The following is a 361,103-nucleotide window of genomic DNA, read 5'->3' as shown; positions in this document are numbered from 1 at the left end:
CCGCTGCATCTTTGGATGCAGCGGCGCTTCTTTGTTCCTGATGCAGTCAGTCCATGTGCTCCACGCTGCAGCGTGGAGCAACAAAAGCGATGCGGAGAGCCAAAGCTCTCCGCATCGCTTCTCTTCCGGGGGAGTGCGTTAGAAGTTCAGTTTGAGCTTGAACTCGGTGGTGCGGGCAGCGCCCACGTTGTAGGTTCCCGAACCGCGCTGAATACGATCTGCGTTCAGCGTGGCGTAGTTGTTCGGTCCGGTTAGGTAGCCTGTGGTGGTGTTTACGGGACCACCAGCAGAATTCTGGTTCAGCAACACGCCGCTGATGTTATTGGTGAAGTTCGAGAAATTACCGATGTTGTAGAAGTCGATTTCTGGTTCCAGCGTAATTCCTTCACGAAGCTTCGCGAGCGGAATCGGATAAGAGAAGCTGGCGTCCAGAGACCGAGTGGTCGAATTGGGCAATGCGACGGGTGATGCCGATGTCGCAATGGGCTGGATCGTAGCACCCATCGATGTGAGCTGGGCTTGGGTCAGGATGCCTGCACTTACCAGGGCCTGGCCGGCCGGTGTCAGCTTACCTGCGTAAGCGCTGTTGAAGTTATTGACGTAGCCCGCAATACCCTTCGGTCCAATGCGGCGCATGTAGTCTCCCGGCAGAGTTCCCGGAGCCAGATCGCCAATGCTGCCGTCACCTGTGAGATCCGTGGTGAAAATGCCGCCTGTGGAATTAGAGGCATCGAGAAGCAGGTTGCTGGGAGGTGCGGAATAGAAGTGTCCGATCAGACCAATGCGCGGACCATACTTCAACGTTACCGAACCACCGAAGTTGACCTGGTTCTTATGATCCAGACTGTTGCGTCCCATGTACTGGCTCGGGTTGTCATAATCCCACGAACCGGCTGCAAAGAACTGGTCAGAGCCGCCGCCGCTGGAGCTGACAACGCGAGACAGGTTATAAGACACCTGGATATTCGACGACATGATTCCAGGCGCAGGGTGTTGAGCAACCTGACGGAAGACTACCTGCAGAGCGTCATAGCCAGAGCGGCCAATCGGCACCAGGAAGTTGCCATTGCCGAGTAGAGGGTTTGCGCCCGCGAAGGCTGCTCCCGTGTTCGGAGTGTAGCCAGCCGAAGCAGCAGCATAGCCGCTTAGATATTGAGCACCGGAATCGAGACCGTTGCCGGCGAAGTCATCCAGCGTCGCCCCCTGAGCGATGGCACAGTCCGCCTGGGCAGACGTTGTCGTTGCTGCAGAGCAGGCTGAGTAGTTCGCCGCGGTGGCGGCGACTGCGGCACGTGCAGCCGTCGCGTTCAGATAGCGTGCTGCACCCACATGGTTCTGATCGACCCACTGCGAAATCTTGATGGTTGAGTTATGGATATAATCCGCACTCAGAACACCACCCTTGAAGATTTCACGCTGAATACCCGCGTTCCATTGCTGTGAGTACGGACTGCGGAACGCGGTTCCGTAGGGGCCGCCGCTGGTTCCTGTGCCACCGTTGGCTGCAAGCGTCTCACCTAAATATGAGCCGTTTGCAGAAGTGGCATGCTGGCTCGTATTGGCCTGGTAAGCTGCCTGCAGCGCCTGGATATTCGGAGCTGCCGTCGCAAGAGGCTGGCTGCAGAGATCGGAAATGGAGACACCGTTGATCGACGAGACTCGTGTACCATCCGGGAAAGGTACGCTGCTTGAACCGTAGTACGGGCAGATGCCGGCGTCATTAAAGAATGCCCCCGTCTTGATCAGTGTGGTGCGAGCATTCGTGGTGTTGTTCATCACGTCGCCCTCATAGAAGAGGCCATAACCCACACGGAGAACCGTCTTCTTATCCGGAAGCTGGTACACCATGCTGATCTGGGGAGCAAAATTTGCGTATGGCTGGTGCGTCTTCGCCGCCGTCCAGTTCGAGTTCCAGAGCTGCGTCAGAGGCGTGGTTCCGGCCAGACCGCTGCAAGGATTGAGGCTACCGCTAAAGACACTCGTATCGAGATCTGCGCAGGTCGGAAGCGTCAGGTCCTGATTTGCACGTTGCGTATCCAGTGTCCAGCGAACACCCGCGTTAAATGTGAAGCTCGGGGTAACCTTCCAGCTATCCTGCAGGTACGCGCCATTACGCCAATCGAAAACACCGCCACCAGGAAGTCCGAAGCCATTCTTCTCGGTGAAATAGCCCTGGCCATTGCCAAGGATAATACCCGAAGCAGAATACCCATGCAGCGGATCCGAAGCGCAAGATGCTGCACCGGAAACACCATTGCAGTTAGCCAGCAGGCTGTCTGCACCGATACGGACACGTGGGCTGAGACCAAAGAAGGCCGCGAAACCTCCGCCAAGAATGCGGTTCAGGCTATAGCCGTAACGGATGTTGTGCGAACCCTTGGTCCACGATCCGTCATAACGGAGCTGCTTGTCCGATTGGAACGTGCCCTGCGGAGCAAGGTAGTTCGGACCGGAGTACAGATGCTGCGTTGCGTAGTAGAACGTCAGCCCCGGAATGCCGTTGTACAGCGCTGGGTTGCTGCTGCTGTCCGTGATCAGGTTGTGGAACTTTTCATACGAACCACGGAAAGAGTGTGTGAACTTACCGCCGCCGCTGGTAAAGTCGGCACCCGCCGCAAGCCCAGGCGTGTTGTCGCGGTTGGCATAGAGCCAGTAGCCGTCACCATAGTTGGAAGCTACCGAATTCACGTTGTAGTTCGCGCGGACGAAGAAGTGCGCTCCCCAGGGGCCGTTGTAATCCAAACGAATCGTGGAATAAGTCTCGCGGTAGGGCGTTGGAATCGTCGGGTTCGCAGCAGAGATCGCTGTAAACAGAGAACCCAGCGATGCAACCGCCGAGGAGTCCTGCTTGATGCGTTCTGCATTCGCGAAGAAGAACAGCTTGTCTTTGATGATCGGTCCGCCGATGCTGCCACCGAACTGGTTGCGCTGGAAGGGAGCGTCGAAGCCATTCTGTGCGCGGGCAAACAATGCGCGGTGATCCTGGAACTGATAGAACGCCTGGCCGTGGAATGAGTTGGTGCCGCTATTCGTAGACACCAGGACCTGGCCGGTGGAAGTTAGCTCACCCGATACGTCCTGCGTGGAACGGTTGAGCTGGAACTCATTAATAGCGCCCTGCGACACATTGAAAATCGTGGTACCCACGGTTTCGTCCGTGATGTCCTGTCCATCCAGAAGGATGCGGGTCGTACGACCGGAAACACCGCCAACCGAGATAGCCGAATAACCAGCCTTGGTGGGATCGAACGATTCGCCCGACTGCAGGATGACGCCCGGTTCAATCTGCGCAAGATCAAGGAAGTTACGTCCATTAATCGGCAGCGTGTCAATCTGCTGCTTCGTGATCACGTCCGAAACGCCACCCTGATCCGTGTTGATCTGGACTTCACCTGCGCTCACGCTGATCTCAGTGGAAGACTGACCGATATTCAGCTTGAAGCTGCCAGGCGTGGCCGTACCGGTGCGCACAACTGTCTGAACGGTCGTTGTCTGAAACCCGGGAGCTGTCACGGTCAGAGCGTACTTACCGGGGTTCAACGGTCCAATTTGGTAGAAGCCGGACTTGTCAGTAGTCAGGTCACGCTTAAAACCGGTTTCAAGGTTCGAAATAGAGATCGCGGCACCACCAACCACTGCGCCCGAAGGATCAGTGATCGTGCCGCTGATAGCACCACCGTTAACCGAGATGGCCTGCGCCAAAGCAGTAGGAGATAGCATCACCGGAACACCGGCGAAAGTGACCGCAGCCAAAGCTAGACGGACAAATTGTTTCTTCATCAATGAGTATCCTCAAAAGAGATGTCGTGAGCGGGACCTAGGCCTTACGGCCCAACAATCCAAAACGGGGAAAGTGTTCGACACGACATATTGCACGAGGTGTACCAATCCGATCGAAACCGGATGTATGGCAAGTTATGACGCTAATTGACGTAAACAGCGCCATGATTGCAACCTGATATATCTACTTTTTCATAGAAGTTTCTTGGGAATTACATATCTTCAAGATGTGAATAGCCTGCGCCGCTATGCGCAAGAAAGGGTCTCGCAGATGGCCATTCAAGTTATGTTGCTTTCTGTGCGCCCGGGCGCAGCACATCACTCCGCGCTTGAAATCGTTGCGAAGGATTACCTGCAACGTTGCGGCAAAACCCTTCCCGCAATGGCGCGTGTTTTTCGTACGGAAAAGATGCTGATGGAATTTGTACGTGATGAAAAACACGTGGGTGCAGCTTTGTTCTGGATCGCTGATCTCGGCGGTAAATCACTGGACTCTGTCGCATTTGCTGAACGCATTCGCGAAGCGCGTGATAACGGTATTCGCCGGTTCATGTTAGCCATCGGTCCCGCAGACGGCTGGTCAGACGAAGCACGAAAGGCGGCAGACCTTCGGTTATCGCTGGGCGCAATGACACTGCCGCATGAACTGGCATGGCTGGTGTTGTCAGAACAGATCTATCGCACATCCACCATCCTGCAAGGGCATCCGTATCATCTGGGCCATTAATCCATGACAGACACAGGCACACAGCGGCAGGGGCTGCTGATCATTCACACCGGCGCAGGCAAGGGCAAAACCACAGCCGCACTGGGCACCGCCATGCGCGCCGCGGGCAATGGTATGCGCGTTCTGGTGTTGCAGTTTTTGAAAGGCTCGTGGCACTACGGCGAACTGGATGCCGCGGAACGCTTTGGTGGCGATCTCATCATCCGACAGATGGGTCGTGGCTTTGTGAAAGTGGGCGGCGCGGAAACTGATCCCGAAGACCTGCGCATGGTGCAGGAAGCGTGGCAGGAAGCAATCCGCGAAATGCATTCCGGCGAATGGGACCTGATCGTGCTTGACGAAATCAACTACGCGATTGGCTACGACATGCTCGACGCACAGGCAGTGGCAGATGCGCTGAAAGAAAGGCCGCAGATGCTGCATGTCATCCTGACCGGACGCAATGCACATCCATTCTTAGTAGAGCTTGCGGACACGGTCACAGAGATGCGTGAGGTGAAGCATGCCTATACACGCGGCATCCTGGCGCAGCGCGGCATTGAATTCTGACAGATACAGTTGCTCTTACCGTCTTCGGAACAGTACAGTCTCCGGTATGCGTTTCAGATTTCTGACTGCCTTTGCTCTCGCGGCGTTTGCCGCTGTGCCTTCCTATGCTGCCGGACCAGCGAAAAAACCCTCAGCTCAACCGAACACCGCATCGCTTGCCGTGCATGTACACGCTGACATGGATTTCCTTGCCAGCGATACGCTGCATGGCCGCGGCAGCCTGACGCGCGATGAGCATCTTGCCGCACAATACTGCGCGACTGTATTCGAGGGACTTGGTCTGAAACCTGCGGGCGACGACGGCACTTTTCTGCAGAAGATTCCGGTCGATCTGACATCGCGCATGAATGATCGCATGAAGCAGCGCATGGCCACCTTTGAAGACACATCGCGTACGGAAACATGGAACGCCATCGCCACGCTGCCCGGCAGCGATCCGAAGCTGAAGAGTGAGGTCATTCTGCTGACCGCGCATCTCGATCATCTGGGCATGTTGAAAGAGCCGAAGAACGGCGATGCGATCTACAACGGCGCAGACGATGATGCCAGCGGCACTACCGCTGTGCTGAATCTCGCTCGCACACTCGCCGCAGGCAAAGCGCCCAAGCGCACCATTGTCTTCGCCCTTTTTGGCAGCGAAGAGATGGGCGGATATGGCGCGCGCGGTTTCCTGGCGCATCCGCCGGTGCCGCTGGAATCGCTGGTGGCAAACCTGGAGTTTGAGATGATCGGACGCCCCGATGCCGCTGTGAAGGAAGGCACGCTGTGGCTTACCGGCTATGAGCGCAGCAACCTGGGGCCTGAACTGGCGAAGCACGGCGCGAACATTGTGGCTGATCCGCACCCCAAGGAACAATTCTTCATGCGCAGCGATAACATTGCGCTGGCACGACAGGGCATCATTGCGCAGACCGTTTCTTCCTTTGGCCTGCACACGGATTACCACCAGCTTTCTGACGAGTTGAAGACCATCGACTTCGCGCACATGACCGCCGCGATTGCCTCTATGGAAGGCCCTGTACGCTGGCTGGCGGACACCACGTGGAAGCCAACGTGGAACCCCGGCGGCAAACCCGACGCAAACACCACGCGCCGCCCACCCACACAGTAATAAGGAACGTCAACACGAAAAGGGCGCGGCTTCGGCTGCGCCCTTTTCTTTTGCAATGCAACGAGCCCATCGAATTATTTGGTAACAAAACGAACTATTCTTTGCGCAGCGGTGGTATATCTTGCAGTACCGCTGTTCCAATCTACTTTGCGTGAGGGGTAAATCCCTTGTTGCAGCTTCCCGTCCGAATGCGTCTGAAGCGAATCGCCGCCGTTGTCTGCGGTGCGACTTCGATTGCAGTGATTGTGCTGGCCACCATGGGCCAGTACGGTGGCGCTCCCGCGTGGTGGGAGGCAGGCAGCAATGAACGCATGCCTTTCTCATCGGTCTTTAAGGACAGCAGCGGCGATCTGCTCATCTACAACACGGCGGGCGACCTCACCTCCGGACAGCATCCCTTCTTTCGCCCGCTGGGCACCAACGGACGCGGATGCATTACATGCCACCAGCTTTCCAATGGCATGAGTGTGACGCCAGAGAAACTGCAGGAACGCTGGCTGCAAACCACCGGACACGACGCAGTCTTTGCCGCGGTGGATGGATCCAACTGCCCAGACCTGCCGCAGAATGATCGCGCCTCGCATTCGTTGCTGCTGGAAAAGGGACTCTTCCGCATTCAGCAACAATGGCCCGCCGAAGGTGTCACGCCAGAGTTCCGCATGGAAGTAATGCGCGATCCTACGGGTTGCAATAGTGGCAGAACATACGGCCTGCATGCCGCGTATCCTTCCGTATCCATCTACCGCAGACCGCGCATGGCGGCGAACCTGCGCTATCTGGAAGCAGCAGACGCGTTCACCGCAGACAGTCGCGCCACCACGCTGGAAGCGCAGGCGCAGGACGCCTTTCACAAACACATGCAGGGCAATGGCAACATCTCTGCCGAAGACATGCAAAGCATCGTTGCCTTTGAACGACAGGTCTTTGTCTCGCAGGGGCATGACGATACCGGCGGCGACATCTCCAGCTTTGGCGCGCCTGCGCTGCTTGGCTCATGGAACCTGGCACGCGCAGCCGCTTTGCCTGATGGCAATGGCATGACACTTACCCATTGGGCAGGCAACTCCAGCACACCGGAAAATGAGTTCCGACATTCCGTGGAACGCGGCAGCGCTGTCTTCTCTTCACGCACCTTTGCCATTACGCAGACAGCCAATCTGAAGAACGGCAATGCCACACAGGGAACCTGCGCCACCTGTCACAGCGAACGCCGCACCGGCGCAGCCACCACGCAGGCATGGATGGATATTGGAACATCATCGCTTCCGTGGGCTGGCGATCAGAAAGACCTGCCGCTATTCAAGATCACCTGCAATGCAAAGGCGACGCCGCATCCCTACCTGGGTCGCGTGATTTACACGAATGATCCGGGACGAGCATTGATCACAGGCAAATGCGCCGACGTGGGTTCGTTGGTGATGCAGCAACTTCGCGCATTGCCTGCGCGTGCTCCATACTTCACCGCGGGTTCAGCGAAGAACCTGCGTGCCGTGGTGGATTTCTACGACCGCCGTTATCAAGCGCATTACACCGAACGCGAGAAACAGGACCTGGTGAACTTTCTCAGCGTGCTTTAGCGTTGGATGCGTTCTTGCAGATTGCTCTTCACTGCCATCAGCTTCTGCACCAGCGGATGCTCCATAGCGTCCTCCTGCAACTGCTCAGACATGCTCTGCCACACCATGCGATTCTCTTCCTCGCTGAGGCGAATTTTTACGGCATTCTGGTAGCGGTTGCCCTGAATGTCCTCCGCATGAATGATCAGCAGGACCTCTTCCCAGTCCTTGCCCGCAGCCATGCGATGTTCAAAATCGATTAGTTCTTCACCACCCGCACCAAGTACCTCAACATGCGAGTTCTCTTCAAAGTGCTTTGGCGGTGCAATGAAGCCGGGTCTGCGCGGAATGCCATCCGCCGCCGTGCTGCGACGCGCAACCCAGCGGCAGAGGTTCAACGCAGGCCCGTGGCCCACATTGCGCAGTTGCACCTCGACCTCTTCTCCAAACCGCTGCACCCCGATCACCTGCACCAGCGGTCGCTGCGATGCGCGCATCGTAGCCTCAGTAGCTACCATCATGCGTCGGGTATAGCGCGTGTAGTAATACACGATGAGCAGAGTGAGGATATTGCCCCAGGCCGCCACCTGGCTCGATCCAATAAACAACCACTCGAAGAATCCTTCGAGATCTTTCAGGCTGGGCAGCATTCGGGCAGTTTAGCGCAAATGCGCTCTTTCTCGAAGCTAAGGACTTTCCATATCAGTAATTCAGGCACGCGATAAGCTCCGCAACCGCTGGCATGCCTCATCCAGATCGGCATCGCGCTTGCCAAAGCAGAAACGCAGCAGGTTCTCACCGCCACCTTTGCGAAAGAATGCAGAACCAGCCACAGCCGCAACACCCGTGCGCGCTAATAAATCACGCGCCTTCTCTGCCGCAGTGGCGCCATGCAGCGGTGTGGCATCCGCAACGATGTAATACGCCCCATCCGGTATGTGCGGCGTAAGCCCGGCATCCTGCAACGCTGCTACGGTCTGTGCACGTTTGCGATCATGTTCCGCGGCAAGATCGGTATAAAACGATGGCGGCAACAACTCTAGCCCCGCAGCACAACCATGCTGAAACGGCGCAGGCGCGCAGATGTACACCGTATCGGAGAAAAAACCAATCGCGGGTATCCACTTCGCATCGGCAATCAAAAAACCCACGCGCCATCCTGTCACGCTGTATGTCTTCGAAAAGCCAGAGATGGTAACCGTGCGTTCCTTCATTCCCGGCAGCGTCGCGATGCTGATGTGCGTGTGTCCGGGATAGATGAAGTGTTCATAGATCTCATCGGAGAGCACAAACAAATCCTGCTCAATCGCGATGTCTGCAATCGCCTGCAGCTCAGCGCGTGTGAAGACCTTGCCGCACGGATTCGACGGCGTATTCAGCACAATGGCGCGTGTCTTCGGCGTAATCGCTGCACGCAGCGCATCCACATCCAGCGCCCACGTGCCATACTCCAGCGGCGCAATCACCGGCTCCAGTCCCAGGCCACGCAGAGTGTAGATGTGGTAGCCATACATTGGCTCAAACAGGATGACTTCATCACCGGGATCAAGCAGTCCGCGCGCCGCGCAATAAAACGCGCCGGTAGCTCCACTGGTGATGAGCACTTCGTGCTCCGGGTCGACAGGTATACCGTTGCGTCGCGACCAGTCCGCCGCCACGGCATCACGCAGACGCGCAATTCCATCCAGCCGCGTGTAGATGTTGAAGCCTGCGTCCATCGCGGCCTTCGCGCCTTCCATCACAACCGCAGGCACGTCTGTATCGCAGATGCCCTGCGACATGTTGATGCCGCCCACCTGTTCACACAACACGCTCATAGCTCGGATTTCGCTTTGCACTGTGATGGGCGCCGATGCGCTGGTTCGCAGCTTGCTCATGCAGCCAATCTTAGCGTTTCGCCGGATGTTGTTACAGTGCCGCGGTCATCCTTTGCAGGACTTTCTGTGTGGAAGCCGCATGCGAACCAAGTTGGAGGCTGGTTTCTTCATGGACCCTCTGCCATAACGGCTGGGCCTTCGCCAACTTCCTGCGCCCGGCTGCTGTCAGCGAGTAGTCGACCTGACGCGCATCTTCCGAAGCACCCTTAGCCACAACAAGACCGGCTTCGATCATGCCGCGAAGATTGCGCGACAGGGTCGTCTTATCCACCGCAAGCCTCTGCGCCAGCACGCGTCCGCTGCAACGGCCCACGGCGTGCAACACGCTGAGTGTTTCAAACTGAGCCGACGTAAGCTCCGCAGGCGCCAGCGCCGCGTCATACTTCGCAGTAAGCAGGCGGGAAATGCGGCGCGCCTCCGCGCAATAACAGAACACCGTTTCACTTCTCCTTAGGAAGAAGGTAATTCAACGGGCTCAGCGGTCCCACCGGAATCAGATCGAACTTCATGATGCCCGCGACGCCCAGCGGCAACTTCTCCAGAAGACTGTGCGCTTCCTCGGTGCTGGTAACATTCATCAGAAACACCACACCACGCTGGTCCTTACGCACATACCACTGGTCAATCTTGCCGCTCAGGTACAGACGCACCGTATCCGAAACTTCCTGTGGCATGATGTTCGCCGCACCGCCAGCAGCAGTGCTGACGACACTGCCAATAGCAATCACCTTCGTTGTAGGTACAGCGGGAACAGATGGAGCCTGCGCAGATGCGAGCCCACCAAGAACAAAAAGCAACCCTAAAATACCCTGAAGTAATCGCACGCATCCCTCCGGCCAATCTCTCTTGCATATTGGTTGTATATACAACCAATATGTATCGTCAAGAGAATTCAGCGTCGCGACTTCATCGATGACTCAGGAGGGGGATACGGTCCCTTGATGAAACAGTATCTGCCAGCCCTGCTCAGCCTGTCGCCAGAGCGTGGAGCGCAACGTCACGCGTTCCTGCTGCTGTAGCCGATATGTCAGCAGAAAAGTGTCCGCAGCAAGACAGCGGACCGCATGATCAGAGGTGACCCAGCAGGCTTCCTCCGCATCTACCGGCGGCGCAGAAGCCAGATGCTTCAGGATGAAAGCGCGATCATAACGTGCGCCAGAGGCGCCGATCTCCCAGTAATCATCCACCATGCGCCGCGCAAAATCATCCAACGTCACGCCAAAGGCGCGGGTGTGAAAGATGGGCTCCAGCATGCACAACTCTTCAAGGACGGAGGCGACGTCCGGCTGCTCTTCCATCGCTCTCATGCAAACTCGAGCATCACTTCGTCGATGTAACACCAGCCCCAGTCTTCACCGGGCTCAATCGACTGGATGATGGGATGGTTCGTCGCGTGAAAGTGCTTGGTAGCATGTTTCCCTACCGACTGATCGCAGCAACCCACATGACCGCACGTAAGGCACATGCGCAGATGCACCCACCGCCCGCCAATCTTCAGGCATTCTTCACAACCATTCGTGTTGGGGGAGACATCGTTGATCTGGTCGGTATGTGTGCAATGCGCCATAAACACCCCTTACTGGCGTAACTGTACCAGCGTCGCGCCTTGTCCGCCTTCGTTATACGGTGGCTCTTCAATGCTGGTCACATGCGGATGTTTGCGCAGGTAATCGCGCAGGCTGCGACGAAGAATTCCCATGCCCGTGCCGTGCACCACACGCACCATTTGCCGACCCGCAAGAAATGCCTGATCGAGAAAACGTTCTACTTCATCACGAGCCTCATCCGCAGTGCGGCCAATGACGTTGATCTCACCCGGCACCATATCCGGCTCACGCGCCACCACCTTAATGCCGCGCTTCTGCGCATGCTGAATCGGCGACTGCCGCGGCGCGGGCACGGTGACATGCGCAATGTCATCCTTCGGCACACGCATTTTCATTGGGCCAATCGACACTTCATACGTGCGGTCGTCAATGATGCGCTCCACCTTGGCATCGCGCCCCATCGACTTCAGCCGCACCATGTCGCCTGCGCTCACAGACTGCACCACGTGCGGCTGCGCTGCGGGGTCTTTCTTATCCGCACCGGAGACATGCGCCACAACCGTTTGATTGAAGCTCTCCTGAAACTCACGCTTCAAACGCGCAACGCGGCGGTCGGCTTCAGCATTGGCCTTCACCTTCGCGCCCTTGTCCTCAATGGACTTCACGCTCTCGCGCATCTGGTACTCAAACTCTTTCATCAACGATGCGAGTTTGCCTTCCAGTTCGCGTGCGCGCTTATGCTGCTCATTCTTGCCTTCGGCTTCCAGGTGGCGCTTCTCGCGCTCCACTTCCATCTCGCGCAGGCGCAGGTCATTGCGCTCTTTGGCAACCGCCGTAAGCTGCGTGTGAAGCTCATCGAGAAAGCGTGCAATGTCCGCAGACTGCGTCGTCACTGAAGCACGCGCAGCCCTGATGATCGACGCCTCAAGCCCGAGCCGCTCCGCAATATTGATACCGCTCGACGCGCCGGGAACCCCCATGCGCAATTCGTAAGTCGGCGCCAGCGTGCGTTCATCAAACCCAACTGCGGCATTCGCCACACCCGCATGTTTGGCCGCGTAAATCTTCAACGACGTGAGATGCGTTGTGATGATGCTCCACGCGCCCAGCGTCAGGAAGCGTTCGCTGATGGCAACGGCCAGCGCTGCACCCTCTTCCGGATCGGTCGCCGAACCAAGCTCATCCAGCAGCACCAGCGCGCGGTTATCCGCCTCGCGCGCAATCTCATTCACATGCGAGATGTGCGCGGAGAACGTAGACAGGTTGCGCTCAATCGACTGCGCATCACCAATATCTGCGTACACACCAGAGAAGATCGGCAATCGTGCGTTCGATGCAGGAACAGGCAATCCTGCCTGCGCCATCAACGCCAGCAAGCCAACCGTCTTCAACGCAACCGTCTTACCGCCAGTATTCGGACCACTGATGATGAGCTGCTTCGCCACACCCGGCAGGCTGAGCGTTAACGGAACGATCTTGGCACGTTCCTCGCGCATGCGCAGTTGCAACAGTGGATGACGCGCGGATTCAAGACTCAACGCGGCATCGTCACCATGTGGCTTGCCGTCTGTGAAGACAGGTCGTACACAATCCAGCTCCTGCGCAAAGCGAGCATAGGCAAAATGCGCTTCCATCTCCGCAAGCACTTCCGTGGAGCGCGCAATGGAACCCGCCTGCTCGCCCACAGCCTGCGTCATGGCAACGAGAATGCGATGAATCTCCTGCTGTTCTTCATCCAGCAGCCGCACCAGTTCGTTGTTCTGCTCAATGGTCTCCATCGGCTCCACGAACACGGTCTGCCCCGACGAAGAAGTGCCATGAACCACACCCGGCACGCGACGTCGAAACTCCGTCTTCACCGGAATCACAAATCGCTCACCACGAATGGTGATCAGGTCTTCCTGCGCGCCGCCTTCCGCACTGACCGCACGCAACTGGCGACGCAGACTTTCTTCAATCGCCTTGTGCTGCCGCTCCATCTCCTTGCGAATGCGCGCAAGCTCCGGCGACGCAGAATCCGCAAGCGAACCATCCGACTCGATCTTGCCGCTGATCAGTTGCAACAGCCGATAGAAATTCGTCTGCACCACCGGTTCCGAAATAGTCGTCACCGTCGGCCAGCGATCGCGAATCTCATCCGGCGGTTCCGTAATCAGGCTGCGCCAGTCCGCAATATGCTCCGCGAGTTCCGCAATGCGCCGAAGCTCCAGCGGTTCCAGCGATGCATTGGGAATGCGTGCCTTGTCCAGCAGAGTTTTGGCGTCGAAGATGCCATGAAAGCTGAACGCCCCACCCGCAATCAGAAAGAGACGTATCTCCGCAGTTACGGTCTGTGCACGTTCGATCGTCTGCAGGTCGCGCGTAGGTTCCAGCGCCAGCACGCGGGCGCGTCCCAGGGGAGACTGTGTTCGGGTTGCGAGATGCTCCCGCAGGCGCGGCCATTCCAGCGCGGCGGGGCTTGTCTGACGCATCAAAGTAGGTTCTGCCACATATCCATTGTATTTCGCCTACCGAAATATGGAGGCCTCAGGAGGCCCTGAACATAGGAGTTAAAGGCTTCTTTCGTAATCGGTAAAAATCTATGAAATTCCGTATAGTTACCGATAACTAATTTTCAGTAAAAAGCGTTTCTATCTCTTGACTATTGATAATCCGCACCGGTAGAACGCGTAGGGCTTAAGTTCGACAGGGATAAGCGTTACGAACCAGCTCTTCTGTTTCACTTGGAGGCACTATGTACCAAAGACACCACCTCGTGAGGACGCTCCTTGCGACCTCACTGGCAATTCCTCTTGCACTGAGCGCAGTCGGACAGTCCGACAGCACCTCAGTCTCAGGCGCTGTAACCGATGCATCGGGAGCGCTCCTGCCCAACGCGAAGGTGACCCTTCGTAACGAGGCTACTGGCACTGAGAACACAGTTACCAGCAACGCCAGCGGTCAGTACACCATTCCTAACGTTCGCCCCGGCACCTACACCGTAACGGTGGAAGCCAGCGGATTCCAGACGTACAAGACAAGTGGTGTGCAAGTCGACGCCTCGATCGCCAAGCGCGTGGACGCGCCGATGAAGATCGGTGACACGAACAGCAGCGTGGTTGTGGAAGCCAACACAAACACCGTGCAGACCGAATCGGCCGTTCTGGGCCAGCTTGTCACCCAGGAGCAGGTCAAGAGCATTCAGCTGAATGGTCGTAACCCGCTCTTCCTTGCCCAGATGGAACCCGGCGTTATCCGCACTACGCCCATGGCGAACTTTTCCTTCGGCCTGGACAACGGCATCTACATCGGCGGTGCGCGTAACCAGGGCGCATTGATTACACTGGACGGCGCCCCCATGGTGCGTACCCGTTCCAACGGTACGTCCGTTGGTACCGCGGACGTGGACTCCACCTCACAGGTGCAGGTTCTCTCCAGCGCCTATCCGGCAGAGTATGGCCGTTCCGATGGCGGCCAAGTTCGTATTGTTCCCAAGAGCGGCACCTCGGACTTCCACGGAACGATCTACGAGTACCTGCGTAACAACTTCTTCAATGCCAACACCTGGCAGCGTAAAACGGCTGCCGCCACGAAGGCTCATCCCGCAGCCTTCCGTTACAACCAGTACGGTTTCAACCTGAACGGCCCTGTCTACATCCCTGGCCACTGGAACAAAGACAAGAGCAAGCTCTTCTTCCTTTTTGGCCAGGAGTATGTCAGCTATACCGCAGATGACACGGTCTTCCGCGTGGTACCGTCCAACCTGATGCGCACGGGTGACTTCAGCGAACTGCTGAACGCCAATATCTATGGCTATGCTGCTGGCACCAGAATCAAGGTTCCTGGGACCTCAACCTTCTATCCCAATAACGTCATCACAGGCGGCCTTAGTCCAAATGGCCTCGGGCTCCTGAGGGCATTCCCGGCTCCTAATCTGGTTGGCAACTCCCAGTTCAACTGGGTGGATGCCGCTGCGGCGCCACAGCGGCAGCGTAAAGACACCCTAGTGGTGGATTACGTTCCGGCAGATGCACACCGTATCCGCGTCACCATCCTGAACTATGCCTTCAAGCAGACCTCTCCACACAACGGCAACTTCAACATGCTGCCGCAGAAGTGGAACCGTCCGAACCAGGTAGCTGTGGTGCACTACTCCTGGACCATCAATCCCACCATGGTGAACGAAGCCATCGCTTCTGCGGCTTCCGATCACGTGACCATCGGCGTGGATACTTCCAGCGGTCTGTATGACCGTACTAAGTACGGCATCAACTATCCCTACCTGTTCGGTTCCGCAACAAAGGATCTGCCGAATAAGTTTCCCACCGTGCAGCTTGGCGGCACCGGCGGCAACGGTGCTGGTCAGTTCACGCTGATGGATGGTACGCCCTATCCATCGAAGTCGGGGGGTATTGTCTACACCTTTGCAGACAACCTGACGAAGGTCTGGGGCAACCACACGGTGAAGTTCGGAGCCTCTGCAGAGTATGCTGGCGAAAACAACAAGGATCAGATCACCGTATCGAACACACCGGGTTCCACAAATAACCAGAACGGTCGATTCAACTTCTTTGACTCCAATCGCTCAGATAGCACTGGCGTTGGTGCAGCAAACGCAGCCCTGGGTCTGTTCGATACCTATGCAGAAATCGGCCAACGTTCCTACACGCTGTATCGTGCCTGGTCGTACGACGCCTTCGCGCAGGACAGCTGGCACGTAACACCGAACCTGGTGATCGAAGCCGGTATCCGCTACAGCTACTACAATCCGTACTACGCGAAGTGGGGCAACCAGTCCGTCTTCAGCCCAAAGGATTACAGCGCGGCAAATGCAGCCACGGTGGATCCCAGGACTGGTTTCGTAACGGGCACTCCGCAGCAGATCTACAACGGTGTTGTGATCCCCGGCAGCGGTTTCCCCTCGGCTGCGAATGGGCACGTGAATGCTGACATTCTTGCGAACGGATATTCCTTCCTGTTCCGCGGATACGATCGTCAGTACTCGCCCACGGTGAAGACAAACTTCCAGCCGCGCTTCGGTATCACCTACCAGGTGAAGCCGGGTACGGTAATCCGTGGCGGTGGTGGCCGTTACGTCCAGCGCCTGGGTATCACGGATAACGTCTTTACCGGTGGTAACGCGCCGTTCCAGCCAGCAGCTGCCGTATCGACAGGTAGCGTCGATAACCCTGGTGGTGGCGGTCTTACTAACAACTATCCGCAGCTGTACTCTTCGCAGGCTTATAACTATCCAAGCCCCGAAGCATATAACTGGAACTTGACGGTAGACCAGGAACTGAAGTCTCTCGGCATTCTCACCATCTCGTATGGTGGCCGTCGTGGTATTCACCTGGAAGAACTGCTGAACATCAATCAGCTTCCTACAAACGCTCTGTACCTACCCTCGGCTCTGATTCCTAACACCAACACAGCCGCTAATACCGATTCGCTCCGTCCTTATAAGGGCTATAACGCGATCAACCAGGCAACAAATGCCGGTGCATCGTCCTACCACTCGCTGCAGGTTAACCTCCGTCGCCGCCTGACCAATGGTCTATTGTTCGGTGTGGCGTACACCTGGTCGAAGTCGCTTGACTTCGGTTCGACCAACGGCACCAAGCTGCCCAATACGTATGACATGAAAGGCATGTGGGGTCGTTCGGACTTTGATCGTCGCCACGTGTTCCTGGCGAACATTGTGTACAACATCGACCAGTTCAATCATTCCTCGCACTTCATCAATCGTGCGGTGCTTGGTCACTGGCAGGTGTCAGGCACGTTACAGGGACAGACAGGCGCTGGGCTGAGCGTAACCACCTCCACGGACTTCGCGGGTGTGGGCTCCGGCTCCGGTAGCCAATTTGTTCCGCTGGTATCACAGGTGAAGGTAAACAAGGCATTCGCGGGACAAACTGGAACCAGCACATGGTTTGATCCGTCTGCCTACGCTGCGAACAACAGCGGAGCGGCATACAGCTGCCCCACGTCGGAACAGCTGGCCGGCGCTTCCTCAGCATCCAATGTTCCAACAGGACGCTCGACCGCCCTGCTCACCTGCAAGCATTTCGGATATGCCGGTACGTTCACACCTCGCGGTGCTCGTAACGTAATCAGTGGACCTGGCTTCCAGAGCTACAACATGGCTGTGAACAAGAGCTGGGTACTCATCCCCGGTCACGAGAGCACAGCCCTGACGTTCCGCGCAGAAGCCTTCAACCTGGCCAACCACCCCACGCCAGACAACCCGGACACGAACTACACCTCCGGCACGTTTGGACGGAGCACAACCAAGGGCGGCACCTATGGCATGGATCGTCAGTTCCAGTTCAGCCTGCGTGCATCCTTCTAACTTCAATCAACTCCTGTAATGCTTTCGGGCTCCGCTTCGGCGGGGCCCGATTTCTTTGTCCGCTTGTAGGGTCGCGGGGAGTGTAGACAGTATGTAGACCGGCTGAAGTCCTTCGTTTTCTTTGGTGTTTGTACGAAAACGTACAATATCAACCATGCAGTTTCCCGTGACCCGCATGCGCCGCCTGCGCCGAACCGAAGCGATGCGTTCGCTGACTCGCGAAACCTTCCTGCAGCCTTCCCAATTCATCTATCCGCTGTTTATCTGTCCCGGCGAAGGCGTTCGGAAACCGATCAGCAGTATGCCGGGCGTCTTCAACTTGTCTATCGATGAAGCCCTGAAGGAGGCAGCCGAATGCGCCAGCCTGGGCATTGGCGGCCTGCTCCTGTTCGGCCTTCCTGAGAGTAAAGACCCCGAAGGCACCGGAGCCTATGCAGACGATGGCATTGTGCAACGCGCCTTACGTGCGCTGAAAGCCGATTCCTCATTACGTTCGCTGGTGATGATTGCCGACACCTGCCTGTGCGAATACACCAGCCACGGTCACTGTGGCCCGTTGGTGGGCGAAGGAAACGACTGTACCGTGGACAATGACGCCACGCTGCCGCTGCTGGCAAAGACTGCCGTCTCGCAGGCCCGCGCTGGCGCCGACATCATCGCTCCCAGCGACATGATGGATGGCCGCGTCGCCGCCATCCGCGATGCTCTGGATGAAGCAGGCTTCGCGGAAACGCCCATCATGAGCTACGCCGCCAAATTTGCCTCGGCGTTTTACGGGCCCTTCCGTGAAGCTGCCGATTCCACGCCGCAGATGGGCGATCGCCGCGGTTATCAGATGGCTGGCGGCAACGTTCGTGAAGCGATGCGCGAGATTGAACTCGACGTAGCCGAAGGTGTTGACATGTTGCTGGCCAAACCCGCAGGCCCTTATCTGGACGTAATCCGTGCCACGCGTGAACGCTTTGACCTTCCGCTGGGTGCATACCAGGTCAGCGGAGAATACAGCATGTTGCACGCTGCATTTGAACGTGGCTGGCTCGACAGGGAACGCGCCATGATGGAAAGTCTGCTCGCCATTCGAAGGGCTGGTGCGGACTTCATCGTCACCTATTTTGCGAAAGAGGCATCACAACGATTGCGTTGAAACGAAAGCAATAAACCGCAAATAGATACCCCGGATGTGGGATGGGAATGCGTCAATTTTGAACCGTACCCTAAGAGGCGGCAATATTGCAGGTGTGTTACTTCACGCAGACTCCACATCGTTCCCGAACGCTGTACAAAGGATGAACAGGCTTCTCACGCACACGTGAGAGAGGGGATGTAGCAAGTGCGAGGCAATCTTTTTGATCTGCTGCTGCTGCCTGTCCTCGTCATTTTCTTTGGCGTACTACAGGCCAGCCGGCCACAGAGACGCTTCCGGTTATGGCTGGCAGGCTGGATCTCCATTCTTGCCAGTTTCCTGTTCTGGCTGCCGCAGGGACATGGGCTGATTGTCAGTCCGCTGTTGGAATCTGTGCGCCTGGTGCTTCTATTTGTGGGCGGCTTGCTATTCGTCTTCTCCTTCGCGGCAGATGGCATCTCCACGCGTGCGCTTGCCCTGAAACTTTCAATGGTCACGCTGCCACCTGCGATTGTGGCCGTGGGTACCACCTACGGCTTTCAGCAACCCGGCTACATCTTTGCCTGCATCCTTGCAGGCGAGGCCATCGCTATCTATATCGCGTGGTGTATTCTGGGCCGCCGCTCACCTGCCATGCCGTGGATTCTGTTGTTATGCATTGCCGGGATCGCCGCAAAGACCGTGCTGCTGGCCGCTGGCAATATCAGCGCCATCCTTGCCTGCATTCTCGTCGAGATATTCCTCGCCTGCGTCATTCTTCTGCTGGCCAGCCCGCTGCGCAAACACATCGGTGCGTGGATCTGCGCGCTGGGATTTCTGGCATGGGCCACGATGTATGTGGTCTACGAGTTCATTGATGTTCACCCGCAGTGGGTGCATTCCCTGAACCAGATCTGGAATCTTCCCAAATACATTGCCGGTATTGGAATGATCCTGATGGTGCTGGAGCTGGACACGTCCAGGATCAGGGTGCTCAGCGAAGAATACCGCCTGCTGTACGAGAGCAATCCGCAACCCATGTGGATCTACGATCCTGAAACGGCAAAATTCCTTTCCGTGAATGACGCCGCAGTCCAGGTCTATGGCTATCCGCGGGAAGAATTCCTTGGCATGACGCTGTACGAGATCATGCCGGAGGAAGAGCGTGCACGCCTCCGCAACATGACGAACATTCCCCCTCCGGACGGGCGACAATTCTGGCGTCACCAGCGCAAGGACGGCACGATCTTTGACGTGGACATCTCCGGCCATGAAGTCATGTTCCAGGGACACAAAGCGCGTTTCATCATGGCCATGGACATCACGGAGCAGGAGCGCACCAACCGCGAACTGGTCTATCGCGCGCAGCACGATCCACTCACTGGCCTTGCGAACCGTATGCTGCTGGAAGACCGCGCACAACAGGCCATTGCGCGTTCCGCACGCGACGGCAACAAGGTGGCGTTGCTCACGCTGGACATCGACCGTTTCAAGCAGATCAACGACACCTATGGCCACATGGTGGGCGACGAATGCCTGAAAGAAATCGCCGGGCGTCTACAGTCGCGCGTGCGAGATGCGGACACCCTGGCCCGCACCGGTGGTGAAGAGTTCACGGTGATGGTGGGCGGCCTGCCTTCTGCGCGTGGTGCACAGGGCGCGGCCAATGCGCTGCTCAGTTCACTTACGAAGCCGTTGACGCTCAGCAATAATGAAATCGCTGTCTCCATGAGTATCGGTATTGCTCTGTACCCGGACGATGGACTGGACCTGGACACGATCCGCAAACGTTCGGACAGCGCGCTCTATAAGGCGAAGCGCATGGGTGGCGGATGCGCTGTCATGGCGAACGAACAGAACGAAATAGAAACCCACTCCGCCACAGAAGTTGAAATCGCGCTCCGTCAGGCGTTGTCTTCCAATCAGCTCGAGGTGTATTACCAGCCCATCTATAACAACATCGGCCATCTGTCGCGCGTGGAAGCACTCGTACGTGGCGCGGATGAATTCCTGCGCAAGATGGGTCCAACCGTATTCATTCCCGTGGCAGAAGAGAGCGGCCTGATTCTTCCATTGGGTCACTGGGTACTGAATGAATCCTGTCGCCAGATGGCAGAATGGCGAGCTATGGGCATCCCGTCGTTTGAATTGGCCGTCAACGTCTCGGCACGCCAGCTTGTGCAGCCAAACTTCGCGGAGAAAGTGCTGCAGACTCTCCAAACACACCAGTTATCACCCCAGATACTGCATCTGGAGCTGACAGAAACCACGCTGATGAACGACTTCAGCAGCATGATTCACAGCATGAAGCGACTTGCGGAAGCTGGCGTCCTGTTCTCCATCGACGATTTCGGCACTGGCTACTCCTCGCTCGCGCGACTGAGCGAACTGCCCATCTCAGCCGTGAAGATTGACCGCTCGTTCGTGTTGAAGCTGCACGATAACGCTCCCGCCGTCGGCATCGTCCGCGCCATCGTGCATATGTCACGCCACCTGAATCTTGAGATTGTGGCGGAAGGCGTAGAGAATGCAGACCACGTCCGCATTCTGCGCGAACTGGGCTGCGATCTCTTCCAGGGCTTCTATCTCGGCAAGCCACTGTCGCCAGAGGCGCTGGTAGAGAAAGCACGTCGCGATGCTCTGGCAACACCGTTCCAGGATTCTCCCGCCACACGCCTCTCCGGCGAACGTCGCGCGGCACAGGCAAACGCCGAATAGTTCCTCTTCCTACAAAACCATTCATGCCGGGAACGGCGACGCGCCCGTGTTTTCCAGCCACGGATACGTTACTGCAGCTCCGTTGTTCTTCCAATGAAATGGTGTGTGCGAATCCGTCCAGTCCGTTGGCTCTGCCTGCGGCTTCTGCGCAGCCAGGGCAAAGGCTTCTCGAATCGCCGCTTTTGCACGCGCGTCGATGCTGCGGGGATCGGGTGACACCAACAGGATGGACCCGCTGGCCGCTACCGCATGCAGCCACGCCTCTGTCTGCTGCCACGGAATGTCCGGTGTAAATGGTATGCAGTCCGCATCCGTTCGATAGAAGACGCGGTCCTGCGGCAAACGAAACGCGAGCGTATTCACGCCCATGCGCCGCGTCCGTTCCCAATCGCGGCCACTCGTATCGTCACCCGTGCGCGACGCGTCAAAGATACCCACCGACAGATGCCCTACCGTGTTGCAGCCAAGAATAATGCGGTCTTCTCCCGCGGCCTTGCGAATATCCAGGTAAAGATCGCGGATGATCTCCGCATTCGTCCGGCTGCGGTCATGAAAGCCCCAGCCTTCGCGTGTGGGCGAAGCGCCAAAGTCTTTGCCCCATCCACCCAGCAGTTCATACGTCGTGAAGTCGTGCTTCAGGAACTCGTAGCCCCAGTCGCGCGCCTGATGTACCACGCTTAACACCTGTTCGCGCGCTTCCGGAATGGTCGGATCGTACGCAAGATCACGGGTTGGCTGACGCCAGTGCTTTGCCGGCAACAGCCATTCCTCCCGCGTGCCACTCTTCGCCTGCAAGGGACGAATCCAGATGCCCGGCGCAACGCCGCGCTGCCGGATATCTGCTGCCAACTGCTGCAGCGAAGGAAAGCGCGCTGCATCCTGATAGCCGTCGTCAATGATGCAGAACGGGGTGGCCCCATGCACAGGCGCTAACTCCCGCAACAGATCCGCATCACGCAGAATCCCCTGTGGCGTGTTCTTCCCATAGGCGTAATACCAGTCGTTCGAGCCGTACAAAACATCCAGTGCGTAATGGCCTCGCTGGCCCGGAACCACTGTTCCCTCTGCCATCTTCCGGCATAGATTCTTTGCAGCATTCCAGGGTCGATCCTGTGTCGGGGACAGCGTCACTACCGACGCCAGCGCAACCACCCGGTCGCCCAGCACGACGCCGCTGCCGCCATTACGCACATCCAGCCACAGCGAGATGCCTTCGCTGTCCACCTGCCAGAAGGCCAGCGCCGCACATCCAGTCTTCACACCAGCGCCTGCCGTCACGCCACTGTGCGAGGCCAGCAGATACCACGGCAACACCCGCTCCGGCTGCAGCGGAAGCCATGCCAGGTCGCCGTAGGAGCGCTCCCACGCATCACCCAGGATCCTCACCTCTTCCGAGATCATTCCCTGCCATCGCAGATGAATTCTCTGCACCGGCATCTGCGGCGCATGCAACGCAATGTCCAGCGCGTCGGAACGCTCCACAACAACAAGCTCAAGGCCATCCATCGTCCAGCGTTCCGAACCCTTCTGTAAACTGACAAATGCCGGTTCGTCTTTCACCTGCACACGGACCAGGTCCGGTTGGCGCAGCACATGTTGCAGGGGTGAGCCGATCTTCATGGGGGCGGCGGACAAAGCCGGGATACCACGTCCTGTAACAGCAACCAGTGATCCAGCCTGCAAAAAACGACGTCGATTGAACATGCAAAAAATCCTACATTGGGAATGTGCTCTCCCCGATGGAAGGAGCTTTGCAATTCCGATTGCGGATTTGCCGGGAGACCCGTACCGTGAAGGGAAACCCATGGAAACCCAGCAAAAGCACGAACAGGTGGGCGTCACCACCGTCGAAACGAATGACCATCGGCATCTGGTGGAACCGTACAAGGAGCGCCCCACGATTGAACTGAAGCAGGGTGTGGTCGCGTGCCCATTCTGCGGCAATCCGCAGTTCCGCCGGTCGCGTCTGCGTTTTTCCGATCTGTTGGAAATCCTGATGCTGCGCTATCCGGTGCGCTGCACCCGCTGCGCCCAGCGCCAGTTCACAGACATTTATGTCGCGATGATGTCCTATCCACCGAAGCATCACGGAGGACGCAGCGCGCAGGATGAAACCTCTTGGAAGAACTGGACCGGTCCTTCCACCACCGTGCAGACGGCGCGTCCTTTGTCGACGGCAATGGAACCCAAGGCCCGTAATCTGGAACGCATTTCGGAAACACACCGTATCTCGAAGGTCCACAATGTGTTTCCGCAATCCTCCACAGAGGAACACGAAGAAGAAGGTCCAGCCTAAGGGCATCGACAGAAATGCAAAGGGCACGGCTTAAGCCGTGCCCTTTTTTGCGTCTGTAAAGAAACCTACGCCTGTTTCATCGCTGCAATGGCTTCTTCGCGCGCTTTGCGCAGCGTCGGCACCCATTCATGTCCCGGTGCCGGCGAGAACTCCATGCAGATGTAGCGGTCATACTTCAACCGCGCCAGCTCCTTGTAGATGTTTGTGTAGAACACCTCGCCCGTACCCGGCTCATGGCGTCCCGGAACATCGGCAATGTGCACCAGACCCACCTGGTCCACGTTCCTGGTCAGCTTCTCAATCAGGTTTCCGGCCTGCTTTTGCTCATGGTAGAAGTCGTACAACACCTTGATCCGCGGGCTGCCCACAAGGCGCGTAATCTCAAACGCCTCCGCCACGCTGGGTACCGCTTCCATCTTGTATTCCAGCAGATCAATCGGCTCCAGCACGATCTCGATGTTGTCCTTCTCCAGCAGGTCCGCGGCATACTTCAGCGTGTCCACAATGGCGGCGCGCTTGTCCTCCGGCGACTGGCCTTCCACACGCGTAAACGCCGTGTAGATGAACTGGTTGCAGCCCAGTTCCTTCGCACCCGGAATAGCTCGCTTCAGATCGGCCGTCAGAGCATCGCGCTTGGATTTATCGGCCAGCGCATTGCGTCCGGGCACCGCCGAGTCAATCGTGATGCCGAGCTTTTCCTTGATGGCAAGATTTTCCTTCCACTGCTGGGGCGTCCACTTCTCATACTCGTTGCCTACTTCGCCGCCGGTGTAGCCCGCATCGGAAACCATCTGCAACTGCTGCGCAAACGTCAGTCCTTTGGGCAGCGTCCACAGCATCACGGAAAACTTGTGACCATCGTTATCCGCAACGGTGCGCGGCGCCTCGCTCCACGCTGACGTGGTGGGCAGAAGGGTTGCGGCGGCAGCGCCAAGAGAAAGCTTATGAAAATCGCGGCGATTCATTGTGTCTCCGTCATCCGGTATGTGTTGCCTAAGCGGTTTGTGCCGCCGCGAGCGCTTCCTCGCGTGCAGCCTTCAGTTCGGCCGTGGTATCGCCCAGTGGATAGAACTCCATGCAGATGTAACCGCTGTAGTTCAAACGCGCAAGCTCACGGTAGATATTGGCGTAGTTCATCTCACCTGTGCCGGGACGATGCCGCCCCGGAACATCGGCAATATGCACCGTCGCTGTCAGGTCAATGTTCTTCCGCAGCGTTTCAATCACGTTCCCCGTGCCGCGTTGCTCATGGTACAGGTCGTACAACACCTTGATCCGCGGATCATTCAACGCACGCACCAGCGCAAATCCATCGAACGCCGAGTTGATCGCCAGCTTAGCGTTTTCCAGCACATCAATCGGTTCCAGCAGAATCGTGATCTTTGCATCGCCCAGCGCATCCGCGGCAATCTTCAATCCATCAGAGATCGCAGCCCATTCCTGCTCCCGCGTGGCCCCTGCGATGTGCGGTCCCGAGCTGAACGAGAAATGCGACGTGCCCAGTTCCTGCGCCACCGGAATGGCTTCCTTCACCTGAGCACGCAACAGGTCGCGCTTGTCCGTCTCCGTGAGGTTCACCTTCGCCGGAAAGATCAGGTCAAAATCGATCCCCAGCGCATGACGCTTCGCCACAATGCTGCGCATCTCCTGCGGAGACCAGCTACGCCACTCGTCCACCAGCTCCGCGCCCGTGTATCCGGCAGCGGCCAGCATCTCCAATCGCTGCTCCATGGGAACCTTGCGGTTCAGGTTCCAGAGCATGGAAGAAAAACGCCACGACGGCGCACCCGGCACGAAATTATCGGCCCACATGTGTTCGCGACGATTCATCTTGGCCTCCCCGCACGCGGAGCAAGTATAAAGGAGAGCGCAGGAATTATTGGTTACATACTGCTGCCTGTGAAATGGAGTATCTTACCCGGCGTGACAAACGCATACAGAAAAGCCCTCCAATGGAGCATGGGACTGCTTCCACTCGGCCTCATGCTGACCGCCGCAGCGCAGTTCCCACGATCGATCACGGAACCCGCCGCCGTAGACCGCGGCTCGAAAATCTGGGCCAGGGATTGCGCGCGCTGCCACGGTGCAGATGCCAAAGGCACTGATACCGCGCCGGACATGATCCGCAGCACGATGGTGCTGCATGATCGCCGCGAAAACCTCCACGGCAAAGAACTTGCGCCGTTCCTGAAGACCTCCGCGCCGCACCATTTCAACTACAGCGACAAAGAAGCCAGCGATATCTCGCAGTTCCTCTCCGCGCAGGTGAACAAGATTCTGCGCAGCGGCTACAACGATAAGCCGCAGGGCCTGACCTCTGGCGATCTGGAAGCAGGCAAGGCCTACTTCAACGGCCAGGGTGGCTGCACCAAGTGCCACTCCGTTACCGGCGATCTCGCCGGTGTGGGCAAGCGTTACAGCCCCGCCACGCTGCAGCAGAAAATCGTCTTCCCGCAGGGCGGCCTGGGCAAAAAAGCTCCCATCGAAGTGACCGTGAAGATGCCCACGGGCAAGACCGTCTCCGGCACGCTCGTCAGCATGGATGACTTCACCGCCACCGTGAAGCATCAGGACGGCAGCGTGGAATCCGTGAACATCGTCGCCGGCAGCAAAGTCAGCGTGAAGAACCCCTACGCGGAACACGAAGCCCTCGTTCACCGCCTGACCGACGCGGACATGCACAACCTGACCTCCTATCTGGACACACTGCAATGAAGCGCTTCTGCCTGACCAGCCTGCTCCTCGCCTCCGCGTCGCTGTTGCACGCGCAGACGCCCGCCGCCACCAAGCCGGTGCACGCCGCCGTGAAGACGGCCGTGCCTTCCGGCACCATTGGCACACTCGACGGCGGCGAATGGACCACCTACAACGGCGACTACACCGGCCGCCGCTACAGTCCGTTGACCAAACTCACGCCACTGAACGTGAAGAACCTGCAACTGGCCTGGACCTATCGCATCACCACCACCACCGGCGGAGGCAAGCGCATCAGTTCCACGCCGCTCTCCATCAACGGCGTACTGTACTTCACCGTTCCCAGCCACGCATGGGCCGTGGATGCGCGTACCGGCAAGCAGCTATGGCAATTTGACTGGCCCAGCAAGGGTGGCGAAGTCATCGGCAATCGCGGCGCTGCGGTCAAAGGCAACACGCTCTACTTCGAAACGGAAGATGACAACCTGGTCGCACTCGACACGAAGACCGGCATGGAAAAGTGGCACTCTTCCATTGGCAATCGGGATCAGTTCTACTTCGGCTCCGTGGCTCCGGTCATCGTGGGTAACCACGTCATGGTCGGCATGAGCGGCGACGACTTCGACATCCCCGGCTACATCGAATCGCATAACGCCGATACCGGCAAGATGGAATGGCGCTTTTACACCCATCCCGATCCCGGCACGCCCGAAGCAAAAACATGGCCTAACGACGAAGCCATGATGCACGGCGGCGGCATGACATGGGTTGCCGGAACCTACGATCCGGAACTGAACCTCTATTACTTCGGCACCGGCAACGCGCAACCCGTCATCGCAGGCAAAAGCCGCCCCGGCGACAACCTGTACACCGGCACCATCTGCGCGCTGAACCCGGACACCGGCAAGCTCGTCTGGTACTTCCAGCCGAACCCGCACGACACCCACGATTGGGACGCAGTACAGACGCCCGTCCTCATCGACGGCATCATCGATGGCAAGCCGCGCAAGCTGCTCGCACAGGCCAGCCGCAACGGCTGGTACTTCCTCATCGACCGCACCAACGGCAAAGTGCTGAAGTCCACGCCTTGGTCCTGGCAGAACTGGACCTCCGGCGTAAAGGAAAATGGCCAACCCATCGTCAACCCCGAGAAAACAGCCAGGCCGAACGGCGTCATCGTGATGCCCGCACAGGGAGGCGCGGCCAACTGGTTTCCGCCCAGCTACAGCCCGAAGACCGGCCTCTTTTATGTGCTCGCGTCTGACTCCGCCAGCATCTATTACCTCTTCGACGACAGCGACAAACCCGAGGGCTGGGCCGGTAACGACCGCTTTGGTATGCAGAAAAACTACCTGCGTGCCTTGGACTACCGCACCGGCAAAACCAGGTGGGAGCATCTCTGGCCCATGTCCGGCGCCCGCTCCGGCATCCTGACCACGGCTACCAACCTGCTCTTCACAGGCGACACCACATCCAACCTCGTCGCCTTCAACGCGGCCAACGGAACCATCCTGTGGCATGCAGGCCTGGGCGGCCCCGCCACCAACGGCCCCATCACCTTCGAACTGGACGGCCTGCAATACGTCGTAATCGCGGCAGGCGACACCATGTACAGCTTCGTCCTCCGCTAAACAAAACCGACACTTTCAACACACAAAGGGACGAGCACAAAGCTCGTCCCTTTTGCATGGCCGACATTGCTTTGAAGGGGCCCGGCTTTAGCCGGGCCATAAACCAACGCATAACCACGCGGCTTTAGCCGCTGAGGGAAATCCTTAACCCAAACCACTTGATTTAGTTCGCATCGCGAATGATATGCTTCGCACGCCGACATCGAACCCTCTCCCGTCGCAGCGAATTTCCGCGGAGCCGCAACCCATGCCTGTCCTCTTGAACCGTCGCAACTTCCTGTCCGCCGCTGCGGCAATTTCTTCTTCCCCATGGAGCAATGCCGCAGCAGCCATGCAGCCGGACCGCCCCACCGGCATCGCTCCGCTGAAGATTGAAGCCGTCGATCTGCTCGAACTCCACGGCCAGTACCAGCAACAGGCAGGCATCAACAAACAGGCACAGGTCAATCCCGAAGACATTTACGAGTCATTGCGCCCACCGGTCTACAGCGATCGCCCCGGCGAAGAACGAACCGTGAAGTACGAGGCCATCTACCTGCGCATCCGCGCCACCGGCGGCCTGGAAGGTCTCTACGGCCCCATCGAAAGAGAACCCGCCATGGTGGTGCAGGAACGCCTGCGTCCCTTCCTGATCGGCAAAGACGCGCTCGCGGGCGAAGTCCTGTGGGACCAGCTTTACCGCAGTGATCGCCACAGCCGCGACGGCTATTACATGATGGCTATCTCCGCCGTGGACAACACGCTGTGGGACCTGCGCGGCAAAGTCTACGGCGTGCCCGTATACCGTCTGCTCGGCGGCCCTTCGCGCGACAAGCTGGAGATGTACGTCAGCGCTCTCGGCAGTTCGCTCGAACTCGCCAAAGTCCGCACACGCGCGCTGGAACTGCAGAAGCAGGGCTTCCGCTATCAGAAATGGTTCATCGCCTACGGCCCCGGCTCAGGCCCGGAAGGTATGCGCAAAAACGTGGAGCTGGTAAAGACACTTCGCGAAACCCTCGGCGAGGACACCGAACTCATGTTCGACACCTACAGCGGATGGGACCAGACCTACGCACTCGAATGGGCGCACCGCGTGGAGCCTTACCGCGTGCGTTGGATGGAAGAGGTCACGCATCCGGAAAAGATTGGCAGCTTTGCGGAGATGCATCGCAGCACCACCATCCCCATTGCCGCAGGCGAACACTTTTATGGCCGCTGGGAAGTGCAGCGCTATCTCAAAGAGAACGCGCTCTCCGTCGTACAGGCCGACCCCGAATGGTGTGGCGGCATCACCGAACTCATCAAGATCGGCACCGTCTGCTCACTCTACGATGTGCCCTGCATCCCGCACGGCCACAGCCTGCGCGCCGCAGCCCACACCATCTTCAGCCAGAGCCCCATGACCTTCCCGCTGGGCGAATACCTCGCCATCAAAATGCAGCACTACTACCACTTCGAGAAGAACCCGATGACGGTGGAGAACGCACACATCACTCTACCCACAGGCTCCGGCTTCAACGTGCAACTCGACCCCGCAAAGATCCTGACGCAACGCACACTCGGCGAATGATAGCCATAACTTTCGCCGTCATTCTGAGCGAAGCGAAGAATCCCATTGCATTTGCAACGAACGAGGATGCGTCGGGCTTCCTTGCACGGAACTTTCCAATGCTGCGACGCAATGAAACGTATCGGGATTCTTCGCTTCGCTCAGAATGACAGGAATGACGGTGCTAAAGTCAAAGCACCGCTAAACCAGAGGTCTGTCGTGAAGCGTCTCGTCCTTGCCGCATTTGCCCTCACTGCATCGCTCGCCACCGCACAAAAGGGAGCCGTCGACTATCGCCTCCCAGAACAGCAGCGCTGGGCCGCACACGCACACGCCATCACCATTACGCGCGACAGTTGGGGCATCGCACACATCAAAGGCAGGACCGACGCCGACGCCGTCTTTGGCATGATCTATACGCAGTGCGAAGACGACTTCAACCGCGTCGAGACGAACTACCTCGTCTCGCTCGGCCGCGTGAGTGAAGCCGACGGCGAATCGAAATTGTGGCAGGACCTGCGTCAGCAACTCTTCCTTGATCCCACAGTCCTCAAGCGCGACTTCAACGAGAGCCCCGACTGGCTCAAAGCCCTGATGGAAGCGTGGGCCGACGGCGCAAACTTCTACCTGGCGAAACATCCCGAAGTAAAACCGCGCGCACTTACGCACTTCGAACCCTGGATGGCACTAAGCTTCACAGAAGGCTCCATTGGCGGCGACATCGAGCGCGTGAACCTGAAGTCACTCGAAGACTTCTACGGCGCTTCCTCTGCTACGAAGCAGGGTCGCATCGACACCCGCAACGCCGTCATTGCACAACTCGCGCAAGTGAATCGCGACGTGGAACCCGGTGGCTCCAACGGCGCGGCCATCGCACCCGTAAACACTGCGAATCATCGCGCACTCCTGCTCATCAATCCACACACATCGTTCTTCTTTCGCAGTGAACTGCAAATGCAAAGTGAAGAAGGCCTGAACGCATACGGCGCTGTCACATGGGGGCAGATATTCATCTACCAGGGCTTTAACGATCGCGCAGGGTGGATGCACACTTCATCGAACGTCGACGCCGTGGACGAATTCAAAAACACCATCGTCAAGATTGGCGATAACGTCATCGGCTACAAGTACGGCGTGGAGACAAAGCCCTTCACACGCCGCACCATCACGCTGAAATATAAAGCTGCCGACGGCACCATGAAGTCACGCACCTTTGAAGGCATCGCAGATCATCGCGGCCCCATCGTGCGCAAAGACGGCGAACAATGGGTTTCCATTGAACTGATGAACATTCCCGTCAAAGCGCTGGAGCAAAGCTTCCTTCGCACCAAGGCACGCAGCTATGGCGAATACCGCAAGACGATGGAGTTGATGGCCAACTCATCGAACAACACCATCTTCGCCAGCGCCGAAGGTGACATCGCCTACTGGCACGGCAACTTCATCCCGGAGCGCGACACGCGCTTTGATTACACCAAACCCGTTGACGGCACGAACCCCGCCACGGACTGGCAAGGCCTCACCGCACTCGATCAGATTCCGCAGCTTCGCAACCCGCACAGCGGCTGGCTGGAAAACGTGAACAACGCACCCTGGAGCGGCGCAGGCGAAAGCTCGTTGAAGAAGAAGGACTACCCGCCCTACGTGGAGCAAGGTGTGGAAACCGCACGCGGTATCCACATGGTTAAGGTGCTTAACAATCGCAAGGACTTCACGCTGGACTCGCTGCTTACCGCCGCATTCGATCCGTATCTTCCCTACTTTGCAAAGACCATCCCCGCGCTGCTGAAGGCATACGACGCGCTTTCGCAGAACGACGCACAGCGCACCAAGCTTGCGCCGCAGATCGAATTCCTGCGCAAGTGGGATGACAAGTGGGCAGCCGACTCCATCGCCACAACGCTCGCCGTCTACTGGGGTGAAGCCAGCGGCACACCTGTGGCAGCAGCCGCACGCCGATACGGCATGTTGTGGGAAGACTATGTCGTCGCCAACGTGCCACCCGCAGACCTGCTCGCTGGCCTGCAGAAAGCCTCGGACAAACTCACAGCAGACTTCGGCACATGGCAGAAACCGTGGGGCGAAGTAAACCGCTACCAACGCCTTGACGACAGCATCGTGCCGCACTTTGACGATGCACAGCCCAGCATCGCGATTCCCTTCACCGCATCCACATGGGGATCACTCGCATCCTCCGCAGCGCGCAGCTACCCCAATACGAAGAAGCGTTACGGCACCAGCGGCAACAGCTTCGTGGCGGTCGTGGAGTTTGGACCGGACCGTGTCCGCGCACGCGCTGTCACCTGCGGCGGTGAAAGCGGCCATCCCGATTCCAAACACTTCAACGACCAGCAGGATCGCTACGCCAGCGGCGACTTTCGCGAGGTCATGTTCTATCCCGACCAGCTTCGCGGCCACGTGGAACGCACCTATCACCCTGGCGAATAACGTCGCGGCAGACCTGACAATTCTCACGGCATCTTTGTGCTACCAGATGTGGTATCGCAGTGTGTGGAGGTGAAGCATGCCCGTCATTGGCGAACGCTACCGCATCAGCCTGGAACGCATCATGGTGACCACGGATTTTTCTCCCGCAGCCAACCTCGCAGTAAGGTACGCCGCAGCGTTGGCTCGGCGCTTTGACGCAACACTGGATCTGGTGAATGTGCTCGACCTTGGCATGAACGGCTCTGACATCGGCGGCGGCGCCATGCCTCTTGATCGCATTGCCCACGGCAACGCGGAGGAGTTGCGGCATCAGGCGCGGCAACTCGAAGGTGTACGCATGGAAGAGGCACTGCTCACTTCCTTCTCCGTCGTGGACGCCATCCTGATCCACGCGAACGAAACCAATCCGCAACTCATCGTGCTGGCCACTGCCTCAAAGCACGGCCTGGGCAAACTGGTGCTGGGTTCCACCGCCGAGCAGATCTTCCGCCGTGCCTCTGTGCCCGTTCTCACCGTGGGCCCAAAAGCAAAGGAACCCGAGGCCACCGGCTTCCACTTCCGCAACATCGTCTACGCCGCCAGCCACAGCGAGGAGTCGCGCAAAGCCGCCACCTTCGCGTACGCCTTCGCGCAGGACAGTGGCGCGCACGTCTACGTCGCCCATGTGATCCCGGAAAGCGAACAGCCGCACGAAAACTCCGAAGAGCAGGCAAAGCAGGCCCTGGAACGGCTCGTCCCTCCCGGCGTCACGGACTGGTGCACACCCGAGTGCGTCATAGAACACGGCAACGCCCCGGAAGCCATTCTCGCTATCGCAGAACGAGTGAACGCGGACCTCATCGTCCTGGGCCCGCGAGAGGAATCGTTCGCATTGAAATACCTGAAGACCGGCATGACGCCACAGGTCCTGGCCGCAGCCTCCTGCCCCGTGATGACCGTCCGTTAAAGCGGACGGCGTGTGACGGCGAAGCTTCGCAGTCGCTCGCCGAAAACGATACTTAGAGATTGAAGAGTTCGCGAAGGCGTTTCACCTGTGCGCGCGCCACCGGAATCTCTGTATGTTTGCGATCGTCCATGCGCAGCAGGTAGCTGGACTTGAACCACGGCACCACTTCGCGGATGTGCTGAATGTTCACCACGAAGCTGCGATGCGCGCGCCAGAACGTCTCAGGATCAAGCTGGTCCAGCAGTTCTTCCAGCGTGCGGACATTGCTCATGCCCTCCAGCGTGGGTGTCACCACGGAGATGGCGCCCTCTTCAATCGAGGCGAAACATATCTCCCGCTGATCCACCAGTAACAGGCGTTGTGCGGAACGGACCACGACTTTGCCCGACCGTTGTTTTGGGGTCGTGACAGCCTGCTGTGCCTGCACCTCCAACAGTTTCAGGAGGCTTTCCAGGCGCTCCTCGGCGCTGGCCTGAGGCACGGATTCCAGTTGCGTCTCGGCTGCGGCCGGCCCTTGTCCTGCACGACGCATGCGCGCCTTTTCCACGGCCAGGGCAACGCGCTTTTCCTCGAATGGCTTCAGCAGGTAGTCGATGGCGTTCACTTCAAACGCACGCACCGCATACTGATCGAACGCTGTGGCAAAGATCACCTCAGGCATACGCAGCGAGCGGTCTTCCATGAGCCGTTTCAGCACGCCGAAACCGTCCAGCCCCGGCATCTGCACGTCCATGAACAGGATGTCTGGCGCATGGTCCAGCACAGTGGAAACTGCTTCCAGACCGTTGGTGGCTTCAGCCACCACATCGACTTCGCCAGCGCATTCCAGCAGGTAACGGAGTTCGCGCCGCGCCAGCGCTTCATCATCCACAATGACGGCATTCAAAGGCATTGGATATAGGGTACGCCTTCACCCGCGGAGGCGGTTCATCCTGCCTTGTCTGGCAGCGGGCTTTTCCGCAGAAAGTCACCCGGACGGAGAATGTCCACATCATGCCAGGGATGAAGCACGAGAAGGTCCTCGTCACTGCTTACCATCGTGCCTGCTTCGGCAACTACAGCCAGAGCAAGGAAGGGATCGTCTCTGGGATCGCGGCAGGAGGGGTTGAGAGCCTGAAGGTCTGCGGAGGTAATCGTAAATAGATGGATATGACGTTGCATAAGCGAGACGAACTGATCCCGCAACGACCGATCCAGATAACGATCAAACTTGTTCGATGCAAGAACCCGTTCCAGCTCCTGCAAGGTCTCAGGACTGGCACAAAGATCATAGGCAGCCAGCGCCTGATGCAAAGCTTGATGTGGGACGGAGCCAATGCGCAAGGCAGCACTCACCAGCGTGCTGGTATCAAAGACAACGCGACGGTTCATCGAACGTCATGCACCAGCCGATTGATTTCTTCGTCTGTCAGCACGTCAGCCTCAGGTGCTACCTGCTTGCGGGCCTGAGCGCTCCATACTTCCAGTTCACGCACCGCTCTGCTGCGACGCCCGCGTGCATCCAGAAGTTCTTCCATTTCCTGCGGAGAAACGAGGAACGCAGCCGGACGTCCATGGCGCGTAATCGCCACGGGTTCCCGTTGAGCCGTATCCAACAACTGCCCGAATCGGTTCTGCGCTTCTCTCGAACTAAGAGTCACCATGAAATCTTCTCCACGTTTGTAGCTATTTTAGCTACTTTTGGAGTTCAAAGAAAATGCAAATGCCGGATGCAGCGTTATCGGCTGCATCCGGCATGGTTTGTTTGCGTCGCTGTGGCCTTACATGTTGGTGTGGCCGGAGCGCATCTCTTCGTTGAAGGTGGGGCGGGTGAAGTCCAGCGCCTCCTGCAGGTGGTGCTCGTATTCGGCGTGGTGCGCCATCAGCGGCTCGGTGCTGGAGGCGTATTCAAACTTCGGATCCAGCTTCAGGATGCCTTCACCGGCGAGCGATTCGGCGGTCTTCTTCAGTTCTTCCACGGTCGTGTTCAGGTACTGCGCGTCGCGCGGGTCGGCAATCCAGACCGGAGCGCCGCCGCCCAGCACGCCGCTCAGCCAGTAGATTTTGCTCAGCAGGTAGTCCGCGCGCTGCTGCGCGGTGGTGTCATTGAAAATGAACTTGCCCTGCTTGGCCGAGTAATAACGCGTGGTCACCGGAACCACCTGGCGATTGCCGCCGCTCTTGGTCAGTTCCATCTGGCCCTGGTCCAGAATCTTGCGCACGGCGTTGTAGATAAAGCCCTCCGCAAAGGGCTGTTCCGGCGCTGCGACCACTTCCGCAAAAGTGACGGTCATGCTGGCGCTAACCTTTGCCTTCAAATACTGGTCAGCAGACGTCTTGCCATCTTCCAGCGTGGCGCCGCCATGCACCACGTAGGTGTCCGCGCCGCTGATGGAAAGGTGGAAGGGCCACTGCCAGTTCGTGAACGAAACAGGCAGACCGCCCAGCGTTACGAAAACATCCGGACGCGGGTTGGTGAGGCGCTTTGCCGACTCGGCCAGGTACGCATGCACCGGCTGCGCAATGTTTGTGGCAGTGATATCAAAGCCTGCGCTCAATTCCAGGGTGAAGGTATGGCCCTCCGGCGCGGAAACCAGCGCCAGCGTGTACTTCTCCGTAGGAATGCCGTTGAATCCGGCGGATTCCTGCCCGTTCACCACTGCCAGCCCGGCTTCAGCCGCGGCCTTCTGTACACCCTCTGCCAACTTCGTGTTCAAAGCGATTGCCATTTCGTTCCTGTGTTTTCCTGTGTGCGCGGACCGTCCGGTTCGCCGCGAATTTGCTGCTTTTGCCTGACACTTTATGGTAACGCGAATGAGCATGGAATTCCGCGTTTGTAGATGGCAGCAGAGCCAAAGCAGCTACCATAGCAGGTGATGGCGAAGCGTTCGAAAGCAGCGGAAAAAATGCAGTCAGCGGAATCCGTGGAGTCGCTGGAAGGCCGTCTGCGCTACCAGTTTCGTAATCCACATCTGCTGCGTCTGGCGCTGACGCATAGTTCGCTGGCCTTTGAAAAAGGCGATGGCACACCCAACCGCACCACGGAAGACAATGAGCAGCTTGAGTTTCTGGGCGATGCCGTGGTCGGCCTCATCGTTACGGAGCTGCTGATTCAGCACTTTCCCGACCGCCGCGAAGGCGATCTGACCCGTATGCGCGCCATGCTGGTCAGCGGCAAGAGCATGAGCGAGGCGGCGGTGCGGCTGGGCATTGGCCGCGACCTTCATCTGGGACGCGGCGAGGAATCCACCGGCGGACGCACCCGTTCCAGCGTGCTGGCGGATGCCGTGGAAGCCATTGTTGCGGCTATCTTTCGCGATGCGGGCAACGCCGGCTCCGCTCCGGGCGGCGGATTGCGTGCGGCGAAATCGTTTGTGGAACGCGAAATCTTCAAACCGCGTCTGGTGGAGCTGAAAATGGCGGCATCGCAAGGTGCGCGTTTTGGCGGCATCGTAGGCGACTGGAAGTCCGCATTACAGGAGTTGCTGCAGGCGCGTGGCGAGGGGCAGCCAACGTATCGCACGCTGGAGGAGACCGGCGACGCGCACAACAAGCGCTTCCGCGTGGAAGTTCTGCTGGGCGACCGCGTGATGGGCGAAGGCGAAGGCGGCAGTAAGAAGGCGGCGCAGCAGGCCGCAGCCCACATTGCGTACGACCTGCTGAACCCGGAGATTGCGGCGGACGGAGTGATCGCCATCGCATGATGCGCCGGGCGGCCAATTTCGTTGCCGATGCGATCGGCCAGGTGGCCTCCTCGCTGGCGCGGCTTACGGTCGTGGCACTGTTCGTCATCACGTTCGTGGTGCAGCCCTCGCAGATTCCCACGGGCTCCATGATTCCTACGTTGCTCGTCGGCGATTTCGTGCTCGTCAACAAGCAGGTCTATGCGGATCCCGGTCATTTCCGTTGGCTCATGCCGTATCGCGATCCGCGGCGCGATGACGTCATCGTCTTTCATTACCCCATCGACCCATCGCAACTGCTGGTGAAGCGTGTCATCGCTGTGCCGGGAGATCGTGTCCATCTCCACGAGGGCCAGGTGGTGCTCAACGGCCAACCGCTCAAAGAGCCGTTCGCGCTCTATACGCCGTCCGGCCGTTCGCCGTATCGCGATGAGTTTCCGAATCTGCAACGCGCCGACCCGGCTGCCGAAGCCACATGGTGGATTGAACTGCGGCAGCGGATGCGCGCAGGAGACCTGCCGATACCACCGGGCCGCTACTTCGCCATGGGAGATAACCGCAATAACAGCCAGGACAGCCGTTTCTGGGGCATGGTGCCAAGGCGCTCGCTGGTGGGCGATCCCTTTCTCATCTACCTGAGCACCGCTCCCACACCGGAACATCCGCGCGGTCATCTGCGCTTCGATCGCATCGGCAGAATTGTCCATTAAATATCTTCCTTGACATTGCTGCACTGCCTGACTGGAATGGTCAGCAGGTTCGTGGAGGCATTTCCATGGCAACGACCCCGAACATCGATCAGCTCAAGCAGGGCATGCGCACAACGTGGATGGCAGGCGACTTCGGCGTGATCGCCAGAACCATCTCTGCCGGGGCCGAGGAATTTGCGCGCAGCCTGAACATTCCCGCAGGCGCAAAGGTGCTGGATATCGCGACAGGAACGGGCAACGTTGCCATTCCCCTGGCACGCGTTGGATGCATCGTGACCGGCGTGGACGCGCCGAATCTGCTGGAGCAGGCACGCGAACGCGCCATCACTGAAAGTCACCGCACGCTATGTCTAAGAAGCGGACAACGAGATACTGCCGTCGCCGGAATGGATGCGTAGCGTGGGGCCGCCGCCGTTCATCGTCCCGCGCACATGCGAGTTGCCGCGACCGCTGCTGGTCGTCGTAAAGAACGGCAGCGAGGAGCTGATCCGGCCATCGCCGGTGTTGGCTTCCACTTCGGCGCGCAGATCACGCGGCAGGTTGATCGAGATGCTGCCGTCACCCGTCGTTACGGACGAGGCAGAACCCAGTGTGGAGCCCGGCATCAGGCGCAGCGTCACACCGCCGTCGCCGCTGCGCGCTTCAAACTGGTTCAGGCGACCCTCCAGGTTCATGGAGCCGTCGCCGGTGGTGGCGTACAGTGAGCCTTCGCCACGGCGCAGCGTAATGCTGCCATCGCCCGTTGTGAGCCGCATCGCGCCTACGAGATCATCGGCAGAGATGGCGCCGTCACCAGTATGTGCATCCACGCTGCCATGAAGGCCAGCAAGGGTGAGTGCGCCGTCGCCGCTGCGCAGGTTCAGGTCTGTTTCCGTGGGCGTCACGATGGTTATTTCCGGCGAGTGGCCGTGCCAGCCGCCGAAGAAGTGACGCGACATCTCCTTATGTTTCATGGAGAAGTTGATGCCGTTGCCACCCTGCAGTTCGGCGATGGACCACATCGTAGGATCACTGTTGCGGTAGTCCACCTGAACGCTGACCGTGCGACAGCCGCCGCAGGAGCGCACACGCACGGATGCGTCGTCAACCTGCACCTGCAGCATGGGTTTTCCGTTCACGGTGTAACTCTTGTCCCAGGTCGATTGGGCAGAGGCCGTGACCAGGAACGATCCCGATAGAAGCAGCGCCAGGGTGATCGATCGCATAAAACTCTCCTTGTTCCTTCTCTTACGCAACGGAGCAGCATTCCGTTCACTGATTCTGCACCCCTCGTGCAGATTTTCGATATATCCCCCGGAAAGAAAAAGCGGCCACCCCGAAGGATGGCCGCTGAGACGGTTTGTTTTGTGCGACTTCGTTAGAACTTGAAGATCGCAGCCAGTTGGAGTGAGCGTCCACCACCCGTGCCGTTCACACCAGAGCCGGAGCCGGTGGTGCCGGTCACGCGACCGAAGTTGCTGCTGGGCGACAGGTTGAAACCGGTTCCCGGGTTGGAGAACTGCGGTGTGTTGGTTAGCTGGAAGACATCCATGCGGATATCCAAGGTGGTGCCTTCCATAGGCAGACCAAAGGTCTTGAAGATGGAAGCGTTGTTCTGGAAGAGGCCAGGACCGGTAAAGGCATTGCGGCCAAGGTTGCCAACCGTGGTGCCGTTGATGATTGGGCAGGTGGCGGAGGTAGGCGTTGCGGTGGCGTAGCCCGTGCAACCGGCAGGCTGCGCGAACGAGTTCGGGTCAAACCAATACGCGTTGGCGCCGATGCCTTTTGTCTTCTTGAACGGAGCAACAAGATTCGCGTTCTGGGTCCAGCCGCCGGTATTGATGGTTGCGCCACTGGCGGTTACGTTGAATGGCGTGCCTGTATAGAGGAGGACAATGCCCGAGAGCTTCCAACCACCGATGGCCTGAGAGAGGAAGCCTGTGTTGACCCACTTCTTACCCTTGCCGAGTGGGAGTTCATAGGTGACGGACTGCGAGAAGCTGCTGGTGCGGTCGAAGTCATTGCGGGCATAGTTGCGGCGAAGGTCCTGGAAGAAGAGGACACCACCGTCGTCACCGCTCTGGTAGCCGAGGCCCTTACCCCAGGTATAGGAGCTGTTGGTGGCAAGGCCGTTGGTAAAGCGACGGCTGAGCGTGGTCTGCAGCGAACTGTAATTGCTGGAGAAGCCAATGAACTGCTGCGTGACGCCAGCAGAGTGCTGGAACTTGATCTGCAGCGGATTGCAGGCAGTACCGCAGTTCAGACGGTCGGGCAGGTTGATGTTATTGGCGGCACCGATGCGGACGCCGTGGTTGCCAACGTACGCAATCGAGAGCGAGAAGTTTCCAGGCAATGCCTGCTGCACCGCCAGGTTGTACGAATACACGTACGGGTTGTGGTAGTCCTTCGGGATATAGATGTACGTCTGGTTGTTGAGAGTTGGGTTGGATGGATCGATCTGGTAGATGCCGGAGCTAGGTACGACAACCGGAACAGGCGCAGGGAAGCCGGATTGGAAAGTTACTGGCTGCTGATAGATGTTTCCTGCACAGGTGTACTGCGCCGTCACGTAAGCGGTGCTGCAGGTGCCGTAGGAGTTATTCGCACGGACAGGATAGTTATAGAGCCAGGTGTTATCCGCATAGGGCATGTACGCCATGCCGACGCCGCCGCGGATAACCATCTTGTCATTTGCGCGATAGGCAAAGCCTGTACGGGGGGCCCAGTAATTCAACTGCGCCTTGTACCCAAGGGTCATTGAATTGGCACCTACGCCGGCGACGCGGAGTTGGTTGGTGCCCGGGTCATAGGCGGAGAAGCCGCCGGTCTTTGCCGGTGTGGCAGGCTGATAGAACTCCCAGCGGACGCCGAGGTCAAGTGTCAGATTCTTTGTGACCTGCCATTTGTCACCCGCGAAGCCGAAGTACCACCACTGGCGGAAGGCCGGGAAGTACGTGAACAGATCGCGACCGACGCCGCTGGGAACGTCCAGCAGGAAGGAAGCCATGTCATTGGCTCCGTTTGTTCTGTATTGAACCTTTCCGGACGTTGGTGCGTTCGTGAAGGTCTGGTTCTGGCCGAAGGTGACGACGCCGCGGGGGCTGAAGGTCTGCCCTTGAAGGAGTTCATCACGCACACGGCGGATGTCCACACCGAAGCGGAAGGTGTGATTGCCGGTGATCTTGGTCCAGTTGTTGACGAAGTCGATGTTGGCTTCTGCGCGGATCCAGGGCATGGAGGGCGAGTAGCCGATGAATGGGCCAGAGGAGAACGTGCCGATATTGATGCCGATCTGGCCACCCGTGAGGGGATCGACGTTCACGCCGGGAGCGCCAGCATTGGTGGCGTCCGTGGTGTTGTAGTCAGTCGGCTGCGAGGTGTTGCGGTAATGAGCCACGCCGAAACGAACCTCTGTGAGAAGGGTGGACGAGAAGGCATGATCGAAGTTCAGACCCGTGGAGTAGGCATTCTGGTGGCCCGTGCCGGCGAAGCCTCCGCCGTTACCGGGACCGCCAAGGAAACTGTTGAACGATGGCGCCTGGAACAGCGAGTAAATCTGCTGGCTGTACCGCAAGCTGAGGTGGTCTTTTGGTGATATCTGGTAGTCGATCTTGCCGTCGTAGGTGTTGGCGTCCTTAAAGAACGGCGAGTTCACAAAGTAGTTGTTGGTGGGATTCTGCAGGTTCCCCAGATTCTGATTAGGCTTGGGTAGCGCTTGAAGAAGCTTCAGCGAGGTAGGATTCACACGGCTGATCGGAATTTTGTTTCCTGCGAACGCTGTGCGACCGTTACCGGTTGATGGGTCACCCGTCGCGGGATCGTAGATTGTGCCGTTGATGATCGTGTTGCCGCTGGAATCGGTGGTGGTGGAGTAAAAGTCGCTGAGGTCAATAAAGCCGCTGCCGTTATCCGTGTAGTACTTGGGAAACGGAATGGTCAGCGTGTTCGAGGTACGCTCGTGATCGGCGGTGCGGAAGTAGTCTGCGTAGAAGAACAGCTTGTCCTTGATGATGGGACCGCTGATGTTGCCGCCGAAGTAGTTGTAGGTGACCTTGCCAGGAGCCGCAGCGAAGTAGGAGCGAGCATTGAAATAGCTATTCTGCAGATACTCCGATGCGCTGCCGTGGAACCTGTTGGCGCCTGACTTCAGGGTGACGTTGGTGACAGCACCGATGGCACGGCCCAGTTCCACCTGGAAGTTGTTAGTCGAGGCTTCCACAGAAGCGATAGCATCAGCGGGCGGGATGAGGATCTGCAACAGGCCCGTGCGCATGTCATCGTCAATGCCTTCGATGTTGTAGGCATTGCCCATACGCGGGAGGCCGTTGACTTGTGTCTGCAGAGTGGAACCGGCATTAAAGAACTGCGAGTGCTGGAATGTTGCAGGTGTTGTGCCCGGGACCAGGTTCAGCAGCGACTGGAAGTTGCGGTTGACGCCCATGGGCAGCGATTCGACGCTCTGCTGCTCAATCTTTGTGGAGACGTCAGCGCGATCAGATTGCATCATCGGTGCGGAGTCAGTGACTTCAATGGTCTCGGTCACGTTGCCGGGATTCAGATCGAAGTCAGAGCGGGTGGTGTTGTTCACCAGCACGTCGACGCTGGGATGGATTTCGCTCTGGAAGCCCTGCATCTGCACGTTGACGGAGTACGTGCCAGGAGACAGGTTCTGGAAGCTGTAGTTGCCGCTGCTGTTGGTGGTTGCTTCGTGGGCAATGTTGGTGGCTTTTTCCGTGATGGTGACCTTGGCGTTGGGAACGGCTGCGCCGGTCTTGTCCTGCACGGTGCCCAGCAGTGATCCGTTCACTGCCTGCGCCATCATCATGCCTGGGAGCATTACGGGAGCGGTTGCGCCTGCGAGCAGCATCAGGCGTACGGCGTTCTGCGCCAGACCTTTTCGCATGCGCGATGGGAATTGGATGGGTGTCACGATATGTCCTCCGAAAGGGCTCAACATCTGTTTTGTGTGGCCTCTGCTTTCACCGCGAGGTAGGACCACTTTTTTGAAGCGGCCAATTCTAGGCATTGGTCGGACCATTGAGCAAGCACGAAATGTGGAGGGAACCTGTGATTTTTCAGTCAAGAATCGGAGGAGATGCGTCGAAACGTTTCGTTCTCCGTTCCATTGGAAATCGCACACAGGTGTCTATGAGATATGGAATAAAGACGTCTCAAAACCATCCCTCTCTATCGAGAGAGGGATGAAAGGGAACAACAAAAAACGCAGCCCGAAGGCCGCGTTTTCTGTTGAAGCTAAGTTCTGTAGGTTACTTACACGTTCAGCTTCTTCAGAAATGGAACGCTGGGCGGCATCAGCGCAGGATCTTCTTCCAGTTCGACAAAGTAGTTCTTCACGCCGCCCACCTTTGCTGCTGCGAAAACAGACTTCCAGTCCACAACACCCTGTCCAATGGGAACCTGGCGGAAGCCGCTCTTGGTGGATGGGTCCTTCACCCAGTCCTGGCAGTGCATGGAAAGATAGCGCCCCGGATACTTGTGGAAGTACTCCACGGCATCGAAGCCTTCCTGCTGGGTGGAAACCTGGAACTGCAGCTTGACGTTCGTGGGATCGAGTTCGGCGATCATCACGTCGTACACGCGCTTGCCTTCAATCGTCTTGGAGACAAAGCCTTCGTTATGCAGCAGTGCGGTGATGCCTGCGGCGTGTGCCTTCTCTGCGAACGCGTTGAAGGGTTCCACGTAGCGCTTCACATCGTCAAGTGTTTCAGTGCCTTTGCTATTGAAGGGCCCGAGCGCGGCTACGGCCATCTGCGTCATGCCAAATTCCTTCGCATAGGCGATGCTTTCGTCGGTCTTCTGGAACAGTTCGTTTGGCCCCCAGTGCGCTGAGATGCAGGTCAGGCCCCAGCTCTTCAGCAGGTCACTCAGTTCCTTTGGCTTGTACTTCTGCAGGCTGGAGAAGTCAGAGTAACCATAGGGCGAGCAGAGTTCGATTGCCGTGAAGCCCGCTGCGTGCAGACCCTTCATGGTGCCTTCGAAATCGGTGTTAATGGTCTTGCGTACGGGGTACGTCTGACAGCCAATGGGCAGGCCCAGTGGATTTGCAAAGCTTGCAGGTGTTGCAGCCACGGCGGTGGCAGCAGCGGCAAGCTGGAGGAAGGTGCGTCGTGTCATGGCCATGGGCTTACATCTCCACTGTGAAAACTGCGATCAGCATATCGAACTCAGGGTGGGGCGTGCTTAACCTAACTTCGCAAGACTCTCCACAGAGGGTACGAAGTAATACGAGCCCGTGATGGGAGCCGTATAACGGGTAAGCGCATCGCGTGTGCCGTTGACCAGGCCGGCCATACTTTCCAGCATCTTTTGCAGGCGCTGCTGTTCTGCGCTGAATCCAACGAACATGGTGCCGTGCTTCTGCACGCCGCCATAAGGCATGTTGCGGCGGAAGATGTTGCCGAAGGTGTCCTGATCCGTGCGCGCCACATGCGAGTATTCCGGCTTGTCTTCCAGCTCGGTACTGTCTGCCTTGGTGCGGCCCATGGTTAGTTCCTGCTGATGCACGGGCAGCGCTTCCCATGCAGCGGTGTTGTGCTGCCACTTCTGCAGCAACAACACGGAACCTGCGGCGCCGGGCTGGCCCCCTGCAATCAATGCATCGGCGGGTGCTTCCAGCAGCGATGGGTTCTCTGAACCGTCAATGAATCCGGTAAGGTCGCGGTCGTGACGGTAGGGCCAGCTTGCAGTTTCTTCTGAGAGCTTGGCGACATCGGCGAAGTCGTTGACTACAGTGCGCGCCATATCAAACAACACGTCATACGCGCTGCCGGAAAGCCATACCAGCGCATCATGTTGTGTTGCAGGCATGATGAAGTTCTCCACGCCGCGCAGGTCTTCGTTGAAGCCGTGAACGTCTGCGGGCATGTCACCGGGCATCAGCGTGCGCCATAGCTCTGGACGAATGCCGATGACAAAGTTCACGCCACCGGTGGTGGTGCGTGGTTCGCGAATAGCCGCGATCTTCGATGCGAATGCAGCGTGGTGCTGCGTGTCCAGCAGGTCAAATTCCAGATACGCGTGCGAAGAAGTGCCAAGGGCAAAGATGCCAGCCTGTGGTGTGTACATGCGCGAATTATAGGTTGTCGATACGATCAAACTGTTGCAGCGCGTGTGCGTACATGCAGCCAGCAGTTGATGGCGAAACGCGAGTCGGCGAAGTCCTGTGACGGGCATGCAATGGGCATGACCTGGTGCGGCACAAACGAGGGAAAGATCGCCAGCGTGTTTTGTGTGGGTTCAATGTCCGTGTAGGTATCGTCATTCGCGGAGAACAGGCGCAGTTGGCCGCCGCTAAAATTCTTCGGTTCGCGATGAAAGTAGTACACGGCGCTCAACGCCCGATGCGAACCCTGCCCCATGACTGTCTGCGTATCGGTGTGTCGCGTGAAATGTGCGCCGTCATTGTGCGCGGCCAGCTCCAGTTCCATGCCGGAGACATCGAAGGGCGGCAGGTTCATCTGCGTCAGCCAGTCGCGGTACTGACTGCTGGCAGCTTTGGCCAGCGGCATTTTGAAAGGGCCAACGTCCTGCATCACCAGTGCGCGACGCAGTTTGTCATCCACACCGGTATGCACGCGCGCCGCTACGAATGATGACTCGTTTTCGAGAGTCCAGCGCAGGAGATTGCTGTGGTCTTCCGCGGAAAGGAAGTTCGGCACGACGAGATGAGGCGCTTGCGGCATGGCGACATTATCGCGCACGTGCATGGGACGACGTCAGACGCTCCCAATTGCCGTAAGCGATCTTTGCTTTGTCTTCTGTGCTGATCGATAGCTGTTCCAGAAATTGCCTTGGCGCTCCGCCGGGGCGGTACTGATAGGGATAGTCGGCGGAGAACAGCACGCGGTCAATGCCCACCACGTCGACAGCGTGGCGGAAGTAGAGTTCGTTCCACATGCCGCTGGGTGTGACGTACAGGTTCTCTCGCATCACGTCCAGCACCGGACGCTGCAATGTTTGCACGCGGCTCAGGTTCTTCAACCGTTCTGTGTAGAAGAGGACGACTTCGCCCCAGTGGCCAAGGATCATCTGCAGTTGCGGATGTTTGTCGAAGATGCCTGCCAGAATCATGCGCACGAATTGAATGCCAGCTTCGTAATGCCAGCCGAGGCCGAAGGTAGCAAAGGCGATATCGGTCATGTCATTGAAGCCGCCGTACAGCGTGTTGCGCACAGTCTGCTGCGGAATCTGCGGATGGATGTACATGGGCACGCCCAGCTTCTCTGCCATGCCAAACATCGGCAGAAAGTCGGGATGATCGAGGTTCCTGTCGCGCGTGCGTCCGCACAACATCGCACCGTGGAAGCCGAGTTCTTGAACGGCTCGCTCTAACTCAAGCGCGGCTTCGTCTGGTGCGGCAGTGGGGAGCGTTGCGAAACCCTGAAAGCGATCAGGATATTTTGCAATCGCCGCGGCGAGCAGGTCATTCGTGTGCCGTGCGAGCGGCACGCTGACTTCCACATCCAGGTTGTGCAGCGCGGGTGTTGTGACGGAGAGCACCTGCACGTCAACACCGCTCTCGTCCATCAGCACAATGCGGCCTTCGCCCAGGTCGTCGAGACGCGCTTCGACCTCACCACGATCAAACGCGGATGTGCCTTCTGTTCCGATGGCAGAAGCCGCCCACGCAGCGCGGATCTCTGCGGTGAGGAAGTGTTCTTCAATCGCGATGATCTTCATAGAGACTCAGATGCGCGTCCGACTCTGAAGAATCGAACGCGCATGGTTGTTGCTTGGTTTGGATTGGTTTAGAGAGCGTCGATGCGGGTGCTGCCGCTGCCGGTGCGAATGCGAAGCTGCGGCCCACCGCCGTTCATGGTGCCATGGACTCCGTGTCCGCGCCCCATGTCGCCACTGGTCATCATGGGGAGCTCGCTATGGAAACTGCCGCTGCCTGCGGTGGCGTCCACGTTTGCGTGCAGATCGCGTGGCACAGCCAGACGTACGCTGCCGCTGCCCGCCTCAAGGGTCGAATCGCCGTCAATCTGTTGCCCCGGGCGCAGACGAACCGAAACGCCGCCGCTGCCAGAGTGGATGTGGAACTGGCTAAACCCACCGTCTGCGGTAAAGCCGCCGCTGCCTACGGTGCCACGCAGGCGTCCCGCGCTTTCCATCACATGCACGCCACCGCTACCGGCGGTGATGTTGATATTGCCATTCACACCCGCGAGCTCGGTGCTGCCGCTACCGGATTTCAGCGTGACATCACTGTCTGCAGGTGTCTGCACAATCACCTCAGGCGAACGCCCGTGGTTGCTATGCCACCCGAACTCATCGCGGCGTTTCAGCGAGAAGGAAATCTGGTTGCCGCTGCTGCTCTCTTCCAGCTTGTAGTCCTTCAGGTCCTGGTCATGGGCATCCACGTGGATGGTGACGGACCTGCAGGTGCCGCAGGCTGTGGTGTGGATGCTGCCCTCGCCAGTGGTCACGCTCAGGTCAACGCGACCGCTGACAGGGTACGCTTTGTCCCACGTTTTGCCGGACTGAGCGTGTGTGGCAACAGAAGTGATGAGGGCGACGGTAAGGACCGCGAAAGAAACAATGCGCATGGCCGGGAAATCCTCTGATGGGCAATACGCAGGAAATACTGCCGCGGTTCGTTCTTTTTGCGAAATTCTTCTCTTCAAGCTCTGTGGACAGGGGGAGCCGTGGCCCGTCGAAACGCGGAATACTATCGACAATGCGACTCTGTCGTTACTAAGCCAAGGTTATTCGTAGATATACGAAATGCCATCACTCCCACAGCGACCGAATTTAGTCGGGTGCCCCACATCTCGGCTTTTCGAGATGTGGGTTTGCAGGATGGTGGTTAAGTCACGATGGCAGTTTGTGCTTCCTGCATTCTTTGTTCATCAGTCCACGTCGATTCGATCGATACTGCCCCCTCTTCTCCATAGGCCCAGTACCCTGCGCCTTTTCGTGGAGGATGCCCTCAATCTCGTTAAGATGCCGTTCCAATGGATCGATCCAGGCAAAGCACTTCATGACCTTTCCCTGCATCTAAACTTCTATCCGGCCTCGTCTTGTATTGTTTAAGTCCAGCCGGTCAAGACCGGTACGGAGATCGTATGGCACAAATCAAGCGTGGTTGGATGATTCTCGCAGCCGTTATTGTCCTTGTATTGGTTGGGGTCTTCGCGATCAGTCATCTGCTGGACGCAGACACCTACCGCAATCGCATCGAGAAGGCGCTCTCCGACGCGCTGGGACGCACCGTGCAGCTGGGGCATCTTGATTTTTCGCTCTTCTCCGGTAATCTCGTCGCCGAGTCTCCCACCATTGCCGACGACACCGCCTTCAGCAATCAACCCTTCCTCTCCGCAAAAGATGTTCGCATCGGCGTTGCGGTCATGCCGTTGCTGCTGCATCGGGAAATCCATATTCAGGGCTTCACCATTGACGATCCGAAGATCACGCTCATCCGCGCTGAGAACGGTACATGGAACTACTCCAGCATCGGCGGCGAAGGAAAGGCCAAGACCTCGCAGGACACCAACGATCTGATCCCGAACCTGACCGTCAACAAAATCGACATCGTCAACGGAACCGTCACCGTGGGTACCTTGCCGCAGCAGCGCCAGCCGCACGTCTACACCGACCTCAACCTTCATGCGCAGGACTTCTCCTTCAGCAAGTCGTTCCCCTTCACGCTCGGCGGTAAGCTGCCTGCCGGAGGAAGCCTCGACGTGAGCGGCAACGCTGGCCCACTCAACCAGCATGACGCCTCGCTTACGCCGCTCACCGCACAGATTGCACTGAAGCATGCCGATCTTGTCTCCGCCGGCTTCGTCGAACCCAGCCAGGGAATCGCTGGCATTGCCGACCTCGATAGCAAGATCGTCTCCAACGGCCAGACCGCGCAGGCGGATGGCACCCTTCACGTGACGCAACTGAAGCTGGCTGCCAACGGCACACCCTCTTCTCAGCCGGTCGATCTGAAGTTCTCCCTCCTGCAGAACCTGCAATCGCTCTCCGGCACCATCACCAGCGCCAACCTGCAGATCGGCAAGGCGGCACTCGCGCTCACCGGGACTTACCAGACGCGTGGCAACGTCATGTCGACGGAGTCCCACGTCGATGGCAGGAACATGCCGATCGACCAGCTTGTTGCATTTCTGCCTTCGCTCGGCATCCAGTTGCCCTCCGGCTCGAAGCTGCAGGGTGGCACGTTGACCACTGCGCTCAATATCAGCGGACCGGCCAACGCGCTTGTCATCACAGGCCCCGTGCAGGTGGCCAACACCCAGCTCGCCGGCTTTGACCTTGGCCAGAAACTCTCCAGCATTCAGTCCTTCACCGGGGCGAAGACCGGCTCAAACACCACCATCCAGACCCTGAGCACCAACCTGCGCTACGCCTCCGACGGTATCCAGACCAATAATCTTGTCGCCGTCGTACCCGGCCTGGGATCGGCCACCGGCAGCGGCAGCATCAGTCCCAGCAATGCGCTGAACTATCGCTTGCTGATTAAGCTATCTTCCAGCGGTGTAGGCGGGCTGGCAACCCAGGCCATGAGCCTGCTTCCCGGCGCCTTCGGCTCCACCGTAAGCCAAACCACCGCCAATGGCATTCCCGTCACCATCAGCGGGACCACGGCGAATCCCATCTTCACGCCCGACATGAGCAAGCTCATCGGCGGAGCCGTAACGCAACAAAAGAACACGCAAACCAACTCCATTGGCAAAGCCCTCAGCGGCCTCTTCCACCGATAACCGTCGCGCAACTTCACACATGCCGACTTTGCGATACCCGTGGTATCCACGGGAACAAAGCTAGGAACCGGTGTCTACATCCACAGTCCCATCGGTGGTGGGGAACGTGCCGGGTCGAAAGCTCTCATTGGGGCAAAGCCTTCAGAAAGGCAAGCATTTCGCGCTCTACATCCACCTCGTTGGAGCGAAAGACGTAATGATCCGCGTTTGGAAGACGGATGACGCGGGCGCCAGGAATTCCCTCTTCAAACGCCTTTGCTTGCGCTGAACTGTCGGCAAGGTCCCGCGCTTTAACAGCGGCTACTGCGATGGGTTCTTCGTTCTCCAGTCCAGGATAATGATGAGGCACAGCGAAAAAGGCCAGCGTAGGAGAGCGGATCTCGGTGTACTTTTGCTCGCCTTGAAAAATCGCCCCCTCTATAGACTCGATGTCATCCCTAGCGATTCTCGGCCGGTCCGGGAAGGATTTCAGCGCCTTCTGCTCTGCCTGTAGATCTCTTTCAAGCTGCGGTAAGCCGACCTTTAGCAGCGCATCCACCAAGGGCTTGCGTCCCACCGGTCCGCCTTGATAAAGCCTGTTCAACGATCTCTCGAGATCATTCGCGTCGATCTGAAGATCTCCCCGATCTCGGGGATAGTACGCGTAGGCGTACCCGGCATCGAGATAAATCAACCCAGCGATTCTTTCAGGGTGGCGGCTTCCAATGGAACTCAACTCCTCCCCCGCTATGGAATGGCCGACAAGTACCGGTCTATCAAGATTGAGAGAGGCAATCACAGCGAGCACGTCATCTCCTAAGCGGTCGGCCGAGTAAACGCCATCCGCTGGGACGGGAGCGCTTGACGCGCCAAACCCGCGCCTGGTGATTCCGTATACGTGGTTAGTCGCTGTAAATCTCGGCGCAAACATTTCAAAAACATGTGCTGTATTCCCGAGCCCGGCGAGAAACACAAGCGGTCGCCCACTACCACCCCAATCGATGACCTCGAGCAGCACGTCTTTCTCAACCGCTATAAATCGTGTCGCGTGAGAGACATCTTTGACCGGGGTCATGGCCGGTTGTTGAGCTTCTAAAACGCGCGTGGACAGCACGATCATGGCGGCCATAAGAAGCTGGAATTTCCTCATAAACATTCCTCAGTGAAACCTTACGCTATTGCCTGAACTAACATCTGTACTGGTCTGCTTAAGTAGGTTGGATCGGTCCCGTTAAACGCCGTTCCATTGAATTGAAATGTCCTGAATGCGCTTAAAAGCAAAAGGCCCCGCTTTCGCGGGGCCTTTTGATGCTGTATCTACTTAGTATTCCTTCACTCCGTCAACGAATGCCTTCAGCTTGCGGCTGCGGCTGGGGTGGCGGAGCTTGCGGAGTGCCTTTGCCTCTATCTGGCGGATGCGCTCGCGCGTTACCTGGAAGCTCTGTCCTACTTCTTCCAGCGTGTGTTCGCTGCCGTCTTCCAGTCCAAAACGCATCTTGATGACGCGCTCTTCGCGCGGCGTCAGCGTGCGGAGGACCTGGCTGGTGTACTCCTTCAGGTTGACGCTGATGACAGCATCGGAAGGCGATACGGCCATGCGGTCTTCGATGAAGTCGCCAAGATGCGAATCTTCTTCTTCACCGATGGGCGTTTCCAGCGAGATGGGTTCCTGCGCAATCTTCAGGACCTTGCGGACCTTCGCGACAGGGATATCCATACGCTTTGCGATCTCTTCCGAGGACGCTTCGCGGCCAAGCTCCTGCACAAGCTGACGGCTGGTGCGGATGAGCTTGTTAATCGTTTCGATCATGTGCACCGGGATACGGATGGTGCGGGCCTGATCGGCGATGGCGCGCGTAATCGCCTGACGGATCCACCACGTTGCATACGTGGAGAACTTGTAACCGCGGCGGTACTCGAACTTGTCCACGGCCTTCATCAGGCCAATGTTGCCTTCCTGAATCAGGTCAAGGAACTGCAGGCCGCGGTTGGTGTACTTCTTCGCGATGGAGACCACGAGACGAAGGTTCGCCTCGATCAGTTCACGCTTCGCGCGCTCCGCATCCATGTCGCCCTGCACCATCTCACGCTGCGTGCGCTTGAGGCTGTCCACGGTGATACCCGCTTCGGCTTCCAGGCGGTCCAGGTCGTGGCGGCAGTTCTTCTGCTGACGCTTGTATTCCTTCTTCAGCTCTTCGGACTTGCTGGCTTCGAACTTGGTGTCCAGACTCTTGATCTGGCGCTCCAGCGTCCGCATGCCGTCGACGGTCTTGTTCACCTTGTCCAGCAGGCGCTTCTTTTCGCCGTTGGTGTACTTCAGTTCACGGACAATGCGGCTGACCTTCACGCGCTCGCGGCCGGCGGCCCAACGCAGTTTGCGCTGTTCCTTCTGGCTCTTGGCCTTGCCGGATTCCAGCGTAGCGGTGGCTTCTTCCGCAGCGTTCTGGTGCTTCACCAGGTTGTCGATGCGCTTGGCGGTCGCCTTCACGCGTGCTGCCAGAACGTCTTCCGTCAGTTCGTCCTCGTCGAAGGTAACCACTTCCTTCACGTTGCGGACGCCGCGCTTCAGGTCTTCGCCCAGCGCGATGATTTCGCGAATGACAATGGACGAACGCGAGATAGCCTTCATCACGCGCATCTGTCCGCGCTCAATACGCTTGGCGATTTCAACTTCGCCTTCGCGGGTGAGCAGCGGCACAGTGCCCATTTCGCGCAGGTACATGCGCACGGGGTCGTTCGTCTTTTCAAGCTGACCCGGTGTCAGATCCAGCTCAACGTCTTCGTTTTCTTCTGATTCTTCGCCGTATTTGTCACGGCCCTCGTACTTATCCTCGCCGTTAAGGACGTCGATGCCCTGCGTATTGATGGTGGTCAGCAGGTCGTCCAGATCGTCGGCAGAGGTGATGCCTTCGGGGATCAGGTCATTGACCTCACCGTATGTGAGGTAGCCCTTTTCCTTACCGGTGTCGATCATCCGGTCTACGTCTTCCTGATAGTTGTCGATTTCTTCAGCCACGGTGTTTTCCGTCCAGTCCCGAAAATTGTGCACGGAAGCCGACGCGCCAGGTTGCAGGCGCAGACACGACTCCCTTGATGGTTGCGGTGTGCATGAGCAGAGAAGTATGGGGCGCGGTATCAAAGACCGCAGGCGCAAGGTTGACAGCCGTGTAAGGACTGGACCACAAAGGCGCACTTCTCCAGCGAAGCACAGAGTAGCACATTCTTTTAGACGCAGGAAAGAGAAAAAAGACGCAGAAGTATACGCCCGAAGAAATCTACCTGTCTTCCAACCTGCGGACCATGTCGCCAAAACACGATTGCATCAGAACCAGTGCAATTCCATTGCCCGCCACCGTCGTCATGCCCATTCCCATACACGACTGAAAACGTCGCAATTTACAGGACTTTCCCGCATGGTTATGGTGGTCGTCATTGGAATGCCGAGGCAACGTGAGGGCGCTGCCCCGGCTCCAATGAACAAAGTTCCTGGAGGTGTCCTATGCAATCAGTTCATGACGGTCAGTGTGGTCTCTGTACGCACTTTGGCGAACACCACAGCAAGAGCAGCGCCCTGGTCAGCATTCTCACCAGCCACAAGGCAGATGTCGTCCTCGTAGATGAGTGCGGCCATCCGAAGCACGCCAGCCTGCACCTGAAGGTGACACCCATCAGCGGTTGCGACGGCTTCGTTCCCGCCGCGGCAGCGTAAGTCGCCCTCAAACCCATCGCACAAGGCCCTCTCTGCCACCGCGGCGGAGAGGGCTTTGCTGTCTGTAACGGAGAAAAAGCTCCCCAGCAAAAGGAAAGGGCCACGCAGTCTGCGTGGCCCTTTCGGTAATGCGAAGCAGTGTTTACTGCACCGTCAGGTTGATCGTCTCCACATGGCTTACGCTGCCCGACGTCGCCGTCACTTTATAGGTGTAGGTCCCCGTTGGCGTGCCACTGGGATTCGGCCCGGTGCCCTTGCTGTCGCCGCAACCCGTGACACCGAGTGCGAAAACGAAGAACAGCGCCAGCAGACCGCCGGTGCGAACAATCCGACCATTACGCTTCACCAGCAACATCGCCATGGCGGCAATCATCGCCAACAGCAGCGAAGCCACACGACCTGCACCGGATGCGGGCAACATACCCCATCCCGCAGGCAACGTTCGTGACACCGTGGTGATGATGACGTTTGCCGTCGCAGTTCCACTCGCCGTCAGCGCGACCGGCGAAGTAGGTGTGCAGGCAACGCCTGTGGGCGCTGTGCCGCTGGTCGTGCAGGTAACCGTAATGGAACCCGCAAAGCCGTTGAGTGAGGTGAACTTCAGCGCAAGGTTCGTTGAGTCACCTGCGTTCAGCGTGATCGCTGTCGTCGTATTGCCCGACGAATCGCCCATCGAGAAGTCCGCCGGCAACAGACCGGTACCCGTCAGCGACACGGTCGAAACCGTCGCCGAACCGTTCACCTTGATGCTGCCGGTGCGGGCACCCGTCGCAGTCGGAGTAAACACCACGTTGATGGCGCAGGCCGAACCCACCGCCAGCGACGATCCGCAGTTGTTGCTCTGCGCAAAGTCACCCGTCACGGTGAAGCCGGTGATGCTGATGGCTGTTTCACCCGTGTTGGTCAGCGTCAACTGTTGCCCAACCGAGTTCTGCCCCACAGCAATGGAGGTAAGGAACGTGCCACTGCCCGTCAGCGTTGCGCTGGTGACAGGAGCAGGCAGTGCCAGGTAAGCCAGCAGCGGATCGTGATCCGACATCGCAGCAGGCGTCGTTGCATCGTTGTACAGCACCACGGGGAAGTCCGCGTCAATGTGGCCCACTGCCAGCGTCGTGCTTCCTGCAATGTCCGCAGTCACCACGGCATGGTCCAGCACCTGCGCGTTGCCCCACTCGGTGTAGCTCTGCTGCAGTGCCGCAGGCATCTGGTTAATCAGGTCAACCGCCGCCGGATTCACAATCGCCACACCCGGCTGTACGGCAACACCGTTGCCAACGTTGCCCATAATGGTGCCCAGCGTATCCGTATAGCCATCAGAGAACTGGAAGGCATTCATGTCACCCACTGCAATGACATGCTCGCCCGCCTGCTGGTAACCCTGGATCAGGTTCGCCAGCATCTCGGCCTGCAGTTCTTTCTTTGACTGCACAGTCGCCGTATTCACCGAAGTCAGCGAACGCAGGTGGTTGGAGATCACCGTGATGGGGTACGGCTTCACGCCTGTACCGCGGTTGATGGTGGCATGCAGCACCTGCGAGGGACGGTCATTCAGCGCTGATGTCCCGGCAGCGACCAGCGTCTGTGTGCCCTTCTGCTCCCACGCGGTCACGTTCACGGTAGAAGGCTTCACCAGGAAACCGACGGAGATACCACCCACGTCATTGGTAAACGTCGTAACGGAGTCCGTGCCATAGGCCACATAGCCGGGCTTCGTGCCAGTGGTGGTGTCCGCGTCGATCTGTGCGGCCATGTCCTTCAGAACCTGGAGATTCTCCACCTCTTCCACAGAGACGATGTCCGGGTTATTCAGAACCGTACGTACGGCCAGCGAAAACTTCTTCAAACGGCGAGCATACGCATCCGCGGTGACATCCACAGCGGAGCTTCCCGCCGTCTTGCCCGTCACCGGGTTGTAGTAAAGGTCGTTCGCGGAGTTGGTGTCGAAGAAGCGCTCCACATTAAACGCAGCAACCGTGAACTGGTTGCTGTTCGGCAGCGGCAACGCCGTCACCGTTACGGCACCAGCGGTCGTCACCGTCGGGCGGTTTGCCGCCGTCAGGATGATGCGCGCCGGATCGCCATAGGGGTAGTCGGTGGAGTAAGTGAAATCCACCACGCCCGTTGCGCCGGTAATGACCGCACCCGCCGCAACGTCAATCGCCGTGCCGCCACCCAGCGTGCTCTCAATGATGAGGCGCTCCGGGTTGTCGTCATACAGCGTCAGGTTCGCAGGCCGAACCGCACCCGCAGCCGTCGCCGGGTTGGTTCCCGCAGGGCAGTTCGCAAGGGTGGGGCAGGTTGTTGACGGGAAGTCGCGGAAGTCCATACCCGGCTCGCGGAACGGACGCGGGATCCCCGTGCCAGTTACGTACAACTGGCCGTTGGAAACCACGGTCTCCGTCGTCTCAGTCAGCGTGGCATCCGTGCCACCAACCGCAGTCACGGACGGCAGACTCACCAACATGCTCTCGTAGGGACGAAGCTGGTTGATGTCACCGGTTGGCGTGGGTGCCGTAATGGCAATGGCAGTCGGCAAAGGATTGCCCGTGCTGTTCACCGTCAGCGAAGCCGTGGTGACTTCCAGCGACGGCGTATGGCTGGCCGTGGCAGCCGGATACAGCGTCAGCTTGCCGGTGACCGTGACATTGTTTCCAACCACAGCACCCGCCGGATTCTTCCCGGAGCCGCTGTAAACGTAGATGCCTTCATCGCCCGTCGATCCTGGGGTCGACGAAGCAGTCTGCATGTAATAACCAGCGTTCGTCACCACTGTGATCACGCCCGTAAATGTGATGTTGGTGTTGACATACGTGGAACGGTTCGCCTGAATGGTGGAGATCGGCGTAACGCCCGTCGGAGTGGTGACTGCAAGCGAGATGTTACCCGTGACCGTCGCAGCAGTGTTGTCCGTCACCTTCACGGGGATGCTGTACGCATTCGCTGCCGCGTTGCTGGGAACGGTGTAGGTGTACGTGTATGTGTTCGTAGCGGTAAGCGCCAACGGCTGTACCGTGCTGCCACCCAGCCCCGAAAGATCCGCTGTTACCGTCGCAGACGTCGTTGCGGTACCCGGCGTGATGACCACCGTTAGGACAGTATTGCTGCCACCGGTAACGCTGGCGGGGCTCGCCAAAGCAGAAGCGACTGCCACCTGCGTACTCGGAATCGACGTAGTGCAGGTATGTACGGCAGTGCTGGTGTTGCGTGGTGCAGGTGTATCTGCAATGAAATCTGCAGAATTGTCATCCGTATCAACGCATACATCGGCGCGAAGCGCTGTCAGCGTGTTCGAACTGGCCGGTGCTGCCGCAGTTTCTGAGCAACTCGCACTGGAGATGAAGCTAACTTCATCAATGATGTTGCCACCAGTGCAGCTCGTGCCAGGCAGATTACCCGTGACGCCGTTGACCAGCGCTACCTTACCGCCTGTTGCGGCAATGGAAAGGCTGGCACTGAGATCAACTGCTGGCAACGTGCCACCCTGAGTACCACTGCTGCCGCCGATCAGGTAAAACTGACCGGGCTGCAACATCACATTGGGCAACACAGCAATGTTTGAGGCGCTTGTGCCAAAGTTTCCCGCCGCAGAGCCATACTGCACGGAAAGTCCGTTCAAGCTCACCGCTGCTGAGGTTGGGTTGAAAATCTCAACGTAGTCGCGATTGTAGGTGTAGGTGGTCGTGGTGCTGCCACCGCCACCACCACCGTACACCTGCGTAATCAGCAAATGATTGGGAGCGGCCGCAACGGCACCTGCGTGCAGCACAAGCGCAAAGAGCGCAGTCAGCAGCGCAGGAAGCAGTCGCTTCGATCCAGAATTTGTTTTCAAGTATGGCCTCACAGAGAAAAGCAATGCAGAAAAAAATAGACACCTTCCAAATTGCTCAGCAGGAAGGTGCAGGGGACAACAATCGAGGTAGCAGTGTCGCCGCCCACAGCAGGGCGTACAAGAGAAATGTGAACGCCATATTGCGGCATCACTGCAACTGTCGCTGTCATTTTTCAGCATGTCACGTCAAAGCTATCCACATTTAAATAGCACGTGAATTCCCAAACGCCGCGACACGTCATGCATCTCACGGTGAACGCGCCACGACAACTTCATATGGTCAAAGACCAGCGAAGCTCCAACGGTTCAAGACCAGCGAAGCTCCAACGGTTCAAGACCAGCGAAGCTCCAACGAACGAAGTCGTCCCCCAGCGAAGCTCATACGATCAAAGACTGTCATTCTGAGCGAAGCGAAGAATCCCTACACACTTCACCGAGCCGACAAGTTGAAATCCTTCCGGCCACAGAATCCAAACCAGCTTCGCAGGCGAAGCTCCTACGGTCGAAAGACCGTCATCCTGAACGAAGCGAAGCGTAGCTGAAGGACCTGCATTCCTCCACACCCTCTACAACGCACCAGGAAAACTCAAAACAAACCAACACCCAAAAACCGGGTGCCCCAGGTTCGCGAAGCTAACCTGGGCAGAGCGGCTTTTGCCGCTCTCCATCGCTCCAAAGGAGCGATCAAACGCGCAAAGCGCGTCTTCTTTCGGAAGGGCAGGACTCGATGTAAACAACCTCTTGGGACACCACATTTAGCCCCTGAGGGAACGTCCCAAACAGATCAATGCGCGTGCGAATGCGAATGTGTCTCCAGACTGCAAAACACGGTCGCCGTATCCGCCATACGGCACAGCCCATCTTCTTCCGGCTGAATCGTCGCATGCTCAATGCCGAAGTCGTCATGCAGCATCTTTTCAATGCGACCCACAATCGCTGTCGTCTCCAGCAGGGTGTAGTTCGCAGGCAGCGCCACATGGCAACTCAGCAGGTTGCGCCCCTCGCCCATCGTCCACACATGCACATCATGCACGCTGCAGACCGGCTCAATCTCGCCAATGCGAGCAGCAAGTGATTCGGGATCCAGATGCTCCGGCGCCTTCTCCATCAGCACATCGCTGGCCTCGCGCACAATGCCAATCGCGCTCCAGAAAATGAACACGGCAATCAGCAGCGACACAATCGGATCGGCATACAGCCATCCCGTATACCGCACCACCAAACCCGCGATCACCACAGCAGCCGCGCTCAACGCATCACCCGCCATGTGAATAAACGCAGCGCGTGAATTCAGGCTGTGCTTCGCGTCCCCTGCCAGCGCCAGGGCAATCACCGTATTCATCAACACAGAGATACCCGCAACCCAGATCATCAGGTTGCCTTCAATCGGCTCCGGATGACGAAACCGCCCCACAGCCTCAACAGCAATCCAAAGTGCAATCAAAACCAGCGTGCTGCTGTTGAACAGAGCAGTCAGCGTGGAAACCCGCACATGCCCATACGTATGCCGTCCGGCAGCAGGCCGTTTGATGGCCACCACCGCATACGCTGCCAGCCCCAGCGCCACGGCATCACTCACGTTATGCCCGGCATCGGAGAGCAGCGCCAGCGAATGCGAAACCCACCCGGCAATCGCCTCCGCCGCGCAAAACACCAGCGTCACCGCCAGCGAAACCCAGAGCCGCGTACCGCTGGTTGGCCCATGCACGTGATGGTGACGCCCACCTGAGTGATCGTGCGCCATACGCACCTCCACTACCAGCATAGAACGCCCAGCCACAGGACGCCTCCAGCAAAGCTCAAATGCCCAAAAGCCGTCACCTGGCAAGGCTCAACGGTCAATACCATGACCATCCTTCAGCGAAGCTCCAACGGTCAAAGACCATCCAGCGAAGCTCCTACGGTCGTAGACCGTCATCCTGAGCGAAACGAAGTGGAGCCGAAGGACCTGCATTCCCTCAACCCTCTACAACGCACCAGGAAACCCCAACAAACCAGCACCCAAAAACCGGGTGCCCCAGGTTCGCGAAGCTAACCTGGGCCGAGCAGCAAAGCTGCTCCATTCGTGCGAAAGCACGACCAGCGAATCTCCAACAATCAAAGACCATTCCCAGCAAAGCTCCAATGGTTGAAATACCCCGAGTGGAGCTCCAATGGTCGAAAGACCGTCATTCTGAGCAAAGCGAAGAATCCCGACGAACCCTCATCCCGCCAAGGCCCTCACAAGCTTCCAGCCACCAAACCCAAACCAGCTTCGCAAAAGCGAAGCTCCAACGCGCAAAGCGCGTCTTCTTTGAAGACGGGCACGGCTTCAGCCGTGCCATAAGAAACCCAAACCAAGAAAACCGCGCGGCCAAAAAACAAACAGGAGCATGAAGCAAACCCCGCGCGCCCACAGAAGACCATGGCTGGCACCACGCCGAAGGCGTCGAGAACGGTACGAAGTACCTACTTCTCGCTCTTTTTATTCCGAGCCCGCACTTTGAACCAGATCGGCGACCCGATAAACCGGAACGATGCACGGATCTGGTTCTCCAGGAATCGCTCATAGCTGAAGTGAAGCTTCACATCGCGATCCGTGAACAACACAAACGTCGGCGGCGCAACCGCAGCCTGCGTCATGTAGTAGATGCGCAGCCGCTTGTTGTACGGAACGCCTGCCTTCTCAAATTCCACCTGGTCCAGGAACTTGTTCATCTGACCCGTTGTGATGCGCTTACGACGCTCACGCGCCACAAGCTGCACCTTCTTGAAGACCTCGTCCACGTTGATGCCTTCGCGCGCACTGATGAAGATCAGCGGAGCGTAATCCAGATACTTCAACGCGTGCCGCACCTGTTCGGTGTAGACCTTCTGGTCGGCAGGCGCCTGTCCGTCTTCGCGATTGGTCGTGATTGCGTCCCACTTGTTCACCACGATCACAACACTGCGGCCGCTCTCATGCGCATAGCCGCCAATGTTGGCATCCAGCCCGGTCACGCCTTCCGTGGCATCGATCACCAGCAGCGCCACATCGGCTGCTTCCAGATGCTTGCGCGCCATGATGACGGACAGCTTCTCCGCCATCATCGTGGTCTTGCCCTTGCGGCGAATGCCTGCGGTATCCACGAACCGGAAGCTATGTCCATTGCGCTCCACCGTCTCATCCACAGCGTCGCGCGTGGTGCCTGCGATCGGTGAGACGATGGCGCGGCCTGATCCCGTAAGCGCGTTCAGCAAGGTGGATTTGCCGACGTTGGGACGGCCAATGATGGCAATGCTAGTCTCCTTCGAGACATGCTCGCCATGCGAGCGCAGCTTGCGCTCCCGCGGAGCCTCTCCGTCGGATGCAGACTCGCGCTCATCTTCCCATACGTCATCCGCAACCTCTTCCGGCTCCGTCTGCGGCAGTGCGGCGGCAACGGCGTCCATCAGGTCGCCCATGCCCAGCCCATGCTCACCGCTGACGGGAAACACTTCCTTGTACCCCAGCGTGCGGAAGCTCTCGGCCTGCGGCGCAATCTTCTCCGTGTCCATCTTGTTCACCGCCAAGAAGACTGGCTTACCGCTGCGGATCAGCAGTCGCGCCAGGTCAATGTCCGGCAGCGTCAACTCACTGCGCCCGTCCACCACCTGCACAATGGCCTCAGCCTCATCCAGCGCAATCTGTGCCTGCCGGAAGATCTCCCGCGGAATCAGCGCCTCATCATCGGGAATCACGCCGCCCGTATCCACAATGCGTAACACGCGACCTTCCCAATCCACTTCGCCGTAGATGCGGTCACGCGTGATGCCCGGCTCATCGCCCACAATGGAACGGCGCGTGCCGGTCAGGCGGTTGAACAGGGTGCTCTTACCCACGTTCGGCCGTCCGCAGATGGCGAACAGCGGCGCGGCAATGGCGTCAGACGGCCGCTGTGCCTCCTCGATCATGGGCAGCGTGCTGGCAAAGGCGTTCTCCGTCTCTGGATCGCTGAGTGCGGCGCGATGCACCATCCGCTTCTCCTGCACCTCCGCGCTGGATCCCATACCGCGCGCCCCCTTGGGCGCCCGCTGTGCTGGCTCAGGAATCCCCAGGCGCTCCCGCTCTGCCTTGGGCAGTGCACCCGGCGCCATCTGCGCCCCGGTAATGGCACGCCCCTTCTGCCGGGTGGGCGACTGCGTGCGCACCTTGCTCTGGCTGAACGCGGCAGACTTCTTGGCGGTAATCCCCTTACGCCCCTTGGGCGAAGCACCACCCACCGACGAAGCACCAGCCTTAGCCCCCTTAGGGGTGGCCCCCTTATGCGGACGCGTCTGCGCTGTCCTGTGCTTTTTTCCGAGCCGCTTCTTTTCCGGTGCCATCGTGCTTACCTGCTTCCATCTTTAAGGGTAGCAGTGTGAAACGGTAATTATCCTGAGTTTGCAGCGCGAAGCCATGGCAAAGAACACGATTCCGATGATTTCTGGCGATGAACACGACGCGTTCACCCGTTGGCGGCGTTTTCTGCACTGGCGACCGGGAATCCGCGCTCGCGTCAAACGCGGCTACAACAAGCGCAGGCGCAGGCAAAGCAAGCTGGAATTGCGTTCTACCGAAGCAGAGCGCTGTTTACCGCCGCCGCCAGCACCCGCAGCTATTTCCCGCCAAGACGCCTGAGTATCTCGCTGCGTTCCGGCTTCAAAACCCGAGAAGTCTCCGCGTCGTATTTATGCGATGTCCTGTATCGGAACCGTTTTTCATAGACACGCTCCCGCGCGTTGTAGACAAATGCCTCAACGTCATATTGATGCGCGTCAAAGTGTGTTTCTCCAGCATTGAAATTCCAGAAGAAATCCGCGACAACCAACACCGGGTATGGTGAGATTTCGGGTAGGTGCCACATGGCATAGTCGCTCACATTTGTAGCGGATGCCAGGGGCAAGAGATTCTGGATCGCCTTGGCCGATGGGTCATATCTCAATACTGCGAACCGGGTAAGTGTTCCACTGCCTCCACCGGAAAACATCCCGGTAAAGAAAATCCAGGACGCTCCCCCCGGTAACATTTCACGTTCAGAATGTGGTTCCAGCCCAAACTCATAAACGACTTCCGGGTCTTTCACCAGTTTTGGCATGACAAAGCACGTTGTCTTCTGCTCCGACAGGCACAGTTGTACGCCGGAAGTGGAAAATCCATCAGCATTCACAGCGCCTGCTAATTGGCTATAGCGAGGAAAGGCATTCTCTGTTTGTGCTGCGCTGCTGCCACCGATCAATAGAAAAAACGCGATAACGCGCGACAGAAACTGCACCAGTCCACCCCTGAAAGCGATGATTCCACAAGAATGAGGAATGCGCGGCTAAACTAAAGACGTTCGCCTTTCTTGCGCCCTCATGCCGACCTTCGCCACAACAGAGAAACTGCCCACGCTGCACGAGTTCTTCGCGCCGGGCGGCGTGCTGGCCAAGTCTTCGCTGAACTATGAGCACCGCAAGGGCCAGTACGAGATGGCCAGGGCCGTCGAAGCGGCATTGCAGGATCATCGCCATCTCGTCGTGGAGGCAGGCACCGGCACCGGCAAGACGCTGGCCTATCTCCTGCCTGCATTGCGGTTAGCACGCGAACGTGGGCAGCGCGTCATCATCTCCACAGGGACGAAGAACCTGCAGGAGCAGTTGTTCTTCAAGGACATTCCGTTTCTTGAGTCGCTGCTGGGGCCGCTGAAGGTCTGCTACATGAAGGGCCGCGGCAACTACGTGTGCAAGCAGAAGCTGTACGCGCTGCAGCAGACATCTTCACTACTCACCGAGTTCACAGAACTCGATCACTTCGGAAAAATCCTCGAGTGGGAGAGCGAAACGGAGACAGGCGACCGCGCCGAAATCGCCGGCCTGCCAGAGCCTTCGCCGCTATTCTCCAAGCTGGATGCGCGCAGTGAAGCGTGCCTGGGGCAAAGCTGCCCCAACTTTGAACCGTGCTACATCACGGCGATGCGGCGCAAGGCTCTGGAAAGCGACATCATCATCGTCAATCACCACCTGTTCTTTGCTGACCTGAACATCCGTCAGCAGGCGGCAGGCGCGCCGGATGCAGGCATTCTGCCAGATGCCGCAGCGGTGATCTTCGACGAAGCGCACGAAATGGAAGCGGTGGCCAGCGACTACTTCGGCGTGGCCATCTCGCAGCAACGTTGCGAAGAACTGGCGCGCGACGTGGAGATGATGCTGCGCGCGAAGAAGGTCTCATCATCGAGCATCGAAAGCGCAACGAATGGACTGCGTGAACGTTCGCGTGCCTTCTTTGGATCGCTGCCTATGAACGGCTTTGAGCTGGGACGGCAGCCTTTCCGCGACCGCAGCGGTTTTTTGGAAGAGCGCGGCGATGCTTACTTAACCTACCTAACTTCTTTGGACAAGCTGCGCGACGAACTGGAACGCATCAAGGACGTGGACGAGGTCAACGGCCTGAAGCGTCGCGTGACGGAACTTCGAACCTCATCGACCTTCCTGATGGAAGCGGAAGATCCCAACACGGTCTTCTGGATTGAGCGCCGCGCCGCCGGTGGTGTGAAGAACTTTTCGCGCACGCAGACGGGCCAGCCCATGGCTTACCACACCTATCTGCAAGCCACGCCCATTGATGTGTCAGAGATCCTGAACACCACGCTGTTCAAGGACTTCAGTTCCGTCGTTCTGACCAGCGCGACGCTGACCGTGCAGGGCGGCTTTGAACACATAGCAAAACGCGTCGGCTTAGTGGGAGCGCGTGAACTCACCGTGCCATCACATTTCCAGTACAACAAGCAGGCACTGCTCTATCTGCCACCGTACATGCCCGATCCGCGCGATCCGGATTTTCTGAATCAGGCGACGGAAAAGATGCGGCGCGTGCTGGAGTTGAGCCGTGGCCGCGCCTTCTGCCTCTTCACCAGCTATGCGCAGATGAAGACACTGTATGAACGCATGTTGGTGGAGTTGCCCTACCCGCTGCTGCTGCAGGGGCAGGCGCCGCGCAAAGCATTGCTGGATGAGTTCCGTTCCACACCGAATGCCATTCTGTTCGGCACCTCCAGCTTCTGGCAGGGCGTGGATGTGCAGGGCGACCAGCTGAGCTGCGTCATCATCGACCGTTTGCCATTCGCTGTGCCAAGTGACCCGGTGATGCAGGCGCGCATGGAAGCCATCGAAGCTGAAGGCGGCAAGCCGTTTCACGATCTGCAGATTCCGCAGGCGGTCATCACGTTGAAACAGGGCTTCGGACGCCTGATCCGCAGCGCCAGCGACCGCGGCGTGCTGATGCTGCTGGACAGCCGCATTCAGCGGCAGAGTTACGGCAAGATATTCCTAGACAGCCTGCCACCGTACAAGCTCACGCAGGACATTAACGATGTGGAAGAGTTCTTTCTTTCACCCGCAGAGCATGAAGTGGCTGTGAGCTAAATCCTGTTTCGCCAGACTTACTCTTCCACGATGAAGGTCTTACCTTCTTCCACTGCCCCGTCTTCAATTGGAAGCTGAGTTCCCTTGCGACGATCGAATATCTTGCGCAGAATCCACACCACCAGCAGCACCAGCAGCACGCCCACGACCATGCGCGTCAACTGTGCATGCGCATGTACGCCATGCATGATGACGTCCATCACCTGTGGACCATACTTGTGCGTCAACAACGCATAGGCACCGTACTGAATCAGCTTGCCCAGGAACGCCGCAAGCAGGAAGAGCATCGGCTTCATCTCAAACACGCCCGCGCAAAACTCAAACAGTTTGAACGGTGTCGGTGGCGGCCCAATGGCCGGAATGAAGATGGCCAGAAATTCCTGACGCTCAAAGCGATCGCGCAGACGCTCGTAACGTTCACGATTGATCTTGCCCAGCAGAAACAGTTCCCCGCCCACGCGCCCCACGTAAAACGGCACCAGGCTTCCCAGGGTGGACGCCAGAGCCGCAACCACCGGGTACAGAATCCAGGTGCCAGGGTGGTTATTCACATCGGTGACCAGCAGATACTGCCACGGCATGGGCAGCATGGCGGAGTCCAGCAGCGCAATCGCGGCGAGCCCCCACAGACCGAACCGTTCAAAGAAGGCCTGGGTCGTCTGGGTGAAATGCTTGAGCCAGCCCACGTGATGGGGTGCCGCGTGCGGGACTGTGTCCTGGGCGGTTTGCAGCAGGGTTGCGAAAGCGTGCAGGTGAAACATCCTCGGTCATTCTACCCGGCGCAGACGCCGAGCTATGCCATTCGAAGCGCGCTTTGACGCGGGATGAGAGAATAATCCTGCTGTTCTGTAGCCCTCCGGCGCTTTTCTGCGTACAAATGGGCGTTCCGACAGTCCTACAGATAGAGACAGAAGAGACAGACCCAGCGTGCCGCCATACCAGACACCCTCTGACGAACCTACCCAGGAGACACCCCAGCCCGAGGAGAGTCCACGCCACGGTAATCGCGGCGGTATGGGCCGTTACGCCGACCTGGAACAGCATGAACTGATCATGCTGCTGGACGAAGTGGATGACGAGCGCACGCGCGCGCGTTTCCGCGAAGCTGTCTATATCTCGGTCATCGTCTGGCTGATTCTGGGCTGGGTTCTGGTGTATGGGCCGCGTTATCTATGGCATGCGCCGGTGATCGTCATGGCCCCGGACAATGAAAAGCGTTCCACCATGACCTATCTGGACACGCCGCCGGACCTGAAGGACCAGCTCAAACGGACGAAGCCCGCGCCCAACATCAGCGCGCACACCGCCGAATCGCAGAGCTCGAAACCGAATCCGCAGGTACAACCCACACCGCGCGCCGGAACACCTGCGCCTCCCGCACCGAAGCAGGCTCCTCAGCAGCAACAGGCTGCACCCGCTCCGCAGCAGCAACAGGCTCCACCGCAGCAGCAGGTGGCGAAGAACGCGCCTCCCACCCCCACTCCGCCTGTGCCGCACCCGCAGCCCATGGTGGATTCGCCTGCGCCGAACGCGTCCGCCAACAATCGTCCGAACTTCGGCCAGGGATCGCAGAGCGCCGCATCCCAGATTGCCCAGGCCGCGCGTGGCTCGCGTAATGCGGGCGACAGCGGCGACTACGGCTCAGTGGGCCGTGGCCAGCCGGGCGGGGCCAAGCAGGGCTTGCAGATTCTCAGCGACACGCAGGGTGTCGACTTTGGCAAATACATCCAGCGCCTGCTCTCTGATGTGCGCCGCAACTGGCTGCCGCTGATCCCGGAAGAGTGCCGCCCGCCGCTCAATAAGCAGGGCATCACCGGCGTGCGTTTCACCATCCTGCCCGACGGCAAGATCAGCGCCATGCATCTGGACTACTCCACCCATGATGTCGCGATCGATCGTGCGGCATGGGGTTCCATCACGGCACTCGGTGCAGCACAACCGCTTCCCAAGGAGTTCCACGGACCCAATCTGGAACTGCGCATCGAATTCCGTATCAATAAAGACAGTCCGGAAGCGCAGTAAGTAGCTTCGTTTTCGATACCGCTCCCAGAACGGCGTAAAGAAAGGCCCTCGCGAAGTATTGCGAGGGCCTTTCGCAGCAAATCATGCTGACTTCGGGAGAAGTCTAGAAGTTCCAGGACATGGTGCCGCGAACGACGCGCGGTTCGCCGGGTTTGACGTAGAGGTTGTTGTAGCTGCCGGCGTACCACCGCTTGTTGGTGATGTTGTTGGCGTTCAGTTGCCACATGGCATGACCGCGACGATAGCTGGCCGAAGCATCCACAATGCCGTATGCGGGCAGGCGGAAGCTGTAGGCAAGATCGCCGGACTGGTCGGTGTAATGGCGTCCACCGAAGCCGAAGGTGAGACCGCGCACAGGGCCACGCGGAATCTCGTAGGTGCTCCACATGTTGAAGAGATGCTTCGGTGCGTTAAGCGTCGGTGTTCCGGTGGGCAGTGTGGTGTCGTTGGTGACGATGGCGTTGATGAACGAGTACGACGACACGATGTTCCAACCTGCCAGCGGGTGCAGTGTGGCCTCAAGCTCCACGCCGCGGCTGCGTTGTGCGCCGGTTACCAGGTAGAAATTCGGAACGGCCTGGTTAGCTGTGGCAACGTTTTTACGATCAAGCTGAAAGAGTGCTGCGTTGGCGAGCAGTTTGCCGTTGAGGAAGGATGACTTCACGCCGCCTTCCCATTGCTGTCCGCGTTCCGGTGGCAGGTAAGAAGCGTGTGTGGCGTCGATGTAGACCTGGCCCGACTGCGGCAGGTATGACTTGCTGAAGCTGGCATAAACTGCGGTCTGACCGAAGGCCTGCCAGGTGACACCCACGCGTGGCGTGGTGCCGTGGCCGTTCTGGTTTGCAGAGCCACGGCTTTCGTTCTTGGCCCAGTCAAAGCGTCCGCCACCGGTGATGCTCACATGCTTTGGCAGGCGGATGTGGTCCTGCAGATAGAGACCGGTGTATTGCGTGACGGTCTTCGTGTCGGAAACTACGATCAGTGATTGCACAGGGTTCTGTCCATACACAGGCTTGTACAGGTCCAGCGGTTCGTACTGCGTAAGGTCGCTGAAGTCGATCGACGATCCCTTGCCAGTCGACGGGTTCCGATAGAAGTCCAGGCCGAGCAGCGCACTGTGTTCCATGTTCAGAAACTTGGCGCGACCTTCGATGCTGGTATCCGTTTCATGCGTCTGCCACGGTCCATAGAAGCTATACGGGTAGCGATAGAGCGTGCGGTTGTCTGCGCCGAGGAACCCGGGGTAATAGATGCGATTCCAGTTCTGCTGATACCAGGCAAAGCGTGCATTCTCGCGGAAGATCAGGTTGTCGCTGAAGCTGTGATGGAACTGCACGCCGAACTGCTGATTGGCCTGTGACATCTTATTCGCATTGGCTTCCAGTTCGCCGATGTAGGTAGAGATGGGCAGGATGCCGTTGCCGGGATTAGGGAGCACAGTGCCGATAGCAGGCAGAGGCATGCCCTGTCGGCCGTTATCGCGCTGGATACGTCCGGTGAGCGTGAGCCATGTGGAGCTGCGCGGCTTCCATGTAAGCGATGGCGCAAAGTAATAGCGATGGCGATAGGTGTAATCCACGAAGGTGTTCGCGGAGTGATACAGCGCGGCGAGACGGCCGTAGACCGTGCGCGATGAGTTCAGCGAACCGCCGATGTCGATCGCAGGATCGACAAAGTTAAACGAGCCTGCTGTGACCTGCGCGTGGACAAAGAAGTCCGGTACGGGCTTACGCGTGACGATGTTCACAAGACCGCCAAGAACGCTCTGGCCGTAGAGCGCGGAGGATGGCCCCTTCAGCACTTCAACGGACTCCAGCCCCCACGTCTCTTCCATCATGCCGTTGCCGCCGCGCAGGCCGTCGATGTAGGTGTTGAACGAAGCATCAAAGCCGCGGATGCGGTAGTAGTCCCAGCCGTCGTAATAACCGCCCGCGATGACGCCGGGAACGTTCTTCAGTGCGTCATCCAGCTTCACCACTGCCTGCGAATCCATCAGGCTGCGATTGACCACGCTGATGGCCTGAGGCACCTCGGCCAGGGGCAGGTCCGTCTTGGTGCCGCCGCTGCTGACGGGTGTTGCAAACTCATTACCCTCGGTGGCCGTGACGGTTACGGCGCTGTTGACATTGCCCACCTGCAACACCGGATTCAGGACAGTGCCGGAGGTTGAGTCGGCCACATTGACCTTCTGCGATGCCGCGCCGAAGTTCGGCGCTTCCACGTCGATCTGGTATTCACCAGAGGGCACGCTGACCACGTAGGCTCCCGCAGCGTCAGCGGTGATCTGCGTGCGCAGAGTGCCGCAGGTGAGGGTGATTTGGGCGCGTGGGACACCCGCACCGGAGGAGTCTGTGACCACGCCGGAGAGACGGCGAGGCGTGCCGCGACGGCCATCGCAACCTGCGGGCGCGGGTTCCACGGCGGCATTGGCTGCGGGTTTTGTGGCGGGGCGAGGGTCCTCCGCAACCGTGTGCATCACGGCGATGGAGGAGAGTGCAAGGGCAAACGAAACTGGCAAAAACGGGCGCATGAAATACCTTCCAGGGATGTGGCCCGTGAAAGCAGAAAAGAACTCCGTGGGAATTCGAGGCTGCCGGGTGGGCCCATCGAACTCACTCCAACGGACTCCCCTCAGAGCGCCGAAAGCAGTGAAAGCTTGTAGGTACCAATATCGGACATGTTAAGTCTTATATCAAGCGGCGCGTGCGATTACAGGTATGAAGGATGCGCGTTACCCCACGTTTTGCGGGTTGCGGGTATTATCGGCAGCGATGAAAACCATGTCCTTTCTGTCGTTTCGAAACATGCTTGTTCTTTTGCTGCTTTGTGGACTGCGTCTATCCGCGCAGCAGCCAACGCCCGTCCGCAATGTGGTGCTGGTGATGACCGACGGTATGCGCTGGCAGGAGATCTTCCGAGGCGCGGACGAGACTCTGCTGACACCGGAGAACTACTACAACAAGCGCGACGTTGCGCCGCTGAAGCAGCAGTTCCTGGCAGCCACGCCGGAAGAGCGCCGCCGCAAGCTGATGCCGTTTTTCTGGGAGCACTTTGGTTCCACCGGGTTCATCTTTGGCGATCAGGATGCCGGTTCCACCGCCTCCGTGACCAATGGCAAGAACTTCTCCTATCCCGGATATTCGGAGACGCTGACCGGGCATCCGGACCCGCGCATTGACTCGAATGACGACAAGCCGAACCCGAACCTGACAGTGCTGGCGTGGCTGAATCACACGCCGAAGTTCAAGGGCAGCGTTGCGGCGTTTGGTGCATGGCACACCATTGCCAATGCCGTGAATCCGGAGAAGTGCGGCTGCGTGGACAATGCGGCGTACGATCCGCTGCTGATTTCACCAATGCCGGATGCGCTGACAGTGCTGAATGCGGTGAAACGTGATTCTCCACGCGAATGGGAAGACGAGACGGTGGATGCGCCAACGTTCTACACGGCGATGGAGTATGTGAAGGCGAAGAAGCCACATGTGCTGTACATCTCGCTAGGGGAGACGGATGAATGGGCGCATGCTGGCAACTACGGCGAGTATCTGCTGTCGGCGCACCGGGCGGATCAGTACATGAAGCAGCTTTGGGATTTACTGCAATCTATGCCGGAGTATCGCGATTCGACAGCGCTGATATTTACCACCGATCATGGTCGCGGTACGGTTGGCGATGCGTGGCGGAAGCATGGCGAGAAGGTGCCGGAGTCGAAGGATATCTTCATCGCTGTGAGTACGCCGGGGCTGAACGGTAAGGGCATCCAGAAGAATGCCGCAGTGGTGACGCAGTCGCAGGTGGCGGCGACGCTGGCGCGTTTCCTGGGTGAGAACTGGAATGTTGCGGAGCCCAAAGCCGGTGCGCCTTTGCCATTGAAGTAGGGCAGGGGGCCGGGGCTGAGGCCCTCTTTCCCGCATTACTTGATTCAGAGGGCCTGTAGGCCCTGCTCCATCGGATCGCGCTTTGGCGCGAATGAGAGCGGCAAAGCCGCTCTGCCCAGGTTAGCTTCGCGAACCTGGGGCACCCGGTTTCGGTCGAAGGTGCGTTTCTGGTTTCCTGACGTGTTGTAGTGGGGTGAGAGGAATGCAGGTCCCCTTCGCTTCGCTCGAGGGCATGCTTCGGCTTCACTTCGTTTCGCTCAGGATGACGAACTTCGTTCGTATGAGTCCTGCTCTGCAGGGCTGGTTTAATTCCACTGCTATATTCCACAGCTATAGAAAAAGCCCGGCGCGAGGCCGGGCTTTCCCATACTGATTGAAGTTGCAAGGATCGCCTGCGAAGCAGGTCGAGGAAAATTAATCCTGTTCCTTACGAACCTTCTTGCGATTCCGCTTGCGTGCCAGTGCTTCCTTGACGCGCTTCTTTTCGCCGGGCTTCAGGTAGAAGGAGTGGCGCTTGACTTCCTTGATGATGTCTTCCTGCTGAACCTTCCGCTTGAAGCGGCGCAGTGCATTCTCAAGGGGTTCGCCCTCTTGGAGACGTACTTCTGCCATGTAGTAAAACACCCCGCTCTCAGGTCACGCTGACCGTTTCTTAGGATATCGCAGATTGGGGATTCCGTGGTGGAGAATCGTCCCGATCGGCCTGCGCAACCAATACAACCTGGGCTGTATGTGGATACTGCCTAGCGATGACGCCGGGGCTTCGATTTCGCGGCAGGCGCAGCGGAAGTTACTGTCCAGACAGGAGTTCCCGTCCAGTTACGCATCGTCTGAAGCTGGCTTCCCTCGGCGGTTTCTGCAGGCATGCCATCGCCCAGCGGCGGAAAGTAGCGAGCCGCAAGGTGTGCCACATCTGCCGATGCGAAGGTCAGCTTGTAGCTGTTGCGATCCAGCGTGCCAATGACGCTTTGCCCCTCAGCAACGCGTGGTACCACAGGTTCCGGCGTTCCGGGTACAGCCGCTGTTGTCTGATACGCGGTAAGCGTCAGCGCCGTATCCAGCAACGCGCTGTTGTTGCCCGTTCCCACATTCGTAAGCACCACATTCCAGGCGTGGTTTGCAGTTGCAGCATCGTCCTTTTGCATAGGCAATGTGCAGGTGCAGACCACGGTGGTTCCCCAGCGGCTGTTCTCCGCCCCGGTGTCTTCCTTCCAAGCCGTCAGATCGAGCGATCCGGCAAGGCTGAGATTCTTTGGGATGCGGCGCGAGAACAGGCGCATCCATGCCAGGGCGTAATTCGGAGACGCATCCTTCAGTGACGCCTGAATGGAAGCCGTGCTGAACGAGAAGGTATCCGGAATTTCGCCACGCAGCAGGAAGACGCCCGGTTTGGCCGCAGCATCCGGCTTGTCGCGTGTGCTGAGCGGCGCGGGTTCGTTGCGCAGGAAGTCAATGGCTGCAAGGAACGACGTATCTTCCTTGGTCGGAATAGCACAACGAAGGTCATGCAGACTGCGGAGCAGGCCAGCCGTATCCGCTTCGCAATGCGCGTTGATCTGTGCCGTTTGCTCCGGTGCGAAGTCCGCACGATGTAGCGAGAGCAGATGCAGATCTGCATTCAGGCGCGCCGTGTTCAGCGTTCCCTTCAGCGTTGCCGAAGCAGAGGCTTCACCGCGCCATCCCTGGTCACTTCCAGCGACCAGCTTCGTGGCCTCGCCCATCGGAGTGGGTTTCCAGGTCCCGTTGAGATCGATGCTGGCAGACGACAGATCCGCCCCTCGGCCCAGTGTGGCTTCCAATTTCACCAGACCCACATCCGATGCGTCTGTATCTGTGCGCGAAGGCCGGCCTGAAAGCCGAAGCTGCCACTGATCCGGTTCCGGCAACCATAACGCAAACTCCGTTTCCTTTAGCGAAAACGGCAGCTTCACCTCGCCGTTCTTGATGTTCAGGCGCGCATCCGTTGCCTCAATATACGGAAAACGCGGAGCCTCGCTGGCTTTTGCCTGCGTGGTCGGCGCAGAGGTGATCTGCGATGCCTGCGTGACGATGCGCTGCAAGTTCCATCGGCCGGTCTGCGGATTACGCACCAGGTTGATGGAAGGCGAAACCAGCGAGATGCGCGACACCTCAATCCGTCGCCGCCACAGCGATGCCAGACGCAACCGCGCTTCCACGGTGTTAGCGCGAAGAACCGGCTCTGAACCAAACTCCGGCGTCTCGCTGACCACAAAATTCGAAAGCGTCAACCCCGGCAACGGCAGCAGGTGAAGCTGAATATTGTCGATGCGCACGGAGCGCCCAAGCGCCTCCGACATGGCCGACGCCACCCGTCGCTGATACCGGCTGATACTGATGTACGGCGGCAGAACAACCAGCAGCACCACCACCAGCACACCAATCAGGGCAAACGTCAGGCGGCGGCGGATGGTGGGTGTCCACAGTGGGTGATGGTCGTCGTGCAGGACTTCTTCGTTCTCCATCGCCTACTGAATCCGGTGCAAGGTGCGGCTCCAGCGGGTGTCGCTGAAGAAATGCGTGATGACGTGCAGGAACCATCCGGCGGTGCTGGGATACTGTGCCTTCATCACCTGATCGTCAGGTGTAACAAACGACCAGTAGACGAACATGGGCCTGCCAATCAGGTTTTGCTGCGGAACAAAGCCCCAGTAGCGGCTGTCGAGGCTCTCCAGGCGGTTGTCGCCCATCGCGAAGACAACACCTTCGGGCACGACGAGTTCGCCGTTCTGCACATGATTGCGAATATCCACGGCCCAGTGTTCGGCATTGTTCATTGCAGCGGCAGACGAGATGCCTTCAATGTCGCGCGGAAAGTCGTCACGTGCCGTGTCGTAGTTGTGGCTGGGAATGCCGGAATTATCCGGAACAGAAATCTGCGGCTCATCCAGGCGCTGACCATTACGGTACACAATGCCGTGCTCCAGATGAATGCGGTCCCCCGGCAAGCCAATGGCACGCTTCACCAGGATGAGGTCTGGATTCTCCGGATGGGGTTTTACGAAAACAATCACGTCACCGCGATGCACCTGGCGATGCCATTCCAGCGGCATCCACTGTGTGGCGGGTGCCAGTGTGACGCGATCCACCAGAACATGGTCGCCAACGAGCAGCGTCTTCTCCATCGACCCCGAGGGGATGGCGAAGTTCTGGAAGAGGAACGTCATGATAAAGAGACCGATGACCAGTACGTACGCCAGTCCGGCGAGTGATTCGGGCAGAGTCTCTTGCTTCTCTTCTTTGTGGGCGACTGCGGTTTCAGCCATGGCAGCGTCCAGTCTACCGGATGGTGCCGGAACACCGCGAGGGTTCCATCTGCATTTGCTCTGCTGAGGGGGGATTATCCGCCTGGGCACATGGTCCAGGAATGGGATTGCATCTTCACCTTTACTCCAGGATGCTGAGAAGGGATTTCTTACGAACGATTCGTTTACTCTCTCTGCGCCTGCCGTGCGTGACCATTTTCCTTCTTCAAAAATCCGGCAACGAACTACCTTGTCACTGTTTTTGAGGAGGCTCTATGGCATCCGCAGCAACGATTTTCCCCTTACCGCGCGATCCAAAGGAACTGCTTGGTCCAGGAGCAGGCACCACCCGCGTTGCTCCAGCCTGTATTAATCTCTGGCAAACTACCCTGCGCTCCGGACGCCTGGACACCTTCATCGGCATCATCGATACGCAGAAATGGATCTGCTATCTGGCTCCTTGCTTCGGCATCGTGGTAAGCAACCCGAAGGAGACCTTTAAGCAGCTTGTGGATTTTTACAACGCCGTACGCGACGGTGTCTTTCCGCCTGACACTCCCTGCATGGCAAACTCCACCAGCGCTGCCGACAAGACGATGGTGGGCACGCCCAAGTCAGAACTTGATCATATCTACGGTGCCCACGGAGTCTGCTTTGTGCCTCTGGACAAGCCATCCTTTGACGGCTATTCCCACAAAGCCATGCACAGATGGGTCGTTCGTTACTGCGATGACAGCGTGAAGTGGGAACGCTGTCTTGGTTTCGCCATTCAGAGGGATGCAACAGGCTATTACATCCGCCACGCGTCTACGCTGAACGAGTTCCCAGGGCAGATGCGTGAAAGTATTATCCCTACATTTCAGCCGATTAAGCCGCTGATGGTTCCTAACTATGTGTGCTGCTGCATCCCTTGGGGGCAGGTTCCCTATGTGGATAAAACGATAGAACCGCGCGATCTGCCAACGGAATGGGCAAGGTTACTGGAAGGCGTACTGGAACGAGACCTCGGTATCAGAATCACCATCACAGATTTAATGCAATCGCGCGGAGAACACCAGCTAAGTCGCAGAGCACGTTTTGTGCCGGTAGCCGCGCCCCCCGCTGCGGCTAGTTCAGTTGCAAGCTCTGCATCCGCGGCCTCAGGCAGTGGGTCTGGTGCAGCAATTGCAAGCTCCTCAGCAGTGGCCTCCGCAGCGCTGGCCGCAACACCTCCAGTCCTTGCTCCACCGCCACCACCTCCGCCTTCTTCCGTCCTGGATGTGAAACTTCCCTGATATCACCAATCAGGCGCGACCACACCGCATCTGCCCATACGTAACGATGTGGCTCTACAATCAACAGCGTTGTCAATGCGAGGTATACCAGCTTGCCGGAACCGTTACTGATTGCGAAGACCGACACCAAAGAACTGACGCTGCTGCCCGGAATGGCCAACCGCCACGGCCTTGTCGCCGGAGCCACAGGCACCGGAAAGACCGTAACACTGGAAGTGATGGCGCAAGCCTTCAGCAGCATCGGCGTACCTGTCTTCGCCGCGGACGTGAAGGGTGATCTCAGCGGCATTGCCGAGCCCGGAACGTCATCCCCGAAGTTCGATGCGCGCGTGCAGAAGCTGGGGTTGGGCACATGGACCTTCGCCGGTTGCCCGGTCACCTTCTGGGATGTCCTCGGTGAAGAAGGCAGCCCGCTGCGCACCACCGTCAGCGAGATCGGCCCGTTACTCTTCGCACGCATTCTGAACCTGAACGACACGCAAACCGCCGTGCTGACGCTGGTCTTCAAAATCGCAGACGATCAGGGACTTCTGCTGCTGGATCTGAAAGACCTGAAGGCCATGCTGAATGCCGTCGGCGAAACCGCAAAGACCTACCAGACGGAGTACGGCAACATCTCAGCCGCCTCCATTGGAGCCATTCAGCGCGGCCTCGTCTCGCTGGAGCAGCAGGGCGGCGACAAGTTCCTCGGCGAACCTGCGCTGAACATTGACGACCTGTTGCAGACCGTCGATGGCAAAGGGGTGGTCAACATTCTTGCAGCGGACAAGCTGATGCAGTCGCCGCAACTCTACGCGACATTCCTGCTGTGGCTGCTGAGCGAGCTATACGAACACCTGCCCGAAGTGGGCGACATAGACAAGCCCAAGCTCGTCTTCTTCTTTGATGAAGCGCATCTGCTCTTCAACGATCTGCCTGCACAACTCTCGCAAAAGATTGAGCAAGTAGTGCGACTGATCCGCAGCAAGGGCGTGGGCATTTACTTCGTCACGCAGAACCCCGCGGACATTCCGCCGGTAGTGCTTTCGCAGCTTGGCAACCGCGTACAACATGCGTTGCGTGCCTTCACGCCGCAGGAACAAAAAGCCGTGAAAGTCGCCGCGCAAACCTTCCGCGTGAATCCGGCGTTGAATACAGAAGAGGCCATCAGCCAGCTTGGCGTGGGCGAAGCATTGGTTAGTTTTCTCGACGAACAAGGCACGCCCACCATCGTGGAACGCGCATGGGTAATCCCGCCACACGCACGCATCGGGCCGGTAACGCCTGACGAACGCAAAGCACTGATGCAGACCTCCGTTGTTGCCGGTGTGTACGACAAGACGGTCGATCGCGAGAGCGCCTACGAGCGTCTGCAGCAGCGCGCCAACACATCCTCCAACGCAAACAATGCAGCGCCTGCGGGAACACCTTCGCCCATGCCGCAGGATATGCCAGTCCCACAAGACGTCCCACAACAACAAAGTGGCGGTTGGCTATCCAGCATGACGGAAGTACTGACGCAACATGGGCCGACAGGACCTCGTGGTGGTCGCGGAGCTGACTCGATTATTGAAACAGCCGCGAAATCCGCCGCACGCGCCATGGCAAGCCAGGCAGGAAGACAGATTGTGCGCGGTGTCCTCGGCTCCATCATGGGCAGCATGATGGGATCGTCTTCGCGTCGTAACAATTACTAATTCTGCGAACCGGAAGGCGGTGGTCCGGAAGGCGGGCTGCCTGCGCCGCGCTGCGTGGCCATGGTGTCAAAGACCTTCTGCTGCGCTTCAGTCAACAAGGCGCGCACTTCCTTGCGCACACTGGCCTGCAACGCCTCCATCTGCTGGCGACGCGCAAACTCATCCGTGCTGCTGCTGGAAGACGATTGCGCAGCAGTCTGCGCGTCCACATAAACGCTGAAGATCTTTTTCTGCTGATCGGTGCTGAGACCAACCTCGGCACGCGACATGGCACGCGCAATGCGATCCACCTCCATGGCGGGCGAGGGTGGCTCCATCCGCTGTTGCGTAATGCCACTCTGCACCACCAGCAACACCGTGAGTAGAAACACACCAAACGAGGGCACGGCCTGCACCGCGCCACGAAAAATTCGATGGTGAAAAGAATGCGTGTTCATGCCCTATAGGACGAGCATTCACGCTGCGAAGAGTACGCTTCCCCTGCGAACAAAGACATGATGGAATGCTGACGTGAATCGATCTCTTCCTCACGCGTTCCCACGTATCCACTCATCTTGTTCGCGCTGCGACCGGCAGATCGGCTATAGTTGACCACTTTGACCAGATGGACTAGATTGACCATCATGGCGACGTGGGGATTGGCAGAAGCAAAGGCAAAGTTCAGCGAAGTGGTGGAACGCGCCGAACGGCATGAACCGCAAGAGATCACCCGCAACGGGAAACCTGTGGCCGTGATTGTTTCGCGTGAGGAGTGGGAGGCGCGGAAGGCTATGCCTCCCATCCGTCCTGCAAAGGGTATGAGCGCCTGGGATGCGATGCGACCATCCAAGCTGGGACGCGCAGGCGACTTTACAGCCGAGCGCGACCGTACATCGGCGCGTGCTGCGAAGTTCTGATGTACCTGCTTGACACCAATATCGTCTCAGAAACAGTCAAGGATCACGGAGACACGAGTGCTGCACGATTTCTGCGGAGCGTGTCACACCAGTATCTCTATTTGAGCGTCATCACCATCGAAGAACTGCTCTTCGGCATCCGCCTCCTGGTGCAAGGGCCGAAGCGAACACGGCTGGAGCATTGGTTCAAAGACAGGATCATCCCAACATTTGCTGACCGCATCGTTGAGGTAGATGTTCGGATTGCGGACGTCTGTTCGACCAAGCTGGCCACGGCACGTCGCAAGGGCAAGAATCCGTCTCTGGCAGATGCACTGATTGCAGCGACCGCAACAGTGCATGGTCTGAGTATCGTGACCTTAAACCGAAAAGACTTCGAACCGCTGGATGTACCGTTAGTGGATCTCTAGCATTTCCGGTCAGACTTAGTCCTTGGCCACGAAGCTATTGAAGCAGAAAGGCCACCCTTTCGGGTGGCCTTACTTATTTCGTTCTGGTTCGAAGACTAGTCGCCTGCGACCAGTTCGTCGTTGCTGATCGCGTTCACCACTTCGACGTTGCTGGTTGCCGGAGCTGCGGGCTTGATGCCGCCCAGTCCGCCGATTTCGCCGATGGCGACGAAGCCGCCGGGGGTCTCGGCCTCCTTCAGGATTTCCTTGCGGTAGAGCTTCGCCATGCGGGCGTTCTCTGCATCCTGCTTCAGCTTCGCATCGCGTGCGCGAATCTTCTCTTCGCGAGCGTTCTTGGCGATACCACTCTTATCGAAGGTGTCGTTCGCCGCAGAGTCCACATGCGCCTGGTTCAGCACCAGGTCATACTTCTCCTGCTTCTCGATCGCAACCTTCTTGCCACCGGCGAAGATTTCGTGACGGCCGTGCTCCTCGTACCACTTGGTGAGGGTCGACGTCATGTGCATTTTTTCGATGATGTTGCGCCAGCCAACGCCCGTGTTGTACGCGCAGAAGCTGATTTCGCCTTCCTGCGTGGCGTACGGGATGATGCACTGCTCGGTACGGCGGAAGTCGTAGTTAAACAGATCCTGGAACCACATGCCGGCGATAAAGAGGAAGTTCCAGCGGTCAGCGCGGCGCTTCTCAATGTCAGCCATGGTGCGGTCACCGGTCACCTTGCCATAATTGCGGCCAGTGGCGCCGAAGCACTTGTCGAACTTCTGCAGCAGATCCATGATGCGGAAGTGCGTGGGCGACTTCGTCGGATCATAATTGCGCAGCAGAGCAAGCGATACACCGACGATGGACAGGAACTTGCCGCGGGCTGCGTCGTTGACGCGGGCCACGTCCTTGGCAAGCTGCACTGCATTCAGGAACGCGGTCACCGGAACGGCTTCCTTCGTTTCCTTATCGATCATCAACGCCATGCCGATACCGCAGTTCGGGTGGCAACCGCAGGAGAGCTGACCCCAGTCATGATCCGGTCCGTGAACCAGATCGGCCCAGTCGGAGAAGGTGGACATGAACGAAATCGGGAACCAGTCGCGGGTGGACTCGCCAAGGCCCGTCTGGTTGCGGATATCATGCGCAAGGTGCGACAGCGTGTAACGCTGTGCCTGGCGGCGCTCGTCAGAAACCGCTTCGTCGCGGCCCGTAAACGAAACCGGCTGGAAGCTGAGGAAGTTGATCTTCTTCGGGTTGTCGAGCGCGAACTCGATGATGCGGCCAACCTGCTCGTTGTTGATGCCGTTGATGATGCAGGTGACGGGAACGATGTCCACACCAGCCTCATGCAGGTTGTGGATCGCCTGCAGCTTCACGTCGAACGAGTTACCAACCTTACGGTGGCTGTTGGCAGCGTTGCCGATACCGTCGAACTGGAGGTATGCGTAGCGCAGACCGGCTTCCGCCGCGGCCTTCGCAAATTCCTTCGACTTGGCAAACTCAATACCGTTGGTGGCAGCCTGCACCGAGTTGTAACCAACCTTGCGTGCATAGGCCACAGCGTCCAGGAAGTACGGGCTCAGGGTCGGCTCACCGCCCGAGAACTGTACCGACATCTGGCGACGCGGCTTGATCTGGATCGCGTTGTCCAGCATGGTCTTGATCTCGTCCCACGTAAGTTCGTGAACGAAGCCAACCTGGTTCGCATCCATGAAGCAGGGGTCGCACATCATGTTGCAGCGGTTGGTCAGATCGATGGTCAGAACGGATCCACGACCGTGCGTGACTGTCGAGGTGCCGTGGTTGTGCAGCTTCTCGTCATTGTGGGCGCGGATGTCGCGGCCCGGGAAGACGTCTTCCAGGTGCTTCATCATCGGCGGATCGATGGACATCACGTCCTCGAAATGGCCGTGAATCGGACAATCCTTCACCATCAGGATCTGGCCATCGCGCTCGATGATCTGCGCCTTGATCTCGCCGACCTTTTCGTTCAGGAGGATTTCGTGGGGCAGTTTGCCGTCCACAATCTGCTGACGGATCTCCGGCACGCAGCGGGGGCAGAGGGAATCAGTGGTGCGGGGCCAGCCAAGGGGAGGCTTTTCCTTCTGGTAGCTCTTCAGCAGAGGCTTGTCGCTCCACTTCGGTGTGAACGACGGGTTCGGGCTGATGTTGTTCAGCTTGTCAAACACTACCCATGCGCCTTGCGCTGCAAGCGTAAGGGCTTTTTCTGCGAGCTTCGATGCCTTGGCCATACCTTCTCCTGAACGAACGCCTCGCCCCGTGGGGATCACGTGGACAGGCGGAATGAATCTATGCGACAAGCTTAAAGATGATCGAGTTCCATCCCAAGCTCCAAACTTTCGGCACGAACCCGCAAAGACACAGGGACTTGCGCCTCAAAAAGCGTATCGGAAGGATCAGGGCGACACATCCACGATTTACGGAACAGCAACATCGCGCAGCGAACGGTGATCTGTTGCAGTGAACGGATGGGTCACTTTTTCGCAACTAAACGCCGACTATTTCAGTCGGCGTTTAGTCGTGACGCGAAATGGCGCTCCCGCAGAAAACCGCGCTATTTGCGCAAATGAACGATGCGCAGGGCGTCGTCCAGAAATTCATTCGCGAGCATGCCAATGGCGGCACCGCCCAATGACATGCCGTAGTTGCCCAACGTGGCCTTCGCGCCCGTGTCCTGATCGGGGTAGATGAAGTTGCTGATCCCAGCCGCGGTGCCATAACCGAGCAACAATGGAGCATTCAGCGTTTGGTGGCCGCTGTCAGACCGTGTCACCACCACACGCGAGGCAGCATAAAGGCCGCGCTTGAAGAAGTTTTGATCGCGCCCCATCTGGTAATAGCGCGGATCGTCCCGGAAAAGAGGGGCAAAGACAGCGTCGGTAGTCAGACTTTGTGTCGCGTTGCGCAATGTCGCAGCACCCACGCGTTTGCCGAAGGCTTCGCTGTTCCTGCCGTAATGCGGTGCGGAGTCCACCAGATGCGACCATCCCGCCGACGTCATAATGCTGGCGAGATTCATCAGCCCAAAGGAGTCAGGAACTGCATAGACCATTTTGTCTGTGGCGCTGAGAGGCAGCGACTGCTGACCGGGATAGATGACGCTGGCGTACTTCTTCGCCACTGGCCGGCCATAATTCCCCACATTGGCCCGAACAGGCGAATTCGCATTCGACTGTGACGCCTGATCCTCCAGCGAATCGCGCACGGCAGAAGGTGCATCCGGCAACGGAACTGGCTGCTCCAGCCGCGCCTCCGCAACTGGCAACAGATTCGTTCCCTGCGCGAGCAATAGCGGTGAAAACAAAAGAGAGGCGGCAGGCGCAATGAGATATCGCTTCAACGTGGCATTTTCCTTTTCCGGGCTCCGAACGGAGTGCCTCGGTTTATCGCAGATTGGAAGCCAGCTCTTTCCTTTAAGTTGCACCGGGTTCCGGGGGTAACTTTCGCGGCAACTCCTGAGAATTCCCGCAGAACCTCGCTGTGGATACGGTTCTAATTGCATGTGGATACGTGCGCCCATCGGCGCGGGAAGGAATCGGAAGATGACCGACTGGAACCGCGAAGTGCAGGATGCAACCGATCGCGCCGAAGCCGAACTGCAACGCCTGATCCGCTACCTGAACGATGAGGTGGTGCCGGACGTGCGGCAACAGGGTTCGTCCGCGCTGCGAAAAGCTGCGGAAGGACTGCACAAACTAGCGGAGAAGATGGATGACGGCAGGCGGTAGCCCCAAAGGATGGCAACGCGCAGCGCTGGTATTTGCCAGCCTGCTGCTGGTGCTGCTCACCACTGGATGCCATCACAAGGCCAAGGTGTCGCGGAAGTATCCGCCTCCTCCGCCGGTGCGCGGCAGTGCTCCTTCCTCCAGTTCCGCAACAGCGAAACGGCCTCTGCCGGCCTATGCAACACCGCCGCCGAACTGGAATGACAATGCCCTGGCTCCCCGCGACTCCAGCACAGAAGTAGGCCTTGCCAGCTGGTACGGCCCGCCGTATCACAACCGGCAGGCCGCCAACGGCCAACCCTTCGACCAGAACGCGATGACCGCGGCCCATCGAACGCTCCCCATGGGTACCACGGTCCGCGTGACCAACACCGCGACCAATCAATCGGTCGTGGTGGTCATTACCGACCGAGGTCCCTTCGTGCACGGGCGTGTGCTGGATCTGTCGCTGGCCGCAGCCAAAGCCACAGGCGTTTATCGTGCGGGCGTGACGCAGGTACGGATTGAAGTGCTTCAACAGCGGGCCGGCGTATCGCCCACGGGCAGATGGTGCGTACAAATTGGGGCGTTTCAGGACGCTCGCAACGCCCTTCGTCTGCAAAACGACCTGCAGAAACGCTACGGCAGCGCAAAGGTGCTGGAATTTCAAGGACCCACCGGCCATTGGGTACGCATCAATCCACTCGGATACGACAAGCGACAGGCGGTAGCAATCGCAGACAGCCTGCGAACCGCCGAACCGGATGCTCTGCCCTATCTTGTGCGACTGGATTAGGTGACACAGAGAATCCGTACGGCAGCAGCAATTCGCCCGACGAATCGAGTACCCGTTGCGGTTGCCGATAAAAAAGAAATATTCAGTCGATAGCAATAGGGTCGTTTCAACGAGAAACAAGGGTTTTCCGGCCGCGGCGCAAAATACATACAGCACGACACAAAGCCTTATGACTGGGCGGCATGGTCTGTGCCAGCGATCGCACCTACAATGAAACTCTTGCACGCCTCCAGGAACACATCCTCTGAAATCACCGTCGAGCCGGCATTCACGCCCGCACAACGAACCGAATTTACGCGTAGTTTGCGCCGCTGGTATGAACAACATGCTCGCGTGTTGCCGTGGCGGGGTGTGCGCAATCCGTATCGCACGTGGCTTTCGGAGATCATGCTGCAGCAGACACGGGTAAACGCCGTACTGGAGCACTACGAACGGTTTTTGCGGCGCTTTCCCACCATCATTTCTTTAGCGCTGGCGCCGGAAGATGAAGTGCTGGCACAGTGGAGCGGGCTGGGCTATTACCGTCGTGCGCGTATGCTGCATCGCACGGCGAAGCTGATCGTGGAGGAGTACGGCGGCGAATTGCCGTCTACCGCTGTGGGGCTGCGAAGGCTTCCGGGGATTGGAGCCTACACCGCGGCAGCGATTGCGAGCATTGCGTTTGGCGAATCAATTGCCGTAGTGGACGGCAACGTGGAACGCGTGCTGCTGCGTGTGCTGGGGCTGCCGGAGACACCAGGCGCGAAGATGGTAGAGTTTCTGGAACGGACGGCCAATGCCCTGGTGCCAAAACAAAATGCCGGCGACCACAATCAGGCCATGATGGAACTTGGCGCCATGATCTGCACCCCGCGTGCGCCGCGATGCATGGAGTGCCCGGTGTTTACGCTGTGCCGGACGCGTGGCGAACATCCCACACTGGAGCGCATCCCCATGCGATCAGAACGTGTGCGCTATGCGCTGACCACGCGGCGCAGGCAGGACGGGCTGGAGGTGCTGCTGCAGCGGCGTCCGAAAGAGGCGTCGCTGATGGCCAACATGCTGGAACTGCCACAGCTTTCCATGAAGACAGAGGCGGGAGATCTGGTGCTGCTGGAAGAGCCGTTGCTGCGCGTGCGGCACTCAATTGTGGGCACCAATTACTACGTGGAAGTGGTGGGCATGGCAACGCGAAGAGAGGCTGCAAAATATACATTGCGCAGCGATGCAATGGAGTGGGTTCCGGTGGCGAAGCTACAGGAATTTCCGCTGACGGGCCTGGCCCGCAAGGTGTTGCAGAGAATGAAGCTGATGAAGCTTCCAGGTGGGCTGCCGCAGGAGGTTCCGCTCCTGATCGGGCGTGGCGGACGAGCGGCTACGGGCAAAAAAGCCTAGCCATGCGAAGTAAAGCCCACCGATGCGAAGTCGCAATTTACCGTGCCACACTTGCTCCTGCGGGTGTTTCCGTGTACATCCCATAAGGGAAGCATCCGCCGCCCCATTCCGTATGGCTGCGGACATTGACAACGGAAGACGTCCCGCACGGTGACACCGAGCGCAGGAAGGAAAGGTTTGTTATGGCAACGGAACGCAGTGCAAATGCAGTTTGGAATGGCGGTCTGAAGGACGGCAAGGGCGTGATCAGCACACAGAGCGGCGTGCTGAAGGAACAGTCATACACGTTTGTGTCGCGCTTTGAAAACGGCGCAGGTACCAACCCGGAAGAGTTGATTGCTGCAGCGCATGCCGGCTGCTACTCCATGGCGCTGAGCGCGGAACTGGAGAAGGCTGGACACAAGGGCGATAGCGTGGCCACCACCGCAACCGTGGTACTGGAGTTTGTAAACGGCGCGCCGACCGTGACCACGATTCACCTGAAGAACCAGTCGAAGGTGCCCGGGCTGGATGCGGCGAAGTTCCAGGAGATTGCAGAGGGCGCGAAGAAGAACTGCCCCATCTCGCGCCTGCTGGCGGCAGCGAAGATCGATCTGGATGCGAAGTTAGTTTCGTAAGAACAGCTTCGTGAAGCGTGAAAGCCCCGGAGTTTTCTCCGGGGCTTTTTCTTTAGATCGGGGATTGACATAGATTGCCTATGCCAGTTACGTTCACTGGCATAGGCAATCTATGCCAGCAGAGGCGCTCCGCATGAAGCACAACGAAATTCCACCCGGATCTTTAACGCTATTGATTCTTCGCACACTGTCGCGACATGGGACGTTGCACGGCTATGAGATTGCGGAGTCGATCCTGCAGGCGTCCGACAACGTCCTGGAAGTGGAAGAGGGGTCACTGTATCCCGCACTGCAGAAGATGCTCGTCAACAACTGGGTGAAAGCAGAGTGGGGCGTGACGAAGGGCAATCGTCGTGCGCGCTACTACCAGTTGACCGCTGCAGGACGGAAGCAGCTTGCAGCAGAGTCGTCGAATTTTGAGCGTGTTTACAGCGCCATTGCACGTGTATTGCAGACGGCTTAAGTAGCCGCTCATTTTCTGTTTCCATTTTTGCTTTGCAGGAGAAATCCGCTATGTCACTTCTTCGTCGTATCCAGATGCTGCTGCACCGCAAGCGCTTTGACTCTGAGCTGGAAGAGGAGATGCGCCTCCACATGGACCTGCGTGAAGAGGAGCAGCGCTTCGCGGGAGCAACACCAGAAGAAGCGCGCCGACAGAGCAGGCGCGACTTTGGCAATCCCACCGTGCTGCGCGAGCGCAGCCATGCCGCATGGGGATGGGGATGGCTTGAGTCACTGGTGCAGGACATTCACTATGCGCTGCGTTCCATGACGCATGCGAAGGCGCTGACGCTGATGGCATTGCTTTCGCTGAGTCTTGGCATTGGAGCGAATGTTGCCATCTTCAGCTTTCTGGACGCGCTGGTACTGCGTTCGCTGCCGGTGACAAAGCCCGCAGAACTGGTTCAGTTTGGCAAAGGCGATGAGGCGGGCGTAACGGGCGATTATGGCGATACCACGCTGTATTCCTATCCGTTTTTTCGGGAGTTTCGGAAGAGCAACACTGTGTTCTCTTCGGTTGCTGCGGTCTTCAGCTTTGGCAGTGAGATACACGGGACTCTGGACCACAGCCCCAGTATGCAGAAGCTTACGACAGACACAGTCTCAGGCACATTCTTCTCCACGCTGGGCGTGGAACCTGCAATGGGCCGCTTTTTTCGGGATGAAGAAGATCGCGTCGAGGGCAAGTTTCCTGTCGCAGTGGTCAGTTATGCCTTCTGGCAATCGGCATTCCAAGGGACGCCGGACATACTGAATCACACGGTGAAACTGGCTGATACCACCTTCAACATTATCGGTGTGGCGCCGCCGGGATTCTTTGGCATTGAAGTCGGGCATGCGCCGGATTTCTGGGTGCCGATGGCGATGATGCAATCGCTGCCCTCGCATCACAAGGGATATGCTGACGGCTTCTTTCAATCGAACTATATTTTCGGGCGGCTGAAGCCAGGCGTGACGCGTGCGCAGGCCGAGGCGGAGACGAATCTGCTGTATCAGCATATTGTTCGGTCATTTCCGAACGCCGATCTGAATGCGTATAACCTGTCGCATCTGCAGAACGCGCATGTGCAGTTGACTGACCTGACCACAGGACGTTCGTTCCTGCGCAGTACGTTCTCTGATCCGTTGAAGATCCTGATGGGCGTGGCAGCGCTGGTGCTGTTGATTACATGTGCCAACATCGCCAATCTATTGCTGGCGCGGGCGACGACGCGTACGCATGAATTTGCAGTGCGACAGGCCTTTGGAGCACAACGCCTGCGGCTGATTCGTCAACTGCTTACAGAGAGTCTCTTATTGTCAGTGGCGGGTGCAGTGCTTGGTGTGGTCCTTGCGCTCGCTGCGGATCGTCTGTTGCTGCGCATGATTTCAGGCGGCCCGGATGCAAACCTATTGCCGCTGGACATTTCGCTGAACCTGCGCCTGCTTAGCTTCACATTGTTTGCCACGATAGGCACTGCAGTATTGTTCGGGCTGGTGCCTGCGCTGCGTGCCTCGCGCGTAGCTGTGAATGAAGGACTGAAGGAGAGTCGCCGTAGCAATAGCAATTCGCGTAGTCCGCTGAGTAAAGGGCTAGTGATTGCGCAGATCGCACTCTCACTGGTGTTGAGCGTGGCTTCCGTTCTGTTCTTGAGGACGTTGGTTAACCTGACGCGTGTGGATACGGGTTTTCCGCGGAACGGCGTCATGCTGGTCGACATAGATTCCAGCGTATTGGGCATGAAGGGTGAAGACCCGCGTATGGTCGCCATGTTCCAGGAGATTGAGCAGCGCGCCGGTGCATTGCCGCAGGTAAGGGCCGCTAGTTTTGCTGCCTTCACTTTTGCGCAGGGAAGCTGGAATGGAACGCTCAACGTACCCGGCATGCCATTCAACGAAAAGGCCAACGTGAAGCACAACGTGATTGGCAACAGCTATTTCAACGTGATGCAGATGCCGTTGCTGGCAGGCCGTGCCTTTGGACCACAGGACAATGCGGCATCGAACAAGGTGGTGATCCTGAGTGAGAGTGTCGCGCGTGACTACTTCCCTCCAGGTGTGAATCCGATTGGCCGTCACATTTACTACGGTAAAGATCCCAACCCGGAGAAGAGGGTGGAAGTGATCGGCATTGTGCGCGATGTGAAGTTTGGGAGCCTCGATGAGCCGAGACAGTACATCGACTACTATCCGAATCCGCAGCATCCATCGGGTTATGGAACGCTGGTAGTGCGCTACGATGGCAACTTTGCCACGATGTCTGCCGCTGTGCAGAACACGATTCATTCAGTGAATCGCAACCTGGTGATTGACCATGTGACCACGCTGGATCGCGTGATTGAAGGAACGATGGTGAACCAGCGCCTGATGGCACAGCTTTCCACCACTTTCGGTCTCCTTGCCGTGCTGCTCTCCGCGGTTGGTATCTATGGGTTGATGAGCTACCTGGTGGGTCAGCGTACAGGTGAGATCGGTATACGGATGGCGCTGGGTGCATCGCATACCGGCGTGCGATGGATGGTGATGCGCGAGATTACGATGCTGGTGGTCAGTGGCATTGCGGCGGGAATCGTATTGACGCTGCTGGGAGGACAGCTGGTGCGCAACATGCTTTACGGCATTGCTCCGTCGGAGCCGATGAGCCTTGCAGTAGCGATCGTTTCGCTTACGACGATTGCGCTGGCGGCAGGCTATGTACCTGCGCGCCGGGCGTCGCGTGTGAATCCCATGCAGGCACTGCGCTACGAATAGAGACTTGCCATCGCGCAAGGGAGGCCCCCACGAAGCTTTTACACTCCATCGCTCAGGAGAAATCACGTTTGGAATATTGCGAAAAGGTATGGCTTTATGAAGTTATTGATAATACCTTGCCATCTCTTTGCGTTGCGCCCTAGAATTTCGCTTCGGGGAACCGTTACTCCCACGAAGGGATTTTCCGCACATGAACATCACTCGCCGCGACTTCGGTCGTCTTGCTGCTGCCGGCATCTCCGCCGCTGCGCTTCAACCGCGTTCGCTCTTTGCCCAGGGTAAGCCAAATTCGAAGATCAACGGCGTACAGATTGGCGTCATCAGCTATTCCTACCGACAGATGAAGCCGTTTGATGCGTTGTCTGTTCTGAAGTACGCCGTGGAAGACGGCATCAACGCCACGGAACTGGAGAACGTGCAGGAACTTTGGGCTGGCATGCCGTCCATGCCACCCCGCCCCCTGGGACCGCCGCCCGCACCGGGCACACCGCGTCCGCAGATGTCTGAAGCAGCCAAGGCCGCAATGGCTGCGCATGCCGAGGAAGTCACCAAGTGGCGCACCACCATGGACGTGAACAAGTACACCGAGCTGCGCAAGCTTTACAACAATGCCGGTGTCAACATCTACGCGTTCAAGATCACGCTGACCGACCGTATGCCCGATGCGGAATTTGATTACGCCTTCAAGGCGGCCAAGGCATGTGGCGCAAACCACCTGACCATGGAGATGCCCGATAACAATCCCGGCCTGACCGCCCGCATCGGCAAGTTTGGTGAGAAGTACAAGATGCGCATGGGCTACCACGCACACACGCAGGCCAAGCCCGATACCTGGGATGAGGCGTTGGCACAGTCGCCGTGGAACGCCATCAACCTCGACATTGGCCACTACACTGCCGCAGGCAATCACGATCAGATCGCCTTCATCCAGAAGAACCATGCGCGCATCACCAGCATGCACCTGAAGGACCGCCAGTACCCGGAAAAGGGCGGCCAGAACCAGCCCTTCGGCGAAGGCGACACCCCCATCAAGGAAGTGCTGCAGTTGATGAAGAAGGAGAAGTACAACTTCCCCGCAACCATCGAGCTGGAGTACAAGCTGCCCGACAGTTCCGACGCCGTGAAGGAAGTGGCAAAGTGCCTGGCTTACGCAAAGAGCTGCCTCGCATAACAAGACCTTCCGCAATCAACAAGGAGCCGGCCATGTGCCGGCTCTTTTCATATCCAAATACATCTTTCGCTTGATCTCGGACTTATTCTGTCGTATTTTGAAGGTGCGGTAGAAATTGCCGTTTTCTGAGGCTCTCCTTGAGGGAGGGGAGAGAAGTGCATGCCGCGGCAGTGTGTGCGGCAGCCTCTCCTACGCTAACGTGCGAGTCCGCTCGCCCCAGAGAAAATCCACTGCTCCTGCGGTTTCCCGTGCCTCTTTGCGCGGCCGTGGCGGTGCGCCTTGAAGGATGTTTGTTTTGAAAGCTCTCCATCGTTCTGCAATTCTGCTCGCTTCGCTGTCCGCGATCTCACAGGTCGCCTATTGCCAGTCAAAAGCATGTTCGGAAGATAAGTCATCCCCTGTCCAGACCGTGATGCTACAGGTGCAGGATGCCAGCGGTGCCACGGTGGAACGTGCTGCGGTTGAGGTTCGTTGTGGCGCTACGGTGTATCGCGCACAGTCCGGGCCACACGGCGATGTCGCACTGTCCTTGCGCTCCGGCACCTACACCATCTCCGTGCAGGCACCCGGTTTTACTGCTTTGCAACAGGACAATGTAGCGCTCTCAGGAAGCGCGCAGCCCACCATATTGAAACTGCAGGTGGGCTCGGCAACCGACGTGATCAGCGTCACGGCAAACACCGGCTTCGTCCCCTACGCATCGAATGCAGGGTCAAAGACGAACGCCCCGTTGATCGAAGTGCCGCAGTCCATCTCCATCATTAGTGGACTTGAGATGCAGTCGCGCAATGTGATCACGATGAACGAGGCGTTGCGTTATACGCCGGGCGTGACGGCAGACGAGTTTGGCGTGGAACCGCGCTTTGACTGGTTGAAGATTCGCGGATTCGCCGCGGAAACCTTCGGTGTCTTCCGCGACGGCATGCGCTTCAATTCCCTCTCAGGCAAGCTGGATCCATACGAACTGGAGAGCGTGGAAGTGCTGCGCGGACCATCGTCCGTACTCTATGGCCAGGTGCCTCCCGGAGGATTGATTAACCAGGTCACCAAGCGTCCCTCGCCGGAACGCCGCACAGAAGTCGGTATGCAGCTTGGCGCATTCACACGCCGTGAAGGATTCTTCGACACCACAGGCTCCATCGACAAGAACCAGGTGTGGCAGTATCGCCTGCTCGGCGTGCTCCGCAACAGCGACACGCAGACGAATTACACGCCGGATAATCGTCGTCTGATTGCACCGTCATTCACTTACAAGCCAAGCGACCGCACCAACTTCACCTTCCTCGGCGACTGGCAGCACGACGGCACGCGATGGAGCCAGTTCCTGCCCGCAAGCGGTACGCTGTACAGCAATCCCAACGGCATCATCCCCGTGAACACTTTCCTCGGTGAGCCAGGATGGGAGCACGTGACGCGTGAACAGGCCTCGGCTGGCTATACGGGCGACCATCTGTTCCGCGATGGCTGGAATGTGCACTCCAACTATCGCTATCAGTACATCAACTTCCAGGGCCGTACGGTGTATGGCGGGGGCTTTGATGGAAATAGCACTACGAACGTGGTGCGTTATGCGTATGAGCTGCCAAGCTGGAACCGCGTCAACACGCTGGATAACCGTGCACTGCGCCGCTTTACAAATGGTGACTGGGAACAGACGGTGCTGTTTGGCTACGACTACCAGCATGTGGCTCTCAAGAGCAAGCAGGCCTTCGCACAGGTGGCGGACATCAACATTTTCAAGCCGGTATATGGTGTGACGACGATTCCGAATATGTCGCCGTACCTGTATCAGGACAACCTGTTGCAGCAGCATGGCCTGTATGCGCAGGACCAGATCAAGTATCGTCACCGGCTGATCTTCACCGTGGGCGGCCGCCAGGACTTTGCGAAGAATGACATCGCAGACTTCCTCGCGAACAAAGAAACAGGCCATCTCGATCAGCGATTCACGGGCCGCGCGGGCGTTGGTTATCTGACAGCAAGCGGCATCTCACCCTACGTTTCCTTCTCCACCAGCTTTCTGCCGAATGCTGGGTCGTATGTCTATAACGCAACGACAGGGCAATCGACCGATCCCGCCAAGCCGTCCGATTCGCGACAGATTGAAGCGGGCGTGAAGGTGCAGCCGAATACGTGGAACAGCTACTTTACCGCGGCATTCTTCCAGATCAACCAGACGAATGTGCTGGTGACCAATGCAGCGTTCCAGACGTATCAGACGGGCGAAGTTCGCTCTCGCGGTGTAGAGCTTGAAGGCATTGCAAGCCTGCAGCATGGGCTGAGCCTGCATGGTGGCTACACGTTTACCGCAACGGAGACGCTGAAGGACCAGACCGCCGCAAACGTTGGCAAGTGGCTGCCGCAGACGCCGAAGAACCAGGTGTCTGCGCTGGCGGATTACACCGTGCCTGGCGGACGCTTCAGCGGATTGGGTGGCAACTTTGGTGTGCGCTTCGTCGGCACGAATGCAGCCGATAGCATGAACAGCTTCTTTGTGCCCAACTACGCTCTGCTGGATGCGGGATTGCGGTTTGGATATCGCGGCATGTTGTTCAGCGTGAACGCAACCAACCTGACGGACAAGCGTTATGTGGCTACGTGCGGCGGGTTGAACTATTGCTACTACGGCTACGTGCGCAACGTCATTGGACAAGTGAAGTACCACTTCTAAACACATGGCATTCGCAAACAATCTCGTTCATCACCCACGCAAACTGTGGCTGCGCAGGGCGCTCTTCCAGGTGCATCTCTGGCTGGGCGTTCTGCTATCGCTTTACGTTGTGGTCATTGGTCTTTCCGGCTCCATACTGGTTTGGGAAGACGAGATCCAGGCGCGCACCTTCCGCAGCGAATCGTATAACCCTGCACATCGCGTTGAGATGCCGCAGGTCCTGAAGAGCGTGGCCGCGGCATATCCGAAAGATCCAGTGTCCTTTGTGATGTGGCCGCAGCCGGATGTGCCTGTGTACAGCGTGTACATGCATACGGAAAACAAAGGGCAGCGCATGGTGCGTGTCAGCGCCACGACGGGCAACCTGCTGCCGCAAAGCCGCACAGCCATGGACTGGGTGAGTGATGTGCATGTTTACCTGCTGATGGGGCGGACAGGCTTCATCATCAACTGCGTGATGGGTATCGGCCTATTGGTGCTTGCGGTTACAGGTGTGGTGTTGTGGTGGCCGGGGTTGCGTGCGTGGGCGCGTGGTTTCTATGTGAATCTCCGCGCTGGATGGAAGCGCATCAACTATGACGCGCATAACGCTATTGGCATCTGGACGCTGCTCATTGTGAGCTGGTGGGGCTTTACCGCGATTGACTTCTTATTCCCGGCGCAGGTGATGAAGGCTGTGAATGTGATCTCGCCCGTGAAGGCGATGAAGCAGCCGGATGTGCCCAAGCCGCTGCATGTGGGCGCATTCGTACCGGTGCAAACGATTGCAGATCGTGCGCACCGGTTGAGTCCCACGGCGTTTCTTGCAGGTATGTCTGTGCCCGATGCGCCTGACGGCAACTATGTGGCGTACATGGATCGATCTACACCCGGTGACTTTTCGCACCGCTTCGTTCATACCTTTGCTGCAGATGGGCAACTGCTCTCTTCGTGGCGCTACGGCGAGAAGGAAACGCTGGGCGACTGGATTCTGTGGCTGGTCTATCCGCTGCACTTCGGCACGCTATGGGGCACGTGGGTGAAGGTGATCTGGAGCACGCTCGGTATGAGTTTGCCCATCCTATCCATCACCGGCCTGTTGATGTACTGGAACCGCTATCTGGGCAAGCGCTGGAAAAAGCTCCACCAATAAGCAAAATCAAAAGGGCACGGCAAAAGCCGTGCCCTTTGAACAAACAAGAAACAATCACTACTTCGCTTTGCTTCCAAGCCATGCTTCGCGAAACGCCTTCTGTTCCGTGGTCAACGTTCCACCCGCTGTCTCTACAGGGACAATCTCCAGCGCAGGATCTTCCGCGAGCACAGCCTTCGAACGCACTTCCTGACCGCGCCGCTTGTAGACAAGCTCCACGCTATCGCCCGGCTTGTGTCCCTCAATGGCCTTCTCGACATCAGCAGATGAGTTGATCGCCACACCACCCACACTGATCAATTCATCATCCAGATCCAATCCCGCAAGATATGCAGGCGAACCAATGATGGTGGAAGCGGCTACCTTCAGCGTCTCCGGTCCTGCAGGAGCCTGACCGCGACGCACAGGATCACCCTTCTTCGCCAGGTAGATGTTGCCCAGCGTAGCGCCGCCCTTCTTCTTCATCACGAAGCCCGCATGTTGCAGCAACGCGGCGTAGTCCACCTTCTCCGTGCCAATCATGTAACGCTTCACATAGTCCGCAGCAAACGCAGGATCACCACTTACCTTCGCAAGCTGCGTCTGCACATCCGCAATGCTGTACGGATGGCCAACGAGTCCGGGCGCGGGTCCACCGGGCTTGCCATACGCGAACCACATGGCACGCATGAAGTCATCCAGCGTGACCTTGCCGTTTGTCTTCACACGCAGCGACAGATCAAGCCCCATCGCAACGACATCGCCAAACGTGTAGTAGGAAACAAATGTGTTGTTGTAATACGTGGGAAACAGATCGCTCGCGCCGTCCACAAACGGTGCCATGCGGCTCATGTCCATCGCGGACCGATACTGCGTCGCGGGCGAGTTGATCACGTTGCTCAGATCGCGTGCAAAACCCATCATGCCGCGCGGCATCGGCGTCAGCCCGGTGCGGATCATCGCCAGGTTGCCGTAATACTGGGTGAAGCCTTCCGCAACAAACATCAGGCCGCTCATATTCACATCGCGGAAGTTGAACGGCTCCAGACCCTCAGGACGAATGCGTTCCACATTCCAGTTGTGAAAGTACTCGTGCGCCACAACGCTCAGGCCAAGCTGACGAGAAGTCATCACGGTGCTGTTGCGATGCTCCATGCCATCGCCGTTATCCCACGGCAGCGCATCGGCAAGGAAGGTGTAGTAGCCCGGCTCATAGTCGGGCAGTTCGCCGTACACAGCCTGCTCTTCCTTCACAATCTTTTCCACGCCTGCAAAGTACTCGGCCAGTTCCGCGTCTGTTGCCTGCGAATGCACCACGATGCGGATGGTCTGCGCCTTACCACCCGACTTCAGCGCTGGCACCTGGAAGGTGTGAAGAGCGTAATTCGCAAGCTCTGCAGGGCTGTCCATCAGGTACTGCAGATTCGGCGAGGTAAACGTATTCGGATCATTCGTGGGATAAAGCTGCGTGGCGATCTTCCAGTTCAAACCATCCGGCAGAACAAAGGTCAGCTTCGACGGACGATCATCGAAACCGTGCGCCCATATCACCGTGGCAGGCCAGTTCAGATGCGCATGCGTCGTGTCGACCGCCATAAACGTGCCATCAACGCGATCACCAAACAATTTGTAAGTCACATGCACGGTGCCGTGATGTCCGCTCACCGTCCACGAGCGCGGATCAGGCTTGGTCACCGCCAGCGGCTTGTCATTCTCATCCGTGAACTTTTCTTCAAACACATTCGACGCGTATTCAAACGCGGCATAGCGGCCCGGCGACGAGCGGCTCATCTGCACAGTCAGAGGCTGCTGCGGCACGTTATGAAATGTCGCCTCCACCTGCACCACATGGTGCACCACGTCCGGAAAGGTAAAGCGGTATTCCGTGGCGTTGTTCTGTGCAAGGGCAGGCAGGGTGGCAGCAGCAACAGCCACGGCACCCACAAGACGCAGTAAGCAAGCAGAGGAATTCTTCACAGTGAGCCGATGATAACGCCGCACACCAAGGCAGTGAAGGTGCTTCGGAAAATACAGTGGATAGGAAGCGATTCCAACCAGGGAAATGCTGCCAGATTTACGAAAAGTGAAGTACGAAAAAAATGGCGCAGATTCGCGTGACGGCGACGGAATTTGTGGACTAGATTGGTATGCGCTTCGGCAAGGTCTTAGTTGCAGTGGTCCAACCTCCGCAGTTGGACCTCGCCGGCAAATGCTTTCAGCTCACAAAGGGAACCTACTCATGATCACTCGCAGAACCTTCCTTGGAACCATGGGAGCCGCGACAGCGCTGGCAGCCATGCCCACTGCACGCGCTCTTGGCGCTAACGACCGCATCCGAATCGCGCTGGTGGGATGCGGCGATCGCGGTATGCAGGACCTGCGGGATGCTCTGCGGGAACCAAACATTGAAGTCGTTGCTGCAGCGGACGCTTACACCCGTCGGCTAGAGATGATGAAGGAGAAGTATCCCGGCATCAAAACCTACGACGATCCGCTGAAGCTACTGGAAAACAAGGATGTGGATGCGGTGATCAATGCGACGCCGCTGCACCTGCACGCCAAGTATTTTCTTGCCGCGCTGCAGGCGGGGAAAGACCTGTACAGCGAAAAGACCATGGCCTATAACCTGACGGACGCAACCGCTTGCCGCGATGCCGCGAAGGCTTCCAAACAGGTGGTGCAGATTGGCATGCAGCATGAGAGCGAAGGCGAACTGCGCGATGTGCAGGATTGGGTCAAGAGCGGCAAACTTGGCAAGTTGACCATGGTGGAAGCGTGGATGAGCCGCAACACACCGCGCGGCAAAGGTCAGTGGGTACGGCCTATCCCGGAAGATTGCAACCCGAACCATGTGCGCTGGGATCTGTTTCTGGCGAACCGCCCCAAGAGTACATTTGACCCGAACAAGTTCATCAACTGGCGGCTATTCTGGGAGTTCTCCGGTGGCAACATCACGGAAAATATGGTGCACCAGATTGCATGGATCGCAACCGCACTGGATCTGGACGTTCCCGCCGCCGCCTATTGCGCGGGCGGCGTCTTCAGCGAGAAGGATGGACGCCAGGTGCCGGACACCATCGCCGTCACGCTGGAATATCCGAACGACCTGACCGTGTTGTGGCAGTCCACCTTCTCCAATTCGCGTTATGGCCTGGGCGAACACTACCTGGGTTCCAACGGCACGATTGAGCACGTGTCCGGTTCGACGGGCATGGTGACGGGCAGCCAGAGCGCTCGCGGCGGCACGAAGTTCATGCCAGAAAAGGCAAATGACCCTACTGGCACCGTGATCGAATCGACCACCAAAGGCGTCACGCACATGGGCAACTGGTTCGATGCGATCCGTTCGCGCAGCAAGAATGTGAACGCCACCGTGGACGTTGGCTATCGGTCTTCTGTCGCGGCGTACATGTCGAACCTGGCCTACCGGCGCAAGGCACGTGTCACCTTTGAAGAGGCAAAGGCTGCACCACCGGATGCGCTGTGGAACGATGCAGACCTGCACACATCGCGTCATAAGGGATGAATAGAGGTTGAGAAGAGAAAACGACGGTGGCGGTAGTGATTCAAGAGATACACTGCTGCCACTGTGAAGCGTTTTCACATCTGCGTGATTGCGTTCGTGATGCCGTTCGTTGCGCTGGCGCAGGATCATGTCACTGGTTCCGGTTATCAATCTGTGATTCCCGAGTTGCGCGGCGACCGGCTCAACATCGATCGCGATCTGCAGATTGCGCTGCGTACATTTAACGGGCAAAACTCTCTCGACATGAACAACCGCTCCGTTGGCGTTGTGGACCGGTCGATTGCTGGCAGCCTGCGCACAAATGCATCTACTGACGTGATCGCTGAGGGCGTGGTGCTGCGTACCGATGCGTACCTTGCACCGGACAAGAACAGCATGGTGACTGTGCTTACCGTGCTGCCCACAGTGATTCTGCGCGCGCCTGCTGGCTTTCCAAATTCGCCTACTATGTCGAATCGATCTTCAGGCCGACACCGTGAAGTGATTCCTGCGGCTCCACCACCTCCGCCGCCACCAGGTTCGGCGCTGCGATTTGCCTTGGCAGGCGGTACGGTCTATTTCGATGACAATAACGGCGCCACAGTGCGACAAACCGGCGTGCGATATCCCGGCCCCGGCGAAAATCTGGTTTTCTTTGGCCAGACCATCGTCGGCAGTCCCACCGAGCCACCCTCAGCAGTGTTGCTGCTAAAAAGCGCCTGTGCGCCGCAGGAAAACACATGCGCTTCCATTGACGGGAATCCCATCCACTCCGATGAGTTGACGGCACGTGTGCACGGCGGGATGGCAACGGTTAAGGCATACAACGCAACGGGCGCGGCCATTGCCGATTCTGTGCGAGAGGGCATTCGAGGGTGGGCCGCTTCCCTGGAGGGTCACTACAACGTGGGGCAGGGGGACATTCGGCGCTTGCCTGGTCCTGAGATCGATATGCCGCCATTTACTCCTTCCTCAACGGACGAGAGCTTTGTGCGGGCACACATCCTGCGAAGCGATGCCAATATCACGACGGGTGGACTTGGTATTGTGACGGACTCAGTAGCTGCAGTAGATAAGGTTTATCAGGGCATGAAGCCGCGCGAACGAACCATCGATATCACACAACGTGGAGGATTGTTGTGGAAGGACAGTAGAGTGGTGCTGACCGCCCTGACGGCGACGCAGCAGCCGCTTGTGGAAGGCGGCGACTACTTTCTGACAGTGGGACGCACCAACGACAATCGATGGGAGTTGCGTGCCGCATGGCGCATTATTGATGACCAGGTGTTTGTACTGGACCGACCGCGTGGGATGGCGATATCGCGTGATGGCGGTTCGTACTGGAAGAGTACGGCGTTGTTTCTGAAGTCCCACGGCCTGCAATAGTGTTATCGACACAACGCAGCGAGGCGGTAGGCTGTTTCTGATGCCGATTGAGTTTCTTGCAACAGACGATGATGCTCTGATCCGTGGACGCGCCCGTGTGGGCGATGCCGAGATTGTGGTGTGTACCGATGGCACTTGCCTCTTTGATGGTGGAGCCATGTTTGGCGTGGTGCCGAAGACGCTGTGGTCGCGCAAAGTGGAAGCCGATGAGAAGAACCGCGTGATGCTTGGGCTGAACTGCGTGGTGGTGAAGATCGGCGGCATGAACGTGCTGATTGAGACCGGCTTCGGCAACAAGATTGCTCCGAAACTGAAGGAGATTTACGCCACGCAGGAGCGACTCCCCTCTTCGCTGGAAGCTGCAGGAATCGCGCCGGAAGATATCGATATCGTCATCAACTCGCATCTGCACTGGGACCACTGCGGATGGAACAGCGTGCCGGATGCGGATGGCAATGCGGTGCCGTATTTCCCGAACGCGCAATACATTGCGCATCGCGGCGAAGTGGAACATGGACGCCATCAGTGGGAGCGCGACCGCATTAGCTATGTCGCTGAGAACTATGAGCCCATGATTGCCACAGGGCAGATGCGGCTGGTGGAAGGAACGCACGCCGAGGTGATTCCCGGCGTGACACTGGAGTGCTATCCGGGGCATACGCGGCATTGCATGGCAGTCCACATTGAGAGCGGCGGCGAACATTCGTGCTTTGTCAGCGACCTGATCCCCACCAGCGCGCACCTTGACCTGGGATGGGTGATGGGGTTCGATCTGGACCCACTGCGGACCATGGAAGAGCGCAAGCGCTTCTATTCCCGGGCCATTCCCGAAGACTGGTTGATCCTTTTCCCACACGATCACCGCCGATGTATGACACGGTTACAAAAGGACTCGACGGGACGCAACGTCATCATGAAAGATTGAGGCAAGTCCGATGGAGAGCATGTGTTGCCGTTCATCACCTCTGGAGGTTTGACCGCGTTGCCGATCCCCCAAACCGACACACCATCGCTGCAACACGCTGCCCTTAGGCGTGGTGAGATTCTCCGTCAGCTTGGGCTGATGGAAGAGGTGGATGAGCGTGAGTTCGACGAACTGGTAGAACTTGCTGCGGCACTCTGCGGCAAGGCGCTGAGTGCGATGACGCTGCTGGATGAAGAAACACAACTCATCAAGGCGCGCATGGGCTTTCAGGGAGCCCGAACCATGCCTGTCCGTGAATCGATCTGCCAGTACACCGTGCAGAGCAATCAGCTCCTGGTGGTGGAAGACACCGTGGCAGATGCCCGGTTTGGTGGGCCTGTGGGCGGTGGGATCCGGTTCTACGCCGGCACGCCGCTCACCACCATGGACGGCACGGCTGTCGGAGCTTTGTGCGTCATGGATACGACGCCTTCGGCGTTGACACCGCAACAGCTTCGAGCTTTGGAGGTATTGGGACGGCAACTCAGCAGTCGTATCCAGTTGCGCGAACGCGCACGTGCGATGGCAGACCTGCTGTCAGAACGCGAACGCGCTCGCGAAATGTTCGTGACCATCCTGAATAACGTTCCTGCTCAGATATATCTGAAAGACGAGACTGGCAAGCTTCGCTTCTATAACCGCAAAGTCGCCGACCGATTTTCCATTGACGAAAACGCGTGGCTGGGTAAGACCAGCCGCGATCTGTGGGACGAGCCGACCGCCGAGCGAATTCTTCAGGAGGACCAGGCCGCACTGGAGTCGGGCAAACCGCAGGAAACGTTCCTGGACCTGAAGGAAGCGGATGGAAGAGTGAGCTATTGGAGAACCACAAAGGCCCCGTGCCAGGACTCTAACGGCAAGCCGGTCCTGGCCTGCTGCTCCATCGATCTGACGGAACAACGTGAACGCGAACGCCACCTGCACGAAATTCAGGAAGAGCTGGAAGAGGCAAATCGCAAGTTGAGTTCACTGGCGTTGACCGATGCTTTGACCGGCCTGTGGAATCGCCGCGCCTTCGATTCCAGGCTGGAAACCGCTGTCATCAGCGCACAGCGAAGCAAACAGCCTCTGGCGCTGATGCTGCTGGATGTGGACCACTTCAAGAGCATCAACGACCGCTTTGGTCACTCCTGTGGCGATGATGTTCTGCGCAACGTGGCGACCATTCTGAACCGCACCACCCGCGCAGACGAGGCGGTATGCCGCTTTGGCGGAGAAGAGTTTGTCATTCTGATGCCGGACACAGATGCGCAGGGAGCCATGGCGCTGGGTAGACGCATCCGTGAAGCCATGCACGCCTTCCACTGGGAAAAAGAGCCGGTCACCATCAGCATGGGCATTGCCATCTGGAGCAGGAACTGGACGTCGGATGACATGGTGGACAATGCCGACGCAGCACTCTACCGCGCCAAGGAAGGCGGGCGTGATCGCTTCATCTGTTACAACTGCGAGACGCAGGTGGTTTAGGATGCACCGCGATTAGCTCTTCGGCGTTGCCCAGGGATCGTAGTCGCCCACGCTCCAGATCTGTCCTTCGGGATCGCGCACGCTGAAGCCACTGCCGCCGTAGTCTTTTGTCTCCAGCGGCATGAGTACAGTGGCGCCTGCAGCTTTTGCCTTCTCCCATGCTGCAGCGCAATCCTTCACAATCAGATAGATCGACGAAGTCACGCGATTCCCTGCTTCGTCCGGCTGCACATACCAATCTGCTGTTGCAGGATTTGTCCCAACGGTTCCCAGCATGATCATGCCATTGCCCAGAACGAGTTCTGCGTGTTGCACCCCACCGTCGTCACCGCGATAGACGGCGTGTTCCGTGAAGCCGAACGCCTGCTTCAACCACTCAATCATGCGATTGCAATCGCGATAGCGGATGCCGGTGATGATGTTTACGGTGCTCATGAGGAAGACCTCCGTTGCGCTGGTTATCTTACTGCAACAGCATGGCAAGAATGCGTCCATCGGGGTGGAAACTGGCACCGTGGCACTCTTTGCCTCGCATATCGGGTCCGATGGAGTGACGCAGGCTACGGTGCATGTAATTTTCAGGCGCTTTCTGCGGAAAACCATCACGTTGTCGCGTTGCAACAGTCTGATTTCCTTGAAAATCTGTGGAATGCGACAATGAAGAGTCGGGCTTTTGTGCGTCTTTGTTGCACAGAAGCGCATCTGGAATAGGAACGGTATGGCAGAACAGACACGCGTCGTCGGCATCGATCTTGGCACCACCAACTCACTTGTCGCCTTTCTTGAAAATGGCGTTCCGGTGGTCATTCCCGGCGAGGACGGGTCAAAGCTGGTGCCTTCGGTGGTGGCCATTGAAAACGGCACGGTGACCGTGGGCAATGGCGCGCGTGGCACGCTGCTGTCGTCGCCTGCGAATGCTGTCTACAGCGCAAAACGCCTGATGGGACGCGGCATTGATGATGTTCGCGATGAGTTGTCGCTGTTTCCCTTCCGCATTGCGGATGACCAGAAAGCGGATGAAGTGCTGAAGCTGCACGTGGGCGACCGCGTGCTGACACCGCCACAGATCTCCGCGCTGGTGCTGGAGCAGTTGAAGAAGAATGCTGAGCGTTATTTCGGCACAGCGATCACCAGGGCCGTAATCACCGTACCCGCGTACTTCAACGATGCGCAGCGGCAGGCTACGAAGGATGCGGGACGCATCGCCGGGCTGGATGTTCTGCGCCTCGTCAATGAGCCAACCGCAGCTGCGCTGGCCTACGGTCTGGATCGTGCGAAGGAAGGCACCGTGGCCGTGTATGACTTTGGCGGTGGCACCTTTGACGTGTCGATTCTGAAGCTGCACGACGGCATATTTGAAGTAATTGCCACCAACGGTGACACGCACCTGGGCGGCGACGACATTGACAACCTACTGCTGCGCATTGCGCTGGATGAAATTCAGCACGAGCTTGGCGTTGCACCTACGCCGGAAGTGGTGCAGACCGTTCGTCAGGCCGTGATTGATGTGAAGATTGCTCTGTCAGCGGATAATGCTGCAAAGTTCGACATTGCGCTGAGCGGTGGCAAGAAGTATCAGCGCGAAATCACACGCGAGCAGTTTGAAGGGCTGATTCAGCCAGTGATTGCGCGTACTGCTGCGCCAGCGCGGCAGGCACTGAAGGATGCGGGCATGGAGCCTGCGCAGATTGATGAGGTGGTCCTTGTCGGTGGATCGACGCGTATTCCCGCAGTGCAAGCGCTGGTGGATGAGGTTTTTCAGCTTTCGGCGCGAGGCAAGAAGGCGCACACAGAGCTGAACCCGGACGAAGTGGTGGCGATGGGCGCAGCAGTGCAGGCGGACATCCTGGCAGGTGGCTCTGCAGCCACCAGCGAACTTCTGCTGCTGGATGTGACTCCGTTGTCGTTGGGTATTGAGGCGCTGGGCGGAGTGGTTGCAAAGATTATTCAACGCAACAGCACCATCCCCGCAAGCGCTACAGAACACTTCACAACCGGCGTGGACGGCCAGACCAACGTGGCCATTCACGTGGTGCAGGGCGAGCGCGAACTGGCGAAGGATTGCCGCTCGCTGGCGCGGTTTGACCTGAAGGGTATTCCGCCAATGACCGCAGGATTGCCGCGCATTGAGGTGCGGTTCCTGATCGACGCGAACGGCATTCTGCAGGTGAGCGCGAAGGAACAGCGCAGCGGAAAAGCCGCCGAAATCGAAGTCAAACCGACCTACGGCCTGTCCGACGATCAGGTGGAAGAGATGATCCTCGCCTCGTTCGACCACGCGGAAGAGGACCTGGAACAGCGTCAGTTGATTGAAGCCACGAACGAGGCGAACACCATTCGTGAAGCCGTGGCAAAGGGCCGCAATCACGCCGCCTGGCAGCAGCTTACAGCCCATGAGATCGCGGAGATCGACGCTTCCGAGGCCAATCTGGATGCCACCATCCAGAACAAGGATTACAAGGACATCCGTTCTGCAATTGACCGGCTGGACAAGGCCACGCGGCGCTTTGCCGAACTGATGATGGACACCACGCTGCAGCAGGCCATGACCGGCAAGACGATGGAAGCCGCCGGCGAAAACATTGGCGACGGACCAGCCGCTCCGCACCCATTTGCACCGGCGCAGATCGACGACACAAAGAAAGAAAACTAGCTACGCGGCAGCTTGTGAGCTGCGGCTTTTGCACGCAGTTCGCGGATGCTGGGTTTCACCGCGCCAGGATCGCCGGAGGCCATGGGAACGTCTTTGGGCGGGCGCGATCGCAGCGCTGCCGCCACATTGCGGATTCGCGACGGGCGTTCGCCCGGGTCGCTGGCTTCTGGTCGAGTGAATGCGGCTACGGCTGCCTGGCGAATGCGCGATGGACGGTCGCCACGTGAGGCAGCTTCTTCCGCTGCGAGCTTCGCTTCCTTGCGCGCTGTCATGGCAGCGGCAGCTTCACGGATACGAGAAGGACTGTGACTGCGTGTCCGCTCGGCTTCCTTCGGGATTTCGTGTTCGCCCGTGTTGCCGGAATGGCCTTCCTTGGATGAACTGAAGACGGCCACGAGGCACGGAATGAGGATAAGCAGCATAAAGCCGATCCCAACCATCATGTTATGCACCGATGAAACCTCCGCCGTGGAGCGTTTGCGTCTTCGAGGTTGAGGATACATCGCGGACAGCACACAGAACCCGTGGCTGGCGCCACGGCTGTGCAACTTCCGTACCATCGCTGCATTTGCATGAACATGTTTTTAACCAGGCGACCCTTCCGCACGGAACTTCTGAAAGGCACGCTGCGTTAGTGAAGCAGGGATTCCATGACACCGACGACACGCCATTCCCATCCACACGAGCTAACACCATTGCCTTCAGGGCTTCGGGTTGGCTTCTGGTTATGCATCGTGGTGGCGATTGCCGTCGTAATGCGGCGCCTGCTGGCTCTTGGGCACTCTCCGTCCTCCACAGAACCGCCTGATCTGCAGAGGCTGGACCAGTTCTTCCGTTCTCATGCTTCGCTGACCTATGTGCACATCGTCGTCGCACTGCTGTTTGTCTGCATCCTGCCGCTGGTTTACTGGAGCCGGACGCGGCTGTGGCAGCCGGTGCGGACATTGTTTTACCTGCTGGGGCTGGTTGTCGGGCTTACGGCCTTCGGCATGGCGGCGCATCCGGTGGGCGGAGTTGTCGAGGGTGCAGCAGTCGTCGTTTTCAACCTGCTGTTTCTCTTTTCCCTGCTGCAGAGTTTTCGCTACTGGCGCCGTGGCGACACCATCGCAGATCGGCGCTGGACACTGCGGGCCACAGCCATTGTGCTGGGTATTGCGACCACGCGGCCAGTGATGGGCGTTTTCTTCGCCACAGCGCGGCTCACTGGGTGGACGCCACACCAATTCTTCGGCCCCGCTTTCTGGATTGGCTTCACAATCAACACGGTTGTAATGGAGCTGGTGCTGCGCAGGCGCGCACGTTCGATAGAATGAACGCAGAGCGAACATCATGTCAGAACATCACGTTGAACTGCCCGAAGTTGACCTTTCCAAGCCGCCCACCGAGGGCATTGTCCGCGTGACGTTCCTGCCAGAGAACAAAACGGTGGAATTTCCTTTCGGAACGTTGCCCTACGATGGTCATGGCCAGCCCATGAGTTTTCTGGATGTTGCAGAAAACTATGGCATTTTCCTGGACCACGCGTGCGGCGGCGTCTGCGCCTGCACCACCTGCCATCTGTACGTGAAGCAGGGCGAAGCAGGCCTCAGCGACCCCGAAGATGACGAGTTGGATCGCGTGGACCTGGCCGCAGGACCGCAGACAAATTCGCGCCTGGGCTGTCAGGCCGTCATCACAGGTCCCGGAACCTACGTGGTGGAGATTCCCGCGTGGAACCGCAACTACGTGCAGGAAGGCAAGCCCGCCGCCATTACGGCGGGGAAGGACTAAGCGCGATGCCCTTTGAGTTTGGTTGGGAAAATGCCGAGGAAATCGGCATCCAGTTGCAGGAGAGGTTCCCGGATACCGATCCACTTTCGGTGCGCTTCACGGACATGCACAAGATGATCACCGAACTGCCCGGCTTCACCGGCGACCCGGCGAAGTCCAACGAGGGCATTCTGGAAGCCATCCAGATGGCATGGCTGGAAGAGTACAACGACGCAAAGTAAGCCATTAGCGGAACCTTTTCCTGCGGATGGCGTATGTCATGCAAGGGGGATGAACCCATGTTGAAACTACTGCTGTTCTGCGTTCTTTTCGTCATGTGCTGGCCGCTGGCGCTACTCGCAATTGTGTTGTATCCGCTGGTGTGGCTGTTTCTGCTGCCGTTCCGGCTGGTGGGCATTGCAGTGGAGGGAGCGCTGGAACTGGTCTCCGCCATCATCTTCCTGCCGGCGCGGGTACTGCGCGCCATCTAGTTTCCCCGGCAAAACGGCAGGATGCATCGCTGTAACCGCGCTATCATCAGATAGAGAGCGATGCTGCACGCCGAATTCAATCCGGTTCTTGCTTCCCGCCACGCTGCGGCGCGCCTTGGCTTTGCCTAGCTGAGCTTGCCGTAGCGTTTTCGCGCCTGTACGCGACCCCTTTTCGTTCCCCCTTGAAATTTGATTGTTGCCTGCCCCCTGCGCAGGAGAAGAGAGACACCCCATGTTTGACCGCCTGGAACAGCTGGAAGACCGCTTTAAAGAGCTGGAAAAAGCACTCGCAGACCCCTCGCTGGTCACCGATCAGCAGCGCTTTCAGAAGACCGCCAAGCAGCACCGCGACATGGAACCCGTGATTGATCGCTTCCGTGAATACAAGCAGGTGCGCGACGGTATTGCCGATGCAAAGCTGATGCTGGCCGAGGACGATGCCGACATCAGGGCCATGGCGCAGGAAGAACTCTCCACGCTGGAAGGCCGCCTGCCGGAGATTGAAGAGCAGCTCAAGATCATGTTGCTGCCCAAGGACCCGAACGACGAAAAGAACGTCGTGCTGGAAATCCGCGCGGCGACCGGCGGCGACGAGGCTTCGCTCTTTGCCGCGGAGGTTTTTCGCATGTACCTGCGTTACGCGGAACTGCATCGCTGGAAGGTGGAAGTGCTCAGCGAAACAGAATCTACCGTCGGCGGCTTGAAGGAAGTTACGGCACTGATCGAAGGTGACCGCGTCTACTCTTCGCTGAAATATGAGAGCGGCGTGCATCGCGTACAGCGCGTTCCCGCCACGGAGACGCAGGGCCGCGTGCATACCAGCGCCATCACGGTTGCCGTGCTGCCGGAAGCGGAAGAAGTCGACGTGAAGATAGAGCAGAAGGACCTTCGCATTGACACCTTCTGCTCCTCCGGCCCCGGTGGACAGAGCGTGAACACCACGTACTCCGCCATCCGCATCACGCATCTGCCGACCAATACCGTCGTAAGCTGCCAGGACGAAAAATCGCAGATCAAAAACCGTGAAAAAGCCATGCGTGTTCTGCGTTCGCGCCTGTATGAGGTGGAGATGGAGAAGCAGCACCAGGCACAGGCCAGTGCACGTAAATCGCAGGTGGGCAGCGGTGACCGCAGCGAAAAGATCCGTACCTACAATTTCCCGCAGAACCGTCTCACCGATCACCGCATCGGCCTGACGCTGCACCAGTTGGAATACGTGATGGAAGGCAAGCTGCAGCCCATTGTGGACGCGCTTATCGCGCACGACACCAGCGAACGCCTGAAGGCGGAAGCCGAGGTTGCTGCTTAATGGCGCAGGAACTGCAGCCGCACGAACCGCTGAAGATCAAGGGCTGCACCGTGGCCGATGCGCTGCGCTTCGGCACCATGCGCCTGTCCATGCGCGATGATCTGCGTGAAAACGCCGCGCGCGATGCGCAGCAGATTCTTGGGATCGCCACCGGCCTGACGCGCGCACAGATGCTCGCGCAGCCAGATCGCCCGCTGAAGGAAGAGGAAGCAGGTTCGTTTCAGGGAATGCTGGCACAGCGGCGCCATGCCGTGCCGATTCAACATCTGCGCGGCTCGCAGGAGTTCTTCGGGCGTGACTTCACCGTCTCTCCTGACGTGCTGATTCCGCGGCCGGAGACGGAACACATCATCGAAGAAGTTCTACGTCTCTACCCGGATCGCAATGCTCCGCTGAAGATTGCAGATGTGGGCACAGGCAGCGGCATTCTGGCTGTGACACTGGCGCTGGAATATCCGCAAAGCCTTATCGCTGCGCTGGATATCTCGTCGGACGCGCTGGCAGTGGCGCAGGACAATGCCGCTCGGCTGGGCACACTGAACCGTACACGGATTCTGCAGTCGGACCTGCTGGCTGCGGTCACAGGCGAGACGTTTGATCTGATCGTGTCGAACCCGCCGTATGTTCCGCTCACCGAAAAAGACACGCTGCATGCGCAGGTACGCGAGTATGAGCCGCACCTGGCACTCTTCGGCGGCAACGATGGACACGATGTTTTGCGCAGTCTGATTCCGCAGGCAAAGGATGCACTGTCGCCCGGCGGATGGCTGCTACTGGAGACAGCCGGCCGTAGCGCAATTGCAGACGAACTTCTGAGCAGCTGGCAGAAAGTGTACTGGGTGCGCGATCTGCAAGGGATTGAACGCATCGCTGTAGCTCAGCGTTAACCAATCTTTTCTCTTATTTAGTCGTGAACGCCGAACAGCTTGCGGAAGAAGTTGCCAATCGCACGGAAGGGATGCGGGCCTTCTTCTGGCGGCTTTGTGGATGCCACATGCACATCCGTTGCAGGCGCTGCTGCAGGCGGCACTGCTGCTGCCGAAGCAGGCACCACATGTGATGCAGCAACAGGCGTAGCAGCATCCGCTGCCGTTGTGCTCTCACCCGGAGGCCCGGTCACGGTGTTGGTGGCACCGCTGTAAGCCAGCGTGCTGTTCACCCGAGTATGCGTTTCCCCCACAGGCGCGGGCTGTGGCGGTTCCGGCTGTTGCAGCCCCTGGCTTACAGCTTCAGGGAACGGATGCGACTTCGCTTCGTCTGTGACCTTGCCGTCACCCAGCTTGCCCTTACCTGCCAGAACGAGATCATCAGGGCGAGGACATCCGCAGGACGAGCTTTCGTGGTCCACCACTTCGCGCAAGCTACCGTGTTCAAACAGCACGCGCTGGCCCGGACGAATGAAATATGTACCGTCGCCAAACGTCTCCGTCACATGCAGGATCGGGGCATTCTTGCCCGCGTTGTCCACGCACGTGTCGCCGTTGGGCACAATGCGGATGCGCAGGTCCAGCGGCGCTGCATCGGAGAGTTCGAATCGCAGGTCCGGCGTGAGGATGCTGTCTGTCTTTTCCGCAGCGGTACGGATTTCAACTGCGCCACGGTCCACCGCCATCATCATGGGCGGTTTCGCGACGGCGATGCTCGTCTGCGCCAGATGTGCTGCAGACCCGGAACAGATTTTCACTGAGCCGCCGCGGCTCAGTGTGACTTCAGCAGGCTGCACGCCCGCAGCCACAGCAGCGCTATTGCCAATGACTGCATTGCCATTGCTCACACGCACCAGGCCACTGACTTCGTTGCCCTGCGTCTTCACAGAACCCAGCGATTGCTGGGCATTTCCATGAATCGCACACACGAGAACTGCAGTGAAGACAAAGGCGCGGCGCATACGATTACATCTTCAGGAAGTTTTCAATCAGGCGTTTTCCGTTTTGCGTGAGCACGCTTTCCGGATGAAACTGAACGCCCTCAATGGGCAATTCGCGGTGGCGCAACGCCATGATGACTTCGCCCTCAGGGTCCTGCGTGCGTGCGGAAACTTCAAGCTCCTTCGGCAGACCTTCCGGGCTGACCACCAGCGAGTGGTAGCGTGTGCAGGTCATGTCCTGGTCAATGCCTTTGAAGAGCGTGCGCCCATCGTGGTGCACCTGGCTGGTCTTGCCGTGCATCAGGCGTGCCGCGCGAACCACGTTGCCACCAAACGCTGCACCCAACGCCTGATGACCGAGGCAGACGCCCAGAATCGGCGTGCGCTTGCGCTTGCCCGCATAGTGCTTGATCAGATCAATGGAGACTCCCGCTTCCTGCGGCGTGCAGGGACCGGGCGAGATCAGAATGTGGTCCGGGTTCAGCGCTTCAATCTCTTCCGGCGTCATTTCGTCGTTCCGGCGGATAACCATCTCCGCGCCCAGCTCGCCCATATACTGCACCAGGTTGTAGGTGAACGAATCGTAGTTGTCCAGAACGAAGACCATCGCAGCGAAACCCCTTAGGAAAAGTGTACGCGTGTTGGCTACATACACGCTCTTTCTGAGGCTTCTGCGCCGGTGGAATCCGCAACCGCGCGGTGATATGGTGGCTCCGTTGCGCTCTGAAGCTTTCGTGGCGCGTTGTGAGGCGGTTTATGGCGAAGTATGTTCTGGCGCTGGATCAGGGAACGACGAGTTCGCGCGCCATCCTGGTGGACCATGCGGGCGCAATTGCGGGCACGGCGCAGCATGAGTTCACGCAGATTTTCCCCGAAGGCAAAGCGGGTTGGGTGGAGCATGATCCGTTTGAGATTCTCACCAGCCAGCTAACCTCTGCCGTGGAGGTGCTGGGACGCGCCGGTGTGCGACCGCGCGATGTGGCGTCGCTGGGCATTACGAATCAGCGCGAAACGACCGTGGTGTGGGAGCGCACAACGGGCAAGCCTGTTTATAACGCCATTGTGTGGCAGGATCGCCGCACTGCATCCATGTGCGAACAGCTTCGCGACGAAGGTGTGGAAGAAGATGTTCGCCGCCGTACCGGGTTGCGCCTGGACCCCTATTTCAGCGGCACAAAAGTCACGTGGATTCTGGACAACGTTGCCGGTGCGCGTGAAAAGGCAGAGCGTGGCGAGCTTGCATTTGGCACCGTGGATAGCTGGCTGGTGTGGAACCTGACCAGCGGCAAAAAACACATCACCGACCGCACCAATGCCTCGCGCACGCTGCTGTACAACATCGTGGAGGACAAGTGGGACGACGAGATGCTGCGGCTGCTGCGTGTGCCCCGCAGCATGATGCCGGAGGTGGTGTGGTCCAGCGAGAAGCTTGGCCCTGTCTCCACCACGCTGGGACTGGAAGGTGTAGAGATTGCAGGCATTGCGGGCGATCAACAATCGGCGCTATTCGGACAGATGTGCACGAAGCCCGGCGATGCAAAGAACACCTATGGCACCGGATGCTTTCTGCTGCAGCACATTGGCAACGAGTTTCGCGAGAGCCAGAATCGACTGCTGACGACGCTGGCGTGCTCGACCAACCGCAGACCGGAATATGCGCTGGAAGGGTCTGTTTTTATTGGCGGCGCGGTGGTGCAGTGGCTGCGCGACGGACTTGGCATCATTGAAAGAAGCAGTGATGTGGAGAAGCTGGCGCAGAGCGTTCCGGATAACGGTGGTGTGTTGTTTGTCCCTGCGTTTACCGGCCTCGGCGCGCCGCATTGGGACCCGTATGCCAGCGGCATGATCATTGGCATGGGTCGCGGCACCACAAAGGGACACATTGCGCGCGCAGCACTGGAGAGCATCGCGCTTCAGACTACGGACCTGATGCGTGCGATGAATGCAGACACAGGCGTGCCGCTGCGCGAATTGCGCGTGGATGGTGGCGCGACAGCAAACGACACCCTGATGCAGTTTCAGGCAGATTTGCTGGGCGTGCCGGTGCATCGGCCTGCAAATCTGGAAACAACGGCTTTGGGAGCAGCATTTCTTGCGGGACTTGCCGTTGGCTTCTGGAACAGCACAGATGAAATTCAGCGCGTGCAAGGGGAAGGAACATTGTTCACACCGCAGCACGATTACGATGCCTTATATGCGCGTTGGAAAGAAGCCGTGGAACGCGCGAAGGGATGGAACGCATGAATCGTACAGCGATGCTAGATGCCGTTAAGGCACACGGCGATACGCCTTGGGATGTGGTCATCATCGGCGGTGGCGCTACAGGCGTGGGTGTGGCGGTGGATGCTGCGGTGCGTGGCTACAAGACGTTGCTGGTGGAACGCGAAGACTTTGGCAAAGGCACATCCAGCCGCAGCACTAAGCTGGTACATGGCGGCGTGCGCTATCTGGAACAGGGCAATATCTCGCTGGTAATGGAGGCGCTGAAGGAACGCGGGTTGCTGCGGCAGAATGCTCCGCATCTTGTCCACGACCTGCCGTTTGTGGTGCCGAACTATGAGTGGTGGGAAGCCCCGTTCTACGGCATTGGCATGAAGATCTATGACCTGCTGGCGACGAAGTATTCGTTTGGCAAGTCAAAAATTCTTTCGCGCGAAGAGACACTGGAACGTCTGCCAACGATCTCGCAGGATGGACTGCGCGGCGGCGTTGTTTATCACGATGGACAGTTTGATGACACGCGGCTGCTGACGCATCTGGTGATGACTGCAGCGGATCATGGCGCGACCGTGTTGAATTACTGCGGAGCCGTTGGCCTGCTTCGCGGCGAAGATGGATTTCTGCATGGTGTAACGCTGGAAGACGGCGTAAGTGGCGAACGTTTTAACGTTCAAGCAAAGGTCGTAGTGAATGCGACGGGCATCTTCACCGACGAAGTGCGGCGCATGGCCGAGCCCGACGTTCAGACGATGGTGTCGCCTTCCCAGGGCATTCATCTGGTGTTTGAAAAGAGCTTTCTGCGTGCGGACACAGCGATCATGGTGCCGCGTACAAGCGATGGCCGCGTACTGTTCGCCATTCCGTGGCATGAGCACACCGTAGTGGGAACAACAGACACGCCGATTGATCATCCCAGCTATGAGCCAAAGCCTCTGGAAGAAGAGATTGAATTTGTGCTGGAAACAGCAGGCGAATATCTTTCGCGCAAACCCACGCGCGATGACATTCTGGCCATCTACGTAGGGATTCGTCCTCTGGTAAAGGCCGCGGGAAGCGATGGATCTAAGACAAGCGCATTATCACGCGATCATACGATTCACATTGATGGCAGTGGCCTGCTCACCATTGTTGGCGGCAAGTGGACCACATATCGCCACATGGCCGAAGACACAGTGAACCATGCGGCCACACTGGGGCATTTGCCCGATGTGACATGCGCAACAGCCGATCTGCATGTGCATGGATGGAGCGACGCGGAAGACCTGGGCCATCTACAGGTGTATGGCAGCGATGCGGCGAAGATTCGCGCGCTGGCTTCTTCGTCGCCCGAGCTTGCGCAGCAGCTGCATCCGGCACTTCCCTACCTCGCCGCAGAAGTCGTCTGGGCGGCGCGCGAGGAGATGGCCGTTACTGTTGAAGATGTGCTGTCGCGCCGGACACGCGCACTGTTGCTGAATGCAAGAGCAGCCATTGCGATGGCACCGCGCACCGCGCAATTAATGGCTGCCGAGCTGGATCATGACGAAACATGGCAGCAGGCACAGGTAAATGCGTTTACGGCATTGGCACAGCAGTATCTGCCGCAGTAGAGTGGTTGCGTTCCTAAGGAGATGTTTGTGATTGCACGCAGCCCGGTACTGGGCGAATTTATGGGAACGTTTGTGCTGCTGCTGCTGGGCAACGGCGTGTGTGCGGCAGTGACACTGAAGCGTAGCAAAGCACAGGACGCGGGTTGGATGGTCATCGCCGCAGGATGGGCTTTTGCCGTACTGTGCGGCATCTTTGTAGCGCAGTTATTCGGATCGGCTGATGCGTACATCAACCCCGCATTCACGCTGGCCTTTGCGATCAAAGGCAATGCGTACGGAAACCTGATTCCCTATGTGCTGGCACAGGTGGCAGGCGCATTCTGCGGTGCTGCTGCAACATGGTTGTTTTACCTGCCGCTGTGGGGTTTAACGGAAGCACAGGACGCAAAACTCGGTGTCTTCGCAACCATCCCTGCGGTCCGGAATTATGGATGGGCGCTGTTTTGCGAGGCACTGGCATCTTTCATCCTGGTGCTTGTTGCCGGCGCCATGACCAGCAAACTGGTGCTCACAACCGGCGTGGCTGGGCTAAGCCCATTGTTAGTTAGCTTACTTATCTGGTCGATTGGTCTATCGCTCGGCGCAACCACCGGCTATGCCATCAACCCTGCCCGCGACTTCGGCCCTCGGCTGGCGCATGCATTACTTCCCATCGCAGGCAAGGGTTCAAGCGACTGGGCCTATGCGTGGGTTCCGGTGCTCGGCCCGCTGCTGGGCGGAGGGCTGGCAGGCTGGGTTTTGCTGGCACTGGGTGCGTAAAAGTCAGAACCACCGTTCTTTATAGAATAGGAAACATGCCTTCCTTCTCACCCGAGTTTCAGCTTGCGATCGCGTGCATTCTGCCTCAGGGTGATGCGCGCTCGCAACGCATGGAGCGGTTGTTAGAAGCTGGCATTGACTGGCCGCTGATGTTGCGCGTGCTGGAGCGGCATCGCATCGCAGGACTCGCGACAACAGCGTTGCGTCCGTATGCAGACGGCATCCCCGCAGAAACATGGCAGGTATTGCAGCAGGCCATGCGACGCGATGGCATGGAAAACCTGCGTCAGGCGATGGCGAGCCGTAGCGCAGTAGAAGCATTGGCTCGAAGCGGTGTTGCCTGTGCCGTATTGAAGGGCGTAACCGTGGGCCAACTGGCCTATGGCAGCGAAACGATTCGACACAGCCGCGACATTGACATGGTGATTCTGCCGGAAGACATCTGGAAAGCAGATGATGTCCTGCGCGGAATGGGCTATCGGCGTGAGATGCCGGAGCCGGACTGGTCGCGTGAACGCATTCAACGCTCGCAACTACACCAGAAGCACTTCGGATATTTTCACGATCAACACAAAATGAAGCTGGAGCTACACGCGCGACTTTGTAACAACCGCTTTCTGACGCCGCTGCACTTTGATCCGAAGCGCGTGATGCTGGTAAAGCTTGCGGGATGCGGCGTTAGTTTGCCCACGCTACCTATACGGGATCTGGTGCTGCATTTGTGTTTGCACGGCACATCGCACTCGTGGATGCGACTGAAGTGGCTGGCCGATATCGTAGCTCTGCTGCACACATGGTCTGCAGCAGAACTGCAGGAACTAGCGGCCTATGCAAAGGAGTGCCGCCTGGAGCGGCAACTGGCGCAAGCAGTGGCCCTGAGTGAGGCATTGTGCGATGCGTCACTGCCCATCACCTTTCCGCCCTCCAATCGCGTAAAAATTGCCACGCGATTAGCCGTGTCGATTCTTTCCGCAGGCCAAGGGGCAGACGACCCCTATAGCCACATGTTTAATACGTCATTCATAGAGCTTTCGCAGTTCCTGGTGTCGCACAATGCGCGATCGCTAGCGGCACAAGTCGGCGATCTGGCCACTTCAGGCGGATACTATTCCAATCACAATATCGTGGCAGTGGCCCCCAAGCGCATGCTGGAGTGGCTGCAGAAAAGAACGCGCCAACTACTGCGATAACGGGGTTAGCAGCGCTCGTTATTCCAGCGCTGCATTTACATCACGTACAAGATTTCTCAGATAGCTGCGGCGATTGAGTAACGCCACCATCGCATCCTTCACTGTGGACTTTGCGTTGAGGTCGTCAGCATCGATAGCCGCGTCCCACTTGGTCCAAAGTGCTTCCAGTTGCTTCTGCGAATCGTCGAGCATAGCGGTAAAGTTTGACTTTGCCGCTTCAAGATCTTTGCGAAGCTGGGGATCGTCATCGCCCATCTGCTTCGCCATCTTCATCTCTTCCAACTGCATATTCAGTTCGAAGGCCTCTTCCAGAAGATCCGCCGGAACAATCTGCTTCTTCTCCGTGCCTGAGGCACGCGCGGATTCCGTGGCCTTGACTGACTGCTCTTCCAGCTCGACGCCTTCCAACTCCAGCAGATATTCCGTGCGGCGAATGGGGTCACGTAAAGCGCGATAGGCATCGTTCAGCAGTGAAGATTTCTCGGTTGCTTCCGCCTGTTCCTCCGCAGATCTGGAGGCGAAACGATCCGGGTGAAACTCACGCGAAAGCTTGTAGAAACTCTTCTCAAGGGCGGCAGTGTCGAGCGCGAGTTTGGTGGGCAGGCTGAAAACTTCGAAGTAGGTCATGGCTTCTCTTCTGATGGTATCTGTGGCGTATCCGTTTCAGGCGAAGTAGCAAGTCGATAACGGCATTTGCTCGGATGGCCAGCGAGGAAAATGGCGTGGTTGTAGAGCACGTTCACCGTCTCCACATACTCGGCACCAGCAAGCTCAAGGGTGCGTCGGGATGCAGTATTTTCAGGGTCACAGGTGATCCAGAGCAGGGTGATCTTATGCTCTCGTGCAACAGGGATCAGCAAGCGTACGGCTTGCGCAGCGTAGCGATGACCGCGATGCTCCGGGAACACTTCATAGCCGATGTGGCCCGCGTAGCGCGTAATGGCTTCCGTGGTGTCGAGCCGGAGATTGATGTTGCCAACGTGTTCGCCTGCGATGTTCACCATGCGGTAGTAGCGCGCAGGGACGCGACAGACCGGGTGTTCGGCGGTGTGGAGATAGTCGAGGCGCACTGGAAGCTATTCTTCCGGCAGTTTGAGTACGTCTGAATCTGGTGTCAGCGAAAGTTGTTCTACGTCAGCCAAATCGACCAACCTTCCAACCTGGCGTTTGTTTTCGATCAAGTCTGCCTTGGAAATGAACCGGACCGGGATCCTGTCAATCTCCGTTTCCACGCGGTTGCGCCACACGGTATCGAAAGACATTTCGCCAATGGATGGCAGGATGTCGACACGCCCATTCGGGGTGTGCAGTTGAAAGTGGCTATAGGCCATCCGTAGATCCGCGGGCTCTGAACCATCCAGCGGAGCGCCGAGTTCCTTCAGAGCGCGGAAGGCGGCCTTTGCGTTTTCGACGGTGGGCCGGATGAAAATGTCGAGATCCCAGGTATTGCGAATGAAGCCATGCGCATTGACTGCTACGCCGCCTACAACAGCGTACTCAACGCCAACTGCGTGAAACGCGGCGAAGAGAGAAAGCTGTTCTTCCCGTCGACTCATGCGGCTCCTTCCGGAATAAATCATCCTCAGCAAGCTGCCAACCTGCGGCCACACGCTCCGCTATGGAGCGCTTTGCCCAGAACAGGGCTTCGTTGCGGCGATCATCCTCAAACCGGACGCGTTTCACGTGCGTGAACTGGATTGCCATGGTCAGCTCCTGACGATGCAATGCTATCGCAAACTGAAACCCCTGTTGCTAAGCCGTGAACGATGATCCGCAACCGCAGCTCTTGGTGCTGTGCGGGTTGATGAAGTTGAAGCCCTGACGCATCAGCGTCTCTTCAAAGTCGAGGATCATGCCGCTGAGGTAGAGGAAACTTTTGGGGTCAACGAAGATCTGGACCTTGTCGCCGTCCTGCTCGTAGACGTACACGCGATCACGTTCGCGGGCCTGCGAATCGAAACGGATGTTGTAGCTGAGACCACTGCAGCCTCCGCCCGTGATGCCCACCCGCAGACCGCCCTGTTCGGCGGAGACACCTTCCTTCTGCATCGCTGAGCGGATGCGCTTCAGCGCCTTTTCCGTCACCTGGATATTCTGGGCCTTCGCGTTATCCGGCGGTGCAGAAACGGGCGGAACGATGGGGCTGGAGTACACCGGAGCAGCGCCTGCTGCTGGCGCAGGTGCGCTCATCTCGTTACTGGTCGTCGTGCTGATTCCTACTACGGACATATCGGTAATCCTTTCCTAGCGCAGGCTCTGCTGGCGCGCGTCATAAATCTTCATCTGACGGCTGATGAGGTCATCGGCCTTCTTCAGCGCGGTCTGCGTGTTGGTGTCGAGCTGATCCCAGGTGCGAAAGACACGGTCTTCCTGCACGGTGGAGGCTGGATATTTCCATTCTGATCGACCATGGCCGCGGCCTCCAGCGTGACGGACTTTGACTGCGGATCAATCAGCGCACGGCGCACCCGGTAAGCAATGTCCAGACAGGCGTTCAGGTGTGCCGCGTCACCAAGGCCCCATGCAATCTGATTGGCACGGCAAGCCGCTGGCGTGCGATAGAAGGTGAACAACGACAGAATGTACGTGCCCTTGTTCAGATAGCTGTTGTAATTGCGCTGCAGCCACTGCGGTGTGGACGTGTCCGGCATGTAAATAACCACGTCGTGATCTTCCGCAAGAGCAAGCGGCGTGGTCCATTGCTCGGTTTCATCAAACACCGCACCGGGATGGCCGAAGGTGCCACGCTGGACGACCTGTTGCGCAGACATACTGGACGCCAGGAAGACAAGGAACGCAGCATAGAGACCGGTGCGCCAGGTCTTACGAATCACGAATTTTGACGGTCGAAGCTGCATTTCTGTTGCGACACCAGTCAACGTGCGCTGCTATGTTGGCAGCGAGTGATGAAAGGAGTTTCGCATGCCGAAGTTTCTGATCGAAAGAACATTGCCGGGCGCAGGTGACCTGACGGCGGAGCAGTTGAAAGCCATTTCACAGACATCCTGCTCCGTGCTGCGCAACCTGGGCCCACAAATTCAGTGGATTGAGTCCTTCGTGACGCCGAACAAAATCTACTGCGTCTACGTGGCACCGAATGCGGAACTGATCCGCGAGCACGCTCGCCTGGGCGGTTTTCCCGCCGACTCTGTGGAGCCGATTAGGGAAACCATCAGCCCGGTTACGGCAGAGTGACGCGGCGGAACAGGCGACCTGCCTGTCCCGTCGAATCGAGTGCTTAGTGTGCTGCTGCGGCCAGCTCCGGCTCGACGGCGTGGTTCTTCTTCTTCCAGTCGCCGATGGCGGCGCGGATGGCGTCTTCCGCCAGCACCGAGCAGTGAATCTTGACCGGCGGCAGTGCCAGTTCCTTCACGATCTCCGTGTTGGAGATGGCGAGGGCTTCATCAATGGTCTTGCCCTTGACCCACTCCGTCGCGAGCGAGGAGGAGGCAATGGCCGAACCGCAGCCGAAGGTCTTAAACTTCGCGTCTTCAATAACCTGCGTGTCGGGGTTGACCTTGATCTGGAGGCGCATGACGTCGCCGCACTCCGGCGCGCCAACCAGGCCCGTGCCCACTTCGGCGGAGTTCTTGTCGAGCGTTCCAACGTTCCGCGGATTCTCGTAGTGATCGACTACCTTATCGCTGTATGCCATGTTCGTCTCCTGTTGAGCGAATACGTTAATTAGATGCCTTCCGGTCAGATTTCAGTGCAAATCCCCGCCGGATGCTACCCCTTGATAATTCCCCTGTGCCAACGGGCCAGGGCGATGAGCCAGACTACGGTCGCAAACGCGATGGCGTAGTCGAATGTTTTGAACGCCTCACGCCATGTCAGGGGCGTGTGGAAGAAGTAGCCGGCGGCAATGCTGGAGAACCATGTGAACAACATAGTCTTGAACCAGGTTTTGCCGGTCGGCTCCTTCATCACGACTCCTTAGTGGGCGGTCCACTCGACCTTGTCGAGGTCGATGCCTTCCTTGACCATCTCGTACAGTGGGCTCAGTTCGCGGAGCTTCAGCACCGTGTCGATGAGCTTGTCGCTGACGTAATCCACTTCTTCCTTAGTGTTGAAGCGGCCAAGACCGAAGCGGATGGACGAGTGTGCCACGTCGTCGCCGAGGCCGAGGGCCTTCAGCACGTAGCTGGGCTCCAGCGTGGCCGAGGTGCAGGCCGAACCGGAGGAGACCGCGATGTCGTTGATGCCCATCAGCAGGCTCTCGCCTTCCACGTAGACGAAGCTCATGTTCAGGTTGCCGGGCAGGTGATGGTCCATGTTGCCGTTGACGTGAACGTAGTCCAGAGCGGCCTCGAACTTCGCCTTCATATAGTCGCGAAGTTCGATAAGGCGCTTGGTCTCTGCTTCCATCTCTTCACCGGCGATTTCGCAGGCTTTACCGAGACCAACGATGCCGGGGACGTTGAGCGTGCCGGAACGCATACCGCGCTCGTGGCCGCCACCGTCAATCTGCGAAACAAGCTGAACACGCGGGCTGCGGCGGCGAACGTACAGCGCGCCCACTCCCTTGGGTCCGTAGATTTTATGGCCGGACATGGAGAGCAGATCGATGTTGTCCTTCTGCACGTCCACGGGGATCTTGCCCACAGCCTGCACGCCGTCCACGTGGAAGAGCACGCCCTTCTCATGGCACAGCTTGCCAATTTCTGCGATGGGATTGATGACGCCGATCTCATTGTTGGCGTACATGATGGAGACAAGGATGGTCTCCGGTGTGATGGCTTCCGCGATCTTTGCAACGTCGACCAGGCCGTCCGCCTCAACGGGCAGATAGGTTACCTTGTAGCCGCGCTTTTCCAGGTGTTTACAGGTGTCCAGCACAGCCTTGTGCTCGGTCACCTGGGTGATGATGTGGTTGCCCTTTTCGCGGTACATCTCCGCGACGCCCTTGATGGCAAGGTTGTTGCCTTCGGTGGCACCAGAGGTGAAGATGATCTCCTTCGGCGAAGCACCGATGAGCTTGGCGATCTGTTCGCGCGCCTTGTCCACACCCTGTTCAGCTTCCCAGCCGAACTGGTGATTGCGGCTGGCAGCGTTGCCGTAAATCTTGGTCATGTACGGCAGCATGGCTTCCAGAACGCGCGGATCGAGCGCAGTGGTGGCGTGGTTGTCCATGTAAATGGGCAGCTGAACGCCCTTATGGGCCGGTGTGGATTCCAGCAGTTCGATTTCCGTGGCGAGGCTCATGCTTGATTCTTCTCCTGATCCGTTTCCGAGCAAGTGGTGCAAGTTTGCTGCGCGTGCCTATTGTTTATGGGTTCTAAAGAGCGATGGAGACAAGGCCTCCGCCCAGCGTGTTGGCTGGTGCGGCGGTGTCCTGCGGTTCCGCCAGATCGGCAATATTGAGGCCGCTGAGCAGCTCCTTGATGCTGTCATTCACCTTGCGCAGCGGTTCTTTGATGGTGCAATGACCGGCCAGGTCGCAGGTGCCGTGAATGGTGATGCAGGAGGTGATGAACAGCGGGCCATCAATGGCGCGGATCACCTCAAACGCACTGATTTCAGCAGCCGAACGCGCCAGCGCGTAGCCGCCGTTGGTTCCAGCGTGCGAAACAAGAATGCCCTGCCGGGTCAACGTCTGCAAAATCTTGGCAAGAAGCTGAGGCGGAATGTGATACGCCTCCGCAATGTCCTTGGCCGATTGAGCACTGGCCGACCCCGTCTTGCCGGTCAGGACAGCCTGCTCCGCAAGATATTTCAGGGCCATCAGGCCGTAATCCGCTTTTTTAGTCAACCGCAGCATAAAAGGTCAAAGGCCAGCGGGAAGAGACACCACGGGCATGGTTCCAGTGTAGGCCTGTGGAAACAGAGTGGCAATGGCAAAACCGTATTCTTTGAGAATTATTATTAAACTTTAAGGGATTTGAGGGATCAGGCCAGGCTCTCCAGAGGGTCCGTCGCAATGCGGTGGAAGACCGTCCAGGCATATTGCGCGGCGGAAAGCGGCGCCAGCCAGGCGATACCAACCAGCAGCCAATGCCGTAGTTCGGTCAAGGTCGCGGTGGTTTTCACGGCTGTCAACAGGACCAGGAGCATGGTGAAGATCTGCACCAGTGTGTTCAGTTTGCCGATGGCCGAGGGGCGGAAATCGCGCATGGTGCCCGTGAAAAAGAGCAGGATGCTGATACAAAGAATGCCGATATCGCGTGCAAACACCAGCACGGTGACATATTTAGGCACCAGCCCAACCCAGGTGACGGTCAGGAATAGCGTCGAAAGCATCAGCTTGTCCGCGATGGGGTCCAGATACTGGCCGAGGCGTGTGGTCTGGTTCAGTCTGCGAGCGAGGCGACCGTCCACAGCGTCTGTGGCGCCCGCCACCACGAAGATCAGCAGCGCAATCTCTTCGTGCTGCGCCAGAATCGCCTCCACCAGAAACGGCACCGCCAGCAGGCGCAGAAGCGTCAGCAGGTTTGGCGCGGCGCGAAGCTGTCGAAGTAGCGAGTTCATACGGGTTGGTGAAGGAATCACTTCAATCATATGCGGCGAACGCCGCGACGTAGAGATTGTCTTGAAGACACGGTCCTGCGACTTCTGCGACGCTCCCCCTTGTCCTTCGCGGGTAGGGAGCCGATATAGTCCGATGGAAGGATTCGACACGAATGCGCGTTGTTTACCAGTGGACTCAGGCGGAGTGGAACGAGGCCATGCGACTGGCCACGGAGCGCCAGCGTGGACGCGGTGGCATTCCCGGGACGACGTATGCCGTCATACTTGTTCCGCTGGTTGGTGCGGCTCTCAGCGGCCTGCTGAACCTGCGGCATAAAGGTGCATGGACCGGCGCAGGCATCGTGGTGCAGCTTCTGCTGGGATTGGCTGCATTGTGCGCCATTCTTTGGATCGTTGGAATGATCTGGAAACGACAACGCCGCCGTGCCACAGCAACTCCTCTTCCGACGGGCGAGTGCGAAGCCCTCCTGCAGGAAAGCGGGTGGTGCTTCCGTGCTCCAAGCCATGAAGATGCCGTGACCGAAGCAGCCTCCGGGATACACCTCAACGCGCAGGCAGAGTATTCACTGTCGCCGTGGACCAGCCTTACCGGAACCCGGCGAGGCAATCGTGCCATCGTGTTTCTGCATGAAGGAGGCTTTTCTGCACTGCCGATCCGCTGCCTGACAGAAGATCAGGCCGGACACATGCAGCGACTGATCACGCGCAAGCTGCGCCCTCAGACGACACGCCCATCTTCTGCACAGTAGGCCTGTGCACGAAGTAACCGTTTGCCACGAGGGATGGCGGGAGTTACACTGGAGGAAGTCGGCAGCCCGTTCCGGGTAGCCGGGGAGCAATCCCCCTCCAAACGCAGGCGCGTAGCTCAGTTGGTTAGAGCGCTACCTTGACACGGTAGAGGTCGATGGTTCGAATCCATTCGTGCCTACCATTTCTTTCCATCCTCATTTGATGTGCATCCGCTGCTATCTCTGCCTTCCCGAGTTCATGGTGCAAAGCTGTACTCGTGCGCTTGGGCCAGAATGCGTTTGAGAGCGGCGATGCATTCGACATCCAGCTGATGTGGCGCCAGGGTCTCCATGATTTGCAGCACGTTGTCCGGTTCTACATTGTTGCGATAGGCACGCGGTGAGCACACGGCGTCATAGACATCGGCCACGCTGAGGATCCGCGTGGGCAGATCGATGTTCTCTGCCGTAAGTCCCTGCGGATAGCCTGAACCATCCAGACGCTCATGATGGTCGCGTGCGATGCGGGCGATATCGTCGAAGCCGCGCACCTTACGTAGAAGCTCATAGCTGTGCCGGGGATGTTCGCGAACCGCGGTCCACTGCTGCTCTGTGAGCGGACCTTCTTTATCCATAATGGAATGCGAAATACCAAGCATGCCGATATCGTGCAGGAGTGCTGCGCGACGCAGAGACGTGATCTGCTCTTCGTCAAGTTGCATCTCCCGTGCGATTGCTTCCGTCAACACGGCGACGTTCTGCGAGTGCATGAAGGTGTAGTGTGACTTCCCGTCAATCATGTCTGCGAAGGCGGAGCAGATATTCTCAAATGCGTCGTAGTCGCAGGCCATTTTTGCTGGGGATGGATCACGCGAAAGGACTTCCTGCATGAGGTTGGGAGAATCCGCTCCGTTCCAAAGCGTGCCTTCTTCATGCATGAGGATGACAACGGCAACCAGTCCCGGATAAAACCATGTCCCGGAACGATCTTCAATGACGCGAACTGCCTTATCGCGACCAAAGATGGTCTCCAGCGATTCGAGCGTCTGCGCAATCGCACAAGTCTGCGCCATTAACGGGATTTCATATTCCTTCAGCCCCGCGGGACCGCCCGAGCCATCCCATCGCTCATCGACAGAGCGTATCGCGTCGATCGTAGCTTCTGAGCGGCCAAACTTGCGCGCAATCAGTTCGCTGGTGACGGCGCGCTGGCGAGCGGCCCGCCACACGAGTCGCCGATTTCGCAGAAGACGCAGAATGTCTTTCAGCCTTGACGGGAATGATTTGCCCAGGAAGGCATGTCGAAAGACAAAACGGATTTGTGGCCACGTGAGCGTTGTCCAATCGAAGATGCGAAGTGCAAGACGGCAGAGCTGTTCTTCCATACCCATCAGCTCGCAGATGTCGACTGTATTGCTCGTGGTTCCTACGTCCTTGAGCAGTAGAGCGTAATAGAGTTCGCTCATCCACTCCTGCGACAGGTGGATGCATCGACCAAGGTTCATGCCCAGAACGCACGTGCGCAGAGTGTGCCCGGAGTGTTCGCTTGAACCGAGATCGAAGGCATAGGTAAGCGCCGCAACAAGCTCGCTGAAGGCCACGGGCTTGGAAGGAAACTTCAACACGGCGGCCTGCCGTTGCTTTTCATCCGAGGCGCGATTGTGCACGTCGAGATACATATTCAGGGAAGACGGAAAGCTTGCTGCAGAGCTCATCAGGTCTTCAATCCTTTCCAGGCCGGAGCGCCGATGGGTTACGGCTCTCCGGCTTTCATTGAGGCAAATAATGGTTCAAAAGACATCAGGCACTCAGCGCGAGTGGTTCTCCAGAGAGGCACGGCGATTCTTCTGGAAACACGCCTCGTTTTCATCACTGCACAGCAGCTTTTCCTTGCCATAGCTGACAACATCCAGCCTTGCTGGCGAAATACCGTCTGCAATGAGTTGATCGCGCACAGTTTGTGCGCGCTTCTGGCCCAACGCAAGGTTGTATTCCGCTGTACCACGCTCATCGGCAAACCCGGCCACAACAATATCCAGATCAGGGTGGGATTTGAGATACGTTGCATCTTTCAGCACCGCGGCCAGTGCATCCGGGCGAAGCTCATAGCTGTCGTAATCAAAATATGCGCTCTCTACGCTGTGGTCGAAATCGGCCGCTGGAGCAGAAGGAGCCTTGATGGTGGTGGAAGTTGGGGGTGGGGTAACGGGTGCCGCAGTTGCCACCGGCGGTTCGGATTTCGCAGCATGCGCCTGCTTCTCCATGTCGCGCTGTACCTTGTACGCGCGATTGCGGTCGGCATCATCTCGCCCAGCGGCGCTACCAAATCGAAAAAGAAGACCGGCACTGAAGATCGTGCTGTTCTGCCTGTTGTTTCCAGCGTTGGGAAAACTCGTTCGCAGATACTCCACCTGGGCTGCACGGACGCCGATGTGACGCGTGAGACCGATGTCGATACCGCCACCGGTAACGATCGCAAAACTGTTCGCGGAACTGCTAACCGTGTTGCCCGATGGGAAATAAGAGTCACTGCCGTGGGCGGCGCCGAAGAGTCCGTGCCCAAAAAACTCAAAGCGTCCTGCAGGCAGAACCACCTGTGGCCCGGCCGCATAGGTGACCAGCGTCAGATCCTGACCGAGCGTTCCGATGTGATTCGCATGGCTGCCTGTCACTTCACCAGCTATGCGAAACCACGGAAGAAGAGAGTACGCAGCAGAGACATAGCCACCATTGGCGCCAAAGCAGTTGCATTGGCTGGGCGGCGCGTTGGAACGTACGTTGGCATAACCAACGGAGAGCGTGGTGCGAGGAGCAGACCAGTCAGCACCGCTGGGACGTGCCTGCGCAAAAACCAGGGGAGATGCAACGGATGCAACAAGAAGTGCAGCCATGATGCGAGTCATAAAAAATCCTTTCTGAACGAGGACTTGGGAAGTCTCCGGATGTGGAGTGAGGCCGATCGCTCCCGGACCTCACTCCGCATGCCGGCGGTTTAGTACAGCAGCGCCGTATAAGGAGCCGTACTCAGCGCGCCACCCTCCAGGACAACGAACCGGCCCGGGGACAGAGCGTAGACCACACGCGTACCGTTGATCAGGTAACGCCCTGCGGCTGCATCGCTGAGGCTGTACGTTCCATTTCCTGTAACGCCCAGCTGGAGGATGTTCAGGTTGCCCACGCCCACATTGGTATCTGTTGTGAAAGTGATATTCCCTGCTCCATCTGCGGTGAAGGTGCCGTCACCATCGATGGTGGCCAGGCTGGAGGCCGGGACCGTGCCATAGGTGTAGGTACCATTCAGGTTGGCCAGTGTGTACGGTCCGCCTGTCTGCGCTTCCAGGTGACCGAGGCCTGCGTAGCCCGTCTCCAGGAAGTAGCCTGTGTTGTTGCTCGTGAGGTAGACCACACGGGGCGGTGCCGGATCGTTACCGAGACCAACCAGCGCAAGCAGCGCAGACAGGAGCCCGGTGGGCTGGGGATAGTTGAATACGGCGCGTCCGTTGCTGGCGACGACGCAGCTGCTGTTGCCCGTTATCTGATGCGTGCCCAGAACCGCATTCACCAGATTGCTGCCGCTGCCCAGACCAGTCAGCGCACTGACCAGACCGGTGGCGCCTCCCATGTCCACGTTATTGGTGCTGCAGGTGCCATTGTTGTTACCCGTTCCCTGGATGATGGTGGCCGAGGATAGGTTGAGCACAGAGCCGAGTACCTGGCCAACAATGCCGGGGTTCACCGCAGCATTCTCATAGCCAACGAACGGACCGTTGAGCGATGCATTGCTGAAGGTGGTCGTGGCCTGAGTCGTTGCGGTGCCTGCCTGCAGGACGAAGGAGGAGTGTTTGTCCGTGGACATGAGGAACGCGTGGGTCGCGTCCACCAGGTACACGGCGTAGTGGGTTGGGTATGCTGCGATTCCAGCAAGCCCCTGGCTGTTCAGCGTCAGACCGATGCGGCCGTTGGTATCCGCAGCGGAGCTGGAGCCGGAGAGCGCCGAGCTGGCGTAGTTGGTGCTGGCGATGTTGGTGTCGCTGACACCGGTGATGGTTCCACCGCTGGCAGTGAACTGACCTACCGTTGCAGCCGGCCCTGCGATGATGCCGATGGTGCAGGTGGGGATGCAGGGAGTGTCACCGGAGATGCCGAAGGCATAGCTGCCAGTCAGCCCGTTGCTGTAGGCAGCAGTGTTCTGTGCCAGCAGTGTTCCGGATCCCTTGCTTGCGATGAGGATGTTGCCGTCCGACTCAATCATGCTTCCACTGGAGGAAGCCGTGGCCGGAGCCGTGGGCAACTTCAGAGTCAGTGAGTAGAGAGTGGTGTTGCCCGCCGTACCATCGGCATTCATGGTGGTTACGGCGAGGGTGCCACGCCCATCCTGACCGATGGTGTAAGTGCCCAGCAGGGCGTTGGTGGCAATGGTATTGCCGGTGGGGTTAGAGGACTGGTGATTGCTGTCGAGTTCGCCAGCCGTCAGCAGGCCGTTGCCATCAGCAGTGATACTGCCGACAGTTGCGGTCTGGTATGCGAGCACGCCCACCAGGACATCGTCATAGCCCTGGAAGAGGAACGCATACGGCCCGTTCAGCAGAGCGTCGTATGGCGTGGTCGGATAAACCACCTGCATGGTCAGCGCAAGGCTGGCCGTCTGCGGTGTGGACTGACTATCCGTCGCCGTGACGGTGAAGCTGCTTGCGCCCACCGCCGTTGGAGTTCCGCTGACTACGCCCGCGCCGGAGAGGGACAAACCTGCAGGCAGTGATCCAGCGGTAACCGCGTAGGTGTACGGAGGCAGCCCACCCGTTGCATGCAGCGTCTGCGTGTAAGCCACGCCGAGCGTTGCATTGGGTAATGCGCCAGTGAGGGACAGCGGGGTCATGGGACGGACCGTCACTGCAATGTTCGCGGTACCGGTTACAGCCGGACTGGCTGAATCCGTTGCCGTGACATTCACGGTGGACGTGCCTGCCGTTGTCGGCGTGCCCGTGATGGTGCAGTTCGCACCCAGCGTCAGACCCGCAGGCAATGTGCCCGAGTTGATGACACAGGCGTACGGTGCAGTTCCACCCGTAACGCCGATGCTTCCGCTATACGGCGTGTTCACCGTTGCATCCGGCGGCGGGCTGAGAGTCAGCGACGACGTGGGCCCCAGCACGGTGATGATGACCGGCGCGGTTGTGGAGTTAGCAGGACTTGCTGAGTCCGTCGCGGTGACATTCACCGTGGACGTACCAGCCGTGGTGGGCGTGCCGGTAATGATGCAGTTGGAGCCTAACGTCAGGCCCGCAGGCAATGTGCCGGATGCCACCGTGCAGGTGTAGGGCGGTGTTCCGCCGAGTACCAGGATGAGACCGACGTACGGCACATGGACCACAGCCACAGGAGGCGCTGTGAGCGTGAGCGTAATTAATGCTCCCTGCACCGTGATGGTGACCGGTGCGGTCTTGGTGTTGGCGGGGTTGGCTGAGTCCGTCGCGGTGATATTCACCGTGGACGTGCCAGCCGTTGTGGGCGTGCCGGTAATGATGCAGTTGGAGCCCAGCGTCAGACCTGCTGGCAGCGAACCGGATGCCACCGTGCAGGTATAGGGAGCGATGCCGCCCGCGACCAGCACAACACCGACATAGGGCACGTGAACCACGGCCACCGGCGGTGAAGTGATGGTAAGCGTGAGCAGGCTTCCAATCACGGTGATGTTGATGGTGGTGGTCTTGGTGTTCGGCGGATTCGCGGAGTCCGTCACCGTGATACCAACCGTGGAAGTACCCGGCGTTTGTGGCGTTCCGGTGATGACGCAGTTCGAACCGAGTGTAAGACCCGCAGGCATGGCACCCGAGACAAGCGTGCACTGATAGGGCGCGGTACCGCCTGCGACGAGGATGGTTCCGATATACGGGACGCCAACAACTGCAACTGGCGGAGCCGTAATCGTCAGCGTGATCAGCGGAGCCTGCACCGTGACAGTGACAGTTGCCGTGGTTGTGTTTGCAGGGTTCGCGGAGTCGGTTGCGGTGACACCGATGGACGTGGTGCCAGCCACCAGCGGTGTGCCGCTGATGACGCAGTTCGAACCGAGTGTAAGACCCGCAGGCATGGCACCAGAAGCAAGCACGCACTGATAGGGCGCAGTGCCACCCGTTACCGGAACAGCGCCACTGTAAGGCACGCCAACTGTTGCCGTCGGAGGCGAGGCGATAACAAGCACTGCCGGCGCCGGGTTAATGACGATGGTGATCAGTCCTGTGCCGGAGAGGGACGGGCTGCTGGCATCCGTAGCGTGCACCGTGAACGTGCTGGTGCCTGCAGTTGTTGGAATACCGGTGACGGCGCAGTTGCTGCCCAGGGTGAGGCCTGCGGGAAGCGAACCCGAGTCAACGGTGCAGGTGTAAGGAGCCGTCCCGCCTGTGATGGTGATGCTTGCGGCGTATGCAATCTGCACGGTGCCGCTGGGCAGCGTGGAAGTGGCGATGCTAAGCGATCCACCCGACGATGCGGTATTGATCTTCAACGTGAGATTGAGCGTTGCCGTTGCGTTCGCAGCGTCCTTCACCTGCGCGGTGAATGTGGATGTACCTGCAGCCGTCGGCGTACCGGAGAGAACACCTGTGGCGGAAAGGCTGATACCCGCCGGAAGTGTTCCGCTGGTAATGCTCCAGTTGTATGGGCTGGTGCCACCGCTGGCCTGCAACACGGAAACATAAGGCACATTCACTGTGCCATCGGGCGTGGTGCCTGTCGCCTGCAGCGCGGGTGGGTTCGTGGTGCTGCCTGCATTCACCTTCAACGTGACCGTAGAAGTGACCGTAAAAGGCACATCGCTGGAATCAATTGCCTGAAGCGTAAACGTGCTGCTGCCGACCGTCGTCGGCGTGCCGGAAAGAATGCCGGTAGTCGTGTTAAAGCTGAGGCCCGCAGGCAGAGTACCCTTCACGGGAAGCCACTTCAGCGTGGGTGTACCGCCTGTGAGGGCAAATGTGGTGCTGTACGCCGTGCCTACGGTTGCATTCGGTGCGCTGCCGCTGATCTGCGGATCCGGATTGACGACGATCGTCGTGCTGCTGGAGGCCGGTGTTCCCGTAACCGCGCTGGTAAGCGTCACCGTGATCTGCTGCGTCACGGGAGGGGCAACGTATGTGGCTCCAAGAGCGGAGGTGTCACTCAACGTGCCGCAACCTGCTCCGGAGCAGCCACTGCCGGAAACAGACCAGCTCAAAGGAAAATTCTGCGGATTGTTGGCAACAGCAAGAAAGCTTTGACCTGCGTCAATGGTGACGTGTGATGAGGCGAGGCTGGGAACAACACCGCCTGCATAGCCTCCTCCACATCCGGCGATCACAAGACACATCACAAGGATGATCAAGTGACCAAAAATGCGGAGCTTTGCCAAAGAAATCTCTATGGATTTTCCTGTAAGTCCACTGCGTAAGTAAGCCATGGTTCCTCCGAACACCCTGGGGGGTTACGAGAAAGGAATGCTGAAGCGCTTCTGCGCTCTAGTTCCCATCGTCGAAAGCAACCATAACGTGACAAAAACCAGTAAACACGGGCGGGAAATCTTATTCCGAAGATTTGATATCACCAGAGATATCAGAGGACTCCACTAAGCCGAAGCGATGATGTAGTTCTAACGAAAGTAAGAAATCGAACCGATAAGCGGATAAGAGAATATGCCGATACGCAAAGCTTCCATGCGGAGTTTCGAAGTATGGCAAATGCACACGAAAGTTACAACGAAGACACCGATGTGCACCGCGGAAGGACTTATGGAACCGAAGAAACTACTTAGCTTCCCCTTGCGTCTGAGTCCGTCAGTACGAATGCAGGCCACAGAGCTTGCGCGGCTGGAAGGCATATCCCTCAATCACTTCATCAGCCTGGCGGTGGCGGAGAAAATCAGCCGCATGGAACATGAAAGTTGGTTGCGCCAACAGGGCAAGACGGCATCGTCCAGCCTGCCGCTCCGATCGCCCATACTCCGGCGCTTCTGATACGTTACAGCCACTTACAGCGTTGATCTCACAGTAACCAGGGGTTCCCTGATTTACTGCGAGATCACGCTGGAGCGGCTGGAGCGAAAGGTAATGCTCTTATGGAGAGGAGCTGGCAGCATGAAGGTAAATGGATAACTTACCGTCACAGTGACCACGCAACCGGGACTACCATTCCCTTGCGTTACATCACATACTCCACCACCGCCCGTGGTTCCGGGCCATGATGCCGTGACGGATAACTGCGATGCAACAATGCCAGGAGCAGAGTTGCTCTGGATGTACGTGAGGATGCTCTTCGTATCAGCCATGCACTGATAGGAAGAGGCGCTTGCGCAGGCCGTGCCGCTGTAAGTAGAACCTCTTACGGTTGCATAGCGCGCACCGCTAAGTGCGGCTGACTCCACATAATGTTCCGTATAAACCGCCAACGAACACTCCACGATACCCAACATCACGAGTGACACAAGGCTAAGACACAGCGCCATCTCCAGCAATGTGCTTCCCGACTCATGACGAGCGAGACGTTGTGCTGAAAAAAACTTAGCGCGCCGCACGAAGCCTCACCTCTGCCCTGATGGGAATGCTTGACGGAATGCCCGGCCACGGCAGAATCGGCGTATAGCTCGCACTTGTATCCACCTCGACGAAATACACGCTGTTCATGCTGCACGAAGGCTCTGAACTACAACTCGCAATCGCATTCTTCCCGTCCGAACATTCGCATCCATACTGTGCCAGAGGTACGATGCTGACGAGAGTCGACGTATCCGTCTTTGCCGCGGTGATCATTCCGGCCACATCCGTGGGATGATGAATGCCATACGCCGCACCCATACGAGCCGAAGCTTTGACAATCATCGATGCGCGAAACATGCGACCGATATCCATTGCACCAGCAAGCATCAGCAACAGAAATGGAAGGATGATTGCTGTCTCAATCAGGCTGGTGGCATCCTGATTGCTGGCGATGTTTCGCGATTGCGCTGCAAACTTCAGTACTTTCCGATACATGCTCATTGCACAAGCTCCGAATGGTCTCCGCCCAGTGGCGAACCAGACTGGAGAGTGGAGTAATCGTTACCAATCGTGCTGAGGATCTGTGCCGTGAACTGGATTCGATCCGCAACAATGCCATTGAACCTGGAAACGCCCGCAACTGCTCCGACGCCATACGTAACAAGTGCATCCGGCATATAGATAACGCCATCCATCCGCGATCCCTGTAGAAGATTGACGAGAAACGTTCCAGTGTTTGTAACTCCATGTGCCTGGAAGAAGAGGATGCCACCATAATTACCGCTGGTGGGCGCTGTTAGTTGATACGTCGAGAGTCCCAGCAGCGCTGGTGTCGCAGTGATGGAAAAGCTGCCGCCGTCTCCCTCGTTGTAAAACATGACTCCGTTGCCCACGATACTACTTAGAAGTCCTATGGTAATTGTGAGTCCGCTTGTAGTAGGGCCGGGGATACCGAGGATGGTGTTATGGCCGTTGCGCAGGATGTATACACCGGGATTAAACGTGACATTGGAAAGTACGGCGGCCGTAATGGCAATGCCACCGCAATACACGCCAGGATTAAAGACGTATGTGCTGCCGAGCGGGAGTACTAGAGATACAGGTTTGGGCGACCCATTGTAGACATTTCCGCTTCTTGTTCCGCACGCATCGTTTGCATTCGGAGGAGCGGGGAGATATGCGAGTGGATCGGCAGGCGTTGGCGGCGCAACCCCGGTAATGGGCGGCGGTACCGCGCCGCATAGCAAGCCTGATGTGCCACCACTTACTCGAATTTCTGGCGCGGACATTAAACCGATAAGGCAAGTAACTGCGGTGGGCGACTTCGATTCCACCACGATGCCGCATTTCGATTGAAAACCCAGTCCTGCAAGGACTGAGAGTGAACCGGATGCGGAAGGATTCAGTGCATAGATGCATGGTCCGCCAAGACCACGGGCTGCTTGCGCGCGTGCCTTGATGCGAAAACCATTGACACCAAAGACACGTGAGAAATACAAGGGAGCGGTTTCAGATATCTGCGCCTCCACATAGTTCAACTTGCTCTTATTGGGATCCGTACTGGAAAGGCAGACCGGATTGTTCACCATCAATGTGAGTGCAGTGCCTGGAGTCGCGCAGTCTGTAATGACCGTGCTGCCGCTGTAACCGTTCTCTGCCAGAGCAGTCTGCGCCGCCGTCTGCATGGCACTGCAGTTCGGCGAGTCGCCGCAGACGCGGACCTCCAAAGCACCGGCTAGCGCCGCAGCATCTGCTGCAGCCTGCAAACGCCTCTGTTCATGACGGACAAATCCAATATCCACAGCCAGTCCAAGGAATCCGATCAGCACGACCAGGCAAAGCGCGACCACCACCAGGACCTGGCCGCTATCGTCGTGAAAATCAGAACGCCCGCTCATGTAACCTCATACTCCCGTATATGAAGACGATCTCCTGGCCGCAATTCGCAGTGTGTAATGCGACCGGACGCAAGCTCAAGAACCGTGCGCACCGCGGGCACGATCGCCGTGATTCGATGTGCCTTAAGGAGCGGCCACAAACGCACTACACAAAAGTCCGCGTCCAATCCCACAACATCAATTGGAAAGCGCATGCCGAGTGTGTGCACGCCCGAACAAGGCTTGATCCACAAGCCTTGTTCGCTGCCCAGATCAGACCGGCCAAGAAGGCCGACCATCCGACGAAGCGACGTGTCTGCCACGCCGACCTTTGACGCTATCAGCCTTTGGTCGCTGGCTTTGGTTATCGTTACGAAATGTCTTGATTGCATCTATGCCTGTTTGCGGCGATACAAAATAATGCCGAAGACCAGTACGGCCAGAACACCTGCTGCAATACGAATCATCATCGTCATATCCATTGATCTATCTCCTTGTTAGTTCTTTCGTTTTTTCTATCGACTGCGGTGGATCACAACTTGAGTCACTGAATATCTTTCAGCACTCCGTACAAACTGAGAATGGCCGGTGCCAGCAAAACGAGAAACAGACACGGAAAGATAAAGAAGACGAGCGGAAACACGATCTTCACCTTTGTCTTCGCAGCCGCTTCTTCAGCACGTTGTTTGCGCTGCAGACGCAGGTCATCCGCAAAGCGAGTCAGTGCTCGAGAGATGGGCGTTCCAAATCGTTCGGATTGTGTCAACATCCCAACGAAGGATTGCACCTCTTCCGTACCGGATCGCTCTGCAAACCGTTTCCATGCTTCGATTCTTCCGCCACCTATTCGTTGTTCGAGCTGCACGCGCTGAAGCTCCAGGTATAGCTCTGGGTGGCTGAGAGCCAATTCATCAGAAACTCGCAGCATTGCCTGGTCCAACCCAAGACCAGCCTCCACACAGATGTTGAGCAGGTCCAACGCATCCGGTAGCGACCTTCGAATCCTGTCCTTATGCCGACGAATACGTCGACGCAACCAGATGTCCGGTAGCAGATAACCGGCTGCGGCAAAAGCCACACATGCCAGAAGCGGATTTCCACGTACGAAGCTCCCCGCGAAAAGACCGGCCAACGGAGCGATCCATTGCACTGCCAGGAAACTGTCCATCTGAATCGGCGTGCGCAATCCTGCTGCTTCAAGCTTCTCTGTGGCCTGTTTATTGCGTTGCAGCCCGAATCGTCGTGAAAGGGTTGAGGTCCATCCAGCCACAGTGTCCTGCAGACGCGGAGCGTGGAACTTAGCAATCGCAGATCTGGCTTCCACAACTTGCCTGAGGCGTCCCATGTCCTCTGACTCTGCGGCCAGCAATGGCAGTGCCACCAGCATCAGCGTGCAAAACAAAGCAAATCCTGCAGAGAGTACGAAGACAATCATCACGACGTTCATACCTCGATCCCGCGAATGATCTGGTGAATCGTGATGGCCCCCATGGCCAGTAGAACAACACCGGCATAGAGCAACTTCCGGCCCGACTCATCGTGGAGAAGGATGCGTGAATAGCCAGGACTCATAACGTTAATCACAAGCAGCAGAATGACGGGCAACAGACACAGAATCCAGCCCGTGAGACGTCCCTGTGCCGTATGAATGCGCACTTCTCCTTGAATCCGCACACGGTCGCGGATGACCGCCACGATACGATCCATTACGTCCGGAAGATTGCCGCCGGTATCTTTCTGTATCAGAACGCCTGTTACAAAAATGTGCAGGTCGCGTGACGGAATCCGCTCAAGCATGGCAAGAAATGCTTCGCGTAGCGGCAAGCCATAATTTTGATCGTGATGCAGTTCCACAAAATCGTGGCGAAGCGCAAGCGGCGCCTCTTCGGCGAGAATGCCGATGGCCACGGGGATCGAATGGCCAGCGCGCAGTGAGCGCGAAAACATTTCCAGAGACTGCGGCAATGCGGCATCAAATGCTCTGACGCGTTTCTGTTTTTTCCATTGCAGCCATGCTGTCGGAACAAACCCAGCGGCGAACCCAGCGATTGCAAGAAGAACATTGCCTGTTGCGAGATAGACCAGGAGCGGCACGCCCCATGCCAGGCTAACTGTAGCAACGATGAGCTCTCCAGCGCTCCACTTGCTCCGCGACCGCAAGAGCAACAGCTGGCAACGGCGAAGTACCTCTGTTCCTTCCAGCCGTTGCTCTAACCAGAAAAACGTTCCGGGAGCTTTCTCTTCCAGTGGCAACTGAGTTGTATTAGCCCCGTTGACTTTCGCCTTTGTGGCAACCAGAGAATGTAGCCTTGCTTCGGCTGCCGTTATCTCAGGGGAAGGCCTCGTCGCATACATCACTGCAGCGAACAAAAGCGGGGTCAGAACGGCAAAACAGAGAACCAGCATAGCGCTTAGACCTCCACACTCTGATTCAGAAGGGCGGCCAGGTGTTGAGCCGGAGTATCATGCAGCCTGCCTGCAAACCGTGGAAGTATGCCAGGAGAATAAAACCGGCCCGCTACCTTGCCTTCCTGCGTTCCACGCCTTCGCTCGAAAAGAAAAAGATCGTTCAAGGCAACCACGTCTGCCTGTGTGCCTGCTATTTCTGTGATGTGCGTGATACGCCGGGATCCATCACTCATACGCGCCACCTGGACAATGAGGTGTACGGCCGCTGCTATCTGTGAACGAATGGCCTTTTCCGGCAAGCCGACGTTCGCCATCATCGCCATTGTTTCCAGGCGAGCAATCGCATCGCGCGGAGAATTTGCATGAATGGTGGTGAGCGAACCATCGTGTCCTGTATTCATGGCCTGCAACATATCCAGCGTCTCTTCGCCACGCACCTCGCCCACCACAATACGATCAGGACGCATACGCAAAGCGTTGATGATCAGTTCGCGTTGGCGTATGGCACCCTGACCTTCAAGGTTCGGCGGTCGCGTTTCCAATCGGACCACATGCTCCTGCTTGAGCAACAACTCCGCAGAGTCTTCCACCGTAACAATGCGTTCACGTTCTGAGATAAACCCCGAAAGCACATTCAGCAGTGTCGTCTTTCCTGCTCCTGTTCCACCTGAAACCACAATGTTCAGACGAGCATGAACGGCGATACGAAGAATCTCCAGCATGGACGGCACCAGCATCTTCGAACGGAGCAGGTCTTCCGCAGTCAGAGGTGTGTTCCCAAACCGACGAATGGAAAGGATGGGTCCGTCGATCGCAAGCGGCGGAATGATCGCATTCACGCGTGAACCATCTGGCAATCGGGCATCCACCATGGGAGACGACTCATCCACGCGCCTGCCCACGGCGGAGACGATCTTCTCAATGATGTGCATGAGATGGCGATTGTCTTTGAAGACGATGTTCGTCTTCTCCAACAGGCCGCGGCGTTCTACATAAACGGAGTTCCATGTGTTGACAAGAATGTCGCTCACGGAAGGATCGTGCAGCAGTGGCTCAATGGGCCCCAGTCCGAAAACCTCGTTCAACACTTCCTGTGTCAGCCGATCACGTTCGGTCACGCTCAAAGGGACATTCTGCTCCACGACGATGCGTTGAATGATGCCGAAGAGCTGCTTCTGGCTGGCGTGCGTTTGATTGAACTCAACGAGACGTTCCAGATCAAGTCGCTTCAACAGCTCTCGGTGCACAGCAGACTTCAGCTCTTGCTGCGTGGCCTCAGATATGCTTAGGCGCACCGGTGTCGCTGTACTCAGCTCGTCGATTGTGATCATGCTCTGGATGCCCATCGTTTTATCCTTTACTCACTTCGTAGGAAACGCCGCTTCTTACCAGGCCGGCAGAAGCTGACGCCAGCGTGCACTTGCCTTCTTATGGTCGTTCTTGCCTGAAGCAGGTTTCGCATCCATACCCGCGACTTTGCCACTCCACGTCTGCAGAGACGCAGCCAGAGGGCTATCCTCGGAAAATTTCAACGTATTGCCGGAATTAGCTGCATGTGCCATTTCTGCAGGACTATCCGGGAGCTTCACCACAATGGGTAGCTTTAGAACCTTCTCTATCTGTTCCGCAGCCACTGCTTGCGGCGCGTTATAGCGATTGAGCGCGATCTTGAGCTTTGACGCTGCCCCCTCTGTTATCACCAGGCCATCCGCGATGCGGGAAAGATCTCGAACCGCGGCTACATCCGGTGTCGTAACCAGAAAAATTTCCGATGAAGCATTTGCGATGGCCGGCCATGTATCTAACTGCCTGCGGTCACAATCCACAATGATGTAGTCATACTCTCCGCGCAAAAATTCAATGGTTCGCGCAAACTCCTGCGGATGAATGACGTGTTCTCCTATCGATGAATCCGGCGATGACAAAACATCCAGTCCACTGGGATGATGCGCAACAAATCCGTAGAGAAGTTCGCTATCCATGCGTCTGAGATTGCGCACCGCCTCAACAAGCGTATGGCTATCGCTGGCAATACCGAGATAGACACATGCGTGGCCCAGGATCTGTTGCTGATCAATGAGGAGTGTTCTTCTTTGGTGCTGCTGCGCGATTAATGCCGCAAGATGGACAGCCACGCTGGTGGCGCCTACCCCTCCCTTTGCGCCCAGAATCGAAAGCACTGTTCCGCTAGCGGCGGTGCTGCCTATTTCGGTCAGGCAGTATTCCTGGAATCTGTCCAAGAGAATGTCCAGCTCTGATTGAGGCGAATGCTTTGCAAGATACTCGCTACATCCCGCGCGCATGGCTGCCAGGATGGCGGGCGACGTCATGCGCTTTCCAATCGCTACAATCAGAACCTTCCCCGGAAAAACTCTGGAAAGATAGAGCGATGTTTCTGCAGCTTCTTCCGGATTTGCGTCATAGTCAACGAATGCCAGGCACCCGTCCGACGAAGCAATGTATTGACCGACGGAAGGACGTCGAGGCGTCGTCAGGTAGCGGTCGAAATGAAATGCAGTACTGGACCAGTTGCGCGTGTTCACTGCATCCAGAAGTTCCTGAGTAACACGCGCATCCGTGCCGATCGTAAGCATCACTACATCCAGAGTTCCATTCAAGTGATACATCGCTCTGTTGTCCTTTCTGGCTATATCCAGTGTCCGTATTGCCGTGTTATTGCTTGCGCTCTTTTTGCATTTTGCTGTCGAACGTGTCGCGTTCCAGCATCTTGACCGCCAGGCCCGGCTCTTTGACCTGATCCTTCGAAGGATCCACGATCTCCGGGGTGACAAGCACCAGTAGCTCCGTAGTGGAGTGGTTAATGTTCTTACTCTTAAAAAGCTTGCCCAGAATGGGGATGCTCGCGACCCCTGGCGTCCGCGCAAGCTGGTCGGTCGTCCGCTGATCCAGCAAGCCTGAGATGGCAAACGTCTGGCCATCACGCAGCACCACCTGTGTATCGGCTCGACGGCTGGAGATGGCGGGGATCGTATAACCGCTGATTTGTACTGCGTTGGTGTAATCCAACGCACTGACCTCAGGCGATACCTTTAACTGGATGGAACCATCGCTGTTGACCTGCGGAAGAAACTCCAATCTCACACCGTAGGGCCGGAATTGCACACTGATGGAAGTAAGCCCGCTGACACCACCCTGAACAACAGGAAAAGGAAACTCACCACCTGCAAGGAAGTTAGCCTTTTCCCCGCTCATCGTCGTGATGTTTGGCTCAGCCAGAATTTGCAATACCTGCCGCTGTTCCAGGTCCTGCACCATCGCACCGATATTCAGATCGGCACTGTAAAGCAGGAAGTTCAATGGGTTTGTTACAGAAACAGTTTTCCCGCCCACGGTCGATGAGTTACCACCACTGCCGCTTCCGCTACCGCTGCTTCCTTGTGTGGAAGTAAGACCGGAAGGAAACTGCATCGTAGTGCTCTGCCCCAGGGTATTTCCGCCAGTGCTGAATAGGTTGAAACCCAGCTGCTCCAGCTTCGTGCGATCCACTTCCACAATGCGCACATGCAGACGGATCTGGTGCCCCACTGCAGAGTTCACGACGATGGCGTTGGAGACTTCCTTCGAATATTGCGCGGCAAGCTTTTCCGCAGTTTGCGAATCGTTTACACTGGCAACCGTTCCAGAGAGCAGGACACGGTCTCCCTGCGAACGCACCGTAATAGTGTCATTCGGCAGAGCGGACGTCAGCACGCTTTCAAGAAGGGCTGTATCTACATCCGCTGAGTAAAAGTAAGTGTGCGTTTCGCCACTCTCATCCCACACCATCAGAGAGCTCACGCCTGGCTCTTTAGCCGTCACCAGAACTTCATTCGGCGTAGCAGTGTATGCGGACAATACCGTCGGATTTGTTATGTAAATGCGCGACAGTCTTTTCTGCGACGTAATGTAAGCAGAGCGGCCGATAAGTATGTGCGTGGGCGTGTCAGACAGTACCGCGCTCACCATGCGAGGCGTGGGTTCCGATGCGGAGGATGGAGCCGCTCCCCGATCGGACACAGGTGCTGAAGCGGAGTTAGACTCGGTCGCGCCTACCGCCACAGGCGTAGCCGCGTGATGCGGACGAGGGCGTCGAGCATTCGCTGACTCAGGCGCGAATGTCGCGGTAAGGGCAAGGCAGATAGCAATTTGTTCAAAAGAATGAAGGCGAGGCATCAGAATGTCTCCACGGAATCCTTATCACCGCGACGCACCTGGATGCTGTAAGAAGCTTTCGCTGGCTTAGCATGAACAGGCCTTGGCGGTGACTGGGCTAAAGGCTTTGGCTCTGTCGTAATCGGAGCGGCAACGGTCGACGTCTGCATCGCCAATGCTGCAATGTGTACTGGTTCACTGTTCGCAACGGCGTGGTCTGTACCGTTACGCAAAACGAAGTGGACTGTACCCTGCGTGCTGGCAAGAACGATCTTCTCCGCATCCTCCGGTGCGACCAGAAGCGTTACAACATCCACGCGGCTGGCATGGCCATCTGGGTCGGGTTGCATCTTCTCGCCCGCAGTCAGCACCTGCGCGTCCTGCAGCACAATCGACGTAACAGGATCCGGTGATGCCGCAGCGCGAACTGTTACCAGGACATCAACACGTGTTCCGGGAAGAAGATAACCCGCTACACCAACGACTTCATTTGACTTAAGAGAAATAGCGCGCATACCCGCAGGGATGCGTGCAGAGAGCCCCGCCGTGGATGCGAGTTGGCGCGCCTGAACAGGCTCTCCTTCCTGCATTGGATAGAGGGTCGCCTTCCCGACGACATCCTGACTGTGGACATAGCCTCCCTGCAAAGGCGTATCGGCAGGCCACGAAACCACCTTCAGGTCCTCGGCTCGGATAACCTCACCAGCGTCCATATTTTTTGCCAACGCGACGTAGGCTAACTTGCCGGAATGAATAGACTGCTGCTGCGAAATCCTATGACCTAACCAAAGCGTGAAAATACCGGATACGGTAAGTGAGACAGTAAGTGCTACGACGGTGCGACGCGTTTGCATGTTATTTCCCAACCTTCTCAAGTGAAATGGTGAGAAGGGTTCCCGCGGTAATGGCGACCGCATACGGTAAGCGAAGATTGCGACGGTTGCGGACGTTCAGTTCCGGATGTGGCTCCAGCCCATTTTCATAGTGATGCAGCATGATGCGGCCCGTGTTACGAAACGATTCCACAACACGACCATGCCGCACCATCATGCAAACTGCGAGCGCCCCTCCGCAGAGAACAGTGCACATGAGAAGCGCCCCCGTATCCGCAAGACCAATGCCTGCCGCAATCGCAGCAATCAACTTCACGTCGCCGCCCCCCATTCCGCCTGCAAGAAACATCACTGCGAACAGGGATCCCGCAATCGCCGCAGCGGCAAACGATAGAAGCAATGCGTGCAACCCACCAAGCATTACCTGAAGCAGAAAAGCTCCGACCAGCGAAGACAGAGTGAACCAGTTCGGAATACGTCGCGTCCGAACATCCATAACCGCAGCGCAGAGGGCGACCATAGCGGTATACCCCTGCAAGACAACTGCATGTGATGTCATTACCGCGTACCTCCTGTGCACAAATTGGCAAACGAATACAGCGTCCTGACGGAACACCGTCAGGACCCGCGCGGACTAAGTGATGGCGTCCAGCTTTGCCTGGATACGTCCGAGCAAGCCGGTAAGAGAAGTCGCCAGGGTTTGCAGGGTTGCAACTGCAACCAGGCCGATTAGCCCGGCGATCAACGCGTACTCAATCAGGTCCTGGCCTGACTCATCTTCTGCGAAGTCTTTACAAATACGAGAGATATGCATTAGTTCTCCTTCTGAACGACGAAAATAGGCCAATATACTGGCCGGACCGCTATAGCTTCAGGATTTTTGCGTGGCAAAAGCATGCGCAAAGAAAAGCTGTTCCACCATCTTGCAGTCAGGATTGATACTCAGTCGCCCGAACGGATACTGTTCCTGGAAAAATTCTCAAATTTGATATCGGTGGCGATATCACATCGCAGCGAAGCAGCTATAAGTGCACCGTTGGGCAATTACAAAGGGACAATAGTGATGTCAGATCCCGATGCTATGCAGCCCAAAAACGCTATCGGCGAAATGTTGAATCACTTGAGTCCACCCAGGTGCCGATAGGAAATAACAAAGCTATTTCGTGAAGGGGTTTGAAGAAGTGTCCCATTTGGATGGAGGTCAGATTCTGGAACACTTATTGCGGCATCAGCCGCACGATGCCGGAGTGGCTTCCATGTTGCTGCTGTTCACGGTGTACAGCACGCTACGATTCGGGGAGGCGCTCATCTCGCTCGAAGTCACACAGCGCATGCGCTGGCTCATCGTGGCCGCGTGTGTGGCCGGATATGCCCGCTTTTGCGTTCAGTTATGCCTGCTTCCCGTTCTCCAGCGCCAAAGCGATAACTCTCTGGATCTTGTCCCGGTCCTTTTTGCTCTGGCGATTGCTATTGTTGGCCGCGTTGTGGCACTACACAGCATCACGCGCGAAGACCTGCGGCTTCGTATGTTCGTTCTGTCCGCCCTGATGGAAGCCTCTGCAATCCTGGGAACACAAAGCCTCATCCTGTACGCGTCTCATCTTCGTTATCCGCTGGAACCAACCGCCATCGCCGTGATCATCGCGCTTGCGATCATGCTGTGCTTTATGACTCAGGTCTCTGCTGCGATCCTGCTCCGTAAGACAGCAAAGCCATGGCGCAGTACACGGTATGCCTATCCCATTGCAAGCATTTTGGCCGCAGCCGGTATGAGGTACCTGATGCTGTGGGTTAGCCATGCGCCGCATCCTCAAAACATTCTGCTGGAGGACCACCCCGCGCAGCTACAAGTGCCACCATTCGCTGTGCCAATCATCATTGGAGTAGCAGTGCTGCTGCTGTGTGCCGCGCATGCGGTGTTGTTTCTCTATTGGCGAAGTGTTCAATGGAGTCGCGGATTGGCGGAGGCGGAACGTGAGAAAGAAATCGCAAAAGCAATGGCAGAGCAAAGAGCAATGCGCATGCAGAACGAAACACTCCTGGAAGAAATTCGGGAACGCAAACGTGCGGAAGCGAATTTAGCCGCATTTGCTTTTACTGACCCTGTTACGGGCCTGCATAACCGCAGCTATCTCAATGAACGTTTGCTGACAGCACTTCAAAGAAAAGGAATTCGTACCTACACCCATCGCGCCCTGCTTTATATCGATCTGGATAACTTCAAATCTGCAAACGACATGCTGGGTCACATACAAGGTGATGCGCTACTGAAGGAACTGGCAAAGCGGCTGCGGAAACTGGTGCCAGAAGAAGATGTGGTGGTACGACTGGGAGGAGATGAATTTGCCGTCCTGCTTAACTGCACAACAGACGCTGCCAGCGCACTGCGATTTGCTCATCAACTGTTGACGGCTCTGGAGCACCCTGTCGAAATTGCGGGTAACTCGTTGCATCTCTCAGCCTCCATCGGATTATGCATGATCGATGCTGACTATACCGACCCGGAGATCGCTGTTCGCGACGCGGATCTGGCAATGTACTGTGCCAAACGCGAAGGCGGAGCACGTGTTGTCGTCTTTGTTCCTGAGATGTACACCAATATGCTGCGGGCCATTGAAGATCGCAAAGAGTTAAAACGCGCCATCGAAGAAGAGGAATTTGTCCTGTGGTATCAACCTCTCGTAGACATGCAGGACGGTTCCATCTATGGCTCTGAGGCATTAATTCGCTGGCAGCATCCGATCAAGGGATTGCTGGGACCCTATACCTTTATCAGGCTTGCGGAAGAGACGGGCCGCATCATCGATATTGGAAACTGGGTATTGCGTAAGGCATGCGGCGATTTTCATAAGTTCCAGGAAAAGTCACTGAAACCACTTCTGCTTTCTCTCAATGTTTCGTCGAAACAACTGGAGTTACCGGGATATTTTGACCTTCTGGTGCGGACACTGGAAGAAACCGGCATGCCAGCGCACCAGTTACAACTGGAAATTACAGAGAGCATCCTCATGAGCGACCCAGCACTTATGGGGCCGCTTCTACAAAAAATCCGTGCACTCGGCATCAAGATTGCTTTTGACGACTTCGGCACCGGATACTCTTCCCTGAGCTATATTCAGAAGTTTCCCGTTGATACGCTGAAAATCGATCAGAGCTTTGTTCGCTCCCTCATCGATTCGCCCGTCAACGGCAAGATTATTCAACTCATCCTTGGAATGAGCGAAGCATTGGGCATGAGTGTTTCGGTAGAAGGTGTGGAAACAGAGTTCGAAGCGACAACCCTTTTGCGTTTCGGATGTCGTATCGCACAAGGCTTTCTCTACAGCAGGCCTGTGGAGATAGAAACATTCTTCAGCTTGCTGAAAAGAAAGAGTCTGCGACCACCCGAAACCATTCGCCAGCCTGCAGCATAAGTAGCAGGGTCGAACATTAATTCCCGGATTGGGATACGTTCTAAATTATTTTTCTCTTTGTTCGTTTGCTTTATTAACAGTCGCGCCTAAGATATGGAAACTTCGCTGCGACTTTTACTTTCTGCGTTAGGCTTTCTTTGAGGTAACTATGGAGTCCCCGCGACACGAAAACATACCGGTTCGAATTGCGCTCTCTCTTCGGCAACAGGCCGAAGAACTTGCGCATCAACAGGGTATTTCTCTAAACCACTTTGTTACCCAGGCGCTGGAGGAGAAAATCGTGCGCATGCAGAACCCGCCACTGGCGGCTTTTGCGAACCGTCTGCGATCTGCAGGTTAATTTCTGGAGCCATCGGTTCATCCGGCATATCGACGGTAAACACCTTTCTAAGTTTGGCAAGAGGGCAGCTTGAAACACTGCCCCTTTTTTTTCGTTCACGGAAAATTCGACCGGCAGGGCGGATAATCTTGCATAGCAGTTTTTGCGGGAGAAGACGTCATGCAGATCAAAGGCAACACAATCCTGATTACAGGCGGTGGCAGCGGCATTGGCCGCGGACTGGCTGAGGCATTTCACAAAGAAGGTAATCGCGTCATCATTGCAGGACGTCGTAAGTCTGTTCTGGATGAAGTAGTCGCCGCAAACCCCGGCATGAACGCAGAGATTCTCGACATTGACAGTGCGGACGCAGTCAAGTCATTTGCGAATAGCCTGATTGCAAAGTACCCCAATCTGAATGCGGTCATGCATAACGCAGGTGTCATGCGGAACGAAAAGCTGGCGGATGGCAACACAGAAGATGCCGAGGCCACGATTGCAACGAATCTTCTGGGACCGATCCGACTAAACTCCGCGCTGCTGCCACACTTGCTGCAGCAGCCGTCTGCGACCGTGATGACCGTGACCAGCGGACTGGCCTATGTGCCGCTGAGCATGACGCCTACCTACTGCGCTACGAAAGCTGCGATTCACAGCTATACCCAGTCGCTGCGCTTCCAGTTAAAAGACACGGGCGTCCAGGTAATCGAGATCATTCCGCCGTATGTGCAGACGGAACTTATGGGTGACCGCCAGAAAAATGACCCTGCAGCGATGCCACTGGCGGATTATCTGCGTGAAACGTTCGCTATTCTGCGCGATCAGCCGGATGTGGAAGAGGTGATTATTGACCGCGTGAAGCCGCTGCGTTTTGCAGCGGAAGGCGGCGATTACGCGACTTTCTTCCGCACCTTTAACGAACGTATGATTGCCGCGCGCCCGAATGGTTAAGAAAACTACATAACGAACAAGGGGCATGGCTTTGGCTGTGCCCCCTTGTTCGTTTTAGACCAGGGCGGATTCCGCTTCTGCAATACCTGACTGATGACCACTTGTATCTGCGCCTGCATCATGCGGAAGAGCAAGGCTGTCAAAGACTGGCCCCAACGCAACAATAGACATCAGAAGAATCGCCCAGCGGAAATCCGCGAGATGCGGTGCGGCTGCGGAATGTCCGCGAACGTGGGCCACAGAACGCAGCGTCACCGCGCCCACGGCAACTCCCATGCCTACACTCAACTGCATGATGGCGCTCAGGAATCCGTTTGCGCGACTCATGCGTTCGGGTGGAATCTCTGAGTAGGCCAACGTGGTGAGGCAAGTAAATTCCATAGACCTGCATGCGCCATGGACGAACAACACCAGCAGAAGCAACACTACCGGCGTGGAAGGCGAAAGGAACGCACACACCACCATCGACAACGCCGTGAAGATGCCATTCACGATGAGGATGCGGCGAAAACCAAATCGCCGCAACAACGGCAGCACGATGGACTTCATGCTGAGGTCGCCGCCGAAGAGCGCCAGCAAATACAGACCACTGCGAAATGCGTTGAGTCCAAAGGCAATCTGGAACATAAGTGGCAAAAGGAACGGAAGTACAGACACCGCAAGACGAAACGCGCTGGCGCCGTAAATCGACAGCGAATATGTCTTGCGCCGCATCGACTCAAAATCAATCAGCGAAGTCTCCTGCCTGCGCCGCGCATACACGATAGCCAGGACACCGCACAGCAGACTGAGAACCAGCATGGTCACCGGAACGGGCCAGCGCGTCTCTCCTCCGCCGAGCAGCTCCATCGCATAGACACTGCCTGCGGACGCAATGCCACCCAAGGCAAACGTGCCCCAATCAAACGGGTGACGTTCGCCGGTGCGAACATTCTCAATCCACAACATGGCAAGGATGAGCGCCGCGATACCCAACGGCACATTCATCAGAAAGATCCAGTGCCAGCTTGCGTAAGTGGTAATAAATCCACCCAGTGGCGGCCCCAGCACCAACGCCGTCAGTCCCGGCCACGAGATATACGCAATCGCCTGCGCCAGCTTGTCTTTGGGTGTTTCGCGCAGCACGATCAAGCGCCCCACAGGCACCATCATGGCGCCGCCCATACCCTGCAGAATGCGCATCAGCGTGAATTGCGTAAGGTTTTGCGAGACCGCGCACAGCAACGATGCCACGGTGAAGATGCCCACCGCCGTAGCAAACACAGAGCGCGATCCAAAGCGATCCGTCACCCATCCGCTGATGGGAATCAGCACGGCCAGCGTGAGCATATACGCCGTCATACCAATGTTCAGGCTAACGGCGGTGGCATGGAAACTCTTCGCCATCTGCGGCAGCGCCGTGGCAATCACGGTGCCGTCCAGGTTCTCCATGAAGAACGCACCCGCAATCAGCGAGGTGACATAAATGGGGGAACGCGGCTTCATCAAATCATTTTTTCACGAACCCAGCGAAACCACCTCGACGATGCCATTTCCGACAAACGCGTTTATCGGTACTAATCCAGCAGGTAGAGATGTGTCTTTGACGATGGCTCAGCTTCCAGCAAGCGGCCCTTTCGATTCGCGTGCGAGGACCGTTTTCTCGAGTTCTGTTCCGGACAGGTAGGCTCGGAAAAAACGAAGCGCATGTTCCATGTCTGTCCCTTGAAGTTGAGCCCTCACCCACCGTCGGAATTCCTTTTTACTCTCTCGCGACGCCTGGGCCAGTTCTTGGCCATGTTCTGTGATTCCTATGCTAATGCGCCGACGATCATCCGCCGCTGTCTCGCGTAAAAGGAGCCCCGCATTCACCATTCGGTCGATGAGTCGGCTCGGATGTCCGCCTTCGGCGACGAGCAACTCGCCTAGCTCTCCCAAAGACATCGGGCCGCAACGCTCCAGAATCTGGAGTACCTCCGCTTGACCTGCGGTAATACCAAGAGGGCGCAAGAGTTCGTTCAATCGACGCTCAGATTCACGCATCGCTGCCTTCAGCAAAAGGCCGATCTCCTCAATTTCATCTAGACGCTTTTTCAAAGTTCTATCTTCTGAATCATTATTACATGCCATAACATCTATTCGCATAGCATATATATTCGGTGCGACATGGGGTTCCTATGAAAGCGATTATTGTTCGGGATTTTGAAAGTACCCCTTCCTATGGCGATTTCCCCGAACCGATTGTGAGCGAAGGAGAAGTGAAGATTACTGTGGCCGCCGCCACGCTCGCTCCTATTGTTCGTTCCATCGCTCAGGGAAAGCACTACGCAGGAAGCAAGGAACTTCCTTTCGTTCCCGGAATCGATGGCGTTGGACGACTTCCTAATGGCAATCGCGTCTACTTTCTTTTTCCACGGGCTCCATTTGGCAGCATGGCCGAATATACCGTCCCTAAATTGAAATGGTGTGTCCCGGTGCCAGATGACGTCGATGATGTCACAGCGGCAGCAGTGCCAAACTCCGGTATCTCGTCATGGATTGCATTGACGGTCCGTGGCGACTTCCGGCCCAGCCAGGTAGTTGTAGTGAACGGTGCAACCGGGTCGGCTGGGAGCCTGGCTGTTCGCGTCGCAAAACATTTGGGAGCCTCCAAGATCATCGCTACGGGACGGGATGTTACCAAACTGGAAGCTCTGAAGAGTGCTGGAGCCAACGTGATTATTCCTTTAGAGCAGCCTGAGGACCAACTCGTGGAAGCCTACCGGCAAACTTTCGACGAGGGTGTCGATGTCGTTCTCGATTACCTCGGAGGCATACCAGCCGAGAGAATGATCCGTGCTCTCGCAAGGGGACGAGGATCTGCAGTGGGAGAGCCGCGTATCCGTTTTGTGCAGGTAGGCGGCTCCGCTGGAAAATCCATCCTTGTCGACACTCATGCAATGAGGAGCACCGGCCTAGAGATCGTCGGCTCTGGATTGGGAGCTTTCTCAATCGATACAGCAACGCGTTGTGCTGGTGAACTTCTGAACGCAATCAGTCGAGCAGGACTTTCTCTGCCCACCCAAAGTGTGTCTTTTGCCGATGTTGACGAAGCCTGGAAAGATACGAGCGACACGCGGAAGATCGTCTTCCGCCCCTAACTAGGCATTGCTGCTGCTCGGCTAAACGAAAAGGCCCGAAGAAGCGTCCCGAAAGGGCAGTGGCCGGCGGATTGGTGTGATTGGTAACGACAAGTCGGCTTGTGGGAAGTTGAAGCTCGCAAAGAAAGCCCCGCACTCCAACAGGAGATGCGGGGCTTCATGCTTCGAGAGAAAAACTTACTTCGCGCTCTTCTCCGCGTATGCCTTGATGGACTTCTCAATGACCTCATACGCGTAATCGACCGGTTTCCAGCCTTCGATCTTTACTGACTTACCTTCAAGATCCTTGTAGGTAGAAAAGAAGTGGACGATCTCCTTCAGCTTGTGCGGGTGAATCTGCTCATAGCTGGTGATGTCAAAAAAGCGCGGGTTGGCACACCCCACGGCGAGAATCTTCTCATCGCCTTCGCCGCCATCAATCATCTCCATCAGACCGATGGGACGCACTTCCTGCAGGCAACCGGGGAAGCTGGGCTCATCCACCAGCACCAGCACGTCCAGCGGATCGCCGTCATCGCCCAGCGTGGAGGGCAGGAAGCCGTAATCGCCGGGGTAATGCACCGGGCTGTACAGATTGCGGTCCAGTCGGAAGACTTCCAGTTGCTTGTCGTACTCAAACTTCATGCGGCCCTGATAAGGAATTTCGATCACCGCGTTTACGACTTTTGGCGCTTTGGCGCCCACTGGCAACTTCAAATAGTTCGGCATAAGGCTCTTTCGGGTCTCTTTGTCGAGAAGGTTTGGCTGCCGGGAACAATACGCCCCGGGGCGGGGCTTCGGCAACTCCAGACCAGTGTACCTTTCGCCCCACGTATCCTCCAAGCCTGTGTCCGAGAGGCGACATATAGCCGAAATCGCTATAATCCGGGCATGCGCGCCCATGTTTATGTCACGTTGAAGACCACGGTTCTCGATGCCCAGGGGCAGACGATTGCCAACGCCCTCCGCCGCCTGCATCACCCGCAGGTAGAGTCCGTCCGTCAGGGCAAATACTTTGTGCTGACCCTGGCCGACAGCCTGACTGGCGACGCCGCCAAGGCCGAAGTGGAGCGCATTGCCAATGAAGTGCTGACGAATCCTGTGATTGAGGAATACACCTACCGGCTGGAAGAATAGTTGGCGAAAACGATTAAAAGGCCGTTGCCTCTGAGAGGTAACGGCCTTTCTGATGCTTGAAACCGGCAACAGATCAGACCGTCATCAGTTCCTTTTCCTTCACCTTGAACATGTCGTCCAATTGCTTGATCTGGGCGTCGGTCATCTGCTGAATCTCTTCCGTAGCGCGCTTTTCATCGTCGGCGCTGATGAGTTTGTCCTTGGCGGACTTCTTCACGCTGTCGTTGCCGTCGCGGCGGATGTTACGGATGGCAGTCTTATGGTCTTCCAGGATGCCGGAAAGCTGTTTTACGGAATCGCGGCGGCGCTCCTCTGTCATGGGCGGAACGGGAACGCGGATGATCTTGCCGTCATGCATGGGGTTGAAGCCCTGACCGCTGGTCCGGATGGCCTTTTCAATCAGGCCCACCGTGCCGATATCGAACGGCTGCACCACAATCTGCTGCGCTTCCGGAGCGGACAGCTGTGCCAACTGGTTGATGGGCATTTCGCTGCCGTAGTAATCCACGCGGACGTTGTCCAGCATGTGCACGCTGGCGCGGCCGGTGCGCACGGCCAGCAGGTTGGTGCGGAAATCTTCCACGGCCTTGGTCATGCGGGTGCTGAGCTGTCCGTGCAGATCCTTCAGCGCGGGGATATTTGCCATCTGGGATGCCATCGTTTTTGTTCCTCTACTGGCGCAATGTGCGCAACGGGGTTGATTTTATCGGAATCCCCGGGAGACTGCCTGTGGCTCACTGCCTCAACGCATTCCGGCACCGCTATGAGGATTCTCACATTCGCCTCAGCACGAAGGAACATTCCCTGCTGCCCAATCCGTATTGCCAGAAACATGCGGCGCAGTGATCGCAGTTTTTTGCATCTCCCTCAGTTCCGAGGAAAGGACCACACCGTAATGCAGACACGCATCGCAGCCGCACTTCTGTGCACTCTTTCAACCGCAGCCCTGGCCCAGGCCCCGTCAGTAAACGGACAGTGGAACGTCCACATTGACGTGGCGGGCAATGAACGCGACTTCTCCTGCAAATGGACGCAGGAAGATAAGAAACTCAACGGCGGTTGCAGTGAGATGACCGAATTTTCCGGCTCTGTGGATGGCAGCAATGTCACCTGGCAGGCAAGAGGGGATCAGGCGTCACTGAAATTCACGGGCAAACTGAACGCCGACGGCACCATCACCGGCACCGTCAATGTCATTGAATACAGCATCGACGGCGACTTCAAAGCCACTCCCGTAAAGTAACGACGGCCAAAGCTACTTCTGCGGAAAGTCTTTCCACGCAATGCGCGGGATGGTGAAGATGTCGCGGCTGCGCGTGTAGTCTCCAAGCCCGCCCATGCGGCCGATGAGGTTCAGCTTCGCGTTGTCGATGTAAAGCCTCTCCTCGTTCACAAACACGTCGCGGCGAATGTGCAAACGTTCGCCGCGCGCAATCAACACGGTGGACGATCCGCCGGTTTCAATCCACTGAAACGTCCGGCACTCAATGGAAACCGGCGAGGCTGCAATGCGCGGCGGCGACACCGTTTCGCTGGGCGCAATCTCCAGCCCTGCCATCACCAGCTCATCCAACCCACGCGGCGCGTCCGTCGCCGTAATGTTCATGGCCTCTGCCAGCTCTTCCGAAACAAGGTTGATCACCAGTTCACCCGAAGCGCGGATATTCGCCAGCGTGTCCTTCCCTTCGCGATCCGGTGCAGGCGAAAAGCCCACACAGAACAGCGGTGGATCAGAGCTGACCACATTGAAGAACGAAAACGGCGCAGCATTTGCCCGGCCCTGGTCGTCCAGCGTGGTTATCCACGCAATGGGGCGGGGCGTAATCGTGGAAGCCAGCAGTTTGTAGGTGTCGGACAGAGGAAGCGTGGTCAGATCAAAACTGCGGCTGTCGAGCATAACAATTGGATGCTGCGCAGGTCCGCATCGAACCGGACACTGCCTCCGTGAGGGTAATTCCATGGAACATCTGTGAAAACCACACGTACTAAAGCCCATGGAACAGCTTCTATCTCGCACCCGGCGATGGACCGAACTGGTCACACTCACGTTATCGCTGATGCTGTGCGTCATCGCCTACGGACAAAGTCCCTCTGCACAGATGCCAAAAGCCATGCCACTCAATGCAGACCCGGACTGGGAAGTCGCATCCGTGAAAGCCACCGATCCCACTGAAACACGCGGCCAGCACATCAACATGGATGGCAGGCGTGTGCTGTTGCTGGGAAGCACTGTGCAGCAACTTCTGCTGATTGGCTATGGTGTGCAGAAGGTTCAGATTGCCAATATGCCAGGATGGGCCGAGACACAGCGCTGGGACGTAACCGGCGTCCCGGACACGGAAGGCGCTCCCAGCCTGAAGCAGGTGCAGACACTGATGCGGAAGATTCTGGCGGAGCGCTTCGGACTGGAACTGCACCACGAACAGCGGGAGATGCCGGTGTTCGCGCTGACCGTGGCGAAGGGTGGCTCGAGAATGATTGAGAACACGAGCAAACCCGACGGCCCGATGGATCAGAGAAACAGCCACTCAAGCGTGAGGCACGTGGAGAATCTCACGAACACGTCCATCTCCGAACTTGTGTTGATCCTGCAATTCAGCGTGAATCGGCCAATCGTCGACCAGACAGGGCTGAAGCGGCGTTATGACCTGAAGCTGGAATGGGCGCCAGACGATGCTTCCCCCAGTGACGCTGCAGACGCACCGCCGGGACTGTTTACGGCACTCCAGTCACAAGCCGGACTGAAGCTGCAGCCCGTAAAGGCGCCCGCGGATACGCTGGTGATCGACACGATTGCGAAGCCGAAGCCCGACTGACCTGTACTGTGCATTCGCAGAACGATAGCATCAGAACAGCCGTATGCGATCCGTACTTCCCAGCCACACGCGCCCGATATGGGCGGAAATCTCCGCTTCACGTCTTGTCGCCAACTACCGCGCCCTACAGGCCGCCGCGGGGCCGCAAGTGGATGTGCTGGCCGTGATCAAAGCCAATGCCTACGGGCACGGCGCCACGGAATGCGCGCCGATCCTCGCCGCCGCCGGTGCGAAGTGGCTTGGCGTGACCTCTGCTGAAGAGGGCGTGGCGGTGCGGCAGTCGCTGGGGATTCTGCCGCAGGGCATGCCGCAACCGCGTCTACTGGTGATGTGTAGCCTGTGGTTTGGCGAAGAAGCCTCAGTCCTTGACTATGCTCTGACTCCGGTGGTCTGGGAGACATACCATCTGGATTTGCTGGAAGCAGAAGCGAAACGGCGTGGGTTCCCAGCTCAATCACTTGCGGTGCATGTAGAGATTGATACCGGTATGTCACGCCAGGGCGTGGCTCCCGGTGCGTTACTGCAGCAGTTGCTCTCACGCTTCACCGCGCATTCACCGCTGCTGCTGGAAGGTGTGATGACACACCTGGCGTCCACAGAAATTGCCGATGACCCACAGGACCGCCGCCAGATGCGCGACTTCACCCATGCGCTGGAGCAGGTAGCCGCAGCAGGATTGCGCCCTGCATACGTGCATGCGGGCAACACCTCATCCACTGACAGTGGCTATATGCCGCAGGCAATTCCAGCGTTGGCCGAATCGTTGGGAGCAAGAGCTATGACGCGTGCAGGTCTTGCGCTGTATGGCTATACGTTGCCACTGGAAATGCGACGGGGCATACCGAATCCGCATGTCGCCTCTTCGCTGCAACCCGTGATGGCGTGGAAGACGCGCGTGGTCAGCCTGCGCGATATCGACACGGGCACCACCATCGGCTACAACTCCACCTTTGTTTCCGTTACGCCGATGCGGCTCGCGCTGCTGCCGGTAGGATACGCGGACGGCTTCCGACGCGGCCTGTCTTCTTCCAGCGAGGAAGAGGGTGGCAGTGTTTTGCTGCATGGTGTGCGTGTGCCGATCCTGGGACGCGTATCCATGGACCTGACCGTGATCGACGTAACGGACATTCCACAAACAAAGATCGGCGATGAAGTCATCCTTATCGGTGCATGCGGCAGTGAGTTTGTGGGGGCAGACGAACAAGCGCACATTGCAGGCACCAGCGTCTACGAAGTGCTGTGCGGCATCAGCGACCGTGTGCCGCGCGTCGTGGTGGAGTAGCGAATCGGTTCATCCACGGCGCATCACATGATCGAGTGCTATACGTTCTTTGTAGTTATCGCGATACCGTAGATGCGCGGCATGCTTGCGCTGCGTCTTTCGATTGTGTTTCAGTGGGCAATCCATCAATAAGTTGTGAGGTAGTGCGTGAAGACGTATCGTGCGGGTGTGCTGTCGTATCTGGGTCTAATGCTTTGTCTCGCCACCGGCAGTGTGGCCGCACAAACCGCGACGACACTGCTGGTTGGCATTGATCGCAGGCAGACTATGTCACTGAACGGCGACTGGCACTATCTGGTGGAGCAGCCACCGGCACGCGAGTTGTACGACAACAGCGGCAAGGTGAAGGATAGCGGCTACGCACAAAACACCCATCCCAATATCAGCACAGGCAAGCACAACAGCGAGTATGACTTCGCCACTGCACCCACGCTGAAGGTGCCGGGTGATTGGAACACACAGGACCCGACCCTGCTGCGTTTTGAAGGTGTCGTCTGGTACCAGCGTGACTTCGACTTCCAGCCAACACCCGGCACGCGAACGTTCGTCCATGTTGGCGCGGCAAACTACCGGTCCTATGTGTGGGTGAACGGAAAAAGGATCTGCCAGCATGAGGGCGGCTTCACTCCCTTTGATTGCGACGCCACAGAAGCCCTGCATGAGAACAAGAATTTCGTTGTGATTGCGGTGGATTCCACGCGGCACCAGGACGACATTCCATCACTAATGTATGACTGGTTTAACTACGGTGGCCTGACGCGTGATGTTTCTCTGGCTACGGTACCGGAGCGCTTCATTGATGACTATGACGTTCATCTGCGCAAGGAACCGGCGTTCCAGGCCTCTGGACAGCGCACGCTGCAGGGATATGTGCACGTGATGGGCGCGGGTGCGGGCACGCCCGTTTCGCTGACCATTGCGGATGCCGGCGTGACCGTCCACGCCACCACGGATGCTGATGGCAAGGCATCGTTCGCGGCTGTTGCAAAAAGCCTGGCGCTTTGGTCGCCGCAAACCCCGCGTCTGTACAAGGTGCGGATCGCATCCGGTCGCGATGCAATTGATGAAGAAATTGGCTTCCGCGATATCCGCGTGGACGGCACGCGCATCCTGCTCAACGGTAAGGCCATCTTTTTGCAGGGCGCGAACATGCATGCAGAGGCTCCCGTACGCGGCGGTCGAGCGAACTCTGACGACGACGTGCGCAACATCTTCACCATGCTCCACGATCTTCATGCAAACTTTGTGCGGCTATGCCATTACCCGCATGATGAACGCATGACGCGTACTGCGGACAGGGCCGGTGTCATGGTGTGGTCAGAGATTCCGTTGTGGCAGGGCATCTCATTCGACAAGCCCGAGGTCTATGACAAGGCCGTGGCCATGCTGCATGAGATGGTTCGTCGGGACCGCAACAAAGCATCGATCATTTTCTGGTCGGTTTCGAACGAGACACCTCGCAGGGAGGACCGGACACGCTTCCTGACGAATCTCGCCAACGAAGCCAGAGCCATCGACAGCACGCGGCTGATCACGTCGGCCTTGATTGGGCCACGCGTAGACCGCGACCTTATCGTGCAGGATGATCCGCTGACACAGGCGCTGGATGTCATTGGGCAGAATGAGTACATCGGCTGGTACGAAGGCACGCCTGAATCTGCGGATACGAAAACGTGGCAGTTCCCGCAGAAGCCGGTGATTATGTCAGAATTCGGAGCCGAGGCGAAGTTCGGAAATCATGGCGGCCCGAATGACCGCTGGACCGAAGAACAGCAGGTAAATGTCATGATGCACCAGCTTGCCATGCTGAACAGGATTCCGCAGGTACGCGGCCTGACGCCGTGGGTGTTGATGGATTTTCGATCGTCCACACGCAACATCCCCAGGCTGCAGGACGGGTTCAATCGCAAGGGCCTTTTCTCTGAAACCATGGAGAAGAAGAAGTCGTTCTTCCTGTTCGAAAAAACGTACGCGGAGCATACCGCAGGCAGAGCGGAATAGCCTGCTGTCAGATGCCCAGCTCTGAGCGGATGGCCTGTGCGATGGCTTCCGCGTGATGCTTCATGGACGATTCATCTTCCGCTTCAATCATCACGCGTGCCAGCGCCTCTGTGCCGCTGTAACGAATCACAACGCGTCCCGTATCTGCCAAGGCATTTTCTGCTTCACGAATCTTTTCCGCAATGGAAGAGATGCCTTCCAACGGTTTCTTTTCGCGCACCTTCACATTGACGATGACTTGCGGGAAAGTCTTCAGGTCCTCCGTTAGTTTGGCTAACGAACTTCCGCTGCGATGCACAATATCCAGCAGCAACAGCGCCGTCAGCAGGCCGTCGCCCGTAGTGGATTTGCCTGTGAAGAGTATGTGGCCGCTCTGTTCCCCGCCCAGTGAAGCGCCGGTCTTCTTCATCTGTTCCAGCACATATTTATCGCCCACGGGCGCACGCAACATGCGTATGCCGCTGCGCTTCAGCGCAGCTTCCAACCCCATATTGCTCATCGTTGTTGCAACGACGGTGTTGTCATGCAGCAACCCCCGCGCCTGCAGATCACGCGCAGCCAACAGCATCACCGCATCGCCATTGATCACACGACCATTCTCATCGGCAAACATGGCGCGGTCCGCATCGCCATCAAACGTGATGCCAATGTCAGCCTTATCTTCAAGCACATACTTCGCCACAACTTCAGGCTTGGTTGCGCCGCAATCGACATTGATATTGCGGCCATCAGGACTGGCATTGCGAATGCGAACTTCGCCTCCGAGCCCGTCAAACAATTGCGGCGCCACAGCGGATGCGGCTCCATTGGCGCAATCGACCACGATGCGCTTGCCATCCAGAGAAAGCCCCGGCACAGCGGCCAGCAACGAACGTACATACTCCGCACGATCCGCCTCTTCCACGGCAGGCGCAGCGGTGTGAATCGTCGAGTGGTTCGAGTTCGATTCCAACTGGCGGAAAATCTCTTCTTCAATTGCAAGTTCCGTTGCATCCGGCAGCTTGTAACCGTCCGGGCCGAAAACTTTGATGCCGTTGTCCTGCCAGGGATTATGCGACGCAGAGACGACCACACCCGCGGCAAAGCCGTGGGAACGAGTGAGGAACGCAACGGCTGGCGTGGTGATAACACCCGCGGACTCGACCACAGCCCCACCGTCGCGAAGCCCTTCTGTGATGGCAGCAGCAATCCATTCACTGGACTCACGCGTGTCTATGCCAAGGATCACCTTCGGCTGCGTTTCAGGAGCGGCAATATGATGCGCCAAAGCCACGCCAACGGCGTGGATGGTGCGAGGGTCGAGGGGAGATTGTCCTGCAACGGCACGGATGCCGTCTGTTCCGAAGAGCTTTCTCATTCGTGTTTCATTCCTGCCGTATCTATTCTAGGTGCGGAAGTTGCATGGATTCGCGACCGATATCACGTCTGATGCGCATTGGAGCTAACGATGGCGCGGACGGTCCCATGCGACACGCGCGCCGTAATGGCTTCCCCTTCCACAGCGTTCGATGCATCCCGCAGGAGTGAACCATCTTCGCGATACACCAGGGCGTAGCCCCGTTCCAGGATGGCCGTGGGTGAAAGCGCATGCAGACGCGCCTCAGCGCGCCCCAAACGTTGCCGGGAACGCTGGGCAAACTCCGCCCCAGTGCGTTCCAACCGCTGTTGCAGGTTTTGCTGCTGCGATACCGCCAGCAGCACCCGCCGATGGACGTCCTGCCTATGCAGACGGTCGGAAAGCTGACGAAGCTGAACGGAACGCGTCTGGAGAAGCCTTTGCGAGAGTGCCTCCAGCCGGAAACGCGCGGTGTCCACCCGCTGATCGCGCCGGTTGATGCTGTCGCGCAGACGCGCAAATGCACCCTCTGCAGACACACGCAGAAAGCGCTGTCGCACATGCATCTGCTGGAAACGGACGGCCCGCAGCAATCGTGCTTCCAACGACTGCACTCGTTCCTCAATCCGGTGCTGCGCGCCGGTGACAATCTCTGCCGCAGCAGAGGGTGTGGGAGCACGCAGGTCGGCCACAAAATCGGCGATGGTGAAGTCCGTCTCGTGGCCGATGGCTGATACGACAGGAACCTCGCTGCTGGCAATAGCGCGTGCCAATGCCTCGTCGTTGAAGCCGTTCAGGTCTTCCGCGGAGCCGCCGCCGCGCGCAATGACAATGACGTCCACGCGATGCGTTTCCGGCGAAGCGTTGAAGTAACGCAGGCCACGCATGACATCCTCGGCACACGTTGGCCCCTGCACCGTCGCGGGGAACACCAGCAGATTCAGACGCGCATGACGACGCCGAACCACCGTGGCAATGTCGCGCAGCACCGCGCCCTGCGTGCTGGTGATCACGCCCACCGTACGCGGAAACGGCGGCAGAGGACGTTTGCGATCCTCGTCGAACAGCCCTTCCGCACGCAGCTTTGCTTTCAGTTGTTCAAAGGCAAGCTGCAACGCGCCCGCGCCGCGCGGTTCCAAAGAATTTGCAATGAGTTGAAGTTGTCCGCGACTTTCAAAGACGCTGACACGCCCGCGTGCCAGCACACTGAGGCCGTCCGTAGGCCTGAACTTCAGTAGCGCGGCCTCGCGGCGGAACAGCACCACCGGCAACTGCGCATCGCCATCTTTCAACGTGAAATACAGATGACCGGAGGGTGCCGGGCGGCAGTTGGAGATTTCGCCCTCCACCCATACATCCGCATACTCACGTTCCACGCGGAAGCGTAACGCGGAAACCAGCTCCGCAACAGACCACAGCCTGCGTTCCGAGGCTTTCTCCTCGTCCGGTTCGGGGAGGATATCGGGGTCGCTGCTTTGAGCGTCTGCTTCTTCCGGTTCGGCAAAGAGCAGACCGAACTGTCCCAGCCGATCCGCGACGGGAGGCTTTGCCGCAGACGGCGATGGCGGCTCCTTCGACCTTCCGGCACCGGAGCGTCGACGAATCAACTCTGCCAGTGATGCCGGTGGTTTCTCGGGAGCCGCCATGCGGTATTCCTCTTCAGGATTGGCTTAGCGCGCCGCGGGACCGTTCAGCTTTTCGCTGGCCACTTCCGCTGCGGCGCTCTTCGGATCCTTATCCTTGATCTCTGCGTAAATCTTCTTCGCATCAGCCTGTTTGCCGTCGGACGCGTACATCGCTGCAAGCTGCAGCTTCGCCAGACCGACAGGAACCAGGTTCGACGGCTTGGCAATGATGCGGTTGTACTCCGCCACGGCATCACTGGTGCGGCCCGTCTGGTGGTACAGACCAGCCAGCGCCAGGCCTGCCAGATTCGAAATATCGCGATTCCAGCTTCCAGCGGACTTCTTCAGCAACTCCTCGGCGGAGCTGTTCTGGCCGGTCTGCAGAGCAGTCAAGCCTTCCAGATACAGCGCATTGCGGCCAGCATCGGTCATGCCATAGGTATCGGCAATGGCTTTGAACTCCGCGTTGGCGGCCTTGGCGCGCTCATCCGTGGAGCCGAAGCTGCGCACGCTGGCCGGAACCGGGTTCTCCGCAGAACGGATGGGTGCCGCATAGGTCTGCATGGCGGCGGAAAGCTGGTCCGCAGCAGCAGCCGAACGGTGGTTGTACACCAGGATGCCCGCCACCACGGCAACAGCCACAACCACCACAGCGATGGCCAGATTCAGTGCGAGCTTGCGGTTATTGGCAAGGCTTTCCAGAACGCCAGTCTTTTTGCTCACGAACGGTGAATCTGCGTGAACGGGCAATGGCGAGGTACGGGTGCGGTTTGGTGTGTCCAAGAGTCGAAATCCTTTTGCATGCGGCGGCCCTCTCCGGGACCGGGACGCGAATCGGTCGGCGCAATCAGCACCAAACGTAAGTCTAGCAGCCTGCCTTACTCCACCTCAGACGGTTTCTTCCAGGAAAACCTGCGACCCAGGATGAACTTCACAATCAGATGGTCGGTTGCCGCTGTGGAGCCGAGGCCCGCGCCGAAATTGATCTCCCACTGCGGCGACACGTTCAGGTCCGTCACCAGGAATATCTGTTGCTGCTGGTTATGAAGGCTGTCGAACCGCCCTAGTCTGCCGTAATCCGCATAGTATTCCGGCCCGATGCTTATCTCGCGATTCACGTCATAACTGACTTTGACGCCGGGCGCAAAGCCCAGCCCCTGAGTGACATCCGGTCCATGCCACGTACGTTCCAGTGCCGGATTCAGCGCGAAATACCATCGACCCACCGATTTATCCAAAATCGGTCGAATCTCCCACGTCCATGTATCCGGGGAATAGACCGCGCGTTGATAGCCGACCTCCGTGGACAGGCTGACTCCAATGGGCCAATGCCAGCTATCCGGCACACGGACACGCGGGCGAATGTGATCGCCCACCCACTGAAGGCCATGCCCATCCTGTGTGCTGGTAAAGATGTAAAAGCCCACCTCTGACCAGTCGTTCAGCCCCTGCGTAATCTCAATGGTTTCGTGTTGCTGATGGTTGGTGGGATAAACGCCCTGCTGTACGTAACGCTGACCCTTGGCTGTGAAGTTCGAGTGCAGCTCCAGCATGGTGTTGCCACGCGGCACCGTATCCGAGCCATACACCTGAATCTCATAATTCCCCTGAGCCATGACGCTGTGCGCAGCGCTCAGGCCTGCCACGGCTATCGCTGTCAGCAACCAGCCACGCACCTTCGCCCGCCAGAAGGCTGTTCTCTCATGCATAGCGGAACACCATCATGAAGCCCATATCCATGTGGTTTTGCTGATGGCAGTGCAGCAGCGAAAGGCCAGGGTTGGCCGCGATAAACTCCACCGCCGTCTCCGCTCCAGCCGGCACCAATACGGTGTCTTTCATGACGCCGCGGGTCCGTTTTCCGCCCGGCAGTTCGCGCAGCTCAAACGTGTGACGATGCAGATGCATCGGGTGGTCGTCCATGCTCCTGTTGCGAAAACGCAGACGATAGCGGCGTCCCTGCACCAGCACAGGCATGTCGGTATCGGGGTACGATTTGCCGTTGATCATCCATCGCTCCTGCGAGCCGTGGCCCTTGAACCGGCTCTCTAGGACAAGCGGGATCTCCTCCACTTCCGAGGCGATTGCCGCGTCGGTATCCGCAGTTCCGAATTGCGCATAATCCCATGCCAGCGACACAGGCTGCAGCCACGCGGGTTTCTTTGCGCTTCCGGCATACTCGATGACCGTTCCCATGCCCGCGGCCTGGATGTGTTTGCGCACCTCGCCCAGCACCCACACGCCCGGATGATCCATCTGGACCCACGCAGACACGCGCTCCGCGGGTGCAAGGCGAAGCATCGCAGCGGCAGAAGGCGTGGCAACCGGGTTGCCATCCAGCGCAATGACATGAAAGGTGTGACCCGCCAGCGCAACCCAATGCACCTCAGTGGGCGAAGAGTTCAGGATGTGGAACAGAACGCGTTGCCCCTGCTTTACGCGGATGGGTACGCCATGGCCCAGCATGCGGCTGTTCACCGTGCTGATGTCATACGTGGGGTTCATCGAACCGTCGTCACCACCGGTCAGGTACCCGTTCCAGTCATGCAACGCCAGGAAGTGTTCCGCGTCATAGTTGCCCGGTTCGTTTGCCGATTCCACATAAAGGAATCCGTGCTGGCCGCTGTATTGCGCCTTCCGCAGATCGTTTCCGGCAAAGGTATGGGTGTGATACCAGCGGAATCCCGCCGGTTGCGGCGTCATCTGGAACTGCACCGTGGCACCGGGCGCAATCATGGGCGTCCCCTCTTCCATGGCGCCGTCGATCGCGGGAGGAAGATGCAGACCATGCCAATGCACAATCTCTTCGGACTTGGTGCGATTTACCACCCGGATGGTGCTGGCTCGCCCTTCGCGCAGTCGCAACAATGGCCCGGGAACCTGCCCGTTGTATCCGACAGTACGCACAATATGCTTTGGCGAAGCCTCAACCGTGCAGGCATCAATCGTGACGGTGTAGTCCGGGGTGGCCTGCGCACGGGAATCCAGTGCGCCCAGACAGGCGACCGCACCGGTGGCCACCATGAATTCACGCCGATTCCATCTACGGGGTTGCGTCAAGAGGCTCCTTCGGAATCAGACAGCAGCGAGGGAGCTGTTCTGGTATCTCTCTCGCTAAGCTAACCCGTACCCCATCGGACACTTCCAGTCCGAGAAGGCCTCTTTCAGACAATTTCCTTGTTTCAGGCCGCCAGAGGAGCAAGATGTCATGTATCTCGGCAATCCCGCCTGTCACGGCTTGCCCATCGCCCGGGGAATCCTTAGTCTGGAAGGGAGCACCCGCTGCGAGAGGACCCCTGCTGATGTACGAGGATTTCACCGTCGAAGACAAGTGGACCGGAGAAAAGCTGCACTGCGTCTGGAAGGGCACGGTGGTCGCCATTGCCACGCGGCACGCGGACGCCACGGACATTCGCTTTGACGTCAGCGGACGCCCGGTGTGGATTGCCATGCCCAACGTTGCCTGGGTGCAGATGAAGCGCGCCACCGGCTTCGTCATTACCGATTACGCTGCTGCGCAGGCCGCAGGCAAATACCTGAAGACCATCATCCAGAACGGCTACGACAACGGCCGCGAGATGTACACCATGACCGTGGATGAGGTGCTGACGAACGTGAAGGCCGTGGTGAATGAAGCGGGTTCCACCATAAACCTGCCCACCCTGCCGGTGATTGATGACGACGTGAAGCCGGAAGAGTATGCGGGACATCTGCCCGCGGATGGCGGCGCTCTGTAAATCACTTTTTAAATTTCAGTGGATATGGGAGGAGCGCTCAGGCGCTCCTCTTCGTTTGTTGGAAGCACTTTCTCAAACCGACATCACCGGCGAAGCTCATACAAAGACCGTTCGTCATCCTGAGCGAAGCCGAAGGACCTGCATTCTTCTGTGCCCACGGGAATACCTCCGGAAGCATTTTCGCTATGCCGACAGGAATCGCGCTTCTCCCAGCGAAATCATAGTGCGGGATAAAAATGCAGGTCCTTCGGCTACGCACTGCGTTCTCCGCTCAGGATGACGGGAACAAACAGATTGGATTGCGTGTGGGGCGTATGCTGGTGGCGCGTCCCCGGAGCCCTCGCAATGAATCGTCGTCACTTCTCTTTTGGCCTGCCTGCTACTGCCTTTGCCTTACGTTCCTTTGCCATCCAACCCACGCTGTCGCTCCATCGCAAAACAGCCTTCATCGGCACCACAGGCAAGGAAGCGCAGGGCATCTTCCAGACCTCGTTCGATGCGAAGACCGGCACGTTCGCGCCGCCGGATATGGCAGCGAAACTCCCCGGCAACGACTCCATGACACTGCACCCGCACCAGCGCAATCACCTCTACAGCACCGCGGTGGTAAATGGCATTGCAGCCGTGCAGGGCTTCGAGATCACCGGCAGCGCAGAGCAACCACTGCGGCCTATCAATCAACAGACCGCCAAGGGCAACGGGCCGAACTTTCTATCCATTGATCCCAGCGGACGCGTGGCGATGGAGGCCAACTGGGGCAGCGGTGACATCAGCACCTACCGCATCGATCGCAACGGTGAACTCTCGCCTTATGTGGAACACATCGAATACGGCGCAGATCATCACGGCCCGCAGCCCGTGCAGATACACAGCCGCTGCCACTCCATTCTGACCGCGCCCGGTGGCCGCTTTGTGCTGGTGAATGATTACGGCTGCGACCGCATTTACATCTATGCGTTGAACGCGGAGATGGCGAAGCTCACACCACACAATCCACCGTTTTACGCAGCAGCTCCCGGCTCCGCACCGCGGCACCTTGTGTTTCATCCCAACGGCCGATGGATCTACTGCAACAACGAACTCACCAACACCGTGGACCTGTTGGATTGGGACGCAAAGCACGGCACGCTGAAACTTCGCGAAAGCATGAGCACACTGCCGCTGGATGCTCCGCCCAAGTGCCGCACCGCAGACATGGCGCTGTCAGCGGACCACCGCTATCTCTATTGCAGCGTGCGGACGCTGGAGAGCTTCGTTACCTACGCGGTGGAGTCCAATGGAACGCTGCGGCGTATCCAGTTTCTGCCGTCGCAGGGCGTGGAGAACCGCTGCATCACGCTGGATTCCACAGGGCACTGGCTGATTGCAGCAAACCAGCGCAGCAATGATGTGTCCGTACTGCCACGCGATCCAAAGACTGGCCTGCTGAGCGCACAGACGAGCAGCATCAAAATTCCTGGTGCATGTTACGTGTTGTGGGCTTAGCTGATTAGTCCCGGCATTTGATGGATTGGGTTGAGAGTAAAGTAAATCTGTCCGTCATTCTAAGGAACGCAGTAACGAAGAATCTCTACGATGCTGCAGCAGCCAAGAACGTGGATAGTTTCTTGAAAGAAAGCCAGATGCTGCATCGACCGGCGCAGCATCGCGGGGATTCTTCGCTTCGCTCAGAATGACGAGCACAGAGGTGAAGTGAGAATTGCGCTACCATCGCACCCATGTTCGTTCGCCGCATTGCGCTGGAAATTGTCCGCGAAGACAACACCACCTCTCCTGTTCCACTGAAGGGGCTGGACAGCTTTGCCATGCGCAACTTCACCAACGACGCCATCTTTGATGACACGCTGCCACTTGCCGACGGCCAGATGGAAGTGGGCCTGCGCGTGCCGCTGGACCTGCTGCGCGGCCGCATGGAGGACTGGCTGCGCCGCAAAGGCTATCTTGGTAGGGACGAAAAACTACGTGTGAGCGAAGTGTCTTGATGAGGCTTCGCTGAAAAGGAGTGAAGCGGATGCAGACACGGCGTGAGTTTCTGGCAGGATCGGCAGCAGTGGGCGCGACCATGATGGTGCGTGGCGCAGCGGCACAGGCAAAGGGGCAACGGCTGTTCATTGGCACCGCCAACACCGCGCGTGACGGCTCCGGCATTGGCCCCGGCATCTTTGCGGCGCAGTTTGCAGACGGCAAGCTCACCCAGCCGGAACTGATCGCAAAAATCGACAGCCCCGGATTTCTCGCTACGGCGAAAGGCATGTTGTTTGCGCAGGCGACCGCACCGAACGCCGCAGGCAAACGCACCTCTGTGGCGGTGAGCTACCGCATTGGTAGCGGCCATTCCCTCTCCGAGATCAGCCGCGCGTTTTCGCAGGATGGCGGCGGATGCCACATTGGCGTGTCGAAGGATGCGCGTGCAGCTTTCATTGCGAACTACGGCCCTGGCAACGTGTCGTCATTCCTGGTGGATGCAAACGGTAAGCTGAGCGAGGCCAGCTTCATCCAGTTTCCTGCCAGCGAACACGGCCCCGACAAAGACCGCCAGATGAGCGCACATGCTCACTCCGCGCTCACGTCTCCGGACGGCGATTTTGTCTTCGTCAACGATCTTGGCTGCGATCGCATCCACGTCTTCCGCCTCGATCACGCCACCGCAAAGCTGCAACCGCATAAGCCTGACCACTGGGCAGGCACAGCAGGCGCAGGACCGCGCCATCTTGTCTTCCATCCCAACGGCAAGTGGGTCTACAACATCAATGAAATGGGTTCGAGCGTAGACCAGTTGCAGTGGAATGCGACGCACGGTGTGCTGACCACCAAGGGCACGTGGAGCACGATTCCAAACGGCGCGCCCGGCAAGGACCAGTCACGCTCATGCGAGATGTGTTTCTCGAAGGACTTCCGCTTTCTATACGCATCGAACCGTATCCATGAAAGCTTCGCCGTCTTCGCGGTTGATCCCACAACGGGCGCGCTGAAACTCATTCAAGAGCGTATGAACCCCGGACACGAGTCGCGCCACATGGCCATTGATGCCAGCGGCAAATGGTTCCTGAGCGCCAACCAGTTCTCCGGCGACATCTCAGTCTTCCCTATCGACACCGCGACAGGAAAACTAGGCGAGCGCACCTCGCAGGTGCAGATTGCCGGGCCAAGCTGCCTGCTGTTTGCCTGAAAACAACGCATCATAAGAAGCAGGAGAAGCAATGAGTCAGGAACGTGTTTTCATTGGCACCAGCAGCGGTGGCCGCGGCATCTTTACAGCATCCTTCGATACGGAGCGCGGTCTGCTGACCGAACCGGAGCTGGTTTCCGATGCGCCAAAGCCAAGCTGGCTGCGCTTTGCAGGAAATGGCAGCCTGCTGACCACATCGCAGCCTGCCGGTGACGGCGCTTCGGGAGAGTTAATCGCCTTTGCAGTGAACGCTGATGGAAAGCTCACGCAGCAGAGCCGCGCCTCCACCAGCGGACAGAATGCGGTGGCCTTCGACGAACGTGATGGCGTGGTGGTGGCTGCGAACTATCTCAGCGGCTCGGCAGCATCGTTTCAACTTTCGCTTGGCGGCCTACTGACCCCGGAGACGCTGGCGACCTTTGACGCAGCCGAACACGGACCCGATCCCACGCGTCAGGACCACAGCTATGCGCACGACGCAACCTTTTCGCCCTGCGGCAACTTTGTCTTCATCAATGACCTGGGTTGTGACCGCATCCGCATCCTGAAGGTGGATCGCCCCAGTGGCAAGCTGAGCGCGCACGGCGCATGGCACAGCACGCCCGGTGAAGGCCCGCGGCACGTTGCCATCCACCCCAACGGCGTGTGGGTCTACAACATCAACGAGATGGGCTGCACCATTGACCAGCTTGCATGGGATGCCGCTGCCGGAACGCTGACGACGCTCTCCACTGTGCGCACGCTGCCGCCGGGAGTATCGAAAGTCGATGTACGCGCCTGCGAGGTGGTCTTCAGCAAAGACCTGCAGTTCCTCTACGCCGCCAACCGCGTGCATGAAGACTTTGTGGTCTACGCCATCCATCCGGAAAACGGCGCGCTGCTGGAAGTGCAGCGATTGGCGAATCCGGGTAAGGAGTCGCGCCACATTGCCCTTGACCCCACGGGACGCTGGCTTCTGAGTGCCAATCAGGCCACAGATGAAGTGCTGGTGTTCCCGATTGATGAAGCAACGGGATTTCTGCAGCCGACGGTCTCCGGCGCGGCGGTGAAATCGCCAAGCTGCATTTTGTTTGGTTAAACCACTTCATTCCCGTCATTCTGAGCGTGGCGAAGAACCCCGAAGCAGTCTCAACCACTGAGACCGCTTCGGGATTTCTGACTGGAAACTTTCGAATGAGTCGTTACTGCCTGCATCGCAGGGATTCTTCGCTACGCTCAGAATGACAGCCACATCGCCGGCTACTCGTTGTAATGCAACAGTGAGTACACATCGACATCCGGGAACTTCTGGCGTCCCTTCAGGAAATCCAGTTCCACCGCAAACGCAACGCCAGCGATTTCGCCACCAAGCTGCTTCACCAACTGCACTGTAGCCTGCATGGTGCCACCGGTAGCCAACAGGTCGTCCACGATAACCACACGCTGACCGGGCTGGATCGCATCCAGATGGATTTCCAGCGAGTCCGAACCGTACTCCAGGTCATAGGTCACACGAGCCGTGGGCGCGGGCAGTTTCTTCGGTTTGCGCACAGGCACAAAGCCCGCGTTCAGCCGATACGCCATCGCAGGCCCGAAGATAAAACCGCGCGCCTCAATGCCCAGGACCAGGTCAATCTGCTTGTCGATGTAATACGCCGCAAAGGCATCAATCATCTGCGCAAAGCCCGCTTTGTCCTTCAGCAGCGTGGTGATGTCGTAAAAGAGGATGCCCGGCTTGGGAAAGTCAGGGACCGTGCGGATAAGGTCCTTCAGAGGTTCGCAGTTGATAAGGTGGGACATGCAGTTATTGTAACGAGACGACTCGATGTGAATTTCGATCTTTCTTGTTACCAAGCGCAAAAATGCAGCCGGACTGCCGCATAGACCTGCTCCCTTACACCGCGCCCTCGATCTGAAATTCCTTGAGCGAAACCGCCTCGCTGTCTTCCAGATTATGGACGCGGATACGATCCACGCGCGAACCACGGCTGCCCTGTTGCAGTGCAGCCTCCAGCTCCGTCAATTGTTCCGGTGAACCTGCCGCGACCGCCTCCACGTGACCATGCGGGGAATTGCGCACCCATCCCCGCAGACCAATCTCCGCTGCCTCGCGCTGCACATACCAGCGGAAGCCAACACCTTGCACGCGGCCTTCCACCTGGTAATGCCTCACGATCAAACCTTTTTCCTGTTCACTCATCCCTTCAACTCCAACAGATGTTGCAGAATTGCATCGGCTACCGTGCCCGGTTGTTCACGTTGCGGAAAATGTCCTACGCCTTCCAGCAGCAACCGGCGATAGCCATTGGTGAAATGCCTGCCCGCACCGTCAGTGGTTTCGGGCAGCACGCAGTAGTCTTCCATGCCGTGAATCAGCAGCGTCGGCACATCCAACGTCACCGTTGCATCGTATCGTGCCTGCTGCACGGCATACTGTGGATCAGCTTCGGCATGTCCCCAGCGCACACGGTAGTAGTGCAACGCCACGTCGACAAAGTCTTTGTTCATCCAGCATTGCGCGGCAGCGGCCAGTTCCTGTTCTGAGAACCATTCCGGCGGACCCCACGTCTGCCACTGGCGTTTGCAAAAGGCCAGCGGATCCGCGCGAAACGCAGCCTCACCGGGTTTGCTGCAAAGAAACCACTGATACCAGTAAGCCTGCGACTGCGATAGCTTCGGAGCTTTCAGCGAGCCGGGTTGAAATGCCACGGACAACGTCACCATGCGATTCAGCCGCTTCGGATGCAGCGCTGCGAGCGTATAGCCAACGCGCGCACCCCAATCATGACCGATGAAATCAAAGGTCTTCCACTTCAGCGCACCCGCCAGATCAAGCACATCCTGCGCAAGCGCAACAGGCTGTCCTGTCCGCCGCGGTTTGCGGCCAATCAGCGGCGAACGAAACTCCGTGGGACCATAGCCGCGCAGATACGGTGCAATGGTGCGATAGCCCGCGTTATGTAGTGCGGGAAGCAGCTTGTCAAAGGTTCGCGGCGAATCTGGCCAGCCATGCACCAGCATCAGCGGCCTGCCATTCTTCGGGCCACCCTCTTCGTACACCAGCTTCAGGGTGGAGGTCTTCACTTCGTGAACGCGCATATCTGTAGGATGCACCCGCCGCGCTGTTCGCGACACATAACTCATGCGGAAATCAGGTGGTATGGTCCAGGACGATCTTCCATCCCTGCGCGGTTTTCTCCAGTACCAGCGAGAAAGTCCCGGACGCATTGCCACCCTTGTTCTTCGCGCGTTCCAGCGAATATCTCCCTGTGGCCATGGCAAATCGATCATCCAGCATGTGCGGCTCCAGGTCACTAAAGGTCAGCGTGCCCATGCTTGCGCGGTCGGGGTAATTCTTTTTATACGTGGCCTCCACATCTTCAAAGCCGTGTGCCACGCCATTGCTGATCACGATCAATTCCTGCGTCTTCTTGTAGCAGCCAAGGAAAGCATCCATATCGCCTGCATTCCACGCGCGCTCCTGCGACAGCAGCACCTTCACCACATCCAGTTCCGCCTGCGGCAGCACTTTCATCTGCTCGCCTTCGGAGCGTTGCGCCACGGCACACAGCGGCGCGGTCACCACTGCCATTGCAAAAACCACACTGCGGATGATGCGGCGCATTGTCGGAAAGCCTCCCTGCGGATTTGGCTGTTCTCTTTTGCTGCGAGGAACTTCTACAATCATCTTATGGGCAGTGGGAACGAACTCGCCTCGGCAACACGCAGCGTCCATGCGACCTGCTCGCTGGACTGTCCGGACAGTTGCGGCATCATTGCCACCATCGACACCGCAACGGAGCGCGTGGTCCGCATCACAGGCGATCCGCAGCATCCTGTAACGCGTGGCTTTCTCTGCGGCAAGGTGGCGCGCTATCTCGACCGCGTCTACGCGCCCGATCGCCTGCTGCACCCCATGAAACGCAGGGCAGGTGTACCGAAAGGTCCTCTGAAGCATGGCGAAGAGCTTGCCGCATTCGAGCGCATCTCGTGGGACGAAGCGCTGAACACCATCGCGCAGCGCCTGCAATCCATCAGCGATCAATATGGGCCGGAATCAATTCTGCCGTACAGCTATGCAGGCACCATCGGCCAGCTTGGCTACGGCTCCATGGATCGCCGCTTCTTTCACCGGCTGGGAGCATCGCAGCTTGACCGTACCATCTGCGCAAGCGCAGGCTCAGCCGCACTGAATGCGGTGTACGGCGTGCGCATTGGACCGGAGCCGCAGAGTTTTGTGAACGCAAAACTCATCCTCGCATGGGGCGCGAACCTGCACGGCAACAGCATTCACCTGTGGCCCTTCGTAGAAGAGGCGCGACGCAACGGCGCACGACTTGTCGTAATTGATCCGTACCAGACAAAAACGGCGAAGCTGGCGGATGAACACATTGCGCTCACACCCGGTACGGACACGGCATTGGCCATGAGCATGATGCATGTGATCCTGCGCGATGGACTGGAAGACCGCGACTACATTGCTGCATGCACGCATGGTTTTGAAGCACTGCGCGAACGCGTGATGACCGCAGAATATGCGCCCGAAAATGCAGCAACGATCTGCGGCATCGACGCGGAAACCATCGTCACGCTGGCGCGCCGCTATGCCACGGCAAAGCCTGCTGTCATCCGCATGAACTACGGCATTCAGCGCACCGACAACGGCGGCACAGCCGCACGTGCCGTGGGCATGCTGCCGTTGCTCACCGGCGCTTGGAAGCATCATGGTGGCGGCGTAATGCTGTCTTCATCGAATGCGTTCGGCTTCAACTCCGCAAAACTGCAGATGCCGGAACTGATGCATGCAAGCCCTCTGCATCGGGAGGCACGCATGGTGAACATGAGCCAGCTTGGCCACGCTCTGACAGAACTGGATGCGCCGCGCGTGCATGCGCTGTTTGTGTACAACTCCAATCCCGGAGCCGTTGCACCCAATCAGAATGCGGTGTTGCATGGTATGCGTCGCGATGATCTCTTCACCGTGGTGCATGACTGCTTCCTGACAGACACGACGGATTATGCAGACATTGTTCTGCCATCTCCCTCGTTTCTGGAGCAGGATGACGTGCAGGGAGCGTACGGGCATTACATTGCACAACTTTCCCTGCGCGCGATGCAGCCGCAGGGCGAAGCACGCAGCAATGTGTGGTTCTTCGGTCAACTTGCACAGCGCATGGGATTCGACGCCCCATGCTTCCGCGACACCGAACACGACCTGATTCAGCAGGCGCTGGACACGCAGCATCCGTGGCACGAAGGCATCACCCTGGAAGCGTTGCAGCAACACGACAACATGATGCCGCTGAAGCTACCGCGCAATGAGCGCGGCGAATTCATGCCCTTCAGCGATGCTTCATGGTTCAAAACACCCAGCGGCAAAGGTGAGTTCTACTCCGAATCTCTGAAGGCGCAGGGACTTGATCCGTTGCCGGCATACGTTGCTGCACCCGAGCGCAGAGACAGCACGCAACCACTGCGCATGTTGGCGCGCAAAGCGGACAACTGGATGAACTCCACCTTTGCAAACATGCCCAAACATCGTGGCATGGAAGATTCGCGCATCGGATTAAACATCGTGGAAATGCATCCGGACGATGCCGCGGCACGCGGCCTGCATGAAGGCGACGAAGCGGAAGTAGCGAATGAACGCGGCTCCATTCATCTGCGCGTTGCCTTCACAGGGCGCGTCGTCAAAGGCACGGTTGCCACATCACTTGGTTGGAACAAGCTTTCTCACGATGGCAACGGAGTCAACGTATTAACCAGTGAGCGGGTGACCGACATTGGTGGTGGAGCTACGTTTTACGCTGTCAATGTACAGGTTTCGGCAGCAACCCATGCGACGGAACAGGTGTCGTCGCATGCCTGAAACATCCCTCTACTCGCAGGCTCTTCGTCACGCGGTGTAATCATCATGCGTCTTTTCGCTCTCTTCCCGATGCTGTTGCTTGCGCTGCCCACACTGGCGCAGGAGACACCGGTGGAAACGCTGCATGTGACGTCGCGCCTGGTGGAAGTCTCCGCCGTGGTCACGGACAAGACCGGCGAGCCGCGCACGGGGCTGACCAAAGACGACTTCATCCTGAAGCAGGACGGCAAGGAACAACCGATTCAGTACTTTTCACAGGGCAATGAACTCCCTCTGACGTTCATCGTGATGATTGATACCAGCGGCAGCCAGCGCACCTTCATTGACGACGAGCAACGCGCCTGCGACGTCTTCTTCGAGACCGTTCTTGGGCGGCCGCAGGATCGTGCTGCGCTGATTGAGGTGAACGCCAACATCCTGGCCCACAGCGATCTGACCAACGATCCCGGCAAGCTGCACCTGGCACTGTATGGGCTGCACTACGACCAACGAGCAGCCACCGCCACTCGCCTGAACGATGCCATCTACACGCTCAGCAAGAGCGTGCTTGCAACGGTCCGCGGACGCAAAGCCATCATCCTGGTCAGCGACGGTGGTGACAACGGCAGCATCACGAAACGTAATGACGCCATTGCCGAAGCACAGCGCGACAACGTACCCATCTACGCAGTCTCCTATAGCGCGTGGGGTGGGTTTCAGCCGTCCCAGACGGGCCGAGGCTACAACATCGGCACTGGCCGCGACCTTGGCATGGAGAACCTGACGGCCTGGTCCTCCGCGTCCGGCGGTCATGTGTACCAGGTCACCGCTGGTACGACGCTGAAACGGATCTTTCAGAACATCGCGGAAGAACTGCGCACCCAGTACGAGATCGGCTACGCCTTGCCCTCCGACACCAAACCCAAACAGTTCCACAAGCTGGAACTGAAGACCAAGGACAAATCGCTCCACGTGCAGGCGCGCAGCGGCTTCTTCACGAATCCCTGAACAGTGAAGCGCGCCGTCCAGTACCATTGCATCAGCGCCATGCCACGCCCCATTTCTGCCACGCCCGATCTGAAGAGCTTCCTCGCACTTGTGAAGAAGAAGCACACGCTCATCCCTGTCTACCGTATGGTCACTGCCGATCTGGAGACGCCGGTGAGCGCCTTTCTGCGCATTGCCGCGGAAGAACCGGAGGCGTTCCTGCTGGAGTCGGTTGAGGGCGGCGAACGCATTGGCCGCTACACCTTCATCGGCATCCGTCCGTATCGCAAGCTGGAATCGCGTGGCCGCTCCATCACCGCGACGGATGGCAAGAAGACGCGGCAGTATGAAGGCGACATCTTCCACGAACTGAAGTCTGCTCTGAGCGAACACAAACCCGCGAAGCTTCCCGGCCTGCCGCCTTTTACTGCAGGCGCCGTAGGATTCTTTGCGTATGACGTGGTGCGGCAGATTGAACGCCTTCCGGAGACAGCGAAAGACGAACTCGGCGTGCCCGATGCATGCCTGATGTTCTTTGATGAAGTGCTTGCCTTCGATCATGTGAAGAAGGAAATCTTCCTCATCCTGACAGCCGATCTGAAGCGCGAACCGGATGCGGAAAGGGCATATGCCAAGGCGACCCGCCGCTTGGATCGTCTGGAAAAGCAGCTTGCCGGGCCTCTGCCTGCGGCGAAGAAGCACAAGCCGTTGGGACCACTCCAGCTAACACCACGCACCGCCAAACGCGATTACATGAAGGCCGTCGCAAAGGTGAAGGATTATGTGGCTGCGGGTGACATTTTCCAATGCGTCCTATCGCAGAGGTTTGACTGCCAGCCCGGCGTGGATCCGTTTGAGATTTATCGTTCGCTGCGCATCGTGAACCCGTCGCCGTACATGTATTTCCTGCGCTTCCCCATGAAGAAGCCCGGCGCACGGACAGAGACTCCGGCGCACATTGTGGGTTCGTCGCCGGAACTGCTGGTGCGGGTGCATGGCAAAAAAATTGAATATCACCCCATTGCCGGAACGCGTCCGCGTGGCGATGACGAAGCCAGCGACAAACGGCTGGAAGAAGACCTGCTTCAGGACACGAAGGAAACCGCCGAACATGTCATGCTGGTCGACCTGGGCCGCAACGACCTGGGCCGCGTCAGCGAATTCGGTTCTGTCGAAGTGAAGAAGCTGATGTTCATTGAGCGCTACTCGCACGTGATGCACCTGGTGAGCGCGCTGGAAGGCAAGCTGCGTCCCGATCTTGCACCCATTGATGCATTCAAGTCCTGCTTCCCCGCTGGCACACTCAGCGGTGCACCGAAGATTCGCGCCATGGAGATCATTGAAGAACTGGAGCCCACGCGCCGCGGCGTCTACGGTGGCAGCATCTTCTATGCGGATTTCAGCGGCAACCTGGATAGCTGCATCGCCATCCGTACCCTGTTCATGCACGGCAAAGACGGCTACATTCAGTCCGGTGGCGGCGTAGTGGCCGACTCTGTTCCGCAGACAGAGTACGAAGAGACCGTGAACAAATCGAAGGCTGTGGTGCGCGCAATTGAACGCGCGCGTTCGCGCTGATTCCGATCTGAAAATCAGCACGCATAAGCGAAGCTCATATGGCCGAAGTCCGTCATCCTGAGCGGAGCCGAAGGACCTGCTTTCTTCTGTGCCCACGGGAATGCTTCCAGAAGGCATCTCGCTCGTGCGACACGGACATCGTTCCAACGAAATCGTAGTGAGGGATAAGAAAGCAGGTCCTTCGACTACGCACTGCGTGCTCCGCTCAGGATGACGGCCTGTAAATAGCGCAACGGCAAATAACTCAACGCCTCAGTAAATCGTGTCGCGGTTGCTGACGATCTGCTTTCCGCCGCCCTCTGCCACGATGTAAGTCCTGCCCGGCAATGGGGGCAACTTACCCGGCTCTGTCCACACAAAGATACGCTGCACGCCTGTCCAGCGCAGGCGCATGGATGCATCGGTCTCAAAGATATCGGGAGCGTCCGTGAAGAACGAGCCGTACCAAAGGTTCGACGATCGCCCATGCCAGATGTGAATGTTATCGCGCTGCAGGTAAAAACCGAGCGTCGATCCTGACTCGTATTCGCCGTTAATAACAATGAGATCGTCCGGGCGAAGGTCTTTCTGAATGGTTCGCACCAGCCGTTCGCTACTGAGCACCGGGGCGAAGGTCTGCAATCCCTTATGCGCGGCCACAAGAAACATCGCCGTAGCAACGCCGAGCACGATGTTGGCATGATGCGGGCGATAGTTCTTTCGCAGCCACCATGCGGCCAGCGTACCGCCAAGCAGCGCAATCGCCGTAAGCGTCAATGGATCGCGAAATGCTCCCATTGCGGTTGCATTCAGATCGAGAAAGTGACCAAATGACAGCGCGTAGTCGCCAGGATTCTGTTGCAGCATGTTCGACAATTCAAACGTTGGCGGCGGCTCCTTTGCATGAACCAGAAAGAACGCACACACCAGCGAAGCAACGGTTCCGAGTACCACTAAAACAGTGCCGATGCGTTGGCCGCTCTGTCCCAGCGTTGCCGGAATCACTTCTTCCTCAGCCTCGGTTGCTTCACGATCAAGCCAGCGACCAATCAACATTGCGAAGAACGGCAGCGATGGCAGCACGTAATACTCCTGCCGTGTGGAGAAGGAGAAGAACACCAGCGGCAGCAGCGCCGCGATCGTTAGCAGCAGCAGCGTCTTCTGCTCGCTGTTTAAGGAAAGCGCTGCGCTGCGTGAACGAAACGCACGCCACGGCGCTGCGCTGACGGCCTTGAACAGAAACGCGCTCCACGGCATCATCCACACCAGCAGCAATCCCCAGAACAGCAGCAGCGGAACCGTATCGTAGTCACGCGGCACACGGAGATTGAGATAGCGCAGCAGATGTTCGTTCATGAAGTAAAACCACGTCCATCCGTGCACGTTGCCATACGACGGCTCGCCCACCCGCCAGCCCTTCCAGAACAGCGGAAAGATATGGCCGGGATGCGTTAATCCTGCCGGATGCCCTTCCGTCGGGTTCGCGCGTCCCGCGGCAATATGCCACGGCGCGCCCACCAGCAGGAACGTCACCAGCGCCGTGACTGGATGCAGCTTCCATAAGCGCCGCAGAGTCCCTGCAAATCCGCGCGTAAGGAGCAGATACAACACGATGGCGCCGATGGGAAAGACGAGCCCGATCAGCCCCTTGGTAAGAATGTTCAGCGCACACGCCGCACCGAATCCAACGGCAGGCAGATACCACGGCCGCTCGCCCTGCTGCTCTGTGATCCAGAAGCAATACAGTGACGCCGTAAGCCAAAGACACACGATGGCATCAGGTATCAGAATGCGCGTGAAGATGAAGAGGCCGAAACACAGCAGCAACAGCATCGCCGCATAGCAACCCGCGCGCGCACTGCGAAAGGCGCGGCGTGCGAAGCTTTCCGTAAGCAGAAATAACGCCAGTACAAACAAAGCCAGCGGCAGTCGCGCCGCAGCCGTTCCCACTCCGAACACCTTCATGCTGGCCGCCATGGACCAGTACAGGACAGGCGCTTTTTCCAGGTAGCGAATGCCGTTGGCATACAGCGTGACGGGGTCGCCGCGCAGAATCATCTCGCGTGCCACTTCTGCATGGACAGAATCGGCGTCGTCCAACAGAGGTGGCGCAATCAACGTGAAGGAGGCGTAGAAAAACAGCCACAACAGCACGAGGAATTTGCGATTGCGAGCGGGGGTAAGCTCATACGCCATAACCCCTTCAGCCTATCGCGAATGCATTAATATCCACGCGGATACATTCGTGAAATGCGGTCGTGCCATCCGAGATTTTCTTCATCCATGCAGGCCCACAGCAGTCCCAGCCCCACCGGCATACCCGCCAGCAGCAGTGCGAAGATGCGATGCAGCATCGCCTTGCGCGTAGGGTTTTCATCGCTGAAGGTGCACAGGCTTATGCGCGCATAACGCATCCCCGGCGTGGTACCGCTCAATGAAAAGAACAGCGTCTGGTAGCCAATGGCAAAGGCAAACAACGTGGCCGCGGACGCCAGCACCGCAGGCAGTCCCGTGGGTAGAACGGGCGAAGCATAAGCCGCTACGGTCACCGCCATCAGGAATCCGGTCACCACACAGCAGGCGTCCACCAGGAACGCCATCACACGCTGGCTGCCCGGAGCCACATACAGCGGCATGGCAAACGAGATCTGCGCATCCGGAGACTCTGCCGTGCGAATCGGTGCATCCACATCCAGCCGGATGGTATGCCACTCCGGCAGAACGCTCTCCACCACCGGCTCCGTAGATACAGCGTTGGCTTCCACTTCAAAGATGCGAAGTTGCGCGCGTTCCGGCGCGGCATCCGCCTCGTCCCGCAGAGGACCCTCCGCCAGGCGCGGGCGGGCCTTGCGGGCCGCCACAAGCTGGCGAGGAAATTCAATCAGGTTCGTGGGCAGCGCTACCGCAGAGTCCAGCGGCCCAGTGGCCAGCCCCAAACGCTCTGCCAGCGTCGCTGGCTTTTCCTGGATCTCATTGACCGCAGCGGTGAACAGCTGCGCGAAATCCGGACGCGCCGGTGACGCGGGAACAACCGCCTCCACCACAACGGGCACGGCAACCGGTTCTGCCATCTGCGGCACCGGGGCCGCTACGGTTACAGGTTCCTCAACCGCAACAATCCTGGCTTCGGTGACGGCCTCAGAAACTCCCAGGGGAGATTCCGTCCCCACCGGCGCGGCAAAGGCGATGATCTCGGCCGGTCCCTGGGCTTCCGGCTGCGGCGCAACTGGCTCACTCCACTGCTCAATCTCATCCAGAAGCTGCTGCTGCGCGGCGGCAATGGCCTCTGCATTGCGTCGGGCGACCTCGGCGGCTGCCTCGGCCTGCCGGATGGCGGCTTCTGCCTCCTGCTTCAGGAAATCGCTGTAGGAGACGGAGCGGGCAAAGCGGGCAGCTACGGAATCCGCAACACGATGACGCGGCGCAGCGGTCTCCACGGGCCGCGAGGACTGCGTTTCCGCAGGCTGGCCGCGGCGCTGACGATGCTCTGCCAGGCGGTTGGCAATCTCACGCTTGAGGGCGCGTGCTTCCTCTTCAGAAACGGTGCCAGCGGGTAGCGGCTGCAGGGGGAGGGGGCTCGCGGTGCTCAAGGCGTCTCACTTTCGTAAAATAGAAACTTCAGTGAGCAGCAACGCCATTTTCCGGAAGAACGTTACGCAGACATCCAGCACGCGCTCCGGGGTGTTGCCGCCTGGCTTCGCATCCGTGCGCGAAGCCTGTATTTGCTGGTGTATCACTTTGGCAGCAGCGTTTGGAGTGTCTGCGACGGCACAGCAGGTAACTGCCAAGGAACCCCCTGCCGATACATCCTCTGCCGCAACGCCGCAACAGCGCGATCTACCGCAGGATCCGGGCGTAGAACGTTTTCCCACAGCCATTCCCGTGCCGGAGCCCTCGGCAAAAAAGATCACCATTGACAGCGACCGCCAGAGCCGCAACGGCAACATGCTGCTGCTGGACGGCAACGTGGTGGTCACCTACGGCGACTATCGCCTGGAGGCCGACCATGTCCGCTATGACCAGACCACCGGCGACGCGGAAGCTGAAGGCCACGTGCACATCACCGCCGACAGCGGCCGCGAAAGCATGCAGGCCACACGTGCGCTGCTGAACATCCATACGGAAAACGGCCGCATGTACAACGTGTCGGGCTCCATCGGCGTGAAGCTGTCGACCCACGGCACCACGTACACCACGGAAAATCCCTTCCTGTTCACTGGCCGCGAAGTCATCCGTACCGGGCCGCAGCAGATGGAGATTATCGAAGGTACAGTCACCAGTTGCCAGTTGCCGCATCCGGACTGGCAGCTTACCGCCGGGCACTTCCTGGTACGCGACGGCAAGGCCCGCGCAAAGAACACCCTCTTCCGGCTGTACAACATCCCGGTGTTCTTCCTGCCGTACGCCACGCACCCCACCGACAGCGAACAGCGCCAGAGTGGCTTCATGATTCCCATCTTCGGCAACTCGACCACCAAGGGCATCGTGATCGGCGAACAGTTCTACATGACACTGGGCCGTTCAGCAGACCTGACCGTGGGAGCGGAGTATTTCTCACGGCGCGGATGGGAACAGTCCGCCAGCTTCCGACTGCAGGGCAACAACAAAGACTTCCTGCGCGCACGCTATTCCGGCCTGCTGGACCGCGGCTTCTACCAGGCGACCACAACCACAACAAACGGCAAGACAACCACGACGAACACCTATGTGAATCAGGGTGGTGAGGACGTGGCCTTCTCCGGGCGCAAAGACTTCGCGCCCCACACGCGCGTCGCGGCAGACGCCGAATACCTCAGCAGTTACATCTATCGCGAAGCCTTCACAGACAACTTCAATCAGGCCGTGTCATCCGACATCAAGTCGTATCTGTACGGCACCACCGGTCGCAACGGCTATGTGGCGGCCCTGGAAATGGACCGCTATCAGGGTCTGAAAATTGTCAGCACGGGCGAGCAAATCCGCATCTTCCACGCACCTGTGCTGGATCTGGATTCGCTGGAGCGCCGTATTGGCACCACGCCATTTCTCTGGAGTTCCACAGCACAATATGCGGGGTTGAAGCGCACGCAGGGAACACCCTCCGCGCAAACTGGCTTCGCATCGGACCTGGTAAGCCGTTACGACGTTCATCCGCAGCTTGCCATGCCCTTTGGCTTTGCAGGCTTCCGCTTCCGGCCCTCGGTCGGCCTGCACGATACGTTTTACTCCCACTCGCGCGCACCAACAGCCCTTCCCGGCCCCGTGCCGACGGAGCGCACGCCCGGACTCAACCGCTTCGTAACAGAAGCAGGTATGGAGATGCGTTTCCCTGTTCTGGAACGAGATTTCAATACAGGTGCTTTCCGCAAGCTGTTGGGGCGTGAAGTGCGCCACACCATCGAGCCGGAGATGAACTACCGCTACGCCAGCGGAGTTACAGACTTCGCTCGTACGTTGCGCTTTGACGATACAGACGTCGTCGCCAATCGCAATGAGCTGGAATATGGATTTACGCAGCGCCTGTTTCTGCGCCCCTCCAAAGTACGCGCCTGCGACACCAACGAAGATCCCGCAGAAACGGATGCGCACTGTGGCGGCACCCGCGAAACCATTCGATGGAAGCTGGTGCAGCGCCACTACTTCGACGATACGTTTGGCGGATATCTCACCACCGCCAACCCCAACGGCGTGCTTGTGCTGAATCGTCGCAACGTTCTGGATAGCACGCTGGACCTCAGCGGCATTGCTTTCCTTACGGACTATCGCAGCGCCTCGCCCATCGTGAGCGAGATGAAACTCAGCGCCACCGATCACATCGACATGGAGTGGGATACGGCCTATGACCTGCATGCAGGCCGTATGCGCCAGAGCAACCTCTTCGTCGACTTTCATCAAGGCAGCTTTTTCGGTGGAGTGAGCCACGCTCGCCTCTATGCTCCCGGACGCTTCACCACTGACACCGGCAGCGGAAGCACTGCCACGTCCCTGATCAGCGACTTCAGCCAGCTCCGCATTCTGCTGGGTTACGGAACGCCTGTAAAACCTGGCCTCAGCATCGCTGCCAATGCAGGCATCGACCTGAAGCTGTCGCAGGTGCAGTATGCCGCCTCGCAGATTTCCTACAACTGGAACTGCTGCGGCATCTCCGGCGAATACCGCAAATACGAACTGGGCAGCGTGCGCAACGAAAACGCTTACCGCTTCAACTTCACGCTGGCCAACATTGGCACCGCAGGCAATCTGCGCCGCGCAGAACGACTGTTCTAAGCACAATCACTTTTCATTGCTTCCTGAAGAGCGAAGTTGCTTTTTCGAACGGGACGGTGGCAGGAAGTTTTCTCCGGTGACAACCCGTTTCCCTGTCTTGTCCTCAAGGGAAATGCGGGCCCGTTTCGCAATACGACCACCCTCCTGCGCTGCTTTGCTGTTCTGATGTATCCCTGTCGCGTTTGAAACTTCCGCGATTTGCCGAGTGGATAGTTCGGCAAGGGCCGTAAAGATCAATTCCGCCTCCGTCATGTGATCGCGAAGGTTCTGGCTCTTCAGTCCTTTGAGCTGCTTGTGGTCCTTCACGCTGGAGCCAGACCATTCTTCATGAATCAGGTTGGTGAGAATGGCCATCTGTTGCCTTTCCTTCACCTCATGACTTGCCCAGTAGTCGGTCAGTTTGTTACGCGTCTCCTGGCCGGTCATGCGCTGGTTGATCCACTTCTCGCTGCGGCCCTGCTTCTTCCAGACATCACGCGCACGATCCAACGCAGTTGACGGGTCTGCAAGCTCCTGCATCCGTTCAAAACCAACCCTGGCCAGCCACTGCTTGATGGGTTCGGCGCGCGGACTGGGAACCGATTGCACCAGCCGGAGCAGCATCTCCGCGGTCGCCACATCGGTAAGCCGCTGCTTCCCATCCTCGGCAGTCAGCTTCAACTGGTTACAATTTGTAACCACTTCGCTTCCTTCAGCGTTCAATCTGTTTTTCAATACTTTCCAGTAGTTGCTGGCTCTTCGCGTATCAGGCTGTTGGGTCAGAACTTTGATGATGTCCACTACGGAGAACCACCACGTTTCGCTCTTCTCGTCATAGATACGACGGATAGGCTGGTCTTCGAACAAGGCCGGTTGCATGTGGCCATCCTAACCGGATCAACTGGCGATGAAAAGGCGAATCTTACCAAGCATTTGTCACGAACCATCGTGTAGCGTGAACACATGCAACATGCAGGTATATCGCTCTCATTGGAAGGCCGCGTCGCTCTCATCACCGGCGGTTCACGTGGCATTGGCGCGGCTGCTGTCCGCCTGTTTCGCAAGGCAGGCGCGAAGGTTGCGTTTTCTTACCGTGCCGCGGAAGCACAGGCGCTTGCACTGCAGGACGAATGTGGTGGCCCGGAGTGGTGCTTTGCCATTCGTCAGGAGCTTGCCACTGCCGCAGACGGTGATGCGCTCGTAAAAGCTGCCGTAACGCATTTCGGTGGATTGAACATTCTTGTCGCGAATCACGGTATCTGGCCGCCGTATGACGCGCCCATCAGCAGCATGACGGATGCACAGTGGAGCGGCACCATCGGCATCAATCTGGACAGCGTTTTCGGTCTCATTCGCGCATCGGTGGCACAGATGCAATCGCAGGAAACTCTCGATGGTGTGCGCGGCCATGTGATTCTGGTCAGCTCCACCGCAGGCCAGCGCGGCGAAGCCTTCCACGCCGACTACGCGGCCACCAAAGGCGCGCTCATCAGCATGACCAAGGGGCTGTCGACCGAACTCGCGCCGCAACACATTCGCGTCAACTGCGTTGCGCCAGGTTGGGTGCATACCGAGATGTCCGAAAGTACTCTCACCGATCCAATCGCGTCTAAGAAGGTGTTCAGCGCCATTCCGCTGGGCCGTGCCGCCACGCCGGAAGAGATCGCAGGCCCCATCCTGTTCCTGTGCACACCGCTCGCAGGATTTGTGGCAGGTGAGATATTCAACGTAAACGGCGGCGCCGTGCTGGCGGGATAACGGTTCAGGTTGGTTCTTGTGCACTTCACAATTTGTGAAGTACACTCTCTGGGTGCACGTAGTCACCCGAAGGAAGCTTCAGGAAGCGGCAAAAGATTTTCGCGATGCGTCGAAAGAGATCAGTGCGTGGCTCGGCATTGTGGAAGCCGTGCGCTGGCGTAATTTCAACCAGGTTCGTCAGATATTTCCCGATGCCGACGCAGTGGACGGCTATGTGGTCTTCAATATTCGAGGAAATCGCTACCGGCTAATCACCGTCATTCACTATGCCAAAGATGAACCAGAAACACAGGGACATATTTACATCCGGTCTTTTCTCCGGCATACAGAGTACAACGACAAGAAAAAGTGGGACCCGTTTGCGACATAAAATGTGCAACGGTCTCACGGAAGGCGGAAAAGCCGATGCTCGCTGAAAACCCCGTTTCACTCATCCAACAAGGCGCGCCTCGTCGTATTCATAACGAGCATGAGCTTGAAGAATATACAGATGCACTTTTCGTCTTGACCGCAAAAGGTAAAACCACTCGGGCAGAACGGGAGACCATTGAGTTGCTCACACTGCTCATTGAAGATTACGAGTCTCGTTATGCTATTCCGAAGGCAACACCACAGGATGTGCTGAAGTACATGATGGAAAAGGCGGGGTTACGGCAGCAGGATCTGCAACCCGAATTGGGTTCCGTTTCCAATATCTCCATGATTCTCGCTGGCAAGAGAAGCCTGACGCTGGCCAATGCGAGCGCGCTAGCCGCCCGCTTTCACATGGATATCCGGGCATTTCTTCCTGTTCCGGAAGCGCAGCCGACTCGTTCTTCCAAGAGGCATGGGAAATCAATGAAGCAAACCCTTTCGAAGTACCCAACTCCCTCGATTGCACGTCGAACAGCATAGGTTCTTGAAGGTAGACACAGATGCAGCGCGACAGTAAGAAGACACGGCACCAACTCATCGCAACGGCCACTGCCCTCTGCCTCGTATTCCCATTGATCGCGCACACGCAGGAACGCGTGCTGACGCTGCCCCCCAAACAGGAAGACAAGCGCGAAGAGAAGATCATTGTCACGCAGCCCAAGCCGGGCGAAGAGATTGATCAGGCCAAGGCGCGCGCCGCGCTGAACACCATGTACACCGCGCTGGGTGGACAAAAGTGGCTGAGCCGTGGCGACTACGTCCTGCGAGGCCGCACCTCGTCGTTCTATAAAAACGAGCCCACCGGCGTAGGTGAATACGTACAGTTCCACCACGCCCTGCCCAACAACCAGTGGGAAGACCGCATCGAGCTCACCAAGAAGCGCGACGTCGTGCAGATATGGACAACCACCGAAGGCGTGGAAGTCACCTATCGCGGGCGCAAGCCGCTCCCCAAGGAAGATCAGGCAGCCTACTTCCGTCGCATTCATTACTCCATCGACTCCATTGCCAACACCTGGCTGACCGATCCGCAGACGCTGCTGGTGTACGGCGGACATAAGGTTGTAGCGCGGCGCGAAGTGGAAGAGGTCACGCTCATCGACAAGCACAACGACTCTGTCACCGTCGACATTGAGCTGAGCAATCACTATCCGCTGCGCCGTCTTTTCCAGTTCCGCAACGACAAGTATCAGGACTTTGATGAAGACGTGGAAGAGTACAGCGACTGGCACGACGTCGATGGCATTCCCACGCCCTACGTCACCACGCGCTACTTCAATGGCGACATGGTGGCACAGCGCTTCGTGGAAGAGATTCATTACAAGCCAGTCGACCCCGCACTCTTTGCGCCGAACGCACCCATCGGCAAGCACAAGGATTAAGTGGGTTGAGCACGCTCGGCATTTTCATGCGCAAGCACGTCATCAGTGAAGCCCCTACGCATTCAGCGAAGCTCGTACGACCAAAGGTCGTCATCCTGAACGAAGCAGAGCGGAGCTGAAGGACCTGCTCTCCTTTCAACCCATGGGAATGCTCATGCAGGTCGTCGCCATATGCATCCCCAGCATCTCAAGCCACTGGAGGAAAGGCCCGCATGAAAATTCTGATCGCGCTGATGGCTCCGTTTCTAATAGCAAGTTGCGCGGCAACACCGCAGCGCTCATCTCCTGCGCAGGGCAAAATTACCTCTGCATGTACACCGCAGCAGATCCAACTCACCTTTGACACGGCCGACGGCGAGTTCAACGGCATGTCCCATTCCGGCTCCTATCTTGTGCTGACCAACACCGGAACACAAGCCTGCACGACGCCGCGCCGCCCCCAGATCACATGGTTCGACACCAATGGCACGGTCATCCACGCAGAACCAGACACACCGAAGGGCATGCATCCCGGCCCAGTGCTGACGCCTGTGACATTAGCTCCAGGAACGTCCGCACGCTCCGCACTACGCTGGGTTTCAGGCGAAGTCTATGACCACAACACCTGCGCGAATGTTGCCAGGGGCACCGTAAAGCTCGACCACGGCGAGGTCTCCGCACCGCTGCAATCGAGGATGTGCGGCGACACCACCGTCGGCCTGCGCTTCGAAGAACCGTGGCTGCAGCCGCAGGAATCGCCCGTTCACGGAGACGTAACGAAGCCATGAGAGGGCGGGCGAACTATACTCACAACAGTCATGAGTGAGATCGTCGCCCCCGTCATGGATGTGCAGCAGATTATGAAGCTGCTGCCGCACCGCTATCCGTTTCTGCTGATTGACCGTGTCCTTGAGGTCGAACCGAAGCAGCGCATCCTCTGCCTGAAGAACGTCTCGGTCAACGAGCCGCAGTTCACCGGCCACTTCCCCGACTATCCGCTGATGCCTGGCGTACTCATCATTGAGGCCATTGCACAGGCGGGTGGCGCATTGCTGCTGAACGAAATCCCCGACCGCGAAAACAAGCTGATGGTCTTCACCGGCATTGATGGCGCGAAGTTCCGCAAGCCGGTGGTTCCCGGCGACCAGTTGAAGATTGAAGTCACCGTACTGAACTGGCGTTCGCGCGCCGTGAAGATGCAGGGCGTGGCCACGGTCGATGGCAAGGTCGCCTGTGAAGCCACCGTGACGTGCCAGCTTGTGCCGCGCCCATCGCAGACTGCCGCTCCGGCAAAAACTGCTGGCGAATCGAATCCGCAGCAGGACGGTCCGACGCTTCCCGAGGCTGCGGTCTAGCTCGCATGGCCATTCATCCTTCCAGCATCGTTGCGCCGGGAGCAGTTATTCCGGAGAGCTGCTCCGTGGGGCCCTTCTGCACCGTCGGGCCGAACGTGGTGCTGGGCGAACGCTGTGAACTGGTAAGCCATGTGGTGCTGGACGGCCACCTGACCCTGGGTGACGACAATCGCATCTTTCCGTTTGCGTCGGTCGGTTGCAGCCCGCAGGACCTGAAGTACAACAACGAGCCGACAAAGGTGACCATCGGCAACGGCAACACCATTCGCGAGAGCGTGACTATCAGCCGCGGCACGGTGGGCGGTGGCGGCGAAACGAAGATCGGCGATGGCTGCCTGATCATGGCCTACGTCCACATCGGCCACGACTCAAAGATCGGCAATGGCTGCATCCTTCCCAATGGCTCCACTCTGGCGGGTCACGTCACGGTGGAGGATTATGCCGTCCTGAGCGCCAATGCCCCCGTGCATCAGTTCTGCACCATCGGCGCCTACGCCTATATTGGCGGCGGCACCACCATCACACAGGACGTTCTGCCCTACTCGCTCACTAGCGTGCGCCGCGAGAACAAGGCCTTCGGCATCAACAAAGTTGGACTGGAGCGCCGCGGCTTTACCCCCGATGAGATCAAGCAGCTTCGCCAGGCCTATCGCCTGCTGCAGGTGAGCAAGCTAAATACGGCACAAGCACTCGAAGCCATCCGTGAAAAAGTTGCCAGCGGCGAGTTCGGCGAACGCGTCGCCTATCTGGCAGAGTTCATCGCCAGGAGCGAGCGCGGCGTCATCAAGTAAACACGCCAGTGCTTCTTCGCATTGGTTCGCGAGGAGAGTCCAAGATGGGATGGATGTTCTGGGCGTTATTGTCCGCGCTCTTCGCCGCATTGACAGCGATTCTGGCGAAGAAGGGTGTTGCGCACGTCGAACCGAATCTGGCGACCGCAATCCGAACGACTGTGGTGGTCGTGTTTGCCTGGGCAGTTGCAATTGCATTCGGACGTCCGCATGAATTGGCCTCGATCGACAGGAAGACATACGCGCTGTTGGCGCTCTCAGGAATCGCAACAGGCCTCTCCTGGATCTGCTACTTCCGAGCGCTCTCTCTTGGAGAGGCTTCGAAGGTTGCACCGGTCGACAAGTTGAGCGTGGTCTTCGTATTGCTACTCGCGTGGCCACTCCTAGGTGAGCAGCCTTCCCTGGGAAGGGTTCTGGGCGCAGGACTCATCACTGCCGGGGCAGTCGTACTGGCAGTTCTGCCGTAAAAACCGCGAATCAACACGCGACCACTCGGATAGGTTCACAAAGGTTAAGTATTCGTTCCCTTGCGTCCAGCCAGCAATCGCGCGTCAAATTTGCATTTCTCTGCGGAAGCAATGGTCACCCTGCCTGCATCTGGATGTAGCGGGTTCAGCAGATAATTCCAGGTATGCGGCACGATAGACGATGGCACACGCGCCAGCGCTGTGCGCCTCTTTGCAAGCCACGTATCGCCGAGCTTTCGCGAGGTTCGCAGCGCGGCGTTCCAGACCTTTTCGTTTGACTCGACCAACGGCTCCACCGCAAGGTCATCCGGCGTTTCAATCCGCAGCAGCGTGTAATCCGGCGGCAATCCCGGATCGACAAGCTCCAGATGCACCAGCACTTCCAGTAGCGATGCCGCAGCCGATGCCGCAAGATACACAATTGGCTCACCGGCAGTATGCCATCGGCCCGAGGCGCGAACACCGCCACGGCCGCTCAGATTGCGATAGTCGCTAATGCGCCACAGGTGCATGCGTCAGGCAAACATGCCTTCGTCGATCTGGATCAGCATCTCTTCCACCAGGTACGCACCGAAAGCCGTTCGCATCATCTGCATGGGAGTACGCCCATCGAAACGCTGCTTCGGACTTTGGAACCACGAGCGCGCCCTGTCCCGATCACCCCAGATGCGGACCGCAGAATCGAACACGCGGACCAGCAATGCCAGCTTGTCCGACTCGTCCATGCTCAACGGCTCTTTCCGCGCCTTGCGGTGCTTCAGCGTCCGCGCCGGAATCACCACATCCAGCAGGTCTTTCAACTCAAATCCGGACGCTGTGGCAAAGCCATTCAAACGCTCAATCGGTAGTCCCCGCTCAATCGCAGAGATGTCTACCTGAAGAGCATCCATCAGGGGTTCGGCGACCGTTCGCTGTGCAGCACGAGCCATAAGGACATTATGCCACGAAATCGTCGGCAAAATGTCCTTTTACTGCGCTACGGTCACAGCCTTTGACTCAATGCGGATGCTGGTTCCCTCACCCACCACGTCTGGCACGAACCGGATGGGCACGTTCAGGGTGCGATTGCAGGTACGGACGGTCCAGATTTCGTTCCATGCAGCCCGGGCGATGGTCGGGACGGGGCCGTCGAGTTTCGTATCCAGCACATCCACCGGGCAGGTCTGTCCCTTAGGGACAAACTCTGCGGTTGCTCTCAACAGCGGCATCTGCGCATCCGTTTCAAGCTGCGGTGTGGCGATGCTTTCGCCCGGCAGCAATGGTGCAACGGCTGCGTGGCCGCTGCGGATGGTCACTAGAACGCGATACCGCCGATGCTCGCCGCAGGCCGTGCCCGGCACGCTTTCCACCCAGGTTGCATTGCTCAGATGGCCGTCAGCACCGGTGATCGGGGTTCCATAAATCTTGTGTGTCGCCTTAGTCCAGTCTGGCGTGACCGCAGGGCAGTGTGTGCTCAACCTGGTTTCGTATCCCACAAAGTTCTTCCGTGCGGCGTCGCGAAAGCCCTGAGATGTCTCAACCGTAGTAACGGCCTGGGACTCCTGTGCCGTCGCCGCGGGAGTGGCACAAGCAATAATTGCAATACATACGAGAGCACACGCCGGGGAAATACGCATGCCCTCAGAGTAACCGAGAGCAGCGAGACGAGCGCGACCGGCAGGCCGTCTCATTGTTCTCCTCTCCCCAAAGAGGATTCCTCATGCCCCTTTGTAACCGAGTCAGTTGCATCGGCAGTTCGCCCCTTCGGCTGAAAGGCGCCATCCTTGTATGCAACGACTGCTACGACATTCTTGAAGCAAGGGTTCTAGGACTGCAGCTGCCGCTTTCGCCGGGCGATCTTCTAAAGCGACAGAATAATGGCGACATGCATGGCTATAAGAACGACTACATACGCATGCTAACCATACTTTCCAGTGAAGCGCTTACATCACAGAAATTTAAGAAACTGAATGCGCTCATTGCAGGCATGTCGGCGGAAAAGGGATTGTCCTATACCTTGAAGTACTTCGAGTCGCTCTGCTGGTTTCCGCAGACCGATGTTATTCCCATCGGCATTCTGCCCGCAAATGAGTTTTATGCCATGATCGAGCGCGGAATGATGTGGAAGGACGTTGGTGCGGGGCTGAATCATGGCATCTATGCGCATCGACTGCAGTGGCATGTTCTGATGGCCTGGGTAACAAACGATTTCACGTTGGCGCGGGCATCAGGCTGGGACCACGGAGCATACGATCTTTTCTGCAGCATGGGTGAGAACGAAGCAAAAGACCTGAACCTGTGGGGAAGGCTGTTTGACGCCTCAGGTACGCCGAACTGCACTTCGCCCAACGAGGTGGAGTATGCAGCGAAGAAGGGCGGCGAGTTACTCAAAGGAAAGTTGGTCGAAAAGGCTGCGCCCTTTCGAGACACGTTCATCAAGATTCTTAATGCCGCCCACAAAAGTATCCCAAAGGACACTCCTGTCGACCAGAAAAATAGCGTCTTCAACAGCAATATCGAAAGGCTTTGGGAGCCCTACTACCTGCACATGCGCGGTATTCAAACCATGCAGGACGTAGACCTGAATGCATGGCAGGAGGAGGTGGGTGAGACAGTCAACATTCTGAATTACCTGGCATCCAATCGATGGGCGCCGGGGGAAATTGTGATGGAACACAATGGAAGAATCATGCGTCGACTGAGCCAGCCTGAGCCCGATCCGCAGGAGGTAAAGCTGCGACGTTGGCAATCGTCAGATACGCTGGATACTACCGATATGATGGCGATCATTGATGCGTACGAGAAGACGAAGCAAAGTTCAAAGGGCTTGCCTCAGTGAACGCATCGGACAGGCTTGGACTCATTGCTGGCAACGGACGCTTTCCCTTTCTTCTGCTCGAAGCCGCACGCGCACGCGGACTGCATGTCGTAGTCGCCGCCATCAAGGAAGAGACCGACCCGGAAATGGACACGCGCGCCGCAAACGACAGCGGCATGGAAGTCCACTGGATGAGCCTGGGGGAGCTGTCGAAACTGATCGACACCTTCCAGAAAGCAGGCGTGCACAACGCCGTGATGGCCGGGCAGGTGCGCCACAAGCAGATATTCTCTGCCATCCGTCCGGATTGGCGGCTGGCCAAGCTGCTGATGAGCCTGCGCACACGCAACACGGACATGCTTCTGGGTGCGATTGCCAAAGTTCTCAGCGATGAAGGCATTGAGCTGGTCAGTTCCACAGCCTACCTGGAGCCCATGCTGGCAAAACAAGGTGTCCTGAGCCAGCGCACACCAAACGAAACGGAGCGCAACGACATAGCCTACGGCCTGACCGTGGCACGCGGCATTGCAGGGTTTGATCTTGGGCAGACAGTCGTCATTGCCGCAGGTGCGTGCGTTGCGGTGGAAGCCATGGAGGGCACAGACGCCTGCATTGCCCGCGCCGGTGCACTGATGGGTTCGCTGGAAGACGATGCCTCCACACTGGCGCGTTCGCTGACCGTGGTAAAGGTCGCCAAACCAAGGCAGGATCTTCGTTTTGACGTTCCGGTGGTGGGTGTACCCACCATCCGTGCAATGCAGGCCGCGGGAGCTACCTGCCTGGCCGTGGAGGCCGGGCGAACGCTGCTGTTTGACGAAGAGAACATGCTGCGTGAAGCGGATGAAGCAGGAATCTGCATAGTAGGCGAGTAGCTTCAGAGACACAGGTCATTCCTGTATCCCGGCAAAGCTCTTACGGCCAAAGGCCGTCATCCTGAGCGAAGTCGAAGGACCTGCATTTCTTTCCTCCACGAGGATTTCGCTGGGAACGTAGCATCCCTCCACAACCGCAAAAATGCTTCCTGGGGCATTGCAGTGGGCTCAGAAGAAAGCGGATTCTTCGACTGCGTCAGGCTTCGCTCAGGATGACGAGCTTCGTTCCTGACGGCGGGGCCAGCGAAACGTGACGCATCTTCACCACCCAGTCAGACAATTTTCTGCAGCCGATTGCGTTCGTGCTGAGTCATACTGTCACCGGAAGAACTCAAGGGAGATGTATATGCAGCGTGCAGGATTATGGTCCATGGTGTTGGTAGCCGCATTGGCGGTGGCAGGAACGGCACGGATGGCAATGGCCGCCGCTGCCGCTGGTCTGTTGGAAACGGGCACGGCTGCCCCGAACTTCACTCTTCCCTCGCAGGAAGACAAACAGGTAAGCCTCAACCAGTACAAGGGCAAGTGGGTGGTGCTGTACTTCTATCCGAAGGACCAGACGCAGGGCTGCACCATTGAAGCGCACAATTTCCAGCGCGATCAGGCGCAGTATGACAAGGCCAACGCTGCGGTTCTGGGTGTGAGCCTGGATACGGCCGACAGCCACAAGGCCTTCTGCACCAAGGAAAACCTGACCTTCAAGCTGCTCGCCGATCCTGAGCACAAGGTGGTGGATGAGTATGGTGTTCCCGTCGTGGCCGCTGGCCCGAACCATTTCGCCAAGCGCGTCACTTTCCTCATCTCGCCCAAGGGCAAGATCGTAAAGGTATGGCCTGACGTGAAGGTGCAGAACCATAGCGAAGAAGTTCTCGCCGCCATTGATGAAGCGAAAAAGGCAAAGTCCTAAGACACCATTTCAACATTGCATCTGGATAAAGAGCGGGCCTTTGGCCCGCTCTTTTCGGTGTTGCATCCATCAGGAAGGCATGGATGGCTTCAGAGCCATCCTTTCAGGCGCGCAATCCGCGCCGCGTCGATGCGATTATTCGCACCTAATTTGCTGATGGCTTCCGAGAGATAGTTCCGAACAGTCCCTTCGGACAGACCGAGTTTGTGTGAAATCTCAGAACCGGAAGCACCATCGCCCGCCAGACGAACGACCTGCCGCTCTCGGTCCGTCAGGGGATCGGGGCCACTCCATGCTTCCGCGGCCAACTCCGGATCGATGACTCGCAAACCCCTATGGACACGACGTACTGCATTCGCCAGCTCTTTCGACGGCCTGTCCTTCAACAGGTATCCAAGCGCCCCTGCATCCAGTGCGCGGCGCAAATAACCCGCGCGCGAAAACGTTGTGAGGATAATGGTTCGGGTCGTTGAGCGCTGCCGCTTTAGCTCTGCCGCAACTTCAAGACCGCTCATCTCTGGCATTTCAATGTCGGTGATGAGAACATCCGGCTTGTGTTCTGTCACAGCGTCAAGAGCCGCTTTGCCATCGCGTGCCTGGCCTGCGACAAGGATGTCTCCTTCAATCTCCAGCAATGCCGCGAGCGCTCCCAGCACCATCCCTTGATCTTCAGCCAGCACAACCCGGATCATCTTCTCTCTTCCCGCGGTGTTATTCATACGAGTCCGCTCCTAGAGCCAGTAGTCAATGGCACCTTAATGATGAGCCTGGTCCCCGCTCCTATTTCGCGCCGCAATGTGCCTCCCAATGCTTCCACACGCTCACGCATTCCACGCACGCCATTCCCTTCGATCTGTTGTCCGCCATGACCATCATCCTGAATCTCCAGCAGGCAACAGGCATCCAGTTGCTCAATTCTCAAGCGGCAGTTTCGCGCATGGGAATGTCTTACAACATTCGTTACCGCCTCTCGCATCGCGAGTGCCAGGACGGTTTCCTGCGTCGGCGATAAGGTCATCGGCAGCGACAGACATTCTGTAGCAATCCCCGCAGTTCGCAGAATTGCATTCGCCCGGGCCAGTTCTTCCTCCAGCCCTCCGGCGCGATACCCGCTGATCGCATGACGCACCTCCGCAAGGGCCTTTCGCGAAATCTGCTCCACGTCGTGGATTTCCTCTCCTGCGCGTTTCGGATCACGCAGGATCAGCTTCGATGCCAGCTCCGATTTCAGAATGACGAGTGAAAGCGTGTGTCCCAGCACATCATGCAGGTCCCGCGCAATCCGCTCCCGCTCGGCTAACCGTGCCAGCTGCTCGATCTCCTCTTGCGCAAGGCGCAGTTGCCGATTGGCCTGGCTCCTCTGAACGAAATGGATGTTGGCGGAGCCAATGGCAATGGAAAGCAGCGAACCCGTAATCCAGAACCAGGGACTCAGGTGAAAAACGAATGTTTCTACTCCGACAACCGCGACAAGCGCTACCAGCAGCTTCGCTGCAAATTTTGAGTCACCCGTAAACGCCACGAAAGCGGCAGCGTAAATGATGAAGACGGATGCTCCCGCATTGAATGGCGCGAACCCCACACCCATCAGGGCAATGGCAGCGATAATCCACAGACACCGCCGGTCCCGGAGCCAGTATCCCCTGAAGTAGAGCACCAGGAAGACAGCGGTTCCCAGGGCCGTCGCCAACCACGTCTCCCATCCCACACGGTCCAGAATGGGGTGGATAAAAAAGAATCCAAGATAGATCAACCAGATATAGGGAGTCCAACCGAGCTCCACGTTCGGAGGCAGCAGGCGCATCGTGTTCCTTTGAATCGACCGGTTAATGGCTTTCACTTTCGTTTCTCTGAGACCAGTCCTGCCACAGAATCACAGCAGCAGTTGCCCACAACGTAAGACCGTTCACACTATATGCCGCGATATTGCGAACATGAGGATTCGGAATCAACACGGTAGCCAAAACCCCGAACGTCATCACGAATCCAGTCACATAGTAGATCGGCACCCGAAACAGCTTCGCAAGAGGAAGAAAGTGGATTCCGATGATGGCTCCGAGGAATACCGGGATCAATTGATAGCGGTGAGTGTGCCCTAACCAATTGGCCGCTCCGGCACATAGCCCCCATTCAATGGCAACGATCCCCCAGTAAGTCTTTGAAACGGAAGCCCAGCGTTCTCCCTCGGCGGAAGAGCGAGGCTGAGGAGAAAAGGACCGAAGCCGGACAACGGGCCAGATGATGAATCCAAGTGTAGCTATCCAGATGAGCGGTAGCCAGACAGGTCTGGCCATGCCTCCCAGATAAACCGCTTCGAACATCCAGATGGCTCCAAAGAAACCACAGATCAGCGCGCCGATCACACGGCCTTTCAACCAGCCTGCGCTGCCCGCTGAAGATGAGGGAATTGCACTCACGAGTTCCATATACGTGCTCCTGTCCAATCGGATATTTTTACGACCCATCCCTGGGCTGTATCCATACTGGTTGGAAAACTGGGTACGCAGTAGTGAACTTCGCCAACACCTGAACATGACAAATGTCATCGGTTGCTTGCTTCTGGAGTGCTTATCGATTTCCTCCCCGTCCGAATGACAATGCAGAAGGACGGGCAAGCCACAGAGTTCATTCCAGTCGACAACACGCGCAAAGCGCGTCGAGAACGGTACGAAGTACAGACGCAAAAAGGCCCGGAGCCTCATAGGGAGGAGCCGGGCCTTTTTGCTTGCCTTAACTACGTGCAGCCGGTTACCCGTCTGCGGTTAGGAGAAGTAGCGAACTACTTCTTTGCGGTCTTCTTTGCGGCCTTCTTTGCGACAGTCTTCTTCGCGGCCTTCTTTGCAACAGTCTTCTTCGCTGCTGCCTTCTTTGCCGGAGCCTTCTTCGCTACGACCTTCTTCGCTACGGCCTTCTTCGCCGGAGCCTTCTTCACGGCAGTCTTCTTTGCCGCGGCCTTCTTTGCAGGAGCCTTCTTGGTTGCCAAGGTTTTTCCTCGCTGGTTGGATTTCGTCGCCTTCTTACTGGCGACGTTGCCGCCACGTTTCGTCACTGACGATTTCGTGGCAGACTTCTTTGCTCCCGCTACTTTCTTCGCCACAGCCTTCTTCACTACCGCCTTCTTTGCGGTAGCTTTCTTTGCCGTGGTCTTCTTTGCGGGTGCTGACTTTTTCACCGCCACCTTTTTCGCTGCTTTCTTCGCGGCCTTCTTTACTACTTTTTTGGCTGCCTTCTTTGCTGCGGGTGGGGGAGACTTCTTTGCGGCCTTCTTCGCCGCTTTCTTGGCTGCTTTCTTGGCTGCTTTCTTAGCGGCCTTCTTTGCTGCTTTCTTCGCTGCGGGAGGCGCGGCTTTCTTCACGGCAGACTTCTTTGCCGGAGCCTTCTTCGCCGCTTTCTTCGCAACAGCCTTCTTCGCAGCAGGCTTTGCAGAGCTCAGCGAAACCGCAACCGAGGTCTCAGCTACATTCTTTTCCGGCTCTACCGATTCACTCTCTGCGGGTGTGTAGGGATTCCCCTGCGACGAAGGCGATGCCTTCAGCGTTGCCTGTTCCGCATGATGCTCGCTGCGGAGAAGACGGTCGGCACCTTCACTGTCGGTGTCATCGTCCGTGTCCGGCTCGTCGTCTATGTCATCTTCCTCGTCGTCCAACGTGCGGTCATCATCATCCGAGGTGGTGGTCACTTCGTCTTCTTCGTCCTCTTCGTCGTCGTCGAAGTCATCTTCTTCATCGCCGTCGAGCTCAGGCTCGTAGTCGTCGTGCGCCGCTGCATAGTACTTCAGATCATCATCAGACATCATGGTCCACAAACCTCCGCTACCGATGTTGGATAGGATGCAACATCTTCTTTATGCGTGTTGCAGGTGGCCAATGAAAACACATCGGATGCGAACACAGCAATATGGTGCACCGTGGCTGGTGCAATAGCAAGAAGAAGTTTTCATTGATGAGCAGATTTTGATACCGCTCTGGTACGCGCCCCTCTTTCTTCGTCGACCCAAGCACCGACATGACATGCGAGAGCGGCCATGTCTTTCTGCAAAAATCGCGCAGGACGGGCTCCGATAAACTAATCACTATGGCCTCTATCGTGAAAGCAATCCGCGGCACACGCGATCTGCTTCCCCCTGAAACTGCTTTGTGGAACCGCGTGGAAAGCACTGTCCGCGCCGTCTTTGCCCGCTACAACTTTGGTGAAATACGCACGCCCGTGCTGGAAGCAACGGAACTGTTTGCACGCGGCGTGGGTGAAGAAACCGACATCGTCAGCAAAGAGATGTACACGTGGGAAGACCGCGCACGCGCTGCCAGCGAGAAGGCACAGTCGCTCACACTGCGTCCGGAGAACACCGCAGGCGTGGTCCGCGCCTACATTGAACACAAGCTGGGCGACACCGGCCAACTGCAGAAGCTGTACTACATCGGCCCCATGTTCCGCCGCGAGCGTCCACAGAAGGGACGCTATCGTCAGTTCTTTCAGATTGGCGCTGAGGTCATCGGCCCTGCATCATCTGGCAGCGAATCCGCTCTGCGCGATGCGGAAGTGCTGGAGATGCTGGCGACGCTGCTGAATGAACTCGGCATCCCACGTGCCTCTGCTGCGAACGAATACAAGGGATGGAAGCTGCATCTGAACTCCGTTGGCTCGTCGACGGATCGTCCGCGCTACATTGCCGCGCTGCGTGAAGCCCTGGTGCCGGTGAAGGACAAGATGTGCCCGGACAATCAACGCCGCGCGGAGACCAATCCACTGCGCGTACTGGACAGCAAGGACGAGGCCGACCAGGAGATCATCAACGCGCTGCCGAAGATTGCCGACTACCTCGACGACGCCTCCACGGAACACTTCCAACAGGTGAGGGCCGCGCTGGATGCCTGCGGCGTTCCCTACGAAGTGAATCCGCGACTCGTTCGTGGTCTGGATTACTACACGCGCACCACGTTCGAGTTCACCGTCGACCTTGGCCTCGGCACACAGAACGCGCTGCTGGGCGGCGGACGTTATGACGGCCTGAGCGAAATGCTTGGCGGCCCCAAGGCTCCCGGCATCGGCTTCGCGATTGGTGAAGACCGCCTCATTCTGACGCTGCAGGCACTGGAAGAGTCGCGTGCGATTGCGGAAGGCGAACCAGCTGCAACAAAGATCGACGCATACATTGCCCCGTTGTCCACGGCACAGAATCCTGCAGCACTGGCACTGGCACGCACGTTGCGCGCCGCCGGTCTGGAAGTGGAAGTGGGCGACGGCAACTTCCGTCTGAAGAAGAGCTTCGAGAATGCAGACCGCATTGCCCGCAGCATCGTCATCCTGGGCGAAGACGAAGTGACTACCAGCATTGCCACGGTGAAGCAGTTTGCAGACGGCGCGCAAAGCAAAGTTGCCTTTGCAGAGTTGGCGGCTGCACTCAAAGCCTGAGCTAGCCACTCCCCAAAGAGAAACAACAAAGGGCACGGATGCATCCGTGCCCTTTTTCCTTTGTGGCTAGGCTGTATCGACAAATTGTTTGAGATGTAACCATGAGCAGGCGAGGGCAACTGTGGCGGCGAAGGACACGGCGTATTTGCAGTATCGGGTGGCGAATCTGCGGAACTGTTTGAGTTGGTTGAAGCAGCGCTCGATGCGGTTGCGAAGCCTATAGAGGTTGGGGTCGTGGAGGCGTTGTCGTCGGCGATTGATTTTGGAGGGGATGACGACCGTTGCCCCATCCGTTGGGCATGCTCAACGATGGCCTGGCTGTCATATCCTCGATCGGCGATGACTGCCTGTACCCTGCGTTGGCCGAGCAGAGCAATGGCCTCGGTGTAATCGCTGCGTTGACCTGGGGAGAGGCGAAACTCCAGTGGCTCGCCTTCGCCGTTGACCAGCAGATGCACCTTGGTCGTCAGACCGCCTCGGCTTCGCCCCAGAGCCTTGTCGCCCCTTTTTTGCGGCCCGTGGCCGCTTGCTGGTGAGCCTTGACGATGGTCGAATCCAGCATCAGGTAAGGGTTCTGCCGGTCACGCACTAAGTCGGCGAAGATACGGTCCCACACACCCGCCCGCGCCCAGCGCACGAACCGCTTGTGCACGCTCTTGTACTTGCCGTAACGCTCGGGAAGATCGGCCCAGCGCATCCCAGAACGAATCACCCACAACACACCGTTCACGAATCGCCGGTTGTCTTCCGCAGGACGTCCCACCAAACCGGCTCGACCAGGCAGCAATGGCTCAATCCGCCGCCACTGCGCTTCGCTTAGTTCGTAACGCAACACTCCCATCCACCCACTGCAACAAATCGCCGCACACCGGCGTAAGTGAATATGTCGATACGCCCTAGTTATCCGTAGGCGGATCGATGTGATCCACCACAAGAATCGGAATCTCCATCTTCGCTGGCTGCAGCTTCAGTCCAAGCTGTTCCTGCAATGCGGTGAAGAAATCCGGATCGTTGTTGTTGGCGTCGCCGGTGTTAGCACTCAGGTTCGACGAGGAGAAGTGCAGGTCCATGTCATACGATCCGGTCAACCCTGTCTTATCCACAATCTTGCGGTCTGCCGGCATCTCAAGGATGGATGCGAAGAACACCACCGGCACCGCCTTGCTGGTAATGCGTCCAGACGAAAAGGAGATGCTGCCATGATTCGGATCAGACGCGGTTGGCTTCAAACGAGCGCCGCCCTTGGCTGCGGTCAGCATGTAAACGTTGCGCTCGCCCTTCTCCCAATGCATCTTCAAATGAAAGCGTTCGGTCAACAGCGCCTGCTCCATCAGCATCTCGCCGGTGTAAGTGCGGGTTGAGAACGCGGTAATGGTATCGGAGGTGGACATCCCCGAGAGTTTTTTGAAGGCAGGCACATCTTCCGGGGCGACACGTGCGTCCACGTCGTATCGTGCGGACTTCGCCCAACTCGGCAGCCCCATAATCTCGTCGTCGCGCATGGGCATGATGCCGAAGTTATAGGCCTGCGAGATCAGCGAAGCCAGCGGCGCACCGCGTTCGGAGATACCGTTCGGCTGATCGTTAGCAGACGCATTGTTCTCATGCGCGGGATCCATCTGGTGAATGGAAACCGCCATCCATTGCAGCGGTTCACCGCCGGGCGGCGTCGGTTTTATCGATTGCGCGAACGCCGAACAACACAAAACTGAGAACGCGACCATGAACGCAGCACGAATCATGGACTTCTTCACAGTGGAACCTTGCATGTCAGCCCCATGCCACTTAAGAAGATTCAGGCAGCCTTCGCGTTCTCAATTTGATAGACGTATGCATCCTCAAGATAGCGATTGCCGATCATCTGGCCGCCAAGACGCATACCTGACACGCTACGGGTACTGCCAAACAGCCGTTGCAGTACAACGATCATTGGATCAGTCATCGGAAGAACCATGATGTTAGGTGCAGACCAAACGAACTTCGACTGGATTGCGCGATCCACACGGGTATATGCCTCGAGCTTCGATGCAGAGTTGAAATCCGGAGAAGCGATGAAAAGCCGCGGTTCATCATAGTCACTGGTTTTGGCCCAAAGAGCGACAGCAATGCGGACACCAGCTTCGCGAAGACCGTCCAAAACTTTTTCGCCCGATGCAACATCGAACCCTACCAGTGTTGTTTCAGCCATGCAAGCACTCCTTCCTGAGAATTATCAACCGCTTCCAATAGAAACGCAGCGTCGGCCTTTTGCCAGATTCGGTAGCGGCTACCCTCATTCCACTCCCGCGCAATCTCCCAACGCGTGCCCAGTCCCGGCTTGTCCTGTCTCGCATACTTAAGCGCCGATTCCAGACCAGCAGTTTTCAAAAGCGAGGCAACATCGTGACTGTACGAATCGTTCGTTCGCTTCCTGTCAGGAAAATCATACGCCTGAGTTGATTTCGCAATGCAAGCTTTCAAAGCGCATTCCACAACATAACCGGCGAGATAATAAGCGCCACTATAACTTCCCACAGAAAGCAGAAGTTGCGCCTCCTGAAGGCGCAACTCGGCAAGTAGCTGAAAATCGGAACGTGTCATGATGCTTACGCGCGGCTCATGTATGCGCCTTCTGCCGTGTCGATGCGGATCTTCTCGCCTTCGTTGATGAACGGCGGCACCTGCACCACCAGGCCGGTTTCGGTCTTGGCAGGCTTGGTGACGGACGACGCAGTTGCGGACTTGATGCCCGGCTCCGTCTCTACAACCGTCATCTCCACCACGTTGGGCAGTTCCACACCCACCGGCTTGCCGTCGATAAAGCTGATGTCCACCTTGATGTTTGGCAGCATGTAGTCCACAGCATCGCCCAGGATGTCACGACCCAGCGACGTCTGTTCGTAGTTGCTCATGTCCATGAAAACGTACTCTTCGCCGTCCTGGTACAGGAACTCCATCTCCACATCGTCCACGATCACGCGGTCGATCGCGTCGCCGGAGCGGAAGCGGTGCTCAAACATGGCACCCGATTCCAGGTTGCGCAGCTTTGCCTGGATGAAGGCGCGAAGGTTGCCGGGGGTGCGGTGCTCAACAGAGAAGACCGAGTGCAGCTTCTCGTTGTGCTTGATGACCATGCCGGGGCGCATTTGTGTGGCGGGAATCGCCATGGTGAAAACTCCTAATGTCTTGCCTTGAACTGGTGGGAATATGCGCGCGAAAGGCTTTCAAAATCCCGAGGTTCATTGTATCGCGCTAAACCATTGGGTCTGAAGAAGCGGCACATCACGCCACGAAGTCAGCCTATTTCCCGGAAGCGATCATTGCAGCCAGCAACAGCGTGCGCGGCAACAGCAACAAATGATCCAGCAGCAGCGATTCATGCGCAGCATGTGCGCCTTCGCCCACCGCGCCCATGCCGTCCAGTGTTGGCACACCAATACCCGCAGTGAAATTGCCATCGGATCCGCCACCCGTAGAGGCTTCTTTCAATTCCATACCCAGCGATGCCGCCAGTGCCCGTGCCTGTTCAAACAAACGCACTGTCCCCTCGCCGCGCTCCATCGGCGGACGATTGATGCCTCCGCTCACCTGCAACGAACAGGCAGGATCACCGACAGTAAGCCCATGAAAGAGGCGATCGACACGTTCTGCATCGGCCGCACGAGCAATGCGGACATCCACCTCAGCCCAGGCATGCGCGGCGATCACATTCGACCGCGTTCCACCGCCAATTACTCCCGGATTGACCGTCAGCCCAGTCTCCAGGTCCGTGAACTTCTCCACCTTCAACAGCAAACGCGCCAATTCCAGCACCGCCGAACGTCCGCGCGTAAAGTCCACTCCCGAATGCGAGGCCACACCCGCCACATCCAGCCGGTAATGCCCGACGCCCTTTCGCGCCGTTTTGTACGCGGCATCCTCCGTGGTGCCGGGTAAGCCCTGCGCTGGTTCCAGCACAAAAACCGCCTCACACTCCCGCGCAATCCGTTCCGTATGGGGCCGCGAAACCTCTGAGCCGGTTTCTTCATCAGGGTTCAGAAGCAGAACGACAGGCTGCGAAAGGCCACCATTTTGCTGCACAGCCTCCACTGCGGCCAGCGCCATCACGACCCCGGCTTTCATGTCCAGGACACCCGGTCCCCACAGCCGCATACGTCCCTGTGCATCTGCCTCCTGCCGCCAGGGCATCCCAGCCAGCGTGCCCAGGGGCCAAACAGTATCCAGATGTCCTAATAACATCAGTGGTTTACGTCCGTTCGCCTGGTCTCCGAACCATAGCTCAACAACGTCACCATAGCCCGTCTGCGGATGCCGCATCACGCGTCCGCCAAGCTCCTCCGCCCAGGCAATCGCCATGTCCATGGCGCGGTTCACCGCCGCCGCATCTTCCGTAGGCGACTCGCACTCCACCAGTGCGCGCAAACGGGAGAGCCATCGGTCGCTTGTCTTGGTCAGGGCGGTTTGCAGCAGATGCAGGTCAGAGGACATGGCCCGATTCTACGTCCGAGGCCCAGTTTGTACCGGGTGACTGTGTCTATTAAGACACAGTTGCGCCGTCCCAAATGGGTGTACGCTGTCCTTCGCCGGATTTTGTAGCGCCCCCCAACGCTGCATTCTCCAAGTTGCATCAGGAGCGCTGGATTTGGGTCAATCGCCACACAGGGAATGCACGTTGCAGGAGGCAGTCTGCTTTAACGGCGTGGGTCTGCACTCTGGCGCACCTGTGACCATGCGGCTGGTACCTGCGGCCCCCGGTTCCGGCATCGTCTTCCGCCGCACCGATCTGGACAATTTTGAAATTCCCGCCAATGGCCGCAACGTAGCCAAGGTGTCGTACGCGACATCGCTCATGCGGCAGGGCGTTCTGATTTCCACCACCGAGCATCTTCTTAGCGCATTCATCGGCTGTGGTGTGGACAACGTCATCGTCGAAATCGACAACCTGGAAGTCCCGATTCTGGATGGTTCGGCCCTGCCCTACGTGGAGGCGTTTGAGCGTGTAGGCATCCAGCAGCAGCGCCGCCGCCGCGAATATCTGCGCATTCTGAAACCCGTTGAAGTCACGGAAAAGAGTAAGGATGGCCTGAAATTTATCGGTGTATATCCCGGCAAGGGCTATCAGATCGACTACTCCATCGACTTCCCTGCACCAATCGGTACATCCCGCTTTCTGGGCGACCTGCAAACCGGTGCTTATGCCGACCTGATTGCTCCGGCCCGCACCTTCGGCTTCCGTGAAGACGAACCTATGCTGCGCAACATGGGCCTGATTCGCGGCGCGGACGACACCTGCGCCATCATCATCGGCGAGAAAAAAGTGCAGAATGGCCCACTCCGTTTCCCCGACGAGTTCGTTCGTCATAAAGTGCTGGACCTGATCGGCGATCTCGCCCTTGCAGGACGCCGCATTCAGGGCCGCGTGGTGGCCGAACGCGCAGGACACGCCATGCACACCGCGCTGGTCAGCACACTGCTGAAGGATCGCTCCGCATGGGAGCTGGCTCCGGAATTCGACGAAGAACCCACCCTGGAATCGTCTCTGAACGCCGCATTCGCCACGCCGGTCCACGCCTGATTCGCCGTGCCTCTCGCCGCCATCGCATTGGGATCGAACCTGGGTGACCGCAAGGCTACTCTGACGGATGCCGTTCGTTCTTTAGCCTCTGTCGGCCGCGTCGTAGCTGTGTCCCCGTGGATTGAGACGGAGCCTGTGGGCTACACCGATCAGCCCGAGTTTGTGAACGGCGCAGCACTCATCGACACGGAACTGGCGCCCGTGCTTCTGCTGCAAAATCTGCTGCAAATCGAACGAGAACACGGTCGCGACCGTTCGCATGGCATTGAAAAAGGACCCCGCACACTCGACCTAGACCTGCTGCTATATGCGAATACGGTCATGGAGACACCGGAGCTGACCCTGCCCCATCCGGAGATGCATTGCCGCCGTTTCGTACTGGAACCGCTGGCATCCATCGCGCCAGAAATGATTCACCCGGTGCTGCTCCGGACGGTCCGCCAGCTTCTGCAGGAACTGGACGCGTATACTGCCTGAATCGCAGGCGATGGCCATGGGAAAGAAAGACAAGACAGAACGGGAAGAAACATCCGCACAGGACAATGCGGAAGAACGCAGCATGATCGCCATTACGCGTGCGCTTGCCGACCCCACCCGCCTCTCTGTCTTCCGCCGCATTGCGAACAAGGAAAACTCCACCTGCATGGATCTGCGCGGATGCCTGGAGATGAATCCTGCAACGCTATCCCATCACATGCGCCAACTGGAATCCGCCGGCCTGATTGAGACACATCGCGATGGCAAGTTTGTCCGCGCGGAAGTACGGCGCAAGGTGTGGAAGAACTACCTTTCCTACCTGAAAGAACTTGCCTGAGTTCTCCCGCCCTGTTTTGTACGTTTTCACGATCATCAAAATGTTTCCTGAATCCTTTCCCGCCCCAGCGCAATCATTTCGATAGTCATTGAAATGTCGAAGCGAGATGCTTCGGGAGGATGTAAGGATCATGGGTAAGCTCAGCGGGAAAGTTGCATTGGTAACCGGCGCATCCAAAGGGATTGGCGCGGCCATTGCAGAGGATCTGGCGGCAAATGGTGCGTCCGTCGTGGTGAATTATGCTTCGTCGAAGGCTGGCGCGGACGTTGTGGTGGAACGCATCACCAAGGCTGGCGGCAAGGCGATTGCCGTAGGCGCGAACGTAGCCAAGCCGGAAGAGATCAGTAAGCTGATCGACGAAACGGTCAAGGCGTACGGCAAGATCGATGTGCTGGTAAACAATGCCGGTATCTTCGACTTTGCTCCGCTGGAAGCCATCACGCCGGAACACTTTCACAGCCAGTTCAATACCAACGTACTGGGCCTCCTGCTAACCACGCAGGCCGCGGTGCCGCACTTCCCTGCGGAGGGCGGATCGGTGATCAACATTAGCTCAGTGGTGGCTACACTGGCCCCGGCACACGGCTCTGTTTACAGCGCTACCAAAGGCGCGGTAGACACCATCACGCTGTCGCTCTCGAAGGAACTGGGACCGAAGAAGATTCGCGTGAACAGCGTGAGCCCCGGCATGGTGGTGACCGAAGGCGCCATCAGCAAAGGCTTCATCGGCAGCCCGTTTGAAGCAAAAGCAGTGGAAGAGACGCCGCTGGGCCGCGTGGGACAGCCGGATGACATCGCCACAGCCACCACCTTCTTCGCTACAGACGATGCGCGCTGGGTAACCGGCCAGATCATCAAGGTCTCCGGCGGCGCACGCTGATAACAACAGGTTTCTCTGCGCTTAACCCTCCGAGCTGGCGCAGAGATTGAGATGGGCGGCACTGCTCTCTGCGCGGTGTTGCCCATCGTTTCTTACAATCGGAGTTGATGTCTCTTCGTTTTGAAATCCACCGCACGGAAAACTCCATGCGCCGCGCCACGCTGCACCTGCCTCACGGCAGCGTGGAAACCCCCGTCTTCATGCCCGTGGGCACAGCCGCATCGGTAAAGGCCGTACCGCAGGACATACTGGAAACGCTGGGTGACGATGGCCGCGGTGCCGAAATCATTCTGGCAAACACCTATCACCTGTACCTGCGCCCTGGTCACGAACTGATTCGTCGCGCGGGCGGCGTCCACAAGTTCATGAGCTGGAATCGGCCCATGCTGACGGACAGCGGCGGATTCCAGGTCTTCTCACTCGCCGCATTGCGCAAGATCACCGCCGAGGGCGTGGAGTTCCGCTCACACCTGGATGGTTCCAAACATTTCTTCTCGCCGGAACATTCCATCGACGTGCAGATCGCGCTGGGCGCGGACATCATCATGGCATTCGATGAATGTACGGAACATCCAGCCACCTACGAACGCACACGCGACAGCATGGCTCTGACACACGCATGGGCACAGCGCTCACTGGATCACTTCCATACGCACTGCCAGGACGTACCGTGGTTCCCCGAACTGGGCCAGCGCCAGAATCTGTACGGCATTGTCCAGGGCGGCATGTACAAAGACCTGCGCACGGAAAGTGCAAACCGTTTGCTGGAGATGCGCGCTGCGAACGGCGAAGGCTTCGACGGCTACGCGATTGGCGGTCTCGCCGTGGGCGAGCCGCGCGAAGTCACACGCGAAATCATTGCGCACACACTGGAACTGCTGCCAAAGGACAAACCGCGTTACGTGATGGGCGTGGGCTATCCGGATGAAATTGTGGAATACGCGCAGATGGGCGTGGATCAGATGGACTGCGTGCTACCCACACGCGCCGCGCGGCACGCCCTGCTGTTCACCAGCGAGGGGCGTCTAAACATACGTGGCAAGAAATTCAGTGAAGATCATGGCCCTGCAGATCCAGAGTGCCACTGCCCGGTCTGCCGCCGCTATTCGCGTGCTTACCTTCGCCACCTGTTTCACACGGGCGAGCCGCTGGCCGCAACGCTGGCTTCCGTACATAACCTGTCGTTTTATTTAGACACGATGAGAAAACTTCGCGGGGAACGGATTGCCGGGTAAATCGCAACACCACTTCTTTCGTCACACAGAGTTGCAAAAGAGGAAACATTCCTGAGGTATGCTTTTCGGAAACCTTTCCGAAACAGCTTTCTTCGGGTATTGTTTGTCCGTGGCGCCTCCGGGGAACTTTGCGCCGACTCAAAAACTAAAGACAGGAAGTCGCCGGTTTGAGAAATCTGTTTTCGCCCGGCACACGTGATTGATGGTGAAGAACGCAAACCCGGGAACAGGCGGCGTGACTCTACAGGCAGTGGCAGAAGCCGCAGGAGTCACCATTGCAACCGCATCGCGATCACTGAACGATGCCTATGGCGTGCATCCGGAGACGAAGGCGCGCGTCCAGCGCATTGCGGAACAACTGCACTATAAGCCAAACCGTTTTGCACGTGGCCTGGTGACCGGACGCTCGGATATGGTGGGCCTCATCGTCAGCGATATTCGTAACTCCTACTTTGCCGAAGTGGCACGCGGCGTGGAAGATGCCGCGCTGGAATCCGGCCGCGACGTGATGCTGTGCAATAGCGACCTGAACGCCGAACGCCAGATGAAGTCCGTGAATTCGCTGCTGGACAAGCGCGCGGAAGCCATCATCATGAACTCTGTGGCCTCGCTTTCACGCGAAGATCAGCAGAAGATTGCCGCGGCGGGCGTTCCCATTGTGCTGCTGAATCGCCCTGGCCGCGACACCACGTTCTCCACGGTGAATGCGGACAACGACAAGGGCGGACGACTGGCCGCAGAATGCCTTCTGCGCAACGGCCATCGCAAGGTCATCAACCTCACCGGCCCGAAGAAACACGCCAACCTTTCACGCCGTTCCGCTGCATTCGTTAAGACGATGGAGGCACAACGCAGCGCGCGCGTGCGCACGATCCACACCATCAACACCATGCAGGGCGGCTACGAAGCAGCGATTGAAATCTTCCGCAAGCTCAATGGCGAAACCGCCATTGCCACCGGCAACGATGCCATGGCCTTTGGTGTGATGCGTGCCGCCATTGAAGCAGGCGTGCGGATTCCGCGCGACATCTCACTCATCGGTTTTGACGATGTGGAGCTATCCGCCATGACCTTCCCGCCGCTCACCACGGTTCGCCAGCCGAAGTATGAGGTGGGTCGCGCAGCGGTTGAGATTGTGCAACAGCTACTCACCAGTGGTTCAAAGACCCCCATTCACCGCGTGGTGGATGTGGAACTGGTGGAACGCTCGTCTGTAGCGAAGCTTTCCGCTCGTTAAAACATGCGGCATGTCATTCTGAGCGTAGCGAAGAATCCCGACGATGTGTATGCGAGAAAGATCCCGAGCGGTTTCAGCCGGTTAAAGTTAAAGCGGTTCGCAGCTTTCCAATGCGCTGGAATTCTTCGTCACTCCATTCCTCAGAATGACAGTGAAAGTAGCCTCAGGCCTGTGAAGGCACCATCAGCAGTTCTGTAATGGTGACGTGAGCCGGCGTCTTCATCACGTGGACAATCGTCTCGGCGACATCCTGCGGCTGGAGCGCTTTGTTCAACGTGTCCGCCGACAGCTTCTCCGGGCGCTTCTCTACCAGCTCCGTATTCGTCAGCCCCGGCATGATGCAGCAGGTGCGAATGCCGTTCATTCGTTCTTCCAGCCGGATGGCGTGCGCCAGCCCCAACACACCGCGCTTTGAAGCCTGATACGCCGCACCGGAGAGATCGGCAATAGCTCCAGCCGTAGACGAAACAAACACGATATGCCCTGCGCCCGCGTTACGCATACCCGGCAACACGGCATGTGCCAGGTGGAACGCGCCGGTCAGATTCACTTCCAGCACTTCATGCCACACCGCTGGCGGCATCACCTTCATGGCGCGCTGCGGTGTGTTGGTACCGCTGGCATACACCGCAACCGCGATGCTTCCGATGGTCTTTTCAATGTCAGCCACCATGGCCTGCATCTCTTCCAGCCGGGTAACATCCGCTTTGCGCGTATGCAGCACAATTCCCTCTGCAGCAAGCCGCTGCTTCATGGCAATCAGCCTGTCTTTCCGGCGCGCCACAGCCACCACCACCGCGCCTTCGCGCGCTGCAAGTTCCGCCGTGGCCTGCCCAATGCCACTGGAAGCGCCCACTACCAGCACCACTTTTCCCTGAAGCGATTCCGACATCCCCACTCCTCCAGCTCGTCTTCAATCTCTGTTTTCGGAAGCGCTTACAAAGCTACCATTCCCGCCATGCCAAAGGCGAGGGTATCCGATATCGCAATACGGAGGTTGACAGCCGCGCGATGCTTGCCTGAAGATTCCTCGGAAGCGTTTCCGACATACAAGGCCGACACGAAATCCACACAGGAGAACACGGACGCGGACTGACCCGCTAGAGGGCCGGCTCGGGGCTGGATGACCGCAGAACATGAATCGATCGCAAATCAGCTTCGGCCACTCCGCATCCCGCACTCTGGCTGCTGCCCTGTTGTGCGCCGCTGCAGCGGTAACGCTGCCCGCGCAAACGCCATCGGCCGCATCCGGCAAGGTGAAATACAGCAACCTGTGCATCGGTTGCCACGAAACAGATGGCGGCGGAACAGAGCATGCGCCCAAGCTGGCAGATAATCCGGACCTCCGCGGCAAAGACATTGCACGCATTCACAGCATCATTGCCGCCGGATTTCCCGCACAGGGTATGCCTCCCTTTGGCAGCATGCCAACCGCTGACATTGATGATCTGGCTGCATACGTCCGTTCGTTGAACGTCACCGCATCCGAAAGCATCCCCAGCGGCAACGCAGAGGCAGGCAAGCAGTTTTACTGGAACGGCGGCAAGTGCAGCACCTGCCACATGGTCCGTGGCATGGGCTCCGCCACCGGGCCGGACCTGTCCGACGTTGGCTCTCGCATGAGCGCCCCCGCTATCCATGCCTCCCTGACCGCGCCGGATCTGCACATCACGCCAGGCTACGAATTGGCCACGGTCGTTACCGGTGGCAAAACGCTGCGCGGCTATCTGCGCAACCGCACCAACTACGACATTCATCTGCAGGACAAAGAGGGCGGCACCATCCATCTGCTGCCGCTTTCACAGGTAGCAAAACTCACCGTCGACGATCACGCGGCGATGAAGCCACTCACACTGCCGGAAAAGCAGATGGACGATCTCACGGCATACCTCGGCAGTCTGACTGGCGTGGACGGCCCGATGCCGGAGAAGAACAACGTCGTCACACCCGGCGCCAGCATGATCGAGTTCAACGAAATCCTGCATCCGCGCAAGGGCGAATGGCCTTCGTACAACGGCAAGCTCAACGCCAATCGCTACAGCGACCTGACCAGCATCAATCGCACCAACATCAGCCAACTCATCCTGAAGTGGATTGCACCCATGCCGCAGCTTGGCCTGGAGGCCACACCCATTGTCGTGGGCGACACGATGTACTTCTCCGGCCAGAACCGTGTGAGTGCATTGGATGCAAAGACGGGCCGCACCATCTGGACGTGGTTCCGCCCGCCCACATCGGGCCTCGTGGGCGATGCGTCGGTAGGCACAAATCGCGGCGCAGCCGTCTTCCGCGACAAGGTGTACATCACCACCGACAACGCGCACCTCATCGCCCTGAATCGGGTGACCGGCAAGCCTGTGTGGGAACAGACGATGCCGGAAGAGAAGATGAAGTACGGTTCTACCGTCGCGCCCATGATCCTGAACGACACCGTCATTGGCGGCGTCTCCGGCGGCGACTGGGGCATTCGCGGCTTCATCATCTGTTACGACGCAGAGACGGGCAAACAACTGTGGCGACACTGGACACTGCCCGGCCCCGGCGAACCCGGCCTGGAAACATGGGGACCGGAGTGGCCCAAACTGGGCGGCGGATCCACATGGCTGCACGGCTCGTACGATCCGGAAACGGACACACTGTTCTGGCCCACAGGCAATCCGTGGCCTGACTCTGACGACCGCACACGCCCCGGCGACAACCTGTACACCAACAGCATCCTTGCGATGAATCCGCACGACGGCAAAGTGAAATGGTACTTCCAGTTCACGCCGCATGACACAGCCGACCGCGATGCCGTAGAACCACCCGTGCTTGTCGACACCACATTCCAGGGCCAGCCACGTAAGCTGCTGCTACATGCCGATCGCAACGGATTCTTTTACGTCTTCGATCGCACCAACGGCAAGCTGCTGCTGGCGAAGCCATTCCTGAAGCGCATCAACTGGGCCACCGGCATCGACGCCAACGGGCGCCCCATCCTGAACAAGTCGCTGCCCACCACCATGCCAACCAGGCAGCGCAACTGCCCTGACAACGGCGCCAACTGGACGTCGACCGCCTTCAGCCCCACCACGCATTGGTATTACCTGATGACGATTGAGGCCTGCGGCGATCCAAAGGCTGCGCCCGGCACACCCGCAGCACAGGGTCTGCAGCAACGCTTCGTTCGCGCCATCGACATTGAAACTGCAGAAACAAAATGGGAGATCGCACAGCCCGGCGCGCTGGTACTGAAGACGTGGTCTGGCGTTCTGGGTACAGCAGGTGGACTCGTCTTCTATGCCGATCCAAACGGCGCATTCTGCGCTGCGGATGAGAAGACCGGCAAGATTCTCTGGCACTACGACACTAACGTGGGCATGAAGGGTCCGCCGATGACCTATTCCGTGAATGGCGTGCAGTATGTCTCCATCACGGCCGGATCAACGCTGCTGACCTTTGCATTGCCCGCAAACACCACATCGACCGCGAAGAGGTAACGCACATGCAGAACGAAACAGAATGGGGAATGTCACGCCGATCGCTTCTGCTGGGCGCGGCCATGGCAGGAGCGGCACAGGCTTTTGGAACAACGCCGGCGCTTGCTGCATCCACGCGCAACATCATACCTGCCCCGCCAACCGGCCCTCTGAAGGTTTCCATCTTCTCCAAGCATCTGCAGTTCATGCCCATTGGCGAAGCTGCCATTGTCGCAAAGGACATGGGCTTTGACGCCATTGACATGACCGTACGCGCCGAAGGCCACGTACTGCCGGAGAACGTCACGACCGATCTACCCAAGGCCGTTGCTGCCGTGCGCAAAGCTGGCCTGGAAGTCTCCATGATCAGCACGGAGATCGCACCGTCTACCATGCCTATGGCGAAGAAGATTCTGGAAGCCGCCGCGGGCGAAGGCATCCATCACTATCGCTGGGGCGGGTTGAAGTACAACGCCACGCAACCCATCGTGGCGCAACTGAATGCGCTGCGTCCTGGCGTGCGCGCACTGGCAGACCTCAGCCAAAAGAATGGCATTGCCGCCATGTATCACACGCACTCCGGCCCGGAAGCCATCGGCGCCACCATCTGGGATCTATGGGAGATGTTCCGAGGACTCGACCCCAAATGGTTTGGCTTCAACTACGACATTGGCCACGCCACCGTGGAAGGCGGCTACGGCGGATGGATCTGCACCAGCAAACTCTCCGCAGACTGGATGCGCGGCATTGCCCTGAAAGACTTCCTGTGGGCACGCAATGAAAAGAGCAACACGCACGCCGACCCCTACGACAAAAGCCTCGGCGCTTCGGGCGTGTTTGTACCGCACTGGTGCCCCATCAACGAAGGCATGGTGCACTTCGATCAGTTCCTCTCCATCGTGAAAGCGCAGAACTTCAACGGCCCTCTGCAACTGCACTTTGAATATCCGCTGGGCGGTGCTGAAAACGGCAAGACCACACTGACGCTGCCGCGTGAACAGGTGATTGCCACCATGAAGAAGGACCTGCAAGCTGTGCGTGCACACCTTGCAAAGCAGGGGCTCGCATGAGCATATCGGCCATCACGGATCCGTCCGCGGAAACAAACGCCACATTCACGCTGAGCCGTATGCGCTGGGCCATGCTGGCCATGGCGTTTTTCGCGACGGTGATCAACTACCTGGACCGCCAGACGCTCTCCGTCATGGCTCCGGTATTGCTCGATCAGTTCCATATCTCGGCAGGCACGTACAGCCAGATCATCTTCGCCTTCATGCTGGCCTACACCATCATGAATGGCATCTCCGGGCCGCTGCTGGATCGACTCGGAAGCCGCAAAGGCTATTCGTTAACCATCGCTTTCTGGTCCGCCGCGGAGATTCTTACCAGCCTCACCACCGGTGCCTTCTCTCTCGGTATCTACCGCTTCCTGCTGGGCATGGGTGAGGCGGGCAACTATCCCGCAGGCGTGAAGGTCATTGGCGAATGGTTCCCCGCACGCGAGCGTTCGCTGGCCTCGGGAATCTTCAACAGTGGCGCGGCCATTGGAGCCATGCTTGCGCCACCACTGCTGGCATGGTGCGCCATCAGCTTCGGATGGAAGGCCTCGTTCGCCATCGTCGGCGTACTTGGTTTTCTCTGGATCGCTGTCTGGCTTCTGATCTATCGCACCCCACCAGAAAATCCAGCGGAACCCACGCTGCCCGCTCCATCCGTTCTTTCACTCATCCAGGACCGCTTTGTCTGGCAGTTCACGCTGAGTAAGGTCTTTGCAGATCCGGTCTGGTATTTCTACACCTTCTGGTTTCCGCAGTACCTGAAGATGAGCCACGGCTACACGCTGGCGCAGATCGGAAAAATCGGTTGGATCCCCTTCGCCACCGCTGGCCTCGGCAATCTTGCTGGTGGGTTCCTCACGATGCTGATCCTCAAACTTGGTGTGAACGACCAGACCGCTCGCCGCATCAGTGTTCTGTTCTTCTCCGCATGCATGGTCTGCGCGTTTCCCGCAGCTATGGTTAGCAGCGCCGCATTGAGCATCGCGCTCATCTCCACCGCAACCTTTGGCTACAGCGGCGCACTGGCTAACGTACTCGCCATCCCGCGTGACCTGTATCCGAAGAACGCCGTCGCTTCCATCTGGGGGCTTGCCAGCATGGGTTCCGGCTTCGGTGGCATGGTCTTCAGCCTGTGCACAGGATGGCTGGTCGACCACTACTCGTTCCGGCCAGTGTTCATGCTCTTCGGAACGCTGCCCATCATCGCAGCAACGCTGGTCTGGACACTGCCGCGCATGTCGCGTAATTCCAGCGTTGCAGCATGAAGCAGTAACAAAGAACGAACGCAGCGTACGCGGCGGATTCGCTGCGGGCGCTGCGTTCGCTCTTTACGGACGAAGCCGACGTCATGCCATGAAGAATCCGCCATTGATCTCAATGACCTGGCCATGGATAAACGTAGCCTGATCGCTCGATAAGAACACCACCAGATCCGCGATCTCCTCCGCCGTTCCCAGCCTGCCGATGGGCGTTGCCGCGCGCACCCCATCCAGACCTTCCTGTGTGGAGAACGAGCGGTGATAGCCGGTATCCACCGTGCCGGGCGAGATACAGTTCACACGCACGCCCTGCGGCGCAAACTCCTTCGTCAATCCCTTCGTCATCGTCGAGATCGCAGCCTTCGCTGACGAGTACGCCAACGCACCCAGACCACCGCCGAAACGCGCAGCCACCGACGACATGTTGATAATGACGCCGCTCTTGCGTTCACTCATGCCGCGCAGCACCGCCTGCGACAGGAAGAACGCACTGGTGAGATTCAGCATCATCACCTTCTCCCACAGCTCATGCGTGAACTCCAGCACGCGTGTGCGCTGCACAAGCGATCCGGCGTTGTTCACCAGGATGTCGATCTTTCGTCCCTCGGCGTAACGGCAGAGAATCTGCGTTCCCTCCCAGGTGCCCAGGTCGGCCTGAACGATCTCGCCGTCAGCACCGGCAGCGCGGACCTGATCCAGCACCTTCTGTGCTTCGTCGCTTCGCGAGTTGTAGTGGACCAGCACATTCGCTCCCGCGGCGGCCAACGCCAACGCGGTGGCAGCACCAATGCCGCTGCTGGCCCCGGTGACCAGCGCTGTTTTGCCATTCAGTTGTTGTGTCTGCAAGCTGCTCATAAATGTCGGAATCCGATCTTTCGTAGACGCTGGAATGGGAAGCGTTTCCGAAAATCATCGGCGCTGCGGGATTCCTTTGTCAATACAGTGCGGAAACGTTTCCGACAAAATTCTGCCACACGTGCTTTGAGAGTGACGATTTTATTGACAAGGCAGGGTAGCAGTGCGTATTTTCGGAAACGCTTCCGATTCGGCCGGTCCCGTGTCGCTCTGCAAGTCGGTACAGACGCTTCCGGAAAGCGGCAAAATCACACATCCAGACGGAGCAGACTCCTATGACACCGCTGCACTTTTCCCGGAAGGCCACCCTCTCTGTATCGCTTGCACTTGCCTGCATCACCGTGGGCCATGCGCAGTCCAACACCGGTACCATTCTCGGCACGGTGCAGGACGACACCGGCGCCGCCATCCCCGGTGCGACGGTAACCATTCGCAATCTGGGCACAGGAGAAACGCGCACTGCCACTTCAGACAGCAGCGGTGTCTACAACGTTCCCAATCTGCAAATCGGCCATTACTCCATCACCATCGCGCATGACGGCTTCACGTCAGCACAGATCACCGACACCGAACTGCAGGTGGCCCAGCGCGCCACGATCAACCCCGTACTGCACGTGGGCGCGATCACTGACAAGGTGGACGTCATCGCCTCGCAGACTCCGCTGCTGAATGAAGCGTCCTCTGCCGTGGGCCAGGTCATTGATACGCAGACGGTGCAGAACGTACCGCTGAACGGACGTAACTTCTGGCAGTTGACGCAGCTTACGCCCGGCGTCAGCTTCATTCAGGGCGGACAAAACATTGCTTCCGGCGGCACCTCCATCCGTGCCAGCGCCGTCAACGTCAACGTGAATGGCCTTTCGCCTTCGTGGACCGGATGGTATCTGGATGGATCAAACATCACCGAGTCGCAGCTTGGCGGCACACTCATTTCGCCGAACGTGGATGCGTTGCAGGAGTTCAAGGTGGAGTCCAGCAACATGCCCGCCGACTACGGCCACAGCCCCACCATCGTGAACGCCACGCTCAAGAGCGGCACCAACGCCTACCACGGCACGGCATACGAATTTCTGCGCAACAATGCCTTCGACGCGAAGAACTATTTCTACGTTCCGCCTGCGGGTTCCACGCGCCGCAACCAGCCGCTGCATCGCAACCAGTTCGGCTTCGCCATCGGTGGTCCCATCGTGAAGGACCACACCTTCTTCTTCCTCGACCTGCAATCGACGCTGTACCGGCTGGGCCAGAACTTTGACAACATTGTGCCCTCTGCCGCCATGCGCACCGGCAACTACCAGGGCACAGGCATTACGCTGAAAGACCCCCTTACCGGCGCTGCATTTGCGAATAATACGATCCCCGCAAACCGCATCGTCCCGCAGGCCCAGTTCTTCCTGAAGTATCTGCCGGACGCAAATCAGCTTCGCGGTAATGTCTCACACGCAGTGCTGACAAACCGTCTGAAGCAACAACTGGATCAGGGCGACATCCGCATTGATCAGACACTGTTCTCGAAGGACCGTCTGATGGGCCGTTACTCCATTACGGACAACCACGAGACGGACCCCAATCCCTTCCCCGCACTTGGCGGTTTCCCGCTGCGTAGCCGCGGCCAGAACGTGGTGCTGCGCGAGACGCACATCTTTTCACCGAAGTGGCTGACCGAAGCGCAGTTCTCTTACTACCGCAGTGTCTTCTTCTTCACCAGTTCGCTGCAGGGGCAAAACATCAACCAGCAGGCGGGCATCAAAGGCCTGGAAGGTCTCTCGCCCGATCAATATCAGGGCATGCCGCAGCTCAGCATCTCCAACTACGCGGGCTTCACCGGCCAGAGCGGCAACTATCCCAAGCAGAACAAGATTCGTTCATGGCAATACGTTATCCGCGCCACGTACACCAGCGGCAAACATGAAGTCCGCTTCGGCTACGAAAACTTCCACGACACCAACACCTATCTCTTCGGTTCGAATTCGGTAGGCACGTTTACCTTCAGCAACTCCTACTCCGGCGATAACTTCGCGGACTTTCTGCTGGGCTATCCCGCATCGGGCCTGCGCAGCTACTTCCGCCAGCCGTGGGGTAACTACGTGAACTTTCAGTCGATGTATGTGCAGGACGACTACAAGGCAAGCTCCAAACTGACGATCAATGCCGGTCTGCGCTGGGAGATCAACCCGTTCTACAACGGCATCAAGGGACAGACCTCCGGCTGGAACCCATCCAACGGCAAGCTGGTGATTCCCTCTGACTTTTCGATGAACGCGCAGCCCGGAACGCCGTATCTGTATTCGCTGTTCTCCGATCGACTGCAATACTCAAACGATCTTGGCCTACCGACCTCCATCCGCAAGGCGGCACGCAAGAACGTAGGCCCACGCTTTGGTGTGGCTTACAAGCCGGAAGAAAACACGGTGCTGCGCGCAGGCTACGGCATCTTTTATCTCTTCCCGGATAACAACGCCATCAACAACACGCAGAACGTTGTGCCGTTCATTGCATCGCAGACGGTGAACAACGTAAAGCCAACACCAACGCTGACGTTCGGCGATTTTTACTCCGGCCAGCCCATCGTCGCTGCAAACACTTCGAACGCAACCTGCTCCTTCGGCTCTGTCGCACTCTCCTGCTCGCAGCCCAGCCTCACCACGATGGACCTGCAGGTGAAGAACTCCTACACGCAGGAATACAACGTTGCCGTGCAGCATCAGTTCGGTCGTAAGGTATCGCTCGATGTTGCCTACGTGGGCAATCGCACACAACACATCGTGCAGCCGTTCTCTGCGAACGACCCATTCCCCGGGACGGGAACCATCCAGAACCGTAGGCCATATCAGCAGTGGGGCACACTCACGCTGTATCGCTACGCAGGCAACGCCAACTACAACTCACTGCAAACCAAGCTGGAAACACGCGCGCTCAACGGAGCGACCTTTCTCGTCTCCTACACTTACGGCGCCTGCCTCACGGATGGCACCTTCAACGGCCAAACCCGCGAGGTCAGCGGCGGCTATTACTACTACGGGCCCTGCAACTACGACATCAAGCACAACTTCGTCACCAGCGGCCTGTATGAGCTGCCCTTCGGCAAAGGCAAGATGTTCGCATCGGGTGCCAGCGGCATCGTGCAGGGCCTGATCGGCAACTGGAGCCTGTCGGGTGTGGGCACTCTACAATCTGGCCTGCCGTTCACCCTGACCATCAGTAGCGATCAGGCGAACACCGGCCTCGGCGGCCAGCGCCCCAACATCACAGGACGCCCGCAGATGGTACGCAGACCCGGCTGCTGGTATTACGATTCGCGCAACGCATCCTGCCCCACCGGTGGCACAGACGCGTTCAGCATCCCCGCCCAATACACCTACGGCAACGGTAGTACCAACACCATGCGCAACGACGGTCTGGTGCAATTTGACGTGTCCGTGCTGAAGAAGATTCCCTTCGGCGATGCGCGTTCCCTGGAGTTCCGTGGCTCGTTCTTCAACGTCTTCAACCACACCACTTTTGCCACCCCGGTCACCAACATCGATTCCACTTCTGCGGGCCAGATCACCTCAACACTCAACGCAGCCCGTTCCATTGAGCTTGCGGCAAAGATCTACTTCTAAGCACCTCTTCGAAACTGAATCAAAGGCCGCAGGAGAGGAATTATTCTTCTGCGGCCTTTTTTGTTTCGAAATGGGGAATAACATGGGACTTTCGGGGCGTAGCATGTCCCGTTCATGGCTTCTGCCAAGTAAAGTTACTTTATGGCGTATTTTCTGGCGATTGATGCGGGTGGGACCAAAACGGACTTTGTGCTGGCAGATGAAACACGCACACTGGCGCGACAGCGCACCGGCACCATCAAGCGTCTTCGCACCGACGCGGATACCGCACAGCGAAACCTGGAAGAAGGACTTCGCGGACTGACCGCGCAGAGCGGCATTGCCATGTCCGCGGTGCTGCGGACCTGCGTGGGCACCGCAGGCGAAACCGTTCCCATGGTGGCGGACTGGCTGCGCGAAACCATCGCAGAACGCGTCAGCGGGCAGCTACTGCTTCTGGGCGATGTAGAGATTGCCCTGGATGCTGCCTTCTGTGGTGGCCCGGGGGTTCTGGTACTCGCGGGGACGGGTTCGAACGTTGCCGGTCGCACGCCTTCGGGCAAGATGGCCAACACCGGCGGATGGGGCCCCGTGCTCTCTGATCAGGGTTCCGGCCACGCCATTGGCCTGCGCGCCATCCGATCCGTCTTCATGGCTATTGATGAAGGCCGTACCACAGCGCTGCAGCAGGCCGTGATGGATTTCTGGAATCTGCCTTCTCTGGATCTGCTCATCGAATACGCCAACCGCACGCCTGCACCGGATGTTTCACGCCTGGCGCAGCTTGTGTACAGCGTGGCGCAACACGGTGATCCTGTCGCACAGGAAGTCTTGCAGGCCGAAGGCGAAGCGCTTGCCCACCTGGTGCGTCTGCTGATTCGCAAAATGCGGACTTTGCAGGGCGATCCGATCTTCGTCCCACAGCTTGCTTTCGCGGGCAGCATCATGGAGCGCGTACTGCCCGTGCGCGAAGCACTCATTGCATCGCTGCGCAAAGATTTTCCGTCGCTGCAAACGCGCGATGGCGTGGTCGATCCGATTGAGGGAGCGTTGTGGCGCGCACGCGACCAGCAGGCATTTGAAGCACGCGCACACGCAATCGAACAAAGGTCCACGGAGTCACTTGATGCCACCACGGCGCAACCTGCTTAGCTCTCTTGCCTTCACCAGCGTTCTCATCGCAGCCTCAGCCTCCGCACAAACAGTAGACGTACATGCATCGTGGCGCGCTTATGGCGGCGCAGAAGATGGAACGCAATACTCGTCGCTGAAGCAGATCAACCGCACCAACGTCAGCCATCTGCGGGAAGCATGGCGCGTTCCCACGGGCGATGGTCGCGGCTACATTTTTAATCCGCTCATCATCGGCACAACGATGTATGTGCTGGCACAGAACAACAGCATCGTTGCGCTGGATGCAGCCACCGGCAAACAACTGTGGTCGCATCCGTTGCAGGCAAAAACACCGCTGGTTCCTACGCGTGGCCTTGCTTACTGGCAAAGTGCGGACGGTAAGGATCAGCGCCTCATCTTCGCAGTCGACAATCAGCTTCGTGAGATCAATGCGGTCACGGGCAAATCCATCACCACCTTCGGCAAAGAAGGCAACGTGGATCTACGCGAAGGCCTGGGCCGCGACCTAAACAAGCTGACGCTGGTGCAGTCCTACAATCCCGGCCGCATCTTCGGCGATCTCATAATCCTTGGCTCCGCCACCAACGAAGAATACGATTCCGCACCCGGCGACATCCGCGCGTACAACGTTCTCACCGGCAAGATGACATGGATCTTCCACACGATTCCGCATCCCGGCGAATACGGTTACGACACATGGCCGAAAGACGCATGGAAGACCGTGGGCGGAGCGAATGCGTGGGGAGGCATGGCGCTCGACGTAAAGCGCGGCATCCTCTACGTGCCCACCGCCAGCCCCAAGTACAACTTCTACGGTGCCAATCGTACCGGATCGAACCTCTATGGCGATTCGCTCATTGCCATCAACGCACACACCGGCAAGCGCATCTGGCACTTCCAGATGGTGCATCACGACATCTGGGATTACGACAACCCGAACACACCCATGCTGTTGACCGTGAAGCATAACGGCAAGGATGTGGACGTTGTCGCACAGACCAGCAAGACCGGCTACCTGTGGGTTTTCGATCGCGTAACCGGCAAGTCTCTCTGGCCCATTGAAGAGAAGCCTGTACCGCAGGACGCCATGCCCGGCGAACACGTATGGCCCACGCAGCCTGTGCCCACTAAGCTGGAGCCTTTCAGCCGCCAGACCTTCACATCAAAAGACCTGAGCCCGTACCTCTCACCCGAGGAACACGCGCGCCTGAAGAAGCAGATTGATGCCGCACGCAACGAAGGCATCTATACTCCACCCACCACGCAGGACACGGTGGAGATGCCCGGCAATAACGGCGGCGTGAATTACGGTGGCGCAGCCGTCGATCCAACACACGGCTATCTGTACGTCGTGTCCAAAGACCTGCCCGCAATACTGAAACTGCAACTGCCTCCCGCAGCACCCGCCGGCAACACGCCGGAGGCACGCGGTGCAGCCGTCTATGCCAACACATGCAGCCTGTGCCACGGCACCAATCGCGAAGGCAAAGCACCCGTCATCCCCACGCTGGTCGACATCGACAAGCGCCTGACCGAAGAGCAGGTCCGCCAGACCGTCCGCTACGGCAAAAATCAGATGCCATCCTTCGGCAGCCTGCCCACCGCGCAGGTGGATGACCTGATGAAGTTCCTGAAGAATCCGGGTCTGCCCATCATTGAAAGCACGAACGCGGTACCTGCCGGCGATCCCGCCACGCTGCGCTATCGCAGTGGTTTCGGCTTCCTCTTCGCAGAGAGTGGATTGCCCGTCATCGCTCCACCGTGGGCCACGCTCACCGCATACGACCTGAACACCGGCAATGTTCGCTGGAAGATTCCGCTGGGAGAAGTGCCGGAACTCGCAGCCAAAGGCATTACCAATACCGGCGCTCACTTTCCGAAGGTGAATCCCGTAGTCACAGCGGGTGGACTCATCTTCACCGGCACACGCGACCGCAAAATCCGCGCGCTCGACGCAGCCACCGGCAAAGTTCTATGGGAACACGAAGTAGATGCCGCGCTGGAAGGCATGCCCGCCATCTACGAGATTAACGGCAAAGAGTATGTCGTCTTCTGCGCCGCGGCACGCGCCACCACATACACGCACGCCACACCCGGTCACCCCGCATCGCAAGAGCCAATTCCCGGCGCATACATCGCGTTCAGCCTGCCGGATTAACAGCACATCACTTCGCCCAGCTCAATGCAGTAAACGCCCGTCATTCTGAGCGTAGCGAAGAATCCCGACGATGCAGATGTGTCGATGAGCTTGATAGTTCTTCGCACGAAAGCGTGAAGCCACGTTGATCGACGAGAATGCGTTGGGATTCTTCGCTTCGCTCAGAATGACAGATGCATTTTGGGCAATAGGTTCAGCGCGGCGCATGAACGCTCCTCCTGAGACAAAGAAGATCCTCTCCACACTGCCAGCATGAACAACGCAAAGCGCATCATCCTAAGCGAAGTCAAAGCATGCCCTCGAACAAAGCGAAGGGGGTCTGCTTACTTTCACAGCACTGGATGCTGAGCGAAAACAATCAAGAAAACTTAATGACCATGCACCATCGCCGCCACGGCCAACACATCCTCCACATGCACGCGCGCATCCCCCTGCTGCCAGAGCACATCGCTCGCTGCCTCAACCTTCACCTTCCTGCGCAACGATCCATGCAGATCAAGCCCGGGAACCTGCGTCAGCAGGGGAGCATTCTGCAACGACATGCCGCCACCCGCGGCAATGCGAATCTTTCCTGCAGCCATCTGCATTAGCTCAAGCAGCATCTCCAGGCCTTCCATCACCGTGGGCTGACCACCCGAAGTCAACACGCGACTGCAACCAAGATCGATGACCACACGCAACGACTCATGCAGGTCACGCGCAAGGTCAAACGCACGATGAAATGTCACCGGGCGTCCATTCGCAATACGAATCAGTTCCGCGGTCTGCGCTGTTTCGACAACACCATCGACCGTCAATGTGCCAACAACAATCCCCGCAGCGCCAAGCGACAACGCCATCTCCGCATCCGCGCACGCCATACGAAACTCCGCAGGGGAATACACGAAGCCGCCACTGCGCGGACGGACCAGTGCATGTACTGGGATGCTTGAAGCTGCAATCGCCTCGCGCAAAAAACCAACACCAGCAGTAACGCCGCCTTCAGTGAGGGCGGCGCACAGTTCAATGCGATCAGCACCACCGGCATTCGCTGCTTCACATGCCTGTAGTGTCTCCGCGCATATTTCCAGTTCTCGTTGCAACACTTCCTCCGCGAAGTCAGCGCCTGTTACAGCGCTGCCTTCACCTGCTCAAACAGATACTTCGCGCCCTCGACACCATCCCACGGGCCGTCCTCATATTCCAGTGCGAATACGCCGGTGTAGCCATTGTTCATCATGATGCGCACATTGCGCTGCACATCAATCTTCGTGCCCTGACCAAACGCGTTGTCCCAACGGTCCCAATGCTTCGCATGGCATGTGGTGTGTGCGTACGGTGCAAGGTCATTCAGCGCGTGATAGACGAGGTACTTGTGTTCCCAGTTGCCGAAGTCCGGCGACGCCTCGCACCAGCGGCTGTTCACTTCTTCAATGATGGTGCGGATATTAATGGGATTCGCCGTCAGACCCCAGTGATTTTCCAGCGTCACCTTCACGCCCACCTTCGAACCGTGCTCCGCCATTTCCTTGAACGACTGGATGCACTGGTCCATGTACTTCTCCAGCTCCGGGTTCTTCGGATAGCTGGTCTCATTCGGCTGTGGTGACGGCGCAATGCGCGGCCCACCACTGTTCACACGCATGCTCTTTGCGCCGATGATTGCAGCGCCATCCAGCCACTTCTTTGCAACAGCAACGCCAGCCTTGCGCTTCGCCTCATCCAGTTCGCAGATATCGCGCGGCGCATTGTTTGAGATGTGATGACAGAAGACACCTTCTTCCTTCTGCTTTGCCGCCAGCTTCTCCAGCCACTTAGTACCGTTCGCGCTTGCCGGGTTGAATTCTGTAATCTGGCGCGGCTTGCCGTCGTATCCGTAGATCGTTGACGCTTCGTACTGGCTTTCGTCTGTAATGTCTCCAAAGAGGCTGGACCAGATATCAAACTTCGTCACACCCGGAAACAGCTTCTTTGCATATGCGGGATACTCCAGCGCCGTGATGCTGCCATACTTCGCCTGCATCTGCTGCACAGTTGCCTTGGGGCCCACGTTGTTGCGGTTCTTGAAGATCCAGCGCAGCGGATAACTATTCGCAGCAATGCGGTCCAGCTTCTCGCTCTCAGTAAGAGGACGGAAGGCACTCCCCTTCTCAAGGGTTTCGGGTGCTGCGCTCTTCTGTTGCGCAAATGCCTCGCCTGCCAAAATGCTGGCGGCCGCTGCGCCACCCGCGCCCCTCAGAAAGTTCCGGCGATCCAGTTGCATTGTGCGTGACTCCATTGCTATCTCCCTTTACTGCCTGTTGCGTTTCGACGAGTGTTTATGCGTGTTTTGGACTGCGCGCCGAAATATAAACCTTCGGCGCGTAGGTCAGGTCATCCACAAATGGATACGTTGGCGGACGATTCTTATTCTTCGGCAGATGCACAATGTCCTGATTGATTGCGCCATCCGTCAGCGCCATCAGGTTCGCCTTCGCCAGTTGTTTGATCTGCGGCTCAAGATAGCCGGACTTCACCACAACGATCTTCGCAGCGTGCGGATCGATACCCAGCTTCGTGAAGTCCACAATCTCGTGATACGGCCTGCGATACGCGCTGAGAATCAGCGTGACGCCTTGTATCTGCACTGCAGCTTCGCGCTTTGCCGGATCAACATTCTGCAGCAGCGCCTTCACTGTCGCTTCCACACGCACGGGCTTGCTCGCAATGGGATCAAGTGTTGCTCCAATAGAAAGCGGAATCGTCTTGCCAACACCCGCTGCATAACAGGCGTCCGTTGCAGGCTTGTCCGCGATGCCGCCAAAGACAACATCCTTCGCGCCAGCCTTCAATAGTGCTTCCAACACCGTAGCCTGATCGCCATTGCCGCCGCCTGTTGGGTTATCGCCCGAATCTGCAAGCACCAGCGGATGAACATCCGACTTCATCGCCTTGTCAATGCACTCATCCAGCGGACACACCGGATCGCCGAAAGCAAACTCTTTGCGCGCATCCCAGTACTGCTGCGCCAGATTCTTCGCAACCTTCTCTTCGTTCGCAGGATTCGTTCCGGTCACAACAACGGATGCAGCCGAGCGCGATTGATCGGCCCACACATAGCCCACGAGCATGGACACATCCATCACACCCGGCGTCTTATTCAACTCAGGCAACTGCGCCCACAGGCGCTTCGCTGGTTCCCAGCTTGTGGAACTGCGCTCGCCCGGCATCAACACTGGAATCGTGGCCCACTCCAGTGTGGGGCGAATATTTTCTTTCAGGCACTTCACCAGCATGTCGCACGCGCGGAACATCGTCTCTTTTTGATCGACATGCGGCGCTGTGCGATACGCAGAGAGCATATCCAGCGCATCAATGATGCGTTTGCTGGTGTTGCCATGCAGATCGTAGCTTGCCGCCATCAGGCACTTTGGCCCAACCACCTTGCGTGCAGCTTCATACCAGTCGGCCTCAGCATCGTCGAGGCCGTCAACCGTCATCGCGCCATGCATCGGCAGATACAGACCATCCAGCGGCAACAGCGCTTTCAAGCGATCCAGGAACTCGCCTTTGATCTTGTCGTAAGCCTCGCGCGCAACAGGTCCCCCGGGAACGGCAGTCGCAACAATCGTGCCCATGAAAGGAACGTCGGGGTAACGCTCTTTCAATACAGCAAAGCGCGGCATGGCATTCAGCGCATCGCCCCGCGTGATGGTGAATTCGTCATAGCGCGTACGGATGTGCCCGTACGTGCTGCACTCAATCGCAATACCGCCATACGCGATGCGCGGTGCAGTCGTCGCCGCGGAAGACGCACGCGCAACAACCGTAGCAAGTGCGGCCATCGAACCGGCCTTCAGAAACGAACGTCGCTGCATCAACGCAAATCTCCCGGGAAAAGAACAGCAGTAAAAAAGAAGAAAAGAATCGGGCGGCTCAACAAGTGAGCCGCCCGACATTGTTTTGGTTAGAACTTCACCTTCGCCGCGAACTGAATCAGACGCGGGTTATAGGCGTTGCCTGTTGCGGTGATGGCACCGTAACCAGCCGCTGGCGCATAGCCAGCAACCGGGAAGTTATTACAGGCCGTGGTGCATGCCACCTGGTTGAGTGAAGCAGACGGATTGATGAACTGTGCCGTGTTCAGAACGTTGAACGCTTCGGTACGGAACTCGAGCTTGAAGCGCTCGGTCAGATCGAAGTTCTTGAGCAGCGACAGATCGACACGCTGGATGCCGGGCCCGTAAAGCTGGTTGCGGCGCTGCGTGCTGGTCGTTCCGTTTGCCTGCCAAACAAAGGCATTCGTATCAAACCACTTCGTGATCGTCGGGTGGCTGACGCGACCGCTGGAAAGCATGGTGGCGCGATCGCTGTTAGTCGCCGTGGGACGTGTACCGGTACGGTTCACGTTGTTCGTGACAGAGAACGGAAGGCCCGTTCCCCACACCACGATGCCGTTTGCCTGCCAACCCTTTGCCAGCACACCAACAAAGCCGTGTGCGTTTTGGCCAAAGGGCAATGCGTAGTTGAACGTGCCGGTAATACGGCTGCGCATGTCCAGGTTGCCGTTGCCGTATTCAATGCTGTTCAACAACTCAGCCGTGGAGCCGAAGCCGTTGCCACCATTGTTGGAGATGGATTCAGAGTTATCCAACAGGCGGGACTGCGTATAGGCCGCCTGAAGATCCAGCCCCTTGCTGAAGCGGCGCTTCAACACGGCCTGGAAGCCGTGGTAGCTGCTGGAACCCGTGCTGCGGTACAGCGGCACCCCCAACAGTTGGGTGTTGTTGCCCGACGCAAACCGACGACGCGAGTTATAGTCGGTCGTCGCTACAGGAGCAAGGGTCGTGCTGCCCCGCGTAGCAGCTGTAAACGACAGCGGTGCCTGTGCAAGCGGAACTGTGTTGAAGTCCGACAGATAGTAACCGTTGCGGCGACCGAGCTCACCCACATACGACAGCGTCCCAACAAAACCCGCAAACTCGCGTTCGACAGTCAGGTTGAACTGCTCGATATAGGTTGACTTGAAGTTCGGATCCAAAGCAGCAGTCGCGCTGCCCGTCGGAACAAGGTACGGGTTCGCAGTCGGGATGGGCATCCCGTTTGCAAACTTGCTATAGCCAGTCGGAGCGTTTGGCTGCGTGTAGGGTCCCAGTGTCGCGGTAAAGGGCTGGTTCACCAGTGCCGAACCGGAGGTGGTATTTTCCGGAGCGAAAGTGAGACCGAAGCCGCCACGGATCACGGTCTTTGGCGCAGGAGTGTATGCGAAACCGAAGCGCGGAGCGACGTTACCGTAGTCCGTCTTGATGCCGCCATGCGAGTCCGCATTGACGCCAGCAATGAGGAACTTCTGCTGCACGATGTCGAAGTTCGACAGAATGTTGTTGGTTTCGGTGTAGGGCGTAAACAGGTCATAGCGCACACCCAGGTTCACCGTCAGGTTTGGCGTCAGGTGAACATCGTCCTGAAAGAAGAAGTGCGGTTCCCAGGTACGGTTACGCGGCGTGTACAGAATCTGGTTGCGGGCGGCGGTCGCATAGTCACCCGAAAGCAGCGTGGCGAAGTTGTTGAACACCCAGTTGCCATTAGCAGTATCGGTCTGTGTAGTGGAATCCTGACGACGGATGAGACCTGCGCCAACCTTGATGATCTGCTTGCCGTGAATGTAGTTGACGGAGCCTTCATACTGCCACGTGTTCTCGTGGTAGATGATTGGCGGCCGGTTGCCCAGGGTTGCGCCACCTAGCGTAACGTTCACGGCCGAGAGTTCGGCGGTGCGCCCGTCGACGTTAATATTCGGCTGGCCGAAAGCAGTGTTGATGGCCTTGCCAAAGTTCAGCGGATACTGCGCGTTGTCCAGCAGCGTGTAACCGGCCTTCAACTCCAGCAGAAGGTTCGGCGTAAACGCATGCACATAGTTCAGGTGAGCCTGATGGGCGCGCGTGAGTGCTGGGCCAGGATAGGAACCGAGGTTGCCACCCGGGAAGATGGTACCTGCCGCAGTGCTGACCGCCGGGAAGAGGCTGCCGATGCTGGTATCCACGCGGTTGTAGGTATACCGAACATAGAACAGATCGCCGTTCTTGAAGCGCTGATCGCCACGAACGTCACCCGTCTTTGAAAACTGCGAATCAGGACGCGCTGCGGTGTAGTTGTTTGCAACCGTGCTGGCGGTACCGGTATTCGGCAGCGGGAACAGGTTGAAGTACTGCTGGGCGACCTTATCGAAACTCGCCGCGGGAACGATCGTGTTGATACCCGGATTATCGGTGAAGTTACCGAGGTTATTGCGCTCAAAGAGCGTGGGCACCGTGGTAGACGAAGGGTTCTGATTGAAAACCTTGTTCAGCCCCTCGTAGTCCACGAAGAAGAACGTCTTGTCTTTAATGATGGGTCCGCCAAGACTTGCGCCGAACTGGTTCTGGCGATACTTCGGCTTGGGAATGTTCGCGCCAAATTTGAACGGGTTCGCGTTCAGCTTGTCATTGCGGAAGAACTCATATGCTGAGCCGTGGAACTGGTTGCCACCGGACTTGGTAATGACGTTGATAATGGCGCCTGCCGCACGACCCACTTCCGCCGTGAACACGTTCGTCTGCACGCTGACTTCCTGGATACCATCCACCGAAGGACGAACACCAATCGAACCGATCACACGCTCATTGTTATCAATGCCGTCAATCGTCTGGTTGTTCATCATGTCGGCCTGACCGTTCATCGAAACCGATGAGGTCTGACGACGATCGTCCGGACGGTTGCCGCTGGCCAGACCGTTATTCAGGCCTTCTGTAGCGCCCGGCGTCACCTGCACCAGGTTGATGAAGTTACGGCCGTTCAAAGGCAGTTCCTGCGTCGCCTTCTCCGTTACGGTCGTGATCAGGGCCGACGAATCCGTGCGCAACGCGGGCGTAGTCGCCTCAACGTTGATCGTTTCGCCTTCGTTACCGACAGCCAGGTGAGCATCTTCACGTGCGCGGTCACCGGCGGACAGGTTGAAGTTGGCAATCTGGAAGGTCTTGAAGCCCGGCGACGTCACGGTCAGTGAGTATGTGCCCGGCTTCAGCAGAGTGAAGGTGTATTCCCCCGAGGAGCCTGCCGTTACGGTGCGCTTGTCATGCGTGTTGACGTCTGTCAGCACAACCGTGGCATTCGGCACCATGGCGCCTGACACGTCCGTTGCCGTGCCAACGACATCCGCAGTGGTGTTCTGGGCAAAGGCTGGTGAAACCGCTGCGGCAAAAATGCCGGCGATTGCTATGGTGCGCAGCGCACCTTTGGTCACAGTGAAACACTGCGCATCCGCAGTGCCTCGCAGCTGGGTACAAATTCTTGATAGGTCTTTCATGGTCCGGGTCTCCCGAGTGATATTCCGCCTGGTAACGCCCTGTGTCGTGGATCCGCGTGCGCACAGGAATCTTCGTGTGCCGAAAGGGAAATGGATCCTTCCCCGGCGAAAAAGCGCTTACTCCCCTACCAGCTGCACTCATCCTGTCCCGTTGTCTCGCCATAAATTCACCGAGTGAATAAATTGGAGCCAATCCTGGTGCGGCTGATGTAGTATTGCGAAGGTAATCAGGTCAACAATGTTTCGGTAGGTGGATCATATCCACGACCCCGTGCAGGGTCAAGCAGGATTTACAGCCCTGTCATCCTGACGCAACACCCCGGCAACACATCCCGGGGTTCGGAGAGCTTTCTCATGAAGGTGTCCTTCCGGTCCGCGAAGACCGCCGTGATTGCCGCGTTGCTCCAAAACGACCAGCTTTCCCGGCTGGAACTGAGTGATCGCGCGGGGGTCAGCCCAGCCGCCATCACTGAAGTAACACAACACCTGTTGCAACAAGGCCTTCTGCTGGAAACGCCGGCCCTCAACGCCGGCAAGCGGCGCGGACGCCCCACGGTCCAGCTTTCTCTGCAGGCCTCTCACTCCTGTTTCGTCGGCGTCAGCATTAACGAAGAAAAGATACAGCTCGCCATCACCGACTTGCGCGGCGAAGTCCTCGGGCACGAAGAAGTGACGGAGCACAACGACCTGGAAGAGTTGCCTGCCGCCATCCGAGCCAGCTTTACGCGGATGTTGCGCAAATCCGGCGTTGCGCGCAGCCGCGTCCGTGGAGCAGGCATCTCCGTCGCCGGTATTGTGGATGCCGATGCTGGCATCTGCCGTTACTCCGCAGGCCTCGACTGGCGCGACGTTCCCATTGCAGAAAAGATTGCCGCTGCGCTGAAACTGCCGGCATGGGCAGACAACGATGCCAACGCCATCGCCATGGGCCAGAAGATCTTCGGACGCGGACGCGAGTATGACAACTTTTCCATCGTCATGCTGGGACGCACTATTGGTTCCGCGCATTATATGAACGGAATGCTCTATCGCGGACACGACGGCAGCGCGGGCGAAATCGGCCACATCACTGTGGACCCGAATGGCCCACCCTGCCGCTGCGGACGCAATGGCTGTCTGGATACACTCGCGGGCGGATATGCCTTACGACAGGCCGCAAAGAAGGCAGGACTTTCCATTCAAACCATGCGTGACCTGGAAGATCTGGCCATGCGCGGCAATGCCAAAGCGATCAAGCTGTTGCGCGATGCGGGTACCGCCCTTGGCAGTGCCATCGCCACACTGGTCCATTTGAATGATCCTGCGGCGGTGCTTTTCACGGATCTGGAAGGCTTTGAAAATGGCCTCTTCCGTACTGCCACGCGACAGGCCATTGAGAACGGCATCCTGCCGCGCTTCCTTGCTTCCACGCAGATCATCTTTGGCGATGGAGAAGCGGTTTCGCTGCCACGCAGCGCCGCCTCCATTGCAGCCTTTAACTATCTGATTGCCCTATAGCGATCAGAACAACTCGGGGGGAACGTACATGCAGGAGCAGCACACACAGCAGGAAAAAGCCGTAGACCTGACACGTCGCGGCCTTTTGAAGCACGCGGCTACCGCAGCCGCACTGGCCGCCGTCGCAGGAAAGATCGCGCTGCCCAGCCGCGCGGAAGCACAGGCGTTGAAGCGCACGCACGCACCCATGGCCCTGGGACTGCTAATCTCTCCCTTCCCGGATGCCGAAGCCAGAATCAAGCTCGTCCACGATCTGGGCTTTCCGACCTGCTTCCTTTCGCTGGACAGCTACCTGGGCAAATTCACGCCCGCTCTGGCTAAGCAGTTCAATGACTTGTTCGACAAATATCAGGTGATTCCCACCACGGCAGAAGCCGTGCGTCCGCTGCCGCTGAAGTGGAACTTCGTAGAGGGCCCGTCGACCATCGGCGTTGTGCCGCCTGCATATCGCCAGGCTCGCGTCGATGCGCTGAAGGAAACTTCAGATTTTGCCAAGCTCCTCGGAGTGGGCCGCATTCAAACACATTGCGGCTTCATTCCAGAAGATCCGCATGATCCTCTTTACGACGGCACAGTGAAGGCCATCCGCGAACTCGCCGAGCACTGCGCCGGCAACGGCCAGCACTTCCTCATGGAGACCGGCCAGGAAACACCCACCACCATGCTGCGCATGATTAAGGATGTGAACCATCCTGCACTTGGCGTGGGTCTGGATACTGCGAACGTCATCCTTTACGGCAAGGCGAATCCGGTGGATGCCATGAAGATCCTCGGACCGCACGTACAGGCCATCCACGCCAAGGACGGCATGTGGCCCACCGACCCCGACAAGCTCGGCAAGGAAGTGCAGATTGGCAAGGGCGAAGTCGACTTCCCCACCGTACTCAAGCAGCTCAAGGCTGTGAACTATACGGGTGCCATCAGCATTGAACGTGAGACGTCAGGCCCGCAGCAGGTGGAAGACGTGAAGGAATCGAAGCGCTACCTCGAAAGCATCCTCAAGCAGCTCAACCACGCCTAAGAGGCGCGTTCTGAGCAGATCATTTCTAAGCCAGACGTTCCGATGAAGTCATGTCAGATGGGAGCAGGGGGCTTCAGTCCCCCTGACTTCCGCCCCTTTGCAGAAAGACTTCCTCAGAACTTCGCGAAAGCAACATTCGGAGAAAGAACAATGGATCGCAGAAAATTCCTCAAGGGGACCGGCGCTGCCTGCGGACTCCTGATCGTGAAACCCTCCACTGCCTTTGGTTACGCTGCCAACTCCGCCGTGCGTTACGGCCTGTTGGGATGCGGTGGCCGTGGCACCTCCGTCGCCACATCGTTCGCAAAGAACACCGATGCTCGCATCGTCGCGCTGGGCGACATCTTTCCGGATCAACTCGCCAAGGGCAAGCTGCACTTTGATCAGGTGAACGCATCGCTGGGTAAGTCTGCCATTGATCCCAAGCTGACCTTCCACGGATGGGAAGCTTACAAGGCGATGGCCGCAAACCCGAACATCGACGCAGTGCAGATCTCCACGCCGCCGTTCTTCCACGTGGAACATCTCGACATCCTCACCGCGGGCGGCAAGCACGTTTACGTTGAAAAGCCCGTGGGCGTAGACATTCCGCAAACGCGCCGCGCACTCGACATTGCCAAGCGCATCAACGGCAAGGTAAGCGTCGCCGTTGGTTTCCAGATTCGCAAGGCGACGCCCTTCGTCGAACTCGTCAACCGCATTCACAACGGCGACATCGGCAAGATCGCATCACTCAACGGCTACTACAACTCGCCGCCCGCCACCCTTCACGATGTACAGAATGTCTCGCAGGAAGAGTACCGCCTGCGCAACTGGCTGCGTGACAAGAAACTCTCCGGCGACATTCTGCTGGAGCAGAACATCCACGTGATCGACGTCTGCAACTGGATCATGGGTGCGCATCCCATCAAGGCCGACGCTCGCGCCAGCCGCAAGATCGTCACAGGCTACGGCAACATCAATGACAACTACGAAGTCATCTTCACTTATCCCGGCGACGTGGAGTTCGTTTTCAATTCCACGCAATTCAACTTCAAGGGCTTCTTCGATGTTGCCGAACACATCTTCGGCAGCAACGGCATCGCAGAAGCACCCTACAAGGGACCGCTGCGCATCCTGGGGCCGAAGGCATGGACGTGGAACGGTGGACCTGCAAAGACCGACAGCAAGTTCGCTTCCGATGGCGCCTTCAACGACAACCTGGCCGACGCCGACACGATGAAGGACAAAGACTTCATCGGCAGCATCACCAGCAACCAGTATCAGAACCAGATTGCCACCGGCGTGGACAGCGCACGCACCTGCATCATGGGCCGCAAATCCGCGGAGCTGGGCCGCGTTGCCACATGGGATGAACTCCTGGCGGACAACGAGACCTACGAGGCCGGACTCGACATCACGAAGTTCCACTAAACCTGACGATGACCATGCTTCCCGTTCGCACTGCCCTCCTCGGTTTCGGCTATGCCGGCCGCACATTCCATGCACCTCTGCTTGAGGCCGTGGAGGGCATTGCATTTTCGCTCGTTGGTTCCAGCCGCCCGGAGGATGTGCACGCGCATTATCCGCATGTGCGCGTATCCAGCGCGCAGGATGCTGTCGTCGATCCTGAGATTGAACTCGTTGTCATTGCCACGCCAAACGATTCGCACTTCCCGCTGGCAGCAGCAGCATTGCGTGCAGGCAAACACGTTGTCGTCGATAAGCCATTCACGCTGAATCTGCAAGAAGCAAAACAACTGCAACAGATCGCAAACGAATATGGCCGCATCCTCAGCGTCTTTCACAACCGCCGCTGGGAGAGCGAGATCAACGGCGCGCGCGAAGTGCTGCAATCCGGCGTACTCGGCCAGGTGACGCATTACGAACTGCACATGGATCGTTTCCGGCCCAACGTGCGACAACGCTGGCGCGAAAACCCCGGCCCCGGCGCAGGTCTCTGGTTCGATCTTGGACCACACATGATCGACGCAGCAATCTATCTCTTCGGTATGCCACAGGCGATTCAAGGCAATCTTGCAACGCTGCGTCCAGGCGGCAAAACCGACGACTGGGGTCATGCCATTCTTCATTACCCGCACATGCGCGCCGTGCTGAACGCATCGCTCTTAGTTGCCGGTACAGGTCCACGCTCCACACTGCATGGCACCACGGCAACATGGATGAAATACGGCGCGGACACGCAGGAACCGCAACTGCAATCCGGCATGTCTCCAAACGATCCTGCGTTTGGCATCGACCCCGATGGTGGTGTCATCATGGATGGAGCAACCGGCACCGTAACGCCTGCAACACCGCAGCGCGGTTGCCAGCAGAAGTATTACGAGAGCATCCGCGATGCCATCCGCACGGGCACCGCGCCCGCCATCACCGCGCAGGACGCAGTGAATGTCATGGCCGTGCTGGACGCCTTTTATTTTTCCGCCCGTGAAGGGCGCACCGTGTCTTTACAGCACGGATCAAATGAACCATAAGGAACACGAGGTAATACTGTGAGCGATACACCCGCACCCTACTCCCACTGGATGCTCCGCGAAATCCACGAACAGCCGGAGACACTGGCCGCCACACTCGCTGCTTACGCCACTGCCGAAGGATTTCGCGACGATACCTGCGCATCCATACGCCAATGGCTTCGCGAAGCGCAGCGCGACATCGTGATTTCCGCTAGCGGTTCCAGTCGCCACGCCGGCCTGGTCGCAGAGCTGCTCATTGAAGACAAGGCAGGCATCCATGTCGATGTGGAATACGCCAGTGAATACAGCTACCGTTCTGAGCATTCGCTGAAGAGCGCCGCCGTCATGGTCATCTCGCAAAGCGGCGAAACCGTCGACACGCTGGCCGCACTGCGCAAGGCGAACATCGCAGGCCACCACACGCTGGCCATCACCAACGTTCCCGGCTCATCCATGGCGCGTGAAGCATCCGTCTCCATGCCCACTTTCGCAGGCCGCGAGCGCGCTGTACCCGCCACCAAGAGCTTCACCGCACAACTGTTGAACCTCTATCTTCTCTCGCTCCTCGCAGCAGAAGAGCGTGCCGTTCTGGTAAAGCCTGAACTCGACAGACTCCTCGCAGAACTGGGCACGCTCTCTGACCGAGTGCGTCGCCAGTTGCCGCTGTGGGAGAGCCGCGTACGCGAAATCGCCGCGCAGATTGCCAACGCAAAAGCGTTCCTCTTCGTTGGCCGCAGCGTCCACTATGCCATTGCACGTGAAGGCGCGCTCAAGCTGAAGGAGTCTGCGTACATCAACGCCGAAGGCTATCCCAGCGGCGAACTCAAGCACGGCCCCAACGCACTCGTCAGCAAGGAAACACCACTTGTCATGCTCGCTACCGTCGATCGCAGCGACAGCGAATCCCTGGAGCGTTATGAAAAAGTTGTGCAGCTCATGCAGGACATGCGCACACAGGGCGCAACGATTCTCGCGATCGGCAACACAGGCGATACCGCCGTCGAACAACTCGCAGATTTCTTCGTCCCCGTAGAAGAAGCCAGTGAAGGTCTGCTCACCATCTGCGAAGTCATCCCGCTACAGATTCTGTCGTACTGCATGGCCATCCAGAACGGCATCAACGTAGACAGTCCACGCAATCTCAACAAGGCAGTGCTCGCCGAGTGAGCAACCAGCGAAGCTCAAACGCACAACGTGCGTCATCCTGAGCGAAGCGCAGCGAAGTCGAAGGACCTGCATTCTTTTCGCACCACTACAACGTCGATGGAAAGCCGATAGGTTCCAATAGCAACGGGTGCCCACGTCTCGATTCTGAGACGTGGGTTCTCGCCCAACCAGAACCGCATCCAATTGCACAGAGGGGTACCTTCTACTTATGGCAACGGAAACAGCAATTCTGGCAGGCGGATGCTTCTGGGGTGTGCAGGAACTTCTGCGCAGCTACCCCGGCGTCATCTCCACACGCGTGGGTTACAGTGGCGGCGACGTGGCCAACGCAACCTATCGCAACCACGGCACGCACGCCGAAGCCGTCGAAATCATCTTCGATCCAGCAAAGCTCAGCTATCGCACATTGCTGGAGTTCTTCTTCCAGCTACACGATCCCACCACACTCAATCGTCAGGGCAATGACCTCGGCGCCAGCTATCGTTCCGCCATTTACTACACCTCGCCGGAACAGAAACAGATTGCGGAAGACACCATCGCCGACGTAAATGCCAGCGGCCTGTGGCCCGGCAAAGTCGTGACAGAAGTCGTCCCCGCAGGCCCCTTCTGGGAAGCGGAACCGGAACACCAGGATTACCTGCAACGCATCCCCAACGGCTACACCTGTCACTGGATTCGCCCGGACTGGAAGCTGCCCAGACGCAACGGCTCCACTCAATAATTGAGACACGTCAAAAACGCTGTCATTCTGAGCGAAGCGAAGAATCCCAACGCACTCCGCACCACCACAGATATTCGAAGGTTTCAAACAAAGAACCCAAACCAGCTTCGCAATAGCGAAGCTCATACGAACGAAGTTCGTCATCTTTCGGAAGAACAAGGCTTCAGCCCTGTCCTTAAACCTGCACTCTCGAAGCGGCTTCATCCGCTGGGGAATGCATTTCAAGGAAGCAACCATCAATGAACATCGGACTCATCGGATACGGCTTCATGGGCGGCGCGCACGCTGCGGCCATCACGCACATTCCCGGCGCAACACTCGTAGCGGTCGGCTCGCAGAACAAACCATCCGCAGACGGCCCCACGCGCGGCAACCTCGATCTGAAGACCGAACCGCTACCTGACACCGTTCGCTGGACACCGGACTGGCAGGAAGTCGTGGACGATCCCACCATCGACGCCGTCGACATCTGCCTGCCCACGCCTATGCACCGCGAAGCCATTGAACGCGCCTTCGCCAACGGCAAACATGTGCTCTGCGAAAAGCCGATGGCGCTCAGCAACCAGGATTGTGAAGAGCTACTTGCACTCGCGAAAGCCAGCGGCAGGATCTTCATGATCGCGCATGTGCTGCGCTGGATGCAGCCGTATCCGTACGCCTTTGAGTTCGTTAAGAAAACGAACGACATTACAACAGCAACACTGCGCCGCAGCACCGGCTACCCCCACTGGAGCAAATGGCTGCGCGACATCAAGGTCAGTGGCGGAGCCATTCCTGACCTTCTGCTGCACGATCTCGATCAGGCACTGCAGTGGTTCGGCGACCCCGTCACCGTAAGCGCCACCAGCATCGGCGAAGTGGACACCATGCACGCAAGCCTTCGTTATGCAGACAAAGAAATCATCGTGGAAGGTGGATGGCTCGCGCCGGAAACGCCTTTCGCCGCATCCTTCTCCATCACCGCAAACGATGCATCACTCAGCTTTGCGGAAGGCAAATTAACCGAAACCCACGGCAACGAATCGCACGAAGTGAAGCTTCCCGAACATGACGCTTACTACGACGAGATTGCCTACTTCATCGAATGCTGCCGCACCGGCAACGCACCCGCACTCTGCACGCCCGAAAGCTCTGCAAAGGCTGTTCGCCTGGCGCTGCTGCTCATGCAATCACGCGACAACAACGGAAAGGAACTCTCATGGCAGTAGCAGAACCCTTGGAAACAGGCCTTGTCTTCTGGGCGGAAAAAGATGCCAACACGCACCTGCAACAACTGAAGAGCTACGGCCTGCGCGTCTGCCAGCTTGGCGTTGCACCCACACTCGATTGCACCGCTGCGGTAAATGAATGGAAGGAAGCCATCGCACGCGAAGGCGTCATCGTCTCCGGCGCAGTCGTTGCCTATCGCGGAGAAGACTACGCAAACCTCGCCAAGGTGCATGAGACTGTAGGCTTCACCGCACCGGGCTATGCCGCCGAACGCATCGCACGTACGAAGGAAGCATCGAACTTCGTCGCCGCACTCGGCATCACGTCCTTGTCGTGCCACATCGGCTTTATCCCCGACGAACCCGCATCGCCCATCTACACCGAACTCATCGGCATCGCGCGTGAACTCTGCGATGCATGCGCGGCCAACGGACAGGACTTTGTCCTGGAAACAGGACAGGAGAGCGCGTACACGCTGCTGCAATTCCTGGCCGATGTAAAGAAGTCGAACCTGCGCGTGAACTTCGATCCCGCCAACATGATCCTCTACGGCAGCGGCGATCCCATCACTGCACTGGACCTGCTGCAGAAGCATGTGCGTTCCGTCCACTGCAAAGACGGCACATCTCCCAAAGCTTTAGGAGAACTCGGCAGTGAAGTCGCGCTTGGCGAAGGCGAAGTGGACTTCCCCGCCTTCATCGCACTGCTGAAGAAGATCGGCTACACCGGCCCACTTGTCATCGAACGTGAAGAACCCGACGCGGAACAGCGCGACAAGGACATTCGCCTCGCAGTGGAACGCATCGCGCAGTGGAAACAGCAACTCGCATAAGCCTCGTTGCAGGCAAAGAGAAAGGGGATGGCATATGCCATCCCCTTCCTGCTTACTGAACTTTCGCTTACAGAGGGCGAACGTTCTCAGCCTGCAGACCCTTCGGTCCCTTGACTACTTCGAACTCAACCGTCTGGCCTTCTGCCAGCGAACGGAAGCCCGAGGACTGTACTGCGGTGTGGTGCACAAATACATCACCACCACCGTTTGCACGGCTGATAAATCCAAAACCCTTTGCATCGTTGAACCACTTAACTGTTCCCTGTTCCATGTCTCTGTTCCTTGTGAAGCTGAATGTACCGACGAACGCAATGTGGAGGTAATGCGGTGACGGTGGAACCGGAAACACGCAAAAGACCAGATCGAATCGTACGATCCTTAATAGGATAACAGTAAGGCAGTTTTGGGTTGGCTGGTACCCCGGTTTTGCAACACAAATCTGGATAATAGGGCAACGTAAACCGCGCCAAAGGCGTCGAAAACGTCACAAGTCCTAGTAGTCGCCGGCCGGGCCGCCACTTGCAGCCAGATTCTCAAATCGCGTGTAATCAGATAGATATGCCATTTTTACCGATCCCGTAGGCCCGTTACGCTGCTTGGCGATAATGATCTCCGCCTGCCCCTTCACGTCTTCGTTTTCGCGGTCATAATATTCCTCGCGATGGATGAAGCACACCACGTCCGCATCCTGCTCGATGGAACCCGATTCACGAAGATCGGAGAGCAGCGGCTTTTTGTCGCCCTGACGCTGTTCGCTTCCACGCGACAGCTGCGACAGCGCAATCACCGGCACGTTCATTTCCTTGGCCAGCGCCTTCAGACCACGCGAGATCTGTGACACTTCCTGCGTACGGTTCTCCGGTTTACGTCCGCCGGGACCACTCGCCGCAATCGTCATCAGCTGCAGATAGTCAATCAGGATCAGGTCCAGCGAACCCTCCTGCTGCTTCAAACGCCGCACCTTCGCGCGCATCTCTGTCAGCGTAATGCCCGGCGTATCGTCAATGAACATCTTCGAACTCATCAGCCGATCCAGCGCATTGATGAGTTTCTGCTTGTCTTCACGCGGCAAAAAGCCTGTCTGAATCTTACGGCTGTTCACCAGCGCTTCGCTGGCCAGCATACGACGCAGCAGTGATTCCTTCGACATTTCCAGCGAGAAGACCGCCACCACCTTCTGGTCGCGCACGCTGCAGTTCTGCGCAATGTTGATGGCCCACGCCGTCTTGCCCATGGAAGGACGCGCCGCAATGATCATCAGATCGGCCTTCTGCAATCCGCTGGTCATGCGGTCAAACTCGGTGTAATGCGTCTCCAGGCCGGTGATCTCGCGACCCTGTTCATAAAGCTGGTCGATGGAACCGAAGCTCTCCGTAACGATCTGCCCAATGTCGGAAAACCCGCGCTTGATGGCACTTTCGCTGATCTCCATCAGCCGGTTCTCCACATCGCCCAGCACATCCAGCGACACTTCGCTCTGATCGGCGGCGCGATTCAAACCCATCTCGCACACCTGCATCAGCTTGCGCAGGATCGACTTGTCCTTCACCACCTGCACATAGTTTTCAATCGCCAGGTGGCGCGGCAGGTCTTCCGTCAGCGAAATCAGATACGGCCGCCCGCCGATGGCCTCCAGCTCTTTGCGACGGATCAGCACTTCGGCCACCGTCACAAAGTCAATGGCGTGGCCCATGTCCGACAGTTCCTGCATGCAGCCGTAAATGCGCTTGTGCGAGTCCAGCGAAAAATCATCCGCAATCAGCTTTGCCGTGGCGTCTACAACGGCAACAGGATCGGACAGCATCGCGCCCAGGATCACGCGCTCTGTATGAACGGATGCGGGAAGCCCGTCGCGCTCGACGATCTGGAGGAAGGTTGCCATGAATGTGTTCTCCTCGCTTGCGCTTGACTACCGGCGCTCGTGGAGCGGGTGCAGCTTTGCGTTGATACAGAATATGCAGATCGCGGCGACGTAAAACAGGCCTTGCCGCGCTGCCTTGTTCAGAGTACAGCCTCTGTCGCAAGCCTGCTTTTGCCCTATCTACACAGCATCCTCAACCCGCTCTGACGCGATTATTCACAGTCTGTTAGCAAGCCATGTAGCCTCTCACGTGCCTTTGTAGTTACATTTGCGAGAGTTATCCACATACGGCCTGTGGATTGCCCTCCGGAACTGTGGATTACTGTGAATCCTGAGGAAGAACCCATGTCGCAGAAAGATTCGCTCCCCATTCCCGCCGCTGCATCGCGCGATCCCCGTTCGCTGGAGGTCCTTCGCGTCTGGATTGCCAACGGCGAACAGCATGTGGCGCTTGCCTTTGGCATGTGGGAGGACCCATCCGCATGGGGACTGCTGCTTGCTGACCTTGCGCGCCACATCGCCGAAGCCCACGCGCAGCAGGACGATCAGGTGGACGCCGAAGACTATCTGGAACAGATTCGCGCCGGCCTGGAAGCAGAACTCGACGCCCCCACCGACGACGTCAGCGGCAGCGTTCAGTAACAGCGGAGGCAGCCATGCATGGAAAGCTGATCGGCTTTGCACCCATCACCGATAGCGAACGCGCCAAAGCGTTCTACGCCGATGTTCTGGGTCTGACCTTTGTGGCCGATGACGGCTTCGCCCTCGTCTTCCGCAGCGGCGCAAACATGATCCGCCTGGCAAAGATGCCGCAGGTCACCCCGGCCCAGTTCACCATCCTGGGCTGGGAGACAAACTCCATCGTTGATGATGTGCAATCCCTCACAGCAAAGGGCTTGGAGTTTGCCCGCTTCAGCTTTCTGGAGCAGGACGCGCTGGGCATCTGGACCGCACCGGATGGCGACAAAGTGGCATGGTTCAAAGACCCGGACGGCAACACGCTAAGCCTGTCGCAACACATCGCGGCGTGAATCAATTCCGCAACCGACGGAACAGTTATGAGACTTTCTGCCGCACGGTCATGAAACTTACGGATGCTCAACCGGCAAACTTACGGATTCCCAACCGGCGAAGCTCCTATGGTCGAAGCCCATCCACAGCGAAGCTCATACGGTCAAAGACCGTCATCCTGAACGAAGCGGAGCGTAGCTGAAGGACCTGCTTTTTTTCTGTGCCCACTGGAATCCACTAGGAAATACAAAGGGTTCTCTATAGCGGAGCAGGTTTCCACGCAGCATTGTAGAAACGCGAAACGAATGCAGGTCCTTCGACTCAGCTACGCTCCGCTCAGGATGACGCCGTAAACAAAGCCGAAGAAAATCGCCGTCGGCCTCTTCGGGGACATGCTACAAACAAATCACTCCCGCTGATTGAGGTTTCCATCGATGCGCCTTCTGCCGCTTGCGCTGGCTGTTGTTGTTGCTTCCACCGCTGCCGCCCAGCAGCGAAGCACCTCACCGGAACCCATGTCACCGCCGCCGATTCCATTACCGGCAAACCTGCCTGTGCTCCCCGCTGCACAGCAGACAAAGATGAATCACGATCTGCTCGAGATCGACATCGAGCAACTGCACCGGCTCTACCAACAGCACAAATACACGGTGGAGCAGGTCACGCGCTGGTACATGGGCCGCATCGCGCAATACAACGGCATCTACCGCGCCGTACAGACGGTGAACACGGCAGAGGCCCTCGCAACAGCCAAGACGCAAGACACAGCGAAATACGACGCAGCAAAACCGCTATGGGGCGTTCCCGTAGTCATCAAGGCAAACACTGCGGTCAAAGGCTTGATCGACAGCGACGGCTGGCAAGGCTTCGCCCTGCCGGGTCACGAATTCATCGCGCCGAAAGATGCAACCGTCGTTGCGCGCCTGCGTGCTGCGGGAGCCATCATCCTCGGCATCACCAACATGCCGGACTTCGCCGCCAGCGACACCAATCGTTCCACTGCCTTCGGCCGCACCGGCAACGCGTATGACGTGCGCTTCTCTCCCGGCGGCTCCAGTGGAGGAACCGTCACCGCCGTCACCAGCAACATGGCCATGCTGGGCACCGGAACCGACACAGCCAACAGCATCCGTATGCCATCCGGAACAAGTGCGGTGGTAGGCGTACTTCCCACACGAGGCCTCGTCAGCATTGCAGGCATCGCGCCTCTGGACTGGCTGCTGGACAACACCGGCCCCATCGCCCGCAACGTCACAGACGCGGCCATCGCTCTCGGTGTGATGAACGGCAGCGGCCATCCCGTCGATCCGCTCGACTTCCGCACCGAAGGCACAGGCCGCACAGAAGGCGCAGACACGGCACAACTCGGCCCTTACCTCCCCTACCTGAAGAAGGACGCGCTCAAGGGCAAGCGCTTCGGCATCCCTGCTTTCATGCTCAGCGGAAATACCGGCTTCGGAGTCTCTGTGGCGCCCCGCCCCACCAACGCGATGCGTCCCGAAACCCGCGCCATGTTGATGAAGGCCATCGATCAGCTTCGGGCAGCCGGTGCAGAAATCGTCATCGACGACACCTTCATGCCCGACACCTTTGCGCAGGCCGTCCGCAAGATCAACACGCGCGCCTACCGTCGCGATGGCACGAACCAGTGGCTGGCCGAGTTCGGCCCCGCCGAATACCGCTCCGTCGACGCTTACGAAAAGGCCATCGGTTCTCCTCTGCCAGCCACCGTCACCGGCATCACCCCACCGGGAACAGCAGCGAATCCAAACCGCCCGCCAACACCGCAAGTCCTTCTGAAAGAGGACCCTAAAGCCGACGAAACGTACTTCGGTCCGCGCAAGGCAGCTCTGGCCCTTTTCCTGGGCGAACTTGACCGCCTGCACCTGGACGGCGTGATCTACCCCAGCGCACAGATGCCGCCACCGGATGAAACCATGCCGCAGAACGGCCAGCTTTCCAGCGGCCCGCACTCTTCCACCGGCTGGAACAACAACATCGGCGTCCCCGCAGTGGTCGTGCCGGCGGGTTTCTATGACGGCGGCCTGCCCTTCGGCCTTGAAATCAGCACTCGCCCCTGGCACGATGGCGACCTGCTGGGCTGGGCCTACGCCTATGAACAGTCCACCAAAATGCGCAAATCGCCCGTACTAGTGGAGGCGGGCCTATTACCGAACGCCCGTTAACTACAGCACGTAACAGTCTGGGTAACAGCAGGGAGAAAAATTCATCGGGCAAGCCGAAATTCGCATCCAATACCTGATACCTCACCGTTGATGGCGCGGATCGTCGCTGTGGCGATTTTGCGCCAGTCAATACACTGGACGTTTGGAAACGATGAAGCACGCTCGAAGGAACTCACTGCTGCTACTGGCGCTTTTACCGGCGCTGGGCGGGTGCCTTCGCACGACGCGCTCCGTGATGAAAACCCACCCTCCGCAACAGGTGCTCACGTCATCGCTGGATCAGATCGTGAAATCCACGGCGGACCGCTACAGCCGCATTAAAACCCTGAAGGCATCCGTCGAGATGCAGGCCTCCACCGGCAGTGGCAAACAGGGCAAGGTGGTGGACTACACCTCGTTCAACGGTTACATCCTGATCCGCCAGCCGAATGATTTCCATTTTCTGGGACTTCTGCCCGCCATTCACACGCGCATGATCGACATGGTGACCAACGGCGAGACCTTCACGCTGGTCATCCCACCCAGGAGCCGCGCCATTACCGGCTCCAATACAGTCACCGCGCCTTCGAAGAATCCGCTGGAAAACCTGAGACCCGGCGTGTTCACGGACTCGCTTCTGATCCAGAGTGCGAAGTCCGGCGAACTCGTCTCCATGACCTCGGACGATCGCATCTATCAGCCTGACCCCACCAAGAAATACATCGTGGACGAGCCGGAGTACGAAGTCGGCATCTATCGTCCCGTGCAGAACAGCCAGGAATTGAAGACGCAACGCGTCATCCACATTGGCCGCTCCACCCTGCTCCCCTATCAGCAGGACATCTACGACGAGATGGGCCAGTTGGTCACCGTGGCCAACTACAGCGACTACAAGCTGTTCGGCGACACCACCTTCCCCTCCAAAATCACCATCCGCCGCCCGCTGGATGAGATCACTCTGAACATGGTCATTACGGAGCTCTCCGTAAACCAGCCGCTGGAAGACGACCAGTTCGAAGCACCAAAGATCCCCACGAACTACTCCGTAGAACACCTGCCGTAAGCTGCATCGCTGGTTAAGTAGAAAACCTAACGTTCATCGAGGCTCCCGCGAAAGCGGAGCTCGTGCGGTCGAAGGCCGTCATCCAGCGAAGCTCGTACGAGCAACGCGCGTCATTCTGGGCAAAGCGCGTCATTCTGAGCGAAGCGAAGAATCCCGACGCATCTCCTATCCGCCACAAATGCTGCAAGCCTTCAGCCCATAGTGCGGGTGCCCCAGGTTCGCGAAGCTAACCTGGGCATCGCGCAAAGCGCGATCAAACGACCACAGGTCGTCATCCTGAACGAAGCGCAGCGAAGTCGAAGGGGACCCGCATTCCTCTGTGCGACACAAGAATCCGCATGTCACGATCCAGAAGCAGCGAACGAAAAAGGCGGGTGGCAGATTCAATCTGCCACCCGCCTTTCTACGTCAGTTCAGAAACTACAGCAGTTGGAACGCGTACACCGTATCGCCCGATGCTGCGATGACGTACTGATGTCCATCCAGCAGGAAGGTCTGCGGTGCATTGGAGATGCTGCCAATGTGTGCGTGCCACAGCGGATTGCCATTAGCCGTATCGAACGCCACCAGGTTGCCCGAACCATCGCCGCTGAACAGCAGACCACCAGCCGTCGCCAGCAATCCGCCGCCGCCCGTGCCCTGTCCATACAGCGAGTGACGCCACCGGGCCTTGCCCGTCTTGTAGTCGATGCCTGAGATGTAATTCGAATATGTACCGATGGAAAGCTCTTCCTTGCCACCCAGTCCCATCGCGCCGCGGGGATCCGGATCGGTCAGGAACGCATCAGAGAAACCATTGTTCTCATACTGGTACAGCAAGCCTGTCTGCGGCGAATACGCCGGAGGCTGCCAGTTCACCGTGCCACCCGAAGCCGGAGAGATGAGACTTCCACCAATGGAAGCGTCCTTCGCCGGATCAGGATACGGACCACCGCGCGGTGTCAGTCGGTCCGACCAGTTCGTCGTCTCGCCATACTTCGTGGTCAGCAGATGCTCGCCCGTCACGCGATCCACCACAAAGAAGTAGCCATTACGAGCAGCCGTCACAGCCATCTTGCGCTGGCGTCCCTTGAACAGGCCATCCACCAGCACCGGCGTCTGCGCGGAATCATAATCGTGCGTGTCATGCGGCGAAGTGGACATGAACCACTTCAGCTTGCCGGTATCCACATCCAGCGCCACCAGCGAGCAGGTGTACAGATTGTCGCCATCGCCACGATTGCCGTTGGTCCAGCTCGGCGTCGGATTACCCGTGCTCATGATGTAGTAGTTGGTCTCCGGGTCATACGCACCCGTCACCCATGTGCCGCCACCGCCGTGACGCGCTGCATCCAGGTTCTTCCATGAATCCAGCCCCGGATCGCCCGGGTTCTGCGGTGTCACGTACCACGTCCACTGCAGTTCGCCCGTCTCCGGATCAAATGACTTCAGGAAGCTCGGCGCATCCAGATCATTGCCCGTACCCACGACCACGTGGTTCTTGATCACAATCGGCGCGGGCGTGGAAAAGTATCCGCCCTCCACATCGGCAATCTTCTTGTGCCAGCGTTCCTTGCCCGTCTTCGTTTCCAGCGACACAAGGTAGTCATCCGGCGTCTCGAAGAAGAGATAGTCCTTGTACAAAGCCACACCACGATTGCCAATGTGCGTGCCGCCGCGCGTCTTCCAGTAGTAGTGCCACAACACTTCGCCGCTGCGTGCATCCACGGCATAGGTGTTGTCCGGCTGCGTCACATAGAGGATGCCGTCGCGCTGCAGAATGGTGCCCTTAATGCCACCGGCACCCAATCCGCCGGCGCCTTCGCCACCGGTGATCAGCGCAGGACGTACCTTGCTGTAGCCGGTCAGCGGCGCAAGCTGGTCGCCGGGCGTCATCTTCGACGTCCATGCCAGCGACAGGTGTTTCACCGTCTGCCGGTTCACAGCCGTCAACGCGCTGTAGCGGCGAGCGGTGTAATCACCGTTGTACGTCAGCCACTCGTTCCGCAGAGGCTTTGCGAGATCCGCGTTGGTTACGTTCTGCGCTGGCGCCAACGGAGCCAGCAGCAGGGCAGCAGCAAGGGTAAGCAGTCTTCGCGCCATCACTTCAGAGTCACCAGGTAAGCCGTTATGTCGTGAATGTCTTTGTCCGTGTACTTGGGCAGCAGAGTACGGTGAGCATCCAGCGGATCCTTCACCACCACCTTCGGCACTGCGCCGTTGCGCACAAACGTCTCCTGCGTGCCGTCTTCCACCTTCAGTGTCACCAGGAAGTCGTCCACGTGGATCAGTGTTCCGGCCACAGCAGCCTTGCCCGGTTCCGTCACAGTCGCGGTCACCACAACCGGCGTCGCGCCCAGGTACGTTCCGCGCAGCCACGCCTGCTGCATCAGTTTGGGTGACGACACCCTCCTGGCAAATCCCTTCAGATCTCCATCCACGGAGTGGCAGGAGCCGCACGTCTTCGCAAACGTTGTCTTGCCGATCACCGCATCTCCCACCACAATGTTCGGCTGCTTCATTGCGTCATACGGCGCACGACCCTGGCTTCCGATCAGCGCCAGCAGACTGCGGACGTAAGCGCCCACAGCCGCTGCATCCGCATTGGAAATATCCACCTTGTGCGTCTGCATGCCGGTCCACTGGCCCAGCATGATCGGCGTCAGGTGGTCGTTGCCATGATCGGTCAACGCGGGCTGCGAACGCAGAATGTTCACACCCGTATCTGTGCCGCGCAGATCGGCAGCATGGCACGATGCGCACTTCTGCGTATAGACCTGCTTGCCATGTTCCACGGCCTTGGGGTCTTCCGCAGGACGCTTGGGTGCCTGGTTAAACGTAGACGTTTCGATATGCTGCGCCACAGCCAGTGGCGCAAACGCAAAAAGGAGCACACCGGCTGCACACAGCCGGTGAACACCTTGTCTGAAATTCCATTTCCGCATTCAGAAAATCCTTGGCAAAGAAACAGTGTCGCTATGACTGAAAACAGTTAGCGCTTGGAGAGATCGCGAATCCAGATGTCCTTGAACTGCATGTTGCCTGCGCCGCCCGCATGGAGCTGCAGAGCAATCTTGCCATCCGGAGCGCCCGGCTTCGGGTCCGTGAAGTCCACCATCGGCACGCCATTCAAACGCGAACGATAGCGATTGCCGACAACCTCAACAAGATAGTCGTTCCACTCGCCTTTACGCACCACGCCTTCATTTTCCGGCGCAGGCCAAACTACCCATCCGCGGCCATCTTCGGCATACACGCCTGCGGTGTGGTGCATCATCGTGCAGTCAATCTCAAACTGCATGCCCGTCTTGGCATCCACACCATCGAAGCTGGTGTGGAAGAACACGCCGCTGTTGCCATCGCCCACGCACTTGAAGCGCAGCGACAACTGAAAGTCCTTGTAGTCCTTTTCCGTTTCCAGGTAGCCATAGGCCTTGGTCAGGCCCTTGCCATGCAGGAGGCCGTCGCCTTCCACGGTCCAGCTCTCCGCACCAATCGGCGTCCACCCGGTCAGGTCCTTTTCATTGAACAACTGAATCCAGTCATTGCCAGGCGTCTTCGGCTTAGGAGCAGCCGTTTGCATCTGCGTGGTTGCCGTCACACCGGTCGACAGAACAAGAGCCGCAACACCTACACAGCGCACCGCTGTGCGCCGAACAGAAAAGCGAAGAGCAGAAACCAGACCCACGGCCCTCACCCCGGAAAAGGAATTAATTAAACGAGCAAAATAAGCATACATGCAGGCTTATACGACGCAACAACCTCGCCCATAAACTCTGTAAGCACAACAAGCGAAGCTCCAACGGCTGAACCCGTCTCGAACAAAGCTCCACAGCCCGAACCGCTCCAGCGGCCAAAGGGCCGTCATCCTGAGCGAAACGAAGTGGAGTCGAAGGACCTGCATTCCTTTCCCCTTACGAAAATGTGGGTGCCCCACGTCTCGATTCTGAGACGTGGGATCGGAAGAAGTATCAACCCGGGTAATAGCGCGACCACGTGAAGCATCGAGAACGGTACGAAATACCTAAACCCCAACCGGAGGCACTTCCACCAATCCCTCGCTGCTCTTCCCCGGCTTATGCCCGCTCAACGCAAAGAACAGCACATACGCGTAGCAGACCAGCACCACCAGGAAGCTCCGCTGATAGCCATAATGATCGGCCACCCAGCCCTGCACCTCCGGCACCACAGCTCCGCCCACAATCATCATCACCAACAAACCAGAAGCCTGGCTGGTGTACTTGCCAAGACCCTCAATCGACATGGGGAAGATGCAAGGCCACATCACCGAGTTATAAAGACCGCACGAAACAATCGCCCACATGGCAGGCGACCCGTGTCCCAAAATCGCCAGTGTAATCGCCACCACGCCGAACGCGCTCACAAACGCCAGCGCATGCGATTGCTTCACATGCCGCAAGGCAACGAAGCCGATGAAACGAGCCACCATCGCACCGCCCCAATACAGCGACACGTATTTCGCCGCCTGCAGATGCGGCATGCTGCCCATCGACGGCTGGCCAAGATAGTTGATGATGAGGCTGCCCACCGTCACTTCCGCGCCCACATAAAAGAAGATTCCCAGCAGGCCAAAGCGCAGCTGGCGAAAGTCCCACGCGCTGCCGGACAGCTTCTCACCCGCCTCTGCCTGCGGAATAATTTCCGGCAGATGCACTAGCCGCACCACCAGCGCCATGGCAAACGCCATCAGCCCCAGCACCACATACGGCATGCGCACACTGCGCGCCAACTCTGCGGTCGTCGCTCCTGCAGCCACAAAGATGAACGCCGCACCCACATGCGGAGCCAGCGTTCCGCCCAGCGAATTCAACCCGCCCGCCAGGTTCAACCGCGAAGCTGCCTTTGAAGGATCGCCCAGCGCGCTGATGTACGGATTCACCGCCACCTGCAGCAACGCCAGCCCACAACCCACCACAAACAGCGCAAACAAAAACAGCGGATACGTAATGAGAATGGATGCCGGCAGAAACAGCAGCAGGCCGCAGCCGATCACAGCCATTGCCGCAACCATGCCGTTGCGATATCCAATGCGACCCACGATCTTGCCCGAAGGAATGGCCAGCAGAAAGTAAGCGCCAAAGAATGCGAACTGCACCAGCAGCGCCTTCACATTCGTGAGCTGAAACAGATCCTTGAAGTGCGGCACCAGCACATCATTCATCGCCGTGATGAATCCAATGCCTCCAAACAACGCGACGATCAGCGCCAGTTGAACGGTGTACCTACCTTCTGCTGCTGCGGCCGAGGTACGAACCTCACCGTGACTCGAAATCGCCAACGCCCCTCCAGAAACCCGTGCGTAACAATGTGTGCTTGGTTCGCAGCTTACCTGAACACACAACAGACACGAAACCTGACCGAGGTATTCGCAGCCCTCATCGCCCACCACTTCCTACAAGCCGAAGTTCCAGAGACCGATCCTCGTCAGCACAGTCGTGCCTAATTCCCAGAGGGCAATGCAACATGGTCAACGACAAAGGTGCCGACCGGAAGCTTCGCGGGACGAAGTCGCAGGCCAAGTTGTTCCTGGATTGCGGTTTGGATCGGCGGCCTGTTTTGATCCGTTGCCGTTGTTCCGCCATCATCACGGGACCAGGTCAGATTCAGGTCGTACCGTCCTGTCAGTCCGGTCTGATCCACGACGATGCGTTCCATTTGTCTGGACAGAACATTGACCAGTGAGGAAATCGGAACGGCGGTAGATGCCATGTCCGCATTACCGTCGTGATTGTTCGTGTGCAGGCTTCCGGCTCCCAAACCGTTCGCCCCTTTCTGTCCAGCCTCAATTTTCGACGGCTGGAACCTGGGTCCACCTTTATCGACGACCAGTTCGTAGACGGAGAGTACCTTCGTCTCGCGATGGAATATCAGCCCGAAGCGTTCCGTGAGAATGCTCTGCTCGATCAGTCGCTTCTGATCATTGGTGAGGTGCTGAAGAATTGTGGGGTCGGCGTCAAGCACCTTCGCCTTCATATCAAACCGCAGTTCGCTTGCCCATTTCGGAATGCCGAAAAGTTGGTCGTCCTTCAGGTCATAGGCGAAGAGTACAAGCATCTTTACGGAAAAGTTGGTTGCTGAGAAGTTCCCGCCATCAAAATCGATGCTTGGTCGATCGTCGGAGCTGTTGGGCTTCACGGTGATCACGTCAAATACAGGCAGCGTCGAGTCCGAAGCCGATTGTGCAGACACAGGCGCTACCGGCAGCCCGCTTGCCTGCCCCATAAGCTGCGGCCCCGAGAAGGACAGCGCAACAATCGCACACAGCACAATCGAAAATCGGTACTTATATTCCTTCATTCGGACTTCCTCCCGATTCAAACGCGTGTGTCAGCCTATGTTATGACGCAGGAGGAAATACTTGGTTGGCGCATCAACACTCCCATAAACGCGCTTGCCGTCAGCTACCTCTACTCGCGATAAGCCGACTTCTCGTTACTAATCTTCAGCAGTTTCCGGAAGGGCGTTCCAGGAAGCTGGGGCATTTTGCAAATTTCATGCGTGTATCTGAGAATGCATCAAGGATGCTGGTACGGGGCTTAGAAGTCGCGCTCGTGCAAACAATCTTGGGAATCGCGCTCGGCCTTCTCAAGGGTGACGTGCAGAGCGATTCTGTTTCTGCCATTGCAGAGCTGGATCGAGTGCGTCCCGACCTGATCCACTTCCTGGCGGTGCTTCCATCGCTGGAAGCGAAGGAAAGTGCGACATCGATACACTCGCTTAGCGGCATGCCTGTGCGGGAAGTGCGAACAACGACCGAGATACGCTTCATGCGATCAAGATCGAACGCGGGAGAGATCGCTTCAGAGCACTACAAAGTATCTCGAGACGGCAACTACGTCCCAATTTCTCTGTTCGCAGTGTTACCTCTATCACTCACCGGCGAATTTGATCAGATGCCAAAGCTGCTTGTCTCGCAGGAGTTCAGTACTTGTCTGGACAGCAAAGTCGTCGAACACGGAACGACCATTCAGTTGCATTTGACGTCCAAGGCCATTGTGCAGGCGCCGAACCGTTGCGGCATCTTCGGCGCCAGCTTCACTTGTGACCTGACAATAGATGCAAAGTCGGGACACATTCTTCGACTCACACGAAGATTTGGCCGGGAAACTGTCTTGAACTCGAAGGCCGCCGTTTTCCTGGACATCATCTACGCCCCCATAACGATCGCCGGAGAAACGATGTCGTTGCCTAGCCGCATCTATGCCGAGGACGAAAAGGAAGACAAGTTTCTCGCTACTTATTCCGAGTGGCATCGCTACAAGGCAACGTCTACCGTGCTTGTACCGGACGGTGGCGCTCTTCAGAAGTGAACGTAATTAAGAGTTTGGGACTCTTGGATTCCTGAAAAGTCACTTGAAAACTGGCGCGAATAAGTAACGATAAACGCGCTCCTCACCTGTCAGCCGCGCACTCCCTCCCACAAGCAAGCCCTTCCCCTCTTATCAAAAATCGACGTAACTTAGAACACATTCCATGTACGCTAACCACGCATGGAAATCCATCTCATCGACGGCACCTACGAACTCTTCCGCCACTTCTACGCATGGCCATCCATGCGCGACGCCGATGGTAACGAAGTAGGCGCAGTGAAAGGTGTACTCGCATCCATCCTCGCGATGGTGAAGGAAGGAGCCACCCATATTGGTGTGGCCACCGATCACGTCATTGAATCCTTCCGCAATGATCTATGGCCCGGCTATAAAACAGGCGAAGGCATTGACCCTGATCTCTTCGCACAGTTCCCTCTGCTGGAAGAAGCCTTGCAGGCGATGGGTATTGTCACCTGGGCCATGAAGAACGAAGAAGCAGACGACGCACTCGCCTCCGCGGCCCGCATCGCATCAGAAGATGCACGCGTCACACGCGTCCTCATCTGCACCCCTGATAAGGACCTTGCGCAATGCGTGCAGGGCGATCGTGTGGTTCAGATGGACCGTCGCAAGCGCGAAACCCGCGACGAAGCCGGAGTCATTGCAAAGTTCGGCGTCCCGCCCACCTCCATCCCCGACTATCTCGCCCTCGTGGGCGATGCCGCGGACGGCTTCCCCGGCCTTCGCGGCTGGGGAGCCAAAGGCACTGCCGCCGTCCTTGCAAAGTTCGGCCACATCGAAGCCATCCCGCAAAACAGCGCAGATTGGCAACTCGCCATCGCCAATCCACGCGGCATGAATGACACCCTGCGCACCGAGTGGCAGAACGCTCTCCTCTTCCGCAACCTGGCCACACTCAAGACAGACTTGCCACTCTTCACCAACGTCGACCAACTACGCTGGACCGGCCCCACACCCGCGTTCGAAGCCATAGGAACCCGCCTGGACAAAGCGAAAACCACCAAATCCCCACGACCGCTGCGCCAGTAGCTCACACAGAATTCGCCACCACAAAGCGCATCATCATTCTGCGAAACGGCTACCCGTCTACAATGACCAAGGCATGCAGTACGAAGAAGCAGTAAGTGAGCTGTACACCCTGAGCGGCGAGCTTGCTCCTGCCGCGCCCGGCACACCACGCCGCAAATTTGAGCTTGCTCATATGCGCGTACTCGCCGAAGCCCTGGGCAATCCGCAGAACCGTTATCCCTCGGTTCTGATCGCAGGCACCAACGGCAAGGGCTCCACGGCCGCAACGCTCGCCAGCATTCTCAGCGTCTCCGGCTACCGCACCGGCCTGTACACCTCGCCGCATCTGCTGCGCCCCAACGAACGCATCCAGATCAGCGATATAACACCCGGTGAAAACTCGCTCTCTGAGATCAGCGATGACGCCTTCGCCAATGCCTTCGCAAAGGTTCAAGCCACAGCGACACGATTGGTTGCGGAAGGCCACCTGCCGCATCCGCCCAGCTTCTTTGAAGTCATGACGGCAATGGCCTTTGTTGCCTTCGCCGAAGCGAAGGTCGACATCGCCATCCTCGAAGTCGGCCTCGGCGGTCGCCTGGACGCCACCAACATCGTGGAGCCGCTACTCTCCGTCATCACGGACATCTCGCTCGACCACACCGAATGGCTCGGCAACACGCTGACCGAGATCGCCCGCGAAAAAGCCGGCATCCTCCGTCCGCACGGACGCCTGATAACCCTGCCGCAGCACCCCGAGGCCAACGCCGCCATCGGCGAAATTGCGGTAGCGCTGGATGTCACGGGAATAAACGCCGCCACCTACCTGCCGGATCGCATCACCGGCGACGTCTCGTACCCGGTAGTCGTGCAGGGAGAAAGCATTACCATTGCCAGCCCCCTGGCCGGGGATCACCAGCGTCGCAATGTCGCCCTGGCGATTGCTGTATCGGAACAACTCCTTATACAACAACAATTTACAAGGATTACGCCGCAGTCCGTCGAACGCGGTATCCGGTTCACACGTTGGCCGGGAAGGCTGGAATCCGTCACCATCCCGGGAACACGGATCGCGTTGCTGATGGACGTGGCGCACAACCCCGCCGGGGCGTGGACGCTGCGCAGCCATCTTTCCCGCCAGATCGATGGCGACCAACTGCCCACACCGCGCACCCTCGTCTTTTCAGCCCTGAAGGACAAGTCCATCCGCGAAATGGCGCAGATTCTCTTCCCGCTGTTTGACGGCCCGGATGACCGCATCCTGCTGGCTCCCATTCGCAGTCCGCGTGCCGCCACGGCCGAAGCGCTGGCCGAAGTCGCCGCCGCTTTGGATACCGCTGCAGAGGTCTGCACATCGGTCGCGGACGCTATGGACAAAGCCGCAGATCGAGCCGGCAGCGTCATCGTATCGGGTTCGGTATACCTCGTAGCCGAGGCGAAGACATGGCTGAAGGAGCAACACGGATGAAACGGCTGCTGCCCTGGGTTTCGTACCTGATCTTCATCCCCCTAATGTTGTTCGTTACGGTCGCCTGCGGTTCGCTTTCGCTGCTGGTTTCTCTGTGGGATAAGTCCGGCCGTCAGCAGCACGCCATCGCCCACATCTGGGCAAAGTTGATGCTTGTCATCGCGCTTTCGCCCATGAAGGTGGTCAATCCGCAGAATCTCCATCTGGGTCGCGCCGCCGTCTTCGCCAGCAATCACCTCAGCTATATGGACACCCCGGCCCTCTTCGGCGCGCTGCCCTTCCAGTTCCGCATCCTGGCGAACCATTACCTGTTCAAGATCCCCTTCATCGGCTGGCATCTCACCCGCTCCGGCCAGGTGCCCATTGATCAGTCCAGCATGAGGTCAATGGTGGCCGGACTGATGCGTGGGGTATCCACCCTGAAATCGGGGATGCCGCTCCTGATCTTCCCTGACGGCGGCCGCTCCTCTGACGGTCACATCCGCCAGTTCCTGCAGGGCGCAGCCTTCATGGCCATCAAGGCCCAGGTGCCACTGGTGCCGCTGGCGCTCGTAGGAACCTACGAACTCCTGCCGATGCACACCTACCATCTGGCTCCGCGGCCCCTGTTGCTGATAGCCTGCGACCCCATCAATACCACCGGCATGGTCACCAAGGATGCCGAGGCACTCACACAGCGCCTGATGGACGCCATCGCCACCGAATATTATCGCCACTCCCAGCTCGTGCAGCCCGCATCAGTCCCGGAGAATCAGGCAAAGATCCCCAGCAGCCAGCTCTAAATGTTCCACGTGGAACACTGAGGGTGGAGCAGGACAAGCGGCGTATCATCAGGAGATGGGCCGCCCACGCATCCTGATCCCGATCCCCACCAGCTTCGACGAGCCGTATAACGCCAAAAGCTGGCCGGAATACGCTGCCGCGGTAGAAGCCGCAGACGGCGAACCGGTAAAGGTGGCGTTGACCCACTCCGTGCCTGAATTAAAGGAATTGGCGCGTCAGGCAGACGGCATCCTGCTGCCCGGCAGCGGGGCTGATATAGACCCTGCCCGCTACGGTCACGACCGCAACTCTGCCTCTGCCGACCCTGACCTGCTCCGCGACCAGACTGACCGCGCCCTGTTCGAAGCCGCCGAAGAAACCAAGAAGCCGCTGTTGGGCATCTGCTTTGGAACCCAGTCCATGAACGTCTACTACGGCGGCACGCTCATCCAGGATTGCTCCCCCATCCCGGTAAATCATCGTGCTGGACGCGCCGTAGCCGCGGCCCACGCCGCGCAATTCTCGCAGGACAGCCGCCTGGGACGCATTCTGAGGCAATCCGGCGAATCTACGCCCGTCGATGACGAATTCGCCCGCATCCCCGTCAACAGCAGCCACCACCAGGCCATCGCCTCTCCTGGCGACACCCTGCGTGTGGTCGCCCGATGCCCGGAGGACACCGTCATTGAAGCCATCGAAGGCTCCGACCCAGGACATTGGCTCATAGGAGTGCAGTGGCATCCGGAAAGAACGGTGGGTTCCAGCGCAGCGTCGCGCGCCATCTTCGCCGACTTTCTGAAAGCGGCAGCAGGAGTCTGAGCCATGCTCTACGTCCCATCCCGCGACCATATCGCCGCGCTGCTTGCGCCTTATGCGGAAAGCCTTCCCGCAGATACGCTGGAAAAGCTCGAAATCTATCTCATGCTTCTGCTCCGCTGGAACCAGAAAACCAACCTGACCGCCGTACGCGATCCGGAACTCCTGGTACAACGGCAGATCGGTGAAAGCCTGTTCGCCGGACGGCTCCTGAACGGCACAGAAACTCTGCTCGACTTCGGTTCCGGCGCTGGATTCCCTGGTATCCCTTTAAAACTGCTCCATCCCGGCCTGAAAGTTACGCTGGCGGAATCGCAGGGCAAAAAAGCGTCCTTCCTGCGCGAAGCGGTACGCACACTCGGTATCGATGCGGAAGTCTGGTCCAACCGCGTGGAAGCCATGCCCGAAGGCTCCGTCTTCGATATCGTCGCCCTGCGCGCCGTCGATCACACGGAAGCCATGCTGCCAGTCGCGGAAACGCGAGTAAAGCCTAAGGGAGCCATGCTGCGTTATCTCCCCCTGGAAGGCGCTGAATCTCTTCCGGGATGGGCGTTGGAGTATTCCTTGGCCGTTCCACTTTCACAGGGCTGTGTATCCCTGTGGAAAGCTGTGGAAAGCCAGAATCCCGGGCAATAACGTCGAATTCGGTGTTCCACGTGGAACGTTCTCCACAGCATCTCCTCAGGTGTTCCACGTGGAACAATACTCAGACCCCGCCTTCCCCTGCTACTCTGGCGAAGCGCCATGGGCAAAGTCATAGCAGTCGTCAACCAGAAGGGTGGCGTGGGAAAAACCACGACCGCGATCAATCTTGCGGCAGCCGTTGCGTTCAATGGCCTGTCGACTCTGCTGGTCGATTGCGACCCGCAGACTAACGCTTCCGGCGGTCTCGGCGTAGCCCGCGATCCAGACCGCAAGACCGTGTACGATCTGCTGCTGGGCGAAGTCACTGCAGCGGAGATCACACTGGATACAGCCGTCGAGAATCTGCGACTGATTCCCAGCTCAAAGGACCTCATCGGGGCCAACTTCGACCTGGCACAGCAGACCGAGCGCGAGTTCCGTCTCCGTAAAGCGCTGGAAGATATCCGCGGCTCTTATGACTTCATCTTCCTGGACTGCCCACCCGCGCTCGATTTGCTGACACTGAACGCCCTTGTGGCAGCCGACACCCTCCTCGTTCCCATGCAGGCGGAATACTTCGCCCTGGAAGGCATCTCGGAGCTTACCGGGACGCTCGATCGTGTCGCCGCAGCCTTCCAGCCGGATCTGGGTCTCGAAGGTGTCGTACTCACCATGTACGACCCGCGCACTTCGCTCTCGCAGCAGGTCGCTGAAAACATCAAGGGCTTCTTCGGCGACAAGCTTTACACCACCACCATTCCCCGCAACGTCCGTGTGGCCGAAGCGCCCAGCCACGGCCTGCCCGTCATCGCCTACGATGCGAAGTCGCGCGGCGCTGAAGCCTATCGCGACCTTGGCCGCGAACTGCTCGCCCGCAACGGTGTCTTCACCACGGAAGGCAATCCCGCTGGAGCCGTAGTTCACGTACCCGACGAAGAATCCGAAGAGTAACGACAGCCCCTAGTAGGTAAAAGACAGGAACCACATCATGTCCGACGTAAAAACACAGGATCCCAAGCGCAGAGCCCTTGGACGGGGGCTGGAGGCGCTGCTCCCCGCGCGGCAACCCGCTCCCACGCCACCACCGGCCCCTCCCGCAGCGCCCTCCGGCAAGCCACTGGAGGTGGACGTAACCACCATCGTGCGCAACCCGTTTCAGACGCGTACCCGCTTCGATGAAGTGGCGCTGAACGAACTGGCGCAGTCCATTGCGGCCACAGGCGTGGTGCAGCCCATCGTGGTGCGCCCGCTATCCGGCGGCAAATATCAGCTCATCGCCGGCGAGCGTCGCTGGCTGGCGTCGCAGCGCGCTGGCAAAAAGACCATCCCTGTCTTCATCCGCGAGGTCTCCGACGAGCAGGCGATGGAAATGACCATCGTAGAAAACCTGCAGCGGGCCGACCTGAATCCCATGGAACAGGCCCGCGCCTATGAGCGACTGGGCCGCGAATTCAAAATGACGCAGGAACAGATGGCGCAGCGCACCGGCAAGGAGCGCGCCTCTGTGGCCAACTTCCTGCGCCTGCTGCGGCTGCCGCAGGCTGTACAGGAAAAGGTAGAAGGCGGCGACCTGAGTTTCGGACACGCCCGCGCTTTGCTGGCGCTGGAATCCGAAGCCCAGATCCTGGCCGCGGCGCAGAAAATTCAGGCGCTGAGCCTTTCGGTCCGCGGCACGGAAAATTATGTAAAAGGGCTGCTGGATCCCGAGCGTAAACTTGGCAAGGTTCAAACCTCCGAAGAACCCGAGATCGATCCCAACGTGAAAGCGGCCCAGGACAAACTGCAGCGTTCGCTCGGCCTGAAGGTTCGCATCGAGGACACTCGCGGCAAAGGACGCGTGGTCATTGAGTACAGCAACCTGGAAGACTTTGATACGTTGTTGACCATGCTCTCGGCAAACTGACTTCCTCTGTTACAGAGCGAAACCATATGATCTCCTAATCTTTTAGGAGGTCACTCCTAAAAGATTAGGACTGGATGTTCCCCACACCATGATGCAAGCCTCCGCGTTCGAGTACAAACACCGTTTTCTGATCCACGCATTGATCTACACGCTATGTTTTGCGGCCCCCTGGCCCGACTATCACAATGGCTTTCACGGCATTGCGTTATGGAGCTTCCTAAGCAATGGCAGCGTGTGGTTCCACATCGCAAACAATCTTTCGCGGCCACAGTATGCGCGTTTCGCGCAGTTCTGGAACAGCGCATTGGTGGTCATCCTGTTGTTCGCGTTTGCGGGTGCGCTGCTGCGCACGTGGGGCGCTGCCTATCTCGGAGCATCCACCGTAAAGCGCGGCGGCATGGTGGGCAATCGTGTCATCGCAGATGGTCCGTTTCGTTACGTTCGCAATCCGCTGTATCTGGGCACCATTCTGCACACCATTGCCTTGGCGTTTCTCATGCGGCCGGAGGCAGCAGCCCTCTGCATTCTCCTCATTACGCTGCTGCAACTGCGCCTGATCGGTCGCGAAGAACCCTACCTGATGGGACATCTCGGCGAAGCCTACCGCGCGTATCTTGAAGAGGTACCGCGCATCGTCCCATCCATGAAGCCGTGTACCGCTCCAGGCACCAGCCATCCCAACTGGAAGCAAGGCATCCTCAGCGAGTTCTATATGCTCGGCGCAGCCATCTCTTTCGCCATTCTGGGATGGGCCGACAGCTTCAGCTGGGAGAACACGGTCCTCCACATCACGCAGGGCATCCTCATCTCGCTCGGTGTGTCCGTGGCGCTCCGCGCACTCATTCCCAGGTCCGAGGCTTAAGCCATCACCGTGGCGCGCTCTGCATCGCTGAAAGGCCGCGAGCGCGCCACGGAGATGCCCCGCAACGGATTCTTCCGGTCGCCACCCACCGCGCAGTAAAAGTGATACAGATCGCCGTTGTGCATCACCACTGACGGCTTGTGTGCATAGATACCATCGACTGATCCCGGCGTCCCCACATCCACCACGGGCGTCTCCTGCTTCGTTGCATGAAACAGGTCGGGGCCACTGGCCACCAGGTCACGCGCCACGCCTTTATCATCCAGGCCAAAGTAGAAGAATGCCCATTCCCTGCCGTTCTTCAGCACGCACGGATCGCTCGCAAAGTGCGCGTCATACGACCCCGCTGGCCCATTGCGCAGAATGGGATTTCCTTCGTAGCGCGTCCACGTCTTCAGGTCCGTTGACATCGCCACGCCCGTCTGCTCATGCCACGGCCCGGTGGTGTGGTCCTTCGCGTTGTAGAAGAGATAGAACGTATCGTCCTCACGCAGCAGGCACGGCTTGTACAAACCGCCACGCTCCCATGCCGCGCCATCTTCCGGACGCAGGATGATGTCGCCCGGCGTCCATGCCAGCCCATCCTTGCTATGCGCCAGTCCAATCACCGCGGCGCCGCTCTCATATCCCTGCGAAGGATACGCGTGATAGGCGCCAACAAAGCTGCCCTGCACGCGTTGAATGCGCCCCTGCGATGCAAGATCGTTCTCGCGCAGAATCCAGTTCATCGCCACGTTGTACTTCAACACGGGATTGCTGGCATCGCGCCGCAGGATGCAGCCCACCTTCTTCCATTGCAGCAGATCTTCTGACGAAGCCAGGCCCGTCTGGTAGCCAATGCCATCAAAGGCGACGAACGTCATGTACCAGAGCTTGCCGTTGCGAAAGACAAAGGGGCAGTCGACGCTCTTGCTGTCATACGTTCCGTCCTCATGCGACGGCGCCAGCACCAGCCGATCCAGTTTGAAGGGCGACAGCAGCGAATGCGGCTCCGCACCGCGCGGTGCGGCATAGGCATGCGAAGCGGCAAGCGCAGAGAGGGCAAGAAAACGCCGACGAGAGAGGCTTTGCATAACGCCTCCCTTATACGTCAGCCATCAGGCAAAACAAAAGCCGCGACAGCGTATAGCCGTCGCGGCTTTGTGTGGTTTGCGAAACGTCTGCTTCGCGGTGAAACTACTTCTTGGCAGCAGCCTTAACCGGAGCGATTGCGTCCTTCGCAGCCTTGGCCACGCGGAACTTCACAACGGTCTTCGCCTTGATCTTGATGGCTTCGCCGGTCTGCGGGTTACGGCCGGTGCGAGCCTTGCGCTCAGCCTTTACCAACTTGCCCAGTCCGGGAATGGTGAACTCGCCATTCTTCTTCGTTTCCTTCACAGCCGTTGCTGCCAGCGTGTCAAAGAACAGGGCAATCTGCTTGTTGGGCAGTTCGAGCTGTTCTGCGATGGTGCGGATCAGTGCGGTCTTCGTCAGTCCCTTTGCCATTGGTATTACTCCTTCGTTTGAGAGAAATCTCGGATCCTGGGTCGTGGTTCCGCCTGCAGAAATCGCCAGTGTTCATGCGGGTCCCACAACCGTTCCGCATATCAAGATGGACTTTCGCACACCGCTTGTCAATCGGTAAACCTCGGTTTTTTCGGGTTTTCTTGGGTTTTTCTCTGGTTTTCTGTGGAAAGGTGCCCATCCGGGTACATTTCACCTTCCAAAACTGCATTTCCGACCGCAAAAATCGCTGCCTTTTCTGAAACCAATCCTGCGCCCTCACCCGTCTTTAGGCTCAGACTCCGGCCACCGGAAGCTTCGGGACCGGCGATTGCTGACTGAAGAAAGAACCGCCATGAACATGACAACGATCCGTACCTTCGCCACCCGCATCAGCGTCGTGGCTGTCTGTAGCGCAGCACTCTGTTCCATGCCGATGCTCGCACAGGGCCGAGGCATGATGGCACCAGAGCAGCGTGTTGAGGCCATCGACAAGGCCGTCACCCTTACCCCGGATCAGAAGACCAAGATCCTGGCGCTCTACACCGAAGACCAGAAGAAGATGCAGGCCCTCCGCGAAGCGCAGGACCCTGACATGCGCACCAAGATGATGGACATGCGCAAAGACGAAAACACCAAGATTAAGGACATGCTCACCGACGACCAGAAGCCCAAGTTCGATGAGTATCTGGCCTCCATGCCGCAGGGACGCCCCGCCGGTGGCCCGCCTCCACAGAATTAAAAAGTTTTCTCCGAAAGCGGCCCTCTCCGCTAACGGGCAGGGAGTTGGATGCTCCCTGCCCGGTCTTTTTACTGGATGCGCAACCCGCACTCTCTCGCATTCCTTGCGCCTCGTCTCAATCAGGATTAGGCTTTGCCCTACCATCCCATGCGAATCCGTTCTCAGCTTTGCTACATTGTTGCGCTCCTCGCGCTTGTGAATGCTGCGCCCGCGCAGCAGCCTCCTAAAAACGCGATCGCGTTTGAGACAGCAGCAATTCATCCTTCCCATGTAACACCAGGATGTGCAGGTTTGCCGTCGCCAGGCAGCAGCCACTTCGACGCCACCTGCCTCACGTTACGAAATCTGCTGGAGATAGCATTCAAGCCGGAATACCCCGACTCCATCGAAGGGCCACAGCATGCGCTCGATACGCAATACAACATTCGCGCAAGCATGCCCGACGGCGTCACGTGGACGTATGAATCCCTCCGTCCCTTGATGCAACAACTGCTCATCGAACGCTTCCACCTCACCTATCACTTCGGAAGCAAGTCGGTTTCCGGCTATGAAATCACCACGGCTAAGAGCGGTGCCAAGCTCACTCCGATCAGCCCCGATTCCGTGAAGTGGGGCATGAAAGCCGGAGAGCTTGCACAGAACTTCTTTGCTCCCGGTCACATTCAGGGCCGCGGAGTGGATGCCGACGGAATTGCAGGCCTGCTGTCTCTTGCGGCTCACCTGCCCGTTGTGAACCACACCGGCCTCACAGGTCTCTTCAATATGGACCTGCGTTACGCGCCCGATGAAACCACGTCTACGGATCTGCCATCCTTCTTTACCGCGATAAAAGAACAACTGGGACTTGACCTGAAACCAGCCAAAGTCCCCGTAAAGACGATCATCATCGACCATGTCGACGAAGTCCCCATACCGAATTAAGTAGTTTGTGATCCTGGCTTAGAAGAACGTTCGCCGCGGCGTCTTCGCCTGCAGCAAGGGCGCATTTAACAAAGCCACCAGCGGAGCCGCAGCACGGAATCGCTTCACAATCTCATCCAGCAGCTTGGGTGAAGTGGCTACTTCGAGTGGCAGCGTCGCAGACAGTCCCCATTTGCGGTCCCGCAGAAACTCCGCGGCAGGATCATCTGCGACAAAGCCCTTCGGCACACGTATCAGCGGCATCGTCTCCTGGTCCGGCAACAGCTTGCGCAGCTTCTTATCATTCATCAGCGCGCGCATGGCTTCATGGTTCTGCTGCAGATGCCTGCGCATGGCCAGCATCTGCTCCGGCTGCGGCATAAACGCACCCACGGCTACCGTGACATCGTCCGCACCCACATGCGCATAGAAACCCGCACCGCTGGTCTTGGCCAGCGCAGCAGGCGACCACCACGCACCCACATGCGTCTTATAAGGCTTCTTGTCGCTGCTGAAACGCGTATCGCGATAGATGCGAAACATCGCTTTCGGCGCAGGCTTCACACACTCCGGTGCAAAGTCCGCCATCGCATGATTCACCTCGTCAATCAATGCAAGCCACGGCGCTTTCACTTCCTCTTCAAACACGCTCTTGCGATCATTGAACCAGTTGCGATCATTGTTGCGTTTCAGACTTTTCAAGAAACGAATCGCGGCAGGAGAGAACTGTGTCGGCATGACGGATTTGATTCTATGCCTCAGTCAAAAGAAGCAACGTAGTTCTTGTATCGCAACAAAAGCTCATACGGCCAAAGGCCGTCACCCTAAGCCAAGCTCATACGGTCAAAGGCCGTCATCCTGAGCGAAGCCGAAGCCTGCATTCTTCTCGCGCTACTGCAACGCTTCGCGTGAGCTACCGCGTTCTCTGCAACAAAGGACTATGCTTAGTTATGGCCATAACATCGGTCAGAAAGTCGTTGTGTATTCGACCCGGAGGGGTCATTCATGGAAGGCTCAGGTTTTCCGATCGCAGGAATCATCCTTATCGCCATTCTTGCTCTTATTGCCCTCGTCACATTGCTCAAAACCCTGTACACCGTCCGCACTTCGCAGGCGGGTGTGGTTGAACGTTTTGGCAAATTCCATCGCATCGTGCGCCCCGGCCTGCACGTGCTCATTCCATACGGAGAGCGCGTCTTCTTCGTCGACCTTCAGGTGCAGCAGGCACAGTTTTCGGTTGAGACCAAGACGCGCGACAACGTCTTCGTGCAGATTCCCGTCAGCGTGCAGTACCAGGTCGTCGACGACAAAATCTTCGATGCCTTCTATCGCCTCTCGCGTCCGCAGAAGCAGATTGAAAGCTTCGTCTTTAACTCCATCCTCGGCCACGTGCCCAAGCTCACGCTCGACGACACCTTCGAGCAGATGAGCGGCATCTCCATCGCCGTAAAGACCGAGCTCGATCACACCATGCACGACTTCGGTTTCAACATCCTCAACGCGCTCGTCACGGACATCATTCCGGACAGCAAGGTGAAGGACGCCATGAACGACATCAACGCCGCACAGCGCAGCCAGGTGGCGGCGCAGGCGCGTGGCGAAGCCGACAAGATTCTGAAGGTGAAGCAGGCCGAAGCAGAAGCGGAAAGCAAAGCCCTGCAGGGTCGAGGCATCGCTGCGGAACGCCAGGCCATCATCGACGGTCTGCGCGCCTCCATCGAACACTTTCGCGAAGCTGTTCCCGGCGCCACCGCGGAAGATGTCATGGCGCTTGTTCTGCTCACGCAATACTTTGACACGTTAAAGGACATTGGCATTCGCAGCGGAACCAACACGCTCTTCCTGCCCAACAATCCCGGCGCGGCCAATGATTTCCTGCAACAGATCCTTGCGGGTCTGCGAGGAGGAACGCATCGCGCAACCAAGGGTGAATCAAATACGGCGTTATAGCCAGGTGGTACATACAGAGGGTTGAGCGACAGTTATACTTCGTTCGCATATGAAGATGGCTACGCGGCTGCTTGCTCTCCTGCTCTTTATCCCCTTGTTCTGCCACGCGCAGAGCAAGCCTTACACGCAAATGTATGTCTTCGGCGACAGTTACTCCGACTCTGGTGCCGGCTACATTGACGGCAATGGACCAACAGCCATCGTCTATCTCGCACAACGCCTCGGCATCCCCTTCACTTACTTCGGCGACCCGAAGACAAACAGCGAACACCCCATCCGCGAAGGTCTCAACTTCGCCGTCAGCGGTGCACGATCCGGCGAAGGCAAAGGCAGCTATGGACCACATCGCGAGTTGCTGGGCCGCGGCATGTGGAACCAGGTGGATGACTTCGCCACACTCGTAAAAGCAGGCGACATACACTTCGATGCCAAGCAGACTATGTTCTTTCTGCTTGGCGGCCTAAACGATCGCACACTCCCTGCAGGCCAAACACGCGACCATGAAGCAGCACTCATTGACACGCTTTACGCCCTCGGCGCGCGCCGCTTCATGGTCGCCTTATTGCCGGTGAAGATTCCGCAGTTCGCCACCGCAGGCGAACGCGCCAACGCCGAACTCACCACGCTTCCGCAACAGATGAAATCAAAGTATCCGGACATCCAGATCGCGCTCAGCAACTGGGGTCCATTCTTTGATCAAGCCATCATGCACCCATCACAGTACGGCTTCACTAACACCACGGATAAGTGCGCCGGACGCGCTCTACGCAATGAAGACACCACGCCCTGCGCCACACCGGAAACCTACTTCTTCTACCACGAAGGCCATCCGTCAACCGCCACACACAAAGTAGTAGGCAACATGCTGTATGAAGAAGCAGTAGCCCTCACGGAGTAAGCCATAGTTACATAGGAAAAAATGCACATACCTGCCACGACCCTGACGTACCTGATCCTGATCTTCGGCCTGCTGGTTGTGCCCCGCGCACTCCAGCGATTCCGCATACCGGCGCCTCTTACCTGCTTCGCCCTCGGCATCCTCGTCGCCATCTTTTTCAAGCCGCTGGTCGGCGATCGCGTTGGAACCGTGGTTGCCACCTTCGGAATCGCGGCGCTCTTTCTTCTCGCCGGTCTTGAGGTTGATCTCGTCGAGATCCGTCAGCAGCTGCCGCGACTCAGTGGGTACCTGGCCAGCCGTACTGTTTTTCTCTGTGCATTCGCATGGGTCGGCATTCGTTATTTTCATATGTCATGGCAGGCGGCAACTCTGCTGGCGCTTGGTCTGTTGACACCGTCCACCGGCTTCATCCTCGACACGCTACCCAACTCCGGCCTCGACACCAGCGAACAGGCAGAGGTAAGCATCGACGCCATCGCCGGCGAAATCATGGCGCTCTTGTTGCTCTTTCTCGTCTCTCAGTCGGGATCAATGGTTGTGCTTGGTACGTCCGCACTTGTTCTTCTTCTGCTTATCGTCCTTACGCCGTTTCTGTTTCTGTTCTTCGGCAAATACGTCGTCCCGTACGCGCCAGGGTCTGAGTTTTCTCTTCTGCTCATGGTCGGCATCGTGTGCGCAGTCATCACGCAGAATCTTGGCATCCATTACCTGATCGGCGCGTTCATCGCAGGAATAATCGCCAGCCTTCTCAAAACACGAATGGCAAAACTCGCCTCTCCAGAAAACCTGCACGCCGTGCGCCTGTTCTCTTCTTTCTTCATCCCCTTCTACTTCTTTCATGAGGGGATGGACATACCCTCAGGCGCGCTGGTTCTCAAGTCTCTTCTCTATGGAGTGCTGCTCTCCATCGTTGTGATACCCATCCGGCTCAGTAAGAACTGGCTGCAGACGCGTTATCTCTCGCATCGAACAGCAAAGGCAGCCTTCCGCGTTGCCATCGCGCTTGAGCCAACGCTGATCTTCACACTCGTCATCGCAGGCGTCCTCCATGAAGCATTCCATATCCCCGATGCTCTCTACGGAGGTCTTCTGGTCTACGCCGCAGTCACAACGATCCTGCCATCATTGGTTCTCCCTGGCCTGTCCATCGCCACAGAACCAGAGGCGTAAACGTAAGTCACGCCACGCTCGCAACACAAGCGATTACTGAACAATCTTCCAGCTCGGATCAGGATCAAACGCGGTCATTGCAGAGACAGTCTGAACTGTGTTCGTTCCCAGATCCTTTTCCAGCAGCACGCCGTCCTGGTTCATGATGAAAGTCATCACGCCTGAGTTTCCGTACTCTGCGGGATAGGCAACGAAGGCGAAACCATTCGTCATCTTTCCATCCACGAAATAAGCCCTAGCACCACCCGGAGCTTTATCGGTCTGACTGTTAAGCATCTTAAACAGGTAGCCATGAAACGTGGTGTGTCCGCTCGGGTTTGCCGCGTATCCCTCAGCGGTTGCGGAAGCAGCCAGGGGCCCAAGCGGACTCGGCGGCTGACCTTCGCTGGTCTTCCAGTACAGTCCGTTCTGCTTGCCCGGATCACTTAGAAATTTTGCTGCGTATTGTTTTGCGGGTTGACCATCATGCGGTTGGCTAAAGTATTCCGCCTGTGCGTCTGCAATGCCTGCGGCGATGTCCATCACGTCAAACTCATTCTGTCCCACGCGCCGCGACAGAACTTCTTCTTTTCCAGCCGCGGTATCAAAGAACCACTTGCCGTCAGCGTTCTTCCGCAGAGGAATCGGGAATGGATAGTTATCCGCGCCAATCACCAGTGACTCGCTGCCGTCGTCCAGTCTGCGCCAACGATGCATCTCCTCATACCGAGCGATAAACTTCATCGCGGCATTCTTGTCCTCAACAGAGTCGCCAGAGTAGATGACCGGCTTCGAATCCGGGCCGAAGATTCCAAGAATGGTGCCTTCGTCTTTCGATTTCACTGCTGCGACCAGAGCGCTTGCCGCATCCTCCGGAGAGGTGAACGTTTTAGCAGAAGGCTCTACCGCCTTATTGCCATCAGAACGATTGCAGGCGGCCAGCGGAAGAAACAGGGCGAGCGCCAGCAGACGGGTCGAAAGCGCGAGTTTGCGATTTTGCATCGACATTTTCCTTCTCCAGAAGCTTTCTCGTAACGCTATCTGCGGCCTCTGAAGCCGCCACCACCACGGCTTGCGGCGCCCCGCGCGCTTGCCTGTCTTGATTCCCAGCCGCTGCCGTTCCCACCAAAGACGCCACCACTCCGTTGCGCACCGAAGCCACGGTTGCCTCCCGTATTGGTGTAGACATGGCCATTAACGTCCACGGCCCGGTTGCCATTCGCGGTCCGCACAGCAGCCGCGCTATTCCCACGTGCTCCCGTTCCCGCAACAGCCGCACCACCGCGTGAGTTCTCAACAGCCGCAACGGAACCGCGGGCAGTAGTTTCATGCTGGGTATAGGTCGTCTGACCGTTCCTTGAGACGACCGAGCTACCGGCATTTCCATAGGCATTCGCCGCCTGGTGCGTGGAAGCGTAAGCGCCGGTGCGAGCGTTATAAGCCTGCCCCGCTGCGGCCGCACCATTCGGCCCCGCAACCGCACCTCCGCGAGCAGCAGTGCCCGTGTAAGGGTTGTAAGCCTGCCCCGCTGCTCGCGCCCCGTAAGGAGTGGAGACGGCTGCTCCACGCGCGTAGGTTCCTGTGGTCGGGTTATAAGCGCGTCCGGCAGAAGCCGCGCCATAAGGTCCATAGGCGGTCACGCTGGAGCCATACACGCCACCGCGCCACGCCCTGTTTCCGTAATAAACATTGCTTCGGTAAACAACCGCGCCACCATGCCAGTTGCAGTTCCAGTAGCTGTAGCCCCAACCGCAGCAGTTGTTGTTGATGGCCGCACCCACCGCAATGCCAATACCAAAGGCAAGCAGCGCTGTTCCCACCACCGCCGCGGTGCTATAGCCAGGCGTTTGCACCGGCGCACCGTACACCACCGTGGGGTTGTACTGCGGAACGTACACCACCTGCGGATTCGTGGGCTGGATCACGATCACATCCGGCGATTGCTGCACCACCGTGATCTGCGAACCTGTCTTCAGATTGCCCGCAGCTTTCGCCTTGGCACGCAGCGACTGAATCGCGGTCATCACCTGTGCGGCCTGCGTGTGATACGCCTCGCCCAGCGATGATGTCCAGCTCAGGTTCTTCACCATGTTGTCCAGCACAGACGGAAACTGCGTCAACGCCTTCACACTGGGGTCCCATGACTGTTTGTCCACCGCTTGAGAGAGCGACGTTCCGGTCAGCTTCTTGTTCTGATCCAGCCAGTCGTGCGCGGCAGTCACCTGGTCAGGAAAGGTTGCTGCTCCCAGCACCTGCGCAACCAGCGCATCCGGATAAAGCGCAATCGGAGCCACCACCTGTTCCAGCTCCGCTTCGGAAAGCGGCGCCGGTTGAGGAGCAGAATCAGTCGCCGGTGCAGGTGCCTGTTGCTGCGCAAGAGCGTGCAGTTCCGTTGCCGGAAAGACCAGCAGAAAACTCAAAACTACTGCTAAAAACTGCTTGAAACAGGTCCTCACCATCACGTTCTCCCCTGCAGGAAAGACTTTGGCGGTTGCGTGTATTTCAGGCGATGCAACGCAACGCTCAGCCAGTACACAGATTCCGCACGTAACCAGCTACTGTGCATTCGAACAGGCGAAGAACTGTATTTTGGAGCACACCAAACCCTTGAGAACGGCTCATAGCACTCCTCGCGTCACAACGTCTCTGGATTCTGCCGTTACTTCGCCAACGCCGCCGGAATCGGATTATCTGGCCGCTCCGTATCCCAGTAGATCTGCAAAATCCAGTAACGCGTGCCATCGTTCAACAGCTCCCAGCTATTCACCCCGCGTGCCTGTGCCGTGGTGTCCGTGGGGGTGTGAAAGATCGCGTACGACTCGTAGACATGCGTCATATGCCCAAAGCTCTGCTTCTCATACGCGATGGGCTTTTCATAAAACGTCTGGTTCCCCGCACGCGCCTGATAGTCGTCCGTGGAGAGAATCGTCAGGTCCGCGGCTCCTGTCTTGCTGTGGCGCACGATCGTCATCCGTCCTGATCCCGGAACAAGCAGGCTCTTAAAGCGATTCCAGTCGCGCGGCTTTCCGGCCTCGCCAGAGATGGTGTCTGACAGCGCCTGAATGATCGCCTCAGGCGACTTCACATCCTCCGGATTCGCCTTAGGCCAGTCCGGATGCGACGCAATCACACCGGGCACAGGTGCCGGACGCGGGGTGGCTGCTGCCGGTTGCTGTGCCCCACTGCTTTGTACTGCCATCAGCATCGCTGCCGCCAGAATCATCTTTTTCATCGTCGTCATCCCTCATGCACCATTTCCGTTGCTCACCGTAACAAATTTTTCATCTCTTCCCCAACCGCAAAATTTGTTTGGCCCTCACAATCCACACATTCCCGTAACCCTGTGCAAACAGTGGACAAACCCGATATTCCTCAGCCCAAACGGCCAGCCTGTGGATACAAAAGCCGTAACAATCCCCGCAACCACGCGGTTCGGCCCCCGCTTTCCACTTCCACACGCCCCTCCGGCGCACATTGCCTGTGAGGAACCCTGTGGAATACGGGTAAACCTGGCCACCCTATAAGAAATCTCCTCCCCGCGACACACAGCTTCCGTTCTTCGCGGACACTTTTTCTGAATCTCGTCCACCACTTAACTCCTGCCACAACAACATCATGGGACGTTCATCCACATTTCCTCGGCAAACGACTACGACGGCTATTTCAATCTTTCCTTTTCACTCAGGTTCTTAAAAGCAGTCTTCGCATCCACCGTGTTGGAACTCGCGTGACGCCGTGTCCCTGCTTTCCACGGTTTCGTACGTACCTTCCACATGCCCCGGCCCGCTACGATTAGCCCTGTCAAACCACCACGAACCCGCTTTGTTACCCATCCTCAAAAGCAGCCTTGGGAAACGCAGCAGCGCGGTGATACGCTGAAATCCACTCAGGCATCCGGCCCACAGTCCGTTCCGTAACGCTGACTCAAACCGTTGCCGCCGCACACAAAGATTTGTCCTGAACTCTCGGAGGTCTCTCCCGTGTCCACCACTGCTTCGCTCCCTTCGATGGAAACCAGCGGCGCCGCTCCTACCGGCAATCTCGATATCACGGTCACTCGTGCGGAACTCCTTCGCGAACTGACCGCCGCACAGTCTGTCGTGGAACGGAAGACGACGATCCCCATCCTGTCGAACTTCCTCTTTGAGGCCGACGGCGAACGCCTGACCATCACGGCCACCGATCTGGACCAGAGCCTGCGCACCTCCTGCCCGGCACGCGTGAAAAAGTCCGGCGCATGCACCGTTCCCGCCCGCAAGCTCTACGACTATATCCGCCTGCTGCCGGAAGGTGACATCTCCATCAAGCTGATGGATAACCACTGGGTGCAGATCCGCGCCGGTCGCTCCAACACCAAGATGGTGGGCATGGCCCGCGCCAACTTCCCCCAGGTGCCGGAATTTCCCACCGTGGGCGCGGTCAAGGTGGCAGCACCCTCGCTGAAGAGCCTCATCTCCAAGACCATCTTCGCCATCTCCAGCGAGGAGTCGCGCTACACGCTCAACGGTGCACTGCTGGTCCTCAAGGCAGAGTCCATGGCCATGGTCGCCACGGACGGCCATCGTCTGGCCCACGTCGAGCGCTTCGGCGAAACACTCGAAGGCATCTCCGGCGAAAAGAAGACGCTCATCCCGCGCAAGGCGCTGGGTGAACTCTCATCTCTCCTGGCGAACACGCCCACCAGCGAAGATAACGACTTCATCGAATTTGCCGACGACGAAACCACCCTCTTCTTCCGCATCGGCGGACGCGTGCTCACCAGCCGCAAACTCACGGGCCAGTTCCCCAACTACGAAGCTGTCCTGCCGCGCGACAACAACAAGTTCGTCATCGTCCGCAGCGAAGACCTTATGGGTGCTCTGCAGCGTGTGTCGCAGTTTGCCGACGAGCGCAGCGGCGCCATCAAGATTCGCCTGGAGCAGAACGAACTCCGCATCTCATCGTCCTCAACGGACGCGGGTGAATCAGAGGATTCCATCGAAACGCCATACAACTACGACCCGCTCGTAGTCGGCTTCAACTCGGCCTATCTCATCGACTTCCTCAAAGCCATCGGCAACACCGGCGAAGTACGTCTCGAATTCAAGGACGCACAATCCGCAGGCCAGATGCGTCCGGAAGACGCCAATGAAGACCAGAAGTATCGCTACATCCTGATGCCCATGCGCATCTGACGATCTGCCATTGAGGCCTCGACGCGCTTTGCGCGTGTTCGTGCAACGACCAACACCTGAAGAAGCCCGGCCTCGCGCCGGGCTTTTCTGTTTTCTATCGAAGCGTTAAAAAATCGTTCGCGTACACAATCATTTACTGACATACTGGCAACGATCTTCCGCCACTCAGAAACATCGTGATCCATCCGTAGGCATATGCCCGCGGGTAAGTTGTTGCAGCACCCATTTCCCATGAGGTGATGATTCACATGACAGGCCTGCAGATCTTTACTCTCTTTCACGTAGCGTTAAGCCTCATCGGCATCGCAACCGGTTTTCTGGTTCTGCTCGGCTTCCTGGGCAGCTCGCTTAACCGCACGTTGAATCTTGTGTTTCTTACCACAACCGCACTTACCAGCATCACAGGCTTCTTCTTTCCGTTTCACGGAGTCACACCGGGTATTGTGGTCGGCGCCATATCGTTGGTGTTGTTTATTCCTGCCATCCTCGCCTATCAAAAGGGATGGATGAAGACCTACATCGCCACCGCATCCATCCTGCAGTTCTTTAACGTGCTGGTCCTCATCGTGCAGAGCTTTCAGAAGATTCCGCCACTCCACCAGTTCGCACCCACAGGCAAGGAACCCATCGTGGCCATCCTTCAACTTACGGTGCTCTTGTTGATTGCTGCACTCGCCGTTATAAGCATCCGTCGTCAGCGTCTCGCATAACGCGAGAAAACATCCCGTAACCACGACTCTTCCCTCGCTCAGGGAAGCATCTGCATTCAGGGCCGTTTGAACCCCCAGACCACCACTTCCTCCAAACCAGATACACTAGGGAACGCAATGGCTTGGTTCAAACGGCAAGACAATGAGATCGTCTCGGAGACGGAGCGCACTGTCCGCACCGAAGGTTTGTGGGTCAAGTGCCCGGATTGCGGCAAGGCGATCTTCCGCGCGGAACTGGATGCAAACCTCCAGGTCTGCCCCCACTGCGGCCACCACTTCAAGATGGACGCCCGTCGCCGTATCGAACTGTTGCTGGAACCCGGCTATGAACTCGTCGATCTTGACCTGAAGTCGACCGACCCGCTGAACTTCACGGACCTCAAGCCCTACAAAAAGCGGCTTGCCGAAGCGCAGGCCAAAACCGGCCTCAACGATGCCATCGTCAACGCCGTAGGCAAACTCAACGGTCGCGACATCGTCATCTCGGCGATGGAGTACAGCTTCATTGGCGGTTCGATGGGTGCCGTCGTGGGCGAAACGATCGCCCGCGCCGTGGACCGTTCGCTGGCCACGCGCAGTCCGCTGCTCATTATCTCCGCCAGCGGCGGCGCACGCATGATGGAGGGCATCGTCAGCCTCATGCAGCTTGCCAAAATCTCAACCGCGCTGGGCCGCCTCGCAGACGAGAAGATTCCCTACATCAGCCTCATGACCGACCCCACCACCGGCGGCGTCACCGCATCCTTCGCCATGCTCGGCGATCTCAACATCGCAGAGCCCGGAGCCCTGATCGGCTTCGCTGGCCCCCGCGTCATCGAGCAGACCATCCGGCAGAAGCTGCCTGAGGGCTTCCAGCGGTCTGAGTTTCTGCTGCAGCACGGCTTCCTTGACGCCGTGGTCTCACGCAAGGACACCAAGGCCTATCTGGACCGCGCATTTACCTGGATGACGGCATAAGCCAGTTCCCAAACTGGTTCATTTCTCAATGCCTGCATCGCCTTTCCGGGCGACAAATGCCGGCGGCCAGTGTTTACTGCTGCATAGAATTACCGTCCAACGGGATGTCCGCAGACCGTGCGATTCTGCCCGGTATCCCATTTTGTGCTTGAATTTAGCCACTTGAACCAGAACCAAGGTCCCTCAATGACGCATGCCTCAGCCTTCCCCCGCCGTTTCCGCAGCGTGATCGCCGCTGTGGTTTTGTTCGCCGCAGCTGTGTTTCCCGCACTTGCAGCAGGCCAGGTAGCGCGACGGTTATATTCGCTGCCCTCGTCGTCAGACCCCCGCGTCTCGCTGCCAGCCACCGTCTCGCCGCGCGTCAAGACGGCCTCCGTTCTGGGCCACCTCGGCGGCGAAACCCAGCTCACCGGCATGTCGCTGGTTCTGAAGCCGACCGATGCGCAGGCCGCCGCCTTGCAACAACTGCTCGTGGATCAGCAGAACCCGTCTTCGCCGCAATATCACAAGTGGCTCACACCGCAGACCTTTGGCGAACAATTCGGTCTGTCCGATGCTGACCTCAGCATCGTAAAAGACTGGCTCTCGTCCAAGGGTTTTACCGTGGACGAGGTAGCGCCCAGCCGCAACCGCATCGTCTTCTCCGGCACCGCATCGGCAGTGGAGAGCGCCTTCACCACCACCCTGCAGCGCTTCCACCGCGCCGACCAGGACTACTTTGAGAACAGCACCGCCATCAGCCTGCCGCAGTCCCTGGCAGGCGTGGTCAGCGGCATCACCGGCATCAGCAGCTACCACATCCAGCCCATCCAGAAGTCACCGCTTGTCTCTCCCTTATATACAGCTACTTCAGGCTCGCACTATCTGGTGCCATGGGATTTCCGGCAGATTTTTGGCATGAACACCTTGATTTCCCAAGGTTATGACGGCACGGGAATCAAGATCGGCGTCATCGGTCAGTCCTCCGTTACCTCGGCGCAGCTTACTTATTTCCAGCAACTCACCGGGCAGACACAGAAGCTTCCCACTATGGTCTTGGTGCCGAACACCGGCAGTTCAGGCCAATTGAGCGCGAGTGATGAACAGGAGAGCGAGTTAGATCTGGAGTATGCCAGTGGCTCCGCACCTGGGGCGCAGGTGCTTTTTATTTACACCGGTACCAGTACAGCCACCACAAACAATGGCGTCTTTACAGCAATGATCTACGCCATCACCAACAATCTGGCGCCCATCCTCACATTGAGTTACGGAGCTTGCGAGAACGAAGCTTCCTCTTATGCCACCACAGTGCTTGAGCCCGTGCTGGCGCAGGCGAGTAGTCAGGGCCAGACCATCCTCGTTTCCTCGGGTGACTGGGGCCCGACTGCATGCGAAACGCCTAACAGCGCTGGCGTCGTTGCCGTCGCGCAGGGCGGACTATCCGTCTCCTATCCGGCATCATCACCGAATGTAACGGCGGTCGGAGGAACCACGCTGACCGGAACCACCTCCCAGTATTGGAGTTCCCCCAATAACAGCTACGGCGGCTCCGCTGTGGGATACATACCGGAAACCGCATGGAATGACTCTGCTGTGGTCGGATCACTTTCTGCCAGCGGCGGCGGCGCCAGCGCAATCTTCGGAAAACCTTCCTGGCAAGCCGGAACAGGGGTTCTTTCAGACGCACACCGTGACGTACCCGACGTCGCTTTTCCATCCTCCGCACAGACCAACGGATATCTCGTCTGCGTTGTCGGAACCTATCAATGCACGAATGGTTCGACCTTCGGGAATTCTTCCGGTGCTTGGATCTACGGAGGCACATCGGCAGCCGCGCCAAACTTTGCTGCGATGCTGGCTATCGTTGAGCAGGCCACTGGAAACACCGGTGGCCTTGGCAACATCAACACCAAGCTCTACACATTAGCCGCTGGCAGCAGCAGCACCAGCGTCTTCCACGACATCACCACCGGCAACAACGCCGTAACCTGCAAGGGAGGCACGACTGGCTGCTCTTCCACCAGTGCCAGCGCCAGCGGCACCATGGGCTACAGCGCCGGTACAGGCTATGACATGGTCACCGGTCTTGGTTCGCTCGATGCCAGCGGCCTGGCCACGGCACTCAAGTCCTCCACCGGCACCAGCGGAAAGCTGACACCTACCGTAAGCCTCAGCGCGGGCAATAGTACGCCCGCGGGTGGCACCACGGATCTTTTGACCGTCACGGTCGGCGGCTCTGGCTCCACGCCTACCGGTTCCGTAGTGCTGTCCATCGACGGCACCAGCGTTACTACCTTCACATCGGCCGCGAGCAGCAACACTTACACCTACACGGTGCCGGCCTGTACCACAACCACAGCCAGCACCTGCATTCACTCTGCCACCGCGCTGTATGCCGGCGATACAAACTACTACAGCGCCAGCAGCACCATTAACCTCACTGTCACCTCTACGGCCACTGTCACTAGCATTGCTCTTACCCCCGCGGCGTCCACTCTTACCGTGACCAGCGGCAGCACCGGCACAGACGTCCTCACCATTGCCAGCACTGGCTTCGCCGGAACAGTTTCCTTCAAGGTAAGCACGACCGCCTCTCTCACCGGTTGCTATAGCCTGCCATCGGCCACCGTCGCGGCCAACGCATCGGCCACGTCCACCCTCACCTTGTACACCTCCTCGGCAAGCTGCGCCTCGGCCAGCGCCACGTCGGTGAGTTCAAAGTTTGCGTCCTCCTCGCTGCCCGCACATGGTCCTTGGCAGCGCGGTGGCGTAGCCGTTCTTGCGGCTGGATTCGTAGGAGCATTTTTCCTGCGGAAACGTATCCGTCCTGTGACGCTGCTGCTTGTACTGCTCTCTGCAGCAGCCATCGGCCTGTCCGGTTGCGGCGGCAGCAGCAGTACCACCTCGACCAGCGGCACAACCGCAGCGAAGGGCAGCTATCCCCTCACCATCACGGCCACAGGCGTTCCATCCAACGGTGCAGCCAGCATCACCGCCACCACCACGGTCACATTAGTAGTCCAGTAAAAGAGGCAACAAGTCACCCCGGCTCTGCTTCCATGCAGGGCCGGGGATGTCTCGTCTCCACTGTGTTGCAATGGAATCATGCGTGAAGGAACCCCCTCCCGCACGGCCTGGCGCGTGGCGCTGCGTCGTGCCGCCCACCAGGTCTTTGATCAACCCCTGGTCTTTGACGACCCACTGGCACTTCGCATCCTCGGCCTCTCCAACAGCAGCAACTGGGACGCAGAGGGCCTGCGTGCCCCCGACCGTCCCCACTCCATCAGCCTGCGCGCATTCCTGGTGGCCCGCAGCCGCTTCGCGGAAGACATGCTCACTGCTGCTGTCTATGAAGGTGCGCGGCAATACGTTCTCCTCGGCGCAGGCCTCGACACCTTCGCCTATCGCAATCCCTTCCCGCAGGTACAGGTCTTCGAAGTCGACCACCCTGACACGCAGGCGTGGAAGCTCTCCCTGCTTGAAGACCACGACATCTCCATCCCGCAGCAGGCACATCACGTAGCCGTCGACTTCCATCATGACGACCTCGCCGAACGTCTTCGCAGCACCGGCTTTGACCCCACGCAACCCGCCGTCTTCGCATGGCTCGGCGTGGTGCCGTACCTCACAGACGAAGGCTTTACGGCAACTCTGAACTTCCTCTCCTCCTGCGCACACGGTTCCGTCCTCGTATTCGATTACGGCATGCCCCGCCATGCCCTGCCGCCCCTGGAACGCCTCGCGCTGGACTCCATGTCCGAGCGTGTGGCTGCCGCGGGTGAACCCTTCCGCCTCTTCTTCCTGCCGGACGAGATTCACCAGCGTCTGCACCAATCCGGCTGGCAGCTACAGCACGACCTCGATCGCGACGCCATCAACACGCGTTACTTCACCGGCAGCAACCTGCACGTACTGGGCAGCGGAGGCCATCTTCTCGCGGCAAAGCTTGCCCCATAGGCCATCGATTCGCATCTCACTTTTCACGAGGAATCGTGACCATGAATGCAGTGCGCCTCTACGAGTATGGCCCGGCAAAGAACCTGCACTATGAAACCGACGTCCCAGACCCTGAGATCGCGGACGACCAGGTGCTCATCGCCACTGCCGCCACCAGCATCAACCCCGTGGACTGGAAGATGCGCTCCGGCGAAGCAGCCGCTCGCTTCCCTCTCACCTTCCCCGCCATCCTCGGCCGCGACGTCAGCGGCGTGGTGCGTGCCGTAGGCAAGGATGTGCAGGGCGTCAGCATCGGCGACCGCGTCATGGCCTTCAGCCCTGATTCAGGCGCCTACGCCTCGCTGGTCGCCATCAAGGCCGTGAACCTCACCCACACACCCGAAGGCCTCGACCTTATGGAAGCCGCTGCACTGCCCCTCATCGTCCTTACCGGCGACCAGCTTGTCCGCGAAGCCTGCGCCCTGCAGCAGGGTCAATCCGTGCTGGTAACAGGAGCGCTCGGCAGCGTGGGACGCGCGGCTGTGCACAGCGCCCTCACGCTCGGCGCCCACGTCATTGCCGGTGTACGCGCCTCGCAGGCGGAGGAAGCAAAGGAACTCGGCACACACGGCATCCTCGCCATGGACGACGAAGCCGCCCGCAAGAACATGGGCACGGTAGACGCCATCGCCGACACCACAGGAGAAAAGGCCACCACACCGCTGCTCAACCACATCCGCGAAGGCGGCGTCTGCGGCACTGTGGTCACGCCGCCGCCAGATGTGTCGCTCCATTCCGGCGTCCGTCTCGCCCGCATCATGGCGCACCCTGACCCCCAGCGTGTCCTTGCCTTTGCGGAAGATTACCGCGACGGCAAATTCAAACTCCCCATCGTCCGTCGTTACGCCCTGCATGAAGCAGCAGAAGCACAGGCCTTCGCCGAAAAGGGTGGTACCGGCGGCAAGATACTTCTTCTCGCGTTGTAGTCGCGCATCCGGCGAAAACGGCGCACAATTTAGTGTGTGCTGGTGCTTGCCTCCATTGTCGTTGCTGCATGGATCTATCTCGCGGTGGCGCATGGACGTTTCTGGCAGGCAGGGCCGGAGCTTCCGAGCCATGTAACTCCGTCGCAGATGGCACGCGTCGCCGTGGTGATTCCCGCACGCGACGAAGCACCGCACATCGAACACACCCTCTACGCATTGCTGCGGCAGGACTACCCTTGGCCTCTGCGCATCATCCTCGTCGACGACAACAGCACCGACGGCACTGGCGAAATCGCCCGTGACCTCGCCGCAGAAGATCCGCGCCTCACCGTCCTACAGGGCCAACCCCTGCCCTCAGGCTGGACCGGCAAAATGTGGGCCGTATCGCAGGGTCTGAAATATGCCGAGGACGCAGACTACGTGCTGCTCACCGATGCGGACATTGTGCATGCGCAAAGCCATGTGGCGCAGTTGGTAGCGGCAGCACAGGCAGGTGGTTACGACCTAGTCTCAGAGATGGTGCGCCTCCGTTGCAGGACGCTGCCGGAGCGCTTCGGCATTCCCGCATTCGTCTTCTTCTTTGCCATGCTCTATCCCTTCGCTCGCGTGGCAGACCCTCGCAGCAAAGTGGCCGCAGCTGCCGGTGGCACCATGCTCCTCTCACAGGCCGCACTGCGCAGGATCGAAGGTGTCTCGCGCATCCGCGCCGAGCTGATCGACGACTGTGCACTTGCACGCGAAGTCAAACGCGGTGGCCATGCCACATGGCTCGGCCACGCCACGTGCGCAACCAGTCTGCGAGAGTATCCAAAGTTCGCCGACATCTGGCAGATGATCGCCCGCACCGCCTATGTGCAGTTGCACTATTCACCTCTGCTGTTGCTGGGAACAGTCGCAGGCATGTTGCTGCTTTACGCCGCGCCCATCGCACTCGCGCTGCACACACACGGCGTAACCATGTGGTGCGGCGCGGCGGCATGGGTGCTGATGGCGGCGCTGTTCCAACCCATCCTGCGGCGCTATCAGCAGTCACCGTTGTGGGGCATCGTCCTGCCACTCATCGCCATGTTCTACATGGCAGCAACCGTGGCTTCGGCTGTGAGGTTTTATCGCGGCAAAGGTGGCCAATGGAAAGATCGAACCTACCCGGTCACTTAATAAATACAAAAGGGCAAGAAGGAAGCTTGATACTCTTTCGGACATGAGCGAATCCGTCGAGATCGAAAGAAAGTCTCTAAAGGTAGCAAAATTATCGGCTTGGGTTAGTGCTGCTGGGTTCATTGCTGCGATATTGTCAGTCTATTTCGTCTACCAAACGCTTGAAGATGCCAACAAAAATTTCCAAGCAGATAAGCGCCCATGGATAGGAGTAGAGCTTCCACTAGGCGACAAATCCGAGCTCAAAGTATTCGACGAAATTCAAGCTGGGCAAAAGATTGAATGGGTACTACCGTGGAAAAATTACGGAAACTCACCCGCACTAGACGTTCATGAGCGTTTGGAGCTTCTACTGACTGGCCCTGGTTCTGGAGGATGGGATGGGACGGTCGATTGGAGAGATGTTCAAAATAAAATCGAAACACTTAGCATGCCACCTGAAGTAAGCAGTCAACTGTTTAACGGTCAGATTCTTCCAGGTCATGGTGCATCGGACACGATAGTGGATCAAGTCATAGCGGATAGGGTGAACGCTGGGCTTCAACGGGCTATTCTAGGTGGCCGGGTGATCTACTATGATGAATTTCAAAATCGTCATGAGACCACTGTTTGTGTTCGATATGTAGCTCCCGGAGAGGGGCACCCGGCAGGCTGGACACAATGTCCCTTAAAGACGATTGCTGACTGAGCAATAGATAGTTGCAACGCAATATGCAAGGGTTTGGTCATTGCCAAGCCCTTGCATATCCAAAGCTTAATCTGCACTTTAATTCAGCGTCTCCATCAACTTGCTGATTGTGGAGCTCAACGCCTTATCTGACCTGCGCTGCTCATCAATCTTCGCAATGGAGTGCATCACTGTCGTGTGGTGCTTGCCGCCAAACTGGCGACCAATCTCTGGCAGCGAAGCCTCCGTCATCTGCTTCGCCAGGTACATCGCAATCTGCCGCGGCACCACGATCTGGCGCGAATTGTTCTTCTGTTTCAACTCGCTGATCTTCATGCCAAACTGCTCTGCCGTGGCCTTCTGAATGGCTTCGATAGTGATCTTGCGCGTTTGCGTATCAATGAACTGCTTCAGGCACTGCTGCGCCGTGGCCAGCGTAATCTCCACGCCGTGCAGGCTTGACCATGCAATCAGGCGAATCAGCGCACCCTCAAGCTCACGCACGTTGGTGCGCACATTGCTGGCGACGAACATGGCAACATCGGTCGGCAGCGTAACGCGTTCGCTCTCTGCCTTCTTCTGCAGAATCGCCACCTTCGTCTCCAGATCCGGCGGCTGAATGTCGACGATCAATCCCCACTCAAAACGTGAACGCAGACGATCATCCAGCTCCGCCAGTTCCTTCGGCGGACGATCGCTCGTGATTACGATCTGCTTCATGCTCTCGTGCAGCGCATTGAACGTATGGAAGAACTCTTCCTGCGTACGTTCCTTGCCGCTGATGAACTGAATATCGTCAATCAGCAGAACGTCCACCGTGCGATAACGATCGCGGAAGCCTGTCATCTTGTCATAGCGCACGCTGTTGATCATCTCGTTGGTGAACTTCTCACCGGAGACATACATGATGTTGGCGTGCGGATTGCGGCGCTTCACCTCATGCCCAATGGCATGCATCAAATGCGTCTTGCCCATACCCACGCCGCCATACAGGAACAGTGGGTTGTAGGCCTTCGAGGGACGCTCTGCCACGGCCTGCGAGGCAGCGTGGGCAAACTGGTTGCCGCTGCCGATCACGAAGTTTTCAAACAGGTAGCGCTGATTCAGTTGCGCAGCCGTGTTCCAGTCAAAACGTGCCTGCTCTGCGCTGGGTGCCTGTGGTGCGGCACCGCGTCCCGGCGCCAGCGACGAAGACGTCTGCGGCGCATTGGGCGAGTGCGAAGGCAGCGGCGCAAAGCCACCATCCTCGCGCGTCTTTGGTGTTGTGGGGTCATCCTCCGCGGTCACAAAGCGGACATCGTCCACTTCCAGCGTCAGGTTCTCAATCGCTTCCTGGATCAGGTCCGCATAGCGGTCGCCGATGTGCTGAAACTGTTGCGAGGGGATGCGAATGTAAAGCGTGCGACCGTTCGCATGGGAGAAGCGCGTGGGCTTCAACCATGTGTGGAACGACTGCCGGTTCACCTTCATCTCAAGCGCGCCCAGGATACGTGTCCAGGCGTTCTGCGGAGCGGTTACGGTCGATGCCGTGGGTCCAAATGACATCCGGTTCTTTCCTTGCCTTGCCGGACCAGCGTCCGGGCGTTCACTGTCAAACCTTGGCTGCATTGCCTTGGGGGGAACTGCAGCCGCGAGCGAAATTTTTGAAACAACGAAACCCTTTCCGCTCTGCACTGCCTGGCGGATGCGCACGTCTGTTTCTGTTTTGAAAACCGTCGGTAGAGCCTTGACAACTACCGATCAGTGATGTGATGCAAATTCAAATCAAGCCAATCAAGCTGGACTCACGCCCTTCTCTGCTTGAGGAACGAACCTGATGGTAGCACGATGAGAAGCACTCTCTGGAAGCCCCATGTCGCAAAAATTTCACGAAAAAAACACTTGCACCAAAGGTGGTGAAAGGTGCCACCAACGGTAAGAAATACGTACATCACAAGGTACGATTTTCCTTGCCACGGATTCTGCAAGGGTGTACATGGCGCACCTGTAGGAACATGCAGTCGTTGCAATAGGTCCTACGGCGCGTCGCTCAGTGTCATCTTTGTTCGGCCCTGCGCATCCATCCAATCCTGCAATATCACCATGGCCGCCACACGATCCAGCAAGCCTTTGCGCTCAGCCCCGCGAGCATAGCCACGCGCATCCAGCCACGCATCCGCCTCTGCGGATGAAAGCCGTTCATCCTGTAAATGGACAGGCATCGCAAAGTGTTTCTGCAACACGGCTGCGTATGCTTCACACTTCAACGTCTGCGTGCTCGCAGAGCCATCCATATTGCGCGGATGCCCCACCACCATCGCGGCAACGTTGTGCTTGCGCACCAGTCGCGCAATGTTGCGCATCTCTTCCTTCTGGCTTGAGCGCCCCATCGTAATCAAAGGCTGCGCCATACCCAGCGCATCGGTCACGGCAATGCCCACACGCCGCTCCCCCACATCAAACCCAAGCACATGCGCAACATCGTTCATGCATTCAGCATAGAACTTCATTGCGCCTCGGAAATGGGTGCCCCAGGTGCGCGAAGCGAACCTGGGCATTCGCGCAGAGCGCGATCCAACAGCCAAAGCCCGTCATTCTGAGCGCAGCGAAGTATCCCGATGAATCATCGCCCTGCACAATCATTGGTACATTCCATCCACGAAGCCAGCTTCGCAAACGCGAAGCTCATACGGCCAAAGGCCGTCATCCTGAGCGAAGTCGAAGCATGCCCTCGAGCAAAGCGAAGGGGACCTGTATTCCTCTCGCACCACTACAACGCAAAAGGAAACCAGCAAAACCTAATTCGCCTCAGGCTGTTCCATCTTGTCCACCACCAGCACCGGGACAGGAGCCTTTGCCGACGTCAGCTTCACACCAAGCTGCTCTCGCAAAGCCGTGTAGATGCCGGGCGTCGCAGCCTCAGGCAATCCATTGTCTGTGTTTGAAGCGCTGCTCGCTTCCGGCGTCCAGTGGAGTTCCATGTCATACATCCCGGCCAACGAAGTCTTATCCACCACCACCCGCTCCACCAGCGGCGAAAGACCATTCACAAACTGCGCCATGGTGATGGCTTCTACCTTGACCAGTCCTTGCGTAAAGGTCCATCCACTGCCATGGGCCACAGAAGGGGTTGGTTTGAACTTTGGACCGCCGGGCAATACTGCCAGTTCATAGACCGGCTCCACGCGCAACTCATAGTGGTAGCGCAACTGGAACTGCTCCGCCAGCACCGCCTGCAACATCCTGCTGCGTTGCTCGCGCGTCATGTTCTGCATCAGCTTCAGATCGCCTTCGCTGACTTTGGCGTTCACATCCCACGTAGTCTTCTCTGCCCATGCGGGCAAACCCGCAATCAGCCACTTCTTCACCCCAAAGGCCTGCACCATGAGGAATGTCAGCGGAACATTCTTTGCTTCAAAGACTAACCCAGCCCAGTGAATACCACCGTCCTGGCTGGGATCGTTCTTGTCATGCGGACGAACTGTAATTGCGTCAAACTGCGGTGTGTCCTGCGCCGCAGCAACGCGCGTTGCACTCAGCAACACAATTGCATAACAGCATCGTCGCCAAAACCCCATCGACCGCAACGTCAGTTCTCCTCCGGCTGCAAAATCTTGTCCACTACCACCGTAGGCACAGGCGCTTTATCCGCCGTTATCTTCAATCCAAGCTGTTCTTTCAACGCATCCACAATCGTTGCTGGTCGATCGCTATCTGCCGCACCGTTATCGCCGCCGTTTGCCTGCGACTCCGGCTGCCATCGGAACTCAAAATCGTACTCCCCCGTCAGGCCCGTCTTATCGATGATGGTGCGTCCCACCATCCCCGACAGCGTACTCGCCAGATCGGCAAGCTTTTCATTCTTAGCCTGTGCCACACCGTTGTTGATTGAAAACGAACTGCGTCCAAACTTCGGCAGCGGTTCACCCGGCGGCAGCGGCGCACTCTGTTTCAGCTTCACAGCATCCGGCATCGCCGTCATCACAAACACCGGCTGCACCTTGGTCTCGTTATGCGCCACCAGCCCAAAACGATCATGCAGAATGCTGCCAATCAACACAAGCCGTTCCGGCCCGGTGAGCTTATCAATCGGCTTCATCTCTGGATCGGTGACCTTCGCCATAAGGTCCCATCGCGTGGACTCCGCCCACGGCGGCAACCCGAACACCAGCCACGGCTGCACATCGTACGCAACAGAAACCAGGCTCTTCAGCGAAAGGTTGTGTCCCTCCAGCCCGCTGCTTGTCCATCGTCGCCACATGGAGGTGTCGCCTTCTTTGTGCGGCTTCACCGTAATCACATCGAACTGCAACGGTGTCTTCTCCTGCGATACCGCCACATACGGCAACACCATCACCATCGCAATCATCACCTTCGCTATTCGCATTGCCTCTCCAGTAAGTTCGTCATTCTGAGCACAGCGAAGAATCCCGACACATTCTCCTTCACCTACACTGCGCAAAGCTCCCAGCCAAAGAACCAACCAGCTTCGCAACACGAAGCTCCTACGAATGAAGTTCGTCACCAGCGAAGCTCTTACGGTCGAAGGCCGTCATCCTGAGCGAAGTCGAAGCATGCCCTCGAGCAAAGCGAAGGGGACCTGCATTCCTCTCGCACCACTACAACGCGCAAGGAAACCAACAAAACTTAATTCGCCTCAGGCTGCAAAATCTTATCCACCACAACAGTAGGCACAGGCGCTTTATCCGCCGTCAGCTTCAACCCCAACTGTTCCTTCAGGGCTTCAAAGATGGCCGGTGGTGCATCGCCGGTGCCGTTATCCGTTCCTGCATTGGCACGGCTTTCCGGTGTCCATTTCAACTCCACATCGTAGTTCCCGGTAAGCCCGGTCTTGTCCACGATGGTGCGTTCCACGAAGTACGACAGGTTGCCCGCGAGCTGTGGCATCGGCATATCCGTCGCCGAAAGCGAACCCGGCCCCATGCGCCACATGCCGTGCGGCTTCGGCTTCTCGCCTTCTGCATGCGGCAGCGGCGCAGGGCTCTCTTTGAACTTCGGACCGTCGGGCATCACCGTCAGCAGAAACACCGGCTGCACCTTGCTCTCTGTGTGCACCACCAGGCCGAAACGTTCCTTCAGAATGCCGCCAATCATGGTGCGGCGCTGCTCATTCGTAAGGCTCGACATCACCTTCACGTCCGGCGCGCTCACCTTCGCATCAATGTCCCAGTGCGCCGATTCTGCCCACCCAGGCAAGCCAAACACCAGCCATGACTTCACGTCGTACACGTTGCTGATCATGTTCTTCAGCGTCATGTTGACCGCTTTGTAATCGGATTGCCCCCAGTGCATCATCATCCTGTCTTCGCCAGGCTTATGCGGCTTCACGGAGATGACGTCAAACTGCGGCACCTCACCCGTGTAACCTCCACTACCGGATTGCAGCGGAGGCAGCGGCATCTGGGCATCACAAGCCGCAGTCCCACATAACGCAAGACCCAGCACGATGAGACGAAGACGATTCAGGCTAATCATGGTTGCAGATGAGACACGCACGGCCCCTCCGATGGTATCTGTACAACGTTGTAAATCGAAATGCCGGAAGTTAGTTCGCATCCGGCATCTGCACATGATCAATCACAATCGTCGGCACCTCAGCCTTCGCAGGCGACAGCTTCAACCCAAGCTGTTCCTTCACTGCCGCAAAGATCGGCGGAGGAGCCTCTTGCCCTGATCCGTTATCGCCACCGTTGTTCTTCTCGTCCGGCGTCCACGACAGCTCCAGCTCGTAACCGTTCTCGCTGTGCAGGTCCGTCTTGTCCACCACCGTGCGCTCCACGCGATACGACAGGTTCTCCGCAAAGCTCTTCATGCTCACGTGGTGCGCCACCATGTGGCTGTCGGACGTGCTCGTGCTCGCGCCCGGACTCTTACCCGGAGTACCGTCATCATTCTTCGGTGGTGGCGCACTCTCCTTGAATTTCACACCCTCCGGCATCGCTGTCATCTCAAACACCGGCTGCACCTTGCTATCCATGTGCAGTTGCAGACCAAAGCGTTCCTTCAGCAGCGCCTTTACCATGTCATTGCGTTGCTCGCGCGAAAGATTCTTCATCACCGCCGGATCAGGCTCGCTGACCTTCGCAACAATGTCCCACTTCTGCGACTCAGCCCACGGCGGCAGCCCAAAGATCAGCCACGCCTTCACGTTGTAGTTGCCCGCGATCATCTCTTTCAACGAGATGTTCGTCGCCTGCAGATTAGTCGGACTGCGGCTAACGCTCGTGTTGTTGTCACCAGCCTTGTGTGGCTTGATCGTCACCACATCAAACACCGGCAAAGGGCCCGTGTACGGCGTCTGAGCACGGCACATCGCAGAGCCCATGCCACAGAGGACAAGAGCCAGAACAAACAGGCGGCAACGATTCAGAGTGAGCATAGTTGTAGGTAGGGCGAGAACGCCGTCACGATGGTATCCGCAGCGTGCACCGCATCGGAATGCAGAATCTATCAATTCGCATCCGGTTGTTGAATGTGCTCCACCACCACCGTGGGCACTTCGGCCTTGCCCGGCACCATCTTCAGCCCAAGCTGTTCGCGCACAGCCTCAAAAAAAGGTGGAGGAGCATCGGTTCCGCTGCCGTTGTCATTGCCCTTGTCGCGCTCCTCCGGCGTCCAGTGCAGATCAATAATGTAGCCATACTCCGCCTTCAGGCCGGTCTGATCCACAATGTTGCGTTCCACCTTGGAGGCCAGCGCATCGGCCAGTGTTGTCATGTTGACGCCTCTGCCGCTGATCAAACCATCGTCTATGGTCATTTGGCTTCCCTGCCTCGGCTTTTCCCCACTATCAGAACTCGAAGGCGCCGGTACTGCCTTGAACTTCACACCCTCCGGCAGCGCCGTCATCTCAAACACTGGCTGCATCTTCGATTCCTTATGCGCCACCAGCCCAACGTGGTCTCGCAGCAGAGCAACCAACATCGCCCGTCGTTCCTCGCGGCTCAACTTGCGCATCACCTTCATATCCGGCTCGCTGACCTTGGCTTCAATATCCCAGTGCTGCGAACCCACCCACGAAGGCATTCCAAAGATCAGCCACTCCTTCACGCCATAGGCCTGGCTGATCAGCATTTTGAAGGTGACATTCCGCCCCGTGTAGGTTGCAGGCGAGAAGTGCTCGCTTACATCTTCATCGCCCGGTTTATGCGGCTTGATACTCACAATGTCCCACACCGGCGCAGCCTGCGTTTGCTCCGATGCCGCCGGCTGTTGCGCATTCACGGAAAACGCAGCACCGGTAAGAACGAGTGGTGCTGCAAGCAAAAGTGTGCGAACCAATCGAAGGCGCATCGCGAAACTCCCGTGTGTTTGGAACAGGGAACCAGACGTCGCAAGACGACATAGAAGAAGCGAAGGTCCGGTCCGTACTCTTCGATACGCATAAAGCCCCGGCATCGTTCATGAAAAATTGCGCCCCAAAACGAGATACGCTATTGCCGTGCCAAACCTCACTCGTCGCGATGCCCTGAAGTACAGCGGAGCCGCTGCTGCCCTGTTGCCCACCACGCTCACAGCACAACAGCCAAAAGCCCGGCAGCAACACGCACCCATACCTCAATGGGAGGTCTTCGAACTCACGCTGCAAGGCCCCGCCACCGGCAATCCCTTCATGGAAGTCGACTTCGCTGCCGATTTCCACCTCGGCCATCGCAACGTTCGCGTGCCCGGCTTCTACGATGGCGAAGGGAACTACAAAGTCCGTTTCATGCCCGACGCCGAAGGCGAATGGACCTACGCCACCGCCAGCAACAACGCATCGCTCGCAGGCAAGACCGGCAACTTCACCGTCACCAGGCCATTGCCAAATGCGCACGGTCCCATCATCGTTCACAATACGCAACACTTCTCTTACGCCGATGGCACGCCGTACTTCCCCTTCGGCACCACAAGCTATGCATGGATTCATCAAAGCGAATCGCTGCAACAGCAAACACTCGCCACGTTGCAGCCCGCGCCCTTCAACAAAATCCGCATGTGCATCTTCCCCAAGCACTACGAGTACAACCACAACGAACCGCCGTTCTATCCCTTCCCGCGCACCAACAACACCAACGACTACACCCGCTTCGATCCACGCTTCTTTGCTCACCTCGAACAACGCATCCTCGATCTGCAGAAGCTCAACATCGAAGCCGACCTCATCTTGTTTCATCCCTACGACCGCTGGGGCTATCAGTCCATGTCGCCAGAGACAGACGCGCTCTATCTGCGCTACGTCGTCGCGCGCCTCGGCGCCTATCGCAACGTCTGGTGGTCGCTCGCAAACGAGTGGGACTTGATGAAGCAGAAGACACTCGCCGACTTCGATCGCCTCTTCCACGTCCTCGAAGCAGCAGACGCGCATCATCACCTGCGCAGCATCCATTACTCCGTCACGCCATACGACTACGCGCACCCGTGGGTTACCCACGCCAGCCTGCAGACCGACGAGTTCGACAAAGCACCGCAGTGGCTCGCCGCATGGAAGAAGCCAGTGGGCTTTGACGAATGCAAGTATGAGGGCAACCTCAACAAACGCTGGGGCAACATCAGCGCCGCTGAAATGGTGCGTCGTTTTTGGCTCGGTGTCATCAACGGCTGCTACGTCACGCACGGCGAAACTTATTTACCTGACACAGAAGCCGCCTTCAACGAAGACACCACACCCACACTGTGGTGGTCGCACGGCGGCACACTGCACGGCGAAAGTTCTGCGGCCATCGCGCAACTGCGCAAGCTCGTTGAAGCATCCGCACCCACACCCAATGCACGCATGGGCTTCTTCGCGCAGGACAAGCCGTACTACCTCAACGCAACGGTCTACGGCGGCGCAGACGGCAAACAGGCGCAGACCATCCTCTATTTCATGGATGAGCATCAACCCGTCTGGTACGAGTTTCCTTTACCTGAAGGAACCTTCACTGCAGAACTCATCGACACTGTGCGCAACACCATCACCAGCGTTCCAGGTACACATCACGGCAAAGCAAAGCTACGTCTTCCGGTCCGCCCCTATCAGGCCATCCTCTTCCGCCTGTCATTCTGAGCGGAGCGAACCTGGCCATTCGCCGAAGCATGAACCAGCGAAGCTCATACGGCCAAAGACCGTCATCCTGAGCGAAACGAAGTGAAGCCGAAGGACCTGCATTCCTCCACACTTTCTACAACGCACCAGGAAACCAAAACGCATCGGCAGCCACCAAACCGGGTGCCCCAGGTTCGCGAAGCTAACCTGGGTATTCGTGCGAAGCACGAACCTTCCCACCCAGGCTTATACAAAGCACAAAGGGTCCGCGCAGCGCGGACCCTTTCGTGAAAGTCGTTCTCTTTGAGAAACGGTTAGGAAGCCTTCTTAACGATCTCCAGCTTCACCTTCGCCAATCCCTGCTCAATGATGCCCAGCTCTTTCGCTGCGGCACTCGACAGGTCAATCACGCGATCGGGAGCCAGTGTGCCGCGATCATTGATCTTCACCACCACCGACTTCATGTTTTCCATGTCGGTCACGCGGACAATCGTGCCCAGCGGCAGCGTCTTGTGGGCGGCGGTCAGCTTCGTTTCGTCAAAGGTTTCTCCGCTGGCGGTGGTGCGTCCATTCCAGACCTCTCCATACCAGGAGGCCAGTCCGCGGAAGGCAGTCGCGCGGAAACTCAGAATCGGATGACGCTTCTTCGTCAGTTCCACCGGTGGAGCGGGCGGAGCAGGTGCAGGGGCCAGCGGCTCAACACGTGCGTCGTGAGCTTCCACCTGGTGCGTCACCACGGAAACCGTAGCGTATGCGGCAGAAACAGCGGCGCCGGTGGCCAATGCCAATCCTAGGGCAAGCGAGTGGCGCTTGCGGGCCAGCCGTAGAACAGCGCGGCTGCGTAACAGGGTGCGGGAGAGTGATGCAATTCCGCGGGTAACTTTCGCGGGGTGGACCGGGAGATTATTTTCCGAACCGTTTTCGGTTGCGTGGATCAATGAACTGCCTGCTAGGCCAGGAGCAATGGGGCGGAGAAAAGTCAACGAGCGCGCGCGTGTTTCTGCTTGTGCTGGTCACAGGGTAGGTTTACCGGAATTCTTGCTGTCGCAAAATGCGACAGATAAAAACGCACGGCAATGTCCCTGAGCTCCGCTGTCTTCCTGTCTTCTTTCTTTGGGATTTGGCGATCTTGCCGTCGCCTTGGCGCTTCTGCACGACTGGAGCGGCACTGTGTGCCTGCGCCTCGCGCGGATTCGGCAGCAGGTGGACCGGTAAGCCCGAAACCTGTCTGCACTGTGATTGGGGTTCTTAGAACCCTCAAACCTGTGTCAGCCTACCAACTTCCCACGCAAAACACCAGTGTTTTGGCGTATTTTATCGGGTTCCCCGCGTGGAATCAGTCACTTACAAATACCCCAAAGCACACAAAAGGTTGCATCGGGTATCCTCAGAAACTGAGGAATCATCCATGGAACTGCCCATCACTGGCGCTGCCCGCCGCACGGAAGATATCGCGCTCGACCTTCTCAAGTTCATCGCCTCCACCGCCAACGTGGTCAAGTCCACCGGCGGCGGCACTCCCGGATTCGCCGGCACCGCCACGCCCAGGGCCGAGGATCAGGTCGCATCGCTGCTTGAGCTTTACGCTCGTTGCCGCCAGGCCGTCGAAGCCAAGTAAGCGCATGAGCCACACTGCTCATTCCGGCGCCACGGCCATCGCCGTTATCGGCGCCGGAGCCTTCGGCCGCAACCATCTCCGCGTCTATCGCGCGCTGGAACAGGCCGGTGCAGGCATCCGTCTCGCCGCCTGTGCCGACCCCAGCGAACCCGCCCGCGCCGCCGTCGCCGCGGAATACGGCATCCCTGTCTTCGCCTCTGTGGACGAGCTTCTCGCCGCGGGCCTGGGCATCGCCGCCGCCAGCGTCTGCACGCACACCATCCACCACGCCTCCGCGGCCATCGCGCTGCTTGAGGCAGGCATCGACGTCCTCATTGAAAAGCCCATCGCCTCGTCGCTGGCAGAGGCCGATAGCATCCTCGCCGCCGCACGCGAACACGGCTGCATCGTGCAGGTGGGCCATCTCGAACGGTTCAACCCCGCCGTCACGGCAGCCACATCGCTCGTTCACCAACCCATGTTTTTTGAGTCGCACCGGCTCAGCATCTTTACGCCGCGCTCGCTCGATGTGGATGTTGTGCTCGACCTCATGATCCACGATCTCGACATCGTGCTCACCCTCGCCGATTCGCCCATCCGCGAAGTCCGCGCCGTAGGCCTGCCCGTCTTGTCGAAGAAGACAGACATCGCCAATGTCCGCGTCGAATTCGAAAGCGGAGCCGTTGCCAACTTCACCGCGTCGCGCATCTCCACGGAACGCGTCCGCAAGCTGCGTTTCTTCCAGCCACACCAGTACCTCTCACTCGACTTCGCGCGGCAGGACCTGCTCATGATCGACGTCACAGCAGCAGCCTCCCTCACCGCCGCGCAGATGCAGGCATTGTTTGCCGCATCCACCGGTCGCGACGAATCACACACCGCCGAAGAGGTAGAAGCGCACCTCGCCTCCCTGCGTGCCGCACAGCAGGCCATCGCCGCTGAAAAGACCGCAGCGCAGGCCACCCTTTCTGATCAACCCATCGCCCGCGATCTCGCCGCACAAGGTGGCCTCACCTCGCCCGGCGGAGCCTCATTCGATTCCGTATCTTCCAACGCAGTATCCCCAGCTTCAGCACGGCCTGGCACACCCATCCCCGCGCAGGAACATCCCTCGGCAGGTCTGTCGTTACGCAAAATCCCCACGGAACCGGGCGAACCCCTGCGCCTTGAAATCGAAGACTTCCTCAAAGCCATCCGCACGCGGCAGGAACCCCGCGTCACCGGCCACAACGGCCGCAACGCTCTTGCCCTCGCGCTGGAAATCAACGCCGCCATAGCGGATCACCAGCAACGCGCCGGATTGGTCTAACGAACAGTCATAACCGGGTGCCCAGGTAACGGGTACTCCAGGTTCACGAAGCGAATCTCGATCTTCGTGCGAAGCACGAACCAGTGAAGCTTAAACGGTCAAAGACCATCCCCAGCGAAGCTCATACGATCAAAGACCGTCATCCTGAGCGAAACGAAGTGGAGCCGAAGAACCTGCATTCCTCTCAACTGTCTACAACGCACCAGGAAACCCAAAACGAACCAGCACCCCCAAAACCGGGTGCCCCAGGTTCGCGAAGCTAACCTGGGTATTCGTGCGAAGCACGAACCCAGCAGAGCGAAGGGGGACCTGCATCCTTCTCCATCCGCTACGATTCCATTTGGACAATCAGATGCCCATCGAACTCAATCGCCAAAACCGCACCGACGCCATCGCATCCCTCAAACGCTACTTTGAAGAGAATCTCCCGGAACCCATCGGCGATCTTCCGGCAGGCATGCTGCTCGACTACATCCTCCAGGAGATCGGCCCATTGGTCTACAACCAGGCCATCGGCGATGCACAGGCGCGCCTAAGCTCCGTAGTAACCGACCTCACCGGCGACCTCTACGAGAAGCCCCTCGCCTACTGGCCCACCATCGACAACAAACGCAAACGCCGCTGAAACACGATCTCCATCAAAGCGCAGCATCCCGCCAATCGAAAGCGAACCAAAATGGCGGCTAAGCCGGCACCAGCTTCCTGGATGCCTTCCACAGCTGCCGGTTGATGAAATCGGGGGCAAGGCGACGCAACAGAGCGAGCTGTTTGGATTGCCCCGGCCGGATCTCGGAAGCGCCTGCCTTAAAGGCAGCAAAGGATTCCTTCACCAGCTCATCCGTGGTGATCACCTTGCCGCCGCCCTCCGCAATCTCGGTCGTCATATCGGTCTTCACCGCGGGCGGCATCAGCTCAATGACTTCCACGCCGGTCTCTTCCAATTGGAACCGCAGCGACTGCGTGTAGGAGTGGATCGCGGCCTTGGTGGCTGAGTAAATCGGAGCGGCCGGCAGCGGCACGAAGGCCAGCCCGGAGGACACGTTGATTACCGTTCCCCTGTTGGCCGTGAGAATGTCGATGAACGCGGACGTCGTACCAACGACACCGCCCACGTTGACATTCATCTCCGTCATCAAGCCAGCCAGGTCAGTCACCGGTGCCTTGAGATTTTTGTAGGCGAGAATACCTGCGTTGTTCATCAGCACATCCAGCGTGGGAAAGTCCACCTTGACGCGCGCCGCCAGGGTGGTGATTTGTGCCTGGTCCGCCACGTCGCTCTGGATCGTGTGGAGCTTCGGGTACTTCGCCTTTACCTCATCCAGCACCGCTTGCCGGCGACCGGTTACGATGACCTGGTTGCCAAACTCGAGGAACTTGAGAGCGAAAGCAAGGCCAATACCGGCAGAGCCTCCGGTAATAAGAATGGTGCGCCCGGTGAGTTTCATAGGAGTCCTTTCGCGCGATCTGATACGGGCCAATCCCCGGTCTTTTCAGCGCCCACAAGCTCGTTTATCGACCTCATGTACAGAATAGGATTATTCCTATAATCCTATTGATGCAAAAAATCCTATTGCTGCAAAAATCAGTAGCTGCGCAAAAGATGGTCTCGCATGTCCTGCAACACTTTTTGGCGATCAGCCGCCTCGGGGAGAATGCGTGCTACCGAAATGGCACCCGCCATCGCGCTGAAAATGACAAAGAAGTTTCGTTCTCGTTCCTCTGTCGTCGCCCCCGGTATCAGTTCCAGCAAACGGCCACCGCGCGCCTTGATTAGGCCTGTAACCTGTTCCCGCACAGTGAGTTCGGCCCGGGCAATCTCGGGTGCCAACGCTGCAACCGGACAACCGATTTCCGGGTGGTCACAGTGCTCCGGTGACAGATACCGCCGAACAATCTCTTTCCACCTGTCTTCATGCGGCACACCTTGCAGGAAGGAATCGGCCTCATCGTCAAACTCTGAGAATCCCTGGTTAATTGCATCGACGACAAGGTCGTCCTTGCTCCGAAAGTGCTTATAAAATCCGCCTACTGTCAGCCCCGACGCCTTCATGATGGTGGCCACGCCAGGGCCGCTCAGCCCCTCAGCGCGAAGTTTACGAGCGGCGTTCCGCACAATCTGATCACGGGTTCGCGTTTTGTGTTCCGGTTCATAGCGCATATGTGCTTCCTAGTTGGATTACACACATAATCCCCGGATTCACAGTTTTGCCCTTTGCCAAAACCCTCGCCACGCTTCCAGCCAAAACCAGCTTCGCAAGACGAAGCTCCAATGGTCGAAAGACCATCCCTGTGAGCGCTACAAGGCTCCTGCAGTCAAAGACTATCCCCAGCGAAGCTCATACGGTCGTAGACCGTCATCCTGAGCGAAACGAAGTGAAGCCGAAGGACCTGCATTTCTCCACACCTTCTACAACGCACCAGGAAACCCCAAAAAAACCATCAACCACAAAATCGGGTGCCCCAGGTTCGCGAAGCTAACCTGGGCATCGCGCATCAGCGCGATCATACGCACGAATGTGCGTCCTCTTTCGGAAGGGCAGGGCTTCAGCCCTGCCGTAAGAATCCGCAACCAAGAAAACCGCGCGGCCACCAAAACAAACAGGAGCATAACTTCAACCCCGCGCGCCCACGGAACGATCGATTTTTAGAAAAACAGGGGGAGGGGTACCCCTACCGGATAGCCTGCATCGCGTACCGGAACAGTGCATCGAAGTCCGTGCGGATCGTCAGCTCAACGCTTTCATGTTTCGCAATGGCTGTCTCCACGGCGCGCTGGGCGCTATCGCGCTTGTAGCCCAGGTTCACCAGCGCGGACAACACATCGTCCACCACAGGCCCGCCCTGGAATCCGGATGTCTGCGCGGGCGCAGCGGATTGCAGATCGTCCAGCTTGTCCTTCAGTTCCAACACCACGCGTTCGGCGGTCTTCTTGCCAATGCCCGGAATCTTCACCAGCATCGCAGTATCGCCGCCGCGAATAGCGCTCACAAGACGCTCCGCAGAAAGCCCGCTGAGCACGGTAATGCCCAGCTTCGGCCCAATGCCGCTGACGGTGATCAGCCGCTCAAACAGCTTCTTCTCATCGCGGTCCGTGAAGCCGAACAGTGCAATCGCATCCTCACGCACCTGCGTGTTGATGTGCAGCGAAACCTCGCCACCTTCGTTCGGCAGCGAGGTGAACGTGGTCACGCTGATAGCCACGTCATAGCCAACGCCGCCGCAGTCCACAATGACAGCGTTGGGTGACTTGGAGAGCAGGCGTCCGCGCAGATGAGCAATCATCGTTAGCCGCGCCGCCGATACAGGATCTGGAACAGGTAGCCATCGTTCGGCGGGAACAGCTTGCTGATGGCGCGCAGCCGTTCCGCCAGCGCCGGTGCAGCCAGCAGCGGATACTCGCGCTCACGCAGGTCGCTGTAGTCGAAGTCCATGAACACGCTCAGCAGGTAGATCGCCAGCGTGTCGGCAAAGGCCGCGGCATAGTAGCTGGTGCGGGCCTTCTCATCCACGGTGCCGCGTGGGGCGGAACCGCGTGCACGCGCATCCAGCTCCGCCACGGAGACACCCAGCGCACCCGCCCGGTCCTCCCATGCATCAATGGACGTCTCCCCGCGCACATTCGCGATCACCTGCTGCCAAAGCAGCTCGCCGAAGCTGGGTGGAACGCCAATGGTGTCCGTGAAGTTATGCGCGATGTTGATGAAGAACTCGAATGCCAGCGCAAAGCGGTCGCTGTGCAGACGGCTGCTCAGAAAGACCACTTCCTTGCCATCCACCTGCGCATTGCGATGGCAGATGGCGCGATCGGCCAGGGCCGGGCTGTATGCAGGTGCAATCAGGGTGCGGTCAACCAGCGGAAAGGCAGCGGTGTCGCCACCCTCCAGCCGGGCGCCGCTCAGCGCCAGCGGCACAAAGACGTACCGAAAGGTGCTCAGGCCATTGCTAAGACCGGTTGGAACGGTTCCCACCAGCCGCGCAATCTCGTCCGCCGTCAGCGACGGCAGGTCAAGCCGTCCCAGCGTAGCGTACTGCAGGCCATTGGGGGCGGTCGTTGCCTGCGCCTGTTGCGCGGCCTCTTCCGGCGTCAGTAGATCGGTTATCAGAGCTTCAACCATTCCAAGCGGTATTCTAATGGCTGAGGCAGCCGTAATTCACATGGCAGACACATCCGCATCCCGCCCGCAGATCGCACCCGGCTACACCGGCCCCCGTTTCCTGGGTGCTCCCGTCGGCGACTTCAGCGTCTTACAGACGATTCTGCTCTCGCTGGCCAGCGGCGCGGCGGCCTTCTTCGCGGCCACGTTCCTCGCCATCATGTCGCTGCTGGTCGCGACCATGTTTGGCCACAAGGTGGATTTCTCCATCGCCTACCGCTGGGTTGGCGTGCCGGTAGGCATCGCCGTCCTCGTGATCGCCGGCGTATTTCTTACCTCGGCACTCGTCAGCCGCATTCGCCGTTCGGCACAGACGCCGCGGTAACTTACACTGGCCTCACCCCTAATGGCCGGCGAAACCTACTACACAGATACTTACGCGCCCGCGGAACGTTACCGTTGGACCATCGGCGTGCTGCTTGGTGTGGGCGTGCTGGTCAACTACTTTGATCGCGTCAACCTGTCGGTATCGCACGATGCGCTGGTGGACAGCTTCGGCATTACACCGCAGGTCTTCGGCCAGCTTTCCGCGGCATACTCCTGGACCTACGCCGCCTGCCAACTCCCCACCGGCGTAGTCCTGGACCTGTTCGGTGTCCGGAAGGTCACCCTATGGTCGGTACTGATCTGGGGTATCGCATCGCTGGCTGCGGCCTTCGCGCCGGGAATCATCTTCTTCTTTGCAGCGCGATTATTGCTGGGTATTGGTGAAGCTCCAACGTTTCCTGCCAACGCAAAAGCTGTGGGAGCATGGTTCCCCGCGCACGAACGTTCCCTTGCAACGGCGCTATTCGATGGATCGGCAAAGCTTGCCAATGCCATCGGTGTTCCGCTGCTGGGACTGTTGCTGCTGGAAGTCGGCTGGCGCTGGTCCTTCGGCTTCACCGCAGTATTGTCGTTTGCGTATATGGCGCTGTTCGCCCTGTTGTATCGTGAGCCGGGCCGCTTCTCCATGCGCAACGTCATCCGCACACCATCGATTGTGCCCGGCGGCGATGCTGCGCAGATCATCGCACCTCCTATCCCGCTTGGACAGTTGCTGCGCCAGAAGAAGATCATCGGCCTGGCCATTGGGTCCGGTGCGTACAACTATGTCTTCTACCTGCTGGTCACGTGGTTGCCAACGTATCTTGCGCAGACCCAACACATCACCCTGCAACAGTCGTTCCTGTACACGGGTGTGCCCTGGCTTGTGGCGGCCGCATGTGGCTTCCTCATCGGTGGGGTCTTAGTCGATACGCTCATCCGCCACGGCTACAACGCCAGCACGGTACGGCGTACGGTGCTGATTGGTGGAACCATCTGCGGGCTCGGGATTGTTGGCGCCGCCTTCGCGCATACAGTAACCGCGGCGCTGGTGTGCATCACGTTATCCATTGGCGGATTGTCCGCGGCATCACCGGTTATCTGGAGTCTGCCGTCGTTCCTGGTGCCCAATACAAGCACTGGCAAGGTGGGCGGAATCGTTAATTTTGCGAACCAGATTTCTGCCATCCTTGCGCCTATCGTTACTGGATATACCGTAGGTGCAACGCATAGCTACACGCTTGCCTTCGCCATTCCTGCTATCTACATCGTGATCGGGATCGCATCGTACTTTGTGCTGCTGGGGCGCATTGAGCCCATTGATGTGCGCGAAGCGTTGCAGGGATAAAGAACGAACAGCGTTCGCAACGATTTCGCTGCGACGCTGCGTGTCCGTACCGATCGCCGCGTTCGCTCTTTACTTCTTTACCAACGCCCGCGTTGCTCCTACAGAAATACCGCCGTCAATCAGGATGGTCTGTCCGGTGACATAGCGCGATGCTTCGCTGGCAAGGAAGACGACTGCTCCATCAAGGTCGTTTGGTGCGCCGGGACGCTTCATGGGGATGCGCTCAACCAGATACTCCACCCAGCCTTCGTCCTCATACATGGCCTTATTCTGGTTGGTCTTGAACCATCCTGGCGCGAGGACATTGACGGTGATGCCGTGCTCGCCCCAGTCATCCGCCAGTGACATGGTCAGTTGCTTGATGCCGCCGCGGCTTGCACCATATGGTCCAAGCCCAGCAGAGCCGCAAACGCTGGTGACGGAGCCTACATTGATGATGCGGCCGTAGTTCTGCGTGATCATGTGTCGTGCAATGCCCTGTGCGATAAAGAATGCACCGCGTAGGTTGGTATCGAGGATGGCGTTCCAGTCATCCCACGTGACGTCCAGCGCACGCTTGCGGATGTTCATGCCTGCGTTGTTCACCAGGATATCGACCTTGCCGAACTGCTGCGGCGCAGCGTCTGAGAAAGCCTTGATGCTTGCCTCATCACGCACGTCGAGCACCAGCGCCTTTGCTTCAATGTTCATCGAAGCAAGCTCTGCGATGAAGGCGTCGCAATCACCCGCCTTGCGAGACGTGACCACGAGTTTCGCACCCGCACGACCGAGTGCACGTGAGAAGTACTGACCGAGGCCACGGGATGCGCCGGTAACAATGGCCACCTGGCCGGTTAGATCAAACAGATTCTCTGCCATTCTTACCTCTTAATTTATTTTGGCGAAGCCGTCATCCTGAGCAGAACATGCAGCGTGTAATAAATCGTCCTCCTGAGCGGAGCGCGAAGTGCATAGCCGAAGGACCTGCTTTCCTCTGTGTTATCTGCAATGCGTCTGGGAGTGTTTTCCTGCTTTCCTGCAACATTCCATCGTGGGACAAGAAAGCAGATCCTTCGACTCCGCTGCGCTCAGGATGACGAATTATAAGGACTGTCAGGAGTTCGGCGTCACCACAACCTTCAACAATCCAGCTTCACGTGCGTGCAGACGATCAAAGTAACTTGCAGCCTCTTCCAGCGATGACACCGCAGAAATCAGGGGCTTCACGGTAATCGCGCCGCTGGCCATCAGGCGAATAGCCTCAGGATATTCACCAGCAGAAGCGCATGAACCCTGTAGGCGAACCTCGCGAGTCACCACACGCTGTAATGGCAATGGTACTTCCGGTTGAATGTTGCCGATGAGTGTGACCGTGCCTCCGCGGCGCACGCATTCGATGGATGCAACCACAGTTTCGCCGCGACCTACAGCTTCCAGCACAACGTCAACACCCTCGCCGTCGGTGCGCTTCAGTACTTCGTCGATCAGTTCTTTGCCGCTCATGTGCAGCGTGTCAGGGATGCCGACTGCTTCGGCCATTTTCAAGCGTGCGGCATCCACATCGGCAATCATTACGGATTTGCATCCCTTGGCCCGCGCTGCTTGCGCGGTCAGTAGTCCGATCATGCCTGCGCCGATGATGAGCGCGGATTCGCCGCCCTTCATCTTCGTTACGTTTACGCCGTGCAGTGCGATGGAGACAGCTTCCAGCATCGCTGCCTCTTCCATGGGGAAGTCTTCGGGCAGGCGATAGAGGATGCGTGCAGGGACGCTGACGTATTCCGCAAACGCACCGTGGCGACGGAACTCATTGCAGGACACGCCGACTACCTGACGGTTGTTGCACAGGTTCACTTCGCCGCGCAGGCAGTAGTCGCACTTGCCGCAGTAGACGGTGGAGTCGAAGGTGACGCGGTCACCGGGTTTCCACTCCGTAACGTCCGTGCCAACTGTTTCGATTACGCCTGCGGCTTCATGGCCCATGACGATGGGAGGAATGCGGCGGCCGCTGCTGCCGTCGTAGCCATGCACATCGCTGCCGCAGATGCCGCACGCACCCACGCGGATCAGAACCTCATCCGAACCAATCTCAGGTACGGGCATCTCTTTCACTTCAAGCCGGGAATACTCTTCGAGCAGCAACGCCTTCATAAAGCTCTCCTGATGTGGGTGCCCCAGGTTCGCGAAGCTAACCTGGGTATTCGCGCCAGGCGCGAACCGCTCCTGCCCACCATTGTATTGAGCCATCAGGTTCGTGTACGCAGGGATCGCGCCTGCGCGCGATAAACCCACCTTAGCTTCGCGAAGGTGGGGCACCCGGCTGCGACGCTGCGCACGCTCTTACTGCGGCAGGGGCTTCAGTGTGATGGTCTTGCCTTCCTGAATCGAGGTGCGCGCTGCATCCAGAATCTGCACTACGACCATGTTCGTTTCCAGCGAAGACAGGTCGCCCCTGGGGTCGATCTGGTGATGCAGCACGGCTGCAAGATAGTCCAACGAGTTGCTCTGGTTCTGCGGTAGATTCGGCGCGGGATAGATGGAAGACTCCACCTTTTGCCCCTTGTAGCGCGAGATGATGTTCCCCGGTCCTACCGTGAACATGGTGCCGCCGTTGCCGTAGACCTCCATGTTCTTCACGGCAAAGCTCCAGTCCCAGCTTGGCATCAGGATGGCCTGCATACCGGGATAAGCGACGATCACAGTGGCGTCGTCTTCTGTACGTGTGTAGATATCGGGTTTGTGCGTCTGCGCGAAGGCGGTCACTGACTGCGGCGTTGCGCCCTTGTTGATCACGGTGGCAAGATCGGCGCCGTAGCAGCCGAAGTCAAACAGAGCCCCGGCGCCATTCTGCTTTGGATCGGTGATCCACGGCAGCCACTCCGGGCCAACGCCAATCTCTTTGGGGCCTTCGTGACCGTCGCGCACCAGCACTTTGCGCACCGTGCCCAGCTTACCTTCCTTGATCTCTTTCAGCGCTTCGGCATTGCTGTTGTACCAGGTGGTTTCATAGTTCACCAGCACCTGCACGTTGTATTTGCGTGCGGCGTCGCGGATAGCGAGCGCGTCTTCTACTGTGGTGGTCAGTGGCTTCTCTACCATGCTGTTGACGTGGTGTTTTGCGGCAATCTCAATCACCTTGCGATGCTCCAGGATCGTACCGTAACCCAGTACAGCATCGGGGTGCGTCTTCTCGATCATGGCGTCTTCGTCGGTGTAGAAGAGTGCGGGATCCAGCTTGTACTGGTCGCGGTATTGCTTTGCCAGAGCAGCATCGGGTTCAACAATCGCAACCAGCTTTGCGCTCTGGCTGGTGGGCAGGTTATGCAGAAAGCCCTTCACGTGGCCGTGTGTCAGACCCACGATGGCGACACGGATGGGCGTGGCAGCCTGTTGCGCTGAAACAGTTGCGGTCAGGAAAAGCAGGACAGCAAACACACACGAAAGACGCATGAGGCGAAGCATAGAGAGACCTTTCAAAACGCAGGATCGTCTGAAGCGGGAACGAAAGCATGTTATTCCGCAGATATGCGAATCGTCATGACGAAGAAGCGACAAAAGCAAAAGAGGCCACGAGGCGGAAAGCAGGACGCATACAAGGGCCTCAACAGGAAATTCGCCACGCGAGCATGGATGTGGTGTGCGTCCGTCAGCATAGCTGGTTCGTATTACTCAAAGGAGACAGATACGTGCCAGATGGCGCGACTGCTACCGTGTAATAGCATCTTTTTCACGACACATTGTTTTCACCCTGTTTTGGAGGCTCCACCGTTATGTCCCGTACCTTTTCGGCACTGCGTCGCGGCATCTGCACCGCCACGCTGCTGTCTACTGTTGCTGTTTCGTCCATGCCTGCAGCTTTCGCGCAAAAGAATAAGTCTGCCGCATCCTCTGCTACCGAAGAGAAGAAAATTCCCAGCTACTACGGCGCGCAGCCTGCCACGGAAAACGTCGATCTGGGCATCTATGCGCAGATTCGTAACGAAGGCCTGCAGCACTCGCATGTCATGGAGTACATGGAAGGCCTGTCGGATGGTATCGGGCCTCGCCTCACCGGTTCGCCCAACATGAAGAAGGCGAACGAGTGGACCCGCGATCGCATGACCGATGCCGGTCTGGTCAACGCGCACCTGGAAGACTGGGGCGAGTTCGGCATGGGCTGGAAGCAGATCAATAGCTGGGCCCGCATCATCACGCCTGACACGGAGCCGGTTTGGATCCAGGCAACGCCGTGGTCGCCCGCTACCAAGGGTGCTGTGACTGCCGATGCCGTTTTAGTTGAGCTGAACACGCAGGCCGATCTGGCAAAGTACAAGGGCAAGCTGGCGGGCAAGATTGTGCTGCTGGGCGCACCCCACGCGATCGTTGACCTGACGGAGCCTCTCTTCTCGCGCTACACCGAAGCCGAGTTGAAGGAGATGGAAGGCCCGGAGACACCGCGTGGCCGTGGCAACGTGAACATCCAGCAGGCGCTCGCAGATCGTGCGCGTCTGGCACAGCTTCGTTCTGCTGCATTGAAGATGATGACGGAAGAAGGTGTTGTTGCGATCATTGTGCCGTCGCGTGACGGCGGCAAGGGCGGCGGCTCCGGCATCATCTTTGATGACAACGGTGCGAACCTGGTTCGCGGTGCACAGAACAAGGACACGGCCGTTACGATTCCTAACGCTGTGACTACCGTTGAGAACTATGGCCGCATCTTCCGTTTGCTGCAACACCACGTGCCGGTGCAGATGGAAGTGAATATTCAGACGGAGTTCACCGGTGACCACGAGCATGGCTTCAACACCGTTGCTGAAATCCCCGGCACCGACCCGAAGCTGAAGGAGCAGGTTGTCATGGTGGGCGGGCACCTGGATAGCTGGATCTCCGGCACGGGCGCCACGGATAACGCTGCGGGTTCGGTCGTTGCCATGGAAGCTGTGCGCATCCTGAAGGCGCTGAACATCAAGCCGCGCCGCACCATCCGCATTGCTCTCTGGAGTGGTGAGGAGCAGGGCCTCTACGGTTCGCGCGGCTATGTGAAGCAGCACTTCGGCGAGATCACCACGCCTCCGGGTGGACCTGCGCCGGGATCGGACGCGGCGCTGATGGCTGCGATGGGCATGGGTGGACGCAACGTTCGTCGTGGACCGCTGAAGACCACCAAGGAGTGGGAGACGCTGGACGCCTACTACAACCTGGACAACGGCACTGGTAAGATTCGCGGCGTGTACACGCAGCAGAACTTCGCCATCGGTCCCATCTTCGCGCAGTGGATCGCGCCGTTGAAGGACCTGGGTGTTACCACCATCACCAATCGCAACACGGGCGGAACCGATCACCTGTCGTTTGATGCGCTCGGCCTGCCTGGCTTCCAGTACATCCAGGACGATATGGACTACGAGACGCGCAGCCATCACTCCAACATGGACACGGTGGAGCGCATCCACGAGGACGACCTGAAGCAGGCTGCTGTGGTGGAAGCTATCTTCCTCTACAACACCAGCGAGCGTGAGGCGATGATGCCGCGTAAGCCGTATCCGCATCCTGAAGAGGACGCGGACCGCAACGCACCGCTGAAGAACCTGTATCCCACTGCAGTTCCAGACGCAGGCAAGCAGTAACACGATCGCAAGAACAGAAAGGGGTGAGCAGAGGATGTCTGCTCACCCCTTCTGTATTTGCGCGCTTTATATCGCGTCGCTCAGGTTCATGGTGCTCACCTCTACTGTGACTCCACCGGGAGCATTGACATAGAAGCCATAGGTAAGCGGGCCGCCGCGTTGCAGCATGGCCGGTTCCGGTGCGTTCAAGCCTGCCTGTGCGATTGCGGCGTGGCATTCGTCCACTGCACGGGGCGTGTCCTGCAGAAAGCCCACGTGGAAGAAACCGGGATATCCGTGCTCTGGTGTCATGTTCTTGTCGAACATCAACGCCAGCAGAAATCCTTGTGCATCCTGCAGAATGGCGAATTTTCCGGCGCGAGTTTCCAGTGTGCGCAGTCCGAAGATGCGTTCCAGAAAAGCCTGCAGAGCCGGAACGTCATACGTAGTCAGGTTGGCGTGATTGAGTGTGTGCATGGTGCGAAACCTCCGTTAGCAGGTGGTTGTCGCATGGACCCGAAAGAGCGTTCCCAGGGGGACACATGCGACAGGTAAGCAAGTGCATACGTGCACTGCTGCTTGTCGCCGTGGGTCCCTTCCCCGATTTCTCCCGAGGGTGACATTACCGCAATGAGGAGGCACTGCGGCGAACCGGGCTTACCAAGCCGGCTCCGCGTTTTTCGGCACTCGTTAAGATGCGATGATCTTGCGCGCGGTTCAGAATTTTGTTGCTTCCTGAGCCGCTTAAAAGGAGTTGAAACGCAGTTGCAACAGGTCTACAAACTCGCCGACGTGCGATCCGTCCACTAACCCGTGATGTACATGGATAGAAACGGGAAGCGTTTTGCGGTTTTCATTCTCCGTAATCTTGCCGAAGGTGATGCGCGGGGCGGAGTCTTCCACCTCGAAGTTGCGGGCATGCGAGAGTGATGTGAAGTCCAGCCACGGCAGCGAGGAGAAACGGATGAGATTCTGTGCCGGAGGACGTTCCAGGTCGGTGCGTTGTCTGCTTTCCTCAATGGCCAGCGAACCGACGCGCACGAACTCATGCAGGTTGTCGTGGTACGGATAGTGGGCGAAGCCAATGGTGCCGTTCGGGCGGCCAATGGCGCAACCGGCGTTGATCCGTTCGTATTCCCATGGCTCGCCGTTCAGAATGCGTGTGCGGAAATTCTGCACGTGTTGCGCTGCCGTAAGAGCACAGTGCACCTGTGTCAGGAAGACGGACAGATTCTTCGCCTTGGCATAGGCGAAGGCTTCCGTGCAGTCCATCCGGATGCAGACGCTGTGGAATGGCTCGCTGAAGCGTTGAAAGAAGTGAAACAGGGCCGTGCGCGGCCAGGTAGTGAGGTCAATCTTTCGGCAGGCTTCCACGATGACTAATCCAACCTCTTCTCAAAGACCGCAGAGGTCTTTATATGTTCATAGCCGTCGCGCAGATAAAAGCGGTGCGCATCCTGCCGTTTGATCTGAGAACGCACGCGCACCCGGGGAATTTCCTGGTGTACGGCCCACGCCTCAACTGCTTCGCATAACCGCCGGCCGATACCCAGCCCGCGATGGCCTTCCGCCACCACCAGTCCGCCCAGTTCCACTACATCAGGAGATTGCAGATGCCGTTCAATACTGGCGTCTGCCCATCCCACAACAGTATTTTCCAGAACTGCTACGAAGGCGATGCGGTCGACCGACTCTGCCAGTCGGTGGATTCTTTCACGCATTGTCACTGCGTCACAGGGATAACCGAGTTGTGTGCTGAGAGAGGTGACTGTCTCTGCATCCTCGATTGTGAGAGGACGTACCGTGAGCAGAGAGGCTCTGTTTTCCGCTGTCATATCCGTCGATTGCCTTCTACAGCCATCGTATCTGCGCGGCGACTCGCTGTGAGTGGCATTATTCCAGCGGTACATTGTCCAGGCCGCCCTTGCTGAAAGGATGGCAGCGGGCGATGCGGCGCAGCGCAAGCCATGTGCCACGCCAGGGACCAAAGCGGGCGATGGCCACCTCTGCATACTCTGAGCAGGTGGGCGTATAACGGCAGCCGCTGATGCCGGTGCTGTGCAGCATGGGCGAGAGCAGGCGGCGATAGACGCGGAGTGCTGCGAGTGCGAAGTTCATGGAACGGGTGCGCGGCGAACGTGCCGCTGACAGGATTATCGCTCCGGCGGTGCGGTGTACTGCTTGCACACGGCGCGGAAGACGTTGGCCACCTCGCGCTGCAGCTTGTCCCACTCCAGCAGGAGGACGGTGCGGCGCGGGTGCAGGATCACGTCCACGGGCAGGTCGGCCAGCAGTGCCGCGTGTATGGTGACGGCGGCGCGCAGGCGGCGCTTGATGCGGTTGCGGTCATGCGCCTTGCCCATGATCTTGCCCACGGTCAGGCCGATGCGGGGGCCGGTGTGCGGCTCGCCATGTAGAAGTTCGGAGGGATGCAGGCGGCGTTCCGGCATGGCGTCGCGGCGTGCACAGAACCATGTGATCTCTCGCGAGTGCTGCTTACGGGATGCGGCGTAGGCACGCTGGTAATCCGCGTGTTTCCGCAGGCGCAACTCAGCGAACGAAATCTTCGGTTTGGGGACGGAATGGGTCATTGCCTGCAACGCGAAGGGGCGCGACTGGCGCGCCCCTTGCAGAAACGGAAATGCGACAGAAAACTAGTCGCGGAAGCCGGCAGAGACGGCGATCTTATGACGGCCCTTGGCACGACGACGGTTCAGAACGGACTGGCCGGCCTTGGTCTTCATGCGGGTGAGAAAGCCGTGCGTCTTGGCGCGGCGGCGGCGGTTCGGCTGAAAAGTGCGCTTCGGCATGCTGTTACGTCTCCTGCGCCAAGCGTGCAGAACTCTCCGTCAGGGTGGAGAAAGCAGCAGCGCTGAGCTTGAAAAGTGTTTTGTCCTGTCCGGCGAGCCTGAAAGAAAGCACCCTGCCAGCACAAACGCGCAACGCTATGGCGGCGCACTGCGGACAACATCGCTTATATTACCGCATTTCCCACAGGAGGGAAAGCCCTTGTTGCGGCTTCCCTGGAACGTGGCGAATGCACTTGAGGCACCGGGATACACTCAGATGCACCATGCGATCCCTCATTTGGCTGTTTTTCCTTGCGTTTACAGCGCACGCGCAGTTTGTCCTGCAAAAGAGCCCTTCGGCTGCCAGTTTGCGCGGCGTGGCGAATGTAGATGGCCGGGTCGCATGGGCCAGCGGCACTTCCGGGACGGTTTTGCGCACGCTGGATGGCGGCGGAACATGGCAGACCTGCACGATTCCGGATGCTGCGGAGAAACTCGACTTCCGCGCGGTTCAGGCATTCGATGCGCAAACAGCCATCGTGATGAGCGCCGGACCAGGTGATGCCAGCCGCCTCTATCGCACCACGGATGGATGCCGTACGTGGAAGCTGATTTTTACCAATCCGGATGCACCGGGAGGTTTCTTTGATGCGCTGTACCTTCCGCCGCACGGAGAGGGATGGCTGCTGGGCGATCCGGTAAAAAGCGGCTTCTATGTGGCGGTGACGCGTGATGGAGGCTTGTCCTGGGCCAAGGTTCCCGTATCCGTTCAACCAGAGACGGAAAAAGGTGGCGCGTTCGCGGCGAGCAATCAGTCTCTCGCGATGGGCGTTGCGGGCCCGGTCTTCGGTGGTGGCGGTGGGCTATTATATCGCGGGGAACAGGAGCGCTGCCCCGACCCGGTGCAATACAACGATCCCAACGCCTGCGCGACTCATGTTCGATTTCGCAGGATGACGACGGACGTGGGGGGTGCCGACGCTTCGTCCGGCATCTTTGCCGTGGCTGCCAATGGAAAAGCTATGGTGGCCGTGGGCGGCGACTACATGCATCCGGAGCTGGCCGCGCACACCGCATCGTTCAGCGTGAACGGCGGCATGGGATGGCAACCCGCAGAGACGATGCCACGCGGCTATCGCAGCACCGTGGCGTATGACGCAGAGTCGAAGACGTGGATTGCGACGGGGCCAGCGGGAACCGATGTCTCCACAGACGACGGTCGCAACTGGAAGCCACTGTTGCCAGATGCAAAGGCTGGTGATTCTGTTGATGCCGACCGTAACTGGAATGCATTATCGTTGCCGTTTGTGGTGGGTCCAAAGGGGCGCATCGGACGGCTGCGCGAAGGCGCTCTTGTCGGAAAGTAGCGTTTTGCGCAGGTTTCATGCGTGTATCGCTTCCCTGCTGATAGAAGGAATGGGATGAACGTTTCAGGATGGCAGAGGCTGCTGGCCGTGTGGCTGGCGTTGGTTGCGGGTGTTGCATGTGCGCAGGAGCCGCAGTTGACCCTGCATGGCGAGGTGCGCCGCGCACAGTTCATGTCCTATCAGGAAGTTCCGTTTGATGTTCCGGATGGCGTGTCACGGCTGACTGTGGAGTTCACATACACGGGGCATGATCACGGCACCAACCTGGATATGGGCGTCATCGATCCGGAGCGCTTTCGTGGATGGAGTGGCGGCAATAAACACACCTTTACCGTGAGCGAATCGGATGCGACGCCTTCGTATCTGCCCGGGCCTGTTGTGGCCGGGCGTTGGCGGTTGCTGGTGGGCGTGCCTGCGATACGTGAAGGTTCCGTTGCGCAGTACACGGTGAAGGTGTGGTGGCAGAAGGTGGGTACGGATGCCGCATCAGCCTCCACGTTTTCGCAGAAGCCGATACGTGAAGGAGCGGCGTGGTATCGCGGCGATCTGCATATGCACACAGGACATAGCGATGGTTCGTGTGCGAGCGAGAGTGGCGTGAAGGTTCCCTGCCCTGTGTTCCTGACGGCGCAGGCAGCGGTGGCCCGTGGCTTGGACTTCATCGCCATCACCGATCACAACACCACGTCGCACTACGATGCCATGCGTGAACTGCAGCCTTATTTTGACAAGCTGCTGCTGATCCCGGGACGCGAAATCACCACGTTTTACGGGCATGCAAACGTGTTCGGCACCACGCAGTTCATTGACTTCCGGCTGGGCACAAAACCTGTTCCCACGATGAATGCGCTGCTGGATGAAGTGGATGCCGCGCATGGATTGATTGCATTGAACCATCCCGGCATTCCGTCGGGCGAGCAGTGCATGGGATGCGGATGGACCGCCCCAGATACAGACTTCGCGCGCATTCACGTGATGGAAGCAGTGAATGGAGCGGATGCGGATGGCGAGAAGTCCGGTGTGCCGGTGTGGCAGCGGCAGTTGGATCGCGGCCTGCGGATCACGGCGATTGGTGGCAGTGACAATCACAACGCACTGCTGAAACCAGGGCAGAATAATGCGATCGGTTCGCCAACGACGGTGGTGTATGCGGCGTCCTTGTCTGAGAGCGCGATTCTTGCGGGTATTCGCGCTGGGCATGTGTTTGTGGATACCGACGGTACGAAGACCCGTTCGCTGATTCTGTCTGCAGAGGCTGATGGTGCACATGCATCGATGGGCGACGCGATGCGTGTTGCCGATGGTGCGACTGTGACGCTCACTATGGAAGCGAACGATGTTGCCGGGATGCATGGCGAGGTCATCACCGATGGCAAACGCAGTATGTTGGAAGGCGGAATATTCGCTCCCGGCAAACAGGTAAGAACATTCACCATCGCAGGTGACAGCAAGCCGCATACGGTGCGTGTGGAGATTCGCGATGCCAGCGGCAGATTGAAGCTGCTGGGGAATCCGGTATACCTGAACCGGTAGGCCGTCAGTTGGTAGCGGTGCGACCATGCATCTGCGCGGGATGTTGAACAGGGCCATTAGACGTTGCGATGCACGTTGAGTATCAAGACATTTTGCGAACGCGCCATAGATGCCAACGTTTTATAGCGCCTGTGTATGTGATCACAACAGCTTTCCATATATGGCAGTTAGCATTCCCTAACCGGTTGCAACGTTTTATGCATTACATGGCTCTTATATCCATAAGCTTGCTCGTAAGTCAGCAGCGGATCGTATATAGCCTGGTGAGTTACAACGCAACTTGCCGTGAACCAAAGACGAAGCGCCCGCCTGGAATTATCTGCGGCGTGTTTCCCCGGCTGCCATCACCGTCCACCGTGCGTGTTGATTTGTTCCCGCGCACATTGGTGATGCTTCATTGGTGGCCGGTATTAACCGCGTAGTCCCCTACGCATTTGCAGAAACGGACGCACGCATGCACCTGTCTGGTGCAGACGTTGACGTACGCCTGCTTTCTGCGGACCACCTTGATGGAGGTTATCGTTACATGTTTCGACTCAGGACAGTTCTTCCTGCTATTGCCTTGCTGGTTGTCAGCTCATCCCCTGCACAGATCGCACGTTATGCAAAAGAACATGGTGTGAGTGTCTCAGTGGGCGCGACCGGAAATTTTGCCACGCCGCTGACCACCGATCCCACCACGCAAACCTTTCGCACGGGCGTGAACACCACCAACACCATCTCCGGCCAAAACCAATACATCACGTCTTCGCCTGGCTTCCTGACCTCATTCCAATTTCATCCCGTGCCGTGGGCAGGAGTGGAATTGAATTACGGTTACCAGCATTACTCAGAGCGGTTTAATTACAACCTGGCGAGTACCCCTGGCACACAGACCGCAAGTGTTCCCACCACCACGCATGAAGCCACGGCGGCATATCAGTTCCACCCGAAGCACATTCCGTTCCAGCCCTTTGTGAATGTGGGTGGAGGCGCCATCAACTTCGTCCCCACCGCAGGCGGCGGAACAAGCCAATGGCGTGGGGCGGGCCTTGTGGAGACAGGCTTCGAATTCGCCATGCCCTACACATCACGCAAGCTGGCACTTCGCATTCAGGGTCGCGGACTCTTCTACCGCGCACCCAACTTTAACAATGCTCTGCTGAGCACACGAAGCTGGCGTGTAAGTTCTGAGCCCAGCGCAAGCTTTGTTTACCGCTTCTAACTTGTCACGAGAGAAAGGCCCCGATCATCGGGGCCTTTCTTCGCTTCGCCATTGTCGTTCGCTTATAGTGTGGCGCTGCGGCTGGTGAGTAAATCGTTAGCACGCACGATGAAGTCAGCTAGCGGCGTGCTGCCTTCATCGCCTTTGCCTCTGGTGCGCACGCTTACGGCTTCGTTGGCGGATTCCTTGTCGCCCATGATGAGGACGAAGGGGATCTTCTCGTTGGCGAAGTCACGGATCTTGGCCTTCATCATTTCGTTGCGTTCGTCAAGTTCCACGCGCAGGCCGATGGCTTCGAGTTCTGCCTTCACCTTGCGGGCGTAGTCGATGTGCTTTTCGCTGATGGGGACCAATCCTATCTGCACCGGCGCGAGCCATAGCGGGAAGGCTCCGGCGTAGTGTTCGATCAGCACGCCGAAGAAGCGTTCGACAGAGCCGAACAATGCGCGATGCACCATTACGGGCTGGTGCTTTTCGCCGTCTTCACCGGTGTATTCCAGTTCAAAGCGGCGCGGCAGGTTGAAGTCAAACTGCACGGTGGAAAGCTGCCACAGACGGCCCAGGACATCGACGAGTTTCACGTCGATCTTGGGACCGTAGAAGGCGGCTTCGCCGGGGAACTCCTGGAACTTCAGACCGCGCTTTGTCAGCACGTCGCGTAGTGCGCCTTCGGAGTAGGCCCAATCCTCGGCAGTGCCGAAGAACTCGCCTTCCTTCTTCGGGTCGCGGGTGGAGAGTTCCACACGGTACTCGGAGAAGCCGAAGTTCTTCAGCACTGCTTCGGCGAAGTCGAGACAGGCTTCCACTTCGCCGCTGATCTGGTCGGGCGTGCAGAAGATGTGGGCATCATCCTGCGTAAAGCCACGCACGCGCAGCAGGCCGTGCATGGTGCCGCTGCGTTCATAGCGATATACGTTGCCGAACTCGGCGTAACGCTGCGGCAGATCGCGGTAGCTCTTGGGCGAGTTCTTGTAGATGAGGATGTGGCCCGGGCAGTTCATGGGCTTGGCGCGATACTCCGCGTCGTCCAGTTCCATGGCGGGAAACATGTCCTTGCTGTACACGCCGTCGTGACCGCTGACCTTCCACAAATCGCGCTTCATGATGTGCGGCGTGTAGACCAGCGAGTAGCCGCGACGCAGGCACTCGTCGCGCATCCAGTTTTCCATCTCCTTGCGGATGAGCGCGCCCTTCGGGTGCCAGAAGATGAGTCCCGGGCCGGCGATCTCTTGAATGGAGAAGAGGTCAAGCTGCTTGCCGAGAATGCGGTGATCGCGCGCCTTGATCTCTTCCAGGTGTTTGAAGTGGGCGTCCAGCTCCTTCTGCGTGTAGAAGGCGGTGCCGTAGATGCGCTGGAGCTGCGGGTTCTTCTCATCGCCCAGCCAGTAAGCGCCGGCGATGCTCATCACCTTGAATGCCTTCACGCGCCCTGTGGAAGGAACGTGCGGTCCGCGACAAAAGTCGAGGAACTCACCATTGCGATAGAAGCTGACACCTTCACCGGACTTCGTGAACTTCTCAATGAAGTGGACCTTCATGAAATCGCCCTGCTGCAGATAGCCCACAAGGGCTTCGTCGCGCGCGATGTATTCGTGGCGGAAGGGCTCGTTGCGCGCCACGACTTCGTGCATCTTCGCTTCAATGACGGCAAGGTCTTCAGGCGTGAACGGCTGCTCACGAAGGATGTCGTAGAAAAAACCGCTGTCGGTCGCAGGGCCGTGGCCCAGCTTCACTTCCGGATACAACTCGGTGATGGCCGTTGCCATGACGTGTGCGGCAGAGTGGCGCACAACGCGCAGAGATTCCGGATCGTTTTCCTTGAGCAGCCAGAGGGAGACGTCTTCATTCAGAGGCTCCGCGAGATCGACGATGCGCTCGGTCGTGGCGACGTCGCTGTACATGCTCTCTTCCGTCTGCGCGCCACCGTGGGCTGCGTCAGACTGCTCTTCTGCTCCATCAGTAGTGCTGCCGGTAGTCGTGCGAATCTTCGCAACAACAACTGCGTCGGCAAGGCGCGGAGAGATGCTATGGGCAATGGCGTAAGGCGTGGTGCCGCGCGGAACTTCGCGCACGCTGCCATCGGGAAGGGTGACTTTGATCTGGTCGCTCACAGCTAACAGGATACTGCCAACAGTTCCGGAGGGTCTGTTTGAACGCTATACTTCGGCCACGAATGGACCACTCCAACGGATACGAAGGAATCTCGGCGGAATGGCTTGCGGGTCGTGGCAACCCAGCGGGCTGCAAGAGAGCGATTGGTGTAGGACAGGTGCGTCAATGGGTGAGAACACTGCCACCGAAGAGCACCGTGATCGATGCGGGTTGCGGCCTCCCGCTTACCGCAGGTGTAACGTCCGAGTCTTCCCTTCCGTGCGGCTCCTGCAAAGCGTATGCTTTCGCGCATGAACTCCACACGCCGCGACCTGTGCCTAAGCTTGCCCGCCCTTGCTTTCTTTGCCGAGATGTCCGGTATCGCGCAACAGGCAGCGCATCCTGCGGAGGCAGAATCCAAGCCCGATCCCGCAAAGATTGCTGCCGGGACAAAGACCTTCTCAAACAATCACATCTTCAACGCTCGCGAGCTCCCCATTCACAACAGCAAAACGGGATCATCGCAGGCAGTTTGCCAGGGCGTGCTGCCCACAGGTGAAGGTGTGGAGATGCACAATACGGTGTTGTTGCCGGGCATGGCGCCGCATCCGCCGCATCAGCACATGCATTCGGAATGGCTGTTCCTGCGCGAAGGCAAAGTGGAGTGGTTGATCGACGGCAAATGGGAACCGGCAGAAGCAGGCGACATTCTGTACGCGAGCAGTATGAAACTGCATGGCCTGAAGAATATCGGTACAGTTCCGGCGAAGTATTTCGTCATGGCGGTTGGGCCTAATCTGAAGGGCTGATCCCTCACCACACAGACAAGTTCATTGCGAGTTGCCTCTGAATCCCCGCCGTGGCGTGATCTGGCGTAAGGCCTCCACGACACTGTCGCGGTATCAGTCACATATTTCCGCGAACGTGGCAGGAGCCTGCGCGAAGGTTGTAGATACTCCGTTCCGGATGGGGCATGGGCATGGACTGCGGGGAGGCCTAGCCTGAACCTCAGGCAGCCGCGATTGGCACTTCTCCCAGGCTGTCTCTGAATTTTTCGGAGCACTACGATCATGCCGATTGCATGTCGTCCGTCGAACCTCAGCAGCGATGTACGCGGTACGGTTCGCGGTCAAGGATTTCTCCTTTACGGGGATCGCCGTATCTCGTAAGAATGAGCGGTGGTTCGTGAGTCAGTCCAGCAGACGCAGGTTGTCCGCACGAAGACTCGCAACACACCGCTGAAGGGTTTGGATTTTGATTGGGTTGCAGAACCCCGGATGCACTGAGGCATAACAGACGCTGTTCGTCGGCCGGAATGATACCCACGTTGTTTCACGGGATCACATCCACGCCGTCCACGCAACAGGTTCACCACGGACGAGTGAACCAAACAGAAAGAGTCACAAAAATGCACATTCCCTGCATTGCTACAGAGACCGCCTTTGATGTCCAATGCCCCGTTTGCGGACGCGGATTTCTCCTGTTAACCGAGCCTACGCTCAGTCTGCAGCGCGGATCGATGCGCCGCCATGCGCGTCGCGCACTGGCCGCACAGCATGACCAACCTCTGGCGTCGACTGGACGTAATGTGCATTCGGATGAAGTCTTCGACCTACCCGGATGGGACGGTGAACCGGAAGGCTCCAGCGTGACGCTGGACTTCACGGCATCGCTGCGGCTGCGGACCAGCCACTGATATCGCCTTTAACCAAGCTGTTATCCCACTAGCCGATTCGTGCCCTCCGATTGAGTTGCGAACTATTTACTTCGGCAACGGTGCGGCGGCTGGGCTGCAGTGACCTTTCCCATCGCAGCTTCGGATGGCGAGGATGACGTTGTCCTTGGATACGGGCAGTGTCATGGTCTTCGTGTTGCCGTCTGCGATGAGTTGGAAGGAAGCCACGGGTGCGCTGAACTGCCAGTCTGGTGCGTTGGTTTCACGCCACAGCACTTCGTCGTGCGCATCTGCGGTAGAGGTCCAGGTGATGGTGGTGTCGTTGTTCAGGCCACCTGCCTTGAACTGTACGTTCTGCGGAATCGGCGGTGCGGTGGCGAGCGTGGCTAGCGCGGCCGCATTCAACCGTGCAACACGCGCCATGTAAGGAAAGTCATCGAACTGGATCAGGTCGCCGAACTGTGTGCCGTTCTCCACGCGAACTGTCTGGTGCTGGTGGTCAAAGTTCTCGCGCCACTCCGTGAAGCGAACGCCGGTGAAGCCTTCGCGATTGAAGGAGGAGTGATCGCCTCCGCGACCATAACGATCGAGCCGGAAAACCAGCGTAGGTCTCAACGCATCTGTTGTTTTCGGTGGAGCGGATTCGGTGTACGTGCGAGCGACATCTGCAACGGCGCGCGCAAGCTGACGCGATGACGAATCGCTCTCATATCCGGCGGCGAGAATCTTCTGTGTCTCTTCAGGTGTTGCCGCTAGCGAGATTCCTTCAGAGAAGACACGTACGCGGTGCTTGTCTTCGTTGGCCAGATCGGCGGGCGTGGTGTCGCCTCCCACAATATCGTTGTTCAGAACAGCCTCAAGGTTCCAGCCTTCTTTCCTGGCCGTTTGCGCAAGATGGCGGCTGCCAAGCAGGCCCTGCTCTTCGCCTGTAACGGTAGCGAAGACGATGGTGGCCGGGAAGCGATGTTTTGTGAGCACGCGCGCGCATTCCAGTGACACGGCGGTGCCGCTGGCGTCGTCATTGGCGCCGGGCGCTTCATCACGCACGTTCTGCATGTCGCGGACGAAGAAGCTGTCGTAATGACCTGTGACCAGAACGCGGCGATCTGGATCGCTGGTGCCCTTCATCACCGCGTAAATACTCTTCAGCGGCGTGGGCTTGAGGATGCGTGCACGCGGGCCCGGCTGGGCAGGCTGCAGGTAAACATCCTCATGAATTTCCAGACAATTTCCGCAGTCCTTGCTGATCGCTTCAAAGCGTTCGCGAATCCATGCTGCTGCAGCGTCTACGCCGGTATGTGGTGGCAGTGTGGTGTCTCCACCACCAGCGGTGTTGCGATTGCGAAAGCTGACCAGCGCCTCAATCGTTTTACGCATCTCTACAGGAGACACGTCGCGCAGTGCCGCGGCAATCTGCGGATCGGCGGGCTGTTTTGTCAAAGGCTTGCCATACCGCTCGAAATCGACCCCCGCCCCGGGTTTGGCGGTTTGTGCGACAAGAGGAAGGCACAGCAGAAAGACAGCAGCGATCGTGAGACGGAGGTGCATCAATGGAAGACTCCGAAGACTTCAGCAGGATTGGGAAACGATGCCTCCGACGATAACGCAGAAGCGGCGGGAAGCGAAACCGCAGTGTTGAAGCGATTCATTCGCTGCACCGTTCCTGGAGCAGTGCCTGACCTGTGGATTTGCCAGATGTAATTCCAGCGGTTTACTATCCAGTTCTCGCTGGCAGATCGCACTGTTTTCTTTGGAAGTAGTGACTTGGTCTGCGTCTGAAAAAAGTTTTTGGACACCGGGAACAAAACAGAAACATGCGGTGTCTACAGTCGCAGCTTTACCTCTCGTAGATCGGGGTTGCATATGTTTGAAGATTCTTTGGTGGAGTCATCCGGCAAGCTGAAGTCGAAGTCTGGCCGTTGGATGTGGGTAACGGCAGGCTTCAACCTGGCCATTGTCCTGGTGATGATTCTTATCCCGCTCCTCTACCCGGAAGCGCTGCCGAAGACCGCCATGACGGCGATGCTGACGGCACCTCCGCCACCACCGCCGCCACCGCCACCACCACCGCCGGCACAGGTGGTGAAGGTGACCAAGGTTGTGCAGGCCCTGGACGCGTTTACCGCGCCCACCAAGATTCCGAAGAAGATCGACATGACCCATGAAGATCCGCCGCCGCCGGCAAACGTTGCCGGTGTGGCTGGTGCGGGCATGGGATCGGGTTCCGGTTCCGCTGGTGGCATCATGGGCGGTCTCGGTCTGGGTGCTGCTCCCACCCCGGTGGTGAAGGCTCCGCCGAAGCCGACGGGTCCTGCCAAGATTTCCTCCGGCGTTATGGCGGGTCAGATCCTGGTGAAGACGCAGCCGGTCTATCCGCCGATCGCTAAGGCGGCCCACGTTTCCGGTTCGGTTGTGCTGCACGCCATTATTTCGAAGACGGGTACCGTGGAGCAGCTTTCCGTGGTTTCCGGTCCGGAAATGCTACGCGCCAACGCCATCTCCGCTGTGCAGCAGTGGAAGTACAAGCCATATCTCTTGAACGGCGAGCCCACGGAAGTGGACACGACGATCACAGTAAACTTCACCTTCGGCGGATAAATTATCTGTCGGACGTAGCCAGCGGAATGGCTGGCTGCGTCCTACGAAGGAATCTTTGATTCGCGGCGCCCCTGAGGGCTCTGCCAAACCTTTTTACGCAGTACGAACCAGGAGGACTGAATCTCGTGATTCTCGCTCACGCAGCAGCAGCATTCGCTCATGTACCCGCCACTCTCGGCATGTTCTTCCAGGAAGACGGTGGCGCGGCCGCTGGCGGCTTCTCCGTTCTCTCCATGCTTAAGAGCATGGGCTGGATCGATCTTGTTGTGGTCGGCCTTCTCTTCATCATGTCCATCTGGTCGCTGGCCGTCATGATCGACCGCGCCCTTTACTTCTCGGCTGCCAAGAGCCAGTCGCGTGAATTCGCTCCCAAGGTTGCTGGCGCCCTGAAGGACGGTCGTCTGGACGAGGCAATCAAGGTTGCTGACCGTTCGAAGAAGTCGCACCTCGCTGAGGTTGTCACCGCTGGTCTCCAGGAGTTCCGCTCCTACGGTTCCGGTGGCGCCATCTCCGACGAGCAGATCGAATCGTCGAAGCGCGCTCTGGAGCGTTCGGAAGCCATCGTTCACGCCAAGCTGAAGCGCGGTCTGGGTTCGCTGGCCACCATCGGTTCCACCGCACCGTTCATCGGCCTGTTCGGCACCGTCGTCGGCATTCTGCACGCCTTCCAGCAGATCGCTACGCAGAAGACCTCGGGCATCGGCGCAGTCGCTGGCGGTATCTCGGAAGCTCTGGTTACGACCGCTTTCGGTCTGCTTGTGGCTATCCCTGCCGTTATGGCCTTCAACTACTTCACGAACAAGGTTGAATCCTTTGACGTGGAGATGGACAACAGCTCCTCGGAACTCGTCGACTACTTCATCAAGCAGTCGCAGCGCTAGTCCGGAGCGTCGACGCGAGATCGATACGAGCCCGGTGGGGGCCTGAAATCCTCCACCGGTAACTCCGGGATCTCAAGTCGCTCCACAACGATTTTCTTCAGCCGATAGGACGGAGTTGCTGCTATGGCAATGGCAACGCGGGATGAGGGCAAGAAGGTAAATTCAGACATCAACGTGACTCCCATGGTGGACGTCATGCTGGTGCTCCTGATCATCTTCATGGTCGTCACGCCCATGCTGAACAACAAGGTCAACGTGGAACTGCCGCCGTCAACGGCCGCAGTCGTCATGGAAGACGCCAACAAGGAAGATTCGATTGTGGTTGCGGTAACCCGCGACGGCAAGACCTTCCTGGGCGGCGACCAGGTACAGTCCGCTGACCTTGGACCGAAGATTACGGAAAAGATCGAAAACAAGACCGATAAGCGTGTCTACTTCCGCGGCGATGTCCGTGCGAACTACGGCAAGGTCATGGAAGCGATCGATGGCATCCGTGCGGCTGGCGTAAGCCAGCTGGGCATGATCGCCGAAAAGCCGCTGATCTAACCATTTTCTCTGCCGGCCATCGGGTTCGGCAGAATAGATTCGGTCGCTTCGGCGGCCACACAGGAGATTCACCATGGGCATGGGAGGCGGAGGCGGTTCGGGCGCACGTTCCGATATCAACGTGACGCCGCTGATCGACGTTCTTCTGGTGCTGCTGATCATCTTCATGGTCATCCAGCCCAATACGGTGCGCGGCCTGGACACTCTTGTGCCCCAGCCACCGAAGAAGGAAGACATGAATAAGGAAGTGGATCAGCGCACCATTGTGGTGCAGGTCCAGGCCGCAGGTGGCCAGCCTTCCTACAAGATCAATGAGGACCAGGTGGCGTTGGATCAGCTCACCGCACGTCTTACGGACATCTTCTCGGCTCGTAATGACAAGGTGATGTTCGTGAAGGGTGACAAAGACCTCGACTTCGGCCAGGTGCTCCCGGTGATCAACGATGGCCATGCTGCCGGCGTGGACAACATCGGCATCATCACCCCGGCGGTTGAATCCGGTAAGTAGTGGAAAATTCAACGGAGGGCGATGAGACTTTCATCGCCCTCCGTTCGTTTTCTGATATATACCTGAGTACCGCTTGTGTTTTCGTTGTCCTCCGGACAGGGAATGTTTCACTTCGCAGAAGTGAGTTTCCCGGCCTGGCCAATTGTTTTAATTCTCTTGCTCCCTTTGGCTCCGCAAGTCTGTGTGTCAGAAGCAAAAGGAATTTGTCGCGTGTCATGGCGTTTCCTGTGACCGAAATTCCTTCCTCTTAACTGGCCAGTAGTCTTTCTCTGCGGGTACAATCACTCCACGCGTTGCCCCTTCGGCTCCTGCGTCTTTACCGACTCACTTTGCTCGTATGCGGCATTTTGAAGGAGATCATTCGCTCAATGAAAGCTAACGCACGTGTATCCGCCACGGCCGCTCTTCTGCTGTCGCTTGGAATGCTGACTGGCTGCGCCAAGCTGAAGGCACGCGACCAACTGACTAAAGGCGTTGCGGCGTTCAAGAATGCGCAGTACGAGCAGGCGACCAATGCCTTTGAGAAGGCCATCGAGTATGACCCGACGTACGATACCGCCAAGCTGTACCTGGCGACTGCGTATTCGTATCAGGTTGTGCCAAATCTGCTGGACGACAACAACATGAAAATCGCCAATAAGGCGATCGACGGCTTCAAGAATTATCTCAACGACCATCCGGGAGACAAGGTTTCCCTGCAGCAGCTTGCTTCCATCTATCGCAACATCAAGAAGTATCCGGAAGCGAAGCAGTACGAAAAGGATGTCATCCAGGTTGACCCGAAGGATGCCGAGGCGCATTACACCATCGGCTTCGTGGATTGGGTAGAAGCCTATGACAATGCGCGTCAGTTGTTGGCTGCTGATGGTCTGACCGACGACGGCGCCGGCAACGTAAAGATGAGCAAGGCCACCTGCGCCAAGATGAAGGAAAAGAACACGGATCTGGTGAACGACGGCCTGGACCACCTGAAGCAGGCGATTGCCATCAACCCGACGTACGACGATGCCTTCCAATACCTGAACCTGGTGTATCGCCGTCAGGCGGACATTCTTTGCGGTGATGCACCTGCTGTGAAGCAGGCTGTGGCAAACGCTGAGAAGGCCAGCCAGGATGCAATGGGCGCACGCAAGATCAACGAGCAGAAGAAGGAAGAGAAGCTCCGCGGCGGCGTGACGATGAACTAATCATCCTCACTGAATCAAGCTAAGAGCCTCCGGAAACGGAGGCTCTTTTCCGTTTGGGGCGAAGTGTCCGGACTTTGAGAAATCCTGTGTGTTATCGCATTGGTGAAGGGCCAGAATGCTGCGTCAGCGGGATTCCTCCCGGTGGCCCGGTCTACGCTCCAGCCCCCATTCCTGATAGCACCAATTGAGGTCGTGGGTAGATGGCAGATAGATCTTAGGTAGGTTGAGCTGCCGGTATACCTGCGCGTACCGCTTTCGGTTTCCAGGTGTCACCACCGCAATGTGATGAAGCATGGCGAGCTTCACGCTGTCCTGCCCACCGGCTAATGCGCCGATCCGGCTGCGTTCCAGGAGGGTTCTGCGAAGGTACCGCCACAGGCTTGCCACAGTGGAGATATCCAGAAGGATGACGCCTGTTGCACGTTGAAAGCGTTGGGGAAAGTATTTCGAGTAATTGCCGTCGATCACCCAGCGGTCGCCTGCGATTGCTTCCTCATGCAAAGCGAGAAACTCGCTCGCCGAACGTGGTTTCCAGTTCGTGTGGGGGAGATGGTGAAGCTGATCCAGATGGATTGCTTTCAAGTCGGATTTTCGCGCAATCGCTTCGGCGAGCGTGGATTTGCCGCTGTTCGACGGTCCCAGAATGCAGATGCGTTCACCCAATTCTGATAGATGCAACATGCAGACTCGAACCTCCATGATGCAGCGTTCGCATGAGGTAAGGAGAACATCCTGTTTCGTAATGAAACGTTACTGAGCTTTTCGTAACAGCTTGGCGAGGGTTGCAAGTGGCAGGCCCACGACGTTGAAATAGTCGCCTTCGATACGCGGTATCCATTGCGCCGCGATGCCCTGAATCGCATACGCGCCCGCCTTGTCCGTCGGTTCTCCGCTGGCGATGTAGCCAGCGATCTGTTCCGACGTAAGTGTTCCAAAGGTGACGCGTGTTGTCTCGGCTGCAGTCAGCGTTTCTGCCGTGGTCAGCACGGCAATGCTGGTGGTGACTTCGTGCGTGTTGCCCTGCAGCAGGGTCAGCATGCGTTCGGCATCGGCTGCGTCCTGTGGTTTGCCAAGGAGTTCGCCATGCAGCGTTACGGTGGTGTCCGCGCCGATGACGATGCTGTCCGGATGTTTCATAAGTACGGCGCGTGCTTTTTCCTCGGCCAGTCGCAGCGTGTAGGTGCGGTGGTCTTCGCCGGGCAGAGGGGTCTCGTCGATATCGGCAGTGACGACGGTGAAGGCAACGCCGATCTGGGTCAGCAGTTCACGCCGACGCGGCGATGCACTGGCAAGGATGATGGGCTTCGGGGTGCTCATACGGCGGGATAGTCCGCCACGGTGATCTCGCGGACACTGCCATCGGCACCGGCCAGCAGAACGCGCTCCGCCATGTTCAGGAACAGGCCGTGTTCCACCACGCCGATGATGCTGCGGATCTCCGCGGCGGTCACTTCAGGACCGGCGATGCCGCTGGAGGAGCAGTCGAGGAGGATGTTGCCTTCATCGGTGATGTACGGGCCGTTGCCGGACTTGTCCTGCCGGATCTTCGGGGTGAAGCCAAGGTCGCTCAGCTTCTCCGTCACCAGCGGAACGGCCATGGGAATGACTTCCACGGGGAGCGGGAAGGCGCCGAGCTGCTTTACGAGTTTGCTGTCGTCGGCCACGATGATGAACTGTTTGCAGGCACTGGCGACGATTTTCTCGCGCAGCAGCTTGCCTCCGCCGCCCTTGATGAGCGCCAGGCCGGGGCCTACTTCGTCGGCGCCGTCCACGGCAACGTCGATGGTGCTGTGGTGATCGAAGTCGGTGATCGGGATGCCGAGCTTGCGGCCAAGGATCTCGCTGTCTTCGGAGGAGGCGATGCCCTTGATGTCGAGTCCCTGTTGCACCTTCTCGCCCAGTAACTGGATGAAGAGTGTGGCGGTGGAACCGGAGCCGAGGCCGACGACCATGCCGGGTTCGATGAAGCGGAGAGCGGCCTTGGCGGCGGCAAGTTTGGCGGCCTGTTGTGCTTGTGCGTCGGGCATGCGGGTCCTCAACGGTTATCGTATCGCGGCGTCAGCGATTGATGTGCGTGCTCGCTGTGCGACGACAGGCGTGCTGATGCAGGGGCAGCGCGAAACGCATACAGGCGAAGTCTTCCTTTGGTGTGAGAAGAGACTTCGCCTGTGTGTGTTTGTTATCCGTGCGAAAGAGGAAATTTACAGCGATGTGACGGAGATGGCCATAGCCATGCCGTGGGTGGCACCGGGGGCCAGGGTGATGCGGTCGTCGGCGGCGTTCACTACTTCCACGCAGGCGAAGTGCTGCCAGCTATCCTCGGCCAGATCGGGGAAGTTGGGCGTGAGCACGGTCCAGGGATTCCACACGACGGTGCTGTGCGAACCGGTCTTGAGGATGTGGATGGCGCGGTGGTTGGCGGGGTCCTGCAGGATGAGCGGCTCGCTGGTATTTACGTGGAGCTGATCCACGTCGCGGGTGAAGGCCAGTTCGGTCTCGCGCTGCACCTTGCGGGTCAGGTTGTCGCGCTTGTCGATATACGTGCTGCCACGCAGACCCAGCACGCGCACGGCGTGGATGTTGCCGATGGCGAAGTAGGTGTGGAAGCCCTCCTCAAACGCCACGGCTTCCCGGCCGCGGTTGGTGACGGAGAGCGTCATGTGCAATTCCCTGCCGATGCGGAACTCCAGCGTGGCGTGGAAGTCGGGATAGCCGAATGCCCTGGCCTGCTCGTCGACGGGCAGCGAGAGGGTGATCTCCACTTCGCCGGTGGGGTCGAGGTGGACGCGATCCACTGTCCAGACAGCGGTACGGGCGAAGCCGTGCATGGGCGAGGTGGTGCCGTGTGCCGCGTCGTACTCGGCGGCGTTCCAGCGCGGCCCGAACCAGGGGAAGAGGACAGGAATGCCACCGCGAATGGGCTTGCCCGCTGCCAGAGGTGATTTTGGCGACAGGTACAGCACGGGATTGCCGCCGCGCGGTGTCCACTGCGTCAGGTGTGCGCCGTAGAGATACAGCGTGGCGTCGGAGGCGTCTGTGGCGATGCGGATCTTCGGCAGGCCGGGTTCGTCCTCAGTAAAGGTGATGTGGTCGCGGATAGCGAATTTCGCATTCAGTTCGGCAATGGTCTGCGGCATGGTGTGGGTAGTACCCCCCTCCCCCCTATCATTTCGCAAAATCGTCTTATTGTGGGAGTTACGGTTTGACCTACCTCTAAAATCGTCTTTCTATTGAGGTTAGAGGCAAAATTGTCTTTCTAAAGCCTTTAACTGTTAGCTCTTGGCTTTTTAGCTTCTCCCTGATTTCTATTTTAGTGGTTTGGTGGAAATACCATGCCAACTCTATTTCGTTTGGTTTGTGTTGGTTAGATGGCCCAGGGGCTTGACAGATGATTTTGGCGGACTATTCCACCCGGAAGACAGAGCCATTGAAGAACAGGCGGAGGGCGGCCCCTGAGGCGATGGTGGCTGAGGGAGAGGTCGCCGTGTTGCCGATGCCACCGCTGTAGTTCACAGTGCATGCGGCAGTGGATGTGTTCACGATGTCGATCTGTTCTCCTGCAGCCGGTGCACCAATGGTGAAAGCAACTCCGGGACACTCCAGGTGCGAGACAAAGGCCGTGGGGGTGTAGGTCGATCCGGCAGTGACTGTGCCATAGGCTGGCAGCACAGAGATGCCGGCGGTATCCGTCAGTGTGGCCACGGCTACCGCCGGGCCAAAGGTGATTCGCCTGCTGACCGGATCAAAGCTGATGGGGTTGTACTGCCCTGTGGTGTCCATCAGGTCGAATAGTTTGTACGTCTGCATGTTCGCGGGAGAGACGTAGCCTGCGGAAGAGACGCGTGTGATTGCGCCACCGTTCGGTGCGCTTATGCGAAAGGCATCCAGATAATTTCCCAAAACGCGCATGCCGGCCGCCGCGGGCGCACGCCAGCCCTGTTTGCCATACACCACGGGCAAACCACGCTGGTGAAACTCTGCGGCCCTGGGTGTGGAGACGTCGTTCGATTGGGTTCTCACCGCATCACTCATGATGAAGGCCGCCATGCTGTCACCGCGTTGGAGGCCGTCGAAGTAATAAGGCATCCAGGTGAGGTCGCTGCCAGCTTCGCCGTAATTCTGAACGAGGAAACCACTGGAATAATCCACGCGCATGTGCGGCCATACCTCGCTGGACAGGTTGCTGCCGGTGGGCCAGTTGGCGGGGGTTTGCAGGGCCGCGTAGATGGATGAAACCGACATCATCTTTCCGCCGGCACCATCGGCCACGAAGTTCCATGTGGGAACTACCGCGAAGTCGTACAGGTGATAGGGATTGGCATAGGTGTTCTGGATGGAGATCGTGGTTCCCGTGCAGTTTGTGCCGCCATTCACAATCTGCACATTCTTCGTGCCTCCAGCGCCTGCGGTGGTGCTGGGTGTGCCAAGCATGGTCGCACCGGTTCTGGCATCGGTGTAGTAGTCCACCTTCAGGACGGCATTGCATCCGCCACTTACGGAAACCTGCGGCGTGGGAGCGTGATCATTGGACCCACTGTAGAGCGGTTTACCACTGGCAAGCTGGGCGCGAACCACGGCGCTGTATTCATTGCCGTTTTCCGTAATGACGGCAGATGTAATCGTCCCTCCGGAGATCTTCGGAGTAACGCTGAGTGCAGGAAACTTTGTGTAAACAAGTGCCCTGGTGTTGAAACCCGTCTGCCCTATCTTTCCTGTGTTCCAAAGGAGCAGATCGCCGGTGGGGGTGGTGCCAATCACACGCAAGGTACGTGGACGCATCGGGGTCGCGTTGCCATAGCCATAACTGCCGGGAGCAAGGACGTCCGCATCCATGCTTAGAGCAAGCCCCGTGGCCCCACCATAGACGATGAGCGAGTTCGTCGCGTGGTCCCCGTAGGTGTTGATGCGTATGTGGGTGCGGTCGACCACGGTAAACGGCACGCCCGGCTCGTATGTCTGCTGGTCAACAACACTGCAGATTCCCGACGCTGGAAAGCCGGAAGTATCCGCAACCATCACCGTGGTGGCCACACGCGTTGGCAGCGTTTCAGACTGGTTCACCGCCTTGATGACCACAGTGCCAGTGATGGGTTGAATGACAGAGGCGCCGTACTTTGCCAGGAACCCCGCGGCCTTATCTCCGGTGGCCGTCATCCAAATCACACCGCCGATCGTGGTGTTGTATTGGAACGAAGTGATGTTTCCCGCGGAGTAGCTGGAGGACAGGTTGAGAATGGTCTGCCAGAGACCCAGTGGGTCTCCCCCGCTGGCTCCTTCGGGGCCTGTGCGAATTTTGTATAGCCCGGTTCCGGTATCGAGCGTGGCGTTGCTGGAGGTTGTCACGGTCCATCGTCGTGTTTCTGCCTTCATGTATCCGCGCAGATACGCAAGACCTTCCTGGTCGCCGTCTACGGCACCTCCATTGGTGGTGGCACCGATGGAGTTGAGGATGACATCACCTTCGCCATATCCGTTGGCATGAATGCCGATGGCGCTGCCGATCTGCGCACCCTTGGAAGTGACCGCGATGCCGAAGGCACCCATGTTGTCTCGATTGACCCCATGTTGCTGACCATACGTATTGGTTGAAATGATCTGGAAATCGAGCGTGGACTGCGCGACGCGGTGGGTCCGATCCACGTTCACGACCACTGCGGAACCCTGCGCGTCTACAGAGTTCGAAGACCTGAAACCAAGTACGCCCTGATAGTGCGAGATCTGGGAAAAGGGTTTCCCATTGGCCTGGACTACGAAGTAGCTGGTACCGCCGGTTCCTCCGCTGTTGGGGCGCGTCATGAACATGCGCGACTGGCTGCCGTCGAAGTCAGAGGGCGAATCCATCAGGTTGCAGCCGAGTGTTGAACTGACGGCAGCACACATGGCTGACCATGCGGAACTGCGTGCCGCTCCGGTGGTTCCATAGGCACGCAGATAGCTGATGCCGTTTACCGTCTTTCCCTGCGTGTCTCCGTTGCCTTCGGCCGTATTGTGCTGGACCGTATACGGGGTCTCTGAACCTGCAGCCGTTTTACGATCCGCAGTCTGTTGCGCTGTGGCTTGCATGGTTGCGACGGGGGCACTGGGAAAGATCAAAGGTCCGGTCATGGGTCGCCTGTTGTGGCGATTCTACCTTTGGCCGGGCGAGGTGCATGGCCTCCGCTGAGCCAACATCCGCCGCATGATCTTTCTGGTTTGATCTGGCGGGAAGCGGCGTAAAATTTTGTTCGTTTTGGTCGTTGCACCAGAGATGGTGAAGGACTACGCTTCTTGCTGTCCCGTTTGTATTCACAGGATGTTCATCGAACGACCCCGCTGGCGTCTTACCTTCCCCTACACAAGAGGAAGACAGCCGGCCCCCTACTTTGCGCCGCCTCCCCACGAAACTTTCGCAGGGTTCAGCGGCGCTTATTACGGTTCCCTTAGCAGTAACACTTCTGGAGGCAGTACCCATGATGAATCGCAGGATGCAGAGCGCCTGTTGGGGCTTAGCCCTGATTGCGCCGCTTGCCCTTTCCGCCACACTTGTAGCGCAGGATGTGAGCGGCTCCATTTCCGGAACGGTGCGCGATACCAGCGGCGCCCTGATTCCGAATGCCACGGTGAAAATCACGAACATGGACCGCAACCTGGTGGTGCGTACGTTGACCACCAGCAGCGCCGGAACGTACAGCGCGCGGTCGCTTCCGCTGGGCAACTATACGTTGGCGGTTTCCGCCAACAGCTTCAGTACGAAGACGGTTGCCGGCATTGTGTTGCACGTGAACGATACGCTGACCATCAATGCCGATCTGAATGCAGGCGGCGGGAACGACACCGTTACGGTGACCAGCGAACAGCAGAACGTGAACATGGAAAATGCCACACAGGCGGGCCTGATCAACGGTACGCAGGTGCGCGAACTGGTGTTGAGCAGCCGCAACTATGAGCAGTTGGTGGGCCTGCAACCCGGCGTGGCATACACCGGCGGCGACCAGATCTACATTGGCAACAGCAGCCCGAGCGGCGCGACCAATGTGGTGAACTTCAGCGTGAACGGCACACGTACCAGCGGCAACGCATGGACGGTGGATGGCGCGGATAACGTGGACCGCGGATCGAACTACACGCTGCTGACCTATCCGTCGGTGGATGCGATTGCCGAGTTCAAGACGCTGCGTGGGCAGTACTCCGCAGAGTTTGGACGCGCTGCCAGCGGTCAGATCAACGTGGTGACGAAGAGCGGCACCAATTCCCTGCACGGCTCGTTGTACGAGTTTGTTCGCAACGATGTGTTCAATGCGAACGATACGCTGAACAAGCTGACGACCAATCCAAGCGGCGCGACGAAGACCACGAGTGCGCGCGGCAAGCTGCGCTACAACGATTTTGGCGGCACCATCGGCGGTCCGGTGTTTATCCCGAAGGTGTATGACGGGCGCGTGCATAAGACGTATTTCTTCTACTCGCAGGAAGTGCGCCGTGTGTTGACGTACAAACCGGTCACGCTGACGGGCGTGCCAACGCTGGCGGAACGGCAGGGCGTTTTCAATGTTCCGGTGTGTACGTCGTACAACGGAACAGCCGGGACCTGCAACACGACGGGCACGACCGTTCCAATTACCAGCAACATGGCGAAGGCATACCTGCAGGATATTTATGCAGGCATTCCGCAGCCTTCCACCGATGGCACAGGCACGCTGGTGCTGGCTCCACAGCGCAATGTGTTCAACGCGAATCAGCAGATTGGGCGCATTGACCAGTCGTTCGGAGAAAAGGTGCAGGTGTTCTTCCGCATCATCAACGACGACATTCCGACGATTGAACCGTTTGGCCTGTTCGGCAACGGCGCAGCGTATGCCGGTGTGAATACCACGTCGACCAACGCTCCGGGCCGCATTTACCTGGGACATGTGACGTACACGATTACGCCTACGCTACTGCTGGATGGTGGCTATGCGTATTCGCAGGGCGCGCTGTTGAGCGATCCGATCGGTACGGCGCGCAATTCTTCTTCCCCTGACGTAGCGGCTGCGGCGAAGTTGCCGTACACATCCACGCTGGCACGCATTCCGGCGGTTACGTTCCAGGGTGGAACAGGCATCACCACGTATGGTCCGTACCGCGATTACAGCCGCAATCACAATGTATTTGCAAATGTGACGAAGAGCGTGGGCAGACACACGCTGCGTTTTGGCGTGGACTATAACCACTACGAGAAAAAGGAGAATAACGCCTCGGCAAATGCAGGCAGTTTTTCCTTTACCGCGCCCACGGGCGAGACACCGACGGGAAGCAAAGCCCAGCCCTATCAGCAGGCGTTTGCGAATTTTCTGTCGAATTACGTTACGACTTTCTCGCAGGCGAGCTACGATGTGACGGCCGATATCCAGGTGCATCAGTTTGAGGCGTATGCGCAGGATGACTGGAAGCTGAACCCGCGTCTTACGGTGAACCTGGGTGTGCGTTATACCAAGTTCAATCAGCCGATCGACGGAAACCATCAACTCAGCACTTTTGATCCGTCGCTTTATGTTGCTGCGAATGCTCCCACGATTGACAAGAGCAACAGCGGCAACCTCTGCGTTGCGGGCGCCCCGTGTACGGGCGGCGTGACGCCGAACCCGAGCACGAACCTGCTGAATGGCATCAGCATTAACCAGGGTGCGGCAAGCAATCCTTACAACGCAGCGGGCAATTCACCGTATGGCGGCAAGGTGGGCTCCAGCGACAGTAAGAACTTTGCGCCGCGTGTGGGATTTGCTTTTGACGTGTTTGGCAATGGAAAGACGAGTCTGCGCGGTGGCTACGGCATTGCATATGACTCGGCACTGTTCGGCATCTATGAGCAGAACATCTTCCAGAACATTCCGTTCATCAGCACGCCGGTGATCAACAACACCAGCTTTGATAATCCTGCTGCGGTGGCGGCCACGGTAAGCTACGCGGCGCCTGTGATTCGTGCGACGTCGCCCCGTTTCAACACACCGTATAACCAGCAGTGGTCGCTGGGAGTGCAGTCGGGCATTGGTCTGGGCGTGACGGTGGATGTGAGCTACGTGGGCAACCACCAGGTGCATCTACTGGGCTTCAACGACATCAACCAGCCCGCTCCGGGTGCGTTTGCTGCAGCCAAGCTGGGAACGGCTGGTGCGGGTGGCACGTACAGCGTGAACTCCACAACGATTAACCAGATTAACCAGATTCGTCCGTATCGCGGATATGGCGTGATTGAATCCGTGAACCCCATCTACAGCGGCAACTACAACTCGCTGCAGGTGGCAGGACGCAAACAGTGGAAGCATGACTCGCTGGTGCAGGTGAATTACACGTGGTCGCGTGCACTGACGAATGCCGCTGCGGACCGCACAGGCGGACCCCAGATTGCGTCGAATCTGTATGCAGAATATGGCCGTGCGGCTGCGGATCGTACGCACATGCTGAACTTCAACGCGGTGTATGCGCTGCCGTTCTTCTATGAGCAGAAGGGGCTGGTGGGTCATCTGCTGGGCGGATGGGAGGCTTCGGCACTGGGCTTCTTCAACAGTGGCCTGCCGCTGACGCCGACTACTTCTGGCCTTGATCCTGCCGGCGTGGGTGTCATTATCTCTTCTGCGACGGAGAGTGGACGACCGGATCAGGTTGGCAATCCGAATGTTGCGTCTGCCGCAAGTGGCCCAATCCACAATCGTCTGCACTGGTACAACATCAATGCATTCCAGGCGGTGCCGCAAGGACAGTATCGCGGTGGCAATGCATCACGCAGCACGGTGAATGGGCCTGGCTGGTGGCGCGTGGATGCGGGATTGTTCCGCAATATCCGCATCTACGAGCGCCTGAACCTGCAGCTTCGCGGTGAGGCATTCAACCTGTTCAACCACACGAATCCTGACGGCGTGACGACAGGCAGCATCATCAGCGCCACCGGTTACAGCAGCACCGCGGGTAACATCACAAGCTATCGCGATAAGCGCATTCTGCAGCTTGGCGCGAAGCTGGTGTTCTAGCAACTGTTCCAAAACGGACAACAAAAGAGGGAGGCACTTCGGTGCTTCCCCTCTTTCTTTATCCGTGTAGTTCCATTCCTTAACTGTATTGGTTCGTTTTGCAAACGAATTTTGCCTCCTGTGAGGCGAATTGCAGCGTATTCAGTGCAAGCCCTACAAAATGATGAATTTTTGCAAAATGAACGGTTGCATTGTGAACGTTGTTTGAATAGGGTGATACCTATCTTGTCAATTCAGATGTTCTGTCGCTCCTAACCGCCCCTTCAGCGCTGGCAGTCAGCGTTAGAGGAGGTTTTGGGCCGCAGTGGGATACGTGTATCCCGTTGCCGCCCCACAGGTTCAGGACGACCCCCAGGCAGCAGGAGAAAGAGCACCATGAGTATGTTCACAAAGAGGTCTCACCTGGCGCTGTTTGCGTCGGCAGTGCTGGTCAGCAGCGTAACAGCAGGAGCACAGACGTACCGTGGTGGTATCGGCGGAAACGTTGTTGATGCGTCAGGGGCTGCGATCCCCAAGGCAAAGGTTGTTCTAAAGAACACGGAGACCGGTGAAACACGGCAGACAGACACCACGGCTGTCGGCACCTATGTTTTCCAGGATCTTCAGCTTGGTACATATTCCGTCACGATCACCGCAGCAGGCTTTGGCGATCTGACGTTGAACAAGATTGATGTAAACCCGGGTGCAGTCACCCCGGCGAATGGAAAGTTGACCGTTGGTAGCTCGCAGGTTGTGGTGGATGTTGCAGCCGACACGACCTCTGAGATCCAAACGCTGTCATCGGCAAACAACGCTGTTATTGGCAGCAAGGCCGTAGCGGAAATTCCGCTGAATGGCCGTAGCTTTACCTCGCTTCTGCAGCTTGCTCCTGGTTATAACGCAAGCGGCTCGCTGAACGGCGCCCGTAGCAACCAGTTGAACTACCAGATCGACGGTACGGATAACAATGACATCTGGCAGGGCGGCACGGCTGCCAACCAAGGTGGCGTTGGCCCGATTGCTGGTGTGACGCTGCCGATCGAAGCGATCGATCAGTTCTCGATTCAGTCGTCGGGTAATGCGGAAGAAGGCCACAGCGCCGGTGGACTTGTTTCACTGGGCCTGAAGACGGGTACCAACAATTTTCATGGCTCTGCATACTTCTATGGCCGTAGCGAATTCTTTGCTGCTCGCGATTTCTTTGCTACAGGTAACGCTCGCAAGCAGAAGGTTCGTAATCAGCAGTTCGGCGGATCCATCGGCGGACCCATCTTCAAGGACAAGCTGTTCTTCTTTACCAACTATGAGCGCCAGGCCTATGGCATTCAGGTTTCCAGTTCGTCTGCTACAGAACCGGGTGCTGCCTATGTCGCGATGGCGACAAAGATCCTACAGAACCACGGCGCGACGGTGAACCCGCTGTCGACGACCCTGCTCCAGGCGCTGTGGCCCGGAGGCAATGCATCCAACCTGGCGGCAAACACCGGCAACTACATTGAAACGCACCAGCGCCATGGGTACAGCGATAACTTTGTCGGCAATCTGAACTACATTGTTACCCCAAAGCAAACCATTCGTTTGCAGGCATTTGTTGGCACTGGTCGCCAGGCAGAGCCGGGTGGCGCGACGTACCCGTACTTCCAGGTGGCACCAGACATCACGCAGAGCTTTTCGCTGTCGCACAATTGGGCTCCGACGGAACGTCTGTCCAACCAGTTGATTATCGCTACTGGCGTCTTCAACCAGACATTCAATGACCTGAACCATAGCTTCAACATGCCTGCGCTTGGTTTGAATACCGGTGTCACGAATCCGGCGCTCTTCGGTGCTCCGACGATCAGCATGGGCAGCTTCGATGGTGTGGGCACCACCCAGCCCTTGGGACGTAAGGACTACACGGGCCACATCACGGACTCGGCAACGTGGGTAAAAGGACGCCACCAGATCCGCTTTGGTGGTGAGTTCCGCCGCAGCTACATTGATCTGCAGTACCAGAGCGGTGTCCGCGGCAACTTTACGTTCAACGGCTTTGCCTCGCGCACCGCTACGCTGGGTGCCGGACAAAGCTCCTGGTCAAACTCCGCAACACAAGCTCAGCTTTGCGGAACGCCCGGCGCTACGGTGGCGGCGAACTGCAAGGACTCGAGCGGCAACCTCATCAACGACTATTCCGCCACGCAGAATGCAGCTGGCTATCACCAGGAAGTTCTGGCGCTGGCTGACTTTCTAAATGGTACCTACTCCGCTGGATCGTTTGTGCAGGGTAATCTGCGTCGCGACCTGTATCGGACGGATACGGCATTCTTCCTGCAGGACCAGTTCAAGGCAACGTCGAAGCTGGTGTTGAACTTCGGTATCCGCCATGACTACTTCGGCGCGCTTTCGACCACGGGTCCGTTGTCGATCTGGCGTCCAGGCGGCACGGGTACGGATGCAAACGGCCTCATTGGAGTCGGTAAGCCGGGAACACCTAGAACCTTTGCTCCCAGCAAGCTCAACTTCTCTCCTCGTATAGGTGCTGCGTATAGCGTCAGCGATAAGCTGGTGGCGCGCGCAAGCTACGGCATCTATTTCGATGCTCCGCCATTCAACGGCTTCGGTAACAATGGCAGCATCGCCACTGGAACCACCGCAACCGGCCTGCAGGCCAATCCATTTGGTGGCGTGCAGAACGTGTCACTGCCAGTTGGTACATGGCAGGCGAACCAGTATGTCTGGGCGAACGCTGCTGGAGCTTCGGCTTACGGACTGTTCTCTGTCAGCCCGAACCTGAAGACGACCTATGCGCAGACGTTCAATCTGGGCGTGGAATACCAGCTTAGCCGCAATACGGTCGTTACAGTGGGTTATGCGGGCTCCACGGGTACGCACCTGTACGGCCTGCGTGACACCAATCAGGCTGCCTACTGGTCGGCTGCGGCACCTGGCAACATCGGTGGCGTAACCAGTTCGGGTGCGCTGGTGACGGCAACGACAACGGCCAACGCCTGCTCCAACCCGACGAATATCGCCAACGCAACCTGCTTGCTACAGCGCCGTCCGTCATTCCTCAACAAGAGCATTACCAACTTCGCGAATGTCGGGGCAGTTGTGGAAGTCGCAAGCAACAACGCGTCGAACTTCAATTCGCTGCAGGCGACCATCAAATCCAATAACTGGCACGGTCTGACCAGCCAGCTCTCATGGACGTATGGCCATTCGCTGGACAACGGTTCGGGCTTCCGCAGCACTGGTCCGAGCGACTCCAACAATCTTGCACTTGACTATGGCAACGCCACATTCGATATCCGCCACACGCTGAATGGATACCTGGTGTGGGAAGCTCCTCAAATTGGCCATCGTTTTGCCCCGCTCACCAAGGGATGGCAGACCACGCTGAACGCAAAGATAAATACCTCGGCGCCCATTAACATCGCGTCCGGTGATTTCACCGGTATCGGTATGAACAAGGACCGTGTGCTTTATAGCGGCGGCAACTATAAGACCGGTAGCCGCACCATCCAGACCGACTCGACTGGACGTAAGTTCATCCAATACTGGTCGGCTTCTGCCATCACAGGCGGTACAGGCGCTGTTCTGCAGGCTCCAACCGTTGGAACGCATGGCAACGTGGGGCGCGACTTCTTCCGCGGGCCGGGCTTCTATGTGATCGATGCGGCGCTGGCGAAGAACACCACCATCCACGAGGGAGTGAAGTTCCAGTTCCGCGCGGATCTGTTCAACCTGTTCAACATCCTGAACCCCAGCACCCCGACGACGGGTCTCACCAGCTCGCAGTTTGGTCAGATCACGAGCGCTCCGACCGGCATTTCTTCGGGTGCTCCGTTCAACGTGCAGTTCGCCGGAAAGATCATCTTCTAACTTCGGCGTAACGCAACACAGACTGGCCCGCATGGCTTTCAAGCTGTGCGGGCTTTTTTCTTTTGTCTCCAGTTTTGTCTCCAGGTGGTGTTGAAGCAGAGATGTTTGCTGCGTTGTGCTGCGGATGCGGTGCAATGTGAGATGGGCAAAAGGAAAATGTGAAAGTTACTTAACTTTCTCTCTTGCGTCATGGGCCATTAACGGTTACTGTGGGCCTATCGTTCAACCTTTTTCACCGGAATTGCGTTCCGGGACCGCGATGCGCTGTGCTTCATGCGGCGCAAGCATACACGTGTAGCTGCTCACAGGCGCAAGCTGTACAGACGCCGTTGGGCTGAACCTTGCAGGACCTCAGGGAGATTCAGATGACCATGTATTCCAGGCACAGCAGCCTTTCCTTTAGAAGGCGCGGCAGCATTGCATTGGCAGCTTCGGCAGTTCTCATCGGCAGTGCTGTTGCAGGGGCTCAGACGTTCCGCGGTACGTTGACGGGGAGTGTTATCGACCCGTCAGGCGCGGCGATTCCTGGCGCCACGGTGCAGTTGACAAATCCGTCTACCAACGATGTTTCCAACAGCAAGACGAACAGTGCAGGTAACTTCAGCTTCCCGGAACTTCCGGTGGGTACCTATAAGCTGCTGGTGACGGCTCCTGGTTTTGCAGCGCATTCAGTGGATAACATCGCGATCGAAGTTTCGAAGGTCCGCGACCAGAAGGTGCAGTTGTCAGTGGGGGCGGAATCGACCGTCGTCAATGTAGAGGCTTCCGGTGTGCAGTTGGACACCACGAGCAGTCAGTTGATTGCGACGGTGGATCAGAAGACCGTGCAGCAGATTCCGCTGAATGGACGTAACTTCACCCAGATGGTGAAGCTTGCGCCGGGCGTTAATCCCTACAGTGTGGGTTCTGTGAACGGAACGCGTACGGCTGGCGTTAACTACCAGATTGACGGTGCAGATAACAATGATCCGTGGTCAAACGCAGTGGCTTCCAACCAGGGCGGTATCGCTGGCATCGCTGGCGGTCTGATCCCGATTGAAGCAATCGATCAGTTTTCTCTGCAGGCTGCGGGTGAAGCCGATCAGGGCCGTAACGGCGGTGCAAACAGCAACATGGTGCTGCGCACAGGTACGAACCAGCTTCATGGCGACGTGTTCTACTTCGACCGCAATGAAATGTTTGCATGGCTGAGCCCGTCGGTTGCTGTTGGTAGCCGCATCCCTGAGATTCGGAATCACCAGGGTGGCTTTACTCTAGGGGGCCCCCTCTGGAAGGACAAGACGTTCTTCTTCCTGGCGGGTGAAATCCAGATTGCGCAGGCAAACAACAGTCTCTCCGACACCGTGCTGAACGACACCTGGATCACTGCAGGTAAGAGCTTGCTGGCGAGTCGCGGCATTGCTCAGAACCAGGTTGCATTGAACATGTACACGCTGCTGTTCCCGGCAGTCAGCCGCAGCACGACGGGCTACTCGAATCAGTACCAGTCGACCGGCAAGAACACCTATAACAGCTACAACGGCATCATCAAGCTGGACCACAATTTCAATAACAAGTATTCGATCTCAGCTCACTACCTGGGCACAACGGGTACACAATCGGCCGACGTTGGTTCGCACTTCGCGGATTACTTTGAAACCGCGCCGATGCACATTCACAACTTCCAGATTGCGCAGAACAGCACGTTCAACAGCAAGATGGTGAACCAGGTTACGGCAGCAGTGTCGTCGTTCCTGCAGGTGTTCAATGACCGTAACCAGAACTTTGATGTGCAGGCCAATGGCCTGAACCTGGGGCTGACGGGACAGCTTGCAAAAGGTGCACCGCAGTTCTACGTGGGTTCATTCGATTACACCGGTGCAACACCACCGCTTGGTCGCCAGGACGTTACGGGGCATGTTGGGGATGTATTACATCTCTCGCTGGGTCGCCATGAGCTGAAGTTCGGTGGCGAGTACCGTCACGCGAATCTGAATGTGGCGTACTTCGTGAACGGTCGCGGTACCTTCAACTTTGACGGTACGCGTTACACCAACAATGGCGCGAATGCAGCAACGCTGGCTGAGTGCACGGCTGCTGGCCTGGACTACACGAACGTGGGTGCAAACAAGTGCTCTACCGGTATTCAGGTGGCGGACTTTGTAGCCGGCACGACGCGTAACAATGCGTCAGGCGCTACGATCCTGCGTAACAATCCGCAGCGCGTCTATATCGTGAACACGTTCGATCTATTCGCAGGCGACAACTTCAAGGTGAACCAACGCCTGTCGGTGAACTACGGTGTGCGTTGGAGCTATCCGGGTGCTGTCAATGACGACCGCAACTCGATCTACAACTTCACACCGCAGCGTGGTTATTTCAAGGCGCCTCTGTATGCCCGCAACATGGGTAACGTTGCTCCTCGTGTGGGCTTTGCCTTCACGCCGTTCAAGGAACCGACGACGGTTATCCGTGGCGCTTACGGCTGGTTCTACGATCAGCCGACCGTGGGGCAGTTCGTTTACAACAGCGTGGGTAACGGCGCCAGTGCTGGCATCTTCGGCAGCCCGGGTGATGCAAATGCTGCTGTTACGGTGAACGGTGGCGCAGGCTTTACGCTTGGTCAGACTTCATTTCCCGCAGGCGTGGCGTTCGGCAGCAACGGCCAGCCGACGACGTCGCTGGGTATCCTGGCGATCAACCCGAACTATCGCGCAGCGTACCTTCAGAACTACAACCTGAATGTGGAACAGCAGCTCGCCCGGAACACGATGATCACGGTTGCTTATGTGGGCAGTGCGGGGCGTCGTTTGGCATACGTTGCCGACTTGAACCAGATTGCGGTGACCACGGTTGCTGCAAACCGCGTACGTCCATATGCATCGCAGTATCCGTACCTGACGGCCATCAACCAGGTGAACAGCGGTGCGACGTCGAATTACAGCTCGCTGCAGGTCAGCCTGGTTCAGAGCCAGTGGCACGGTATCACCGCGAAGGTGTACTACACCTGGGCCAAGTCCATGGACTCTGCATCCAGCACGACCACGCCGCAGAATAGCCTTAACCTGCGCGGTGACAGGGGGCTTTCCAGCTTCGATGTGCGCAACAACTTCACCGGTTCCGCACAGTACGTGGTGCCGAAGTTCACCACGCACGCAGCGCGTCTGACCCAGGGTTATGAGATCAATGCTCTGTACACCTTCGCTGGTGGTCAGCCGATCAACATCCTGGTGGGTACCAACACCAGCGGTACAGGCGAAGCGAGCCGCGATCGTCCCAATCGTGTTGCAGGTGTGGCACCGTTTGTGTCTCGTGTCACAACGGCTACAACCTCGTCGCGTACCTACAGCTATCTGAACAAGGCTGCATGGTCCACGCCGACCACGGGCACGTTCGGTAACGAGCGTCGTAACAGCGTTCAGGGCCCCGGCTTTGGCGATGTGGATCTGTCGTTCGTCAAGCGGACGCCGATCACGGAGAAGATTGGCACGGAACTTCGTGCAGAAGTCTTCAATATCTGGAACCAGGCAAACTTTGCCAATCCCAGCGGTACTCTCACCAGCTCCAGCTTCGGTTTGTTGTCGGCAACGCGTAGTGCTTCTTCGGCCCCTGGCCTTGGACCTGGCGAGCCGCGCAACATGCAGTTTGCTTTCAAAGTCACCTTCTAAAAATGGTGGCGAGTTGAAACAATGGCCGGGCCCGCTGCGTTCTGTATCTATCGACACAGAATGCAGCGGGCCCGGGTGCTTTCAGGGCACGGATGCGCTTTTGCACTTTCAGGGGAGAGATCAGTGATTCGTATAGGGAACAAATTGGCGGCAGTCGCGTGTGCGGCTGCGGTGGTGATGGGGCAGGGTTCGTTCGCGCAGGGAGCGGGCGGCGACAAGGTGGATCTGACTGCGTTGAACGCAATCAAGCGCGAGGCATTTGAGCGTTCGCAGGTGATGGAGACGCTGTACTCCATCAGCGAGGTGTACGGTCCGCGCGTGAACAATAGCCGCAATCATCGCGCCGCGGCCGAGTGGGCCATGAAGCAGATGAAGGAATGGGGTCTGCAGAATGTTCACCTGGAATCGTGGGGCCCGTTTGGTTATGGCTGGCAGATCAAGAAGTTCTACGGCGCTCTGGAGACACCGGCGTACGCTTCACTGATTGGATTCCCGCTGGCGTGGACGCCGGGCACGGATGGCCCTGTGACGGCGGAAGCAGTATGGGCGCCGCTGCACACTGAGCGTGACTTTGAGAAGTACAAAGGCAAGCTGAAGGGGAAGATCGTTCTGATCTTCGATCCGCGTGAACTGGAGATGCACACTGAAGCAGAAGCCAAGCGGCTGACCGATGCTGAGGTGGAAGCACGTACAGTGGTGAACGATGTTTCGCGCAGTGGTTTTGGTGGTGCGCGTCCTGGTGCTGCTGCTCCGCGGCCCGGTGACATTACTCCGAGTACGACTTCGACCGCAGCGGCCAGTGGCATGGTGTTGCGCAACAAGATCAACAAGTTTCTGAAGGACGAAGGCGTTGCAGTTGCCATCACGCCGGGTTACAACGGCGATGGCGGCACGGTGTTCGCATCGTACGGTGGTTCGCAGAATCCGAACGATCCTGTTGGACCGCCGATGGCTGCGATCACTCCGGAACAGTACAACCGCGTGGTGCGTTTGCTGCAGCATGGCGAGCATCCGAAGCTGACTTTTGACATCGCTGTCGATTATCAGAAGGATGACCAGAATGGCTTCAACGTGATCGGCGAGATTCCGGGAACGACGAAGGCTGATGAAGTGGTGATGGTCGGCGGTCACTTTGATAGCTGGCAGGGTGGTACGGGCGCGACCGACAATGGCACTGGATCTTCTGTTGCGATGGAAGCGATGCGCATCCTTGCAACAATTAAGAAGCCGATGGCGCGTACGGTTCGCGTGGCTCTGTGGGGCGGCGAAGAAGAAGGCCTGTACGGATCGCTGGCGTATGTGCAGAAGCACTATGCACCGCGCACCACGATGGTGAAGACGCCGGAGTATGACAAGCTGGACGTCTACTTTAACGACGACTCTGGATCGGGCCGCTTCCGTGCCGTGTCGGCGCTGGGCAGCGACGAGATGGCGGCGATCTTCCGTTCGTGGATTGAGCCGATCAAGGACGTGGGCATCATCGCGGTAGTGGGACAGACGGCGGGCGCAACGAAGGCTCCGGGCGGTACGGATTCCACATCGTTCTCGTGGATTGGACTGAACGGCATCGGCTTCATGCAGGACTCGCTGGAGTACGGCACGCGTACGCACCACTCCAACATGGATCTGTATGACCGCGTGCAGAAGGGCGATGTGATGCAGGGCTCGATGATCGAAGCGTGGTTTGCGTATAACGCTGCAACGCGCGCTGACATGCTGCCGCGCATTGAAACGCCGAAGCCAGATCCGAACGCGAAGGGCTTCTAACTTCGCATATTGCTGTAACTGCAAATGAGAACAGGCGGAGCTAGATGCTCCGCCTGTTTGTTTTGTGCGGTGAGTTATTGAGTTCGCAGGGCGGCCATGGGGTCGATTTGGGAGGCTCGTCTGGCGGGTAGGTAGCCTGCGAGGAGGGCCACGGCGAGCAGCAAGACGAGCGTTGCGGTGAAGGTGGCAGCGTCGGTGGGTTGGGTGCCGTAGAGCATGGCGCTGATGCTTTGCGCGACGATGAACGATGCGATGGCTCCGATGATGATGCCGGCTGTGGTGAGTTGCAGCGTGCGCACAATCACGTTGCGGAGAACGATACCACGTGAGGCTCCAAGCGCCATGCGGATGCCGATCTCCTGCGTTTTGCGCGTGACGGAGTAAGAGATGACACCGTAGATGCCCAGGCAGGCCAGCAGTAATCCTGTACCAGCGAAGGCTGCGACCAGCACGGCAAAGAAGCGTCGTGGTGAGGTGGAGTGGTCCACGAACTCCTGCAGTGGATGCAGTTGTACCGCGGGCTGGCCGGGGTTGAGACGACGCAGCGTTTGCAGGATGGTGGGGCCGAGTGTGCCTGCGGGCAGTGTGCTGCGGAGGACCAGCTCTGCGCCGTTCTCACCCCATCCCTGCGCAATGGGGAGATAGACCTGCCATGCGGAGCTGGCTTCCACGTCGGTTTCATGAATGTCGGAGACGACGCCGACGATGCGAACATCTTTGCCGTTCTGGCTCACCATGTGATCGACGGCATCGCCTTTGGGGAAGAGGAAGTTCGCCGCTTTTTCATTGAGGATCATGACGTTTTCCGAGGACTTGTCATCGTTCCACGAGATGTCGCGGCCGCGGAGATGCATGCCCATCGTGGTGACATAACCGGGCGAGACGATGTAAATGAATGTGGGTTGAAGCTGCTTCGGAGCATAGTCCACGCCTTTGATGCGAGGCGGTCCCCAGGTGCGATTGCGTGCCAGCGGCAGGTTGTCTGAGATGCCGACGCTTTGGACACCGGGGATGCTTGCCACTTCATGCAGCACGTTGCGGTAAAAGGCGTAGCGTTCCGGGGCTTTCAGGTCCGGCTGATCCACGGTGATGGTGGAGGCTTGCGCAGGCTGATAGCCAAGGTCGATATCGAGAACATGCAGGAAGCTGCGCAGCAACAGGCCCGCGCTGACGATGAGCACGCATGCCAGAGCGATTTCGCTGATGACGAGCATGTTGCGCAGACGTTCGTTGGAGCGGCCTTCGCTGGTGCCGGGGCCACTGTCCTTTAGTTGCGATTGCAGATCGCTGCCGGTGATGCGGAGGCTTGGCATGATGCCGAAGAGGATGGTGACGGCAATTGCAAGAAGGGTCGTCCACAGGAGCGATGTGGTGTCGATGCGGAGCTCCGAGAGCAGTGGAAGAGCAACGGAACCCTGGTGCACAAGCCAGTGCACGATGACTTCTGCAAGAGCGATGCCGAGGATGGCTCCGAAGACGGAGAGCAGAGCGCTTTCCGTAAGCAGTTGGCGGATGAGGCGGCTGCGGCTGGCACCGAGTGCGAAGCGGAGCGAAAACTCCTTGCTGCGCGTGGCGGCGCGGCCCAGCAACAGGTTGGAGAGATTGACGCAGACGATGAGCAGGATCATGCCGACGGCGGCCCACAACACGTAGAGCGAACGACGAATCTGACCCGCAACATGTTCCTTGATGGGAGTAGCGGTGCCAGGGCCGTAGTCGCCTCTGGAGTTGGCATACTTCTTGTTGTTGTAGAACTTTGGAAACAGTGTGGCTGCTTCTGCGCTGGCCTGTTGCGCGGTAACGCCGGGCTTCATGCGTGCAATGAACGTGATGATGTTGCCCCACTGGCGGCCCATGTCGAGGCTGAAGGGGCTGAGTACGTCGACGCGGGTGCCGGGAGAAAAGGTCGCGCCGAAATCGAAGCTCTGTGGCAGTACGCCAACGATGGTCAGCGGCTTGTCATCCACGGAAACGGCTTTGCCGACGATGTTGGGATCACCCTGAAAGTGCGTCTTCCAGAAGGCATGTGAGAGCAGCGCGACTGCGGGCGCATTCATCTTGCCTTCGCTCGGCAGGAAGTTGCGTCCCAGTTCCGGCTTGATGCCCAGGACATCGAGAAAGTTTGGCAGTACGCCAATGCCTGTGATGGTGGATGGGATGCCCTGGCCTGTGAGTTTCATGTTGTTGGGCGCGGAGAAGGCGAAGTAGCCAGTGATGCCGCTATAGGAGCGATTCATGGCAACGAGGTCGTCATACGCGTCCGACGAGTAGGTGGAGCCGGAGAGTCCGCCGGCCTTCTCCGCGGGCTCAAGCCACACCACCTGTTGCGGGTCTTTGAAGGGCAACGGACGCAGCAGGATGGTGTTGACCAGGCTGAAGACTGCGACGTTGGCTCCAATGCCAAGCGCAAGGATCAGGATGGAAACAATCGCAAACCCACGGTCGCGCTTGAGGGAGCGCAGGCCAAAGCGAAGGTCCTGCTGCAGGATGCCGAACCACGAACGTGGATGTGCTCCCGCGGATTGTTCACGCGCGGCTTCCATGCTGCCAAATTCAATGCCTGCCTGACGGCGTGCCTCTTCCGGCGACATGCCAGAGGCGATCTTGCTTTCAATGGACTGTTCCATGTGCGTACGAAGCTCCTCGTCGAGGTCGTTGGCGGGGCGGCGGCGAAAGAGAAAACCGAGGCGGGTAAAGAGTTCGTGGATCATGCGAAGTCCTCCTTCGGTGCGGCGAGCACGAGAGAGATGGCAGAGCTGAGGCGGTTCCACTGATCGATTTCACTGCGCAGTTGTTTGCGGCCTACGGGGGTGAGTGCGTAGAACTTGGCCTTGCGATTGTTGTCGCTGGCGCCCCACGAGGATGCAATCCAGCCTTTGTATTCCAGGCGATGCAGCGCGGGGTAGAGAGATCCCTGGCCTACTTGCAGTACGTCATCTGAAACTTGCTGGATGCGCGAGGCGATGCCCCATCCGTGCATTTCGCCGTGGGCAAGTGTTTTCAGAACAAGCACGTCAAGCGTGCCCTGCAGAAGGTCTGTGGATGGTGGCATTTGTCTTTCCCCTTGATACTCGACAAGAGTCGCGCTTCTTCTGTCGGATGTCAAGGGGAGGTACGCTTGATTGGTGGGGATGGTTCCGTGATTTTTGGGAGATGATGACTTGGATATCCCCTCAGTGGCTAAAGCCGCCTCCATCTGGCCAGGTTTTACGGCAGGGCTGAAGCCCTGCCCTTCCGAAAGAAGACGCACTTTGTGCGTTGGATCGCGCTGAAGCGCGATACCCAGGTTAGCTTCGCGAACCTGGGGCACCCGGTTCGTTTGGGTGCTTGTTTGTTTGGGGTTCCTGATGCGTTGTAGAGGGTTGAGAGGAAAGCAGGTCCTTCAGCTCCGCTTCGCTTCGTTCAGGATGACGGTCTTCGACCGTAAGAGCTTCGCTGGCGACGCGCCTGCGCGTATGAGATCTGCCGGTTCTTGCGCGAAACCTGCGAGCGCCGTGGCGCATGAGGCTCTATCGGGATTCTTCGCTTTGCTCAGAATGACGGCCTTTGGCCGCAGGAGCCTCGCTGGCTTGTGCGGGAAGGCCTGTACGTGTAGTGGTGCATGGGGTGCTATTGGGATTCTTCGCTTTGCTCAGAATGACGGCCTTTGGCCGTAAGAGCTTCGCTGCTCACGAACTTTGCGCACAGAGGCGTATGTTGTTTTGATTTTAATGAGCATGCAAAAGCCCCGCATTTGGCGGGGCCTTTGTGTGTTTTGTTTGAGAAGGGTTACTTGGCTTCTTTACGGTATTTGTCGGCTAGTGGTTTGTCGGCGAGGGCCTTGATGAAGAGGCCGCCGACTACGCTGCGGGCCTGGAAGCCTACCTGCTTGCCGGTGATGGTGTCGTACCAGTCCGTCATGGGGACGCGGCTGGTGGTTTCGTTGGCCCAGGTGTAGAGCGGGTCAATGAGGGTGTGGAAGTCGGCTTCATTGTCGGCGAGCGTGGCGGTCCACATCTCCCAGTCCAGCTTCGTGTAGTCCTTACGGCTGTCGAGCGGCAGGCCGTACTTGTTCAGCTTCGTCTTGTAGAAGGCGATTTCGCTTTCACGCACGCTCTTGGGGAAGAGTTCGAAGCCGAGGAGTTTGTCCCAGATGAGGTTGTATTTCTGGCTCCAGGTGTTCGGCGAATCATAGGCGAGTTTATAGTGGTCGCCTTCCTTTGCCATCTCCATCCACTTCTTGGCGTAGGCGTGTGCGTCGTCGTTGTACTTCTTTGCTTCGGCGTCGTGATGGAGTTGCTTTGCCAGATCGGCGTAGGCGGCCATCGCGTCGATGGCTTTCAGCGACAGGTTTGCGTTGTGCGTAACGTGTCCGGCGAAGTCGTCGGTGGTGAGTTGGTTCTCGGGATCGAGGCCGTGTTCATGCAGGAAGTTGGCCCACTGTGAAAGCTGCGGCCAGAACTGCTCGGCGAGTTTCACGCCTGCATTGTTGGGTTCGAAGCGTGCCAGCGCGTCGACGAGCAGGATCATGTTGCCCGATTCTTCCACGGGCATCTGGTTCTCTTCGGTCTTTTCGCCGCCGCCGTAGTCCTGCCCGTTGGCCAGCGGATAACGGCCAAGGTCATGCGGTGCAAAGGGGAACTTCCAGCGGTTGGGCAGCGCGGAGTATTCGAGAATCGGCAGTACCTGCGCGTGCAGGAGTTTCGGATTGAAGAAGAGGAAGATGGGCGCGGAGGGATAGAAGACGTCGACGGTGGCGGTGTCGCCGTTGCTGAAGTTTTCCTTGGCAAAGAGGAGCGGTTGGCCGTCGGTGTCCGCAATGAGTTTGTGCGCGGCGATGCTCTCGCGATAGGCCAGCGTGCAGAGCCATGCGTATTTTTCACCAGCGGTGGCGGTCAGGTCGGCCTTCAGCTTTGTGTCGAAGGCGTCACCTTTCACGTCGAGCTTGCTGTATTCGGCGAGCGCCTCTTCCAGCATCTGCGAGACGGGTTTGCCGTCACGCTGCCACCACGGACGCAGGCGCTTGTTCAGCACTTCCATGCTGTAGCCGTCGGTGTAGCTGACCAGCGCGGTCTTCGAGACGGCTTGTGTGCCGACGGAGCCGAAGGGGATGGTGACGGCCATCTCTGTCTGGCCCTTGGTGAAGGGTGCGGGGCCGTCGATGTTATCGTTGGCTGGCAGGATGCCGTCGGTGGCAAAGGCGTGTGCGGTGCCGCTGGTGAGTGCGGTCTTTGGCTGCGCGTCGTTCGGCACGGCAATGTGGAAGTAGCCCCAGTCAATCTTGAGGTCGTCGCCGCTGCGGTTGAGTACCTGCTGCGACTGCGTGCCGACGGAGAGCACGGTGAGGTTGGCGGTCTGCTGACGCGAATAGGTGACGGGCTGGCCGCTGTAGCTGGTGGCCATCTCCGCGTTGGCGTTAAGGAAGACGCTGACCTGGTGCGATGCGCCGTCGGTGCTCTTCGCGGTCCACGTCAGGTAGGTGACGGGGCGCGAGAGCGTGTCGAGATCATCGAGGAATGCTGGCGTGAAGAAGGTCAGATCGATTGCCACGCCGCCGCCCGCGAACTGATAGCGCGTGTGGGTAAAGGTGAGTTGGCTGCCGGTCTGCTGTAGTGCAGGGATGTCGCGGCTGTTGCCCATGATGCGATAGGCCTTGCCGTCGATGCGGACGAGGCTGTTCAGCGGTTGCGGGTGACCGGTCCAGTGCTTCGTCGGCTCCGCGGTAAGCGTGTCCGCCATGGACCATACCGAGAAGTACGGATCATGCGCAATGAGCGGCGTGGCAGGCGGACGTTCCGCCGTCTGGGCGTTGAGCGTGGAGGCGACGACGAGTAGCAGCGGTGCAACGTAGCGAGAGAGCATTTGGGGACGTGTTTTCTCCGAGAAGTTGAGCGAAGCAAGGATAGCGCGTCGTGTCGTTATTGCGTTGTTAAGCTCACCATTCTGAGTGGAGCGTAGCGAAGTGGAAGAACCTGGTTTGTTGTCCTTATTGGGAATGTTTCTGGTGGCTTGCTCAAGGGTTGAGAGTTTCCTTTTGCGTCGTAGTGGGTTGAAAAGAAAGCAGGTCCTTCGGCTTCGCTCAGGATGACGGCCTTTGGCCGTACGAGCTTCGCTGTCGCGAGGCTGGTTTGGTGTCGCGAAGCTGGTTTGGTGTCGGTGCGAGTCACGTAGCTGGTTAGCGGTTAGTGGTCGGAACGGTTGAAGGAGTCGCTGCGTGCGAATCCTGTTGGGATCCTTCGCTTCGCTCAGGATGACGGCCTTTGGCTGTACGAGCTTCGCATTTGCGAAGTTGGTATCGCTGTTTGCAGATAACGCGCCAGAACGAAACAGCGATGAAGTTTGGCGTTGCAGTGATATGGCAGGGTGAGACATACTGAGTCACCGCAATTTTTCATCAACTGATTTTTGAACCGTTCCCCTGAGGGTTGGTGTATGGCCGTTCTTTCCCGTGTGGTTGGCGTACTTCTGTGTGGATGTGCGTCGCTGGCATTCGCACAGGCGCCGAACATTGTGCAGCCCGGGGCTCCGGGTAAACCCACGCAGGAGTTGTCTGCTGTGACCGCGGCTCCTCCGCCGAAAGGGCCGAGCGACGCCGATGTGAAGTTCATGCAGGACATGATCATGCATCACAGCCAGGCCATTGAGATGACAGAGCTTGCGAAGACTCGCGCGACGAACACGGATGTGAAGGCGCTGTCCTCGAAGATTGATCTGTCGCAGGGCGATGAGATTCGCTGGATGAAGCAGTGGCTGGCGGAGCGCGGCTATCCTGAGGCTCCGGCAGGCGGCATGGACCACATGGCAGGCATGGATCATTCGCAGATGGCGGGAATGGATCACGGCAGCATGGCCGGGATGGACCACTCGCAGATGAGTGGCATGGATCACTCCGCGATGAATCACGATGGCGCGAAGAAGACTGATCCCCTGGACGTTGCCATGATGCCCGGCATGTTGACGCCGCGGCAGATGCAGGCGTTGCGCGCGGCGCATGGCGCAGAGTTTGACCGGTTGTTTCTGACCGGCATGATGCAGCACCACGGCGGCGCATTGCTGATGGTGAAGGAGTTGTTTCAACAGCCGGGAGCAGGACAGGACCCGCAGCTATTTGACTTTGCGAACGACGTGGACAACACGCAGCTTGCAGAGATCGACATTATGAAGGGCATTCTTCGAAAGGTGAATCCATGAAACAGTTCTCTTCGCTCAAAGCCGCGTTTGCAGTTGCCGCGGTGTTCGCTTGTTCGCTGCCGGTGTTGTCCGCGCAGATGGACCATGAGAAGCCGATGGCGGCTCCTCCGACGCCAACCGTGTATGTGAACCCGCGCGCACCGGAGAGCGATCCGCGCGTTGGTCTGAAAGCCGGTCTGTATGACGCAGGCGTTGCCGCCAAGGGCCTGGAGCTGGTGCAGACCATTGCCAAGCCCACCGGCTTCGCGCCGGATGAAGCCAAGATTCCCGCGTGGGAGAATGCTGCTCCTCCGGCACCGGGTGCACCACGTGGCGCTGCGATTCCGGCTCCGTACGGCACTACAAACTCTGACCTTGCGTTCAAGGGCAAGTACGTCTTCGTGGGTAACTACTATGGCGTGAACACCTACGACATCTCCGATCCGGCACACACGAAGCTGGTGACCAGCATGGTGTGCCCCGGCGGACAAGGCGACGTGTCCGTTTACGGCAACCTGTTGTTCATGAGCGTGGAAGCTGCGAACGGCCGTATCGATTGCGGCGTGCAGGGCTTTGCTTCCCTGGAAGAGGCGCAGAAGGCCCAGGCCGCTCAGCGCGAGCAGTTGGCCACACTGTCGGCGGAAGAGCGGCAGAAGGCAATGGCCGGTATGATGGCCAATCGCAAGCCGGAGCCTGCCGAAAAAGATCGCGTGCGTGGCGTTCGCATTTTTGACATCAGCGACGTGACCAAGCCGAAGCAGATCACTGACGTACAGACCTGCCGTGGATCGCACACGCACACGGTCGTTGTCGATCCCAAGGATAAGGACAACGTGTATATCTACGTGTCCGGTTCTGCGGGTGTCCGCGATGCGAAGGAGCTTAGTGGATGCTCCGGTGCTGCGCCGGATGAAGATCCGAACACAGCGCTGTTCACCATCGTTGTGATCCAGGTGCCGCTGGCGCATCCGGAGCTGGCGAAGGTCGTCAACTCACCTCGCATCTTCACCGATCCTGAAACGGGCAACATGAACGGCCTGTGGAAGGGCGGCAACCACGGCGAGGGTACGCAGAGCACCAGCGCAACGCGCGGCTGCCACGACATCACCGTGTACTCGGCTGTGGGGCTGGCTGCGGGTGCATGCTCGGGCAACGGCATCCTGCTGGATATCTCGGACGTGGTTCATCCCAAGCGCCTGGACGCGGTGAGCGATCCGAACTATGCCTTCTGGCATTCGGCGAACTTTACCAATGATGGCAAGGCAGTTCTGTTCAGCGATGAGTGGGGCGGCGGTGGTCAGCCGCGTTGCCGTGCAACCGATCCGATGCAGTGGGGCGCAGACGCGATCTTCAGCATTGGCCCGGACAAGAAGATGACGCTGAAGAGCTACTACAAGATGCCGGCGTCGCAAACGGACAAGGAAAACTGCGTGGCGCATAACGGTTCGGAGATTCCGGTTCCGGGACGCGCGCTGCATGTGCAGAGCTGGTATCAGGGTGGCGTTTCGCTGGTGGACTGGACCGATCCGGCGCACCCGTTTGAGGTTGCCTACTTCGACCGTGGACCCATCAGCGGCAAGAAGTTTGCGATGGGCGGTCAGTGGTCGACCTACTGGTACAACGGCATGATCTACGGTTCGGAGATTGCCCGCGGACTGGATGTGTTGAAACTGACACCCACGGAGTTCATGACGCCGGATGAGATTGCTGCGGCGAACCAGATCTCCTTCAAGGAGCTGAACGTTCAGGACCAGCCGAAGGTGATCTGGCCTGCCACGTACATTACAGCGAAGGCGTATCTGGATCAGCTTGGTCGCGGTGAGTCGTTGTCGAAGGACAAGGTGGCTTCCCTCAAGGCGCTGGTGAACCAGGCCGGAACGGACAAGAAGGCTGCCGCGAAGCTGAAGGGCATGGCAGGCGAACTGGATAAGGCTGCCACGACTGCCAAGACTCCTGCGGATGCGAAGCGCCTGCAGGGACTGGCGGAAATCTTCCGCAAGAACGCAGACGGCGCACCGCTGGCTGTGGCTTCGCTGTAATCCACTTCAACGCATAAGGAAGAGCCGCGGCCTTATGGTCGCGGCTCTTGTATTTCCTATCACCCTTTGTGTCGTCATCCTGAGCGGAGCACGTAGTGCGGAGTCGAAGGACCTGCTTTTCTGTCCGGGACTACGATGCCTCTGCGAAAACCTGGCGCATGTTTGTTCGCATCTTTCATTGGCATCGTAATCGAGCGAGAAGCAAGCAGGTCCTTCGGCTTCGTTCAGGATGACGCGCTTTTCGCGCGTATGAGCTTCGCTGGTTTCGGATCGCCGCAGCGTGCCTCTACCGTGTCCTCAGTCGCTTTAGTGGCTGTGGGATTCAGCTACAGTGGCGCTGCCCAGTTCCACCTCTGCAGCGAGGAACTTGCCATCCACCTTGCTGGCATGAATGACGACGCGGTCGCCGGTGTGGACGTCTTTTGCGGTAACCATGTCTTTGCCGCGCATCCACATCGTCCTGGCATTGGTCAGGACAGGGATGGTCTTGCCATCCTTCGGATTCTTTACGTTGATGGAGGTTGCGGTGATGGCGGTGACTGTACCCATGATGTGTTCCATGCCGTTGTGGGCGAAGGCAGAGACGCTGAGGACGAGGGCGAGAGGGGCAGCAAGCAGGCGTTTCACGAGTGGTTCGTTTCCTTTCCTAACTACTTTCAAAGTTACTGCGCGGCTTTCAACGTTACCGCGCGGCGGGGGAACCGTTCAGAAATTCCTGTTCCTGTTTCTCTTCTTGTAATTCATCCGGGCTCTTGGGATTCATGCCATTCATCTCCTCGACCTCAGTTGGCGTGATCTTCGGAAGGTGGCGGAGAAAACGGACCAGCTTCCATGACTCTGAGCCTTCGTCGTTGGGTGCGCCGAAGGCGGGCATTCCGGTGAGCCGTACGCCGTTCTGGATGATGAAAAACAGCTCTCCATCGCTAAGATTCTGCGTGGCGGCAAGTCGAAGATCGGGCGGTTTGGGATAGAGCCCGTTGCCGTACATTGTGTCGCCGGAGCCATCATTGGCGTGGCAGGAAGCGCAGTGGTCAGCGTAGTGCGCCATGGCTTCATGCTGCACCTGGGGTGAGTCGACAATGGGGTTTGGCAGCGACTTTGCAGAGGCAGGTATGGCAAGGCTGCGGGCGTATCGTGCCAGGGCCGTTTCCAAAAAGGAGGGCGTCGTTCGTGCGCTGAATCCACCTGTGTGTCGCGCCCACACCACGGTTGCCAGGGCTGCAAGGCCAGCCAGTAGCAGCAGAGATGCAAGCGTTCGCAGCAGCGTCTTCATAGCGATGTTCCTCATCAGCAATGGGTGAATCAAAGGTGAAGTGCCTTCAGCATACGGCGTCGAAGACGATATGTTTGCGTGAAAACGCGCATCCTTGCAGAGAGTGAACGTCAGTCAGGAGGTAAGCCATTATGGGTCACGTGATGCTTCCGGTGATGTCACTGGTGGTTTCATGTCCGCACGAGGACCATAAGGGTAGAAATGGCGTTTGCATGTTGCAGATGTAGCGCGTAAATTTTTGCGATGTTGTTTCGCTGTGATTGTCCGGGCCGTGTACTACGCAGGTGGCCTAAGAGAACCTGGCTGGAACGCCACGTGCTTTGGCGGTTTGGGTTATATCCGTGGGAGTGTGTGCAGTGCCGCCGCATCTTCTACCGGAAAGACAGCAAGGCGGGAGCCACAAACGACCGCAGTTCCGGGGAAAGACCGATATCAGTCCCGTGAGGGCCGGATGATGCTATCCACCTGAATGGCGGGGACAGCGGTCTTTGTGGCCACCAGACGCAGGCCGAGTTGCTGCTGCAGGGCTTCCAATAAAGACGGAAGATCGCTCGCGTCGGCAGCAGGTGCGCTGAGTTCCGGTGCCCAGTCCAGCTTCCAATTGTATTCGCCGGTCATGCCGGTGTGGTCCACGATGGGATGGCCCTGCACTTCCGGCATCACGGACAGGCGCATCACCAGCAGCGACATCGGTGCGCCGTTGGCGATGATATGGCCGTGAGCAACAGAAGCGCCAGCAGCCCTTTACAGGACATCTGGGCAAGGCCGGAGGGTGATGACATGCCTGAGAATACATCCGTGACGGCGCTGTGCAAATGCGAAATCTTGACACTGTGACGGGATTCCTTGAGCATATTGGACTAGCACCCCTCTGTCTTTTACCGGCTGGTGTTTCCGCGTCCCGGTGGGAGCGGGTACCCCTGCCGGGCAAATCCACTGACATCTGGTGCACGAATTTCGCCCGCGAACCAATTGCGGGCGCGGAATCAAGGATGTTCCCTGTGCACGCATTGTTTGCTCTCTACTTCTTTCAATCCAGCGGCGGCTCCGCGTTTGGCGGATTCAGCCTGCTGCTGCCCGTTCTTCTCATCGGTATGGTGCTGCTCACGGCCATTCCCAACCAGCGCAAGCAGAAGAAGTGGAACCAGCAGCTTTCGCAGCTGAAGTCCGGTGATCGCGTTGCTACGACGGGCGGCATCCGTGGCACTATCCTCAGCCTGAAGGACGATGCGGTGATCGTCCGCACGCAGCCGGACGGCATCAAGCTTGAGTTTCTGAAGACCGCCATTTCATCCGTGACCACGGAGGAAGAGGCGGAACAGTAAGTTCTGGTGAGGAAGCCCATCTCTCAGAAGCGAGATGTGGAGCACTCACGGCCTTAGATAGATATCCATGCAGAAGAATCTGAACGGCAAAATCGCGCTTATCATCGCCATCCTGGTGGTGTTTCTTTACGGCATCTTCGGTATCCCGCACGGCGGGCTGAAGGAGTCGATCACACGGCGCATTCATCTAGGCCTTGACCTTCGCGGCGGTACGCATATTGTGTTGCAGGTAAAGACGGCGGAAGCCGTGGCTGCCAGCAGCGACAACGACATGGTGCGCGCGCAGGATGCGGTTACCAAGCTGGCTCCCGGCGCACGTGCGAACAAGCCTGATCCAGCGCAGCCGGTCATCGTGGTGAGCGGCGTGCCGCAGACCAATATGACCGCCGTGCGCGATGCGCTGAGCGCAACTCAGTTCTCCGCGTACGATCTGGCCTCGACCAGCGACGGCTACAAGCTGACGATGAAGCTGGCCGAGGTGAAGGACCTGCGCGAACGCACGCTGGAGACGTCGATTGAGACGATCCGCAGCCGTGTGGACTCGCTGGGTGTGGCCGAGCCGGTGATCCAGAAGTATGGATTGGGCGAGGACCAGATCCTTGTCGAACTGCCCGGCATTGATAATGCCGACCACGTTCGCGATGTGATCCAGTCGACGGCGCGCCTTGAGATTCACGAGGTAACCGGCGGACCGTTCAACACGGAGCAGGACGCACAGATGCAGCTGCAGCCGGACTCGGTTCTGGTGCAGGGCGGCAACGCGCTGGGTGACCAGTCGTGGTGGTCGTTGAAGCGCATTGCTGTGGTGCAGGGACCGGATTTCCGCGATGCTCGTGCGTCGCAGGATGAGGCCGGACGCCCGGACGTTTCCTTTACGCTGACCACCGGCGCAGGCGACCGCTTCTATGCGTACACCAGCACCAACATTGGCAAGCAGATGGCCATTGTGCTGGACAACAAGGTACGTGAAGTGGCGAACATCAACGGCGCCATCCGCGACCAGGGCCAGATCAGCGGCGGCGGCTTCACCAAACAGACGGCAAGCGACCTGTCGCTGATGCTGCGCACCGGTTCGCTGCCCGCGTCGATTGTCTTCCTGGAGACGCACACGGTCGGGCCTTCGCTGGGCGCCACCAGCATTCGTCAGGGTGTGATCGCATCGGTCGTCGGCATGATGGCCGTGATGATCTTCATGCTCATCTACTACAAGGGTGCGGGCATCAACGCGGACCTGGCGCTGATTCTGAACCTGGTCATCCTGCTGGGTTTCATGGGCTTCACGGGATCAACGCTGACGCTGCCGGGCATCGCGGGTGTGATCCTGACCATCGGTATGGGCGTGGATTCGAACGTGCTGATCTTTGAGCGCATTCGTGAAGAAATTCGCGTGGGCAAGAACGCCAGCGCGGCCGTCTTCGGCGGATTCGATCATGCCTGGACCACCATTCTGGATACCCACGTAACGACCATCGTCTCTGCGCTGATCCTGTTCTTTGTGGGAACGGGCCCGGTGCGTGGCTTTGCCGTGACGCTGATGTTTGGTCTGTTGGCCAACCTGTTTACGGCAGTGTTCGTTTCGCGCGTGATCTTTGACAGCCTTCTGCAGCGCAAGACGCGCGGCGAAGCTCTGTCAATTTAGTTTCTGGAAACACCGAGGTTTCGCAAGTGGAATTATTTCGCGATAGCAACATCGACTGGCTCAGCAAGAAGTGGCTGTTTCTTGGCTTCTCGCTGATCTTCTCCGTGGCGGGCGTGCTGAGCATGCTGTTCTGGCACCACATTCCCGTGGGCATTGACTTCAAGGGTGGCACGCAGGTGCGCGTGTCGTTTCCGCAGCCGCCGAACGAAGAGCATCTGCGCACGGCCATGGACCGCGCCGGTATTCACGACGCCAGCATCCAGCGCCTGAACGGCGCCAATGGTTACGAGGCTGTGATCACGCTGCCGGAGACAAGCGACAGCAACTCTGACTCCGCGCGCGCGACCGTGGTGAAGGCTCTGGCCACCAACTACACCGACTCCCCCAGCAAGGTGGAAGACGCGTACACCGTGGGGCCCACGGCGGGTAAGCAGCTAACGCGGCAGGCAGGCTGGGCCATTCTGTGGTCGCTGCTGGGCATGCTGGCATACCTGTGGTTCCGCTTTGAGTTCATCTATGGCGCGGCGGCCGTGATCGCTGTCTTCCATGACACGTTGATCACCATCGGCGCGTTCTCGCTGACGAACCAGGAGATTACGCTGACGGTGATCGCGGCCATCCTGACGCTGGTGGGTTACTCCATGAACGATACGATCGTGGTCTTTGACCGTATCCGCGAGAACCTGCAACTGATGCGTCGCGCCACGTTGAGCGAAGTGGTGAACAAGAGCATCAACCAGACGCTGTCGCGAACGATTCTGACTTCAGGCCTTACGTTCCTTACGGTGCTGGCGCTGTACCTGTTTGGCGGCGAAGTGCTGCACGGCTTCTCGTTCGCGCTGGTGGTGGGTATTTTGATCGGTACCTACTCGTCTATCGCGGTGGCTGCGCCCATGTTGGTGGCCTACACCGACTGGCGCAGCAGCAAGGGTAAGAGCACAGGTCTTCAAACAGGACGCAAGGCCACGGCCTAATTTCTGTTTGCAATGCTTTGCAGAGATGGACGCTTCGGCGTCCGTCTTTGCTTTTGAATCCCCTTGCCGCAGAGCGAATCTTTTTCTTACGCTACGTGGATAACACCTCTCCTTGTGTCATCCCCGAGAGGACCGAAGTTGAAGGATCTGCCCGGGTTGTCTATCGGATGAATACTTCTGTGCGCTCTATGTAGTCTGCGGCCCACGTTCCGGGTTTTTCTTTGGCAGCGCAGTTGCATGAAAAGAAAGCAGATCCCTTCGGCTTTGCGCAAGACGACGGCTTTTGGCCGTATGACCTCTGCTACGAACGCCGTAAAACGACAACGCTCGATGAGTTTCCGTGTCTGTACGCTTATAGATGGGCAGGATTCGTCCATTCCCCAGGGAAGGTTTTACGCCGAGATGCTACAGCCGTCACAACTTGAGGATGTGTCCGTCCGTTACGCGGATGAGATCGCGGAGATGTCCGAGTTTTTCACCACGGCGGGTATTGCTGTGGAAAAGCCCCAGGCGCTGGCGCAAGTAGCCCAGCGGTTGCGCGAGGATCGCGGGTTTCATCGCGACCTGACGTCGCATGTGTGGGTCATGCTGCATCGCCGTGGCAGCGCAGTTCGTTATGGCGAAATGCTGGGTGTGGTGGCGCTGGCAGCGGCAGGAAAACAACTGGCCGCAGAGGCCGATGAAAATGTGGCGCACGATCTTCTGCGCTTTGTCATGGAAGCGCATGACAGGCTGCATCCATCAGCAAAGAGCTCCGTCCCGACTTCCCAGCCAGGTATTCCCGAGCCTGTTGTTTCCCGGCAGCCTACGCCTGGTGTAGTTGCGATTCCGGTTGCGACCGATCTGCCTGCCACGGATGTGGTGAAAACGCCCGTCGCGCCGTCTGTTGCTCGGTTCCCTCCATCCGGTTCGCCCGTTCGTGTGGCTTCTGAAGCAGAAACACTGCTCCCTATCGAGACTGTTGAAGCGCCCTCCGTACGGCCGGTTCTGGATACGCCGATTCGGTTCTCGCGTGTGGACGTGGAGACTGCCGACGATACCCGGCGAAAGTCCTTTGTATGGGTCGCATTGGCCGCCGTGCTTATGCTGGCGGCGCTGGCAGGATGGTGGTTCTATCGCAACACTTCCGCAGCGCCCGAAGCTGTTGCAACGCCCGCTCCGGTGATTGAAGGGAATGCCGCAACGCCTGCGGCGGAAGCTCCGTTTGTGAAGCAGCCTGTGCCGGAAACCCCTGTTGTGGAACAGCCCGCGCCCAGCGTCGCACCGATCCGGCCCTCGGCAGCGCCGAAGAATAGCCATTCCTCACGCACTGCGGTGTCCTCGCATCGGCAGCCCGCCCCTGCACCGCAAACCCACGTCGCTCACCTGGCCGCGCCATCCGCTCCGCAGCAGGTGGCCTCCGTTGCGCCCCCGCCAGCGGCAGTCTCGCGTCCTTCTGCTGCATCACCAGCGCCGAATACGTCCGCGCCCATCGTGCGATCGCCGGCAAGCACGTCGAAACCAGCGGCTCCCGCAACTGTCTCCGCAGGCACGCTGTCGAAGCAGCTTGACCGGCCTGGTCTGACGAAGGAGCAGGAAGCTGAGTACGACAGCACGGGGCGTCGCTATCCCCGGTTGCTGCGCCGTACTCCGCCTAACAACAACGATGTCTTGATGGCCAAGGCTAATGTGCCGCCGCCTCTTGGCGCATCGAATACCGCGGCTGGATCAGCGCCTGCGGGAATAGTGAGACCTACATCGCTGGGGGTGATGGCCTCAAACCTCGTCTATAGCCCAGCGGCCACCTATCCTCCGGCAGCATCTGCGGCACATGTGGCAGGCGCGGTGAAGGTGGAAGCCGTGGTGGATACGTCTGGCAATGTCGCTGCGGCGCGCGTGATCAGCGGTCCGGTGCAGCTTCGCGATGCCGCATTGAACGCGGTGCAGCAGTGGCGCTATAAACCGTATGTTCTGGGCGGCAAGGCGCGCACGTTCACCACGCAGGCAATGATGGAGTTTGAGCTGCCGTAACGTGCATTCCGCGGTATTCGAATCAGTATGAATTTGCGGCATGGACAGGTTTCCTCCCATGCGTTGGCGGAGATGCTGGTCGCTCCCGGCTGATAAAAAAATCTTTTCTTCACAACAGAAACTATTTCTGTAATGATGCTCTGGTTTTCAAAATAATTTCCTTTCCGGAGCCTGATTTACCATGCGCTACCGTTCCTTCCATTTCTTTTTATCCCGTACATTACTGGCCGGTCTCGGCTTGTCTCTGATATTGCCTGCTTTTTCCGCGCAGGTGAAGACCATTGTGCCGCCCGTTGTGGCCGGTGCCAGGCCGGTTCGCGTGGATCGCATCAAGATTCATGGGGCTTCTCTGGAAGGCAATCTGGAGGGCGACGCTGTGGATCGGGACGCACTGGTGTTTCTGCCGCCCGGGTATGACAAGGCAAAGAACAAACGATATCCCGTGGTGTACGCGCTGCACGGATACTCCATCGGGGCCGACCAGTGGAGCAAAGAGATTCGTGTGCCGCAGACGATCGAAGGCGCATTTGGCCTGGGCGCGCAGGAGATGATTGTCGTTCTGCCGGATTCGAAGACCCTGCATAACGGTTCCATGTACTCCAGTTCCGTAACCACGGGCGACTTTGAAAATTACGTAGCGCGTGACGTGGTGGCATACGTGGACGCGCACTATCGCACGCTGGCAAAGCGGGAGAGTCGCGGCCTGGTGGGGCATTCCATGGGCGGTTATGGTGCAAGCCGCATCGGCATGAAACATTCCGATGTGTTTGGCAGCCTGTACATCATGAGTCCCTGCTGTATGTCGCCGCGCGTGGCCGGTGGTCCGGCACCTGCCAACGCTCCGGATATGGAAAAGATTCTGGCAGATATCAAGACACCAGAGGACATGGCGAAGCTGCCGTTCGGCGTGCGGGCGCAGTTCGCAACGGCTGCCGCGTGGTCGCCCAATCCGAAGAACCCGCCGTATTACTTTGATCTGCCTGTGAAGGATGGCAAACCGCAGCCGGAGGTTCTGGCAAAGTGGGCCGCAAATGCACCGCTCGCTTTTGTGGACCAGTACATCTGGGCGTTAAAGCGCTACAAGGCCATTTCCATGGACGTGGGCGATCAGGATGGTCTGCGTGTAGACGCGAAGAAGTTTCACGAAATCATGGAAACCAACGGCATTGCGAATGGCTTCGAGATCTACGAGGGAACGCATACCAGCGCCGTCGCCGACCGTTTTCAGAACCATGTGATGCCATTCTTCAGCAAAAATCTGTGCTTTACCGCAGCACCGTGCAAATGACGATGGCTATGGAATGGTGACCACCATGCGCGGCTCGCCGGGCGCCTGCCATGCTTCCGCAATCTTCTCCAGCGGCAGCGTGGCCAGGGCGATCTGAAATGCTCCCTGGGCTGCGCCTTCGAAGATATGTGCAATGCCTTCCATCAGTTTGTTCATGGGGACAGATTTCAGGCCGCTGCCCATGAGTTCAATCGCGGAAGAACGCAGTGCCGCGGAGGGAAGGTCAATACTGTTTTCGCCCGATGCAGAGCCAATCTGCACAAAGCGAACGCGGTGAGCTTCCGCGGAATACCGGGCAATGGCCGCGATGATGGCGCGTGCGCTGCCACCCCACAGGTAATCCAGCACCACGTCGATACCGCTGCCGAAATGCGGTTTCAACGCCTGCTGGAATGTGTCCGCGCCGTCGGGATGATCGGCGTCGATGGTGAACGGGATCACCTCGTCTGCGCCGAGTTTGCGTAACGCTTCCAGCTTCTCTGCGTTGCGACCACTGACCAGGATCCGCCCTGCGCCCAGATACTTTGCCACCTGCACGGCCATGCTGCCTGCGGAGCCGGTCGCACCGTTGATGAGTACCGTTTCGCCGCGGACGAACTTTGCGCGCTCCACCAGCGCCGCCCAGGCAGACATGCCGGGATTGGCCATCGCCGCAGCGGTAATGTCGTCCAGATTGTCCGGGAGAGGGATGCAGAGTTTCTCCTCCACCAGCGATTGTTCCGCCAGCGCACCGAAGGGGGTTTCGGGCAGGGCAAAGTACACGCGTCTGCCATCCTGCGTGATGCCTGTACCATCCACGCCCGGGACCGAGGGGAAGACGCCCTCAGAGCTGTAGTGCGCGCCGGACGAACGCATCTTGCTGAGCTGGCTCAGGGCAGAGGCGTGCACATTCACGATGACCTTGCCCTCAATAGCAGAAGGTTCGCGAAATTCACCGAAGACAGGGGATGCGCCTGCTGCTGGAATGATGACTGCTTTCATGGTGTTCCTTGTCCTCACGATCACGGGCGATATGGGGATTGGATGAGGCGAAGGCGTGGCGCGACGCGGCATGGTTGGTCGCTAAATATTCTTTTCTATGCCGAATCCTTCGACATGGAAGTGTCATCAGAAAGACCGCACGACCGAAATCCATTTCTCGTTCCGGAGATTTTTCGCACATGGCATCACTTTTGAAGATTGACGTCAGTCCGCGCGGCGGCCATTCGTACTCGCGCCAGCTTGGACAAACCTTTGTGGAAGGCTGGCAGGCAGCGCACGCAGGCGGCACCGTGGTGGAGCGCGATCTGGCGAAGAATCAGCCCACATTCGTTGACCTGCCGTGGATTGCCGGTGCGTTTACGCCCCCGGTTGAGCACACGGACGAACACAAGGCTGCGCTGAAGCAGAGCGATGAGATCATTGCGGAAATTAAGGCCGCGGACCACATCCTGATCACCACGCCTCTGTACAACTTCCAGGTGCCTGCCGTGCTGAAGGCCTGGATTGACCACGCCGTGCGTAAAGACCTGACCTTCGACTACACGGAAAAGGGACCGGTGGGGCTGCTCAAGGGCAAGAAAGTGACCGTGATTTCGGCCAGTGGGGGCCTCTATGTGCAGGGTGAACCCAGTGGAGCCTATGACTACCTGACGCCATACATCAAGTTCATTTTCGGTTTCATCGGCATTACCGATGTCACGGTGTTGTCTGCAGGTGGCGCGTCCAATATCCGGTACGGCAAGATCAGCGAAGAAGACTGGAAGAAACCTTTTGAAGCGCAGGCGCTGGAACTGGCCAAGGCGTAACCAATTTTCACTCTCAAACAACAACTGCCCTTTTCGGAGGGCAGTTGTTGTTTCTGCGTTTGCACGAAGTTGGCGATAATGGTGGGTGCTATGGCAAAACAGGAATTTCAGACAGAAGTATCGCAACTCCTCCAACTGATCGTTCATTCGCTGTATTCGCATCCGGAGATTTTTCTCCGCGAACTGATTTCCAACTCGTCGGACGCGCTGGATAAGCTGCGCCACCTGAGCCTGACGGACGAGAAGTTCAAGGCACTGGTGGGCAACGGCATTGACGCACCGCGTATTGACCTGGAACTGGATGAGGCGAACAAGTTGCTGACGCTTTCGGATACGGGCGTTGGCATGAACCAGGAAGATTTGATTTCGCACCTGGGCACCATTGCGTGTTCGGGAACGAAGAACTTCCTCTCGCATCTTTCCGGCGATGCGCGTAAAGACTCCAACCTGATCGGGCAGTTTGGTGTTGGTTTCTACTCTGTATTTATGGTCGCGGACAAGGTCGATGTTTACTCGCGCAAAGCTGGCGAAGACACCACGTGGAAGTGGACCAGCGACGGCAAGACCGGCTTTGATCTGGAAGAAGTTTCCGGTGAGCACGCTCGCAGCGCAGCGGGAACGACCATCGTGATCCACCTGAATGACGATGGAGCGCAGTATGCCAACGGATATCGGCTGCAGGAGATTGTGAAGAAGTATTCCAATCACATCGCCTTCCCCATCTTCCTGACGTATGACAAGAGCGAGTGGAACGCGGAGAAGAAGGAGTCCATCAAGACGCGCACCACGGAGCAGGTGAATGCTGCCAGTGCGATGTGGCGTCGGTCCAAGTCGGAGTTGAAGGACGACGACTACAAGGAAATGTACAAGTCGTTGACGGGCGACTGGGATGATCCGCTGTTCTGGTTCCACACCCGCGCGGAAGGCACGCTGGAATACACCACGCTGTTTTACATTCCGTCGAAGGCGCCGCTGGATCTGTATCAGCAGGATTACAAGGGCGGCGTAAAGCTGTATGTAAAGCGCGTCTTCATCATGGACGACTCGAAGGACCTGCTGCCGCCGTATCTGCGTTTTGTGCGCGGCATTATTGATTCAGAAGACCTGCCGCTGAATGTGTCGCGCGAAATTCTGCAGCAGAACAAGGTGCTGACCAGCATCAAGACGGCCAGCGTGAAGAAGATACTCTCCGAGTTCAAGACGATTGCAACGAATGACAAGGAGAAGTACGCGCAGTTCATCGCGGAGTACAACCGTCCGTTGAAGGAAGGCGTTTACGGCGACTATGCGAATCGCGATACGCTGCTTGACCTGGTGCGCTTCAAATCAACGAAGGTGGAAGGCCTGACCTCGCTGGCTGACGCGAAAGAACGTATGCAGCCAGAGCAGAAGGCGCTGTATTACATCACCGGTGGATCGGAGAGTATGCTGCGCAACTCGCCGCTGCTGGAGATCTACAAGAAGAAGGGCATTGAAGTTCTGATTCTGGATGACGAGATTGACGAGATCGTCTTTTCCGCTGTGCCGCAGTATGGCGATGTGGAATTCAAGGCGGTGAATAAGTCGTCGACATCGGAAGACCTGAAGGATGAAACGGCTCCGGAGAAGACGGAAGAGTTGAAGCCGTTGCTGGAGAAGATCAAGGCCACGCTGGGCGATGCGGTGAAGGATGTGCGTGCGTCGTCGCGGCTGGCGGATAGTCCTTCCGTCATCGTCAGTGATGAGGATGAACCTTCCGCGCGCATGCGCCGCATGATGGAAGCGATGGGGCAGAAGGACCTGCCCGCAATGCAGCCCACGCTGGAGATCAATCCCGATCACGAGATCATCCGCAAGCTGCTGGCCGATCCCAGCAACAGCCGCGTGGACGATGCGGCATGGTTGTTGTTTGATCAGGCGTTGTTGCTGGAAGGCGTGCCGTTGAAGGATCCGACGACGTTCGTGCAGCGTTTGAATCGTGTGTTAAATCAGTCAATCTAGCTCCTGTTCTCTATTTGTTTGTCATCCTGAGTGAAGCGAAGGATCCCTGCGAGTTTGTGCGTGCCGCTACAGCTGGAAAGTTTCTGCGAGAACCTCCAAGCTTCTTAGTGCGACCGAAACATCGTTGGGATCCTTCGTCGCTTTGCTCCTCAGGATGACGGCACACATAGAGGTCTTAAATCAATAAATTTCGTGGCATGTAAAAAAGAATTGTTTTTGCGATAGCATCGTACCGCTTGGAGAAACCCATGTTCACAAGACTCTCTGCTCTTGCACTCACTGCTGTGCTGACTGCTTCTGCTGCCCATGCGCAGGCCACGCTGACCATCCAGGCTGATAAGCCGGTGCATCCCGTCAGTCCCATGCTCTACGGCCTGATGACGGAGGAGATTAACTACTCCTACGACGGCGGACTGTATGCGGAGATGGTGCGCAATCGCACGTTCCATCATGACTGGAGCGGCATGCAGCACTGGATCGTGGACAACGCGGGCGATTCAGCAGCGACCATCAAGATGGCGGCGGGCGATGGCCCGTCTGAAGCGTTGCTGGACAGCATGCGTGTGGATGTGACGACGGCAAGCGATGCCGCGCCTGCGGGTGTGCGCAATGATGGATGGTGGGGTATGGCGCTGAAGCCGGACACCACGTATAGCGGCTCGTTCTATGCGCGGGGCGATCTTGACTCTATCACCGTTTCGCTGGTGAACAACACAACGGGCAAGGTGGCTGCAAGCACCACGGTGGACGGCATTACAGGCGATTGGAAGCAGCACACATTCTCTCTGCACACGGCAAGGATTGAGGCCGGTGCGAACAACCACCTGCTGTTGAGCTTCAAGAAGCCGGGCAGTGTGATGCTGCAGCTTGTGTCGCTGTTTCCGCCCACGTACAAGGGGCGTGCAAACGGCAATCGTGCAGACCTGATGGAGATGATGGCCGGGATGCATCCGAAGTTTCTGCGGATGCCGGGCGGCAACTATCTTGAAGGCGACACGGTGGAAGAGCGCTTTGACTGGAAGGCCACGCTGGGGCCGCTGGCAGATCGTCCGGGGCATCGCGGCCCCTGGAATTACACATCGACCGACGGCATGGGCCTGCTGGAATTTCTGGAATGGACAGAGGACCTGAACATTGAGCCGGTGCTTGCCGTATATGCAGGCTATTCGTTGAAGGGAACGCACATTGCCGCGGGCGCGCACATGCAGCCCTTTGTGGATGACGCGCTGGACGAGATTGAGTTTGTCAGCGGCAGCACGGATACAAAGTGGGGCGCGGTGCGCGCGAAGCTGGGTCATCCGCAGCCGTTTCCGCTGCATTATGTCGAGATTGGCAATGAGGACAACCTCGATCATTCCGGCAGTTATGACGAGCGTTGGCCGCAGTTTGCCAAGGCCATCCGCGACAAGTATCCGAGCCTGAAGCTGATTGCCACCGCGCCGGTGAAGCGCGGCCTGCAGCCTGACCTGATTGACGACCACTATTACAAGCGCGCGGAAGAGTTCTACGCCATGACCGATCACTACGATCATGTGCCGCGCACCGGGCCGAAGATCTTTGTGGGAGAGTGGGCCACGCGTGAAGGTTCGCCAACCACGGACCTGGGCGCTGCGCTGGCTGATGCTGCCTGGATGACCGGCATGGAGCGCAACAGTGACCTGATCGAATTGTCTGCGTATGCGCCGCTGTTCGTGAATGTGAACCCCGGCGGCATGCAGTGGGAGAGCGACCTGATCGGCTATGACGCCGCGAAGAGCTACGGCTCGCCCTCGTATTACGCGCAGAGCATGTTTGCGCAGTACCTGGGCACTGAGGTTTCGCAGACACAGTTAAGCGGTGGCGTGCATACGCGCTTCTTTACGTCGGTCACGCGCGATCCCGCGAAGGGTGAAATCTACGTGAAGCTGGTGAACGGCTCCACCGAACCACAGGTGCTGGATGTGAAGGTGCAGGGAGCTGCGCCGTCGGGCAGTGCAACGCTGGTTACGCTGAAGGGCGACGCTCGCACGGCCACCAACAGCATCACCGATCCGGAACGCATCACGCCGCAGGTGTCCCGTTTGCATGCGTCTGGGTCTATCCACCATACGGTGCCACCGCTCAGTGTGCAGGTGCTGGTGCTTTCGGCGAAGTAGCCGCCTGAAGCCCCGTTTTTGCCCGGCTGGTAGAATCAAACCTTATTCCCGGAGCCTCGCTGCCCATGGCGCGACCTGGCCGCGCTCCCCGATTCCTATTGCCTGATTGGAAGCCTCGCTATGCTCGACATTACGAAGAAACTCGAAGAAGAGATCAAACTCCTGGAACATGAGTTGACCACGGAACTGCCTGCAGAGATCAAGAAGGCTGTGGCGCTGGGCGATCTGAGCGAGAACGCCGAATATCACTCTGCCAAGCAGCGGCAGGAGTTCGTAAACGCACGCCTGGGCCAGTTGAAAAAGCGTATGGGCGAGCTGTCGCTGGTGAACCTGACGAACATTCCCGCGGACCGCGTCGGCTTCGGCTCGACCATCGTTGTCTTCGACAACACCAAGGGAGAAGAGATCACCTACCGGCTGGTGACCAGCGAAGAGAGCGACGTCACCCAGGGCCTCATCAGCACCACGTCGCCCATTGGCAAGGCATTGGTGGGTAAAAAGGTGGGCGATGAAACCACCGTGGTCACACCGAATGGCAAACGAGAACTGGAAATTCTGAAGCTGACGACGATCCACGACGCCGCGTAACTCGTTTTCCAATTCCAGATCAAAGAGAAAGCCCACCTGCTGATTGCGCAGGTGGGCTTTTCTGTTGTGGTTTTGATGGGTTACTTCTTCTTCTTGCCCCTGGCTGCGACCGGAGCTTCAGCAGGCTTCTGCGTCAGCTTGATCTGGCCAGCCTTCTCGCGTGCGTGCAGCACTTCCATCAGGTCGGCCAGCGGAAGCGGCGTGAATTCGCCGGAGAGGAAGTCGCGGATTTCCAGCGCGGTCAGGTGCTTCGGCAGCAGGAGTTGGAACTCAGCGTTCATCTCCTGTGGAAGCTGCGGTCCGGTCTGTGGTCCACGGCGTCCACCGCCGCCGCCACCCGGTCCACCTGCGGTGCCGGTACGCGCAACGGGTTCGACGAGGATGCCTGCGGCTTCCTTCTCTGCCGCTGTCTGTACAGGCTCGCTGGGCGTGATGCCGCGCTGCGCCGCCTGAAGCTGGTAGGCAGCCTTCACTTCGCTCAGCAGCGTCGCTGCGCGCTGGTCAATCAGTGGAGCAAAGGAAGAGGTGCTCTTCTTGCCGGTGTCTGCGTTGGTCCACAGAACGCTGGCGGAATCCACCACATCCTTTTCGACTGCTGCCTGATGCAGGATGGCGATCTTCGCTTCTTTGTATGCCGTGTTCAGTGAAGCTGCATCCGTTGCGTCGGCAATGTAGCCGAGACCCTTGGTGTGCGATTCGCCCATGCGGGCCAGGCCACGGCCCAGGTTCTCGTTCAGGATGCGTGCGGCTTCTTCATCCGTACCGGATGCCAGCACGGCAAGCGAACCTGTCGCCACTGCGGCAGCGCGCTTGTACTGCGTGGAGTCCTGCTTGTCCGGGGTGTCCTGCGACGAGTGATACCACATGTCCGGCCAGGTGATGAACATGATGGCCGGGATGCCGTGCTGCATGTACGTCACGTGATCGCTGGAACCGTAGTGCTTGTCGACCTTGATATAGAAGGCGTCGTTGCTGCCGTTGGGTGATTCCACGGGCTGCGATGCGCCGTAGCCCGTGGCACGATAACGGACACGCTCGCGCGAGACTTCCGCAATGTACTCCAGCATGCTCTGGCCAATGTCGTTGATGTACGACGGGAAGGTATCCGGCGTGCGCTGCATGATCCAGAGGCTGCGGCTGGCGGTCAGGCGCAGGGCTTCCATGTCAAAGTTCAGGTCGCCGATGATGACCTTCGCCTTTTCAGGGTGCGCGTTGAACCATGCGTTGGTGCCGCTGATCTCCTGCACCCACTGGAAGTTGATGGTGCGCTTTGGTTTCGGCAGCTTGCCCTCGGCGATGAGCTTCAGGTATGCGCGGCCCACTTCCAACGTTAGTGCAACGCCGGAGTTATCATCGTTGGCGCCCTGCTTGATGTAGGCCTCGAACAGATGGCCGCCGATGGCCACTTCCTGCGTGGTGCTGCCGTCGCCGGGGATTTCGGCGTGGACCAGCTCCTGTTTGTTCGGCACCTGCTCGCTCTTAGTGATGGAGCGGATGGTCACCTTCTGGCCGCGGTTCAACTGCGTTTCAAGTTGGCGTGCCACACGCGGCGATACAGCCCATGCAACGGTGCCGGGCTTGGCGACCACGGTGGTCCAGACCACTTCATTCGGGTAGTCCACCGCGCGGTCACCCGCGCCAATCGCGCTGATGCCCACAACGCCAATGGCGCCTGCATCGACGGCGCGGTTGTAGATGGCCGCAAGGCCGCTGGGAGCCAGGGACAGGACAAACTTGCCCTTGACGTCCTTGCCCTCAAAGTCCTTCGCAGTGCCCTGGCCCACGTCGACCAGGTCGGCGCTGAGGTCGCCGTTGGCGTTGGTGGATGCCAGAACTTCCGGGATGTCGTGAATGTCGTAGATCTTCACGCTCTTGGGCGAAGTCGTCCACAGTTCACCCACGGTGGGCTGATAGGTGGTGCCGCTGGGATAGTCCTCAATGGAGATCTTGCTGAAGCCGTATTCCTTGGCCATCTTGGCCACAGCTTCGGCTTCGCGGAAGTGTCCCTGATACTCCGACGGCGGACGCACAAACTGGTACGGCACCTGCTCCAGCACGTTGTGCATCGCTCGCTCGCCCGACACTTCGTTGATGATGGTCGTCATCTGCTCCTGCGTCAGCAGCGTGCGGTCTTCCTTTTCCTGCGCCATCAGGGCTCCGGCATGGCAACCCAACAGGGCCATGCCAGCCACAGCCGCTATCCATCTTGTCTTCATACTTCTCCCTTGCTTCTTCTGTAAGGGCGCGGCGGAGCCACGCCCTTACGAAATCCATCGCGCTTATTTCTGCGCCTTCTGCAATTGCTTTGCTACCTTGTCGACCTCGCCCCACACGCGCAGCAGGTTGCCGCTCCACAGCTTGCCGATCTGTTCTTCGCTATAGCCGCGGCGCACCAGTTCCAGCGTTACGTTGAAGGACTCAGCGGTGCTGTTCCATCCGTCAATGCCGCCGCCGCCGTCGAAGTCGGAGGCAAGACCGACATGGTCAATGCCAATCTTCTTCACGGCGTAATCCACGTGGTCAATCAGGTCCTTCACGTTGGCACGTGGCGCAGGCGGATACTTCGCATCAATCTCGGCCATGCCCTTTTCGTACTCGGCGCGCTTGTCGGCAGACAACGTGTTCAGGAAGCCTGCCATTGCGCCACCGCCACGACGAGCCTGCGGCCCGGAGGCGCTTTCGACCGGGCACGAGTGTGCAGCGCCTTCGGCACCGCCACGACGGCCACCGCCACGCGCCATGTCGCCAAACACCTGCTCGCGCAGCTTGGTCAGGGCTTCGGTGCGTTCCGGCGAATCCGGCTTCAGGTAGCTGGCGAAGCCCACCACCTGGATCACGCCGCCATTCTTCTTCAAGGCCAGCAACTGTTCATCATCCATGTCGCGGCTCACGTTGGGTGCCAGCGCGCGGATCGCCGAGTGCGATGCGATGACCGGAGCCTTCGACAGCCGGATGGCTTCGAGGTTGGAGCCTTTCGCGGGATGCGAGAGGTCCACCATGATGCCCCACTTATTCATCTCTGCGATGACTTCGCGGCCCTCTGGCGACAGGCCGTTGTTGTAGGAGTAGCCGTCCTTCTCGCCGGTGTTGGAATCGGCAAGCTGGCTGTTGCCGTTGTGCGCCAGCGACATGTAACGCGCGCCGCGGTCGTAGAACTCCTTCACGCGCTTCACATCCAGGCCGATGGGATAGCCGTTCTCCACGCCAATAACGGCAATCTTCTTGCCAGCCTTGTGCAGGCGGATTACGTCTTCCGGCGTCAGCGCGAGGCCAATCTTGTCCGGAGCAATCTGTTCCGTCAGGCGATGGATCGCGTCGAACTTCGCAATCGCCTGCTTGTAGGCATCGTCGTAGCCTTCCGGCGTCAGCGGGCCC

General features: G+C 58.1%; 313 protein-coding genes, 1 tRNA gene and 1 pseudogene (1 of these 315 cut by a window edge). 162 read left to right on the top strand and 153 right to left on the bottom strand.

The genetic code is table 11. The features are described from left to right. Nucleotides 1-138 precede the first annotated feature (138 nt). Complete coding sequence (locus AB6729_RS12720) at nucleotides 139-3,780, bottom strand: carboxypeptidase regulatory-like domain-containing protein (RefSeq protein WP_371081996.1); 3,642 nt, start codon at nucleotides 3,778-3,780, stop codon at nucleotides 139-141. Between the two features lie 271 nt (nucleotides 3,781-4,051). Here AB6729_RS12720 and AB6729_RS12715 point away from each other — a divergent pair, with 271 nt between their 5' ends. The 4 genes from AB6729_RS12715 (at nucleotide 4,052) to AB6729_RS12700 (ending at nucleotide 7,744) form a co-directional block, all read left to right on the top strand. Then, a complete protein-coding gene (locus tag AB6729_RS12715; protein WP_371081995.1) occupies nucleotides 4,052-4,507 on the top strand; it encodes a 23S rRNA (pseudouridine(1915)-N(3))-methyltransferase RlmH in 456 nt (151 codons plus the stop codon). Between the two features lie 3 nt (nucleotides 4,508-4,510). Then, nucleotides 4,511-5,056 (top strand): cob(I)yrinic acid a,c-diamide adenosyltransferase, encoded by a 546-nt coding sequence (gene cobO, locus AB6729_RS12710; RefSeq protein WP_371081994.1) that lies wholly within the window; start codon nucleotides 4,511-4,513, stop codon nucleotides 5,054-5,056. A gap of 46 nt (nucleotides 5,057-5,102) precedes the next feature. Then, nucleotides 5,103-6,167 carry a M20/M25/M40 family metallo-hydrolase gene (locus tag AB6729_RS12705; RefSeq protein ID WP_371081993.1) on the top strand — a complete coding sequence of 355 codons (1,065 nt, stop codon included), beginning with the start codon at nucleotides 5,103-5,105 and terminating at the stop codon, nucleotides 6,165-6,167. 188 nt (nucleotides 6,168-6,355) lie between these two features. Then, on the top strand, nucleotides 6,356-7,744 hold the full coding sequence (locus tag AB6729_RS12700; RefSeq protein ID WP_371081992.1) for a hypothetical protein: 1,389 nt from the start codon (nucleotides 6,356-6,358) through the stop codon (nucleotides 7,742-7,744). Here the strand turns inward: AB6729_RS12700 and AB6729_RS12695 are convergent. The 7 genes from AB6729_RS12695 to AB6729_RS12665 all read right to left on the bottom strand — a co-directional run bounded on the left by AB6729_RS12695 (nucleotide 7,741) and on the right by AB6729_RS12665 (nucleotide 13,618). Further along, on the bottom strand, nucleotides 7,741-8,331 hold the full coding sequence (locus AB6729_RS12695; protein WP_371081991.1) for a hypothetical protein: 591 nt from the start codon (nucleotides 8,329-8,331) through the stop codon (nucleotides 7,741-7,743). The genes AB6729_RS12700 and AB6729_RS12695 overlap by 4 nt on opposite strands. A gap of 102 nt (nucleotides 8,332-8,433) precedes the next feature. Then, on the bottom strand, nucleotides 8,434-9,600 hold the full coding sequence (locus AB6729_RS12690; RefSeq protein WP_371081990.1) for a pyridoxal phosphate-dependent aminotransferase: 1,167 nt from the start codon (nucleotides 9,598-9,600) through the stop codon (nucleotides 8,434-8,436). Between the two features lie 31 nt (nucleotides 9,601-9,631). Further along, a complete protein-coding gene (locus AB6729_RS12685) occupies nucleotides 9,632-10,036 on the bottom strand; it encodes a MarR family winged helix-turn-helix transcriptional regulator (RefSeq protein WP_371081989.1) in 405 nt (134 codons plus the stop codon). A gap of 4 nt (nucleotides 10,037-10,040) precedes the next feature. After that, nucleotides 10,041-10,424, bottom strand: a complete 384-nt coding sequence (locus tag AB6729_RS12680; protein WP_371081988.1) for a hypothetical protein — start codon at nucleotides 10,422-10,424, stop codon at nucleotides 10,041-10,043. 93 nt (nucleotides 10,425-10,517) lie between these two features. Next, entirely contained in the window at nucleotides 10,518-10,898 is a 381-nt protein-coding gene (locus AB6729_RS12675; protein ID WP_371081987.1) for a DUF4440 domain-containing protein, read from the bottom strand. Nucleotides 10,899-10,903: 5 nt separating this feature from the next. After that, complete coding sequence (locus AB6729_RS12670; protein WP_371081986.1) at nucleotides 10,904-11,167, bottom strand: ubiquitin carboxyl-terminal hydrolase 14; 264 nt, start codon at nucleotides 11,165-11,167, stop codon at nucleotides 10,904-10,906. 9 nt (nucleotides 11,168-11,176) lie between these two features. Then, nucleotides 11,177-13,618: an endonuclease MutS2 gene (locus tag AB6729_RS12665; protein WP_371081985.1), complete on the bottom strand. Its 2,442-nt coding sequence runs from the start codon at nucleotides 13,616-13,618 to the stop codon at nucleotides 11,177-11,179. Between the two features lie 284 nt (nucleotides 13,619-13,902). Here AB6729_RS12665 and AB6729_RS12660 point away from each other — a divergent pair, with 284 nt between their 5' ends. The 3 genes from AB6729_RS12660 to AB6729_RS12650 all read left to right on the top strand — a co-directional run bounded on the left by AB6729_RS12660 (nucleotide 13,903) and on the right by AB6729_RS12650 (nucleotide 21,295). Beyond that, nucleotides 13,903-17,475 carry a carboxypeptidase regulatory-like domain-containing protein gene (locus tag AB6729_RS12660; RefSeq protein ID WP_371081984.1) on the top strand — a complete coding sequence of 1,191 codons (3,573 nt, stop codon included), beginning with the start codon at nucleotides 13,903-13,905 and terminating at the stop codon, nucleotides 17,473-17,475. A gap of 154 nt (nucleotides 17,476-17,629) precedes the next feature. Continuing rightward, nucleotides 17,630-18,619 (top strand): porphobilinogen synthase, encoded by a 990-nt coding sequence (hemB, locus tag AB6729_RS12655; RefSeq protein ID WP_371081983.1) that lies wholly within the window; start codon nucleotides 17,630-17,632, stop codon nucleotides 18,617-18,619. Between the two features lie 186 nt (nucleotides 18,620-18,805). Further along, entirely contained in the window at nucleotides 18,806-21,295 is a 2,490-nt protein-coding gene (locus AB6729_RS12650) for a putative bifunctional diguanylate cyclase/phosphodiesterase (protein WP_371081982.1), read from the top strand. A gap of 21 nt (nucleotides 21,296-21,316) precedes the next feature. Here AB6729_RS12650 and AB6729_RS12645 read toward each other — a convergent pair whose 3' ends face one another. After that, complete coding sequence (locus AB6729_RS12645) at nucleotides 21,317-22,999, bottom strand: hypothetical protein (RefSeq protein ID WP_371081981.1); 1,683 nt, start codon at nucleotides 22,997-22,999, stop codon at nucleotides 21,317-21,319. Nucleotides 23,000-23,099: 100 nt separating this feature from the next. On the opposite strand from AB6729_RS12645, the gene AB6729_RS12640 reads away from it, so the two are divergent. Further along, nucleotides 23,100-23,591, top strand: coding sequence for a hypothetical protein (locus tag AB6729_RS12640; RefSeq protein WP_371081980.1), 492 nt, complete (start codon nucleotides 23,100-23,102; stop codon nucleotides 23,589-23,591). A 65-nt stretch (nucleotides 23,592-23,656) separates the two neighbouring features. Here the strand turns inward: AB6729_RS12640 and AB6729_RS12635 are convergent, their stop codons facing one another. Further along, nucleotides 23,657-24,556: a TIM barrel protein gene (locus tag AB6729_RS12635; RefSeq protein WP_371081979.1), complete on the bottom strand. Its 900-nt coding sequence runs from the start codon at nucleotides 24,554-24,556 to the stop codon at nucleotides 23,657-23,659. A gap of 28 nt (nucleotides 24,557-24,584) precedes the next feature. Then, entirely contained in the window at nucleotides 24,585-25,421 is an 837-nt protein-coding gene (locus tag AB6729_RS12630) for a TIM barrel protein (protein ID WP_371081978.1), read from the bottom strand. A 129-nt stretch (nucleotides 25,422-25,550) separates the two neighbouring features. Here AB6729_RS12630 and AB6729_RS12625 point away from each other — a divergent pair, with 129 nt between their 5' ends. The 5 genes from AB6729_RS12625 to AB6729_RS12605 all read left to right on the top strand — a co-directional run bounded on the left by AB6729_RS12625 (nucleotide 25,551) and on the right by AB6729_RS12605 (nucleotide 32,838). Next, complete coding sequence (locus AB6729_RS12625; RefSeq protein ID WP_371081977.1) at nucleotides 25,551-26,306, top strand: c-type cytochrome; 756 nt, start codon at nucleotides 25,551-25,553, stop codon at nucleotides 26,304-26,306. Next, the gene (locus tag AB6729_RS12620) at nucleotides 26,303-27,916 is read left to right on the top strand and encodes an acido-empty-quinoprotein group A (protein ID WP_371081976.1); all 1,614 of its coding nucleotides are present in this window, start codon (nucleotides 26,303-26,305) and stop codon (nucleotides 27,914-27,916) included. Before AB6729_RS12625 ends, AB6729_RS12620 begins: the two co-directional genes overlap by 4 nt. 247 nt (nucleotides 27,917-28,163) lie before the next feature. Continuing rightward, nucleotides 28,164-29,465, top strand: a complete 1,302-nt coding sequence (locus AB6729_RS12615) for an enolase C-terminal domain-like protein (protein ID WP_371081975.1) — start codon at nucleotides 28,164-28,166, stop codon at nucleotides 29,463-29,465. Between the two features lie 198 nt (nucleotides 29,466-29,663). Then, the gene (locus tag AB6729_RS12610) at nucleotides 29,664-31,892 is read left to right on the top strand and encodes a penicillin acylase family protein (protein WP_371081974.1); all 2,229 of its coding nucleotides are present in this window, start codon (nucleotides 29,664-29,666) and stop codon (nucleotides 31,890-31,892) included. A gap of 76 nt (nucleotides 31,893-31,968) precedes the next feature. Further along, a complete protein-coding gene (locus AB6729_RS12605) occupies nucleotides 31,969-32,838 on the top strand; it encodes a universal stress protein (protein ID WP_371081973.1) in 870 nt (289 codons plus the stop codon). 52 nt (nucleotides 32,839-32,890) lie between these two features. Here AB6729_RS12605 and AB6729_RS12600 read toward each other — a convergent pair whose 3' ends face one another. From AB6729_RS12600 to AB6729_RS12585, 4 genes are all read right to left on the bottom strand, one after another. Beyond that, nucleotides 32,891-33,730: a LytR/AlgR family response regulator transcription factor gene (locus AB6729_RS12600; RefSeq protein WP_371081972.1), complete on the bottom strand. Its 840-nt coding sequence runs from the start codon at nucleotides 33,728-33,730 to the stop codon at nucleotides 32,891-32,893. 35 nt (nucleotides 33,731-33,765) lie between these two features. Further along, entirely contained in the window at nucleotides 33,766-34,209 is a 444-nt protein-coding gene (locus tag AB6729_RS12595; RefSeq protein WP_371081971.1) for a putative toxin-antitoxin system toxin component, PIN family, read from the bottom strand. Then, nucleotides 34,206-34,481, bottom strand: coding sequence for a type II toxin-antitoxin system Phd/YefM family antitoxin (locus AB6729_RS12590; RefSeq protein ID WP_371081970.1), 276 nt, complete (start codon nucleotides 34,479-34,481; stop codon nucleotides 34,206-34,208). Before AB6729_RS12590 ends, AB6729_RS12595 begins: the two co-directional genes overlap by 4 nt. 117 nt (nucleotides 34,482-34,598) lie before the next feature. After that, nucleotides 34,599-35,546 (bottom strand): hypothetical protein, encoded by a 948-nt coding sequence (locus AB6729_RS12585; RefSeq protein WP_371081969.1) that lies wholly within the window; start codon nucleotides 35,544-35,546, stop codon nucleotides 34,599-34,601. Nucleotides 35,547-35,693: 147 nt separating this feature from the next. On the opposite strand from AB6729_RS12585, the gene rnc reads away from it, so the two are divergent. The 3 genes from rnc (at nucleotide 35,694) to AB6729_RS12570 (ending at nucleotide 37,608) form a co-directional block, all read left to right on the top strand. Next, nucleotides 35,694-36,521, top strand: a complete 828-nt coding sequence (gene rnc / locus AB6729_RS12580) for a ribonuclease III (protein ID WP_371081968.1) — start codon at nucleotides 35,694-35,696, stop codon at nucleotides 36,519-36,521. Then, entirely contained in the window at nucleotides 36,518-37,210 is a 693-nt protein-coding gene (lepB, locus tag AB6729_RS12575) for a signal peptidase I (RefSeq protein ID WP_371081967.1), read from the top strand. The genes rnc and lepB (AB6729_RS12575) overlap by 4 nt, the downstream gene beginning before the upstream one ends. A gap of 65 nt (nucleotides 37,211-37,275) precedes the next feature. Further along, a complete protein-coding gene (locus AB6729_RS12570) occupies nucleotides 37,276-37,608 on the top strand; it encodes a class I SAM-dependent methyltransferase (protein ID WP_371081966.1) in 333 nt (110 codons plus the stop codon). On the opposite strand, the gene AB6729_RS12565 is transcribed toward AB6729_RS12570, so the two are convergent. From AB6729_RS12565 to AB6729_RS12535, 7 genes are all read right to left on the bottom strand, one after another. After that, nucleotides 37,561-38,415 carry a DUF4097 domain-containing protein gene (locus AB6729_RS12565; protein ID WP_371081965.1) on the bottom strand — a complete coding sequence of 285 codons (855 nt, stop codon included), beginning with the start codon at nucleotides 38,413-38,415 and terminating at the stop codon, nucleotides 37,561-37,563. The two genes, AB6729_RS12570 and AB6729_RS12565, sit on opposite strands and share 48 nt — an antisense overlap. Nucleotides 38,416-38,567: 152 nt before the next feature. Beyond that, a complete protein-coding gene (locus AB6729_RS12560; protein WP_371081964.1) occupies nucleotides 38,568-42,119 on the bottom strand; it encodes a carboxypeptidase regulatory-like domain-containing protein in 3,552 nt (1,183 codons plus the stop codon). Nucleotides 42,120-42,460: 341 nt separating this feature from the next. After that, the gene (locus AB6729_RS12555) at nucleotides 42,461-43,330 is read right to left on the bottom strand and encodes a sugar phosphate isomerase/epimerase family protein (protein WP_371081963.1); all 870 of its coding nucleotides are present in this window, start codon (nucleotides 43,328-43,330) and stop codon (nucleotides 42,461-42,463) included. Between the two features lie 60 nt (nucleotides 43,331-43,390). Then, nucleotides 43,391-44,275 carry a Dyp-type peroxidase gene (locus tag AB6729_RS12550; RefSeq protein ID WP_371081962.1) on the bottom strand — a complete coding sequence of 295 codons (885 nt, stop codon included), beginning with the start codon at nucleotides 44,273-44,275 and terminating at the stop codon, nucleotides 43,391-43,393. Nucleotides 44,276-44,301: 26 nt separating this feature from the next. Then, entirely contained in the window at nucleotides 44,302-44,892 is a 591-nt protein-coding gene (locus tag AB6729_RS12545; protein ID WP_371081961.1) for a 2OG-Fe(II) oxygenase, read from the bottom strand. Between the two features lie 7 nt (nucleotides 44,893-44,899). Beyond that, entirely contained in the window at nucleotides 44,900-45,889 is a 990-nt protein-coding gene (locus tag AB6729_RS12540) for an amidohydrolase family protein (RefSeq protein WP_371081960.1), read from the bottom strand. 68 nt (nucleotides 45,890-45,957) lie between these two features. Continuing rightward, nucleotides 45,958-46,758, bottom strand: coding sequence for a DUF4097 domain-containing protein (locus AB6729_RS12535; RefSeq protein ID WP_371081959.1), 801 nt, complete (start codon nucleotides 46,756-46,758; stop codon nucleotides 45,958-45,960). A gap of 519 nt (nucleotides 46,759-47,277) precedes the next feature. Here AB6729_RS12535 and AB6729_RS12530 point away from each other — a divergent pair. Then, nucleotides 47,278-48,921, top strand: coding sequence for an AsmA family protein (locus AB6729_RS12530; protein WP_371081958.1), 1,644 nt, complete (start codon nucleotides 47,278-47,280; stop codon nucleotides 48,919-48,921). A gap of 124 nt (nucleotides 48,922-49,045) precedes the next feature. On the opposite strand, the gene AB6729_RS12525 is transcribed toward AB6729_RS12530, so the two are convergent. Together AB6729_RS12525 and rpoD are read right to left on the bottom strand one after the other, a co-directional pair. Beyond that, entirely contained in the window at nucleotides 49,046-50,029 is a 984-nt protein-coding gene (locus AB6729_RS12525; protein WP_371081957.1) for an alpha/beta fold hydrolase, read from the bottom strand. Nucleotides 50,030-50,221: 192 nt separating this feature from the next. After that, nucleotides 50,222-51,916 (bottom strand): RNA polymerase sigma factor RpoD, encoded by a 1,695-nt coding sequence (gene rpoD, locus AB6729_RS12520; protein ID WP_371081956.1) that lies wholly within the window; start codon nucleotides 51,914-51,916, stop codon nucleotides 50,222-50,224. Nucleotides 51,917-52,399: 483 nt separating this feature from the next. On the opposite strand from rpoD, the gene AB6729_RS12515 reads away from it, so the two are divergent. Beyond that, nucleotides 52,400-52,609 (top strand): hypothetical protein, encoded by a 210-nt coding sequence (locus tag AB6729_RS12515; protein ID WP_371081955.1) that lies wholly within the window; start codon nucleotides 52,400-52,402, stop codon nucleotides 52,607-52,609. Between the two features lie 142 nt (nucleotides 52,610-52,751). Here the strand turns inward: AB6729_RS12515 and AB6729_RS12510 are convergent, their stop codons facing one another. From AB6729_RS12510 to der, 3 genes are all read right to left on the bottom strand, one after another. Then, the gene (locus tag AB6729_RS12510) at nucleotides 52,752-56,438 is read right to left on the bottom strand and encodes a lamin tail domain-containing protein (protein ID WP_371081954.1); all 3,687 of its coding nucleotides are present in this window, start codon (nucleotides 56,436-56,438) and stop codon (nucleotides 52,752-52,754) included. Nucleotides 56,439-57,222: 784 nt separating this feature from the next. Then, the gene (locus AB6729_RS12505) at nucleotides 57,223-58,218 is read right to left on the bottom strand and encodes a cation diffusion facilitator family transporter (protein ID WP_371081953.1); all 996 of its coding nucleotides are present in this window, start codon (nucleotides 58,216-58,218) and stop codon (nucleotides 57,223-57,225) included. Nucleotides 58,219-58,886: 668 nt separating this feature from the next. Continuing rightward, a complete protein-coding gene (gene der / locus AB6729_RS12500; RefSeq protein WP_371081952.1) occupies nucleotides 58,887-60,761 on the bottom strand; it encodes a ribosome biogenesis GTPase Der in 1,875 nt (624 codons plus the stop codon). A gap of 73 nt (nucleotides 60,762-60,834) precedes the next feature. On the opposite strand from der, the gene AB6729_RS12495 reads away from it, so the two are divergent. Next, nucleotides 60,835-61,056, top strand: coding sequence for a hypothetical protein (locus AB6729_RS12495; RefSeq protein WP_371081951.1), 222 nt, complete (start codon nucleotides 60,835-60,837; stop codon nucleotides 61,054-61,056). Here the strand turns inward: AB6729_RS12495 and AB6729_RS12490 are convergent. Further along, nucleotides 61,034-61,690, bottom strand: a complete 657-nt coding sequence (locus AB6729_RS12490; RefSeq protein WP_371081950.1) for a hypothetical protein — start codon at nucleotides 61,688-61,690, stop codon at nucleotides 61,034-61,036. The genes AB6729_RS12495 and AB6729_RS12490 overlap by 23 nt on opposite strands. An 82-nt stretch (nucleotides 61,691-61,772) precedes the next feature. On the opposite strand from AB6729_RS12490, the gene AB6729_RS12485 reads away from it, so the two are divergent. After that, a complete protein-coding gene (locus AB6729_RS12485; protein WP_371081949.1) occupies nucleotides 61,773-63,818 on the top strand; it encodes an ATP-dependent DNA helicase in 2,046 nt (681 codons plus the stop codon). Between the two features lie 17 nt (nucleotides 63,819-63,835). Here the strand turns inward: AB6729_RS12485 and AB6729_RS12480 are convergent, their stop codons facing one another. Then, nucleotides 63,836-64,579 (bottom strand): YqaA family protein, encoded by a 744-nt coding sequence (locus tag AB6729_RS12480; protein WP_371081948.1) that lies wholly within the window; start codon nucleotides 64,577-64,579, stop codon nucleotides 63,836-63,838. 166 nt (nucleotides 64,580-64,745) lie between these two features. On the opposite strand from AB6729_RS12480, the gene AB6729_RS12475 reads away from it, so the two are divergent. Continuing rightward, a complete protein-coding gene (locus tag AB6729_RS12475) occupies nucleotides 64,746-65,840 on the top strand; it encodes an energy transducer TonB (RefSeq protein WP_371081947.1) in 1,095 nt (364 codons plus the stop codon). 103 nt (nucleotides 65,841-65,943) lie between these two features. Here AB6729_RS12475 and AB6729_RS12470 read toward each other — a convergent pair whose 3' ends face one another. Then, nucleotides 65,944-68,370, bottom strand: coding sequence for a TonB-dependent siderophore receptor (locus AB6729_RS12470; RefSeq protein ID WP_371081946.1), 2,427 nt, complete (start codon nucleotides 68,368-68,370; stop codon nucleotides 65,944-65,946). Between the two features lie 274 nt (nucleotides 68,371-68,644). Between AB6729_RS12470 and AB6729_RS12465 the strand changes: the two genes are divergently transcribed. Then, entirely contained in the window at nucleotides 68,645-69,718 is a 1,074-nt protein-coding gene (locus tag AB6729_RS12465) for a sulfatase-like hydrolase/transferase (RefSeq protein WP_371081945.1), read from the top strand. A gap of 414 nt (nucleotides 69,719-70,132) precedes the next feature. Here AB6729_RS12465 and rpsU read toward each other — a convergent pair whose 3' ends face one another. The 3 genes from rpsU to lepB (AB6729_RS12450) all read right to left on the bottom strand — a co-directional run bounded on the left by rpsU (nucleotide 70,133) and on the right by lepB (AB6729_RS12450) (nucleotide 73,002). Further along, complete coding sequence (rpsU, locus tag AB6729_RS12460) at nucleotides 70,133-70,330, bottom strand: 30S ribosomal protein S21 (protein ID WP_041592738.1); 198 nt, start codon at nucleotides 70,328-70,330, stop codon at nucleotides 70,133-70,135. Nucleotides 70,331-70,461: 131 nt separating this feature from the next. Beyond that, nucleotides 70,462-72,201 (bottom strand): AsmA family protein, encoded by a 1,740-nt coding sequence (locus AB6729_RS12455; protein WP_371081944.1) that lies wholly within the window; start codon nucleotides 72,199-72,201, stop codon nucleotides 70,462-70,464. A gap of 3 nt (nucleotides 72,202-72,204) precedes the next feature. Continuing rightward, nucleotides 72,205-73,002, bottom strand: a complete 798-nt coding sequence (gene lepB, locus AB6729_RS12450; protein WP_371081943.1) for a signal peptidase I — start codon at nucleotides 73,000-73,002, stop codon at nucleotides 72,205-72,207. Nucleotides 73,003-73,256: 254 nt separating this feature from the next. Between lepB (AB6729_RS12450) and AB6729_RS12445 the strand changes: the two genes are divergently transcribed. Then, on the top strand, nucleotides 73,257-74,255 hold the full coding sequence (locus AB6729_RS12445; protein WP_371081942.1) for a hypothetical protein: 999 nt from the start codon (nucleotides 73,257-73,259) through the stop codon (nucleotides 74,253-74,255). Nucleotides 74,256-74,347: 92 nt separating this feature from the next. After that, nucleotides 74,348-75,931 carry a helicase HerA-like domain-containing protein gene (locus AB6729_RS12440; RefSeq protein WP_371081941.1) on the top strand — a complete coding sequence of 528 codons (1,584 nt, stop codon included), beginning with the start codon at nucleotides 74,348-74,350 and terminating at the stop codon, nucleotides 75,929-75,931. On the opposite strand, the gene AB6729_RS12435 is transcribed toward AB6729_RS12440, so the two are convergent. Continuing rightward, nucleotides 75,928-76,368 carry a hypothetical protein gene (locus AB6729_RS12435; protein WP_371081940.1) on the bottom strand — a complete coding sequence of 147 codons (441 nt, stop codon included), beginning with the start codon at nucleotides 76,366-76,368 and terminating at the stop codon, nucleotides 75,928-75,930. The genes AB6729_RS12440 and AB6729_RS12435 overlap by 4 nt on opposite strands. 186 nt (nucleotides 76,369-76,554) lie before the next feature. Here AB6729_RS12435 and AB6729_RS12430 point away from each other — a divergent pair, with 186 nt between their 5' ends. Together AB6729_RS12430 and AB6729_RS12425 are read left to right on the top strand one after the other, a co-directional pair. Then, nucleotides 76,555-76,827, top strand: a complete 273-nt coding sequence (locus AB6729_RS12430) for a type II toxin-antitoxin system prevent-host-death family antitoxin (RefSeq protein WP_371081939.1) — start codon at nucleotides 76,555-76,557, stop codon at nucleotides 76,825-76,827. Further along, nucleotides 76,827-77,237, top strand: a complete 411-nt coding sequence (locus AB6729_RS12425; protein WP_371081938.1) for a type II toxin-antitoxin system VapC family toxin — start codon at nucleotides 76,827-76,829, stop codon at nucleotides 77,235-77,237. Before AB6729_RS12430 ends, AB6729_RS12425 begins: the two co-directional genes overlap by 1 nt. Before the next feature lie 95 nt (nucleotides 77,238-77,332). On the opposite strand, the gene AB6729_RS12420 is transcribed toward AB6729_RS12425, so the two are convergent. Further along, nucleotides 77,333-79,474, bottom strand: coding sequence for a radical SAM protein (locus tag AB6729_RS12420; RefSeq protein WP_371081937.1), 2,142 nt, complete (start codon nucleotides 79,472-79,474; stop codon nucleotides 77,333-77,335). A 323-nt stretch (nucleotides 79,475-79,797) separates the two neighbouring features. Then, the gene (locus AB6729_RS12415) at nucleotides 79,798-80,583 is read right to left on the bottom strand and encodes a hypothetical protein (protein ID WP_371081936.1); all 786 of its coding nucleotides are present in this window, start codon (nucleotides 80,581-80,583) and stop codon (nucleotides 79,798-79,800) included. Between the two features lie 202 nt (nucleotides 80,584-80,785). Between AB6729_RS12415 and AB6729_RS12410 the strand changes: the two genes are divergently transcribed. From AB6729_RS12410 to AB6729_RS12370, 9 genes are all read left to right on the top strand, one after another. Then, nucleotides 80,786-80,971 carry a hypothetical protein gene (locus AB6729_RS12410; RefSeq protein ID WP_371081935.1) on the top strand — a complete coding sequence of 62 codons (186 nt, stop codon included), beginning with the start codon at nucleotides 80,786-80,788 and terminating at the stop codon, nucleotides 80,969-80,971. Beyond that, nucleotides 80,955-81,743: a septal ring lytic transglycosylase RlpA family protein gene (locus AB6729_RS12405; protein ID WP_371081934.1), complete on the top strand. Its 789-nt coding sequence runs from the start codon at nucleotides 80,955-80,957 to the stop codon at nucleotides 81,741-81,743. Before AB6729_RS12410 ends, AB6729_RS12405 begins: the two co-directional genes overlap by 17 nt. A gap of 210 nt (nucleotides 81,744-81,953) precedes the next feature. Beyond that, nucleotides 81,954-83,117: an A/G-specific adenine glycosylase gene (locus AB6729_RS12400; RefSeq protein ID WP_371081933.1), complete on the top strand. Its 1,164-nt coding sequence runs from the start codon at nucleotides 81,954-81,956 to the stop codon at nucleotides 83,115-83,117. A gap of 182 nt (nucleotides 83,118-83,299) precedes the next feature. After that, nucleotides 83,300-83,734, top strand: coding sequence for an OsmC family protein (locus AB6729_RS12395; protein WP_371081932.1), 435 nt, complete (start codon nucleotides 83,300-83,302; stop codon nucleotides 83,732-83,734). 133 nt (nucleotides 83,735-83,867) lie between these two features. Then, a complete protein-coding gene (locus tag AB6729_RS12390; RefSeq protein WP_371081931.1) occupies nucleotides 83,868-84,197 on the top strand; it encodes a PadR family transcriptional regulator in 330 nt (109 codons plus the stop codon). Nucleotides 84,198-84,247: 50 nt separating this feature from the next. After that, nucleotides 84,248-86,965, top strand: a complete 2,718-nt coding sequence (locus AB6729_RS12385; RefSeq protein WP_371081930.1) for an ADOP family duplicated permease — start codon at nucleotides 84,248-84,250, stop codon at nucleotides 86,963-86,965. Nucleotides 86,966-87,155: 190 nt separating this feature from the next. Continuing rightward, nucleotides 87,156-88,136, top strand: a complete 981-nt coding sequence (locus AB6729_RS12380; protein WP_371081929.1) for a sugar phosphate isomerase/epimerase family protein — start codon at nucleotides 87,156-87,158, stop codon at nucleotides 88,134-88,136. Between the two features lie 295 nt (nucleotides 88,137-88,431). After that, a complete protein-coding gene (locus AB6729_RS12375; protein WP_371081928.1) occupies nucleotides 88,432-90,807 on the top strand; it encodes a TonB-dependent siderophore receptor in 2,376 nt (791 codons plus the stop codon). A gap of 4 nt (nucleotides 90,808-90,811) precedes the next feature. After that, nucleotides 90,812-91,939, top strand: a complete 1,128-nt coding sequence (locus AB6729_RS12370; RefSeq protein ID WP_371081927.1) for a PepSY-associated TM helix domain-containing protein — start codon at nucleotides 90,812-90,814, stop codon at nucleotides 91,937-91,939. Nucleotides 91,940-91,996: 57 nt separating this feature from the next. On the opposite strand, the gene AB6729_RS12365 is transcribed toward AB6729_RS12370, so the two are convergent. Further along, entirely contained in the window at nucleotides 91,997-93,853 is a 1,857-nt protein-coding gene (locus AB6729_RS12365; protein ID WP_371081926.1) for a M61 family metallopeptidase, read from the bottom strand. A 304-nt stretch (nucleotides 93,854-94,157) separates the two neighbouring features. Between AB6729_RS12365 and AB6729_RS12360 the strand changes: the two genes are divergently transcribed. The 4 genes from AB6729_RS12360 to AB6729_RS12345 all read left to right on the top strand — a co-directional run bounded on the left by AB6729_RS12360 (nucleotide 94,158) and on the right by AB6729_RS12345 (nucleotide 99,240). Further along, nucleotides 94,158-95,444 carry a Gfo/Idh/MocA family protein gene (locus AB6729_RS12360; RefSeq protein WP_371081925.1) on the top strand — a complete coding sequence of 429 codons (1,287 nt, stop codon included), beginning with the start codon at nucleotides 94,158-94,160 and terminating at the stop codon, nucleotides 95,442-95,444. Between the two features lie 63 nt (nucleotides 95,445-95,507). Beyond that, nucleotides 95,508-96,809, top strand: coding sequence for a hypothetical protein (locus AB6729_RS12355; protein ID WP_371081924.1), 1,302 nt, complete (start codon nucleotides 95,508-95,510; stop codon nucleotides 96,807-96,809). Nucleotides 96,810-96,849: 40 nt separating this feature from the next. Beyond that, nucleotides 96,850-97,734: an MBL fold metallo-hydrolase gene (locus tag AB6729_RS12350; RefSeq protein ID WP_371081923.1), complete on the top strand. Its 885-nt coding sequence runs from the start codon at nucleotides 96,850-96,852 to the stop codon at nucleotides 97,732-97,734. A gap of 57 nt (nucleotides 97,735-97,791) precedes the next feature. Then, nucleotides 97,792-99,240 (top strand): diguanylate cyclase domain-containing protein, encoded by a 1,449-nt coding sequence (locus tag AB6729_RS12345; RefSeq protein ID WP_371081922.1) that lies wholly within the window; start codon nucleotides 97,792-97,794, stop codon nucleotides 99,238-99,240. 12 nt (nucleotides 99,241-99,252) lie between these two features. Here the strand turns inward: AB6729_RS12345 and AB6729_RS12340 are convergent, their stop codons facing one another. Then, nucleotides 99,253-99,675: a VOC family protein gene (locus tag AB6729_RS12340; protein ID WP_371081921.1), complete on the bottom strand. Its 423-nt coding sequence runs from the start codon at nucleotides 99,673-99,675 to the stop codon at nucleotides 99,253-99,255. Between the two features lie 283 nt (nucleotides 99,676-99,958). Between AB6729_RS12340 and hscA the strand changes: the two genes are divergently transcribed. After that, a complete protein-coding gene (gene hscA, locus AB6729_RS12335) occupies nucleotides 99,959-101,893 on the top strand; it encodes a Fe-S protein assembly chaperone HscA (protein WP_371081920.1) in 1,935 nt (644 codons plus the stop codon). Here the strand turns inward: hscA and AB6729_RS12330 are convergent. Further along, nucleotides 101,890-102,315: a hypothetical protein gene (locus AB6729_RS12330; RefSeq protein WP_371081919.1), complete on the bottom strand. Its 426-nt coding sequence runs from the start codon at nucleotides 102,313-102,315 to the stop codon at nucleotides 101,890-101,892. The two genes, hscA and AB6729_RS12330, sit on opposite strands and share 4 nt — an antisense overlap. 228 nt (nucleotides 102,316-102,543) lie before the next feature. Between AB6729_RS12330 and AB6729_RS12325 the strand changes: the two genes are divergently transcribed. From AB6729_RS12325 to prmC, 6 genes are all read left to right on the top strand, one after another. Next, on the top strand, nucleotides 102,544-103,206 hold the full coding sequence (locus tag AB6729_RS12325) for a DUF2306 domain-containing protein (RefSeq protein WP_371081918.1): 663 nt from the start codon (nucleotides 102,544-102,546) through the stop codon (nucleotides 103,204-103,206). Nucleotides 103,207-103,222: 16 nt separating this feature from the next. Further along, nucleotides 103,223-103,663 (top strand): 2Fe-2S iron-sulfur cluster-binding protein, encoded by a 441-nt coding sequence (locus AB6729_RS12320; RefSeq protein WP_371081917.1) that lies wholly within the window; start codon nucleotides 103,223-103,225, stop codon nucleotides 103,661-103,663. 5 nt (nucleotides 103,664-103,668) lie between these two features. Next, nucleotides 103,669-103,884: a Fe-S cluster assembly protein IscX gene (gene iscX / locus AB6729_RS12315; protein WP_371081916.1), complete on the top strand. Its 216-nt coding sequence runs from the start codon at nucleotides 103,669-103,671 to the stop codon at nucleotides 103,882-103,884. A gap of 57 nt (nucleotides 103,885-103,941) precedes the next feature. Then, on the top strand, nucleotides 103,942-104,133 hold the full coding sequence (locus AB6729_RS12310) for a hypothetical protein (RefSeq protein WP_371081915.1): 192 nt from the start codon (nucleotides 103,942-103,944) through the stop codon (nucleotides 104,131-104,133). A gap of 232 nt (nucleotides 104,134-104,365) precedes the next feature. Then, nucleotides 104,366-105,442: a peptide chain release factor 1 gene (prfA, locus tag AB6729_RS12305; RefSeq protein WP_371081914.1), complete on the top strand. Its 1,077-nt coding sequence runs from the start codon at nucleotides 104,366-104,368 to the stop codon at nucleotides 105,440-105,442. Next, complete coding sequence (gene prmC, locus AB6729_RS12300) at nucleotides 105,442-106,329, top strand: peptide chain release factor N(5)-glutamine methyltransferase (protein ID WP_371081913.1); 888 nt, start codon at nucleotides 105,442-105,444, stop codon at nucleotides 106,327-106,329. Before prfA ends, prmC begins: the two co-directional genes overlap by 1 nt. A 17-nt stretch (nucleotides 106,330-106,346) precedes the next feature. Here the strand turns inward: prmC and AB6729_RS12295 are convergent, their stop codons facing one another. Together AB6729_RS12295 and AB6729_RS12290 are read right to left on the bottom strand one after the other, a co-directional pair. Continuing rightward, on the bottom strand, nucleotides 106,347-107,330 hold the full coding sequence (locus tag AB6729_RS12295; protein WP_371081912.1) for a nuclease: 984 nt from the start codon (nucleotides 107,328-107,330) through the stop codon (nucleotides 106,347-106,349). A gap of 4 nt (nucleotides 107,331-107,334) precedes the next feature. Continuing rightward, nucleotides 107,335-107,916: an aminodeoxychorismate/anthranilate synthase component II gene (locus AB6729_RS12290; RefSeq protein WP_371081911.1), complete on the bottom strand. Its 582-nt coding sequence runs from the start codon at nucleotides 107,914-107,916 to the stop codon at nucleotides 107,335-107,337. 149 nt (nucleotides 107,917-108,065) lie between these two features. Between AB6729_RS12290 and glpK the strand changes: the two genes are divergently transcribed. Genes glpK through AB6729_RS12270 form a run of 4 tightly spaced genes read left to right on the top strand, consistent with a single transcriptional unit; the run spans nucleotide 108,066 to nucleotide 113,067 of the window. Then, the gene (gene glpK / locus AB6729_RS12285; protein WP_371081910.1) at nucleotides 108,066-109,553 is read left to right on the top strand and encodes a glycerol kinase GlpK; all 1,488 of its coding nucleotides are present in this window, start codon (nucleotides 108,066-108,068) and stop codon (nucleotides 109,551-109,553) included. Continuing rightward, on the top strand, nucleotides 109,550-111,118 hold the full coding sequence (locus AB6729_RS12280) for a glycerol-3-phosphate dehydrogenase/oxidase (RefSeq protein WP_371081909.1): 1,569 nt from the start codon (nucleotides 109,550-109,552) through the stop codon (nucleotides 111,116-111,118). The genes glpK and AB6729_RS12280 overlap by 4 nt, the downstream gene beginning before the upstream one ends. A gap of 27 nt (nucleotides 111,119-111,145) precedes the next feature. After that, nucleotides 111,146-111,877, top strand: a complete 732-nt coding sequence (locus AB6729_RS12275; RefSeq protein ID WP_371081908.1) for an MIP/aquaporin family protein — start codon at nucleotides 111,146-111,148, stop codon at nucleotides 111,875-111,877. A 35-nt stretch (nucleotides 111,878-111,912) separates the two neighbouring features. Then, nucleotides 111,913-113,067: a nucleotidyltransferase family protein gene (locus tag AB6729_RS12270; RefSeq protein ID WP_371081907.1), complete on the top strand. Its 1,155-nt coding sequence runs from the start codon at nucleotides 111,913-111,915 to the stop codon at nucleotides 113,065-113,067. An 18-nt stretch (nucleotides 113,068-113,085) separates the two neighbouring features. Here the strand turns inward: AB6729_RS12270 and hscB are convergent, their stop codons facing one another. The 5 genes from hscB to AB6729_RS12245 all read right to left on the bottom strand — a co-directional run bounded on the left by hscB (nucleotide 113,086) and on the right by AB6729_RS12245 (nucleotide 115,901). Next, nucleotides 113,086-113,694, bottom strand: a complete 609-nt coding sequence (gene hscB / locus AB6729_RS12265; RefSeq protein WP_371081906.1) for a Fe-S protein assembly co-chaperone HscB — start codon at nucleotides 113,692-113,694, stop codon at nucleotides 113,086-113,088. Next, nucleotides 113,691-114,137 (bottom strand): GNAT family N-acetyltransferase, encoded by a 447-nt coding sequence (locus AB6729_RS12260; RefSeq protein ID WP_371081905.1) that lies wholly within the window; start codon nucleotides 114,135-114,137, stop codon nucleotides 113,691-113,693. The genes hscB and AB6729_RS12260 overlap by 4 nt, the downstream gene beginning before the upstream one ends. A gap of 6 nt (nucleotides 114,138-114,143) precedes the next feature. Continuing rightward, a complete protein-coding gene (locus tag AB6729_RS12255) occupies nucleotides 114,144-114,623 on the bottom strand; it encodes a hypothetical protein (protein ID WP_371081904.1) in 480 nt (159 codons plus the stop codon). Between the two features lie 196 nt (nucleotides 114,624-114,819). Beyond that, entirely contained in the window at nucleotides 114,820-115,296 is a 477-nt protein-coding gene (locus tag AB6729_RS12250) for a HesB/IscA family protein (RefSeq protein WP_371081903.1), read from the bottom strand. Between the two features lie 83 nt (nucleotides 115,297-115,379). After that, nucleotides 115,380-115,901, bottom strand: coding sequence for a hypothetical protein (locus tag AB6729_RS12245; RefSeq protein WP_371081902.1), 522 nt, complete (start codon nucleotides 115,899-115,901; stop codon nucleotides 115,380-115,382). A gap of 88 nt (nucleotides 115,902-115,989) precedes the next feature. Here AB6729_RS12245 and AB6729_RS12240 point away from each other — a divergent pair, with 88 nt between their 5' ends. Next, nucleotides 115,990-116,262, top strand: coding sequence for a DUF4242 domain-containing protein (locus tag AB6729_RS12240; RefSeq protein WP_371081901.1), 273 nt, complete (start codon nucleotides 115,990-115,992; stop codon nucleotides 116,260-116,262). Nucleotides 116,263-116,305: 43 nt separating this feature from the next. Here the strand turns inward: AB6729_RS12240 and iscU are convergent, their stop codons facing one another. From iscU to AB6729_RS12215, 5 genes are all read right to left on the bottom strand, one after another. Further along, entirely contained in the window at nucleotides 116,306-116,722 is a 417-nt protein-coding gene (gene iscU / locus AB6729_RS12235) for a Fe-S cluster assembly scaffold IscU (RefSeq protein WP_371081900.1), read from the bottom strand. A gap of 74 nt (nucleotides 116,723-116,796) precedes the next feature. Beyond that, nucleotides 116,797-116,994 carry a hypothetical protein gene (locus tag AB6729_RS12230; protein WP_371081899.1) on the bottom strand — a complete coding sequence of 66 codons (198 nt, stop codon included), beginning with the start codon at nucleotides 116,992-116,994 and terminating at the stop codon, nucleotides 116,797-116,799. A 9-nt stretch (nucleotides 116,995-117,003) separates the two neighbouring features. After that, nucleotides 117,004-118,272, bottom strand: a complete 1,269-nt coding sequence (locus AB6729_RS12225) for an IscS subfamily cysteine desulfurase (RefSeq protein ID WP_371081898.1) — start codon at nucleotides 118,270-118,272, stop codon at nucleotides 117,004-117,006. Between the two features lie 73 nt (nucleotides 118,273-118,345). Then, nucleotides 118,346-118,828: an Rrf2 family transcriptional regulator gene (locus AB6729_RS12220; RefSeq protein WP_371081897.1), complete on the bottom strand. Its 483-nt coding sequence runs from the start codon at nucleotides 118,826-118,828 to the stop codon at nucleotides 118,346-118,348. A gap of 128 nt (nucleotides 118,829-118,956) precedes the next feature. Next, entirely contained in the window at nucleotides 118,957-119,535 is a 579-nt protein-coding gene (locus AB6729_RS12215; RefSeq protein ID WP_371081896.1) for a CDP-alcohol phosphatidyltransferase family protein, read from the bottom strand. Nucleotides 119,536-119,687: 152 nt separating this feature from the next. Here AB6729_RS12215 and AB6729_RS12210 point away from each other — a divergent pair, with 152 nt between their 5' ends. Next, nucleotides 119,688-120,284 (top strand): hypothetical protein, encoded by a 597-nt coding sequence (locus AB6729_RS12210; protein WP_371081895.1) that lies wholly within the window; start codon nucleotides 119,688-119,690, stop codon nucleotides 120,282-120,284. Nucleotides 120,285-120,389: 105 nt separating this feature from the next. Continuing rightward, nucleotides 120,390-120,466 (top strand) — tRNA-Val (locus tag AB6729_RS12205). A 54-nt stretch (nucleotides 120,467-120,520) separates the two neighbouring features. Here the strand turns inward: AB6729_RS12205 and AB6729_RS12200 are convergent. From AB6729_RS12200 to AB6729_RS12190, 3 genes are all read right to left on the bottom strand, one after another. Continuing rightward, nucleotides 120,521-121,978: an HD domain-containing phosphohydrolase gene (locus AB6729_RS12200; protein WP_371081894.1), complete on the bottom strand. Its 1,458-nt coding sequence runs from the start codon at nucleotides 121,976-121,978 to the stop codon at nucleotides 120,521-120,523. Nucleotides 121,979-122,071: 93 nt separating this feature from the next. Then, entirely contained in the window at nucleotides 122,072-123,154 is a 1,083-nt protein-coding gene (locus AB6729_RS12195; protein WP_371081893.1) for an OmpA family protein, read from the bottom strand. 101 nt (nucleotides 123,155-123,255) lie between these two features. After that, complete coding sequence (locus AB6729_RS12190; protein WP_371081892.1) at nucleotides 123,256-127,695, bottom strand: beta strand repeat-containing protein; 4,440 nt, start codon at nucleotides 127,693-127,695, stop codon at nucleotides 123,256-123,258. A 328-nt stretch (nucleotides 127,696-128,023) separates the two neighbouring features. On the opposite strand from AB6729_RS12190, the gene AB6729_RS12185 reads away from it, so the two are divergent. Next, entirely contained in the window at nucleotides 128,024-128,248 is a 225-nt protein-coding gene (locus AB6729_RS12185; RefSeq protein WP_371081891.1) for a toxin-antitoxin system HicB family antitoxin, read from the top strand. A gap of 53 nt (nucleotides 128,249-128,301) precedes the next feature. Here AB6729_RS12185 and AB6729_RS12180 read toward each other — a convergent pair whose 3' ends face one another. From AB6729_RS12180 to AB6729_RS12125, 12 genes are all read right to left on the bottom strand, one after another. Beyond that, nucleotides 128,302-128,805, bottom strand: coding sequence for a TadE/TadG family type IV pilus assembly protein (locus AB6729_RS12180; RefSeq protein WP_371081890.1), 504 nt, complete (start codon nucleotides 128,803-128,805; stop codon nucleotides 128,302-128,304). After that, entirely contained in the window at nucleotides 128,792-129,268 is a 477-nt protein-coding gene (locus AB6729_RS12175; protein WP_371081889.1) for a TadE/TadG family type IV pilus assembly protein, read from the bottom strand. The genes AB6729_RS12180 and AB6729_RS12175 overlap by 14 nt, the downstream gene beginning before the upstream one ends. After that, nucleotides 129,265-130,665 (bottom strand): pilus assembly protein TadG-related protein, encoded by a 1,401-nt coding sequence (locus AB6729_RS12170; RefSeq protein WP_371081888.1) that lies wholly within the window; start codon nucleotides 130,663-130,665, stop codon nucleotides 129,265-129,267. The genes AB6729_RS12175 and AB6729_RS12170 overlap by 4 nt, the downstream gene beginning before the upstream one ends. Continuing rightward, nucleotides 130,662-131,036, bottom strand: coding sequence for a DUF192 domain-containing protein (locus AB6729_RS12165; RefSeq protein ID WP_371081887.1), 375 nt, complete (start codon nucleotides 131,034-131,036; stop codon nucleotides 130,662-130,664). Before AB6729_RS12165 ends, AB6729_RS12170 begins: the two co-directional genes overlap by 4 nt. A 152-nt stretch (nucleotides 131,037-131,188) precedes the next feature. Further along, nucleotides 131,189-132,091, bottom strand: coding sequence for a type II secretion system F family protein (locus AB6729_RS12160; RefSeq protein ID WP_371081886.1), 903 nt, complete (start codon nucleotides 132,089-132,091; stop codon nucleotides 131,189-131,191). Further along, nucleotides 132,088-133,050: a type II secretion system F family protein gene (locus AB6729_RS12155; RefSeq protein ID WP_371081885.1), complete on the bottom strand. Its 963-nt coding sequence runs from the start codon at nucleotides 133,048-133,050 to the stop codon at nucleotides 132,088-132,090. Before AB6729_RS12155 ends, AB6729_RS12160 begins: the two co-directional genes overlap by 4 nt. Before the next feature lie 5 nt (nucleotides 133,051-133,055). Further along, nucleotides 133,056-134,399, bottom strand: coding sequence for a CpaF family protein (locus AB6729_RS12150; RefSeq protein ID WP_371081884.1), 1,344 nt, complete (start codon nucleotides 134,397-134,399; stop codon nucleotides 133,056-133,058). A gap of 39 nt (nucleotides 134,400-134,438) precedes the next feature. Continuing rightward, complete coding sequence (locus AB6729_RS12145; RefSeq protein WP_371081883.1) at nucleotides 134,439-135,680, bottom strand: AAA family ATPase; 1,242 nt, start codon at nucleotides 135,678-135,680, stop codon at nucleotides 134,439-134,441. 46 nt (nucleotides 135,681-135,726) lie between these two features. Continuing rightward, nucleotides 135,727-137,226, bottom strand: coding sequence for a pilus assembly protein N-terminal domain-containing protein (locus AB6729_RS12140; RefSeq protein ID WP_371081882.1), 1,500 nt, complete (start codon nucleotides 137,224-137,226; stop codon nucleotides 135,727-135,729). Beyond that, entirely contained in the window at nucleotides 137,226-138,059 is an 834-nt protein-coding gene (gene cpaB / locus AB6729_RS12135) for a Flp pilus assembly protein CpaB (RefSeq protein WP_371081881.1), read from the bottom strand. The genes AB6729_RS12140 and cpaB overlap by 1 nt, the downstream gene beginning before the upstream one ends. Before the next feature lies 1 nt (nucleotide 138,060). Next, nucleotides 138,061-138,597 (bottom strand): prepilin peptidase, encoded by a 537-nt coding sequence (locus AB6729_RS12130; RefSeq protein ID WP_371081880.1) that lies wholly within the window; start codon nucleotides 138,595-138,597, stop codon nucleotides 138,061-138,063. 75 nt (nucleotides 138,598-138,672) lie between these two features. Further along, entirely contained in the window at nucleotides 138,673-138,852 is a 180-nt protein-coding gene (locus AB6729_RS12125; RefSeq protein WP_371081879.1) for a Flp family type IVb pilin, read from the bottom strand. 820 nt (nucleotides 138,853-139,672) lie between these two features. On the opposite strand from AB6729_RS12125, the gene AB6729_RS12120 reads away from it, so the two are divergent. From AB6729_RS12120 to AB6729_RS12110, 3 genes are all read left to right on the top strand, one after another. Then, on the top strand, nucleotides 139,673-141,451 hold the full coding sequence (locus AB6729_RS12120; RefSeq protein ID WP_371081878.1) for a putative bifunctional diguanylate cyclase/phosphodiesterase: 1,779 nt from the start codon (nucleotides 139,673-139,675) through the stop codon (nucleotides 141,449-141,451). Between the two features lie 148 nt (nucleotides 141,452-141,599). Then, complete coding sequence (locus AB6729_RS12115) at nucleotides 141,600-141,791, top strand: toxin-antitoxin system HicB family antitoxin (protein ID WP_371081877.1); 192 nt, start codon at nucleotides 141,600-141,602, stop codon at nucleotides 141,789-141,791. Nucleotides 141,792-141,950: 159 nt separating this feature from the next. Further along, the gene (locus tag AB6729_RS12110; protein WP_371081876.1) at nucleotides 141,951-142,721 is read left to right on the top strand and encodes an SDR family oxidoreductase; all 771 of its coding nucleotides are present in this window, start codon (nucleotides 141,951-141,953) and stop codon (nucleotides 142,719-142,721) included. Nucleotides 142,722-142,775: 54 nt separating this feature from the next. Here AB6729_RS12110 and AB6729_RS12105 read toward each other — a convergent pair whose 3' ends face one another. Next, nucleotides 142,776-144,206 carry an MFS transporter gene (locus tag AB6729_RS12105; protein ID WP_371081875.1) on the bottom strand — a complete coding sequence of 477 codons (1,431 nt, stop codon included), beginning with the start codon at nucleotides 144,204-144,206 and terminating at the stop codon, nucleotides 142,776-142,778. Nucleotides 144,207-144,314: 108 nt separating this feature from the next. Beyond that, nucleotides 144,315-144,830: a MarR family winged helix-turn-helix transcriptional regulator gene (locus tag AB6729_RS12100; RefSeq protein ID WP_371081874.1), complete on the bottom strand. Its 516-nt coding sequence runs from the start codon at nucleotides 144,828-144,830 to the stop codon at nucleotides 144,315-144,317. Between the two features lie 47 nt (nucleotides 144,831-144,877). Between AB6729_RS12100 and AB6729_RS12095 the strand changes: the two genes are divergently transcribed. Next, nucleotides 144,878-145,840: a zinc-binding alcohol dehydrogenase family protein gene (locus AB6729_RS12095; protein WP_371081873.1), complete on the top strand. Its 963-nt coding sequence runs from the start codon at nucleotides 144,878-144,880 to the stop codon at nucleotides 145,838-145,840. Between the two features lie 177 nt (nucleotides 145,841-146,017). Here the strand turns inward: AB6729_RS12095 and AB6729_RS12090 are convergent, their stop codons facing one another. Continuing rightward, nucleotides 146,018-146,548, bottom strand: coding sequence for an inorganic diphosphatase (locus tag AB6729_RS12090; protein ID WP_371081872.1), 531 nt, complete (start codon nucleotides 146,546-146,548; stop codon nucleotides 146,018-146,020). 162 nt (nucleotides 146,549-146,710) lie between these two features. On the opposite strand from AB6729_RS12090, the gene purS reads away from it, so the two are divergent. Further along, nucleotides 146,711-146,956, top strand: a complete 246-nt coding sequence (gene purS / locus AB6729_RS12085; protein ID WP_047494718.1) for a phosphoribosylformylglycinamidine synthase subunit PurS — start codon at nucleotides 146,711-146,713, stop codon at nucleotides 146,954-146,956. A gap of 73 nt (nucleotides 146,957-147,029) precedes the next feature. Here the strand turns inward: purS and frr are convergent, their stop codons facing one another. Further along, nucleotides 147,030-147,614 carry a ribosome recycling factor gene (gene frr, locus AB6729_RS12080; RefSeq protein ID WP_371081871.1) on the bottom strand — a complete coding sequence of 195 codons (585 nt, stop codon included), beginning with the start codon at nucleotides 147,612-147,614 and terminating at the stop codon, nucleotides 147,030-147,032. 237 nt (nucleotides 147,615-147,851) lie between these two features. On the opposite strand from frr, the gene AB6729_RS12075 reads away from it, so the two are divergent. After that, nucleotides 147,852-148,199 (top strand): hypothetical protein, encoded by a 348-nt coding sequence (locus AB6729_RS12075; protein ID WP_371081870.1) that lies wholly within the window; start codon nucleotides 147,852-147,854, stop codon nucleotides 148,197-148,199. Between the two features lie 12 nt (nucleotides 148,200-148,211). On the opposite strand, the gene AB6729_RS12070 is transcribed toward AB6729_RS12075, so the two are convergent. Continuing rightward, complete coding sequence (locus AB6729_RS12070; protein WP_371081869.1) at nucleotides 148,212-148,853, bottom strand: flavin reductase family protein; 642 nt, start codon at nucleotides 148,851-148,853, stop codon at nucleotides 148,212-148,214. A 97-nt stretch (nucleotides 148,854-148,950) separates the two neighbouring features. Between AB6729_RS12070 and AB6729_RS12065 the strand changes: the two genes are divergently transcribed. From AB6729_RS12065 to AB6729_RS12055, 3 genes are all read left to right on the top strand, one after another. Continuing rightward, nucleotides 148,951-149,772: a TIGR03435 family protein gene (locus AB6729_RS12065; protein WP_371081868.1), complete on the top strand. Its 822-nt coding sequence runs from the start codon at nucleotides 148,951-148,953 to the stop codon at nucleotides 149,770-149,772. A gap of 43 nt (nucleotides 149,773-149,815) precedes the next feature. Next, nucleotides 149,816-151,054, top strand: a complete 1,239-nt coding sequence (gene alr / locus AB6729_RS12060; RefSeq protein WP_371081867.1) for an alanine racemase — start codon at nucleotides 149,816-149,818, stop codon at nucleotides 151,052-151,054. Between the two features lie 147 nt (nucleotides 151,055-151,201). After that, complete coding sequence (locus AB6729_RS12055) at nucleotides 151,202-153,055, top strand: glycoside hydrolase family 2 protein (RefSeq protein ID WP_371081866.1); 1,854 nt, start codon at nucleotides 151,202-151,204, stop codon at nucleotides 153,053-153,055. A gap of 7 nt (nucleotides 153,056-153,062) precedes the next feature. On the opposite strand, the gene glmM is transcribed toward AB6729_RS12055, so the two are convergent. The 5 genes from glmM to AB6729_RS12030 all read right to left on the bottom strand — a co-directional run bounded on the left by glmM (nucleotide 153,063) and on the right by AB6729_RS12030 (nucleotide 159,076). Next, entirely contained in the window at nucleotides 153,063-154,412 is a 1,350-nt protein-coding gene (glmM, locus tag AB6729_RS12050) for a phosphoglucosamine mutase (protein ID WP_371081865.1), read from the bottom strand. Nucleotides 154,413-154,474: 62 nt separating this feature from the next. Continuing rightward, on the bottom strand, nucleotides 154,475-156,037 hold the full coding sequence (gene xseA, locus AB6729_RS12045; protein WP_371081864.1) for an exodeoxyribonuclease VII large subunit: 1,563 nt from the start codon (nucleotides 156,035-156,037) through the stop codon (nucleotides 154,475-154,477). A gap of 24 nt (nucleotides 156,038-156,061) precedes the next feature. After that, complete coding sequence (locus tag AB6729_RS12040; RefSeq protein ID WP_371081863.1) at nucleotides 156,062-156,739, bottom strand: tol-pal system YbgF family protein; 678 nt, start codon at nucleotides 156,737-156,739, stop codon at nucleotides 156,062-156,064. 155 nt (nucleotides 156,740-156,894) lie between these two features. Continuing rightward, the gene (locus AB6729_RS12035) at nucleotides 156,895-157,725 is read right to left on the bottom strand and encodes a hypothetical protein (RefSeq protein WP_371081862.1); all 831 of its coding nucleotides are present in this window, start codon (nucleotides 157,723-157,725) and stop codon (nucleotides 156,895-156,897) included. Continuing rightward, nucleotides 157,718-159,076: a multicopper oxidase family protein gene (locus AB6729_RS12030; protein ID WP_371081861.1), complete on the bottom strand. Its 1,359-nt coding sequence runs from the start codon at nucleotides 159,074-159,076 to the stop codon at nucleotides 157,718-157,720. The genes AB6729_RS12035 and AB6729_RS12030 overlap by 8 nt, the downstream gene beginning before the upstream one ends. A gap of 242 nt (nucleotides 159,077-159,318) precedes the next feature. Here AB6729_RS12030 and AB6729_RS12025 point away from each other — a divergent pair, with 242 nt between their 5' ends. The 5 genes from AB6729_RS12025 to AB6729_RS12005 all read left to right on the top strand — a co-directional run bounded on the left by AB6729_RS12025 (nucleotide 159,319) and on the right by AB6729_RS12005 (nucleotide 164,000). Beyond that, a complete protein-coding gene (locus AB6729_RS12025) occupies nucleotides 159,319-159,753 on the top strand; it encodes a hypothetical protein (RefSeq protein ID WP_371081860.1) in 435 nt (144 codons plus the stop codon). A 345-nt stretch (nucleotides 159,754-160,098) separates the two neighbouring features. Then, nucleotides 160,099-161,238 (top strand): lactonase family protein, encoded by a 1,140-nt coding sequence (locus AB6729_RS12020; protein ID WP_371081859.1) that lies wholly within the window; start codon nucleotides 160,099-160,101, stop codon nucleotides 161,236-161,238. 233 nt (nucleotides 161,239-161,471) lie between these two features. Further along, nucleotides 161,472-161,735, top strand: a complete 264-nt coding sequence (locus AB6729_RS12015; protein WP_371081858.1) for a hypothetical protein — start codon at nucleotides 161,472-161,474, stop codon at nucleotides 161,733-161,735. A 29-nt stretch (nucleotides 161,736-161,764) separates the two neighbouring features. Beyond that, nucleotides 161,765-162,922: a lactonase family protein gene (locus AB6729_RS12010; protein WP_371081857.1), complete on the top strand. Its 1,158-nt coding sequence runs from the start codon at nucleotides 161,765-161,767 to the stop codon at nucleotides 162,920-162,922. A 31-nt stretch (nucleotides 162,923-162,953) separates the two neighbouring features. After that, on the top strand, nucleotides 162,954-164,000 hold the full coding sequence (locus AB6729_RS12005) for a lactonase family protein (RefSeq protein WP_371081856.1): 1,047 nt from the start codon (nucleotides 162,954-162,956) through the stop codon (nucleotides 163,998-164,000). Between the two features lie 161 nt (nucleotides 164,001-164,161). Here the strand turns inward: AB6729_RS12005 and AB6729_RS12000 are convergent, their stop codons facing one another. From AB6729_RS12000 to AB6729_RS11985, 4 genes are all read right to left on the bottom strand, one after another. Then, entirely contained in the window at nucleotides 164,162-164,701 is a 540-nt protein-coding gene (locus AB6729_RS12000) for an adenine phosphoribosyltransferase (RefSeq protein ID WP_083347154.1), read from the bottom strand. 94 nt (nucleotides 164,702-164,795) lie between these two features. Beyond that, complete coding sequence (locus tag AB6729_RS11995; RefSeq protein WP_371081855.1) at nucleotides 164,796-165,101, bottom strand: acylphosphatase; 306 nt, start codon at nucleotides 165,099-165,101, stop codon at nucleotides 164,796-164,798. After that, nucleotides 165,098-166,000: an alpha/beta fold hydrolase gene (locus tag AB6729_RS11990; RefSeq protein WP_371081854.1), complete on the bottom strand. Its 903-nt coding sequence runs from the start codon at nucleotides 165,998-166,000 to the stop codon at nucleotides 165,098-165,100. Before AB6729_RS11990 ends, AB6729_RS11995 begins: the two co-directional genes overlap by 4 nt. A 52-nt stretch (nucleotides 166,001-166,052) precedes the next feature. Then, nucleotides 166,053-166,526, bottom strand: a complete 474-nt coding sequence (locus tag AB6729_RS11985; RefSeq protein WP_371081853.1) for a DUF4440 domain-containing protein — start codon at nucleotides 166,524-166,526, stop codon at nucleotides 166,053-166,055. Between the two features lie 66 nt (nucleotides 166,527-166,592). On the opposite strand from AB6729_RS11985, the gene AB6729_RS11980 reads away from it, so the two are divergent. The 3 genes from AB6729_RS11980 to trpE are packed head-to-tail and all read left to right on the top strand — an operon-like array spanning nucleotide 166,593 to nucleotide 171,314. Continuing rightward, nucleotides 166,593-168,770 (top strand): molybdopterin-dependent oxidoreductase, encoded by a 2,178-nt coding sequence (locus tag AB6729_RS11980; RefSeq protein WP_371081852.1) that lies wholly within the window; start codon nucleotides 166,593-166,595, stop codon nucleotides 168,768-168,770. 45 nt (nucleotides 168,771-168,815) lie between these two features. After that, nucleotides 168,816-169,757, top strand: a complete 942-nt coding sequence (locus AB6729_RS11975; RefSeq protein ID WP_371081851.1) for a VWA domain-containing protein — start codon at nucleotides 168,816-168,818, stop codon at nucleotides 169,755-169,757. 39 nt (nucleotides 169,758-169,796) lie between these two features. Further along, nucleotides 169,797-171,314 carry an anthranilate synthase component I gene (gene trpE, locus AB6729_RS11970; RefSeq protein WP_371081850.1) on the top strand — a complete coding sequence of 506 codons (1,518 nt, stop codon included), beginning with the start codon at nucleotides 169,797-169,799 and terminating at the stop codon, nucleotides 171,312-171,314. Nucleotides 171,315-171,566: 252 nt separating this feature from the next. Here trpE and AB6729_RS11965 read toward each other — a convergent pair whose 3' ends face one another. After that, nucleotides 171,567-173,489: an ArnT family glycosyltransferase gene (locus AB6729_RS11965; RefSeq protein WP_371081849.1), complete on the bottom strand. Its 1,923-nt coding sequence runs from the start codon at nucleotides 173,487-173,489 to the stop codon at nucleotides 171,567-171,569. 26 nt (nucleotides 173,490-173,515) lie between these two features. Further along, nucleotides 173,516-174,883 carry an RDD family protein gene (locus tag AB6729_RS11960; protein ID WP_371081848.1) on the bottom strand — a complete coding sequence of 456 codons (1,368 nt, stop codon included), beginning with the start codon at nucleotides 174,881-174,883 and terminating at the stop codon, nucleotides 173,516-173,518. A gap of 166 nt (nucleotides 174,884-175,049) precedes the next feature. On the opposite strand from AB6729_RS11960, the gene AB6729_RS11955 reads away from it, so the two are divergent. Next, nucleotides 175,050-177,539: an LPS-assembly protein LptD gene (locus AB6729_RS11955; protein WP_371081847.1), complete on the top strand. Its 2,490-nt coding sequence runs from the start codon at nucleotides 175,050-175,052 to the stop codon at nucleotides 177,537-177,539. A gap of 6 nt (nucleotides 177,540-177,545) precedes the next feature. On the opposite strand, the gene AB6729_RS11950 is transcribed toward AB6729_RS11955, so the two are convergent. Next, a complete protein-coding gene (locus tag AB6729_RS11950; RefSeq protein WP_371081846.1) occupies nucleotides 177,546-178,397 on the bottom strand; it encodes a BRO family protein in 852 nt (283 codons plus the stop codon). Nucleotides 178,398-178,481: 84 nt separating this feature from the next. On the opposite strand from AB6729_RS11950, the gene AB6729_RS11945 reads away from it, so the two are divergent. From AB6729_RS11945 to AB6729_RS11910, 8 genes are all read left to right on the top strand, one after another. Continuing rightward, nucleotides 178,482-179,276: an SDR family NAD(P)-dependent oxidoreductase gene (locus AB6729_RS11945; protein WP_371081845.1), complete on the top strand. Its 795-nt coding sequence runs from the start codon at nucleotides 178,482-178,484 to the stop codon at nucleotides 179,274-179,276. Between the two features lie 34 nt (nucleotides 179,277-179,310). After that, a complete protein-coding gene (locus AB6729_RS11940) occupies nucleotides 179,311-179,646 on the top strand; it encodes a type II toxin-antitoxin system HigB family toxin (protein WP_371081844.1) in 336 nt (111 codons plus the stop codon). Nucleotides 179,647-179,681: 35 nt separating this feature from the next. Next, on the top strand, nucleotides 179,682-180,170 hold the full coding sequence (locus AB6729_RS11935; protein WP_371081843.1) for a type II toxin-antitoxin system HigA family antitoxin: 489 nt from the start codon (nucleotides 179,682-179,684) through the stop codon (nucleotides 180,168-180,170). 20 nt (nucleotides 180,171-180,190) lie between these two features. Further along, nucleotides 180,191-181,072 carry a hypothetical protein gene (locus AB6729_RS11930; RefSeq protein ID WP_371081842.1) on the top strand — a complete coding sequence of 294 codons (882 nt, stop codon included), beginning with the start codon at nucleotides 180,191-180,193 and terminating at the stop codon, nucleotides 181,070-181,072. 212 nt (nucleotides 181,073-181,284) lie between these two features. Beyond that, complete coding sequence (locus AB6729_RS11925; RefSeq protein ID WP_371081841.1) at nucleotides 181,285-181,839, top strand: DUF4232 domain-containing protein; 555 nt, start codon at nucleotides 181,285-181,287, stop codon at nucleotides 181,837-181,839. A gap of 30 nt (nucleotides 181,840-181,869) precedes the next feature. Then, nucleotides 181,870-182,406 carry a 3-hydroxyacyl-ACP dehydratase FabZ gene (fabZ, locus tag AB6729_RS11920; RefSeq protein WP_371081840.1) on the top strand — a complete coding sequence of 179 codons (537 nt, stop codon included), beginning with the start codon at nucleotides 181,870-181,872 and terminating at the stop codon, nucleotides 182,404-182,406. 5 nt (nucleotides 182,407-182,411) lie between these two features. Further along, nucleotides 182,412-183,197: an acyl-ACP--UDP-N-acetylglucosamine O-acyltransferase gene (lpxA, locus tag AB6729_RS11915; RefSeq protein ID WP_371081839.1), complete on the top strand. Its 786-nt coding sequence runs from the start codon at nucleotides 182,412-182,414 to the stop codon at nucleotides 183,195-183,197. Nucleotides 183,198-183,241: 44 nt separating this feature from the next. Then, nucleotides 183,242-183,664: an EamA family transporter gene (locus AB6729_RS11910; RefSeq protein WP_371081838.1), complete on the top strand. Its 423-nt coding sequence runs from the start codon at nucleotides 183,242-183,244 to the stop codon at nucleotides 183,662-183,664. A gap of 44 nt (nucleotides 183,665-183,708) precedes the next feature. Here AB6729_RS11910 and AB6729_RS11905 read toward each other — a convergent pair whose 3' ends face one another. The 3 genes from AB6729_RS11905 to AB6729_RS11895 are packed head-to-tail and all read right to left on the bottom strand — an operon-like array spanning nucleotide 183,709 to nucleotide 185,334. Further along, nucleotides 183,709-184,176, bottom strand: coding sequence for an RES family NAD+ phosphorylase (locus AB6729_RS11905; protein ID WP_371081837.1), 468 nt, complete (start codon nucleotides 184,174-184,176; stop codon nucleotides 183,709-183,711). A 3-nt stretch (nucleotides 184,177-184,179) separates the two neighbouring features. Beyond that, nucleotides 184,180-184,593, bottom strand: a complete 414-nt coding sequence (locus AB6729_RS11900) for an antitoxin Xre/MbcA/ParS toxin-binding domain-containing protein (protein ID WP_371081836.1) — start codon at nucleotides 184,591-184,593, stop codon at nucleotides 184,180-184,182. Nucleotides 184,594-184,632: 39 nt separating this feature from the next. Then, nucleotides 184,633-185,334 (bottom strand): hypothetical protein, encoded by a 702-nt coding sequence (locus tag AB6729_RS11895; RefSeq protein WP_371081835.1) that lies wholly within the window; start codon nucleotides 185,332-185,334, stop codon nucleotides 184,633-184,635. A 29-nt stretch (nucleotides 185,335-185,363) separates the two neighbouring features. Between AB6729_RS11895 and AB6729_RS11890 the strand changes: the two genes are divergently transcribed. The 3 genes from AB6729_RS11890 to AB6729_RS11880 all read left to right on the top strand — a co-directional run bounded on the left by AB6729_RS11890 (nucleotide 185,364) and on the right by AB6729_RS11880 (nucleotide 188,240). Continuing rightward, nucleotides 185,364-186,482, top strand: a complete 1,119-nt coding sequence (locus AB6729_RS11890) for a LirA/MavJ family T4SS effector (RefSeq protein WP_371081834.1) — start codon at nucleotides 185,364-185,366, stop codon at nucleotides 186,480-186,482. Then, nucleotides 186,479-187,333: an LpxI family protein gene (locus AB6729_RS11885; RefSeq protein ID WP_371081833.1), complete on the top strand. Its 855-nt coding sequence runs from the start codon at nucleotides 186,479-186,481 to the stop codon at nucleotides 187,331-187,333. Before AB6729_RS11890 ends, AB6729_RS11885 begins: the two co-directional genes overlap by 4 nt. A gap of 346 nt (nucleotides 187,334-187,679) precedes the next feature. After that, entirely contained in the window at nucleotides 187,680-188,240 is a 561-nt protein-coding gene (locus AB6729_RS11880) for a peroxiredoxin (RefSeq protein ID WP_371081832.1), read from the top strand. A gap of 89 nt (nucleotides 188,241-188,329) precedes the next feature. Here AB6729_RS11880 and AB6729_RS11875 read toward each other — a convergent pair whose 3' ends face one another. The 4 genes from AB6729_RS11875 to AB6729_RS11860 all read right to left on the bottom strand — a co-directional run bounded on the left by AB6729_RS11875 (nucleotide 188,330) and on the right by AB6729_RS11860 (nucleotide 192,036). Next, nucleotides 188,330-188,932, bottom strand: a complete 603-nt coding sequence (locus AB6729_RS11875; RefSeq protein ID WP_371082619.1) for a response regulator transcription factor — start codon at nucleotides 188,930-188,932, stop codon at nucleotides 188,330-188,332. 23 nt (nucleotides 188,933-188,955) lie between these two features. Further along, entirely contained in the window at nucleotides 188,956-190,044 is a 1,089-nt protein-coding gene (locus AB6729_RS11870) for a sensor histidine kinase (protein ID WP_371081831.1), read from the bottom strand. A gap of 22 nt (nucleotides 190,045-190,066) precedes the next feature. Beyond that, on the bottom strand, nucleotides 190,067-190,666 hold the full coding sequence (locus tag AB6729_RS11865) for a hypothetical protein (protein WP_371081830.1): 600 nt from the start codon (nucleotides 190,664-190,666) through the stop codon (nucleotides 190,067-190,069). 353 nt (nucleotides 190,667-191,019) lie between these two features. Continuing rightward, nucleotides 191,020-192,036, bottom strand: coding sequence for a hypothetical protein (locus tag AB6729_RS11860; protein ID WP_371081829.1), 1,017 nt, complete (start codon nucleotides 192,034-192,036; stop codon nucleotides 191,020-191,022). 278 nt (nucleotides 192,037-192,314) lie between these two features. Here AB6729_RS11860 and hisS point away from each other — a divergent pair, with 278 nt between their 5' ends. Beyond that, nucleotides 192,315-193,652 carry a histidine--tRNA ligase gene (gene hisS / locus AB6729_RS11855; protein WP_371081828.1) on the top strand — a complete coding sequence of 446 codons (1,338 nt, stop codon included), beginning with the start codon at nucleotides 192,315-192,317 and terminating at the stop codon, nucleotides 193,650-193,652. Nucleotides 193,653-193,718: 66 nt separating this feature from the next. Here the strand turns inward: hisS and AB6729_RS11850 are convergent. From AB6729_RS11850 to AB6729_RS11825, 6 genes and pseudogenes are all read right to left on the bottom strand, one after another. Then, a pseudogene (locus tag AB6729_RS11850) lies at nucleotides 193,719-194,487 on the bottom strand (IS5 family transposase). 61 nt (nucleotides 194,488-194,548) lie between these two features. After that, on the bottom strand, nucleotides 194,549-195,394 hold the full coding sequence (locus AB6729_RS11845) for a TIGR03435 family protein (RefSeq protein ID WP_371081827.1): 846 nt from the start codon (nucleotides 195,392-195,394) through the stop codon (nucleotides 194,549-194,551). A gap of 53 nt (nucleotides 195,395-195,447) precedes the next feature. After that, complete coding sequence (locus AB6729_RS11840) at nucleotides 195,448-195,840, bottom strand: hypothetical protein (RefSeq protein ID WP_371081826.1); 393 nt, start codon at nucleotides 195,838-195,840, stop codon at nucleotides 195,448-195,450. Continuing rightward, the gene (locus AB6729_RS11835; protein ID WP_371081825.1) at nucleotides 195,819-196,232 is read right to left on the bottom strand and encodes a HEPN domain-containing protein; all 414 of its coding nucleotides are present in this window, start codon (nucleotides 196,230-196,232) and stop codon (nucleotides 195,819-195,821) included. Before AB6729_RS11835 ends, AB6729_RS11840 begins: the two co-directional genes overlap by 22 nt. Nucleotides 196,233-196,237: 5 nt before the next feature. Further along, nucleotides 196,238-196,798, bottom strand: a complete 561-nt coding sequence (efp, locus tag AB6729_RS11830; RefSeq protein WP_371081824.1) for an elongation factor P — start codon at nucleotides 196,796-196,798, stop codon at nucleotides 196,238-196,240. A gap of 133 nt (nucleotides 196,799-196,931) precedes the next feature. Continuing rightward, nucleotides 196,932-198,119, bottom strand: a complete 1,188-nt coding sequence (locus AB6729_RS11825; RefSeq protein ID WP_371081823.1) for a M20 family metallopeptidase — start codon at nucleotides 198,117-198,119, stop codon at nucleotides 196,932-196,934. 148 nt (nucleotides 198,120-198,267) lie between these two features. Between AB6729_RS11825 and lpxC the strand changes: the two genes are divergently transcribed. The 6 genes from lpxC to AB6729_RS11795 all read left to right on the top strand — a co-directional run bounded on the left by lpxC (nucleotide 198,268) and on the right by AB6729_RS11795 (nucleotide 203,372). Then, nucleotides 198,268-199,206 carry a UDP-3-O-acyl-N-acetylglucosamine deacetylase gene (gene lpxC / locus AB6729_RS11820; RefSeq protein WP_371082618.1) on the top strand — a complete coding sequence of 313 codons (939 nt, stop codon included), beginning with the start codon at nucleotides 198,268-198,270 and terminating at the stop codon, nucleotides 199,204-199,206. A 6-nt stretch (nucleotides 199,207-199,212) separates the two neighbouring features. Beyond that, complete coding sequence (folK, locus tag AB6729_RS11815) at nucleotides 199,213-199,683, top strand: 2-amino-4-hydroxy-6-hydroxymethyldihydropteridine diphosphokinase (protein WP_371081822.1); 471 nt, start codon at nucleotides 199,213-199,215, stop codon at nucleotides 199,681-199,683. Between the two features lie 16 nt (nucleotides 199,684-199,699). Further along, on the top strand, nucleotides 199,700-200,020 hold the full coding sequence (locus AB6729_RS11810; RefSeq protein ID WP_371081821.1) for an ArsR/SmtB family transcription factor: 321 nt from the start codon (nucleotides 199,700-199,702) through the stop codon (nucleotides 200,018-200,020). 130 nt (nucleotides 200,021-200,150) lie between these two features. Beyond that, nucleotides 200,151-200,900, top strand: a complete 750-nt coding sequence (locus AB6729_RS11805; protein WP_371081820.1) for an SDR family NAD(P)-dependent oxidoreductase — start codon at nucleotides 200,151-200,153, stop codon at nucleotides 200,898-200,900. Between the two features lie 107 nt (nucleotides 200,901-201,007). Further along, a complete protein-coding gene (tgt, locus tag AB6729_RS11800) occupies nucleotides 201,008-202,135 on the top strand; it encodes a tRNA guanosine(34) transglycosylase Tgt (protein WP_371081819.1) in 1,128 nt (375 codons plus the stop codon). 202 nt (nucleotides 202,136-202,337) lie between these two features. Continuing rightward, nucleotides 202,338-203,372 (top strand): LacI family DNA-binding transcriptional regulator, encoded by a 1,035-nt coding sequence (locus AB6729_RS11795; RefSeq protein ID WP_371081818.1) that lies wholly within the window; start codon nucleotides 202,338-202,340, stop codon nucleotides 203,370-203,372. 163 nt (nucleotides 203,373-203,535) lie between these two features. Here the strand turns inward: AB6729_RS11795 and AB6729_RS11790 are convergent, their stop codons facing one another. Beyond that, nucleotides 203,536-204,264, bottom strand: a complete 729-nt coding sequence (locus AB6729_RS11790) for an SDR family oxidoreductase (RefSeq protein ID WP_371081817.1) — start codon at nucleotides 204,262-204,264, stop codon at nucleotides 203,536-203,538. A gap of 244 nt (nucleotides 204,265-204,508) precedes the next feature. On the opposite strand from AB6729_RS11790, the gene AB6729_RS11785 reads away from it, so the two are divergent. From AB6729_RS11785 to AB6729_RS11775, 3 genes are read left to right on the top strand one after another with little or no spacing between them, the layout of a single operon-like run. Next, nucleotides 204,509-206,851, top strand: coding sequence for a PQQ-binding-like beta-propeller repeat protein (locus AB6729_RS11785; RefSeq protein WP_371081816.1), 2,343 nt, complete (start codon nucleotides 204,509-204,511; stop codon nucleotides 206,849-206,851). A gap of 5 nt (nucleotides 206,852-206,856) precedes the next feature. Then, nucleotides 206,857-207,900 carry a sugar phosphate isomerase/epimerase family protein gene (locus AB6729_RS11780; RefSeq protein WP_371081815.1) on the top strand — a complete coding sequence of 348 codons (1,044 nt, stop codon included), beginning with the start codon at nucleotides 206,857-206,859 and terminating at the stop codon, nucleotides 207,898-207,900. Continuing rightward, on the top strand, nucleotides 207,897-209,153 hold the full coding sequence (locus AB6729_RS11775) for an MFS transporter (protein ID WP_371081814.1): 1,257 nt from the start codon (nucleotides 207,897-207,899) through the stop codon (nucleotides 209,151-209,153). Before AB6729_RS11780 ends, AB6729_RS11775 begins: the two co-directional genes overlap by 4 nt. A gap of 81 nt (nucleotides 209,154-209,234) precedes the next feature. Here AB6729_RS11775 and AB6729_RS11770 read toward each other — a convergent pair whose 3' ends face one another. Further along, a complete protein-coding gene (locus tag AB6729_RS11770) occupies nucleotides 209,235-210,002 on the bottom strand; it encodes an SDR family NAD(P)-dependent oxidoreductase (RefSeq protein WP_371081813.1) in 768 nt (255 codons plus the stop codon). Between the two features lie 275 nt (nucleotides 210,003-210,277). Here AB6729_RS11770 and AB6729_RS11765 point away from each other — a divergent pair, with 275 nt between their 5' ends. The 3 genes from AB6729_RS11765 (at nucleotide 210,278) to AB6729_RS11755 (ending at nucleotide 216,878) form a co-directional block, all read left to right on the top strand. Then, nucleotides 210,278-213,607, top strand: a complete 3,330-nt coding sequence (locus tag AB6729_RS11765; RefSeq protein WP_371081812.1) for a carboxypeptidase regulatory-like domain-containing protein — start codon at nucleotides 210,278-210,280, stop codon at nucleotides 213,605-213,607. A gap of 141 nt (nucleotides 213,608-213,748) precedes the next feature. After that, nucleotides 213,749-214,738, top strand: a complete 990-nt coding sequence (locus AB6729_RS11760; protein WP_371081811.1) for an N-acetylglucosamine kinase — start codon at nucleotides 213,749-213,751, stop codon at nucleotides 214,736-214,738. Then, nucleotides 214,713-216,878: a PQQ-binding-like beta-propeller repeat protein gene (locus AB6729_RS11755; RefSeq protein WP_371081810.1), complete on the top strand. Its 2,166-nt coding sequence runs from the start codon at nucleotides 214,713-214,715 to the stop codon at nucleotides 216,876-216,878. The genes AB6729_RS11760 and AB6729_RS11755 overlap by 26 nt, the downstream gene beginning before the upstream one ends. A 21-nt stretch (nucleotides 216,879-216,899) precedes the next feature. Here AB6729_RS11755 and AB6729_RS11750 read toward each other — a convergent pair whose 3' ends face one another. The 5 genes from AB6729_RS11750 to AB6729_RS11730 form a co-directional block, all read right to left on the bottom strand. Continuing rightward, a complete protein-coding gene (locus tag AB6729_RS11750) occupies nucleotides 216,900-217,085 on the bottom strand; it encodes a hypothetical protein (RefSeq protein WP_371081809.1) in 186 nt (61 codons plus the stop codon). 161 nt (nucleotides 217,086-217,246) lie between these two features. Next, complete coding sequence (locus tag AB6729_RS11745; protein ID WP_371081808.1) at nucleotides 217,247-217,963, bottom strand: copper homeostasis protein CutC; 717 nt, start codon at nucleotides 217,961-217,963, stop codon at nucleotides 217,247-217,249. A gap of 23 nt (nucleotides 217,964-217,986) precedes the next feature. Continuing rightward, on the bottom strand, nucleotides 217,987-219,135 hold the full coding sequence (locus AB6729_RS11740) for a sugar phosphate isomerase/epimerase family protein (RefSeq protein WP_371081807.1): 1,149 nt from the start codon (nucleotides 219,133-219,135) through the stop codon (nucleotides 217,987-217,989). A 40-nt stretch (nucleotides 219,136-219,175) separates the two neighbouring features. Then, the gene (locus AB6729_RS11735) at nucleotides 219,176-220,714 is read right to left on the bottom strand and encodes a M81 family metallopeptidase (RefSeq protein WP_371081806.1); all 1,539 of its coding nucleotides are present in this window, start codon (nucleotides 220,712-220,714) and stop codon (nucleotides 219,176-219,178) included. Nucleotides 220,715-220,803: 89 nt separating this feature from the next. Then, nucleotides 220,804-224,118, bottom strand: a complete 3,315-nt coding sequence (locus AB6729_RS11730) for a carboxypeptidase regulatory-like domain-containing protein (RefSeq protein ID WP_371081805.1) — start codon at nucleotides 224,116-224,118, stop codon at nucleotides 220,804-220,806. A gap of 417 nt (nucleotides 224,119-224,535) precedes the next feature. Between AB6729_RS11730 and AB6729_RS11725 the strand changes: the two genes are divergently transcribed. The 8 genes from AB6729_RS11725 to AB6729_RS11690 all read left to right on the top strand — a co-directional run bounded on the left by AB6729_RS11725 (nucleotide 224,536) and on the right by AB6729_RS11690 (nucleotide 233,084). Then, on the top strand, nucleotides 224,536-225,678 hold the full coding sequence (locus AB6729_RS11725; protein WP_371081804.1) for an ROK family protein: 1,143 nt from the start codon (nucleotides 224,536-224,538) through the stop codon (nucleotides 225,676-225,678). 28 nt (nucleotides 225,679-225,706) lie between these two features. Next, nucleotides 225,707-226,699: a sugar phosphate isomerase/epimerase family protein gene (locus AB6729_RS11720; protein ID WP_371081803.1), complete on the top strand. Its 993-nt coding sequence runs from the start codon at nucleotides 225,707-225,709 to the stop codon at nucleotides 226,697-226,699. Nucleotides 226,700-226,849: 150 nt separating this feature from the next. Beyond that, nucleotides 226,850-228,112 carry a Gfo/Idh/MocA family protein gene (locus AB6729_RS11715; RefSeq protein ID WP_371081802.1) on the top strand — a complete coding sequence of 421 codons (1,263 nt, stop codon included), beginning with the start codon at nucleotides 226,850-226,852 and terminating at the stop codon, nucleotides 228,110-228,112. 14 nt (nucleotides 228,113-228,126) lie between these two features. Continuing rightward, on the top strand, nucleotides 228,127-229,173 hold the full coding sequence (locus AB6729_RS11710) for an oxidoreductase (protein ID WP_371081801.1): 1,047 nt from the start codon (nucleotides 228,127-228,129) through the stop codon (nucleotides 229,171-229,173). 18 nt (nucleotides 229,174-229,191) lie between these two features. Beyond that, on the top strand, nucleotides 229,192-230,322 hold the full coding sequence (locus tag AB6729_RS11705; protein ID WP_371081800.1) for an SIS domain-containing protein: 1,131 nt from the start codon (nucleotides 229,192-229,194) through the stop codon (nucleotides 230,320-230,322). 208 nt (nucleotides 230,323-230,530) lie between these two features. Then, a complete protein-coding gene (gene msrA / locus AB6729_RS11700; RefSeq protein WP_371081799.1) occupies nucleotides 230,531-231,043 on the top strand; it encodes a peptide-methionine (S)-S-oxide reductase MsrA in 513 nt (170 codons plus the stop codon). Between the two features lie 239 nt (nucleotides 231,044-231,282). Then, nucleotides 231,283-232,251 (top strand): Gfo/Idh/MocA family protein, encoded by a 969-nt coding sequence (locus AB6729_RS11695; protein ID WP_371081798.1) that lies wholly within the window; start codon nucleotides 231,283-231,285, stop codon nucleotides 232,249-232,251. After that, entirely contained in the window at nucleotides 232,242-233,084 is an 843-nt protein-coding gene (locus AB6729_RS11690) for a sugar phosphate isomerase/epimerase family protein (protein ID WP_371081797.1), read from the top strand. The genes AB6729_RS11695 and AB6729_RS11690 overlap by 10 nt, the downstream gene beginning before the upstream one ends. A 67-nt stretch (nucleotides 233,085-233,151) precedes the next feature. On the opposite strand, the gene AB6729_RS11685 is transcribed toward AB6729_RS11690, so the two are convergent. Further along, nucleotides 233,152-233,355 carry a cold-shock protein gene (locus AB6729_RS11685; protein ID WP_371081796.1) on the bottom strand — a complete coding sequence of 68 codons (204 nt, stop codon included), beginning with the start codon at nucleotides 233,353-233,355 and terminating at the stop codon, nucleotides 233,152-233,154. A 222-nt stretch (nucleotides 233,356-233,577) separates the two neighbouring features. Then, a complete protein-coding gene (gene dnaB, locus AB6729_RS11680) occupies nucleotides 233,578-234,966 on the bottom strand; it encodes a replicative DNA helicase (RefSeq protein ID WP_371081795.1) in 1,389 nt (462 codons plus the stop codon). Between the two features lie 324 nt (nucleotides 234,967-235,290). Between dnaB and AB6729_RS11675 the strand changes: the two genes are divergently transcribed. From AB6729_RS11675 to AB6729_RS11660, 4 genes are all read left to right on the top strand, one after another. Continuing rightward, nucleotides 235,291-235,587, top strand: coding sequence for a DUF5076 domain-containing protein (locus AB6729_RS11675; RefSeq protein WP_371081794.1), 297 nt, complete (start codon nucleotides 235,291-235,293; stop codon nucleotides 235,585-235,587). Nucleotides 235,588-235,601: 14 nt separating this feature from the next. Next, nucleotides 235,602-235,976, top strand: coding sequence for a VOC family protein (locus tag AB6729_RS11670; protein ID WP_371081793.1), 375 nt, complete (start codon nucleotides 235,602-235,604; stop codon nucleotides 235,974-235,976). A gap of 414 nt (nucleotides 235,977-236,390) precedes the next feature. After that, nucleotides 236,391-238,142, top strand: coding sequence for an amidase (locus tag AB6729_RS11665; RefSeq protein WP_371081792.1), 1,752 nt, complete (start codon nucleotides 236,391-236,393; stop codon nucleotides 238,140-238,142). Nucleotides 238,143-238,293: 151 nt separating this feature from the next. After that, nucleotides 238,294-239,184 (top strand): hypothetical protein, encoded by an 891-nt coding sequence (locus tag AB6729_RS11660; protein WP_371081791.1) that lies wholly within the window; start codon nucleotides 238,294-238,296, stop codon nucleotides 239,182-239,184. A 420-nt stretch (nucleotides 239,185-239,604) separates the two neighbouring features. On the opposite strand, the gene AB6729_RS11655 is transcribed toward AB6729_RS11660, so the two are convergent. The 5 genes from AB6729_RS11655 to AB6729_RS11635 form a co-directional block, all read right to left on the bottom strand. After that, complete coding sequence (locus AB6729_RS11655) at nucleotides 239,605-241,266, bottom strand: acido-empty-quinoprotein group A (protein ID WP_371081790.1); 1,662 nt, start codon at nucleotides 241,264-241,266, stop codon at nucleotides 239,605-239,607. Continuing rightward, nucleotides 241,266-242,057 (bottom strand): c-type cytochrome, encoded by a 792-nt coding sequence (locus AB6729_RS11650; protein WP_371081789.1) that lies wholly within the window; start codon nucleotides 242,055-242,057, stop codon nucleotides 241,266-241,268. The genes AB6729_RS11655 and AB6729_RS11650 overlap by 1 nt, the downstream gene beginning before the upstream one ends. A gap of 98 nt (nucleotides 242,058-242,155) precedes the next feature. Then, nucleotides 242,156-242,851 (bottom strand): DUF1080 domain-containing protein, encoded by a 696-nt coding sequence (locus AB6729_RS11645; protein ID WP_371081788.1) that lies wholly within the window; start codon nucleotides 242,849-242,851, stop codon nucleotides 242,156-242,158. Between the two features lie 336 nt (nucleotides 242,852-243,187). After that, nucleotides 243,188-244,462 carry a sugar MFS transporter gene (locus AB6729_RS11640; RefSeq protein WP_371081787.1) on the bottom strand — a complete coding sequence of 425 codons (1,275 nt, stop codon included), beginning with the start codon at nucleotides 244,460-244,462 and terminating at the stop codon, nucleotides 243,188-243,190. Nucleotides 244,463-244,623: 161 nt separating this feature from the next. Further along, nucleotides 244,624-245,481 (bottom strand): TIGR03435 family protein, encoded by an 858-nt coding sequence (locus AB6729_RS11635; RefSeq protein WP_371081786.1) that lies wholly within the window; start codon nucleotides 245,479-245,481, stop codon nucleotides 244,624-244,626. A gap of 65 nt (nucleotides 245,482-245,546) precedes the next feature. On the opposite strand from AB6729_RS11635, the gene AB6729_RS11630 reads away from it, so the two are divergent. From AB6729_RS11630 to AB6729_RS11590, 9 genes are all read left to right on the top strand, one after another. After that, a complete protein-coding gene (locus AB6729_RS11630; protein ID WP_371081785.1) occupies nucleotides 245,547-246,494 on the top strand; it encodes a hypothetical protein in 948 nt (315 codons plus the stop codon). 180 nt (nucleotides 246,495-246,674) lie between these two features. Next, on the top strand, nucleotides 246,675-247,544 hold the full coding sequence (locus AB6729_RS11625) for a 5'-3' exonuclease H3TH domain-containing protein (protein ID WP_371081784.1): 870 nt from the start codon (nucleotides 246,675-246,677) through the stop codon (nucleotides 247,542-247,544). 73 nt (nucleotides 247,545-247,617) lie between these two features. Beyond that, complete coding sequence (locus AB6729_RS11620; RefSeq protein WP_371081783.1) at nucleotides 247,618-248,988, top strand: folylpolyglutamate synthase/dihydrofolate synthase family protein; 1,371 nt, start codon at nucleotides 247,618-247,620, stop codon at nucleotides 248,986-248,988. After that, entirely contained in the window at nucleotides 248,985-249,770 is a 786-nt protein-coding gene (locus AB6729_RS11615; protein ID WP_371081782.1) for a lysophospholipid acyltransferase family protein, read from the top strand. The genes AB6729_RS11620 and AB6729_RS11615 overlap by 4 nt, the downstream gene beginning before the upstream one ends. Nucleotides 249,771-249,825: 55 nt before the next feature. After that, nucleotides 249,826-250,569 carry a gamma-glutamyl-gamma-aminobutyrate hydrolase family protein gene (locus AB6729_RS11610; protein WP_371081781.1) on the top strand — a complete coding sequence of 248 codons (744 nt, stop codon included), beginning with the start codon at nucleotides 249,826-249,828 and terminating at the stop codon, nucleotides 250,567-250,569. 3 nt (nucleotides 250,570-250,572) lie between these two features. Further along, the gene (gene rsmG / locus AB6729_RS11605) at nucleotides 250,573-251,202 is read left to right on the top strand and encodes a 16S rRNA (guanine(527)-N(7))-methyltransferase RsmG (protein WP_371081780.1); all 630 of its coding nucleotides are present in this window, start codon (nucleotides 250,573-250,575) and stop codon (nucleotides 251,200-251,202) included. Between the two features lie 108 nt (nucleotides 251,203-251,310). Beyond that, the gene (locus tag AB6729_RS11600) at nucleotides 251,311-252,141 is read left to right on the top strand and encodes a ParA family protein (RefSeq protein WP_371081779.1); all 831 of its coding nucleotides are present in this window, start codon (nucleotides 251,311-251,313) and stop codon (nucleotides 252,139-252,141) included. A 37-nt stretch (nucleotides 252,142-252,178) separates the two neighbouring features. After that, nucleotides 252,179-253,093 carry a ParB/RepB/Spo0J family partition protein gene (locus AB6729_RS11595; RefSeq protein WP_371081778.1) on the top strand — a complete coding sequence of 305 codons (915 nt, stop codon included), beginning with the start codon at nucleotides 252,179-252,181 and terminating at the stop codon, nucleotides 253,091-253,093. Nucleotides 253,094-253,181: 88 nt separating this feature from the next. Next, a complete protein-coding gene (locus AB6729_RS11590; RefSeq protein WP_371081777.1) occupies nucleotides 253,182-253,955 on the top strand; it encodes an isoprenylcysteine carboxylmethyltransferase family protein in 774 nt (257 codons plus the stop codon). On the opposite strand, the gene AB6729_RS11585 is transcribed toward AB6729_RS11590, so the two are convergent. Continuing rightward, nucleotides 253,952-255,028: a hypothetical protein gene (locus tag AB6729_RS11585; protein WP_371081776.1), complete on the bottom strand. Its 1,077-nt coding sequence runs from the start codon at nucleotides 255,026-255,028 to the stop codon at nucleotides 253,952-253,954. The two genes, AB6729_RS11590 and AB6729_RS11585, sit on opposite strands and share 4 nt — an antisense overlap. A 103-nt stretch (nucleotides 255,029-255,131) precedes the next feature. After that, nucleotides 255,132-255,440: an HU family DNA-binding protein gene (locus AB6729_RS11580; protein WP_371081775.1), complete on the bottom strand. Its 309-nt coding sequence runs from the start codon at nucleotides 255,438-255,440 to the stop codon at nucleotides 255,132-255,134. A 352-nt stretch (nucleotides 255,441-255,792) separates the two neighbouring features. On the opposite strand from AB6729_RS11580, the gene AB6729_RS11575 reads away from it, so the two are divergent. Together AB6729_RS11575 and AB6729_RS11570 are read left to right on the top strand one after the other, a co-directional pair. Next, nucleotides 255,793-256,179: a hypothetical protein gene (locus AB6729_RS11575; protein ID WP_371081774.1), complete on the top strand. Its 387-nt coding sequence runs from the start codon at nucleotides 255,793-255,795 to the stop codon at nucleotides 256,177-256,179. Nucleotides 256,180-256,326: 147 nt separating this feature from the next. Further along, complete coding sequence (locus AB6729_RS11570; RefSeq protein WP_371081773.1) at nucleotides 256,327-257,100, top strand: TIGR03435 family protein; 774 nt, start codon at nucleotides 256,327-256,329, stop codon at nucleotides 257,098-257,100. Between the two features lie 18 nt (nucleotides 257,101-257,118). On the opposite strand, the gene AB6729_RS11565 is transcribed toward AB6729_RS11570, so the two are convergent. After that, on the bottom strand, nucleotides 257,119-257,817 hold the full coding sequence (locus AB6729_RS11565) for a DUF2461 domain-containing protein (RefSeq protein WP_371081772.1): 699 nt from the start codon (nucleotides 257,815-257,817) through the stop codon (nucleotides 257,119-257,121). 267 nt (nucleotides 257,818-258,084) lie between these two features. On the opposite strand from AB6729_RS11565, the gene AB6729_RS11560 reads away from it, so the two are divergent. The 3 genes from AB6729_RS11560 to AB6729_RS11550 are packed head-to-tail and all read left to right on the top strand — an operon-like array spanning nucleotide 258,085 to nucleotide 261,097. Continuing rightward, nucleotides 258,085-259,029, top strand: a complete 945-nt coding sequence (locus AB6729_RS11560) for an SPFH domain-containing protein (RefSeq protein ID WP_371081771.1) — start codon at nucleotides 258,085-258,087, stop codon at nucleotides 259,027-259,029. Nucleotides 259,030-259,084: 55 nt separating this feature from the next. After that, nucleotides 259,085-259,927 (top strand): SGNH/GDSL hydrolase family protein, encoded by an 843-nt coding sequence (locus AB6729_RS11555; RefSeq protein ID WP_371081770.1) that lies wholly within the window; start codon nucleotides 259,085-259,087, stop codon nucleotides 259,925-259,927. A gap of 21 nt (nucleotides 259,928-259,948) precedes the next feature. Next, nucleotides 259,949-261,097 (top strand): cation:proton antiporter, encoded by a 1,149-nt coding sequence (locus tag AB6729_RS11550; RefSeq protein ID WP_371081769.1) that lies wholly within the window; start codon nucleotides 259,949-259,951, stop codon nucleotides 261,095-261,097. A gap of 33 nt (nucleotides 261,098-261,130) precedes the next feature. On the opposite strand, the gene AB6729_RS11545 is transcribed toward AB6729_RS11550, so the two are convergent. The 3 genes from AB6729_RS11545 to AB6729_RS11535 all read right to left on the bottom strand — a co-directional run bounded on the left by AB6729_RS11545 (nucleotide 261,131) and on the right by AB6729_RS11535 (nucleotide 264,308). Next, a complete protein-coding gene (locus AB6729_RS11545) occupies nucleotides 261,131-262,084 on the bottom strand; it encodes a DUF2950 domain-containing protein (RefSeq protein ID WP_371081768.1) in 954 nt (317 codons plus the stop codon). Between the two features lie 29 nt (nucleotides 262,085-262,113). Continuing rightward, the gene (locus AB6729_RS11540; protein WP_371081767.1) at nucleotides 262,114-263,496 is read right to left on the bottom strand and encodes a DUF3300 domain-containing protein; all 1,383 of its coding nucleotides are present in this window, start codon (nucleotides 263,494-263,496) and stop codon (nucleotides 262,114-262,116) included. Between the two features lie 239 nt (nucleotides 263,497-263,735). Further along, nucleotides 263,736-264,308 (bottom strand): hypothetical protein, encoded by a 573-nt coding sequence (locus tag AB6729_RS11535; RefSeq protein WP_371081766.1) that lies wholly within the window; start codon nucleotides 264,306-264,308, stop codon nucleotides 263,736-263,738. A 775-nt stretch (nucleotides 264,309-265,083) separates the two neighbouring features. Here AB6729_RS11535 and dnaN point away from each other — a divergent pair. The 8 genes from dnaN (at nucleotide 265,084) to AB6729_RS11495 (ending at nucleotide 274,664) form a co-directional block, all read left to right on the top strand. Next, nucleotides 265,084-266,250: a DNA polymerase III subunit beta gene (gene dnaN, locus AB6729_RS11530; RefSeq protein WP_371082617.1), complete on the top strand. Its 1,167-nt coding sequence runs from the start codon at nucleotides 265,084-265,086 to the stop codon at nucleotides 266,248-266,250. A gap of 239 nt (nucleotides 266,251-266,489) precedes the next feature. Beyond that, complete coding sequence (locus AB6729_RS11525; protein WP_371081765.1) at nucleotides 266,490-266,960, top strand: hypothetical protein; 471 nt, start codon at nucleotides 266,490-266,492, stop codon at nucleotides 266,958-266,960. Between the two features lie 117 nt (nucleotides 266,961-267,077). Next, nucleotides 267,078-267,917, top strand: coding sequence for an acetyl-CoA carboxylase, carboxyltransferase subunit beta (accD, locus tag AB6729_RS11520; RefSeq protein ID WP_371081764.1), 840 nt, complete (start codon nucleotides 267,078-267,080; stop codon nucleotides 267,915-267,917). Between the two features lie 186 nt (nucleotides 267,918-268,103). Further along, nucleotides 268,104-270,923 carry a protease pro-enzyme activation domain-containing protein gene (locus AB6729_RS11515; protein WP_371081763.1) on the top strand — a complete coding sequence of 940 codons (2,820 nt, stop codon included), beginning with the start codon at nucleotides 268,104-268,106 and terminating at the stop codon, nucleotides 270,921-270,923. Between the two features lie 78 nt (nucleotides 270,924-271,001). Continuing rightward, complete coding sequence (locus AB6729_RS11510; protein WP_371081762.1) at nucleotides 271,002-271,853, top strand: class I SAM-dependent methyltransferase; 852 nt, start codon at nucleotides 271,002-271,004, stop codon at nucleotides 271,851-271,853. Nucleotides 271,854-271,894: 41 nt separating this feature from the next. Then, nucleotides 271,895-272,818, top strand: a complete 924-nt coding sequence (locus AB6729_RS11505; RefSeq protein WP_371081761.1) for an NADP-dependent oxidoreductase — start codon at nucleotides 271,895-271,897, stop codon at nucleotides 272,816-272,818. A 42-nt stretch (nucleotides 272,819-272,860) separates the two neighbouring features. Beyond that, complete coding sequence (locus tag AB6729_RS11500) at nucleotides 272,861-273,976, top strand: glycosyltransferase (RefSeq protein ID WP_371081760.1); 1,116 nt, start codon at nucleotides 272,861-272,863, stop codon at nucleotides 273,974-273,976. A gap of 43 nt (nucleotides 273,977-274,019) precedes the next feature. Continuing rightward, on the top strand, nucleotides 274,020-274,664 hold the full coding sequence (locus AB6729_RS11495) for a hypothetical protein (protein ID WP_371081759.1): 645 nt from the start codon (nucleotides 274,020-274,022) through the stop codon (nucleotides 274,662-274,664). A gap of 78 nt (nucleotides 274,665-274,742) precedes the next feature. Here the strand turns inward: AB6729_RS11495 and dnaA are convergent, their stop codons facing one another. From dnaA to AB6729_RS11460, 7 genes are all read right to left on the bottom strand, one after another. Next, nucleotides 274,743-276,188 carry a chromosomal replication initiator protein DnaA gene (gene dnaA, locus AB6729_RS11490; RefSeq protein ID WP_371081758.1) on the bottom strand — a complete coding sequence of 482 codons (1,446 nt, stop codon included), beginning with the start codon at nucleotides 276,186-276,188 and terminating at the stop codon, nucleotides 274,743-274,745. Between the two features lie 470 nt (nucleotides 276,189-276,658). Next, complete coding sequence (gene ruvX / locus AB6729_RS11485) at nucleotides 276,659-277,132, bottom strand: Holliday junction resolvase RuvX (protein ID WP_371081757.1); 474 nt, start codon at nucleotides 277,130-277,132, stop codon at nucleotides 276,659-276,661. A gap of 288 nt (nucleotides 277,133-277,420) precedes the next feature. Beyond that, entirely contained in the window at nucleotides 277,421-278,167 is a 747-nt protein-coding gene (locus AB6729_RS11480; protein ID WP_371081756.1) for a TIGR03435 family protein, read from the bottom strand. 44 nt (nucleotides 278,168-278,211) lie between these two features. After that, on the bottom strand, nucleotides 278,212-279,009 hold the full coding sequence (locus tag AB6729_RS11475) for a TIGR03435 family protein (protein WP_371081755.1): 798 nt from the start codon (nucleotides 279,007-279,009) through the stop codon (nucleotides 278,212-278,214). A 260-nt stretch (nucleotides 279,010-279,269) separates the two neighbouring features. Continuing rightward, nucleotides 279,270-280,139 carry a TIGR03435 family protein gene (locus tag AB6729_RS11470; RefSeq protein ID WP_371081754.1) on the bottom strand — a complete coding sequence of 290 codons (870 nt, stop codon included), beginning with the start codon at nucleotides 280,137-280,139 and terminating at the stop codon, nucleotides 279,270-279,272. 49 nt (nucleotides 280,140-280,188) lie between these two features. Next, a complete protein-coding gene (locus tag AB6729_RS11465; protein WP_371081753.1) occupies nucleotides 280,189-281,022 on the bottom strand; it encodes a TIGR03435 family protein in 834 nt (277 codons plus the stop codon). A 71-nt stretch (nucleotides 281,023-281,093) separates the two neighbouring features. Continuing rightward, entirely contained in the window at nucleotides 281,094-281,936 is an 843-nt protein-coding gene (locus AB6729_RS11460) for a TIGR03435 family protein (RefSeq protein WP_371081752.1), read from the bottom strand. 148 nt (nucleotides 281,937-282,084) lie between these two features. Here AB6729_RS11460 and AB6729_RS11455 point away from each other — a divergent pair, with 148 nt between their 5' ends. After that, complete coding sequence (locus AB6729_RS11455) at nucleotides 282,085-283,671, top strand: DUF5060 domain-containing protein (RefSeq protein WP_371081751.1); 1,587 nt, start codon at nucleotides 282,085-282,087, stop codon at nucleotides 283,669-283,671. 293 nt (nucleotides 283,672-283,964) lie between these two features. On the opposite strand, the gene AB6729_RS11450 is transcribed toward AB6729_RS11455, so the two are convergent. Further along, nucleotides 283,965-284,588 (bottom strand): septal ring lytic transglycosylase RlpA family protein, encoded by a 624-nt coding sequence (locus tag AB6729_RS11450; protein ID WP_371081750.1) that lies wholly within the window; start codon nucleotides 284,586-284,588, stop codon nucleotides 283,965-283,967. Nucleotides 284,589-285,058: 470 nt separating this feature from the next. On the opposite strand from AB6729_RS11450, the gene AB6729_RS11445 reads away from it, so the two are divergent. The 3 genes from AB6729_RS11445 (at nucleotide 285,059) to AB6729_RS11435 (ending at nucleotide 287,181) form a co-directional block, all read left to right on the top strand. Next, nucleotides 285,059-285,268, top strand: a complete 210-nt coding sequence (locus AB6729_RS11445; protein ID WP_371081749.1) for a hypothetical protein — start codon at nucleotides 285,059-285,061, stop codon at nucleotides 285,266-285,268. 4 nt (nucleotides 285,269-285,272) lie between these two features. Then, nucleotides 285,273-286,556 (top strand): Gfo/Idh/MocA family protein, encoded by a 1,284-nt coding sequence (locus tag AB6729_RS11440; RefSeq protein ID WP_371081748.1) that lies wholly within the window; start codon nucleotides 285,273-285,275, stop codon nucleotides 286,554-286,556. 352 nt (nucleotides 286,557-286,908) lie between these two features. Further along, a complete protein-coding gene (locus AB6729_RS11435) occupies nucleotides 286,909-287,181 on the top strand; it encodes a DUF2164 domain-containing protein (RefSeq protein WP_371081747.1) in 273 nt (90 codons plus the stop codon). Nucleotides 287,182-287,239: 58 nt separating this feature from the next. On the opposite strand, the gene AB6729_RS11430 is transcribed toward AB6729_RS11435, so the two are convergent. The 4 genes from AB6729_RS11430 to AB6729_RS11415 form a co-directional block, all read right to left on the bottom strand. Further along, on the bottom strand, nucleotides 287,240-288,001 hold the full coding sequence (locus tag AB6729_RS11430; RefSeq protein ID WP_371081746.1) for an SDR family oxidoreductase: 762 nt from the start codon (nucleotides 287,999-288,001) through the stop codon (nucleotides 287,240-287,242). Nucleotides 288,002-288,138: 137 nt separating this feature from the next. Next, nucleotides 288,139-288,714, bottom strand: coding sequence for a TetR/AcrR family transcriptional regulator (locus tag AB6729_RS11425; RefSeq protein ID WP_371081745.1), 576 nt, complete (start codon nucleotides 288,712-288,714; stop codon nucleotides 288,139-288,141). Nucleotides 288,715-289,226: 512 nt separating this feature from the next. After that, complete coding sequence (gene ruvA, locus AB6729_RS11420; RefSeq protein ID WP_371081744.1) at nucleotides 289,227-289,838, bottom strand: Holliday junction branch migration protein RuvA; 612 nt, start codon at nucleotides 289,836-289,838, stop codon at nucleotides 289,227-289,229. Between the two features lie 2 nt (nucleotides 289,839-289,840). Beyond that, nucleotides 289,841-290,671: a hypothetical protein gene (locus tag AB6729_RS11415; RefSeq protein ID WP_371081743.1), complete on the bottom strand. Its 831-nt coding sequence runs from the start codon at nucleotides 290,669-290,671 to the stop codon at nucleotides 289,841-289,843. A gap of 40 nt (nucleotides 290,672-290,711) precedes the next feature. Here AB6729_RS11415 and AB6729_RS11410 point away from each other — a divergent pair, with 40 nt between their 5' ends. Both AB6729_RS11410 and AB6729_RS11405 read left to right on the top strand, forming a co-directional pair. Next, complete coding sequence (locus tag AB6729_RS11410; RefSeq protein ID WP_371081742.1) at nucleotides 290,712-291,035, top strand: hypothetical protein; 324 nt, start codon at nucleotides 290,712-290,714, stop codon at nucleotides 291,033-291,035. A 21-nt stretch (nucleotides 291,036-291,056) separates the two neighbouring features. Next, on the top strand, nucleotides 291,057-292,364 hold the full coding sequence (locus tag AB6729_RS11405; RefSeq protein WP_371081741.1) for an MFS transporter: 1,308 nt from the start codon (nucleotides 291,057-291,059) through the stop codon (nucleotides 292,362-292,364). Between the two features lie 69 nt (nucleotides 292,365-292,433). Here the strand turns inward: AB6729_RS11405 and AB6729_RS11400 are convergent, their stop codons facing one another. The 3 genes from AB6729_RS11400 to AB6729_RS11390 all read right to left on the bottom strand — a co-directional run bounded on the left by AB6729_RS11400 (nucleotide 292,434) and on the right by AB6729_RS11390 (nucleotide 295,805). Further along, a complete protein-coding gene (locus AB6729_RS11400; RefSeq protein WP_371081740.1) occupies nucleotides 292,434-293,222 on the bottom strand; it encodes an SDR family NAD(P)-dependent oxidoreductase in 789 nt (262 codons plus the stop codon). A gap of 234 nt (nucleotides 293,223-293,456) precedes the next feature. After that, complete coding sequence (locus AB6729_RS11395) at nucleotides 293,457-294,635, bottom strand: galactitol-1-phosphate 5-dehydrogenase (protein ID WP_371081739.1); 1,179 nt, start codon at nucleotides 294,633-294,635, stop codon at nucleotides 293,457-293,459. 48 nt (nucleotides 294,636-294,683) lie between these two features. Further along, nucleotides 294,684-295,805, bottom strand: coding sequence for a Gfo/Idh/MocA family protein (locus tag AB6729_RS11390; protein WP_371081738.1), 1,122 nt, complete (start codon nucleotides 295,803-295,805; stop codon nucleotides 294,684-294,686). 308 nt (nucleotides 295,806-296,113) lie between these two features. Here AB6729_RS11390 and AB6729_RS11385 point away from each other — a divergent pair, with 308 nt between their 5' ends. Further along, nucleotides 296,114-297,946 carry a M20/M25/M40 family metallo-hydrolase gene (locus AB6729_RS11385; protein WP_371081737.1) on the top strand — a complete coding sequence of 611 codons (1,833 nt, stop codon included), beginning with the start codon at nucleotides 296,114-296,116 and terminating at the stop codon, nucleotides 297,944-297,946. Between the two features lie 66 nt (nucleotides 297,947-298,012). Here AB6729_RS11385 and AB6729_RS11380 read toward each other — a convergent pair whose 3' ends face one another. From AB6729_RS11380 to rpmH, 6 genes are all read right to left on the bottom strand, one after another. Then, complete coding sequence (locus AB6729_RS11380; protein WP_371081736.1) at nucleotides 298,013-298,402, bottom strand: VOC family protein; 390 nt, start codon at nucleotides 298,400-298,402, stop codon at nucleotides 298,013-298,015. A gap of 267 nt (nucleotides 298,403-298,669) precedes the next feature. Then, nucleotides 298,670-299,299, bottom strand: coding sequence for a CatA-like O-acetyltransferase (locus AB6729_RS11375; RefSeq protein ID WP_371081735.1), 630 nt, complete (start codon nucleotides 299,297-299,299; stop codon nucleotides 298,670-298,672). Between the two features lie 5 nt (nucleotides 299,300-299,304). Next, a complete protein-coding gene (locus AB6729_RS11370; protein WP_371081734.1) occupies nucleotides 299,305-299,646 on the bottom strand; it encodes a GNAT family N-acetyltransferase in 342 nt (113 codons plus the stop codon). A gap of 172 nt (nucleotides 299,647-299,818) precedes the next feature. Then, a complete protein-coding gene (gene yidD, locus AB6729_RS11365) occupies nucleotides 299,819-300,043 on the bottom strand; it encodes a membrane protein insertion efficiency factor YidD (protein ID WP_371081733.1) in 225 nt (74 codons plus the stop codon). Between the two features lie 35 nt (nucleotides 300,044-300,078). Further along, nucleotides 300,079-300,516, bottom strand: a complete 438-nt coding sequence (gene rnpA, locus AB6729_RS11360; protein WP_371081732.1) for a ribonuclease P protein component — start codon at nucleotides 300,514-300,516, stop codon at nucleotides 300,079-300,081. A 63-nt stretch (nucleotides 300,517-300,579) separates the two neighbouring features. Then, nucleotides 300,580-300,735, bottom strand: a complete 156-nt coding sequence (gene rpmH / locus AB6729_RS11355; RefSeq protein ID WP_371081731.1) for a 50S ribosomal protein L34 — start codon at nucleotides 300,733-300,735, stop codon at nucleotides 300,580-300,582. A gap of 263 nt (nucleotides 300,736-300,998) precedes the next feature. Between rpmH and AB6729_RS11350 the strand changes: the two genes are divergently transcribed. From AB6729_RS11350 to AB6729_RS11340, 3 genes are all read left to right on the top strand, one after another. Beyond that, nucleotides 300,999-302,081, top strand: a complete 1,083-nt coding sequence (locus AB6729_RS11350; protein WP_371081730.1) for a WD40/YVTN/BNR-like repeat-containing protein — start codon at nucleotides 300,999-301,001, stop codon at nucleotides 302,079-302,081. A gap of 54 nt (nucleotides 302,082-302,135) precedes the next feature. Continuing rightward, nucleotides 302,136-303,614, top strand: a complete 1,479-nt coding sequence (locus AB6729_RS11345) for a CehA/McbA family metallohydrolase (protein ID WP_371081729.1) — start codon at nucleotides 302,136-302,138, stop codon at nucleotides 303,612-303,614. A gap of 526 nt (nucleotides 303,615-304,140) precedes the next feature. Beyond that, nucleotides 304,141-304,818 carry a hypothetical protein gene (locus tag AB6729_RS11340; RefSeq protein WP_371081728.1) on the top strand — a complete coding sequence of 226 codons (678 nt, stop codon included), beginning with the start codon at nucleotides 304,141-304,143 and terminating at the stop codon, nucleotides 304,816-304,818. Between the two features lie 62 nt (nucleotides 304,819-304,880). On the opposite strand, the gene thrS is transcribed toward AB6729_RS11340, so the two are convergent. Next, complete coding sequence (gene thrS, locus AB6729_RS11335; RefSeq protein WP_371081727.1) at nucleotides 304,881-306,929, bottom strand: threonine--tRNA ligase; 2,049 nt, start codon at nucleotides 306,927-306,929, stop codon at nucleotides 304,881-304,883. A 291-nt stretch (nucleotides 306,930-307,220) separates the two neighbouring features. Here thrS and AB6729_RS11330 point away from each other — a divergent pair, with 291 nt between their 5' ends. After that, complete coding sequence (locus AB6729_RS11330) at nucleotides 307,221-307,718, top strand: cupin domain-containing protein (protein ID WP_371081726.1); 498 nt, start codon at nucleotides 307,221-307,223, stop codon at nucleotides 307,716-307,718. Nucleotides 307,719-308,317: 599 nt separating this feature from the next. Then, complete coding sequence (locus AB6729_RS11325; protein WP_371081725.1) at nucleotides 308,318-308,605, top strand: hypothetical protein; 288 nt, start codon at nucleotides 308,318-308,320, stop codon at nucleotides 308,603-308,605. Nucleotides 308,606-308,671: 66 nt separating this feature from the next. Here AB6729_RS11325 and AB6729_RS11320 read toward each other — a convergent pair whose 3' ends face one another. Further along, entirely contained in the window at nucleotides 308,672-310,132 is a 1,461-nt protein-coding gene (locus tag AB6729_RS11320; protein WP_371081724.1) for a M20/M25/M40 family metallo-hydrolase, read from the bottom strand. Nucleotides 310,133-310,447: 315 nt separating this feature from the next. Here AB6729_RS11320 and AB6729_RS11315 point away from each other — a divergent pair, with 315 nt between their 5' ends. From AB6729_RS11315 to AB6729_RS11295, 5 genes are all read left to right on the top strand, one after another. Next, nucleotides 310,448-311,182: an energy transducer TonB gene (locus AB6729_RS11315; protein ID WP_371081723.1), complete on the top strand. Its 735-nt coding sequence runs from the start codon at nucleotides 310,448-310,450 to the stop codon at nucleotides 311,180-311,182. A 125-nt stretch (nucleotides 311,183-311,307) separates the two neighbouring features. Continuing rightward, the gene (locus AB6729_RS11310) at nucleotides 311,308-312,063 is read left to right on the top strand and encodes a MotA/TolQ/ExbB proton channel family protein (protein WP_371081722.1); all 756 of its coding nucleotides are present in this window, start codon (nucleotides 311,308-311,310) and stop codon (nucleotides 312,061-312,063) included. A gap of 123 nt (nucleotides 312,064-312,186) precedes the next feature. Continuing rightward, nucleotides 312,187-312,609: an ExbD/TolR family protein gene (locus AB6729_RS11305; protein ID WP_371081721.1), complete on the top strand. Its 423-nt coding sequence runs from the start codon at nucleotides 312,187-312,189 to the stop codon at nucleotides 312,607-312,609. 73 nt (nucleotides 312,610-312,682) lie between these two features. Continuing rightward, complete coding sequence (locus AB6729_RS11300) at nucleotides 312,683-313,117, top strand: biopolymer transporter ExbD (protein WP_083346391.1); 435 nt, start codon at nucleotides 312,683-312,685, stop codon at nucleotides 313,115-313,117. A gap of 368 nt (nucleotides 313,118-313,485) precedes the next feature. Next, nucleotides 313,486-314,304, top strand: a complete 819-nt coding sequence (locus tag AB6729_RS11295; RefSeq protein ID WP_371081720.1) for a tetratricopeptide repeat protein — start codon at nucleotides 313,486-313,488, stop codon at nucleotides 314,302-314,304. Between the two features lie 123 nt (nucleotides 314,305-314,427). Here the strand turns inward: AB6729_RS11295 and AB6729_RS11290 are convergent, their stop codons facing one another. The 5 genes from AB6729_RS11290 to AB6729_RS11270 all read right to left on the bottom strand — a co-directional run bounded on the left by AB6729_RS11290 (nucleotide 314,428) and on the right by AB6729_RS11270 (nucleotide 320,409). Continuing rightward, nucleotides 314,428-314,985: an AAA family ATPase gene (locus AB6729_RS11290; RefSeq protein WP_371081719.1), complete on the bottom strand. Its 558-nt coding sequence runs from the start codon at nucleotides 314,983-314,985 to the stop codon at nucleotides 314,428-314,430. A gap of 69 nt (nucleotides 314,986-315,054) precedes the next feature. Next, nucleotides 315,055-315,621 carry a nucleoside triphosphate pyrophosphatase gene (locus AB6729_RS11285; protein WP_371081718.1) on the bottom strand — a complete coding sequence of 189 codons (567 nt, stop codon included), beginning with the start codon at nucleotides 315,619-315,621 and terminating at the stop codon, nucleotides 315,055-315,057. Next, nucleotides 315,618-316,331 (bottom strand): ribose-5-phosphate isomerase RpiA, encoded by a 714-nt coding sequence (rpiA, locus tag AB6729_RS11280; RefSeq protein ID WP_371081717.1) that lies wholly within the window; start codon nucleotides 316,329-316,331, stop codon nucleotides 315,618-315,620. The genes AB6729_RS11285 and rpiA overlap by 4 nt, the downstream gene beginning before the upstream one ends. A 174-nt stretch (nucleotides 316,332-316,505) precedes the next feature. Then, nucleotides 316,506-317,441 carry a D-hexose-6-phosphate mutarotase gene (locus AB6729_RS11275; RefSeq protein ID WP_371081716.1) on the bottom strand — a complete coding sequence of 312 codons (936 nt, stop codon included), beginning with the start codon at nucleotides 317,439-317,441 and terminating at the stop codon, nucleotides 316,506-316,508. 265 nt (nucleotides 317,442-317,706) lie between these two features. Next, nucleotides 317,707-320,409, bottom strand: a complete 2,703-nt coding sequence (locus AB6729_RS11270; protein WP_371081715.1) for a hypothetical protein — start codon at nucleotides 320,407-320,409, stop codon at nucleotides 317,707-317,709. Nucleotides 320,410-320,753: 344 nt separating this feature from the next. On the opposite strand from AB6729_RS11270, the gene AB6729_RS11265 reads away from it, so the two are divergent. The 4 genes from AB6729_RS11265 (at nucleotide 320,754) to AB6729_RS11250 (ending at nucleotide 333,541) form a co-directional block, all read left to right on the top strand. Continuing rightward, the gene (locus tag AB6729_RS11265; protein WP_371081714.1) at nucleotides 320,754-324,287 is read left to right on the top strand and encodes a carboxypeptidase regulatory-like domain-containing protein; all 3,534 of its coding nucleotides are present in this window, start codon (nucleotides 320,754-320,756) and stop codon (nucleotides 324,285-324,287) included. Between the two features lie 375 nt (nucleotides 324,288-324,662). Further along, on the top strand, nucleotides 324,663-328,127 hold the full coding sequence (locus AB6729_RS11260; RefSeq protein WP_371081713.1) for a TonB-dependent receptor domain-containing protein: 3,465 nt from the start codon (nucleotides 324,663-324,665) through the stop codon (nucleotides 328,125-328,127). A gap of 422 nt (nucleotides 328,128-328,549) precedes the next feature. Continuing rightward, nucleotides 328,550-331,774, top strand: coding sequence for a carboxypeptidase regulatory-like domain-containing protein (locus tag AB6729_RS11255; protein WP_371081712.1), 3,225 nt, complete (start codon nucleotides 328,550-328,552; stop codon nucleotides 331,772-331,774). A 177-nt stretch (nucleotides 331,775-331,951) separates the two neighbouring features. After that, nucleotides 331,952-333,541, top strand: coding sequence for a M28 family peptidase (locus AB6729_RS11250; RefSeq protein ID WP_371082616.1), 1,590 nt, complete (start codon nucleotides 331,952-331,954; stop codon nucleotides 333,539-333,541). A 74-nt stretch (nucleotides 333,542-333,615) separates the two neighbouring features. Here AB6729_RS11250 and AB6729_RS11245 read toward each other — a convergent pair whose 3' ends face one another. From AB6729_RS11245 to AB6729_RS11235, 3 genes are all read right to left on the bottom strand, one after another. Continuing rightward, nucleotides 333,616-336,252 (bottom strand): ADOP family duplicated permease, encoded by a 2,637-nt coding sequence (locus tag AB6729_RS11245; RefSeq protein ID WP_371081711.1) that lies wholly within the window; start codon nucleotides 336,250-336,252, stop codon nucleotides 333,616-333,618. Beyond that, nucleotides 336,249-336,593: a PadR family transcriptional regulator gene (locus AB6729_RS11240; RefSeq protein WP_371081710.1), complete on the bottom strand. Its 345-nt coding sequence runs from the start codon at nucleotides 336,591-336,593 to the stop codon at nucleotides 336,249-336,251. The genes AB6729_RS11245 and AB6729_RS11240 overlap by 4 nt, the downstream gene beginning before the upstream one ends. Nucleotides 336,594-337,309: 716 nt before the next feature. Continuing rightward, complete coding sequence (locus AB6729_RS11235) at nucleotides 337,310-339,382, bottom strand: glutaminase domain-containing protein (RefSeq protein ID WP_371081709.1); 2,073 nt, start codon at nucleotides 339,380-339,382, stop codon at nucleotides 337,310-337,312. A gap of 570 nt (nucleotides 339,383-339,952) precedes the next feature. Here AB6729_RS11235 and AB6729_RS11230 point away from each other — a divergent pair. Next, entirely contained in the window at nucleotides 339,953-340,711 is a 759-nt protein-coding gene (locus AB6729_RS11230) for a DUF305 domain-containing protein (RefSeq protein WP_371081708.1), read from the top strand. Next, a complete protein-coding gene (locus AB6729_RS11225) occupies nucleotides 340,708-342,729 on the top strand; it encodes an LVIVD repeat-containing protein (RefSeq protein ID WP_371081707.1) in 2,022 nt (673 codons plus the stop codon). The genes AB6729_RS11230 and AB6729_RS11225 overlap by 4 nt, the downstream gene beginning before the upstream one ends. Before the next feature lie 306 nt (nucleotides 342,730-343,035). Here the strand turns inward: AB6729_RS11225 and AB6729_RS11220 are convergent, their stop codons facing one another. From AB6729_RS11220 to AB6729_RS11210, 3 genes are all read right to left on the bottom strand, one after another. Then, a complete protein-coding gene (locus tag AB6729_RS11220; RefSeq protein WP_371081706.1) occupies nucleotides 343,036-343,356 on the bottom strand; it encodes a DUF5666 domain-containing protein in 321 nt (106 codons plus the stop codon). Nucleotides 343,357-343,411: 55 nt separating this feature from the next. Beyond that, nucleotides 343,412-344,002, bottom strand: coding sequence for a cytochrome c (locus tag AB6729_RS11215; protein ID WP_371081705.1), 591 nt, complete (start codon nucleotides 344,000-344,002; stop codon nucleotides 343,412-343,414). A gap of 432 nt (nucleotides 344,003-344,434) precedes the next feature. Continuing rightward, nucleotides 344,435-344,713: a TIGR03435 family protein gene (locus AB6729_RS11210; protein WP_371082615.1), complete on the bottom strand. Its 279-nt coding sequence runs from the start codon at nucleotides 344,711-344,713 to the stop codon at nucleotides 344,435-344,437. Between the two features lie 281 nt (nucleotides 344,714-344,994). On the opposite strand from AB6729_RS11210, the gene yajC reads away from it, so the two are divergent. From yajC to AB6729_RS11185, 5 genes are all read left to right on the top strand, one after another. After that, the gene (gene yajC, locus AB6729_RS11205) at nucleotides 344,995-345,327 is read left to right on the top strand and encodes a preprotein translocase subunit YajC (RefSeq protein ID WP_371081704.1); all 333 of its coding nucleotides are present in this window, start codon (nucleotides 344,995-344,997) and stop codon (nucleotides 345,325-345,327) included. 67 nt (nucleotides 345,328-345,394) lie between these two features. Next, a complete protein-coding gene (secD, locus tag AB6729_RS11200; protein ID WP_371081703.1) occupies nucleotides 345,395-346,966 on the top strand; it encodes a protein translocase subunit SecD in 1,572 nt (523 codons plus the stop codon). Nucleotides 346,967-346,992: 26 nt separating this feature from the next. After that, the gene (gene secF / locus AB6729_RS11195; RefSeq protein WP_371081702.1) at nucleotides 346,993-347,940 is read left to right on the top strand and encodes a protein translocase subunit SecF; all 948 of its coding nucleotides are present in this window, start codon (nucleotides 346,993-346,995) and stop codon (nucleotides 347,938-347,940) included. A 429-nt stretch (nucleotides 347,941-348,369) separates the two neighbouring features. Continuing rightward, nucleotides 348,370-349,950 (top strand): TonB family protein, encoded by a 1,581-nt coding sequence (locus tag AB6729_RS11190; protein ID WP_371081701.1) that lies wholly within the window; start codon nucleotides 348,370-348,372, stop codon nucleotides 349,948-349,950. A gap of 181 nt (nucleotides 349,951-350,131) precedes the next feature. Further along, nucleotides 350,132-351,238, top strand: coding sequence for an alpha/beta hydrolase (locus AB6729_RS11185; protein WP_371081700.1), 1,107 nt, complete (start codon nucleotides 350,132-350,134; stop codon nucleotides 351,236-351,238). A 6-nt stretch (nucleotides 351,239-351,244) separates the two neighbouring features. Here the strand turns inward: AB6729_RS11185 and AB6729_RS11180 are convergent, their stop codons facing one another. After that, nucleotides 351,245-352,219, bottom strand: a complete 975-nt coding sequence (locus tag AB6729_RS11180) for a zinc-binding alcohol dehydrogenase family protein (protein ID WP_371081699.1) — start codon at nucleotides 352,217-352,219, stop codon at nucleotides 351,245-351,247. 179 nt (nucleotides 352,220-352,398) lie between these two features. Between AB6729_RS11180 and AB6729_RS11175 the strand changes: the two genes are divergently transcribed. From AB6729_RS11175 to greA, 4 genes are all read left to right on the top strand, one after another. Then, nucleotides 352,399-353,025 carry an FMN-dependent NADH-azoreductase gene (locus AB6729_RS11175; protein ID WP_371081698.1) on the top strand — a complete coding sequence of 209 codons (627 nt, stop codon included), beginning with the start codon at nucleotides 352,399-352,401 and terminating at the stop codon, nucleotides 353,023-353,025. Between the two features lie 90 nt (nucleotides 353,026-353,115). After that, complete coding sequence (gene htpG / locus AB6729_RS11170) at nucleotides 353,116-355,005, top strand: molecular chaperone HtpG (protein WP_371081697.1); 1,890 nt, start codon at nucleotides 353,116-353,118, stop codon at nucleotides 355,003-355,005. Between the two features lie 248 nt (nucleotides 355,006-355,253). After that, the gene (locus AB6729_RS11165; protein WP_371081696.1) at nucleotides 355,254-357,140 is read left to right on the top strand and encodes an alpha-L-arabinofuranosidase C-terminal domain-containing protein; all 1,887 of its coding nucleotides are present in this window, start codon (nucleotides 355,254-355,256) and stop codon (nucleotides 357,138-357,140) included. Nucleotides 357,141-357,260: 120 nt separating this feature from the next. Next, entirely contained in the window at nucleotides 357,261-357,728 is a 468-nt protein-coding gene (gene greA, locus AB6729_RS11160) for a transcription elongation factor GreA (protein ID WP_371081695.1), read from the top strand. Between the two features lie 80 nt (nucleotides 357,729-357,808). On the opposite strand, the gene AB6729_RS11155 is transcribed toward greA, so the two are convergent. Then, nucleotides 357,809-359,944, bottom strand: a complete 2,136-nt coding sequence (locus AB6729_RS11155; RefSeq protein ID WP_371081694.1) for a M28 family peptidase — start codon at nucleotides 359,942-359,944, stop codon at nucleotides 357,809-357,811. Nucleotides 359,945-360,007: 63 nt separating this feature from the next. Then, a protein-coding gene (locus AB6729_RS11150) for a dipeptidase (RefSeq protein ID WP_371081693.1) crosses the window boundary here: on the bottom strand, nucleotides 360,008-361,103 show its 3' portion. It continues 266 nt past the right edge of the window; only the last 1,096 of its 1,362 coding nucleotides appear in the window; its start codon lies off the right edge, out of view; the stop codon is at nucleotides 360,008-360,010.

Source organism: Terriglobus sp. RCC_193 (genome assembly GCF_041355105.1).
In the GTDB taxonomy this organism is placed as follows: Bacteria; Acidobacteriota; Terriglobia; order Terriglobales; family Acidobacteriaceae; genus Terriglobus.
This window is presented reverse-complemented; position numbering and strand designations above follow the sequence as displayed.

Bases quoted from the DNA above. Each gene is read 5' to 3' on its own strand.
- AB6729_RS12720 (WP_371081996.1), bottom strand. From the start codon at position 3,780: ATGAAGAAACAATTTGTCCGTCTAGCTTTGGCTGCGGTCACTTTCGCC.
- AB6729_RS12715 (WP_371081995.1), top strand. From the start codon at position 4,052: ATGGCCATTCAAGTTATGTTGCTTTCTGTGCGCCCGGGCGCAGCACAT.
- cobO (WP_371081994.1), top strand. From the start codon at position 4,511: ATGACAGACACAGGCACACAGCGGCAGGGGCTGCTGATCATTCACACC.
- AB6729_RS12705 (WP_371081993.1), top strand. From the start codon at position 5,103: ATGCGTTTCAGATTTCTGACTGCCTTTGCTCTCGCGGCGTTTGCCGCT.
- AB6729_RS12700 (WP_371081992.1), top strand. From the start codon at position 6,356: ATGCGTCTGAAGCGAATCGCCGCCGTTGTCTGCGGTGCGACTTCGATT.
- AB6729_RS12690 (WP_371081990.1), bottom strand. From the start codon at position 9,600: ATGAGCAAGCTGCGAACCAGCGCATCGGCGCCCATCACAGTGCAAAGC.
- AB6729_RS12675 (WP_371081987.1), bottom strand. From the start codon at position 10,898: ATGGAAGAGCAGCCGGACGTCGCCTCCGTCCTTGAAGAGTTGTGCATG.
- AB6729_RS12670 (WP_371081986.1), bottom strand. From the start codon at position 11,167: ATGGCGCATTGCACACATACCGACCAGATCAACGATGTCTCCCCCAAC.
- AB6729_RS12665 (WP_371081985.1), bottom strand. From the start codon at position 13,618: ATGCGTCAGACAAGCCCCGCCGCGCTGGAATGGCCGCGCCTGCGGGAG.
- hemB (WP_371081983.1), top strand. From the start codon at position 17,630: ATGCAGTTTCCCGTGACCCGCATGCGCCGCCTGCGCCGAACCGAAGCG.
- AB6729_RS12645 (WP_371081981.1), bottom strand. From the start codon at position 22,999: ATGTTCAATCGACGTCGTTTTTTGCAGGCTGGATCACTGGTTGCTGTT.
- AB6729_RS12640 (WP_371081980.1), top strand. From the start codon at position 23,100: ATGGAAACCCAGCAAAAGCACGAACAGGTGGGCGTCACCACCGTCGAA.
- AB6729_RS12635 (WP_371081979.1), bottom strand. From the start codon at position 24,556: ATGAATCGCCGCGATTTTCATAAGCTTTCTCTTGGCGCTGCCGCCGCA.
- AB6729_RS12630 (WP_371081978.1), bottom strand. From the start codon at position 25,421: ATGAATCGTCGCGAACACATGTGGGCCGATAATTTCGTGCCGGGTGCG.
- AB6729_RS12625 (WP_371081977.1), top strand. From the start codon at position 25,551: ATGGGACTGCTTCCACTCGGCCTCATGCTGACCGCCGCAGCGCAGTTC.
- AB6729_RS12620 (WP_371081976.1), top strand. From the start codon at position 26,303: ATGAAGCGCTTCTGCCTGACCAGCCTGCTCCTCGCCTCCGCGTCGCTG.
- AB6729_RS12615 (WP_371081975.1), top strand. From the start codon at position 28,164: ATGCCTGTCCTCTTGAACCGTCGCAACTTCCTGTCCGCCGCTGCGGCA.
- AB6729_RS12605 (WP_371081973.1), top strand. From the start codon at position 31,969: ATGCCCGTCATTGGCGAACGCTACCGCATCAGCCTGGAACGCATCATG.
- AB6729_RS12600 (WP_371081972.1), bottom strand. From the start codon at position 33,730: ATGCCTTTGAATGCCGTCATTGTGGATGATGAAGCGCTGGCGCGGCGC.
- AB6729_RS12595 (WP_371081971.1), bottom strand. From the start codon at position 34,209: ATGAACCGTCGCGTTGTCTTTGATACCAGCACGCTGGTGAGTGCTGCC.
- AB6729_RS12590 (WP_371081970.1), bottom strand. From the start codon at position 34,481: ATGGTGACTCTTAGTTCGAGAGAAGCGCAGAACCGATTCGGGCAGTTG.
- AB6729_RS12585 (WP_371081969.1), bottom strand. From the start codon at position 35,546: ATGGCAATCGCTTTGAACACGAAGTTGGCAGAGGGTGTACAGAAGGCC.
- rnc (WP_371081968.1), top strand. From the start codon at position 35,694: ATGGCGAAGCGTTCGAAAGCAGCGGAAAAAATGCAGTCAGCGGAATCC.
- lepB (WP_371081967.1), top strand. From the start codon at position 36,518: ATGATGCGCCGGGCGGCCAATTTCGTTGCCGATGCGATCGGCCAGGTG.
- AB6729_RS12570 (WP_371081966.1), top strand. From the start codon at position 37,276: ATGGCAACGACCCCGAACATCGATCAGCTCAAGCAGGGCATGCGCACA.
- AB6729_RS12565 (WP_371081965.1), bottom strand. From the start codon at position 38,415: ATGCGATCGATCACCCTGGCGCTGCTTCTATCGGGATCGTTCCTGGTC.
- AB6729_RS12555 (WP_371081963.1), bottom strand. From the start codon at position 43,330: ATGGCCATGACACGACGCACCTTCCTCCAGCTTGCCGCTGCTGCCACC.
- AB6729_RS12550 (WP_371081962.1), bottom strand. From the start codon at position 44,275: ATGTACACACCACAGGCTGGCATCTTTGCCCTTGGCACTTCTTCGCAC.
- AB6729_RS12545 (WP_371081961.1), bottom strand. From the start codon at position 44,892: ATGCCGCAAGCGCCTCATCTCGTCGTGCCGAACTTCCTTTCCGCGGAA.
- AB6729_RS12540 (WP_371081960.1), bottom strand. From the start codon at position 45,889: ATGAAGATCATCGCGATTGAAGAACACTTCCTCACCGCAGAGATCCGC.
- AB6729_RS12535 (WP_371081959.1), bottom strand. From the start codon at position 46,758: ATGCGCATTGTTTCTTTCGCGGTCCTTACCGTCGCCCTCATCACTTCT.
- AB6729_RS12530 (WP_371081958.1), top strand. From the start codon at position 47,278: ATGGCACAAATCAAGCGTGGTTGGATGATTCTCGCAGCCGTTATTGTC.
- AB6729_RS12525 (WP_371081957.1), bottom strand. From the start codon at position 50,029: ATGGCCGCCATGATCGTGCTGTCCACGCGCGTTTTAGAAGCTCAACAA.
- AB6729_RS12515 (WP_371081955.1), top strand. From the start codon at position 52,400: ATGCAATCAGTTCATGACGGTCAGTGTGGTCTCTGTACGCACTTTGGC.
- der (WP_371081952.1), bottom strand. From the start codon at position 60,761: ATGGCACCGGAAAAGAAGCGGCTCGGAAAAAAGCACAGGACAGCGCAG.
- AB6729_RS12495 (WP_371081951.1), top strand. From the start codon at position 60,835: ATGGCAAAGAACACGATTCCGATGATTTCTGGCGATGAACACGACGCG.
- AB6729_RS12485 (WP_371081949.1), top strand. From the start codon at position 61,773: ATGCCGACCTTCGCCACAACAGAGAAACTGCCCACGCTGCACGAGTTC.
- AB6729_RS12480 (WP_371081948.1), bottom strand. From the start codon at position 64,579: ATGTTTCACCTGCACGCTTTCGCAACCCTGCTGCAAACCGCCCAGGAC.
- AB6729_RS12470 (WP_371081946.1), bottom strand. From the start codon at position 68,370: ATGCGCCCGTTTTTGCCAGTTTCGTTTGCCCTTGCACTCTCCTCCATC.
- AB6729_RS12465 (WP_371081945.1), top strand. From the start codon at position 68,645: ATGCTTGTTCTTTTGCTGCTTTGTGGACTGCGTCTATCCGCGCAGCAG.
- rpsU (WP_041592738.1), bottom strand. From the start codon at position 70,330: ATGGCAGAAGTACGTCTCCAAGAGGGCGAACCCCTTGAGAATGCACTG.
- AB6729_RS12455 (WP_371081944.1), bottom strand. From the start codon at position 72,201: ATGGAGAACGAAGAAGTCCTGCACGACGACCATCACCCACTGTGGACA.
- lepB (WP_371081943.1), bottom strand. From the start codon at position 73,002: ATGGCTGAAACCGCAGTCGCCCACAAAGAAGAGAAGCAAGAGACTCTG.
- AB6729_RS12445 (WP_371081942.1), top strand. From the start codon at position 73,257: ATGGCATCCGCAGCAACGATTTTCCCCTTACCGCGCGATCCAAAGGAA.
- AB6729_RS12435 (WP_371081940.1), bottom strand. From the start codon at position 76,368: ATGAACACGCATTCTTTTCACCATCGAATTTTTCGTGGCGCGGTGCAG.
- AB6729_RS12430 (WP_371081939.1), top strand. From the start codon at position 76,555: ATGGCGACGTGGGGATTGGCAGAAGCAAAGGCAAAGTTCAGCGAAGTG.
- AB6729_RS12425 (WP_371081938.1), top strand. From the start codon at position 76,827: ATGTACCTGCTTGACACCAATATCGTCTCAGAAACAGTCAAGGATCAC.
- AB6729_RS12420 (WP_371081937.1), bottom strand. From the start codon at position 79,474: ATGGCCAAGGCATCGAAGCTCGCAGAAAAAGCCCTTACGCTTGCAGCG.
- AB6729_RS12410 (WP_371081935.1), top strand. From the start codon at position 80,786: ATGACCGACTGGAACCGCGAAGTGCAGGATGCAACCGATCGCGCCGAA.
- AB6729_RS12405 (WP_371081934.1), top strand. From the start codon at position 80,955: ATGACGGCAGGCGGTAGCCCCAAAGGATGGCAACGCGCAGCGCTGGTA.
- AB6729_RS12400 (WP_371081933.1), top strand. From the start codon at position 81,954: ATGAAACTCTTGCACGCCTCCAGGAACACATCCTCTGAAATCACCGTC.
- AB6729_RS12395 (WP_371081932.1), top strand. From the start codon at position 83,300: ATGGCAACGGAACGCAGTGCAAATGCAGTTTGGAATGGCGGTCTGAAG.
- AB6729_RS12390 (WP_371081931.1), top strand. From the start codon at position 83,868: ATGAAGCACAACGAAATTCCACCCGGATCTTTAACGCTATTGATTCTT.
- AB6729_RS12385 (WP_371081930.1), top strand. From the start codon at position 84,248: ATGTCACTTCTTCGTCGTATCCAGATGCTGCTGCACCGCAAGCGCTTT.
- AB6729_RS12380 (WP_371081929.1), top strand. From the start codon at position 87,156: ATGAACATCACTCGCCGCGACTTCGGTCGTCTTGCTGCTGCCGGCATC.
- AB6729_RS12370 (WP_371081927.1), top strand. From the start codon at position 90,812: ATGGCATTCGCAAACAATCTCGTTCATCACCCACGCAAACTGTGGCTG.
- AB6729_RS12360 (WP_371081925.1), top strand. From the start codon at position 94,158: ATGATCACTCGCAGAACCTTCCTTGGAACCATGGGAGCCGCGACAGCG.
- AB6729_RS12350 (WP_371081923.1), top strand. From the start codon at position 96,850: ATGCCGATTGAGTTTCTTGCAACAGACGATGATGCTCTGATCCGTGGA.
- AB6729_RS12340 (WP_371081921.1), bottom strand. From the start codon at position 99,675: ATGAGCACCGTAAACATCATCACCGGCATCCGCTATCGCGATTGCAAT.
- hscA (WP_371081920.1), top strand. From the start codon at position 99,959: ATGGCAGAACAGACACGCGTCGTCGGCATCGATCTTGGCACCACCAAC.
- AB6729_RS12330 (WP_371081919.1), bottom strand. From the start codon at position 102,315: ATGCTGCTTATCCTCATTCCGTGCCTCGTGGCCGTCTTCAGTTCATCC.
- AB6729_RS12325 (WP_371081918.1), top strand. From the start codon at position 102,544: ATGACACCGACGACACGCCATTCCCATCCACACGAGCTAACACCATTG.
- AB6729_RS12320 (WP_371081917.1), top strand. From the start codon at position 103,223: ATGTCAGAACATCACGTTGAACTGCCCGAAGTTGACCTTTCCAAGCCG.
- iscX (WP_371081916.1), top strand. From the start codon at position 103,669: ATGCCCTTTGAGTTTGGTTGGGAAAATGCCGAGGAAATCGGCATCCAG.
- AB6729_RS12310 (WP_371081915.1), top strand. From the start codon at position 103,942: ATGTTGAAACTACTGCTGTTCTGCGTTCTTTTCGTCATGTGCTGGCCG.
- prfA (WP_371081914.1), top strand. From the start codon at position 104,366: ATGTTTGACCGCCTGGAACAGCTGGAAGACCGCTTTAAAGAGCTGGAA.
- prmC (WP_371081913.1), top strand. From the start codon at position 105,442: ATGGCGCAGGAACTGCAGCCGCACGAACCGCTGAAGATCAAGGGCTGC.
- AB6729_RS12295 (WP_371081912.1), bottom strand. From the start codon at position 107,330: ATGCGCCGCGCCTTTGTCTTCACTGCAGTTCTCGTGTGTGCGATTCAT.
- AB6729_RS12290 (WP_371081911.1), bottom strand. From the start codon at position 107,916: ATGGTCTTCGTTCTGGACAACTACGATTCGTTCACCTACAACCTGGTG.
- glpK (WP_371081910.1), top strand. From the start codon at position 108,066: ATGGCGAAGTATGTTCTGGCGCTGGATCAGGGAACGACGAGTTCGCGC.
- AB6729_RS12280 (WP_371081909.1), top strand. From the start codon at position 109,550: ATGAATCGTACAGCGATGCTAGATGCCGTTAAGGCACACGGCGATACG.
- AB6729_RS12270 (WP_371081907.1), top strand. From the start codon at position 111,913: ATGCCTTCCTTCTCACCCGAGTTTCAGCTTGCGATCGCGTGCATTCTG.
- hscB (WP_371081906.1), bottom strand. From the start codon at position 113,694: ATGACCTACTTCGAAGTTTTCAGCCTGCCCACCAAACTCGCGCTCGAC.
- AB6729_RS12255 (WP_371081904.1), bottom strand. From the start codon at position 114,623: ATGAGTCGACGGGAAGAACAGCTTTCTCTCTTCGCCGCGTTTCACGCA.
- AB6729_RS12250 (WP_371081903.1), bottom strand. From the start codon at position 115,296: ATGTCCGTAGTAGGAATCAGCACGACGACCAGTAACGAGATGAGCGCA.
- AB6729_RS12240 (WP_371081901.1), top strand. From the start codon at position 115,990: ATGCCGAAGTTTCTGATCGAAAGAACATTGCCGGGCGCAGGTGACCTG.
- iscU (WP_371081900.1), bottom strand. From the start codon at position 116,722: ATGGCATACAGCGATAAGGTAGTCGATCACTACGAGAATCCGCGGAAC.
- AB6729_RS12230 (WP_371081899.1), bottom strand. From the start codon at position 116,994: ATGAAGGAGCCGACCGGCAAAACCTGGTTCAAGACTATGTTGTTCACA.
- AB6729_RS12225 (WP_371081898.1), bottom strand. From the start codon at position 118,272: ATGAGCCTCGCCACGGAAATCGAACTGCTGGAATCCACACCGGCCCAT.
- AB6729_RS12220 (WP_371081897.1), bottom strand. From the start codon at position 118,828: ATGCTGCGGTTGACTAAAAAAGCGGATTACGGCCTGATGGCCCTGAAA.
- AB6729_RS12215 (WP_371081896.1), bottom strand. From the start codon at position 119,535: ATGAACTCGCTACTTCGACAGCTTCGCGCCGCGCCAAACCTGCTGACG.
- AB6729_RS12210 (WP_371081895.1), top strand. From the start codon at position 119,688: ATGCGCGTTGTTTACCAGTGGACTCAGGCGGAGTGGAACGAGGCCATG.
- AB6729_RS12200 (WP_371081894.1), bottom strand. From the start codon at position 121,978: ATGAGCTCTGCAGCAAGCTTTCCGTCTTCCCTGAATATGTATCTCGAC.
- AB6729_RS12195 (WP_371081893.1), bottom strand. From the start codon at position 123,154: ATGGCTGCACTTCTTGTTGCATCCGTTGCATCTCCCCTGGTTTTTGCG.
- AB6729_RS12190 (WP_371081892.1), bottom strand. From the start codon at position 127,695: ATGGCTTACTTACGCAGTGGACTTACAGGAAAATCCATAGAGATTTCT.
- AB6729_RS12185 (WP_371081891.1), top strand. From the start codon at position 128,024: ATGGAACCGAAGAAACTACTTAGCTTCCCCTTGCGTCTGAGTCCGTCA.
- AB6729_RS12175 (WP_371081889.1), bottom strand. From the start codon at position 129,268: ATGAGCATGTATCGGAAAGTACTGAAGTTTGCAGCGCAATCGCGAAAC.
- AB6729_RS12170 (WP_371081888.1), bottom strand. From the start codon at position 130,665: ATGAGCGGGCGTTCTGATTTTCACGACGATAGCGGCCAGGTCCTGGTG.
- AB6729_RS12165 (WP_371081887.1), bottom strand. From the start codon at position 131,036: ATGCAATCAAGACATTTCGTAACGATAACCAAAGCCAGCGACCAAAGG.
- AB6729_RS12160 (WP_371081886.1), bottom strand. From the start codon at position 132,091: ATGAACGTCGTGATGATTGTCTTCGTACTCTCTGCAGGATTTGCTTTG.
- AB6729_RS12155 (WP_371081885.1), bottom strand. From the start codon at position 133,050: ATGCTGGTTCTCTGTTTTGCCGTTCTGACCCCGCTTTTGTTCGCTGCA.
- AB6729_RS12150 (WP_371081884.1), bottom strand. From the start codon at position 134,399: ATGGGCATCCAGAGCATGATCACAATCGACGAGCTGAGTACAGCGACA.
- AB6729_RS12145 (WP_371081883.1), bottom strand. From the start codon at position 135,680: ATGTATCACTTGAATGGAACTCTGGATGTAGTGATGCTTACGATCGGC.
- AB6729_RS12140 (WP_371081882.1), bottom strand. From the start codon at position 137,226: ATGCCTCGCCTTCATTCTTTTGAACAAATTGCTATCTGCCTTGCCCTT.
- cpaB (WP_371081881.1), bottom strand. From the start codon at position 138,059: ATGCAAACGCGTCGCACCGTCGTAGCACTTACTGTCTCACTTACCGTA.
- AB6729_RS12130 (WP_371081880.1), bottom strand. From the start codon at position 138,597: ATGACATCACATGCAGTTGTCTTGCAGGGGTATACCGCTATGGTCGCC.
- AB6729_RS12125 (WP_371081879.1), bottom strand. From the start codon at position 138,852: ATGCATATCTCTCGTATTTGTAAAGACTTCGCAGAAGATGAGTCAGGC.
- AB6729_RS12115 (WP_371081877.1), top strand. From the start codon at position 141,600: ATGGAGTCCCCGCGACACGAAAACATACCGGTTCGAATTGCGCTCTCT.
- AB6729_RS12110 (WP_371081876.1), top strand. From the start codon at position 141,951: ATGCAGATCAAAGGCAACACAATCCTGATTACAGGCGGTGGCAGCGGC.
- AB6729_RS12105 (WP_371081875.1), bottom strand. From the start codon at position 144,206: ATGAAGCCGCGTTCCCCCATTTATGTCACCTCGCTGATTGCGGGTGCG.
- AB6729_RS12100 (WP_371081874.1), bottom strand. From the start codon at position 144,830: ATGGCATGTAATAATGATTCAGAAGATAGAACTTTGAAAAAGCGTCTA.
- AB6729_RS12095 (WP_371081873.1), top strand. From the start codon at position 144,878: ATGAAAGCGATTATTGTTCGGGATTTTGAAAGTACCCCTTCCTATGGC.
- AB6729_RS12090 (WP_371081872.1), bottom strand. From the start codon at position 146,548: ATGCCGAACTATTTGAAGTTGCCAGTGGGCGCCAAAGCGCCAAAAGTC.
- purS (WP_047494718.1), top strand. From the start codon at position 146,711: ATGCGCGCCCATGTTTATGTCACGTTGAAGACCACGGTTCTCGATGCC.
- frr (WP_371081871.1), bottom strand. From the start codon at position 147,614: ATGGCATCCCAGATGGCAAATATCCCCGCGCTGAAGGATCTGCACGGA.
- AB6729_RS12075 (WP_371081870.1), top strand. From the start codon at position 147,852: ATGCAGACACGCATCGCAGCCGCACTTCTGTGCACTCTTTCAACCGCA.
- AB6729_RS12070 (WP_371081869.1), bottom strand. From the start codon at position 148,853: ATGCTCGACAGCCGCAGTTTTGATCTGACCACGCTTCCTCTGTCCGAC.
- AB6729_RS12065 (WP_371081868.1), top strand. From the start codon at position 148,951: ATGGAACAGCTTCTATCTCGCACCCGGCGATGGACCGAACTGGTCACA.
- alr (WP_371081867.1), top strand. From the start codon at position 149,816: ATGCGATCCGTACTTCCCAGCCACACGCGCCCGATATGGGCGGAAATC.
- glmM (WP_371081865.1), bottom strand. From the start codon at position 154,412: ATGAGAAAGCTCTTCGGAACAGACGGCATCCGTGCCGTTGCAGGACAA.
- xseA (WP_371081864.1), bottom strand. From the start codon at position 156,037: ATGGCGGCTCCCGAGAAACCACCGGCATCACTGGCAGAGTTGATTCGT.
- AB6729_RS12035 (WP_371081862.1), bottom strand. From the start codon at position 157,725: ATGCATGAGAGAACAGCCTTCTGGCGGGCGAAGGTGCGTGGCTGGTTG.
- AB6729_RS12025 (WP_371081860.1), top strand. From the start codon at position 159,319: ATGTACGAGGATTTCACCGTCGAAGACAAGTGGACCGGAGAAAAGCTG.
- AB6729_RS12020 (WP_371081859.1), top strand. From the start codon at position 160,099: ATGAATCGTCGTCACTTCTCTTTTGGCCTGCCTGCTACTGCCTTTGCC.
- AB6729_RS12015 (WP_371081858.1), top strand. From the start codon at position 161,472: ATGTTCGTTCGCCGCATTGCGCTGGAAATTGTCCGCGAAGACAACACC.
- AB6729_RS12010 (WP_371081857.1), top strand. From the start codon at position 161,765: ATGCAGACACGGCGTGAGTTTCTGGCAGGATCGGCAGCAGTGGGCGCG.
- AB6729_RS12005 (WP_371081856.1), top strand. From the start codon at position 162,954: ATGAGTCAGGAACGTGTTTTCATTGGCACCAGCAGCGGTGGCCGCGGC.
- AB6729_RS12000 (WP_083347154.1), bottom strand. From the start codon at position 164,701: ATGTCCCACCTTATCAACTGCGAACCTCTGAAGGACCTTATCCGCACG.
- AB6729_RS11995 (WP_371081855.1), bottom strand. From the start codon at position 165,101: ATGAGTGAACAGGAAAAAGGTTTGATCGTGAGGCATTACCAGGTGGAA.
- AB6729_RS11990 (WP_371081854.1), bottom strand. From the start codon at position 166,000: ATGCGCGTTCACGAAGTGAAGACCTCCACCCTGAAGCTGGTGTACGAA.
- AB6729_RS11985 (WP_371081853.1), bottom strand. From the start codon at position 166,526: ATGCGCCGCATCATCCGCAGTGTGGTTTTTGCAATGGCAGTGGTGACC.
- AB6729_RS11980 (WP_371081852.1), top strand. From the start codon at position 166,593: ATGGGCAGTGGGAACGAACTCGCCTCGGCAACACGCAGCGTCCATGCG.
- AB6729_RS11975 (WP_371081851.1), top strand. From the start codon at position 168,816: ATGCGTCTTTTCGCTCTCTTCCCGATGCTGTTGCTTGCGCTGCCCACA.
- trpE (WP_371081850.1), top strand. From the start codon at position 169,797: ATGCCACGCCCCATTTCTGCCACGCCCGATCTGAAGAGCTTCCTCGCA.
- AB6729_RS11965 (WP_371081849.1), bottom strand. From the start codon at position 173,489: ATGGCGTATGAGCTTACCCCCGCTCGCAATCGCAAATTCCTCGTGCTG.
- AB6729_RS11950 (WP_371081846.1), bottom strand. From the start codon at position 178,397: ATGCAACCGGCCTTGTTCGAAGACCAGCCTATCCGTCGTATCTATGAC.
- AB6729_RS11945 (WP_371081845.1), top strand. From the start codon at position 178,482: ATGCAACATGCAGGTATATCGCTCTCATTGGAAGGCCGCGTCGCTCTC.
- AB6729_RS11935 (WP_371081843.1), top strand. From the start codon at position 179,682: ATGCTCGCTGAAAACCCCGTTTCACTCATCCAACAAGGCGCGCCTCGT.
- AB6729_RS11930 (WP_371081842.1), top strand. From the start codon at position 180,191: ATGCAGCGCGACAGTAAGAAGACACGGCACCAACTCATCGCAACGGCC.
- AB6729_RS11925 (WP_371081841.1), top strand. From the start codon at position 181,285: ATGAAAATTCTGATCGCGCTGATGGCTCCGTTTCTAATAGCAAGTTGC.
- fabZ (WP_371081840.1), top strand. From the start codon at position 181,870: ATGAGTGAGATCGTCGCCCCCGTCATGGATGTGCAGCAGATTATGAAG.
- lpxA (WP_371081839.1), top strand. From the start codon at position 182,412: ATGGCCATTCATCCTTCCAGCATCGTTGCGCCGGGAGCAGTTATTCCG.
- AB6729_RS11910 (WP_371081838.1), top strand. From the start codon at position 183,242: ATGGGATGGATGTTCTGGGCGTTATTGTCCGCGCTCTTCGCCGCATTG.
- AB6729_RS11905 (WP_371081837.1), bottom strand. From the start codon at position 184,176: ATGCACCTGTGGCGCATTAGCGACTATCGCAATCTGAGCGGCCGTGGC.
- AB6729_RS11900 (WP_371081836.1), bottom strand. From the start codon at position 184,593: ATGGCTCGTGCTGCACAGCGAACGGTCGCCGAACCCCTGATGGATGCT.
- AB6729_RS11895 (WP_371081835.1), bottom strand. From the start codon at position 185,334: ATGAGACGGCCTGCCGGTCGCGCTCGTCTCGCTGCTCTCGGTTACTCT.
- AB6729_RS11890 (WP_371081834.1), top strand. From the start codon at position 185,364: ATGCCCCTTTGTAACCGAGTCAGTTGCATCGGCAGTTCGCCCCTTCGG.
- AB6729_RS11880 (WP_371081832.1), top strand. From the start codon at position 187,680: ATGCAGCGTGCAGGATTATGGTCCATGGTGTTGGTAGCCGCATTGGCG.
- AB6729_RS11875 (WP_371082619.1), bottom strand. From the start codon at position 188,932: ATGATCCGGGTTGTGCTGGCTGAAGATCAAGGGATGGTGCTGGGAGCG.
- AB6729_RS11870 (WP_371081831.1), bottom strand. From the start codon at position 190,044: ATGCGCCTGCTGCCTCCGAACGTGGAGCTCGGTTGGACTCCCTATATC.
- AB6729_RS11865 (WP_371081830.1), bottom strand. From the start codon at position 190,666: ATGGAACTCGTGAGTGCAATTCCCTCATCTTCAGCGGGCAGCGCAGGC.
- AB6729_RS11860 (WP_371081829.1), bottom strand. From the start codon at position 192,036: ATGATGTCTGATGATGATCTGAAGTACTATGCAGCGGCGCACGACGAC.
- hisS (WP_371081828.1), top strand. From the start codon at position 192,315: ATGGCCTCTATCGTGAAAGCAATCCGCGGCACACGCGATCTGCTTCCC.
- AB6729_RS11845 (WP_371081827.1), bottom strand. From the start codon at position 195,394: ATGATTCGTGCTGCGTTCATGGTCGCGTTCTCAGTTTTGTGTTGTTCG.
- AB6729_RS11840 (WP_371081826.1), bottom strand. From the start codon at position 195,840: ATGGCTGAAACAACACTGGTAGGGTTCGATGTTGCATCGGGCGAAAAA.
- AB6729_RS11835 (WP_371081825.1), bottom strand. From the start codon at position 196,232: ATGACACGTTCCGATTTTCAGCTACTTGCCGAGTTGCGCCTTCAGGAG.
- efp (WP_371081824.1), bottom strand. From the start codon at position 196,798: ATGGCGATTCCCGCCACACAAATGCGCCCCGGCATGGTCATCAAGCAC.
- AB6729_RS11825 (WP_371081823.1), bottom strand. From the start codon at position 198,119: ATGTCCTCTGACCTGCATCTGCTGCAAACCGCCCTGACCAAGACAAGC.
- AB6729_RS11810 (WP_371081821.1), top strand. From the start codon at position 199,700: ATGGGAAAGAAAGACAAGACAGAACGGGAAGAAACATCCGCACAGGAC.
- AB6729_RS11805 (WP_371081820.1), top strand. From the start codon at position 200,151: ATGGGTAAGCTCAGCGGGAAAGTTGCATTGGTAACCGGCGCATCCAAA.
- tgt (WP_371081819.1), top strand. From the start codon at position 201,008: ATGTCTCTTCGTTTTGAAATCCACCGCACGGAAAACTCCATGCGCCGC.
- AB6729_RS11795 (WP_371081818.1), top strand. From the start codon at position 202,338: ATGGTGAAGAACGCAAACCCGGGAACAGGCGGCGTGACTCTACAGGCA.
- AB6729_RS11790 (WP_371081817.1), bottom strand. From the start codon at position 204,264: ATGTCGGAATCGCTTCAGGGAAAAGTGGTGCTGGTAGTGGGCGCTTCC.
- AB6729_RS11785 (WP_371081816.1), top strand. From the start codon at position 204,509: ATGAATCGATCGCAAATCAGCTTCGGCCACTCCGCATCCCGCACTCTG.
- AB6729_RS11780 (WP_371081815.1), top strand. From the start codon at position 206,857: ATGCAGAACGAAACAGAATGGGGAATGTCACGCCGATCGCTTCTGCTG.
- AB6729_RS11775 (WP_371081814.1), top strand. From the start codon at position 207,897: ATGAGCATATCGGCCATCACGGATCCGTCCGCGGAAACAAACGCCACA.
- AB6729_RS11770 (WP_371081813.1), bottom strand. From the start codon at position 210,002: ATGAGCAGCTTGCAGACACAACAACTGAATGGCAAAACAGCGCTGGTC.
- AB6729_RS11765 (WP_371081812.1), top strand. From the start codon at position 210,278: ATGACACCGCTGCACTTTTCCCGGAAGGCCACCCTCTCTGTATCGCTT.
- AB6729_RS11760 (WP_371081811.1), top strand. From the start codon at position 213,749: ATGGCGTATTTTCTGGCGATTGATGCGGGTGGGACCAAAACGGACTTT.
- AB6729_RS11755 (WP_371081810.1), top strand. From the start codon at position 214,713: ATGCCACCACGGCGCAACCTGCTTAGCTCTCTTGCCTTCACCAGCGTT.
- AB6729_RS11750 (WP_371081809.1), bottom strand. From the start codon at position 217,085: ATGCGCCGCGCTGAACCTATTGCCCAAAATGCATCTGTCATTCTGAGC.
- AB6729_RS11740 (WP_371081807.1), bottom strand. From the start codon at position 219,135: ATGGAGTCACGCACAATGCAACTGGATCGCCGGAACTTTCTGAGGGGC.
- AB6729_RS11735 (WP_371081806.1), bottom strand. From the start codon at position 220,714: ATGCAGCGACGTTCGTTTCTGAAGGCCGGTTCGATGGCCGCACTTGCT.
- AB6729_RS11725 (WP_371081804.1), top strand. From the start codon at position 224,536: ATGAAGGTGTCCTTCCGGTCCGCGAAGACCGCCGTGATTGCCGCGTTG.
- AB6729_RS11720 (WP_371081803.1), top strand. From the start codon at position 225,707: ATGCAGGAGCAGCACACACAGCAGGAAAAAGCCGTAGACCTGACACGT.
- AB6729_RS11715 (WP_371081802.1), top strand. From the start codon at position 226,850: ATGGATCGCAGAAAATTCCTCAAGGGGACCGGCGCTGCCTGCGGACTC.
- AB6729_RS11710 (WP_371081801.1), top strand. From the start codon at position 228,127: ATGCTTCCCGTTCGCACTGCCCTCCTCGGTTTCGGCTATGCCGGCCGC.
- msrA (WP_371081799.1), top strand. From the start codon at position 230,531: ATGGCAACGGAAACAGCAATTCTGGCAGGCGGATGCTTCTGGGGTGTG.
- AB6729_RS11695 (WP_371081798.1), top strand. From the start codon at position 231,283: ATGAACATCGGACTCATCGGATACGGCTTCATGGGCGGCGCGCACGCT.
- AB6729_RS11690 (WP_371081797.1), top strand. From the start codon at position 232,242: ATGGCAGTAGCAGAACCCTTGGAAACAGGCCTTGTCTTCTGGGCGGAA.
- AB6729_RS11685 (WP_371081796.1), bottom strand. From the start codon at position 233,355: ATGGAACAGGGAACAGTTAAGTGGTTCAACGATGCAAAGGGTTTTGGA.
- dnaB (WP_371081795.1), bottom strand. From the start codon at position 234,966: ATGGCAACCTTCCTCCAGATCGTCGAGCGCGACGGGCTTCCCGCATCC.
- AB6729_RS11675 (WP_371081794.1), top strand. From the start codon at position 235,291: ATGTCGCAGAAAGATTCGCTCCCCATTCCCGCCGCTGCATCGCGCGAT.
- AB6729_RS11670 (WP_371081793.1), top strand. From the start codon at position 235,602: ATGCATGGAAAGCTGATCGGCTTTGCACCCATCACCGATAGCGAACGC.
- AB6729_RS11665 (WP_371081792.1), top strand. From the start codon at position 236,391: ATGCGCCTTCTGCCGCTTGCGCTGGCTGTTGTTGTTGCTTCCACCGCT.
- AB6729_RS11660 (WP_371081791.1), top strand. From the start codon at position 238,294: ATGAAGCACGCTCGAAGGAACTCACTGCTGCTACTGGCGCTTTTACCG.
- AB6729_RS11655 (WP_371081790.1), bottom strand. From the start codon at position 241,266: ATGGCGCGAAGACTGCTTACCCTTGCTGCTGCCCTGCTGCTGGCTCCG.
- AB6729_RS11635 (WP_371081786.1), bottom strand. From the start codon at position 245,481: ATGAAGGAATATAAGTACCGATTTTCGATTGTGCTGTGTGCGATTGTT.
- AB6729_RS11625 (WP_371081784.1), top strand. From the start codon at position 246,675: ATGGAAATCCATCTCATCGACGGCACCTACGAACTCTTCCGCCACTTC.
- AB6729_RS11620 (WP_371081783.1), top strand. From the start codon at position 247,618: ATGCAGTACGAAGAAGCAGTAAGTGAGCTGTACACCCTGAGCGGCGAG.
- AB6729_RS11615 (WP_371081782.1), top strand. From the start codon at position 248,985: ATGAAACGGCTGCTGCCCTGGGTTTCGTACCTGATCTTCATCCCCCTA.
- AB6729_RS11610 (WP_371081781.1), top strand. From the start codon at position 249,826: ATGGGCCGCCCACGCATCCTGATCCCGATCCCCACCAGCTTCGACGAG.
- rsmG (WP_371081780.1), top strand. From the start codon at position 250,573: ATGCTCTACGTCCCATCCCGCGACCATATCGCCGCGCTGCTTGCGCCT.
- AB6729_RS11600 (WP_371081779.1), top strand. From the start codon at position 251,311: ATGGGCAAAGTCATAGCAGTCGTCAACCAGAAGGGTGGCGTGGGAAAA.
- AB6729_RS11595 (WP_371081778.1), top strand. From the start codon at position 252,179: ATGTCCGACGTAAAAACACAGGATCCCAAGCGCAGAGCCCTTGGACGG.
- AB6729_RS11590 (WP_371081777.1), top strand. From the start codon at position 253,182: ATGATGCAAGCCTCCGCGTTCGAGTACAAACACCGTTTTCTGATCCAC.
- AB6729_RS11585 (WP_371081776.1), bottom strand. From the start codon at position 255,028: ATGCAAAGCCTCTCTCGTCGGCGTTTTCTTGCCCTCTCTGCGCTTGCC.
- AB6729_RS11580 (WP_371081775.1), bottom strand. From the start codon at position 255,440: ATGGCAAAGGGACTGACGAAGACCGCACTGATCCGCACCATCGCAGAA.
- AB6729_RS11575 (WP_371081774.1), top strand. From the start codon at position 255,793: ATGAACATGACAACGATCCGTACCTTCGCCACCCGCATCAGCGTCGTG.
- AB6729_RS11570 (WP_371081773.1), top strand. From the start codon at position 256,327: ATGCGAATCCGTTCTCAGCTTTGCTACATTGTTGCGCTCCTCGCGCTT.
- AB6729_RS11565 (WP_371081772.1), bottom strand. From the start codon at position 257,817: ATGCCGACACAGTTCTCTCCTGCCGCGATTCGTTTCTTGAAAAGTCTG.
- AB6729_RS11560 (WP_371081771.1), top strand. From the start codon at position 258,085: ATGGAAGGCTCAGGTTTTCCGATCGCAGGAATCATCCTTATCGCCATT.
- AB6729_RS11555 (WP_371081770.1), top strand. From the start codon at position 259,085: ATGGCTACGCGGCTGCTTGCTCTCCTGCTCTTTATCCCCTTGTTCTGC.
- AB6729_RS11550 (WP_371081769.1), top strand. From the start codon at position 259,949: ATGCACATACCTGCCACGACCCTGACGTACCTGATCCTGATCTTCGGC.
- AB6729_RS11545 (WP_371081768.1), bottom strand. From the start codon at position 262,084: ATGTCGATGCAAAATCGCAAACTCGCGCTTTCGACCCGTCTGCTGGCG.
- AB6729_RS11535 (WP_371081766.1), bottom strand. From the start codon at position 264,308: ATGAAAAAGATGATTCTGGCGGCAGCGATGCTGATGGCAGTACAAAGC.
- dnaN (WP_371082617.1), top strand. From the start codon at position 265,084: ATGGAAACCAGCGGCGCCGCTCCTACCGGCAATCTCGATATCACGGTC.
- AB6729_RS11525 (WP_371081765.1), top strand. From the start codon at position 266,490: ATGATTCACATGACAGGCCTGCAGATCTTTACTCTCTTTCACGTAGCG.
- accD (WP_371081764.1), top strand. From the start codon at position 267,078: ATGGCTTGGTTCAAACGGCAAGACAATGAGATCGTCTCGGAGACGGAG.
- AB6729_RS11515 (WP_371081763.1), top strand. From the start codon at position 268,104: ATGACGCATGCCTCAGCCTTCCCCCGCCGTTTCCGCAGCGTGATCGCC.
- AB6729_RS11510 (WP_371081762.1), top strand. From the start codon at position 271,002: ATGCGTGAAGGAACCCCCTCCCGCACGGCCTGGCGCGTGGCGCTGCGT.
- AB6729_RS11505 (WP_371081761.1), top strand. From the start codon at position 271,895: ATGAATGCAGTGCGCCTCTACGAGTATGGCCCGGCAAAGAACCTGCAC.
- AB6729_RS11495 (WP_371081759.1), top strand. From the start codon at position 274,020: ATGAGCGAATCCGTCGAGATCGAAAGAAAGTCTCTAAAGGTAGCAAAA.
- dnaA (WP_371081758.1), bottom strand. From the start codon at position 276,188: ATGTCATTTGGACCCACGGCATCGACCGTAACCGCTCCGCAGAACGCC.
- ruvX (WP_371081757.1), bottom strand. From the start codon at position 277,132: ATGAAGTTCTATGCTGAATGCATGAACGATGTTGCGCATGTGCTTGGG.
- AB6729_RS11475 (WP_371081755.1), bottom strand. From the start codon at position 279,009: ATGCGAATAGCGAAGGTGATGATTGCGATGGTGATGGTGTTGCCGTAT.
- AB6729_RS11465 (WP_371081753.1), bottom strand. From the start codon at position 281,022: ATGCTCACTCTGAATCGTTGCCGCCTGTTTGTTCTGGCTCTTGTCCTC.
- AB6729_RS11460 (WP_371081752.1), bottom strand. From the start codon at position 281,936: ATGCGCCTTCGATTGGTTCGCACACTTTTGCTTGCAGCACCACTCGTT.
- AB6729_RS11445 (WP_371081749.1), top strand. From the start codon at position 285,059: ATGGAACTGCCCATCACTGGCGCTGCCCGCCGCACGGAAGATATCGCG.
- AB6729_RS11440 (WP_371081748.1), top strand. From the start codon at position 285,273: ATGAGCCACACTGCTCATTCCGGCGCCACGGCCATCGCCGTTATCGGC.
- AB6729_RS11435 (WP_371081747.1), top strand. From the start codon at position 286,909: ATGCCCATCGAACTCAATCGCCAAAACCGCACCGACGCCATCGCATCC.
- AB6729_RS11430 (WP_371081746.1), bottom strand. From the start codon at position 288,001: ATGAAACTCACCGGGCGCACCATTCTTATTACCGGAGGCTCTGCCGGT.
- AB6729_RS11425 (WP_371081745.1), bottom strand. From the start codon at position 288,714: ATGCGCTATGAACCGGAACACAAAACGCGAACCCGTGATCAGATTGTG.
- ruvA (WP_371081744.1), bottom strand. From the start codon at position 289,838: ATGATTGCTCATCTGCGCGGACGCCTGCTCTCCAAGTCACCCAACGCT.
- AB6729_RS11415 (WP_371081743.1), bottom strand. From the start codon at position 290,671: ATGGTTGAAGCTCTGATAACCGATCTACTGACGCCGGAAGAGGCCGCG.
- AB6729_RS11410 (WP_371081742.1), top strand. From the start codon at position 290,712: ATGGCAGACACATCCGCATCCCGCCCGCAGATCGCACCCGGCTACACC.
- AB6729_RS11405 (WP_371081741.1), top strand. From the start codon at position 291,057: ATGGCCGGCGAAACCTACTACACAGATACTTACGCGCCCGCGGAACGT.
- AB6729_RS11400 (WP_371081740.1), bottom strand. From the start codon at position 293,222: ATGGCAGAGAATCTGTTTGATCTAACCGGCCAGGTGGCCATTGTTACC.
- AB6729_RS11390 (WP_371081738.1), bottom strand. From the start codon at position 295,805: ATGCTTCGCCTCATGCGTCTTTCGTGTGTGTTTGCTGTCCTGCTTTTC.
- AB6729_RS11385 (WP_371081737.1), top strand. From the start codon at position 296,114: ATGTCCCGTACCTTTTCGGCACTGCGTCGCGGCATCTGCACCGCCACG.
- AB6729_RS11380 (WP_371081736.1), bottom strand. From the start codon at position 298,402: ATGCACACACTCAATCACGCCAACCTGACTACGTATGACGTTCCGGCT.
- AB6729_RS11370 (WP_371081734.1), bottom strand. From the start codon at position 299,646: ATGCGTGAAAGAATCCACCGACTGGCAGAGTCGGTCGACCGCATCGCC.
- yidD (WP_371081733.1), bottom strand. From the start codon at position 300,043: ATGAACTTCGCACTCGCAGCACTCCGCGTCTATCGCCGCCTGCTCTCG.
- rnpA (WP_371081732.1), bottom strand. From the start codon at position 300,516: ATGACCCATTCCGTCCCCAAACCGAAGATTTCGTTCGCTGAGTTGCGC.
- rpmH (WP_371081731.1), bottom strand. From the start codon at position 300,735: ATGCCGAAGCGCACTTTTCAGCCGAACCGCCGCCGCCGCGCCAAGACG.
- AB6729_RS11350 (WP_371081730.1), top strand. From the start codon at position 300,999: ATGCGATCCCTCATTTGGCTGTTTTTCCTTGCGTTTACAGCGCACGCG.
- AB6729_RS11345 (WP_371081729.1), top strand. From the start codon at position 302,136: ATGAACGTTTCAGGATGGCAGAGGCTGCTGGCCGTGTGGCTGGCGTTG.
- AB6729_RS11340 (WP_371081728.1), top strand. From the start codon at position 304,141: ATGTTTCGACTCAGGACAGTTCTTCCTGCTATTGCCTTGCTGGTTGTC.
- AB6729_RS11330 (WP_371081726.1), top strand. From the start codon at position 307,221: ATGAACTCCACACGCCGCGACCTGTGCCTAAGCTTGCCCGCCCTTGCT.
- AB6729_RS11325 (WP_371081725.1), top strand. From the start codon at position 308,318: ATGCACATTCCCTGCATTGCTACAGAGACCGCCTTTGATGTCCAATGC.
- AB6729_RS11320 (WP_371081724.1), bottom strand. From the start codon at position 310,132: ATGCACCTCCGTCTCACGATCGCTGCTGTCTTTCTGCTGTGCCTTCCT.
- AB6729_RS11315 (WP_371081723.1), top strand. From the start codon at position 310,448: ATGTTTGAAGATTCTTTGGTGGAGTCATCCGGCAAGCTGAAGTCGAAG.
- AB6729_RS11305 (WP_371081721.1), top strand. From the start codon at position 312,187: ATGGCAATGGCAACGCGGGATGAGGGCAAGAAGGTAAATTCAGACATC.
- AB6729_RS11300 (WP_083346391.1), top strand. From the start codon at position 312,683: ATGGGCATGGGAGGCGGAGGCGGTTCGGGCGCACGTTCCGATATCAAC.
- AB6729_RS11295 (WP_371081720.1), top strand. From the start codon at position 313,486: ATGAAAGCTAACGCACGTGTATCCGCCACGGCCGCTCTTCTGCTGTCG.
- AB6729_RS11290 (WP_371081719.1), bottom strand. From the start codon at position 314,985: ATGTTGCATCTATCAGAATTGGGTGAACGCATCTGCATTCTGGGACCG.
- AB6729_RS11285 (WP_371081718.1), bottom strand. From the start codon at position 315,621: ATGAGCACCCCGAAGCCCATCATCCTTGCCAGTGCATCGCCGCGTCGG.
- rpiA (WP_371081717.1), bottom strand. From the start codon at position 316,331: ATGCCCGACGCACAAGCACAACAGGCCGCCAAACTTGCCGCCGCCAAG.
- AB6729_RS11275 (WP_371081716.1), bottom strand. From the start codon at position 317,441: ATGCCGCAGACCATTGCCGAACTGAATGCGAAATTCGCTATCCGCGAC.
- AB6729_RS11270 (WP_371081715.1), bottom strand. From the start codon at position 320,409: ATGACCGGACCTTTGATCTTTCCCAGTGCCCCCGTCGCAACCATGCAA.
- AB6729_RS11265 (WP_371081714.1), top strand. From the start codon at position 320,754: ATGATGAATCGCAGGATGCAGAGCGCCTGTTGGGGCTTAGCCCTGATT.
- AB6729_RS11260 (WP_371081713.1), top strand. From the start codon at position 324,663: ATGAGTATGTTCACAAAGAGGTCTCACCTGGCGCTGTTTGCGTCGGCA.
- AB6729_RS11250 (WP_371082616.1), top strand. From the start codon at position 331,952: ATGGGGCAGGGTTCGTTCGCGCAGGGAGCGGGCGGCGACAAGGTGGAT.
- AB6729_RS11245 (WP_371081711.1), bottom strand. From the start codon at position 336,252: ATGATCCACGAACTCTTTACCCGCCTCGGTTTTCTCTTTCGCCGCCGC.
- AB6729_RS11240 (WP_371081710.1), bottom strand. From the start codon at position 336,593: ATGCCACCATCCACAGACCTTCTGCAGGGCACGCTTGACGTGCTTGTT.
- AB6729_RS11235 (WP_371081709.1), bottom strand. From the start codon at position 339,382: ATGCTCTCTCGCTACGTTGCACCGCTGCTACTCGTCGTCGCCTCCACG.
- AB6729_RS11230 (WP_371081708.1), top strand. From the start codon at position 339,953: ATGGCCGTTCTTTCCCGTGTGGTTGGCGTACTTCTGTGTGGATGTGCG.
- AB6729_RS11225 (WP_371081707.1), top strand. From the start codon at position 340,708: ATGAAACAGTTCTCTTCGCTCAAAGCCGCGTTTGCAGTTGCCGCGGTG.
- AB6729_RS11215 (WP_371081705.1), bottom strand. From the start codon at position 344,002: ATGAAGACGCTGCTGCGAACGCTTGCATCTCTGCTGCTACTGGCTGGC.
- yajC (WP_371081704.1), top strand. From the start codon at position 344,995: ATGTTCCCTGTGCACGCATTGTTTGCTCTCTACTTCTTTCAATCCAGC.
- secD (WP_371081703.1), top strand. From the start codon at position 345,395: ATGCAGAAGAATCTGAACGGCAAAATCGCGCTTATCATCGCCATCCTG.
- AB6729_RS11185 (WP_371081700.1), top strand. From the start codon at position 350,132: ATGCGCTACCGTTCCTTCCATTTCTTTTTATCCCGTACATTACTGGCC.
- AB6729_RS11180 (WP_371081699.1), bottom strand. From the start codon at position 352,219: ATGAAAGCAGTCATCATTCCAGCAGCAGGCGCATCCCCTGTCTTCGGT.
- AB6729_RS11175 (WP_371081698.1), top strand. From the start codon at position 352,399: ATGGCATCACTTTTGAAGATTGACGTCAGTCCGCGCGGCGGCCATTCG.
- htpG (WP_371081697.1), top strand. From the start codon at position 353,116: ATGGCAAAACAGGAATTTCAGACAGAAGTATCGCAACTCCTCCAACTG.
- AB6729_RS11165 (WP_371081696.1), top strand. From the start codon at position 355,254: ATGTTCACAAGACTCTCTGCTCTTGCACTCACTGCTGTGCTGACTGCT.
- greA (WP_371081695.1), top strand. From the start codon at position 357,261: ATGCTCGACATTACGAAGAAACTCGAAGAAGAGATCAAACTCCTGGAA.
- AB6729_RS11155 (WP_371081694.1), bottom strand. From the start codon at position 359,944: ATGAAGACAAGATGGATAGCGGCTGTGGCTGGCATGGCCCTGTTGGGT.